Consider the following 461,373-nt stretch of genomic DNA (forward strand, 5'->3'; position numbering starts at 1 on the left):
GCAAAGGCAAAGCTGAGTCCAAGTGCTGTGATTAAGAGTAATTTTTTCATCATATCTCCTTATTGGTTAATGATGTACGTTAAAACATCACCTTTTTCAAGCGCGACTCCCTCACGCGCAAACACATCGTTGAAATTACGTCTCAGCCACTTTTCGACCTCAGCAACATCGGTAAGGCGAGTTGGATTTACAGATGGGGCTAATGCCGTAATAGGTTTGTTGGTATTGACATTTTGCCCACCATTTTTGAGATTGGTTGAGTGACACGTGGTACAACTCATCTCGCCTCCTTTTTTGCCCGTATGTTTGGAGACAAAAAGTGTTTCGCCTCGCTTGGCATCAAAGCCAGAAAAACTAGGATTTGCAGCCTTTGCTTCGGTGCTTAAGCCCTCCATGTAGGTTTTCATGGGGGTATTGAACTCTTTGGCATTGAGCAGTGTGAATGTCAGTAGGATAAAACAGACTGTTTTTTTCATATCGAACTCCTAAATTGATACTGAAATCTTAGGACAACAGTGTCAATTTAGGGTTGACTTCTTCTTTACACTTTCTTTACATGTAAAGAGTTAGGGCAACTCCGTTCGCGGCTCAAACGGTGAGATATTGTTGAGAAACAAAGCTCCATACGGTGTCTGCTTTTCGATGTCATAGTAACAATCAATCAGCGTTTTATCGGAGACAATGGCACCCTTAATGATACGAAGAATCTTAGCAGCATCGGTACGAATGATATGACTTGGCGCTTGGGAAGCGGAAGTAAAGTAGCGGTGCATGCGGTAGATCAATTTTTTGTTTTGAATCTCAACGATTAAAGAGTCAATCGGCATTTTGAAAAACATAAAATTTTGCTTGACATTGATGGAGATGTACGCCGTGTCCATGCCGTAGATCTTCGTCGAATGCGAGTCAAAAAAGTAGAGGCTTTTGTTGTAATTGTCGTAAAAAGTGTCGTGCATGAGCTCTAAGATTTGTATTTTTTCACTCTTGGTGTAAAAATTGCCTATGTGTGAAAACGCAAAACGCAACAGCGATTCGATGGAGTACCACTCGGTTGATTCAAACGCATAGTTAGAAATCTGCTCATACCGCAATTTTTTAAGCTCCACCGCTTCGGCAGAAATCACCCGTTTGTAAGGCGTTGGAACCACTTTGTCTCGATACGCTGGACCAGGGAACTGCGGATGGATCACAAAGCGATCTTGCGCCTCTTTGTCTAAAATGTACCGAAGTCCGCCCTCATAGCCTTGATCGATAATGCGTATCTCATCTTTGGGAATATGCTCCAACATATCTTCAAAATCAACCCCATTGCACTCACTCTCCCAAATAGTAGGAGGATAGCGAAAAAATTTGGAGATGGAAGTTTTAACCTCAGAGGAAGGCTCTTTGGTGACCAGTTTGTCGATCCATGCAGTGAGGGTTCTGCGGTCTTTGTTGATGATGGAGGCAAACTTGGAGATACTGAGACCCGAGCGATTGTAAATCGCAACAATTTTCTCGATGGCGTTATCGTACATGAAGCTCACCTTAGTACTTTTTAACTACATTATGTATAAAAACTGTACGAGTCTAGCATCTATGTCTGAAAATTGTCTTAAAAAATCAAAACTAGTACACTGAATTAAACCTTAAGTCGTTATATAATTGTTCAAAATTTGTACTACAGGAGATGTCAGTGTCATTGAAGTATGAGTCAACTTACAAAGAGTCCATTGAGAACCCAGAGAAATTTTGGGCACAAGCGGCGACAAAAGTGCATTGGTATCACCAATGGGACAAAGTCTTAGATGTCGTTGATAACCATTATAGATGGTTTGTTGGCGGATGTATGAACAGCTGTTACAATGCGCTGGATTTGCACATTGACAATGGCCGAGGTGACCAACTTGCCATTATCTATGACTCGCCTGTCACCGATACCAAAAAAACCTATACCTATAGGGAACTACGCCAAAGAGTCTCTAAAACGGCGTCCATTCTTGTAAACAAAGGTGTCGTCAAAGGCGATCGTGTCGTCATTTATATGCCAATGATCCCCGAAGCGGTCATTGCGATGCTAGCGTGTGCGCGCATCGGAGCGATTCACTCCGTTGTTTTTGGTGGATTTGCTGCTCACGAGCTAGCAACGCGTATTGATGATGCCAAACCTCGCGTCATTATCAGTGCCTCATGCGGTATTGAGATCAGCAAGCTAATCAAATACAAACCTCTTTTGGATGAAGCCATCAAACAATCGACCCATAAACCAACGACCTGCCTTATCTGGCAACGCCCGCAAGAGAGAGCCAATATGCTTCCATGGCGTGACATCGACTGGGAAGTCGAAGAGGAAAAAGCGGGCTTAGTTGAGTGTGTGCCCGTTGATGCGACTGATCCACTTTACATTCTCTACACCTCAGGAACGACAGGCAAACCTAAAGGCGTTATTCGCTCTAATGGCGGTCACTCGGTTGCAATGAAATGGTCGATGGACAATGTCTACAACGCCAAACCAGGCGATGTTTTCTGGGCTGCCAGTGATGTGGGTTGGGTTGTCGGACACTCCTACATCGTGTATGGACCTTTGATGAACGGATGCACGACCATTATCTATGAAGGGAAACCTGTACGAACCCCAAATCCAGGTGCTTTTTGGAGAGTGTGTGATGAGTACAAAGTCAATATACTTTTTGCTGCTCCTACCGCATTTCGTGCCATTAAAAAAGAGGATAGCAAAGGTGAATGGGTCAAAAAATATGATCTAAGCGCACTCAAAAGCATCTTTTTAGCCGGCGAGCGCTGTGACAGTGATACGTTAGAGTGGATCACCAAAATCACCAATAAACCCGCCATTGATCACTGGTGGCAAACCGAAACGGGTTGGGCAATCGCAGCCAATCCTATGGGACTTGACCCAATGCCTATTAAAGCAGGCTCTCCTACCAAACCAATGCCAGGGTTTAACCTCAAAGTGCTTGATGAACAAGGCAATGAGTGTAAACCTAATCAATTAGGCAATTTGGTACTCAAACTCCCACTCCCGCCTTCGTGTTTGATGAGCATTTGGTCGGATGATCAACGCTATAAAAAATCGTACCTCAACTTCTACCCCGGCTACTACCTCACGGGGGATAGTGGCTACATTGATGAAGACGGTTATGTCTGGGTAATGGGACGTATGGATGGTGTCATCAATGTCGCAGGTCACAGACTTTCCACAGGAGAGATGGAAGAGGTCATCTCAAAACATCCCGATGTGGCAGAGTGTGCGGTTATTGGTGTGGATGATGAACTCAAAGGCGAAGTACCAATGGCATTTGTTGTACTCAAAGATGGCATTGAGCGTGACAATCGCTCCATCGCGGATGGCGTTATACAACTGGTGCGTGAAGAGATTGGTGCAGTGGCAGGACTTAAGCTTGCGACTGTCATTGAAAAACTTCCTAAAACGCGTAGCGGTAAGATTTTGCGAGCCACGATGCGTTCAATGGTCGATGGTAAAGAGTGGAGTATGCCCTCCACCATTGAAGACGAAAGTGTCTTAGCTGACATTCAACAATCAATCGAAAAACTGGGATACCCCATCCCTAAAAAAGGAAAAAAATGAGTATGATCAGTGCAGGTTCACTCTTTAGAAAAGCGGTTAATGAAAACCATCCGCTTCAAATTGTCGGTGTCATCAACGCCTACAGCGCTATGCAAGCAGAGCGTGTTGGGCATAAGGCGCTCTATCTTAGCGGCGCAGGCGTTGCCAATGCGAGCATCGGACTTCCTGACCTTGGTATGACAAACTTAGAAGATGTCTGTATTGATGTCAGACGCATTACGAGTGCCAGTTCATTGCCTCTATTAGTCGATGCGGATACAGGTTGGGGTGGCGCTTTTAACATCGCTCGTACCATCAAAGAGCTTACCCGTGCAGGTGCAGCGGCCTGTCACATTGAAGACCAAGTCGCACAAAAACGTTGCGGCCATCGCCCCAATAAAGAGTTGGTCAGTAAAGAAGAGATGTGTGACCGCATCAAAGCTGCCATGGATGGCAAAATTGATGATGAGTTTGTCGTCATAGCACGCACCGATGCACACGCCATGGAAGGTCAAGCAGCAGCGCTTGAGCGGGCGCAGGCATACGTTGAAGCGGGGGCTGATATGATCTTTGCCGAAGCGATTCATACCCTCGAAGAGTACAAACAATTTACCAAAATCATCAAAGTACCTGTGCTTGCCAACATCACCGAATTTGGGCAAACACCCTACTTTACATGTAAAGAGTTAGAGTCCGTTGGCATCTCGATGGTGCTCTACCCACTCTCAGGCTTTCGCGCGATGAATCAAGCCGCGTTGACGGTCTTTAAAGACATCTTGAAAAATGGCAGTCAGAAAAATTCGATCCCTTTGATGCAAACGCGTACAGAGCTTTACGACATGTTGAACTACCACGCCTTTGAAGCGAAGATCGACGCACTGTTTACATGTAAAGATCAAAAGTAATCGTTTACATGTAAACATTTCTGCCAACACCGTTGGCAAGCTTTAGCGCCCCAGTGGCTAACGTAGGGAAAGGAGCTTTGCTTCTTTCCCGTGTAAAATTATCAAGGATAAAAAATGGAAGCAAAAGAGAAGAAAAAAACAGGTGGACTCGCAGGTGTTGTTGCAGGTCGTTCTGCTATTTGTACCGTAGGAACGGGGCATGGTCTGAATTATCGAGGCTATGACATCTACGATCTGGCAAAAAATGCAACCTTTGAAGAAGTCTCCTACCTTTTAACCAAAGGCGCTCTACCCACACAAAGTGAGCTTGAAATTTACAAAAAAGAGCTCATTCAAGCGCGTGCATTACCCGATGCACTCAAAGTGGTGCTTCGCACACTGCCTAAAAATGCTCATCCGATGGACATTATGCGTACGGGCTGTTCGACACTGGGGTGTTTAGAGCCAGAAGCCGATAATTTTAGCGATCAAGGTGCGAAGATTACCCGTTTGATGGGCATTTTTCCTTCCATCTTACTCTACTGGCACCACTACCATGTGAATGGCAAAGAGATCGATACGAACAGTTCACAAGATACCATCGGTGGTTATTTTCTGGAAAAACTCCACAACAAACAACCCAGCGAACTGTGGATCAAAGCGATGCACGTCTCGTTGATTCTCTACGCGGAGCATGAATTTAACGCCTCTACATTTGTAGCACGCATTGGAGCTTCTACGCTTTCTGATATTTACTCAGCGATCACTGCGGCGATTGGCGTGCTTCGAGGACCTTTGCACGGAGGGGCGAATGAAGCAGCGATGGAGCTCATTTCAGAATATAAATCGGTACATGAAGCAACGCGTGGTATTTATGAAAAGTTAGAGAATAAAGCCAAAATCATGGGTTTTGGACACCGTGTCTATGTGAGTAATGACCCACGTAACATTGTCATCAAAGAGTGGTCACGCAAACTCGCAGACGATGTGGGCAATAGCACGATCTTCCCTATTTCTGAAATCATTGAAAAAATCATGTGGGATGAGAAAAAACTCTTTCCAAATCTTGATTTCTACAGCGCTTCAACGTACCATTTCATGGGCATTCCAACAGCTTACTTTACGCCGATATTTGTTATGAGCCGAACAGCGGGTTGGGCAGCGCACGTGGTCGAACAACGAGGCGACAACAAACTCATTCGCCCCAATTCAGAGTACATAGGACCAGAGAATAGAGCCTATGTTGACATCAAAAACCGATAAATAAAGGAACACTATGAGTACAGATATGGGTATTTTAGATACCAAGCGACCCGAGTTTGACCCCCTTTTAACCGACATTGCACGTTACGCTTCAGAATTTAGCATCAAAAGCGATGATGCCTATGAGACAGCGCGTTACTGTTTAATGGATACGCTAGGATGTGGACTTTTAGCCCTGAAATTTCCACAATGTACCAAACTTTTAGGACCCGTCGTTCCAGGCGCTTCGATGCCACATTTGGGTGCAAAAGTACCAGGAACTTCCTACCAACTTGACCCAGAACGTGCTGCGTTTAACGTGGGTGCGATGGTTCGATGGCTTGATTTTAATGACACATGGTTAGCGGCGGAATGGGGACATCCGAGTGATAATCTAGGCGCTATTTGGGCAGTGGGCGATTACATCAGCCGTCGCAATATCAGCGAGGGAAAAGCGCCTCTTAAAGTCAAAGACATTTTAACCGCGATGATCAAAGCGCATGAAATTCAAGGTATTTTAGCGCTTGAAAACTGCTTCAACAAAGAGGGAATGGATCACGTGCTTTTAGTCCGTGTGGCATCCACGGCGGTTGCTGCTGCAATGCTGGGAGGCACATTTGAAGAGATCAGAAATGCCGTTTCACATGCATGGGTTGATGGTGGGGCGCTTCGTTGTTACCGCCATGCGCCTAATACGGGCTCTCGTAAATCATGGGCAGCAGGCGATGCGAGCAGTCGAGGGGTGAATTTAGCGCTTAAAGCACTTGCAGGTGAAATGGGTTACCCCTCAGCGCTCAGTGCAAAATTCTGGGGGTATGAAGATGTCAAGATGGGCGGTAAGAAACTCACCATTCCACAACCTTTTGGAAGCTATGTGATGGAGCAAGTGCTGTTTAAAATCAGCTTCCCAGCCGAATTTCATGCCCAAACCGCTGTTGAGTGTGCCGTAAAACTTCACAATGAAGTCAAAGATAAGCTTGATGCAATTGAAAAAATCGTCATTACGACACAAGAGTCAGGTCACCGCATCATCAATAAAGTAGGTCCTCTTGCCAACCCAGCCGATCGTGACCACTGCATTCAGTACATGGTGGCGATTCCGCTGATTCATGGCAATTTGATCGCAGAACACTACGAAGATCTGTATGCCAACGATCCTCGTGTCGATAAACTTCGTGATAAAATGGAAGTCGTTGTCGATGCGCGTTACACCAAAGAGTACCTTGAAGCCGACAAACGCTCCATCGCCAATGCCGTACAAATCTTTTACAAAAATGGTAGCAAAAGCGAGAAAGTCGAAGTCGAATACCCAATAGGACATAAGAGGAGACGAAAAGATGGAATCCCACTTTTAATCTCAAAATTCAAACACAACCTAGCAGGCAGACTTAGCCCAAAACAGTGTGCAACTATAGAAAAAGCGTGTGAAAATCAAGCAAGCCTTGAAGCGATGAATTTCAACGAATTTAGCGACCTCTTTGCCCTATAATTTCTAAGAAGCCCTTCGTATAGGGGCTTCTTTCCCACAAAGTCTTATTAACATTTCTAATGTACAATAGCATATCTCGTTTTTACATGTAAGGACTTTTTATGCGTACTCTTATGACGACTATCCTTCTGTTCGCAACATTGATGCTCAGCGGTTGTGCTCCAAAAGAGGTCAATTTAGCAACCATCAACCCTGTTTTGAGTCCTGCGCCTAACCAAATTATTGCGGTCTACGATCCTGATCGCGACACGATTATGTTTCATGAGTTTTCACTGAAAAACAGTGTTTTAGTGGAGCAAACGTGGGGCAAAGTCTTGCCATTTCGGGTCGAATTTATGGATTTGTGGGTGACGGGTTTGGGGCATGATATTCGTCGTTTGACCAATGGAAATGCCGAAACGATCAAGGAAGCATTGCTGTATGACGCAGCATTGCAAGGGATGCAAACCTTACATGTAAACCAAAAAGATTATATTATCGACTACGAATTTGCCCGCGATATGCAAAGTGCGATTGATCGTTACGAAGAGAAGATGAAACGCTATGAAAGAGACCGCGAATTCCCGCGTATCATAAACCACTAATAGAGTTACTCTACAACACGCTTTTAAAGCAAAGCTTTAAAAGCTACGTTAACACTAGGTTTTCTTCGGCAGAAAGCCCACGCACCCTTGGTGCTTTTACTTCTTGCAAATTGAGTTTTGTAAAAACTCTAATCTCTTTTTGAGACGAGTTTTGGCATACTAAAAAGAAATCATTAAGAGAGAGTATCATGCAATTACCTGCTTGTCCAAAATGTAACTGTGAATATACCTACGAAGATGGCGAGATGATTATCTGCCCTGAATGTGCTCATGAGTGGTCTAAAGATGCTACGACAAACGAAGAGTCTGCGGCAAGCATCAAAGATGCGCATGGCGCAATTTTAAGCGATGGTGACACGGTTGTGCTGATTAAAGATTTGAAACTCAAAGGCTCCTCTGCGGTCATCAAAGGTGGAACCAAAGTGAAAAATATCCGTTTAAATTACGAGAGCGACCATAATTTGGACTGTAAAGTCGATGGCATTGGCGCGATGGGGCTTAAATCGGAGTTTGTCAAAAAAGCTTAAAGTACCTTTTGAATTAAAATCATATACGTTAGTGTTGCGACAAAAATGCTCAAAAGGGCGTTTTTAAACTTTACATGTAAAGCAATCGCAACACTGACACCAATAATTTCGGCTAAACCATACGGATAACTTTCCCACTTCACATCTTTCAGCGCGTAAAAGACCAAAATGACCATAATCATGAGCGGCATATTGAGTTCAATGTATTTAATCAGGGGCGAAGGCTCGCGTGTACGAAAGAGTAAAAACGGGATGATGCGCGTTACATAGGTTAAAACAGCCGCAACGGCGATACTTCCGATGAGGTAACTACTTTCCATTTTCCATACTCCTCTTAAAAACGATCAACACAAATGCCGCCGCACACAGCGATAAAATCAGCATCTTTTGCGGTGGAAACAGCACCATGCCAAACAACCCGATAATCAGTGCCACAAAAAAGGGCTTATGCAGTCTGTTTTTCTTATACAGCTCAATGGAAAGTACCACAAACAGAGCCGTTAAAGAGAACTCAATGCCCTCGTAATTAAATGGCAAAATGTTACCCAGCATCGCGCCCATCACACTGCCTACAATCCAATAACATTGATTTAAAAAGGTAATCAGCAGGTACGCTCTCTCACGGTTGCCTTCAGGCACTTCCGTGGTTTTTAACAGCGCAAACGTCTCATCGGTCAGTCCAAAAATGAGGTAATGCTTCTTCCATGAAAAATGTTTAAAGGTTGAAATCATCGAAAGCCCGTAAAAGGTGTGGCGAAGGTTGAGCAAGAAGGTGGCGATGCCAATTTCCAAAATCGTTGCTTGTGAGGCAAAAAGAGTGAGCACTAAAAACTGACCCGAACCTGCAAAGATAAAAGCACTCATAAAAAAAGCATAATACCACGGAATAAGAAGCTTTGAAAGCAGCAGACCAAACGCCATGCCAAGGGGAATGTAGCCCATCATAACAGGAATCGTAAGTTTCAAAATAGCCAAAAAATTCATACGTCTTCTTTTACATGTAAAGATTATTTTTTGATATAGCGATCCAAATACTTTTGGGTGGCATTCGCATCGCTTGATTTTTGCTGTAGCTCTTTTTTAGAAGCACTCTCTTTAGGCGTTGCATCACTAAAATAGAGTTGATCGATCGCGACAATCAGCGCGATTACGATCAAAAACGGTATAAAAATGAGCATAGTATATTATGATTTGAGTGCGTTGACGGTTTGAAGCATCTCATCACTGGTCGTAATGGCTTTTGAGTTCGCCTCATACGCCCTTTGCCCGATGATAAGATCGGTCATCTCATCGACAAGTTCGACGTTACTCATCTCAACAAATTGTTGTCTCACTTGTCCAAGACCATTTAAGCCGGGAGTATCCAAGATAGGATCGCCTGAAGCGGTGGTGTTGATATAATTGTTATCGCCCAAAGAGTGAAGACCTGCGGGGTTGATAAAGTTGGCAAGCTCGATCTGACCAATCTCTGTCGTTGCAGTTTGACCCGATTGTAAAACCGAGACAATACCATCAACGCTGATGTTAACCTCTGTTGCATCCTCAGGAATAACGATATTTGGGATAAGTTGATACCCATCGCTGTTGACGATATTGCCATCTCCATCAAGTTTAAACGAACCATTTCGCGTATAACCTGTCGTGCCATCAGGAAGCTCGATTTGAAAAAAACCATTTCCCGTAATTGCCATATCCAACGAGTTACCGGTCTCTTTAAAGTTACCTTGTGTGAACTGCTTTGCAATCGCTGTTGGGCGAACACCCAGACCGATTTCGATTCCCGTAGGTGAAGACGATGTTCCACTGGTGGATGTTCCTGCGTAGGTCATGGTTTGGTACATCAAGTCTGCAAACTCAGCGCGCTGTTTTTTATAGCCAATGGTATTTACGTTTGAAATATTGTTTGTGGTGGTATCGATCTGCGTTTGTTGCGCGATCATACCCGTTGCTGCTGTGTAAAGTGATCGTATCATGTGTTATTCCTTATTTTTTTATGCTTTGGTCGAGGCAAGTTTTGAGATGGCTTCTGAGTTGAGATCGTTCATGTGCGATTTCATCACTTTTTGGTATATTTCCACCATACGATTGGTCTCAATGAGCCCAACCATTTCCGTCACAGGATTGATATTGCTGGTCTCTAAAAAACCTTGTTCTATCAGATTTCCATCTTCCAGTTGCGTTAACTCATCGGTACTTTTAAAGGTATAAAAACTTGCACCTTCTTTGAGCAATGATTTAATGTCATCACTTTGCACGATCATGAGATTGCCTATTTGATCTTCTCTGTTGTAAACGCCACCCGCTTTATCGACTCTAAATTCTCCATCATCAGGAATGGTGATGTACTGCTGATTTTGAAAATAGGTCGCTGGTAAAACAGGATAGCCCTCTTTTGTCGTTAAAACGCCCTCAGAATTGAGCGTAAACGCGCCATTTTGGGTCAAGCGAATACCATTAGGGGTTTCCACCATAAAAAAAGCATCTTCACGTTTCAGTGCAAGATCCAACGCATTTCCTGTTCGTTTAATGCCACCTTGTTGGTACTTCACATACTCTTCAACCACTTGAGGCACTCTGACACCCACGGCATTCATAAACTTACTCGCCTCTTTGGTGTTGTCTTTAATCGGCATCTCATCTTTGTATTCTTGAAAAATACGTTTAAAATCTCCGACAACGACATCGTCTCTTTTGAAGGCGGTGGTATTTAAATTGGCAAGGTTATTGGAGATGAGGTCGAGTTTATTAAACTGAGTGACCATCGCTCCGGTAACGCTGTAGTAGCTACTTTGCATTGTTTTTCCCGCTGTTTTTAAAATCTTTCCTTACTTGAAGCAACTCCCGTTCCACTTTACCAAAATAATTTTTTAACGTCATTTAAAAGAAAACTCGGTATAATCCACATCTTTTATTAAAGAAAACAAGAAATTTCCACCTCCATACACCTTACTCAAGGAGAGTCACACTTATGGCTTCAAAAGAACTCTATACCGCATTAGAAGAACTTTTTGCAGAAAACGAAAAAGCATACGTCACTTACGAAAATGTCATGGATCTTTTTGTAAAGCCACCTACCCCTGCAAACGTCAAAAAACTGATGAGCCTTTTAGAAAAATACAAAGTTACCCTCATCTCTTCAGCTGAAATTGCCAAAATGCGCAATAAAGAAGAGGCGCGAAGACGCGAAGAAGAGCGCCAAAAAATCAAAGACGACGCCTTAGAGGAAGAGTTTGATCTTGCGAGCGAAAAAGAGCTTTTAGAGTGGTCACGCAGTGATAGCCCTGTTAGAATGTATCTTCGTGAAATGGGACAAATCTCACTTTTAACCAAAGATGAAGAGATCGACATCAGCAAAAAAATCGAATTTGGTGAAGACATCATCATCGATGCGTTCTGTTCCGTTCCGTATCTTATCGACTTTATTCTAGACTACAAAGAAGCGCTCATTAACCGCGAGCGTCGTGTCAAAGAGCTTTTTAAAACCTTTGAAGATGACAGCGACGATGGCGATGATGAAGAAGAGTTTGACGAAGAAGAAGGTGAAGAAGGTGAAGAAAAAAAAACTTTCTCTAAAAAAGACAACACGAGAACTGAAAAAGTTATCGAAAGCTTTAAATCACTTGAAAAAGCGAAAAAAGATTGGCTCAAAAGTCTCACCAGACCACCTGAAGAGAACTTGGATGATGCTGAAGAAATGATGAACTACGATCTTGGGTTGGCGTACAAAAAGAAACTGCTTAAAGACGCACTCATGGATCTTGGACCTACCAGTAAGTTGATTAACGAGCTTGTAAAATCGATGGAAACAGCACTTAAAAGTGACTTTGAGTTCGATAAAGAACTTAAACGTTTAGAGTACCGTTTACCCCTTTTTAACGACACTCTTAGAGAAAATCACGTTAAACTTTTAACCAACATTGTTGATCTTACCAAAGAAGACATCACGACCATGGTTCCTGAAGCGACGATGGTTTCGACCTACATGGAGATCAAAAAGCTTTTCCAAACGAAAGAAGCCAGCAAACAAGGGTTTGATCTTGATCCTGAGAAACTCAAAGAGGTTTTAGAGCAGATCAAACGGGGTAAAAAAATTGCCGATGAGTCTAAAACGCGTATGGCAAAAAGTAACCTTCGTCTGGTGGTTTCCATCGCAAAACGTTACACCAACAGAGGCTTGCCATTTTTGGATTTGATTCAAGAAGGCAACATCGGTTTGATGAAAGCGGTCGATAAATTTGAGTACAAAAAAGGGTACAAATTTTCAACCTACGCGACATGGTGGATCAGACAAGCCATTTCACGTGCCATTGCCGACCAAGCGCGTACGATTCGTATTCCGATCCACATGATCGAGACGATTAATCGTATCAATAAGATCATTCGTAAACACCTTCAAGAAGAAGGCAAAGAGCCTGACATCGAGACCATTGCATTGGAAGTGGGTTTGAGTGCCGATAAAGTCAAAAACGTCATTAAAATCACCAAAGAGCCCATTTCGTTGGAAGCGCCTATTGGTAACGAAGACGATGGTAAATTTGGCGATTTCGTTGAAGATAAAAGCTCTATCGCCCCAATCGACCACATCTTAAAATCGGATCTAAAAGACCAAATTGATGAAGTGCTGGATCAACTCAATGATCGTGAGAAAGCCGTCATTCGTATGCGTTTTGGTTTGATGCACGATGAGAGCGACCGTACGCTTGAAGAGATCGGTAAAGAACTTAATGTGACGCGTGAGCGTGTCCGTCAGATCGAGAGTTCTGCGATTAAAAAGCTCAAACATCCAAAAGTTGGACGTAAACTTAAAAACTATATCGAGAGCTAGTCCATGAGTAGTTTCGCAGAAGCGTGGATTGAGCACGACTACAATCCTTTCATTGTTTTTGATAACACCGGCAAAATCATCTCCCTCAACCAAGAAGCGCAATACCTTCTTGGTGAGGTCAACCATAAAAAAATCTTCGACATTGCCCAAACGTATGCCAGTATGACCTATGGTTTTAAAACGACCATCGTCGACATCGCCTTTAGTTCGTACAAATTTTACGCCATCACAGTAGGGTATGACGATGAGACGTCTATCGGGATCAAGCTGTACAAAAGTGCTACAAAGAAGTTTGCGAACGTTGAAGAGTACGGCGAAAGTGTCAACATCTACGCCCTTTTAGACCTTTGCATCAGTGCCTCTTCCACCAACTCAACGATCAAATTTAAAAAAGAGTTTGACCCCACGTTTCCCGATGTTCGCCTTAAAGTCGAAGACTTTATGAAACTGCTGACCAAGGTCTACCAGTCGCACATTACCTCTTCGGTCATTACAACGCGTTTATCGCTTATCACAGGTGAATACATCCGTTTTAACACCAAAAAATACCCAATTTTTTCCATCTCCATCAAAGGCGATAACAGGGATCGAAACTACGAAAAAAGCATCGAAGAGATTGCCGTAAAAGGTAACTGTACGATTCATTTTGAAAATGACGAAACACTGATTCACTCCGCCATGGTTTCCTAGAAATCTTTACATGTAAAGTCATTTGGCTTTACATGTAACCTTCATTTAAGAGCTTAAACATGCTCCTCCATCAAGCGCTTCAGCTGGATTCATGTGCTCTTTTCCCCACTGATACATCAAACTTAAAATCGGTATCAGCGTTTCGCCCTCTGGAGTGAGCGAGTATTCTACTTTGGGCGGCACTTGGTTGTACTGCTCTCTGTGAATGATATTATGGCTCTCAAGCTCTTTGAGCTGTTGACTCAACGTTTTGTGCGCGATGGGCTGTAGCATCTCTTTTAAACGATTGTAGCGTATGACTTTGGATTCTGATATCTTCCACAAAATAATCCACTTCCACTTTCCCTCAAGAATTGACATCGCATAATACATAGGACATTTTTCGTATTTATCGCTGAATTTTTCCATTTTTTGCTCCATTACTTCCCTTTTGGTTAGTATATAACTAAAAAGTTCATTCTATACTTAAATAATATATTGCTCTATACTTCTATTTGAGAGCATTGTGAAATCAAGTAGATATTCATACTCTAAGACGTAAAAAATTATCGAAAGGAAAAAAGATGATTTATGAACTAACAACGATGCATTTGCATCTTTGGGGAACACAAAAAGCTGTGGAAGGTATTTTAAACTATAAAAATACATCACACAGTAATGGGAGATTACTAGGATGTTGGAAAATTGAAATTGGTTCTATTGGGCCTGATTCTTTGCTTGTATTACGAGAGTTTGATAATGCAGGAGATATATTGGCTGAAAGGGAAAAATTCTTATTCGATAATAATCCTTTCGGTATAGGCGATGTGTTAAAAGAATTTAAAGTGGAATCCTTTATGCCATTTCCTTTTATGCCTCCGATAAAAATTGGTCAATTAGGACCAATATACGAATTCAGAGAGTATCAACTTGCGGTAGGTGGTATTAAAAAAAGCATAGATGCATGGGAAAAAGATTTGCCAGCACGGCAAAAAATCTCGCCTGTCATTATAGCCATGTACGCCTTGGAAGGACCGGCTCGTATAATGCATATCATCGCGTATGAAAGTTTTGAATTCCGACTTAACGTGAGACAAGAATTATATCAGAAAGGAATTTGGCCACCAAAGGGAGCAGCTGAGGAGATTATAAAGGCTACAAATATGATAGCGTTGCCAACGTCCGTTTCACAGTTAACGTAATCAGCTAGCGTATATTTTGTACGTTTTGCTAGCACTACATCTATATATCAAAATAGTAACAAGGAATTAATATGAAAGTTGTAGCCATCAATGGAAGTCCACGCAAAAATGCCAATACCGCAACCCTGCTTAAAAATGCCCTTGAAGGAGCAGCAAAACAAGGGGCACAAACCGAGCTAATACACCTTTATGACCTCAACTATCAAGGCTGTGTGAGCTGCTTCGCCTGTAAACTCAAAAGCGGAAAATCCTATGGAAAATGCGCGCACAAAGATGAGCTCAAACCCCTTCTTGAAAAACTACGAGAAGCAGATGCCATTCTCTTAGGCTCACCCATTTACTTTGGTAATATCACCGGCATGATGCGCTCTTTTATTGAGCGTTTGGCATTTCAATACACTCTTTACGATGTCAATTACTCCTCTTTATTCTCCAGAAAAATACCCATAGGGTTGATGTACACGATGAATTTAGATGAAAAACGAATGCGAGAATGGGGTTATGTTGAAGCGCTTAGTGGTCTTGAAAAAAGACTTGGCAGTATTTTTGGCTCTTCTGAAGCGCTTTATGTCACCGACACCTATCAGTTTAAAGACTACTCCAAATACGAAGTAACCGCCTTTAGCGAACCGCACAAAGCCCAAAGGCGCAAAGATGTGTTTCCCAAAGATTGCGAAAAAGCGTTTGATATGGGAGTTCGCTTTGCCACGCAAGGTGTTTCATCCACGTTTTGCAGTAAAATGGCTCCGCATTAGAAGGAGATTCGCGTTTACATGTAAGAGTGAAATCTTTACATGTAAACGCTTTTAATATTAAAAACCTACAACCCCAGCCGTCTGATATTGCTCAGCGAGATCAGATGTGCTGTCATAAAAGGGGTCGCTCCTTTTTTGCAAATGTCGAGTTTTTTCTTCTCACTTAGGTGGTTCAGTTTTTCTTCATTGAGCGTAAAAAAGCCATTGATGGTATGTGTTTTACCCTCTTCATCCAGAACAGTGGCACTTTTTTCCACCAAAAGCTCCCATGTCTCTAACTCTTTAATGAAAGCGTTGCACGCTTGCAATTCGCCTTGGAAACGAATGAGAAAATCCAACGTGTTTTTGGTTAGATCACTGGGTGTTTTGTCCTCTTTAAAAAGCGCTCTTGGTTGATTTGAGGCATTTAATGCTTCCAAAGCCTCTTCTTCAATACCTAAAGAAAAGCCCTCTTTTCCCTCATTTTGAACCAAAATAAACGGATAACGTCTCAAAAATGCAGGAAGATATTTGCCTTTTTTAAAACGATGCGTCTCATCTAAATAGACGTTTTTATCGTTAAAACCAAGTAACGCGATGGCAAGCCAATCCCCTTCTTTATTTTTCGTAAATAAAATCGGATAGTCCTTGCACGCTTCGTAAAACTCTCCAATGCCCAAAGGAACGCTTATCATCGTCTCTAAGTTTGGATAGCCAAGGGCGTCATTGACAGCTTTGGTTTGATCTTGCGGTTGGTTGATAATATGCAATGCCATAGGTTATGTTCCTCTAATTGATCGTAATATGTTTGAGTATCATAACATTTTAAGGGCAAATTTTCACTGTGAATGAAGAGAAAAAGAAGAAGCGGTCACACGTTACATGTAACCGCTGTGGAGGTCTAAAATTCGATGAGATTTTGAATTTTCTCAACGATGCTTGGATCTTCAAGCGTGGAGATATCTTGGGTAATCGGCTCTTTTTTCGCAATCGAGCGAAGAATTCTTCGCATGATCTTACCGCTTCTGGTTTTTGGAAGCCCCGGAACGAAACGGATCGCGTCGAGTTTGGCAATATTTCCAATTTCCTTAACAATCAGCTTGTTAAGCTCTTGGATCATATACACCTCTTCACTTAAGCTATCTTCGCCCTTAATGACAATATAGGCAAAAATTCCCTCGCCTTTGATCGGATCAGGACGACCGACAACAGCCACTTCAGCAACGTTTTCATGGTGAGCAAGAACCGCTTCGATCTCAGCCGTACCAATTCTATGACCTGAAACGTTGATAACATCGTCGGTGCGCCCTGTAATGACAATGTAACCATCATCATCGTACATCGCGCCATCACCCGAGAAGTAAACCGGTTTGCCATCTTTTTTACAGTCGCCAAAATACGACTTCACAAAACGATCACTATCACCCCAGATATTGCGGATCATGGATGGCCAAGGTTTCGTGATACACAAGAACCCTTTTTCACCTTTGGGTGTTGGATTGCCGTGCTCATCAATAATTTCGGCTTTAATGCCAGGAAGTGGGAATGTCGCCGAACCAGGTTTGATCGGTGTAGCACCCGGAAGTGGGGTAATCATATGACCACCCGTCTCTGTTTGCCACCATGTATCCACAATCGGACAATTTCCTCTACCAATTTGCTCATAGTACCACATCCACGCATCAGGATTGATCGGCTCACCAACGGTTCCAAGTACTTTGAGAGAACTTAGGTCGTACTTTGAAGGAGCATCTGCACCCTCCTTGTGAAGCAAACGAATCGCTGTTGGAGCGGTATAAAACTGATTGACACGGTGCTCTTCGATCATACTCCACCATCTGCCTACATCGGGGAATGTTGGAACGCCTTCGTACATAATGGTCGTTGCACCCATCGCGAGTGGTCCATAAACGATGTACGTATGCCCAGTAATCCAGCCAACGTCCGCAGTACACCAAAACGTATCATTTTCTTTCACATCAAAAACGTGTTCCATTGTGTATTGTGCCCAAAGGATGTAGCCAGCACTTCCGTGTTGAACACCTTTTGGTTTGCCAGTACTTCCTGAAGTATAAAGGAGAAACAATGGATCTTCTGAGTCCATCCATTCAGGATCACAATACTGAGATTCGTTCATGATGATCTCGTTGTAAACATAGTCACGTCCTGGAACATATTCGATGTCTTCAAAGTTTCTCTGAACGATCAGTACTTTTTCACAACTCTCACACCCGACACTCAGCGCTTCATCTACAACGGGTTTTAACATGTAAGGTTTACCACGACGAAATGCACCATCGGCAGTAATGACAAGCTTAGCCTCAGCATCTTGGATACGATCACGTAATGCTTCAGCAGAGAATCCACCAAAGACAACGGAGTGAATCGCACCAATTTTTGCACATGCAAGCATTGCAAAAGCCGCTTCTGGAATCATTGGCATATAAAGCACTACACGGTCACCTTTTTTGATGCCAAATTTATTGCGCATTAAGTTCGCTAAGCGGTTAACACGGTAGAAAAGTTGAAGATAGGTGATAATGCGACGCTTACCATCCTCACCCTCCCAAATAATCGCCGCTTTATTTTTGCGAGTCTTTAGATGTCTTCCTAAACACTGATGCGTAACGTTTAATTTGCCACCTTCGAACCATTTGTAAAATGGAGCGTTATCCTCATTCAAGACTCTATCATAGGGTTTAAACCACTCGATTTTTTCGCGTGCGAGTTTATCCCAATAGCCTTCAAAATCCTCATCCGCTTGAATGCAGAGCTCTTTGTATTCGCACATATTTTTAATTCTGGCTTCTTTACTTAAAGCTCTACTTGGTTCAAAAAGTTGTGACATCGTTACGATCCTTTTTCATAATTTATTAACACCTCTTGGTTTTACCCAAGAGGCTGAATTTTTATACTGTTTAGTGACTTGAAGAGCCCTCTGCTCCAATACCTGTTTGACTTCTGATGTACTGATGATCAAACGCTGCGATCTCTTTAGCGGCACTTTCACTGTTATCCATCAAAGAGATAATCCAAATACCAAAGAAAGCAACTGTCATTGAGAAAAGTGCTGGGTTTCCATAAGCGTAGATCGCTGTTTTATTGCCTAAAACATCCACCCAAACCGCTTTACTGAGAATTACCAACACAATCGCTGTAAACAGTCCTAAACTACCGCCATACACAGCACCTCTTGTTGTAAGCTTTCTCCAAAACATTGAGAGGAAGAGAATTGGGAAGTTAGCACTTGCTGCAATCGCAAATGCAAGACCTACCATGAACGCAATGTTCTGCTTTTCAAACGCAATGCCTAAGATAATCGCTACGATACCAAGGGCGATTGTAGAGTATTTAGAAACTCTCATCTCTGTCATTTCATCCACACGACCTCTGGCAAATACGTTTGCATAAAGATCATGACTGACCGCACTTGCACCTGCAAGTGTAAGACCTGAAACAACCGCTAAAATCGTTGCAAAAGCAACCGCTGAGATAAATCCTAGGAAGAGATTTCCACCAATCGCATGTGCGGTGTGAATCGCTGACATGTTACCACCACCGATGATGCCACCTTTGACTGGGTCAAGATAGGTTGGATCATTTGTAAGTAATACGATAGCACCAAAACCTATGATGAAGGTTAAAATATAAAAATAACCTATAAATCCAGTGGCAAAAAAGACAGATTTTCGAGCCTCTTTAGCATCACTCACGGTGAAGAAACGCATCAAGATGTGTGGAAGACCTGCGGTTCCAAACATCAAGGCAATGCCTAAGCTGATCGCTGAAATGGGGTCACTGACTAAGCCACCTGGTGCCATAATCGCAATCGTTTTCTTCGCCGCTACCGCTTGGGAGAAAAGTGTTTCAAAGCTAAAGCCCACTTTGTACATGATCATGATCGCCATGAACGATGCACCAGAGAGAAGTAAAACCGCTTTGATGATCTGAACCCATGTTGTTGCCAACATGCCACCAAACGTAACATATAAGATCATCAAAATACCGACCATAATGACCGCGTACTCATAATCAAGTCCAAATAAGATCTGAATAAGTTGACCCGCACCAACCATTTGAGCGATCAAATAAAGCGCTACGGTTGCCAATGAGCCAAGAGCGGCAAGAACACGAATCGGTGTTTGTTGTAATCGGTACGATGCAACATCACTAAAGGTATATTTACCTAAGTTTCGAAGCTGTTCTGCCACCAAGAAAAGGATGATCGGCCAACCGACTAAGAAGCCGATAGAATAGATCAAACCATCAAACCCTTTGAGGTAAACAAGCCCCGAAATTCCTAAAAAGGATGCCGCAGACATGTAATCACCTGCAATGGCAAGACCGTTTTGAAAACCCGTAATTCCTCCACCTGCGGTGTAAAAATCTTTAGCCGTTTTGGTTCTTTTAGCCGCCCAGTAAGTAATACCAAGGGTTGCAAGAACAAAGAGAACAAACATAATAATCGCTGAAACGTTTAAGTCACGCTTGCCGCTAAATTGAGCATCCGCTGCAAAAGCGAAATTGCTTAAGGTTAAGAGGAGTAAGCCCCATTTCATTTTTCGCTCCTTGCTTCTTCTTTGATTTGACGGGTTAGCTCATCAAATTCGCCGTTTGCTCTTTGAGTATATATACCCGTAAGCACAAACGCAATAATAATGACACCAAGTCCCACAGGGATACCAACGGTCGTAACGCCTTCTCCAAGCTTAATTGCAAAGGTCGTAGGAGAAAAAGCAATTACAAGGATGAAAGAGTAGTACACAACCAGCATAACGATCGCTAGTTTCCATGCAAAACTACTTCTTTTTTTTACGAGTTCGGCGAATTTTGGGTTGGCCTGTACTCTGTCGTAGATGTTCTGACTCATAAATGCTCCTTCTTTGTGATGTGGTAGCCTGATGACATTGTAAAGAAGTAACATAGCATTAACGTAGCATTTTTATTTTTGGAATAAAAGAGAGATTTTTTATAAATAATGTGAGTAAATAAGTAACTTTTAGCGGTTTTTCTCGGGAAAATACTTCTCAATCTTGTACCCAACACCCTTAAGATTGATGATAAAATCTTCCTTAAGAAGCTTGCGAAAACGACTGATTTCAGCCCTAATAGAGGCATTATCGATGGGTTCATCGTTCCATACATAGGTGCGGAATTTCTCGAAGTCAACGACCACACCCATATTCTCAGAAAGTAGTGTCACAATTTGTAACTGTTTCTTTGTAAGCACCTGAACAGTGTTATTGTAAAAGAGCATCTGCTCCTCTTTGGAGAAGACATATTTGGAGTTTAAGATGATGTGTTTGAGGTTTTTGATTGCGGATTCTTTTTTGATCTTGTCGATGCGAAGCCCCAGTTCTTTAAGATGAAACGGCTTTTTGAGATAATCCGAAGCGCCTAACTCAAACGCTTGAGAGATGTCATCGATGTCCACATTCGCACTGATGAAAATGGTCGGAAACGCATGTTCGATCTCATTGAGCGCTTTGAGCAGGCTGAGCCCACTCATTTTAGGAATGTTGATGTCTAAAAGTAACAGATCAAACGCATCTTTTTTGATCGCTTCATACGCCTCTTCGCCGTTACCAAAAGCGATGACTTTGTGCCCCAACGCTTCTAAATACTCCTCAATGGAACTTCGTAACATCAACTCATCTTCTAGCAGTAAAATTTTCATCGTTATCCTCTCACAAAACGGTAGCGAAAACAGGTTTTGGATTCATCCGAGTCTACCTCTATCATGACATCATTCGCATCGCAAATTTCTTTAACGATGTTTAACCCCAAACCAAACCCGCCACGCGCCTCATCTTCTCTGTAATAACGATTGAACAATTGCTCAGGCGCTTTGATCTTCTCGCCTCTATTTTCCACCTCAAACACAACCTCATTTTCATGCGCATACAGCTTTACATGTAAAGGTTGTTTTTCGTAACTGTACTTGATCGCATTGGAGAGATTATTGTCGCAAATGCGCTGTAATTCGATCTCATTGAAGAGTATAAACAGCTCAGGTGCGATGTTCGTGCTGATGTGCAGTTTATTGCCCTGAGCAACATCTTCAAAGTAATCCACGCGCTCTGTCAAAAACGTCGAAAAGTTGATCATACTTTTTTCGTACACGACTCTGTCTTTTTTCACGACATACGCCAAATCTTCATAGATGTTATCCAGAACCTTCACCGCCGCTTCGATTTTGAGCAGATAAGGATTGGTTTCAAATTTGAGATTGTACAGATCGATATTCATGAGAATGATCGAAAGTGGCGTATTGATCTCATGAATCGCGTTTTTAACGAACCGATCTTGTTTTTCAAGGAGCTCCTGTGTAAAATCAATTGAGCGTTTAAGCTCCACTGTCTTTTGCTCGACAATGCCCTCAAGGTTGCTGTTAAGCTCCACAAGTGCGTTGTTTTTGGCTTTAATCTCTTCGATCATCACGTTCGCATGGGTGACGATCTCTTGAAACTCTTGAAACTTGATCTTTTCCATATCGATAAACTCATAACTTTGAGACGCTTTTTTAAACGAGTAGACGATAAAACGAATTTCACGCTTCATAATGTCACTCACATAACGGTACTCCACCGTGCTCACCAAGTATAAAAAGAGTGTGAGCATGTAGATTTTCAGCACAAAATTAATGATCTTATCTTGGTACGCTTTCTTCTTTTCCGCCAGTACATTTTCGATGTTATGTGTGCTGACACCACTGCCCAAAATGAGCTCAAGTGGCGCATAATGCTCCGTAACAACGATGTCTTTGCCCACATCTTCCACAGGCAATTCTGCGCTACGGTAGAGCATTTTCCCCGAGCTGTGCTCTAAAAAAAGATAATTTTGTCCATTGCTTGGAGGAATGAGTGCTTTTAAATCTTCTTTGAGTTTGTGATAGATCTGCTCTTTGGAAAGCCCTTCGCTTTGAGAAAAACGGTACTGCGTGATGTTATGAAGCAAAAGCAGTTGGGCTTCTGCACTGTTTTGCTGTGTCTGAATGTAACTCTCTTCGATGATTTTGATCTCTTTTTGAAAATCGATGTATTCATTGACGATGACCAAACACGCGGAGATAAACGCAAAAACGCCTGCAAAAAGAATCGCCATAAAATTAATCTGATTGATGCTTTTGGTGTCTTTTCGTTTTTGAAGCAAAAAAATCCTTTACATGTAAAACTTTTTGGAGACTATTTTACCTACATTCTCCCAAAAAAAGGAGATACAAGCCATTTTGGGTATAATTTGGCTCAAACCTACGCTACAGGGAGTGACACAATGAAAATCCGAATACCTGCCGAATGGGAAGAGCAAGAAGCACTGGTTGTCGTTTTCCCTCCAAAAGAGAGCGACTGGGCACACTCCATTAAAGAGATTCATCAAACCTACTTGACCTTTATCGCAACGATTGCGCGTTTTCAAAAGTGCATGGTCATTTGTGAAGACAAAACAGCACTGGCAACTTCACTGCCCAATTTACAAAACATCGAACTCATCCAAATGCCCACCAATGACACATGGATACGCGATTTTGGTGGCATCAACATCTATAAAAATCATAAACGCCGTACGTATGACTTTGTTTTCAACGCGTGGGGCAATAAATTTGAAGCCAATTTAGACAACACGATTACGAAGCAACTTTTTGAAGAAGGCTATTTGGAAGGCAAACTCAAAAGTTTGGACTTTGTATTGGAGGGCGGAAGCATCGACAGCAACGGTCATGACGTGATGCTCTCAACCGCATATTGTCTTTTTGAAGAGAACCGAAACGCCCATCTTTCTAAAAAGAAGATCAAAAAAACACTGATGGAGCTTTTTGGGCTTAAAGAGCTCATTATCTTAGAACACGGCGCACTCATGGGCGATGACACCGACTCGCACATCGACACGTTGGCTCGTTTTATTAACAAAAACACCATCGCGTACGTGAAGTGTTATGACAAAAAAGATGAACACTACAAAGAGCTTCGTAAAATGGAAAAAGAGCTGCAAAAAACAGACTTTCATCTGCTTCCGCTCCCCCTTCCCTCAGCGAAATACTTCAACGATCACCGCATCCCAGCAACCTACATGAACTTTGTGCTCATTAATAACGCCGTGCTGGTTCCAACCTACTCAGACGCCTGCGATGCAGAAGTTTTAGCGACTTTTGAGCGCTATTTTCCGGATCGTGAGGTCGTTGGCATCGAATCCTCCGTGCTGATTCGAGAACACGGAAGCTTGCATTGCGCTTCCATGAATATTTACAAAGAGAGAGATGACGCATAATGACTTTGCAGAAAAAAGCGACTATTGTATCGAGTGCTACCGCTACCATTCTTATCGTTATCAAGCTATTTATTGGACTTTTGAGTGGTTCTGTCGCTGTTTTAGCCTCTGCCATCGACTCTGTTTTAGACTTAATTGTCTCAGCCTTTAACTATTTTGCCATCACCAAAGCCGAGCAACCTGCCAATAAAAAGTTCAACTACGGCAAAGGCAAAATCGAAGCGTTAGCCGCGGTTATCGAAGGGACGGTCATTACGGTTTCGGGTCTTTTTATCTTTTACAGCGCCATCAAAAAAGCGCTCTTTCATGAACCCCTCGAACGCTTAAGTGAGTCTATCCTTGTTATGCTCATTTCGCTAGGTCTTACCATTGCTTTGGTCATTTTTCTCAATTACGTTGCCAAAAAAACACGCAGTATGGTCGTAAAGTCTGACGCCCTGCACTACAAAACAGACGTGCTCAGCAATGGCGCCATTTTGGTCTCTTTGGTGCTCATTCAAGTCACAGGATTTGAGCTGATCGACTCCATTATGGGTGTGATTATCTCCATCTACATTATCCATTCAGCGTATGAGATCATTCGCGATGGCGTTTACATTTTGCTGGATGCCTCACTGGATGAAGAGATTGTGGAGAGCATTAAAAACATCATTCTTGAAGAAAAAGAGCTCAGCGATTTTCACTACCTCAAAACCCGAAAATCCGCCAATACCAACTTCGTTGACGTTCACTTGGTTTTTAGCCCAGGTATTTCACTGATGCGAGCGCATCATGCAGGAGATCGGATCGAAGAGAAGATTAAAGCGCTGATACCGGAGGGTGAATGGGTCATCAACGCCCATCTTGACCCTTACGATGACTCCGAAATCAACGATATGAGGCAACAAGTCAAAGGAGAGATGGATTAATTCCCTCTCCTTTTAAAACAGTAGCGCTATCCGATACCCAACAAATGCCAATCCCCACGCAATCACGGTCGTAAAGACGAAAAGATAGACAAGGTATTTGTAACTCCCACTCTCTTTCATAAAAACAACCGAGGCTGCCATACAGGGCAGATAAAACATCACAAAGATGATAAACGAAACCGAAGAGGCAAATGAGATCTGCTTTTGAAGCTCGCTGATCAAGCCTTCATTACCCTCATCCACGTCCGAGCCAAGCGCGTATAAAACGCCCAGCGTTGAGACCACGACCTCTTTTGCCGCTAGACCTGATTCGAGTGCTACCGTCATTTTCCAGTCAAAGCCGATGGGTTGAAACAGAACATCGGTTGATTTGCCAAGCATGCCTAAGAAACTCTTTTCAAGTAAGAGTTGCGCTTTTGCATTTTCAAGCGTTGCTTTCTCTTCATCGCTGCTGACTAATTCGATTTTTTGATTATAACTCTCTTCGATGGTTGGGTATTTTGGGTAATTGCTCGCAAACCAAATGAGCAGTGAAGCCGCTAGTATGAATGTTCCTGCTTTTTTAAGGTACATGACAGCCTTCGTGACCACGGTATGCCAGATAAGTCTAACGGAGGGCAAACGATACTTTGGCATTTCCATCACAAAGGGTTCGTCCACACCTTTAAACACAAACACTTTTAAAAATTTAGCTGCGATCAAACCGATAAATGCCCCTGCGATATAAATGAGAAAGAGCACATTTCCCGCATTATTTCCTGCAAAAAAAGCACCTGCAAAAAGCACATACACAGGAAGCTTCGCCCCACAACTCATAAACCCGATGATAAAAAGTGTGATGAGCCGATCTTTGTCATTTTTAAGGGTTCGTGCACTCATATATGCTGGCACCGAACAGCCAAAACCCGTCACAAGCGGAATGAAACTTTTACCGTGCAGACCAAAACGGTGAAAAAAGCCATCGAGTAAAAACGCCACGCGCGCCATATAGCCCGTCGTTTCCAAAAGCGCGATACCAAAAAAGAGTATGACGATGTTAGGTAAAAACATCACCACCGCACCAACGCCTGAAATGGCGCCATCGGCGATCATGGAGCCTAGTTCTCCGTCGCCAAAAATCGTTTTGGCATAATTTCCAAGAGCCACAAAAAAAGCATCGATCCAGTCCATCGGAATGGAACCGAGCTCAAACGTGAGTTGGAAAAGCCCCCACATCAAAAAGATAAAAATAGGAATCCCAAAGAATTGGTGAATCAAAAGAGCATCAATTTTCTCAGTAACATTTTTAGAAACACTCTTTTTACATGTAACCGTTTCCGTCACCGCCCCTTTGGCAAAAGCAGCTCTCTCTTCCGCAAAAATTTCACTCACATCTTTCGTCTCATGGTGCAAGTAAAGATGTTCCAGCGCCTCTTTAAGCAAAGGTGAGAATTCAAGCCAAATGGGTTCATCGTGCATTTTATGGTAAATTTTTGGATTTTCTTGTAACAGTTTGAGCACCAAATCACGATACGCAAGCTCTGTTTTATACCGCTTTTGCTTTAAAAAGAACGAAAGCTTTTCCACCTCTTCTTCGACCACATCGCTGTAAATCAGTTTTGATTTTTCAAACGGAAATAACGAAACATCAATCGCACGATTCAGCAGTTTCCCAATCCCTCTTTTCGTAGCAGCCGAAACCTTCACACAGGGTACACCAAGAATGGAGCTGAGCTGTTCATGGTTGATGCAGATGCCCTCTTTGTGGGCTTCGTCCATCATATTGAGCGCCACGATCATCTTTTTATCGAGTTCTAAAAGTTGCGTGGTCAGATAAAGATTGCGCTCCAAATTGGTCGCATCGACCACGTTGATGATAAGATCGTAATGCTCATTTTCTAAAAAATCTTTCGTAACGCGTTCGTCTTGTGTGTAGTCATTGAGCGAGTAAGTTCCAGGAAGATCGACGATTTTGATAGAGCGATTTTGCGTCATAAAACGCACTTCCGCTTTTTCAACCGTCACACCTGAGAAGTTGCCTACTTTGAGGCGCGCATCGGCGATGGAGTTGATGAGCATGCTTTTGCCCACATTGGGTTGCCCCACAAGGGCGATGATGAGTTCGTTCATGCTCTTTGCACTCCGATGCTCTTGGCTTCTTCAAAACGAAGCGCTAAAAGCGTACTTCCCACTTCGATCTCCATCGTACTTTTTGCGATACTGGTTGCTTTGATTTTGAGGTGACTTCCCCTGCGAAGTCCCAATGAAAAAAGTCTCTGTTTGAGTTCGCCATCGGCTTCTATATGCGTAACGACAGCGTTGTCGCCAGCATTCATCTCTGAAAGTGTTATCATTAAGCTATCTCCCCTTGTTCATTATCGCAGGTTTTGATAATGTCCATCAAGATATTAGGTTAAAACGGATTAAAAGCTTATTAATGTATAATAAAAATAACAAAATTAAGCACATAGGTGGATTTTATGAAAGTCGGACTCATCCAACACGCCGTTGAAAGTACCAAAGAAAAAACCCTCGCCAAAACCGTTTCGCTCATCGAAAAAGCCGCCAAACAAGGCGCCGAGCTTGTCGTGCTGCAAGAGCTTCACCAAGACCGCTACTTCTGCATCAACGAAGATGTTGACTGTTTTGACCTTGCCTCTTCGTGGGAAGCTGACATCGCATTTTGGTCAGGCATCGCCAAAGCCAACACCGTCGTTTTAGTCACTTCACTCTTTGAAAAACGCTCCGCCGGACTCTACCACAACACCGCCGTCGTCTTTGAAAAAGATGGCACAGTCGCTGGAAAATACCGAAAAATGCACATCCCCGATGACCCAGGTTTTTACGAAAAATTCTACTTCACTCCGGGTGACATGGGCTACAACCCCATTCAAACCAGTGTCGGCAAATTAGGTCTCCTCGTCTGTTGGGATCAATGGTACCCAGAAGCGGCACGTTTGATGGCGCTCAAAGGGGCTGAAATGCTCATCTACCCCACCGCCATCGGTTGGTTCGATGAAGACGCCGAAGATGAAAAAAAGCGCCAATGTGACGCATGGGAGACCATACAACGCGGTCACGCCGTAGCAAACGGACTTCCTGTCATCAGCGTAAACCGCATCGGCAAAGAAGCTGACAACCACGGTGTACTTGATGGCATCCGCTTCTGGGGCAACTCCTTTGTCGCAGGCCCACAAGGCGAAATAATCGTTCGCGCAAGCCATGACAAAGAAGAAGTACTCATCGTCGAAGTCGATCTTGAAAGAGGCGAACACGTCAGACGCATCTGGCCGTTTTTACGAGACCGCAGAATCGAAACGTATGGGGATTTGACGAAACGATTTATCGACTAAAACCTTTTTACATGTAAAGATTCAAAGCTTTACATGTAAACCTTTGGAGTGAGTATGGAACTGGTTTATTTGTGGGTGGAAGAGTATAAAAACATTAAAAATCAAGGGTTTAATTTTTCACCTAGGTTTACATGTGAGTTTTTTCCTGAATATGATGAAAATAATAAACTAAAAGATAATTGTGAACTAAAAATCACACCAAAAGAGCATGTCAATATTTTCCCTACAAATATTAATGTCACAGCGATTGTTGGGGCAAATGGAGCTGGGAAGAGTAGTATTTTAGAGTTCTTAAATGAAATATTTCGTATTGAATATAATAAAAATAGAAATTTGATTGTAGATTACGATCATGTTCTTAATTTTTGCCTAGCTTTTAAAATAAAAAATACAATCTATGCAATTAAATCAATTGATAATCACGATACTAATTCATTTGAAGAGAGTGAAAAAATTGAAAATATTTTAGAGTATTACCATTACTCAAATGATAAATCAAACATGAGTAACCAAATATTATTGGATGATATTTCAATAGCCAAAATGCTGATATATGATTACTCGAAAAATAAAAATTTCAAATTATCCTCATTTATGTATATACCGAATCAAATATCAATACAACTATGTGATTTTGAAAAAAAATTTGAAAAATTAATTTCAAATGACAAACTCTACCCAATGTCTAAACACGAATCAGATTTTGTTTATATAGAAAATATGAGCAAAGAAGTACATCATCAAACAGATTTTTTTCATTCAATAACAGATATATATCATCAATTTTTAATATTGAAATTGTTAGAAAAATCTGAGGAAACAGTTGCTTTTTACTTATCAAAAAGTGATATTACAGAACAGTTAAGCGATAGTGAGTTACTTAGTGAAGAAGATTTTAAAAAATATTTTGAGTGTTATAAAGATTTACTACATGCCCCTAAAAGAGATATTGATACGTTAAACTCCGTAGAAAAAGAAATATATATTGACAAATATAGCGATTTTTTTGAATTTGATTTTTTTGATGAGAAAAATAGACAATACAGTAGTTTAAGTCATGGTGAAAAAACACTTTTTGGACAATTACTTAATATTTATTACCATTCGGAAAAATCAAAAAATGACAATTTTCTCTTTTTATTTGACGAACCTGAAATAGCGTTGCATCCAAATTGGCAAAAAAGCTATATTCAAGAATTATCCACATTGACTCAAAAACTAGAAAAAAATTATCATTTTATTTTTGCAAGCCATTCCCCATTTTTGCTTTCCGACATCCCTAAAGAAAACGTTATTTTCCTAGAAAAAGATAAGGATGGTAGGTCCAAAAATGTCACTAAAGAAACAAAAATTGAAACCTTTGGAGCTAATATCCACACCCTACTCTCTCATGGTTTTTTTATGAAAGACGGGCTTATAGGCGAATTTGCGAAAGAGAAAATCAATAAAGCTATTACAATTCTAAATAAACAAGGCAAACTCAGTAAAAGTTCTCTTGCATATTGTGAACAAATCATTTCAATTATTGGCGAACCTATACTTAAACGACAACTTCAAAGAATGCTTGATAGCAAAAGGCTTTACAAAATGGACGAGATAGATCGCTTAAAAGCTGATATTTCAGAGCTTCATCAAAAACTAAAAAAATTAGAAAATAGAAAATGATAAAAATTGCTACGCCACATTTGGAAGAGCTGGCACACGAGCATTATGAAGAGTTAAAATCAAAAATAAAATTTCCTACATGTAAATATGCTCTTGAAGAAGTCATCACCGCAAAACCTGAAAAACTGCATGAAATTGCGATGCACTACAAAGGCGACACTTCATTTGATTTTATGAAAAATGAATACAAAAAATTTACCGTTAAAACAGATAATGATACATACGATGCCTATACCTTAGCCCAATCTCTTAACGTCACCGTTTGCCCCTATTGCAACCGAAATTATACGTTTACGGTTCGCTCCAAAAACGGCTCAATACGTCCGCAATTTGATCATTTTTACGATAAAGTGATGTATCCGATCTTGGCATTGTCGTTTTACAATCTTATACCCAGTTGCCCTACATGTAATGCAAGCATAAAAGGACGCAAGCAATTTTCGCTTACGACGCATGTGCATCCTTACATTGAAGGTTTCGATGATAAGGCACGTTTTGCTTTACATGTAAAGGACAGCTCGTTTTATTACGATGAACAAGGGTTTGATTTAAAACTGGGCTCAAACGATGCCAAAGCGCAAAAAAACATCGAAGATTTTGCGTTGGAAGAGATTTATAAAAACCACAAAGACATCGTCTTAGAACTTATCCAAAAATCGGTTATGTACAATGAAAGCTACATCGAAGAGCTGATGCAAAACTACGAGGGAACACTCTTTAAAAATGAAGAAGATTTACTGCGTTTGATCTTTGGCGGTTACATCAGCGATGAAGACTTGGGCAAGCGCCCTCTTTCCAAACTTACCAAAGACATTTTAGAGCAGTTGGAGATTATCTAACTCTTTACATGTAAAGCATTTCACTTTCGCATGGTGAAAAATAAACCACTCTATCGTTATGTATTAATAAATACTACGATATACTCTCCTTAATTCTTTGAGGAGGTTTACGATGAGTGAGGTTTATTCTATATTTTTATCGGCTGTTTTTTCAAGTTTTCTTGTGACGATGTGTATTATTGCGGTTCTTGGCTCATTGTATTACCTGACGTTTAAGTGTTTTGCTTCGTATATCTCGTTTGATAAAATCGCCCAAAAACGCGCTCAAAATTTGAAAAATGCCTCTGCTAAAGAGAATTCTATACTCTAAAAAATACCACCGTTGCCAATTGACATTACATAACACTCTGTGAGATAATTTTATTAACCATCAAGGTAAACCTTGATAGATCAAACCCAAGGAAGTGTGTTATGAAAATAAGTGCAAGAAATCAAATCGTTGGAAAAGTGTCTGAGATCAAAAATGGTCCTGTAAACAGTGAAGTTGTTGTTGCGACTGCAGGTGGCGATAAAATCGTTTCTGTCATTACCAATGGTGCGGTTGTATCACTTGGTTTAAAAGTTGGTTCTGAAGCGCTTTGTATCTTTAAAGCACAAAGTGTTCTTCTCGCAAAAGCGGACATCGCACTTGCGGTAAGTGCTCGCAATAAAATCAAAGGTACTATTTCTGAGATCAAAGATGGTGCCGTTAATTGTGAGGTTATTATCGCTACTGCTGGTGGTTTAACCGTAACAGCTATCGTGACAGAAGATGCAAAAAAAGAGCTTTCCCTTGCAAAAGGCGACACTGTTTATGCCATCATCAAAGCTTCAAGCATTTTAGTAGGCGCAAACTAAGCCTTACATGTAAACTATTTTTCGTAGGTTTTAAAGTACCACATCAGCGCGAACATCAAGCCTGATGTGGTCGCGATGCTCTCATCAAACATAAATTCAACGGTCTCTTCACGTTTGAGGTAGATCACTTCGATGTTTTCATTTTCGATGCCACCACCTTCATTGACCTTCATCGTATCATCCAAAATAGCGTAGTACAGCGTTTGTCTCCCACCTGCAAAGCCAACGGCGGTGTAAAAAGAGGAAATTTTTTGAAGTTTGTCAAGCGGCACATCATACCCTGTCTCTTCCAAGACCTCTTCTTTGGCGATTTCGATGAGGCTTTTGTCTTTATCGACGATGCCCGCACACAATTCAAATGTAAAACCGTCATGGTTTTTAACATAGATGGAAGGGCGAAACTGCTTGACAAAGACAAACGAGTCTAAATCTTTGTGGTAGAGCAAAATGGCGACGCTGTTGTGTGTATCGACGATGTCCCAACGCTTTTCAACGCTGTTGTGCAAATAGTACATACTTTTAGGTTTGATGTAGTCTGAATGCACGCACTCCTCGATTTTAAGCACCTCAATCGTATGTTTCATACGCTTAAATCCACCCTTTTTTCTTGAAAATCACAATCGGGGTAATCGCAGAAAGCACCATCAGAACAAGCGAAAACGCATACCCAAACTGCCAATCAAGCTCAGGCAAAATCTTAAAGTTCATACCGTAAATGCTCGCGATAAGCGTTGGTGGAAGGAAAATAACGTTCATAATCGTAAAGATTTTGATGACCTTATTTTGCTCAATGTTCAAAACGCCCACGAAGATGTTTTGTAAGTAATCCAGACGCTCAAAGTTAAACTCGGTGTAATCAATCAACGACTTAATATCTTTAAGCATGATGACAATATCGGCACGAAGGGAGCTGTCATCGTATTTGTTCGATTTGATAAATGAGGTTAAAATGCGCTGTTTATCCATCAAGTTTTCACGGATATTCATGTTCAGATCTTCAAATGAGGAGATTTTTTCCAACATCTCTTCATCATCATTCGTGTAGTCGGTAAAAACGTGTTTGCGAAGACGTGTGATGTCTTTGGAAAGCTTTTCGATGATGTCCGCATCCGCGTCGATTCTGATGTCTAAAAGCTGTGAAAAGATGTAGTAACCGTTTTTAAATTCACGAGGAGCATAGTAAAAACGCTTACTAAATTCTTCAAAGGTTTTGAGCTCTTTGTACCGAATGGAGATGAGAAGATTGCCTTGGAGAATGAACGAAACCGTTTCGTTGTGCGCACTCTCTTCGGTGGCGATCAAGAAGAAACTGTTGATCTCAATCTTTTTGTCCTCTTCCCAGTAACGCGAACTGATCTCGATCTCTTCTGACTCTTGTTTCGTTGGAAAATCGATACCAAATATCTTCTCGACAAACACGATCTCTTCACTGGTTGGCAATAACATATCAAGCCATACGACTTTGCTCTTTTTATCCTCGTTATCATCAAATTCGCTCAAATCTGTGATCACTTCAAGCTTATTACTATTTCTAAAAAAACATCGTATCATGGCACACTCTTTTTCTTTTTATTCTATCGCAAAACGGTTGCATATTGTTTACATGTAAAGACTAACTCTGTTTTTGTTCAAAAGGATAAGAAAGGTTAAAATTTTCCTCTTTATAAACAGGTTCATTGCTCTCTTGGGCACTCTCAACTTTTTTTCTTAGCGCATCAGTATAGTTTATAAAGGCTTTAAGTTCATTACCACCCAGCGCACTTTTCGCGATTTTAACGACACTTGCAGGATTAATAGCCACATTACTGCGGTACAAACCAAAATGCAAATGCGGTCCACTGCTAAGCCCCGTGTTACCGACATACGCGATGACCTGACCTTGTTTGACTTTTTGACCACTGCGTATCCCTTTGGCAAAGCCATTAAGATGCGCATAGAGTGTTTTGTAACTGCTGTCATGGCTCACTTCGATCGTATTGCCATAGCCACCTTTTTGACCGACAAACAAGACTCTGCCACTTCCAGCTGACTTCACAGGTGTTCCAACGCTTGCCGCGTAGTCGATGCCTAAGTGCGCACGGTATTTTTGCAAAATTGGATGCCATCGTTTTTGGGTAAAAACAGAGGAGACACGCGTGTAATTCACAGGATTTGAAAGTAAGAAACTATCGAGTTCTTGACCCTTGGGATCGTAATAGTTCTCTTTATAAAAGAAGATGTAATTTTTTTTCTTTGCTGTCTCAACCATCGAAACGTCGATTTTGATGGAACCAAAAAGCTTTCCAAGGCGCCTTTTTTGTTGATACAAAAGTACGAGTTTATCGCCTTTTTGGAGGTTTCGAAGGTTCACTTCGCCACGAAAGGTTTGGGCAAATTCATTGGCAAGACCGTAACTGCTCGTGGCATTGAGAATATCCACATACGGTGAGTTTTGAATCTCTATCGCTAAAGAGCGTTTCTCTTCTTGCAAAAGGATGGGGGTAATTTCCATGATAAATTTGTCATCTATTGTCTTAATGTGCATTTGAAGCTCTTCCCCGATGGGAATTAAAACTTGCTCTAAGGCATTGTTTTCACTTTTGAGAACCTGATATTTTACGCCTGCTACAATCTCAGCTGCTAACTCTTGTTCTTCTTTATCGAGGGTATAATAAATGGAGGATGGAAGATGGTTTTTCTCTAAAAAGGTTAGAAAGGTTTCGCCCTTTGGCCACTTCAACTCTTCGACGTATGAAGCAGCTGCAAACGATACAAAAAGAGATAAAAAGATAATGAATTTTGCCATTTGCACCTCCTAGTTCTTTTTCGATTTTAGCGGAACAAATCTTACAAAATGCCTAAAAGACACTCTTTAGATAAAAATAAGTTTTTTTAAAACAGTTATAGTATAATCTCTCTCAATAAAATAAAAGGGCTATCATATACCCTTCAAGGAGTTCCCGTTGAACAAGCTATTTTTGGTTATGTGTCTGTTTTTGTTTGCCTCATTTGCAGAGGCTCAATCTTTTTTTAAAGAGTTCAAAACAACCGTTTTAGAGTCAAATGAAAAACAAATTGTGATCCCTGATTCACCAGAGTTTGTGCTCGGAGCAAGCGGCGTTGTCAGCCATAAATTTGATGCAACACATACAACCATTATCGCACGCGTTGATGTTATCAGTAAAGATGGTATCAAAGCGGTTTTAAATGTTGAAAAGTTTGAGATGCTTGCCCAAGGCGCATTCCCAGATTCAGGTGTTAAACCTGCCGTTGGCGATGAAGTCATCATTAACTACCTTTACGATCGTGCACTGATTATCGTGCCAAACCAAAGTGTTTACAACGAAGTCACTAAAAATTTCAACACGATTACATGGATTCATCCTGACATCGTTGCAGCCTATTTAGCGAAACTCTACCGTCCAAATCCCGATAAAAAAATCTTCCAACAAGCATGCTACCAAAATGCGGCATCGATCATCTTCTTTGGCATTGAGAACAAAGGTTTCTTTGTGGATTGCCATAACTTCCGCATTATTCAAAGTATCGATGTTAAGAGCAGTGGCGAGACAATGCTTCCATTTTATTCACGCATCAATAAACAGATTGACTCTTCATGGTTTAACTGGGACAGTGGAACGATTGCCGAATACAACAACTATTATGCCTATCTTTTAGGTCAAACCAATACCCTTAAAGGTGCTGGAATAGACGGCATTATCCTAAAATTACCTTTTGACATCGTAGAGAGAAAAGATACCCTATGGAAATAAAACATATTGCCTATTTTAAAAATCTTATTGGCGCTGAAAATGTCTATGATGACAAAGCGCATTTGATCGCGTATTGCTACGATGCAACCCGCGCACGTTACGAACCCGATGCTGTTTTGTTTCCAAGAGATGAGAGCGATGTCAGTGAGATTTTAAAGTATTGCAATGAACACCGCATTATCATCACGCCTCGTGGAGCAGGAAGTGGCTTCACAGGAGGTGCTTTGCCTGCAAACGGTGGCATCATCCTAGCGTTTGAAAAACACATGAACAAAATCCTTGAGATCGACATGGAAAACATGGTCGCTGTGGTACAACCTGGCGTCATCAACATGGCATTGCAACGAGCTGTTGAGGCACGAGGACTTTTTTATCCGCCCGATCCTGCAAGTGAAGAGTACTCAACGATTGGCGGCAATGTCAGCGAAAATGCAGGCGGTATGCGTGCGGCAAAGTATGGCATCACGAAAGATTACGTCATGGCATTACGTGCTGTTCTTCCAAATGGTGAGATCATCCGTGCTGGAAAACGTACCATTAAAGATGTCGCTGGTTATAACATCGCTGGTATTATTATCGCCAGTGAGGGAACGCTTGCATGTATTACTGAAATTACGTTAAAACTGATTGCAAAACCTAAAATGGCGCAAACCGCTATGGGTGTTTTCCCCAGTGTTGAAGCAGCGATGAACGCCGTGTACAAGACAATGGCGGCAGGCGTTACACCTGTTGCGATGGAATTTTTAGACAATCTTTCGATTAACGCGGTTGAGAAGAAGTTCAACAAAGGCTTACCCAAAGATGCTGGGGCGATTCTCATCACCGATGTCGATGGCAATTCACAAGAAGAGCTCACCCAACAACTTGACATCATCGAAGAGGCGTTTTTAGAGAATGGTTGCAGTGGATTTAAAAGAGCTACAAGCCCTGAAGAGTCTAAAAATCTTTGGTTTGCAAGACGTAATGCCAGTCAGTCTATTACCATTTACGGCAGTAAAAAACTTAACGAAGACATTACCGTTCCTCGCAGTAAACTGCCTGCCCTTCTTAAAGCCATTGGTGAAATTGCGCAAAAATACAACGTCACCGTACCGTGTTTTGGGCATACGGGTGATGGCAATGTTCACACCAACGTCATGGTCGATGGCAGTGATCCTAAACAGCTTGAGATCGGGCATCACGCGATCGAAGAGATCTTTAAAGCAACCGTAGCCTTGGGTGGCACTCTCAGTGGAGAACACGGCATCGGGCTGAGTAAAGCACCGTTTATGCACCTCGCCTTTAGTGAAGGCGAAATGGAGCTTTTCCGCTCCGTTAAAAAAGCGTTTGATCCAAATAATATTTTGAATCCTGCCAAAATGGGACTCTGATGTGTTAAACACTAAAAATAGTGTAGAATTTTTCAAAAAACTCAGAGACGTAGAGCTTGCGCACTACGCCTCTTCTTTGAGTTTTCACACTATTTTAGCGTTGATTCCTATTCTGCTCATTACTTTTAGCATTTTTACCAAAATGCCTCTTTTCTCGGTTTATTATGAAAAACTTCAAGGTTTTATTTTTAGCTCACTTATTCCCACACAACAAGACATTATGATTGGCTATTTGCATGATTTTATGGAGAATACTGGCAATATGGGCGTTGTAGGCGTTATTTTTGTGCTGTATATCTCTATTATGTTCTTCTTGGATTATGAAAAAATCGTGAGCAAAATCTTCGAGATTCCTTCCCGTAGTTTTTGGGAAGCGCTTTCAACCTACTGGACGATGGTTACACTCATGCCTCTTGGGCTCATCATCTTTTTTTACAGCTCTGCCGTGGTGCAAGAATTTTTAGATCAAAGTGATGTCACAAGTTCCATTAATTTGGTCCGTTTTTCGCCCTATTTGATTGTCTGGCTTTTGTATCTTATTATGTATTCCATTTCTGCTAAAACCAAAATCCACCTCAAAAGTGCCCTGCTCTCCTCCTTTGTCGCCTCACTTTTTTGGTATGTCTCTAAAATTCTTTTTGTCTATTATGTAAGCTATAACAAAACCTATTTGAGCATTTACGGCTCGTTTAGCATTCTGCTTTTCTTCTTCCTCTGGATCTATTTTTCATGGTTTATTTATCTTTATGGTCTGAAATTTTGCTTTTTATTGAATGAAAAAGAGAGCGAAAAAAGCAAAGCCTAAACAGGCATAAAGCGCAAACTTAAAGCGTATCGCGACAAGCGAAACGCCTACATACAGACCCAAAACCCACCACGGAAAGCTCAACAAATAACTCTGCGTTTTTACATGTAAGAATTCCAGTAAATAGCCATCTAAAATGCCTCCCAAATTCAGTACATGTAAAAGCACGCCAAGCGGATAAAAGACGATAAACACGAGGCTTGAAAGCGGTGAGGTGAGCTGTAAAAATGTGAAAACAGGAAAAAATGTATGAACGATGGGAACCATTAAGAGAAATACACCTAAGTCGATGATGGCAAGTAAGACCCAGCGATTCAGGCTTGCAAAATGGTGCAGAAAGAGAAAGAGATAAAAGACTCCCGCCACCGAAAACCAAAACGAGAGCGAAAAAACAAGGCTAGGGAAAAGCGCTAAAAGCCCTAATGTTGTGAGTCCTAGCATCTCAAAAGAGAGCACTTTAATCCCCCTAGAATAGATAAAAAATCCTAAAACACTCATCGCAAAGGCACGCAAAAAAGAGGGCACAAAATCGATCACGACCATATAGATAAACAAAACAACCAGCACCACCATGGTTAAATCCGCTGTGGCATTTCGGTACGGAAAATAACGACTTTGAAAAAACTGATACAGCGGTTTGAGGAAGAAAAAAAGCAGAAATGAGATGACGCCCACGTTGTAACCGCTAATCGCGATCAGATGTGAAATGCCCCATTTTTGAACCTCGTCACGAAGCTCTTTGGAGATGGGCGTTGCAAACAGAAGCGTTTTGTAAAGCTCGGCTATCTTTTCACTTTCATGTTGCTCTTCGACGAAGCGATAAAGGGGCTTGACATCCAACGGTGGGTCATCTTCGTAGATTTCATACAAGGTAAGTGATGGAGCAAAAAAGCCTTTGAGGTAGTCGTAAAACGTGACTTTATCCACTTTGAGTTTCACTTTCACGCGGGTTTTAATGCTCATAGTGACAACACGCCACGAGACGGTGTAAACTTCCGCGCCACTGCCATCTAATTTGAGCTTGAAAACATCGTATGTGCGCCCTTTTTCATTGGTTTTCGTGTAGTGGTTGAGTACGGTTGCTGTGTTTACATGTAAAGATTCCCGCGTCAATTCTTTGAAGTGGTAAAATTCTATGGCAAGGGAGATACACGCAACACAAAGCACCACGGAGAGTGTCAGAAAAAATTCCTTTTTGCTGACAAAGAGTGGTACGCTGAGCATTGGTTAAAGCGGAGGCAAACTAATCTTCGCCTCTTGCGAAATGGAGGCATTGTATTGAACGACTTCAATCGGAATAGAATTTTTCCCACCATCCACAAAGCGCGTGCACGCCTTTTGAAAAATCAAGTTCGCCACACCAACCGGTCCATTTCTATTTTTTCCAACAATGACCTCGGCTGACTCTTCTGGTTTTTCAAAGAAGTCACTTTTGTACTCTTTGCCCTCGGTTCTGGCCTTTTGCTCTTTCTCTTTCTCTTCACGCATACGGTAAACATCATCACGGTAGACAAACAAGATCATATCGGCATCTTGCTCGATCGCACCTGATTCCCTAAGGTCGCTTAGCATTGGGCGTTTATCGCTTCTGGCTTCAAGTCCACGGTTAAGCTGCGAAAGTGCGATGATAGGAATGTTCAGCTCCCTCGCTAGAAGTTTAAGTCCACGGCTAATATCACTCACCTCTATATGCCTGTCTCTCGTTCCAGCCGAACTCATCAACTGCAAGTAGTCGATGATCGCGAGTGAAATTTCAGGGTGTTGGGATTTGAGTTTACGAAGCTTTGCTCTGACTTTATGAATATCCACCGAGCCATTATCGTCCACAAAAAATTTGCGTTTACTCATCTCATCCGCAGCGCTCGTCAGTCTTCCCCACTGCTCATCGCCCATATCGCCCACTTTGAGCTTTTGAAGCGGTATGGATGTCTTCGCACTGAGCATCCTGAGCATCAACTGCTCGGCTGGCATCTCAAGGGAAAAGATCGCAACACCTTTGCCTCGATCTAACGCATTTTGAGCCAAATTCAGACAAAAAGCCGTATTGTGTGTTACCGTCATATCTTCGAGTAAAAAGAGGCTATTGCCATCAATTTCAAACCCATAATAGTCATCGACTTGATCAAATTCAACTTGAATCCCTGTTTGATTCCAACTGCGTTTTACGCGCCATGGCACAGCAATTTTGCGTTTAATTTTCACAGGAATGGTATCGACATTGCCAAAAATGCGCACGCGATACACTTTACATGTAAAGCCAATCGACTCAATCGCAGCCTCTTTTTCTTTCAGTGACGTTCTAAACCCCAACGTATCGGCTAAAAATTTAATCTGCCTAGCAAGCGCTTCTTCTTTTTGGGTAATCTCATAGCCATTGCACTGCGCGTCATAGTGACCATCGCTGTCTAAAAGTCCTGCTAAAAGTTCCAAACGATTGTGCGTTGAGTTGATAAGAAAATCGTGTGGAATATGCTTGTTTTCAATCACTCCTAATTGTCGAAGCGTGGCTTGCAGACTCTCTTTTTTAGTATTGTCAACATTCACAATACCATACATCGGGCATTTGCCATCCTCTTTTGACTGACTCACACCCAGTCCTAAACGCGTCGCATAGTCACTCAAATACGCCACAACTTCTTCATCTTGCGTTGCAATACGTACATCCGATTTCCGGCCATCGCCCAACCACAATCCTAAAAAATAGGGCTCAATTTCCAGCGCTTTTTCCATAAATTTGACAGGGACTTTGTAGCCTTTGTAGTTGCTTTTAAACTTTTTACTTTTATCCAGATACTCACGAATCGAAATATTTAAAACATCGCCATGCGTATGCTTTCCCTCATTTCGTGAACGTTTTAAGGAGAGAATGTGTGATTCATTAACACGATAATCGATTCCCTTATTTTGCCTTACCCAGTACATTCTTTCTCTGCCACGCGCTAAAGAGAGCACTTTTCGTGGCGTTGAGTCATCGCCCATCAAGAGTTCACCCACGCAAATATCTTCAACATTTTTCAAAACACCATCATACATCAGCACTTTCGTACCTTTGGCTAGACACTTACCCATCGCCGGCCTTGCCGCCACAATGATGAGATCGCCCTCGCCGAAACCTGAGGTCAAACGATTGATTTCGGCAAATCCACTGTCCACACCGACAACACCAGAGTTTCCACGTTTTTTCATCTCGTGAATGTGCGCAATGGTGGCGTGTGTCATCTCAGGTGATTCACGAAATTCCTTAGTGCCACTTTCTTGGGTAATCTGATAAAGCTTTTGTTGCACGAGATCGACCACTTCATTGGATGGCAAGTCTTTCTCAACCGCGATTTCTTTGATGTCACTGGTCAGCTGTACAAGCTCTCGCTTAATTGCCTTCTCACGAATCTCTTCGACATACGCTTTAGTGGCAGGAAGAGGATTCGTTGAGAGGATTTCCAACATCGCGTCTTCATCAAAACGCCCTTGTTGGTTGAGCTTTTTCTTGATGAACTCTTCATCAATCGGCAAATCTTCCCTCTCGCACGCCTCCATCGCTTCGTAAATATAACGATGACTTGGCAGGTAAAAATCTTTCGCGCTAATGACCGCTGCAATATCTTCAAACGTCGCAGGATTAAATAAAATGGAGCTAAGAACCGAGCGCTCTATATTGACATTGTGCAGATTGCTCATGCTTTGTACTCCTTGGCAGCAAGCTCAACCGCTTCTAAAAATTTATCGACGAGGTCTTCTTCTTTGAGTTTGGCAACTACTTCGCCTTTGACCATCACAAGCCCTTGACCTTTTCCAAACGCAATGGCAACATCGGCATGTTTGGCTTCGCCAATGGCATTGACGACACAGCCCATAACTGAGATGTTTAGAGGTGCTTTGATGTGTTTGGTACGGCGCTCTACTTCAGCTACGGCATTGACCAAATTGGCTTCCAAGCGTCCGCACGTTGGGCAGGAGATGATGTTAATGCCCTCTGCTTCAACACCACTGTCTTTTAAAATGGCACGCCCTACTTTAATCTCTTCTTCAAGCTCTCCCGTGATGGAAACTCTCAACGTATCGCCAATGCCATCGAGCAAAAGAGAACCCAGTGCAATAGACGATTTAATCGTTGAGTGAAACAAGGTGCCTGCTTCTGTGACGCCTAAATGAAATGGGTACTCCACCAAAGGGCGAAGCATGCGGTACGCTTCAACGGTACGATCCACATCACTGGCTTTTAAGGAGACTTTCATATTGGTAAAGCCCAAATCTTCGAGGTATTTGATGTTATACAGAGCCGATTCGACCATCCCTTTAGCGGTAGGACCATATTTCTCATCAAACTCTTTTTCCAAACTTCCGCTGTTCACGCCAATGCGAATCGGAATGCCCCGTTCATTGCACGCTTTCACGACCTCTTTAACACGCTCTTTGTTGCCAATATTGCCAGGGTTGATGCGAATACAATCCACCACTTCCGCAGCAATCAGTGCTAAACGGTAATTAAAGTGAATGTCCGCAACGATAGGCAAAGTGGAGCGCTCTTTAATCGCTTTAAGTGCGTGCGCATCGTCATAATCGGGTACGGCTAAACGCACGATGTCAGCTCCTGCAAAATGCAAACGGCGAATTTGCTCTACAGTTGCTTCCACATCATGTGTTTTTGAAAACGTCATCGATTGAACAGGAATTTTGGCATTGCCACCAATGGGCACATTGCCGACAAAAATTTGTTTGGTTGGGTATCGTTTTATCATTGTTTATCACTTTCATTCAAAAGTCAAAGCTTTTTGTACATTAGTTTATAGATGGATTATATCTTTTTGATATTAAGAAAATGATAACGGATCCATATCTGCTTCTACATGTAAAAGTTTCACCGCATGTGCTAATTCGAGTAACGCTTTACTGGAATCACTGCGAGCTAGAAGCTCATAGCGGTATTTATTGGCGATTTTAGCGATGTTGGCTTTGCCAAATCCTACCACTTCGACCTGTGGAAAGCTTTGTGCAATGAGTGCTACTTTATCGATCAGTTCTTTGGCTTTTTCATCTTTGACATGTGCGCTCATGAGTCTAAGCATCTTTTTAAAAGGAGGGTAAAGTCCTTTTCGAAACACCAATTCATCCTTTAAAAACTGCTCAAAATCACCCAAATAGTGCTTGAAAAATTCGCTGTTTTTACTCTGAATCAGCACTTCACCATACCCTTTTCGCCCTGCTCGCCCTGCGATTTGCAATACCAATGCCAGCGTTTTTTCGCGCGATCTAAAATCACTCATCCCCAACAGTGCATCCACACCTAAGATGACAGCAAGCCCCACACCATGGTAGTCATGCCCTTTGCTGAGCATCTGCGTACCAACCATAATGTCGATCTTATGATCATTAAAATCGCTCAAAATCTCGGAGAGTTTTTTCTCTGTTCGCACCTCATCGCGGTCAAACTGTTGTACCACATGCTCATGAAAATGCTCCGTAAGCTTTTGGCTCACTTCCGCCGTTCCCATACGCGTAGCGACAATCTCTTCGCACCCGCATTTAGGGCAGGCTTTGGGAATCACTTCAGTGTAGTTACAGTAGTGGCATTTCAGCGCGTTCATGTTGTGGTGAATACTCATCCCCACACTGCAAAATGGGCACTCAACATTGGCGCCGCATTGTTTGCATGTAATGTACTTGAAGTTCGCGCGTGTCGGTAAAAAGACGATAACTTGCTTTTGTGCATCAAGCGCTTTTTGAATCGCTTGGGTCATCTTGAAACTAAGCCCATGCTCGCCATCATCGTACATAATGTAGCTTTGAGACTCAAAAAATGTGCCCTTAAGCCTAAAGGTTGGAACTTTGTGAAAGCTTCCAAGTGTGGGTGTCGCTGAGCCTAAAAGCACCTTGCAGCCTAGTTTTTGCCCAAACAAAAGAGCTAAATCTTTCGCATTGTAACGAGGTCTGTTACCTGATTTATAGCTCTCATCATGCTCTTCATCGACTACGATCAATCCTAAATGTTGCAGCGGCAAGAAAAGCGCTGAACGTGTTCCTGCGATGATGGAAATTTTGCCCTCGGCAAGATCACTGAGGATCTGCTCTTTTTTCTTAGCACTAATTTTTGAGTGCCAAATGGCAACGTGTGTGCCAAAATGGTGCTTTAGGCGGTTTTTCATCTGAGGTGTTAGACCAATCTCGGGAAGCAAAAATATCGCTTGTTTGCCCTCATTGATTGTTTTTTCAAAGAGTTTCATATAAATTTCAGTTTTACCACTCCCCGTATCGCCAAAAAGCAGCGATCTGGGATGCGCTTCGATAAAGTCATACGCTTTTTGCTGTTCAGTAGAAAGTGTGATGTCTATCGTAATTTTTTCGTTTACATGTAAAGCATTTGGAGCATACGGCACAAAAAGGCTCAGCGCTTCACCGAGTGAGCAGACATAATACTCTGCGATAAAACGCGCGAGTTCAAGCGTTTTTGGAGGGTAAAAAGTTTTACATGTAAAGGAAATTGACTCGCAATCAAATTCAGGTTTTTCCACCTCTGTTGCGACGACACCTTGCGTGGTTCGTTTGGAAAGTGTGACTTCAACGATAGTCCCTAAAAGAAGCGATTGCTCCGACTGATAGGTTAAAGGCGAAAGTGGGGATTTTAAAAGAGCAATATGGTAGTAAAACACATTAACTAGCGAGTGAGTTCAGTACAATAAGTACCTGCAGTACAATTAAAAGTACCTGTAGCGTTATTATAAAAAAATGTATGTGCTGTGCCCATAACTCTAAATTCATACGTATTTGCAGTGTTTGTTTTTACCCAAGCACCATCTTTATTTGCTTCTGACATAATAGGATATTCTAAGATATTGGAACTATTGCCATCATTATAATTAAACAATCTTCCTGCTACATTATCAAGTGATTGGGGAAGAAACGTTGTAGCACCTTCAAGCATATTTTTCGATTTTTGAAGAGCAATACCGCTACGAATCGCAGATACTTGCGATTTGCCTTTAACAATCATCGCATCATCACGTGTAACAACAAGTCTTGGAATAGCTACAGCCGCTAAAATACCTAATACAACAATGACAAAAATTAGTTCGATCATCGTAAAAGCAGATTTATTTTTGGTATAAGGCAAAATAGCTCCTCTTTAAAGCATAAATACATAAGAGATTATTCGAGCAAACTTTCAATTTGCCCGAATAAGTAAAAATTACCAAGTAACGCCAGAACCGCCAAAGCTATATGTTTTATTACCATCAGTATCTGCAACACCTGCACTAGTAAGAGTAAGTCCCATTAGTTTTGATGATGCTGCCGCAACACCTTTACATACGATAGTTGCATTTGCTTTAGCATATATCAGTTGAATACCATTAGCAGCTCCACCTGTAACTGTTGCAGTTGGTTGAATTGTAATACAGCCAGAAGCATCTGGGAATTTTACCTGTGTTGTTGTGGCATTCATATCTGCACCAACATTGTCAAAAGTAGTTACATTGGTCATGTCACTTAATTTTGTACTCAAAGTACCTTTTGCTGTATAGTAAGAAGCAATATCATGGACTGCTGTTGCCAAATCCGTTGCAGATCTAGCAATCGTTGCATCATCTCGTGTTGCTGTCAATCTTGGGATAGCCACCGCCGCCAAAATACCTAAAATAACAATGACGAAGATCAATTCGATCATCGTGAAACCTTTTTTCATTTTAACTCCTTGTTGTTTTGTTAGCCAATACACTTATTGACCACGTGAAAGCGATTCTATAACAATATTTTTAAAGCTAGACTTAAATCTCGTCCATTTGGTGTAACAGCTTTGTAACTTCCTCTTCCAGCATAAAATTATCGTAGCATTTTCCCACATAGGCGTAGAGTAACTCTTTGGGATCGATCGTGCTTTTGCCTTTAAATTGCTCTTTAAAATCGGCTTCAAACTGCAGCGCAAAGGCACCTTCTAGCTTGATGTCAAAGTCTTTGCCACCAAGGCTAATGGTTATTTTACTCATCGACCGAGCACGGCTTCGATTTTGCTGAGAAGATCATCGGCATTGACATCTTTATTGATCAGGTCTTGCTCTAGTTTTGCAATTTGCACATTTTTAGCTTCTGCCAAGGCTTTGGCTTTGATGACTTCTTGGCGTAAAGCTTCATTTTGCGCTAGAAGATCTTTATATTTTTCCAAAAGTTCCGCTATCTTTTGGCTTAATGTGCTAATGTTTCTCTCTTCTTCAAACATTTAGGACTCCATTGTGGTCTGTTTGGTATAATTGTAACAAAATAATGAGAAAAGTATCAACTATGAGCGAATTTTATTTAGAAAGTCCCTATCAGCCCTCGGGCGACCAACCGCAAGCTATCGATAAACTCGTTGCCTCTATCAAGAAAGGAAGCCGCTACCAAACGCTTATTGGTGTCACGGGTAGTGGTAAAACCTACACGATGGCGCAGATCATCCAAAAACTTAAAATGCCAACCCTCATCATGACGCACAATAAAACCCTTGCGGCACAACTTTACAGCGAATTTAAGGGCTTTTTTCCTAAAAATCATGTGGAGTATTTTATCAGTTATTACGACTACTACCAGCCTGAGGCGTACATACCACGCAGTGATCTTTTCATCGAAAAAGACAGCTCCATCAACGAAGAGTTAGAGCGCTTGCGCCTGAGTGCAACGGCTTCACTGCTTAGTTTTGATGATGTCATTTGTGTCGCTTCGGTTTCGGCTAACTACGGCTTGGGTGATCCTAATGAATACAAAGAGATGGTGCTCGTCATCGAAAAAGGTGAAAGTTTCAACCAAAAGAAGCTTCTTTTGCGTCTTGTCGACATGGGCTATAAACGCAATGACACCTTTTTTGATCGTGGATGTTTTCGTGTGAGTGGCGATGTCATCGATATTTACCCTGCTTACAGTGAAGAAGAAGCGGTGCGTGTTGAATTTTTTGGCGATGAAGTGGAGAGTATCAACTACTTTGAAGTCTTCCTCAATAAAAAAATGCAAAACCTGAACAAAATCGTCATCTATGCCGCCAATCAGTTTATCGTTGGACACGAAAGGCTTCAAAAAGCGATCAAATCCATCGAACAAGAGTTGGGTGAACGGCTTGAATACTTTAAAAAAGAAGACAAACTGGTCGAATACCAACGCCTTAAACAACGCGTTGAGTTTGACCTTGAGATGTTGGGTTCTACGGGTGCTTGTAAAGGTGTTGAGAACTATGCGCGCTACCTCACAGGCATTGAACCGGGTGCGACGCCCTACTCGCTGTTTGATTACTATGAGTCGATGAATAAAGAGTATCTGGTTATCGTCGATGAATCCCACGTCAGCCTTCCGCAATTTCGCGGTATGTTTGCAGGTGATCGCAGTCGTAAAGAGGTCTTGGTCGAGTACGGCTTTAGGCTTCCTAGTGCCTTGGATAACCGCCCTTTGATGTTTGATGAGTTCATCCACAAAGCGCCGCGTTATCTTTTTGTCAGCGCGACACCTAAAGAGTTGGAACTAGGTCTGAGTGGAGATAATACCGCCGAGCAAGTCATTCGACCAACGGGACTGCTTGATCCTGAGGTGGAAATTTTGAGCAGTAAAAACCAAGTCGAAACTCTTTTTGACAAGATCAAAGAGGTTACATGTAAAGATGAAAAAGTGCTCGTAACCGTGCTCACCAAAAAGATGGCAGAAGAGCTGACACGCTACTACGCCGATCTTGGCATTAAAATCAAATACATGCACTCCGACATCGATGCAATTGAGCGCAATCAGATCATTCGCTCCTTGCGTGTGGGAGAATTTGACGTGCTTGTGGGCATTAACCTCCTTCGTGAAGGGCTAGACTTGCCTGAGGTTTCGCTTGTTGCTATTTTAGATGCGGACAAAGAGGGCTTTTTGCGCTCTGAAACGAGTCTCATTCAAACCATGGGACGCGCGGCTCGAAATCTCAATGGTAGAGTTATTTTGTTCGCAGAAAAGATCACAGACTCTATGCAAAAAGCGATCGAGACGACGCTAAGGCGCCGAGCCATTCAAGAGACGTACAATCAAGAACACAACATCACACCAACGAGTACCACTCGAAGAATGGATGAAAATCTTAAACTCGAAGAGCATGCCGACATCTACAACACGTTTGATAAAAAAGATAAGATTCCACCGAGTGAAAAGAAGAAAATCATCACGGAGCTGACCAAAGCCATGCACGAAGCAGCGAAGATTTTAGAGTTTGAAAAAGCGGCAAAACTACGCGATCAAATCGAGAAATTGAAAAAGATGTAAACGTTTTATCAACTCCCTCTTTGTTGTTACCTTTTTATAACTTTTTTTTGATAAAATAATCCACTTTTACTAAAGGATAAAACGTGCCTGACTTAACCGACTCTAGCCTTTACCTTAACCGCGAGCTTTCATGGCTCAAATTTAACACAAGAGTCCTCTCTCAATCCCTCAAAAAAGATCTACCTCTTTTTGAGCGACTCAAATTTTTAGCCATTTATGCTACCAACCTTGATGAATTTTACATGATTCGTGTGGCGGGTCTTAAGCAACTCTTTAGCGCCGGCGTCATTGAAACAGGAGCGGATCAAAAAACGCCTCTGGATCAGCTTAGAGAAATCAGAAGCTACCTTGCCAGCGAAAAAGAGGTGATTCAAAGCAGTTACGAAGAGATCGTTAAAGATCTTGAAAAAGAGAACCTTTTTGTAACCGATTATGACGATTTAAGCCCTGCTTTGGCAAAGCTTTCGGATGAATATTTCTTTTCCAATATTTTGCCTGTCATCGTCCCGATTGCCGTCAATGCGACCCACCCGTTTCCACATTTGAATAACCTCAGTTTTTCTCTTGCGGTCAAATTGCAAGACAGCGAAAGCGATGAAGAAGGCAACTACAAATACGGCATGATTCGCATTCCACGCGTCCTTCCACGCTTTTTTCAAGCAGGAGATCATACGTATGTGCCGATTGAAACGATTGTTCGTAAGCATGCGGAAGAGATTTTTCCAGGCTACAAACTCGTCGCCTCGGCTGCCTTTAGAGTCACACGAAATGCCGATATGGTCATCGAAGAAGAAGAAGCGGATGATTTTATGATGATTATGGAGCAAGGGTTAAAACTGCGCCGTAAGGGAGCCTTCGTACGCCTTAATATCCAAGAAGGAGCCGATCCTGATCTGCTCAATTTCCTCAATTCACACATGCAAATTTTCTTTAAAGACATCTATGCTTATAAAATTCCTCTCAACCTTGGGGCACTGTGGCAAATTGTGGGCAATAAAGATTTTTCGCATCTTGCCTTGCCACCGTACAATCCAAAAACATTGCCTCCCTTTGATAGCAACGAGTCTGTTTTCAAAGTGATCGACAAAGGTGATGTGTTACTTTTTCATCCGTATGAGAGTTTTGATCCTGTTTTAAGATTGATTCGTGAGGCGTCAAAAGATCCTAAAGTTGTCTCTATTCGCATGACACTCTATCGTGTAGAGAAAAATTCACAAATCGTTCAAGCGTTGATCGATGCGGCGAATGAAGGCAAACAAGTCACCGCCGTGGTAGAGCTTAAAGCGCGTTTTGACGAAGAGAACAACCTTCATTGGGCCAAAGCGTTGGAGCAAGCGGGTGCGCACGTGGTGTATGGCATCACGGGTTTTAAAGTGCATGCAAAAATTGCGCAAGTAATTCGCCAAGAAGAAGATGGAAAACTGAAATTTTATATGCACTTTAGCACGGGGAATTACAACGGCTCGACCGCAAAAATTTATACCGACACCAGTTTCTTTACATGTAAAGAAGATTTTGCGAAAGATGGTACGATGTTTTTTCACATTTTATCGGGTTTTTCAAAGCATAAAAAACTCGACACCCTTTCGATGTCACCGACACAGATCAAACCTAAAGTCATTAGCCTGATCAACAATGAAGCCAAACATGGCCCCGAGGGACGTATCATTGTAAAAATGAACTCTTTGGTTGATCCTGATGTGATTCAAGCGCTCTACAACGCTTCGATGCAAGGCGTTCAGATCGATATTATCGCACGAGGTATTTGTTGCTTACGACCAGGCGTTGAAGGTATTAGTGAGAATATTCGCGTCAAATCCATCGTGGGTAAATATTTGGAACATGCACGTATTTTCTACTTTAAAAATGGCGATCCAACGCCAACGTTTATCTCCAGTGCTGATTGGATGCCACGAAATCTTGAGCGAAGATTGGAGTTGATGACACCGATTTTTGACAAAGCGTTGCAACAAAAGCTCTTTGAGATTTTACAACTTCAACTCAATGACAATGTCCTTAGTTGGAATTTAGAGAACAACGGTGACTACACACAAATTGCGTCAACCGATGAGCGTGCTATCAATAACCACATGGTTTTGGAAGACTATATGAATAAAATCTACAAAGCCCAAAAGAAAGACACCAGCTCACACAAAGCTGAAAAACTCGCACGTCGCTTGTTTAAAGAGAGCTAAGATGATTATGGAGTTTCAAGGCTTATCGCCTTGCATCGCTTCGGATGTTTTTATAGCTCCTAGTGCGGACATTATCGGTGACGTGTGCATCGGTGAAGGAAGTTCCGTTTGGTTTGGCTGTGTCATCAGGGGCGATGTAAACTCCATCGCCATTGGCAAACGAACTTCGATTCAAGACCTCAGTATGATTCATGTCACGCACTTTAAAAAAGCCGATCGCAGTGATGGATTTGCCACCACCATCGGCGATGATGTAACCATCGCACACCGTGTGATGCTGCATGGGTGCATCATTGAAGATGCCTGTTTGATCGGGATGAGTGCGACAATTTTAGATGGTGCGGTGATTGGCAAAGAGTCGATTGTTGGGGCGAATTCATTGGTGACTAAAAACAAAATCTTCCCACCACGCTCGCTCATTATGGGCAATCCTGCGAAAGTCGTACGCGAACTGAGTGACGAAGAGGTCGCATCGCTTTACCATTCCGCCGATAATTATGTGAAATTTAAAGCGATGTATCAGTCGGTTTAACAGGCTTCTCTTTTTTCTTCTTTTTTTGATTGTGCGGTTTGGTAAACGCAATCAACTGCTCAACGCTTTGAACCTCTTGCGGTAATTTTTCCAACGCTTTAAAAAAAACTTGTGCCGTGGCTTTCGCATCGCACAATGCGCGGTGATGGTTTTCAAAACCGATGCCCAAATACTCTGTCAGTGCGCCAAGCCCATATTTAGGTGCTTCAATACATTTTTTCGCCAAATCAATCGTATCCAGTCTTCGGTTCAATAGCGGTCCAAAGCCTGCTTGCTCTAACGAATAGGAGATAAAATAGTAGTCAAAATTGACATTGTGTGCCACAAAAACCGCGTCTTTAATAAACAGGCGAAACGCTTCTAAAACGGAGCTCAAAGAAGGTGCCGTCTGAAGCTCTGCAAGACTGATGCCCGTGAGTTGTTCGATGCTATCGGGCAAAACATCGGTTTTGGCTAGTGAGGAGAACTCCGCCACTTCTTTGCCATTTTCAATCATCACCGCACCAATTTCGATGATCTGATGCAAGGTGGGTTTGCTCCCATTGGCTTCAATGTCCACGATGCAAAATTTCCCCTGCGTTATGGGCATATTCAGCGTCTCTAGTGTAAATGCGTAGTTATTGTATTTCGTGATGGGAAGTCCTAAAAGCTTCAGCATGGAAAGGTCTTCAACATCCACAAATTCCAACTCTTTAAAGGTGTGCATTTTGGCAAAAAACTCTTTGTGAAAAATGGGCTTTTGCGTCATCTTCTGGATGTAGCTATCGAAGGCTCTCACGCTTTGGCTCTTTGGATAAATGCGCTTACTTTGTCGTGATCTTTAACGCCCTTGTTTCTTTCCACGCCACTGCTCACATCCACGCCGTAAAAGCCTAACGGTTTGATCTGTGCAACATTTTCAGGGCTCAGACCGCCTGCTAAAATGATATTGTCGCAATCTGCATTTTCAAACCATGAAAGATCGATCTGTTTTCCACCACCACCAAAGCCATCTACATACGCATCCACCAGCCTGATCAAGCCTTTGTACTGCGCAATATCAGAAGCTTTTTGAGCTCTCACAACGCGTAAATAAGGCACTTTTAAAGCACTCCAAAAGGCATCATCTACCTCAAAATGAATCTGCGCCATATCCATTTTAGAGGCTTTACATGTAAGCTCAATTTCCTCTGGCGTCGCATCCACAAACAGCCCCATTTTCTTTACATGTAAAGGCAATTTCTCTGCAATTGCTTTCGCATTTTCAGGGGTTATGTAGCGAGGAGACTGTGTATAAAAGACAAATCCAAGTGCGTCCGCACCCGCATCTACCGCGCACAAGGCGTCTTCAAGATTGGTAATACCACAAATTTTAACCCACATTGTTAGACTTTTAAAGCATCAATAGCGCTTTTGTAATCGTTTGAACCAAAAACATAATTGCCAGCAACCACGATGTCTACACCTGCATTGGCTAAAGCATGAATGTTTTGGTCATTCACCCCACCATCCACTTCAATGAGTGTTTTTGCATTGCGTTTTAAAATCATCTCTTTTAAAATCGGTGCTTTTTCTAAAACACTGGGGATAAATTTTTGCCCGCCAAAACCAGGATTGACGCTCATTAAAAGCACCATATCCAAATCTTCAAGCAAATACTCAATGTGGGATGGGGGCGTATGCGGGTTTAAAACAATCGCTGGGGAGATACCTAAGTCACGGATTTTTTGAATCAAACGGTGAGGGTGTTTTTCCTCTTCAATATGAAAAGAGATGTATTTTGGTTTTAAAGGAGCAAAAAGATCGACAAAAAAGGTGTTATTCTCCACCATCAAATGAATGTCAAGAGGCTTGGTAGAAGCCTTAGCCACCGCACTGACCACGACAGGTCCAATGGTGAGATTGGGGACAAAATGCCCATCCATCACATCCACATGGACCAAATCACAGCCTGCTTCACAAATCGATACTATCTCTTCTCTTAGCCTACCAAAATCAGCGGAGAGAATGCTTGGAGCCACTAACATCATCGAAACCTTTTAAAATCTATTTTAAGTTAAAAAGAGTGACAAAACCCGCACGAAACACTTTGTTCCGATGGGACGAAGAGCGAAGCTTCGGGGTTCCTATCGTGAACAACTGTGTTGAGAAAGTGGTTTTGTCACTCTTTTTAATGAAATTGTATCAAAATTTATAATATTTTCGATATAATCTCAGGCTGCATTGAATTAAGCGTTTTTTTTGCTTGTTTCGTGTAGAATTCACGAAAAATTTTAAGGATATCAAGATGGCAAGAAAATGTGCTCTTACTGGAAAAGGCCCTATGGTTGGTAACAACGTAAGCCATGCGAACAACAAAACTAAAAGAAGATTCCTTCCAAACCTTAGAACTGTCCGTGTGACACTTGAAGATGGAACGACTAAGAAAATTAGAATTGCTGCTTCGACACTTCGTACTATGAAGAAAAACGGCTAAAATTTCTCCCTCACGGGGAAATTTTATGCGCGTTTCTTTTGCTTTACCACTCACTTTTACACTAAAATCCTAAAGGGTTTACCCATGTTTACCATCCTACCACTTAAAAATGGACTTGATAACGTAGCTGGTTTTTTCTGCCAAGGCGTTCATGCAGGTTTTAAACCAAACGGCAATAATGATGTTGCATTTATTCGCTCAAACGAACTCTGTGATGTTTCTTCTGTTTTCACCACTAATGTCTTTCAAGCCGCTCCCATTAAGCACTTTTTACGCTACCCCAAAGGGTTTCAAACCAATTTTATTTTAATGAACGCTAAAAATGCCAATGCAATGACCAGTGAAAAAGGGATTGAAGATATAGAGACTCTTTTTGGCAAACTCAAAACGAAATTTCCATCGATTCATAACCCGATTATGAGCTCAACGGGTGTTATTGGCTATCGTCTCAATGTTGAAAAACTCTCAACCGCATTTGATCTGTTTGATTTTAACGCCAAAGATTCACATGCGACTGCATCTGCCATTATGACGACCGACAGTTTTAAAAAAGAGCTCTGCTTTAAAGTGCTTTTAGACGATGACAGCTTCTTTCATATTGCTGCGATCTGTAAAGGTGCAGGTATGATCAACCCTGCAATGGCAACGATGCTCTGCTTTATCCTCACCGATGCCAACATTCCTAAAGCGGATATGGATGAACTTTTACTCCCTGCGATTGAACATTCCTTCAATGCAGTCAGCGTCGATGGCGATACCTCTACAAATGACACTGTCTTGCTTCTAAGCTCAAAACAGAGTGGTGCTTACCATAAAGAAGCGTTTAATGAAGCCCTTCGTTTGATTACCAAAGAGCTAAGCTTAATGCTCGTACGCGATGGCGAAGGCTCAACGAAAGTGGTTGCTTTTGAAGTCAGTGGTGCTAAAAGTGTTGCTGAAGCAGAACGTGCCGCTAAAGCGTTGAGCAATTCATTGCTCGTTAAAACAGCACTTTTTGGCGAAGACCCTAACTGGGGGCGTATTGCTTCGACCATTGGTGCAAGTGGCATTACATGTAACGAAGAAAGTCTTGTCATTCACTACGATGATGTCTTAATTTACTCAAAAGATCAACGCTCACTCGACGCAGAAGCGGAGAAAAAAGCAGCAGCGGTTATGAAAAAAGAGTCGTTTCGCATTCACTGTGAATTGGGAATTGGCGAGGAAAGTTTTACGGCATACGGCTGTGATTTAGGGCATAAATACGTTGAGATTAATGCGGATTATAGGACATAGCCCTTAAATTAAGCACTTTTTGATACAATAAAATAAATATACAAGGAGTTATCATGCTACACGAATACAGAGAAGTTATCTCAAAACTCAAAGTTGACAATGCGCACTTTGCTAAAATTTTTGAAAAACACAATGAACTTGATCAAAAAATTGCGGATGTCGATGCAGGTAGAGAACATTTGAGTGATGCGGATCTTGATGTACTCAAAAAAGAGAAACTTAGATTGAAAGATGAAGCATACGCTATGATCGTTGCGTATAAAAAAGAGCACAATCTCTAAAAAACCTGTTTGGGCTTAAATGCCCAAACGCTCTACATTCACCACTTTTCCGCGACTGTTTTCCTTACAAAACTCCACAATTTTTCCATGAAAGCGTGCAAATAGCGCAGGTAGTGCTATCTCTTTTCCATAAAGTTGATTGACTTTGGTTTGATTGCTCACAACCCCTTCTATCATCCACTCTTGAAGTGCGCTGTACGATTCAAAGCTGTACCCAAAACCTTCTAATAAGCGAGCGGTATACGCATCCACCACCATAGCTTCTTGCTGACACGCATAGCATAAAATAGAATCCGCACTCTCTTCGCCAATCCCTTTTTGCGCCAATAACCACTCACGATCAACCGTTTCGCAAAATACCTCAAAAGAGTCAAACGTTTCAAGAATGGCTTTGGCTAAAAGATGCAGATTTTTAGCTTTCGTGTTATAAAAACCACTGGGTTTAATGCAGGTTGAAAGCTGTTCAAGATCAAGCGTAGCAAGTGATTCCAAGCTATCGACCCCTGCGCTTTCCAAATGCGCCATGCTCTCTTCGACCTTTTCCCATTTTGTTTGTTGGGTTAAGATGGCACCTACAATCACCCAAAAGGTGCCAGAACGCGGCCACCACAAAGGATCGCGTGTGGTTTTAAGATAGCCTTGGTTTTTAAGGGCGACCAAAAGATCAAAACTATTCATGCACGGCTCGTGCGATGATGCGCTCTTGGTCATCAAACACGCGCAGCTTAAACGCTTCAACGCATTTGCCCTCTTCGATTTCCATGATGACCATCTGCAAAATCTTTTTACATTTTTTAGGAATTTCTAAGGAAGCTGGAAGTCCTGTGAGAAAACGTTTGAGTGGAGCGTCCTTATCCATGCCTATAACGCCATCACGTGCCCCGCTAAGCCCTACATCGGTTACATAGCATGTTCCATCCACAATTTGCAGATCATCTGTTCCTACGTGCGTGTGGGTACCTAAAATGGCACTCACGTTTCCTTTTAAGAGCATGTGCATCGCCCTCTTCTCAGAAGTCACTTCCGCATGAAAGTCAATGATGATGTTCTCAACACCTTCAGCGCGAAGTTCATCGACAGCTTTTTGCGCACGAAGGAAAGGATTTTCAACCATCGGCATCCCATAATGCCCCATCACATTGATGATCGCGACCTTTTCCTCGTTTACATGTAAAACACTCACCCCTTTTCCAGGAACGCCTTGTGGGTAGTTTAGAGGTCGTAAAATAGGCATCACATCCAAAAGTGGAATGATCTCTTTTTTATCCCAAGAGTGATTTCCACCTGTGAGGATGTCGGCACCATACGAGAAAAGCTCTTTGGCATGCTGTGCGCAAAGTCCAAAACCATGGCTGGCATTTTCGCCATTGGCAATCACGAGATCCAGTCCAAACTCTTGGCGAAGTTTTCGAAGGTGGATTTCAAGCATACTACGACCTGGCTTGCCCACAATATCGCCAATAAAGCCTATTTTCATGCTTTGCCTCTTAGCTGAGCTAGCACGGTTGCGATGACATCATCATCGTCACGACTGCGTGATTGCAAGGTTATTTTTTTCTCATCTTCGTATTTGATCGTAATGTTTTGGGCGTAATTGGAAACGAGCACGATGTTCTGAGCTGTCGCTAAAATTTTAATCTCGATAAGCTGCAAAAACTGTTTTGTTGGAACATCAAGCTTGCCAAAACGATCCACCATCTCTTCTTCGATCTCTAAGACATCATGGATACTTCCACATTTACTCAAACGTCTGTAAAGCTCTAAACGGACGCGATCTTCGGGAATGTAACTATCGCTGATAAACGCACTGATCGAGAGCTTGATGTCCACTTCGCGCGAAGCAATCGGTGTTTTACCCATCAAGGAGTTAATCGCATCTTCGAGCATTCGTAAATACAAAGAGTATCCGATGTTTTTCAGATGCCCACTTTGAGCTTCACCAACCAAGTTACCGCCACCTCTGATTTCAAGGTCATGATACGCAAGGATGGAGCCACTGCCCAGATACGAATTAGACTCAAGGGCAATAAGGCGTTTTTTAGCCGACTCAGAGAGCTCTTCTTTATCTTTCACCAAAAAGTAGCAAAAGCCTTGACGCCGTGAGCGTCCCACACGACCACGAAGTTGGTGCAAATCTGCCATACCAAAATGATCGGCGGAGTCGATAAGAATCGTATTCACATTGGGAATATGAATGCCTGATTCGATGATGGAAGTGCTCAAAAGCACATCGTACGCCTTCTCTTCAAAGTGCAACATCTCTTTTTCGGTTACGGTCGCGCTAATTTCTGAGTGAAGTGTTAAGATGCGAAGACTTGGCATCATGGAGAGTAGCTCTTTGCGTTTAGCTTCGATGGTCGCGATGCGATTGTGAACAAAAAAGACTTGACCCCCACGTCTCATCTCGCGAATAATCGCCTCTTTAATCACTTTGGCATCGTACTCTTTCACAAAGGTTCGCACATCTTCTCTGTCATTGGGAGGTGTGAGCAGTTGGGAGTACTGCTTGATGGAACTGAGCGCCATATTGAGACTTCGAGGAATGGGCGTGGCACTCATGGAGAGAATATGAACGTTTTCACGGAAATTTTTAAGCTTCTCTTTTTGCTTTACACCAAATTTATGCTCTTCGTCAACCACAACAAGCGCTGGATTGAACAGTTCGACTTCAAAAAGTGAATGCGTTCCCACACACACCTGCAAAGCACCACTTTTAAGCTCTTTTAAAATGACCTGCTTTTGCGCCGCAGTCGTAAAACGATCGAGTTGTGCTACTTTGATGTTGTACTTGGCAAAACGCGATGAGAGACTTTTAAAGTGTTGCGAACATAAAAGCGTGGTAGGGGCAATTAACAGGGCTTGAAAACCATTTCGAATGGTCGCAAAAATGGCATTCATCGCGACTTCTGTTTTACCAAAACCGACATCACCACTTAAAAGTCGATCCATCATTTTACCGCTTTTAAAATCGCTCAGAATTTCGCCAATGACCCGTTTTTGATCTTCCGTGTAGGCAAATCCAGCGTCCGCTTCAAACTGAACCATTTCGCCCTCTTCCATGGCTAGGCTTAGTCCATCAACCATCTCACGCTTGGCGGCAATAGCGATGATTTCGCTGGCAATTTCTAACAGTCGCTCTTTGGTTTTGGCTTTTAGTTTTTGGAAACTGCCTTTTCCAAGGCGATCCACACTGACCAAACCACCGCTTTCGCCGATGTAACGATCGATTACATGTAAATTCTCAACGGGCAATAAAAGCTTGTCATCGCCCAAATATTCGATCAAAACAAAATCTTTGGTCGCACCAAGCACGGTCGCTTGGGTTAACCCTTTAAAAATACCAATACCATAGTTTTCATGCACGACATAATCGCCATTTTTAAGCTCATCGAGGACAATATTGGCACGTTTTCGTTTGATTTTCGTGGTTGGCTTATTGAGGGAGAGAATGATCTCTTCCGCGTTCATAATGTTAACAATGCGCTCACTCTGAACCCACTTTACATGTAAAGAATCCACATCCACCATACGAAGCAAAACTTCATTTCGTGCCAGAACCGTAATCTTCTTTGCTTGATGGAGTTCTAAAAATGTTTTGATATTGCTAGGCGCAATTTCACGGTAATGTTTTGCTTCAGGAATGCAAGGAAGGTTTTGAAGTTTTTGGGCTCCTTCTTCATCAAACAGAGCGATTTCACCCAGCTCTTCGAGCGCATCTGCACTCAAATAGGTTTTAAAACTTTCCGTGTACACAGCGCCACTCTCGCCTAAGACCCAAAGTCCAAGAGAGTGAATGTCTTTAGTAAAGCTATCGCTTTTAAGCGAATCGATACGCCTTTGCATCTGGGTATGACGCTCTTCATCAAGGGCAAAAAGGGCTGGAAAAAGGGTATAGCTCTCCAACTCTTCTTTCTCACTTTTTTGGCTTTCACAGTCAAAAAAACGAATGCTCTCTACTTCATCATCAAAAAGACTCAGACGCAACGCTTTTTCGCTATCTGGGGGGAAAACATCGATGATGTCACCCCGAATGGAGATTTCACCTTTGCCTTGTACCACATCGACCGCGAGATAACCCCAGTAAAACATCTGCTCACGAAAGCGCTCCAGATACAGACGCATCCCAAATTCTAACGAAAATGTACTAAATAGTTCGGCTTTGGGAAGCGGCGTTAAGAGGGTTCGAATCGGGGCAATTAAGATCTTTTTGCTGGAAGGATCTTTGTAGTACGCATGCAATGAGCGTAAAAGCTCCACCATCTCTTCATGAAAGGAGAGTAGATCATCGCCTAGATTGGCTCTAAGATCGGGTAAGAGATAGCTTTTTTTACCTAAAAGCAGAGCGACTTCAGAGGCTAAGAAAGCCTCTTTTTCGCCTTTAACACCTAAAAGTTGGAGGTCATTTTTGGTCTGAAAAAATTCATAACACGCAGCTTGTAACAATCAATCCCTTTGTTCTTCATACGAAGGTGCTTCCACACTCTGCGTTTTAATTTTGCTTTCGCCTTCAAAGATGGCTTTGGCTTCAATGACAAGCTCTTTGGAGATCACTTTACCCAATAATTTACCGCCCTCAAGCACTTCAACGTTATCACAATTTGCATTGCCTTCAAAAAGACCATTGATAATCAAACGGCTTGCATTAATCTCACCACTAATTTTTCCTTGTTTTCCAATAGTGACAATGCTATCAGAGAGCACTTTCCCGATAATTTCACCGTCTACATGTAAACGTGTTTGGCAGTTAAAAATGCCCTCAATTTTGGCTCCACTGGCTACGATGGTTGTTTCGGAAGCGGGTACTGAGCATTGATCAGCTTTATTAAAGATTCCCATGTGACTCTCTTCTCCTTTTTAAAGATTTCCGCAAAATTAGATCCTTTCCAATGAACAAAAGGCTCAGGATTAAGTGTGCGTCCAATAAATTTTAACTCATAATGTAAATGAGGTCCCGTTGACATGCCACTGTTGCCAGAATAGGCAATCAAATCACCTTTTCTAACGAATTGCCCCTCTTTAACGACAGGTTTGTTTAGTAAATGTGCATAATAACTCTCAAATCCATAATTATGGCTGAGGGAAATAACATTCCCGTAACCACTGTTTTGGTTATACTCCGTAAATTTCACCACGCCATCCGCTGGGGCTAAAATCGGTGTTCCCACAGGAGACCTTAAATCCAATCCCGAATGGAAAATACGTCGTTTTAAAATGGGGTTTTCGCGCCAACCAAAGGGTGAAGAGATTTCGCTGTACGCCATCACATCGCCACTAGGAATATTATCAAAAAATGTTTTTTGCTGAATGATCGTAAGGTCAATCTCTTCGATGCGACTGTCGATATTTTCCTCTTCATTCACACGAAGACCGATCATCTCTTCCATCGTGCTAATTTTATCGCGAATATTTTCGTACTCTTGTGCTTTTTCTGAAATTTTGGCTTGCAGCTCTTCATTTTGTTCCAAAAGGATATTGCGCTCATTGACCGCACTCTCTTTTTTGGCTTCCAATGTTGAGACCTCTTTCATCAAAAACAAAATGACAAAGCTTCCAATTAAAATAGACAAAGCAACGAAAAGCGTAAAATAGAGTAAAAACTTTTTAATCAACTGATGCAATAAAAAATGTCGTGAACCATGCACATCGGAGATCGTGACGGTAAATTTATTTTTCACATAAACCCTTTAAAAATGCTTCCACAACCGAAAAAGAGCCGAAAACCAAATACTCTTTATCGCTCTGTATTGCCTCAAAAGACGAGATAGGAAGCGCTAATGTTTTCGCAACATCATACAAATCAGCTTGATCTGCAGCCCTTGGACTTTCAATCTCAATCACCAAAATGGCTTCAATAATTGGTTTTAAAACCTCTAAAATGGTTTTAAAATCTTTATCTTTATAACTATTATAGACCAAAAAAACCTTTTTTTCACCTAAACTCTCTACCAGCGCTTTTGCTGCCATCACATTGTGCCCGACATCTATGATCACATTGGGCAAAATTCTTTGGCACCGTCCTTGCAAAATCGTCGGAGAAAATGTTGCAAGATCACAATCATACCCAAGAATGGTTAATGCACAAAGAGCAGTTTTAAAATTTTCCTGTAAATAAAGTGGCAGTTGATGCTTCATTCCATACCCAGTCAAAGCTTCGAGGTGAGGTTTATCAAAAAAGGTTTCGACCTCGTAAAGTTGGCTTTGAAATGCTTGGGATTTAGCATGGGCAATAGGCACAATTTTCGCATCATACTGCTTCGCTAAGACGATCATGCCCGTAGCACTGTTAATTTTCGTTTGAGCGATCTCTTCAATCGTTTCACCCAAAAATGCTTGGTGATCAAGCCCGATTGGGGTGATGATAGAGAGGCATTTTGGAAACACATTGGTTGCATCAAACTCACCGCCAAGCCCTGCTTCTAAAACAACAAAATCACAGAGGGGAGAGAAAACAACCATGGCGAGTAGTGTGGTGTATTCAAAGTACGAGAGCGATTGCGCTACAACAGGATCAAGCCAAGAGAGAAGTTTGTGATGCGCTTTTTCAAGACTTACTTCATCCACATCGCTTCCATCTAGCCAAATGCGTTCATTAAAGTGAAGAATATGCGGCGATGTATAGTGTCCTACATGTAAACCGTTTGCTCTGAGCATATGGGCTAAAAAACGCCCCGTTGTCCCTTTTCCATTGGTGCCAACGAGGTGAATTATTTTAGGAAGTGTATAATGAGACGCGATGCGCTCATAAGCTTTGGGCATACGCGAATAATCGATCTCATCGTAAAAAAGTGGTTTGGTCTCTAAAAAAGCGTGTAAATTCATTACAGAACAGGCATCACTCGATTGCGCCCTGCCTCTTTGGCTTTGTATAAAAAGGCATCGGCAGCACTGAGTGTTTCATCTTTGGACTTTTGCTGTGAACGTTGCGAAACACCGCAACTGACCGTAACATCGATGCGTTCATTTTTATAGAGAAATTTAAACTGCTCCACAATGGCACGAATTTTATCGGCAAAATGAACCGCTTGTGGCAGTTCCGTGCTTGGTAAAATGACTAAAAACTCCTCACCACCGTAACGACCGACAAAATCAACTTGGCGAATGTATTTGCGCAGAATCTTACCTACAGTGGAGAGAATCACATCGCCGGCTTCATGCCCGTAGGTGTCATTGACCACTTTAAAATGATCGATGTCGATAAAACAGAGGGTATAATCGATTTTATAGCGCATAAAAGCATCTTCCACACGACTCATCTCATTGGCAAGGGCGCGTTTGGTGGCTACATGGGTCAAGAAGTCTTCTTTAACCTCCTGTTTTGCAACTAAGAGCGCAGATTCGAGTTTTGTTACACGGTTTTGAAGTTTTGTAATGGTCTCTTGATTGCTGACCATTCGCTCACTGAGTGACTTGGTTTCATTTTCCAAAGAAGAGGCAATATTGAGTAACTTGACATGGACATTTTCAAAACTATCGTGTGAAAAATTGATATTTTGAAGATCTGCTTTAATGACTTTGACCTGTTCATGGCTGAGATTGCTGCTTTGGATCAGTTCAAGAAGCTTTTTATTGATCTCATCAAGGATTTTATCCAGCGCTGAGATTTTCTTTTGAACCTCTGTTTTATCGAGCTCAATGCGCTTGCCAATCAACGCTTTAATCTCTTTTTGAAGTGCTGGTGTGCTCAGAGCATCTGGAGAGGTGCGCAATTCATGGCTGATAGCGGCTAATTCATCATTCATCCCTGAAGCAATCGAAGGCACAAGGGTTGCAATGATGAGAGGAACAATGTCTCGATAAAGCTCCGTACTCGTGTCTTTGCTCAAAATCTTAATCAGATCTCGAACCATCGCTTCCAGATCCTCTTTGCTCACATGCCCAAAAGCATCGAGTTTTTTAAGGTAGCTGTCGTCGTAATTGGAGATAAAATCAAACCACTTCTCTTTGACCAGATCAATCGACTGTAAGTTTTGATGAAAATCAAGACGTTCGAGTGAAGCATTCGCCAAACTGGTGGCTTTTGCATCATGCAAAAGGGTAATCGCCTGAAGCACGCGTTTGGTCAAAATGGCTAAAGAACTGACCATTTTAAGGGAATCGCCCTCATTGGCACGGTTCATCTTTGCGACCAAAAAAGCGAGGAGTTCATCGACATTGCTGATGCTAAAACGCTTCATATCTGCCACGATGTTCGGATCAAGCTTTTTGGTATATTTATCAACTTTTTGGCAATCTTCAACAATCACGCCCTTTTGTTTCGCCACTTTACAAAAGACTTTGGCGTAATTATCGGGCGTTAAATTAAGATGTTCTTCCTTAATAAGCTCTAGCGAATCTCTAATGATTTCATTAATTGTTGTTGCCATTTCGAAGTCCTTTAATCGCAATCTTAGAGACAAACTCATCTAAAGCATCACTTGCGGCATATCGGATAGCTTCAAAGCGGTTGGTGTCGGAAATGACACTGTTGGTTTCAATGGAGAAGTCATACTCGCCTGTTGCTGTTAATTTTTCAACTTTTTTCGCGGCATTTTCGTAATTCATAGCTAAAATAACCGTCGTTTTATAGGCAATCACATACCCATACGTATCATACACGGTTGGTGAAAAAGAGATGCTTTGAATGCTTACATGTAAAACACTGTCCGCTTGTTCTTTAGAAACCAATTTGCCACTAAAACGGCTTACAATCGCTTCATTCACGGCATCTTTGATGAGAACACTGTTTCTTGGATCTTGCCTTGAGATGGTCACTTCAGCATAGATTTTATCGCCTAAGGCACTTTTCGCATAATACGAGGATGGTTTATAACCGCATCCACTGATAAAAGCTATTATTAAGAGTCCAAGAAAAAGTTGTTTCATATTACTTTACCACCAGATTGATCAATTTATTGGGAACGTAGATTTCTTTAAGAAGATCACATCCTTCTAACCATTTTGCCACACTCTGCTTACCAAGGCGTAAAGCTTCTTCTTTTGAGATGGAGGTTTCCACTTCAATTTCAGCGCGCTTTTTACCATTGACAGTTACTGCGAGTATCATACTATCTTCTACAAAAACTTCTTCTTTAATCGCAATGGGTGCTAAATTAACACGTCCAAAAAGGCTCTCACTCATCTCCCAGCACAGATGTGGCACAATCGGCTCTAAAAGATTAAGCAGTACAAAATACCCTTCGCTCCAAACCGCTTGATCATTTTGATCACTCAGTGCATTTAAGGCTTCCATACATGCAGCGATTAACGTATTGAACGTATAACTTCCTTCATATATCTCATTGGACTTTTTAAGCGCTTCGTAGACTTTTTTACGTGCGTATTTGGACTCTTTAGAAAGAGCGCTATGATCAATAGAAGGGATTGTTTTACATGTAAAGCAGTTTTCACTCTTCTGCGCAAAGCGTTTTAAAAATCTAAAAGCACCTTCCACTGCACTGTCATTCCACTCAAGCTCTTTTTGAGGCGGAGCTGCAAACAAGATAAACAGACGTGCTGTATCGGCACCGTACGTTTTAATAATCGCATCAGGGTCGACCGTATTGCCTTTACTTTTACTCATTTTAGAACCGTCTTTTAGAACCATGCCTTGGGTCAAAAGGTTCGCAAAAGGCTCATCGCAATTCACATAACCAAGGTCTCTTAGAACTTTGGTGAAAAAGCGAGAATACAAAAGGTGTAAAATTGCATGCTCAATGCCACCCACGTATTGATCGACATTCATCCAGTAATTGGCACTCGTTTTATCAAAAGGCACGTCATTCCAAAGCGATGGATCGGTCGTGTAGCGTAAAAAATACCAACTGGATTGAAAGAAGGTATCCATCGTGTCGGTTTCACGAAGAGCGTCTGCGTTACATGTAGGACATTTTGTATGCTTCCATGTCGGGTGTTTATCCAAAGGATTACCCTCGCCTTTGATCTCAACATCATTGGGCAATGCGACAGGAAGATTTTCAATTTTTTCAGGCACAAGCCCGCATTTGGGGCAGTGAATCATCGGAATCGGCGCGCCCCAATAACGTTGACGACTAATGCCCCAATCACGCAATTTATAATTAATGACTTTCGTACCGATTTTTTGCACTTCAAAATGTGCAATGATTGCTTTTTGAGCGCTTTTAGAATCCAATCCGCTAAATTCACCTGAGTTGACTAAGGTACCGTACTCTGTTGTGGCAACACTGCCATTAAATGGAGATGTTGTTTCAATACTTTGAATAATGGCTAAATCATACTTTCTAGCAAATTCAAAATCGCGCTCATCATGCGCAGGAACGGCCATAACAGCACCGCCACCGTATTCGATCAAGACAAAGTTTGCAACCCAGACAGGGATGTTTTTACCTGTGAGGGGATGAATCACATCGATCTCTAAGCTCACCCCTTCTTTAGCCGCTTGAGCTCGCTCGCGCGCTCCCACACTTTGCATTTTTTTGATCTGAGTAATTTTCTCTTCGCTTAAAAGTTTATGCGAAATTAAATGCTTGACAATAGGATGCTCAGGCGCAAGAGCCGAATAACTCACACCGTAAATGGTATCAGGACGGGTTGTAAAGACTTTATAGCTTTCAAATTGATTATCTAGCTTTGCACGAGATGCATCGCTGAGTGTGAAACTAAACTCCAAACCTTCACTTCGCCCGATCCAATTTTCTTGCATCGTCAACACTTGACTCGGCCACCCAGCGCGGAGTTTTTCACAATCATCGAGTAATTCTTGTGCATACTGCGTGATTTTAAGGTAATAACCTGGAAGTAAGCGCTGCTCTACGGGGTTATCACAACGCCAGCAACACCCCTCTTCCACTTGCTCGTTGGCAAGAACCGTTTGACAGGTATTGCACCAGTTCAGTGTAGCGCTTTTTTGATAGACCAACCCTTTGTTAAACATCTCAATAAAAATGCGTTGTTCATGCTTGGTATAGAGCACATCACTCGCCGCAAACTCTCTTTTTTTGGAAAAAGAAAGTCCTAAAGAAGCAAGCTCTTTGCGCATATAATCAATGTTCTCATACGTCCATTTTTTAGGATGAACCCCATGCTTAATCGCAGCATTTTCAGCAGGCATGCCAAAGCTATCCCAACCGATCGGGTGAAGCACATTAAAGCCATTTTTGCGGTGATGACGCGCAATGGCATCACCAATGGTGTAGTTGCGTACATGCCCCATGTGAATACGACCACTCGGATAGGGAAACATGCTTAAAATGTATTTTTTTGCTTTGGTAAAATCGACTGAGGGCTCAAACGCATTGGTTTGATCCCATGTTTTCTGCCATTTTGTTTCAAGTTCTAACGGGTTGTACTGCATCTTCTCTCCATCAAATTAAACGGTACCTTTTTCATACATGGAACGCATTTTGTTTTTTTCAATTCTATTTTTCTCTCTTAAAGCAATTTTCGCTTTGTATTTTTCAACGCTAAAACCAATAAGCATTAAAAAGGGTGCGGAGATAAAAATAGAGCTGTAAGTTCCAATAATAACACCTAATAACATGGTAAAACTAAATCCATGAATGATCTCGCCACCAAAAATATAGAGGGTCAAAACAACAAAGAAAACCAATAAAGAGGTGATCGTTGTACGCGAAAGTGTTTTAGAAACACAAATATTGATAATATCAGAAAAATTTGTGTTTTTTGTCTCTTCAAGCTCTTCACGAATACGATCAAAAATAATAATCGTGTCGTTAAGGGAATATCCAATCAGTGTTAAAACAGCGGCTAAAACATCCAGACTAAATTCAATATCAAATAAAATAATAGCGCCTAACGTAATGGTAATATCATGCATCAACGTAATAATAGAAGCAATAGCAAACTTCCATTCAAAACGAACGGCAACATAGATTAAGATACCAATCATGGCTAAAATAGCCGATATAATACCTTTGGATCGCAGTTCACTTCCGATTTTTGGTCCAACAATATCGACTTTTCGGATATCAAAGGCACCTGTATCTTTCAAAAGTGTACGGATATGATCTCCAATATCTTGTGAAACACTGTCACTGACCGTTGAAAAACGAATCACAATCTCTTCAGGGGAACCAAATTCTGTAATCAATGCCCCTGCAAACAATTTATCTTTTGCAAGGTCTTCTCTAATTTTATCCAGAGGGGCCTGTTGCTCATATTTTATTTGAACAACGGTTCCGCCAACAAAGTCAACACCGTAATTAAATCCTTGGGTAAAGACAAGGATTAAGGAGATGAACGCTAAAAAAAGTGTGGTCATGACAAAAGCACGACCGTATTTCATAAAATTATAAATTTTACCTTTTGAAAAAAACTCCATTAGAGACCTCTCTTTTTCATACCAAACCAAAAACGAATACTATGGTTTTTCTCGATATAAGACATCAATAGCTCATACATTCCGTGTGTTCCTAAAATGGCTGTCAGCATTGAAATTAAGTTACCAATAAGCATACTAATGGCAAACCCTTTGATAGGCCCCGTACCATACACATAAAGGATAATAGAAGAAACGGCCAAGGTTAAGTTACCATCGACAATGGCACTCATCGCATTTTCATACCCTTTTTCAACTGCTTGTCTCACCGCGATACCTTGTCGTAAAAGTTCACGAATACGCTCATTGATAATCACGTTTGCATCCACCGCCATACCCAGACTTAACACAATACCTGCCATACCTGGAAGCGTTAACGTGGCTCCAAAAAGCGCCATAATAGCAACTAAAAGCACCAGGTTGACAAACAATGCAAAGCTCGCAAAAACACCTGCCATGTGGTAGTAAAGTATTAAAAATCCAACTATCAGAAAAAATCCAGAGATCAAAGCAATGGTACTTGCTTGAATACTATCAGCTCCCAAAGATGGTCCAACACTTCGTTTTTCAAGCAGTGTAACAGGCGCTAATAAAGCTCCACTGCGAAGGGCAATCGCCACATCGTGTGCCTCTTTAACGCTAAAGCCACCGCTGATTTGTCCACTTCCGCCACCAATGCGTTCACGAATCACAGGATCGGAATAGACTTTGTTATCTAAAACAATCGCCAAACGATTGCCAATGTTATTGGCGGTAAAATCACCAAAGATTTTTGCACCCTCAGAGTTCAGTGTAAAGTTAATCACAGGCTGATGCGTCTCACTAAAAGCAACTTTTGCATCACTGAGCATACTTCCATCAAGTACAGGAATCTCTTTTAAAATATGGCGAACCTGCTCACTTCTCGCATCGGATAAAATCACATCACCATACTGTGCCGCTTCTGTTGGACTCATCGTATTGACACGATCTTTTCGTTTCTCATCCACTGCCATCAGCTGTAAATGTGCCGCTTTTGCGATCAATTCACGCGCACGTTGCTCATCTTCCGCTGTTTTAATACCAGGCAGTTCGACAACAATTTTATCGCTGCCTTGTCGTGCAACATTGGGTTCAGCCAAACCAAATTGATCCAAACGGTTACGAATGGTCTCAACCGCTTGTGAAATAGCATATTCACGAATCAGTTCTTTTTCTTTATCATTTAAAGAGAGCGTGTAGCGAAGTGACTCTTTTGAAACTTGCAAACCGCTAATGGTTTTAAGCATCTCATCGAGTTTTTTCTCTTCATCTTTATCAAGAAGTGTTAAAGAGAGCACCTCTTCATCAATTTTAAAATCGTCGATAATAATATCTCCACTTTGCGCGAAGAATTTGATACTTGAAGCAATAGATTTAACTTTGGATTTGATAGCTTCTTCGGTTTGCACACCTAAGACCATATGAAGACCGCCTTGAAGATCAAGACCTAAGGCAATTTTAGCCCCTTTTTCACTTTGCAAGAAAGTAGGCATTGAAAAGCCTACTCCAAAAATAATTGCAATCAGAAAAATGACTAAACGGTAATTAAATTTACCTTTAGGCATCGATTTTCTTTGCGATATACTCTCTTGAAACCTTCACAATGACGCCTTCATCATTAAGCTTAACTTTGATAGAATCTTCTTCAGGTTTCACGACTTCACAAATCAAACCTCCACTGGTAATGACTTTGTCGCCTTTTTTGAGTGCCTCAAGCATTTCTTTGTGCTTTTTTACCTGCTTTTGTTGGGGTCTAATCACAAGAAAATAGAAAATTGCGAAAAGAACAACGAGTGGGAGTAAAGAAGAGAGTAAACTTGCAGAACCTTGCATGGAAATCCTTTATGAAAAAAAATTTAGAGATATATTTTACCCGCATTTACATAATAAAAGCCTTTGTTATAGCACTCTTGCTTTCTGCCTTTATCTACCTCGAATATTTTGAACTAACATTGCTCATACTTAACTCCCTCCTAGCCTTTGCGGGATTTTACCTCCTCTTGGGCGAAAATCGCGTGGTATGGTTTTGGAGTGGTCTGTTTATGGGGCTTTTATGGTTTTACTGGATTAGTTTTAGTTTTGTCTATTACGATTTGAGCTTTCTCATCCCATTCATCATTTTCGGTGTGGCTTTCGTTTATGGCATTCTTTTTTGGCTGATTGGACGCATTGGAAGCACTATGTATCTCCAAGCGCCATTGCTATTTGGAGTGAGCTTTGTCGATCCTTTTGGTTTTAATTGGCTAAAGCTTGAAGTGATCTTCATTGATACCTATTTTTCAACCACACACCTTGCCTTTGGACTCTTTTTAAGCGGAATTACCCTTTTAAAAGCTCTTCCAAAATGGTTTAAAGCAGCAGCGCTGATTCCGCTTCTAGGAGCTCTTTACCAGACAACTCCCACGGTGACGCTTCCGAAAATGGACATTGCTATCCCTTCAATGAACATTCCTCAATCCCAACGTTGGGATGAGAAGTACCAACAAGAGGCGATTGATCTGAATTTTTCGTTGATTGAACACGCCATTGCGCAAAATAAAGAGCTGATTATTTTCCCAGAGAGTGCTTTTCCACTTTACCTAAACCGAGCACCTCGTTTGATTGAAGCGCTCAAAGTGTATTCTCAAAAGATTACCATTGTTACAGGATCGTTAACGTATGAAGAGGATCAAGGATTTTTTAACTCGTCGTATCTTTTTCAAAAGGGAGAGATGCAGATTGCCCATAAAATTATTCTGGTTCCGTTTGGTGAAGAGATACCTTTCCCCAGTTTTATGGTTGAGCTCATCAATAAACTCTTTTTTGATGGAGCCAAAGATTATCAAAAAGCAAAAGAGCCACAAGATTTTGTGATCAACGGGATCTCGTTTCGAAGTGCCATTTGCTATGAAGGAACCAATCCTAAACTTTTTGAAGGCAATCCCAAACAGATGATTGTTATCAGCAATAATGCGTGGTTTAGCCCATCCATTGAGCAAACGCTGCAATATCTACTTTTGCGGCTGTATGCGAAAAAATATCAAACGGTGATTTATCACAGTGCCAACAGCGGAAAAAGCGGAGTCATTCTGCCTTAAAGGCACTCTTTTGAGTGCCTTTAAACGCTTTACATGTAAACTATTTTTTGAGTGCTTTAAAGAGCTCTAAACTGTCCAATTTTTCCCACGGATAATCACTCTGTCCCACCTGTCCACGCGCTGCAACATCAGCATACAAGAAGGTTTCGCCACTTGGCTTATCCAACCCAAATTTTGCAGTAATCCAACGCGGTGTTAAACTAAAGGTTTCAAGCACAAATGTAGAAAGATCATCATCTCCGATACTGGTATACGTTCCTGACGTATCAACAGCGATAGAGACAGGTTTGGCAACGCCAATAGCGTAAGAGAGCTGAACGGAGCATTTTTTAGCCAAACCTGCGGCTACAATGTGTTTTGCAATCCAACGTGCTGCATAAAGTCCACTACGATCGACTTTGGTGTAATCTTTACTCGATTGTGCACCGCCACCAATGGGAGAGTAGCCACCAAAACTATCCACAATCAATTTACGACCCGTGAGTCCAGAATCATGTAATGAACTGTGGTTGACATAACGACCCGTTGGGTTGATGTGAATAATGGTGTTATTAGGATCATAAAGCTCTGTTGGAAGCCCTGTATCGTCAATCAATCCTTTGATGAGAGAACGAACCTCTTCAATGGAGAGATGCTCATTGGAAGGGGCAGAGACAACAATGGTATGAATTTTTTGAGGTTTGCACTCTTCAAAATTTTGTTTCGTACCGTAATCCACCGTCACTTGCGTTTTAATGTCAACGCCTAGTTTATGGTTGTGGGTTAGGGCATAGCTGTAGACTTTATCGCACAGCATTCTGGCATACGTAATTGCCGAAGGCATAAAATCAGCGGTCTCAGAAGAGGCAAAACCAAACATAATACCTTGATCGCCTGCGCCAATTTCGCCGCTCTCTTGGTCAACACCTTGGTTGATGTCGCTGCTTTGTTGATTCAGAAGCACTTGCACTTTCACATCATCGGGGTGAAGACACTGCTCTTTGGTAAAGGCAGATTTTCCATCGTACCCAATTTTTGCCAGTGCATCTTTCACGATTGTTTCATAATCTGTGAAAGAGAGAATACTTTTCGTATTAACCTCGCCACCAATGATGACATGCTTTCCAGCCACAAAAACCTCACTCGCAACGCGTGAATTTTTATCCGCGATCAGGAGTCTGTCAACAATGCTATCGGCAATGATGTCAGCACATTTGTCAGGATGCCCTGGGCTTACCACTTCAGAGGTAAAAAGGTAGTGTTTTGTGTGTTCCATTTTTGTTTTCCATTTCTTTGTTTTCCCATTTTCAGACACGTTTTTTAAAAAATTATTCGTTTTTTAAAACCCCTTCGGGTGTAAAAATGCTTGTTTTTTAAAAACTTTTATGCTTTCGAGCAAAGCATCTCAAGCATAAAGTCTGAAAACTTGTTTTCCATCCTTTTGTTTTCCATTTACGGTTTCAAGAAGAGACGAAACATAAAGTAAAATTAAAAGTTTGAACCAAGGCTCCCTTGAGCCCACCGCTTGCTAAGAAGAGTATAATACTCTCTTTATTCTAAAAATTTCTTTGTTCATTATGGTACTATGAAATGATAAGATTCCACACACCCATACTGATAAAAGAGAAGAGAATGCCTAAAGCTAGGGCATTAATCAACAATTCTCGGTTCAGCCCTCCCCTGATGCCAAAAACCACGGCAAGTGTCATCGGAGGCATCGCCGTTTCCAAAAAAGTAACCTTGACCCATTCGGCTTTTAAATCGGCAAAAACGTAAAATCCTATGAGCATCAAAGATGGTGCAATGACCATTTTAAGGCTGAGTGCGACCATGTTTTCTTTAAAGTAAAGCGAGAGCGTTCGAAACTCTAACTTCATGCCTACAATGGCTGTAACCAAGGGAATCAATGTCGCTTGAAACTTATCCAGTATGGTTTCAATCAGCGGCGGAAATTCCGTGCCTTGAAATCCAATGGCAACAAAAATGGCAAGCAGTGGCGGAGAAAAAGCCACCTGTTTGGCAACATCGCGCACCCGCTGTTCTCTCCCGCCACCCCATGCAATAAGAGGAATTCCAAACGCCATCAGGGCAATAAACGTCCCCATTTGATCGTACACGAGCGCGTAACTGACCGCATGCAACGAGTAAAATGACTCGATGTAGGAAAAGCCAACAAAGCCTGTATTGCCAAAACCAACAATAACCATCATCGTGACAAGATTTTTTCGGTCCAGTTTCATCAAACGCCCAGCACAATAGCCCAGAGCCAAAGAGAGCGCCATCGTAATGTACGCAATGAGAATAATCAAAAAAACTTCATGGCTAAAGGTCATATGGCGTATTTTGGAAAGGGCAAGGGCAGGGAGGGAAAAGTAGATCACAAACTCGGTTAACGCCTCTGAAATATCGTGTTTGATTTTTTTAAACAGATACCCTAAGGCAACAAAAATAAAGACAGGAGCAACATTTTCAATCATCATAACTTCTTTTACATGTAAAGGCAAAAAGGTGCAAAAATTACCACGGTTTCGTCGTGCAATTTTCCAAAGCGTTTTCTAACATACCTAAAAATTTCTCGCGTGATAAGACACACGCACCTAAAGATTGGAGGTGATCGGTCGGTAACTGACAATCAATAAAATCGCCCCCTAATGCGTTCACTTTCTCGCAAAGTCCTACCAAAGCGGCTTTAGAAGCATCACTTTGGGTCGAAAACATCGACTCACCGCAAAACACACCTCCAAGATAGAGTCCATACAAACCGCCTACCAATTTTTCCTCACAAAAGGTCTCCACCGAATGCGCAAAACCCTTTACATGTAAAGCACAAAACGCCTCAATTAACGCTTCACTGATCCAGCTTTTTTGCCCTTTCGCGATCCTCGTTTCCAAACATTGGCGCATCACCTCTTCAAAGCAGGTGTCATAGCGTATCTCAAAATGTTTCATACGTTTGGCTAAACTTTTGGAGATTTTGATGTCGGAGGGAAGCAGAATCAGTCGAGGATTGGGCGACCACCAAAGAATCGGATCGCCCTCATTAAACCATGGGAAAATGCCTTGAACGTACGCGCGAAGGAGGCGTTCTGGTTTGAGATCGCCTCCCCATGCTAAAAGCCCCTCATCACTCGCAATCCTCGGATCGGGAAACGTATAATCACGTGCGTGCAACTGAGGGATGAGTATCTTAGTTTCCACCGCTGTAACTAAAGACCAATTTTTTAGACTTATAATCGATCTTGCACACACCACCATTTTTAAGCTTTCCAAAAAGAACCTCTTCAGAAAGAGGTGTTTTAATCTGCTCTTGAATCACACGACGCATGACGCGAGCACCCATCTCTTTGCTGTAACCCTCCGTTGCAAGGTATTTTTTAGCCGCCATTGTAGCTTCGATCACCACATTTTTATCTTTAAGCTGTTCGGTGAGTTCACCCAAAAGCTTCTCAACCACGTTGATCATCACCGTCTCAGAGAGCGGCGCAAAATGAATCACCTCATCCAAGCGGTTTCTAAACTCTGGTGAGAAAAACTCCTTAATCGCATGATCCGTTCGTGAACTCTCACTCTTCGTAAAGCCCATCGTTGGGGCTTCTTTCGTTCCAAGATTGGAGGTCATAATGATAATAACATTGCGAAAATCGATCTTGGTTCCATTGTTGTCGGTCAAGGTCGCACTGTCAAAAATCTGAAGCAAAATATTCAGCATATCGGGATGCGCTTTTTCGATCTCATCTAAGAGTAACACGGTATAAGGGTGTTTTTTGATCGCTTCGCTGAGCTGTCCACCCTCATCATACCCTACATATCCCGGAGGTGCGCCGATCAGACGACTCACCGTGTGCTTCTCCATATATTCACTCATATCGTAACGTTCAAAATGCACGCCCAGTTCATATGCAAGCTGTTTTGCCACTTCTGTTTTGCCCACACCTGTAGGACCTGCAAACAAGAAAGAGCCAATCGGTGAAGTTGGATGCCCAAGACCCGCACGGGAGCGTTTAATCGCTTTGGTAAGAGACTCAATCGCAGCATCTTGCCCAAAAATCTTAGCCTTAAGATGCGTTTCTAAGTGTTGCATCACGGCACCCTCGTCTTTGTTCACACTGCGCGTTGGGATATTGGCAATCTTAGCAAGTACGGCTTCGATGTCACTGAGCTCCACCACTTTTTTACGTTTTTTAGCCAAGTGAAACGAAGCGCCCACTTCATCGATCAGATCAATCGCAGAATCGGGTAAAAATTTATCACTGATGTATTTTTTGGCTAGTTCCACCGAAGCTCGAATCACCTCAGTTGGGTACTTCACACCATGGTGTTGCTCGTAACTGCCTTTAAGCCCTTTGAGGATCAAAAAGGCGTCTTCAAGGCTTGGTTCTAAAACATCAATCTTGGCAAAACGACGGCTGAGCGCTTTGTCTTTATCGAAGAAATTGCGAAACTCTCCATAGGTTGTAGCACCAATGCAGCGAATTTTTCCCGAAGCAAGGGCTGGTTTAAGCAGGTTGGAAAGATCCATTGAACCACCACTCGTGGCACCAGCTCCCACGATGGTATGAATCTCATCGATAAATAAAATAGCCCCTTTTTTGGCTTCGAGTTCGTTCAGAATCTCTTTAAGACGTTTCTCAAAATCGCCTCGGTATTTGGTTCCTGAGAGAAGTGCTCCCATATCGAGGGCATAAACGGGAGTCTCTTTTAAGATTTCAGGCACAGCCCCTTCGCTGATCTTTTCAGCCAACCCTTCAACAATGGCGGTTTTACCGACACCCGGTTCGCCCACAAGCAGAGGATTGTTCTTCTTTCTGCGACACAACACTTGCATGACGCGCTTCACTTCATCGGCTCTGCCAATGAGAGGATCGATCTGTTTTTGCTTCGCAAGCGCAATCAAATCGAGCGTGTATTTTGCCAACGCACTCTCTTTTTGCTCGCCCAAACTTAGCTCTTTATTTTGAGGTGCACTGAGCGCTGTCACCTCTTCAACGATCAAAAGTTTATCAACACCTTGTTGCAGTAAAAGCGAAACACAAAAGGCATTGCCCTCATCCATCAGTGCGATTAAAAGGTCATACACACTCGCTTCTGACTTTCCCGCACTCTTTACATGTAACATCATCGTCTCAATCACACGCGAAAGGGCTACCGTTTCCAAAGGCTCATAACTCTCTTCGGTAGGCACGACTTGAGGATTGGCGACAAAGTACTTCTCCATTGAGCGTTGCAAGAGGGTAATGCTGAGTCCGCAGTTAATGAGAAGCTCTGCCACATGTTCATTGCTTAAGAGCGCAAAAAAGAGATGATCGACGGTAATGTATTCGTAGCGATGTTTTCTTACAAATGCGATGGCATCGTTGAAAACGAAATTGAGTTCTTGGTTCACCATAATCTACTCCTTTTTACATTGTACACATTTACCTTGACGTAAGGTAGAAATTTTCACTCTGCTTCCATAATGGCACGAAGGGGAAATTGTTCCTCTTTTGCCATTTTACGTACATGCGCCACTTTAGTCTCAGCGATCTCATACACATACACTCCACAAAGCCCTTTGCCTTGCTCGTGAACATTAAACATGATTTCGTTTGCCTTTTCAAAACTATGATGGAAAATTTGCATCAGCACTTTAATGACAAACTCCATGCTACTATAATCGTCATTGAGTAGCAGAACTTTGTACATGCGTGGCTCTTTGAGCTCGATCGCATCCATTGTCTCGTTTTGAAAATCTCCATTAAAATGGTGCATTGACGCCGCCTCTATTGTGCTGTAATTTTATCGATGTCTTTTTGAATAATATCCAAATCCACTTTACCGATATAAAATTTATTCTCTGGATTCGTACCATAAACATCGGTCACGTTTTGATATTTCCCCGCTTTAAGTAGCACTTTAAACGGTACTTGAAGGGTTCCTTTGTACTGAATGTCTTGAACGATTGTCTCCACCAATTTTTTGTTCTTTGGTGAATTGGTGATGAAATAGTACGCATTGTACCTAGCCGCAAAATTCTCAACAACATACTCATCGCTGACCTCTTCAAAAAAGTTCAAACCAAGAAGCATGACATCATCGCTATTTTGAAGCTGAAAGTCCATCAAAGAGGGAGCCTCTTCTTGACACGGGACACAAAAAGTGCCAAAGATGTCGATAAGAACGACTTTAGCTTCATCATCTTCGATCACAAAACCACCATTTTTACGAAGCAAAGTCAACTTCGCACCTGAAACACTTTTAAGCTCTACTTTGTCACCATCTTTATAGGTCTCTTTCACCACAGGCGCACTCGAAGTTTCTGAGCCGCATCCGAGGAATAAAAGAGAAATTGTAATCATGATTAAACGGATAAACTTTTTCATAGTTCCCTCATATAACTTTTGCTTTATTCTACTTTATTTAGATAAATAATATGTAAACTACTCTTTGTAAGCGTAATTTTTGATCGCTGTTTTAGCTTCTCTTTGGGCATCTTTCTCTTTGAGGCTCTCCCGCTTATCGTGCTCATTCTTACCACGCGCTAAGGCAATCTCAACTTTTGCAAGATTTTTGCCATTGAAATAGATCGAAAGTGGCACGATGGTGAGTCCATCTTTGGCAACTTTCATATCCCATTTACGCAACTGCTTCATGTGTAAAAGCAATTTCCTTGGCGCTCTTTCATTGGGCGCATAGTTTAAATTCGCCGTTGAGAGATGCGAAATGTGCGCATTGAGCAAAAACGCTTCCCCTTTGATGATCTTCACAAACGAATCTTTCAGATTCACCCTACTTTGGCGAATCGCCTTCACTTCACTGCCTTGAAGCACAATACCCGCTTCAAGTCTCTCTAAAATTTCATAATCATGAAACGCTTTTTTATTGCGTGCAACAGGTTCACCCATTTTTCACATCTGCCTTGTTTGATAATCTAAAAAAACTGCTTCCACTCCCGCTAAAAAACCATCCCTCTTTCGCATAAACGCTCAGTTCGGGGTACGCTTTTAAGCATGCAGGGAAAAGATCGTTAAGCTCCTCTTTCTTAAAGTGAGCCAACAATTCAGAACTTTTCAGTGCAACCATATTCAAAGCAACGGCTTGATCCATGGATTGCAAGAAATATTCCCTATAGGTTTTATACACGAGCGCGGTATTGCACGCAAGGGGTGGTGTAAACACTTCAAGATTTAAAGCAGGCTCGTCATAGTGTTCAACGATTTCACCGATGCCGCTCACATTGGCACTCGTATACCCTGAGGCAAAAAAAGGAACGTCCGCACCCACTTCGCTTCCAAGACGCATCATCGCTTCAGTATCTAGCCCCAAACCCGCATGCTCATTGAGCATTTTTAAAAACGTTGCACTGTCGCTACTGCCGCCACCAAGACCCGAGCCTGTGGGGATATTTTTCTTTACATGTAAAGCAAAATGACGCATCACCTGCTCAACTTCTTTGGTAAATCCGTGCGATTGGAGCACCTTAAACGTACGATAAAGCGTATTGTGCTCCAGCGCGCAGTTAAAATCGCCTCGTAACTCAAACAGTTCACCGCTCTTTTTAGGAACAAAGGAGAGCGTATCGTACACAGAGGGAACGAGCATAAAGCGTGAGATCAATTCGTGGTAATGACCACGCTTGCCAACAATTTTGAGAAAGATATTGACCTTTGCATGTGCTTGATAATCCATTATTTCAGCTTCTCACTCAAAGATAAGAGGGCATCATGATTGCTATTTTTACTGGCTTCAATGTTCGTTTCTTTAATCGCCTGCTCCAACTCTTCACGAAGGATCAGCATGTTTTTTGGCGCATCAAACCCTAATTTGACCACCCCTTTGGAAATTTCAATAACCCGAACCGTAATATTTTCATTTAAAACAACACCCTCTCCGATTTTTCGTGTGAGTATTAACATGTTACGCCTTTAGCGATAGTGAATTTAGGAGATATTCTACTCCATTTGCGCTGATTTCCACAACGCTGAGCATATCTGCGATAATGATTTGGTAAATGCCCTCTTCATTTTTTTCAAAATTTTCACGCACCAACTTTCGACCCAGTAAAATATCCGAAGGATCGCTAAGGTAAGCATTCAGAGGCAAATCCAGATAGTCTAAAGGGTTGAGCTCTTTTTCATTGTCATAAACAAAATCACCTTCATTGAGACGCTCCAGTGCACTGAGTGCACCCGGAAACCCCAGTTTTTCAGCGATCAAAGCGCCCATGCTTCGCACATATCCGCCCTCTGAAATCGTCATTTCAAAGGTTAAAAAAGGGTGAATGTAGTGCACCAAATGGCAGTCATAAATGGTACTGGTGATCGCTTTGAGCTCAAATGCTTTATCCGCGCGCGCCAAATCATACGCACGCTGTCCATCAATCTTTTTAGCAGAATATTTTGGAGGCAGATAGGTTTTTTCACCCACCATGCTCTGCAATACAAACGCAACAGAATCAGGATGAAATGCCATCATCTGCTCCACATGTTCGACTTTTTCAATGTCCAATGTCGGACTTGTTGCTCCCAGCCAGAGGGTAGCTCTGTACGTTTTTGGCGCTTTTTTCAAAAAACGGAACAATTTTGTAAACTGTCCAAAAGCGATGATAAGAACGCCTTGCGCAAAAGGGTCAAGTGTGCCTGAGAATCCCGCTTTTTTGACATTATAACGTCTTTTAATACGACTTAAAAAATGGTTGGAAACCATACACGAGGGCTTATACGCAACAAAAAGGCGGTTATCCTCCACTAAATCTTCTCCACAAAGGAGGCTAAGATATCCCGTTTGGTACCGCTAAAATTGATCTGCAATTTAAACTCACGCCCTACTTTGCTCACTTCCGTTATACGTCCAATGCCAAAGATCTTGTGCTTGACCAGATCGCCTTTTTTAAACGAGGTGGTTTTTTCTAAAATCAAACTTCCCTCGCACACGCCTGCTTCTTTGAGAAAACGGCTTTTGGTAAGCTCCGTTCTTCGCCCTTTGTAAAAACGACTGCCTGAAAAACTGAGTGTCAGCTCTTTTTTAGCACGTGTAATCGCCACATACCCAAGACGACGTTCTTCTTCAATGTCACTGCCGTCCCCTATGAGAGGGAAAAAGCCCTCTTCCAAACCAATGACAAAGAGGTATTCAAACTCCAAACCTTTGCTCGCATGAATGCTCATAATGGAGATGTTTTCACTATCGATCTGATCTTGATCGCTCTGCAACGCAAGCTCATTTAAAAAATCATCCACGCCCATTTGAGGGTTTTGCTTCACATAATCGCGGAAAAGTCCGTAAAATTCATCGATGTTAGAGAGGCGATCCAACGAGTCAGGCTGATTGGTGTAGTAAGCTTTGATCGCAAAAGATTCTTCAATGGCATCGATCATATCGTACGTTGAATTTTCTTGAATGCTCTGCATGTGTGCGATGTTTTGCACAAACTCTTTCAGCGCCAAAGAGGCCTTTTTCGTCGCCTCTTTTTCAATCGCAGCTTCGTTACATGTAATGTACTCATAAATCGATTGATGGTTATCGTAGGCTGATTTGATGATGCGCTCAATCGTCACTTTTCCAAGCCCACGTTTGGGACGATTGATAATGCGTTTGATCGAAAAATCATCATGAGGATTGGCAATGACGCGCAGGTAACTGATGACATCTTTGACCTCAGCACGCTCGTAAAACTTCACACCACCGACCATATTGTAAGGAATTTTCTCTTTATTGAGCCCCTCTTCTAATGAACGGCTGAGCGCGTTGATACGGTATAAAACAGCGATTTCATGAGGGTTGACACCACTTTCAATGAGCTTTCGAATCCGCTTTGCAATCGTATGCGCTTCTTGATTTTCGTCGTGTGAATCGATCACATCAATCGCTTTGCCATCACCCTTCGTACTCTCAAGTACTTTGCCAATGCGTCCACGGTTATGCTCGATAAGATCGTTTGCTGCTTTAAGAATTTGGGTTGTGGATCGGTAATTTTTCTCTAACTTAACGATTTTAACATTGTCAAACGACTCGTGAAACTCTAAAATATTTTTGATATTCGCCCCACGCCAACCGTAAATGCTCTGATCATCATCACCCACAACACAGAGATTATTGTGCGTGAAACAGAGCTTGCGAAGCAGTTTGTATTGCAGTTCATTCGTATCTTGGTACTCATCAACCATAATGTACTGGTAGCGCTTGCTCACCTCTTCGCACAAAGCGTCATCGCCTTCTAAAATTTTATAGGGGAGGACTAAAAGGTCATCAAAATCAACCAAATTATTGGATTGTAAGTAGTCTTCATACTGCTCGTAAAGCTTGGCAATCACTTGGTAGCTCTTCTGCTCCGCCTTTTCCCATGCCACTTTTGGGTCGATTAGAGATGTTTTATAGCGTGAAATCTCACTGGCGATCATGCCCGTTGAAAGTTCAGTACTCGTGCTAAAACTTTTTAAGATGCGCTTTTTATCGTCCGTATCGATGACCACAAAGCTGTTTTTTCGCCCTATTTTTTCAATATGAAACTTTAAAAAAAGCAGACCAAATTTATGAAAGGTACACAAGAGTGGCGGATAGCTGTGCTCTTCGATCATCGCCATCGCACGTTCTCTCATCTCACTTGCGGCTTTGTTGGTAAAGGTGAGCGTTAAGGTGTTCGCAGGAGGAATTCCTAAAGAGAGCAGGTACGCCAAGCGTGACGTAATCGTCTTGGTTTTACCACTGCCTGCACCTGCTAAGATAAGGACAGGACCATCGACGCATTTGACTGCATCTTGTTGTGATTCGTTTAACATCGCTAAATCTTGCATGCGTTATCTACTTTTTGATGATATAAATTGTATTTATTATAGCGAAAAAAGTTTAAGCAAAACTCCGTACCTTTCTGACACACGCATATCTCATATAAATAGAGTCTTGATCAAAGAATATGAATAGAAAAATACATTGTTTTTGCTATTATTTTTTGTTATAATCAATGCAAGTTATAAAAGAAAATTATAAGGATTATTTCATGCTTAAAGATTTCTCCAAAGTAGAAACCTTTTTAACCGTTGTGCGCGAAAAGAGCTTCTCCAAAGCCTCTAAAAAACTGGGCATTAGCCAGCCTGCTGTCACACAACAGATCAAACTCTTAGAAGAATACCTCGATATTCAAATCGTCGATCGTAAAAAAAATGGTATTAAACTCACGACCGCAGGCGAAGAGCTTTACAAAGTAGCCCTCAAGCTTGAAAAACACCTCTTAGCAGCTGAGCGTGAAATGCTTCGCTTGGTCAATAAAGAGGTTATTTTTGTCCTTGGTGCCTCGCCTGTGATTGGCAATTACATCTTGCCTGATTTTCTCAATGACATCCAAGAGGCGATCAAAAACAATGTGATGCTTAAAGTGGAAGATGCGCTGGATATTACGGAAAAACTGATCGATCGAAAAGTCGATTTGGCGTTGATTGAAGCGCCTATTTTTCAAGAAGGGATTATTTACCGCGAATGGTTGGAAGATGAACTCGTCATCACCTCTCGATCCCCTCTGCCAAAGCTCGTTAAAAAAGAGGATCTGCTCTCGTACAACTGGATTTGCCGTGAAGAAGAGTCCAATACGCGCAAAATCATTCATGAAACGTTTGAAAAGATGGATATTGATTGTAAAAGTTTTAAAGTCAAAAGCATTGTCACAAGCTCAACCGCAGTCAAACACACCCTGATGAAAGCGAATATTGAAGAGACCCCAACTGTTTCGATTCTCTCAAAACATATTGTGGCGGATGAAGTGGAACAAGGTCTTTTATTTACAACAAAAATGAAAGGGCTGAAGCTTACACGCATGCTCTATCTTTGCTACATCAAAGACCGCAAACATGATGCACTCATTGACAGTGTCATCAACTACATTATGAACAAACACGATATTAAAGCCTAAAGACTACTTTTTAATTAAGTTGTGATTATTGGGATTGGACATAAGCGCTTCCATGGAGCGCTTAATTCCCGTCTCTTTAGGCACTAGAACTGCTGCTTTTGGCGGTGTGCTTAAGTTAATAAACACAGGAATCTCTTCAATAATAATCTGCAAAATTGCCTCAATCGGCAAAGAGACCAACGAGCCAAAATTATCACTTCCAAAACCTGCTTCAAAACTGATTCTGCCGTTGTAAATTTGGGTACTCTCAAACGTGTATCCTGCTAAAAAGAACATCGTTATGGGTTTAAAATTTTGACTAATTTGAGAAGGGAGTGCTGGATCAAATGTCACATCAGCGATGTTAGTCAAAATCGAAAAATTAACACCCCGTTTAAGAAGCATCTCCAACACCTCTTTGGCGTGTTTTTTCATCAAGCCGTGAAACTCTTCACTTCCTAGTAAGCCTTCAAGCATCGCACATTCCTTTAAATTCTGCCAAGATAGATTCGATCTCGCCAATTCCCAGTTGCCAAAAACCCTCATCTTCAATATCAAACCCAAACTTTTTAATCAGCTCTTTAGGACTTTGACTTCCCCCAGCACTTAAAAAAGCGGTGTAGTTTTGCACAAAAAGAGCTTTATCGCTTTTTTTGTAAAGTCCGTACAGCGCTAAGACAAGTAACTGCCCGTAACTATAGGCGTAGCAGTAAAAAGGTGAGTGGATAAAATGGGGAATATAACTCCACCACAGCGCATAATCTTTGCTAAGCGTAATGCTTTTGCCAAACATCTTTTGGCTCTCTTGCATCCAGTATTGATTGAAGGTTTCAAGATCCAGCTCGCCCTCGTGCGCGTGTACTTTACGCTCAAAGGTGGTAAAGTTGATCTGACGGTAAAGTGTTGAGAAAATATCTTCGATTTTACTCGCGTACAAAGAGCGTTTTTCGCTCGCACTTAAATTATCTTTGATCGCATCAAAAATAAGCATCTCCGCAAACACCGAAGCGGTTTCGGAGGTCGTCAAAGGCGTGTCACTTCCAAGGTAGCCAACACCGCGTGAAAGGTATTGATGAATCGCGTGCCCTAACTCATGCGCCAAGGTAAAAAGATCGCGTCTGGTGTCCGTGTGATTGAGAAGCACGTAGGGATGGGTCGAAGGCGTTGCTGGATGCGAAAAAGCGCCCCCTCGTTTTTTATCTTTAGGAAATACGTCGATCCACCCTTTTTCGAACGCCATTGAGGCAATTTCATGAAATTTTGGATTGAATTTCGCAAAAGCATCAAGAACGATCGCTTTGGATGTTTCAAAATCAAACGAAGCACTTGACGCTTCAAGTGGTGCGTAACGATCGTACTCATAGAGCTCATCAAGCCCCAAAAGTTTTGCTTTTTGCACGTAATACTCTTGCACCAAGGAAAAACTGCTCTCTGCACTTTTAATCAGAGCATCGACACTTTTTTGGGTGATTTTATTGTCCATATGGCGTGGTTGTTCAGCATTTTTGTAGCCGCGAAGTTCGCAATCACTCGCAAGATCGGTTTTAATCATGTTGAAAATATACGCAAGAAGCGGTTGATGCGGTTTGAGTCCTTTGGTAAACGCACTCGCTGCTTTTTGTCTCACCTCACGGTCACTGTCTTGAAGTTTGCTCAAAATCTCCTCTTCCGAGAGTTTTTGCCCTTCATACGAAAATTTGAGGCGACTGAAATGCTCATCAAAAAGGCGGCTAAACGCCGAAGCGGACGTCATATCTTTTTTAAGTAAAATGCGTTCCTCTTTTTGACTGAGTTGATACGGTTTTTCTTCAACCAATGATTCTAAATAGTAGGTGTACATCGGAGCAGAAGCGATCAACTCTTCTTGTTTTGGTTTGGAAAGTTTGTTAAATTCAAGTTCAAAAAAGAGAAGGTTTTCAGCGATGTTGGAGTGAGCTTGTTGGTATTTGGCGTAAAAACCACCATTGTCACTATTCGTTGCAAATTTCAAAAAAGCATAGGTCATAATGCGCCCAAGCTTCTCGTTGATCGATTCGTACTCACGAATGGACTCTAAAAATTCGTTGACATGTAACTCTTTGAGCTTGCCTTTGCAGACCGACTCCAAGCTTTTCGCACGCGATGCCGCATCTTTTAAATCCGCTTCTAACAACGTTTCGTTTTCATACAGTGCTGATAAATCCCAATTCAAAATTCAATCCTTAATAGATACTTTTTTAATTATTTTAAACCCTATAAGTGCATTCATTATAGCAAATTTCTCTGCTTTTTGGAGGCTTTTGATGTCTAAAACTTCAGCCTTCAATTCGCCACACGAGAGCAGTCGTGCGCGCGTGGTTCCCACCAAAAGGGGATGAAGGGGCGTTTTCCACTCGCCATCGATGAAAAGCGCGATATTGGCAATGCTGGTATCTTTGAGCTCACCGTTACATGTAAACAAAATATCATCAACATCATCGCGTAGATGGGCATTCAATGCTTCTCGGTTGCAATACTTATACGCGTAGTCTATGTCCGCTTCTACGCGTGCAAAAGTTTGGAAGTCACGCGGTGTGTAAGGCAGATACTCAATCTTATAAATCGTTTGGGCATATTCGACACGCACTTTACATGTAAACGCTTTAGGCGGATTTAAATGCTTTAAAAGTGCGATTTTCTGCGTTGATCCATAGAGTTCTTGGCGCGTTTTATCAAAGCGTGCTTGATGAAACGAAAGGTGCTCAATTTCACCATTGACCGCTTTAAGCGTCTCAAAACACGGGGATATAGACTTTATCACACAGCTCATCGTACTCCTTTTGAGCATCGCTTAAAAGCGTGATGCCTCCACCGCTTTTAAAGACACAACCCTCTTCTGTTTTTTCCAAAAAGCGAATCATCACGGCACTGTCCAAACTTTCGCCATCATACACCCCAAAAACACCTGTAAAGTAACCTCGATCGTACCCTTCAAGACGCTCAATAATCTCCACACTGCTTCGCTTTGGCGTGCCACTAATAGAGCCTGCTGGAAGCAGTTTGGCTATGATGGTTCCCACATTTTCATGCCAATTCTCATCCAATTTTCCCGTGATTTTGGAGCTTACATGTAAAAGCTCTTTGGTGCCTGCTTGAATCATTTCGACATAGCGAAACCGCTCCACACGTACTTCACGCGAAACCATCGAGAGGTCATTGCGCAAAAGATCTACGACCATCACATGCTCCGCTTTTTCTTTCTCATCGCTCAAAATCATTTCTTCCGCATTAGGAATGCTCGCATCAATGGTGCCTTTCATCGGATAGGTGCTGATCTGATTATCTTCGAGCTTCACAAAACGCTCAGGCGAAAAGCAGACAAAGTGCTCGTGATAGCACAGTTTAAACGGAGCATTTGCGGTGTAAAAAAGAGTTTCAAGGGAGCCTGAAAACTCAACTTTGGTAGGTGCTGTAAGATTGAGCAGATAGGTGTTACCCGCTTTGATTGCTTCGATAACCGCATCACATTGAGCGAAATAGTGCTCTTTGGAAGGAGGCGTTTTAATCCACGAAACATCGTTACATGTAAACAAATTGCACGCGTTACTTTGGCTTTCTAACTGGTACAAAATGCCGCTTGGAACGGCATCGAGGGCAAAGACCTCAAACTGTTTTGCCGCATAATCAATCACAAAGAAAAAAGGCGTTCGCGCTTTGCCAAACGCATTGAGTTTTGAGGCAAACTCAATGTTCAATCAGCTTCTCCAAAACCGCCATTCGCACCGCCACACCGTTTTTAACTTGCTCTAAAATTTTGGAGCGTGGATCTTTCATCATAAAATCATCCACATCGACATTGCGATGCACTGGGCCTGGATGAAGGATGATAATGTCACGCTCTCCCATCAGTTTAGAGGTAATGCAAAAATCGGTTCCATAATCTTTCAAAGAGGCGTAAATCTGATTAGCATGACGCTCGGTTTGCGCACGCAAACTCATAATCACATCAACCTCATCGATCACCTCTTCGATACTATGATGCACACGAAGATCGGTTTGTGGCAAGAAATGCGGAGGTCCAACAAGAATGACTTCAACACCCACACGCCCTAAAAGTTCGATATTGCTGTTGGCAACGCGCGAGTTTTTAATGTCTCCCACAATCGCCACTTTTTTACCTTTAATATCGCCAAAATGACGCTTCATCGTAAAAAGGTCTAACAGCGCTTGGGTGGGGTGCGCATGGCTTCCATCACCGCCATTGACGATAGGACAGTTGACATAATTGGCTAAGATGTGAGGTACGCCAGAACTTTTATGGCGCACGACAATCGCGTCAGGTCCCATCGCATCAAGGTTAGCTGCGGTATCAAACAGCGTTTCGCCTTTACTCGAAGAGCTGCGTGAGACATCAAGACTGACAACCATTGCACCAAGGCGTTTGGCTGCGATTTCAAAACTGCTTCGTGTCCTCGTTGAGTTCTCAAAAAAGATGGTGATGACCGTTTTGTTTTTCAAAATTTCGCGTGGTTTTTCATCCAAAAACTCGGTTGCTCGCTCAAACAACTGCTCTATCTCTTCCAACGAAAAATCCCGTGTATTTATCAAATGGTTCACGCACCGCTCCTTGATGATTTTGCGAAAATAATAACAAATTTTGACTGTAAGTTTCGTTAACACTTCGTTCAATTGCATGTGCTACAATTCGCAAATAAGGAGTAAACATGAAAAAAATCTTTTATGCGTCACTTCTGCTTTTAGGTTCTCTCCTTTATGCGGAGACGCTCAATCTAACAGAAGAGGTACGCGTCATAACCAGTAAACCAGAGTACCGTATGGTCAACTCACGGGTTCCATACCAAGAGTGTTGGGATGAGCAAGTTGAAGTGCATTATGCTCCACAACCGTCCAATGATGGCAGCGGCGTAGCGGGTGCGCTCATTGGTGGTGTCGCAGGCGGTGTTTTAGGGCATCAAGTGGGTGGTGGTAGAGGTAACACAGCAGCAACCGTGGGTGGTGCCATCGTAGGAACCTTGGTGGGTAAAAATCTTGCAGAAAATGCAACGAGCACACCGCCACCTCCAGGATACCGCATAGAGAGACGTTGTGCGACTCGTTATGAAGAGAAAAGTATGGAACAATTTATGGGGTATCGCAACACGGCGAACTATAAAGGTCAGACGATTGTTAAGTATTCGGACAAACCCTTAGAGTTTATCCGCTTGAACGTCATGGTAACGTACTAAACTCTTCAAAATTTCATCCATATCGTCTTGGACTGAGAGCACTCTGCCAAATACTTTTTTGAAAAATGGCAGGGTGGTTTCATCAAAAGAGGCACGATCTCCTTTAAAATTAACACACCACTCATAATCATCCACACCTAAACCATCCAGCAGATGCAGATTGAGCAAAATATCGTTGATGCAGCCGAGTTGATCGTGCCCGACGAGCAGTGTTTTGGCATTAAACAGACGAATAAAATCGTACATGTAAAGATCTTCTTCAATGGGAACCAAAAGCCCGCCCGCCCCTTCAATCAAGACAATATCGCACAGCGCTTCGATCTTGGCATACGCACTCTCTAACAATTCCAAACTCACTTTTTTGCGTCCTTTTGCCACAAAGGGCGCCGCAGGGAGTTCAAATTGATAGGGCACAATGTCACGAAGTTTTAACACTTCTAGGGCAGGATGATACCGTTTTGCCGTTTCAAAAAGCAGTGTGGCATCCACAGGATGCGTCACAACACCCGTTTCTATCGGCTTCATAACACCGACTTTAAATCCTTTGGCACTCAGTGCTTCTAAAAGTTTTAAGGTTGTGTAGGTTTTACCAACATCGGTGTTGGTGGCAGTAATAAAAATGGGGGGATATTTCATAGAAAACTTCTTTTTTTGCGTTATTATAGCAAAAATGTTTTAGTGCTAGGACGCTTTTTGTGCGTCCTAGCACGGATTTAGCCTATGAGATAACGCGTTAAAAAACCAAGAGACGCGGCAACGATGTGCGGTGCTCCGAACAAAAACGTTGCAAAAACTTGAACAAGAATGCTTTTTTTAAGCTTCATTCCAAAGATAATCAGCGTTCCAATAAACGTTGTGGCAAAAATGTAGGAGAGTGCATGCGTTAGCTCATACGAAGGGTCGTACTTAATGCTTGCAAGGGCTAGGGAAATCACATACGCCGTGATAAAATACCCGATAACATTCGTAAGTGTTTCATAGCGTTGAAACTTCTCGTAAAAATCTTCCACACTCGGAGGCGGCAACCCTTTAGACTCTTTGAGCTTTTTAGACGCGATAGCCCTTTTTTCAAAGAACAGGAAGGCGAATAAATTCAAGGCAACGCCAAGCGGAACGATTAAGAACAGTGCATCCATAACAAACTCCTTGTCTCATTTTCGTGATATGTGAAGATTGTAACTTTCGTTTGTTTGGGGGTTGCTTAAAAGAAATCATTAATCATAATTTATACTACTTAAATCGTACGGGCACACAAAAATCCAGATCAAACAGCTCATCAGCCTCGATAAAATGGTTTTTACGGTACAAGGCAAACGAAGGAAGTGCCGCTTTTTCATACACACTTTTTGGCAACCAATCGTGGTAAATCACATCCATATATTTTTTCAAATCACCGTATTTTCCTTGCAGTGAAAAAACCGCACAAAATGTAGGAGGAATACGCATCACGCCCACTTCACCGCTTCGGTAAAATTTTTGGTGCGATGGAAGCTCTAAACAGGCGACATAATGGCACTGGGATGATTCCACAAAGCGAGGATTACTGTGATGCAGACCGGTCATCTTTTGCTGTGCAAAATCAATGCCTTCGTGAAGCGCCCATGCTTGAAGTTTCAACCATGCCATCTTAATGCTACGATCGTACCCTTTGTGCCGCACATATGCCACATCAAAACTGGGCATCGAGCAGATCTTTACATGTAAAGGGGTATTTGCAAACGTATAGTCCCTGTTTTCATTGGCACGATCGACTTCGCGCCACTTCGTTGGGGTCACACCAAAGTTCTCTTTAAAGGCTTGTGAAAACGAAGCATTGGAGCTAAAACCTACCTCATGCATAATGTGCGTGATCGTCGCATCGGGGTTAAACAGCAGCAAATTAGCAGCATGCTCAAGCTTAACGCGCTTAATGTACGCATGCACACTCTCTTTGATCTGCTCCTTGAAAATACGGTTAAAGTGAAACGGTGACATCGCCACCAAAGAGGAGAGCTCCTCGACACTAAAGTTTTTTCCAATAGCGCCATGAATGTAAAAAAGTACCTCATTGACACGCTCAATATGGTCATTTTTCGTGTTTATTTTGTGTTTCATGCCACAATTATAGCACAAATGGACAAAGCTAATCCCTCATTTTAGATGGCACAGCACTCGAAGAAGCGCTATAATACGATACATTTTAACAAAGGCTAGACATGCAAACCAAATTTGCAAAACGTGTTACCACGGCGTCACGTTCATTTACCCGTACCATCTTAGATTTAACGGCACAAAGTTCCATCATCTCGTTTGCAGGTGGACTTCCTGATGCGGCACTTTTTCCACGAGAAAACATCGAAAAACATGCCAAAGAACTCTTCAAAACCGAAGACAACCGTCTGTTCCAATACAGTAACGCTTCGGGCGTTGAAGCACTCAAAGTGGAAATCGCTAAGAAATACGTCAACACCACTTCAGCGCAGATCATGCTCACCAACGGCTCGCAACAAGGGCTTGATTTGGTCTGTAAAACCTTTTTGGATGAGAAAGATTGCATCATCGTCGAAGACCCAAGTTACCTAGCCGCCCTTGGACTTTTTCACATGTACAACGCGACCATCAAAGCCGTTCCCCTCAGCTCAAAAGGCGTTGATACGGAAGTTTTGGAAGTTTTGTTTCGAGATTATTCGCCTAAGTTTTTCTATACGATTCCTATTTTTCAAAACCCAACAGGTTACTCGTATACGTTAGAAAATCGTCACGAAGTGGTACGTTTGGCTCAAAAATATAACGTCATTTTACTCGAAGACAGCCCGTATGAAGCGCTTCGTTATGACGGTGTTCAAACCACAGCTTTTGCGGATTTGCTCCCCGAACTGACCATCGCACTGGGAACGTTTTCTAAAACACTCGCCCCTGATTTTCGCATCGGCTGGATGAAAGCACCCCAAGAGATTATCAGCGCGCTAACGCTCTCCAAAGAGAGCACGGATCTGCAAAACTCAAAGTTTTTCCAACACATCTGTGCCAAAATGATGCAAAGCGGTGAGTTGCAAGAACATACCAAAACACTGATCGCATACTACCGACCCAAACGCGATGCGATGGTTAATGCACTGCATAAGCTTTTTGGTGATAGCATCGAATTTGTCGTACCGGAGGGCGGAATGTTCATTTGGGTGAATTTTAAAAAATGCGCTGATAGTATGAAACTTTTTGATGTGGCAATTAAAAAAGGAGTTGCCTTTGTTCCAGGAAGTGTTTTCTTTGCCGATAAACGCGTCACCTCTTATGGAAGACTCAACTACACCAACTCAAGCCTTGAGCAGATTGAAACGGGTGTTAAAAAGCTTTACGAGGCGTATCAAAAAGTCTAGCACCAAGGGGGCATGGGCTTTCTGCCAAAGATTACCTAGTGTTAACGTAGTTTTTAAAGCTTTGCTTTAAAAGCGTGTCAAGAGTAAAGAAAGAGGGATTACCCTCTCTCTTTCTTTACATGTAAACGTGCTTTCCATGCCAAAAGCAGTCCAAAAAATCCTACAATTAAACTGATTCCTGAGATAATTTGCGCGTATTTGGTAAACAGTGGCGCAGACTCCCAGATCATCACATGATTTTGATCCACTTCAAAGCTGATGTTAAAAAGATGCCCCCCATGGTCACTTCCTGGTGTTGCAACGAGTTTCCACATCCCCGCACGATCGGGCACAAAAGCGACAATCCCATTTTTATCACTCTGCCCTTCTTGAAACGGCAAGCTCGCATTGGGAGCATACAGCGTATACGGAGCATAAGAAGCAGGCTCTGAGCCTAAGAGCAGTTGAACCGCCATCGCACCCTCTTTAAACGAGTGCTCAACACTGTGCGCAAAAAGTGACGATGAAAAGATACAAAGCAAAATCCAAAGAAGTCGCATCTATTTCACCGTAAAGGAGAGACTACTTTGAATCGTCACAGCGTCTACGGAAGGATCTGCATATTGTTGTGCATAATATTTTGCTGCTACAATAAAGAGCCCTTTTTTCTTCACAGGAATCTGCGCAATGCCGTACGCGTCGGTTTTATAACCAGGTTCTTCCTCATCACTGCTTTCAAAACCAGCGTTGGCTAAAGGTACGCCCTCTTTTAAAACAAGCACAGGAAAGGTATCGCCCACTTTAAGCATCAACGGGTTCACAAGAGGAACAACCTCCATGTAAAGACCCACAGGCTTGCTAAACGCTTCATTCCAACTAAAGAGTGTTTTGCTAAATTTATGGCTTTTGAGTGTCCCAAAAACGACACCTTTGGCTTGATTAGCACTCACATGCTCAAACCCTTTGGTTCCTTTAACCCAATGCCCTGCATCAAAAGAGAAGCTCATCATTCCCACATCCGCATCGGTTAAAATCTTAGGCACGCTACTACTGTAATCAATCCCAGCCGAAATCGGTTTTCCGTTCACACCAAACGCTTTAACCCCTTTGAGTTGCTCTTTCGCATAAGGCTCAAATGTTTCATGATTCCAGTAGATAGCCTCATAGCTATTCTCCTTTTTGGATGCCACAACTTGATGGGCAAAACAGACGCTGGCGGTAAAAACGCTCAAAAGCAACAATGAAAAAACTTTCACGAAAACTCCTTGAAGATGAATTAAAAAGTATTTATAAATAATACTAATTTAAATAAAATCATATATTATTCATGCTTAATAAAAACTATAAATACGTATTATTTATTAATGCGAGAATATGCACGACTCAGGAACGTTAAAATTCAGAGGAAATTGAGAAAAAAAGGGAAAGGGAAGAGAGTCTAAATACCGTGTTTACAGATGATTGATCCAAGCGCTGCACCCACAGCTTGCGCAACCACATCGCATTTTACTTTAAAAAGAAAGAAAATCGGAAGCCCTTTGGTTTCACCCAAGCATTCGTAATTTCCCATCCCTTTAGCAATGATACACTCCGCTTTTTCAAAAATGCCACGAGCCTCTTCATTCATCAGCTCCAACACAAGCCCAGGAGTAGGAACGCCACTATCCACAATCATTGCGATTTCATCCATTCTTGAAGCTAGTGCGTCTTTACATGTAAGATCATTGATGATCGGTCGTCCACGCACAAAATAGTAGACTTCAATGGTTGGATAGAGTTTTTGGATGGTTTGAATGTAGAGTTTATCGAAGATCTCTTCGCCCGCATTATCGGCTAAATAGACCAGTGTTTGTGTGTGTTTCAGTTGCGCTTCAAGCATTTTAAAATCATCAATCGCAAAGGGCGTATGGTAAATCTTCTCCAGCTCCTCTTCAAGATCGTACAACATCACCGCCGCAAGGTCGATCACATTGCCAGCTACTGCTGTTTTGGTCGCTTCAAAAAGCGTGTTAGCACTCGCATTTATTTTGGCTTCGCACAAAGGAAGAAAGGCTTTGGCTTTTTCGGAAGAGGCTTTTTTGAAATCCGCGTACAAATCATCGACGTTTAAAAGTTCTGCCATCGCTTCGTACAAAGGAGCAGCATTCATGGGAGGATTTTGATTCATATCGAAGTTTTTGATCTGCTGATGGGCAATGGCATCAATCAAAAGCGCTTGTTCATCGTTTACATGTAAAAGTTCACACACGCGTTTGGTCTGGTCATAAATACAGGTTAAACAGCGCTCTTGAATTTTCATGTGATTCTTTTAGAAAGATTTGAGGAAGGGGAAAGAAGGAAAGGCAGTATCACCATTCGTGTTACTGCCCAAAAAGTATTATTTTCTAAGTTCTCTAATTTTTGCAGCTTTACCACGTCTATCTCTAAGATAGAAGAGTTTCGCACGACGTACAACACCACGTCTAAGAACAACGATCTCATCAATACTATCAGAGTAGATTGGGAAGATTCTCTCTACACCAACACTGTTTGCACCGATTTTTCTTACCATGAAAGTCTCGCCCGTACCCGTACCACGTCTTGCAATACAAATACCTTCAAAATTTTGAACACGTTGTTTATCGCCTTCAATAATTTTTACGGCAACTCTAAGTGTGTCACCTGCTCTAAAAGCTGGAACATTTTTCTCAGCAATTTGTCCTGCTTCAAAAGCTTCAATAAATTTATTTCTCATTAATTATCCTTTTTGTTCATTCATTCTAATGCTTCGCGCTAAAGCGAGAAAACAGATCGGGTCTGAAATATTTTGTCTTAGATTCAGACATTTTATTTTTTAAGCTTGTGATTTTAGCGTGGTTTCCCTTTAAAAACTCTGAGGGCACGGATTTACTTTCATAAATCGGCGGCTTTGAGAAACACGGCGCCTCTAAAAGTGGGCTCTCAAAACTCTCCATACTCAAAGAGTCCTCGTTTCCAAGAACACCTTTAATATTGCGACTAATCGCATCACTCATCACAAGACTCGGAAGTTCTCCTCCCGTTAAAACATAATCGCCTATGCAAAAAAGCTCATCGGCAAATGTTTCGATGACGCGCTCATCAATTCCCTCATAACGACCACTCACAAAAACCAAATGTTTTTTCTTTGCGAGTCGTTTAGCATCATTTTGTGTAAAGAGTTTTCCAGAAGGTGTCGGGAAAATAATATACGCTTCAGGGGATGAGTGTTTGATGGAACGTAAAAGATCAAACAGCGGTTGAGGAAAAAGCACAAGACCTGCTCCACCACTGGCTTGATAGTCATCAACTTTACCATGTTTGTTCAGCGTATAATCGCGTGGATTAAAAAACTCAACACTCAAAAGCTCTTTGGCAATGGCACGTTTTAAAATGGAGTCTTCAAAATACGAAGCGATCAACCCTTCAAAGAGTGTCACATAGGAAAATCGCATTAAGAGTTCTCCAAAATTCCTAAACCATCTTTGCTTAGAACCTCTTTTTTCGCCTTGTCAAACGTTAGAATATAACGCTCAATATAGGGCAAATAAAAGGTCTTAGAAAGCCCTTTTTTCACCAATGCCTCATCGGTTTTGATGACCAAATAATCAGTCGCTGCAATGCGCTCAATCTGATCCACTGTACCCAAAAGCGTTCCATCATCATCATCAATCACGTTTGCATCAATCAGGTCAAACCAAAAGAATTCACCCTCTTGAAGCGCACACTCACTGATGGAATTTTCCTGTGTTGTCAGCAAAAAAGTATTGACCAATTTAGCGGCCGCTTCTCTGCTTTGATACCCAACAAACGAGATAAGACCACGCGCTTGATGAAACGAAAAGACTTCAAGTGTCTCACCTTTTTGTGTGGTAAACGTTTTGCCTTTTTTAAACTGTTCGGGAAAGTCACATTGGAGATGAAGTTTAAGCTCACCTTTCAGACCCACGAGTCGCCCGATTTGAGCGACTTCAATGAGGGAAGATGGGTTATTCATCGTTAGCTTTGACAGTCACTCGATACGAGATGCCATCTTTAGCTTTACATCCAGAGATAAGCGTCTTGAGTGAATTGATCATTTTGCCATCTTTACCAATCAACTTACCGGTATCAATTTTATCTGCATAGATGACAACTTCACAAAATGTTCCATCAACATCGCTTCGCTCAACGCGGACACCTGCTGGATTGTCTACCAAAAGCTTGGCAAACTCTTCGAGAAATTTGTCAACCATGTTTATTTACCCGTGATTTTAGCAACCCTGTCACTAAGCTTTGCGCCAACACTTTTCCAGTATGAAAGTCTCTCCGCATCAAATTTGATGACTTGTGGCTCTGTTAATGGGTTGTAGTAACCAATCGTCTCGATTGATCCACCATCACGTTTTTTTCTACTGTCTGTTACGACGATTCTGTAAAATGGAGTTTTATTTCTACCCATTCGTGTTAATCTTACAACTGTTGCCATTTTTATGGTCTCCTTGAATTTGTTGATAGTTTTTTACAACTTAGCTTTACATGTAAGCTTACATGTAAAGCTAAACCGTCACACCTTAACGAAGATGTGCGTGTTTGCTTTGTGAGAGCATATTTTGAAGATCTTGCATTCCCTTTTTACCTGAGAACTTTTTCGCCATCTTCGCAGCATTTCCAAACTGCTTTAAGAAACGATTGACTTCCACTTGCGAAAGACCTGAGCCTTCTGCAATACGTCTTTTTCGACTGTTATTGAGTAATTCTGGATCTTCACGCTCTTTTTTCGTCATCGAACCAATCATCGCTTTAATGCGTTTCATCTCAACCGAGTTTTCCATATCGACATCTTGAAGCTTGCCTGCCATTTGCGAAAGTCCTGGAATCATCCCAATGAGTGATTTCATACTTCCAAGCTTTTTCATCTGCTCCATCTGGTCTAAAAAGTCATTAAAGTTAAACTGTCCTTTTTTGATTTTTTGGGTCATTGCTTTGGCTTGTTTTTCGTTAATGATGCCACTGGTCTTTTCAGCCAAGGTTTCAAGATCGCCCTCACCCATCAAACGACTGACAATTCGATCAGGTATAAAATGCTCTAAATCTGCAACTTTTTCGCCCACACCGATAAATCGAAGAGGAACATTGGTCTGCTCCGCAATACCAAGAGCAACACCACCCTTACCATCGCCATCAAATTTACTTAAAATGACCCCACTGAGTCTGATTTTTTCATGAAACGTCACCGCACTTTTAACGGCATCTTGACCCGTCATAGAATCTGCTACGTAAAAGATCTCATCAGGAGTGAGCTCTTTTTTAATGGCTTCAAGTTGATCCATCAGCTCTGCATCAATGGCTAAACGACCTGCTGTATCGACTAAAACAACATCGTACAAGCCTTCTTTGGCTTTTTTCATCGCATTTTTAGCGATACTCACAGGATTTGCAGTCGCATCCTCAAAGTAAAGATCGATCTCATTGGCAGAACAGAGTTGGCGCAATTGCTCAACCGCCGCTAAACGTTGAAGATCGCACGCAACGACTAAGACTTTTTTTTGTTTGAGTTTAAGATAATTGGCTAATTTTACGGTTGTGGTTGTTTTACCACTTCCTTGCAAACCGACCATCAACACGGTGGTTGGAGGCTTGGAAGCAAAAACAAACCCTTGATGTCCTGGAACGGTTAAAATTGTGGTTAAATTTGTTTTTAATGAGCGTAAAAAATTGACTTGACCAATTCCTTTTGCTTTCGTCTCCAACTCAACTTGACGCAGTAAATCACGTACAATTTTATGGTGAACATCGGCTTTGAGAAGCGCTTTTTTAAGGTTCTCTAGAGCACTTTTTAACGACTTTTCATCATCACTGAAACGTATTTTATTGATCGCTGATCGAAACGAATCGGTTAAAACTTCAAGCACAAACTTATCCTTTAAAATCTATATAAAACGCTTTACACGTCTTTAAAGCAAAGCTTCAAAAACTACGTTAACACTGGGTAATCTTTGGCAGAATGCCCGCGCACCTTTGGTGCTCACGCTATCACATCTACCTGCTTTTTTGCAAAGGAATGCAATTTTACAAAACAAATACTTTAAACTAAATTAAACCTTAAAACATAGTGACCTATTTAGAACTTCAGAATGCCACTTGAAGCCCATTTTCAGGGCTCATCAAAGGCTTAACTCTTTTTTTCTCAAACGCTAAATTTAATAAAATCTTCAGGTTCTTTTGTCTGAAAAATATAGCCCAACAACATAATTTTTGAAGCATGCAACATCAAACGTTTATGAGGACGTCCACCGTATTCAGTGTCACCCAAGATAGAAGCGCCGATGCTTTTTAAATGCACCCTGATTTGATGCGTTCGGCCTGTTTCGATGCGCACTTTGATTTTGGAGCGTTTGCCCTCATACATCAAAGGTTCAACATGGCTGATCGCCTCTTTGCCTTCACTGCTGATCTTGCTGTAAGCGGTATTGCCTTTTTTGATCGTCATAATAGGCGCATTGATCTCCATGGCTTCCACGATTTTTGCTTCCACAATGGCTAAGTACTCTTTTTGCACTTCACGCTTTTTAAACGCGATGACCGCTTTTTGGCGAAACTCATCGTCTTTGGTTAAGAGTAAAACCCCACTGGTTTCGCGATCAAGTCGGTGCAGAAGAGGCAATTTTTTGATCTCTGCAACCTCTTCTGAGGTCATGAAAGCTGGCTTATCCACTGCCATGATGAATTCATCTTCAAAAATGACTTTGATCGGTGCAATTTTTTCAACTTTAAATTTCGTACTCGAACTGAGCTCTCCACGTGCGACACTGACTTTTTTACCCGCAGCGTACACAACGCCACGATCGATCAAATCTTTTGCCGCACGGTTTGAGATGCCTTCTTGCAAGGCTAATAATTTATAGGCTTTTTCCATTTTAACTTCCTAATATTTGCTCAAGGAGTGGCGCAATGTCACTACGATGAGAGATAGCACTCTTGGGGTAATTCTCGATACTATCAAAAATGTTTTTTAGATCTTCAATGTTACATGTAATGCTATTTTCAACCGCTTCAAAAAGCACTTTCTGATTAAAAATAGACGCGCCACTAATGAGTTTGACTCCAAAAAAAGCAGGTTCTAGCGGATTATGTCCACCCACACCTTCCACAAAGGAACCTCCTAAAATCACAATATCTGCAATCGCATAGAGATTAATGAGTTCACCCATTGTATCGCACAAAATAACATCGGCATCCAACGTAGGCTGCTTCGATAAACACGCATAACGTTTGCCCTTATTTTGAGCATATTCGCTTAAAAACAGACCTACCTTTGAAAATCGTTCAGGATGCCTAGGAACGACAATGAGCTGATCGTTTGGCAAGAGGTTCACATGCGATAAGATCAAAGCCTCTTCACCCTCATGCGTACTTGCCACAACCACAATGCGTTTACCCTCAGCTTTAGCATACGCATGACTCAGGGTGTACGTACCAAACATTTTGATATTTCCACTGACTTGAACCGACTTCGCACCCAAATGCTGAAGCCTTTGCGCATCTTGCTCACTTTGTGCCAAGACAAGATCGATATGGCTCAAAATCCAACGATAGACCCAAGCAAAACGCTGATACGAAGCATACGAGTGATCGGATATTCTAGCGTTCAGTAAAACGGTTCGCATCCCTTTGGCTTTGGCGACGATAAACAACAAAGGCCAAAGCTCTGCCTCCATCACGACCAATACCTTTTGCTTGCGTATCCAAAACGGTAAAAAAATCTCAAAAGGCAGATAGCGAACCTCCGCCTTTGCATGTTTACACGCTTCATGAAACCCTGTTTGGGTGATCACGCTCAGGCGAATGGAAGATGGATCAATTTTCTCTATCAAAGGGCTAAGGGAGCGAACTTCACCAAAAGAGCACGCATGAAACCAAATGCCATCTTCTGAAAAAGAAGGATTGTTTTTCAAGAAAAAGCGTGCGGGAATCGAATCTTTGTATTTAGGCTTAAAGCGAAGGTACAGTAAATACGGCAACGCTAAGAGATAAAGAAGCGTTGCCAAAACGTAGTACAGAAAGTTCAAAGCTTACGCCTGTGCTTCCTCTGCGATCTCTTTGTATAAAATACGACCACAATGTGGGCATGTCACGATGTCATCTTGTTTTAAAACACTGGCATACGTTTTGTCATTCATACGCATAAAACAACCGTAACATGCCTGTTTTTTCACAGGAACAACGGTTGTATTTTCCGCCCATTTACGAATTTTTTGGTAAAACGTTAAGATTTTTTGACTCATCTGCACAACGAGTTCATCTTTGGATTGATACACATTTCTGCGTTCTTCTTCAATCGCTTGGATCTGAGAATCAATGGAAGCTTTAATCTCTTCGGCTTCTTTAACCGCCTCTGCGATCTTCTCTTGCAATCCTGAGATATTGGTCTGTTTAAGATCAATAATTTTATCTAAACGGTTGATTTCGTCATTGGCAAAATCACACTGCTCTTTTGAAATTTCCTCTTCAAGTTGAAGGGCTTTAATCTCTTTGGCTGTTTTTACCAACGCACTTTTTTTGGTAAGATCTTTAAGTTTGGAAGAAAGTTCCGCAAGATGTGCTTCATTTTTTGCTTTTTTAAGTTTAGCGTCTGCAATGTCCGCTTGAAAAGACTCTGCTTGGAGTTTTAAATCTCTCTCTTTGTCTAAAGAAAGCTTCAACATTTTCTCAACTTTGGCGATACGTGGACCAAAATCGTCGATCTCTTTGTCTAACTTGGAAAGCTCAATTAACTGCTCTAAATATTTATTCATATTGGTTTTGTCCTCTATTTATACTCAAACGGATTTTTAGAATTTGACATTATAGCCTTTAATGGCAAATTTTTCAAATATTGGGCTAAACACTCTGGGAAATAGCGCTCCGACTCAAAGTGCCCAATGTCAATTAATGAGAGATTATTTTCTTTTGCTTCCATCGCTTGATGGTACTTAAGATCACCGCTTAAGAAACAATCCGCTTCAATTTTGGAGATTAAATCTCCCCCTGCTCCTGTCGTAATCGCACAACGCCCAACCCACTCTTTCGCTCGTACAATTCGTAAATTTTCAATGCCTAAAACATGCTTTACATGTAACGCCAAATCATCCAAACGTTGGTTCACCTCACAGTAGGCTACAAACTCGTTACTTTCGACGATTTCAAAGCCTAGTTTTGACGCCACAAACGCATTAAGATGCGAAAGATCAAAGTTCGTGTGCATCGCGATCAAACTAATTTTTTTTTGCACCATAATTTGAATCAGATTGGAAGGATATTTCGCAAAATTGAGCTGTTTTAAACTGCTAAAAATAAGTGGATGATGCGTTATAATCAGTGAATTTTCAGCTACCTCTTCTAACAGAGCGCTATCGACATCAAGGCTCAGATAAATTTGTTCTACCTCATCCTCACGACTTCCGATGAGAAGACCGCTGTTATCCCAAGATGCTTGCGTGGCAAAGGGGCTCAGTGTGTCTAAAAAATCGTACAGTGCCCCTACTTTCATTAACCGACCACTTCTTTGTATTTGACAGCACACCCTTTGGCAAGTTCACGAATTTTTAAAATGTAGTTTTGACGTTGTGTCACTGAGATCGCTTTGCGCGCATCAAGCACGTTAAACGTATGCGACGCCATCAAACAGTAGTCATACGCAGGCAATGGCAAATTCTCTTCCAAACAGCGTTTGCACTCGACTTGCGCGTTTTCAAATTGATCAAACAGCATGGAAACATTGGCGATTTCAAAGTTGTATTTGCTAAATTCATATTCGCTCTGTTTATGCACATCGCCATAGGTGGTTACACCAAATTGGTTCTCATTCCAGACAAGATCAAACACCGACTCTTTTTCTTGCAAATACATCGCCAAACGCTCAACACCATAGGTAATCTCAACAGGAACAGGACTGCAAGGAATACCACCTACTTGTTGAAAATAGGTAAATTGTGTCACTTCCATACCATCCAACCACACTTCCCAACCAAGACCCCAAGCACCCAGTGTGGGTGATTCCCAGTTGTCTTCGACGAAGCGAATATCATGTTTTTTGATGTCAAGTCCTAGCATCTCAAGGCTTTTTAAGTAAAGCTCTTGGATGTTGTCAGGACTTGGCTTAATGAGCACTTGGAACTGGTAATAACTTCCTAAACGGTTTGGATTTTCACCATAACGGCCATCTGTCGGTCTGCGGCTTGGGGCCACATAAGCTGTTGCCCAAGGTTTAGAGCTCAAGCTTCTTAAAAACGTTGCGTTATGAAAGGTTCCAGCACCGGCTGGCATATCATAAGGTTGAACAATCGTACAGCCTTGATCTTGCCAAAAAGATTGGAGGTTTAAAAGCATTTGACTAAAGGTTAACACTATCTTTTCCTTTTACATGTAAAGATTATTTTGAGGGTGGCGTATAGCCTTCAACGGCTTTATTCCACATCATTTTGTATTTTCGTTTGGTAAATTCCAGCTCGTCTTGTAACAATCCAAGCTGTTTGCTCAGTGTCTCGATCACTTTACGGTCTTCATCACAAAGCTCTTGCATCGAAAAAAGAGCCTCTTTTAAAAAGCGGTTTTCACCTTTGAGCGCGTCTAGCGTCTCTTCTTTGGCATCCAAAACTTTTTCATGCAGGCTTAAAATTGCCCCCACAGTTTTTTCCACAAATTCAGAGCTTAGACTCACGGATGAACCTTCATACGTTTCATCTAGCACAATCCCTTTGGTCGCAGGAATCAGTGCTTGCGCACTACGGCTCACTTCCACAAAGCACTGTCCCTCTTCTTCTTTGCTCGTGAGTTTTCCCTCATCAATCAATGACCTGATGGCAGAAATATCCAAATTCATCAACCCGCTAAACTCTTCAATTTCCATCCAACTGTTCATTGTTTTGCCCCTTATAGGATAATCTCAATCCCCGCAGAATCGGTTTCAACTTTTTTTGCTTTTAAAATGCGATCTTCTCTTAGTTTCGCCGCCAACTCTTCATCCGCAAGGGCTAGAATTTCCATTGCTAAATACGCACTGTTAATAGCCCCTGCTGAGCCAATCGCCACCGTACCTACTGGCATACCGCCAGGCATCTGAACGGTGCTTAAAAGTGCATCCATGCCCTCCATAACGCCACCTTTCATCGGAACACCAATGACGGGTTTTGTTGTAAGCGAAGCTACGACACCTGCTAAATGTGCTGCCATGCCCGCCGCGGCAATAAAGACTTTCGCCCCTTTGGCTTCCGCATTTTTGACATACTCATGGGTTCGCGCTGGACTTCTATGCGCTGAAGAGACGATGATCTCATGTAAGACGCCAAATTTTTCAAGTGTCTTTGCGCACTCTTCCATCACGGTATAATCACTTTTACTTCCCATTATAATAGAAACGAACTTCACGTTTTATCCTTTTACTTTTGCTCTTAAAAATGTAAACCCTGGTAAGGTCGTTGGCAAGACAATCGCATTGACATTGCCGCTGTGAATCTCATCAAACACTTTACCATTCGGTGTTTGAAGCTTTTTAAAGGATATTTTCCAAAGCCCCTCTTCTTCAAAAATCGTGCCGATGTCATTGTCCATTGCTTCAATTGAAAGATGAGCTGGCATCACCAAATCATACTTTACATGTAAAGCCAAAACATCCTTACACAAACAGGTCGCACCATCTTCACTGACTTGAGCCACCACTTGGTGAGTGCCTTCACTAATCGAGTGCGCTAAGTTTTGGGTGTCGTTTTTCTCAAACGGACGGTTCACCAAATAACCATCGCTAAAGCCTCGGTTTTTTGTTGTATCGAGCTCTGCTGTGTATTTAGTCGCATCAAACTGGTTCGCGTAATAATCCTCAATCGCTTGACGGTACGTTTTTGTTGTAATGCCAACATAATACGAACTCTTGGTTCGCCCTTCGATTTTCAGTGAATCAATGACACCCGAATCAAGTATCTCTTTGACATGCGCACTTAAATTGAGGTCTTTCGCATTCATAATGTGCGTACCCTCTTCACTCTCTTCAATGCGAAACAGCGTTCCACTCTCTTCGTTATGTGCGTAAAGTGTATAAGGGAAGCGACAGTCATTGGCACAGCTTCCGCGGTTTGAGACCCGTCCACTTTGTACGGAGCTAATCAAACAGCGACCACTGTAGGCAAAACACATCGATCCATGCACAAAAACTTCTAATTCTAAATGCGGCAGATGCTTTTTGATCTGCTCCAAATCTTTCAAACTCACTTCTCGCGCTGCGATAATGCGCTTCACGCCCATATCTGAATAGACTTCGGCGTCAAGGTAACTGAGCACATTGGCTTGCGTGGAGAGGTGAATCGGAATATGGGGTGCAATTTTATGCGCTAATTTAATGACACCTGGAGCTGCTACAATAAACGCATCCGGTTTCATCGCCGCCACACGCTCAATATGCTTTTCAAGTAAAGGAATCTGTGCATTAAACGGAAACCCATTCACGGTTGCATGCAGGTGTTTGCCTTGTGCGTGCGTGTAGTTGATCGCCTCTTCAAAACTCTCGTAGGTAAACTCCTTGCCTGAGCGTATGCGAAGGGAGAAGTGACTAACTCCCGCATACACGGCATCTGCGCCATAAGCCAGCGCTATTTTTAACTTTTCAAAATTTCCAGCAGGAGAAAGCAGTTCGACGTTTGACACCTATTTCTTTCCTAAACTAGCAATTAATGCTTCAATATCTTCACTGCTCACAACATCTTCCGTTGTCTCATCGCCGTGAATATGCACTGCAGAACTGACACGTTTTGAATCATCTTTAGAGCCTTCAAACAGTGCGCTCATGTATTTAGAAAGGGCACGCATAACGTTAATAACACGCTCGATTTTTTGGCGGTGAATATCTTGGTACTGCATAATGTCCATCGTCATCATGATCTCATCTTCTGCCATTTGGGCATTCATCAAAAGATCTTCGACGCGATCTTTCATCCCTTTGTTATCATCAAGCGCTTTTTGAAACTGATCGATTTTAGGAAATTTTGTCACCAACGTTTCAAAAAGTGTGATGTTGGTCTCAATCAGTTTAATGACCTCTTTGGCATTCGCTTCCGCGCTCATCATAAAATTACTAACGGTTTCAAGTTTGTCAAATACCTGAGTCGCTTTGATCTCAGAGTCTTTGGTCACGTCGTCAAGCTGATGCACCATTTTATGATCATCCGTTGGTGGTGGTGGAGGCCAAGACATCGTGGAGGATGGTCTGTATTCATGCATCATTTGGGTTGCTGCTTTATCTTTTTCAACTTCTAAAGCCTCACTGTCCGACATTGCATCTTCGTCTGATTCTAGACTCTCTTCAATGGCACTTTGGGCAGGTGCAGCATCGTCCATTTCATCTAAATCGCCCGCCATCAAAGCATCAAGTTCTTCTTGCGTCATAAGCTTTCTCCTCAAAATGACAAATTATGGTCTATTATAGTGAACTTTTTATATAATTTAACTTTAAGACCCTGATACAAGGAAGCCTGCCATGATGATTGATTTACATAACCACACCCCTTTGTGCAACCACGCAGATGGAAGCATTGAAGCGTATGTGCAAGCCGCCATAGAAAAAAAAATAGATGTTTTTGGCTTTTCCGATCATGCGCCTATGAACTTTGATGAGGCGTATCGTATGGATTTTTCACAAATGGAAAATTATGAAAAAGATGTTTTACATGTAAAAGAAACCTACCACGATCAGATCCAAATTTTGCTCGCCTACGAGGTTGATTTTTTAGATGGATACGTTGATGAGCGTGTGCTGAAACGTCCTGTTGATTATTTTATAGGCTCTGTCCATTTTTTAGGCGCTTGGGGCTTTGACAATCCCGAATTTATCGGAGAATACCGCACCAAAAACATTGATGAAGTGTGGGAACGCTATTTTGCAGCGATTGAAGCCATGGCAAAGAGCGGATTATTTGATATTGTGGGGCATTTGGACTTGATTAAAGTCTTTAATTATCTGCCCAAAAAAGATGTCAGACTCATCGCAAAAAATGCCATAAAAGCGATTAAAAAAGCCAATATGACCATCGAGCTCAACGCAGCTGGCTTTCGTAAACCTGTGGGTGAAGCGTACCCAAGTCATCCCTTGATGGAGTTGATCGCAGAACAGGATATTCCTATTACTTTTGGATCCGATGCGCACACTGTTCAACATATTGGATTGCGCCAAGAAGAATTGCGTTTGATCGCAAAAGCATTTGGGTATAAAAAATGTGCAACTTTTGAAAGCAGAGATCGAATATTGGTTAATTTTTAAGCACACTATTCGGCTTTATTTTCAGCTCAATCTGATAAAATTACTGAAATTTAAAATCTAGGAGTTACACCATGGGTAAATTCGTTAACAGTGTTGAAGAATTTTTCAAATACTGTGCTGACAATGAAGTAGAATTTGTCGATTTTCGTTTCACTGACATGAAAGGAACATGGCATCACCTTACATATACTATGGAAGCAATTAGTGCTGAATCTTTCGCAAATGGTATTCCATTTGATGGCTCTTCTATCGATGCTTGGCAACCAATCAACAAATCAGATATGCTCCTTAAGCCTGAAGCTGAAACAGCATTTTTAGATCCTTTTACGGCTGATTCGACGGTTGTTGTTTTCTGTGATGTTTTCGATATTTACAAAGGAGAACTTTACGAGAAATGCCCAAGAAGTATTGCGAAAAAAACATTAGCATACCTTGCAGAGACAGGTTTGGGTGATGTTGCATACTTTGGACCAGAAAATGAATTTTTCGTATTTGATGATGTTAAAATCAGAGATGAAATCAACTGTTCTTACTACGAAGTCGATTCAGAAGAAGGTGCTTGGAATAGCGCTAAAAACTTTACCGATGGTTATAACACAGGTCACCGCCCCGGTACAAAAGGTGGGTACTTCCCCGTTCAACCAATCGATTCTATGGTAGATTTACGTGCTGAAATGGTACAAACACTCAAACAAATTGGTCTTGAAGTTTTCGTTGTTCACCACGAAGTTGCTCAAGCACAAGGCGAAATCGGCGTTAAATTTGGCTCACTCATTGAAGCAGCTGATAACGTTCAAAAATACAAATACGTTGTTAAAATGGTAGCTCACCTTAACGGTAAAACAGCAACCTTTATGCCAAAACCACTTTACGGTGACAATGGTAACGGTATGCACGTTCACCAATCTATCTGGAAAAATGGCAAAAACATGTTCTACAAAGCTGGCGAATATGCAAACCTTAGCGACATGGCACGTTGGTACATCGGTGGTATCTTAAAACATGCACGTAGTGTTGCAGCGTTTACAAACCCATCAACCAACTCTTACAAACGTTTGATCCCAGGATTTGAAGCACCTTCAATCCTTACCTACTCTATGCAAAACCGTTCTGCATCATGTCGTATCCCTTACGGTGCAGGTGAGAAATCGGTTCGTGTTGAGATGCGTTTCCCAGATTCAACGTCTTGCCCATACCTTGCATTTGCTTCTATGCTTCTTGCAGGCATTGATGGTATCAAAACAAAAGCTGAGCCTGTTGGACCAATGGATGAAGATTTGTTTGAATTGACACTCGATGAAATTAGAGAAAAAGGTATTAACCAAATGCCTCATACCCTAAGAGGTTCACTTGAAGCGTTAATCCGTGACAATGAGTATCTTAAACCGGTTATGACACCAGAATTTTTGGATACCTACCAACACTACAAATTTGAAACTCAAGTTTGGCCAGATGAGGCTAGACCAACAGCGTTTGAATTCAAAACAATGTACTCTTGCTAATCATTTTATTTTAACACGCTTTTGGGGCTAAGCCCCAAAAGCTACGCTACGCTATGCACTAAAGCTTGCCTCTTCGAGGCAGAATTAAAATCTTCGTTCGCATTATTTCTCTTAACACTAAAAATGGTTTTTCATTGTTTTACATGTAAACGTGTTTGGCACACACATCGAAGGGCTGAAAACCACGTTTCCGTGGCTTCCAAAGTATATTAGAACATCAAACCACCCTCTTCTTTTAACTCCTTGGTGCTGCTCTTTGGAAACGGGGAGACGTCGGTAAAAAACTCTGTCGTACCATCAACTTTTCGGGCATTGACACCTTCTGGCATCTTAAATTCACGTGTGGTTTCAGGATGCAGTTCCACATACTTTGTCATAAAATGTTTAAATGCAGGTGCGGCTGAACGACCTCCCGTTTCGCCTTTTTTAAGTGGGGTATTGTTGTCATTACCATACCACGTGAGCACTTCAATATCAGGAGAAAAACCACAGAACCAGACATCCACACTGCTATTGGTGGTTCCTGTTTTTCCTGCGATTTCAATACCTGGTACTTGGGCATTTCGACCCGTTCCGCGCTTAACGACCTCTTTCATCATATCGATCATCAAATAACTCTGTTTGGGTGAAGTAATGGTCTGACTTTTGGTCTCATAGATTTTCTCAACGCCTTGACGATTGATCACTTTTTTAACCATTAATGGCTCTGTTTTCACGCCGTAATTGGGGAACATAGAGTAAAAGCTACTGTATTCCAGTGGCGAAATACCAAAACTTCCTAAGGCAAGCGTCAAATCCATCGCAATATTTTTAAAACCATCTTTTTTGAGCTCTTTGTAGACACTGTCCATTCCTAAAAGCGATAAAAGGTTGATCGTAGCAAGGTTCCGCGAATGCACCAACGCCTCTTTGAGTGTGATCAACCCCTCAAAATCATTTTCATAGTTTTTCGGTTTCCACTCTTCATCGGTTTCACTGTTCACATAGGTACGCGAAATATCAGGGATTTCAGACAGTGGTGAATAGCCCCAATCCAAGGCTTTTTGATACAAGAAAGGCTTAAAGCTTGAACCGGGTTGACGCTTGCTTTGCGTTGCTCGGTTAAAACTGCTTTTTGAATAATCAATGCCACCCACAAGCGCTAACACATTGCCCGTGTTGTTTTCCATAACGACCATCGCACCATTAAGCTCTGTTGCATTGGCATCTTTTCCCAGGCGAGAAACCATGCCTTTGTACCCAACATTAAGGGATTCGTGTGCGAGTTGTTGCATCTTAAGATCAATCGTAAGGTAAATTTTATACCCACCTTTTTTAATATCGTCGTACTCAGAAGCTAAGCTTTTAATCACTTCATCGACCACATAAGGGGCACGATTGCGTGTTAAGGTCTCATCATACACCATTGGATGCTCTAAGGTTGCTTTGGTGTATTCAGCCTCGCTGATCCAGCCCAGTGAGTAGAGACGATTGACGACTTGGTTGGCCCGGCTTAGGGAGAGATCCATATGTTTTGTCGGATCATACGAACTAGGCGCTTTGGGAAGTCCCACTAAAATCGCGATCTCTTTGATGCTGAGTGCGTCTAAATTTTTATTAAAATAGCCGTGTGCCGCGGTTTTAATGCCGTAATAACCGTGCCCAAAATAGACATGATTAAAGTAACGCTCTAAAATCTGCTCTTTGGTCAATGCGGCTTCAACCGTGTAAGCAAGAATCGCTTCGTTGATTTTACGGGTCAATGTTTTTTGACGGGTTAAAACGGTATTTTTGATGAGCTGTTGGGTGATCGTACTTGCCCCTTCAACCAGTTTCATGGCGTGAATATCTTTGATCAGCGCTCTAAAAATCGCTTCAATATTAATACCATTGTGCTCAAAAAACGAGGTATCTTCTGTGGCAACCAGTGCTTCAATGACACGCGCAGGAATGTCGTGATACGCAACATAAAGTCTGTTTTCATCATCAAAAAGATTGGCAACAAGATCGCCATTGCGATCGTAAATTTGTGTAGTTAATTTTGGGTTATAGTCAATAATCTTATCGGCATCAAACCTAATTTGTGCGTATAAAAAGATAATCGCCATCACTGCTGCAAATCCAAGCATGGTTAAAATGGTTATAATGTATTTCACTCTCTAAAACTCCTTTGTCTAAATCCAGACGCCAAAAGCTGCTTCGTGTACGCCTCTTTTGGATCGTTTAATATCTGCTGGGTCAAACCAGACTCAATGATTTTCCCGTTTTTAATAATACCCACTTCATCGCATAAATGCTCAATCGTTCCAATGTCATGCGTCACAAAAAGCAGATCAAACCCGCACTCTTTTTGAAGCGTTGCGATCAACTCCAAAACCGTGGTTTTACTCTCTTCATCCAGTGCCGTTGTTGGCTCATCCAAAAGCAGTAACCTTGGCTCAATGCTCAGCGCCATCGCGATGATGAGGCGTTGTAACTGCCCACCACTGAGCTCTGAGGGAAAGCGGTCCAAAAAGTCCACATCCAAATTGACCATGCGCAGGTATTTTTGGGCTCTCTCAAGTGGTGCCATAAACTGCTTTTCGATTTTGGTGAGTGGAGAGAGCGCTGTAAAAGGGTTTTGAGGCACAAAAGCGATGCTCTCTCCTCGTTTGAGCTCATAGCTGGCATTGTACGACAGTGTGCTCTTTAACTCATGCGGTAACATGCCCAAAAGTGCTTTGAGTGTCAAACTTTTTCCACTACCACTCTCCCCAATCAGCGCAAACGATCGCGCAAACGAAAAGCTTACATGTAAAAGGGTTTTAGCTTTATGTTGAATCACAAGCTCTTTACATGTAAAGCTCAAAATGACCCCTTGTGGATAAGAGAACACAACACACGAAGCTGTTCTACACTTTCACCCAAACGAGGGATGATGCGCAAAATGGGCTTTGGAACGGTGGGTGGGCGAATCGCTCCGACCAAAAATCCCTCGTCGATCAAGCTTTGCTGAACACCCAACGCATCCGCTCCAGCAGATAAAGGATACGAGCAAATCAGTCCATCCATTTTAACACCTACACATTCATCCACAACCTTTTGACGCTCAGCAATATCGGCTTTGAGTTTAGCTCTGTTTTTAAGAATGTACAGCAACCCTTGATAGCCTAGGGCAATATCAAACAAAGAGGGTGCTGTGGTATAAATAATCGCTTTAGCACGATTTTGTAAAAATTCAGCAATATGCTGTGAACATAAAATATACGCACCATAACTTCCGAGCGCTTTTCCAAGGGTTCCCATTTTGATATGGTTGGCTTTGGGGGTAATGTGAAAGAGATCAAACACACCTCGAAGATTTTCACCGACAACGCCCACACTGTGTGCTTCATCGACAATTAAAATCGCGTTATAACGATCGGCTATCTCAAAAATATCAGGATTTAGAAGATCGCCACTCATCGAATAAATGCCCTCAACCGCGATAATAATGCGGTTGTGGTTGTGCGTGTTAATCAGACTCTCTAAATGATTGGCATCGTTGTGGTTAAACATCAACACTTCCGCATCGACCGTTTTAGAAGCGACCATGCCACTCGCATGATACTCTTCATCCAAGATCAAAAGATCACGTTTGCGTGGTAACGCTTCAATGAGTGAAAAATTGGCTAAAAAACCACTGCCGCACACAAGAGCGGCTTCAAAACCGTTATGGCGCATTAAAAATGCTTCAAACTCTTCATGAATAGGATGATAGCCATTGACCAAGATAGACGCCTTGGGCGCGTGGGTTTTATACATCGAAACTTGCGCCACAGCGCGTTCAAAAAGGGTGTGATTTTGTGCAAAACCAAGGTAGTCGTTCGAGCTAAAATCCACCAAAGATTCATCGTAAAGCTTACGGCTTCGGTAGCGATTGGCTTTGGTGATGGCTTGAAGTTCGTTTTGATACATGGTTACTGGGGTAAAAAGGGCAGGAGTTTTTCAACGCTGAGCCCCATGGCGGTACTTTCCAGCCCCACCACCTCTTTGATGTAAGATTTGCAAAAGCCTTCCACCATGCACGCTCCCGCTTTACCCTTCCACTCATCGCTTTCTAAATAATCCTGCAGTGCTTTGGGCTCAAATGGCAAGAAAAGATAGTCCGTTGTGGAGAGATCAATAAGCTCAATCGTTTTGGATTTGTAAATCATACAGCTCAAAATGCTCACCGTGTTGCCACTTTGTGCCTCTAAAATGCGCTTGGCATCGGTTTTATCTTTGGCTTTACGCAAAATCTGCCCATTCGCCGTGACCACGGTATCGGCGCACAAAACAGGCATTTCCAAGTCGTACTGCTCAAGGTAACTTTGCATTTTTCCCTTGGTTGCATGGTAGACAAAATGTGCGGGATCAGCGATGCGAAGGCTCTCCTCGTCAAACCCAGCATCTCGTTGGATGAACGGAACGCCAAACTTAGTAAGCAGTTCTGCGCGCGTAATGGAAGAGGAGCCAAGCACGATCGTTTGCATCTTAATAGCCTCGTAAAATGACGCCAAAATAGACCGAGATAACGGCTAAAAGCAGATTGAGAGGGATAAGATACTTCACCATCAAGATCACATTTTCCTCGACCTCGATGTAATTCTCTTCCTCTAAACCTTTTTTGGCTTTAAGGTATTTGAAGTACATATAAATAAAATTAAAGGCGATAAACGTCCACAGAGCCTCTTTGGTATGTACCATCACATAGGTGGTCGGATTGCCCGCTTTAAAGCCAAGCCCGATGTGCATAAACACCGATGTTATGATGATAATCAGCAACACAGGCACTAAAAAAAGAATGTAACGTCGCATCATTTTAATGCAGCTGTTAAATTTTATCTTCTCATCAGCGACATCTTCTTCCACAGGCTGAATCACAAAACGCATCACGAACATACTTCCAATCAGAAGTGCTGAACTGATCACATGCAGAAAAACGATGATTCGGCTAAAGTCCCCAAAGATCTCTATGAAAAAATCGCGCATCATTTAGCCTTGAAGAACGGATTGTGCATAGGCAAGGGCTGCTGATTTTGCCTCTTCGATTTTAGAAGCATCTTTCCCTCCTGCTTGCGCAAAATCATCTCTTCCGCCACCACCGCCACCAACGATCGGTGCGATCTCTTTAATCCACGCACCTGCTTTAATCGCAGCATTTTTAACACCTGCTGCGATCAATACTTTGTCGTCTTTGACTTGCAGTAAAAGCACTGCAACGGAGCTTTTTTCATTTTTAAGATCATCAATGCGCGCTTTAATATCGCCAGCGCCCAACACGTCGACAATGAGCTCAACACCGTTTACATGTAAAGATTCTACCGGCTTTCCAGCGTTCGCATTGAACGATTCGACTTCGGTTTTAAGGGTTTTGATCTCTTCTTTGAGACGATTGATGCCGATAAGTGGATCTTTGTGTTTCACACTCTCTTTGATCGTTTCAAGTTCGCTTCTCAAGCTTTGCGCATAAGAAAGTGCCGCACTGCCACAAATCGCTTCAATACGACGTACTCCTGCACTGACACCGCTCTCTTTTTGGATAAAAAAGCTTCCGATATTCGCCGTATTGCTCACGTGGGTTCCGCCACACAGCTCAACACTCGCATCACCAAAGCTGACCACGCGCACTTCATTACCATATTTTTCGCCAAAGAGCGCCATCGCACCACTGTTTTTAGCCTCTTCGACATTCATCAATTTTGTTTGACCTGCAACGCCACTCGCGATGACACTGTTCACAAACGCTTCAACCTTTGTGATTTCTTCAAAACTCAGTGCTTTTGGATGGGAGAAGTCAAAACGAAGTCTGTCTTTTTCGACCAAACTTCCAGCTTGACTTACATGCTCGCCTAAAATCTTGCGAAGTGCGCTGTGAAGCAAGTGCGTTGCGCTGTGATGTCTTTCGATTTCGAGGCGTGAGACATCCACACTGAGGCTTACCTCATCGTTTACATGTAAAGGTTTTTCGAGTTCCACGAGCGAAAGGTTAAGGTCGAAAAATTTCTTCGTATCGAGCACTTTTCCATACCCTTCAATGACACCCTCATCGCCACTTTGTCCACCGCTCATCGCGTAAAATGGGGTTTGTTCAAACATGACCCAACCATTTTCGTCTAAACTTTGAACCTCTTTGAAGTTTTCATCTAAGAGTGCTAAGACTTTGGTTTTGGCCTCTTTTTGCGTGTACCCAACAAAAGTATTGAGACCAAATTTTTCAAGAAGGGGTTTAAATTCACCTTGGGTTGCTTTATCGCCACTGCCTTTCCATGAAGCTTTTGAACGTGCTTTTTGCTCCGCCATTAAACTCTCAAACTCCGCTTCGTTAACGCTTAACCCTTTTTCTCTGAGCATATCCGCGGTGAGATCAAGAGGGAAACCGTAGGTGTCGTAAAGTTTAAACGCGACTTCACCGCTGAACATCGTTTTGGTATTGGGGAGTTCTTTTTCAAAGAGTTCCAGTCCTGAAGCGATGGTCGTAAAGAAGCTCTCTTCTTCATTTTTGATCTGCTCAGCGATGACCTCTTTTTTAGCGACAAGGTACGGGTACTGTTTGCCCATAAGCGCACACAAAGTATCAAGAAGTTTATACATAAATGGTTCACGAAGCCCTAGTAAATAGCCGTGTCTAACCGCACGTCTTAGGATGCGTCTGAGAACATAGCCACGCCCCACGCGACCAAAGGTTGTGCCTTGGGCTACAAGAAAAGAGACAGCGCGAATGTGATCGGCGATAACGCGGTAACTTGCACCCGTTTTATACGCATACGGTTTTCCGCAAAGCTCGGCAACTTTGTCCGTTAATGGGATAAAGAGTGAAGAGTCATAATTGCTGAAAACGCCTTCTTGCACTGCCGTAACACGCTCTAAACCCATACCCGTGTCGATAGAAGGTTTAGGAAGCGGATGAAGCACACCAGAAGAGTCTCGCTCGTACTGCATAAACACAAGATTCCAAATCTCTAAGAAACGATCACCATCGCCGCCCATATAATCCTCAGGCGTGTTAAAATTCTCAGCCCCTTGATCGATGAAGATTTCGCTACAAGGGCCGCAAGGTCCCGTATCGCCCATTTGCCAGAAGTTGTCTTTATCACCAAAGCGCATAATGCGACTCGCATCAATGTGTTTTTTCCAAATCGCTTCTGCCTCATCATCGCTCTCATGAACAGTCACCCAGAGTTTATCTTTAGGAAGTTTAAGCACTTCGGTCACAAATTCCCACGCGTGAGAGATGGCATCTTCTTTAAAGTAATCGCCAAAAGAGAAGTTTCCAAGCATTTCAAAAAAAGTATGATGGCGCGCTGTGTAGCCGACGTTATCAAGGTCATTGTGTTTTCCACCTGCACGGATGCACGTTTGACAGGTTGTCGCACGCGGAGGGTTTGGACGAGGGATTTCGCCTGTGAAAACACTCTTAAAAGGAACCATGCCTGCATTGGTAAACAGAAGCGTCGCGTCATCGGGCACAAGGGGAGAACTCTCGATAATCTTGTGACCTTTTTGTTCAAAAAACTTTAAAAACTCAGCTCTAACATCCATACTATTGTCCTAGTTTTATTATAAAAATTTATCTATTTTAACGAAAAAACCTAAAGGTTATTATTAAAGCCCCCAAAAACCGTATGAAAGAGAGGCCTACAACGTACACTTTTCACTCAGACGATACCCCACAATCCACCAACCCAGAACGACGATAATGGCACCTAAAAAGCCATTGAACGTCAGAAGGCAGAAAAGTCCCATAATGATCGCGATCATACCCAAGATATAGCTTCCAGAGAGCACACTAAAGATAGCAATGACAATGCCTGAAAGCCCTACGTAATTGAGGTAAATCACCTTGCCTAAAAGCGTTCTAAATTGACAGATAGGAAGCAGAGGATCTGCCGCGCACACAGCCACCCACGACTCTTTGACATAGACACCCTCTTTCATTGCCACAATAGCACCTGCGGCTACAATCAAAATCAAAAGTGTTCTAAAAAGACCGCACAATTTCGAGGTGGAAAGCCACAATGTTGAGCCCAAAACCATCACTAAAATGACCCAATTCAGTGCAAAATCATTACGCGCACTCTCTTGAACTAAAACCGCTAAGGCACTTAAAAACAAGATCAACCCACTCGCTTTTTCCATCAAACCATTAAGCTCTTTACGTTCGGTTGAAAAGTAAATGACCGCATACACCACAGCGATGATGCCCAGCGTTCCTAGCTCAAAGTTCAGATACCGCCCATCAAACGCTAAAGAGAGTGTCATCACAAGCACGATGCTGATGCTAAACAGATGCAAAACATCTTCCCAAAACGTTTCACCTTTGGGTTCACTGAGCGTTATAACGCTTATAAAACGCGCCATCGAACCTCGCATCGTGATCTCTTCGGCGATGAGAAAGCGCACCAGTTTAAGCCACAGTAAAAAAGCGACACTCAGACATAAAATCGCCCACGCCTCTTCCAAATTATTGCGCGAAACGATCCAATAGGCATTGGCTTGCCATGTGAGTGCTACCGAACCACCAAAGAGCGTTGTAAACCAGTACGGCGCTTTTTTGCACGAACATGTCGGCACGCCCCAAAGCCAAATCAAACCAACCAGACTGAGCGCACAACTGCTGATGAAAAGCCACAACGCATTGGGAAAGTTGGAGACAAAACCATGCAAGATGTGCTTATCGGCGCGATCGGCATCAAACAGACCCCAAAAACCGCCCACAGCCCCTTCACTCATACGTTTCCACGGTTGGTCAAATGCTTCGATAAAATTGTACTTCCAGCCACTCTCTTCCGCCATTTGGACAAAACCACGCGTGAAGATGGCTTGATTGACCGCACTTGGGTAGGCACCTTCTCGCATACGCCCTTCACTTGGCCAGCCTGTCTCACCGATGACGATCTCTTTATCAGGGATTTTTTGTTGCATCAACTCACGAATATTCTTTACATGTAAAAGCGCTTTTTCCACACTGATGGGCTTATCTTCCCAGTACGGCAAGATGTGAATCGTCACGCGATCGACCGCAGGTGCGACCTCGGGATGCTTGTTCCAAAACTCCCACACATCGGCATACGTGATGACCATATCGGGCAATGCTTGTTTTACTTCTTGGATATAGCCTACCAACTGTCCAGCACTCACATCGCGTCTTAACAACGCTTCATTGCCCACGACAACGGTTTCGACAATGTCTTTGTTCTCTTTGGCTAAACGAATCGTTGTGTCGATCTCTTTTTTCGTCAACGCCGCATCACTGCTCACCCACGCACCCAGCCACAGTTTCAGCCCATGTTTACGCGCAATCTCGGGTAACTCTTCAAGCCCAACGCTCGAATACGAGCGAATACAACTCGTAATCGTCGCCAAATGCGCCAAATCTTTGTCCATCTGCTCGGTCGAAGGACGAAACCCTTTAGGAATATCCATCGGTGACTCATTTTTGCCAAAAGGGGCATACGAGAGGCATTGCAGTTTGACATTGGAATCAAGCGTAATCAGGCTCGAAGAAGGCAAAGCCATCCAAAACCAAAAAAGCCCCAATGTGGCAAACATCGCAAGGTAAAAAAGGATCATTTTAAACGTGTGATTCATACAGCAGCACTCCATCTTTAATAGTTGCGCGATTATACTAGAAATGGGTTTAAGGGTTTACATGTAAAAGTAGAAATTGGCATGGATAAAGATATATCAACACGTATTAACCTATTCTTGAAATAAATTGAGAGTTATAAAAATGTTAGTTCTTAATTATCTACAAGCAGAATCCATTTCTTTACCACAGTTTCAATTTTAATAAAAAGAAGTTTTAGTAAACTATTGTTGATAAGCCCTTTACTTGTAGTGAGAGCTCACAACAACCAAGCGATAACCGTAGTTTTGTGTCTCAATACTCTTTTCACAAAGCTTAGTACGCAAACGCTTTACTAAAGAGCGTAGTCCTGCGATTCCCACATCTTCACCTTCCCATACATACTGTTCTATATGCTCGATTGAGACAATAATATTGGGGGTTTTGGCTAATAATGCCATCAGCCGACGCTCTTTTAATGTAAGCTTCATCACTTCATTAGATGCGTCATAAAGTAGTTCATCCTTAGGGTCGTAGCTCAAGCCATCCTGTAATTTTAAACGCTCATTGGCAGAGCAAAGCAGGTCAATTTTACGCTCCAACTCATACATGTAAAAAGGTTTTTTTAAGTAATCATGGCATCCAGCAATGTACGCTTTTTGAATCGTTTCTAACTCGATATTAGCACTGATGATGATAGCAGGCGTCCTTTTTTCACGCTGACGTATCTCTTTAAGAAGTGCTATTCCGTCCATCGTAGGAACATGAATATCCAGTACAAAACAATCGTATCCATGAGCACTTTCAAAGAGCGCTGTTTCACCATCATCAAACCAATCAACCGTATGACCCTTCTCCTCTAACATCTCTTTGATAATTTCGGCTAAATTGACATTATCTTCAAGCAATAAGATTTTCATAGCTTTTCTCCTTCGCTCTTGGAAGCTCAATACACACCTGCACACCTTGAGTTAAAGGCTCTAATGTGATTTTACCATTCATCTTACTTTCAATAATCAGCTTTGCCATATACAAGCCAAATCCATCGCCTTTCGTTTTTGTCGTAAAAAAGGGCTGAAAAAGGTTGAGTAATATCTCTTGACTTATACCAATACCATTATCTCGTATATAAACACCAACACTTTCGTCAAATTCGTGCAAATCAATACGTATATGACCTTTGGATACAAGCGCTTTTGCTTTCGCTTCTAAAATCGCATCTTTCGCGTTGTTAATGATATTGACAATAACCTGTTTAAACTCATTAGGGTATCCCCAAAGTGTATTACTTTTAGTGAGATGATTTGTATACTTCACTTCAATGGAGTCATACTTCATAGAATAGGATAGCAACGTAAGAACATCCTTGATACCTTGGTCAATATCAAAGGCTTTTGGCTCATTGGAAGGTCGTATAAAATCACGAAATCCATCAATTGTCTCGCCCATATAAATTGTTTGGGACATAATTACCCCATAAAAATTTTGAATGTCTTTACTGGTGAGTTTTCCTTTTTGATCATAATGGTGCATTTTATGAGCAACCGCTGAGAGCTCAACCAAAGGTACTTTCCATTGATGGACGATGGATGAGAGCATCTCCCCAATTTCGGCAAGTTTTGATTGTTGGATGATAAATTGGGTATTGATTTCGAGTTGCTTTTTTTCTGTCACATCAGTGATTACTGCTACAATACCGCCATTTTTACCACCTTCATCAAGAAAAATTTGACTACGCAATCGATAGGTTCGCTCTTGCCGCATAAATTCTATTTCTTGAAGTTCAAAAAGTTGCTCTTTTGTGGGCATATGACACAAGACCGTGAAAACATCGCAAATACTACGCCCAACTATTTGATCGAGTGAAAGTCCCACCATGGTACAAAAAGAATCATTGCATCCTTTGATGTACCCTTTGATATCAATCCAAAAAATGGAACTTCTAATATTATTCAGAAGGACTTGTTCCAAATAACTTTGTGCTGCCAATTTTTTTTCCATCCTTTGACGCTGATAGATGTTAATGATGGCTAAAATAAGTGAAATTAAGATAAAGGGAAAAAAGATAAATGCATACTCTACAAGCTGTCTGTGCTCTTCAAAAAAACTTTTGGGTGGATTAATAATCGTAGCTTCTTTGGGGAGCCTTGATCCATCAATGTTATATTTTTGAAGCATCTTATAATCAAATATCCATTCCGAGGGTACAACAAGCGGTTTTGATGCATCTATTTTTTGACCATCAAGATATGCTAAGGTCAATTTAGCAACAGCGACACCATTGGTATATCCACGCAATAAATAACCACCAATAATTCCTTCAGAAAGCAAAACATCACTAGCGGCAAATACAGGTGCCAAAGAAGCTTTAATCACATCACTTACTTTGTAATAAGGAATGTAATTCCCATGATTATCACGCAGTAAAGTCCCTAACATCACTGCACTATGAGGAGGTAAATGGGCAAGATCATCAGTTATTTTTTCAAGATCTCCCTCTAAATTAATGGTTGTATGAATACCCTGTGCTTCTAATTTTTGTGCTTCTTCTTGGAAAATAGAATTGATAGACATAGAATCTTTAGTTTTGTCGCTAATAATATAAACATTTTTTAAGTGCGGCATAACATGTTTTAAAAACTGCATATTAATTGCAACTTCTTTACTCTCAAAAACAAGAGGGATTTTTTCTTGTTTAATACGCTCTACATCAACACCCGGCATACTTTTTTCAATACCACAAAAGAAGATAGGAACATTTGGGAAAAGTTTATCTTTATTATTTAAAACAAATTTTACCGCAAAATCATCAACAGCAATCACGGCATCAAACTGTTGATATTTAAGTTTTGCAACAAATAAATTGTAAAGAAGAATCAAATATTCAGGATCTTCATTCTTTTTGGTATCCATATACTCCGTTGTGAGCTGATATTCTTTAAAAGGGGCTAAAACATCTTCAACACCTTGAGAGAGATGATCACTCCAACGAATACCTTTATTATAAGAGTGTAAAAGCAAAATATGTTTACTAGCGGCCTCAAGGCTTAGTGTACACATACACCATAAAAAAAGAAACAACCATGGTTTCATCTAGTTCCCTAAAATTTTTTTCATTATAACGTTCTTCTTAATATACCCCTCTTAAAGTTATTTTCATCATCAAACCTGACAACTTTTTGACAACTTATTTTTATAAGATTACTTTTATAAAACTATAAATTTCAAGGAGACCCTATGTATGAAATTAGTCGGCGACGATTTTTGCAATGGAGTGGTGCTTTAGGCGGAGGACTTGCAAGCAGTGCAATTTTACCGCTTCCATCCATTGCTGAAGATGTAAAAACAGTTCCATCTTCAAAAAAATACGATTCAATCAAATGGGCAGGTTGTACTATCAATTGTGGTAGTAAATGCCCTGTTCGTGTTTTTGTCAAAGGTGGGAAGATTGATCATATTGAAACCGATAATACAGGTGGTGATGAGTTTGGCTCACATCAAGTAAGAGCATGCCTAAGAGGACGATCAAATCGTTATCGTGTGTACAATCCAAACAGGCTTTTATACCCACTCAAACGCATTGGCAAACGAGGCGAAGGAAAATTTGCTCGTATATCGTGGGATGAAGCCTTAGAAACCATTGCTACAAAAATGAAAGAAGTTAAAGAAAAATACGGCAATGAAGCGATTTACTTAAACTATGCGACAGGAACAACCGGTGCTATTATGAACCGTTGTACCGCTGGTCCTTGGGTAAGACTTCTTTCACTCTTTGGTGGGTACCTCAACTATTATAACAGCTACTCGACAGCACAAATCACCGATGGACTGAACCATTTTTATGGCACAAGCAGAGGCAGTGATATTATGAATATTGAATACGCAAAACTTGTAGTCATGTTTGGTAATAATTCTGTCGAAACAAGAATGAGTGGTGGTGGTACAGGCTATGCGTATAAATGTGCTCTGGAACGAGGTGGTGCTAAAATTATTCATATTGATCCACGCTATTCTGATAGTTTAGTCGGAGCCTGTGATCAATGGATTCCAATAGTCCCAGGAACCGATGGTGCACTCATTGCTGCAATGGCACATGTTATGATTAGCGAAGACCTTCACGATAAAGAATTTTTGAGCAAATACTGTGTCGGATTTAGCTCTGATACACTTCCTGAGGGAACATCTGAAAACAGCTCTTATGAAGATTATGTTATGGGTAGAGGGGAAGATAAGACCGAAAAAACACCTGCTTGGGCGGAGAACATTACTAAAATATCTGCACAAACTATTATTAACCTCGCACGCGAAGTCGCTACGACAAAACCTTGTTTTATAGCGCAAGGATGGGGTGCACAACGCCAATCTAACGGTGAACAAGCTGCGCGTGCTATCGCAACACTTGCCGCCATGACAGGAAATATTGGCTCTGTTGGTACCAATCCTGGTACAAGAGAGCATACAACTGGATGGATTGAACCCGCATCGTTACCGTATAAAAATCCTATCAAAGATGCTATTCCTTGCTTTCTATGGACAGATGCTATTGTTAGAGGTAAAGAGATGCGTGACATCACTGATGGTGTACGAAAAACAACTCAACTCAAACAAAACATAAAATTCTTATGGAATACAGGCGGAAACTGCCTTATCAACCAACACAGTGATGCCAACAAAACCGCTAAGATTCTCGAGGATGAAAGTTTATGTGAATTTATTGTTGATGTGAATGTTACACGAACATCAAGTAACCGCTTTGCAGATATCATTCTTCCCGATGCCACGCCGCTTGAACAAGAAGATTTTGTGCGTTCAAGTGCTGGTTATTCGAATGACAGACCGTATATTATCTATTCACAAAAAGCGATTGAGCCTTTGGGCGAAAGTATGCCAATTTATGATATGTGTACAAAACTCGCTGAAAAATTGGGTGGAGAAACACTCAAAAATGCTTTTACCGAAGGTCGTACTCAAGTTGAGTGGTTAGAGCATCTTTGGGATGTAAAATTTAAAGATAAAGAAGGGATACCGACCTTTACGCAAATGAAAGAGATGGGTATTTTAAAATTGCCTCGCTATAAAAAGCCTTTGGTGGGATTTGAAAAATTTGTTCAAGACCCTATTGCTAATCCGCTTAAAACGCCCACGGGCAAAATTGAAATTTTCAGTACAGCACTTGATAAAATGGCAAAAACATGGATTTTGCATGAAGGTCAAGCAATCACGCCTCTTCCTATCTTCACAGAAGCGAAAGACGGACCACTTGATCCTGCACGCAAAACATACCCACTTCAAATATTTGGTTACCACTACAAAGGTCGTACACACTCTAGCTTTTGGGAGAGTGCACCTATTCGTGAAATCAATCCAGATGAACTGTGGATAAATCCTGTTGATGCTAAAGAGCGCCATATTAAAACAGGAGACAAGGTCCTTGTTTACAACCAATATGGCACGATGAGTATCGTGGCTAAAGTAACTCCCAAAATCATGCCAGGCGTGACTTCATGTCCACAAGGTGGTTGGTATAAAACGGAAAATGGCATTGATGTTGGTGGATGTATCAATTCACTGACCACACATGAACCATCAGCGATTGCCAAAGGCAATCCTCAACACTCCATCTTGGTTGAGATTAAAAAAGCGTAGAGGGAAAAATTATGGAAAAAAATAAACATTTTGGATTTTATCTTGATCAAACTCGTTGTGTGGGATGCCGCACATGTCAATTAGCCTGTAAAGATTACCATGATTCACCCATCGGTGTCAGTTACCGTCGTGTGAGTGAATACGAAGGTGGAAGTTGGATTAAAAATGAAAACAACCTTTTACAGCCTTTCAATGTTTTTGTCTATTACAGTTCCATCGCATGTAACCATTGTGATGATCCTGCATGTACAAAAGCGTGTCCCACAGGAGCGATGCATATGGGAGATTATGGCATTGTTGATGTCGATACGAGCAAATGCATCGGGTGTAAATCCTGTGCAATGGCTTGTCCTTATGGCGCACCTCAATTTAATGCACACACAGGACATATGAGTAAATGCAACGGCTGCCAAGAGCGCTTAGATGAGGGAATGATGCCTATTTGTGTTGATGCCTGCCCTTTCCGTGCTATTGAAGCGGGTCCTATCAGTGAATTGCGTGAAAAACACGGTCAAATCGCTAGTGTTGCTCCATTGCCAGCCTATGAAATTACTCGCCCAAATTTATGCATCAAACCTGAAAAAAATGCTCAACCATCTAACAAAGGCAATGGAACTGCTCATCTGCCACAAACTCTTTCGGAGGTCTCTTATGACATTGTCTAATATTATCATAGGCGAATTGCCACTGGTATTTTTTACTGTTGTTGCGCAAGCTTCCGTGGGTCTTTCATTAGTATATGCCCTTTGTACAAAACTCAGCTCTAATGCTAAAATAGACTCACGTAAAAACTTTGGTGCACTCTTTTTGGCTTTGACATGTTTTGGTATTATCGCTTCGGTCTTTCACTTAGGTGATCCTTTGCATGCTCCGTATATGATATTCCGCATGGCAGGATTTACTCAAAATGGAACATGGATTGTTTCATGGTTACCTTTAGAGATTTTAGGTATTGGCATTATGGCATTTCTTGGTATCCTTGTTATGTTACGAGGCTCCTTAATAGCTATTTATGCGCTCCCTTTTGTGGGCTTTTTGACACTGTTTGCCATGAGTGGTATCTATGGTTCTATGGCACAAATTGTTCCAACATGGAGCTTTGGATTAACCTTTTTATTGTTCTGTGCATCTGCTTTGCTCTTGGGTGGATTTACCTATCGTGCATTTTTTGCTGAAGTGACTAAAGAAATTGCACTTTCATCATTGGTAAGTATAGGTGGATTTGTTTTATTTGCACTGGCACTGCTTCTTTACACGCTCCATAATGCGGAAGTCCACATTGATGCTATTGCAAATGTATTTGGTTTAATGCATGGCTACTATGGTTGTTTTGTAGGTGGTGGACTCATCTTAACAGGTCTTGCACTGATGCTCAATATCTATCAAGACTTACTTCCAGACTGCTTTACATGTAACATGTCAAAGCTCTCTCTTGCCATTGTTTTTGTAGGCGTTTTGGCAACCCGTGTTGCTTTTTACGGGCTGATTACAACGCATTTTTTTATTGGATAAGGAGTCTAGGATGGATTATACAACACTAAGCCTTGCCGCAAATGTTTTTGCACAATTCCTAGCGTCATCTCCTGATGCTAAAACATGGCAAATGCTTAAAGAAAATCACGTTTTAGAAGAGTGGTTTATACATACGCAAACACCAACATCGGAACAAGGAACAATGTTATGGAAACGCTCCCATGGTGAGGAGAGTAGCGATACGATTGCGGCTGATTTTACACGCCTTTTTCTATGCGATGAAGAATTTTTGAAAGCACCACCTTATGCGTCCTTTTACCTTGAATCATCGGGTGAAATTTTTACACAAGAGAGCGATGATGTCCAAGCGGTTTATGATGCGTTTTCATTTAAAACGACACGGCTAACACAGGAGCCAGCCGACCACATCGCCACTCAATTGGAATTTTTAAGTTTACTGCTTAAAAGTGCGGCACAAAGTGATGCTTTTGCAAAACATATTAGCCGGTTTATAGCGATACATTTAGCCTCTTGGATGACATCATGGGCAGTGGATGTACAAAACAATGCACAGTCCTTATTTTATAGAGGTTTGGGATACCACATCCAAACCTACTATGAACTTTTAATTGAAACATTTCAACCTAATGTTGTACCACGCATTATCCATCGTAAAGCTTCATGATAAAGTGGCAAAGAACCTTGCCACTTTTTTTATATCTAACAAAATCATATAACTTTTATACTTCAAACCTCACGGAATAGTTCTTGTATAACCCTCTTCATCACACAAAAAGGATACACATGTCGATTTTGCAGTTTATTAAAGAGAATAATTTAGCGTGGCAGCCTTCTTTCAACGGCGAGATAGGTAATGGACTCGTTGGATACCGAGGCGCTTTGATCGTTGAAGAGGGAAAACAGCTCTCACCTGATCGCATCTTGCCGCCCAAAGTGCAAGCGAAACAAGTTTTGTTAGTTGCAGATGAGGCTAATGTCACTTTTTTCTCCGCTGAATTAGAGAGTATTTTGCATTTTGAAGCCTTTTTTGAGCGTTACAAAGCGTTTTTTACCCCTGCAACCTTGGTCGTGCTGTATGTCACCGATTTGGATAAAAATGGTACATTTACTTATGAAGGTGTCACGATTCATGCGTACTCTTTGGCAGAAAGCTCTGTTTGGAATGAACTGTTAGACCTCTCAGGACTCGATAAAAGTGAACTTAAAAAACTCGACAACAAGAAGAAAATCGAAGTGCTGTATGAAGGACTTTTGAAGACCGATTGTGCGGCAAAAGCGATGAGTTTTGCAGAGATACTCAGCCATAAAGGTGAAAGTTCCAAAAAAATCATGGGTGCTGTGTAACTGCTTTTTTAAAGCGCACTCTGTTTGATTTCATGCTACACTCTTACATGTAAAAGGAGTGAGCATGAAAATCAAACAACTCTGTTCTCTTAAAAAAGAGGACGTCAAAATGTACGCCAAAAAGATCATCAAGATCGTCTCAAAACCCAAATTTATCTGCGAAAAATGTGCTCGTGTCTCTAAAGATGAAAAACATTTATGCCATGCAGTGTCGCTTAAAAAGCTCTAACGCACCAACCGCACGGCACCACTATAACTTTTCGTATGAGCATCAACAACACCATTCATAAAATCAATCGTATAAAAAAGCGTTGGAATCACGTCGTCACCCTCAAGGTAAACGGACGAAGTTAGATAATTCGCACCCTCGCCTGTGTCGTGTAGTTTTCCAAATAGTGCGCTATTGATGACGGGCGTTTTACAGCGTTCATCTACCAAGCTCAAAAGCTCATCAACGCTCGGAACTCTCCATCCGTTGCCCAAAGAGCGTGCGTATGCTTCTGCTTCTTTGCGCCTTATAAGTTTTATTTCACCGACACATCCTTTGCCTTTCTGCCACTCTTCGCCAAAGGAACAACGCTTCCAGATTAATTTCGATTTTGTATCAATGACTTCGCCCTCTTTTGCGGTGAAAGTGCTCGTGTTAAAGGAACACTTCGCCATTAAACTCAGGGTTGAAATCAAAAAAATAATGACATATTGTTTCATGGATAGACCATCTTTTTGGAAACGCCGCCATCGACCACAAAGTCACTGCCTGTGATAAACCCATCTTCTCTCTCCAACAAAAAGCGCACAAGCTCAGCGATGTCACTGGGTTTGCCAACTCTGCCGCTGGGATGCCACGCGTGCTCAGCTTTAGTTGGCTCATAGGTTTCATCGGTGTTGATCCACCCAGGGCTGATGGAATTGACACTGACGTTTCCTGCCAACGAGAGGGAAAGCGCATGAGTGAGAGAAACTATGCCACCTTTGGATGCTGAATAAGGCTCCGTTCCCGCTTCGGACATAGACGCACGGGTTGACGCGATATTGATGATATGACCGTGTGTCAACAGAGGCGCAAAGGCTTGTGAAAGAAGATACGGCGCAGTAAGGTTGAGCGCGATAATTTTTTCCCAGTCCTGCAAACTCTGCTCGTTCAGAGGTTTATGAATAAACATGCCTGCATTATTGATAAGTCCATAAAGCGCTGGTATCTCATTTTTTATCTGCGTTATCGTTTCAGCAATCGCGTCACTTTGGCTAAGATCGCAACGGTAAAAGTGGCTGAAAAAGGTGTGAGAAGGAGTTTCTTGGTCGATAGCAATGATCGTATAGCGTTTATACAGTGCTTGTGCGATCGCTTTTCCAATGCCGTGTGATGCACCTGTAATCATGACATTTTGCATCCCTATTCCTTTAAAATTTCAGTACAAAAACATACCATAGGATGACTTAATCGGCACAATTTTTGCTTGCATTGAGCATGTAAATTTTCTAAGAGGGGCAATCTATGGAAACGTCTACGCGGTATCAAACCAATGTGAGTTTTATGAAACAACTGCAAACAAACAGCGACCGAACAGCGATGCAATCGCCTTACAGTGAGGATTTTGAAGCCATATACCAAGAGGCAGCTCAAAGTGATGTCAAACTCTCTACGGCTAAAGCATTTTTGAGTAATCTAAGTGAAGATGATCTCTCAACCTTGCAACACTACACGGGTCTGGCTAATGCGATTGATGTCAATTCATTGAGCGATGAAGGCGCTTACAATCTTCTCATGCACGATGCTGAAAAATATGACTTTAATGGCGATGGGATGGTGCAAGATGGCATTGCCAACAAAAGCTCCACTATCCCTACCACTATGAGTGATGCGATGAAAGCATCTTACGTCAGTGCGCTCAATTCCTTAGATGAAAGCGAACGTTTTGATGCGATGACCGCCGTTACATTAAATTCTGCGACAACAGCACTTTTATCCGTAGATGGAACAGCAAGCAGTGCAACATCAACACCGCTGACCTACGATGTACTTGCTGCTCGTATCAATGCGGTTCTTCATCCTACACAAGGGGCGTATACATCGCCTGAGATAAAAGAGACGATTGCAAAATTTTGGGAGAATTTTCAATCTTCATACAACGCCTAATCGCTCCAGCGCTTTTTACATGTAAAGCACTCTTTAGCAACTCTAAAGTACAATAGAATCTATTTTATGGAAAAGGTTCACTATGAAAAAAGCGCTTGTCCTTCTCAATATGGGAGGTCCTAATAACCTTGATGAAGTCAAAGTTTTTTTATCCAATATGTTCAATGACGCCAATATCATCACCATCAAAAGTGCTCTTTTACGCCGTTTTATCGCTTTTATGATCACCTCAACGCGTACCAAAAAAGCCCAAGCCAACTACGCAAAACTCGGAGGTAAATCGCCTTTAGTCGGCTACACCAAACAACTGGTTGCAAAGCTACAAAGCGCACTACCTGCTTTACATGTAACCTTTGCGATGCGTTACACGCCTCCCTTTTGCGATGCGTTGATTGAGGAGCTCAAAGCCAAGGGAATTGAAGAGGTTATCGTGTTGCCACTGTATCCGCACTACTCGACCACGACGACCAAGTCTTCGGTGGAAGATTTTATGAAAGTGGCGAAAGCATTGGGATTTCAAGCGCGTATCCGCGTTATTGATCGTTTTTTTGAAAACGAAAGCTACAACCGCCTTTTGGTGCAAAAGATCAAAGAAGCGTTAGGCGAGAATGACCCAACAAAGATGGAGCTTATCTTCTCCGCGCACTCTCTGCCTCAAAAAATCATTGCGAATGGCGATCCGTATGAGAGAGAAATCAGTTTACATGTAAAGCTCGTTGAGCAACTGTTGCACGAAGAAGGTGTGCAGTTTAAAGCGGTGCATTTAGCGTATCAGTCGAAGCTTGGACCGGTTAAATGGCTTGAGCCTTCGATGGAGGAAAAACTCTCAACGCTTGAGAATAAAAACGCGCTTATTGTTCCCATCTCATTTACGATCGACAATTCTGAAACGGAGTTTGAGCTAAGCCAAGAGTATGCAGAACTTGCTCACCGCCTTGGATTTGAGCGCTATATCGTGGCAAAATGCCCCAATGATGATGAGGCGTTTGTGGAGTGCATTAAAGGCTTAATTGACTAAGGCGTATTTTGAATCTCGGCTGATGGGGTTAAATAGCCGTTATCGACCAGTTTCTCGATAATCTCTTTAAAAACAGGCACCGCACTTTGCGCCGCGAAATACGCCTGTTTTTTCTTCGCTTCGCGTACCAGTACCCCAACGGTGTATTTGTTCTTTTTATCGTTGACAAAACCAAAAAAGGAACCATTGTAAATTCGCACATACTCGCCATCTTCGGCGATGTGTGCCGTTCCTGTTTTACCTCCTACTTCCAAACCTTCCATTTTCGTTCCCGTACCCGTACCTTGTTGAACGACTTTAATCAAAATCTTCTGCATACGTTTTGCCACCGAAACAGGAATGACTTGTACCTCAGGAACTTTTTCAGGGAACAGCTCTTGCCCTGTGGGAGAGACCAGTTTTTTCACCAAAGAGAGGTTGAGGAGCCTTCCATTGTTATTAAACGCGTTGTACGCCTTGATGACTTGCATAAACGTCGCATTCATACCATAACCATAGCCAACGGTTGCTTTGTAAATCGGCGAATTAAAGCGGTTAAGAGCAGGAATAACACCCGGATTTTCAAACGGAAGATCGATGCCACTTCTGACTGAAAATCCAAAATCTTTAAGCCCTTGATAAAACTCTATCGGATCAAGCTTCTGAGCGATCTGCGCCGTTCCAACGTTACTGGAGTAGACGATGATGTCTTCCGCACTGATTTTATCGGCTTTATGGGTATCTTTGATGACTTTGGTTCCCAGCTTATAACTTCCGCCATAGACATTGACGATGTCATACGGATTGATTTTATTGGCTTTAAGCAGTAGTGCAAACGTAATGGATTTCATAACGGAGCCTGGCTCATAGATGTACTCAATCGCTGAGATATTAAGCGCACCATAATCTTTCTTTTCAATTAAATCAGGATTAAAACGATTGCTCGACGCCAAGGTGATAAACTCACCCGTTTCACTGTTAATGACCGCCGCAATAATCTCTTTGGCTTCAAGGTTTTTTTGATATTTATCTAAGACATTTTCAATGATTTTTTGCATTTTTAAAGAGAGGGTTAAATGCACATCATACCCATCAAAACGACGCGAAGAGATACTGTTACCATCTAAAATAATCGCATTCGAGATGTCACGCGCCCCAATGACTAAAGAGTCTTGCACCGAGGAGAGTTTATCTTCGTAAAAGCGTTCGATGCCTTTAACCCCTGTCGTTTTTGTAATATTTTTCTGCTCCATCTTCTTCACGTAGCCTAAAATAGGCGTTACTGAATCAACGGACGGATAGAGTCTGTCTTCGCCGCTTTCAATGACGCTTAGACCGTGTAAAAAAGCGACACCTGTTTTTGGGTCTTCATAGCTTTTAAAAACTCCTAGTTTGTAAAGCTTTCGTGAGAGCTCTTGAAGGTATTTGGCACTCTTGGAGTCAATGCGATAAGACAATACTGTACTGCCGACATTGGCATTTAACGTTGCAGCAACGGCTTTGGGATCATCGCCACTGTAAAGCGAATAGAGTTTGACAAAGAGGTCAAATTTTTTGGGATCAATGTTGCGTGTATCTACAAGGGCTTTGTAGAGTTTTTGACTTGTAGCGATTTTGAAGCCATCGGAACTGATGATATTACCACGAAGGGCGTGGTTGATTTCACTGTGTTCTAATTTTGGGAGCCTTCGATCAATCGTTGCCCAATAAAAAAGGGTTCCAAGAAAGATGAGAAATCCAATAAGGACAACAACAAAGAGAAAGAGGATTTTGATTTTTTTTGCGTCAGATTGTTCCATGTAAACGGCAAAACTTAAATCTGTGTCTTCGAGATCTCTTTATAAGCACTGAGGGCTTTATTACGAATTTCTAACATCATTTTCATACTCGTTTCTGCTTTGTTAATAGCAATAGCTGCTTGGTGCAAATCTTTGACTTCGCCCGTCGCAAGATCTGCCATTGCTTTGTCACCTTTGACTTGGGTGTCGTTAATCTCTTCAAGAGAATCTTGTAAAATTTTTGAAAAATCACTACTGGTGGTATCAGTCTTCGCAACCGTAGTATTGGATGTATTGGTTAATGCTGTAAGCGTATCAATTGTACTGGCCATTTACCTTATCCTTTTAAAATATCAATCGCACTTTGTGCAATGGATTTTGCACTTTGAAATGCGGAAACGTTTGCTTGGTATGCGCGAGTTGCTTCAACAAGATTGGACATCTCAATGACAGGATTAATGTTCGGATAAGCGACATAACCCTCTTCATTGGCATCCGGATGGGAAGGCTCATATTTGTATCTAAATTCACTCTCATCGCGCACGACTTTATCCACTTTAACACTCATTATAGCAGGATTGGCATCCTCTTGCAAGAATGGGTCATCCAAGGGGTTTTCGTACTCTAACATGTTGTTATCACTGGCAATTTTGGCATTCAAGGTTTTTTTAAAATCAACCGCTTTAAAGACAACATCTTTACGTTGATAAGGTCCACCTTCACTCGTACGTGTTGTATTGGCATTGGCGATGTTAGCGCTGATCACATCCATACGAAAACGTTGTGCAGAGAGTCCGTAACTGCTAATGTCAAAACTGCTTAAATATGCCATGGTATTTCCTTATATTTTAGACGAATATTCAATAACGCTTTTAAAAATCAAACCATTTTTTTGTAGCCCTGATGCAAGCGCGTTAAACATCATTGCATTTTTACCCAACTCCGATGTCTCTACATCTAAATCGACCGTATTGCCATCATTCCTGGCCATGTGTCCGTCTCTTAAATAAACGGTTGATTGGGTGCTATCAAAACCGCTGGTTCCACTAAGGTGTGACGCATCGGTTTGCGCCATTTCGAGCTTCGTTGCAGCGCTGTTTTCACCATAAATGGCTTTTTTCTTCTCAATCAAGGCTGTTTCAAAATCAACATCGCGTGCTTTGTAAAAAGGGGTGTCGATGTTAGCAATATTGCTTGAAACGAGATCTTGTCTCAAAGCTCTTGCGCTAAGACCTGCTTCTAAAAGTGTATTTGATTTAGAGGTCACAAAGCCCATTTTTCGCCTTTCTTGATGAGATACTTTATGTAAGCAAATTGTATTCCAATTTACGTCATAATGAGGTTTAATCTATTTTAATGTACAATCACAAAAATCCCAAAATCATACACTAAGAAACCATGGAAACAGATAAAATACTTTTTTCACTTTGCAGCTTTGCCATCTTCGTAGGCATTGTTTTTTCACTGTCTCTGCCCGTGTTCACGACACTCTTCTTTGACTATTCTGAGTACCATTTTTTTATCCGACAATTTGCTGTTGGCATGATCTGCATCACCATTATGTGGGCGCTTTCACAAATTGATCCTGACAAATTTCTCATCCATATCGGCTTTACCATTTTTTTCAGTTGCCTTTTTTTGATGGGCGTGATGCATTACCTCCCCGAGTCCTTAGTCACCTCCGCAGGTGGCGCAAAACGGTGGATCAGGCTTCCTGGATTTTCACTCGCACCCGTTGAGTTTTTCAAAATTGGTTTTGTCTACTTTTTGGCGTGGAGTTTTGCACGAAAACTCAATAACAATAAAAAAACACTCAAAGAAGAGATGACGCTTATTTTGCCTTATTTAGCCGTTTTTGTCTTGGTCATTTATTTGATCGCCGTTATGCAAAATGACCTCGGACAAGTGGTGGTTCTCGCACTCACCCTTGCGGTTATGGCATTTTTTGCAGGAACCAGTCTACAACTTTTTATGCTTGCGATGTTAGGCTCTATTTTTGTCTTTCTGATCGCTATTTTTAGCTCTACGCACCGTATTATTAGGATTAAAACATGGTGGGCAACGATTCAAAATATGGTTCTCTCGCTTTTTCCTGAAAATATTGCAGCAGTCCTTCGTGTGGAAGATGCCCCTGAGCCATACCAAATCTCACACTCACTCAATGCGATTAAGCACGGTGGACTTTTTGGTGAAGGCATTGGAAACGGTATGTTTAAACTAGGCTATCTCAGTGAAGTGCATACCGACTTTGCGCTTGCCGGCATTGCTGAAGAGCTTGGAGCGCTTGGCGTAACGATTCTTACGCTTGTGATCATCACCATTATTTACCGCATCTTTAAAATTGCGAGTCGAAGCGTCAATAAGGTCTACTATCTCTTCTCTTTAGGCATCGGACTTTTAATTGTTTTCTCATTTTTAATGAATGCGTATGGTATTACCTCCATTACGCCAATCAAAGGTATTTCCGTTCCCTTTATCAGCTACGGAGGAAGCTCCATCTTAGCGCTCTCTGTAGGCATTGGAATGGTGCTAATGATCAGCAAAAAGGCAAAATTATGATCGCGATAACAGGAGGAGGCACAGGTGGGCATCTTGTGATCGCACGTGCCATTAAAGAAGAGCTCAACAGACGTGGTATCAAACCCATTTACATTGGCTCCACAGTAGGACAAGATCAAGCATGGTTTGAACACGATGCTGGTTTTGAAAAAACCTACTTTCTTGAGAGTCAAGGCGTTGTCAATAAAAAAGGGGTTCGTAAGCTCCTTGTTCTCTTCTGCATTCTTCGTTCCGCCTTTACATGTAAAACACTTTTTAAAAAACATCAAATTGATGCTCTCTTCTCTGTAGGTGGCTATTCAGCAGCTCCTGCCTCTTTTGGCGCACTTATGTGTGGTATTCCTTTGTACATTCATGAACAAAATGCGATTCAAGGGAAACTCAATTCGCTTCTACGCCCGTTTTGCAAAGCTTTTTTTAGCTCGTACGATCAAGCGGCAATACAAACGAGTTATCCTGTGAGTGAAGCCTTCTTTGACATCGCCAAAGAGCGCAAAGAGCTCAAAACCATCATCTTCCTAGGAGGAAGCCAAGGTGCATCGTTTATCAATGCGCTTGCTCAAAAAATGGCACCCTTGTTGCACCAAGAAGGTATTTCCATTATTCACCAAACAGGGCAAAAGGAGTTTGAAGCGATGAAAGCATTTTACGCTCATGCAGGCATTCCTGCCGATGTGTTTGATTTTTCCAAAGAAATCCCTACAAAACTAGCCTGCGCTGATTTTGCCATCAGTCGCTCAGGTGCAAGTACCCTCTGGGAGCTTTGCGCGGCGGGTGTACCCGCTCTGTTTATTCCCTTACCTCATGCAGCCGCCAATCATCAGTATTTTAATGCGAAAGCACTCGCCGATCAAAACGTAGCGCTCATCCTTTCACAAAGCAGTGAATGGGAGCCCAAAGCGCTTTTAGAGCAGATCCAACAGCTTGATCTTCTTAGCGTGTCGCAGCGCTTAATGCAGATGATCCAAACAGGGGGAGCCAAAGAAATTGTCGATATCATGTTACACCCCAAAACAAAGGAGAAACCATGCTAGAAAATCTTATCGTTCGTATTGCAACCAGAGATGATGCCAAAGAGATCGCAACATTTAACGTTCTTTTTGCCAAAGAAACTGTCAATAAAAATGTTCCTTTAGCCCTCACCACCGAAGGTGTTCATCAAGTCTTTGCAAAATTCCATAATGGGTTTTATATTATTGCCACCATTGAAAATGTCATTATTGGATTGGCTATGATCACGAGAGAGTGGAGTGATTGGAATAACGGTGCTTATTACTGCATTCAGAGTATTTTTGTCACGGACCATGAGCATGAAAAAGAGATTCACGATGCACTTTTAGATAAAGCAAAAGTATTAGCCAAAGAGCATTACGATGTATGTGGCATCAGACTTTATGTGCATAAAGACGATAAAGCAACCCAAAAATCTTATGAAGAGTTAGGGTTACAAAAAACAAAATACCGATTATTTGAAGAGACGTTTTAATCACATCAATAACACAGTGTATCTGAAAATGGAAAGTGCTCTGAATATCTAGTGAGGAGTTGACTTTAAACGAAGTGGTGCGCCCGAAGGAATTCGAATCCCTGACCTCCGGTACCGCAAACCGATGCTCTATCCAGCTGAGCTACGAGCGCACATTTCTCTTTTGAGGTCGGTATTATAGCTTAGCTAATATAAATTATGTATTAAAAAAAGAGCCAAAATGTCATTTAGCGTTCAAAAATCTCTCAAAACATCCCTAAAAAGTTCCTGGACAATCCTAAAACTGATTGTTCCTATTTACATTTTGGCGGATGTTCTCTTTTATTATAACCTTCTCTCTCACATTACGTTTATCTTCAAACCGCTTGTTTCACTTTTGGGGCTTCCTCAAGAGGCAGCACTTGCCATTGTCAGTGGTCTCTTCCTCAATCTTTATGCGGCCATTGCGTTTGCAGCACCACTGGGACTTGACGCTAAAGAATGGACGGTTTTGGCTCTCTTTTTAGGGATAGCCCATGCTCTTATTGTTGAAACAGAGATTATGAAACGATTAGGACTTTCAAGAATCTACTCCATTCTTTTACGACTAAGTGTGGGGTTACTTGTCGGCGGACTCACCTCAAAACTTCCTCAGAGTTGGTTTTCAAGCGAGATTTTCAAAGAGACAATAACCCCCGAACATCCTGTCTATCAATCGCTTTTTGATCTGTTGCAAAACTCGCTGTACGAATCCCTTTCGCTATCACTTAAAGTCATTGCACTGGTAACACTGCTCATCTTTTTTCTTGACTTCATTAAATCACTTCCTATCATTGAAAAGCATTCACACAAAGTTAACAGTGGTTTTTCGATCACGGTAGGTGTGATTTTAGGAATTACGTATGGTGCAGGTATTTTGATTTCAGAATATGAAAAAGGTGTTTTACAAAAAAAGGAAATTCTTTTTATTGGAACCTATTTAATGATCGCTCATGCGATTATTGAGGACACACTTCTTTTTGTCATTTTTGGGGCAAATCCTTGGCTTATCGTAGGATTACGTTTAGCTTTTGCAACATTGATTGCTTATTTAATCGTAAAATATTCTAAATTTACTTAAACTCTTGCGTGTATACAATATCTAACAACTCAATAAAATTTGCAGGATCACTGTAGCCTGCAAATTCATCTATAATGCTAAGATCACGTGGTGATAAAATCAAATTAGTAGGAAAATACTTTACATGTAAAGCTTGTGGCAATGTTGGGTCTTCTCCATTAATGCTTACATGTAAATAGTTTTTAGCAATGTGCTGATTAAATTTTGGTACATCAAAAATATCTTTTTGCATCTTAATGCAATACGGACATCCCTCTTTTTCAATACTTAAAAGAATGAGTTTATTTTCCCTCAGCGCTTTTTGACGCTCCATTTCTAAAAATTCAGCTTTTAAACAGAGTGTACTTAGCATAACCATCATTGCAATTTGAAACCATTTTTTCATTGACGAATCACTTTCTTTTTTTGTTGAATCAATAAGCCCATTATAATAAAAATCAACCCAATAAAGGTAGAAAAGAGAATAGTCTCGCCTACAAAAAAAGCGATAAAGAACAAAGACAAAAAAGGAGAGATAAAAATAAGATTTGCAATTTTTGCAGTATTTGTGCTTAGTTTCATCGCTTGTAACCATAAAATAAAGGTAATCCCCATCTCAAAAACCCCAATATACAGTGACCCTAAAAAACCATAGAGGTTGAAGGTGAGAGGATGCGACGTTAAAAGCGCATAGAGTAAAATAGCAGGAACACCAAAAAGAAAATTGATAAAAAGACCAACCAGTGGGTCTACATGTAATTTAGTATTGTAAAGCCAATAGAGTGACCAAAGAACGGTCGAAAAAAGCGCTAGGAATACACCTGTGATGCTTGTGAACGAAAAATTCCAAAGATCACCATGCGTCGAGATGACTAAAACGCCACAATAACACATAAGCCCTGCTAGAAAATCATAGAGACTCAATTTCTGTTTTAAGATAAACACAGACAGATACGTCAATGTCAATGCCCATGTATAATTAATAGGCTGTGCCTCTTGGGCAGGCAAAAGCTCATACGCGCGAAAAAGGATTAAATAGTAGATAAACGGATTGATTAAGCCTAACAATGCAAGTTGCAAATAGATTTTTTTTGAATAAGTTAAAAGAGTGTAAAACTTTTTTTGATACACCATAGCAGTAAAAAAGACGCATAATGAAAAAAAAGAAGCATACAGAAGAAGTTCTAACGCATCAAAATGGGCTAATGTCAGTTTAAAAGCACTCGCAACGGTTGACCAAAGGAGAACAGCAGAAATAGCAAATAAATAAGCTTTTGATTGATTTTTTTCCAAGGAAGACCGCCTTTGTATAAGACGAAATGAAAGAATAAGGATGTAGAAGAATCACGGAACTGGCAGCGACCTACGTTTCCATCCCAGTAAGGGAAAGTATTATCGGCGATGAAGAGCTTAGCTTCCTGGTTCGAAATGGGACAGGGCGTTTCCTCTTCTCTATAGCCACCAGAATCGTGAATTAAATGGTAAAAATAGGGGTCAGTTGTTAAACTTTAATACCTTTAGGTTTAAAGTTTTGCCCTGACTCCCATCAGATTACCGCTTAATTCACCATTCTATTGGTGAGTTTTAGTATTGTCTAGTCAACAGAACACTTTACACTTAATAAGGAAGTGAAATAGCATTATCATACGTAATAATATGTAAGCCAAACGACCTATTAGTACTGGTCAGCTAAAGGGCTCTCACCCATTACACACCCAGCCTATCAAACATGTAGTCTTCATGAGGTCTTCAGGGAAAGTTAATCTTGGAGTTGGCTTCCCGCTTAGATGCTTTCAGCGGTTATCACATCCGAACATAGCTACCGGGCGATGCTCTTGGCAGAACAACCCGTACACCAGTGGTTCGTTCAACCCGGTCCTCTCGTACTAGGGTTAACTCTCCTCAACTTTCCTACGCCCACGGCAGATAGGGACCGAACTGTCTCACGACGTTCTGAACCCAGCTCGCGTACCGCTTTAAATGGCGAACAGCCATACCCTTGGGACCTGCTCCAGCCCCAGGATGCGATGAGCCGACATCGAGGTGCCAAACCTCCCCGTCGATGTGAGCTCTTGGGGGAGATCAGCCTGTTATCCCCGGGGTACCTTTTATCCTTTGAGCGATGGCCCTTCCACACAGAACCACCGGATCACTATGACCGACTTTCGTCTCTGCTCGACGTGTATGTCTCACAGTCAAGCTGGCTTGTACCATTATACTCTACGAACGATTTCCAACCGTTCTGAGCCAACCTTTGTAAGCCTCCGTTACTTTTTAGGAGGCGACCGCCCCAGTCAAACTACCCACCAGACATTGTCCTGAACATAGATAATATGTCCCAGTTAGCTATCAGAATAAAGAAGAGTGGTATCTCAACAATGGCTCAGATGCAACTGGCGTCACATCCTCAAAGCCTCCCACCTATCCTGCACATCTTTATCCCAACAGCAGTGTCAAGCTATAGTAAAGGTCCACGGGGTCTTTCCGTCTTGCCGCGGGTAGGAGGAATTTTCACCTCCACTACAATTTCACTGGATTTCTGGTCGAGACAGCTCCCATCTCGTTACGCCATTCATGCAGGTCGATATTTAATCGACAAGGAATTTCGCTACCTTAGGACCGTTATAGTTACGGCCGCCGTTTACTGGGGCTTCGATCAAGAGCTTCGCTTGCGCTAACACCATCAATTAACCTTCCAGCACCGGGCAGGCGTCACACCCTATACATCCTCTTACGAGTTAGCAGAGTGCTGTGTTTTTGGTAAACAGTCGGGAGGGACTCTTTGTTGCAACCTTTTCCGCTTTCGAGAGCAAGTCTCTATACAGAAGGAGGCACACCTTATACCGAAGATACGGTGCTATTTTGCAGAGTTCCTTAACCAGAATTCTTCCACGCGCCTTAGAATACTCATCTCACCCACCTGTGTCGGTTTACGGTACGAGCAATTACAGATATACTTAGAAACTTTTCTTGGCTCGACGGCATCAACGATTCACCATCCACTCCGAAGAGCATCAAGTGCCTGTCAGGTCTCGAATAAAAGATTACGGATTTGCCTGTAATCTAATCTACACCCTTCGAACAACTATTCCATCAGTTGCCTCGTTTAGCCCTAAGCGTCCTTCCATCGCGCTCTATAATTGGTGTTGGAATATTAACCAACTTTCCATCGTCTACCCCTTTCGGACTCGACTTAGGTCCCGACTAACCCTACGATGACGAACATCGCGTAGGAAACCTTGGGTTTTCGGCGAACGGGATTCTCACCCGTTTTATCGCTACTCATGCCTGCATACTCACTTCTAGCCGCTCCAGCGCTCCTTACCGGTACACCTTCAATGCTGACTAGAACGCTCTCCTACCACTTGAAATAAATTTCAAATCTACAGCTTCGGTGGATAACTTTAGCCCCGTTATATTTTCCGCGCAGAATCGCTAGACCAGTGAGCTGTTACGCTTTCTTTAAAGGATGGCTGCTTCTAAGCCAACCTCCTGGTTGTTTGAGCAACTCCACATCGTTTTCCACTGAGTTATCACTTTGGGACCTTAGCTGGTAGTCTGGGTTGTTCCCCTCTTGACGACGCATTTTATCACCCGCCGCCTGACTGCCATGATTACACTATGGGTATTCGGAGTTTGACAGGGTTTGGTACCTTGGTATAGGCCCTAGCCCAATCAGTGCTCTACCCCCCATAATTACAACATGACGCTATACCTAAATATATTTCGGAGAGAACCAGCTATCACGAAGTTTGATTGGCCTTTCACCCCTATCCACAAGTCATCCCAGGACTTTTCAACGTCAACGAGTTCGGTCCTCCACTAGCTCTTACACCAGCTTCAACCTGCTCATGGATAGATCACTTCGCTTCGGGTCTGCAGCATCTGACTAATTCGCCCTATTAAGACTCGCTTTCGCTACGGCTCCGAGTTTTCTTAACCTCGCCAGATACCACAACTCGCAGGCTCATTATGCAAAAGGCAGTCCATCACCCTGATAAATCATAGGGCTCTGAATGATTGTAAGCAAATGGTTTCAGGTTCTATTTCACTCCCCTCACTGGGGTTCTTTTCACCTTTCCCTCACGGTACTGGTTCACTATCGGTCTGTAAGTAGTATTTAGGGTTGGGAGGTGGTCCTCCCGGCTTCAGACAGAATACCACGTGTTCCGCCCTACTCAGGATACTGCTAAGATGAATCTAGATTTCGTATATGGGACTATCACCCGCTATGGTTAACCTTTCCAGGTTACTCTACTACCTATCATCATTCTACAACGCAGTCCTACAACCCCTGTTGCAAGCAACAGGTTTGCCCTCTTCCAAGTTCGCTCGCCGCTACTATCGGAATCTCTATTTGATTTCTCTTCCTCTGGCTACTGAGATGTTTCACTTCACCAGGTTCGCTCCCCGCAGGGTAACTGACATTACTGTCAGCTGGGTTGCCCCATTCGGAAATTTACGGATCAAAGCTTCTTGACAGCTCCCCGTAACTTATCGCAGTCTAGTACGTCCTTCATCGCCTCTTACAGCCTAGGCATCCACCATTCGCTCTTAATAGCTTACCTATTTGTATTCTAATGCACATTTCACTCCCTTATTAAATGTAATTAAACATTAAACAAGTTGTAAATTGTTTTTTTTGCGTTTTGTTGACTTTGACAATAATAAATTAAATAACATCTTTATGTTCTTTCATCAGATAGCAAAGCTATCTTAAAGAACCAAACCTAAAGCACAACGCAAAGCGTCGTATTCTAAATTGTAGAACATAAACTTAGACTAAAAAGTCTAATATAAAAACAATACAAATTGTTCTTATATTAGACGTTGTGTCTTCATTCTCACTAACAATGTCTCTTGGCAATCTTTCACCATCTCTTAAAAAATGGTGGAGAATAGCGGGATCGAACCGCTGACCTCCTGCGTGCAAAGCAGGCGCTCTCCCAGCTGAGCTAATTCCCCATGGTGGGCTTAAGAGGACTCGAACCTCTGACCTTACCCTTATCAGGGGTACGCTCTAACCACCTGAGCTATAAGCCCCTTTTTCATTCAATCTCTCAAAACTAAATAAGCTTCCCTAGCTATGCTCGCCGGAGCACCATTGTGAGATAGTGCCCCTATACTCTAGAAAGGAGGTGATCCAACCGCAGGTTCTCCTACGGTTACCTTGTTACGACTTCACCCCAGTCGCTGAACCCACCGTGGTCGGTAACTAGTTTAGTATTCCGGCTTCGGGTGAATTCAACTCCCATGGTGTGACGGGCGGTGAGTACAAGACCCGGGAACGTATTCACCGTAGCATATCTGATCTACGATTACTAGCGATTCCAGCTTCATGAAGTCGAGTTGCAGACTTCAATCCGAACTGAGACTAGGTTTTAAGATTTGCTCCACTTCGCAGTATCGCGTCTCTTTGTCCTAGCCATTGTAGCACGTGTGTAGCCCTGGCCATAAGGGCCATGATGACTTGACGTCGTCCTCACCTTCCTCCTCCTTACGAAGGCAGTCTGATTAGAGTGCTCAGCCGAACTGTTAGCAACTAATCACGAGGGTTGCGCTCGTTGCGGGACTTAACCCAACATCTCACGACACGAGCTGACGACAGCCGTGCAGCACCTGTCTCTAAGTTCTAGTAAACTAGCACTCCTCTATCTCTAAAGGATTCTTAGGATATCAAGGCCAGGTAAGGTTCTTCGTGTATCTTCGAATTAAACCACATGCTCCACCGCTTGTGCGGGTCCCCGTCTATTCCTTTGAGTTTTAATCTTGCGACCGTACTCCCCAGGCGGCACACTTAATCTGTTAAGTGCATTACTGCAATGACTAGCATCGCAACAACTAGTGTGCATCGTTTAGGGCGTGGACTACCAGGGTATCTAATCCTGTTTGCTCCCCACGCTTTCATGCCTCAGCGTCAATAATGTTCCAGTAGATCGCCTTCGCAATCGGTATTCCTAGTGATATCTACGGATTTTACCCCTACACCACTAATTCCATCTACCTCTCCCATATTCTAGGTAACCAGTTTCGAGAGCAGTTCAACGGTTGAGCCGTTGGATTTCACTCTCGACTTGATTTCCAGCCTACGCATCCTTTACGCCCAGTGATTCCGAGTAACGCTTGCACCCTCCGTATTACCGCGGCTGCTGGCACGGAGTTAGCCGGTGCTTATTCATAGGGTACCGTCATTATCTTCCCCTATAAAAGGAGTTTACACACCGAAATGCGTCATCCTCCACGCGGCGTTGCTGCATCAGAGTTTCCTCCATTGTGCAATATTCCCCACTGCTGCCTCCCGTAGGAGTCTGGACCGTGTCTCAGTTCCAGTGTGCCTGATCATCCTCTCAGACCAGGTATGCGTCATAGCCTTGGTAGGCCATTACCCCACCAACTAGCTGATACAATAAAGCCCCATCCTTTAGCGATAAATCTTTCCCAACTGATCTTAAGATCAGAAGGAGTATGGGGTATTAGCAGTCGTTTCCAACTGTTGTCCCCCACTAAAGGGCAGGTTAGCTATATATTACTCACCCGTGCGCCACTAACTTAATAAGCAAGCTCATTAAGTCCGTTCGACTTGCATGTGTTAAGCACGCCGCCAGCGTTCACTCTGAGCCAGGATCAAACTCTCCATAAAATTTATGAAGTGTCTTCATTTGACTTAAAGTATCTCTTTTTTAGTAAAGAGTTGATAATCTCTTTTTTCGCGTCACTGACTAAGGTCGCTTATTTAGATTTCAAAGATTGAATTTGACATTGTTAAAATGGTAATGAACTTGAAGCAAATCCCCTACTTTGGGTGCTTCTCTTTAACCCCGTTCTCTCAAACGAGGACGAAATTATATATCCATACACCTTAAAAGAAGATTAAACCATTTTAGGGATATTGATTAGTAATTTTGGGAAGAAATATAGGTGTAGCCTGTTTCTGGTTTTATGGTTATTGTTACGTTTTGATTGCCATTTGTAAGCGTTATGTTACAATCTTGAGATATTAATCTATCTGCTAATGGATAAGGAGATATAAAACTATGAAATGTCCCTTTCAAAGGTCGACCTAAATAATCAAAAGCTATTCTTGTACTACCAGATAATTGACAACTATTTGATAGTGTAACACTCTGGACACTATATTTTTTTTTGATATTAAGTTCGCTAGTCAATCTTTCTTCTGATGAATTATCAAATGTTGAATAACTTGTACCTATTAGGTATAGATTACTGTTTAGAGGGTTCTTCGCAACACTGACACTTGTATATGTACTATTCGCTTTAGGGCTTCCTTGATACTGATTCGTACTAGATGGGGTATCAGAAAGTATTGAATACGATATAGTATTATTAGCTGTAAGGGACAACAACAATTGCCAACGTCTTTTATACCATGATGAATCATTCGGATCAAACTTATCATCCTGCATCGCAAGATGTTGCGTATACCTAATATGACTAACAACTTGATCAGCAGCTTCTCGAAGAGGATTGCGTTGAAAGCTTGATGCTGCGAAATACGATAAAATGCCTACGACAACAATGACAAATACCAGTTCAAGCATCGTAAACGCTTTTTTCATCTTCTTGTCCTCTTTTTAGTTAACGCGGTAGAGATAAAAAGTCTTAACGACTTTACCATAATAGGCAATATCAATCTTCTCATGCCCTTCTTCTATTTCTGGTTGAGTTGTGAGTTTATAATTTTTACCTTGGCCTATGCCATAAAACTTCAGTCTTAGAGCCATTTTATCATCTTTCATCATCACCTTTGTGACGTCTTTAGCTTTGAGTGCATCAGCTAGCTCTTTTGCAATATTGTATTTAATAGCAAAATGCTTTGTTGGTTCGTCCATCAGTGCGTAGAGTGGTTTATTGAGAAAGATAAGCATCGTGTTAAACACCAAAGAGACAAGCACGAGTCCAAAGAAAAACGTATGAAGTTTACGAAAAGCTGGAAGCCTGACACGATAGCTGTTGAAAAAGACTTTCACCATTAAGGGAACCGAAAGCACGACAAAGGGAGCAAAATCTTCAAGCAACAATCGTTGTCGCATAGAAAGAAGCAAGGATACGATAAGCGAGAAGAAAGAGATATACCATAAAAGTGTTTTTTCCTCTTTAATCAAAATGCGGTACATCGCGTAAACAAAATATAAAAAGAGTAATGGTGAAAAAATAACCGCATAAACACCCAAAGTATCAACAAAATACCCTTTTGGTTTTCCCCCTATATCAAACCCATACAGGTACATGGAGGCGCTAAATAAGATAAGCGTTAAGATCAAAAGATCGGTTTTGCGTTGAAAAAGGGCATAAATGAAAAGAGCAATGAAAAAAATACTAAACGAGTTATCGATAAAAAGAGCAGCGATAAGCACAAAATGTGAAGCGATTTTGTACTCTTTGAGGTATAAATAGGTAAATAATAAACTAAATAAAATAAGTACAATGCCACTATTGACCAAAAGGGCAACACCATTTACCCCGGGCAAAAGAGCGTAAATAGCAACCGAAACAATACGATCTACCCGTTTTTTTAAAAAAAGTTTGCCTATTTTATAGAGCAAAATAATAGATATAAGATGAAAAAGAATAAAAGGCAAGCGCAATGCAAAATCATTTTGCCCAAAAAGTTGTGTTGAAGTAACGGCTAGGTAGTGAACAAGATTGGTGCCATAAAAAAACGTATTGGCTTCATCATAGCTAATAGAGATGCTCTGCGTACCATAGGAGAGCAACGCACCACTGAGAACAAGAATAAGGAGTAAAAAAAGTCTTTCTCTCATAGTTTTAAAAAGTTATTTAAGATGGCATGTCCGTGCTCACTCAAAATGGATTCTGGGTGAAACTGTACGCCATAGATCTGTTTGTCTTTAATTTGCAGTGCCATAATCTCATGATCGTCCGTGCTATACGCGGTTGGAACGACTACGTCAGGCAACCCTTCTTGCTCAACGGTCAATGAATGATAACGCGTTGTCGTAAACATTTCAGGAAGTCCATCAAACAGACAGCTGTTGTGAAGTTGTTTCGTAATAGACGTTTTGCCGTGCATCATGCGTTTAGCACGCACTACTTTACCACCAAAGGCTTGCCCAATGGCTTGATGCCCTAAACAAATGCCTAGAATGGGGATTTTGCCACCAAAGTATTTGATGACATCTAAGCTCACACCTGCTTCATTTGGCGTTGCAGGGCCGGGAGAGATAATAATTTTTTCTGGGTGTAATGCCTCGATCTCTTCGATACTCAGCTCATCATTGCGAATCACTTTAAGATCAGCCCCGAGTTCTAAGCAATACTGCACAATGTTGTAGGTAAAACTGTCGTAGTTATCTATCATCAATACCATTTGTCTTTTTTCCCTCAAATGCTCCGATTTTCAGGAGCTTTTCTATGTAATACACCTTGTTAAAAACCTAGGTTTCTACCCTATTTCTACACGAAAGCGTAAAGATTGATTATTGTATCAATTTTTGTGTTGTTTTAAAATTAAGATGCTAAAGAGTTGGAAGAAATAGCTGGCAGAAGAAAAAAACGCTCGGACCGGGCAATCCGAGCGTTGGTCTTAAAAATTGGTAGGTTCTACACAAAAAGGAGGTATGTGTCTTACATGTAAAAGTATAGACGCTTAGCTTAAACAAGATATGAACCATTCGTTAATAAAACCTAAACCTATAAACATCGTTCACATTCTTTACATGTAAAGCCTAATCAATCCGTTTATAGATCACCCAAGCGATCCAAGTTGCGATGATTCCTGTGCCAATGGCTGCTGCCAAAAAGACTTCAGGGATTCGCCATGAAGCGTCCAATAAAACCATCGTAAGCACCGCACCAAGAACCATAAACAGAGCGTTTAAGATGTTGTTGGCGGCGATGATGCGTGAGCGAAAGGCGGGGTCACTTTTGCTTTGCATGATGGCGTAAAGCGGTACGCTAAAGAGTCCGCCAAAAAGGGCTATGAGCGTTAAGTCAATAAGGATGTGCCAAAAGGTGCTATTTGAAAAAAGGTCTTCGACCGGTACAAAGCTCGAAGAGGTCAGCGCAAAGTCGATTCCAAAAAACGCCATGCCCAACGCACCTAGTATGATCAAAGAAGGGCGAATGGTATGGTGGCTGAGTTTCTCGCAGAGAAAAGAGCCCACGCCGATGCCGATGGTAAAAAGACTGAGTAAGAGCGTTACGGTCGTTTCATCGCCCACTAAAACGATTTTGACAAAGGCAGGAAACTGCGAAAGTAAAAGTGCGCCGTAAAGCCAAAACCATGAAATGGCGATGATGGAGAGAAACACCGTTTTGTTTGCGTAGGCAAGTTTGAGTGTTTGTGCTGTTTGGGCGAAGATATTGTACGAAAGACTCATCTGCGCACTCAACGAAGGTGCTGTGGGAATGTAGCGACTGCACATGTAGCCAAGGAGTGCGATTGCCATGCCCATTATGCCTGCGATGATGCCGCCATATTCGGAAGCAGCGATAAATCCACCGCCAAGCGTTCCAAGTAAAATAGCGCCAAACGTTCCAGACTCGACCAACGCGTTTGCCATGACCAGTTCATTTTCACCCATGTGTTGGGGAATGATGGCGTATTTGATGGGTCCAAAAAGCGTTGAGTGCAACCCCATGCCAAAAACCACAACCAACAGCAGGCTGAACCAGTGCATGTAAAAACCAAGGGTGGCGATGCTCATCAAGCCAAACTCCAAAATCTTGACAAGGCGTGCTAAAGCGGCTTTGTCGTATTTATCCGCGAGGGCTCCTGCAAGCCCTGAAAAGATGAAAAAAGGCACGATAAATATTGCCCCAATGAGTGGCGCTAAAATCCCCAAGGGCAAACTCGTCCATGATGCTGCGTGAAACGTCACCAAAATGGCGAGGGTATTTTTGAAAATGTTGTCGTTAAACGCACCTAAAAACTGCACCACAAACAAAGGTGCAAATCGCTTTGTTTTTAAAAGATAAAAGGAGCTCATGCTATCTCGCTTGCCATGGATTTTAAAGTGACATAATCGGTCTTGCCCGTGCCCAAGAGCGGAAGTACTTCCACATGGACGATCTTTCTTGGTACGGCGATTTCGGGGTAACCGTTGTTTTGCGCACTTTTTTGCAACGCTTCGCGGGTTAAGTTTTTATCGGTTGTAAACAGCACGATCGCTTCGCCTCTGGCGACATCAGGGATAGATGAGCTTGCATGTAAAAAGCCACTGGAGGTCAACGTCGCTAGTTTTTCCACGGACTCTAGGGAAATCATCTCACCTGCGATTTTAGCAAAACGTTTGACACGCCCTTTGATCTGCACAAACCCAGCCTCATCAATGCTCACGATGTCGCCTGTGTTGTACCAGCCCTCGCCTGCTTCGGAGGTCGGCTTTTCCAAAATGCCCGGTTTTTCAGCACGCAAATACCCGCTCATCACATTGGCACCTTTTACATGTAAAATTCCGCCCTCCTCGATGCCAGGAACGGGAATCAGTTTATGCTCAATGCCCGGCAAGATCTGCCCCACCGTGCCTTTTTTGTACGCCATCGGTGTATTGACCGCGATGACGGGCGCTGTTTCGGTTGCACCATACCCTTCAAAGATGCGCAAACCAAACTTCTCAAACCAAAGCTCGCGCACGTTTTCAGAGAGTTTTTCAGCCCCAGCGATGACATAGCGTACTTTATAAAAGTCATACGGATGCGCGTGTCGTGCATAGTTGTGCAAAAAGGTACTCGTACCTAACAAAATCGTGCAAGACCTGTCATACGCGATCTCAGGAATGACACGGTAATGAAGCGGCGAAGGGTACATAAAAAGGTGCATTCCTCTAAAAATCGGAAGCAGTGAGCCTGCGGTTAGACCAAACGAGTGGAAAATCGGCAGGGCGTTGAGCATTTTATCTTCCGTGGAAAAATCAACGATAGAGCTAATTTGAGCGATATTGGCAAGCAATGCTTCGTGGGAGAGCACCACCCCTTTAGGTTTTCCCTCACTGCCTGAGGTAAATAAAATCACCGCAGGCTCTTTTTCATCTTGCAAGGTTGTCGCAAGGCGTGGAAAGTGAATCGCGTAGAGCATGAGCCACAGTTTATCCACCAAGCGCATCGATGCTTTCAACTCTTCGAGGTAGACAATGCGAACACCGTGTAATGCTTCTAATTTAGGAGCGAGTTTGGCTTGCTCCACAAAGGCTTTTGAAGTAACGATGGTCTTAATTTCAGCCGCAATACACGCGCTTTGCAAACCATCCACACCTGCTGTGAAATTGAGCATAGCAGGCACTCGTTTCATACCTGAAAGCCCTAAAACAAGAGCAAGTGAAGCAACTGCCGTTGGCATCAACACACCCACCGCTTCTTCTTTTTGGGTCAAAGGACTTATCAGTCGTCCTAAACCTAGCGCCATTTTAAGAAGCTGCGCATAGGTGTATTCTATCTGCTTGATGTCTTCCACGATGGCTTTGTTTTTGCCGTGCGTTTCAATCGCCTCTAAAAACGTGCCAAAAAGATCGTTGGCAGGACGTGCGTCAAACGAACACTCTTGCATCAAACGTCGTATCGCTTCACCTGAGAGAAGACGTCTTTGGTGCGATGTTCCCTCATGCGGAACATTGAGTTTGGTTGGCGTGCAGTAATGGAGCGTGATCTGTGGAAATAGTCTGTGCGGATAGGTTTTTGGCATACGAGAAAGCGTGCTAAACGTCGCACCTTGAATCATCACAGGCACCACCGTCGCATTGGCTTTTACCGCGACAAACGCACTTCCTTCATAAATCTTCATCAAACTGCCCGTCGTGGTAATGCGCCCCTCAGGGAAAATCACCACAGGACGTCCGCTCTCGACCAGACGAATCACCGCCTTAATTGCCATCGGATTGGACGGATCAACGGTGAGATGATCGGTGAGTAGCAAACAGAGTCGCACAAAAGGGTTTTTGGCGATTTGCGTGTTGATGATAAACACAGGAGAAACGGGCAACATCACGCCTAAAATCAAGCCGTCTAAAAACGATTGATGGTTGGCGATGATGAGCATCGGCTCAGCTCGGTTGGCTGTAAAATGCCCTTGAACACGAATTTTAAATAAAAAACGAAGAATGATGCGAAGTGCTGTTTTGATCATGTTAGTTTCCGTGTAGATAATTTAAGACATTGCTAAAGGTCGCTTCTAAAAGCGGTTTATTGACCCAAAACCAGACCTCTTTGCCGATTTTCTCGCTTAAAAGCACTTCGGCTTGATGGAGAATTTTGAGGTGATGCGAAACAGTGGTGCGCGCCAAAGGCGAGACTTCAGCGATTTGACCTGCGTTGAGACGCTCACCATCTTCAAAGAGTAAAAGAATTCTTTGACGATGCGCGTCGCCTAAAGCCATAAAAATGGCAGACATCGGTTTCCATTCAAGCGGTAAATCTTTCGCGTATTCCATTTGCATCTTATATTCCTAAATGTTTAAGTTTATCAACATAATAATCTTTTTTGTCTTAAGTATTTCTTAGAAAATGGTGGGATTGGTCTTTACATGTAAAAATAAATTCCTCATTGATTATTCGAAACTGTCTGAGTTTTATCCTATTTTTGACAATATATCTTATCTTTTTTCTTCAAGAGTAAATTTTAGATAAAAGTTTGTACGCACAGTATTAAAATCCATTTTCTGATCTAATGGCGTTCGATGATTGGTGGTAATAATGTCAATCGTATTCTTTAAATTCTGAGTGGCTGGTTCTGAAAGTGTGTATCTATATGTGTCATTCAATTTTGACCACATTGTTGAAAAGACAAAAAATTTAAAAAATATTGCACATACGATCATTAACACGGGGATCGTATGAATTAATTTTGCATCATTCTTTAAGTATTGTCTTAGCATCCAATAAAAAATAGCACTATAAAAATAAAGGACAAAAACAATAAAAATTTTATTGATATTACCTACAAAACAACCATTGCAAGGCAAGTACAAAATACTTATCGGAATTATTTTAGTTTGAGATGTTATATATAATTGCAACTCAATATTTCCATCCAGTTGCTTGATAAATGCTATTTGTTCATCCAAACTTACGCCAACATCGTATGTATCAAACATCGTAATACGAGCGAAAGGCATCAATACTAAAGATTTTTCAAATTGAATTTCGACGAATGAAGATGGAAAATAGTGTTTGAAATGCGCGTTTGATTTTATATGCTTTTCTAAAATAAAACCTTGATAGATAGCACTTATCACGAACCCAACATAAAGTGCCACAACGCATAGAATAGCCCACTTTGAAAATAAAAGCGACATCTTAAAAAACCACTCTTTTTTACTATAAAGGATCAAAAAGAACAGTGAAAAACAAAATATTCCAATATTTATGATAAAAAGATAATTAGCATTATTTAACGCGATACATAAGATATTAAAAGCACATATTGCTACCAAAAGAGCCATAAAGTGTACTAAACGTTGAAGAAATAAATTATTCTTAAACCCATAGAAATAGCTTTTATAAATCATATTTTTTCCTTTTAAAGTGATCAGGTAAAATATTTAACTTTCGTAAACATACTCTTAAAGAGAATAGAGGGTTAAACATTTTTTTGTTTTTGTCATTTTAACGTATACACCATCGTTTTCTTGATTTTTTAATCTTTACATGTAAAGCAAATTACTCCAACTGCAAAATTTTCCGATAATTGGAATAAATAGGATTATTCGCAGGAAAATAGACCAACATCGCTTTGGCATAACGATCAAACACATTTCTCTCAAGGGCTATGCAAATGCGTTTTAAAAGTGCTATGTCGTAACTGTTCCATACCGTCGTAAACGGCACGGGGTAGTCGCTTCCAAAGAGCAATTTGGGGTGAATGTCGCTCTGTGCGCTGAGATGGCGCAACACTTTGGCGCGCACGGGTGTCAGAAGCGCTGAAACATCGGCATAGAGATTATCGTGTGTTTTGAGCATCTCAAGCAAGGTAAAATAGTCATCGTTAAAGCGTTTTGGATTGGATGAGAGTGCTTTAAAGATGTGGCGTGGTTCGTAACTGAGTGCCATATGTGCGCAAATGACCTTCACGCCCACTTCTAACGGTTGGTGTAGCATCTCGATGCTCTCGCAGATTTTATCGGAATGCACACTGCTCTCGCTTCCCACATGAATGATCAATGGCAGATCCAGCGCCGCAAGCTTTTCAAAATAAGGACGATACCGCTCTTCGCGCGTATCAACACCCCAATAATTTTGCAAAAATTTTGCCCCTTTAAAGCCTAAAGCGTGGTACTTTTCGATCAACTCTAGCGCGTCGGGTCGTTTGGGATTGATGGAGAAAAAAGGGATGATGAGCTCTGGGAACTGCTCATACAACGCCGCCACATCTTCATTGCTCGCACAGACGGTTTTGTCTTTATGAAGAACATTTCCTTCATCATCAACCTTTGCATCGACGCCAAAAAGTACGATTTTTTCAATATGCTCTGAGGTTTTCACCGAGTTCATTAGCGCATCAGTGTAGGCTTTGTACGGCTCTTTTGCAAGGGCTTTGGCGTCAATGCCAAACCTTTTAGCAAAAAAGCGTAAAGCAACTTTGTCATAAACTCGGTTGAAGGAGACTTCACTGCTGAGCAGATGAACATGTGTGTCGATTGTTTTCATTTCTATATTCCTAATATCTTAAACATATTAGAATATTAATACAGTGAAGCTGAAAAAATTCTGAAAAAAAAAGCTCTTTTAGAGCTCTTTTACGATGTGCGACACCAACCACGTCATCGCTAAAAGATCGGCACTACCACCGGGTGAGAGGTTTTTTGAGGTCATATCGGTGTCTAATTCACACAAAAAAGTGTCTAAATTTTTTGCGTTTGGTTTTACATGTAAAAGCGCTTGGGCTTTGGTTTTAGCGTACTCAAGCCCGTCAACGCCACCTCGTGACCAAAGTGTGCTGTCATCCAGTTGGGACATCAGCAACAGCAGGGTTTTTTTAAGCGCGACTTCTTCGCCCTCTTCTGCTTTGCATGTTTGAAAAAAAGGCAACGTGTGATCAAAAATAATCTCAAAGCCACTCTGTGCGATGCCACGAATGCCACTGCTTCCTGTCTCATAAAAAAAGCGTGCGCCTGCACTGTTGGGTTTTACATGTAAAAGATCGTCCTCGACCAAATTGGCGCACAAGGCTTGCATTTGGGCTTGTAAACATTTACATGTAAAGCGCTGATCGCTTGCTTTGAGACGTCCGATGGCACCGCAAAAGACGGCGAGACAGAAGATCATTCCTTTGTGCGTATTGACCCCTTTTGTGGCTTCAAACATCGCTTTTTCGCAGGCGATGCCGATTTCACGCAGTCGTACAAAACTCTGTTTGGCATCTTCATGAGCGTGGGTTTGCGCGGTTTCAATCCACTGCATCACAAACGGTTTGATGGCGTGAATGCTCGCGTAAAAGGTGTGAATATCCATATCGCGGTGTGCGCCGCTGTTGGCTTGGTCGACCAGACCCGGTTTGGGAGTGAGCTTGACTTCGGTTTTCATCGCGCGTTCGCACCACAAGGCAATCGAGTGGGCAAAGGCATGTTTTTCGACTAAGTGTTTGATATGAGCATTCAACTGCGCATAGGTGTGTTTTTGAGACCGCGCACAAAGCTTTGCTTCCTCTTCGCAGACAAAACATTTTCGTTTAGCAAGTCCAAGCGCACTTCGAGAGAGAATAGCCCCCGCAGAATCGAGAACATCGATATCCATCAAACGACCGAGTGGATGGCTGTTTTCGATTTTACATGTAAAGGCTTTGAGCACCTTGGCTTCGGCTTTACATGTAAAAAAAGATTCCGCACCGCTTGGGGAAAGTTGGCTCTCGCATGCCAGCAGTTCGATGCCCTCGTTTTCAAGCATCTCAAGAAGTGCTTGATGGGCGATTTCATGCACGACAATGGCTTCATGCGAGAGTTTGATGAGGCTTGGAATGTTGATGGAAAGAGAAATCAGCGATGCCAAAGGGTGGCGGCTTAAAAGCATTTTTTGCTTCCGAGCACGCTCCTCTTTGGCGTGTAAAATCGCGTCAAGCGTCGTTGGTTTATCTATCATTTATGCCAATTGGCGAACAACGTCGATAATGGAACCATCGCGATAGCGAATGACCGCAACGACTTTATCCGTATATTTGATCTCAGCAGGCTCACCGCAGAGTGCAATCGCGCGCGCATACAGCTCTTGCATCTCCACGATTTGAAGCCCTGCTTTTTTGAGGCGTGCTTTGAGCTCCACATTTTTAGGATTGACCGCGATGCCTTGATCGGTCACGACAACATCCACGCTACACCCCGGTGTGACGATGGTGTTGACCCGTTTGGTCACCGTTGGAAGGCGTCCGCGTGTGAGCGGTGCTACGATGATGGAGAGTTTCGCTTCCGCCGCCGTGTCACTATGACCTCCCGAAGCGCCTCGTAAAAAGCCTTTGGAGCCTGTGATGACGTTGACGTTAAAGTCAAGGTCGACCTCAAGGGCGCTTAAGACCACGATGTCAAGCTGTTTGATCGCCGCACCTTTGGAGCTTGGGTTGGCATATTCGTTCGCGCTAATCTCGATGTGATTTTTGTTTTCACCCAACGATTTTGCGGCAAATTCATCGAAACTTTGCACATCAAGAAGCGTTTTAATGAGACCGCGTTTAAGCATATAGACCATCGTACCCGTGATGCCGCCCAGTCCAAAACTCGCGTGAATACCCTTCTCTTCCATCTTTTCACTCAAAAAGACCGTCGTTGCCAAAGAGGCGCCACCCGTTCCTGTTTGGATGCTAAAACCCTCTTTGAAAAGCCCTGAATGTTCGATGAGTTTCGCCGTGTGGCTGGCGAGTAAAAGCTCTTTTGGATTGGTCGTCATACGCGTCTCACCCGCACCAATTTTGGAAGGATCACCTACCTCATCGACTAAAACCACCGCGTCGACTTGGTCTTGATGAAGGCTAGCAGGCACATTGGGGTACTCCTCCAAAGACTCGGTAAGGACGATCACATACTCTGCATACTGCGCGTCGATCATCGCGTAACCGAGTGAGCCACATTTTGAGCGACCCGAATAGCCATTGGCATTGCCAAACGCGTCACACACAGGCACACCTAAAAAGGCAACATCGATTTTAAGCTCGCCCGATTGGATTAAGTGTACACGTCCACCGTGTGAGTGAATTTGCACCGGTTTTTCCATGAGCCCTTTAGAGATCGCTTCGCCCAGTTTACTTCGAAGTCCAGAGGTATAGATCTGCGTAACCACGCCGCTTTTGATGTGCTCGATCACAGGATCGTTCACAGAAGCGAGTGAACTTGACGCCAAAGTCAGGTTTTTAAAGCCCATTTTCGCGATGACATTCATCACGTTATTAATCAAAAGATCGCCACCGCGAAACGCATGGTGAAAGGAGATGGTCATGCCATCTTTCAAACCTGAGCGTTTTATGGCTTCTTCGATGCTCTCACACAGCTTTGCCCTGCGGTCTTCACCCTTGGTTTTTGCTTTACATGTAAAGAAAGGCGCATTGATGGGTGTTAACGCTTTTGTGTCGAATTGTTTTTGTATATCTTTCATTGATCTTCTCCTAAAACGCCCGATGCACGCGCTAAATCCATAATCCACTCTGCTCTTAAGATGACCGGTGCATCCACCATTTTTCCATCAAGAGAGATAACGCCAAGCCCACGCTCTTTCGCATCTTTGGCTGCTTCAAGCACCTCTATCGCCCAGTTGATATTTTTCTGACTCGGTGCAAAGGCACTATGAAGCCATGGGATTTGATTGGGATTGATGAGGGATTTGCCATCAAAACCAAGCCCTTTGATGAGATCCACTTCGTGCATAAAGCCTTCTTTGTCTTTGACATCCGAAAAGATGGAGTCAAATGCACCAATTTTAGCCGCACGCGCCGCCAGTAAGATTTGGTTACGTGCCGCCATCAGCTCGTGTCCTTCTTTGGTGCGTTGCGTATGAAGGTCACGTACAAAATCTTCCGCTCCTAAAGCAATGCCCATCATCCGCTTAGAACTTCGTGCGATGTCGACGGCATTGACCACGCCGAGTGCGCTTTCAATAGCGGCTAGAAGCATCGTTTTTTTCGTTGCACCTATCTTGGTCTCGATACGCTCAATCTCACGCTCCATTTCTAAAACATCTTCGACCGTGTCGGTCTTTGGAAGCCTTACGATGTCCACGCCTGCTCTAATGACCGCTTCAAGATCGAGCAGTCCAAACGGAGTGTCAAGAGGATTGACACGCACAGCAGTTTCAATATCTTTGTAGGTAAAATGCTGCAACGCATGAAATACCATCATGCGTGCCGAGTCTTTTTCACTGAGTGCCACGGAGTCTTCAAGGTCAAACATCACCGTGTCAGGCTTGTAGATAAACGCATTACAGACCATGCCCGTGTTTGAGCCTGGTACAAAAAGCATACTTCGTCTTAGTTTTGGTTTCATAATACACTCCAATCAGGCTCAGCTTCGCCCAAAGCTCTTAAAATGGCGGTTTGAACGCGCGCTTTGATCACATAATCAAGTGCGCCTTTGTCTTGAACGATAAGCTTCACACCCTCTACGCCCATCGCCATCGCTGTTTCCAACACAAGGGCTCTGATCGCATCGCCGTAAATCTCTTCAACACTGCTTTCTAACTCAATTTCAATGCCTTTCACATCCACAGGAATCACGCGTACAAACGCATCACTCGACTCCAGTGTTCCTGCGTGGGCAGTCTCTAGCTTTTTGCTCATTTTTCTTCCTCTTTAGACATCATGTGTGCAATCAACGCGTACGTTGTCGGAGGTACCAACGGGAGGATCTCTTCCAAACGATTGTGTTGCATTAATTTTCTGACTCTCGAAGCCGAAATTGGCTCACCACCATACTCAATACGCCCTAACTCAACCACCTCAATGGCTGGAAATTCACTCGGGCGAACCAGTAATTTTTTCATCTGTTGGTTATACTCATTCGTCACGGCACATAACGGCTCTTCTCCCACAAAACGGTGCGTAATGCCCAGTTGTGGCGCTAGATGATTTCTAAAAATATTGAGATCCAGCTCCGTATAGAGTGAATCAATCTGACGCTTGTCCTTAATAAAATAAGTCGGAAACGTCGCTTTAGAGATAATATAGTCAGAACCCTCATGTATCGTGAGGTTTTCAAGGTCCACTAACCCTTCGCAAATCAGTCTGTAGCGATCTTTAAAGGTAAAAAAGGAAGCGTCTTCCTTCACCACAAATAGATGCACCCAATGCGACCTTTCACAGGCTTGCTCGACTAAAAAACGGTGCCCTAACGTAAACGGGTTGCAGTTCATCACGATGCTTCCAACCACGTCGCCCGTATGTTTATACTTTCGCAATCGTTTTTTATACAGATCAATATTGTAGCTATTCTCCATCAAAATGACCTGATGATGCGCCTGCTCAATATACTTAAACCCACACGACTCAAACACCTCCTGATAATCTGGTTTCGTAAACAAAAAAAGTTCATGCCGTCCTTCACGAAACGCCACTTTCAAAAGCTCGCTCATCAGACTCAGCGCCAAACCTTCGCCGCGCAAAGACTCATCGAGCGCGATGTTTTTAAGCACTTTCCCGCTCACTCCTCCGCACGCTACGATGCGGTCATCCTCTTTGGCAACCACAAACACTTCGATATCCTCAGACATCTCAAGATCAACACTGTCTAAAAAATCCTTCACTTTTTGCCATCGCACGATACTCGTGTGTGGCACTTCAGAGAAGACAAAACTCATCGGTCCTCTTTGGGGCGAAGGTATTTGACAAATACGGGTGCAACACTCATCACCAAAAACATTCTCACAATGTGATGAAGCGCAACATACGGTAAATTCGCTGCGATAATGATCGCTATCAAATTCATCTCCGACTGACCGCCTGGTGAGAAGGCTAACAAAATCGAGATCAGTGGAAAATCGGTCATCTTAGAGACAATAAAGACAAACACGGCTGAAATCATCGCTAAAATCACAAAATACCCCAGCGTTTGCATGAAAATTTTTGTAATTTCTTTACATGTAACGCCAACAAAGACAAACCCAACGGTCGTTCCAAGTATCAGCTGAATGATCTTAATGATCTCATTGGGTGGGCGCGCATGCACGATGCCCGAACCATAAACAACCGCCCCTAAGATCATAGGCCCTAGCATGGTTCCACCCGGTATTTTAAGCTTCAAAGCACCCCACCAGCCCACCAGCGCACACACGGTTAGGATGAACATATCGTGAGGATCACTCTGTAAAAATGGCTGAGTAATGCTGACTCTGCCATCCAGTGAGACATGCGAGAGGGCTTGAATGATGAAAGGAAGCGTAAAAACAATGCACAACAGCCGAACGGATTGGGTCATTGTCACTTTATACACATTCGCACCCGTCGCTTCTGCCAACGTTACCATTTCCAAAAGACCACCGGGCATCGAGCTAAAATAGGCGGTCATCTTATCAAACTTCAACCACTTCCAGTAGTAAATCATCCCGCAAAACGTGATAATCAAGACAAACGGTAAGATCAGAACAATGCTGGAAACAAACTCTCCTAAGTAGTGCAAAATCGTAGGATTAAAGGCACTACCGATGGTAATACCAAGCACCGCGCGTGCAGGGGCTGAAAACATTTTAGGCGTTCGAAGGGGGATTTTGGGAAAACGACTCGCAATGGCAATGGCAACAATCGAGCCCAAAAGCCATGGGAGGGGTACATTGATAAACGAGAAAAGTATGGCTCCTAGAATCCCTATCAAAAGTGATGCTACGACAGGTAAAAAGCCTTTAAGCCATTGCATTGAATATCCATTAAATGATCTTTGTTTTTCAGATTTATAGTAGCCTTTTTTTCATTAAGAATAACTAAGATAGAAGAAGCTCCGAAATGGCTATTTATGGGCATTTTGTGCATAAAGTTTGGTCAAAATTAAACCAAGCTTTTTTGCTCTAAACCCAACCCTTCTTTTAAGGAAAACACAATCAAGCGGTGGCATAACACCACCGCAATTACGCATTGTTCTACGTCTGTTTAGAACTTATAAGAGGTCTTAACTCTAAGCTCCTCATCGTTGCCATCTTTACCCTCTTTTTCATACTGGACAAGAATGTTTAAGCCTTTAAGTGCCCCACTAAACGCATACGAGCCATACACCGCGCTGTAAGAGAGGTCACCTCTGGCAGGATCATCCGTTTGGGTATAATCCACACCGATTTTAGCATCTGCGTTAAATTTGTACGCAACGTCGATCGCATACGCTTCCGTGCCAGGTTCATAGTTATCGGAGATAATGGGCGATTGGGTGTAAAGTGTATCGGCGCCATAGCCAAGACCGTATTTGACTTTGCCATCATCGGATATTTTAGAGTACGCCACATACGCATCAATACTACCGACACCCACGCCTGCTTTAAGCGCGTAGCCATCGGCATCTTTCGTAACTCCGCTGTATTGCGTACTAAAATATTGTGCGCCAAGGTTATAAGTAAAATCCGTCGCTTTGCCATCATAACGCGCTTCAAAACGGTACAGATCCAAATCTTCGCCTGCCGAAAACTCTTCAATCCCTGCCCATGCGCCTGAGAGCATCAAGCCTGGAATAGATTTGTTAATCGCAAAGAGAGTGTACGCACCATCTCCCACCTGTTTAAAATCTGCCATTCCTGTAGACTTAGGAGCCCATCCTTGATTGGTTCGTGCCTGCCATTTATCAACATAACCAAATCCAAGTGTGGTGTTTGGTAAGTCCGTATTGATAAGCGTTGCACCTTCAAACGAGTCTTTAATCACACGAGAACCACTGCTTGCAACTAAAGGAGAGCTAATAAACTGTCGACCTATCTTTGCCGTCGTTTTAGCAAACGTGTATTCCAGATAAGCTTCGGAAAGTACTGCGCCTGAACCGTACATATCCTTTGCAAAAACATCCTTCGCATCATCGCTTGCAAAAGGGGCACTGCTCGATTGTACGGTTGTGCCAAATTTGAATCCCATCAAAGAGTCTGTTACATAATTTAACATAACACCTGTTACAAAAATCGAAGCATCTCCTGCGCCAACAGAGGCAACATTATCACCCGTATCACGATCAAAATAAAAAGCCTTCAGCTCACCCGTGATCTTGCCATTTTTAAAAGCATCTGCCAAGGTATCTGCTGCAAATGAGCTGGATGTAAGCCCCACAACTGCGATAGCCGCCAAACTAAGTCTCGCTAATTTCATCTTCTCTCCTTCAAAATGTTTCTGAATACATGAAGATTTTACTTCATTAAAATTAAGAGAATGTAAGATAAAATGAGTTTCGAAAAATAGCTAAATTATGAGAATTTTGTGCATAAAGTGCTCGCAATTTTGTTACGTTAAGTAACCATAAAACTCTTTACATGTAAAGTCAAAATCAAGGAAACACTCTTCATATGCAAAAATTCAAAAGATTATCCTTCCCAAATGAGGGATTATTGCTTAAATTACTCATTTTTTCGACGATGCTGGTTTTGGCGACCTTGTTGACTTTTAGCCTCTTTTTGGGGCATATTTTAAAAGAGCTTATGGAAGAGCAAATCGGTCAACGCGCCCTTGCTATCTCAAAAACCATCTCGTTGATGCCAGAAGTCATTGAACTGGTTGAGGCAAAAGACCCAAACGGAGAGTTAGATGCGATGATGACGTTCCTTCAACGCTCCATTGATGCGAGGTTTATCGTCATTGGCGATCAAAACTCCATTCGTCTGACCCACCCAACCAAAGAACTTATTGGTGATCGGATGATGGGAGAAGACAATGACAAAGCCCTTATGGATGGACTCTATTACACCTCCAAAGCCACGGGGACACTCGGTCCCTCAATCCGAGGAAAGTCTCCTGTATTTGGGAAAAATGGTGACATTATTGGCGTTGTCTCTGTGGGCTATTTGGAAGAGAACGTGCGCAAGATTATCGCACAGCGTCATCAGCAGTTTCTCATTTACCTGTATGGTGCCATGCTTTTGACCATTATCATGGCGTTTATCCTCTCACGAAAGATCAAAAATTCTCTTTTAGGCTACGAACCCAAAGAGATTAGCCGTCTCTTTTTAGAAAAAGAGGCGATTTTAAATGCGGTTAAAGAGGCGATCATTGCAACCAATACAGAAGGTGAAATGACGCTGTGTAATGAGGTGGCACAACGCTATTTTCAATTAAGTGAAACAACGAAACATCCACCTCTTGGATTAGAAAAATATCTTCTTACATGTAAAGAGATGAAAGATGTCAATATTGACATTGATGGCGAAGATTACATCTGCAATCTCGCACCCATTAGCCATGAAGGAAAAACCATTGGCATGGTTGCAAGTTGCCGAAAAAAAGAGGAGATGGATGCGCTGGTGTGGGAACTCACCCGTGTGAAGCAGTATTCGGAGAGGCTGAGAGAGAAAAAACATGAATTTTCCAACCTTTTGCACCTGATCTCTGGGCATATTCAAATCGGCGAATACGACAAAGCCATCGCACTGATCAGCGAAAACCATCTGCCCGATGAAAAAATTATCGAGCAGTTTCAAAATGTGATTCATGATCCCCTTGTCGCTTCGATTTTTATCGGGAAATACTACTTTGCCTTTGACAAAGGGGTGAAGATTATTCTGGATGAAAACAGTTTTCTCCAAGAGAGCATTGATCCTTCCATCTCCAAGCATCTTTTAACCATTTTGGGCAATATCATCAACAATGCGATTGATGCAGCTGAACTCTCAGAGAAAAAAGAGGTCACGCTCTTTGTCACAGACATTGGCAACGATCTTATTTTTGACGTGGAAGACACAGGACTGGGAATTGAAGAAACACTTCATGAAAAGATTTTTGAAAAAGGCTTTACCACAAAGGGCGAACTGCACAGTGGTTATGGGCTCTTTTTTGTGAAAAGTACCCTAGAGTGGCTGGGTGGATTTGTCTCCTTTGGCAAAGGAAATTATGGTACTATTGTGAGCATTCATATTCCAAAAGGGAACCGTAATGATTAAAGTTTTGATTGCTGAGGATGATCCAAGAATTGCGCTGTTGCACCAAAATATGGTGGAAAAAATAGCCAATTTTGAAGTGATTGCCATCGCAAACACCATCAGCGAACTCAAAGAGTACATCGAACTCATGCGCCCCGATCTGCTTCTTTTGGATGTCTATTTTCCCGATGGCAATGGGATTGAATTTCTAAGCTGGATGCGAAGCAACGCCGTTCATACCGATGTGATCCTCATCACCGCTGCTAAAGAGATGGCATCACTTGAAAAGTCCTTAAGGTATGGCGTTTTTGACTATCTCATCAAACCCATTATGTTTTACCGCTTCCAATCCTCTTTGCAAAAATTTCACGACTACAAAGAGAAAGTCATCTCCCAAGAAGAGCTCTCACAGAGCAAAGTCGATGCATTTTTTAACAAAACCATGCAGACGAACAAACCTTTACATGTAGGATTGCCCAAAGGGGTTGATAGCATTACGTTGGAGAAGATTTTAAGTGCGTTGCACCAAAGTCAAACGTTTTTCTCCGCGAGTGAAATTGCAGAAATATTGGGAATTAACCGTACAACATCACGAAGGTATTTGGAGTATTTGGCAGGAGAGCACAAAGTCGAAGTGGACTCATTGTATGGCTCGGTGGGTCGTCCTGAGCGTAAATACAAGCTCAAGACGACCGAATAAAAAGTCTATTTTTTAGCTAAAGCATAACGTTTTGCTACCATTTTGGAAAGCATAGGAACAAACAGAATAAACAGTGTCAATCCCCAAAGAATGTAGTTAATCGTTCCTTGGAAAAAGATTCCAATCTCACCACCGCTCATTGCAAAAGCGCGTCGTAAGTTGTCTTCCATGATTTTTCCCAAAACAAAGCCTAAAATAACAGGCGCCATTGGGTAGTGAAGTTTACGCAAGAAGTAGCCTAAAACACCCAATATAAGAGAAAGTAGCAGTGCAAAAGTACTCATATTGACCGAGTAAACCCCCACAAACGCTAAAACAATTACAGAAGGTACCAAGAGCCAATAAGGCACTTGTAAAATCTTGGTAAAAATACGTACCATTGGGAAGTTAATGATAAGCAACATTACGTTACCAATGTACATCGAAGCGATCAATCCCCAGACCAATTTAGGCTGTTCAACAAAAAGCATCGGTCCTGGATTAATGTTATAAAGCATCAAAGCGCCCAAAAGTACTGCCGTTGTTCCGCTACCTGGAACGCCAAGGGTCAGCATAGGCACCAAAGCACCGCCCGCACATGCGTTGTTTGCAGACTCAGGCGCTGCAAGTCCTCGCATATCGCCTTTGCCAAACGTACCTTCTTTATCGGATATCTTTTGTGCAATGGTATACGAAACCGCACTGGCTATCGAAGCGCCAGTCCCTGGGAGTGTTCCAACAACAAACCCAATCAACGAAGAGCGAACCATCGTCCATTTACAATAAAGCAGCTCTTTCATCGTAACATAGACACGGGTGATTTTTGGCATCTCAAAATCTTCACTGCTGTGGTGTTCAAGCATCAGCATAATCTCACTGACCGCAAAAAAGCCTACGATAACAATCAAGAACTCAAAACCATCGTAAAGTTCAGCTTCACCAAGCGTAAAGCGAAGCACACCTGTCGTAGAATCCACACCGACTACGCCGATGATCAAACCAATGGTAACACCAATAAGGCTTTTAACAGGATTTGAACCCATCAAAGCACCGATGGTAGCAAAAGCAAAGACCATCAACACAAAATACTCCGCAGGGCCAAAGTAGATGGCGACACTGGCTAAAAGAGGTGCAAAAAAGGTTAATCCTACAATCGCAATGGAACCACCAATAAAGGAAGCCACACCTGAGAGTGCAAGGGCAGGTCCTGCTAAACCCTTTTGTGCCATCGGATAACCATCTAAGCAGGTAAAGACCGCTCCTGCGTCGCCTGGAACATTGAGCAAGATACTCGAAATCCTTCCACCAAACTCAGCACCATAGTAGATACCCGCAAGCATAATCAACGAAGACTCAACAGGAAGACCTAGGGTATAACAAATGGGAAGCAAAATGGCGACACCATTAATGGGTCCAAGTCCTGGAAGTGCCCCAAAAAGTGTACCCAACAAACATCCAAGGAAAATTAAAAAAAGATGGGTTGGTGTTAAGACAACGGCAAAGCCTGTTGCTAAAGACGATAAAACTTCCATCATGACGAGACTCCTAAGAGCTTCGCAAAAAGTGAACCCACAGGAAGTGGCACTTCTAGCAAAAAGCTAAAGATCAGATAAACAACACCGCTCACGCCTACCCCTGCACTTAAAGCTTGAGGAGTTGTACCTTTAAAAATTTTAGCGATACAAAAGACAAGCAGTGCTGTTGAGAGTAAAAAGCCTAACACATTAAAACTGAGTTGATAAACAAACAAAAGAAGCACGATTAGAAGCGTCTTTAGGTTGGTATTCAGCGCAGGAAAATGTACTTCTCTAGGCTTAACAATGATGACGACCGAAAGAAGTGCCAAAACCGTACCTAACGCAATAGGAAACGCTGTTGGACCTAGAGGGTCATAGGAAAAAGGGACCTCCAAAGAGAGTCCCCCATACAATACATAGAGTCCTAAACACAGGAGAAAGACTCCAAATAGCCTGTCGATCATTTGATGAGTCCTGCCTCTTTTGTAAGTTCTTTAAACTTTTTCTCTTCTTCTTGCATAAAGGTTTGGTACTCTTTGCCTATCTTCGTAAAAGGGTAAAGACCTCTAAGTTCTCTCTCTTTTTCAAATTCTGGTGTTTTGACCAATTTTTGAATTTTCTCTACCCAGTAGTTGTACTGCTCTTCAGTGACATTTGGTCCAAGGTAAAAGCCTCTCCAAATAGTCCAAACAGCATCATACCCTTGCTCTTTGGCTGTAGGAATGTTGGCCATTTGACCCGGAAGTCTCTCCTCTGAGAGGATTGCAAGGACTTTGTATTTTCCAGAAGAGAGTTGACCTGAGAACTCTGCGATGTCACCTGGGTAGATTTGAATGTGATTGCCTAAAAGTGCTGTCAAAGCTTCACCGCCGCCTTCAAAAGCAACGTATTTCATATCTTTAGGATTGATACCTGCAAGTTTGGCAATGATGGCGGCTTTAAACCAGTCTTGACTACCAATAGATCCACCAGAGCCCAGTGCAAAACCTTTTGGATTTGCTTTAAGATCCGCTACCATCTCTGCCAACGTATTCCATTTGGCATCTGCTTTAACGATAACCGCACCGTAATCAGCACCCAAAGCCGCCAACCATTTCACAGAATCAACCGTATAATTGGCGCCAAATTTGCCTTGCGCAATGTTAAGCGCTGAGCCTGTACTGGCAGCAACAATCATTTCAGGATCATTGGAGCGTTGACCGATCACATGGTTATATGCAACCGCACCCACACCACCGGGCATAAAGTTAACGATCATCGGTTTGTCAATGACTTTAGAAGCACTCATCGAGTTAGAGACAAGTCTACATGTAAGATCAAATCCACCACCTGGTTTTGCAGGGGCGAGACACACAGGTTTGCTGACCTCAAACGCATTTAAAGCACTGCTTAGTGCAACGATGGCCGCCAAACTTGTTACAAAACGTAACGATTTACGCATCATGACTCCTTATTTGATTAAATTTAGAGACATCGTAGCACGTTTTTTAGTCTCTAATCAAGAAAAAAATGATTAGCTGTTTTTTTAGCATTTTGGCTATTGTGTGCACGAGACACAATGCTACATTTAGTTACATAAACGCATTAAAATTGCTTTTTTTGCGTGTTTACATGTAAAGAATAAAGAAGAGATCGCTTTAATCGAAATAGCCCCTTATTCAAAAAGGATTAAAGAAGATAGCGTTATACTAATTATAGAATCTCTTTAAGGTTTGATACATGATAAAAAGATGGGCACTTTTTCTCACCCTCCTCTCGTTCTTTATGCTGCCATCCTTTGTGTATTGTGCCGCTGAAAAACAGACACTTCGTTATAGCCAAAGCACATTAGAGCCTTTTATGATGATTCACAACCAAACACCCAGTGGGTTAATGGTAGATTATCTGCACCTTTTAGAGACAAAAATCACTGTAAAATTTGACTACCGCTACTATCCTGATCATTGGAGTGTGGTGCTTCAAAAATTTAATGCGGGGGAGTTTGATGTGCTTCCTGGCTACATCCGAGTTGACGCCCCTTTGCATAATGTGATGAGCAAACCTCTTTTTCATTTTAACCTCGTTTTAGCCGGGCGCAAATCCGACATCTTGATTTCCGATCTTGAAGAAGTTTCCAAACAAAATCTCTTTCTTGCCGTCGTTGCAGACTCATCGGTGCAAAAACACCTTGCCAAAAATTACCCTAAAATTAGAACCTATTTGGTGAAAAATATCCAAGAGGGATTGATTGCCGTTGAGCATAAAAAAGTAGATCTGTTCGTTGACATGGCACCCACGTTAGGATACGCTCTGCAAAACAGTGGACTCGCTCATCTTAAAATTGTGGGTATTTTGAAAGATCAATTTAACCTCGTTTTGGCACTTAATGACGCCTCTTTGCTCCCTTTGATAAACCAAGGTATCGAGGCAATCAGTGAAGCGGAAAAAGATGCACTCTATAAAAAATACATCAAAATCGAGATTAAAGAGAAAGTCGATTACGCTTTGATTGTAAAGATTGTGAGCATTGCATTTTTTGCTTTTATCTGTATTGGTGTGTGGCTAGCGATTCTGAAGCGCGAAATTCACAGACGTAAACTTGCAGAAGAAAAAGCCACACATGCAAACCTACGACTCCAACGCACCGCAGAAGAGCTTAAAATCTCTATGGCAAAAACTGCTCATGCTCACCAAGCCAAAAGCCAGTTTTTAGCCAATATGAGCCATGAAATACGCACCCCCATGAACACCATCATCGGTATGACCGAGCTTATTTTACGTAAAGATCTTCCTGAAAAAGAGCGCCATTACCTCACCAAAGTGGCGGAAGCAGGACACCATCTTTTAGATATTATCAACGATATTTTAGATTTTTCAAAAATTGAAGCCGACAAAATTCAACTCGAATCGATCCCTTTTCAACTCGAAGAGCTCATTGTCTCCGTGAGCGATCTTATCAGTATGAAAGCCCAACAAAAGGGGCTTGAATTACTTATAGATATGGGAAATATCACGCCCCATCACTACAAAGGTGATCCACTGCGGCTGAAGCAAATTCTGCTCAATCTGCTGAGTAATGCGGTGAAATTTACCACCAAAGGAGAGGTGATTATACGGCTTCGTGCTCGCGTGGAAAAAGATGGCACGCATAAAATTCGCTTTGAGATTAAAGACAGTGGTATTGGTATCACACAAGAGCAAGCCGTAGGACTCTTTAGCGCTTTTTCTCAAGCCGATATGTCAACCACGCGCCATTATGGCGGAACGGGACTGGGGCTTAGCATTGCACAAGGACTAGTGGCGATGATGGACGGTGTGATCTATTGTGAGAGTGTTTATGGGATGGGAAGTACCTTTTGGTTTGAGATTCCCTTGCACGTTGATTCGACCTACGCACTGCCCTCTCCAACATTCATCACCAAAGCGCTTAAAATTTTAGTCGTGGATGACAATGAAACCGCACTGGAAATTTTTGCTGAGATTCTCCACCAATTTGGGGTTGAATGCGTTACATGTAAAAGTGCCAACGAGGCATTGGTGCTGCTCAATAATGGCTTTAAAGCCGATGTAGCGATTATTGACTGGAAGATGGAAGGGATGGATGGCATCACCCTTTTTCAGCTGATGCAAGAGCAATACGGTGATCAAATCACCTCCATTATGATGGTCACCGCTTACGATAAAGAAGAGCTCATCGCCAAACTAGGCGCCAATCAACCCTACGCCGTGCTTGTCAAACCCATCACCGCATCAATGCTTTTTGATACACTCACCGACATGTGTGGGCATCAACGTCTCATCGAACCACTCCATCATGCCCATGAAAAAGAGCTACGCCAATCCTTCTTAGAGGGCATCACGGTGCTTTTGGCCGAAGACAACGAGAGCAACCAACTGGTAGCCACTGAAATCCTAGGCGAAGTCGGCATTCGTGTTCATGTGACCCAAAATGGTCAAGAAGCGTTGGATTGGCTAGCAGCACATCCTTTGCCTGATCTCATTTTGATGGATTGCCAAATGCCTGTTTTAGACGGCTTTAAAGCCACGCGTCGCATTCGAAAAACGCTTGGATTGAGCGTGCCTATTGTTGCGATGACCGCCAATGCGATGAAAGGGGATGAGCAAAAATGCTATGACGCAGGCATGGACGGCTATGTCGCAAAGCCCATCGATGCTCAAAAATTGATTCAGGAGATTGCACGTTTTTGCCATAAACCAGCTCCTGAAATAGCACATGAAACGGCTGAGGCATTGGCACTTGAGGGGATTAACACGCTTCAAGCGATCCAGCGTTTGGGTGGAAATGCAACACTTTACTACCAATTTCTAAAGCGCTTTGAAAAAGAACAGATTCATTTTCGCCAAACCTATCGCACCACGGTGTTAGACAATGATCTTCAAAGCGCAAAACGCGTCTGCCACACACTCAAAGGCATGGCAGGCACGCTGGGAATGGATACGCTCAGTGCTTTAGCCCAACAAGCAGAACTCAGCGCTCACCCTCTTGCGCCCAATGATCCTCTTTTACGCTCGATCGAGCAAGAGATTCTCTCCTTATGCCAAAAAATTCAACCCCTTGTCCTACACAGCGAGATTCCCAAAATGGCTATTACCCCAGCGTCACTGACACGCTTGGTTGCAAAGCTTAAATGCGCGGATGCCACAGCCTTGGATGATGCCATGATGCTGATTCAATCTACCGATGCAACGCTTTTGGAAGCGTTTGAGCAGATTAAAGCGTTTGAATTTGAAAATGCTGTCGCACTGATTGAGACAACCTTACCCAAACCCATTTCTAAAGAGGCAGACTAATCCGCATGGAAACAATCCTTATCGTCGATGACACTCCTGAAAACCTTATGATTTTAAGTGAAATACTCAAGCCTTTCTACACGGTTAAAGTAGCCAATAATGGACTAAAAGCGCTCAATCTCATTGCCGCAGGGCATATCCCCGACATTATCCTCCTCGATGTGATGATGCCCGAAATCAGTGGCTATGAAGTCTGCAAAAAACTTAAAAATGATCCGCTCACACGCAACATTCCTATCATTTTTGTCACAGCGCTGAGTGAATGTAAAGATGAAGCAGAGGGGCTGAGTCTTGGGGCCGTGGATTACATCACAAAACCGGTGAACGCGTCTATTGTTTTAGCGCGTATCAAAACGCAAGTGAGCTTGATTCAGTATCAGCGCAATTTAGAGCAAAAACTAGCAGAGCGCACCGAAGAGATCGTGCTTACACGTATGGAGGTCATTCGCCAACTTGGGCGTGCCGCGGAGTACAAAGACAATGAAACGGGCACGCACATTTTGCGTATGAGTGCTTTCACGAAAATTATTGCTCAAAAAATTGGGTTGGATAATGTCAGAGCCGAACTCATCTTTCTCTCCGCACCCATGCACGACATCGGAAAAATAGGTACTCCCGATTACATTTTGCGCAAAGAGGGAGCACTGAGCGCAGAAGAGTGGAAAATCGTGAAAGAGCACCCACTGCAAGGCGCAGAAATCATCGGAAATCACCAATCCGCCCTGCTTCAAACCGCGCGTGTCGTTGCGCTCACCCACCATGAGAAGTTTGATGGCACGGGCTATCCGTATGGCATTAAAGGATTTAACATCCCTTTAGCAGGTCGAATTGTCGCTATTGCCGATGTGTTTGATGCCCTCACCTCCAAAAGACCTTACAAAGAGCCTTGGAGCGTGGAGCGCGCCGTTGCGTATCTGACTTCAGAGAGAGGGAAACATTTTGACCCTGAACTTGTTGATGCTTTTTTAGAGTGCATGGAGGAGATCACAACAATTATGGCGCAATTTAAAGATGCTCCTCAAAAAGCTTTTGACGCTTTACATGTAAAGCGTTAAGAGCGCAGTGTACGTTGCAGTCTAAACGCAAAAAAAAGCGTTGCAAAGGCGATCAACGCCAAAAGTACGAGGAAGATATGCCACCCCAAATAGTGATAAAAAACACCGGGTGCAAACGTACCAATGGTTCCTCCTGCGTAATAAAACGACAGATACAACCCATTGGAAATAGCGCGTTTTTCGTGCGCCAGTTTGCTAATCAGCCCCGAAGCAACGGAGTGAATAATAAAAAAGCCTGCACAAAAGACAAACATACCCCCAAACATCACCAGATAGTCGTTAATGTGAAAAATCTGCAACCCCACAACATAAGTTAAAATTCCAAAAATAATCGTCTTCGTTTCATTGCCAAAAAGGCGAATCATCCACAAAATACGAATGGAGATAATAAACCCGATGATGTAGCCTGCATACATCATGCCCACTTTGCCATACCCCATCGTCGAGCTTAAATTTTTAAGTTGAAAAGGGAGAAAATTGAGCAGGGCTTGAAACACAAAGAAGATAAAAAACATCATCAGGTAGATGTTAAAAAAAGTTTTGTTTTTAAGAACACCCATCACTTGGGAAAGTTTGGGTTTGACAAAATCGACCTTCACCTCTTCGCTTAAAAAACTGAGTGCGCCAAACATCAGCACTAAAGCGACGCCCAAAAGCACAAAAAAGAGTCTCCAGCCAAACAGATCACTGAGGATGCCTGAGAGCAAACGCCCAATAAATCCACCCAAAATGGTCGCCCCAATGTAATAACCAATGGCTTGTTGCACTTTATCTTTGGGCGTAATAAAACTGATATAGCTCATCAAAGAGGTCAGCACTGCAGGAATCAAAAGCCCTTGCAATGCCCTGATAGTTAAAAGGATAGAGTAACTACTACTCCACGCGAAGCAGAGCTCTAAAATGCCCAAAATTAAAACCGCATTTCTCAAAAAGAGTTTGGACGAAAAGGTCTCTAAGATATAACCGTAAAAGATCGGTGCAAAACTCAGCGGTAACATAATCACCGTGGTAAAAATGACCGCCTCAAAACGACTGAGGTCAAACTCTTTTTCAAAAAGGGGTTGGATGGGCTGAACCGCGTAAAGGGTGCAGAGGGTTAGAATCGTACAGGTATAGATGATGAGAAGTTGATGGTGAATCAAAAAGTGAGCAAGGGAGTTTTCACTCCCGTGTCTATTTGATGTTGTCAATCTGAAAATCCCAGAAAAATTCGATCCACTCGGTGGCTTCACGCGCAGCAAAATCGGGACGAAGCAGTGCTTTTTCTTTGTAAAAAACTGCCGCGATTTTAAAATCCACGTCAGGATACTTCGCACCAAGCACACGCTCGATCTCGATCATCGTCTCACCGCTGTCGATGATGTCATCGACAATCACGACTCGTTTGGCTTTACTTAAATCAGGGATATTAAAAATGTTGATGGTATCGAGCTTCCTCGTCTCTTCATAATGCACCGAATTGATGGAGTAAAGATTGCGCATCTCCAACGCTTCTGCTAAAAAATGACCTAGGGTCATACCACCACGCGCCACCGCTAAAATAACATCAGGGTTATAAGGCTTGATCTCTTTTGACAGGGTGTTTACATCTTCTTTAAACTCTTCATAACTGTAATAACGCAAATAATTTCCTTTTAGTTTTATTGGACAATAAATACGATTAAACTAACAAATGTTAAGAATACAATACCAAAATTAATATCTTGGAACTCTTTCTTAATTAACTTTACGATCAAATACGAAATCAACCCGAACGCAAGACCGTTGGTAATCGAGAACGTTAGTGGCATCATAATGACAATTAAAAATGTTGAAACCGCAATGGCGGTGTCTTTAAAATTGACATGGGAAAGCTCACTAAACATCAAAACACCAACCATCACTAAAACAGGGTAGATCGCATTTTCAGGAATCGCTTTAAACAGTGGCATCATAAAAAGCGTTAAAATGAAAAACAATCCTGTCGCTACCGCTGTTAAGCCCGTTCTACCGCCCTCTTCCACACCTGCGGCACTCTCAACAAAGGCAGTCGTGGTTGAAACACCAAATAGCGCTCCCGCAGCTGTAGCAACGGCGTCCACTTCAAGCGTTTTTTGAAGCTCTTTTCCATCGTCTTTAAAAAGCCCCGCACGATACCCAACACCTGCAAGGGTACCAATGGAATCAAACAAGTCTGTAATCAAAAAGGTAATCACTACAGGAAACAGCGCTAAAGTAAGTGCTGAAGTCACATCAAGCTCTAAAAAGATCGGGCTAATCGAAGCTGGCAAGGAGAAAAACTCTGTCGGATACGGTGCAATACCTGAAACCCACGCAACAACCGATGTCGCAAGAACTGCCAAGATAAAAGCACCTTTAAGCTTCCATGAATGAAACGCAAACACCAAAACAAGTCCGAGCACGCCCAAAAGAACATTGGGATTTTTAAAATTTCCAACCCCCACTAAAACGGCAGGATTGGCGATAATCATGCCCATACTTTTAAGACCAATAAACGCAATAAACGTCCCAATACCCGCACTAATCGCACGTCTTAGATCAATCGGCACACTTTTCATAATCCACACCCGAAGCTGTGTAAATGAGAGCACTACAAATAAAACACCTGAGATGAAAACAACGCCAAGCGCCGTTTGCCAAGGCACTTTCATCCCCAAAACCAACCCAAACGTAAAGTAAGCGTTCAGTCCCATTCCAACACTCATCGCGATTGGAGTATTTGCCCAAAGACCATTTAAAATGGTCGAAAAGATGGTAATCAAAGCAGTCGCTGTGATCAACGCCTCCATTGGCATACCCGTTTTGCTCATAATGATGGCATTCACAGGCACAATGTACATCATGGTCAAAAACGTCGTAAAACCAGCTGTAAACTCGGTTTTAACCGTCGTACCATTTTTTTCAAGTTTGAAAAAGTCCAAAGTCGATCCTTTGTTGAAGATATTTAGTAAATTTTGAGTTCGTTATAGAGGCTATCGCGCTCCACTGCGGTAAAGCCACTCGTTTCGATGAGCTCTAAAATGCTCTGCAACCCAAGCCCTTTAGCACTGTTGGCACCAGCAGCCGATTGGATCGCTTCGGCTTCAATCGTTCCATCCAGATCATCCGCGCCATACTCTTGTGCAACCAGAGCAAGATTGATCGTGGAAGTTGCCCAGTACGCCTTAATGTGCTTGATGTTATCGAGCATCAAACGGCTGATCGCAAAGGTTTTGAGAATTTCAGTAGAGCTTAAAAAATCGTCTACATGTAAATAGTTATTGTCACGTTGATAGACAAGAGGAATGAACGCGTTAAAGCCATTTGTGCGGTCTTGCAGGTCACGAAGGCGAAGCATATGATCGATGCGATGTTCACGTTTTTCCACATGTCCAAAGAGCATCGTCGCATTGGACTCGTGTCCACGTTTGTGCCAGAGTTCATGAATCTGCAACCATTCGGCAGAGCTTACTTTACCTTTACAAACATTCTCACGCACTTTTTCATCAAAGATCTCAGCGCCACCACCGGGCATCGAGTCTACGCCGTACTCGATCATCTTGTCGATGACCTCATCAAAACTGAGGTTGTATTCCGTGGCTAAAAAGTTGATCTCCGCCGCCGTCAACGCCTTTACATGTAAAGAGGGAAAACGCTCTTTGATTTTGGAAAAAATCTCCATATACCACTCAAACCCCGCATCAGGATTGTGCGCAGAGACCACATGCACTTCGGTAATGTGGTTGTTTTTAACCGAGTTGTCCAATATGCTCAAAATCTCTTCGTGGCTCATGGTATAAGGATTTGGGTTTTTACGGTTGGCTGAAAAAGCGCAAAATTTGCAGATGTCTTTGCAGATATTCGTGGGGTTAATATGTCGGTTGACATTGAAAAAGACTTTGTTGCCATGAAGCGTACGCCGTCGTTGATTGGCATATTTGCCTAGGGTAAAAAGGTCAAGATCGTAGAGCGCAACACCATCTTCTAACGTTAATCGTTGATTATTTTCTAGCTTCTCAATAAGAGTCATAGGATACTTTCATGATTTGAAATAAAGATGGATTTTAGCAACATTTTTTATAAACGTAGGTTAAAGTATTTTTGTATCTTTAGGTATAATTAAAAGAAAGGTCGTACTATGATTTTTCACTATTTGCTCTCCTTTGGGTTTTTCCTCGTAACCTCACTTGCCGTGCTCGCACTCTTCTTCTTTCTCTACGCAAAAGTCACACCGTATGATGACTACAAAATGATTTTTGAAGAGAACAACACCGCCTCTGCACTTGGATTTGGCGGCGCCATACTGGGGCTCTGCATTCCTCTTTACAGCGCACTTGTTAACTCCATCTCTTACCTTGATTTTGCCACATGGGCGATCATTGCGATGGTGGTTCAGCTTCTGTTTGCCTTTGGCATGACGCGTTTAGGTGGTAAATTCTCCGTTGAAAAGCACATCAGCAATGGCGATGTTGCCGTAGGCGTTTTAATGGCATTTATGTCAATCGCGATTGGTTTACTTAACGCTGGGTCAATGAGTTATTAAACGCTATGGGTGCGCCTTTAGAGACTATTAGCGATCGTATGGATGTCTTTGCAGAAACCTTTAAAGGGGTAAATCTGCATGGTGTCAAGATCACCAAAGCGGAATTTGATGACTGCACGTTTGTTTCGTGTGATTTCAGTGAAACCGTTTTTTCTTTTTGCAAATTTACCGAATGCCGTTTTGAAAACTGCAACCTAAGTCTCATGAAACCAACCAATACTAAAATGAGCGATGTGACGTTTACCTCGTGCAAAATGATCGGCATTGATTGGACAAAGGGTGATTGGAAAAGCCTGCTCAATCCAGGTCCCCTTCGTTTTCACGAGTGCATTTTGGATGATAGCAATTTTTTTGGTTTAGCGTTAGATGGCATCGTGATGAAAGAGTGTCGCATCAAAGAGGTCGATTTTAGGGACGCAACACTCAGAAGAGCTGATCTGAGCGGCAGTGATTTGAAGGGGTCGTTATTTAACAACACCCATCTGGAAGGGGCTAATTTTATTGACGCACAAAACACGATGATCGACATCCGAACCAATCACCTCAAAGGAGCCATTTTCAGACGCTTTGAAGCTCTTTTTCTTCTCGAATCGATGGGAATTGTACTGGTAGATTGACCTTTACATGTAAAAAGACGAAGAGGCTATCAAAACCTCTTCGTAACGCTTTTACATGTAATCTTCTGGCTTATAATTCGCCACCACAAAATCAATATCTTTATCGCCGCGACCGCTCAGATTCACCAAGATCGACTCGTACGGTTTTTCTTTCGCAAGTTTCATTGCAAAGGCGACTGCATGCGCACTCTCAAGGGCTGGGATGATGCCTTCATAATGGCTTAGATCGTAAAAGGCTTGAATCGTCTCCGCATCATTGGCGATGCCCACTTTCGTGCGCGCGATGGAGTTTAGATACGCGTGTTCTGGGCCAACGGAGGGGTAGTCGAGCCCACTCGCAACCGAATGAACGGCGGCGGGCTCACCTGCTTCGTTTTTAAGCATAATGGAGTTAAATCCATGCAAAATGCCCTCGCTTCCATAGGTCAAACTTGCGGCATGTTCACCGAGTTTTGTCCCTTTGCCTCCTGGTTCAACGCCGTACATTTCGCACGGATCGTCAATAAACGCGGAGAAAAGTCCCATCGCGTTACTGCCGCCACCAACGCAGGCGACCAAGTTATCAGGTAAATTTCCTGTCATCTCAAAAAATTGCTCTCTGGCTTCGATGCCGACCACACTTTGAAAGTCTCGCACCATCATCGGAAACGGATGAGGACCTACGACAGAGCCGATGCAGTAAATGCTGTTTTCGGGATCGTGTAAATACGCCACAAAGGCTGAGTCCACCGCTTCTTTGAGTGTTTTAGCCCCAAAGGTTACGGGCACCACTTTGGCTCCAAGAACGCGCATACGAACCACATTAGGATGCTCTTTGGCGATGTCGACTTCACCCATGTGAATCTCACACTCAAGCCCAAAATAAGCCGCCGCAGTAGCGAGTGCCACGCCGTGTTGCCCTGCTCCTGTTTCTGCGATCAACTTTTTCTTGCCCAGATATTTAGCGAGTAGCGCTTCGCCCATGCAGTGGTTGAGTTTGTGCGCACCCGTGTGGTTGAGATCTTCTCGTTTGAGGTAAATTCGTGCCCCTCCAACAAACTCGCTTAGACGTCTGGCATAATACACTGGTGTCGGGCGACCTTGGTAATGCTTGCGAATGTCACGCAATTCGCGAATAAAATTGTGTGAATTACCGATGGTCAGGTACGCCTCTTCGATCTTTTTAAACTGCTCTTCGAGTTCAGGTGGTAAAAACGCGCCACCAAATTTTCCAAAATAGCCTTTTGCATCAGGAAACGCCTTCAAATAGGGCTTTTGTATCATTTTTGTCCTTTACATGTAAAGATTTGATGAGGTATTATAGCTTAGAATGGTTGAGGGTGAAAGCGTAGAAAATGGTGGTCCGTGTAGGCTTCGAACCTACGACCCCATCATTAAGAGTGATATGCTCTACCAACTGAGCTAACGGACCAAGTATTATCAATTAAGAAATAAAAGCACCCAAGGTGCGTGGGCTTTCTGCCAAAGAAAACTCAGTGTTAACGTAGTTTTTAAAGCTTTGCTTTCAAAACGTGTTAAGAGTTCTATGCAAGAACTCTGATGAAATCGTACTCCCTTCTTCTTAAAACGAATGTTAAGGCATCGAGTTCATTTGCTAGCAAATTTTTGTCACAATTTTATTACACATTGTGTTAGAAACAAGCTTTTTTTTAGTATGATAACTAAGAGCAATATGAAACTAGGAATGTAGAATGGATATTGAAGAGATTATTGAAGATTTAATCGACCAAAATGCAAACGATTTTGAAATTTCCAAGTTGATTAAAGAGCATATCAAGAGCTATCTTGGCTCGCTCAATGAGATATTTGTTGAAAATCAAGGCAAAGACTTCCTCGTTAAACATGCCAAAAAAATCGACCAATTTATCATCCTCATTTACAAATACACCCTGCGCAAATACTTCGGAAACTACATGCCGTTTGTCAACTCCATTCCCGTTATTTTAGTCGGCATGGGAAGCTATGGAAGGGAAGAGCTGTGCGTCTATTCCGATGTGGATTTGATGGTGGTTTACAAAGCCCTTCCCGGTTATAACATCGAGCCGATGGTGCAATCCATGCTCTACCTCGCGTGGGACGCAGGGATCAAACTCGGGCACCGCACCCACAAACTTGAAGAGCTCGTTCCTGCAAGCAATCAAGACCTGACCATCAAAACCGCGATGCTGGAATCTCGCTTTTTATGCGGTTCAAAACTCTTGTGGATGGAAACCGAGCGGGAACTTTTAAAAATTCAACGCTGGCAGAAAAAAGAGGTTATCGCGCAGATCGTGAATGCTTATGAAGAGCGAAGGTCGAAGCATCCGATGAGTATGGAGCCCAACATCAAAGAGGGTGTGGGCGGCTTTCGTGATGCCAACACGCTCTCGTGGATCTGTAAAATTCTCTTTGGCAGTATTCGCATTCGTGACCGTGTGCCTGAGATCATCGATGAAGAGGAGTATCGGGAGTTTCGAAGCTCTTTGGAGTTTTTATTTCGCGTTCGCTCAGCCCTTCATCTCAGTGCCAAGAAAAAACAAGATGTGCTTAACCTCGAATTCATTCCCGATGTAGCGGAAAAGCTGGGGTTTGAGAACAAAATATTGAAAAATGCCCAGATGCAACTCGCCTCAAAAACAATGTCAGCGATGCACACCATTGATGTTACATGTAAGATTTTTATGCGCAAACTCACCGCCTCTATTTTGAGTCAACCGACACGCTTGAGTGCCCTCAAAAAGGGACGCGTAGAAAAAGGGCTTTACGTGGTTGAGAACTGCGTGTATGCCTCACTCAAAAAGCCAAGCCCCAGTTTGAGTATGGTATTAGCGGAACTGCAACAGTTTGATGACCCAAAACTGAACTTTGACATCAGCTACGTCCATTACATCAAAAGTGCTCATTTTACGTCGCACAATTCAAAGAAAATTTACAAGCAATTTCGCGCCCTCCTCTTTCAACACAATCTTTACACGCTTTTCAGCCTCTTGTACGAAGCTTCCCTTTTACAACAAGTGATTAAGCCTGTACGCCAAATCCTCAATCTTGCGCAGTTTGATGGTTATCACAAACTCCCTGTGGACATTCACTCCTTGCACACGCTCTATCATTTGGAGAACATCAAAGAGCCGTTCATCAAATCGCTTTTTGATGACCTCTGTCCAGAAGGTCGAGCTTTGATGAAACTGGTCGCGTTTTTGCATGACATCGGCAAAGGAAGAAAAGGCGATCACAGTGAACTGGGCGCTAAAATTTTCAGAGCGTATGCGATGAAGTTAGAGTTTTCAGAACAAGCGATTGAGACGGGAATAACGCTTATTAAGTACCATACCCTGATGAGTAATACGGCGAATCGTGAAGATATTTACGATGAAAGAGTCGTGCTTGCATTTATCTCAAAACTGCAAAGTCCTCAAATCTTGAAGATGCTTTATATCCTTACCTATGCCGATACCAACGCGGTCAACGACAACATTTACACAGGATTTGTCGCCAAATTACTGCGTGAGTTTTACAACTACAGCCTGGATATGTTTGACAAAGAAGAGCTCATCGATGAGACGACAAAACGTCTGCGTAAAGAGAACAGTCTCAAAAAGAGTCCTGAGTTTTTAGCCCTCTCCAAAGCGCTTCAGAAAAAAACGCTCAGCGTGCAGTCGAACTTCTTCTTTCTCAAACAAAAAACCAGTGCGATTGTGCAAATCGTCAAAGAGGCGGAAGAGACACCGATTGACTCGTATCGTTACAAAATCAGCAATGAAGATCACCTCAGCATCAATGTGATTCGCGGTCAAGCCTTTAACATCGGGTATCTTTTGGGAAAACTCACCTATTTGGACCTTGTGCAGATGGACATCTATAAACTTTTCGATGGCAAGAAATACTTCCAAATCGACTTTAACGAGAAGGTCGAGGCGTGTGATATTGAACTGATTTGTGAACTCGTCGACAACTCATTTGATATGAATAAAAAAGTGTCGCTGAAAAAGCCCATCATCCTCAAAGGGGAGATCGAGATCAACTGCGAACACTCCAAATCGTATGCACTGATGCACGTCAACACCAAGAACCAACACGGGCTTATGGCGTACTTTATGAGTGTCTTTGATGAGCATGGTATCGACATTGCAATGGCGAAGATTCAGACCATCAAGAATCGGACGCGAAACCTGCTTTTAATCGAAAAAACAGGGCTTTTATGCGACAATGGAAAAGATATTTTAGACTATTTTTATTAAAAAAAGGTGACGTTTATGTGTGGAATTGTTGGCTATATTGGAACAAAAGAGAAGCGAAATTTTTTAATCAATGGACTCAAAGAGCTCGAATACCGAGGCTATGATTCAGCGGGAATTGCGGTGCTTAAAGAGGGTGAAATCACTGCATTTAAAGCGACCGGAAAACTCTCTAACCTCAGCCATAAAGTGGAGCATTTTAGCTCTTCAGGCTTTGGCGTGGGCATTGGGCACACAAGATGGGCAACGCATGGAAAACCCACCGAAGCGAATGCACACCCACATTGGGGGCAATACTCCTACATCATTCATAACGGCATCATCGAAAACTACAAAGAGATCAAAGACGAACTCTTAAAAGATGGCGTCAAATTTTTAAGCCAAACCGACACCGAAGTTGCCGTGCACCTGTTTGAAAAAAATGTCAAAGAGGTAGGTGATTGCTTTAAAGCATTTGAGAAGACGATTGCTTCGTTGCAGGGTGCGTATGCGATTTTATTGATTACCAAAAAAGAGCCCGATGTGATCTTTTTTGCTAAAAATGCTGTGCCGTTGCTCCTTGGTACCAACGCCGAAGGCGAAGTCTACTTTAGCTCTTCCGATGCGCCGCTTGTCGGACTTGTCAATGAAGTTGTCTACTTGGAAGATGGCGAATACGGTTGGGCAAAAGACAAAGAGATTACCCTTCTGAAAGAGTTTAAGTCCCAACACCTTGATTTTAAAACCTTAACCCACGACAAAATTTCTGCACAAAAAGATGGCTTTCGTTACTTTATGGAAAAAGAGATTTATGAGCAATCATTAGTAGTAGCCGAAACATTGATGGGTCGCATTAAAGACAATTCGGTTGTTTTGGATGAACTCTCCCATCTTGATTTAAGTAGCATTGATGCGATCAAAATCTGTGCCTGTGGGACGAGTTACCATGCTGCACTCAGTGCCTCTTATATGTTTGAAAGGCTTGCGAAAATTCGCTGTAACGTTGAAATTGCCAGTGAATTTCGCTACAAAGAGCCTTTGCTTGATCCAAAAACGCTCTTTATTGTCATCTCCCAAAGCGGCGAAACGGCGGATACGTTGGAAGCACTAAAGATGGCAAAGCAGAGCGGTATGAGCACGCTTGCTATCTGCAATGTCGATAACTCTTCCATCGTACGCACTGCCGATATGACGATTCTTACGCGTGCTGGCATCGAAAAAGGGGTTGCAAGTACCAAAGCCTTTGCAACCCAAGTCGTTACCCTTTGGCTGTTAAGCCTTTTTGTGGGTGAAGCAAAAGGAACCATTGAAGAATCAATCTTGCAACGTGAGATTGCAGCCCTATTGCATATTCCCCTTGTTTTAAAAGTCAATGAGAGTGTGCATGAGAAGATTCGTCGTCTCTCCAAACGCTATTTGCATGGGCATGGCTTTTTCTTTATCGGACGCGATCTTTTCTACCCGCTTGCGCTTGAAGGAGCGCTTAAACTGAAAGAGATCAGCTATTTACATGCGGAAGGTTACCCAGCAGGTGAAATGAAACACGGCCCCATCGCACTGGCGGACAGTGAACTTTTTACGATTGCCTTAATGCCTAAAAATCTTTTGTACGACAAAATGAAAAGTAACGTTGAAGAGCTAGGTGCGCGTGATTCGACACTGCTCATTATCAGTCCAGAGCCTTTTGAATTAGCCGATGATTTTATTAAAACAACTCCTCAAACACATATGATGAGTGAGTTTTTTGAGATGATGATTATCACCCAGTTGCTGGCGTTAGAGATTTCGATCCGTTTAGGAAACGATGTGGATATGCCACGAAATCTTGCCAAAAGTGTGACCGTAGAATAATTACATGTAAGGAAGTGTGATGCAAAAAAAGCTCTCTTTGGTTATTGTTGGAACGATTTTTATCTCTTTTATGCTTTTAATAGACTTCTTTCATAACCCCCAAAAGGTCTAAAAATTGCTTTAAAGGGTGATGAAAACATATGAACGATTAAAACAGATAAGACCAGCGGAATTTAAACGGTTGGTAGGTGTAAAAAAAGAGACTTTTGAGGTGTGCTAGAAGTCTATAGTGAGTATCATGAGAAGAAGAAACAACAAGGTGGAAGACCAAATCGTCTTTTGCCAGAAACGCAACTTTTGTTGATGTTGGAATACTATAGAGAATATCGTAGTTTGGCACATATGGCATTTGATTATGAGATTAGTGAACCAACAGCATCAAGGATTATAAAAGAGGTAGAAACGGTACTGATACATTCAGGGAAGTTTTCATTACCTGGTAAAAAAGCATTGCATCAAGAGGGAGGAATTGAACTTGAATATATTGTCATTGATGCGACTGAATGCCCAGTGCAACGCCCAAAAAAAGACAATGGCGTTGCTACAGTGGGAAGAAAAAGCGTCATACTGCCAAAGGACAAATTGTGATTGATGTGAATTGTCGTATCATTTGTACCGCAATCAGTACACGCACAATGCATGATTTCAAACTCTTTAAAACATCTCGGTTACCTATCAAAAAAGAGACAAAAGTATCTGTAGACACGGGTTATCTTGGTATAACATCTTTGCATCCTAATACGGATATTCCAAAGAAAAAAAGCAAGCTACATCCACTTAGTATGGAGGATAAAATTATCAATAAAGCAAAAGCATCCCTACGCATTGTCGTTGAACATATTAATGCAAAAATAAAGACTTTTAAAATGCTTGGAGAAAAGTATCGTAACCAGCAGAAAACGATTTGGATTACGCTTTAATTTGATCTGTGCTTTGATTAATTTTGATCGTGGTTTTAGGATTATTTGATGGGTTATGAAAGAAGTCTAATGGTCATTTTAGCGTTTTCCATTCGCGATCTTGGTATCAAAAATGCGGAAGAGAAAGCACAAATCATTGCGGATTTGGTTCAAGATGGACTCTCCGCGCATATGCTCAGTGGCACGATGGATCAAAGAGAGTTTTTTCTCAATAAAATCAGCACTGCCAAAGGAGTCGAAGCACTTTGGGTGGTTCGTAGTGAATCGGTCATCAAACAGTTTGGAAAAGGCTTCAATAACGAAGTGGTTCGCGATGGAATCGATGAAAAAACACTCCAAACAGGACTCGTTCACAAACAAAACGAAGAGAGTTCACACAGTGCAAAACTGCGCATCAGCACCCCTTACATTGCCAAAGAGAATGGCTCACCTAACTGTATGCAGTGCCACCAAGCCAAAGAGGGTGAAGTTTTAGGCGCGATCAGCATTGTGTTTAATATCAATGAAGTGCGCACCAACGGTGTTATCACCTCCTTAGGCATTTTGTTGCTTTCCATTTTCATTATGCTCTTCATTTTTTTCGTCATCAATCGTTCCATGAAGCCACTGATGGAGCTTTTCGATTCGATTACCTTTGTGATGAATAAGGCGCAAGAGGGTGACTACAGCAGACGCGTTCGCTTTAGCGGTAGCGACAAAGAGTGCCACAATGTGATGTTTTGGATCAATTCACTCCTTGAAAAACTTGAAAATACACTCAATGACATTGAAGTCACCGTTAAAAAGTTTTTAGCCCTTTCACCCAACCATCAACCTGACCTTCTTTTGGATGCACAAGCAATTGTGCACGAGCTCTCCGACATTTATCAGTTTAAACGCACCATCGAATTTGATGAAGACAAAGAGCAGGTGTATCGACGTATTGGTTCTATTTTACAGCACGATTTGGGGCTTGAAGATTTTGTCTTAATCGAATCAGGCAAAGATGCGATCAACCCAACCATTGTCTTTGATGCTTCCAGTCAAAAGCGTACCATTGACCCGACGTGTAGGGCACTTCGCACCAAACAAGCCGTTTATTCCGATCAGTTTAGAAATATCTGCGAATCGTGTGACTCCTGTGCGCATCATTTGTGCATTCCGTATCTGATCAGCAGTGATTTTGAACTTTTGCTTAGCATTTGGACCACGACACCTGAAGCGTTAGCGCACACCAAAGAGCAACTGCCTAAAATTCAAAACTACATCGACGCCGCACGCCCAGAGTTGGTGAGTAAAAACCTGACGGAAATTTTAAAAATCTCCTCTACCACTGACGCGTTAACAGGACTTTACAACCGAAAATACCTGGATGAGTACATCGAAAAAGCGCTCTCTCAAGCCAAACGCAATGGCATTGTGTATGGTATTTTGATGATCGACATTGACTTTTTCAAAATGGTCAACGACACCTACGGACACGATGTTGGGGATCGCGCTATCAAGGCTTTATCACACATCCTCAAAGAGAATATCCGAGAAGCCGATACCGCCTTTCGCTTTGGTGGCGAAGAGTTTTTGATCTTGCTGTATGAATGTGAAGAGACCATGGTCGAAAATATCGCCAATAAAATACGCATGGCCTTTGAAAAAACACCGATTCAATCCAATAATGGAGCGACCTTTAACAAAACACTCAGTGTGGGTGTATCGATTTTTCCGAAAGATTCAGACTCTATTTGGAAGTGCATTAAGTTTGCAGATATTGCGCTTTATAAAGCAAAAGACAGTGGTCGTAACTGTATTAAACGTTTTGAACTCAATATGCTTGATGAGCAAGAGCTCAAAAACGCCTTCTAACACGCCTGTATGAAATTTTACCGCGTCTATGTTGAGCTCACCAATATTTGTGGGCTCAAATGCAGCTTTTGCCCGCCTCAAGTCATCCCATCGCAGTCGATGTCGCCTGCTTTTTTTGAGCATATCTTAGACGAACTTGCTCCCTACACGAAGGAGATTGCGTATCACATGGGGGGCGATCCACTTACGCTTTCGCAGTTAAAAGCCTATTTGGATCTTACATGTAAAAAGAATTTTAAAGGCGTGCTCACGACCAGTGGCTACTATTTGGGCAAACATGACCTTCACACGCTGATGCACCCAGCGCTCAAGCAGATCAATATTTCACTCAACAGCTACAATAAAAACAGTATGCCGCTCTCGTTTGAAGCGTACATGGAGCCTATTATTGCATTGTGCAGGCTTAAGAGGGAGCAAAATCCAGACCTGTTTATCAACCTTCGTGTCTGGAATATGGACGCCTCTCAAAGTGAAAAAACCTTCAATGAAAGGCTCTTTGCTTACCTTGAAACCGCCTTTGACATCCCTTTACATGTAAAGCGTCTTTATGAAGAGAAACCTCGCTCCATCAGGCTTGAGAGCAAGATTCTGCTTCATTTTGATCATTACTTTGAATGGCCCTCCTTAGACTCTTCGCATCACTCGGAAGGAAAATGCTTAGGACTGAGCTCACATTTTGGTATACTCTCTAACGGAGCCGTCGTGCCGTGTTGTTTAGACAAAGATGGGGTGATGGAGCTGGGGAATTTACATATAAACTCACTGAAAAGCATTTTAGAAACCCCAAGGGTTCATGCCATCATTGACGGATTTAAACACCACAAAGCTGTGGAGCCTTTATGCCAAAAATGCCACTATAAACACCGATTTGAGGAGAACGAATGAGCGAAAAACTTTACGAAAATAGCTATTTTTATATTTTACGTGAAAATGCCACGATTCCGTGGGTGAAAATTTTTACACAACATCCTTACAAAGAGCTCAGCGATTGCGATCCTGAAACCCAAGCAGCCCTGCTAAAAGCGATGCTCGTTGTTGAAGAGACGATGCGTTTTTACTACAATCCTAAAAAAATCAACATTGCGATGTTTGGCAATTATGTCCCACACCTGCACATTCACATCATGGCACGGTTTGAAGAAGATTCACACTTCCCTGAGTCGATGTGGGGCGTTAAGCAGCGTGAATCAACCCTGTTTCTACCGAGTTTTGAGAACTTTGTGACCATTTTACACAGCAAGTTAGCCTCCTAGGCGTACTTTTGGGTAGAATTTAATCTCCCTTTTGCTAAGCTTTTTGGAAAAAATTTAAACTAATTATAAAGATACTGAATGAAAAAAATCTCTCTGGGCCTTTGTCTGTTACTTTCAACGTACGCATTTAGCGCAAATTTACACTACTCACTGATCAAAAAAGAGAGTGGCAAAGAGGGCAGCACGCTCCTCATTATTGGAGGTATTCATGGCGATGAACCTGGTGGCTATTTTGCACCTATGCTTCTTGCTAAGCATTATAAAATTGAGAGTGGCAATCTTTGGGTCGTGCCAAACCTCAACTTCGACAGCATCGTCAAAAACGCGCGTGGTATTAACGGCGATATGAACCGTAAATTTGCCAAAATGGAACCCAAAGATAAAGATTTTGAGATCGTGACAGAGATCAAAAAACTGATCCTTCATCCCAAAGTCGACTTAACACTCAACCTCCATGATGGTCAAGGGTTCTACCGTACTCGCCAAATCAACAAAGATTTTAACCCAAAAGCGTGGGGACAAGCAACCATCATCGATCAGCAAAACATGCCCAATGCCAAATACGGAAACCTTGCAGAAATCGCTAAAAAAGTCAATCAAGAGACCAACGTGGATCTCATTGAAGACGTGCATGAATTTAATGTGAAAAACACCAACACCAAAGAGCAAGATAAGGCGATGCAACAAAGCCTAACCTACTTTGCGATTACCAATAACAAACCCGCTTTTGCGATTGAAACCAGTAAAAACATCACCGATCTTTCGCACAAAGTTTTTTACCAACTCAAAACCATCGAAAAATTTATGAACGAAATGAATATCAAATATACACGCTCGTTTGAGTTATCGCAAGAGACCATCAAGAAACTTTTGAGTGATGATGGCATACTGGAGATTCCACCGACCAAAATTACACTTGATCTTGCAACGCTGAAGCCTTATATTAAATTCTTCCCCATGAGTAAAGGCACATTGGTCTATAATAGTACCAATCCTCTTGTTGCTGTGCTTAAAGAGAAAGATGAATACAAAATCATGAATGGCAACATCTTGGTTTCAAAACTCAAGCCTGACTTTTTTGAGTTTGATGAATCGTTAAACAGCGTTGGATTGATCATTGATGGTAAAAAAATCAGTGCTAAAATTGGCTCACTCATCCGTGCGAAAAACAGCTTTCAAGTTGAGTCCATTAACGGATACCGTGTGAATATCATTGGGTATTCTAAAAACGGTGTCACCAATGAAGTGGGAATTAAAGTAGAACCGAAAGATTTCATCCAAAGCTACGCAATTGATAAAGATGAAACCACCTATATGGTACAATTTTACAAAGATAAAAAGTTTTGCGGTATGATCAATATTAAATTTGAAGATGAGAAAAAAAGCAAAAAATAGCCTTCCGTAGTATTAAAAAAGGAGCGCCATGTGAGTACCTATGTCGGTAGGCAACCGATTTTTGACAAAGAGGGTGTATGCTTTGGGTATGAGCTCCTCTACCGCTCATGCGATGCCAACAATGCAGCAACCTTTCAAGACAATGCCAAAGCCACGGCACGCGTCATTGTAAACCTCATTCACAATATTGGATTGGCTCCTATTATTGGTACTAAGAAAGGATTTATCAATGTTGATGAGACGATGCTCTTTAGCGATGCGATTTTGCTGCTTCCTAAAGAGTACTTTGGTTTTGAGATCTTAGAGCATACCAAAGTCTCTCTCGCCCTTTATGAGCGCGTCAAACACCTTCATTCGCTTGGGTATCATTTTTCACTGGACGATTTTGACTGCAGTGATACGATGATCAAAAACTATGAGCCCCTTTTCCCGTACATTGAGATCATTAAAGTTGACATTCAAGCCATCACACTTCCCAATCTTTCAGAGTCCGTTGAGAAGATTCAAAAGTACAACATCCCTCTTTTAGCCGAGAAAATTGAGACGCATGAAGAGCATGAAGCCTGCTTACAACTACCTTTTCAGTTTTTCCAAGGTTACTTTTTTGAGCGACCTATCATCTTAAGCGGTCGTAAAATCGAACCCTATACGGAAAATGCGTTAAGGCTGATCACCTGTATTCAAGAAAACAGCGATGTTGTCTTCATCTCTCATAAATTTGCAACCTGCCCTGATCTTGTTTACAACTTGTTGCGCCATGTCAACTCTGGTGCGTACCATTTTAAACAAAAGATTACCTCCATTAAGCAAATGGTAACCCTTTTAGGCCCTCAAAAAATCACCTCATGGTTGGGACTTTTCCTCTATGGAACCCCACACAACCGCCCTTTTGGCACAGAGATCTTTAACAACGCCAAATTTCGTGCCAAAGTGATGGAGGAACTCACCCTTACATGTAAAAAACCCGAACTTGCCAACAAAGCCTTTTTAACCGGCAGTCTCTCGTTGATTGACGCGTATCTGAGCATCCCGATGTATGAGTTCTTAAACCATGTTCAGCTGGATGACGAGATCAAAACGGCGCTACTTTTTCGAGAAGGCTATTTAGGAGAGTTACTCAACATTAGCATTGAGATGAACCATGCGAATGATGCAGAAGAGATTCTTAAAACACTCAAAGACAACCCTTGCTTTAGTGCGAAAGAGCTTTATGAAGCCTGCATGAAAGCCACGATCTTTGTCGAAGAGAGTGAGCAAGAACATGAAAATTAAGGAGATAAGATGGAGATAGTCATTTTTTATTGTACCCGTTGAGGCTATATGCCACGAGCTTTCCGTGTGAAAGATGAAATTTTAAGTGCGTACCCCAAGGCCAATGTATCGTTAAGTCCCAAAACAGGCGGTTTTTTTGATGTTGTCGTCAATGAAAAAACGCTTTTTTCAAAAACAGAGAAAATCGGCACCACCATGGAGCGTTTTCCTGAAAGTGGCGAGATCGTTTTATTGCTTCAAAAAGCAGGTTTTTAACCTTTACATGTAAAGGCTTCTATTATTTTTTTAAAAGGTTTATCGTGGGTTATTTGACAAGCTATTGTGTACGATTTGCCTATTTTTTAGAGGCGTCAGCTCGTTACCATCGCGCCAAAGAGTTTTGCAGGATGGTTTTAGAACACCAACATTCCAAGCTCAAATTTTATTTCGATATTTTTATGGTTGTTTTGGTAGTCATCAGTGTTTTGTTTCTTCTGTATGAAGTCAAACATCCAGATGGTCACCCTTTTTTAGATGCGTTTGTGCAGTTCTCTTTGGTGATATTTATCATTGAATACCTGCTACGTTTTTGGATTTACTCCGATAGTCACAAACTCTTTTTGGAACGTTATGAGTATGCGATTAACAACAACCTTCCGTTTTCGCTCCGCCAAACCCTGTTTACGATTGTAAAGAAAAAAGTGGAATACATCCTCTCACCTATGGCGATTATTGATCTTTTAGCGATTCTGCCAAGTTACCGTCCACTGCGTTTTTTGCGTATTTTTCTTCTTTTTAGAATTTTTAAACTCTTCCGTTATGCCAGAAGTATGAAAACATTCACAGCGATCATTACGGAGAAAAAGTTTGAACTTTTTACCTTAGCGATCTTTGCCAGCTTCGTTATTTTTACAGGAAGCTCCGCCATTTACATCTTTGAAACACACCAAAATCCGAAGATCAACACCCTATTTGATGCGCTCTACTGGGCGATTGTCACGATGGGAACGGTAGGATATGGCGACATTGTTCCTGTGACGACCGAGGGAATGGTTGTTGCGATGATTCTCATCATTTTAGGCATTGCCACCATCGCTTTTTTAACATCCATCATCGTCTCTTCGTTTCAAAACAAACTGATCGAACTGAAAGAGAGTCGCCTTTTCTCTGAGATTGAAAAACTGGAAAACTATATTGTTATTTGTGGCTATGGACGTGTTGGAGAAGTGGTTGCGAAGATGTTGCATGAAGATGGCTATAAACTGGTCATTATCGATAATGATGATGAGAAGATAAAGCTGGCACAGCAACGTGGACTCATCGGTATTGTTGCTGATGCTTCCAAGAGTCGCATTTTAGGAGAGCTAGGTGTTGGTCAGCGTGCATCACAGATTATTTGTGCAACCAACAGCGATGAGCTCAATGTCTTTATCACCCTGACCGCTAGAAGCCTGAGTAAACAGATTATTATCATTGCACGTGTGATCAAAAATACCCATAAAAAGAAGTACTTTTTAGCAGGGGCTAACTACGCGTTTAGCGCTGATGAGACGATAGGACTTATGGGAGCACTTTACATTACGCAACCGATTTCCTATGTAGCCCTTGATGAGATGGTGACTGAAAACACGGGTGTTGTTTTTGATATGCTGCCTATTCACGAACATGCTTATTTTGTCGACAAAGCCCTTGAAACACTGGAACTTCAAGAAAAGCATCTGATCCTTTTTGGGATTTTGCGCAAAGAGTCTGAGCCTTCTTTTCAGTTCAATCCAAGTCCTAGTTTTGTGCTTCAAACCCATGATATTCTGATTGTTATGGGTCGTAAACACCATATTAATGTACTGCGAAAGATGAATGAAAAAGGAAGCATGCGATGAGAGAAAGTAAAATTCTCCTTTTTGGTTTTAGCCGATCTGCCATTGAAATTGGAGCCAGACTTAAAGCGCAAGGGTTAGCATTTATCTGTATTGACAATGACGCAAGCTTTCTGCCTAAAGCTAAAAAACTAGGGTTTGAACTGCTGATTGCAGACTACAGTGATGACGAAACGCTTTTGAGTCTGGGCATTGGAGAGGATGTCAGCTTTGTTTTCACCCTTTTTGATGAAGATGTTCACAATGTCTTTTTAACCCTCTCTATTCGATCTTTAGATCCAAAAGTGCAAATTATCTCTACGACACACACCAAAGATGCCATTCATAAGCTCGAAATTGCAGGTGTGAGTACCATTTTAGACCCGTATCAGATTTGTGGAAAACGCATCTATAAACTTATCACACAGCCTGAGATTATGCAGGTGATTGATGCAACCATTTTTGGTGAAGAAGATATTAATATGGAGCAGATCACCATCACAGCCCATTCACCGCTTAATGGGTTACTGCTCAATGAGTGTTACCCCATCGAGCGTTACAATATGCTACTCATTGGCTTGCACGATAAAGAGCTCAAAAAAGAATTTCTCTTCATTACAGAAGGACACAACCATAAATTAGATCATGGCGATATTTTAGTTGTGATTGGTCAAAGTGCTGAGATTGAGCGCTTTAGAATGGATTTTAGTCTATAAAAGCGGCACGATCAAAAAAAGTGTCCCCACACAGGCTAAGGTCTCAAGCGTCGTAATGGAAGCCATCAAAGAGACATCGCCACCCAGTTCGCGCGCTAAAATATGCGAAGAAGTCGCCGTTGGCATCGAAGCAAACAAAATGGCAATGCTCAAACTCATACCAGAGAGTCCAAACAAAAGCGATAACCCATAAGCAATCATAGGAAAGAGAACAAGTTTTGCCACGGTTGAGACAACGAGCTCTTTTTTAGCCTCTTTCAGATACTTAAGCTCCAACCCCACACCCACAGACAAAAGTCCCATAGGAAGGGCTGCATGACTGAGGATGGAGACACTTTTTAGAATGAAAAGAGGCACTTCCACACCCGTCATATTGATCAAGCCACCTATCGCACATGCACCAATCAAAGGATTTTTAATGATCGTTTTGAAAAACACCATCAGTGAAAATTTTCCCTCACGCAGGTAAATGGCAAAAATAGAGATGCACAAAACATTGATAAACGGAATGGCAAAAGCGATCACAATGGCGGCTAAAACCAACCCCTCAGCTCCGTAAACTGCATTGACAAGGGCTAAAAAAACATAGGTATTAAAACGAATGCCTCCTTGCACGATCGAGGTAAACGCCCTATTTTCAAAATGGAGGATGAGATTTAGAAGGATCAAAATCACCAAGATGGCAAAAATGCCTCCCAGTGAAGTTGCAACCAGAGAGATGGTGTACGTCAGATCGATTTTGGCAACGGCTAACTCATACACCAAAAGAGAAGGCATCAGAACATAATAGGTGAACTTATCCATCTTAGGCCAAAAATCCGTTGAAGGAAATTTGGCATGCTTAAATGCATACCCCGCAAAGATGATCAAACAGATCGGTAAAAGAGCACCCAGTACATAATTCATGCTTATCCCTTAAATCGAAATTCCTCAGCCATTAAAATCGTTTTGAGTTTTTCGCGACACTCGCCTTGAAACTCCATCCACGCTTCTTTACATGTACCGCCACTACCAAGCTTCTTTTTGACCAAAGAGCAGAGCTTTGTTAGCGCTTCTTTCTCCAGAAAAAAAGGACCCACGATCGAGACAGGTTTACCTTGACGTTTTTCCATTTTTAACACTAAAAAATGCTTTGGTGGCAGTTTGATCTCGTGAGCAGTTGAGGAAGCTTTTTCTTCCTCAAACTGCCATGCGGTATCATGATCTAACGCAGAGCCGATGGAAAAGAGAGATTTATTTGCCATACGTCTCTCTAAAGGCTTCGTAATCACCTTTAAAATCAATCATCGTTCCATCAGGATGAAGCTCAATGATGCGGTTTGCAAACGCGTCAATAAGCTCCCTATCGTGCGTAACGCAGATAACATTACCTGGGAATTTAAAAAGCCCCTCGCCCAGAGCGATAATCGCTTCAAGATCAAGGTGGTTATCGGGCTCATCAAGGACTAAAAAGTTACCTCGTTGCAGCATCATTTTAGAGAGCATCATACGGTGTTTTTCACCACCACTGAGCTGACTCACACTCTTTTTTTGCTCCTCACCCGAGAAGAGCATACGCCCTAAACACTTTCTAATTTCGTCCAAATCTTTTTTATCATCGTACTGTTGCAACCACTCAAAGAGTTGAAAATCTCCAGTGATCATATCGGTAGCATTTTGAGGAAAATAGCTCGACGTGATCGTAGCACCCCATTTTACACTGCCCGTATCGGAGTCGAGTTGTTCCATTAGGATGTTGCACAGTGTCGTTTTACCAACACCATTGTGTCCAATGAGAGCAATTTTTTCACCTTTTTCCACTTTGAAGCTGATGGTGTGAAGTACTTTTTGATCTCCATAACTCTTCTCGATGCCTTCGACGTCTAAAACTTCATTGCCGATGTCACGTCCCATGCGAAACACAATGCTTGGATCTCTGCGTGAAGAGGTTTGGATGTCTGCAATGTCGAGTTTTTCAAGTCTTTTTTGACGTGAAGTGGCTTGTTTGGCTTTAGACGCATTGGCAGAGAAGCGTCTTACAAACGCTTCAAGATCTTCTTTCTCTTTCAATTTCTTATCGCGATCGGTCTCTTGCTGTTTCGCAATCAAGTTAGCCGCTAAATACCACTCATCATAATTCCCTGAAAATTCACGAATTTTCTTAAAATCGACATCTAAGATGTTGGTCACAACCGAGTTAAGGAAGTGTCTATCGTGCGAGATAACAACCATCGTGCCTTCATGGCGAATGAGTTGCTCTTCTAACCACGAGATCGCTTCAAGGTCTAAGTTGTTGGTAGGCTCATCGAGAAAAAGGACGTCAGGTTTTGGGTAGAGCACTTGGGCAAGCAAAATCTTAAATTTATCGCCTCCGGTGAGTTCACTCATTAACGTCTCTTGGGCATCCACAGGAAAACCTAAAGAGGCCAAAATCTTCTCGATATTCACTTCCACTTCATACGTCGGATCTTCTTCCGCACAGATGATCTCAAGCTCGGCTAAACGGTCATTGACCTTTTCATCGGAAAAATCACCTGTAACATACAAATGCTCTTTCTCTTTAATCGCATCGTACAGTCTTTTGTTACCGTACATAACGGCATCTTTGAGTGTAAACTCTTCAAAAGCGTACTGATTTTGATTTAAAACGCCGACACGAAGACCATTTTCAATCGAAATATTGCCGCTCGTTGCATCAATTTGCTTCGACAAAATTTTCAAAAAGGTTGTCTTACCTGCACCATTAGCACCGATAAGTCCGTAACGTTTGCCTTTGTCAAGCTTTAAACTAATATTTTCAAATAAAAGCTGATGCGCAAAACGCATCGTTAGATTGTTCACTTCGACCATAGATTCTCTCTTTGTTTTTCGCGGATTATAGCACTATGTTGCTTGTTTCAAAATTTAGCATACCCAAAGTCTCCTACTCTCTTAAAAGAAACCCTTGGTCTTTTGGTTCAAAAGATGTTACAATTAAAAATGCTTGAACCTTTTTTAAAGGATATTTCGTGGCAATTTTCAAAAAAAACATTTGGCTTATTTTTTATGTTTTAGCACTAACCGCTACCCTGTTCTTTTTCATCATCTCCTATTTCAAATGGCAAAATACCTACCTCAAATACCAGACATCACAAGAAAATATCGTTGAACTTATGGCAAATGCGACATACTCTTTGTTTGACACGCAAGAGCGGTTGATGGATATATTAGGCGTTACCCTTCGTGAAGACGAGCACTATCTTTATAATTTCCAAGGCATCGAAAAACATGTCAACTCTTTATTGCAAAACCCAGATGTTCTTGCCTTTGGTGTGACAACGCCTGAGGGTGATTTTATTTACGGCAGTTCGCATAAAGATCCAACTAAAATCCCCAATATTGCCAACCAGCCAGATAGCCGTGACTCTTTTTCAGAAGCACTTTCGTACGAAACCATGGTTTTTGGACGAACCTATTTTTCACCAGCGGTTCAAAAATGGGCGATGCCGATTCGTAAAACGGTTCGTGACGAACAAGGACGTCCTCTTTTTGTGATGACAACACTGTTTAAACTAACCAGCACCTTTGATCGGTTGATCAACAGTGTACGTCATCGCCAAAACCTGATTGTCTCAATCATTAGAGACAGTGATCTTTTTCAACAATACAACTCTCTAGGACAAAATGAATACAACCTCACCTACCAAACACCTTTTCCCAAAGCGTCGATGGAGCGTATGTTTGAGACCATCTTTGACATCTACCACCTCACGCCCCACGATCTCAAAAAAGATGAACCCCTTGTCTCTTTTCGGTATCAAGACGGCCAAGGGGTGGAGTATCTCACCTCCATCAAATACAATAAAACCTATAAACTCTGGATCGTTGTTCACACCTATGTAGATACCATTATCGAAGATTTTCTCCAAACACTCGCACTCTATTTTGCTGTGTTTATCACCTCTGGTGGACTTTTTTTCTTCCTCTTTCACTTAATCGCAAATGCAGAGGAGAAGCGTCGTAATGACCTTTTGTATCAAGCCACCTACGATCAGCTTACCACCCTTCCTAATCGTAGCTACCTGCATCAAAACATTTTTAACTGGGCCTATAAAAATGCACCTGCCTTTAGCCTTTTTTACATCGATATGGACCATTTCAAAAATATCAATGACAGTTTTGGGCATCAATTTGGAGACTATGTTTTAGTGGAAATCGCCAAACGCTTAAAAGGGATGCTGCCAGTAGATGCAGACGTCATTCGCTACGGTGGCGATGAATTTGTGATGATGACGCATCTTTGTGAGCGCCAAGAGTTGCTCTTTTTTGCGACACAGCTTATTGAGGCACTCTCCCGTCCGTATGATGTGCAAGAGCTTCACTTTAATATCGGTGCTAGCATTGGTATTGCCATTTACCCAGATCATGGGCAAAGCCTTGATATGCTGCTGCGCGCTTCGGATATTGCGCTGTATGAATCCAAGAAAATCAAAAACAGCGCGCATATTTTTGCCAATGCCATGCAAGAGGGATTTTTAAAAAATGTCCACATTGAGCAAGAACTTCGCAAAGCGATGGCGCATCATGAGCTCTTTATGGTGTATCAACCCCAGATGGATATCAAAGGCTCGGTTTATGGGGTTGAAGCACTGATACGGTGGAACAGTCCTAATTTGGGTCTTGTTCCACCCAATGACTTCATTCCTTTAGCCGAAGCTTCGGGACTTATGCCTAAAATTGGGCGTTTTATTGTTGAAACGGTCTGTTTGGAGATACAAACGTTACACAAAATTTTGCAACACCTGTTCCAAGTCTCTATTAATATTTCGGTACGTCAGTTCATGGACGCTGGATTTTTGGAGCATCTTCTTCAAACCATTGAACAAACACAGCTGCGTTCTCTTTCCATCACACTGGAAGTGACTGAAAATCTTTTCATTGAAGATGTTCACGCGCTTTTACCACTTTTAGAGCAGATTAAAGCGATGGGCATTCACATCTCCATGGATGACTTTGGCACAGGATATTCCTCTTTAAGCATGTTACGCAAACTCCCCATAGATGAGCTCAAAATCGATAAAAGCTTTGTCGATGAGATGTTTGAAGATGATGCAGCGCAAAAGATGGTGCAAAATATCATCGCCATTGGAAAAAACTTTGGCATGCACATTGTCGCAGAGGGCGTTGAGACAAAGGAGCAAAAAGAGCTTTTAAGCGCATTTGGGTGTGATCGTTTTCAAGGATACTACTTTGCAAAGCCCCTTCCCAAAGAGGATCTTCTGAAATTTCTTCAAGAAAACAGCTTTACATGTAACGTATAATACTTCACTGTTTTACATGTAAAGAAATAAGGAGTAAAAGCATTCTTGAAGTAAACTATAAATTTTTAAACTACGCTATTTTCATGCTATATATTTAAGGTAGTATTCTCCATGAGAAGGGTGAATATCATAGCTAAGTCATTTGGCAATGATATAATTCTTAAATTGCTATTCTAGTTTATTTATTAAGATAAATATCCCTTAGAGGAACGTCTATGTCCAAAGTTCATAAATTCGTTATTACCAATCCCGATATGTGTATTGCCTGTAATGCCTGTATGAAAACATGTATTAAACATGCCTATATGCGTGGAAAACTCTCTAAAAAAAGACTCGATGTGCTTACACTAGAGAGCGGGAAAATGCCCAACCAGTGTCGTCAATGTGACGATGCCCCGTGTGCGAATGTCTGTCCAACCGGTGCGCTTCGTATCGCCAATGCGTGCGTTGAGCTGTGCGAAGAAATTTGCATCGGCTGTAAACTCTGTACGATTGCGTGTCCTTATGGCGCGATCAACATCGATGCAGAATTCCCTCCTTCCATTATAGAAGAAGTGGAGCGCCACTTGGAAGCAGGTTGCATCAGTGGGCTCAAAAGCATTGCCATCAAATGCGATATGTGCGATGGTATCGAAAGTGGACCTGCCTGTGTAAGTGTCTGTCCAACGGGTGCACTGGTGATGATTGACCCAGTGCTAGGTGAATGCAAATTTGGCAAAAAAATCAAAGGCGATCTGGCACCTTTTTTAAAAGCGGTTGTACCAGATGTTACATTTGAAAACATCCCTGCACCTGAGGTCAAAAAACCAAAAGAGCCTAAACCCGCACCAACCCCTACGGAAACGTCAGAAACCAATCAAGAGGAAGCATAATGCAAACAATATACACTCTCTTTTTGTTAACCTCCCTTCTTTCCCTAGCTCTTTACAAAAAACCGCTCCTTGCCCAAAAGATAGGATTTGGTTTGGCCAGTCTCATTTCGCTTTATGCAGCGATTTTTTTCTTCTCTCATCTTGGTGAAACGATGACATGGAAATTACCAGGGAATTTTATCAGCTCACCTCTTTTTAGACTGGATTCAATTGGAATGTTCTTTAGCTTTTTGGTAAGTTTAATTGCATTTGCGGTTTCACTTTTTAGCTTTGATTATGCAAAGTTCTATGAAAAGAAAGCCAATTTAGCCGTTTTTGCGTCGCTCTTTAATGCGTTTATTCTCTCCATGCTCTTAGTCATTGCAAGCGATAATGTCTTCTCTTTTATGCTTTTATGGGAAATGATGACATTAATATCCGCACTCCTGATTTTAATTAATAGACTTCTTTCATAACCCATCAAATAATCCTAAAACCACGATCAAAATTAATCAAAGCACAGATCAAATTAAAGCGTAATCCAAATCGTTTTCTGCGGTTACGATACTTTTCTCCAAGCATTTTAAAAGTCTTTATTTTTGCATTAATATGTTCAACGACAATGCGTAGGGATGCTTTTGCTTTATTGATAATTTTATCCTCCATACTAAGTGGATGTAGCTTGCTTTTTTTCTTTGGAATATCCGTATTAGGATGCAAAGATGTTATACCAAGATAACCCGTGTCTACAGATACTTTTGTCTCTTTTTTGATAGGTAACCGAGATGTTTTAAAGAGTTTGAAATCATGCATTGTGCGTGTACTGATTGCGGTACAAATGATACGACAATTCACATCAATCACAATTTGTCCTTTGGCAGTATGACGCTTTTTCTTCCCACTGTAGCAACGCCATTGTCTTTTTTTGGGCGTTGCACTGGGCATTCAGTCGCATCAATGACAATATATTCAAGTTCAATTCCTCCCTCTTGATGCAATGCTTTTTTACCAGGTAATGAAGACTTCCCTGAATGTATCAGTACCGTTTCTACCTCTTTTATAATCCTTGATGCTGTTGGTTCACTAATCTCATAATCTAATGCCATATGTGCCACACTACGATATTCTCTATAGTATTCCAACATCAACAAAAGTTGCGTTTCTGGCAAAAGAAGATTTGGTCTTCCACCTTGTTGTTTCTTCTTCTCATGATACTCACTATAGACATCTAGCATCACCTCAGACGTCTCTTTTTTTACACCTACCAACCGTTTAAATTCCGCTGGTCTTATCTGTTTTAATCGTTCATATGTTTTCATCACCCTTTAAAGCAATTTTTAGACCTTTTGGGGGTTATGAAAGAAGTCTAATGATGGTGAGGGTGCTGGGAAAAAAGTTATGATTTACCTAGGAATTGCCCAAATTGGAGCCTCTTGTTTAATGGTTGCGCTTTTAATTATGGCAAGTTTTGCAGGCAGTTTTGAGTTTAGTAAGTTTGCAGATCTCAACATTGGTTTTGGCATGAGCATCACACTGTTCACCTTGCTTCTTGTCGGTCTTGGTTCTAAAGCAGGTATGTTTCCTTTCCATGTATGGTTGCCTTTAGCGTACTGCCAATCTCCTTCAAATGCCTCAGCACTGATGAGTGGTGTTATGATCAAAGTAGCACTCTTTGCGTTTATCAAATTTTCGCTCCTTTTACCACAGTTTGCTCAGTTTGGTTATATCTTACTCTTCATGGGAGCACTCAGCTGTATCTTTGGAATTATCTATGCACTCGCTTCCAACGACTACAAAGCGTCTATCGCGTACAGTTCATGTGAAAACGTCGGCATCATCTTTTTAGGATTGGGTGGCGCTTTTTACGGACTGGGTATCCATTCACCGCTTATTGCACTGATGGGCTTTATCGCAGCCTTTTTTCATATTTTGAACCATGCCGTTTTCAAGTCACTCCTGTTCATGTTAAGCGGTAATGTCTTCACAGCAACCAAAACACGCGATATGGACGCGCTTGGTGGACTTCATAAAAAGATGCCTATCACCTCTATCATCTTTTTTGTTGCCGCTATCTCCATCTGTGCACTGCCTCCACTCAATGGATTTGCAAGCGAATGGGTCATCTATAAAACAATGGTCATGGGCGGTATTGATGAAGGAGTTGCATCGCGCTTCTTCTTTACACTCGCCATCATCGCTCTTTCCATCACGGGAGCTATGGCTATTATGGCATTTTCAAAAATGTACGGCTCCGTTTTTTTAGGCATAGCTCGTAATACCAAATGCGTCGAAGAAGCCAAAGAAGTCTCCTTCATAAGACTTTTACCACTGGGTTTACTGGCAAGTCTTTGTGTGGGAATAGGCATTTTTATGAGTGATGTCGTGGGTATGCTCTCAAAGATTGTTCTAACATTGATACCCCAAACAAGTCAGAGTGTTTTTGGATTGATCTCCATGCCTATCATTATTTTGATTATGCTTCTATGCGCCATCATTCCATTTGTGTTCCTTTACCTCTTAAAGGCAAATCATACAGAAGTGAGAGTGACTGAGCCATGGGCATGTGGTTTTCTTTACAACAAAAATATGCAAATTGGTTCAAACTCTTTTACGGGTGATATCAAAAAAGCGCTCAGCTTTATTTTGAGGCACGAGCAAGAGATTAAGATTGATGGGTACTTTTCAAAAGCTGTCTATACGCAAAAAGTCCATGACCTCTTTTGGGATAAGCTTTATGCACCCGTGATTCATTCTGTCATGGTTATTGCTGATAAAATAGGTATCTTTCAAAATGGCAGAACCAATCTTTATGCGGGCTATATCTTGATTTATCTTTGTTTCGTACTCATCTTTGGGTATTACTATCTATAAAAGGGAGAATAAATGGACTTTTTTTATCTATTATTACAACTTATTTCAGCAATACTAGTCGCTCCTCTCTTTGATGGAATTTCAAGGAAACTAAGAGCCAAATTTCAATCAAGAGTAGGACCAAGCATCTTTCAAACCTACCGTGATCTTTTGAAACTGTTAAAACGTGGTCGTACAAAGTCGCACAGTACAAGCTATATCTATCAAATCGCACCTTATGTACTCTTTGTGAGTGCTGCAGCAATGTTTTGTGCTTTACCGATTGCGTATGACACCCATTCGGGTGCCTTATCACAGTTTTCTGATATCTTTGTCTTGCTCTATTTGGGTGCCCTTTTCCGATTTATGTTTATCGTTGCGGGTATCGATACTGCCAACCCTTTCGCAGGAGTAAGTGCGAGCAGAGAAGGAACGCTTGGTTTTTACACCGAAGAAATTGCCGTCATTTGTCTTGTCGTTGTCATGATGGGTACGGGAAGCACGAATCTAGCGTATATTACTACCTTGGTGCAAGAGGGTGATTATGGTTATGCTTTTCCTTCATTTTCAATTGCAGCAACCGCGTTTTTATGGGTCATGTATGTTGAAACGGGTCGAAAACCTTATGACTTGGCTGAAGCGGAACAAGAGCTTCAAGAGGGTGTTTTGGGTGAATATTGCGGTAAAGACCTTGCCATCATTGATGTAGCAATACTCCTTAAACAATTTACGATGCTGGGATTTTTCCTCGTCATTTTTATACCTTGGAGTTTTGAGAATCCGATTTTATCCTTGATTGCTTTCTTAGCTGAAGTAGGATTTCTTTATGTTATGGGCGTTTTTATTGATAACTTTGGACCAAGATTTACGGTCAACAATGGAATAAAAAGAACCATGCTCTTTGCTCTGGCTATTTCATGTACTTCATTATTACTCTATATTATGGGAATATAACTATGGCAAATATTAATATTATTGATATCGTTGCAGTGTTAATGATGGTCACGAGTTTTGCGGTATTTAGTTTAAGACAATACCGTCATAGCATTCAAGCGTATGCCGTGCAAACGCTTTTGTTGGTCATTATCTTTTTGGCTTTATATTTTAAATACGGCACGCATGAACTTCTTATCTGGGCAGTCACCGCTTTTGTGATCAAAGTGCTCTTTGTTCCTTTATATTTAATGAGCCTCGTCAAAAAACTGGGTCTTGTTGTTGAAGATGAACCTGTGGGTGGGTTTTTTATATCGCCTGTTGTAGCGCTTAGTTTTTCACTCGCAGTTGCCATGATGCTGTACAAAGTATTTATCCATTTTTCACTTTTTCAAGATGTCTTGCCACTTTATGCGGCTTCATTTATCTTTATGATGGGTATTTTTGGATTTATTTTGAGAAACTCATTTCTCAAACAAATTCTCTCGTACTGCCTCTTTGAAAATGGTATACACCTAAGCCTAGCGCTTATGGCATACAGTTCTCATGAGCTTGTTGAGATTGGTATTTTAACCGATGCTATCTTTGCGGTTTTGATTATGAGTGTTTTGGCGAAGCGATTTTATGCTGCTTATGGAAGTCTTGATACCTCCAAAGCCGTAAATTTAAGGGGATAAAATGGATATTTTAGTATTAATACTCACCGTACCTTTTGTTTTTGGTGTGATCATGTTTTTCATGCCACTTCATTTTAAGCTCTTACAAAGTCTCCATATTTTTTTAAGTGTGGTAGTTTCTACCATTTTGCTGAGTGCAGTGGGAAAAGTGGTCAATGGAGAAGAACTTTCTATTTTTCATAACTATATTTTCTTAGATTCCCTAGGCGCTATCTTTTTATCATTGATTGCAATTACTGGCTTACTGGTCAATGTCTATGCCACAACGTATATGAAGTGGGAGTTAGAAGATGGGCATATCGATATTAAAGAGGTCAAAAACTACTTTGCACTGAGTTTCATCTTTACATGGACAATGAGTTTAAGTGTCGTTTGTAATAACATTGCCTTTATGTGGGCAGCCATTGAAGCAACCACACTCGCTTCAGTATTTCTTGTAGCGGTTAAAAAAGATAAAAAATCCACAGAGAGTGGATACAAATACATCGTTTTATGTAGCATTGGTCTAGCGTTTGCCCTGTATGCAACGATATTACTCTTCTCAGCAGCCAATGGCAAAATTGATGGGGAAGCCATGCTTTATACCAATCTTCTTGCGAATGCTGCCAACTTAGACAGTGTGGCATTAAAACTTGTCTTTATCTTTGCACTCATTGGTTTTGGAACAAAAGCGGGACTTGCACCTACGCATACATGGTTACCCGATGTTCACGCAGAGGGTCCTGCACCAACGTCCGCCCTACTTTCAGGAATACTCTTAAAATGCGCCATGTTAGGTCTTATTCGTTACTATGCCATCGTCGCTAATGGGGTTGGTTTTGACTTTGTTCAAACCGTGATGATTGTCAGTGGCACACTTACTCTTTTTATATCTGCCTTCTTTCTTATTCGTCAACACAACGTCAAACGAATGTTTGCGTATCACTCCGTAGCCCACATGGGTGTTATCGCTTTTGGACTTGGTGTTGGTGGCGCTATCGGACTTTTTGCAGCTCTTTTTCACTGTGCGGCACACTCATTTACCAAAGCATTAGCTTTTTGTTCAACAGGCAATATTGCTCGAATTTACGGTACCAAAGATATGACAAAGATGGGTGGCATGATACGCATAGCACCGCTTACAGCAGTTTTGTTTGGTATTGCCATCTGTTCATTGGTTGGCGTTCCTGGATTTGCAATTTTTGTGAGTGAATTTTTGATTTTTAAAGCCGCCGCTATCGATGGATCATACATTTTAATGGGTATATTTGCTGTTGCCTTAGCTATTATTTTTATAGCTGACTTTTCACACTTCTTTTTAGCTTCGTTTGGTAAAGTAGAAGGAGAAGTGGTTCATAATAGTGAGATGAAATTCAGTGAAAATTTTCCATTGATTGCCTTAGCCATTTTGATTGTAGCATTTGGTATATGGCAATTTGATTCCTTTACGTTTCTTTTAGATGAGAGCGTTAAAACTATAATAAAACACTAACTAGGAATTCCAATGAAATGCGATAAATTTATAGAAGCTCTAGGCACTAGAGTAAAAATTTTAGAAGTCACCAGGCAATGCGACGATCAAGTCACCGCCTTGGTTGAACTAAATGACCTTCCTGAAGCAGTTCGTTTCTTATATTACGATATGGGTGGCTATCTCACAACCATGGTTCCAAATGATGAGCGAAGCATCAATAAACACTATGCACTCTATTATGCTCTCTCTATGGAGGGTGGGAAAATGTTTGAGGGTGATGAGATAGCGCAAGATGAAAAATGTTTTGTCACCATCAAAACGCTCATCTCGCCTGATAGCCTTGTTTACCCCTCTGTTACGCCATTGGTTCCTGCTTGTGTTTGGTATGAAAGAGAAGCCTACGATATGTTTGGACTCGTAGCAGAAGGGTTGCCTGATAAAAGGCGTTTGGTACTCAGTGATGATTGGCCAGATGATCTTTTCCCACTACGAAAAGATGCAATGGACTACCGATACCGCCCTGATATGAAAGATCATTATATGGAACCTGAATATGAGTTCCTAAGACCTGAAGGCTCAGGAATCATTGACGTGCCTCTAGGACCTTTGCATATCACGGCTGATGAGCCTGGACATTTTAGACTTTTTTGCGATGGCGATACGATTATTGATGCCGATTATAGACTCTTTTACCAACACAGAGGCATGGAAAAACTCGCTGAAAACCGTATGAACTATGACCAGATGGGCTATTTGGCTGAGCGTGTGTGTGGCATCTGTGGTTATGCCCATGCCATTGCGTGTATTGAAGCGGCTGAAAAAGCGATCAACTTAGAGATCCCAGCTCGAGCGCAAGCCATTCGTGTGATCTGTTCAGAAATTGAACGTCTCCACAGCCATTTGCTCAATATCGGACTGGCGTGTGAAGTAACAGGTAACTACAACGCGTTCATGCACATTTTTAGAATCCGTGAATACTCTATGAAACTAGCAGAACTGGTTACGGGTGGACGAAAAACCTATGGTAACGTGGTTATGGGTGGACTTAGACGCGATATCACCGGCGTTGAGATCAAAGAGAGCTTACGCATCTTACAAATCATCGAAACACAAGTTGATGAAGTCTGGGATGCTGTTATGGATGACAAACGCCAAATGAGCCGTTGGAAGGGTGTGGGTATCCTTGATAAACAAGTAGCGCGTGATTTCTCACCTGTGGGGCCTAATATCAGAGGAAGTGGAATCAAGCGCGATACCAGATATGACCATCCGTACGACTTTTTCAAACAGATTCAATTTGATGTAGCCGTTGTCGAAGGTGGTGATGTGTTTGCTAGGGAGATGGTTCGTTATATGGAGCTTAAAAGCTCTGTTTCTATCATTCGCCAATGTTTTGAACTTATGCCACAAACACAAATCATCGTCGATCCAAAATTCCATGTCAAACCTGAAAACTACGCTTTAGCGTATGTGGAAGCACCAAGGGGAGAGAATGTTCACTGGATTATGCAAGGTAGTGCGCAAAAGGTCTTTCGTTGGAGATGTAGGGCTGCTACGTATAATAACTGGCCAAGCCTTCGCTTTCAGTTCCGTGGAAACAATCTTGCCGATGCCGCCCTCATCGTGTGCAGCCTAGATCCGTGTTATTCGTGTACAGAGCGTGTAACGGTTGTCGATATAAAAAGTAAAAAAAGTAAAATTTTGACCAATGACGATTTGAAAAATTTCGCTAGGACACAAAAAGACAGTCCGCTAAAGGATTTAAGATGATGAAACTTCTTGATATCAGCAAAAAATACGGTGAAATTACCCATAAATATCCGTTTGAACCTTATAAAGTTTCGGATAATTTCAGGGGGAAACCCGCCTATATCTTTGATTTGTGTATTGGCTGTGCGGCGTGTGGTATAGCGTGTCCCTCCAATGCCATAACGGTTCAATTTAACGACGATAAAAGTAAGCTTGTTTGGGAGTTTGACTGTGGACGTTGTATCTTTTGTGGTAGATGCGATGAAGTTTGCCCAACAGGTGCGATTAAGCTCAGTGAAGAGTTTGAACTTGCCGTCAAATTTGATAAATCAGCCCTGATTCAAAGAGGCGAACTTGATACCCAATATTGCACGACATGTCACAAGCCCTTTAGTGCTAAGAGACTGGTGAAGTATAGCTTTGAGTGTTTAAGCAAAGCCAATGTCAGTGAAAAAAGGCTTGAAGAGGCTAAAAATTATCTGTGTATGTGTCCTACATGTAAAAAAACTGCTACGGTTGCAACCTTTACCAGTGGCAAAGAGATGGTGATAGAATGAAAACGTATGAAATACCAAACGAAATCGAACTTGCCAATACGTTAGAGCAAAAACTTGAGCTTTTAAAGCAGATAGGCAGAAGTTTTAGTGTTTTCCGTATCGACTGTGGCAGTTGCAATGGCTGTGAAATCGAGATTTTTGCTGCCATTACACCGCTTTGGGATCCTGAGCGCTTTGGTTTTAAACTGGTTGCTAACCCAAGACATGCCGATATTTTACTCTGTACGGGGCCTGTAACACGTCAAATGTATTACCCACTCCTTCGTGCTTATGAAGCAACGCCTGATCCAAAAATTGTTGTAGCACTGGGTGCGTGTGGTGTAACAGGCGGTATTTTTTATGATGCATACAGTGTTCTCAGTGGCATAGACAAAATCATCCCTGTTGATGCGTACATTCCAGGCTGCCCTCCTCATCCTGCGAGTATCATCTATGGACTCACAACAGCACTGGGCGTTTTGGAGCAAAAACTTCAAAAAGTAAGTTTTGAACATGATGGAGATATGCCTCCGCTCGTAGAGGACTCCGTACTTGGCAACACGCTATTTGAGAGAGATCTACTGGTTCAGGCTAAAAGGCTGATGAGCTATGTATTTGGACGAAAACTGTTTGATAAATACATCCATGCGCTTGTTCAAAGTGGCAATACCAAAGATGCAAAAGCTACCAAAATTTCTGTCACTGAAGCGATGCAAATAGAAGATGATCCACGCTATGCAGAGTGTATGGGTATCTTACACAATGAGATTTACACCCAATATGTCCTGTGCGAAGAGGAAGATAAAATTGACCTCCATCGCGTTATATGGGGAGCAAAATAAGTGGTAGAAGTTTACAAACTCATCAAAAGACATCTTGATGGTGCAAAATCAGGTGATGCGAAGGCTGATCAGATCAAAATCTTCTCAACCTGCATCGGGCATGGTGTTGGAACGATTGATTTTAGTGAGAAAGTCTTAGAGATTGATGAAGTTGAATACGAACAGATTTTGCAAAATGGTGGCGAATATCTGAAGTTTAAAATTGGACATTTGAGTAAATATTTTGAAATAGAAATCTTTCCCGAACACGCGATGAAGCTTTTACCCGAAATGATGGAATGCCCGCTTAAAGAGATACTCAAGGGCTTAAATGAAGGCTACTTGGTTCTTAGAAAAGATTTTAAAAACACATAAAGTTTAAGGAAAAGCATCGTGAAAAAAGCACTGTTATGTGTTGGCAATGAACTCAGAGGGGATGATGGCGTTGCTATCGCTGTGGGGCGACTGGTTGAAGAACAGTTGCCCCAGTGGAAAGTCTTTTATGGCTACGATACGCCCGAAGATGAGTTTGCACATTTGCGTGACTTCGAACCCGATGTCATCGTTGTCGTCGATGCCATGAGTGGTTTTAAAGAGGATAAAATCGAGTTTTTAGACCTCAGCGATGAACGCACGTATATCTACTCCACACACAACCTCCCAACGCCCATTCTTCTGAGTTACCTCAGAGACATTTGCACCAAAACGATCTTTTTAGGTATTTGCGTTTTACTTGAAAATGTCTTGCATTTTACCGAAGGATTGAGCGATAATGCAAAAACTTCCGCCATTACAGCCCTTGCTAAACTCAAAGCGTTTGATGCACTCCTCGACGCGTAACCGTATTTACTAAATAACAGCCAAAAGAGGTGTTCTTTGCCTCTTTAAAAGTACAAATCTTTACATGTAAACATCTCTCTTCATTTTTTTAAACAAAGTTGTTGTAAAATCGTGCAACTTTTTAGTCTCTTACGCAATGGCACGGCTTAAAAGAACTCTATCACTTTTTTTCGGAGCATACGGTTGAAATATTTCAAATACATTCTACTTTCCCTCGTTATTACATCCCTGATTCAAATTTTATTGTGGACAAGAGCTGGTGATAAGATCGTCACGTCACCGCAAATTGGTGAAAAATTAGAGTCTCTCTCCTACACGCCCTACCGTGGATTTGAAAAAGCGCCTAAGAGCGATCGTGAGATTGCCGAGGATATGAAGACCATTGAGCACATTGCACGCAAAGTAAGAACTTATGCGATTGACGATGCCAAGCGTGTTTTAGAAAATGTGAAAGATACCAAACTCAAAGTCGATGTCGGTCTTTGGCTCTCAGGAGATAAAGGCGCAAACGAATCTGAAATCGAAACACTTTTTGAACTGACCAAATATTACAGCCCTAAAATTGCTTCCATCATCGTCGGAAACGAGGTTTTGCTGCGAGCTGACCTCACACCTGAAGAACTTATGGAGTACATTGATCGTGTCTCAAAACGCACACGAATCCCTGTCACCACGGCAGAGGTTCAACATGTTTGGCTCACCAACAAAGAGCTTGCACGTCATGTTGATTTTATTAACGTTCACATTTTGCCGTATTGGGAAAAAATTCCTATTGAGCGAACCCTTGCGTTTGCCAAAGAGAAGTACGACTCCATTGCGGCGATGTACCCTAAAAAACCGATTACCATCGGGGAGTTTGGCTGGCCAAGCAGTGGTTATAACAACGAAAAAGCGGAAGCCACGCTTACCAACCAGATCGCTGCAATTACTGGCTTTTTGGAGATGGCAAATGCTGAGAAATGGAGCTACAACATCGTTGAAGCGTTCGACCAGCCGTGGAAAGGCGTTCATGAAGGAAGTGTGGGACCGTATTGGGGACTTTTCGACATCAATAAACAACCTAAATTTCACTTTATCAAGCAGACCATTATCAACCCACTGTGGCGTTACCAAATGGCAGGCTCGGTCTTTTTTGGACTGCTTCTGACGTACTTTGGGCTTAGAAATCAGCGCGTTAACTTTGCCCATGCCATTACCTATGCTTTTGCAGCGCAAGCGATGGGCTTTGGTATAGCGATGGCTGCAACGTATCCCTTTATCTACTACATGAACTTTGGTATGTGGGTCATGTGGACAATGGGAATTTTCTTGATGATTCCTTTGGTCATCATTACCTTAGCTAAGATTAATGAGCTCTTTAAATGCACCCTTGGCATTGCACCCAAACGTCTTGCACCTCTTAATCTCAAGTCGGATCATATACCCTTTGTCTCCATTCATGTGCCAGCTTATAAAGAGCAGCCGCATGTTTTGATCGATACCCTCAATTCACTCGCGCAGATGAAGTACACCAACTATGAAGTTTTAGTGGTGATTAACAACACGCCTGAAGAGTTTTACTGGAAACCTATCGAAGAGCATTGTCAAAAACTCGGCGAAAAATTTGTCTTTTTGAACATTACATGTAAAGGGTTTAAAGCAGGAGCACTCAATGAAGCACTCAAATTTACACATGAAAAAGCAGAAATTTTAGCCGTAATTGATGCCGATTATGTGGTCGATGAAAACTGGCTCATTGACCTTGTTCCACTCTTTGATGATCCAAAAGTTGCACTCGTTCAAGCACCACAAGATCACCGTGATGGACAAGAATCGCTCATTAAACAGGCGATGAACGCTGAATATGCAGGTTTTTTTGACATCGGTATGGTTGAGCGAAATGAAGAAAATGCCATCGTAGCACACGGAACGATGCTGATGGCTCGCTTGTCTGCGATGCACGAAGTGGGTGATTGGACAACGTACACGATCGTCGAAGACTCTGAGCTAGGACTTCGCCTTTTTGAAGCGGGTTATACAGCACATTACACTAACCGACGTTACGGTTGGGGACTCTTACCCGACACCGTGGAAGCGTTTCGTACACAACGTCACCGCTGGGCGTATGGTGCCATTCAAATTTTAAAACGTCACTGGCGTCACTTTATGCCTTCATCCAAAACGTTAACGCCGTACCAAAAGTACCATTTCGTCGCAGGTTGGTTCTTCTGGCTCTCCGATGCCTTTGGCGCGTTGACCGCTTTTTTAAATATTTTCTGGGTACCATTTATCATTTTTGTCGGTGTGACGATTCCAACACTGCCACTCACCCTGCCTATCTTGGTGGCATTTTTAGTCAATATCTTGCACGCATTTATCTTGTACCATACCCGCGTTAAAATGAGTGTGAGAGAGACGATGCTGAGTGCCATTGCTTCGATGAGTCTACAGCTGGTCATTTTTAAAGCGGTGTACGATGGTTTTGTTAAAGATGGACTTCCGTTTAAACGCACGGAAAAAGGTGGAAACACCAAAAAAGTCAATAAAAGCCCGATTCAGCATGAAATGATTTTAGCCACCTTGCTTACCATCTCTTTCTTCGCGCTTTACTTTACCAACTACACACGCATTACCGAAATTTATGTCTTTGCCTTCACCCTTTTGATTCAGAGTATCCCTTATTACTCCGCTATTATCCTTCGTATCATCGAACTTCAATCGTTCAAACCTCAGAAGTAGTGGCATTCGCTACTACTTCCTTAAAGTAAATGTGTAAAAAAAGATATGCTAAAAAAGCATATTTTTGTTTTAAGGTCTTTCATTGACTTTGCTATTTTCATGCTATAAACTTTGAATATTATGGTTGAAACAACCGTATTTAAAGGAGTTATTATGGCTGATCTAATTTATCGCGTTAACATGTCAAACCTAAGTTTTAAAATTGAAGAGGTTCCTTCCAAATGGATGGGGCTGGGAGGTCGTGGACTTACTTCTACGATCGTGGCTGAAGAAGTTGATCCTGAGTGTCATCCCTTAGGACCCAATAATAAAATGGTTTTTGCCCCTGGGCTTCTCTCAGGAACATCTGCTTCCAACTCAGGTCGTAACTCATTGGGTGCGAAAAGTCCGTTGACAGGAGGCATTAAAGAGTCAAACGTTGGTGGAACGAGTGCGGGTATTTTTTCAAAATTGGGTGTGAAAGCACTGATTATCGAAGGGCTACCAAAAGATGAGAATACCTTCTATCAATTACATGTAACCAAAAATAACGTTGAATTTATCCCTGTACCAGAACTGGTTGGCAAAGATAATTACGCCGTATTAGATGCAATGATGGCAAAATATGACAAAAAAGTCGCCGTTATGAGTATTGGTCGTATCGGTGAAATGCGCATGAACATCGCCAACGTCTCGGTGAAAGATCCTAGTGGAAAACTCAGAAGTCATGGTCGTGGCGGTTTGGGTGCCGTTATGGGTTCTAAAAAGATCAAATGTATCACTGTCGATGCGGCTGATTATAAAGAAGTGACGATTGCTGATCCTGAAAAATTCAAAGAAGCAAGTAAAATCTTCACCAAAGCGCTTCAAGAAAATCCTATCAGCGGACAAGGTTTACCAGCATTTGGAACGAATGTTTTGGTTAACATCCTCAACGAAGCAGGTGGCCTTCCAACCCGTAACTTTAGAGAAGGTACTTGGGAACATGCTGAAAACATCTGTGGTGAGACGATGGCTGAAAACATTAAAGCTAGAGGTGGAAAAACAACGCATGGCTGTCATGCAGGCTGTGTCATCCAATGTTCCCAAGTCTATAACGACAAAGAGGGTAAATACCTCACATCTGGCTTTGAATATGAGACCATTTGGGCACTTGGAGCGCATTTAGGTATTCAAGATTTAGATCTGATCGCAAAAATGGATGGTCTTATGGATGACTTGGGTGTCGATTCGATTGAAACTTCTGTTGTGCTTGGACTTGCAGTAGATGCTGGCATTCTTGCTTACGGTGATGGTAAAAAAGCGTATGAATTACTCTCTCATGATATTCCAATGGGAACACCTATGGGACGAATTCTAGGAGCAGGAACGCATATTTTAGGAAAATCGTTTGGACTCGTACGTGTTCCTACCGTTAAAGGTCAAGGTATTCCAGCGTATGAGCCAAGAGCGGTTAAAGGTCAAGGCATTACTTATGCAACCACACCTATGGGCGCAGATCACACTGCAGGGTACGCTGTTGCTACAAACATCCTTAACAGTGGTGGACACGTTGATCCACTCAAAAAAGAGGGACAAGTGGAACTCGCACGTAACCTCCAGATAGCCACTGCTGCTGTGGATAGTACAGGTATGTGTCTCTTTGTTGCCTTTGCAGCACTGGATGATGCAAAATGTTTGCCTGCTCTAGTGGATATGATTAATGCGCGCTTTGGCTGTGCTCTCACGATTGATGACGTTGTCAATTTGGGTAAAACCATTCTGAAACGTGAACATGAATTTAACATCAAAGCAGGACTTGGCAAAGCAGATGACAGGTTGCCAGAGTTTATGAAGTACGAAACACTTCCTCCTCACAATGTCACTTGGGACTTCTCAGGTGAAGAGATCGATGCGTTCTGGAATTTCTAATGCACGTTGTCGTTAAACTCTTTGCTCAGTACCGAGAAGGTCGCTTTAAGGCTGAGCAGAGAGAGTATGCAAATGGCACTACGGCTCAAATGATTATAGAGGCATTGGAGCTTGAGAGCGTATCGCCTTTAGGAGTTCTCATGGTCAATGGAAGGCATGTTGATACGTCGTATTGCATACAAGAGGGTGATGAAATTGCCCTCTTCCCCAAAGTGGGTGGCGGTTAATCCCCTTTAAGCCCAGAGAGAAGACGAAATGAGCCAGGTGTTCCAGGCGGCAGAAGTGCTACGCGGTCATTTTCATGGAGCTCTGTCTCTTTGGGCACAACAGTGTTATTGAGAAAAACTGCTTCCACCTCTTTTGGCTCAAGCCCTAAAGAATCGATCAAATCAACAATGCGTGTTTTATCCTCAACAACCCATGAAGCATCCAAATAAGGAATGCCTTTTTGTTTGAGTTTTTCGCGCAAAAATGAAAAAGCATTGAGTATAATGTGCATAAAACATCCTTTTAGTGCATCTAAAAACTCTAAATAGCTTATAATAAGTTTGTAGCATGAGAATAGCTTATTATGTAGAAAATTATACACTAGGATACAGAAAATGGAACTTTTAACCTTTTTAAAAGAGCAAACCAGTGATGGATTTCTCCCACTTCAATCCTCTTACGCCGCAATGGAACGCTTTACATGTAACTTTAAAACCGTCGAAGAGATGGCTCTCAAAAATGGCATTTTACCCCTTCGCTACAAGCGCAACCAAAAAACGATTTCGACACAAGAACAGTATGCTCTTTTTCAATCCACCGTGCTGATTATCGGCTGTGGTGGTTTGGGTGGCTTTGTGGCTGAAATGCTGACACGTATTGGTGTAGGAAAGCTCATTGTGTGCGATGGCGATGTTTTTGAAGAACACAACCTCAATCGTCAAAATTTTTCATCACCCAAAACGATAGGACGTTTGAAAGCCGAAGTGTTAAAAGAAAAACTTGAAGAGATCAACCCCGCTTTACATGTAAAAACAATAACAGCTTTTTTTGACCCAGAAAAAGATGCTAATCTTATCCAAGAAGCCGATGTCGTGGTGGATGCACTCGACAATCCTGATCTGAAATGCCTACTTGCCAATCTCTGTCTCAAAGAACAAAAACCTTTTGTGCATGGCGCGATTGCTGGCTATTATAGCCAGTTTTCAACCTCTTCTTCCCTCGACCAACTCTACCTTCAAAAAGGCGATGGAGCAGAGAAGCGTTCAGGCAATCCTTCCTTTACCGTCTGCTTTGCCGCCTCTATTCAAAGCACAGAAGTGGTAAAATTGCTGTTAGGCAAACCTCATCTTCACGCACCGCTTATGGGAAATTTATGGGAGTATGAGCTAATTTCGCTATAATCGCAAAAAAACAGGGATTGAAATGCAACGACTTACAGACGCTCTTTCGACTTTTCATGCACTCTGTTTAGGGATGATTATCTTCGCACTACTGGTGGTAAAACTAGAGCTCATTCCCACATATGCTTATTACTTTATCTGGCAGAGTACCTTTGTTTTTTTACTGATTGGGATCGCATTAAGTGTCTATTTCAATAAAAGCAAACTCTTTGTACTACTGCTTTTTCCGCTCTTTTCTGCACTCTGTTTAGCGTTTCCCACAACCCTTTTTACCAAACTGGGTGTTTCAGCCTTTTGGCATATGGTGCCCCTGATCACGGCGCTTGGATACCTGCTGATTTATGCACTGCAAGAGCGTGGACTGTTTAGCTCGTTTGGAGCACTACGCACCAGCATTGGTCTGATCATCCTTGGCATTGGCTATGCGGGACTTAAATATTTTTCACCAACGATGCAAAAAGCACTCGATACACCCATTTTACATGTAAGCCTTCAAGGTCTTGCAAAAGCCAGCGATTTTACTCTGATTATTGCGATCGTTTCGCTACTATTTATCTTTTTAATCTCAATGCTTTTTGAAGTTCAAAGCCAAAAAGCCCCGTTTTGGATGCTCGTCGCGCAGATGATTCCTCTTCTCTTTTTGCAAGAGAGCAACCATTTCATTCTCTTCTGCCTTGTGGCGTCACTCATAGCGATTGCGGCACTCGTTCATGATGCATACCGTATGGCATACATTGACACGCTCACGGGCATTCCCTCCAGACGTGCATTAGAAGAGCGTTTCTTGCGTCTAGGTTCCAGCTACATCATCGCCATGGTCGACATCGACTTCTTTAAAAAGTTTAATGACACCTTTGGACACGATATAGGCGATGACGTTTTAAAGCTCGTCGCCAAAGAGATCAGCCATGTCAAAAATGGAGGAAAGGCGTACCGTTATGGTGGTGAAGAGTTTACCATTCTTTTTAGTGGCAAGAAAAAAGAGGAGTGCATCATGGCGCTTGAAGAGGTACGAGAGCATATTTTCAGACGTGGTTTTGTCATTCGCGATAAAAATCGTCCCGAAAAAGCGCCTAAAGAGAAACTTAAAGCCGCCTCTATCAAAAAAGAGCGACTCTCTGTTAGCATTGGTGTGGCACTCTCTGCCAAAGGCAACACACCTCAAGAGGTGATTAAACGTGCGGATGACGCATTGTATAAAGCCAAAGAGAGTGGACGAAACTGTCTCATTTGCTTATAATTAACACATAATTACTTTTTTTAATGTGCTACAATAGATAAAAATATCCTGAGGAGTTTTCGATGAGTAGCTCACCCCTTAAATGCTCGCTTTCTGAGTGCAAAGCACGTCTCAAAGCAGTCGATGGCATGAGCTTAGCAGAGCTTGAAGAGTATGCGACGAGATGTTCCACCTGTGGTAATTGGATCTTAAAAGATGATCCCATCGCGCATGAAACGTATATGAAAATTTCAACAAAATGGGCTGAAAATTTCAATAAATCCCTTTTAAAGAACCATTAATCATTTTCTTTCAGTTGTAGCTTGGTATTTTCTTCCTATCATATTCCTAACTTTATCCTTATAAAGCCTCTTTTTTTGATTCTATCATTTTCCTAACAAGGAGATACTATGAAACAAGAGCGTCCTCGATGCAGTGAAGAAGAGTGTCAACGTCAAAGTGAACACTTTATTTTTATGAATATGGATCAACTCTCAGCTCAGATTGGGCAGTGTGAAGGGTGTAATAATGCTCTTGAAACCAAGAATACACGAACAGCGCAGACTCATCAGCTTATCGCATTGATATGGGCAGAAAAACACAATGAGACAACGGGGAAACTTCGCTAAAAAGCTTCCCTCATCTAACATTTTTATTAAATAGAGTTCTTACATTGCAAGAACTCTATAACACGCTTTTAAAGCAAAGCTCAAAACGAAGTTTCCTTGAAAAAGCTACATTAACACTGGGTTTTCCAAGACGGAATGCCCACGCACCTTTGGTGCTTTTTACTTCTTGCAAAATGTGTTTTGCAAGAACTCTAATAAATTTCGTTAATGAAGCTCACTGTTAAGTTTAATCTCGCGTTTACTTCTAACGGCGACGATCATTCCGTTCAAGCTGTTTTGGCGGAAATGAATGCCATTCAGTCCTGAAAGCTCCAAGCCTTTAAAGAAGTGCATCTCTTCTTTACCCGCTTTTTTAAGTTTTACTTTGGGATTCGCTTCGATAATCTTCGCAAGCTCGCTTGCACTCACCCCAATTTTCGTTCCTTCCAAAATCGCAATGCCTGCATCGACGATACATCCATTTCCCAAAGGAATTCCTGTCACGGAGTTAGCGCCAAGCAGTGTATTTTCGCCAATGCTCACAGGATTGCCGTTGGTGCCACTGAGCACGCCTAGAATGCTTGCACCTCCACCCACATCACTTCCTTTGCCCACAACCACCGAAGAGCTAATACGTCCTTCTACCATAACAGCCCCTGTGGTTCCTGCATTGAAGTTCACGTAACTCGCTCCTGGCATAATGGTCGTTCCTGCATGCAGCTGTGCACCCATTCTGACTTTACTGGCGTCTAAGATGCGGGTATTATCAGCTGGGATGATATGCGCTAAGAAACGTGGAAATTTATCGACTGACTCGATGAGTGGGAACTCACCCAAAAGTTTCATCTCAACTTCGTGCATTCTCAGCCATTCAAGTTCAATCGGTTGTCCTAGTGACCATGCCACATTCTCTAGCACACCAAAAGCACCGGTGAGGTTCAGTGAGCGAATCGGTGCTTTTCCCGTTGAAAGAGCATACAACTTCAAGTAAACGGCTTCGGGGCTTAACGGAGCATCATCTTCAAATAAGAAGACAATACGATAATCTTTTTTAAGCTTCTCTGTTTGCGCGATCCAATCAAGCGTTTTAATCACTTGAACATTTTTATGTGCGTCACCCAAGGCAAGATTGAGATAAGGCGTGTAAGCATTCATCGCATTTTTGACAAATTTTTTCTTAACATCATACACAAATTCACTGCTGGTAAAATCTACATCAACGCCACTGGCTTGAAGTGCCCCAATAAAAATCGCAGCACTTCCAAAGTTTTCATTCCAGTTAATGACAGGAAAGTTTGCTTGTAAAATTTTCTCAGGATTCAATTGCCCGCGATCGACTCTAGCGATACCAAAACCAATCGGTTTTTTGTATCCCTCTTGTGCTTCAATCTCTTGAACCAATGCTTTAAAATCTGCTTCATTAATACTCACGCGTAACGCCATCTCTTCTCCTTTTAATGCTTATTTTTTCACACTTGAACAGGCACTTGGTGCTCCGTTAATGCCCATTGTTGGTTGAATCGCTTCATTGCTCGCACCACCTTCTGCATTGACTTTTTCAATGCACTCCCACAGTTTGCTAGCTGAAGCTTGATAACGCTTTGCCGTTTCACTCTCAGGATGGAAGAAGCTCACAGGTTTTCCAGCGTCTCCGCCTTCACGAATAGCAGGCTCAATCGGAATCTCGCCAATCACGATGGTTTCAAACTTCTCAGCCAACGGTTTGGTCGTTCCTTTACCGAAGATATCATACTCTTTATTGGTCTCAGGACAGATAAATCCACTCATGTTTTCCATAATTCCAGCGATCGGAATATGCAATTTTTGGAACATATCTAAACTCCGCTCGGTATCATCGAGTGCTACTTGTTGCGGCGTTGTGACACAAATACCTGCTGTTACAGGCACACTTTGAGCCAAAGTCAACTGTGCATCACCGGTTCCTGGAGGCATGTCGATAAACAAAACATCCAAATCACTCCACAAGATGTCGCGAAGCAGTTGCTCGATCGCTTTCATGACCATCGCACCTCTCCAGATAAGCGACTGACCGTTTTCCATTAAGGAACCCATGCTCATCATCTCAACACCATACGCAACGATAGGTTTGACTTTTTGTCCGACAATTTCAGGATGCGTATCGACCACACCCATCATGCGAGGCACGTTTGGTCCATAAATATCGGCGTCTAAAAGCCCTACTTTTTTACCTTGACTTGCAAGGGCAATCGCTAAGTTTACGGTTGTGGTTGTTTTACCCACGCCGCCTTTTCCTGAGCTTACCATCACGAAATTTTTGATGTGAGGTGCCATGTTTTTGCCCGATTGTGAGTTGCTTTTCTCAACAGGAGGCTTTGGTTGCTTAACCACAACATCGACACGACTTGCGCCAATGGCGGCAACTGCCTTCTCAATTTTGCTTTTTAATTCGTCACCAACCTCTTTACTTGAAGAGACAATTTCCGCTTCTATGTAGACATTATTATCAGAAATATCGATATCTTTAACGAAACCAAATGTCACAATATCTTTATCAAAACCTGGGTATTTTACGCCACCTAACGCGCTTAAAACAGTATCTTTATTTAACATTTTTTTGACCTTTATGCTTAAGTAATGGCAGAATTTAACACAAAAAAGATAAAAAAAAGCTTTCAAAATGTATAATATTGTAACACTTCAGAAAAAAGGACAAAGTTTGCCCGATTTAACGCTTGTGATGTTAGGAGCAGGAAGTTCGACGCGCTTTAACCAACGTGTTAAAAAACAGTGGTTACGCATTGATGAAACTCCATTATGGCTTTTTGCAACCCAAAATCTTCAACAGCTTTCTTCTTTTCAACACATTATTGTGACAACCTCACCGGATGAGCACTTCTATGCCCAAAAATTTAGCGATACGATTACCTTTGTCAAAGGCGGTGAAACCAGACAAGAGTCGCTTGCCAATGCCCTTTTACATGTAAAGACGACCTATGTCCTTGTTAGCGACATTGCACGAGCGTGCATCGACCAAGCCATGCTTGAACGTATTCTTGATGAGAGAGCACATGCAGACTGTGTTGTCCCCTACCTAAACGTTGTGGACACCGTTATTTATGAAGAGCAGACGATCAACCGCGATCAGGTAAAACTCATCCAAACCCCACAGCTCTCACGCACCGACATGCTCAAAAAAGCCCTGCAAACAGGCACGATCTACACAGATGATAGCAGTGCGATTAAAGCGATGGGTGGAAAGGTGGTGTATGTTTTAGGAAATCCTGAGGCAAAAAAGCTTACATGTAAAGAAGATAGTGCTACTATCTCCTGCCTTAAAGCGCCTTCCTCTAACATTTTCGTGGGGTACGGTTTTGATGTACATGCCTATGAAGAGGGAAAAGTGATGATGCTTGGCGGTGTGGAGGTACACCCAACGACAGGGTTTAAGGCACACTCCGATGGTGATGTTGCGATTCATGCGCTGATTGACGCGCTTTTAGGTGCTGCAGGGGCTGGTGACATTGGTGAACTTTTCCCCGATTGTGACGCACGTTATAAAAATGTTGATTCAAAACTTCTCCTCAAAGAGGTCTGCACTTTTTTAGCCAAGGTAGGATTTGAAATTGTTCATTGTGATGTGTGTGTTATGGCAGAGTTTCCACGCTTAAGTGCTTTCAAGGATAAGATGCGTTTTTGTCTTGCCGACATTATGGAACTGTCTCCCATCCACGTCAATGTCAAAGCAACGACAACGGAAAAATTAGGCTTTGTGGGAAGAGAAGAAGGTGTTGCAGTCAGTGCAACGGCTACATTAAAATATTATGATTGGACGAAGGTATGAAGATTTTAATCGTTGAAAACGAGATTTATCTCGCGCAAAGTATTGCCTCTAAGTTGATGGAAATTGGACATTTATGTGAGATAGCTACCAGCATCAAAGATGCACTTAAAGATGAAAAATACGATGCCATACTCCTCTCAACCAACATTTCAGGGCAAAATTTTTACCCTGTGATCGAAAAGCATCGCTCTTCCATCATTATCTTGATGATCTCGTATATCAGTAACGATACGGTCACCAATCCGATCAAAGCAGGTGCGTGTGATTACATTCAAAAGCCTTTTATGATCGAAGAGTTGATCCGAAAACTCCAACACTTAAGCGATTTTAAAAACCTCAAAAAAGAGAATGAAACCTACAAAGAATACGTTAAAAACCTCTTTAGTAGCGCTAATCTGGAGCCTCTTGATAAAAAAATAAAATTTCCTATTCTCATCAAAACCAATTTCCAAAAACATGCGGATGCACTTGTTTTTAACTACGCTCAGACACAAAATGAGACCTTTACCTTTATCTCTTTGACACAAAGCAATGTTTATGAAAAGATCGCGCGCAGTGGAAATGAGGAATTACTCTACATTATTGATCTTCAAAATCTCAAAAAAAGTGAAAAACTCAAAATCTATAACGTCTTAGAAGGCAAACGTGCTATTATTTGTAGCACTGATCCTAATGAAGAGAGTGACTTTTCAAAAATCGAAATCAATACCGACAGTAAAATCTTAGACCAAGGTGATATTTTGTGTATTGATGATTATGTCAAATATGTCATTTTCAATTTTCAAAATAAATTCCCTGACACGGAACTCTCTAAAAAATTAGGAATATCACGTAAAAGTCTTTGGGAGAAAAGGAAGAAGTATGGAATCAACAAGAAAAAATAACCGACAACTCTTTTTAGATAAAGAATTTTTAGCAACCCTTGCCTTGGCAAAAGAGGGTATATTGTACCCTGTTGATAAACTGATGAACAGCGCAGAAGCCAAAGAGGTTGAAGAGAGTGGTTACTACAAAGGCAAGCCTTTTCCTTTCCCCTTTATCATAGCACCTGCAGGGGAAAAAAATAAAGAGGTATTAACCACAGCGTATCAAGGGGAACCTCTTGATTTTGTGGTGGATGGCAAAATCAAAGGCACCATCATCGTGGATGAAGTCTTTGAGGTCGATAAGAAAAAGCGCATCGAGCAAATTTTTGGAACCTATGACATCTCCAATCCTGAAACCCAAATGTTTCTCAAACGCCTAGGTGACATCGCTGTGTGTGGCGAGTATGAACTGCAATTTGATGATATTAAAAATGTCAAAAATAAAATCGCTGATGCCAAAGCACAACTCGGAGCCAAAAACGTCTCAGCCATGATGATCAACGCAAAGCCGTTTCACAGAGCCCATGAGCGCGTTATTCGTATTACCCTTGAGAAATGCGATATGCTCGTTATCTTTTTGCTCAAACCTTATAAACAAGACCTTCTCTCGTATGAGTTGCGTCTGAAGGCGTTGCAATATTTTGTCGATAACTATCTACCAAAAAACCGTGTTGTGATCGTTCCTTTTGAAAACACCTACCTCTTTACCAGTTATAAAAATGCTGTTTTAGATGCCATTTGTGCCTCAAATTTCGGATGCAATAAGCTCGTTTTAGGACAACATCACAGCGGCATTGGTGTCTATTACGATCAAAATGAGATGAAGTCTATTTTGGATCATTACGAAGATTTAGAGATTGATATCGAGATTATCACCGAATTTGTCTACTGCAATGAGTGCAAAACACTGGTCAGCACCAACACCTGCCCGCATGGCGGACACCATCACATCAAGTACCATGCAGAATCGTTGCTTGAGATTTTAAAAGTGGGAATGCTTCCACCTGCTATTTTTATGCGCAAAGACATCTCTGCACTGATTTTAAGTGACCTCTTTAAACACCGTTTTGAAAATATCGGAAAGATTTACGATGCCATCTTCCCTAACAGCGGACTTTTAGAGAACCACGATGAACGTGACTTTTATCTTGAATTGATGCGTTTACACCAAACCACATCACTGACGTAACCCTCTTATCCAAAGCATTTTCCCACTTTGTGGGAGAATGCTTTTTCCTATTCGCTTCGCGCTGAATTCTGATATAATAAGTGCGTCTTCAATCAAAACACTGATGGATCTCAATCATGAAAACCAATGCTTTTTTGAACAACGACACTCAAAAGTTAGAAGACGGGTTAGCGCTTTTTTTAAAAGAGTTTGAGCCTCTCTTTGAAAATTTTTTCACCTCCTTATGCACCAAATTCGATCCAACCATCGAAGCTTATAGCGCAAAAGAGATGGCGACTGCTCTAACACAAAGCCTCCTAAACACGCAAGATGCACCTCTTTTGTATGAAAAACTTTTCCTAGCACTGCGTCAAGACCACCCTTCTATAGACTTTGTGATACAAAAATCGATGGTTTATGTGCTTGAACACTCTGTTATCTTTGCACAAACATATTCGCTACCTTTGAACGTTGAGCTTCTATGTGAGCGTCTTTACCAGCTGATTGACACACTTGCCTTGCATGCCAATGCTCTTTCATTGCAGAGCGATGCCGTGATTGATTATACGGATGTGATGGGGAAAATGCCCTCAAAAGCGTTTCAAAGTGATCTCAGCGATGATGTTCTCTTATCGCCACGTTATGAAATGATGAATATCTTTCAGCAAATGCTCGTCGAAAATCAAAAAAACATCTACTGCCTTAGCCTCTATGAGGGCATTCCTATCAGCTTAGAAGCAACGGTTGTAGAGATTTTGGATGCGAATGTAACGTTTCAAATGAGCCCACTGCAAGAAATAGCCATGCTTTTAGAAAATCAAGCGTTTCTTGTGAAAAATAGCTATTTCCCCAACCATCTCAAAGCCGATATTGTTCACATCGATTTTAAAACCAATCACGTCACATTGACTAATTTTAGATACGTCCAAAGCATGCCCGCACTGCAACGAGAAGGGGTGCGTGTCTATCCTTCTAAAACATCCACTATCGCGTTGTATCAATCTGACGCGCTTTATTTAAACGGTATCCTCCATGACATCTCGACCCAAGGGTTGAGCATTTTAAGCAATGAAAAAGAGGGACTTCGTGCAGGAGAAGATGTGTTATTGGAATTTGAACTTCAAGACGAAAAGGTCTCCATCAATGGGAAGGTTGTAAATATTATCTCCCATACAAACTCTTTTCGATACTGTATTCACATTCTGCCCAACGAAGGCATCAGCCAGATGATAGCAAACTACATCGAACAGCGCGAAAAAGAGATTATCGCAAAGCTTCAGATGGAACTGCAAAAATACGCCTAAGAAGCACTTGAATCTATGCTACAATTCAACCACTAAACTACACACATAGGATCGTTATGCCAAATGCTTTTTTGACTTTTTTCTACACAGGGCTCTCTCCCAAAGCGCCAGGAACGGCAGGTTCTTTGCTTGCAGTTATCTTGGGAGTGGGAATTATTCGCTACATTTCCATGGAAACACTCGTGCTGTTGAGCATTCTTTTTACGCTGATGGCGGTCAAACAGATCAATGCGTACGAAGCAACCAGTGGCAATCACGACGATGGTCGCATTGTTATTGATGAAGTGGTGGGCGTGTGGATTGCGCTGATTTTGAGTTCAGGCACCCTCTTTCAAATCGTACTCAGCTTTGTTTTTTTCCGTCTGTTTGACATCTGGAAACCTTCACTCATTGGCAAGATCGACAAAGATGTCAAAGGCGGTTGGGGCGTTATGGGGGACGATATGCTAGCCGGTGTGGTTGCAGGTATCTGCAGTGCAGGCACATTTCAGCTCTTTGGATACGTTTCAAACACTCTCTTAAAGTAAAACATTACTTTTACATAATACGAAAGCCATAAGCGTCATACAACTATACTTTTCATAGATTTTTATCAAAAGGATAGACCTATGAAACACCTCTTAAGACTCCTTATGGCGACCACCCTCCTTCTCTCTTTTGCACAGGCGAAAGAGTTTATCATCGACAATGCGCACTCCAATATTGGCTTTTCCATCAAACACATGATGATCTCTAACGTGAAAGGCAACTTCAACGCGTACACGGCAGACATTGACTTTGATGCTGAGAAAAAAGTCTTTAACAAATTGGGCGCCAAAATCGAAGCAGCTTCCATTGACACGGGCATTACCAAAAGAGATGACCACTTACGCAGTGCTGATTTCTTTGATGTGGAAAAATTTAAAACGATTGATTTTGTGATGACGTCAATGAAAGATGGCAAAGTACACGGCAACATCACAATTCATGGCATTACTAAGGATGTGGTACTTGAGAGCAAAATTCATGGGGTGATCAAAGATTTTCAAGGGCATCAAAGAGTCGGTTTTACACTAGAGGGTAAACTAAACCGTAAAGACTTTGGACTCGTATGGAATAAAATCCTAGAAGGTGGCGGACTCACGGTCGATGACACCGTCAATTTAACGATTGAAGTTGAGGCTATCGAGCTTTAAGCGTTTAAATCCATCACGTTCAAAAGGGAGAGCAAAGTCTAAAAACTGCGCTTTCTCCTCTTCACTCATCTCTATCTCCCACACAACACCATCACTTTGAAACTCGCGATGCTTTACATGTAACGCATGATGCAAGCTGTAGTGTTCAAACCGCGGCACAAGCGGGTAATCTGTTTTACATGTAAAGATTTCTTTAAAGACAAATGGGATGAGCAAAGCAGCGGCAATGACCTCTTTGGCACTACTGCCATACGCACGCACCAAGCCACCCGTACCGAGCTTTATGCCACCAAAATAGCGCACAATCAACAGCCCCGCATTAACCAGTTCAACCCCTCGCATCACATTTAAAACAGGTGGGCCTGACGTTCCTTTGGGTTCGCCATCATCGGAGTTATTTTCCACAATTTGGCGAAATTCATTGAAAAAACGTTTTGCCCAGACAATGTGTGCCGCTTTGGGATGGTCACTTTTGAGCTTTACATGTAAAACGTCAAAATCGTTCATTGGGCAGAGATACGCCAAAAAAGTAGACTTTTTCTCTTCAACCTCTGCGGTATAAATCTGTTCAATCGTCTGCATTAACCCTCTTTTGAGATCACGACTTTGATGTCGGCAGGTTTTGCATGGTACGGCGAAGAGGTGACAATAAAATCAACTCCCGTTTGGGCATACGCAACGATGTTATGCTCACCAATGCCTCCCGTGGCAGAGATAAGTAGCTGTGGGAACTCCTTTTTGAGGCTCACACAGCGCTCTAGTGTCTCAAAACTCATCTTTTCACATTGAAGTATCTGCGTCCCAAGTGTCGCAAAATAACGCGCCTCCTCGTAATTATCCACTTCCACGACAATCTTTTTTTCCAAATACTTCTGCTTCATTTTGGCAAACTGTGCTTCAAACGCCGCGTCGCTTTCAAAAAAGACACGATGCTGTTTAAAAACTAAAACAGAGTCATACAACCCTAAACGATGGTGCGCCCCACCTCCTGCATAGACCGCTTTGAGGGCTAACTCTTTGGTGCGAGGGAAAATTTTACGGGTGGTTAAGAGTTCAATTTTGGGATTGACTTCACGCGCTAAGGTGATCATTGCACTGGTTTTGGTCGCAATACCGCTTAAAAACTCTAAAATATTTTGAGACACTTTCCATGCTTTGTGCGTCGCGTCCGCTCTACCATACGCCTCTAAGATAAGCTCTCCCGCTTCCAGTCTATCGCCACACGCTTTGTAGGCATGGGTTTCAAGTCCTAGCTTTTGACACATCTCTGTGACAAATTCTACCCCACACAGCACGATAGGCTCTTTTGAAGCAAACGAAATTTTAGCGTTGTGAGACCCAATATCCAGTCCAACCGTGGTCATGTCGATCAAACCGACATCTTCACGTATCATATCCATCATAAGCAAACCTTTACTAAATTATAATATTGTAACACAAGATAATTTAAAGAAACTGCTCCTCTTTTTGAAAAAAATGCAGCGCTGTAAAAACCGCCAATGAGATGACGATAAGAATCGCACACAAGAGCAGTGCTAAGCGGTATTCGCCATCAAAAACAGCATTGTAGATGGCAAGGGAGATCGTATCGGTTTTGCCAATGAGATTGCCTCCGAGCATCAAGGTTATGCCAACTTCCCCCAAAGCACGCGCCAAAGCAATTAAAAGTGCCGCAACCACGCTTTTTTTAATGCACGGCAGGATGATAAACACAAACGTGTAAAACCTACTTCTACCGCCCATATAGGCGGCTTCTTTAATGGTTTTTGGGAAGAGTTCGATGGCAGATTGAAGCGGTTTGACCATTAACGGAAGGGCTGCGACAAAACCCGCCGTAACCAGCCCATTAAAATCAAAGATAAAGCGTATGCCCATTGCATTAAAATAGCTTCCAATCCAGCCGTATTTGCCTAAAAGAAGCAACAGTAAAAAACCAATGGCGATGGGCGGAAAGATCAAGGGAAGTGTCACGAGTGTTTCAAGAAGCCATTTGTATTTTAGCTCCTCTTTTGAGAGATAATAAGAGAGTGGTATGCCTAAAAAAACCAAAAGGAGGGCTACCACACCGATGGTTTTGAGGCTTAGCACCAAAGGGTGCCAAACCTGCACCATCTCAAAGTCCATATTTAACAAATATCTCTTTCGCTTTGGGGGTTTTCAAAAAGGCAACAAACGCTTGACACGCTTGATCGGCTTCGCATGCGTTTAAACTTCCTGCTACGATCTCAATGGGTGTATAATACGTTTGAGGAATTTTAATGTATCCACCAATTTTATCAATGCTATCGAGCGCTGCGGTAAGGTTCATAATGCCCACATCCACTTCATGTGTGGCGACGTAGGAGCTCACTTGAGGCACCGTTGCTACAACCAAAAGTTTCTCTTTGACACGATCATACAGCTTAGCATTGTTTAAAAATTCCATTCCGGCATCGCCGTAAATCGCCTTTTTGGCTTCAGGCATAGCAATGCTTTTAATGCTCTCTTTGGTGAGATCTTCGATGCTATCAAAACTCACCCCTTTGGCATACGCAATGACCGCGATTCCCGTGCCAATGGTTTGATACGTCGCAAAACTCAGCTCTTTTTGCTTCTCTAAAAATTTCTTATCGGCTATCACTAAAGAAATTTCAGCCTGTTTGGCATGAGCAAAAATCTGCGCCATATTACCATACATCGCGTCTATCTTTCCATTCCCACTCGCTTCGTACGCTTTGAGCACTTCGACAACGGGTTTTTTGTACCCTGCTCCCACGGCAATTTTAAGATCATCCGCACACACATGGCTTAACAGTGCCACACATAAAAATACTAAGATTTTTTTCATGATTTTTCCTTCAATCGTTGAATCATAGGAGCAAATGCTTTCGTTCCAATGCTGACAATGTCGCCTACATGTAAATCATTCGCCTCACCGCCATCAAGGACAACTTCAACAATCTGCTGACCAATGGCGATGATCGCGATGTAAATCACATCGACCTTCACGATGTCCAAAAGCTCTCCCTCAAAGGAGAATTTTTGACTGCCTTGGGTGCGAAGCAAGACACTTTTTGCATCGCCATCTTGGATAATTTTACCTTGTGAAAGCACCACAACGCGCGAACTCAAACGGTAGATTTCACTCGGATCGTGGCTGACCATGATCGTTGTCGTACCAAAGTTTTTGTGAAGTGTCAGTATCTCATGTTGCAATTTGTTGCGCATGGTTGGATCGAGTGCTGAGAGCGGTTCGTCCATCAACAGAAGCTTGGGCCTGTTCATCATCGCGCGGCACACACTCACTCGTTGCTTTTGACCACCCGATAAGGTTGCAGGTTTACGGTTGGATAACTCTGCAAGCTCGGTCAAGTCCAAAAGCTGTTTGGCTAGTTCTCTGTCTTTGCGCACAAACAGCAGATTTTCCAACACGCTCATATTGGGAAACAGGGCGTAGTCTTGAAAAACAAACCCGATGCCTCGTTGCTGAGGCGCTAAGCAGTGCGTACCATCAAGCCATAGCTCATCATCGACTCTGATTTTACCCCGTGCATGCTCAAGTCCTGCGAGAATGCGAAGCAGTGTTGTTTTACCACTGCCACTTTGACCTGAAAGCGCCACAAAATTTTTACTTTCAATTGTAAGGTTGACATCCAGTTCCATCTTGCCCATAGAGCCTAAAAGCTCTTTGTGAACGTCGATTTCTATCATGAAAGCCCTCCTAAGTGGTGATTTTGGCTACGGTTAAAAATATACACCAACAGCAGCACCAAAAAGCTAAGACTTACCATAATTCCACTGTAAATATGTGCACTCGTATAATCCATAATTTCGACCATCTCATAAATCGCTACAGACGCCACTTTTGTCTCACCAGGAATGCTTCCACCGACCATCAAGACGACACCAAACTCGCCAACCGTATGGGCGAAGGTAATGACAATAGCAGTCATTAACGAAGGCTTAATATTGGGAAGTGCCACACACAAAAGTGTTCTGAGCTTACTTTTGCCTGCAATATACGAAGCTTCCAACATATTTTTAGGCAATGCTTCAAAACCACTTTGAAGCGGTTGCACCATAAAAGGAAGCGAATAAAAACAGCTTGCGACCACCAGTCCTGTGAAGTTAAAAACCAATTTCAGGCCAAAAATATCTTGGAAAAATCGCCCAATGGGGGAATGAAAGGAGAGCGCATAGAGAATGTAAAAGCCCAAAACGGAGGGAGGCAAAACAATCGGAAGCGCAGTAATGGACTCAAAAACAGGTTTGAATCGCGATTTGCTTTGCGATAAATTCCAAGCGATAAAAAGGGAAATCACAAAGAGAATCGCGGTAGTAATGGAAGCAAGTTTGAATGAAATGAGAAAAGGGGTAAACTCCAATGCGTTCAATGTTTCAAGCATCTAAGACCTCCAAAACAAACAGCTCACTTGCTTTGAGAAGCAAGGTTACCTCATCGCCCTTTTGAAGATTCATCCGCGTTGAAGAGCCTAACGTGATAAAACTTTGTACCTCATTGCCCTTTACATGTAAAAGAATATTGCTCAGCAATTTCCCATTTTCGATGCTCTCAATCGTCGCAGAAAGCTGGTTAGAATAACTGAGCTCTCCTTGAAGATTTTTCGCAATCGCAACGTGTGAAGGCTTGATGCCAAGGGTAACATGCGCGTTTACATGTAACCCTTTTGGCAGATCAAGTCCCATCATTTTTAGGCTCACCCCTTCATAATCAAAGCTGATAATATGCAGGTTTTGTTCACCTTCAATATGCGTCACAACGGCATTGAGTCTATTCATTGACCAAATATCCGTAACTTTTAAAGATGCTTTTCGCTTTTGCACTTAGCACAAAATCATAGAATGCTTTGGCTTCCGCATTGTTCTCTGCTTGTTTCAATAAAACAATACCTTGGGCAATCGGTGTGTAGAGTTTTGGATCGACACCAACCCATTGAACCCCTTTTTTGTACTCTTTCATTTTGTCGCTGTAAAACGCTGAAGCGTTGACAAAACCAACATCTGCGGCAGTAATTGCAAACTGTAATGCTTGAGAAATACTGTCACCTTGAACGAGTTTTGGTTCTACTTTTTCAAACACGTTTGCATTTTTAAACGCTTCAATACTTGCTGTGCCATACGGCGCTGTTTTTGGGTTAGCAATCGCGACTTTTTCGACTTTAGGATCTGCGACAATCGCTATGCCTTTGCTTAAATCAAGCCCTCTGGTACTCACCATCGCTAAAGCACCACTGGCATAAACCACGGGTTTGGTCACTGCAATTTTTTCAGCATAAAGGTTCTCAGGAAAGCCCATGTCAGCACTTAGGAAAAGATCAAAGGGCGCGCCACTTTTAATTTGAGTGGTAAATTTTCCGCTGGCACCTAAGACGGTATTGACCTTGGTATTTGGGTTTGTTTTGGCAAACTCTGTTTTAAAAACCTCGATAACATCACTTAAATTGGCGGCAACCGCAACACTGATCTCTCCTGCAAGCAAAGAGGCAGATAATACAACACTCGCAACAAATAGTTTTAACATAGAAACTCCTTCGTAAGATTTTTATTTTCCGATTAAAATGCTACTAGATTTGATGATGGCACAGACTCTTGTTCCCACCGCAAGGCTTAAGGCTCTGACCGATTCTGCGGTAATGGTGGAGACCACCACATCGTTTTGACCGATGTCAATGCTTACTTGCGCATTGACTTCGCCGATTTTGATGTCTGTGATGATGCCTGCAAGCTTGTTACGTGCACTCGTTGCAATGTCAAGGACATTGGAAATCAACACCGAAGAGGCTTTAATGATGCCAACCACTTCATCGCCAATCTCAAGCCCTAACTCTTCGACCGCGCTGTTGGTAATGGTGGAGACAAGAATAACCCCACTTTTGAGCACAATGCTCACTTCTGCATTGACTTTTGCCTGTTTGATTTCGCCGATTTTTCCCATCAGCTGATTACGCGCACTGATCTGCATAGCAATCCTTTGTATGTGTTTTAAACTGTTCATCTCAAAGTCACCTGCCGTCGAAAGTCGATTTAAAAACCTCTCATACTCTTTTTTTAAAACGCTGTAGTTGGCAACTAGCTTGATACCTACGGAAGTGAGAGTTGTTCCTCCCCCTCCACTACCACCTGTAACGCGTGTTACAAGGGGTTGATTGGAGAGGTTATTCATCGTATCAACCGCTTCCCATGTCGCTTTATAACTCTGTCCTATTCTTTTGGCAGCACTGTTGATGGAACCCGTCTCTGCAATCGCCTCAAGGAGCCTAATGCGCTTTTCTAAGAGAGCTGGCTTATCAAAACTCATCACACCAGAAGTAATTCCTTCCATATATCTTCCTTATGTCATTAAAGTATATAACGATAGATCGTGCTTAAACTATTTTGGAGCATTATAACGTTATTACCTTAAGCGTTATAATGCATTGTGTTTAATTTTTCACCATTTGAGGCAAAGTGGCTATTTTAGCCATTTTAAAAGGAAATTTTTAAGAAACTTTTACTAGAATCAAAAATCTATTTTTAAAAGAGCCTTATGACACACAAACTTTTATCGCTTATCTGTGGCGCATGTATTATCACAAGCTCCCTTAGTGCTGCTTACCTTGATAAAGAGACCGCAGATCGTATTAGACGCAACACCGATTCTATTATTGCCAAAGACTTAACGACAAAACAACTTATCTTTGCTAAAGACGAACAAAAAATCAACCAACCTGCCAGTTTAACCAAAATTATGACCGCCATGCTCGCCATTGAAAGTGGTCGTATGAACGATGTCGTGACGATTACACGTGAAATGATCCAAGTTGAACCGACCAAAGCCAACCTACGTGTGGGTGAAAAATTCTACTTAAGAGACCTTGTGAAAGCAGCGATGGTCATGTCTGCCAATGATGCAGCGATGAGTATTGGTGTCTTTTTGGGAGATGGGGACGTCGATAAATTTGTGGTGCAAATGAATAAAAAAGCCAAAGCGATTGGCATGAAAAATACCAACTTTACCAACCCGTGCGGATTTGACATCGGAAGTCACTACTCCACCGCACTCGATCTTTTAACGATGAGTGAATATGCGATTAGAAACAACAATTTTAATGAGATGGCAAAACTAAAGCGTCACGATTTTAGAGCGCTCAATACCAAACGATCGTATGCCGCGTACACCCACAATAAACTGCTCAATAACTACAAATACGCGGTCGGAATCAAAACAGGCTACACCCAAAAAGCAGGCCCTTGCTTGATCGCACGTGCCAAAAATGGCAACAAAGACATTTTAGTGGTGATGCTCAACTCCGAACACCGCTGGAATGACATTAAAACTATTTTTGAAGATGTTCTCCCTGATATCACCGAACCTAAAGTGATACCCCAACGAGCCGCCGCTCCTTCTAAAAGTAAAAAGAAAACCGCTGCTGGCAAGAAAAAAGCACAAAAAATTGCATAGGCTTGTCAACTGACAAGCCTTAATCGTTTCTACTTTGAAAAACTCTTCGCTCTCTCATACGATGCTTCCATCGCTTTGATAAAACTGTCTCTTACTTTTCCCTCTTCCAGTTTGGCATACCCTGCCGCCGTGGTTCCTGCAGGGGACATCACTTTGTCTTTTAAAAGGGCGGGGTGTTCACTTTTAAGCACTTCGCCTACGCCTTCAAAAAGCGTTGCGATGTATTGGTAGGTGATCTCTCGCTTCATTCCCAGATTGACCGCGCCATCGCTCAGCGCTTCTGCAACCAGTGCGATCCACGCAGGAGCGGAACCTGCCAGTCCTGTGGCGATGTCGAGCTCTTTTTCACTCTCTAACCAAAAACAACGACCGATGGAGCTTAGTACTTCCATCGCTTCATCTTTAAGTGCCACATCCCCGCACAATGACGTCGCAGATTTGCGCACAAGTGCCGCCATATTGGGCATGGATCGAATGTAATGTTTTGCCATAATGCCCGATTTCAGTTTTTCCAAACTCACACCCGCCATAATGGAAATGACGCCCTCTGCGATGCCTTTGGTGTGCAGCGTGCTAAATGATTGAGGTTTGATCGCAAGGATGACCAGATACCCTTCTAAGGAAGGAATTTCACTCACAATGGTAATCGTCGGATAAAGCGTTTGAAGCTCTAGTACTCTTGGTGGGTACGCTTCAACAACTGTAATATCGTTTACATGTAAACCTTGAAGCATCGCTCCACCCATATTGCCCGCACCAATTAAAAGTAATTTCATTAATCTTCCTATGCTAATTTTGAAGAATTATAGCGCATTATTGGTATCGCAATGCCTCAATTGGCTCTAAGTTGGCCGCTTTTCGCGCGGGGTAAAATCCAAAAAAGACACCAACCCCTGTTGCAACCAAGAAAGAGATAAGGATGGAATTTTGAGTAATCACCACGCTAATAGGAAAGAAATGCGCCACCGTATAAGCACCCCCAACACCCACACAGACGCCAATGAGACAGCCAATGATCGAGATCATCAGTGCTTCAAGCAAAAACTGCACTAAAATATGACGCTGTTTCGCGCCAATCGCGATACGAATACCAATCTCTCGGGTGCGCTCGGTTACAGAGACGAGCATAATGTTCATAATGCCAATGCCTCCAACCAAAAGAGAGATCGAAGCAATCGCGGCGAGCATCAGTGACATCGCTTTGGTTGTCTCTTGCGCCGTATTGGCAAGGGCAGTGAGGTTGCGAATCGTAAAGTCATCTTCCACACTTTCGCGCAGTTTATGACGCTGACGCAAAAGCTCGCCCATCTCTTTTTCAGCTTTGTCCATCACGCTATCACCCAGTGCTTCGACCATAATAAACCTCACAACCCCTTTAAACTGCGTTCCAAAAAGCTTCGTTTGCGCCGTCGTAATAGGCACAATCGCCGTATCGTCTTGGTCTCTGCCATCTAAACTCTGCCCTTTTTTCGCCAAAACACCCACCACAAGATAGGGGCTGTTTTTAATCCGTATGGTTTTGCCCACAGGGTCTTCATCGCCAAAAAGATTTTGCGCAATCGTTTTGCCGAGAACCACGACACGCGTTGCACCTCTGACATCCGAATCCATAAAAGAGTAGCCATTTTCGATCTCCCAATCGCGCACTTCAAAGTACGAAGGGGTTGTCCCTGTCACTTGCGTGTACCAGTTCGTGGATTGGTAGATGAGTTGCGCGGAACCTGAAGTCGTGGGAGCTGCGGCTGAAACGGTGTCCATCTCTTCGATGGCGGTCGCATCCGAAACGGTGAGCGTTTGCACCCCTCCACTTCCCAAACGCACTCCGCCTGAACTCATGGAGCCTGCAAGGACAATGAGCAAATTGCTTCCCATCGACGCGATGGAGTCTTTGACTTTGGCTTGCGTACCAGCACCCACTGCGGACATTACGATGACGGCTCCCACGCCGATGACCATGCCAAGCATTGTCAAAAAGGTTCTGAGTCTGTTGGCTCCCATGGCGCGCCATGCTTCAAATAACATCGCTAAAATCATGCGATCTCTTTTACATGTAAAGCTGTTGGACCATCGTGCTGAATCCTGCCATCAACAAAATTGACCAATCGTTTGGCGTAACGTGCGATGTCAGGTTCATGGGTTACGAGCACGATCGTAATGCCCTCTTTTTCATTCAAATCGCAAAAAAGTTGCATGATCTCTTCACTGGTTTTGGTATCAAGATTACCCGTTGGCTCATCGGCTAAAATCAGCTTAGGACGATTAACCAAAGCGCGCGCAATCGCAACGCGTTGCTGTTGTCCACCTGAGATTTGATTGGGCAAGTAGGTTCCAAACGCTTCAAGTCCGACACTTTTGAGGATCTCTTTGGCGCGAATTTTACGCTCGTGTGCCTTCATGCCTGCGTAGACCAAAGGCAAAGCCACATTGTCAATCAAGTTTTGTCTTGGAATCAGATTGAAGCCTTGGAAAACAAAGCCGATCATGTGGTTGCGAAGGTCAGCAAGCTCATCTCTGCTTAGGTTTTTGGTATCTTTACCGCCTAAAACGTAGTTTCCAGAGGTCACTTTATCAAGGCAACCTAATATGTTCATAAAGGTCGATTTTCCAGAGCCTGAAGGTCCCATAATGGCGACAAATTCACCTTTTTCAATCGTAATATCCACGCCTTTAAGCACATTGACTTCCCCCGCATCGGTGTGGTAGTTTTTGCTTAAATCACGTATCTTAATGATCTCTTCCATTAGAACGGTCTCATCGGTGGGGGTGAATTTTTAGAGCTACTAACCGTACTTTTAGCCTCTTCCACAATGATTCTATCGCCAACTTTAAGTTCATCCGTGATGATTTCACTCAAGCGGTTATCGGAGATGCCAACACTCACTTTAACAGGTTTTGGTACGCCATTTTCAAACACAAACAGCGTCGCACTGCCGCTCTCTTTTTTCTCTTTTTTTTGCATAACAGGTTTGGCATCTTTACTTGGCGGCATCGTTGGTTTATAACGCAAAGCCGCATTGGGAACCAGCAAGACATTTTTCTTCTCAGCAAGAATGACATTGACATACGCCGTCATACCAGGAATGAGAATCTCATCGGGATTTTCAACCGTTACGACCACATCGTAGGTCACAACATTGGAAACGGTGGTGGCGTTGAGTCTGACTTGTTTGACCACGCCTACAAACGCGTTGTTGGGAAACGCATCAACCGCAAAGGTCACTTTTTGCCCGACTTTGATACGCCCGATATCTGCTTCGGCAAAATTGGAATCGATCTGCATCTGTCTTAAATCTTGCGCAATTTTAAAAAGAATAGGAGCCGATAAGCTTGCCGCGACTGTTTGTCCTACATCGATCTGACGATCGACCACAACACCTGAAACGGGGGAGCGCACAATCGTATAGCCTTGATTGGTGCGATCTTTTTGAGACTGAGCACGGGCAAGATCAAGTGCGGCACGTGCTGCTTTAAGCTCTTGGACACTCACGTCTAACTCTTGCTTGGAGATGTACTCTTTTGAAAAGAGTTCGCGAGAGCGTTTTTCATTGGCAATGGCAAGCTCCAAAGAGGCTTCGGCACTTTGAACGCTTGCAGCACTTTGCGCTGCTTGTGCATCCAAAAGCGCAGGATCAAGTTCGGCTAAAATCTGCCCTTGTTCCACACGATCGTTAAAATCAACATACAGTTTAATGACTTTTCCTGAGACTTGCGTACCCACCGTAACGAGCACTAAAGGATTGAGTGTGCCATTGGCTGAGACACTTTGCGTGACATCACCGAGCTCCAAGGTGTGAAATTTATACTTGGCTTCAAGAGGTGGTTTGGTGTACTCTTCCCAACCATAATACCCACCAACACACACTGCAATCAATGCAAGGATAATAGTAAATTTATGGAGTAGCATCTTTTTTACAATGTTCATGGTTGTCCTTTTATCGTTGAGAAATCAAGTGAGCCCATCGCTTTGGCGAGGCTTGCTTTGGTAATGTACCAGTTGTAAAGTGACTGGATGTGTTGCTGTTTGGCGCTGGCAAGGGCACTTTGAGCGCTTAAAAGATCAAGAATCGTTCCCACCCCTGCTTTGTAGCGGCCAAGGGCAAGGTCGTACGAAGCTTGCGCACTGGCGACCAAATCATTACTCGTACGCGTGGCTTGGGTTTCGCTAATCAAGGTTTGGTACGTTTTATAGACGTCTAAGTTCGCATCTTGGGAGAGCTTCTCATACTCTGCTTCGCTGATTTTAAGCTGCTGTTGCGCTGCTTGAACTTTATACTTCGTATTAAAGCCTGAAAAAATAGGAATGCTCACGTAAAGTCCAATGCTGGAACTTCGCTGGGATGTATTGTAAATGGTATCGGTATTGCCCGATGTTGCAGAGAGTGAAAAAGAAGGCATGTGATCTGCTTTGGCGGCTTTAAGCCCAGCCTCATACGCTTTGATCTTCGCACTTGCCGCCATCAAATCGGGACGAAGCCGTTGTGCCTCATCCATTAAAGCTCTGATATTACTCTCAAAAGCGACATCAGGAATAGCAAGCCTAGGATTTTGCAACATAATCGTAGTATCAGGCATCATGCCCAAAACACTCGCCAGCCCACCTTGCGCGCTTTTCACGCTCCCTTCGGCTTGAATGCGGTTGAGCATCGCTTGCGAATATGCCGTTTGTGCTTGCAAAGTATCTGCAGGCGTGGATGTTCCTACCGAGTAGCGTGTTTTAGCAGCATTGAGACTTTCCAGTGCGGAGCGCTCGGCTTCAAGAGTCGCTTCCAGTGAAGCGTTGGAGCCAAAAAGCGTGTAGTAGGCTTCAACCGCGGAGAGGAAAACGCTTTGAATCGTGTCGTTTTCTGAGAAAAGGGCTGCATCCAAAAGTGCTCTTGCGTTATCATACGTCGCGTCGCGTTTGCCAAAATCGTAGAGCAAATACGAGAGCGTTACGCTCATGTTCTCTTGATCGCCATTGCGTGTCTCACTGCTTTCACTCTGCAAAATCGAGCCTGAGGCACTGAGTGTTGGCAGATACGCCGAACGACTTACCCCCACTTGCGCTGCTTGGTAGAGCGATGTTTGCCACGCTATTTTTGTTTGCGGATTGTTACACAATGCCGCCATCACGACATCGGACAATTCCAAAGACTTACTCAGATCGGTTGTCGTGCAGGTCACGAACGTCGCTTGTTGTTTTGGCAAAAGCGCATGCGTACCCAGTGGATCAAAATCCTCCGCTATCAGCACACACGCCACGCCAAGAACCATGCCCCCTATGAATTTCAAACGCATTGGTATCCTTACCTATTTGACTGTTTTTTTCAAGCTAATATTACCAGTAATTTGTTAACACTTCTTTACATGTAATACTTTAGTTCTATTTTCGGAGTATCATTTGAAAAGAGTTTTCACAAGGAGTTTTTATGGCTACACCTTTTTCACTCATCTCAATCTCGCTTCCGACTCCTTTTACCCGACAAGAGGTGGAAACTAGGCTTGATTGTACGTTGAAAAAAGGAATCGAAAAGGCATTCTTCCACCAATACCGCGACACCTTTTTGGTCTATACGCAGTTCCATGTCCTTACCTTTATCAACTGGAGACAAGAGGCGATGGATGAAGCGCTCATCAAATTGGGGATAAAAGATACCTCTTTTTTGGAACAACGCTACATTTTTCAAGACTATCCGATTCTCATTGAGCCCAATTTAGAGTTTACATGTAAAGTCAGCAATGAGCAGATTATCCTTAAAGAGCCTTTGCCACTTTACCTCATCATCATCGCGCTTGTCATCTCGCAAAGCGTGGGATTGGAAAAGTATGAGCAGGATCTTGATGTGCATTTTGAAAAGAGTCAGCAACTGCTAGATCTCACACAGAGTTATTCACTGCTTAAACGCTCCAAACTCATCGAATTTGCACGCAATCTCACCGCCATTCAGCACGGTATGGTGAGCGATCTATTTCTCCTTGATAAACCCAATATTCTGTGGGACAACGAAGAGGCAGAAAAGCTCTACAACCGCCTCTCTTCCATCCTAGAGCTCAAAGACCGCTTCGAGATTGTCGAGCACAAACTCACCAACCTTAAAGACGACATCAGCATGGCGCTGGATATGTTCAACCACAAACACAGCGAGTTTCTAGAGTGGATCATCATCGGTCTCATCGGTTTTGAAATCGTGATGGGACTGATAGAGTTTTTTAAACATTAGCAACTAATTTTTTAACAAGCTTTCGCACAATTGGAACAACGATCAAGATCGCAGGAAATGCGACTATATAAGCTCTCCAAAAGGCTTTAAACCATTGCAAGAAAAAAGTATCCGTAAAACCTACGTTGATGAGTGTGATAACAAATGACATCAACAAGGTCATAAAAAGCAACATAAAAAAGGCAAACGTTATAAACTCATACTTCTTTGGAATCAAATTTTTCTCCTAAAATTCTTACTTCACGCTGTGGACAAGGAATACTGATATTGTTTACATGTAAAGCGCTATAAAGCGCTAAATTGACCTCATACTGTACCTTAAAATAGCGCTTCGTCGGCACCCAATAGCGAAGCCCAAGTATAATCGCACTCTTACCAAATTGGGCAATGCCAATGACGGGTTTATGCTCTTTTGAAACCTCGCTAAAGCCATCCAAAACCTCGTGCATCACGGCAATCGCCTTAGCAGGATCTTCTTCATACGCCACGCCAATACTGGTCTCCACAACCCTAAACTCAAACGAATTGACCAACACATCGCCGATCATCTTTTTATTGGGAATCGTGATGAGCTCTTCATCTTCATTGCGAAGCACCGTGTAGGAGAGTTTGATCTCTTCGACCACACCGTAAAAACCACCGATGGAAAGCGTATCGCCGACTTTAAATGGACGCGAAATGATGAGTAAAACACCTGCCGCGTAGTTGGAAACACTGCCTTGAAGCGCCAAACCAGCCGTCAAAGAAACCGCACCAATCGCCGCAACAAACGGAGCGATAGAAATGCCAATTTTCCCAAGGGCAATGACGATCATCGCGGTAAAAACCAGCATCTTAACGACACTCGCGACAAACTTAGCCAGCGTACTGTCAAAATGGTTGCGCTCAAACAGACGCATCAAAAGCGCATACACATACTTCGCCGCAAACCAACCCAAAACAACGATAATAAGCGCCCCTAAAAGCTGAAAACTGTAATGCGTCAAAAACTCAATTACAACCGTGTAAAACTTCTGAAGCGTTTGCAACTCTTTGTCCATCGCGCACTCCTTAGGAGATTTTTCACATTATAACAAAACTATTTTTTAATGGAATAAGCACTCTCTTTTGTTCCTGCATAAAAGACAACAATCTCTACGGGTTCATCGCCCTCATTCACACCATAATGCCATCGATTTACCACCTCAATCAACGCATCGCCCGCTTTGAGCTGCAACGTTTTGTTCTCATCTGTCACAACTTTGAGTGAGCCTTTGACCATATACCCTGCATTGATGATGGGATGCTTATGAAGTGTAAGCTCAGTATGAGCAGGAATTGTAATCTTCAAAACCGAAATCTCAGGCGCCTCTTTGGGGTAAGCGGGCATTACCGAGCCATCCCAGCTCTTGTCAGACTTCGCAAGCGTCACAGATTCGACGTTTCCAGCGGCAAAAATAGCGCTTGAAAGAAGAAGAAAAAAGCAGAGTAATTTTTTCATAAGTAACCTTTTTGTGGGAGTTTTGAAACCATTTTAGCTTTACATGTAAAGGGTTGTCAAGGAAGAGGAAATGGTTTACATGTAAAGTAAATTTGCGTAGAATAAGGAAAATAAAACAAGCGAGCCAAAATGAATCCTGTAATCTCAATACAAATACAAGATGTGATGGGACATATTGAAAATTTTAATAATCTCAAAGCTTTAGAAAAGTTCTTAGATCATGAAAAAACATTTTGGACAACTAAAACATCTGGATTGAGAGAGCATTCTTATTTTATGCGAAATAACACACTCAATGAAGTTTATCAAAGACTTGGTATTTTATATTCCAATATCGAAAAAGCAGATGAAGCTGCATTCAATCAACATCTTTCTGCTTTGAAAAGTCCTTATTTGTCTAATTTTCAAGCCTATTAGCTATGGAGTGGACACAGTTTTGTCGAAGCATGGATTGAAGCTTATAAGCTTAATGAAACTACGGGACATGGGTTTATTGAATATATTAAAACAAAACAAACTCAAAATGTAGCCAATTATTCTTATTTTAAAGGCTATATGCTTGCTTACGAATTTGAGATGCAAGATGAGTCTATTATTACCAAAAGACGGATTTCAGAAAAAGCTTCTTTTGCCACTTTACGCAACCGTCTTGGTGAAACTACAAACAAACTGGTTAAAGAAGTTGATGAGTTTCAAACAAGTTTTACACAATGGTATGGAGAAACTAAAAAATCTCAAATTGAAGAATTTAGTCATGCCCAAAATTCTCGTGAAGGAGAATTCGCTAATAATCAAATAGAACGAAATACAGAGTTTGAGCAAACAATGTCAGACTTTAAGGCAAACATTACAGAATTAGAAAACACATATCATGAAAAACTAAGATTGGAAAAACCAGCGCAATATTGGCATAAAAAAGCAAGTGAATATAAAACGAATGGCAATAAATGGGCTAGAATTTTAGCAGGTATTTTAATTGGTGGTTTTATATTTTTTGGTCTTTCATTTCTTTATTGGCTCAATGCAAAGAATATTGGATTAGAACTCAATAGCCTACAAGGTGCTGTTCTTTTTGCAACAATTGTCACAATTTATGCGATTGCCATTCAAGCAACTTCAAAAATGGTTTTTAGCTCATATCACTTGCAAAGAGATGCGGAAGAGCGTGAACAACTTGCTTATGTTTATCTTGCTATTACACATGAGCAAAAAGAGATTGACGCAGAAAGTCGAAAAATTGTTTTGCAAGCTCTTTTTAGTCGAGCAGATACAGGGCTTTTGAAAGATTCTAGCCCTACAATGCCAGGAGGGCTTGCCGAACTTATCAAATCAACAAAATCCTAATCAAACTTTTACATGTAGTAAAACAAAAAGGAAACCCATGAACCTCTACACTCTACATTACACTTGTACTCTTGACGCGAGTGTTGAGGCTGTGTGTGCCTTTCACACCGATACGCACAATCTTCCGCTGATTACGCCGCCGTCGATTAAGGTGAACATCGTAAAGATGGAGCCAAACAGCGTTATACTCGACATTAAAAAGTTTGGCATCACGACACGGTGGGAGATGGCGCTTGAGAAGAACTGTCCGACAAGCATTGTCGATGTGATGATCAAAGGGCCTTTTGCGTCATTTCGACATGAGCGAATTTTTGTCGCAGAAGGCGAAAATCGCACGCGTATGGACGAGACGATCACGCTCTCACCTCCCATTCCCCTTTTCCAATCGCTCTTTTTCTGGTTCGTCAAAAGAGATATGGACGCGATGTTTGCCTACCGCCATGCCAAAACCAAAGCGCATTTTTTAGCGAAATGAGTTTACATGTAAAGACTATTGGGCGTAGTAACTGCTCTTAATCTTCTCGTAATTTTTACATCCTGTTTCATCACCCAGCTCGCACGCCTTTTTGAAAAACAAGATGGCACGCTCTTCATTTTGCTCTACGGCTCCACCCACATAGTACATGCTTCCAAGATGAACGCATTCACTAGCCCCTCCTGCGTCACAACTGTTTTGGTAGTATGTTACGGCATACTCCATATTGCCATCTTGCTCGTACAAAAGTCCGAGGTGTGCGCAACTACTGCTATCTCCACCATTGCAAGCGCGATCGTAATAATCAACCGCTTTTTGCATATCTTCGCTGACCCCTTTGCCATTTTCATACAGCATCGCTAGGCTCTCACAACCCGAAGCATCACCATTGACGCAAGCGCGTTCATACAACTCTGCCGCTTTTGGAAGGTTGGTACCTGCGTGTCCGTTTTCGTACATATAGCCTAAACTGGTGCACCCTTTGGAGTTGCCTAAATTGCAGGCTTGCTCGTACAAAGCACGGGCACGGGAAAAGCTTTGCAAAACGCCATCCCCCACATGGTACATGCTTCCAAGTTCCAAACACGCCTTGCCATCGTTATGATCACATCCATTTTGAAGCTCACTCTCGCGTTCAAAATCCAGCGCAAACAGTGAAGCTGAGATCATCATCATTGTGATAAAAAAGAGTTTTTTCATGCTCTTCTCCTTGCTAACATTTAAACAATTATATTACAATACTTTTATGAACGAGACAAAAACCAATCTGATTTGCTATGAGCAAGCACCTTTTTTGCAGATACGCCAAACGCTCAAAAGCGAGCGTGCCTACGAAAGTCATGCACACCCGACCCTTTCCATCGGTTTTATGCTTGAAGGTGAGACCACGTTTCAAACGCCCAATGGCTCGTTTTTGCTTCAACACGGCGCGCTTGCGATCATTCCACCCCACATCCAACACACGTGCAATCCTCTGCCACACACCAAGCGAAGTTACATCATGGTCTTTCTAGACGCAGACGTTTGCGCGCGCATGCAAGCCAAGCACTTTAAAGAAGCCACAACCCTGTTGCCACTCACCACGCCACTGGTGTTTCATAAGGCTTTATTTGAGGCGTTTGAGCGCATTATTACCGCACTCATAGAGGGGTTTTCATCTTTACATGTAAAAGAGTTAGAGGCATGGTTAGAGCACTTTTTTTGGCTTTACACGAAGCAAGGCGTAAGTCAAAAAAAAGGCGATGTGCTCCAAGACGTGGCGCATTTTTTAGAGAGCCGAATCGATGAATCACCCAGTCTCGATGAACTTGCCAAACGTTTTTCCACCAACTCTTTTGTTCTCGCGCGTCACTTTAAACAGACCTACGGATGTACTCCAAAACACTACGCACTGGATGTACGCATCGAACATGCAAAGCAGTTGCTTCGCCTTGGCACCCCACTTGCCCTGTGCGCCCAATACTGCGGCTTCGTCGACCAAAGCCACTTCCACCGCTTTTTCAAACGTCACACCGCCCTCACCCCCAAAGAGTACCAAGTCAATTTTATACAATAACTTTTTTCGCGTTTGCTTTATGCTTACATGTAAAAAAGGAATGACATGTTTGAGCCTCAGTTTTTCACCCTGACGTCCATCTATTTTTTAGCGCTTTTAAGCCCAGGGCAGGACTTTTTTCTCATTATTAAACACGCGCTAAGCCATGGCTATAAAAAAGCGTGGTGTAGTTGTTTGGGGATTGCGAGTGGGAACGCGCTTTACATTGCTTTAGCGTACATTGGGTATGAATTTTTAAGTCGCTACCCGGTGATTCTCTCACTCGTTGAAATGGGTGGTGCGGCGTTTTTGTTTTACCTTGGTTGTCTGCTCTTTTTTGCGCCCAAACCACATCTTGACGCTGCTTTACATGTAAGCGCAAAAATGGCGTTTAAACTCTTTATGCAAGGGCTTTTCTCAGCTCTGCTCAATCCTAAAAATATTCTCTTTTATTTCTCGCTACTTTTTACGATCATTCAGCCTGAGACAGCTTTACATGTAAAGATTTTTTACGCGGTGTGGATGATAGCGTTATTACTCGTGTGGGACATCTTTGTGGCATTTTTGTTTGGCAATCAAAGAGCGTTAAAGCTGCTTCCGTACCTTTATATCGTGCAGAAAATCGTGGGCGTTGGGCTGATAGGCTTTAGTTTACATCTCGCTTTTACTTTTTAGAAACATCGCCAGCTGTGAATCGATGTTGCGAATGTGCAGATCCAACCGATCGCCCACACCGTTTTTGATATAGTTTTTGGCAAACAAGGTATTGCCCTGCATCGCCATCGCTAAAAATTGGCTCATTTCGCCAAGAATTTTTTGGTGCTCTTCAAAATGCTCCATGTAGCCTTGAAAATGAAGCTCTTTCATCAAGCGCTCTTCGTTAGCAAAATGCTCTTTCGTATGGTGAATCAACGCGCTAAACGACTCGGTAAAATGAGTGTAGTCAAAAGAGCTAAGCAGTTCGTCACACTGAAGATGATAGGCATCGAGTTCGGGGCAGTTCAGGCTGAGCATCTATCACTCCTTTTTCACACAGTATACCCAAAAGGAGCGATAGGTGAATGGTTATTTTTTGTGCGTCGCGCCTTTGCCAAACGGTTTGAAAAAGACCACCAAAAACGGCGAAAAAAGAAGGTCGGAGACAATCGCTGTTATCAGAACGATGACTGTTAAAAGTCCAAAAATCAGTGTTGGAATGAAGTTGGATGTCACCATCACCAAGAAGCCTACGATAGTCGCCAACGAGTAGTAAAACATACCAAAAGCAATCGTTCCGTGTGCTCTGTGCATCGAAGCGATGTAGTCGCCATCGATTTGAAGCTCTTCGCGAAAGCGGTAATAGTAGTGAATCGTATTGTCCACCGTAATGCCCAGTGCAATCGACGCGATGGTGATGCTCATCATATCCAGAGGTATATTGGCAAACCCCATGATGCCAAAGATGACACTCACAGGAACCATGTTGACGGTCATCGCCAAAAGTGCAATTTTCAAAGAGCGGAAGAGGAACAAAAACATGGCGCCCAAGGAGAGTACCGCCAACCCAAGGGTCGAAATCTGCGAGGAGAAAAGTGACTGAAGCATGTTGTTATACAGCACCATCATCCCCACAAGATGATAATTTTGTGGGTCAAGCCCGACCTCACTCTGCAACCCTTTTTGAATATTTTCCAACAGCTCAGAACGCCTAAGCTCTGGGTTAGAGTCCACAACACGCACCACAAAACGCGCCTCATCGTGCTCAATATTGATATACGGAGAGAGCAAAATCTTTTTATATCGCTCAGGCAGTTCATTGTACAAAAGAGCTAGCTCAAAATTGTCAAAATCGTTGCCATTTTTAAGAATGCGTCCGACTTTTGAAAGCGTTCCAAGCGAGGAGACATTGCCAATTTCGGGTAACGAGAGCAGATAGTCGTGGACGTTTAAGATGGTCTGCATTTTCTGCGCCGTGAACCAATACTGTGCGTCGTTGTTCATAGCATTGAACTCTTCTTCAAACCCATCGATAGCAGAGGCCGCATCCTCATTGTTTGCTTTCTGCGCAGGTGCTTTTGGAAATTTAACCACAATTTCTAGAGGAGTCGTTCCACCTAAATTGTTGTCAATCTTCTTCATACCTTTGTAAATCTCAGTACTCTTTTTAAAGTAGTTGATAAAACTGTTTTCAACCACCAACCGAGATGCACCTACAATGCTAAATAACCCAAGTGCAATGACCACCGTTACAATGATTCTACTGTGGTGCTCTACAATTTTGGCGAAGGTTTCATTGAGGGTAAAGGCTTTGTCAAACACCAAAACGGGTGGCTCTTTTTTGAAAAGCATCATCATCGCAGGGAAAAGAGTATAGGTCACGATTAAAGAGATGCTCACACCAATGTTCATCATCGTACCAAGATCGATGATCGGCAAAATACCACACGTCATCAATGAGCCAAAGCCCGCAATAGAGGTTAAAATGACAAAGATGGAAGGAATACTCATACGCTCAAAGACAATGCCTAAAAGCTCTTTTTGTGACGCATCAGGATAGAGCGCATACTCTTCCCTGTAGCAAACGATGAGATGGATGACCAACGAAAGTGTCGTGATAAGCTGCATCGCCACGTAGTTGGAGGAGATAACCGTGACTTCAAGCCCTAAAAGGGCATTGATGCCCGTGGTAATAACCACAGCGCTGATGGAGACGATAATCGGCAAAACCACAAAGCGAATTTGACGGAAGATAATCCACAAAATGGCAATCATAATGACTAAAATAGCAATACCGTAAATCTTGATGTCATCTTTCACAAAGCTGATCATATCATCAGCAATCATGATAACCCCACCCAAGAAAAGATCACCCTCGCCTTTGTAAGGCTTAAGGGTTGCTCTCACCGTTTCAATCAGACGATGGGTCTCATCACGAGTACTATCACGATACACTTTAAACGCTTTTTTAGCAGCGTCATACTGGGTTTTTTCGTCTTGCGTTAATGCTCTTTCTTGCTCTAAAAGAAGGTATTTGTTGCGATTCGTGAGTAACTCAGTGTAAGTGAGATCATCTTTAAGATTAACTACAATCGCCGTTGTTTTAAAATCTTCACTGACAAGATTTTGCGCATACAAAGGGCTACTAGTCAGCTCTTTTTGCACTAAGGCTTTGTCAATACCCGGCGATTCGAGTGTTTGAACATTGCCAATAATCTCTTGAATCGGTCGAGGGGGACTTTGCAAAAGTGGGACATCTAACAAAGATGTGACGCTCTCAACACCTTCAATTTTGAGCAAAGAGGCTTTGAGATTTCGAATGGTGGAGAGCGTAGCATCGGAGAGTAGATACTCTTTAGGACTAAACGAGATGACTAAATAATCAGGGCTAATGTAACGAGCGTGTACTTCGCGTGTGAGTTTAAGGTCTTGATCATTTTCAAGCAACAGTGTCTCAGCCGAAGCATCAATACTCAAATTCTGTGCGTAATAGCCAAAAATACCCGTAAGAATCGTAACAGTGAGCAGTACGGCTTTAAAGTGCTTTGTAATAAAATGGGTATAGTGTTTTAACATTCTGATTCAACTTTCTTCTAAAAATATACATGTAAAGGCAAACGCACAGGCTCTCAGTCCCACTTCCAAACAACACTAATGCCACCTGTTTTTTCATTATTAGAAGAGGTGAGCCCTTTTGTTTCAACATCAATTGATTTAAGATAAAAAGAGACTTTTAACGCATCGTAAAAGAGGTCAAGGGCTAGTTTTTCACCAACCATGTAGTCTAATTTATCGAGATTATATCCCTCATCAATCGCTTCGTCAATTAAATAATAGGTATTAAATTTATTGTAAAAAACACCAAAAGATAATGCCCAGTTAAAACTTTTTGTAGGTTCATAATTGAGCAGTGAACTCTCATGCGCCCCTATAAAATTTCCAGTGGTGATAAAACTGCGCATAGGAATACTGCTCAGCCTTAAAGAGGTGCCTACTAATGCGCCAGTGTAAAAATTCCCCAGATCAGCTTTGACATGGGTTGTAAGATCTAGGCTTAAATCTTGAATCGAAATAGGATCTGTTTTATAACCAACGTTATACGAAATCCCATAGGTAAATTCATCATCCAACTGGTTATCCCAGCCCTTTGGTTCATCAAATCCAAACACAGAATGAAAGCTTTTTTGTAAGGTATCCGCTTGTGCAAAAGGACCAACCATGCCTATATTCACACCCACCTCATGAAAGAAATTTGCAGATGATTTGTAAGCTAACATGTTTAAGGCGACATAACCAGCATAAGGAGAATCATTCAGATCTCTTGTACGGATGTCTTTGTTTTCAGGTGTAAAAATCGCATGTGAGATCGAAAAAGCGACATTTTTTTGCTCTAAATCAATAAAAGGTAACAGATCTGGAAACGAAGTATCGCGCTCACTCATCCAAATAAAGTACATCCCATTGGTATAATGATGATCTTGCCCAACCATGGCATCATTTTCCAAAACAAGCGATGCGGTGTCCGCATACGCCAAAGAGATTATTAAAAATAAAGAACATTTTTTTACAAAACCCATTTTCACTGTTGCCCCCAATAATATTAAATCATGCTAAATCGTGTATTATAGCAAAATTGTCCTATTTTAAGAAATTTCTCAGCATTAAACACCTTGAAATAGGCATATTAGCGTTTTATCTTCATGGATAGCTATGTCAATGACACTAGAATGAAAAAATGAGGAGGAAATAAAATGTGGCGGACAGAGAGGGATTTGAACCCTCGGTCAGGTTACCCCGACGCATCCTTAGCAGGGATGTGGTTTCAGCCACTCACCCATCTGTCCAAGTAAAAAGTAGAGTGCAAGTATAGCAAAAGTAACTAATAAACGGCTTAAGAGCGTTTTCTTAAGCCGTTTATCGGTTAGATATAAGCAGCATCGGGTGATTTTAAAAGTCTATCAAGCAGTTTTTGAAGCTTTTGGACGCTTGATTGATCCGTTTTTTTCGCCTCTTCAATTTTGTCTTTAAGCATCACGATAAGCTTAACACCTTCTATAAATTGCATGGGTACTCCTTTTAAAGATCAGTTTATGACCTAAAAAAGCAAAATTTATTCCCCTAAAGGCGTTGTCGTTACAACAGGATGTTTAATGACCCCTTCATAAAAAACTGTACAGTTCTCATCATTTTTTTTCGGTGTGATAGGCGCTGTTTTGGACTTGGTTGAAAAGGAGAGCACCACATTGCTAAGTGCCGTTATCGATGCGTCATCAACTTTTACAGAAGGTTTGGCAAACGATCCGCTCATTTTTTGCTCAAATGTTGCGCATCCTTTTGCGTCCAAAAGCGCTGTTTTAAGATCGATGAATTTTTCATCCACCATATTGACAGCCCCTTTCATCGCAACACGATTCGTTGCAGTACTGAGTGCCACGTCGCTGAGTTGGATCTCAGAATAACCTATGTCGATTTTGGTGTTGATCTCTTTTAAAAGGGTACTGCCGCCTTTTAAGACACCTGTTGCACCAGAGATGAGATTACCAAGTGAGAACCCTTTTGAGCGCTGATTAGGGTCAAGCATTAACGCGATTTTATCGACGTCATACCCTTTAAGTGTCACGTCTGTTCCATACAGTTGGACAAAACCGTTTAAGGTGCTCTTAAATGCGTGCGAATCACCGACAAAGAAAGAGAGCCTAAGATCGCCGTTGGCACTACCTTCAAGCAACTCTTGATTGAGTAGTTCACGAGAGAGGCTTGCCAATTTTAATCCAACAATCTTACTCTTAACCGAGATTTTAGGCTGTTTGCCACTCAAGTCAAATTTGCCAGTTCCTTGGATGAGCGTGTCAAAGAGCGTATAATGAAGGTTTTCGCTGACAGCGATTGCATCTTTCATGTCAAAAGACATCGACAGATCTTTAAGTGCATAACGACCGTATTGAATCTTATCGATATGCGTATCTGCTGCAAAAGAGAGTGATTGGAGGCGATGTTTTGAAGTATCGTAGTTGATGTGATTGATGTCTAAATCGATCTTATCAAAATCAATTTGGGTATTGCTTTTTTCATCAGCATAGACGATATTTGCATTACTAAATTTAATTTTTTTAACATTAATAAGTGGAAATCCCTCTTCTTTTTCAAGGGTTATATTTCCCTCTTTAACCTTCTTGTCAATAATTTTTGGCACGGGAGGCAATTCATAGTTAAATGTCCCCTCTTTAGTCTTTTCAACCAACAAACTGAGGCTATCAATCGCAACGTGTCTTACTTTTATCTCTTTTTGTAACAAAGCAGAAAGATCAAGCGCCACATCAAAGCTTCCAAGTTTTGCAAAAGGAACTTCAGCATGGTAGGATGGATTGGTAATTTCAACATCAAAGATGCTCACCCCAGCAGGTGAGAGCGAAAGCGTGATGTCGCCGCGAATCATCACGTCATAGCCCGTACTCTCTTTAATCGCTTTTTGAATGCGCGGTTTGTACTCGTTAAAATCAATAACTTTAATAAGCAAGAAAAAAGCAACGATACTGAAGGCAAAAAACAACACGACACTTAACAATATCTTTTGAAACATTCTTCCCTCTTAGTGTCTAAATATTTTCGATAATTTTCTTTACGATGCCCAGCGGATCTGCGCTGTGATAGATCGGTCGCCCCACCACAATAAAATCAGACTGCTGCGCTTTTGCCATCTCCAAATCAGCCACTCTCTCTTGGTCATTACTGCTCTCACCAAAAGGACGAATGCCTGGTGTTAACGTTAGAAATGAGGTCGCTGTTTGCGCTTTAATCGCTAAGCTCTCATAGACGGAGCAGACCACTCCATGCAAACCACTCTCATACGCATCTTTAGCAAAATCAACCGCTTTTTGGGCAATGGGCAGATGGTAAATCGCTTCAAAAGAGGCGTTATCAAAACTGGTCAGTGCGGTTACCGCTAAAACAATCGGTGGGTTTGGAAGCGCATTCACACGCTCCATGACCATACGCATCGCTTTGACGCCGCTAGAAGCATGAACGTTGAACATATCCACACCTAAACTTACCATCGATTCTGCAGCATCTGCCATTGTGTTGGGGATGTCGTGGATTTTGAGATCTAAAAAGAGTTTAAAATTAGGATTGATCGCCTTGATCTCATGCAAAAGTGCTTCGCCATCTCGAATAAAAGAGCGAAGCCCCACTTTAAGCCAAACGTCTTCACTTTTGAGCTTTTGAATCAGAGCGATATTTTCAGCCTTACTTGGTAAATCAAGCGCAACACAGAGCTTCATCTATTTGGCTTCTCCATCTTTACAAATCGCGTCTAAAACACCGTTGATAAACTTAGGACTTGTCTCGTTGCACAGCTTTTTCGCCAGTTCAATCGCTTCGTTGATGATAACCGCGTTATCGAGTTCCGAGTACAAAACTTCATACGCGCCCAGTCTTAAAATGGCACGTTCAAGCGTTCCAATTTCACTGAGATTCCACTCTTTCAGATGAAGATTGATCGCTTCATCAATAATGACTAAATGCTCTTTGACGCCATGGTACAACCCAAGGGCAAACTCTTTTTGCTGATTTCGAATCTTTTTTTCTTCAAAAAGTTCGTCTATAAATTTTTCAATGCCTGCATTACCAATATCTTCTGCGTACAAAAGGGTGATAATGCTCTCTCGTGCTTGATGTCGTGTTGCCAAAGCGTTTCCTTATAGGTGTTTGTAAAGGCTAATGAGTTCGATCAAACCTGTCATGGCTTCAAAGCCTTTATTGCCGGCTTTACTGCCCGCACGCTCGATCGCTTGCTCGATATTATCGGTGGTTAAAACACCAAAGGTGACGGGTTTTTGATACTTAAGTGCCGTATTGGCAACGCCTTTGGTCGCTTCGGCGGCTACGTAGTCAAAATGAGGCGTACTGCCACGAATAATCGCACCGACACAACAGACCGCATCGTACTTGCCACTGCTTAAGATTTTATCGAGCGCTAAAGGAATTTCATACGCCCCAGGGACTAAAATAAGGTCTAAATTCTTCTCATCGCCACCGTGACGAATAAACGCATCTTTCGCACCCTCGACCAAACGATCGGTGATAATATGGTTAAATCGGCTGTTGATAATCGCCACTTTTTCTTTACCATTTAGGGAGAGTTTTCCTTCAATAATATTCATAATGTTCCTTTTTTACTTTCTCTCATAATACACTATTTTTCGTTACACTTTGATTAGAAGAGGTTGAGGAACTATTTAAAGATGCCTAGAGGCTTACCAATCGGTAAAAATGACTTTCCAAAATGATGATTAAGTAAGATAGCTCCAGAGCCATAAAACGAGAGAAGTGCAATGCCGAGTTCCGCATAAGCGGCTAGCGTATGCGCGCCATGAAACCATCCAAATGTGTCGCCAATCAGCCCTAAAAATAGAAGATCAATCAAAATAAAAATCGCAAGCAGAACCTTGTTGGTCTCTACCGCACCAATGGTCATAAAAAGCGTGAAAACAAGATACCCAATGAACGCAAAACCAAGCTGTTTGCCATCGGCTTGTGACGCAATAACGTCACCAAAGAGACCCAACTTAATCATCCACGACAACGCCACGCCAAACCAAAAAAAGGCATACGCGCCAAAGGCAGTCGCCCCAAATGTGTTATTGTGTTTAAAGTCAAAAAAACAGGCAATGAGCTGAACAAAGGCGCCTAAAAAAATAGCCCAAGGCAAGACGAGCGAAAGCCCCAGCGTCAACCCCAATTTTTGTGATGAAGCGACCAGTGTCACCATAGCCAAACCAAAAAGCCCCAGTGGCGTTGGGTCAGCAACAATATGTTTAATGTGTTGAATATCTTGAGTCACGATGCACTCTCCCTTTATTTAAAATAAAGAGAGAATTGTAGTCTAACGTTCTAATAATCGCGTGACAATTTACTTTTTCTTCCACACGCTTACATGTAAAGATTTTACGACCTCTTTTCGCGCACTTTCATGGGTACTCAAGCGCATCTCCACAGGCATTACATGTAAATCAAAAAAGGGCGATAAATGCTCGCTTAGTGCATCGAATGTACTGTATTTTTCGCCATTTTTCTTAACGCCACCGAGCCATTTGGCACGAGGTGTTTTGGCTTCATCCCAGTCGTAACTACTGGCAATGACTAAAAATCCTTGCGGATTGAGACGCTCTTTGATCTTCTCTAAAAAGAGTGCAGGATCGTACAAGGTATCGAGCATATCATTGGCTAAAATGAGGTCGTAGCCATCAAAATAAGGCTTCATATTGTGCGGATCAGCCTGCCAAAATTCTACTTTTTGGATCTTTGGAACAATGCCAAAATCGCTCAAATTTTTCTCGATAAAGAGTGCGAGTTCACCCTCTTCCTTTAAAGTATATTTGAGTTTGCCACTCTCTTTAAAATTGGTCGCAAGTCTGACAACGCGCGCCGTGAATTCAATGCCATGCACCATCTCAAAATGACGCGCAAGCGCAAAGGTTCCACGCCCTACCCCACAACCAATTTCAAGGGCCTTAGTTTTTTCACCGCCAAGCGCGATGCAAAACTGAGCCATTGTTTCATAATAGTTGTTCTCAATTTCTCCAAAATGCGCATCACACATTTTGGCAAGTGCAAAGTCTGTCTCGTAAAAGACCGAATGTGTCTCCACGGACTCATTGGATTCAATGTAGCGAAAGCCCGCATGTTGGTAAAAATGGCGACGAAACGCGTAACGAGACGCTCGAATGATTTCATTGCCCGTGCTAATCCACGAACCGCCTTTGATAATGTTATGCCTGTCATCAAACGTAGGAACGGAAAAATCATCGTAAAGCGGATGTACGGCAAAGCCATCAAACCCATTCATCGGCGTCTCGCTCCACTGCCACACATTGCCGATGACATCGTAAAAATCACCAAAGGCAAAGGTATCGACAGGCACGCTTGAGGCAAAATACTCTAGGTTGATATTGGCAGGTGCTTTGTCCCAAAACGGCTCTTCAATCTTTACATGTAAATCCCGAAGAACATACCACTCCTCTTCACTCGGAAGGCGAATCGACCTGCCCGTTTTGGCACTTTTCCAGTTGCAAAACGCTTTGGCTTCGAGGTAATTGATCTCGACAGGCCAACTCCATGGCATGGGGATTTCTTCTGCCATCAAGCGAAGAAAATAGCCATCATTATCTTTACTCCAAAACAGAGGCATTGTCGCATTTTTATACGTTTTCCACTTCCAGCCCTCTTCATTCCAGAAACGCTCATTTTCATAACCAGCATCTTCGATAAAGCTCAAAAACTCGGCATTTGAGACAAGATATTTGGACGCTTTGAACTCCTTCACCTCTTTTACATGTAAACCGTATTCGTTATCCCAACCGTACAGTGCATCGTCTCTTTTTTTCTCCAAACGAAGCGTCGTACCGTTTACATGTAACAACTCATTGTGCACAATTGGCGTGTCCAGTGGGCAGACTTTCCAAAAATCGCTCGGCTTTACACGTTCAAGTGGCAATTGGCGAATCAATACCGATGACGTCTCTAAATGAATGCGCTCATGCTCAATCCCCATCATAATCGCCCAAAATGGACTTTCCCACGAAATAGGCATCGAAAGTGGCAACGTATCAATCAACTCTAAGATCTTAACTTTAACGGCGTCACGGTAAGCTTGAATTTCAGCAATTCTGGGCCATTTGTAGTGCGATTGATTCAGATCATCCCAACTCATCTCGTCCACACCAATCGCAAAAATCGACTCAAATGTGGGGTTAATGCGCTTATCGATCAACTTGGCAAGCACCAATTTATTGATAAAAAAGGTTGCGGTATGTCCAAAATAAAAGACAAGCGGATGACGCAGAGGATCGGCCGTGAGGTAATAACTCTCATCATCTTTCATCAACTCAAAGAGTTTCTCATAGACCGTATAAGTTTTGAGAAAATACTCCCTGATTTCCTGCCTTTTTTGCTCGCTTGTTCCCTGATTGAGAAGAATGTTGCGCGTTGGGATCAGTTGCATCTTATGCCTTTAAGCTGTCTTGAATCGCTTTAATATCTTTGAGTGCCAAAGCTAAATCTTCTAAATCAAGCATATTGGGGCCATCGCAGAGTGCCTCGCATGGATTAAAATGCGTTTCAAAAAAGAAACCATCCACGCCAACAGCTGCAGCTGCGCGTGAAAGCGGACGGACAAATTCACGTTTTCCACCACTTTTGCCCCCCTCAGTTCCAGGCATTTGCACCGAATGGGTTGCATCAAAAATGACAGGCGCAAATTCACGCATAATGCCAAAACTACGAGCATCGACGACTAAATTGCCATAACCAAACGTTGAACCGCGCTCTGTGAGCCACACGCCTGCTTTTTTGGCGGCTTCATAACCCTCTTCTTTGACACCTCTGGTATCGAGCACTTTTTTAACCGAATAGCGCATATCCGCAGGATTTAAAAATTGTCCTTTTTTAACATTGACTACGCATTTGGTCTGTGCCGCTGCGACCAAAAGGTCAGTCTGACGACATAAAAACGCTGGGATTTGAAGCACATCAACGACTTCGCCGACGGGTTTGGCTTGCGTATAATCGTGAATATCGGTTAACAGTTTATAGCCAAACTGCGTTCTCACCTCATCCAAAAGCTTCAAACCCTCATCCATTCCAGGTCCCCTGAAACTATCGATACTGGTACGATTGGCTTTATCAAAACTGCTTTTAAAATAAAAATCAATGGTTGGGTCTTCGTGATAACTTACTAATTTTTCTGCAACCCGAAACAGGCTGTCTCTGCTTTCAATGACACACGGTCCTGCGATTAAAATCACTCTTTCTCCTTTGCTACGATAATTCCGCTCATTACGACTAAGAGTATACCAAATAGTCCGATAATATCTGGTAAACCATCTCCTAAAACCACGCCGATAATCAGCGAAAAGAAGATAATAGAATACCCAGCCGCCCCTACAATTCCCGCTTTTGTGGTCGCAAATGCCTTGGTCATGTAGATCTGTCCAATTGCCCCAGACAAGCCCATCAAAAGAATATAAAGCCACTGAATCCCCACAGGAGCAATGAACTTTCCTAACATAAAATCAAACATCGGTGTGTGAAAGTATTCACTCAAAACCATAAAAAGTGCAGGAAAAAACGTTCCGGTTGAGACAAAGGCTAAGACAATGACGCGCGTATCGTAGACTCTATTAAGCTCTCTCACACTCGTATACGCCAATGCCGCCCCCAAACCGCTGAAAATTCCAAAAAGATCGGTTTTGGAGAGCATGAGTCCGTTTGGTTTCATCACACAAACAATGCCAATAAAGCCAATAAAAACCGCCACCCATCCTTTCCAACCAATGGTCTCTTTTAAAAAGAAAAATGCCAAAATAGCGGTGAAAATAGGCGCGGTTCTGGAAAATGTGATCGCATCGGCGAGGGGAATATGCGCGATATTGTAGAAAAAAACCAGCATGGAAGCAAACCCAATGAGAGCTCGAAAAAGGAGTAACCAAGGCTTTCCACCCACTTGTTTGATGGGAAGTTTGAAGATGCTAAGGGCTACAAAAATCATCGTAACGCCATTACGAAAAAAGACCACTTCCACCGAATCCATATTTTGACTGAGCACCTTAGCAAAAGCCCCATCAAACGCAAAACTAAACGAGGAGATCAGCATAAACAAAACGCCTCTGTTTATACCGCCAATAAACTGTCTCAAAATAACTCCGATCGATCCTAAGTGCGTTATCTTAATCAATTCTGTGTTAAAATCCGTTGATTTTTCGATCTTGATTAGGGAGAGTAGATGAATCTTCAGCCATTTTTAGAGTACACACTGTTAGGACTCCCCGTTGCCCATATCACCATTGCCCTTGCCATTTTTCTCTTTGCACTTCTTTTTAAAAATATTCTTGCCGCCATCATTCTAAAACCCTTTAAAACCATTGCAAAACGCACCAAAACGACGACCGATGATAAACTGATCCTCGTCGCTGAAGAGCCTTTAAAATTCTCTATCATTCTTGTTGGTGCCTATATTGCGACGTTGTGGCTTCCTTTTTCTAACTTTGATCGGGTCGTTGATTTGATCATTAAATCCTTTATTACGTTTATGATTTTTTGGATTTTGTACCGTATTGTCGATAGCTTTTCCAATATTTTTAATTTTTTCTCTTCTAAATTTGGCAAAGAACTGAGCGAAGATATTCAACATTTTATGATTAAAACCATGCGCGCACTGATCATTGTGCTGGGGATTATGGCGGTTTTGCAAGAGTGGGGAATCAATGTGAGTGCGTTTGTCGCCTCGTTAGGTCTTGGAGGTTTAGCCTTTGCACTCGCGGCTAAAGACACCGTTGCCAATCTTTTTGGCTCGTTGGTCATTTTTACAGACCGCCCTTTTAAAGTCGGTGATTGGATCGAAACGCCCGCCGTTGAGGGGATGATCGAAGAGATTGGTATTCGCTCCACCAAAATTCGTACCTTCGCACAAGCGCTGGTAAGCATGCCCAATGCTACCCTTGCCAATACGCCGATTACCAACTGGTCACGCATGGGAAAACGTCGTGTAAAAACGCGTCTGGGGCTGACGTACAACACCTCCGTAGAGCAGATGCAGATGATCCTCAAAGAGATTAAAGCGATGCTTAAAAAACATCCTGATGTGCACCAAGAGACGATTTTAGTCAGTTTTGATGAGTTTGATAACAGCGCTTTGAGTATTTTCCTCTATTTTTTCACCAAGACGACAGTTTGGTTAGAGTATTTACATGTAAGAGAAGATGTCAATTTTAAAATCATGGAGATAGTCGCGCGTAACGGTGCGCAGTTCGCCTTCCCTTCTCAGACGCTCTATGTCGAGAGTTTACCAAAATAACAGCAAACACAGGGTATAATCAAGTCAATTATGTACTAAAGGTTACTATGAAAAAAATTGCCATTATCGGGCTGCCCAATGTGGGAAAAAGCTCTTTATTTAACCGTATCGCGAAACAACGCATCGCAATTACGTCTGATTTTAGCGGAACAACGCGCGACATCAAATCGCATCAAGTTTATATCACCGAAAAACCATGCCTTCTTTTAGACACAGGCGGACTCGACAAATCCACAGAACTCTTTGAAAATGTCCACACGATGTCGATGGAAGCTGCCAAAGTAGCCAACATCATCGTCATGGTGGTCGATGGTAAAATGCGCCCAAGCGATGAAGAGAAAAAAATCTTTTACGCCCTTCAAGCACGTAAAAAACCGATCGCTTTGGTCATCAATAAAATTGACAATGACAAAGAGATGGAGCGTGCGTGGGAGTTTGACGAATTTGGAGCCGAATTTGTCTTCCCCATCTCCGTTTCACACAACCGTGGCGTAAGCGCTCTTTTGGAGTGGATCGGAGAGCTTCTTCCTGAGGTTGAAGGTGCGACTCCTCCTCCTATCGAAGCAGAAGATGAGAGCGAAGAGGACGATTTGGACGATGAGGATGAATACTGGGACAATGAAGGCGTCGTTGACGATGAAGAAGAACCCTTACTCGAAGAGATCAAAGAAGAGGTCGAAACCAATCAAATCAATGTTGCGATCATCGGACGTGTCAATGTCGGTAAAAGCTCCCTTCTTAACGCCCTTGTTGGGAAACAACGAGCCGTCGTGAGCAGTGTTGCGGGTACGACGATTGATCCTGTGGATGAGAGCATCGAGTATGAAGACAAAGTCATCAACTTTGTCGATACCGCTGGACTTCGTCGTCGTGGCAAGATCGAAGGCATTGAAAAATTTGCTCTGATGCGCACCAAAGAGATGTTGGAGCGTGCCAACATTGCCCTGCTTGTTTTAGATACGAGTGAGCCTTTTTTAGAACTGGATGAGCGTATTGCAGGATTGGTGGAAGAGAACCATTTGGCATGTATCATCGTGCTGAATAAATGGGACAATCCACTCGCCGATTTTGAAAAAATCACTGCAGAAGTGCGAGACCGCTTTAAGTTTCTCTCTTACGCGCCACTCATTACGGTTTCTGCGAAAAGTAAACAACGTGTTGCAAAAATCAAAGATATGATTTTATCGGTCTATGCGAATTATTCACAACATATTCCAACGCGTCAGCTCAATGAGATCATCAAAAATGCGACCATTAAGCATCAGATCCCCAGTGATCACTCTAAAATCGTTAAAATTTACTTTGCAACCCAATACCTCACCAAACCGCCTCGCATCGCTTTGGTTATGAATAAACCGCGCTCCTTGCACTTTAGCTACAAACGCTACCTTGCCAATAAATTGCGTGAGAATTTCAATTTAGAAGGCTCTCCAATTTTGCTTTATCCACGTGCTAAAGGTGAGCGAGATAACGAACAGGAAAATAGCGGTGCTGAATCTTAAGAATAAAAATGTCGTTTTGATTGGCTTTATGGGTGTGGGCAAAGGTACCATTTCCAGAGCGCTGATCAAAAAAACCAAACGTTTTGGTGTCGATACCGATGATTTGATCGAGAGTATGGAAAACCGAAAAATCAAAGCTATTTTTGACACGGATGGCGAAGCGTACTTTCGTAAACTTGAGAAGAAAACGGCTAAATGGCTGGAAAAAAATGTCAAAAATGCCATTATCTCCACAGGTGGCGGTTTTTTCAAGGTCGATAATCTGGATGATATTGGAACGATTGTCTACCTTCGCTCTTCGTTTGATGGCATACTCAAACGTCTTCGTGAACATGAAAATGCCGATCTTAAGCTGGCAAAACGACCTTTGATGAGCGATAAAGCCAAAGCCAGAGCGCTATTTAAAGATCGATCAGTGTTGTACGAAGCAAAAGCGGACATCATCATCGATGTTGAAGATCGAACCATTGAAGCGATCATAAAAGAGATCATTGCAGTACTAAAGTTAAAAACAGAAAAAGAGTAGGACAGATTGATGAGAGTATTAACAGGCATTCAACCCTCTGGTGCACTTCACATAGGTAACTATTTTGGTGCGATCAAACAAATGGTCGATCTTCAAGAAAAAAGCGATCTTTTTATCTTCATCCCTAATTACCACGCGCTCACCTCGCTCAAAGATGGTGTGGCACTCAAAAACAATACCCTTGATGCGGCGATTAATTTTATGAGTCTGGGCATTGACCCGACCAAAGCGACGTTATGGGCACAGTCCGATGTCAAAGAGGTGTTGGAGCTTTACTGGGTGCTTTCAGGCTACACGCCGATGGGTCTATTGGAGCGCGCACACGGCTACAAAGACAAAGTCGCCAAAGGCATTGCAGCCAATCACTCTCTCTTTTCCTATCCTGTTTTGATGGCAGCGGATATTTTGCTCTACGACGCCGAAGTGATTCCTGTGGGCAAAGATCAAATTCAACACGTTGAGATTACACGCGACATCGCGATTAAATTCAATAATGAGTTTGGCGATATTTTTAAAGTGCCTGACTTCAAAGTTGATGACAATGTCGCAACGGTTCCAGGTCTTGATGGTGCTAAAATGAGTAAAAGCTATGGCAACACGATCGACATCTTCTGCTCCGAAAAAGAGCTCAAAAAAGCGACGTCACGTATTGTGACTGACTCGACGCCAATGGAAGAGCCAAAAGATTATCTTACATGTAACGTGTTTGCGTTGGCTAAACTCTTTTTGGAAAAGGACGAAGTAGTTGCATTGCAGGCGCGCTACCAAAAAGGTGGCGAAGGGTATGGGCATTTTAAAGCGTATCTTGCCACACTCATTTGGGACTATTTTGCGCAGGCTCGTGAAAAAAGAGCCTATTATGTCGAGCATAAAGACGAAGTATTTGCTATCTTAGATGAGGGCGCAGCAAAAGCGCGTGCCATTGCCTCTGAGAAAATGCGTGTTGTTCGTGATCTTGTTGGAATTTATCGTTAAGGGAAACCATGTTAGATATTAAACTCATACAAAATGATTTTGAAAGCGTTGCGCAAAGCCTCAGAAAGAAAAAAGTCGATGAAAGTCTTTTAGAAGAGCTTCGTGCGATCTCATTGGAACTTAAAAGTGCACGTCTTGTTTTAGAACCACTTCAAGCAGAGCAAAATTCTAAAAGTAAACTCTTTGGTGTGTATGCGAAAGAGGGAAAAGATGTGGGTGCACTTAAAGCGGAACTCTCAGAGAATAAAGCAAAAATAGCTGATGCGCAAGAGATCGTACGTTCATTGGAAGAGAAACTGGAAGCATTAGCGACCATCATTCCCAATATGCCCTCCCATTTGGTGCCAGAGGGTGAAGATGAGAATGACAATGTGGAACTCAAACGCGTTCTTGAACCCAAAGTTTTTTCCTTTACACCCAAAGAGCATTGGGATATAGACAGTGCGCAAAATTGGATCGATTTTGAACGTGGCGTTAAACTGGCTAAGAGTCGTTTCAGTGTGTTAAAAAATGAAGCAGCACGACTGGAACGTGCGTTGATTAATTACATGCTCGATTTTAACCGAACGCGAGGCTTTGTCGAAGTCGCCGTTCCTTACATTGTGAATCGTGAAACGCTTATGGGAACAGGACAACTACCAAAATTTGAAGATGATCTCTTTAAAATTGAGGGTGAAGATCTCTTTTTGATTCCAACGGCGGAAGTGCCTGTGACCAATCTTTTTAGAGATGAGATTTTAACTAAAGAAGAGTTGCCGCTTAAAATGACCGCCTATTCTGCTTGTTTTAGAAAAGAGGCTGGTAGTGCGGGTAAAGACACGCGTGGTATGATTCGCCAACACCAATTTGACAAAGTAGAATTGGTCTGCATCACGACACCTGAACAAAGCGAAGCTGTTTTTGATGAGATGCTTACATGTGCCTCCGATCTTCTCACTTCCCTTGGACTTCCGCACCGTCATTTGATGCTCTGCGGTGGCGACCTTGGCTTTAGTGCCGCCAAAACGGTGGATCTTGAAGTCTGGCTTCCGGGTCAAAATAGATACCGTGAAATTAGCTCCGTCTCTAATACGTTTGACTTCCAAGCACGCCGTGCCAAAATCCGTTTTAAAGACGAGGGTAAAAACCGTTTAGCGCACACACTCAATGGCTCTTCCTTAGCCGTGGGTCGAACGCTTATTGCGATTATGGAAAACTACCAAATGGAAGATGGTACTGTCTCCATTCCAGACGTTTTGAAAAAGTACATGTAAGATGGCAGAAGAAGTCGTTATCCTCGAAGCGGATCCCTTAAGCACAAGCGAAGAAGAGGGATTTGCGCCGATAGCAGAGGAAGGCGCTGAGGAAACAGCCGCCACTTCTGCCCTCCAAAATGAAGAGGATGAGCAAAAAAGCAAATCGAAGAAAAAATTGCTGATTTTACTCATTTTGGGATCGATACTACTTCTTGGGATCGTGATTGCCATCGTGATCATCATCCAAAATAAAAACAGAGCTGCCAATATGCCTGTAGCTGTAGCGCAAGTGGTTGAAAAACCTGTGCTCAAAGAGCAATTTTCCCCTTCAAAATTGGAAGGTATGATCAAAAAAGCGCATCTTCTGTATGAGCAAGGAAACAAAGATGACGCTCTTAAAATCTATGAAAAAATTGCCACCTTCAATGAAGCCATCTCCTACTACAACATCGGTGTCGCAAAACTCAAAGAACAAAATTTTCCAGAAGCCTTAGAAGCGTTTAAAAAAGCGATTCAAAATAAAGAACACCGCACCATTAGCGCTATTAACGCTGCGGTATGCGCACTTGAGATGAAAGATAACACGCTTTTTACCTATTACATCGATCTTGCATTTGCATACTTGCCTGAGGAGAGTAACGCCCCACTCTACTCCTATTATGTAGGACTGGTGCATTACTATAAAGATTTTTACTATGAAGCACTGAGTGCTGTATCGCATCCGAGCAATGATTTTTACAAAGAGGATCAAGAGTACCTCTCGTCTAAAATATTAGCGTCGCTCAATTACAATGCGTATGCCCTCTCCACGCTTGAAAAAATTGAAAAAATGAGCGATTATTTTACCCTTGGTCTTTTGCAAGCAAAACTAGGCGAGTTTTCAAAAGCAAAAACGTCCTTGCTAAAAGCACTTCAAAATGACCGCGAAAATCCCAAAATTAAAATGGCATTGGCGATGGTTGAAAATAAAATGGGCAACCTCGGTAATGTCGCTTCACTGATGGGCGAAGTCTACAAAGTCCGCGACACGGATGCTCAACCCATCTATAAAATGCACGCTATTTTAAAACCGTCTCTTTTTGATGTGGACAAAGCGCAAATCGAGTTTGAGAAAGAGCTCTTCTTCAATGATGAAAATACCTATAGCCTTATCTTTTACTATGCTCCGTATAAAGTATTTGATGCCAAGCAGACGATTGATTACATCCGAAAAGGCAGTATGAATATTTTTATTGATGAGATAGGACCTGCTCTTTCGTATTTAAAAGCGAGCTCTACGATCTCTAAAGTCAATATTGCGATCAGCAAAGGGATTAAAAAAGCACTCGATTTTCATGTCTACGAAGCAAATGATATTTTTGCAAAAATGGTAGAAGAGTATAAAAATCACTCCATTTTGCACTACAATTTAGCCCTCACCTACGCACAAATGGGCGATTATGCCGCAGCGTATAAAAACTTCTCTAAAAGTTACCATCTTGACAGCAACAACTACCTTGCCGGTGTTTTTGCTTTAATGAGTGGAAATTTGATCGGCAAAGACATCACCAAACTCTCAGAAGATGTCAAAGAGAGTATTAACAAAAATCAGACATTGGAAAAAGATAACCTTTACGCTTCGCTTACGCACCTCACGGATGGAAACCATTTTTCCCTCACGCGTTGGATTGAAAAAGAGAAAGAAGATAGTCCTCTGAGTCTTATGCTCAACATCATCGCAGCACAAAAGCTCAATAATGAGCGCATCTACCGCTTAAGCACGCAAAAACTTCAAGCACTTCTCCCTAAAGATATTATTTCCAATATCATTGCGTTTAATGTAAAGCACCAAAAACAGGACATTAAAAATTATGCTAAAGCGATTCAAATGGAGTTTAACCGTCTTCCTTTGGATTATGATGCCTTCTATTTTGGTCCTAAAATTGTGAAAGAGCAGTACATCAAACTGCTTCAAATTGGAGGCTTACTGCATCAAAAACGCGACAGCGTAAGGGTTAAAATGGAAGAAGAGCGCATTGATATTCCATCCATCATGCAAACCCTTGCGTACATGGAAATCTACACGAACAATTTTGAAGAGGCATTTTCCCTTTACAATAAACTCATTGATGATTACGGCAAAAAAGACACCCATACGATTTTTCTAGCCTCGGTCGCGGCGATTGGTGCAGGGCACAGTGAAAATGCGATTGCACTTTTGGAACTCTCAAAGCTAACCGATCCTAGCAATGTGGAGAGTAAATATGCCCTTGGGTTGCTCTACCAAGAAGTGGGAAATTTTGAAGCGGCTAATGCGCAGTATCGTAGTATTGGAAATATTGGTTTTATCTCAGATTATTTTAGTTTTGCGATTCAACGATAAGCTTACATGTAAAGGAAAAAACCTTTACATGTAAAGATTTTCAAGAGGCTAAATGCCCTCTTCATTGCCCATTTTAAGGGTTCGTAAGTTATCTCGCATCGAGATGTAACTGTTGAGTGCGCCAATGTACGCTTTAGCGGTTGCTAGCATCGTATCGACACTTAAACCATGCCCCATAATTGCAGGTTTGCTCTCATCAAAAACCACTTTTACAAGCACTCTTGCCATCGCATCTTTGCCTTGCGAAACGGCGTCCACTTTATAATCTTTAAGCTCACCACTGACCCCACACACACGATCAATCACTTTAAAAATCGCGTCCATCGTGCCATTGCCAATCGCCGCATCGGTGATCTCTTTGCCATCATGCAAAATAGTCACAGCCGCACTCGGAACGCCTCCAGGTGCACAATCAGAGAGTTGTAAACGTACCAAGTCAAAGACCTGAGGAATTTTTGTGATCTCCTCAGCCACAAGGGCACGCAAGTCATCATCAAAAATCTCTTTTTTCTGATCGGCCAAGATTTTAAAGCGATCAAACGCCTCATTGATCTCTTCATCTTTCAGCTCATACCCAAGCGTGCTCAGTTTATCTTTAAACGCATGTCGACCTGAATGTTTGCCAAGGACGATTGAGTTTTTATCAAGACCAATATCTTTTGCACTCATAATCTCATACGTTTGAGTATGTTTTAACACGCCATCTTGGTGAATGCCGCTCTCATGTGAGAAGGCATTTTTACCGACAATCGCTTTGTTAGGCTGAGGCTCAATACCCGTAATGGAAGAGACCAATTTGCTTGTTGGGTAAATCTCTTTGATGTTAATGTTCGTCTCATAGCCACTAAAATGATCTTTGCGCGTACGAAGCGCCATCACGATCTCTTCTAACGCCGCATTTCCAGCGCGCTCACCCAAGCCGTTGATCGTACACTCCACTTGACGTGCACCATTTTCAATACATGCTAAAGAGTTCGCTACAGCCAGACCTAAGTCGTTATGATTGTGCACCGAGATGATGGCACGATTCCCTACAAACTCGCTCAACGATTTGATGATAGCGCCCATCTCTGTGGGCAAACGGTATCCTACGGTATCGGGGATATTGAGCGTTGTCGCACCCGCGTTGATGACCGCATCTAACACCTCTTTAAGAAAGCTTACATCGCTGCGTCCTGCATCTTCACAGCTAAACTCGACATCATCGCAAAAGGTTCTAGCATACTGAACCGCTTCCACCGCTTTTTTGATCACTTGCTCGGGCGTCATTTTGAGTTTGTATTCCATATGAATTGAACTGGTTGCAATAAAGGTGTGAATTCGGTTCATCTTTGCTTTCGCCACAGCCTCGCCCGCTGCTTTAATGTCACGATCCAGTGCGCGAGCAAGAGAGCAGATACGGCTCTTGGTTACCGCCTCACTAATGCGCGCAATCGCATCAAAATCACCAGGACTTGCCGCAGCAAACCCAGCTTCGATGACATCCACCCCCAATTTTTGGAGTTGCAATGCAATCTGAATCTTCTCTTCGGTATTCATAGAAGCCCCAGGGCTCTGCTCACCATCACGTAAAGTGGTATCAAAAATGATAATTTTAGGGTTACTCATGGGTTATTCCTTAGTAAATTTGTTTGAAAAATGAGAAAAGTAAAAAAGAGTTAGAGGAAGAGGAGGTTTTGCAGGAGAGCGTTTTTAATCTCTATCTTGGGTAAATTTTTGATCGATTTCATAATGCCAATATCAACGCTGTTCATCGCTTCTCCTTTAAGTAAGATACGTGAGGTAAAGTAACTTTACCTCAAAGTACGCGTATTATACTAATTTTTATGAAATTTGGCAACGACGAAGTTATAAATACCGCGCGTCAGACCATACGCTAAATAGGCGGTAATTAAAAATGTTCCGACTTCAATCGGATAGAGATAAAGCATTGAAAAAACAAGAATCAAATAGACCAAAATTTTGATCAAATGACCTTTATGCATATCGATCTTTTTAAAGCTTGGGTAGCGAATATTGCTCACCATTAAAAAAGAGAGAACACCCAAACCAATAAGCATAATCCACTCAATGCCGTGCATAAAAGTATGTTCGCGGTAGAGCAAAATCCACATGGAGACAACAACCGCCGCCGTAGGAATGGGAACACCGATAAAAACAGAAGGCTCAGAGACACCAATCATAATGTTAAAACGAGCCAGTCTAATCGCACCAAACACCACATACATAGCGCACATCAGTGAGCCTAGTTTGCCATACATATGCCCTACGCTAAAGTAAAACAGCATAGCAGGAGCTACGCCAAAAGCAACAATGTCGGCTAAAGAGTCAAACTCAGCACCAAATTTACTTGTCGCATTGGTCATACGAGCGACTCTTCCATCCAACCCATCAAAAATGAGAGAGAGCAAAATGTAGACCGCAGCTTTTTCAAATTGTCCATTGGCGGAAGCAATAATACTAATCACGCCTAAAAAAGCACTTGCTGCTGTAAAGAGATTGGGGAAAATATAGATCAGTTGGAGTTTATTGCCATTGCTATTTTCTATCATCGGTATCCTTGTACGCAAGATAGCCTAATACGCTTGACCCTGCTTTGACTTCATCACTTAATGAAACTTTAATGCGCGTATCAAGAGGCAGTAAAAGTGCCACCTCTCCATCGCGTAAAAAGCCCAATCGTTCACCCGCTTTAAAGGCGCCTATTTTGGAGAAAAGTGTAATCTTTTGGCTCCATAGACCCGCACTCACAATCATTTTGATCGGGGCAAAAGCACTCTTACATGTAAGCCCTTTGCGCTCAGCCATCAAGGCAAAAAGAGGCGATGTGGAGGGCATAAACAGTCCAAAACGTTTTTTGATCTCTAAAATTTCCATGCCAAGCGGTGCGCGTAAAACACCCACATCCCAAAAGGATTTTCGAATGACAAGGCGCAATGCTTCACTGCCATCACTCAAACTTATTTTTGAAATGTCAGTGACCTTACCATCCAATGGCGCAATTAAACAGCGCTCATCGTCTTCTTCAGCAATACGTTCAGGATTGCGGTAGCTATAAAGGGTTCCTGCAAAAATCAGAAAAAACACCCATGATAAAAACGAGAGTGCGTAAAAAAGGAGGAAAACCATGAACGCTAAAACGACTTGGTTCCATCCCTCTTTTGCAATAATGTGTGTTGAAGTAAACGACCCGTTACGCATCAGTCTTAGGTTCTTCTTCAGAAATTTTTGACTCGTGTCTCACGAGGGGAGCTTTGAGCTTTGAAGGAATGTTAAATTCAATTTCAAATGCTTCAATGACCGCACGTAGCTGAACGCCATCAATCGTCTCATACTCACTCAGTTTGGACACAATGCGCTCAATACACTCACGATACTCTTCCAAACGCTCCTTCACAATCACGTAGCGCGCTTGAAGCGTCTCTTTAATGTGCTCATCCAGTTTTTCAGCCATTTTCTCACTGTAATCTTTACTTGTTCCACCATTTAAGAAAACATTACGCTGTTTTTCAAGAACCATCAATCCTGCCACATCGCTCATTCCGTAAATGCTGACCATCGATTTGATAATATCTGTTGCACGCTCCAAGTCATTGCCAGCACCGGTTGAAATTTCACCTAAGAAAACCTCTTCCGCCGCACGACCACCCAAAAGCACATCGACTTCAGCAATCAGCTCATGCTTTTGCATTAAAAATTTATTCTCTTCGGGCGTATTAAGCGTATAGCCAAGGGCTGCCAGTCCTCGTGGGATGATAGAAACCTTCGAAACTCTCTTCGCTCCCTTGGTTGTTTCCGCAACCAAAGCATGGCCACTTTCATGATACGCTACGATGCGTTTCTCCTCTGGATTAATGCGTCTACTTTTTTTCTCCAAACCTGCAATGGCTCGTTCAACTGCGTCAACTAAATCAATTTGCTCTACATACTCTTTATTTTTACGTCCACCCAAGAGTGCTGCTTCGTTAATAATATTGGCAAGATCAGCACCCGCAAGTCCTGCAGTTAACCGTGCAATCTCTTCAAGGTCAATATTTTTACCAAGTTTAATGTCCGCACTATGAACTTTTAAAATATCTTTCCTGCCTTGAAAATCGGGCTTATCGACCAATACTTGTCTGTCAAAGCGACCAGGTCGTAGAAGTGCAGCATCTAAAACTTCGGGACGATTCGTTGCGGCGAGGACAATCACCGGTGATTTATCGGAGCTAAAACCATCCATTTCGGCGAGCAGTTGATTGAGCGTTTGTTCTCTCTCATCATTACCACCCATCATACCGTTCGCAGCTCTACTTTTACCAATCGCATCAATCTCATCGATAAAGACAATAGCCGGAGCCTCTTTTTTAGCGTTTTCAAAAAGATCCCTCACACGACTTGCACCCACACCTACAAACATCTCGATAAAACTTGAACCTGAAACAGAGAAGAAAGGAACACTCGCCTCTCCCGCAACCGCTTTGGCAAGCAGGGTTTTACCCGTACCTGGAGGGCCTACTAACAGCACACCTTTAGGAATTTTAGCGCCTAAACTCATGTAGCGATCCGGAAACTTGAGGAAATCAACAATCTCTTTCACTTCCTCTTTTGCCTCTTCCACACCTGCGACATCTTCAAATTTCACTTTTGGTTTTTCTGAATTGACAAGCTTTTTACTGCTTCCCATGCCGAGAATTCCGCCACCCATATTTTTTTGCATTTTGTTTGCCAGAAACATCCAAATACCAAAGAAAACAAAGACAGGAAGTACCCATGAAAACAGAATTTCGGTTAAGATATTAGACTCATTGTAACCGCCATAGCCCACTTTTTTCTCATCCATTAAAGGAATAAGCGTGCTATCTTCGCCGACTTTTTTCACAACATAAACTGTTTTTTGGGCACCTTCAGGAGAAAAGGCTTTGATCGTGGTTTGACCAATGGCAACATAACTGATTTGATTATTGCGAATAAGCTCTTTGAGCTCATAATAACTAATATTTTTAGTCGCGCTGTTTTGCCCACTAAACGTAGCACCCACAGCGGGGTCAGAGACCGTCGTAAAATTTTTAAATAAAACGACGATGACAATGGCAAAAATCGCAAACATTAAGAGTGGATTTTGATTAAAAAAGTTATTTTTCTTTTCGTTTTTGTTATCGTTTTGATTATTTTGACTCATCTAATTCCTTTGTAGCACGAGTGTAAACCACTCTTCTTTTTGATACTTTTCAACCAATTTCATCGAAGAAAACTTACTTTCTACTTTATCGACGTATTTATCTAAAATGCCAGAGAGTATCAGTAATCCACCCTCTTTGACTGCTTTTTGTAAATCACTGGAAAGCATAATCAGTACATCTGCGATAATATTGGCAACAACAATGTCATACTCTTTTTCACGTTTTTGAACCGAACCTGTCCAAATGCGATGAAAACTTTCATGATTGAGCTTAAAATTTTCCGTTGCGCTATCGGTCGCTTGGGCATCCGTATCGCACAGATCCACAATGGCACCACACTTTCGTGCCGCAATGCTTAAAATGCCACTACCGCACCCAACGTCTAAAAGTTCATTGCCTTCTTTGACATAGTTTTGCAATACCATGAGACAACCGTACGTTGTTTCATGGTGTCCTGAGCCAAACGCAAGGGCTGGATCAATAATAATATTTTTCTTGTTCGCAATGCCCTCCACCCAGCTTGGATGAATGTAAAAGTCGTTTACATGTAAAGGTTGTATGGAATTTCGATACTGCTCTATCCAATCTTCATTCTTTTTTACTAAAAGCTTTGTGTCAAGCGTAATCTCTTGACCAAGAGCGTTCGTAAGCTCTTTGGCAAAGGCTTCCACACCAAAAAGAACTAACTGCAACTCTTCTTCACTGCGTAAAATCAGTGTGCCTTCATTCTCTTCAATAGCCTCATCGCTGAGGCTCATGATAAAGTCAAGAAAAAGTGGGTATTCACTACTAGGGGTTATTTGAAGTTCGTTATAGGTTTTTTCCATTCAAATTAACCTAAAACATCCTCAAGTTTTTCTTTAAGAACTTGTGGGGTAAAAGGCTTAACGATATAGTTGTTGACACCCGCTTTAAGCGCTGTAATCACTTCTGCCTTACCACCTTCTGTTGTGACCATGATGATTGGCATACCTTCATATTTTTTTTCAGCTCTAACTTTACGAACCAAATCCAACCCATTCATCTCAGGCATATTCCAATCGGTAATCAGCACATTAATATCTGGTGTGCGCTCCATGATCTGCCAGGCTTCCACACCATGTTCTGCTTCCAAAACGTCATCAAATCCTAATCGCTGTAAGGTGTTCTTAATAATACGGCGCATTGTCGAGCTATCATCTACTACAAGCAGCTTCAATGTCACTCCTTTTGTCGTTAAGTTATTGCTATGGGTTAAATTCTAACCAAGTTTAGTTTGAACTTAGTTTAAAGCGTTTCTTTAGCGATATACGCAAAAGCTTCACGCAAATCTAAGCTCCCCTCATAAAATGCTTTTCCCACGATGACACCAGAAACCTTGCGGCTCTGCTTCAACGAGATAATATCGTCTAAATTCTTTAAACCTCCACTCGCAATCGTGGCAATGCCTGAAGCTTCTGCGATGGCAAGTGTAAAATCAAGATTAACGCCACTGAGCATTCCATCACGCCCGACATCGGTGCAGATGATCGCTTCAACCCCTGCATCGGCAAACGCACGTGCCAAATCCGTCGCTTTCATCGTGGATTTTTCAGCCCAACCTTCTACGGCGACATACCCATCAATGGCGTCAATACCGACGACCACACGGTATTTTTGCGCCATCTCTTTGACAAAAGCGGGGTTTTTCAAGGCGATGGAACCTAAAATGACGCGATCAATGCCTAAATCGACATAGCGACGAATCGTCTCTTCATCGCGGATTCCGCCACCCAATTCTAGTTTTAAATGACAGTTTTCCCGAATCTTCTCAATTTGCTCAAGGTTTTTAGGCTCACCGGCGAATGCCCCGTTTAAATCAACCAGATGCACCCATGTTGAGCCCATCTCTTCAAACACTTTTGCCACTTCCCAAGGCTCATTCGAGTAAATTTTGGCACTCTCCATCAGCCCTTTGGTAAGGCGTACGGCTTTGCCATCTTTCAGGTCTATCGCTGGTAAAATATCCATCATAACTCCACAAAATTCTTTAAAATTGCCAATCCATTGGCATGGGATTTCTCAGGGTGCGGCTGAAAACCAAAAACATTGTTTTTTTGAACGGCACTGGGAAATTCATAGCCGTACATTGTTTTACCAATGGTGTATTGGTCATCACACTGCGCATGAAAACTGTGCACAAAATAGAGGTAAAACGACTCTGGCATCCCTTTAAACAAAGGTGTCTCTTTCTTTACATGTAATTGATTCCAGCCCATGTGTGGTACTTTAAGGCGCTGATCAAACCGTGAAGTATCAAACTTCACGATCTCTCCTTCAATGAGCCCAAGCCCAGCACAGTCACCAAACTCAACACTGCTTTCAAACAGCAGTTGCATGCCAAGGCAAATGCCTAAAAGCGGTTTGCCTGAAATAGCAAACGCTCTTACCGCCTCATCAAGATTTCGCTCTTTTAGGCAACCCATCGCATCTTTAAAAGCACCAACTCCTGGTAAAATGATCTTATCAAATTTCGAAACCGTACCGGCATCTTTGACAATTTCAACCGCAACACCAAGCTTTTCAAACGCATTGGTAACGCTCCTGAGATTGCCCATATTGTAATCAATCAACCCTATCATGAATCTCTCTTTTGCGGAATAGATTTAAGGTAAAACGCAAGCCCAAAGAGAAGGAATGTGACACCTCCAAGCAGGTAAACCGCGTATAAAATGTGCGCCGCGTCAATAATTGCAAATTTAAAGACGAGCATTAATGCCTCAATCGCAAGGGCGATAATGATGGAGCCTAAAAAACGCACCATCGTTTTGTGCATGCCTCCACCTTCATCTTTTTCATTTCGACCTAACACTTCCTCTTCAAAGATCGTTTTCACCAGATCAAAAATGGCTAAAGAGAGTGTGACCAAAATGGTTGATTCAAACATCGCTTTAATATCAAGAAGATTAAACTCAAATCCATGCATAAACAAGCTACGCATCCCATTAAAAAGTAACAGAAGAGCTATCGCCAATAAGCAAAGCGAAAAAACGGTATAGATCACTTGGGAACTTTTTCCAAAAACAGACTGTAACGACGAAGGGTGGGCAATTTTTAAAATGTGCTCCAAAGAGACATCGATACAGGCAATAAATTTTAAAATCCCTTGCTCATCATAAATAGGATAAGAGGCTGTCACTGTTAAATCGTTGGTCAATGTTGAAGGATACGGGTCGCTTAAAACACAACGTTTTTCGCGCACGGCACGGTAATAATAGGACTTGCCACTACGGTTTTGACCGAGTCCTCCTTTACGGTGTGGATCATCGGTGATGTTATTGATGACCTGATCGCCTTTGTTATCAAGCAAATAAAGGGCTTCAAACTCTTCCACTTCGTGGACAATTTTATCTAAACTCGCGCTGATGACATCCAAATTGGGTTCAGGCATACGGTTCGGGATATTGCGCGTAAAGAGATAGCACAAATACGCTCTTGCTCTGGTTCTAACTTCAGAAAATTGCTGAATCTCACGAATAACCATATCGCTTACCTTTTGTTTTTTTCGTATTGTAACTAAATTTTGAGCCGATAGACTTTAGCGTATGCCTCTAAACTAATCGGTTCAAAAAATCGTTCATCATAATTTTCCAACACAAAGAGTTGAATGTAGCTCGAATGGAACATAGCTTCATCAAGAATCAGAAACGTATTGTACGCTTGCATGTAAATAATCGAAAAAAGCCCATCGGGATGGATGATAGTTTGCTCTTTAATGAGTTTAAACTCAGGTGTATACGCTGTTTGGATGAAGTTTTTAACAGGCACTTCTTGATTGCCAATCTTAAGCATCCCTTTGGCTTTATCTAAGACAACACCGCCGCTAAAATTGAGCAGAGAACCTGTGTCTTTAAACTGTGAGGTTTGAAAGAAGAAAGGCTGGCGCGTCATCTTTCCGCTCATAAGATCCATACTACTAAATTGCGCGACCGTTGGAAAAATACTCATCATACGGTATGGCAGGTAGAAATAAATTTCGCGTGTTTTAGCCGGTAACGAAAGAGGCGTTTGAAGCGCATCCAGAAAATCATTGGCATCTTTAAAACCGTAATCTAATGTCATTTGAGCCGTGTTGTTTATAATTTTAGACTGTTGCTCTTTAGCTTTGGTCTCATTCTCTTCAGCCGTGATAAATGCCTTTTCTGTGTATTCTACTTCCAAACGAGCAAGCTTCGCCGCACTTTCTTGATCGTTGGTTAACATAAAACTCACAGGGAAATTGACATCGCCACTATGCTTACCACCATCAATCAATGTTTTCGTATCGGCGTAGTAGCGCAAAGGATAGCCATAGTCCCACCACGCAACGATGTAATCGTCTCGACCTGCAATGTTTCGAAGCGAATCGAGCTGTTCCACTTCCGTTTTATTCATCACCGTCGGCACACGATAATCGATTACATGTAAAAGGTTTGGGTACAAAACCCCAAGGCTTGAGAGTATCACAAAGCTCGATTTAACCAGCCCTCCAAGCCGCTCATTGATAAACACTCCCGTGATATAAGCGCTACATATAAACAGTAAATACGCCATCCCCAAGGCACACACCGGCACAGCATAAATCGTAAAACGAAGTCCTCCCCAAAGGGCTAAAAAGCCAAGTCCTAACAGTGGCAAGCCTAAAAGCATCGCAGGGTATTTTTTGACCATTAAAACGTAGCCAATGAGAGAAAGTATAAACGTGATCGTATGACCACTGATACGCTCTGCAAAAGTGATAAAATCAATTTGACCTGCTTCGCGTACGGTTTGCATTACGGAGAAAAAATGCAGTGGTAGTACATCTGTACTCAATTCAATTGTATCTTTAAAGACATATCCTTTAAGCTGTCCCCAAATCGGTGCAAATCCTCCTGTTAGAAAAAAGAGACCTATAGCCAATACAAGAAAGTACCCAATATATTTGTCCCCATACTTCTTTTTAAAACTGATATAAACACCAAGAACAATCACAAATCGTACCAAACTTGGCAATCCCATCATCGCAAAAAGCATAATCGTTAAGAGTTTAAAATGAAAAATATTTTTCCGATCAAAAATCAATGCATATGCTAAAATCAATCCAAAATACGAAAATTCCAACGAATAGCTTTGAGGATACCACCAACGATAGACAATAATTTCTAAGGCTGTAATTAAAAGGTATTTTTCTTCTTTCGTCCGTAAGGCTAAAATCAGCGACCATAACAGAAACGTTGGAAAGACAATATTGAGCATATCGGTATCGTAATAGCCAATCATCGTTCGGTTGTAATAACTCACCGCAATCGAAGCAAGAAGCGCCGCTAAAAATCCCATCTCAATCATTTTAAAATGATGCGCAATCAAAATGATGGGTACAACGATCAATGAGCCTAAGAGAGAAGGCATATAAAAAATTGTTGTTTCTAATGAGAACGGAAACAGTTTAACCGCAAGGTAAGTCAACCATGAAGCCGCTTCATTGACAGGAGAAAGCGCATGTTTTTGCGATATGCCATACAAAAGATCTCTTGCCCCCTCCGCCCAAAAATAGCCATCATTCGTGTTAATCATAAATTGCCCAGCAAATTTAAAACTTTCATAGTCGCTAAACTGATAAACCCAAATCAAACGTACGCAAAAACTAAATGCAAAAGCCAGTACAATAAGACTTGTAATAACATAGGTGCTTTTTTTATCTCTTAAATCTTGATTCATACCGATCCCTAGTGTGCATTATGATTAAATTCAGGAACAATCTCTTTTAATTTTGCTATTTTATCGTTACATGTAAACAGTTCTTCGATATCAGTACAGAGTTTATCAATCGCATACGGTGTTTTGTTTGTGACCATAATTGACTCATAGGCTGTCTTTTTATCGCTCTCATGGATGAGTAACTCTTCATACAGTTTTTCACCAGGACGAAGCCCTGTAAATTCAATCACAATCTCTTTTTTACCCGAGAGATCGATCATTTTTTGTGCCAAATCAGCAATTTTGACAGGCTCTCCCATATCCAAGATAAAAAGCTCTCCGTTCTCGCCGATAGCCCCTGTTTGAAGCACCAATTCACACGCTTCGGGAATGAGCATAAAATAACGCGTAATTTCAGGATGCGTTACCGTAATAGGTCCGCCTTTTTCAATTTGCGCCTTAAACTTTGGAATCACAGAACCGCTACTGCCAAGAACATTGCCAAAACGAACAGCTACGATGTGTGTTTTTTTCGCATCCACATTTTGAGCATAAAGTTCGCAAATGCGTTTGGTCGTCCCCATAACGTTCGTTGGTCGTACCGCTTTATCGGTAGAGATTAAAATAAATTTTTGAACTCCATGCTTGATCGAAAGATCAATACAAATTTTTGTTCCTAAGACATTGTTTAAAATGCCCTCTTCCACATTGGATTCGACCAAAGGAACATGTTTGTAAGCAGCTGCATGCACGACAATTTCAGGTTTATACGTATCAAAAGCTTTATCCATTAAGGATTCATTCAGCACACTTTGCATAATCGGTACCAATTTATCGCTTTGCAACTCTTCCATCAATTGATACAGATTAAATTCACTGTGATCAATCAAGATGAGCTTTCTAGCTCCATATTTAAGGCATTGGCGAACAATCTCACTGCCAATACTTCCCCCAGCTCCCGTGATCATAACTGTTTTACCCTTGATAAACTGCGAAATTTTCATTTTATCAAGATCTTTAGGATGCCTTGCTAAAAGATCCTCAACCGTAATCTCTTTAAGTTGATGGGATAAAAAAGTATCCGATAAAATCGTATCTAAGGAAGGTAAGATTTTAATCTCATGAAAATAAGGTCTGAGCTCTTCATAAATTGCATTGATGTTTTTTGCAGATGTGGAAGGGATCGCGATTAAAAGAAGATCGTATTTATTTTCACTCAATTTTTCTTTGAGCTCATCTTTTGAGATAATACGAACACTATCAATGCTACGCTTTTGAAGCCTTATGTCATCATCCACAAAATAACGCATTTTATACGCTGTATTGCGGTACTCTTCTTCAAGTTTTAAACCTGATTTCCCCGCACCATAAATCACCAATGTTTTATCTTTATGTGTATGACTATGATTGACCCAAAAATAGTAAAGGTACATAACAAATGTAATTAAGAAAAGATACAAAAAGAGTTCTGAAAGCATCAAAGCTAAACGCACATTCGTATAAAAGACGGGAGCATACACACAAAATGCAGCAATATATACAAGGCTTTTAAGCAAAAAAGTCTTTTGTGTTACTTTAGACCAAGAAAGTGAATAATCTTTAAAAAGAAGGATAGAAGCAACAACACGAATACTAATCACAACAGCAATAATATCAAATTGGATAGGATTGTGAAATATCCAAAATGTCCATGAAAATGTCACGCACGTTAAGGCGATAATGACTAAAATATTTAAAATCCGTTTATCCAGTGCTAATAACATTATTCAAACTTCTTTCGTTTATCCACAATTTTCATAGCACCATAAAGCACTAAAACAGCTACCGTAAAATACCCCATTGAACCACTCGGTTGAATGAACGCACTATACCCTAAAATCAATAAAATGAGATTAATCCCCAGTGCCAAAAAAACAACGCGATCATGCAAAATTCCACTTTGGACTAAACGCTGATAAGCATGTTTGCGGTGAGCCTGAGAGAGTTTTTCATGATTTTTGTAACGACGTATAAGCGTAAGAGTTGCATCAAACCAAAAAAGCCCAAAAAGAATAATCCAAATAAAAATGGAAAAACCACTGTTTTGATAATAAAGGGCAAAAATGGCAACCGTATAGCCTAAAAGCGTACTGCCAACATCTCCCATAAAAATTTTAGCCCTATGCCAATTCCAGACTAAAAAGCCCGCAACGGAAGCAATTAAAATTAAGAAATGATCCCCACCAAACAAAAGCCATCCTGAGATAGCTAAAAAGATCGCTTCACTTCCAGCATAGCCATCAATTCCATCTAAAAAATTATAGAGATTGATAAACCACATGATTCCTAAAAAAGCCAAAGTATTGGTAATGAACTGATTTTCAAAAACCAAAAATCCAAAATCAATCCTACTGATTCCTCCTAGGGCACACAGTCCTGCAATACTTACTACAGCTTGAACAAAGAGCCTTAGTTTTGGTGATAACTCATAGAGATCATCAAAGTAACTTACAAAGGAAAGCAAGCTTCCACACATCAACGAATAAAACAAAGAAGGCTCAATTGCTTTACATGTAAAAAGATAGACAAGCCCTAAAAACCATGTCACAGCAATGGCAATTCCCCCACCATGCGGTGTTGGTGTCGTATGAGAACTTCGTTCATTTACTTCAGCTAATAACGATTTTTTAATGGCATATCGCATAATAAAATAAGTTAATAAGCATGATAATATGAAAAGCACACCATAAATCATTTTTACTTACCTGCAATCAAATACATATTTTAGCCAACGATTCAAAGAATATTTTTCATACAATTCTTTACTTAAAAACACATAAGGTGTATTCATAAATTTTGAATCTATTATGATTTTTTTTCTATCAATAATCAAGATATTTGCCTCATTATAAAAATCATACTTTTTTATATTTACATTTGTTGTTATTAATTTTTTATGCATTCCAAATGCTTCAAAAGTTCTCATTGTCAGACCATGTTGGGCAGGATGATTAATATCTAAGATAGTTTTTGATTTGGACATTATAGAGACAACCTCTGCTTGAGTCATTGGGTAAAATGAAAAATCAGATATGTTTCCATACTGATACCTTTTTAGAAAAATCTTTCGAACCCAATACATTAGCTTACTTGGTAAATATAAAAAACTGAATATTTTGAAGCTAGATTCTTCTAACTGATTTTTGATTTGTGTAATAATTTTATATCTGTCACTATGTGCTGTTGCTATTGAACATAAATCATATGTCATAACACCTTTCGATAATACATTTTTATAATTTTCGCTATAAAAAAGAGGACAAAAATATAAATTGTATTTTTCAACATCCCTATCATCAAAAGAAAGAACTCTGTCAAACATATTAATAAGATGTAAACTATTTTTATTTTTAAATGAATCCCACATATAAAGAATAAATTTCGCTTGAGGTTGCAAACTTTTAATTATTTTCAATTCTTTTTGGCTAAGAGTTTCTGGTGAAACAATCAAAATATAATCATAAACTTTTTCTTGAATATAATGAAAAATAGCTTCATAGTAGGAATCTATTTTTCGTTTTACAAGTGATTTCAACTGCAATCTAATAAAGACTTTTGTCCATATATCATTAGAAGGCCTATCATCATAAAAATCTACAGAGGCTCCAAATTCATTTATAAGAGCTTGTTTTATTTCATTTTCGTAACCAAAGAATTTTGGAGTAATATATAAAATTCGTTTCCCCAACAATTCACTATTGATCATTTATAAAGCCCTTTTTCTTTCATCTCAACAATGCTTTTTTCGTAATTATCTTCCATAATTTCTTGATTCTCAACCCATACCGTAAATCTTTTAATACCCTCTTCAAAAGAGACTTTTGGTTTAAAACCAAGTTTTTGCTCTATTTTGGTTAAATCCGCATAATTATGTCTAATATCACCTAAACGGTAATTACCTGTTATCGTGACTTTTGAATCACTTTGGTACGCATTAATCAACGTCTTTGCAACGGTTAATACATCAATGGCTTCCCCCAGTCCAACGTTAAAGACTTCGCCATTGGCTTCATCTTTTTCAATGCCTAAAATTGTGGCATCAACAACATCATCAACATAAACAAAATCTCTACTTTCCAACCCATCTTCAAAAATTGCAATATCATTGCCATTTTTAATCCGTGTTGAAAATATTGAGAGGATACCTGTATATGGATTTGAAAGTGATTGCCCTGCGCCATAGACATTTTGATACCTAAAAGCAACGGCAGGAATGCCTAAGGATTGTCCCATCAGCATAAACATCTGCTCTTGGACATGTTTGGTAATGCCATAAATAGAAGTAGGATGAATTTTACTCTCTTCATCGGTTGGCTGTAAAGTAACTTCATGTTTGCAATAAGGGCACTCAACACCAAAACTCCCACGTGCCATATCATCATCCAATCTCGCAATAGGATAAACCGTACCATGTTCTTTACATGTATACTTTCCCTCTCCATAAATTGCCCTCGAAGATGCAACAACAATTTTTTTGATACTGTGTGTTTCATTTGCTAAAATATCTAAAAAGATAGAAGAGCCTTTGATATTAACATCGGTGTATTTTTCTATCTCATACATGGATTGCCCTGTACCTGTTTCAGCAGCTAAATGCACAACCACATCAATATTTTTCAATGCTTTTTTCCAATCATCATAACTTAAAACCGTTCCATGGATAAAATTGACTTTATCTTTAATAGAGTGATATAAAGGAGAATTTTCACTGTGGATTTGAGGTGAAAGATTATCAAGAACTGTAACGCTATAACCTTTTTCGATCAACTTTAAACTTAAATTTGAACCGATAAAACCTGCTCCACCTGTGATTAGTACATTTTTATATTTCATTTATAAAGTCTCCGCTACTATTTGTTTGTCTCCACATTCCATTATGCGTATCATACCTTTTTACTATCTTGGCAGGTACGCCAACTATGACACTATAATCAGGAAAAGTTCCTCTTACTACTGCATTTGCGCCAACAATACATTGTTTACCCAATATAGTACCTGCTTGAATAACTACCCCATATCCTATAAAACAGTTTTCACCGATAATTGTGTCTTTAACCATTAATGATTGGTCTAATATATGTTTAGAAATTTCTCTAAATTCATGGTCAATATTTGTGATCAAAACGTTAGCAGAGATTGTAGTATTTTTCCCAATTATCAACTCACTGCCTGAAATAATATGAAAGTTTTGCCCTATGGATACATTAGATTCTATCACAATGGAGGCGGTAGGATAAATAACTTCCATTCTGGAGTAAGGGAAAATTCTAACTCTTTTTGCTATAAAAATTCTATGAAAGTTTTGAATAAAAACAGGTTTACCAATATAAGAAGGAAAGCCAAATGAACCAAAAAATGGCTTATATAGGATTGCTCTTAAAATCCAAAATATCTTAAAAAACATTATATTTTCCAAAGCTTTATATTTAATCTATAACTCGAAAGGAATACAAGAAGTCGTGAAATATTTGCAAATTGATTTGGTCCAATGATATATAATAGAATCCTAAAAAGCTTATTAACTAAATAAAATTTTAATTTATTATTATCTACATTTTCGATACCAAGCGGCGTATATCCAATAGATTTTTTGCTCAAAAGAAAATTCTTTTTAGCGAATATGCCAACACTGCCACTTATATCAAATGGATTATGTTCTTTAGAAAATTGACCCGATGGAAGTATACTTGCATATGCTCGTCGTAATGATGGAGATATAAAGGAACCATCATTCATAAAATCATATGAATATTTTTTATCTAGATTTACTAGAAGTTTTTTATATTTCTCTAATATATCATTATATTTTTGTATCACTTTATGCAATAAAATATCTTTGGAAATATCAATACCTAAAGTTTTTTTTATGAGTTTGAGTGGTTCTTTTTCATTAAATGAACTGAAATGAAAAAATATTAATTTAAATTCATCATTAACAGTAAATTTGTCTATTTGCTCACTCATTTTTATTTTCCTTTCGTGCAGATTCCAAAAAGCAACATTGAGACCTAAATCAAATGAAATATGTAAAGTAGGGAAAAAAGATGGAGCAACTGTAATCCATTTTTGATCTGTTGCTAAACCAAACTGAATCTCAACATAGCACAAATCTTGACATCTTTCATCCCACCATTTCAAGAAACGCATTGATTCATCAGACTTTTTAATTGCAAAAAAACCTAAATTAAATGCACCAAATCTCATCAAAGCAACATCACTTTGAGATAGCTCAGTCCCTCTTTCTTGAGGTGTTATATAATGAGGGGTAATAACTATCTCTTCTTCATCCAAAAGTACTAATATTGAATTAATTTTATCATACAAAAAAGTATCAGGATCAAAAAAGATAACTTTTTCATATGTTTGCAATAAGTACATCGCTAAAAAAGGTTTTAAGCTTGTAGAAAATTCTATAATGTCATATTTAAATGCTAGTTGCTCTAAATTCTTGATATTTAAATCTTCAATCCAAAAAATATTTGCCAAATCAGATAAAAATCCTAATTCTCTTTTTTTATCAAATAAAAAAATATTTATTTTTTCGCCCACATTTACATAATATGACTCTGCTAATGATAACGCTTTATGCAAATATGCTACATTACATACGGTAAAACTACAAAAATTTAATTGATTCATTAATTATTCTCCTCTATTAAATACCTAATGATTCTCGCTGGAACTCCACCAACTACACAATTAGCTGGAATATTTTTCGTGACTACTGAATTAGCTCCAACAATTGAATTTACCCCTATATGAATATTAGGCATTATCGATACTCTCTCACCTATCCAAACGTTATCTTCAATAACAATAGAACCTTTGGAAACTATTTTTCTTTGAGCGGGTGGAATATTTAAGGATAGTGCATCAATATTCCCGTGAAAATGATCTGTTATATACACATTACTCGCTATTAAAACATTATTTCCTATATCCACACTATTTATACATCCAATATGGCAATTTTGACCAATAAAAACATTGTTTCCAATAGTGATTTTTGGTATAAAAGAATCATTAAAATACCTATCTATTGCTTCTATACGTAAGCCTGAAGATACATTAAAATTATCTCCAACAGTTATGTATTTTCCTCCTTTTACACTAGCTGGGAAATATATAACTGGACGTTTTCCACATTTCTTAAATAATTTAAATATGTATTCTGAAGTGATGTAAATTAAAATTATTTGTATTCCGCGAACAAAATAATAACTAATTGGAAAAGCTATAACTTTTGCAACCATTCTTATTGTATCTTTAATAAATAGTATCATCGTTTTTCCAGAAATAAAGTTTTAAATATTTTTAGATTCTTTCGTCTTAATAATATAATCGATATAAATATAATGACTTTTAAAATATTTTTTGGAATTAAGACTAATCCATAAATCAAAATCTTAGGGAAGTCAATTGTAAAAGCTAATAAATAATCAAATCTCTTTAATGAATTTATATTTAAAATACCAAGCGCACGAAGTAAAATTAAATTTCTCAATGTAAATAATCCTGAAACTTTACCAAATTCCATAATGCACTTAGTTTTAGCTTGAACCGTATAAGAAATTGGTAAAGAAAAAATAAAATTTGCCCATTTTTCACATCCAATTTCAAGTGCATATGGTGTGTGACTCCAATTAGTTTTTTGTAATGTTAGATGATTTAATGAATTAACAGAATAGTCTTGTATCCATTGGATATGGAAATTTCTGTTAGAAATTGACTCAAATATAATTCCTGTTTGGATAAAATTACTATTATAATATCTTGGGAAATCGGCGTTCGAAATAAGTTTTTTATTATATACATTTATAGCAGCACATGTCATTACTGCGCCCAAATCAGTTAATAAATCATTCTGATTTTGATAATTTCTAGTAGGAATTTTTATTTTTTCGACTAAATTGAAAACTACAACATCATAATCTTGATCTGTATTATTAATAATTTTGAATAAATACTCAATGCCACCTCTTGGTATTTGATATGTATCGCTCAGTAACCAAACATAATTTGTATCTGGATATTTTAAAGCTCTTTCAAAGTTTGCATCTGGACCTATATTTATCTCACTACCAGAATACGATAGATATGGATATTCTAACATCCATTTTTCAATAACCTCTTTAGTATTGTCTGTAGACGCGTTATCAAAAATAAATATCTGTATATTCTTCTCTTTGCATAATGGGATATGTACCTCAAGGCTATAATCTAAAAATGCAGCACGATTGTATGTCGGGATGACTATTGATAATTGTTTATTTGGTTCCATAAGATTAAAGACTACCTTTTTTATATCTTTTAAATATCGCTATTACCCATGGCATTCCCCATAAATAACTACTCAAAAATCCTAAGAAAAAATACTCAAATGGTAAATACTTAGCAATGAATAAAGTTGCAATAGTTATATAAACTCCACTTACAAACGATGGAATCATTAATGGTTCTTCTTTATGTGCTCGCATATAGACGGCATAACCATTTATGATGATTTGTAGCAACCAACTTAAAACTAGGATAGCAAGTGAAAATGGACTTACAAGTCTATCGGAAAAGGGGAGAGTATCTCTAAAAAATATCACTATAATAAATAACGCGCTGGCTCCTAAGAGATAAGTAAAAACCGCTAGTACGAGATGTGTTTTAAATATTGTATTTAATGTTTCATAGTCTTTACGAGCTACATATATATTAATTTTTGGAATAATGATAGTCATCCAGATATTTGCTATACCAAAAATTGCAGTACATATGGCAATACTAAATCCAATTTGGCCTGCTTCAACGATTCCATAATAATGAAATGCAATAGGTGTAAAAATAGAAAATATGAAATAACCACTTATCCAGCTAACTGCATACCGACCGATAAGTGGCAAAGTATCTTTTTCCCAGGTATGTTCTATTTCTCCACCTAAAATAAAAAATTGCTTAAACATATGTTTATATCTATAAAAAATAATTATCGTACCACTTAATGCACCTATGAATAAAGAGATAGCCAAAGCATACAATTCTGTATCAAGCATAAGAAGTATTCCTGTTAAAACGACTGTTACAAAAGAAATATAAAAGCGAATTTTTTGAACTTCTCCTACGCTATTACATCCTTCTATAAAAGAAAGTAGCATACTATTTATAAATGCAACAATAGAAGCAATACCATAGATTATCCATGGAATTATCCAGATTACGTCTGTCTGTTTTTTATTGAGTACAACAAAACCAACGGCTAAAATAATTGGAAATGCTAGAATTCCCATGCCACTAGACCATTTCATAGCAAATCTTAACAGTGTAGCTAATCTCTCTAAATTCTGTTGACTACCTGCTAATGTTTTGTCTGATTCAAACCTTAGATGGGCAAACTCATGAGCAGAAAACTGAAGTAATATCGTAGAAAATCCCATATCAGCGAAAACAGCCAAAGCAGCAAGGCTCACAAATGTGTACCAATATCCTTGTGCTTCTGAGCTTAGGTAAAGTGGTATGAGAACAAGTAATACTGGACCAGAAAAAAGCTTCCATAGTTGATTTACTGCAGTATGGCGAAAATCATGACTCAATATAGCTTTTAGCAATTTTTACTCAAAAATTCTCTAATTTTCTGAATCATATACGCTATAGCTTCATCTCCCATACCAGGATAGAGTCCAATCCAAAAGCTATCGTTCATGATCTTATCCGTATTGGGAAAGGTCCCTACAACCCTATAGTCTGTATCTTGTGTAAGAGCCTCAAACAGTGGGTGTCTAAGCATATTGCCAGCAAACAGATTGCGTGTTTGAATATTATTGTTTTCTAAATATTCGACAAGGTCATTTCTTGTAAATTTTGCGTCTCTAGTCAGCGTCATCATAAAACCAAACCAACTTGGATCACTCAGTGGTTGTGTCTCAACCAAGGTTAATTCGTGAACATCTTTAAGACCCTCATAGAGTTTTTTGAAATTCTCTTTTCGTTTTTCCACGAAGCTTGGAAATTTCTTTAGTTGCGCACATCCAACGGCGGCTTGCATATCCGTTGCTTTAAGGTTAAAGCCAAAATGGCTATAAACATATTTATGATCGTACCCTTTAGGCAAAGTTCCAAATTTTTGGGTAAATCTACATCCACAGGTATTATCGACACCGCTCTCACACCAGCAGTCTCTTCCCCAATCACGCATTGAGAGCATAATCTTTTTAAGAAGCGGATTATCAGTATAAGTAGCGCCGCCCTCTCCCATCGTCATGTGGTGTGGAGGATAAAAACTACTCGTTCCAATATCACCCCACGTACCGGTTAGTTTGCCTTCATACGTTGAGCCAAGAGCATCGCAGTTATCTTCAATGAGCCATAGATTGTGTTTATCACAAAATGCTTTGACCGCTTTAATATCAAAAGGATTACCAAGGGTATGGGCTATCATCACCGCTTTTGTTTTGGGGCTAAGTGCTTGTTCTAATTGGGTCACATCAATGTTAAAATGTTTAAGTTCCATATCGACAAAAACAGGCACTGCACCATATTGGACAATAGGTGCTACGGTCGTTGGAAAACCTGCTGCTACTGTGATGACTTCATCACCATGTTTGACTTGTCGCTCTTTTAAAAGAGGTGAAGTTAAAGCGTAAAACGCCAATAAATTGGCAGAACTCCCACTGTTAACTAAGAATGCCCATCTTACATGTAAAAACGTTGCTAACTCTTTTTCAAACTTTTTAGAGTAATCTCCATACGTCAACCAAAAATCAAGGGAGCTATCGACAAGATTGACCATCTCTTTTTCGTCAAAGACACGCCCTGCATAATTAACGCGACTTTGTCCTGAAACAAATGGTTTAGTTTGATTTTTTTTATGAACGAGCTCATAATACTCTTTTGTTTTATCTAAAATCTCTTGTTTAAGCTGTTGCTCTTTTGTCATTACTTGCCTTTCCACATTGTATCTATTGCTTTTAAATACGGATCTTTTTTTATGGTTTGTATATCTAAATTTTCTAAATTCTCTTGAAAATAACATCTCATCTTTGCTATTGCATTTTTATGAGATGTAAACTGAAAATCTCCAAGCTCTTTTAAAAGACGCTCATTATTTGAAGTATACTCGTTATTGAGTCCTTCATTGATGACTTTTATCTCTGATTGAAAATCGCTGACTTCATTCACTAAGTTTGATAATGTGATCAGATCTACTTTCGTTCCTGTCGTCACATTGTAAATCTTCTCTCTGACATCGTGATGGATAAAAAAGTCGATCATTTTAACTAAATCATCGATATAAATATAGTCGAAATAGACATTTTTATTGATCGTTATAGGCAAATGTAAAAGATTTTTAATAATGGCATTTGAAATAAATTTATAACGATAATTTTCATACTCGCCGTATGCCCCAAAAATCCGTAATTGAACGATATTTGGAGATCTTTCAATATAGTGCGACGTAATAGATTTATAAAATCCATACTCATCGAGTGGCAATGCTCTCAAATAATCGTCTTCTTTTGCATTTATAATGGGTTTATGCTTGCCATACTCGGCACCACTACCAAAAGAGATGATTTTCTTTACGTTTGTTTCATGTTTAGCAATATTGAAAAAAATTCGTAAATTGTACTCTGTAACGCTTTTCATATCAACGGTATCACGTCCACCACCACGATTGGCGGTATGAACTATAATGTCTATTTGATTCTCTAAAATATAGGTATCGACTGCTTGCTCATTACTTAAATCAAGCTCTTTACTTGATGGGGTAAACAATAGATATTTGCAATGTTGTAATAAATATTTTTTCAGATGAGAACCTACAAAACCATTAGAACCTGTTATAAAAATATTCATACCAAATTCTTTTCAAACCACTTTATAGATTTATTTAAAGCGTCATCAATATCTACTCTAATTTCTAAACCTAAGTCTTGCTTGACATAGTTAATATTTGGAACAAATTCGGAACAATGATCATTCATGTTCAATATTTCTATGCTTAAACTACTTCCAATAATATTTTTTATTTTAACGGCAACTTCTTCAAGAGAAATTCCCATATCACTCCCCAGATTATATGCTGCACCACTTTTACCATGTATTAACATATTTAAAATCCACAATGCCATATCTGTAGGATACATATAACTTCGAACTGGTTTCCCGTTTCCTAAAATTCGAATATTTTTTGTTTTTAAAGCATCTCTTATAAAACTATTGACCGCCCAAGGTTTATTGAGACTCATATAAGGTCCTATAAAAGAGAAGGGACGTACTTGAACAATAGGGAGTTTATACAAGCTTCTATATGCATTTGTAAGAGTTTCAGCATATCGCTTCGCCTCTGGGTATATAGTTGAAATGCTATTACAATTTAATTTACCAAAATCATTTTCAGTAATATTATGACTATCCAATGAACCATAAACTTGCCCTGAACCAAGGTGTACAATTTTTTCTAATTTTTCTAACAATAAGGCATTTTCCATACTGTTTTTTGTACCATCTGTAATAATATTCATTGATTCTATTGGATTAGACATATAAATTCTATTATCTGGTGAGCTTGCAGCATGAATAATATAGGCAATATCTTTAGAAAATTCACGAACATTTCTAATATCATTTTTAATGAAAATGATATCTTTACGATTATTCACTAAAACTTCTAAATTACTTGTAATATGTCTAGCAATAAGATACAACGTAATATTAAAATTGTATGTATCGTTTAAAAATATTAATAACTGTGTTAGCCATGTACCAATAAAACCACTACCGCCTGTAATTAAAATTTCTTTATTTTTTAATTTTTCAAGATTTGAGATATCTTTTTCTGTTAAAGTAAACAAATCAAATCCTTTTTTGCAATTTAAGTGCGATATCAATTATAGTATCTTCTTGTCCAGCAACTACTTTTTGCCGTCCAAGCTCCATAAAAATATCGCGTGGATCTACATTAAATTCTTTAGCAACTCTTTTAACATGTTTTGCAAACCCTGAAAAAACACCAGCTATTGCACTAACAATACTCAATGATGAAATCGTAATGGGCTCTTTTATAAAATCCTTTTCTACTATATCAGCCGTATCCAATAGCTTATATAAATCAATATTTGTCTTATAATTCATTTTTTGAAGTACTGCAGCTAAAACTTCTAGCTGTGCATTTCCCGCGCCTGCACCAAAACCTTTCGTTGCACCATCTATAATTTGTGCTCCTGCTTCAATAGCAACAAGGGAGTTTGAAATTCCTAAGCCTAAATTATTATGAGCATGAAAACCGACAGGAACATTTAGATTTTGTGATAAGAGAGTAATTCTTTCTTTAACATCATCAGGCAAATAGCTACCTGCAGAATCTAAGATAATGATTGCTTCAGCTCCATATGTTTGCATCTTAATTGCTTCATCAAGTAAAGTTTCTGGACTTGCCATATGACTCATCATTAAAAGGCCATAAGCTTCTTTACCTTTTTCCCGAACATAACCAAGATGGCGCTCAGTGATATCTGCTTCTGTACAATGACTCGCAACTCGCACAATATCAACGCCCCAAGACAGAGCTTTTTCTATATCCTTTTTAATGGTTGCAAATCCAGGTATAACATGAATTCCCAATTTTGTATGCTCTAAATTACTTTTGGCAGTTTTAAGAAGAACTTCATCACTTAACTGGCTTTTTCCAACAAGAACAGAGGATGCACCTAATCCATTACCATGTCCAACTTCTACGGCATATATTCCTGTTTGATCTATCGCCTTTGTATAGTGCTCTATTTGTGAAATAGTAAGTTGATGAGAAATAGCATGAGAACCATCTCTTAATGTCACATCATAAAGATTGATTTTATTTGTCATGGGAAACCTCCCTATTCTTAGCAAATTCTTCAGCTAGGGCTATTGCAGCAGAATTAATAATATCTAAATTACCTGCGTATTTAGGAAGATAGTCACCTAATCCTTGTACTTTAATAGATAAAATAACTAAACCATTATCATATACTGGATCAAGAGACAAAGAGTACCCTGGAACATAAGACTGAATAGTTGCTACCATTTTTTTTACCTCAGAGGTAATCAAATCCATATCTGGTTTATTGATTTTTAGATAAATTGTAGTATTCATATCAATACTAGGCTGTGCTGGATTTAAATTTATAATTACTTTTACATTTTGACAACCGCTGAAGTGCGATAATGCTTTCTCTGTTGTTTCGATATATTCATCTATATTGGCTCTAGTCCCTGGGCCAGCACTTTTTGATGCGATAGTTGATACAAGTTCAATATATTCTATATTTTTTACAATTTTACTAACAGCATATGCAATAGGAATAGAAGCTTGCCCTCCGCATGTAATCATATTAAGATTATCATATTTCAAAGCTTCTTCTAGGTTTACAGAAGGAATAGTAAAAAGTCCGAGTTTTGCAGGTGTTAAGTCAATAACTATTTTATTTAACTGCTTTAAAATGGGTGCATGCACCTTGTGACTTGACGCAGAAGTTGCATCAAATACCAAATCACAACACTCTGGCTTTTCTACAATTGCTTCTATCCCTTTGTCACTTAGTGGAACACCAAAAGACATAGCTTTTAACATGCCTTTAGAATTTAAGTTTCTCCCTGAAAACAAAGTACACTGCAAATATGGAGATCTAGAAATTTTAATCAATAAATCAGTTCCTATATTTCCTGTACCAATAATAGCAACCTTTAATTTCATAGGTTAAAACTCCATATTGATATTTTCTTCGTACTCACTTCTTGGCAAGAACGGAAACATATCATCGTATGGCATAGAAACCATTTTCCCATCATCCAATTTTTTAGAAGCAACCCTAGGTATCAATAATTGATTTGTAGGTGTCATAACTTCAAAAATAACAGGCCCATTATAGGCAATAAGCTCTTTTATCTTTTCATTCATTTCACCAATATTTGATACACCGATATATTTAATTCCATACAACGTAGCCACTTTTTCCATAGATGGAGTGGAAACGCCAGTTGCGCTGCTTTCCCCTATAAGTCGGCCTTCCATAAAATTATTTTGAGTATGTCGTATTAAAAGGTAGCCATTATTATTTAGAATAATTGTTTTTATCGGTAGATTATAATAGGCAATTGTTTGAAATTCTTGTAAATTCATCTGTATAGAACCATCACCACTAATACAATAAACATCTTTTCCTTCATCCTTAGCCGACGCTGCTACACCAATAGAAGCAGGACTATAACCCATCGTTGAAAGTCCACCTGTAATAATATGTCTTTGACCAAATTTGATTTTAAATGCTTGTGCATGAACATGAAAACACGACCCCGTATCTGTAACAATGACAGCATTTTTATCTAAATATTCTGAAAAAACTCTCATAAAATGATAGGAATTAACCCCTTCTGTTTCATTGACATATTCAGGTAAATCAACAGGATATTTTTCTTTCCATTCTTGCGCTTTTCTCAACCATGTGATATAAGATTCTTGATTTGGCTTAAATTGATCCAAAAGAAGTTTCATACACACTTTAACATCACACAATACCTTAATCGCTTTATCAACAGAAGGTTTTTCAAATTCTTTTGGATCAATTTCTACAAGGATGATTTTTGAATTTGGTGCAAAGGCTTGATAATCATGTCCAATAAGACCAATACTAAGTCGAGAGCCTAATACAAGTAAAACATCAGAATTTTGCACGGTAAAATTGCCTGCCCTATCACCATATGTGCCTGGTTTGCCTATAAAGTTGGGATGTTCATGATCTAAAATATCCATACCCATTCTTGTAGTAACGATAGGTATGCCAAATGTATCTGCAATTAAATTTGCCTCTTTTACGGCATCAGCTTGTTGTACACCAGCACCCATTAAGATAACAGGTCTTTTTGCTTTTTTTAATTCTTGAATAATTACTTCAATATTACAAGCTTTACTGTTCACAGATGCAGTATCGGGAATAAAACCATCATACAAATCTGGATCGAATGTAGCCCCTTGTATATCAAGAGGACATTCAATCCACACTGGTCCAAATGGAGCTTGATGCGCCATAAAAATAGCTTTTTCTATATTGTATTTTATTTTACGAATATCATCTAAAATAACTGCAAATTTAGTTACTTGCTCAAAGATAGGTAATGTATTAAACCCTTGTAAAGAAAATTGTCTTGGAGCCGTTACGTGTACCTGTTCAACCTTAGATTGTCCCGAGACAATAATACAAGGAGATCGATCAACATATGCACCAACCACTCCTGTTAAAGTATTGAGCGCCGCAGGGCCTGCAGTGACATAAACAACCCCTATTTTTTTAGAATATCTAGCATATGCTTCAGCAGCCATTGTTGCGGCTTGTTCATGGTGAAAAAAGTAGGTATCTAATGTATCTTTTTGTTTATAAACAGCGTCTGTCAAGTGCATAATCATTCCACCCGTAATCATGAAAAGTTTATTTCCACTAACTTCTGCCAATTTTTGTGTTAAATAATCTGCAACTCGAATATTCATGATTGACTCCACTCAATATTTTTCTTTTTTGCATCAGCAATATAAGTCTCTAAATCTTCTTTCGTCAAAATTTCATTTTTTTCGTAAAAGGCTTTATACCATTTCACGGTCTTTTCAAATGTCTTTTCACTATCCCACACATCTTTCCAATGAAGCTTTATATGCGCTTTTGAACAATCGAGTTTTAAAAGGTTTGCTTCATGAAGCTGATTTGGATCACGATTGATTTCATAGTCAATTTTGTCCCAATGCTGCTTTACATGTAAGACAACTTCTTCAACACAGATACTTCCTTCATCACTGGGTCCAAAGTTCCAAGCTTCTGCAAATTCTACTTTTTCTTCAAGCAGTTTTTGCCCTACATGTAAATACCCGCTAAGTGATTCAAGCACATGTTGCCAAGGTCTCGTTGCTTTGGGATTGCGGATGCTCACTTTTTTACCTTGTGAGACAGAAAGCATAATATCTGTAATAAGTCTATCTTGCGCCCAATCTCCGCCACCAATAACATTACCGGCTCGACATGTTGCAAGCAGTGTTTGGTGAGATTTTTTATATTCTTGTATATTAAAATAAGAGTTACGATAAGAGTTGGCTAACAAGTCTGCACATCCCTTTGAAGCGCTATAAGGGTCATACCCACCCATAGGGTCATTTTCTCTATATCCCCAAATCCATTCTCTGTTTTCATAAGCTTTATCACTCGTGATATTCACAATAGCTTTGACTTGATATTTGCGGCACACTTCAAAGACTTTAAGCGTTCCTATCACATTGGTTTCATAAGTTTCTATCGGATTTGAATAAGAAGGTCTGACCAATGCTTGTGCTGCCAGATGAAATACGATATCTGGCTGATACGTTGCAAATGTTTTATCTAACGTTTCTAAGTCTCGTATATCGCCCATAATCGAAACAATATCGAGATCAAGCAGTGCTATATGATTTGGTGTTGTAGGTGCTTCTAGGGAGTAACCTATAACATTAGCGCCCATATGTTTTAGCCAATACACAAGCCACGAACCTTTAAAACCTGTATGTCCTGTGACTAAAACGGTTTTATCTTTATACATTCCACCAAAAAGAGACTGCATTACCATACTTTCCATGGAGCTTTGTTCTCTTTCCAGAGTTTATTGAGTTTTTGATTATCTCTTAGGGTATCCATCGGTTGCCAAAACCCTTCATGTTTATAGGCAAACATCTCGCCATCTTTAGCTAAATTTTGTAATGGAGCTTGCTCAAACACACAACTTTCATCTTCACTAATATAATCAAATACCTTAGGTTCACAGACAAAGAAACCTCCATTGATCCATCCAGCTTCTGTCTTTGGTTTTTCTATAAAACTTTTGATATTCATCATCTCATCAATCGCAAGATTTCCAAATCTGGCCTCTGGTTGAATCGCTGACATCGTGAGGGCTTTTCCATGCTTTTGATGAAAGGCTACCGTTTTTGCAATATCAATATCACTCACGCCATCTCCATAGGTCAATAAAAAAGGCTCGTCTCCTATATACTTCTGAGCACGTTTAATACGACCCCCAGTCATAGTATCAAGACCTGTATCAACAAGGGTGACTTTCCACGGTTCACTGGTGTTGTTGTGAACTTGCAAACTATTGGTTTGAAGATCTATTGTGACATCACTTTGGTGTAAAAAATAGTTCGCAAAATATTCTTTAATGTAATAGCCTTTGTATCCAAGAAGGACAACAAATTCATTAAAGCCATAATGGGAATAAATCTTCATGATATGCCACAATATGGGCTTACCACCAATCTCAACCATTGGTTTTGGTTTAAGATCCGTCTCTTCTGAAATACGTGTTCCATATCCACCTGCTAATAATACGACTTTCATCAAATAATCCTACCTATTTTTTATACAGTTTATAAACGGTTTTAACACCCTCCTCCAATTCCACTTTATGCTTCCACCCCAAAGCATGCAGTTTTGAAGAATCGGAGAGTTTTACCATGGTTCCATCAGGTTTTGAGGTATTGTAAACAAGGTTTCCTTCATATCCAATAATGTTTTGAATCAATTCTGCTAATTCTTGAATACTAATATCTTTACCTGTACCGATATTGATATGGGTATTGCGTATTTCATGTTTGTCTTTGGAAAGGTCTTTAAAATCAACTTTTTCCATAATAAAGACACATGCGTCTGCCATATCTTCGGAGTATAAAAACTCTCGTCTTGGCTTTCCGCTTCCCCAAATTTCAACTTCTTTGTCCTTGCGTTGTTTTGCTTCATGAATTTTGCGAATAAGCGCAGGGAGAACATGGGATGTTTGCAGATCGAAGTTGTCATTAGGTCCATAAAGATTTGTAGGCATGACGGAGATGAAGTTGGTACCGTATTGAAGATTGTAACTCTCACACATTTTGATACCTGAAATTTTGGCTATGGCATAAGGCTCATTCGTATATTCAAGCTCACTTGTGAGCAAAGAGTCTTCATTCATTGGTTGTGGTGCATTTTTAGGGTAAATACATGTGGAGCCTAAAAAGAGCAGTTTTTGAACACCATGAACATAGCTTTGATGAATGACATTATTTTGGATTTGTGTGTTTTCGTAGATAAAATCAGCTCTGTAGGTATTGTTCGCAACAATGCCTCCGACTTTAGCAGCGGCAAGAATAACATACTCAGGTTTTTCGCGTTCAAAAAAGAGCGAAACTGCTTGTTGATTGGTTAAATCAAGCTCGGCATGAGTTCGAGTCACAATGTTGTTATACCCTTTACATGTAAGGTTTTTCACAATAGCAGAACCCACAAGCCCTCGGTGCCCTGCGACATAAATTTTGCTGGTTTTATTCATGAGGCATCTCAACTTTATAGTTATTTTTCAAATTTTCAAAAATATGTTTTAGCGTATCAAACTGTGCGAAGATATCATTAATCGCTTGACTCATCGCTTCAGGCTCATCATCATATTGATGGGCAATATTATTTCTAACTTTTCTTAAAAGTATCCAATCTTCAGCACTGGTAAGAATTTCTCTTTTTTCTAGTTCATGCAAGAAATCTAAAAAACTTAACTTTTGAAAATCAGGATTGTAATTTTGCAAAATTAGTTTGAAGATTTTATCGCCTATCGTATCTTGTAGCTTTGAAAATCTAAATAAAAATTGATCGATATTTTTCACTTCTTCATCTGTTAAATTGCTATATTGATGATGAGAAAGGGGTAATATCTCTTTCGTTACGTCATAAGCTTTTTTCATTCTTTGTAAATGCTTTTCACATTCTTGAAAATATTTTTGAAGTTTAATTTGATCCATATTTAATTCCACCTTGTGCTTGTGAATCTCTTGCTCTATGAGCCTAGTATCATCTCTTTGAAACACTACATCAACTTTTTGCTCGCCTATTTTTTCCTCAAGTTTGATTAAAAATACGGTTTTTTTTGAGTAGATATCTTCACTATAAGGAACATCCAAAAAAAGGTCAATATCACCACCTTTTTGTGTATCGTCTGCACGACTACCAAAAAGATATATTTTTCCCTGTCCAAATACCTCTTTAAATGTCATAACAATAGATTCGACTTCAAAAAATGATAAACGCATGTTTGTCCTTACTCAAAATAACTCATAATTTTATAGCCACCCTCTTTGAGGTAGACATCTTTGGTCATCAGTTTAAGATCAGATTTCATCATATCATTGACCAAATCTTCAAGATTGTGCTCCCTCGTCCATCCTAACTTTTGCTCTGCTTTACTTGGATCACCCAAAAGCAGATCAACTTCGGTTGGTCTAAAATAGCGTGGATCAACCGCTACAACCTCTTTGCCAATTTCAACCTGATAGAGTGGATTTGAACACGATTTTACAACACCAATTTCATTCACACCTTCGCCTTTAAACTCAAGCTCAATGCCACAGTATCCAAATGCCATGCGTACAAAGTCACGCACCATTGTTGTAGTTCCTGTTGCGATTACCCAATCTTCTGGCTCATCTGCTTGAAGGATCATCCACATCATACGCACGTAATCTTTTGCATGTCCCCAGTCACGTTTGGCATTGAGATTGCCAAGGTAAAGTTTATCTTGCAATCCAAGCGCGATTTTACTCGCCGCTCGTGTGATTTTACGGGTGACAAATGTCTCGCCACGAACAGGACTTTCATGGTTAAATAAAATACCATTACACGCAAACATACCATACGCTTCTCGGTAATTCACAGTAATCCAATACGCATACATTTTAGCCACGGCATAAGGACTTCTCGGATAAAACGGTGTGGTCTCTTTTTGAGGGGTTTCTTGCACTTTTCCGTAAAGTTCGGAGGTGCTCGCTTGATAGATTTTTGTCTTTTTCTCCAATCCTAAAAGACGCACTGCTTCTAAGATACGAAGCGTTCCTGTGCCATCAGCATTGGCTACGTATTCAGGTGTTTCAAATGAAACAGCCACGTGACTCATCGCCGCAAGATTATAGATCTCATCAGGCTGTGTCTCTTGGATAATACGCGTTAAATTCATACTATCGGTCATATCACCGTGATGCAAAATGAGATTTCTATTTTCAACATGGGGATCTTGATAGAGATGGTCGATTCTATCGGTATTGAAAAGTGAACTTCGTCTTTTTAGACCATGGACGATGTAACCTTTTTTGAGCAAAAATTCTGCTAAATAACTCCCATCTTGTCCTGTAATTCCTGTAATGAGTGCTACTTTTTGATTCATACATTTTCCCTTTTATAATCATCTTCTATTCTTACAATATCATCTTCGCCCGTGTAGCTTCCCACTTGCGCTTCAATCAGCACAATAGGAATTTTACCCTGATTTTCAAGACGGTGAATCTCTCCTGCTTTAATATACGTCGATTCATTCTCTCTTACGATATACGTCTTATCTTCCACTTGAACCGTTGCCGTTCCACTGACCACGATCCAGTGTTCATTTCGGTGGAAATGCTTTTGAAGACTCAGCCTTTTACCGGGTTTGACCATAATTTTTTTAATTTTATAGCCCGGTTTATCTTCTAAAACACTGTACGTTCCCCAAGGTCTATGCACCGTTGCATGGGTTGTGGTAAGCTCAAGATTTTCTTTTTTGAGCCTCGTTACAATCTCTTTAACCTTTTGAGAACTCCCTTTTTGGCTAATCAACAGTGCATCTTCGGTATCAATTACAATTAAGTCGTGTACATCAATGAGACTTACATGTTTGTTGGACATAATAAAATTATTGCTCTCATCATTGTCTAATTCATGGCAGAGCGCATCAAAACTTCCCACATCACTCCAACCGATATCGCTGGGTATCACTTTCACTTTTTGGCTTTTTTCCATCACCGCATAATCAATGCTATCTTCAGGAATACAGAGCATATCCTCATGAAGAATACGAATCATGCCATCACTCTTAGCATTTTCATACGCTGTTTTACATGTAAGAAAAATCTGCGGTGCATACGCTTCAAGTTCGCTCAAAAAAACGCCTGCTTTAAAGCAGAACATCCCACTGTTCCAGTAGTAATTGCCCGCTTTAACATACGCCTCTGCTGTTTTACAATTAGGTTTTTCATGAAAAGCTTTGACATCAGTGCCACTTGCTTCAATATATCCAAACCCTGTTTCAGCAAAAGTGGGTTTGATACCAAAGGTGACTAAAAAGCCCTCTTTCGCTAAGATTTCAGCTTCCACAATCGCTTTTTCATACGCTAGTTGGTCTTTAATCAAATGATCGCTTGGTGTTACTAAAACAATCTCTTCTTTACCTAAAGCCATACACGCAAGTGCAATTGCAGGAGCTGTATTGCGACCAATGGGTTCAAGCAAATAGCGATTATTGACTTTTTTAAGCTCTTCAAGTTGATCGAGGGCTAAAAAATATTGCTCACTATTTGAGACAATCAATTGCTCACTGCAAAGAGTACTATTTCGCTCAACAGTCAGCTGAAAAAGCGATTTATGATTGAAAAGTTTTACAAACTGTTTGGGCATCAAAGTACGGCTTAGTGGCCATAGTCTTGTGCCGCTTCCTCCGCAAAGTATTAAGTTAATCACATTTTTCCTTTTTAATCTTTACCAAAGAGATCCCTCGTATACACTTTTTCTTTAACATCTTCAAGTTCAGGCATTAAACGATTCGCCACAATGACATCGCATAGCTTTTTAAATTCGTCTAAGTTTTTAACCACGCGTGAATGAAAAAAGCTCTCCTCTTCAAGAACAGGCTCATACACCACGACTTCAATTCCCTTAGCTTTAATACGTTTCATCACGCCTTGAATCGAAGAGGTTCGAAAGTTATCACTTCCCGCTTTCATAATGAGGCGATAAATCCCTACAATTTTTGGGTTTTTTTTGATGATAGAATCTGCAATAAAATCTTTACGCGTACTATTGGAATCCACAATAGCGCGAATGAGATTATTGGGCACTTCATTGTAGTTGGCTAAGAGTTGCTTGGTGTCTTTGGGCAAGCAGTATCCACCATAGCCAAAGGAAGGATTGTTGTAAAAATTCCCAATGCGAGGGTCTAAACAAACACCTTCGATGATCTCTTTGGTGTTCAATCCATGAATTTGCGCGTAGGAGTCAAGCTCATTAAAAAAGGCAACGCGCATGGCGAGGTAGGTGTTGGCGAAGAGTTTGATGGCTTCGGCTTCGGTTGATTCTGTAAACTCAATCGCAATATCTTTTTTTAAAGCGCCCTCTACGAGTAAGGCTGCGAATTTTTGTGCTCGTTCGCTCTTCTCTCCCACCACAATACGTGAAGGGTAAAGATTGTCATACAAGGCTTTGCCTTCACGTAAAAATTCAGGGGCAAAAATAATATTTTGAGTATTGAAACGCTCACGTACACTTTTGGTATACCCCACAGGAATGGTTGATTTGATCACCATCGTTGCGCTCGGATTATAGGTCAAAATATCCTTAATGACACTCTCAATCGACTTTGTATTAAAATAATTCGTCTCAGGGTCATAGTCTGTTGGTGTTGCGATGATAATAAACTCCGCATTTTCATACGCCTCTTGTTTATCCAGCGTCGCTTTAAAATGAAGTGGTTTTTCTCTTAAGTATTCTTCAATCTCTTTATCTTCAATCGGAGAGATTTTGGCATTGATCATATCTATTTTTTCAGGAACGATATCAAGAGCGACCACTTCATGATGTTGTGCCAATAAAATACCGTTTGAAAGCCCGACATACCCTGTTCCTACAATGGCTATTTTCATTAAATTATCATCCTTATATCTCTTCTTTAATTCTCACATACACAGGAAAACGTGGCTTTCCACCTTTGGTAATCTCTTGAAATTTATAGGTGATCTTCGAGCCAATGGAGGGAGGATTTTTGCGCTCCGTGTCACTGAAACCTGAGCCGATATCAAACATCACACCTTCATCGTTTTTACATGTAAGCGAACCAAAACTGTTTTTATACTTTCCCTCACCCTTATGATGCTCCACCACTTCGCATTCGGCATCTTGGAAACTTTTTACTTTCAGGCTGTTTGGGTCGCGCTTAGAAACGTACTTGCTATCAGGATGGCGAACCACAACGCCCTCACCTCCACCTTTTTCAACCTCGGCAAGGAAGCTTTTAAGTGCTTCATTATCTTTACATGTAAACTGTTTTGCAATTCTAAGATAATCCGCTTGATTGAGTTTGAGATAATACTCCAACTTCACTAAACGCTGGATCAAACCGCCATTTTCAGTAGGCACATCAAAGGCGTAAAAAGCAATATTTTTCCATCCATCGTGCGGCTCTTTTTTCTTGACGATGGAGATGATATTTTCAAAATCGCCTCGTTTACTCCAAAGCTCACCATCCACAGCAAAAGGAGGAAATCCTTCGGTAAACCAAGCAGGAGCGGCAAGTTCAATACCGCCACGGGAGATCAGTTTTTGCCCATCCCAGTAGGCTCTCACGCCATCCATTTTCTCACTCATAAGCCACCCTGAGACATCTTGCCCATTCCACTCTTGCAACAGCAGCAGTTCAGGATTCGCGCCAAACAGCGCACTTATCAAAACGAGCCACGAGAGAATCAATCGCTTCATTTAGACCTCAACCGTATATTTTTTCAAATACCATTGAATCGTTTTAAGAATGCCCGATTCAAAGTTTTCTTCCGCTTCCCAGCCCAGTTTGGTCTCAATTTTCGTCGCATCAATCGCATAACGTCTATCGTGCCCTGCTCTATCTTCGACAAAAGCGATTTGCTCTTTGTACGAGGTCGCTTTGGGTTTTAAGGTATCTAGGATTTCACAGATTTTATGCGCGATATAGAGATTATCTCGCTCATTGCGTCCACCGATATTATACGTTTCACCTCTGTTTCCTTCATGAAAGACAAGGTCGATTCCTTTGCAATGATCTAAGACATACAGCCAATCGCGGATATTTTGACCATCGCCGTAAATCGGAATGGGTTGATTGCTTAGCGCTTTTCGTATGATGGTAGGAATGAGTTTTTCATCGTGTTGTTTAGGGCCGTAGTTATTGGAACAATTGGTGATGACCGTATTCATTCCATAGGTGTGATGGTAGGCTCGTACGATCATATCGCTTCCTGCTTTAGATGCGGAGTAAGGCGAATTAGGTGCGTAAGAGGTAGATTCTGTAAAAAGCCCCGTAGCACCAAGGGTTCCATACACTTCATCGGTAGAGATATGATGAAAACGACACTCTTCGTAACCCTCTTTCAACACAAAGGGTTTTTCCATCCAGGTTTTATACGCCACGTCAAGGAGCGTAAACGTTCCATTGACATTGGTCTCTATAAAAACGCCTGGATTTTTAATGGAGTTATCCACATGCGATTCTGCGGCGAAGTGAATCACGCCTTGGATAGAATATTTTTCAAACAAGGATTCGACTAAAGTACGATCACAAATATCACCCTCTACAAAGGTGTAACGAGGTTCATCTGCAACTTCACTGAGGTTTTCTACGTTGCCCGCATAGGTGAGAAGGTCTAGGTTAATGAGGTGATACTCTTGGTATTGATCTAAAAAATAAGGGACAAAGTTTGAGCCGATAAACCCTGCACAGCCAGTAACTAAGATGTACTTTTGACTCATTTAATCAACTCCTTAAGGTATTCACCGTATCCATTTTTACTCAGAGGTTTTGCAATCTCTAAGACTTGTTCTTTTGTGATCCATCCATAATGATACGCGATCTCTTCCAAACAAGCAATTTTAAAACCTTGACGTTTTTCAATCGTTTGCACAAACAATCCAGCTTCCAACAGACTCTCATGCGTTCCTGTATCAAGCCAGGCAAAACCACGACCTAACACTTCTACATGTAAATCGCCTCGTTTAAGATAAGCTTCATTAACATCGGTAATTTCAAGTTCGCCTCGATGAGAAGGTTTAACCGCTTTAGCGATCTTAATCACATCGTTATCGTAAAAATAAAGTCCCGTCACGGCAAAAGGTGATTTGGGGTTGAGAGGTTTTTCCTCAATGCTAATCGCTTTTTGATTTTCATCAAACTCCACCACACCAAAACGTTGTGGATCTTTGACCTTATATCCAAAAACAATCGCGCCTTTGCCTAACTTGGCGGCATTTTGCAACAAGGGTGTAAACCCCTGACCATAAAAGATATTGTCCCCCAAAATAAGACAGACGCTATCATTACCAATAAATTCCTCGCCTAAAAGAAACGCTTGCGCCAATCCATCGGGGCTGGGTTGAATTTTATACGAAAGCGAAATGCCCCAACGTGAACCATCGCCAAACAGATCTTCAAACTTGCCAATATCCTGAGACGTTGAAATAATCAAAATTTCGCGAATTCCCGCTAGCATCAACACAGAGAGCGGATAATAGATCATCGGCTTATCGTAAATGGGCAACAACTGTTTGCTGATCGATTGGGTGACAGGATAAAGCCTTGTGCCACTTCCACCTGCTAAGATGATGCCTTTCATATTAGTGTAACTCTGCTTTAGCGGTTGCGATAAGCTCGTTCAGTTTTTTCTCATACAATTTTGCATTATCCGCATTCGTTGATTCAAAACGCGTGACAAGGACTGGCGTTGTATTACTAGCCCTAACCAAGCCCCAACCATCGTTAAAGATAACTCTGACACCATCGACATCGACGATTTCTTTAATGGCAGGAAAATCTTTTGGAGGGTTTTTCAAAAGCTCTTTGACTTTGTCAACTAAGGGGAATTTTTCACTCTCATTCGTTTCAACTTTGAGCTCTTCGGTGGAGTAAACGACAGGAAGTTTTGCGATCTCTGCATCGACATCTAACCCATTTTTAACCATTTCTATCATACGAAGTGTGGCATAAATAGCGTCATCATAACCAAAATAACGGTCATTAAAAAAGAGGTGTCCGCTCACTTCAGCTGCAAAATCAGCATTAGTTTTAGCGATCATCACTTTGAGATTACTGTGACCTGTTTTGTACATAATCGCCTTGCCACGTTTGTTAATCTCATCGTACATGACTTGAGAACATTTCACTTCGCCAATGACGGTTGGGTTTTTCATAGCGCTGGAGAAAAGAATCGCCATGATGTCACCTTTGACATTGTTGTGCTTCGTTAAAAATGCCAATCTATCGGCATCGCCATCATACGCAAAGCCAAGCGCATACTCGCCTTCAAGCTCTTTTTTGATGTCTTTGAGGTTTTTCTCTACGGTTGGATCGGGATGATGATTTGGAAACGTGCCATCGGGGTCTGTAAATAACCCTTTACATGTAAAGTCCAACGCTTTGAAAACATCTTGGACGACAACACCTGCCACGCCATTGCCACAGTCATAGACAAACGGCTGTTTAAACCCTTTAAGGTGGTCAAACTCTTTAATCAAATAGGCGATATAACGCTCTTTGGCATTAATAAAGGCAGAACTCAAATCATCTTCGATTTCCATCGCATAATTCTGGATAATCTCACGACCAAGGGCATAAATATCTTCACCAAAAAAGGGCTTTTTATCAATCGTAATTTTAAAACCATTGTATTCACTTGGGTTGTGAGAACCTGTGATCATAATCGAAGCATTCGGCGTTACACCATCAAAATCTTGAAAGTTGCTGAAGTAATTGACAGGCGTTGCAACGAGTCCCATCGTAAGCACGTTACAGCCAGCTTTGTTGAGTCCGCTGGTGAGATACTCACACAAAATCGGTGAATGCGAACGCGCGTCATAGCCAATCGCAACATTTTTGCCCACTTTAACAATCTGTTTTCCTAAAAAATACCCAATTAATTTGACTGTCTGCTCGTTCAACTCTTTTTCGTAAATACCTCTAATGTCATACTCTCTAAAAATCGTTTTCAATGGTTCTCCTTGTACAATTCTTCTTCAATTGCGATGCCAAAAACATCCGTATAGGACTTTTCAACCCGTAAATTTTCCTGCATTGTAACCAATGCACGCTGATAGTCCTCTATAATGAGGTTGCCTTTGAGTAGTTCATACTTCAAAAAAAGCCAATACGTGTTAAGCACATCGCTTTCGCAATACTCTTTGATTTTTTCTATTTCACCCGCATAATAAAGCTCCATCACTTGATCGCCATGGACATCGTATTTGCCAGGAAGTCCCACCATTGAACAGACATGATCGAGTTTAAGCCCGCGCACCGCGCCAAATTCGCACAGATGATCGAGTAAATCCACATGAAAACGGTCTGAATAGCGCGCACGGTAATTTTCCCATTTGTTTTTATTCAGCTCTTTGTTATCTTGCTCAAAATAAGCGTTACATGTAAGATTGTATTGCATCGCGCGAAGAAGTGGCATATCAAAACTACGCCCATTAAAACTCACCAACTTTGGATTGTGTTTGTTGATGAAGCCTAAAAAGCTTTTGATCATCTCCTGTTCGCTGTTTCCCTCAATGCTACTCACCTTGCGAAAGATGCCAAAATCATCAGCAATAACCGCCGAAATCGCCACAATTTTATGAAACGACAGCGGTAAAAAACTGCTTCCACTCTTCTGCTCTTGCTCTTTTTGCGCTAAAAGTGAGACCTCAAGATCGTCTCCTTCAAGGCTCAGGACGCTTCGAATTAGCTTGGTATCAGGGATAGTTTCAATATCGAACACACAGATCATTAAGTACCTCTTTGGCTCAGTTTAGCTACAATTTTACCTTAATTCAATTTTGAAAGTGATGAGATGAGAATTTTTTTGGAATACTACGCCCTCAAAGGTGTTCTACTCTTAACCAAATTGTTGCCAATACCTTTGATTTATGGGTTTTGTAAGCTTCTAGCAACACTTTTTTTTACGCTCGATAAGCGAAGACGTACCATTACCCTCCAAAACTTAGCCCTTGCCTACCCCCATAAAACAGAAGACGAACGCTACACATTGGCAAAAAATATTTATAAAAGTGTTGCCATCAGCATTGCAGAAATGCTTCTTATGATGCACCAACGACTCGACATCGATGCCATGGTTTCAAACTATGAAGAAGCGCTTCATGAGTTAAAGCTCTATTTTGACGATGTAAACAGAGGTAAACTCCTTCTTACCGCACATTTTGGTAACTGGGAATTGCTGGCACACTTTCTCGCAAAACATGGCTATCCTATGGTCGTCATCGGGCGTAAAGGCAATAATCACCTCATTGAAGAGCACATCACAACCCCTTTTCGTACACGCTATGGCAACACGCTTGCCCATAAAAGCAAAGCTATGGCGGCCATTGTGCGTGTCTTAAACCAAAAAAAATCGCAGGAATGCTGATCGATCAAAAATCAGGTGGCTCCAGTAGCATTAAAATCAATTTCTTTGGTCACCCTGCCGATACGATCAACTCGATCGGTCTGCTTAAACTTCGCTATGATCCTTCCGTTGTTCCACTTTTTATGGCGCGTCAAAGCAATGGGCGCTACAAGCTCATCATCGGATCAACCCAAGAGATTGCGTTGCCAGAGGAGCTTAACGAAACGGAGAAGATTAAACGTCTCACCCAACACTACAACGACATCATCGAAGCGGTTATCAAAGAGTACCCCGAGCAGTGGTTTTGGATGCACGATCGATGGAGACTCTTTAAGTGACCCTGCTTATTTTAAGCGATGGGCGCATGGGGCACCTCAACCAGTCTATCGCCCTTGCCAAACACCTTGGAGCTCACTACGAGATACGCTCTGTGCACTTTACATGTAAAGCGTACAAACTGCTCTCTTACCTGCTTGATCGTCTTAAAATGTACACCCCTTCTTTGTTTAAACTGGATCAGCCTCTAACGCAAAACTACGATGGTATCGTCTCGGCAGGTTCAAGCACGTATTATGCGAACAAAACGCTTTCTCGAAAGCTTGGCATCAAATCTGTCACGATGATGCTTCCGCAAAGTTACCGTTATGATTTTGATCTGATCTTTGCGCAAGCACACGACAATCCGCCAAAACAAACTAACATCATCACCCTTCCTGCCAATTTTAGTTACGTGGAACCTAAAGGACTTTTTGCACCTAAAGGCAAATCGGTGGGGATTATTATCGGTGGAAATAATGCGCTTTTCAGGATGGATAAAGCCCATCTCAAAAGCCAGCTTGACTTCATTTTTGAACAATTTCAAGGCTGTGAAATCGCTGTGACCACGTCTCCAAGGACACCTAAAGAGATTGAAAAATTGGTAGGAAACTACCCTTTTGCGTACAGCGTGATTTTTTCAAACACTAAGATCAATCCCATTGCCGATTTTGTAGCGCATTGTGAGGTCGTTTTCATCACGATTGACTCCACATCAATGATCAGCGAAGCGATCAGTTATGGCACCTCATGCGTTGAGATACTGCCACTGGGAAAAACGCAAAACAATAAATTTTTCACGATGACCCAAACCCTTGAAAAAGAGGGATATCTGCACCTTTTTGATGGCACTCTCGCTCATAATAGTCGAAAAATAGACTTTAACCACTACGCACAAAAGGTAAACGCATGAAAATCGTTCAACTCATCCCAGAACTGAATGAAGGTGGCGTAGAGAGAGGGGTCGTTGAGCTCTCACGCGAACTCGTTAAGTTGGGATTTGAGAGTGTTGTGATCAGCAACGGTGGCAAATTGGTCGAACAATTAGAACGTGATGGATCGTTACATGTAAAGGTCAATGTCTGCTCCAAAAACGTTCTCACTGCACCTTGGCGTATCTGGAAACTCTACCAAGCCCTTCAAAATATCAAGCCCGATCTTTTACATGTAAGAAGTCGCGTGCCTGCGTGGATGGTCTTTTTTGCCAATAAACTGTTGCACCTTCCCATCGTTTCAACCGTACATGGCTTTAACTCGGTCAATCGCTACAGCGCCATTATGGTTAAAGCAGATCAGATTATCTGCGCTAGCTCTTTTTTAAAGACACATATCATTAAGCATTTTCATGCCGATCCTTCCAAGATTCACCTGATTCCAAGAGGGATTGACTTTAACTATTTCAATACCCATGAATTAGATACGAAGTTTATGGAGACCTTTCAACACGAGCATCATTTAACCCATAAGCGTGTTATTTTGCATGTGGCACGCATTACACACTGGAAAGATCAAGCCACTACGATTCGCGCTTTTTTAGAGCTTCGTGCGAAGAGAGATGACATCAAGCTCTTTTTTGTGGGCGGCATTGATCCTAAGCGTCTCTCCTATTTTGAGGAACTTCAACGTTTAGTTTTCGATTCTGATTTTGCGAAAGATATTGTTTTTCTAGGAAGCCAATCCAAAATGAAAGAGCTTTACGCATTAGCGGACCTTACGATCTCCGCTTCCACCAAACCCGAAACCTTTGGACGCGCTAATGTCGAGAGCCTTGCGATGGGCGTACCCCTTTTGGCAACACCGATTGGTGCGACACAAGATTATATTAAAGAGGGCGAAACAGGATTTTTCTTTGAGCCAAAAAATCACACTTCGTTAGCAAGTCTGATGCAAAAAGCACTCGAATATCCCTTTAATAAACAGAAAATTCAAGCGTTTGCCAAAACGCATTTTTCGCTCGAACAGATGGTAGAAAAAAATGTGGCGATTTACACCACATTCTCTTCTGATTTATAAGGCCTCTTTTCCTGCAAATATGCCTTTTGATAATTGAAAATCATCGCAAAGACAGAAATTGATAAAATCATAAAGAAGGACCACGTTCCACTTGAGAGCGAAAATCCACTATTGAGTAGCGAGAAAGAGTACCACACGCCCATACTTCCGATTAAAACAACAGAACCTGAGCGGTAGACTATTTTTGCAATTGTAAAAAGTAAGAAAAGGGCAAATGCAATTCCCACAAGACCTTGTTCTGCTAGAATATCCATCCATGGACTATGCGCATGAAATTGTCCTTCTCCCGTTTTGGGATTGATCTCATGACTTTCAAAAGAGTCTTTGTAATATTCAAACTGCCTATCGCGAAAATTTTTAAAACCAACCCCTAAAATTGGGTTATCTTTAAACTCCTCAAAGGCTGTTAGCCAAATAGAAACACGTGTATGTTTTTGATCTTCAAAGGGATGTGCCAATGTTAAGATGCGTGCTTGCAGTTGAGGTGTCATAGAGACAACAACCGCTGAGATGACTAAAAAACTGCCTAATGCCATAAAGGCCCATTTACGATACGGGCTGACCCAGGCAATGAATGGTAAAAAGATGGCGAGTAAAAGCAATGGTCCTCGTGCTCCCGATAAAGGTATCGTTAAAAGCATACCCATCAGTACCACACCATAGAGAAGATACTCTTTTGTTCTCTGTCCCTTCAGTGCTAATAAAGCACCAAAAAAACCAATCCAAAGAGGAAAACTGTATGCAAAAATTCTGTTATGACCAAACAAATCCGTCACACGTGAGGCTTGGATCGGCGTACCAAAAAGATTAAAACCAATAATAAATTGAATAAGGGCATTCGCCACAATAAACAAAATAACAATCATTTGAACGCGTATATAACGATCGATATAGGCTTTGGTTATAAACGTTGATTTGATGGCAACATAAAGCAAACACCATAAAAAAACTTGAAGTGCGCTACTCATGGCACTGTAGGGATTCACTGCCCACAACGCACTGCTAAAGATGTACGAACACCAACATGCTAAGGCAATAAAAATGGGATCATTAAAAACATCCCAACGCCTTTTTACAATCACATCAATTAAAAAAACCAAAACGATCACCCCAGTCACAGCCTTATAAGACTTTCCAATGAAAAAGCTAAGGGAGAGTAGGTAAAACAGATATTCTAAAATTTTATCGCGATTTATTGCCATGTGTATCCTTTATGCCACGTTAACTGTGCGCAGGAATTATAGCAGATTGAAAAACCTCCTGCAAATATTCTGCACACTTATTTTAGGTCGTTATCATTGAAAATGGGTTATACTTGAAGCTCTAAGCTTGTTTTATTGAGGATATTTTATGCTTCACTATCTTTTTAGACACAATAAAGATTATTCACGTTTTAATATTATCAAACACCTCTTAAAAGATCTTACATGTAAAAATGATATTTTTATCTTATTGCCTTTTTCCAAGAACCAGTTTTTCAAACATTTTTTTAAACGTAACCGCATTGTCAATGATTTTTTTATCTCAAACTATGACACCTATGTCAATGATAGAGAAAAAATCAGCCCATACAATCCAAGGGCATGGTGGAAATACCTTCAAGATTGGGTTAATTTTAAATTCTCAAAGTATCTTCTCTGCGATACTCAAGCACATTTTGACTATTGGCAAAAACTCTTTGGAACCTTTAAAGGAGAGCATTTTGTCTTACCGGTTTTAGCCGATACCTCGCTTTACTATCCTGCAAAAGATCCCATCATACATGAACCAAAACGTATTCTATTTTATGGCTCTTTTATCCCTTTACATGGTATTGATGTTATCTTAAAAGCTTTCGCACTGCTTGAAAAAGAGCAGATTGCTTTTCAAGCGCAGGTGATTGGCAAAGGGCAAATGTTTTCAGCAATGAAAGCGTTATATGAAAAACTTCATCTTTGCAATGTCGAAATGAATGGTCTTTTTATGAATGAACAAGCACTGGTCGATGAGATACGAAAAGCTGACATCGTTCTTGGTATCTTTGGACATAGCCAAAAAGCTTTTTCAGTGATTCCCAATAAAGCATACCAAGCACTTGCCTGTCAAAAGGCACTGATTACGATGACGACCCCTACGATGTATGAATTTTTTAATGATCATGAAATCCTTATGTGTCCAAATACCCCCGAAGCGTTAGCAGAGGCGATGAAAAAACTGATCAACGACACGGCATTATTGCAACAGTATCAAACCAATGGCTACCAAGCCTTTAGCGAGCTGTATCAACAGACGCAAAAACGTTTTGAGCATTTTATTCACACGATAGATCAGTCATTAGGCTCATAACCCAAATGATGCTATCAACGTTACATGTAACGTTTGATTTAATACAATTTTCGACAATCTTAACCAACTCTAAAGGTATTTAAAACGATGAATTTAGCTGTTATCAAATTTAGTGCTCTTGGCGATATTGCTGAGAGTTTACCTGTTTTAAGAGCGTTCAAACAGACTCCAACCATTATTACGTCGCCTCTTGGCAAAGCTTTGCTTCAAGATGAATTTGATGATTTTATGATTTTATCCAATAAAAAAGCACTCACCCTGGCCAAACTGATTTGGAAGATTCGAAAACAGAAGTTTGATTGGTTGATTGATTTACAAAACAACGATAGAAGTCGTTTGATTGATTACCTCTCTAACGCTTCACGTATTGCGAACCATGATACCATTGTACTGACACAAAACATTAATACGATTTTATATGAAATTGCACAAAAAACGTCGCTTGTTAACCCACTAGATACGACCTTTGTTTCCAAAGAGCGTTCTTACATTGTCTTAAATTGTGGTTCAAGTCCCAAGTGGGCTTCCAAACGTCTTCCAGCGCATAAATGGCATGAGATCAGTGCCTTGCTTTATGAGCGATTTCACCTCCCCTTTATCTTGACGGGTGACGCATCTGAGAAGGAATACGTTGAAGAGATACTCAAATCAATCGTCGGAGAAAAAAAGAGTGTTGCAGGGAAAACGACACTTCAAGATCTCAAAAAAATTCTGAGTGAAGCTTTCTTAACGGTTTCCACCGATTCGGGTCCTATGCATCTATCCGCTGTTCAAAAAACACCGACCATTGGTCTTTTTGGACCGACAAACTGGATCAAAGCAGCTCCTTATGGATCGTGGTCAACTGCGGTATATGATACACACTTTTATGCGAATGCGACACCGCCGATGAAAAGTTTGATGGAACACGATCACTATTTTGATCACATCAGTATCGATCAAGCATTAGTCACATTGTCGGCGTATCTTGTGTAAGCAATCGTTTCTTTATGCACGAATGGTTTTCATAAAACCTTCTATTCTAAACCAAAAAAATCGCATCAAGTCGCTCAAGTGCCGCACTCTCATCACTCTTCTTGAATAGATTTTTTGATTGGGCACCAAGATGGAAGGTTCTGAGTTTTGCACGATTTTGTCGATCATCGCAAGTAAATTATACTCCTCAAGAACGCGTCTACGTGCCTCTTTCACCGCCTCAAAACGCCTTTCATATTCTCCCTCGTGTTCTATAATTTCCTTAATTTTCGCAATGGAGCCTTCAATATCGTGAATATCGATTTGAATCACGCTCTCTTTGGGAAAATAGTCATACACATTCGGACACCCACAATAAATGGGAACACACCATCCTAAAAACGCATCCGCAAGCTTTTCAGTCCAAACGTGTTTTTCAATATGATTTTCAACGGCAACATGAAATTCATACGGATCCAAAGCATCTGCTTTAAGATCAATCCACTTAAATCCTTTGCCAAAACGTTCAAGTTCAGGTACCGCCTCTTGCAATTTTTGGGTAAATTCATACCGCAACTTGTGCATGGTATGCCCTTGTTGCTTATTTGAGCAGACGGTTGATATTTTTTTAGTTTTAGTAGGGTTTGTTACGCGAAGGATTTCATCATACGTTTTGCCATAAAACCATGTATTGCCCGTTTGTGAACGAATCGCATTGGGGTGCGGTAACGTTTTCTCACCATGGTTGGTGATGAGATAGTGAAACTGTCCTGCAAATGCTCTACCATAGTAACTAATGGAACTAGGCTCCGTCGTTACAAGAATGGTATTTTCTCTAGGGCACTGCAGTGGCTCTATCTTATGAGGGACAATGCTGGCAATATCATCAAGGACAACGAGCCAATCGTAATTTTGATCGAGTGGATCAAACGTAAATTGGCACTTTCCCCAAATGCCCTGACTATGAGATGTCTGTTTTTTAAAGGTGCTCTCTTGATTGCTACGACTTCCTCGCTCTGTTATCTTAACGCGAATATAGGTCTGCAATGCTTGCCCTACCCATTCGTTTTAAAGTGAGTATCGATCGCTTGGCAAATAATATGCCCGATCATAATGTGCATCTCTTGAATACGCGGTGTATCCTCACTTGGGACAATGATGTTTATGTCGCAAAATTCACTCATCACGCCACCGTCTCGTCCGCTTAAACCGATGGTACGACATCCCATATGTTTGGCTAGGCTAAGCGCTCGTACCACATTTTTACTGTGACCACTCGTTGAGATGCCAATAAGAACATCTCCTTCCCTTGCTAAGGCTTCGACTTGACGATCATATATACGATCAAATCCATAGTCATTTCCAACAGCCGTTAAGACAGAGGTATCCGTTGTCAGAGCAATTCCCGCAAGTCCTCGCCGCTCAATTTTATAGCGTCCACTGAGCTCTGCTGCAATATGTTGCGCATCCGCAGCACTTCCACCGTTACCACACAGTAAGATTTTATTGCCATTTTTCAGTGCTTCAATCGCAATGATAGAAGCCGTATAAATATGGCTTTGTAAATTCGAAAGTGTTTTTTCAACGACCTCTTTATGCGCCTGAATTTCGTTGTAAATCATCTCCATCATTTTTGGTGAATCCTTTCAATGATTCTAGTCGTACTTTTACCCTCAATAAACTGAACCAATCGTACCTCTTTGGCAATATTGCTTCCCACAACGTCCTTGCCTTCGTAATCAGCCCCTTTAACCAAAATATCGGGTTTAAGGACAGAAATAAGCTCAAGTGGGGTATCTTCTTCAAAAGGAACAACGTAGCTGACCGATTCTAAACTAGCTAAGATGTACGCTCGGTCTTCTAAAGTGTTTATAGGTCGATGCTCACCTTTTAGTCGCTTGATCGAATCATCCGAATTAAGCCCAATAATCAGTATGTCGCCAAAGCTTTTCGCTACTTCAAGGTACTTCACATGCCCTACATGTAAAATGTCAAAACAACCATTGGTAAAGACAATTTTTTGATGTTTTTTGGTTTGAAGAAGGCGTGTGATCTCTTCGATGCTTTTAAGTTTACTCTCAGCCGTTGCACTTCGAAGGCTATGCTCATACGCATCAATTTCATCCAGTGTGACGGTTGCACTTCCAAGTTTTCCCACAACTACTGCGGCCGCTTTATTGGCAAAAGATGCCGCTTCTTGAATACTTTGCCCAGAAGCATACGCATACCCTAAAGCTGCCAGTACGGTATCGCCAGCACCCGTAACATCGTACACTTCACGTGCAACGGTTGGCATTTTAAGAAACTGCTCACCAAAGATTGCCATTCCATCTTCCGAGAGCGTTATAATGGCGTACTCAAGATCCAAACTCTCTTTGAGTAAAGTTCCAGCTTTGTGCAAGCTTTCATCATCGTTTATAGCAATTTTGGTAGCAAGACTTGCCTCTTTTTTATTGGGCGTAATCAGCGTCGCTCCACTGTATTTGTGGTAATCATCCCCTTTGGGATCGACAAAAATAGGCTTTTGATATTTTTTGGCAAGCTCAATCACTTTACATGTAAAGTTTGGTGTCAAAACACCTTTGCCATAATCGGAGAGTAAAATGACATCTACTTTGGGTATATACGCAACGCATTGCGCTAAAAGTGCTTCTGCTGAAGTTTCAGTGATGTCATCTTTGGATTCGCTATCATAACGCACTACTTGTTGATGAGAGGCAATGACACGGCTCTTCTTACTGGTTTTGCGACCCTCTTGCACAACCATTCCAGCTGTGTCAAGACCTTGAAGTAAAAGCGTTTCAAGCAATTCTTTCCCATTTAAATCATCCCCAATCACACTTGCAACACTGACATGCGCACCTAAACTCACCAGATTGTTGACCACATTGCCAGCCCCACCAAGGACGGTACTTTCACGCTGTATATCCACCACTTGAACCGGTGCTTCAGGAGAGATGCGTTCGCATTTACCCCAAAGGTAATGATCTAACATCATATCGCCGATAACTAAAATATGAGGCTGTGTTGTGCCGTTTCTTTTCATGCAGTACTCTTAGTGGTTTCTTTTGATTATTTAATGAAATTAATTGTATCCAAAAGAAAATTAACGCAATATTTAGCCTTTGGTGAGTGCTCACATCCAAGAAGGATTGTCTGCTCAATCCCAACCCCATGTGCCGCTTCGATGTCGCTTGGTTTATCGCCAATCATCCACGAGTGTGTCACATCAATATCAAACGCTTTAATGGCTGCTTTAAACATGCCACTTTTAGGCTTTCGACACGCACAATTCACTTCAGGCGCATGCGGACAGTGGTAAACTGCATCGATTGTGATCTTTGCATGTAAAAGTTCTTGGCGCATCCATGCCGTTAGTTTTTGAAAGTCTTCTTCGCTGTAATACCCTCGTCCGATGCCTGACTGGTTGGTGACGATGATGAGCAGATACCCTAGTTTTTGAAAATGTCTCAACGCTTCAAAAACGCTTTCGCAAAATTCAAAATCTTCGATCTTAGAGACATAGGCTTTATCGATATTAATGACACCATCACGGTCTAAAAATACCGCCTTTTGCATCTATTCTCCCAACTCTCTGGTAATATCGCTGAGCAAATTGGTGTATTCCAAGTAACCAAACGTATCTTTTTGGGCGATTAAAGCGTTTTTGGCTTTGGAAAAAAAGATCTTTGCCTCTTCGCGGTTTTTAAGATCGTATGCTAAAAATTTTCCCATGTAATAGTTCGCGTAAAGGTGCGTTGGCTCTTTGGCAAGCACTTTTTGAACCTCTTCAATCGCAGTGTAAATTTGTAAGTTTTTTTGAAGGGAAAGGGCGAGTTTGAGGCGAATCATATGCTGAAACCCATCCACTTGGATGCTTTTTTTGTACATTTGCGCGGCTTCATTGAAAATGCCCATTTCATAATAACCGTCACCAAGCTTATTCCAAATCTCTTTATCGTTGGTTTTCGCCGCTTGCTGTTTGAGGTTGGTCACTTTAAGCGCGAAAGGAAGTACCGTTGCAATACGGCTGTTTTGAACATTGTGCGGATCAATCGAGTAGGCATCGACTAAGATTTCAAAACCTTTGGCAATTTTGCCAAGTTTGAGGTAAATATTGGCAAGCTGAAGCATGCACGTTGTATTGGTTGGTTCACTGGCAAGAATGATTTCAATCGACTCTTTTGCTTTTTGTGTATCCGTACGTTCAACTTCACACACACTGTGCGTTGCACCCATTAAACCACTTAAAACACAGACCCATGCGACTATCCCTCGAAACAAATGAACCTCTATGCACTGTAAGATGGGCTCGATTATACCCAACTTTTACAGAAATGAAAATAGAACTTTCGATACGCAGGGAAAAACTAAGCAGGGTTAAAGTATGGTTGGTTATAATTTTTCACACACAACTTAAAAGGGGTATCTACGTGAAAAAAATTTGCACAATTTTAGCAATTGCGGCAGTAACAAGTTTGATGGCAGCCGATGGCGAAGCGATCTACAAATCGAAGTGTTTTTCCTGTCATGGAGACAAAGCTTCTAAAGCAGCCTTAAATAAATCACAAATCATTGCCGGTTGGGATGCAGCGAAAATTATTGCATCGGTTAATGGCTATAAAAATGGTGAGGGTGGCCCAATGAAAGGTGTCATGAAACCAATCGCAAGTGGTCTAAGCGAAGACGATCTTAAAGCCGTTTCTGCAACGATTGCTTCCTATAAGTAAGCCTATTATTACACGCTACAAGGGCAAAGCTCTTGTAGCTACGTTGCACTAGGCACTAAAGCTTGCCTCTTCGAGGCAGAGTTTGTTTTCGTTTTCTCTCACTTACTCAAATTCTTGCTTTTGGATCTCCACAGATCATCTTCTTAATCAGGAGGCGCATAGCCTTTCTCTCTTTTGTGCTTCTCTTTTAAAATATCCGCTTTTTTACGCTCCATCATGACAGCGTCCTGCAGTGCTTCTTCACTGTCAAACTGCGCACCATCAATGAATTTTTTATGATCATCAAATTGACCGCTACGAATGCCCCATAAAAGCGCCCACAAACCAAAAGCTCCTAAAAGTGTGGAAGCCCCTAGCATCATCCCAACAATCCAACCATCCATCTCTACGACCTTTTTAAAACGTTTTTAATACGCATTGAATTTCCAACCACCACCAAAGAGCTTAGCGACATCGAAAGTGCTGCAAAGAGAGGGATAACGTGCCCGCTCATTGCCAAAGGGATGGTGATGACATTGTACAGCAGGGAAAAGAGCAGATTCTCTTTGACCACACGAAGGCTCTTGCGCGCTATCACAAAAGCTTCATACAAGCTATTGACACTGTCATTGGTCAGTACAACGTCGCTGACATCGACCGCGACATCCGCGCCACTTCCCATGGAAATGGCAATCTCGCTTTGAGAAAGGGCTAGCGTGTCGTTGATGCCATCTCCTGCCATGACCACTTTTTTACCCTGTTTGCGCAACGCTTCGATGTAGTCCGCTTTTTCATGCGGTAAAAGGGCGGCTTCATACACCTCAATGCCCACTTCTTTGGCTATCGCTTGGGTCACGCTGAGATGATCGCCACTGAGCATCACGATCTCAAGGCCGAGTTTTTTAAGCGCCTCAATGCTCTCACGCGCTCCTTCTTTCAAGCTGTCCCTGAGTCCAAAAACAGCCACCAAAATGCCATCGATAGCAAAAAAATAGTGGCTTAAGGATTCAAGAGTAGAAGGAATAAGAAATTCAACACCCTCTTCGTTCATCATTTTAGCATTGCCACCCAAAAGCGTATGTCCCTCAAAAAGAGCTTTCACCCCTTTGGCTTCCACGGTTTTGACCTGTTCCAAATGCTTTACATGTAAAGACTCCTCGGAGTCTTTCAGAAAGCTTGCAATGCCTTGACTAATGGGATGCGTGGAGCTAGAGACCAAGGCGTACAAAAGGGAACGATCAAAGCTTTGCACATACGCTGTTTCAACCACTTCTGGCTTACCTTTGGTAATCGTTCCTGTTTTATCCAAAACGAGCGTGTCGCATTTTGCCATGCTCTCAATAAATCCCGCCTCTTTAAATAAAATGCCTCGCTTCGCCGCCAAACCAAGCCCCACCAAGGTTGCCACTGGCGTTGCTAAAGAGAGTGCGCACGGGCACGCAATCACGATTACTGAGATTGCAACGATCAAGCCTGTCTCAAAGGAACCACTCTGGTAAAACCAAAAAAGCAGGGTTGAAAACGCCAAAAAAAGAATGGCACGTGAGAAATACCCTGAAATTTGATTGGCGAGTTTTTCGATCTTTGGCTTTTTATTCATCGCATCTTCAAGCAAGGTGACCAGTTTGGAGAGCATCGAGGAGGAGAATGTATTGGTCGCTTGGTAGCGAATGACACTGTCTAGACAGATGGAACCGCTGAGGATTTTATCGCCTTTTTGGGATAAAATGGGGATAGATTCGCCATTCAGCCGCGAAAGATCAAACGAACCCTCCCCTTCTACAATGATGCCATCAATCGCTACTTTATCGCCCGCTCGCACTTCAATGATCTCGCCAATTTCAACCGAATCCACACTCGTTAAAATCTTCTCATCGCCTTTAATGATCGTCACTTCACTCGGCATTGCACTTCCAAAAGCATCTAACGTATCGACCGCTTTTTTCTTCGTTAACACTTCTAAATACTTGCCTGCAAACACAAAGGTAATAATCATCGTCACCGAGTCAAAATAGACCTCAGCATTGCGCGTAAACATCGCGTAGAGTGAAAAGACATAGGTCAGTGTCGCACCCGTGGCAACCAAAAAGTCCATCGTCACATAACGATGCTTGATGCCATAATACGCCCCTTTAAAATAGATCGAACCCGTGTAAAAGAGTGTAGGCGTTGCCAAAATAAACTCCGCAAAGTTCAGAATGCTTTTGATGTTGCTTTCCATACCCGTAAAATACCCTGCATACTGTGCAATGGCGATCCACATCACATTCATCGTCGAAAAAACACCCACGAGCAGCTTGGAGTAGTACTCTCTGCGTTGTGCCGTAGCGCGCTCTTCTCCACTTTTAGGATCGTACGGATACGCGTTGTACCCGATGCTCCGAATCGTTTCAATGATCTGGGAAAGCTTAATAACCGCGCCATCCCAAACGATCTTGGCTTTGTGATTGGTGTAGTTGATGGAGACTTCAACAATGCCCTCTTGTTTGGAGAGCACTTTTTCATTCAGCCAGACGCACGCACTGCAATGAATACCTTCGATAATCAGCGCAATTTCATTAAGTCCTTCTTTATTGGTTTTGACGTATTTGGAGATAAAACCATCCAAATCAAAGCGGCTGGTATCATCCAAGTTAACTTTAGGAGGCTCTAGGGTTGTTTCATCGCCCATTTTGGCGTAAAACGTATCGAGTCCTTCGTCTTTTAAGAGGTGGTAAACCCCTTGACATCCTTTGCAACAAAAAAATTTGGGAGTTTCAAAAGTTGTATCTTGAAGTAACACAGAGGCGTTATATTCTAGGTGGCAATGATCGCAACGTTGTTTGCTCATAGTACTCTTTCATATTTTTTACACGCTTTTCAAGCAAAGCTTGAAAAACTACGCTAACCGCTATGGTACTGAAGCTTGCCTCATATTGAGGCAGAAACTTTTTTTGTCATTAAATATTATTATAGCGTGACTTTTTTGTGATGAACCTGATAGAATGGTTGGCTTTATTTTTTTTTCAAAACCTTTGTGCTAAAGTGCGTCCTTACATGTAAGTGTACGCATCATTGGGTCAAGGGAAGGCGTTTGGAGAATACTAAAAAGCTCTATCTTAAAACAGGATTTTTCCTAGCACTGATCTTATGCCCTATTTATATCGCTATTTCGTTCCATTATACGTTTCTTGCGTATGCTTTGCTGAGTGTAATTAGTACGCTTTGCTTCTTTTTTGTTACAAAATTACAAAAAAGCAATGCCCATCTTCAAAGCGAACTGCGCAAAAATCTCTACATCGATCTCAACACGAAACTTCCCAATCGACTCAAGCTCTTAAAAGACAACAAAAAACTTGACCCCAACATTGATTCGACGTTGATTATTATCAACATTGACTCGTTTCAAAACACAAACAACTTTTACGGTCACAACTTTGGCGACAATTTTCTCAAAGTGATCGGTGAATGGCTTTTCCACAATCTTCCCCCCGTGGATGCCACCCTCTATAAATTTGAAGCCGACATTTACGCCATTTTGATTCGTGTCCCTTTTAGTGAATACAACCTCAAAAAATACCTCAAAAAGATCTCGATGAAAATCACCAAAGATCGCATCATTTGTGAAGAGGTTGAAGTCGATACAACACTTTCCATCGGCCCGCATCAAGGCAAAAAGAATATTCTTAAACTCGCTTCGATCGCCTGTAAAGAGGCTAAAAACAAACGCTTGCCTTATATGATTTACGAGAAAAGCAGCCTCAAAGAAGCAGAGTACCATCACAATATGATGATGAACCACACCCTCAAAGAAGCGCTTGCCAAAGACTACGTCATCCCTTTTTTCCAGCCCATTTTGAACCTTCACACCAATGAGATTGAGAAGTTTGAGACACTGATGCGGATCAAGAAAGAGGATGGAACCTACTATCTGCCTGCTGAGTTTTTAGACGTTGCGAAACACTCAAAGATCTACTCAAAACTTTCGATGGCATTGATTCAAAAGGCGTTTGAAACCTTTCAAATCTCCTCCAATAGCTTCTCTATCAACCTCTCTTACCTTGATATGACCAATCTTGTTACCACCACCTTCATCATCGAAAAGCTCGAAGAGTTTAATGTGGGACCTTGGGTTATTTTTGAGATTTTGGAGAGCGATGGTATTGAAAACTACGAAGCGATTGCCAAATTTATTGACCAAGTGAAGTCGTATGGGGCGAAGATTGCGATTGATGATTTTGGCTCAGGCTACTCCAATTTTGAACGATTGACGGAACTTCGGGTTGATTTTATTAAGATTGATGGAAGTTTGATTAAAAATATCCATCAAAACGAAGAGACCAAGATTATCGTTAAGACGATCGTCAACTTTGCCAAAGAGCTCAACATCAAAACGATCGCAGAGTATGTTCATTCCAAAGAGGTTCTTGAGTGTGTTCAAGAGATCGGGCTTGATTATGCGCAAGGCTTTTACATCGGCAAACCAGACCCAAAACTTCCTATTAATGCCTAACAATCCCTTTTTTCGTTACATGTAAACAGAGATAAATCCCACCAAAGATCAAAACAACGCCCCCTAAATGGTACCACTCTAAACGTTCCCCTAAAAAAATATAGGCTAAAAAACTGCCAAACAGTGGCATCAAATGGGTAAATTGCCCTGTTTTATAGGCTCCAATGTGCGCAATGCCTTTGTGCCACAAGTAATACGAAAGAATCGACGTAAAAATCACCACATACACAATCACCCACGTGTACTGCGTAATAATCACTATTTCGCGCTCCAAAGAGTACCCTTGCGCCACGTAAAAGGGTAAAAGCATGGGCACACCCAAACTCACCGTGGTGATAAAAAACTCCATACTGCTCAAGCTTTGAGGGCGAAATTTGACCAAAACACTGTAACTCGCCCAACAAAGCGATGAAGCGATCACCCAAAAATCGCCTGGATTGAGACTTAAAGAGTGAAGGCTCATCACATTGCCTTTGAGCACTAAAAAGACGACACCCAGCGTTGAGAGCACGATGCCTAGCATCTGCTTGTGTGAGATGGTAGATTTGAGGATCAGCGAAGAGAGAAACACAATGATGATGGGAATGGAGGAGTTGATCAACAGCGCATTCGTTGCGGTCGTGTGTTGCAAACCAACGTATAAAAGTGTATTAAAACTCGCAATACCAAGGGCTGAGAGGAGAAGTAAAATGCCAAAATGGCTTTTCAGTGCTGCCCAAATACGCTTTACATGTAAGAGTAAAAACGGAAGCATCAGAAGCCAAACACCCAGCCATCTAAAAAACGCTAACTCTAAGGGCTCAATAGCGCCTGCGACAAAACGCCCGAGGACAAAGTTGGCGGACCAAAAGAGTACACACAACACCAAAAGTAGATAAACGTGCATTTTCATCCTTTTTATGAAGCGTGATTATAACAAATATAACGCCATTGCAACAGATCAGGGGTAGACTTTTAATCATGAAAGATCTTTTAAGGAGGATCCAATGTTATACCAACTTAATGTACGAGAACTCACCTACGTGCTCTGCGAAGCACTTGATTATGTAGGGATTGATGACATCATGCACGGCAAACGTGTCGCGTACATTGCGTGTGAAATCGGTAAACAACTGGGCTGGAGAGAGTCAAAGCTTGATAAAGTGATGATGATGGCGATGCTGCATGATTGTGGGGTCTCTTCGACAGGCGTGCATCATGCGATTGTGAGTCAATTGGACTGGGAAGATTCGTATATTCATTGCGCCAAAGGGGCTAGTTTGCTCAAAGAAGTGCCTCTGTACAGCGATTTTGTCGAGGTCATCGCGTTTCATCACACCCATTGGGAAGCATTCTGTCCCTATGTCAATGAAGAGATCAAACTCTACGCCAATCTGATTTACCTGGCGGATCGTATCGATGCTCTGCGTTCTCAATTTGGAGCGCATCTGTACCACGAAAAAGAGACGATTCGTTCCATCATTCAACATCATACACCTTCGATGTTTTCGCCACTACTCTGCGATGCGTTCAAAGAGGCGTCTCACACGGAATTTTTTTGGTACTATTTAGAATCAACGGCACTGCCGTATTACTTCAAAGAGTGGGTTGATCAAGGCGAAATTCAAGCAGTACCCTTTGATATTTTGAAAAAAATAGCTTTAATCTTTTCAGGTATCGTCGATGCAAAAGAGTCGATGCAAAAAGAGCGCACCTTAAATGTGGCGTCTCTTGCGCGCTACATTGCGCGCCTTGCAGGACTTTCGTTGCGTGACCAAGAGTGTCTCGAACTCTCCGCACTCTTACACGATCTAGGCAAACTGCGCATTCCAGATAACATTGCTACCAAAACAGCGCCATTGAGTGATGAAGAGTCTATTCATCTGCGACGTCAAGGATTTGATGCGCAGATTATTTTAGGGCAGATCAAAGGGTTTGAAAAAATTGCTAAGATTGTCGCCATGCACCATGAGCCGCTCTATAGCAAACGACTCTTTCCCACTAAAAGTGAAACGTATGCCACACCCCTAGAAGTCACTATTTTAACCATTGCGACGACCTTTGAGCGTGGGCAGAGCGAAGAAGCGACTGCTTTGCTTGCACAGATGGTGGAAACGTATCAGTTGGAAAAGAGCATTATCTCAAACGTCGAAGCTTACTTCTTATTTTCATCGTGAGAGATCCTTACATGTAAGGATCTTGGACACGTATTTAAAGCAAAGCTTTAAATACTACGTTAACACTAGGTTTTGCTCGGCGCAATGCCCACGCACCCTTGGTGCTTTTTACTTCTGTTTTCCAAAAAGGCTATTGCTTTCTCAGTCAAATTCTCTAACTTTTTAAATTAAGAGTTGATTTATCCGAGTTAGCTATAATTTTCACATCTATATATCTTTTCTAAAGGAAACACCATGGCATCAACCAAACTCAAAGGCAATTCAGTAGCGCTATCAGGCACAGAAATTAACGTTGGCGATAAAGCACCCGTTGTTACACTTGTAGCAAAAGACCTCAGTGAAATCAAAGTCGGTGGCGCAAGCGAGAAAACGCAAATCATCGTCATCGTTCCCTCACTTGACACAGCCGTCTGTGCACAAGAGACACGTACATTTAACACCAAAGCGGCAGCTATTTCTGACGCAACTGTGATCGTTGCTTCGATGGATCTTCCTTTTGCGATGGGACGTTTCTGTACCACAGAGGGAATTGAAAACCTTCACGTTGGTAGTGACTTTAGAGACAAAGCACTTGCAAGCGCGTATGGCGTTTTAATCGCGGATGGCCCACTTAAAGGTCTAAGTGCAAGAGCTATTTTTGTTGTGAGTAAAGAAGGAAAAGTGATTTACAAAGAGATCTGCCCTGAAATTACAGAAGAGCCAAACTACGAAGGCGCACTTTGCGCACTCAAAGAAACTTCAGCTCCAAGTGACGGACACAAATGCGGTTGTGGCGCACGCTAATTAGCTAACTCTTGCTTCCTCTTGTGTCTGCCAAAGCCATGAGAGGAGCTTCTTCATGTGATCCACTTGCTGCGCATCAATCTTCTCTTCAGGCAGTGTTAAAATCATCTCCATTAACGCTCTGTTTTGTAAAAAAGCAATATTATACAGCGCTCCTTTTTCCATGATCTTTTCTAAAAAAGCCCTGTTTTCAAGCTCCGCAACACTCTTTTGCACTCGTTGGTAGTGCGACAATCCTCTGTTTATCATAACGCAATCACTCCTGCAAAACGTCCTGTAATTTTATCTCTTCGGTAGGAAAAATAACGGCTATCGCAACAGGTACATACCTCTGAAACCATTATATTTTTCCGCTTGATGCCCATGTCTAAGAATGCCTTTAAATTCGCGTTTTGTAAATCTAAAAAGTATTTTCCACTCTTTACATGTAAAAAAGATTCAAGCCCTTGGGTGGCTTCAATGCCCACTTCATAACAGCACGAACGAATCGAAGGTCCCATCCAAATGGTAAGCTCTTCCATTCGTGTTCCAAAACTTTCAGCCATTGCACGAGCACATTTTTGCCCGACCTGCAAAAGCGTTCCAACACGTCCCGCATGCGCCACACCAATGGCATGATGCCTTTCATCGTAGTACAAAATAGGAATGCAATCCGCCACCATCACTGCAAGTGCGATGCCTGAAACATCGGTGATCATCGCATCACACGTTGGCATCTCATCGCCACTGTGGATCTGCGTGATCGTATCACCATGCACTTGATCCATAAACACCAACTGTGAAACGCCCAGTTTTGCTTTTAAAATCTCCCGATTTTGGGTTACATGTAAAGCCGTATCGTTTACATGTAACCCCAGATTGAGACTCTCAAACGGCGCTTCGCTCACACCCTCAAAGCGGTTGGTAAAAAGATGCTGCATCAATAAATCGCCATAATGCGATCCACGCTGTTCCAATCTAACCCCTCTTTTTTAGAAAACATGTGGTGAAGGTAGCGTGCAAACATATCGGTCTCAACATTCACACGTCGCCCTAGTTTATACGTGCCAATCAATGTCTGCGCTAGGGTGTGTGGAATGATCGTCAAACGGAAGCTTTTTTCGTTCACATCATTCACCGTCAAACTCACGCCATCGATGGTAATGCTTCCCTTTGGAATCACATAAATAAGCTGTTTTGTGGGAATACTCACCTCAATGTCCAACCCATTCTCTTTTTGATCCAGCTTCTCAATCACACCCACGCAATCCACATGCCCTTGCACCATATGCCCATCAAGTCGGTCTCCCAAAGCAAGGGCGGGTTCAATATGCACCTTGCCTTTCAGGTTTTCAACCGCCAGCAAAGATCGACTCTCCTGTGAGAGTTCCACGCTAAACCCACCTTCAAAAAGGGAGATAACGGTCAAACACGCACCATTGATTGCAATGCTATCGCCAATTTTAGGTTTATACGTCGCACGAAGCGTTAAAATAGGAGTGGTATAGCTGAGCACTTCTGCAAACTCTCGAATCAAGCCTGTAAACATTATTTAACCTTTTTACAATTTCTATGATTTATTATAACGCTTTTATCATTGAACTATTCTAAGAGAGCAAAAGCCCTAAAAAAGGGATTTCAAAAAGTTTTTCTTAAAAAAATATTAGTATAATCGTTTAAAATGTTCTTGCAGGAGATACCGTTATGAAGAATTGGACCATTGCGCAAAAGATTTATATTCCTCTCTTTGGAGGGCTCTTTATTGGGCTTATTCTGATACTTTTTACGTCATATCTGAGCATTCAAGGGATCGAAAAAGATGTGTATGCCAAAGAAAAAGGCGAACTCAGTGTCTATGTCAAAAACCAACTCGAAGCCCAATACGACGTTGCCCTAACCAACGCGATTACTATTGCGTCTAATTATTACGTGATCGAATCACTTCTCAACAATGACCGTGACATTGCCATCAAAGGGCTAGGAGCGCTGACCAAGCTCTACAAAGAGAAGACCGATTTTAAAGAGGCGCAGATTCACATTCACACGCAAGACATCAAAAGTTTCCTCAGAGAGTGGATGCCCAAAAAATTTGGTGATGATCTCTCCAGTTTTCGTCATACCATCAAAAAAGTCAAAGAGACCAAACAGCCACTCACCGCTATCGAAATGGGCGTTGCGGGCATGTCGTTGCGAGGCGTTGCTCCCATTGTCAAAGATAACGCGTATTTAGGTTCTGTCGAATTTATCGACACCTTTGATGCCGCGGTTCAAAATGCCAAAGACGATATTGGGGCGAGCGTGCTTTTTTTGACCGAGAAAAAACAGCTTAACCTCAGCGCCACCGCTAAAGACGCACTTCTTGCCAAAGACACCGCCCTTTCTCAGAAAAAAGAGATCACCGATATGAAACTTTTTGAAGAGATCAAAGACCTTGATCTTAACTCACAAGGGGCTAGCTTCTTTACCCCCTCCTATTTTGTCGTCAGAGACGAGCTCAAAGCCTTCGATGGAAGCAAAGCAGGTGAAGTGTTAATCGCTAAAAAAATTACCGCCGTCAAAGCAGTTGTCCATGAAGCGCAATCGGCTGTGATTAAACTCATCATTACGATGTCGATCATTACACTACTGGTTATGGCGATGCTGATCGTGACACTTAAAAAATCGGTGATTGATCCTGTGAAAGAGCTTAAAATGCGTGCCGAGAACCTCTCCAGTGGTGATGGCGATCTGACCAAAAAGATGGAGATCAAAAGTGGCGATGAGATAGGTCTCGCTTCTATTGCCTTTAATCTTTTCATCGATAAAGTCAGAAACACTGTCAGTATGGCAAAATCTTCAAGCAATGAGAATGCCTCCGTTGCCAATGAACTCAGCTCCACAGCCCTTGAAGTCGGACGCAGAGCGGAAGAGACCTCGTTGATCGTCAATGCAACCAACCACATGTCTCGCACCATCAAAGAAGAGCTCTCCCTCTCACTGCAAAAAGCCAAACAGTCTGAAGTAGAGATCTCCGAAGCGCATGCAAAGCTGACCAATGCCAAAAATCAGATCTTAAAACTTGCCAATCAGGTTGAGTCCAGTGCGAGCACGGAAGTGGAACTGGCACGTCAAATTTCACAGCTGAGCAATGATGCAGACCAAGTTAAAGGCGTTTTAACGGTGATCTCTGACATCGCCGATCAAACCAATTTACTCGCCCTCAATGCTGCCATTGAAGCGGCGCGTGCGGGAGAACATGGACGTGGTTTTGCCGTGGTTGCCGATGAAGTCCGTAATTTAGCGGAACGTACTCAAAAAAGCCTCACAGAGATCAACGCGACGATCAATGTCATTGTGCAAGCGATTAATGACGCCAGTGATCACATGAAGGTCAATTCACAAAGCATGGAAAACCTGACGAAGATTGCGACGGAAGTGGAGAAAAATATCAACGAAACCGCTGTGATTATGGATAATGCAACCGTTTCGAGTGAAAACACCGTGCATGATTATATTAACACGGGGAAGAAAATTGATGACATTGTCATTAAAATCGAAGAGATCAACACGATTACGGTGAGCAACACGCGCAGTATGGAAGAGGTCAGCAGTGCGACCGAGCATCTCAGCGACCTCACCGAAAAACTCAACAACGTTTTAGGAAATTTTAGAACCTAGAGGCAAGAAGCATTACGCTTCTTGCGCTTTAAAAAAGGTGTAAAAGGCTCTCATTGCTCTTTGCGCCTCCTTCAAACTTACCTCTTTAAATTTCACTTTCCCACCCGCTTTGAGTTGCGCGAGTTTAAAACAATCCACAGCGATAATGGAGCCAATTTTAGGATACCCCCCAATCGTTTGACGCTCTTTTAACAGCACGATCGGCTCACCATGACTGGGCACTTGCACCGCACCATAACAGATAGGCTCAGAGAGAATGCCCGTAGATGAAGGTACAACTTTTTCGCCACTGAGACGGTACCCCATGCGATCACCCTCGCCTTTGAACGTATAGACACTGTTGAAAAACGTCTCTTGTGCTTTAGTATCGAACATCGCTTCTTGGTAGCCTTTGACCAGACGCACGGTGATGGTATCGGGATATTTTGGGATAAATTTTCGCTCTAGTTTTCGTCGATCCACAGGGCACCTGTTTCCAAAGGTGTGCAACAAATCTCCCGTTTTGAGCTTACGTCCTTCAAGCCCTCCCAACCCCTCTTTCAAACTGGTAGAATAGCTTCCATACGCAAAAGGCGTTTGAAATCCTCCTGCAACGGCGATGTAGGCAAATTGCCCTTCGTTGGCAAAACCAAAGGTGATCACATCCCCACGCCTCAGCAGATGGGTCTGCCACAAAGCAATACTGTGTCCGTTACATGTAGGCTGCATATTAGCCCCGCAAATCGCGATGCACATCTCACTTCTGGCTTTAAATGAAGCACCACCCATGGCGATCTCAATGGCAGGTGTGTTAAACGCATTGCCCACAAGAAGATTCGCATATCCAAATGCCATCTCATCCATCGCACCACTTTGCGTCAAGCCAATGTCACTAAAACCCCGACGCCCCGCATCTTGAATCGAGCTTTGAAGTCCACCGTTTTCAACGATAAAACCGTTCATAGCTCACCTCCTAGCTTTAAAAATTCCTCTTTGGAGATGGATTCATAACGCACATGATCGCCTACATGTAAAAGAGAAAGCCCCTCATACGAAGCATCAAACATCGCAGTAGGTGTTCGCCCCAACACTTTCCAGCCTCCTGGACTTTGGGTAGGATACACTGCGGTTTGGCGATCGGCAATGGAGACACTGCCTTTGGGAACCGCCTTTCTTGGACTCGCTAAACGGGGCGTCGCCAAACGTTCATCGATCTCGCCAAGGTAAGCAAATCCTGGTGCAAACCCAATCGCATAGACCGTGTACAACCCTTTTACATGTAAAGCGATAATCTCCTCCACACTGAGGTTTTTTTCCTGCGCTAACAGCTCCAAATCAAGTCCGACCTCGCGCCCATAATAGACAGGAATCGTGATGATTTTAGGCTCGTTAAGCATAAGTGCTTCTGCTTGATGGATGCTGTTTTCGATGATCTCGCAGACCGCATCAAAATCAAAACGCATCACATCGTAACTCACCATCAACGACGCGTAGGAGGGAATGATCTCGTAAAAGCCTTCTTGGTTCTTTGCTTTAAGCGCTTGATAGGCTTTTTGAACCTCTTGGGAAATCAAAGGATCGATTGTGGTTCCAAAATAGACAATAACGGACGATTCTGAGGCAATGGCATAACGTCTACTCACATGCTTTTCCTAAGAGTTTCTACCATGGCAACAGCTTCTTCATTGTCGCCATGCACACACAAGGTATCGGCTCGAAGTGCGATTCTTTTCCCCGAAATGGTCTCCAAAACACCCTCTTTTTGAAGCAGTTTCAACCGCTCAATCACGGATTGAACGTCATGCAACACCGCACCTTTTTGCGTTCTTGGTACTAAAAGACCGCTATCATCGTACGCACGATCGGCAAAGACTTCATAGATCAGCTCTAAGCCAAGTTCTTTGGCAATCGCTTCTTGCTTGGAAGTATCCACCATCGAGAGAATCATCAGTTTTAGTTTTGGATTTACCCGCGCTACGGCGGTTGCTACGGCTTTAAAAATGCGCTCATCTTTCATCATATCGTTGTAAAGCCCACCGTGCGGTTTGACATACGAAAGCGTTGCACCATTAGCCGTTGCAAAGCCTTGAAGTGCGCCAATTTGATAAATCACCATCGACTCAACCTCATCCAAAGAGCAGACCATGCTTCGTCTACCAAAACCCATCAAATCAGGATATGCAGGGTGCGCACCAATACTCACACCATGCTTCAACGCCAATTTAATGGAGCGATCCATGATGAGCGGATCGCCCGCATGAAACCCACAGGCAAAATTTGCCATATCAACATAAGGCATTATCGCCTCATCCAACCCCATCTTCCACGAGCCAAAACTCTCGCCCGCATCACAGTTTAATTTTATACTCATCCGATCATCCTATTGGGTAAATAAAAGACTATTTCTGGGAACAATGTTACCATAGCCGTAATTAAAACCATTATAAGGAAAAAGGGCATTGTTGCTCGAATAATAAAGCCTATTTTTTCACCAGAGATGCTCTGAATGACAAAAAGGGAAAAGCCAACAGGCGGTGTGATCTGTGCCATCTCCACCATAAAAACTAAAAAGATGCCAAACCAAAGAGCATCAAACCCTGCTAACGTGACAATAGGAAGGACAATAGGCAGTGTCATAACCACCATGGAGATACCATCTAACATCATCCCAAGAATGATATACATGATCGCTATAACCACAACAAGCATCAAAGGCGTTAAGCCCATAGAAGCGATAAATTCACTGATGGCACGCGCAATACCTAAAAAACCGACGACTTGCGATAAAAAGCCCGCTCCAGCGATGATGAAGCTGATCATGACCGTGGTTTTAATCGTATTGGCAAGCGCTATTTTGAAAATGGCAAAACTAAAGCTTTTAAAATAGAGCGCAAGTAAGATCGAAAAAAATACTCCCAAAGCCGCGGCTTCCGTTGGTGTCGCAATACCAGCATAGATACTTCCAATCACCACCGTGATGAGGAGTAACACGGGAAAAAGCTCTTTAAGAGATGCCGCTCTTTGCGCCCAGGTGAAGTGTTCTTTGCTGGCAGGAACAACACCTTTATCCAAAAATGCCACCACCATAATATAAAGAGAATACGACGTTGCCAGTAAAAGACCAGGAAGGATGCCTGCAATAAACAATCGACCAATAGAGACATCCGCTAAAACACCGTAAATAATCATAATAAGACTCGGAGGAATCAAAAAGCCTAGCGTTCCACTGCCAGCCAGTGAGCCAAGGGCTAAAGATTTGCTGTAGCCTCTTTTATGCAATTCATCCAATGTAATTTTTCCAACCGTTGCCGTGGTCGCCGCAGATGAGCCAGAAACAGCTGCAAAGAGAGAACATGCCGCCACATTGATGTGCAGTAATCGCCCAGGAACACTGCTAAGCCAAGGAACCAAACCGTTAAAAAGTTTGTTGGAGATCGAAGAGTAGTGCAAAAGCTCACCCATTAAAATAAACATCGGCAAGGATGCAAGCGACCATGAATTCATAGAATCATAAATAGAACCCGCAAGTAAATTGCCTATCTTATTGATAATGCTAATGGCAGGAGGAAGGTGATGATCATAAATGAGCATTCCAAAAATACCTGTGAGGAAAAGTGATGCCCCAATCCAAATGGACGAAAGTAAAAAGAGAAACATAACACCAATCAGCACCGCTGATAATAGAAGTGGATCAGCAATCATGATGTCCCATCCTTTGGAGTATAAATGCAATCACCGCCATACTAAACAGTGCAAAACCTAAAGGCAGTGCCAGTTGGGGTATAAAAAGTGGGGTAGCCGATACTCCCTCAGAAACAACGCCTGTTTGGTATGAATCCCATGTCAGCAACACCGTACGATAAAAAATAAACAAAAGTAACCCAACGGTGCTCAGACCAGCAAAGATATCAACCCAAGAAGAGGCTTTGGTCGATAACTTAGCCGTCAAAAAGGTAATACGAATATGCCCATCTCGCAAAAATGTATGCCCAAAACCAAAACAGACAAGGGCTAAGTAAAGATACCCACTGTACTCATCCGCACGCATCGTCGAAGTATTAAAAAAGTAGCGCAAGGTTATCTCGACCAAGATCAAAGCCACAAGCATGATCAACAATATTGAAGCGATAAAAACTCCCCCAAGGGAGAGTTTTCGCGCAGTCTCAATGAAAAAATGTCTCATTGCTTTTTATATTCCGTAAAGATTTTTTTGATCATAGGATCAGCGTCCATCAGATACGCATCCAGCATTTTTTGAGCAACCGCATCCAACTCTTTTTTAAGCTCAGGGCTTGCCTCTGTGATCCTAACGCCATTATCGGAGATCAATTTTAATGCTACAGCATCTTCTGTTTTACTGGCTTCCCACTGCGATTTTTCAATTTGCTCAGCCGCTTTTAACAGCGCATCTTGTTGTGCTTTATCTAAGCTTTTCCAGTAATCTAGGTTAATCGTCACGGCTTGCAATGGATAGGCATAGTTAATTTTTGTAAAATCACTCAAAACTTCCCAAAATTTTCCATCTTTTCCAGAAGCCGAAGAGGTGACCACTGAATTTACCATGCCCGTGCTAAGTGCTGAATAGACTTCACCCCATGGCAATGCCACAGAACTTCCTCCCACCATGGTGATAAAATCAGCCGAGTTTTTATCGTAAGTTCTGGTTTTAAGATCACTAAAATCCGCTTTAGTATTCATCGGTTTTTTAGTGTAGAGCCCACTCGGCGGCCAAGAGACGGCGTAGAGCATTTTTTGATTCCATGTGGCGGCGGCTTTTTCATACGCAGGCTTTGAGATTTGATAGAGTTTATACGCGTCATCATAAGAATGTGCTACAAACGGTAACGCAGAAATACCAAACACCTTACCTCCACCTGCTGTGAAAGGGATGAACATATCTGTCATGGCAACCGTGCCATCTTTGACCGCTTGAAGCGGGCTACCTTTCACCAGTGAGCCTCCCGCATGAACCGTGATTTTCACACTGCCTTTGGTGTACTCATCCACCAACGCTGCAAACTGTTCTGCACCCTTTGTATGGACGTTGTTTGCTCCATAAATGGCGTTAAGATCCATTTTAATTGTGGCCGCCATCAAGGCGCCAACCGTACATGAAAGAAGAACCAATTTTCGTAACATACTGCACTCCTTAAAAAAGTTTTGAACACATCTTAACAGAGTGCGGTGAGAAAAAAGTGGGGAAAAAAGAGCTGTATTGCTTAAAAAATAAGCCGATACCCTTCTTGGGGGAGATTCTCTAAAAACTCTATTGTTACCTTTTTACGCAAATCTTTAATAAACGTTTTAAGGGCTTCGCTGCTCATGACTTTTCCATCCCAAAGGGTATCTTCGATCTGTGCATAGGTTGTAATTTTTTTCTGATTCTGTAGCAATAAAAGCAAAAAATCTTTCTCTCGTTTGTTGAGGCTAATTTCAAGCTCTTTCAAAAACAGTTTTCGCTCTAATGGAGAGAATAAAAGATCCCGTCCTAGTTTGATACGCCCAATCAATTTGCCATCCAGTGCGCGTTTAATGCCCTCTAAAAGGCGCTCAGCATTGGCTGGTTTGAGAATAAAATGATCAATTTTAAGATTAATCAGCTCCATTAAATACTCCTCTTTACTGTACGCGGTCAGCATAATAATAGGCGTTTGTTTATCGTTTTGACGAATGGTTGCAACCAACTCCACGCCGCTCATGCCATTCATCCCAATATCGCTAATAATCAAATCAGGATGGTGCGCCTCATAAAGCGCTAACCCTTCAAATCCATGACGTGCTTCATAGACGGTTCCAAAATAGTAGGAGAGTGTCTTTGCCAATCGTGCACGAATGCCCTCCTCATCTTCAACACATAAAACGCTCATAGATTTTAATGCTTCTAAGGATGCTTCCATCACGACACCTCTACCCTAAATTTTGCCCCAAACGCGTCATTTTCTACTTCGATCTTTCCACCCATATTTTGCTCAATAATCATCTTTGCCATGTAAAGCCCCAGCCCACTGCCCTTCGAAGCTTTTTTAGTCGAAAAGTAGGGTTCAAAAACCATTTTGAGATTGCTCTCCTTGATGCCTCCACCATTGTCCATCACGCAGACCAGAGCGTTGCCCTCTGGTGTACGACCTATCTCCACCCAAATTTGAGGTTCTGGTACTTTTCGCTCTATTAAAATATCTTTCGCATTGAGGATCAAATTGAGAATAACTTGGGCATATTCATTGGGGTATCCTTCAATTTTAGGTGAATCAAAAATCTTTACATGTAAAGCAATATGAGAGTTTTTCAAAACCGCTTGCGCCAAGCTAAATGCCTCTTCACACGCCTTTTGAATCCAAAAGCTCTCTTTTTCTTTGGAAGGTTTGAAAAAATGCCTAAAATCATCAATCGTCCGAGACATATAACTTAAGAGTTTATCCGCTTCCTTGGCACTTTCGTGTATCAGTTTCGTATCTGCTTTCCCAAATTTTGAAGCGGTTTCAAGCTCCATAAAAATACCTGAAACTTCACTCAAAGGCTGCCTCCATTGGTGCGCAATGATACTGAGCATCTCACCCATCTGCGCTAACCTCGACTGCTGAAGCAGTGCCATATCTTTTTGCTTTGACTCTTCAAGGGCTTTGTTGATCTTAAAGCGCAGTGTGGCATTAAACTCTTTGAGCGCTTCGGTTTTATGACGCACCCGTTCACGATAACTCTCAAGGGCGCGATTAATCTGCTTCGTGACCAAGTAAGAGAGGAACCCCACGCAAAGCAGTGAGACAAGTGCGATCACAATCACACCGAAGATATAACGATCCATCTTCGCTTTCATCTCCTCTTTTTTCAAAGCAATCTCTTTTTGTACATCATCCCCATACACACCCGTCCCAACCACCCAATGCCACGGCTTAAACTGTGCCACATACGAGATTTTTTTAGACGGAGTCTCTGCATAAGGTTTACGCCAAAAATACTCTACAAAAGCCCCTTGATCCTCTTTTTCCAAAGCTTTTTTGACAAACGTTTGGATGATTGCCTTTCCAGACTGATCTTTGAGCAGTGTGTCATCTTTTCCAATACTCTCTGCTCTAAAAGGGTGCGCTAAAAGCGTATGGGTCGTGTTGTGTATCCACATATACCCACCTTCACCGTACCGTAAAGACTCGCTCCAAGAGATCATCTCATCTTTTAGCCTTGAAGTCGCAATATCCAGATACTCCGCCGCGCCTATACTCCATCCATAAGGCGCTAATGGTTTTACATACACACGCCTTGGTCGCCCTACTTCGCTGGTAGCATACCCTTCCTGCTTTAAAGCCTCATGTACCGCACTTTGAAGCCCAATGCGATCACCCAACTCTTCTAAGGGATAAAGAATATTTCCTTTCGCATCCAAGACAAAATAGTACCCTCGATGACCGCTTACATGTAAAGAAGAGAGCATCAGTAAAAGCTCTTGTCGCAAGACTTGCAAAGACTTGCTCTGCGAGCCTTTCGCAAAGAGATTGATCCCCATTATATGCACATCATCGACTCGATCTTTTAATTCCAAATCAATCGTACGGTGCATCATTGCCAAGTGGTATTCAAAGTATTGAAATACTTTTTGAATTTCATTGACCAACACCGTTTTTTGCTGTTGCAACAGTTTTTGCTCTAGCGCCTGACTCTCTACATTCAGATTGGCACGCTCGATTGAGATAAAAAATGAGAGTGTAAAGAGAGTTAAGAGCCCAATGGTCACAATAGGCGTTAGAAAAATAAGTTTTGCTAAATGCTTCTCTTTAAACATAGTTCACCCAATATTTATTTTAAGCTATTGTAGCAATTTTAAAGTGAACCCTACGCCTAATATACAGTCAATTCATAGTATAATGATTCAAACTATGTATGTATTGAAGGTATGAGTATTATGAAATATGACGTTATAGTAATTGGTGGCGGACATGCGGGTATTGAAGCATCTTTAGCGTCCGCAAGGCTTGGGCATAAGACCCTTCTGATCTCTATTTTAGCGGAACAAATTGGTGCCGCTAGCTGTAATCCTGCTATTGGAGGACTTGCCAAAGGTCATTTGGTCAAAGAACTCGACGCGCTTGGCGGACAAATGGCACTCGCAACCGATGCTGCAGGCATTCAATTTCGCACGTTAAATCTTTCCAAAGGCCCAGCGGTCAGAGGCAGTCGCGCGCAGATCGATATGGACAGATACCGCATTTATATGCGTACCATCATCCTCAACACGGAGAACCTCAGTGTCGCCCAGGAAGTTGCGGACGAGATTCTCACCGAAGAGGGCAAAGTCACCGGTGTCATCACCGCCATGGGCAACCACTACCACGCACAAAAAATTATCATCACCACGGGAACCTTTTTAAAAGGGTTGATTCACATTGGTGAATACAAACACGAATCGGGTCGTGTGGGCGAATTTCCCTCCATCAAGCTCTCCGATTCTATCAAATCACTGGGCATCACGATGGGGCGCCTCAAAACAGGAACCTGTGCGAGAATCGATGCGAAAACGATTGATTTTTCCAAGATGGAACTGCAACCAGGCGACGAGAATCCTCTGCCGTTTAGTTTTAGAACCGATCGTGCAAGCTTTAAACCGTTTCAACTCCCTTGTTACATCGCTTATACGAACGAAGAAACCCACACAATTATCGAGAGTAATTTTCACCGTGCCCCTCTGTTTACAGGACAAATCAACGGCATAGGACCACGTTATTGTCCCAGTATCGAAGATAAAATCAACCGTTTCCGAGACAAAGAACGCCACCATCTTTTTATTGAGCCACAAACACGCGAAGCAACCGAGTATTACATCAACGGTTTTAGCACCTCCCTTCCGACCGATACACAGCTGGGTATGATCCATTCGGTTGAAGGAATGGAAAATGCAAAGATTGTCCGCTTTGGATATGCCATTGAGTACGACTATGTTGATCCAACCGAGCTTAGGCATACGCTTGAGACTAAAAAAGTCTCAGGACTGTACTGCGCAGGTCAGATTAACGGAACGACAGGTTATGAAGAAGCGGCGGCACAAGGGTTGATGGCAGGCATTAATGCCTCATTGAGCTTACGAGAAGAAGAGCCTTTGATTCTAAGACGTGATGAGGCGTATATTGGTGTGCTGATTGATGATTTGGTCACCAAAGGGACAAAAGAGCCGTACCGCATGTTTACGTCGCGCGCAGAATATCGTTTACTGCTTCGTGAAGACAATGCCGATTTGAGATTAAGCCCATACGGTTATAAAATTGGCTTGATCGATGAGCAAACGCATGAACACGTGGTCAAAAAACAGATGCAACTCGAAGAGGGACTTGCCTACCTTGAAGAGACAACGCTTACGCCTTCCAATGAAAACAATGCCTTTTTAGCGAGCATCGGGGAAGAGAAGATCACCGATAAAGTCACGCTTCAAAAGATTGTTGCGCGTTCTGAATTTACCGTAGAAAAACTGGAAAAATTAGCACCCATGGTCAGCGCATTTAATGAAGATGCTAAAGAGCAAATTCTCATCGAAGCGAAGTATAAAAACTATATTGAGAAGCAAAAAGATCAAATCGATACAATGAAAGAGATGATCAACGTTAAGATTCCTCCGATGATGGATTTTAGTTCGATTTCAGGGCTGAGCAACGAAGTGGTAGAGAAGTTACAACGCTTCACTCCTCCCACGCTTTTTGCTGCCAGTGAGATTAGCGGTATCACACCCGCTGCTTTAGATATTTTACATGTATATATTAAAATACATAATAAAAAAAATAATTGACGCAATATTGACGTAAATCTGTAATAATTGACACATGTCATAGATTCTTAATAAATGATGCGATAAAATTGTCACAAATTAAACAACACGAAAGGAAAAAGAATGGCTGTTGAAACAAGCAGAAGAGACTTTATCGGCATGGCATTCGGCGGTTTTGCAGCGGCAGGTGGCGTAATAGCCCTTGGTGCTATGAAAAAAACTTGGGACCCACTTCCAAGTGTACAATCTGCTGGATTCATCACCGTTGATCTCTCTTCTATGAGAGAGGGAGAAGTCCAAACGATCCAATGGAGGGGCAAGCCGATTTTCATTTTGAAGAAAAGTGCGGATATGCCAAAGAATGAGAAACGGGACATTGTTGCAGGCGGTAGTCGCTATGCAGTGATGATAGGACTTTGTACCCATCTTGGGTGTATTCCAACATGGACACCCTCAACGAAACAATTTAAGTGTGCCTGTCATGGTGGCGAGTTTGATGCAAGCGGTGTCAATACGTTTGGACCACCTCCAAGACCAATGGACATTCCTCCTTTTAAAATAGACGGAGCGAAGCTTGTTCTTGGTGAAGAGGGACCAGAGTATAAAAAACTTGTTCCTAAGAAAGCGTAAAGGAGACAAACGTGGCAGAAATTAGAAAAGCGACAGGCTTCATCGATTGGCTCGATCAACGATTAGCCGTCAACAAGTTCATCAAAGTGATGATGACTGAGTATTGGATTCCTAAAAACATCAACTTCCTTTGGGCAATGGGTGTTGTTTTAATGGTTTTATTTATGATTCTTATTGTTTCAGGAATCTTCCTTTTAATGTACTACAAACCTGACATTAAACTGGCATTTGACAGTGTCAACTACACGATTATGCAAGAGGTAGAGTACGGCTGGTTGTGGCGTCATATCCACGGTGTTTCAGCTTCCGTCATTTTCCTTGTCATTTACATTCATATGTTTACGGGCATCTATTACGGTTCCTACAAAAAAGGGCGTGAAATTATCTGGTTAACCGGTATGGCACTTTTTGGTATGTTCTCGGCAGAAGCGTTTAGTGGTTACATGCTTCCATGGGGACAAATGAGCTACTGGGCAGCGCAAGTTATTACCAACCTTTTTGGTGGTATTCCTTTCATTGGTGAAGCTTTAGTGGTTTGGATCAGAGGTGACTTCTTAGTTGCCGATGCAACCTTAACACGCTTTTTTATGTTACATGTACTCTTATTGCCATTGGTCATTTTACTCTTGATCGCCGTTCACTTCTACTCTTTACGAGTTCCACATGTGAATAACCAAGAATCAGAAGAGTTTGATTTTGAAGATGAAGCGAAAAAATACTTAGACGGTAAAAAAGTAGAATCTAAAGTCGTACCTTTCTGGCCCGTATTCCTCTCCAAAGATTTCTTTGTTGTAGGCGTAGCTTTGACTATCTTCTTCTATCTGGTCTGTTTCCACTATGATTTTGCAATGGATCCTATTAACTTTGAGCCTGCCAACAATATGAAAACACCTGCACACATCTACCCTGAGTGGTACTTCTTGTGGAGTTATGAAGTGCTTCGTGGTTTCTTCTTTGACATTGCTGGCGTTGCGGCGATGGATATTGGTTTGGCTGCGTTTGGTTTTGCAAACGTGATCTTTATGCTTTTACCGTTCCTTGATAGAAATACCGATCATGTAGCTCCAGCGCATAAACGACCTCTGTTTTTTGTTTGGTTCTGGTTACTTTTAATCGATATGATCGTTTTAACCGTTTATGGCAAACTTCCTCCGACAGGCAACAACGCGTGGGTTGGCTTTGGTGCCACCATTACGTTTCTTGTCTTATTTATTCTTCTTCCGATCATTACTAAAATGGAAGCGAACTGTAAATGTCATAATGGAGGTTGCAAATGAGAGAGTTAAAGATATTAGCCATTGTAATCTTCTTTACCGCGGTTGTCTATTGGGGTGTTGAACCCTTTGCGCATTCTCACAATCATTACGAAAATGGAAGCGAACTGTAAATGTAATACTGGAGGTTGCAAATGAGAGAGTTAAAGATATTAGCCATTGTAATCTTCTTTACCGCGGTTGTCTATTGGGGTGTTGAGCCATTTGCGCATTCGCAAATGCACCCTCATGTTGCCCCTGCTGATTTTGCCTTTAAAGATTTAGGCGTCAATGCTAAAAAAGGCGATGCGACTAAAGGGGCTGAAACCTTCTTAAATGCGGGCTGTATTGGCTGTCATGGTGTCAGTTCACAAGGTATGGCAGCACCCATGGATCATGCCAGTGCATCGGCTTCATTTGGTGTTGTACCACCCGATCTTAGCACGGCAGGTGCCATTTATGATAAAAACTTCCTCGCAGCTCTGATTAAAGATCCAACCAAAGCGCTTAAAGTCGAACACAAGTTTAATGAATCTCGCCCTCACCCAATGATCGCGTTCTTTGGTCTTGGTGGCGACTTGGATCAAGAGGTTGCTGACATTGTGGCGTACCTTCAAAGTATAGCGCCTGTGACACCGATTGATGACAAACAAGTCTATGCTGATGCGTGTCAGAGATGTCATGATATAAAGTATGACAAAGTGATGAGTACGACCGATAAAGCGTCATTAATGGCGTATATGGGCACACTACCACCGGATCTTTCAATGATGATTCGATCCAAAGGGGCTGAGTACCTTACAACGTTCATCAACAATCCACAAAAACAACTTACAGGCACCTCAATGCCACGTGTTGGTTTGACTGAAAAAGCTCAAAACCAAGTGGTTGCTTATATGGAAAAAGTGGGTGATCGTAAAAAAGCCGAACGAGAAGATCTCGGGTATAAACTCATTGGCTATATGGTTCTCTTCACACTCCTCGCCTATGCTTGGAAAGTGAAAATCTGGAGAGAAGTTCACTAAAAATTTAAATGCCTCTTTTGGATGATTAGGTGCGATTGCACCTAATCATCCCTGCCTTCTATATGCAACCGCTACGATACACTAGAGTTTACATGTAAAACATTAAAAGGAGGAAATTATGAAACACTATACACTACTACTCACTTCTCTTGCTCTTTGCAGCTCTCTTTACGCCTCTGAGACTGAAAAAGTGAATGCGATCGCAATGCTTAGCATGGAAAATGGTCTCTCCAATATTCAAAAAGGATTTTTGTACAACAACATTGAGCTGATTCAAAGCGGTGTTGATATCGTTCAAAAAGAGAATGCGGCCTATCATAATCGAGATGTTTTGAAGGCTATTTTGCCTGAGGGTAAAAAGCAGATGGAAAATCTAGCACTCATTACCTCAAAACGTATTGATAATGCTACAGATGAGATGAAAAGCTATTTGGCACTGAAACAGATGAAAAAAGCACACAGCGCCTTTTCAGATATCGTCAATGCCTGTACCGATTGTCATACGCTTGTTCGTGGTTGGTAAGATAGCAAGAAAAAGAAAGTTTTAAAACGCTAAGAGACACATCTCTTAGCGCTCTTCGTAAGCCCCAATAGAGGTAATGCGCTCATAACGTTTCGCCATACGCTCATCATTACTCAAGGTATCAAGTTCTTCTAAAGATTTTAAGAAATATTCCCCAAGTGCTTTTGCAGCACTCTCTTTATCGCGGTGTGCACCGATGAGAGGTTCATCAATAATCGCATCAATAAGATTAAGCTGGTACAGATCTTCCGCCGTAATTTTCATCGCTTTGGTAGCATTTTCTTGTTTGCTTGGGTCATTCCACAAAATAGCGGCACATCCCTCAGGCGAGATCACAGAAAAGACAGAGTAACGCATCATCGCAACCCTATCACTGACGCCAATCGCTAAAGCGCCACCACTACCACCTTCACCAATCACAACAGAGATACTTTTTGTATTGAGTTTGCTTAATTCAAAAAGGTTCCTAGCAATCGCTTCACTCTGACCTCGCTCTTCTGCCGCAATACCTGGATAAGCACCTGGAGTGTCGATCAAGAAAAGAATTGGAAGATCAAATTTCTCCGCCATTTTAGCAATTCTAAGCGCTTTACGATACCCCTCAGGATGAGGCATACCAAAATTGCGTTTGATCTTATTTTTTGTTCCACGACCTTTTTGCTCACCGATTAAAATAACTTTACGTTCGCCAATGTAACCAATATAGGAGACAATCGCCGCATCATCGGCAAAATTACGATCGCCATGAATTTCATAGCTATCATGCAAAAGGGCACGAATATAATCTAAGGCGTAAGGACGATCAGGATGGCGTGCAAGCTGAAGCTTTTGGTATTCACTGAGGTTTTTATAGGTTTTAGAAATCTCTTTGGAGAGCGTTTTTTCTAAAATCTCAACAGCATGGCTATCGCCTTTGATTTTGGCGTTGGATATATCCTCATCAATCTGCTTAATTCCATTCTCAAAATCCAAATAAGTCGCCACTACAATTCCTTACACACGCTTAAAGATCACAGAGCCATTCGTTCCGCCAAAGCCAAACGAGTTACTCATGGTATATTCTGCTCTACATTTACGCGCGACATTAGGGATATAATCCAAATCACAATCAGGATCTGGATTTTCTAAATTGATCGTTGGAGGTAAAATCTCATCACGCATTGCCATTAAACAAACAACCGCTTCAATCGCGCCTGCTGCACCTAAACAGTGACCGATTTGACCTTTGATAGAGCTAATTTGTGGGATGACAGTTGTGCCAAAAAGTTCTTTAATTGCTGCTGTTTCATTTTTATCGTTTGCAGGAGTACTTGTTCCATGCGCATTGATATAATCAATTTTAGGACGTCCTGCCATTTCATACGCCGCTTTCATCGCGCGAAGAGGGCCGTCTAAACTTGGAGAGGTAATATGACTCGCATCACCACTCTCACCAAATCCAACGATTTCACCGTAAATATGCGCACCTCTGGCAACGGCATCTTCATAAAATTCAAGGACAAGTGAGCCTGCGCCTTCACCCATGATAAATCCATCACGTTCTGCATCAAACGGGCGAGAAGCCTTTTTAGGGTCATCATTACGCGTAGAGAGTGCTTTCATCGCGGCAAAGCCACCAATACCCGAAGCGCAAATCGCCGCTTCCGCACCCACAACCAACATCTTTTTAGCGCCACCGGTCAACATCGTTTTGGTTGCATCACTGATCGCGTGCGTACCTGCTGCACATGCCGTAACCGATGAAAGATTTGGACCTTTAAGACCGTATTCAATGGAAACCATGCCGCCAAGCATATTGATAAGAGCTGAAGGGATGAAAAAAGGAGAAATTTTACGAGGGCCTACACCATTAACGATCACAGAGTTTTTTTCAATGACCACTAAACCACCAATACCAGAAGCAGAACTGACACCAAAAGATTCAGCTTCATAGGCAGTATCGAACTTCGCATCCGCCATCGCTTCTTTAGCTGCTGCAAGTCCTAGTTGGATAAAACGATCTGCTTTTTTAACCTCTTTGGGGTTCATGATGGTATTGGGATCAAAGTCGGTGATTTCGCCGGCAATGGTAACAGAATGCTCGGTTGTGTCAAACGAACTAATGCTTTTAATGCCACATTGACCTTCAACGATAGCTTTAAAAGAACTCTCTTTATCCAAACCTAATGAATTAATCATTCCTATACCAGTAACAACGACTCTTTTCAAATTTTTATCCTCTTTAGTGATCTTTGTGGGGAAGGGAGAACCCGCCAAAGCGGGTTGTGTGTGTTATAAAATTATTTATGTGCTTCAATGTAAGACATAGCATCTTTGACCGTAACGATTTTTTCAGCGTCAGTGTCTGGAATTTCAATGTCGAATTTCTCTTCAAGTGCCATAACGAGCTCTACAACATCCAAAGAATCTGCGCCCAAATCTTCTACGAATTTAGAATCTTCTTTTACCTCGTCAGGATTTACATTTAATTGTTCAACAACCACCGCTTTTACATCATCAAATAGTGCCATTTACTAGCTCCTTTAAAAAATTTCCACTATTTTATCAAAAAAACCTTTAATTTGAATTTGTACATGTAAAGTTGCCTTTACATGTACATGCCACCATTGACTTTTAAAACTTCGCCTGTGATGTAACTTGCACTATCGCTGAGTAAGAAAGCAACGGACTCTGCGATGTCTTTGGGGCTTCCAAAACGTTTGAGGGGGATTTTTGAAGTGTAGCTCTCTTTAATCTCTGAGCTAAGTTTATCCGTCATCTCTGTGGCAATAAAACCAGGCGTTACCGCGTTAAAACGCACATCTCTCGCACTGCCTTCTTGCGCAAAGCTTTTGGTCATCGCAATCAATCCACCTTTGCTTGCACTGTAATTGACCTGTCCTGCATTGCCCGTCTCACCGACAATCGAAGCAATGTTTACCACACAACCAAAGCGTTTTTTACTCATTGCTTTGAGCGCTTCACGACAGCCAATGAACGCCGATGTCAGATTAATATCAATGACAGAGGTAAAATCCTCTTTTTTCATACGAATCGCAAGTTTGTCGTTGGTAATGCCTGCATTGTTGACCAAATACGAGAGTTCGCCGTCACTATCCACAATCGTTTTGATCCCTTCAACAAATGCCTCTTCATCCGCCACGTCAAAACCAATAACGGCTGCCACACCACCGTTTGCTTCGATCTCGGCTTTAATGGCGTCTGCTTGCTCAGGGCGAGAACGGTAATTCACCCATACTTTAAGACCATACCCTGCAAGTGTTAATGCGATCTCTTTACCAATTCCGCTGGCTGCACCTGTCACTAAAACATTTTTTCCACTAAATTTCATTTATTTCCCTTTTACATGTAAGATTAAAACTCAACCAACGGTTGATCCATTTCGCTAGGAATTGGAAGTCCCATCAGCTTTAAAACGGTGGGCGCAATGTTGTTGAGTCCACCGTTTTGCACCTTTTGAACTCGTTTATCCATGACAAAACCATACACATCAAAGGTTGTGTGATTGGTCAATCTAGCGCCCACATCATCAAACATCTGTTCACAATTGCCATGATCACTGGTCAATACAATAGAATAATTGACCTCTTTCGCCTTCGCAAACACTCTTCCTAGCTCATGATCAACCGCTTCCACGGCGCGCGTCGAGGCTTCCAAATTTCCCGTATGTCCCACCATGTCGCCATTAGCAAAATTCACCACGATAAAATCGTACTGTTCCTCCATCGCTTTTAACACCGCGTCACCGACCAAAGCAGCGCTCATCTGCGGTTCAAGATCGTACGTTTTTACTTTGGGGCTGGGAACCAAAAGTCTGGTTTCTCCTATTTTTGGCTCTTCAGTGCCACCATTAAAGAAAAACGTGACATGGGCATATTTTTCCGTTTCTGCGGTATGAAACTGCGTCAGTCCTGCGCGTGAAATCACATCGCACAAAGTATTTTGCGGTGTATCGGCTTGAAACATAATGGGGAAAGGAAAACTGCTGTCGTACTCTGTCATGGTTATGGACGCCACGCCGTTCAGGGTACGCGAGAACTCTCCAAATTCACTAAATCCAATCGCACGTGAAAGCTCACGCATACGATCATTGCGGAAGTTTGCAAAGATGACGCCATCGTCACGGTGCATGCCATTAAAAGATTCAAATGCCGCAGGTTCGACAAACTCATCGGTGATCCCTTGGTCATACATCCCTTGTAAATATGTTTTTACATGTAAAGCCGTTTTAGGCTTCGCATCGACCATGACGCGGTACCCTTGCTCGACTCTTTCCCAACGATTGTCACGGTCCATACTAAAAAATCGTCCCGAAATCGAAGCGATGCTGATGTTTTCATTGCAAATGGCTAAAAGTTGCTCTAAAAATGTGATACCCGACGTAGGTGAAACATCGCGTCCATCAGTGATCACATGCAGATAGACACGTTTTTTTTGCGCTTCCACAATCTTTGCAAGATCGATGATATGATCGATATGCGAATGCACGCCACCATCGCTTACAAGCCCTATGATGTGAATCGCACCCCTTACATGTAAAAGCTGTGTGAGCGCTTCATTGGAAGCAAGAGAACCATTTTTGGCAGCTAAAGAGATTTTCACTAAATTTTGGTACAAAATGCGCCCACTGCCGATACACATGTGCCCGACTTCGCTGTTGCCCATCTGCCCCTCAGGAAGCCCGACACTCAGCCCCGAAGTTGCTATAAAATTGTAAGGAACCTCACGAAAAAGTTTATCGTAGGTAGGTTTATGTGCCTGAGCAAAGGCATTGGCAGTTTGGCTAGCATTGTGTCCAATGCCATCGGTAATAATCAATACGGTTTTCTGAACGTCTGGTTTCAAAATGATACCTTTTGTTATAAGCTTATAAGCAATATCTTACTAAAATGTTGCTTTTATAAAAATATATCCCTAGAAGCTGGAAGTAACATTCATGCTATATGCTCTTTACAAACTCACCTCCATTAACCTTTTTCAATACATCACCGTACGTGCGGGCGTCGCATTCTTTTTAGCCTTTATCTTAACCATCTATCTGATGCCAAAATTTATCAAATGGGCAAAATCACGCAACGCCAATCAACCTATCTATTCACTCGCACCTCAAACACATCAGCAAAAGGGTAAAACCCCGACAATGGGTGGCATCGTTTTTTTATGCGCCGCAACGCTTTCTATCTTAATGTGTGCACGCATGAACAATCTTTTCGTCCTCTCTGCGCTCGCATGTATTTTGCTCTTTGGGCTTATTGGGATGAAAGATGATCTTGCCAAAATTTTAGGCAAAAGCAATACCGCAGGGCTTACACCTCGTGCAAAACTTGGCTTGCAGATCCTCGCATCGTCTGTTATCGCCTTAATTTTGTACGTCGCACTTGACCTTGATACCACCTTTTTTGTCCCTTTTTACAAATTTCCACTGTTTGATATGAAGCTTTTAGCCCTTGGATTTTGGATACTGGTGATGGTCTCGGCCAGTAATGCTGTCAACCTTACAGACGGTCTGGATGGTTTGGCAACGGTTCCTTCCATTCTTTCGATTCTCTCGCTGGCTGTGTTTGTTTACGTGGGTGGTAACGCCTTTTTAAGCAGCTATTTACTCCTTCCAAAAGTCGGTGGCAGTGGCGAAGTGGTCATCGTCGCAACAGCTGTGATGGGCTCATTGGTTGGCTTTTTATGGTTCAACTGCTACCCAGCGGAGATCTTTATGGGCGACAGTGGAAGCCTTAGCATTGGCGCGTTCATAGGCTACATGGCGATCATCTCTAAAAATGAAATTTTATTGCTTTTAATCGGTTTTGTCTTTGTTTTAGAAACGGTTTCGGTCATTTTACAGGTAGGAAGTTTTAAAACGCGCAAAAAACGCATCTTCCTTATGGCGCCGATCCATCACCACTTTGAGGTGAAAGGTTGGCCAGAAAATAAGATTATCGTGAGATTTTGGATCATTGCTCTCATGTCAAATCTTTTAGCACTTACGGCACTGAAAATCAGATGATAACACTCTTCGGACACGGAAAAACAACTAAAGCGATTGCAAAGCGCTTTGCAGGACAATGCCAGATTTTTGACGATAGCTTTACATGTAAAGAAAAAGACGCGTTTGGTAATCTCTTATTACCTCCCTCAGAATTTGATCCAACCACAAGCGATGTGGAGATTCCAAGCCCTGGTTTCCCAGCGCACCATCCTCTCATTCAAAAAGCCCTTCACGTCACCAGTGAATACGACTTTTTCAAAGAGTCAATGCCCTTTAGCATCTGGATCAGCGGCACAAACGGGAAAACCACCACAACGCAAATGTGCGAGTTTCTTTTACAAGCACAAGGCGCCCTTGCGGGTGGCAATATCGGAACCCCATTAGCAGAACTGAGTGAACAAGCGCCTATTTGGGTTTTAGAAACCAGCTCGTTTACCTTTCACTACACCAAAGTCACCGCACCTGATATTTATTTGCTCCTTCCCATCAAACCCGACCATCTCACATGGCACGGAAGTATGGAAGCCTACATCGAAGCCAAACTTTCACCGCTTGCTCGCATGAGAGAAGGCAGTGTTGCCATCCTTCCCAAAGCCTATGCCAATGTCAAAACCTTAGCGCACGTCATTGCGTATGACACGGAAGAAGATTTGGCAGAGCAAATGGGCATCGATATCTCAAAAATAAGTTTTAAAACACCGTTTTTGCTCGATGCAGTGCTTGCAGCATGCGCACAAAAAATTCTTTTAGACACCGTCGATTATGAACTTCTAAATACCTTTAAAATCGATCATTACAAAATCGAAGAGTTTCATGACACACAAGGACGCCTTTGGGTTGATGACTCCAAGGGAACCAATGTCGATGCCACGATAGAAGCGCTCAAACGCTACAAAAACGACGAAATCCTCATTGTCCTAGGAGGTGATGACAAAGGCGTTGATTTACAAGAATTATTTGATTTTATGAAGCCTTTACATGTAACCGTTTTTGCCATTGGCACGAACACCGAAAGACTTGCTTCATTTGCGGAAAAAGAAGGCATACAACTTCATAAATGCTTCGTCATCGAAAAGGCAATGAAACAGATTCACGCAGTGCACACAACCAAAACAGTCGCCCTACTTTCTCCTGCCGCGGCAAGTTTAGATCAGTTCAAATCCTACGCCCACAGAGGTGATCGCTTTAAAGAGTTAGCTTTAGCCTAGGGCTAAGTTACTTTTAAAGTTTTTAAGCTATAATTTCAACTCTTCAAAGCGTGGCTGGATAGCTCAGTCGGTAGAGCAGGAGACTGAAAATCTCCGTGTCGGCGGTTCGATTCCGTCTCCAGCCACCACCAAACTTCATTTCTTAAAAATCAATAATTTTGCAAAACACTTCTAAGATTTCGTATGATTCTTTCCGAGCTCTTAGTAACTCCCTTTTCTACCCAAAACAACAAGAACCGTTTTAATCAATATTTGCATATCAAGCTCTATAGACCAATTTCTCACATACCAAACATCGAGCTGAACGCGCTCATCATAGTCAATGTCATTGCGCCCACTCACTTGCCAAAGACCCGTGATACCAGGTTTGACTGCTGTAAAATACTCAAAATACTCACCGTATTTTTGGATCTCAGCCTCTGTGATAGGACGAGGCCCTACCAAAGACATCTCCCCTTTTAACACGTTAATGAGTTGGGGAAGTTCATCCAACGAAGTTTTACGTAAAAATTGACCGATTTTGGTGATGCGTGGGTCATCTTTGAGTTTAAAGTCTCTCTCCCACTCTTCTTTACTCTCTTCACAGGTTTCTAAGAGCTCTTCAAGGCGATCGTCCGCATCAATGTGCATCGTGCGAAACTTGTAAACTTTAAACTTTCGCCCCCCAAAACCAACACGCTCATGTGCAAAGATAGGATGACCTTTGGTTGCCACATACACAACGCTGTAGAGCCATATTAGGAAAGGTGAAGTTAACAATAACGCAACAAAAGCGACACTCATGTCAAAGAGTCGTTTAATCGTTTGCTCCACAGGACTCAAAAGGTTATTTTTTATATAAAAAGCCATTCCTTTATGATAAATCGAACTAATAAGCTCTCCATTAATAATAGGAACTTTTGTCATTTTGGGCAAAACAATGACTTTACGAACACGCCGTTGAATATGATTAACCAAAACATTGAGATCAAAAAATGAATTATCTTCCAAATCAATAACGGCAGAATCATAATAACTCTTTTCTAATAATTGGTCTATCGCATCATTGACCGCTTGAGGCGAAAGTTGCGTCACATTGATGATTTCTTGGATATCGTAACCAAAGGGATTACCCTTTGCAAACCATTTTCGAATGTTTTTCAGTCCTAGATCATCGCAAATCACAAAAACAGGTAGCCTAAAATAGTGAAATTTAAAAAAAACTTTTTTAAGATAGTAAGACCATAGAGCGTTCAAATTGTTAAGAAGATAAAATATACATACTATTGCCCGTGAAGTTGTATCATTCATTTTTGCAAGTGCAATCACGATCAAAACAACCGCCAATGCAAAAAAGTTTGCTTTGAGCGATAGCGTAATGGCATTGACCGTTACCATTCGATTGGTCATTAAGCGCAAATAAAAATAGCCTAGTAAATAAATAACAATCATCCAGCTATAGTGAAAAAAAGAATAATGCAAATCTATCTCTAAAAAAATGTCTGCAATCGCTGTCAAGCGAAGCGCAGAAGTCGTCAGTTTTTAATGTAAGAAAGTTGCGAATTGAAACTTAAACCACCTCTGAATTTTGACCTTCTAGGTTTGAAGATTTAGCTTCAAACTTATAGATTTCTGAGTGTAAAACTCCTGTTAGTTTTTTCTCTTTAAGTCGGTAACTGTCTCCTTGAATATTGATGATATGTGAGTGATGTAATACTCTATCTAAAATAGCTGTTGTAACGATTTTATCCCCTGCAAATACTTGAACCCATTTACTGAATACCAAATTTGATGTAAAGATGGTGGAGCTTTTTTCATAGCGTTTAGAGATAATTTGAAAAAAGTGATTAGCTTCTTCTTTACTCATATTAAAGTATCCAATCTCATCGATAACAAGAACCGATGGGCTTGTGATGGATTTGAGAAAGCTATCGTATTTTTTCTCTTTTTTAGCTCTATTGGCACTGCTTAAGAGTTCACTGATGGTGGTAAATCTCACTTTGTAGCGATGTTGTACAGCTCTTAATGCTAGAGCAATAGCCAGATGGGTTTTACCCACACCGCTTTCACCTAAGAGGATGATATTCTCATGCTTCTTTACAAAGGTGAGATTGGATAACTCTTCAATCTGTTTTCTGTTTACGCCTACTGAGAAAGTGTAATCAAATTGCTCTAGGGTTTTAATAACGGGGAAGCCTGCAAGCTTTGTCAATGTGTTTTTGGAGCGTCCTAAGCGATTATCCACCTCTTGGCGTAAGAGTTCCTCAAGGAACTGAACATACTGCCAATTCTCTTTGGCTGCTGTTGTTGCTATCTCATGATAGTGTGTACTAATGGTGGAGAGATTCAGCTCTTTACAGAGTGCTTCAATGGATACAATTAATTCCATAATGCACCACCGTATAATCCAACTGGAAGAATAATATTGGCAACGATCGGGATAAACTCATCGTAGCATTGAATGTCACGATGGGGAATGTAGAGCTTATCGATGTCATGGTATGAATTGATTGGCGTATATTTTTTAGCTACACTTTCAATCAAAGCTTTAGGGTGGATTCCTTGATAGGCTTTAGGCACAGGACGCAGTTGCAGCTGCTCTTGTGCTAATAATTCAAATGGTATCTGTAATGTTGTTTGGTGGATGCGTTTATTGGCGGTATTATCCAACCATTTGAGCACTTCTGCATTCGCATTATCCAGCGTTAATGCATAATGCTTCATAGAAAGTCTCACTATCAATCCATTATGAAAGTTATACCGTAGATAATGGTTAAATCTCTCTACTTTTCCTTTGGTCTTGGCACGGTAGGGTTTGCAGACTTTGATGCTAAAGCCACAGTGTTTGGCAAAGTCTTCAAAGAGAGGATTGAGTTTATGTTTGCCTCTGCCATAACTATTCCGTCCTAAAATAACCGTTTTCATATTGTCATACAAACACTCCGTTGGAACACCTCCAAAGTAGCTAAAGGCATTCATATGGCATCCAATGAGCGTCTCTATCTTCTCATTATTGACATATTCCACATACGAAGCCCTAGAATATCCCATCGTTGCCACAAATGCTGATAAATTATCCTTTGGAAACTCTATCCAATCGACTTGCATCTGTTGGGCAGGTTTGGTTTCAAAGCGAATGATAGGTTCATCCAATTTGGCTCGACTTCTTAACTCATATCTTTGGATAACTTGCTGCAACCAACGCAAACTTCCCTCATAGCCTAGCTTCTTAATCTCTTCATAAATAACCGTTAAAGGGATTTCACTTTTCGTCGCTTCTGCCATCTCTAACATCTTGGCAATATGCGGTAGATAAGGATCAACACTATTGATGACAGGAGGTCGATTAATATGAGGAACATAATCATCAGGAAGATTGGCGTAACGCCTTACGGTATCTCTTGAAATACCTAACTTTCGTGCAATGGCACTCTTACTCAAACCCTCAGCTAAAAACTTCTTTATCATTTTAATTTCACCTTTTTTTAACACTCAACTCCTTTCCAGAAATTTGAAAATGGAGTTTAACCAATTTAACTTGGTTTCTTAAGGTTTTAAATCAAAATGCAACGTTCAAATTACATTTTCAACTGACGAGTTTAGCACTTCGTCTGACATCATACTCATTTTCTGTAAGTTGAAATCTAAATTTTTCAGGAAATCTTTCAATATTTCTTTTAACTTGTTCATTCAATCTTTTAGCTTCTACACCATACAAAACTGCTAAATCCTCATCAAGCATTACCTGTGTATCTCTGATTGTATAGATTTTATTTTGAATAGATTGGGATTCAACGGGTATTATAGTATGCATCACAACACATCCGCAAAATGAGGTCTGAGTTTTCGAAATACAATGGCTCCAAGTGCAAAGAAAACCAATGTAATTCCCCAAAACTGCAAAGCTTCCATAGGCTTTTCCCAAAACCATGTATGGTTTATCAATGCATCACGATACCCTTGGGTAATGTAATGGGCAGGATTGAGTTCAAACAGCCAACGGTATTCTTTTGGAACCATCGACAATGACCAAAAGATAGGAGTTAACCAAAAACCAAACTGTATAGACATGCTAACAAGCTGTCCTAGATCTCGAAAAAAGATAACCACACTACTGGTTATCCACGAGATACCCAATAAAAGCATAATGGCTGAAAAAAGATAGTAAAACATCTGAAGCCAATAAAGATTTGGTTCATACCCATAGATAATATACATTGACATCATAAATACCATGAAAAAGAGATGGACGATCACGGCTGAAGTAATTTTAACAATAGGTAATAAACTTACCCGAAACACAATTTTTTTGACCAAAAATGTACTGTCTAAAATAGCATTTGTAGCGGAGGCAAGAGCTTCGGAGAGAAAAAACCATGGAATCATCCCGGCTACAAGCCAAAGGATAAAAGGTACATCTTGCACAGGTGCGGCTTTAAAACCGACTTGAAACACAAACCAAAATATCAAAACTGATATAGTAGGCTGGATAAATGCCCATAAAATGCCAAGGTAATTGTTCAAATAGCGCGACTTAAAATCGTTCTTAACCAAATCTTTGAGCAATCTTCTGTTTTGGTAGATGTCTCGTAAAAATCTATAAAATGCTTTAATATATCTCAATTATACTTCCTCAAATACCACTCAATGGTTTTCACGATGCCACTATCAAAATTTTCATCGGCTTTCCATCCTAGTTCATTTTCAAGTTTTGTGGCATCGATAGCATAGCGCCTATCATGTCCTGATCTATCTTCCACAAAAGTAATGAGCTCTTTATAGCTTTTTGTTGTTGGAACTTTTTCATCAAGAATGGTGCAGATGCGGTCTACTATTTGTAAATTTGTTCGCTCATTTCTTCCACCAATGTTATAGGTTTGTCCTGATTTTCCATTGTGATACACAAGGTCGATGCCCTTACAATGATCTAATACATAAAGCCAATCGCGTATATTTTTGCCATCTCCATAAATGGGGATAGCTTGGTTGGAAAGAGCTTTTCGTATGATGGTTGGGATAAGCTTTTCATCATGCTGTTTGGGCCCATAATTGTTTGAGCAGTTTGTTATCACGGAGTTCAGTCCATACGTCTCTTGGTAACTTCTTACTATCATATCGCTACTGGCTTTACTGGCACTATAAGGCGAATTTGGTGCATAAGGAGTGCTTTCTGTAAAAAAGCCAGTCTCGCCAAGTGTTCCATACACTTCATCAGTTGAGATATGGTGAAACCTTGCATCTTGGTATTTGGCTTTACATGTAAAGGGTTTATCCATCCAGTATTTGTATGCTACATCAAGCAGTGTGAATGTGCCGTTGATATTGGTTTGGACGAACACACCAGGATTTTTGATGGAATTATCGACATGAGACTCTGCTGCAAAATGAATAACACCTTGTATATCGTACTCGCGAAAGATAAACTCTACTAATTCACGATTGCAGATATCGCCTTTGATAAACTTATATCTTGAGTTACCTTCGCACTCTTTGAGGTTTTCAAGATTGCCTGCATAGGTCAATAAATCTAAATTTATAAGAGTGTACTCTGGATATTTTTCTAAAAAATACGGTACAAAATTGGAACCGATAAATCCTGCTGTTCCTGTTAATAATATATTTCGCATTATTGTCTTCCTCCCATTTTACGCAAACATACCTCTAAACTATCTTTCCAATAAGGAATTTCTATAGTGTACTCATTTTTAATTTTTAATTTATTTAAAAGTGAATAATGAGGACGTTTGGCTGGGGTTGGATACTGCGACGTTTCAATAGGATTGACCTTACATGTAAGCTTTGCCATCTTCATAATTTCTTGTGCAAAATCGTACCAACTGGCAACGCCTTCATTGGAATAGTTATAGATCTCTGTTTGTGTATTATTGATTTTTGGTAGAATTTCTAAAATTGCTTTCGCTAAATCTTTTGCGTATGTTGGTGTTCCTACTTGATCAAAAATGACTCCTAAAGATTCTTTTTCTTTGCCTAAACGAAGCATTGTTTTTACAAAGTTAGCACCGTAACTGCTGTAAACCCAAGAAGTACGGATGATGATGCTATTTGGAAGCTTTACATGTAAAAGTGCATTTTCACCTAAAAGCTTGGTTTTACCATAAACAGATTGAGGATTTGTTGTGTCTGTTTCAAGGTAAGGTCGATAATTCGTTCCATCAAAGACATAGTCGGTTGAGATATGGATGAGTTTGATGTTGTGTTCTTTTGCGATTGTTGCTAGATATTGAACCGCTAGATGATTAATCTTATTGGCTAAAGATTCATCGCTTTCAGCTTTATCTACTGCTGTATAAGCGGCACAATTAATGATAGCATTAATAGCATTGTGCTCAATATACTGACTAAGAGCTTTTGCATCCGTAATATCAAGCTCTTCTTTATCCGTAAAAAAATAGGTGTTGGGATACTCGTGAGACAATGCATGTATCTCACTTCCTAATTGTCCATGTGATCCTGTCACTAAGATATTAAGCATAGTAGTTTTTTCCATACTCAAAAAGATCAAGTGTATCTTCGAGCTTTGGTTGTGTTGTGTCTTTTGCAGAGAGATGCAAAAGTTCTGGTGCGATTTGCCAATCAATTCCAAGGTTTAAATCATTAAATGAAATGCCTCGATCACACTCAGGTGCATAATAATTATCAACTTTGTAGGTAAAGGTACAGGTTTCACTAAGGACAACAAAGCCGTGCGCAAAACCTCTTGGAATAAACATCTGCTTTTTATTTTTACCATTAAGCTCTACACTCACATACTTGCCAAAAGTGGGACTTCCTACACGTATATCCACTGCGACATCAAGCACTCTTCCATCAATAACGCGCACCAATTTTGATTGGGCAAAAGGAGCAAGTTGGTAGTGTAATCCTCTTAAGACACCATGATGACTTCTGGATTCATTGTCTTGACAAAAATCGACTTTGTAGCCTAAAAAATTTTCAAATTTATCGTGTCTAAATGTCTCTACAAAATACCCACGCTCATCACCATGTACTTTGGGCTCTATAATAATTACGTCTGGTATAGCAGCTCTTGTAAATGTCATCTTCGTTTTCCTTGATTCGCTCTTCGTATAAGATATTGCCCATATTGATTTTTTTTAAGTGGTTCCGCCAAAATGAGAAGTTGCTCTTTGGTAATATACCCTTTTTCATACGCTATCTCTTCCAAACAGGCTACTTTAAGACTTTGTCGATGCTCTATGGTTTGTATAAACTGACCTGCATCAAGCAGACTTTCATGGGTTCCTGTATCGAGCCATGCATAGCCTCGTCCCATCAATTCTACTTTAAGATCACCCATCGCAAGATATGCCTGATTTACTGAGGTAATTTCAAGCTCACCTCTTTCACTTGGCGTCACTCCCTTCGCTATTTTAATCACCGAATTGGGATAAAAGTAAAGTCCTACAACCGCATAATTTGATTTGGGATCTTTTGGCTTTTCTTCTAAGCTGAGTACATTATCCTCTTCATCAAACGCAACAACACCGTAACGCTCAGGGTCACTGACATAGTAACCAAAAACAGTTGCTTTAGACTCTTTTTTTGCATTCTCAACCGATTTTTCTAAAAGCCCCGTCAGTCCTTGCCCGTAAAAAATATTGTCACCAAGCACCAAACAAACACTATCATTTCCTATAAATTCTTCACCTAAAATAAACGCTTGTGCTAATCCATCGGGGCTTGGCTGGACAATATAACTAAACGCCATACCAATCTCTTTCCCATCACCTAAAAGCTCTTGGAAACGCGGTAAATCTTGAGCTGTAGATATGATAAGTACTTCACGAATACCTGCTAACATCAATACTGAAAGTGGATAATAAATCATCGGTTTATCATAAACTGGCACAAGCTGCTTACTAACCCCTTTTGTGATAGGGTAAAGCCTTGTGCCACTGCCACCTGCTAAAATAATACCTTTCATAACACATATCCTTTAGGATTTTTAATTTGAAATCGCCACATATCTTCACATATTTTATCTAAATCATACTCTACTTCCCACCCCAACAGCTTTTGCGCCAATGTGGGATCAGAATAAAACTCTGCAATATCTCCAGCGCGCCTTGGCATCACTTCAAAAGGTATTTCTTTGCCACTCACTTTTGAAAAGGCGTTGATGACTTCCAAAACACTGTACCCTTTTCCTGCACCTAGATTGATAGCGGTGCATTGAGGCTTGTTCAGTGCTTGCAGTGCTTTGACATGACCAAGGGCAAGATCCACCACATGAAGGTAGTCTCTTACACCTGTACCATCACGGGTTGGATAGTCATTGCCAAAAACATTAACGCATTCACGTCTTCCAATCGCCACTTGTGCAATGTAAGGCATCAAATTGTTGGGAATGCCTTGCGGATCTTCGCCGATGAGCCCACTCTCATGCGCTCCTACAGGGTTAAAATAGCGAAGAATCATGATCTGCCACGTTGGGTCGGAGCGAAAAAGATCACGCAGTATCTCTTCGATGACCAATTTGGTCTGACCGTAAGGATTAGTAGTTCGCAAAGGGTGATTTTCAGTGAAAGGAAGAAATTCAGGATCGCCATATACGGTGGCAGAAGAGCTAAAAACAAGTTTTTTAATGTTCAGTTTTTGCATCACGCGAAGCAGACAGAGGGTTCCGTGTACATTATTGTCATAGTATGCTAACGGTTTTGCAACCGATTCACCCACGGCTTTAAGCCCTGCAAAATGAATCACTGCATCACAGCCTAAAAGTGCTTTTTCAAGAGCCGCTTCATCGCGGACATCGCCTTGTATAAAAGAGAGTTGCTTACCTGTAATTTGCATTACACGCGTTAAAGACTCAAACGTGCTATTGGAAAAATTGTCGTAAACGACAAGCTCAAATCCCGCGTTTTGTAGTTCTACGCAAGTATGAGAGCCGATATACCCTGCACCACCTGTGACAAAAATCTTCATATAGCTCACTTTGTTCTCTAAATAATGAATCAATAAATATTCATTCTATTTATAATGTTAATAAATTGTTAATGAAGTGTAACAACTTTTCGCTTTATTTAGAGTTAACTACTCCTTTCGAGATTACAAAAATGTTACTTACTTAGTTTCAAGCGATAAGTTTGAAGATTTTCCACATTACATGTAAGGAAAAATCCTTACATGTAAAAGAAGATTTTAGAGCTTTTCGATACGAACTGGAATGGCTTGCCTTGCATTAGAGCCGACCACAAAATCACTTAGGGTTGCAATGTTAAGGCGAGAGGCATCGCTGAGTCCTAATTTGTTGATATTCACACCGCTTCGTCTGGCGATTCTGCCTTCTTTTATCGTGCCATTGATTTGCACACTCATACCTCCTTCTCCCTCTCTTCCGCCGCCATGTTCAATGCCGATGGAGCGAGGATGCAGCCCTTCACGAATACGGCAAATGCCCTGCACTTTTCCTTCACGTGAACGCACGACCACACGATCGCCATGGGCAATGCCGTAGTTTTTTGCGGTTGTCGTGCTAAGATCGATAAACGTGGTATAGCGTGTATCGCGTAGACTCTCCACAGAGGCTGTGTAGGAAGAGAGGACATTGGATTTGTAACTAAAGGCTAAGAGATTGAACTCTTTGGAGTCCATATCGATCTTCGCTCCCGTGTAAAATCGAGGTGTATAGTAACGTGGCACGCCACTGTAAGGCTCACCACTTAGGGAATTAAACGCTGTTCCCACACTTTGGTTGTAAATGGCAATCGGTTTTTTGTAAGCATTGCTCATTTTGTTACCCTCATAAGCACTTGTTTTATCGGCAAAGCGGCCACCCCTGCTCATCACATACGCGACTCTGCGCCAGTTATCCGTGCAGATACGCTGTAACAAAGGAATGTACTCACCAAGTCCTGCAAGAGCGATCTCCTCATCACTTGCTTCAGGCGCAGGATTAGCGCCATCCATTGCAACGTTTTCAAAAGCACGTAGGTAAAAATCTTCGGGTTTATCAAAATCAAACTTCGCAGTCGTTCCATTAATTGCATTTTTGCCAAAGCCTGAAAGTCCAAGCGCTTTTCCAAGCTCAATCATAAAACTATCCATACTAATAGGCTCACCGTTGGCAAAGGTTGCATTCGGCGACTTTAAAATCGGATAACGTACATGCGTTGTTTTGGTCAAATGCCCTGCCCAAGGAGCCAGCACACCCCATGTCTCATACAACACCGAATCAGGTACGATATAGTCCGCATAACGACTGGTTTCATTGATAAATGGATCAATTGCAACAAAAAGAGGAATCGCCTTAGCAGGGTCTTTTAGAAGTGGTAAAAGATGCTCACTCCCGCTTTGACCATAGACAAAATTTGCATTCCAACTGATGAGCGCCCCTAATTTATACGGGTACGCGTTGGCACTGCTGTTAATGACCTCAGATTCAATGGCAGGGCTAAAAGGAAACCACGCATCTTTGGCAGGGTAAGGATTGACGCCTTGTTCCACTTTACGTCTGTATTCACTACTTTTTTCATACGCCATTCGAGCTCTATCGATGCGGACGCCAAAAGGTTTTTGCTTACCGGCATAGGCTAGAAGATTGTAACATGCGCCATTGAAATCTTTAAATTTTCCTCCGCCGACACTCATGCCGCCTTTATGGTTGAGATTGCCCACAAGGGCTCCTAGCATCATAATGGCATAGGTCGTATAAAATCCTGTCGAGTGCATCGTCCCACCGTGACAATCCACCCCAACACTTCTGCCATAAGAGGTAAATTCACGGGCAAGTTCTAGAATCGTTTGTGCATCGACCCCACTCTCTTTGGCATAAAAATCAAGAGAGTGTTCAAACGCCGCTTCTTTAAGGAGCACAAAAGAGCTTTTAACCGTGTACTTCACACCTTCTAGGCTTACTTCGCCTTCATACAAGATGTCAGCTTCCAAAACATTAGCGGCATTTTTAAGCAGTCCATCGGCTTTATCAATCACATGAACCGCTTTAGTAGCATCCACTAAAATTTCACCTTTTTTCGCCCCATCCATAATGACAAGATGCGACGCATTGGTAAAACTCACCTCGTTCAATGTTTTTTGAGCAGCATCGCTTGGGATAGCAAGATACGCTTTTAAGTAGCGCTCTTCTTCAATAATCACGCGAATCATTCCCATCACCAACGCCAAATCACCACTGGGTTTGATCGGCAACCAACGTGACCGATCCCCTACCGCAATCGAATCGCTGTTGGTTAAAATAGGTGTTACGATCACATAACGAAGCGCTCCACTTGTACGTCCTTTGGCAAGCAGTTTCGCTTGACGTTTAAAAGGGTTGCCTGCTTGCGCAGGAGCGGTTCCAATGCTGAGTAAAAACTCGCAATGTTCAAAATCGGGCTTCATGTGGGGAGAACTTGCAAAATCATCCAAGTACGCTGCTTCTCCAGCCCTCATCGAGAGCCCACAGATAGAGGTATGCCCCATAAAATTGACCGTGCCAAAGCTTTGAACAAAACGGTGTACCATGTAGTTTTGACGCCCTTCATCCGCCGTTCCTAAAACACAGAGTTTATTGGCAAGAGGACCGTAATCTGGATTTTGCGCATCGATCAAGGTTTTGGTATCGGCGAATGCTTTAAGTCCTTGCACTTCGCCTTCACCAAAGAGATTGCCCCCTTCGCTGATCTCTTTAATAAGCTGTTCGATGGAAATGCTCACCCATTTATCTTCGCCACGTTTGCCCACACGTTTGAGTGGTGTTGTTACACGGAAAGGATCTTTGAGTTTTTCATAGACGAGATTACCGCGTGAACATGCCGTTGAGCGCATCTCTAGCCCACTCTCTTTCCAACCTGACGTCGCTTTAAAGCTCTCTTCCAATGGTGTTTTGTAGGGTAACCACGGGTCACTGGAGAGCAAACTGTACGGATTTCCAAAAACACGTACCACTTCGCCACTTTTCGCATCGATTTTGACGCGTACGGAACAGAAGGTTGTACAGCCATTGCAGACACTTGGTTTGACTACAAAATCGTTTGAATGCGTGATGACACCCTCTTTTTGTGTGATTTCCGTAAGCGGTGCATTGCCATAAATCGCATCTTTGGCTTTTTCACCTCTTCGCTGCATCGTGATCGCTTTTCCAAGTGTCTCATGATACCCACCCACCGCGGCACTTCCTGCGACGATGCTCGTTCCGATCAAAAAATTTCTGCGTGATGTTTCCATGATTATCGCTCCCCTTGTTTAACATAATAATTTGCCATCTCTTTATCCCAAGGGAAAAGCACCATTACCAACGCGATCAACGCGATCAATAAACTCCAATTGGAGAGTACCGATACGATGCTATCAAATCCTGAAAAATGCGGATGGTATTCAAGTAAAAATGGTGTCGTTTTGCCAATGCTTTGACCGCCAATAACCGTGTTCCAACGAAAAATCCACACACCAATGGCGGAGAGAATGCCTCCAAACAAAACCCATTTGAACGAGCGTGCAAAATAGTTTGTAAACCCGATGATCATCGGCACCAAAAGACAAATGACATAATCAACGATCAACACTTCCCAAAAATTTTCACCAAAAAAGAGTTTGAGCGCGTATTTTTCTTCACCGTTAAACGTAATGGCAAAAGTCAGCCAGAAGAAGCGAATCACAAGATCGATCACAATAAACCACGCTAAAAGGCGTGCAAGACGTTGCATCATATCCATGTCTACGCGTTTAAAATCCGTAAAGAATTTTTGAAAAATCGGCAGTAAAATGATGAGCAAGCCCGTTCCAGAAACCATCGCCGAAGCTAAAAATAAAATAGGCATGAGTGGTGTATGAAACAGAGGTATCGCATGCACAGCCCCTAAAATATAACCCGTGTAGCCGTGTACGCTCAGAGCCAATGGTATACCAATCGCACCTAAAATAACGCCTAAATGGTGGTCTTTTTCGACTTGTTCATGACTTCGCACTACCCCTTTTGAAAACCAAAAGTAAGGGCGGTACAGCACCAACGCTTCGACTAAAATGAGTAAGGGATAAGCGATCAATAACAACACGCCCCATTTCATCGGAGAGGTAGGGAAATTCTCCCAGCCATAGAAGAAGAAGTTGATGATGCGCCCTGGTTGGCGAAGATCATCGATCAAGTTCATGGGCGCTGCAACGAGCAACACAAAGGCTAAAAGAAGCGAAAATCCCGCGATGGGTTTGTACTCTTTCATGCCAAAAACATGGGCAAAACTGGAGATAATAAACGCCGCCGCAGAGCTTCCCGTAAACCAAAAATAGTTGGGAATATCAATGCCCCAAGGGCGATCAGGCGTTATGCTCGAAATCGTATGCAGTAGTGTTCCAAAGTCCATCTTATTCTCCTTTTCCTGACCACTCGTGTGTAGCCATTCCATCGATTTTTCGTGCCATATCGTCTAATACTCTTGGTGAATACGGCAAACCTTGAATTTCGCCACTGAGCGCTATGTAAAAAACGCGTGGTTTGGTTCCACTAGCAGGTTTTAAAACCGTCGTTGGAAAGCTTGCCAGTAGTTTGGAAACAGCCGAGTGCGGGTCATTAAAATCACCAAAAACACGCGCTCCTCCCACACAGCTTTCCACACACGCAGGCAATAAGCCATGATCGACTCTGTGTGCGCACAGCGTGCATTTATCAGCAACATTGGTGATCGGATTGAAATAGCGTTTGTCATAAGGGCAGGCGTTGATGCAGTATCCACAGCCCCAGCACACTTCACTGTCGACAACGACAATGCCATCTTTGCGCGCAAACGTCGCACCTGTAGGGCAAACACTCACACAGGAAGGTTCCGCGCAATGGTTACAAAGTTGGGGCAAAAACGCCTTATGCACATTAGGATAAGAGCCTAATTCATACTCAGGCACATAGGTTCTAAATTTCTCTTTGGGGACTCTGTTTTCGCTTTTGCAGGCACTCGTGCAGGCTTGGCAGCCAACGCATTTGCGCAGATCAATCACCATTCCAAAGCGCTTACCCTCTTGTCCGATGTAGCGTGCATCGCCACTTTCTCGTCCAGGATTGGTAAGGCTTATGGCGTTGGCACTAGGGGCAGTTAATACAGCAGCACCTATAAGAGCGGTTGTTTTTTTAACAAACCCTCTGCGGCCTTGTTGCAGCTCTTTCTCATCCATCATAACTCCTTTTGGTCTATTCCAAAAGCAATCATAACAATCACAAGAGAGAAACTAGGGAGAAAGCCTTAGAGGATGATCTCAAATACAGCGCCTTTATCGCTATTGTACGCGCGTAAAATGCCATTCGCATTTTTTTCGATGATGGTTTTGCTCATGTAAAGTCCAATGCCCGTCCCACTCTTGGCATGTTTGGTACTCACATAAGGCTCAAAGATTTTTTCGATCGGCTCTAATGCGATGCCACCGCCATTATCCGCAATGCAAATCAACGTTTTGCCCTCTTTACATGTAAGACTGATCCAGATCGTCGGATCACTGATAGAACGCTCTAAAAGCGTATCTTTGGCATTGCTGATAATGTTTAACATCACTTGGGCAAATTGACTCGGATAGCCCTCCACTTCACAGCTATGTTCAAGCTCTAAGATCAATTTGATGTGATGATTTTTCAAAGCAGATTCGATCAGTTCCAGCGATTTATGAATCGCCTCGCTGACACGGTAACGCTCTTTCTTTGTTTCACTCGCAAAGAAGTTACGAAAATCATCAATCGTTTTGGACATATACGCGATCAAACCTTCTGAGCGCTGAATGCGATCCTCAAAAACCGCCGTCGTAAGTTTTTGTTTCTCCCAAAGGATTTGCAAATTCATCAGCGTTGCTCCCAATTCGCTCAGAGGCTGACGCCATTGATGCGCGATATTGCCGATCATCTCGCCCATGCTCGCAAGCCTGCTTTGGTGCATCAAGATTTGCTCATTTTCCATGCGCCCTTTGATCTCTTCATTGACGCGATCTTCGAGCGTATGGTTGAGCTCTTTGAGGCTGGCTTCACTCTTTTCGAGGCGTAAGATCAAAACATTAAAACCATAATTGAGTATGATGAGAAGAACAGCCATCATACTCATCGCCACAAAAAAGGCTGCATAGACCGCATCTAAAAGCTTTTGCTGCTGATCGCTGATGTCTTGAAAGAAGATCAACTGAGCTAAATCATCGCGAATCAACCCCTTAAGCGTAATGACATGCGTAATGTAGGTACTTTTCTTATTTTGAGAAATCTCGCCATCGTGAAGACTAATGCCTAAAAGCGCCTCATCAGGAGGAACAAACGCCTCGCCTTTAAAGAGAATATAGCCTTTGAGGTTGGAGAACTCTTCGACCTCATTGAGAAAAAACTCAGGGGCAATCGCAAACTCAAGCATTCCGATGACTTTTTCATGCACGATGACTGGCACCATAATATGATACGCAGCGTAATGTTTGGAGAAGAAAAAGCCTATTTTAGGCTCACTAGGAACTTCGCCACTTTGCTCGATCTCTTCGTGTTTAGGTTCTTTGCCAAGGTACGCAAGAAGCATCAAGTTTTCATCGTAAAAACGAATCCCCAGCAGATAAGGATTTTCTTGTTTCAACACGTTCCAGCGAAAGCTTGAAAGTCCCGTAAGTTGCGCGATGTTTTTCTGCTCAAGTGCTTCTTTAATGCCGTATGAATCAAGATTGGCGTAGGCGCGATTAAGGTAAAAAGCACTCGTGCGCTTCAGCGTCATCGCATAAATGCTGTGAATTTGCGCCGCATAATCTTTACGCGACTTTTCAATGCCATCTCTCACATCCAAATAGCGCATCCAGCCAAACAGCGTCGCCATCGCTAGAAATAGCATCAATACGAAGATCATCGTTTTGGTTTTGGTCGAAGGCGTCGAGAGCGCTTTAATGTAAGACAAGTTTGTATCCGATGCCAAAGACATTTTCGATGCTCTCTTTGGTCAGTTTTTTGCGAAGCTCTTTCACAAGCGCTTTAAGCGCTTCCTTACTTCCGCCCTCTCCTGCCCAAATCGCCTCTTCAAGCGCGTCAAACGAGATCACACGATTTTTTTGACGCAGCAGATACTCAAATAAAAGACGCTCTTTTTTGGTGAGCACAAACGATACCCCTTCATTGATCAGCGTTCCCCCTTCTGGGTCATAGAAAAGGTCACTCCCCGCTTTGATTAAACCGCCTTCACCCCATTCGTACATCCACTCGGCACAGGTTTTAAGGGCATCTAAAAAGCTCTCTTTGGAAAAGGGTTTGAGAAGGTATTTACAGATATTGAGCTCAATGGATTGTTGGAAATAAGTAGGTTCTGCATGCGCACTCATAATGATCACGGGGACGCGCTTATGCGACTTTCGAATCTCTTTAAGCAGTTTGAGCCCGTCGCATTTTGGCATGCAAATATCTAAAAGCAAGATGTCAGGGTTGTGTTCAAAAAAGAGCTCCAGTGCCTCTTCGCCATCTCCCGCTTCGATGACTTTGTCGAAAAAAAGCTCCAAGGTTTGTGCCACGCTTTTACGTAAACTCGCTTCATCTTCAGCGTATAAAATAGACAGATGCTCAAAGAGAGAAAGTGGGTTTGCCATAGCGTATCCTTATCAAAAAAGACTATTCTAACGCACCTCAAATGAATTGTCAAATGGCTTTACATGTAAAGATTTTTATGCGCTCTCCAGTAGAACTACCAAAATTAAAGTTAAAAAATTATGACTAATTGAATACGAAGTTTTGAAGCACTAAAATACGCCTACTATTTTCGTCGAAAATAGACATACAAAGGAACCCTCATGAAAAAAACACTCACCTTCTTAGCCGTTATTGCGCTTCTTTTCAGCGCATGCCAAAAAAAAGATGAAACATCTGCAACCAAAGATATTTCCGTCAATGGCGTCTCGCTCGCCACTCCTATGAAAATCGATGAAGCGACCAAAACGATTACCGTTTTAGCCGCGGTCAATGGAAAATACCTCACCGAAAATACGCGTCATGCGGTTGTGTTTAAAGAGGGTAAATTTGGGGACAAACCTGTTTTTACCGCCTACCAAAATCAAAACGATTTTCTCAAAGCCATGCTCTATTTAAATGCCGTAGCTGGCAATAATATGACCAAAGAAAACGGTGCAACGACCCAAGTCGAAGGTCAAAAAGTCGCGGTGAGTGTGACGTGGAATGGCGCCCCTCAAAGTTACGACATCAACGAAGTCATCATCGATAGCAACCACCGAGCGATTGATATGCGCTTTGGCGGAAACGAGATCAATGCAAAAGAGATGAACACAGGATGTATCGCTTGTTTAGACAGTTGCCCCGTGGGTGTCATCTCCAATCACAGTTACATGTACGGTGCCGTTGAAAAACGTGATGAAGTGACGTTTCGTGGCAATGCAGCTTTGCTTCCAAAAGACGGCACATTGGTTGCGGTAAGCTTTAAACTCATCTAATGCGTAAACTCTTTTTAGTACTCTTTTACGCCTTTTGTGGATTGCTTTTAGCCATCAGCATCAACCTGCTCATTTCAACGAATGTCTGGCTAGAGATGCGCATTCATGAAAGGCTGGTGCTCGAAATCGGCATTGGACTTGGCATTGTTCTCTCTTTTTTTAGAAACAGTGCCTCGATCGCGCTTTTTTTTGTGCTCCAAAGTACGATGTTTTTGATCTGCTTTTGGCTTTCTAAAATGGATCTGATCTACTATAGCCTTCGTAATTTTTACTTAGATGGCATCGCTATTAGCACCATCAAAATCGTTTTTTTAGCGTGTTTGAGTCTGATGAATCTTTTGATTATTTACCATCTTGTTGGCAAAAAGCTCACCTACTTTTCCAAATTTTCCTAAGAGGTTATTTACAGTGATTAATCACCCCTAAATCGACGCACGCAATATGATTAGGCGAGGCTTTGGCACTCTTTTTTAAGACGCCAAAGATTTCGTTGAGTTCGTTATCATCCAGATCGTGTTGATAGCCAAATCCATGGCAGATGACTGCCGCACTAACGGTCATCAAAGAGAACTGCTGAATCACGCCATCGCGGTTTTTTGCCATAATGTACCCCGTACTTAGCCCCTGTTCGCAGTAAAAACTCTTGATGTCCTCTGCAAATTTACTCACGATTTCCAAAATAATGCCATACACTTTCTCAAAGCTATCTTCATCTTTAAGGCTCCAACCAAGGAAGAAGTCATCGCCACCAACATGTCCTACTAAACACTCATCAAAGCCAACGGAGCTTCTAAGGATGTCGGCAAAAAGCGTAATGGCGCGGTCTCCTTTGCGAAAGCCGTAGTAGTCGTTAAAGGGTTTAAAGTTATCAAAGTCAAAGTACGCCATCATCACTTTCTCTTTGCCATCCACCGCATTTGCGACAAACTCATTAATGATGCGGTTACCTGAAAGTCCTGTAAGCGGATTTTGATCTTTGGCATCGACAATATTTTTTTCATTGACAATATCCAAAAGCACTTTGGAACTCAAAAAACCCACATATTTTTCATTTTCGGTGATCAAAATCGCGTCATTGTCATCATCAAACGCGTAAATTTTGAGGATTTTTTCAATCGGATCGTTGATGTCCGCCCTTCCACAATGCGAAATGATCTTTTTAAGGCTTCCTTGCGTCATATTGTACAGCAATGCTTTGCCGTAATTGGAGTAGATGTAGGCTTTAATATCCATGTCTTTAATGATGCCAAGCGGTGTGAGATCGTGTGCCAGTACAGGCACGAAATGGATCTTTTTATCGCTTTTAAGCACATCGTACACCTCGTTGATGTGCGAATCAATAAAAACCGTGTGACTCTTTTGCAGGTATTTATCGATGTTGGCGATCTTACCACTTTTACGTTTATCATTTTGAGAAACCATCTTGAGATGTTCGTACGAAGGAGAGATCTCATGGACATTGAGCGTTGGTCGTTGCACAAAATAGCCTTGCACCATATTGCAGCCAAGTTTTTTACACTCGATGTACTCCTCTTCGCACTCCACGCCCTCGGCAATCGTGAAAATTCCCATCGCTTGGGCGATTTGGACGATGGAGTTGACGAAGAGTTTCTTCTTTTTACTGAGGTGAATGTCGCTGATAAAAAATCGGTCGATTTTGATGAAATTTGGATCGGCATTAAAGAGCATTTGAAGCCCTGAAAAACCGACACCAAAATCGTCAATTGCCATCTTATAGCCTTGCTGTTTGTAGAGGTTGAGTACGAGTTTATCAACCCCAGCATACATGCCCACTTGGTGTTTTTCGGAGAGTTCAAAGCAGATGTTAGACGTGTCCATCTCGTAGGTGGAGAGCAGTTCACACGTGTAACCCGATTTAAAATCAGGCATCATCGTGATGCGATTGTCAAGATTGTAAAAAAGTTTAATATGTTTGGAAAACGGCAGTAACGAAAATTTGTGAATCGCCTTTTCACGCAATTTCACATCGATCATGTAGAGTGCTTTCTCACTGTAAGCCGTGTCAAAAATGCAGTCAATCGTCGTAAATCCAGCAGGTTCGTAATTGCGTATCAGCGCTTCAACGGCGTAGAGTTTGCCCGTGTAAATATTGACAATGGGCTGAAAAGCAAAATCCGCCACTTCGACCAATTTTTGCCATTTGTCATTGAACATCGTGTATGATTCCTCTGTGTTGATGAGAAAATCATACACCAAAGCGATTACTAAAACATTACATGTAAAAGCGCTAGTCGCAGTTTTCCACGCAGATTTTATGCACAATCACTTGTCCGCCACACCCGACAAAGCAGGTGTCATAGTGTTGGTCACACCCACAATTGGTCGTACAAAAACTCTGCTGATTGACCAAAATCTGCTCAAACGTTGGACGCGTTGGAACCCATGGCTCGCGAGGACGGTCGTGACTCAGACGGCTCATATAACGACGTAATTCATCGCGCCTTTTACACGCATTGGGGTCTTTATTTTGTTCACACTGCCTTTGAAAATGGCTCAAATCGCGACTGTAATCGTAATAATCCCTCTGCCAATGCCTCAAGTCCATCTCAAAACGCATCACGTCCATTTGGTAGCGACTGTATGCCATCTCGTACGCTCTTTGTTCATCCATTTCAACGGCTTTAGCTTTGCCATACGCATCATCAAGACAATATTGGTAATTTCGTTGACATTGATCTTGACACCCTTGGCGAATCAGCGAACAGTTATTGAGGCAGGGTTGCGAGCGCGATGAGGCAGGAGGAATGTACTCATTTTTAATGACATAGCGAGGGCCACATCCTGCAAACAACAGAGCGATACAGACCCAAAGTAACCAACGATACATACGTACCTCTTTCAAATAATTTCGTGTATTATAGGGTAAAATCGTGAAGTTTGGGTGAAATCTTAAGGCTGAAGCACAGCACCTTTGAGGTAGTGCGAGACAATACGCTCATACATGCTTGAACCTTTACCGTCAGGCTCTTTAAGACGGTTCAGCTGCGCTTGCATGATGCTCATCTGCTCTTTAGGAATCTCTTTGCCCACGCAGATATAATAATCGGTGTTCAAAATCACATGCGCCAAGCGGTACTGCGCGACGTCTTGATTTTCACTGATCAGATGGTACACAAAAGGAACATCGGTATAGACAAGCGCGTCAACTCTGCCATACTCCAACATTTTATAGCCTTGAATCGGGGTTGAAACACGGGTAATGTTCAGACCATGCTTTTCGCCAATCTCTTGAAAAAGCAGTTTTTCAGACGAAGTCTCTTTAATCGTCACAATGCGAAGCGGACGTAAAATCTCTAACGTCGTTTTCCCCTTGGGCAGGTCCATTCCTCGTTTGGTAATCACCGCTAATTTTACCGTCGCAACAGGCCCTAACCAGTAAAAAAAAGGTTCTCTTTCTTTGAGCTTCACTGCGGTTACTAAGTAAGATCTTGGATGTTTGAGGGCTTCATCGTACATTTTATTCCACGCATCAAATTCAATTTCGTCTTGGGAAAATTGGGGTCGTAAAGAGACAAGACTCGCTTCCAAAAGATCAATACTTAACCCTTTAATAGCACCTTTGTCGCGAAAACTAAACGGAGGATTGGGGACGGCGTAGAGTGAAATGTCGCTCCCGATGAGAGACGTCATCCCTAAAATAACGGCAATTATTCCATACACAAAATGAGATCGAAACTGCATGATAGACCCTTAGTCAATTCATTTGAGAGGCTTTAAAAGTGTAACACATACCGCCTTACGTGAAACCAAAAGTGTGACAAAAATGACGAAGAAATTAAACGTCACCTTGTGTGCGCGTTTGATACAGAAGGTACAAAATCGTGCTGATCGCGCCACTGCTCAAAATCATCGCCATCACGACAATTTGGTAGCGCACGGCAATGAGAGGATCGACACCTGAGAGAATTTGCCCCGTCATCATGCCAGGCAGTGAGACAAAACCTACGGCTAAAAACGAATTGATCTGAGGAATCATCGAAGCTTTAAACGCGATAGCGCGCGCTTTTTCCATGCTGTGATGCTCACGCTCTTTGTCATAACGCTCCGCACACAACGAGATCGCATTCATCGCATTGGCATAGATCATACCAGCTAGAGGAATGACATAGCGCGGATCGAGTGGATTTTCAAGCTCCAACACGCCGCCTAACACAAGGGCAAGGCTGAGTGTGCCACCTACGGTGATGCTTCCCAAAATAACCAGATAACTTTGAAGATTTTGAGCGCGAATATTGCGCCTCGCAATCAGTGACGCCACCGTGATCATGACCGCGATCAGAAGCGTTAAAAGCCACAGCGAGTTGGTGTGAAAAAGGGAAGTGAGCACATAGCCAATAAGGATGAGCTGAACACTCATGCGAAGCGTTGCAACAGCAATCTCTGTTTTGTCTCCGACCCAACGGTAATAGAAAAAAGCAACCAAAACAAGCGGTGGAAGCAGGTAAAGCAGGTGAGAAAGCGAGATCGTTTGCATGGATTAAGCCTTACATGTAAAGCGGTATGTCAAAGCATACCGCTTTAAAAGATGATCTTACAACCCTTGATTTTTAAGTGCTGCCACAATCGCAGCGATGTGCTCATGTTTGATCTCATCTTCTTCGATGTCATGGATCGCGTCTAAGGTAAAGGTGGGAAGTTTTTTATCGAGATAGGTCGTGTTAAAGATACCATTTTTAAAATCTTCGTCCCGCATAATTTGACGATGCAGTGGAATATTGGTAGGAATTCCCGAGATGATAAACTCATCCAAAGCACGTCTGGCTTTGCGTACCACACCATCCCAGTCTATGCCCACAACAATGAGTTTGCCAATCATCGAATCATAGTTGGTCGGCACCACATAATCTTTAAAACCAATGGCATCAAGTCTCACACCAGGACCGCCGGGAGAGAGGTAAGTCGTAATGCGACCCGAAGAGGGAATAAAGCCATTTTTAGGGTCTTCCGCGTTGATACGACACTCAATCGCGTAGCCTCTAAATTTGATGTCTTCTTGCATGGTAGGAAGGGGTTCGCCCTCAGCAATGCGGATCATACTTTGAACGATGTCGATGCCCGTAATCGCCTCTGTGATCGTATGCTCCACTTGAACCCTCGTGTTCATCTCGATAAAGAAGAAGTTATCGTCCTCATCGACCAAATACTCCACCGTTCCCACGCTCTCGTAGCCCAGTTTAAACATCGCTTTTTTAGACGCACGAAGCAGTTCATTGCGGACTTTGGGGTTAAGCCTCGGACTTGGAGCGATCTCCACCACTTTTTGATGGCGACGTTGGATCGAACAGTCGCGTTCGCCTAAGTGAATTACATTGCCAAATTTATCCGCCATGACTTGCACTTCAATGTGGCGAGGATTTTGCACGTATTTTTCAATAAACGCATCGCCCCTGCCAAAAAAGCGCTCTGCCTCTTTGGTTGCGGCTTCAAACATCGGAATAAACTCTTCCTCTTTTTTGACAATACGCATCCCTTTTCCACCACCACCAAAGGCTGCTTTGATGATCACAGGAAAACCAATCTCACGTGCCACACGAATCGCCGCATCCATCTCAAGAATGGGCTGATCGGTACCGCCAAGAACGGGAACACCGACGGCTTTCATGGCAATTTTTGATGCCATTTTGTCACCAAAAAGAGCGATATGATCCGGCTTTGGACCAATGAAAGCAATGTCATGATCGATACAATACTGCGCAAAATCAGCATTTTCAGACAAAAATCCGTATCCTGGATGAATCGCGTCTGCACCAACCTCGATGGCAAGTGCTACGATATTTTTATAATCCAGATAAGCCTGAATTGGATCGCCCTTGAGCAGATAACTCTCATCTGCCTTACGAACCCAAACACCATTCGCATCAATCGTTGAAAAAACACAAACACTCTTAATCTCCAACTCTTTACATGCCCTAATGATCCTAAGCGCGATTTCACCGCGATTGGCGATCAATACCTTTGTGATTTTTCGTGCGTCCACGTCTCTTCTCCCACTCAAAAATGAAGCACAAATTATAGCACTTAAATATTAAAGTAACCTCTGTATTAAAGACATAATTTTGACATAATTTTTATAGCCACTCTTCGCGATGCACACTCTCATCAATGTCGCGTCCCATACGTTGATGCAACGCCCAATAATAGTCCACAAACTTCTGAATCACTTCTGAATTTGGCATGTAAAATCCACCTTCTTTACATGTAAAACGCTCCAAAAAGAGTTTTGCATCCCGTTTTGAGAGGTAATGCTGCAACAATTCCGTATAGGTTTTAAGATACCACGCTTTGAGTCGTTCATACGCTTCAACGCGAAGATCGATCGTTAAGGTTTCATCAAACGCCAAGACACCGCTTTGAAAGAGTCCGCTAAGATGGATCAACCCTTCACAATAATAAGGCTCCACTTCGCCCGTTTTCATCCAGGCAATGAGCCCCACAGAGCGCTTGATGACATCGCGTAACAGCGCCATTTTAAGCGTTTCATCTTCTTTCATAAAAAACGCAACCAAGCCACCCGTAGTCGCTTTAAACTCTTCGATATTTTTAAACACCCCACTTTGATTCATCCGCGTTTCGGTGTCGTGGTCCATCCATAAAATATGCCCAAATTCATGCCCGATGGTGCTCACTTCATACACCTGATGCCATAGCGGCGCTTGATGAAAGATGATCTCACGTTCCGCGTCCATAAACGCTTTGCCAAAAACCTGCTGGTTAATTTTTAAAAAGGGTTTCGCACGCAAAGAATCCAAGATGTTATCGGAAAAGGCAAAGATCTTTTTGCCGAGCTCTTGACTGACCGTTTCGTCATTGGGAACCACTTGCGCGGAGAAAAGTCCGTTAAATTCCGCAGCATAAAACAGAGCAGGACGCCCGATGTAGAGCTGTACGCGCTTTAGGTTTGAGAGAACATTCTCTTTTACATGTAAAACATTTTCACCGTTTTGATCAAACAACGTGGTAAACATATTTAAAATGCGATCAAACGTGCCGTACGCCCCTTTGTTTTCAGGATTGGAGATTCGCACATCCCACTCCAAAGCGACCGCTTTTTTGTAGTGATCTTCGTAGTATTCCAAAGGATGACCGATCTGAATCGGCGTGGTGATTTTCATCCATCTGCGATCCACTTCCGCCCATCTAGCAATCAGTTCACTGCGCTCCTCTTCCCCAAACGCCTCATCAAGTGCTCTAAAATAGTCAATGTAAAACGTTTTGTGATCCCAATCAGGATCGTCCATCTCGTACAGATCATCACACAAACTCTGCAACGCACTTCTAACCTGCTGAACTTCTTTTGTAAACGCTGTTGCATAGGCTTTTGCGATATAACCGCCCTCCACTTTTTCAAGCACCGAATAGGAGCGATCACCCTCTTCACCATTGGGTGATGGATCGAGCAAGCCGTTTACATGTAACATCTGCGCGATCGCTTCTTGGTCTTTGGCGTATTCCAGTTCCAAAAGAGGATTGATCGTGTTGATAATGTGCTCATTCCACGACGATTGCCAGCTGCTTAAAGCCAGACCGACCTCATGAACACCACGCAATATGCGTCGGTAAAACGGTGAAAAAAGCCACTCTTTATCCACATGTGCCAAAAGTTCACCGTGCGCTTTGAGGTAAAATTCACTCACCCAAAGATAAGCTTTCTCTTTTGCTTGTGTAACAAAAACCTCATCTTTCCCCTCTTTTTCCAACGCTTGCACCAGCTGTTCATCCCGAAGGTTGATCAGACGTGTGAGGGCTGCAACCCTGTTTTCGCGAATCAACGAAAGCTCAACGCTGTCTAAAAAAGTGTCGATAACCGCTTCCATACGTTTATCGTACGTTTGTGACTCCACAATACTAAAGTAATTCCCAAGCTCCCTTTGGCGCTCCCCTAAAAGATCGTAAAATCGTCTTAAATCATTTTCAAATTTCTGGCTCATCATTTTTCTCACATTTGTTTGTCAATTTAAGTATAATCTTAACGCCTTTTTCATCTATACAAGGTTAAGAAAAAGAGCTGCCCAACAAAATTCTCAACGATTGCCGATTTAGCTTCTTGATTCTAGATTATTAAACCAGGAGTTGCTATGACCAGCCGCTACGAATCCATCAATACCTATCTGAATCGAGGCATTATCGAGGCGAATATCGCCTATGCCAAAATGCACCAAAGCTCTTTTTCGATTGTTAAATTTGGATTTGAAGTTGACTTGGAAGATGGTTTTTTCTTTAAAGACCTCATGGCGTTTATTCACACTGAACTTGGATTTCACACGTTGTTGCAGCAAGGGGTAGACACTTTTTTGATCGTTTTGCGCGACATTAAAATTCACCACGCCAAAAAAGTACTCAAAAAGTTAGAGCACTCCATCAAACAAAATTTTAAAATAGAGATCAAACACATTGGGCTCACCCTTTTTGACGTAAGTGATAGCTACAAATCTCTCTTGGATCGCCTTGATAAATACTACGTCATGTCACGCCTTTCAAGCCGTAAAAAGATCTTTTATGGCACGTTGGATTTTGACTTTTACGAGACACAAAATAAAAATGATGTCTTAGCCTCCATTTTACGCAAAGAAAATACGGTCACCTTGCACAATCTTTACAACGGCATTCCCATCAAAGAGGTCGCAACCATCGCTAAGTTTGATGAGGGCATCGCGCAGATCAAGGTCATGACACCCAAAATTTTCTACTACACGAAAGAGAGTTTTACCTTTATTCAACACGACAAAATCCCGAGCATCATCAAAGCCAAAATCATCAAAGTTGATCCGGCTAAAACCCTTGTTGTGCTTGCTAATTTGGAGTTTTTAGATGCTTCGCCACTGGATCGAAGCTACATCAGAGTGCAACCTCAAAAACCGATCAATGCAACCCTTGTGATCAACAAAATCAAGTTCATCGATGGCACGCTCGATACAATTTCCGAGAGCTCTGTGGTTTTACATGTAAAGCTTGACGCTATTGAAAAAATCATTCACCAAGATTTTGTGGAAAAAGAGTTTGACATTGCCTTTCATATTCCCAGTGAAAAAGGGTTTTTAACGATGGTTTCTGCTAAAGCGACCATTTTTAGCATCATCAACGAAACCATTGTCGTCAACATCCAAGCAAATCCATTTATGAAATCCAAACTAAAAGAGTACGTCTCCATGCGTCAAAATGCCCTTTTGGTGGACTTAAGGCAACAACTTAAACACATGAGCTAGCTCTCATATTTTTATCCAAAAGGCGCTTGGAGTGACATTAGAAAATAAGCGTATTCTTAATTAAAGCAAAATAACTATATTTATTCGATAAAGTTACGGTTACTAAAAAATTAGGATACTTCTTTATGTTTGTACTTTGGGATGCCTTGAATGATGTCGGCTCGCTGACAATTGCTTTATTACTTCTCTCACTCGGTATTGCTCTTTTTTACGAAATGATCAACGGTTTTCACGACACTGCCAATGCCGTTGCCATGATTATTTACACACACTCCATGAAGGCAAAATACTCTGTCATCATGTCGGGCATTATGAACTTTTTAGGCGTTGTGACAGGTGGTATCGGTGTTGCTTATGCTATTGTTCACCTACTTCCTCTGGACATCATGGTTGAAACAAATCAAAATGCCGCCTTAGCCATGGTGTATTCGCTTCTTATCTCGGCGGTTATTTGGAACTTTGGCACATGGTATTTTGCACTGCCCGTATCGAGTTCGCATTCACTGATTGGCTCGATCATCGGCGTCAGTGCTACATTTGGTATTTTAAATGGGTTTGATCTTTCCCATAGCGTTAACTGGAAAGTGGTTTATACGGTTTTAACAGGGCTCGCTTTATCTCCCGTTATCGGCTTTGGTTTAGCGTTTTTACTGATGAAATTATCTCGAAAGTACATTGATAATCCAAAACTATTTAAATCGCCTAACGACGAGGATAAGCGAAAACATCCTAGTTTCTTGGCACGTATGGGCATTGTTGCAACAGGGGCAGGCGTTAGTTTTGCGCATGGTTCCAATGATGGTCAAAAAGGTATCGGTCTTATTATGATCATTCTTATTGGTATTTTGCCTAACTATTATGCGCTCAATATGGACTCACATCACTATAAAATCACCCAAACCAGAGATGCTGCCAATAACCTCTCACGCTTTTATACCGACAATAGCGAGAAGTTGATACAGCTTGTCAATGAAAAACGACTTATTAGCGCCCTAAAAACTAAAAATACCATTGCAGAGTGTAATGTCAATAATATTGCGGAGACGACCTCACTCATTGCCTTGAAATTGGATGGATTAAACTCCTATAAAGAGCTCACGTCCAAAGATATCTGGAGTATTCGTACCAGCATCTTATGCACAGACCATTTCTTCTCCCAAGCAGAAAAAATCTATCTCCTCACGGATAAAGACAAATCGGATTATATTATTACCCAAAGAAAAGCGTTGGTTGCGCCTATTGAGTATGCACCGTATTGGGTTATTATGGCAGTTGCATTAGCAATTGGCATTGGGACTATGATAGGGTATCAAAGAATCGTCCATACGATTGGTGAAAAAATTGGTGCAAAACCCATCAATTACATGCAAGGAACCGTTGCACAAGCTACGGCTATGATCACCATTTTACTCGCCAATATGGCACATGCTCCTGTGAGTACCACCCATATTTTATCCAGTGCTGTAACAGGATCTATGGTTGCAGAACCTGATGGTGGTATTCAAAAAGGAACGGTGAAAGTGATTGTGCTTTCATGGCTCTTCACATTGCCTGTTACAGCGCTACTGGGCTCGGCAATTTATATTGGTCTTAACTTTTTGATGAAGTAAGGCGTCATGTTAAATCGATGGGATACTTTCCTCTAAGTATCCCATCGAAGCTCATGCCATGGCACTGTTATCGATCTTTGTTTAAGGCGCGTTAGCCTACAATCTTGACTCAATCCACACGACGTAGCATTTGATATTTGCTATTAACCCACTATGTACAACCTAAAGGAATTTTTACGATGTTATTTTCAGATTTAAAACTCAGCCCTGCGCTTTTAAAAGCGATTCACGATGAAGGCTACACGACCCCAACACCCGTACAAGAAAAAGCGATTCCTTCCATTTTAGAAGGTCGCGACATGCTTGCAGGTGCGCAAACGGGTACGGGAAAAACCGCTGGCTTCACCCTGCCTATTTTAGAACTTCTCTCTCAAAAACCGCATAATAACAAAGCCAAACCTCTTCTTCGTGTACTCATTCTCACACCTACCCGTGAGCTTGCCGCTCAAGTTGGGGAGAGTGTTAAAGCGTATGGTAAATATTTACCGTTTAAAAGTGCCGTTATTTTCGGAGGCGTGGGTATTCATCCACAAATTCAAACTTTGCGCTCTGGCATTGACATCCTTGTTGCAACACCGGGTCGTTTGCTAGACCACATTTCACAAGGTACGATTGATCTTAGACATATCGACACCTTTGTGCTTGATGAAGCAGACAGAATGCTTGATATGGGATTTATCAAAGATATTCGCCGTGTCATTTCCCTCCTTCCTGCAAAACGCCAAAACCTGCTCTTTTCAGCAACTTACTCCGATGACATCAAAAAACTGTGTGAGTCGATCTTGAAAAATCCAGCGATTGTCGAAGTAGCACGTCGCAATACCTCCAGCGAACTCGTGAACCAACGTGTCATTATTGTAGATTGTAAACGTAAAACGGCACTTTTAGGCAAACTGATCAATGAAAATAAATGGGAGCAAGTGTTGGTCTTTACGAGAACCAAACACCATGCCAATAAAGTCTCTGAATACCTTGCCAAAATCGGCATCAGTTCAGCCGCCATTCACGGAAACAAAAGTCAAAGTGCACGTACCAAAGCCCTCGCTGATTTTAAAAATGGTTCAATTAAAGTGCTTGCGGCTACAGACATCGCAGCACGCGGTCTGGACATCGACCAACTCCCTCATGTTGTCAATCTTGAACTTCCTAACATTGCGGAAGACTACGTTCACCGTATCGGCAGAACGGGACGCGCAGGAAATAACGGCGAAGCCATCTCTTTAGTGTGTGTGGATGAGCATGATTATTTACGTGGCATTGAAAAACTGATCAACAAAAAATTTGAGCGTGAAATCATCGAAGGCTTTGAACCCGATCCAAACATCAAAGCAGAACCCATTCAGCAAGGTCGTGGCCCAAAACCACAAGGACAACCAAGACGCAGAGACAACGCGCCTCGTGAATACGTCGAGAAAAGAAGAGAACGACAGCGATGATGATCTACGTTGATGCCGATGCCTTTCCTAATACGCTCAAAGAAATTCTTCTTCGAGCGGTCTTCAAACGCGGCATCACCACTCATTTTATCGCCAATAAAAAGATACCGCTTCAAGACTCACCTTTGCTTAGCATGATCATCGTAGCGCAAGGGGCGGATGAAGCGGATCACTACATCGTCGAACATGCTGAGTGTTCAGATTTGGTCATTACGGCTGACATCCCTTTAGCAGACCGATTGGTCAGCAAAGGCGTACTTGCGCTTGATCCTAGAGGGACGATTTACGATGAGAGCAACATTAAAAGTCTGCTCGCCATGCGCAATTTAATGCAAGAGCTTCGCGATGCTGGAGAGATTACTGGAGGACCAAGTGCCATTGGTGAAAAACAAAAACGTGCTTTTGCCGATGCACTCAATGCCCTCTTACAAAAAATATTAATAAAATGATAAACTTAATCTATATAAGATCAGACAACAAGATTAAATACGAGAATTGAATTTTATATGTGAAAAAAGCAAGCATAATATTTTTTAATTTCACAATATAACAACTTGAAAACCTAGCATAAACTCTAACCAATATATTTTAAAGGAACTGAAATTATTTTTACTATTACAAAACATCTCTTTGTTTAATAAAATTTGAGTTACTACTTAAATCTTATCTTCTTGTTAATCCTTTTTTCCTTTAAAATTAAAATTTGTATGCCATTTCACAATCAATAATCTATTTCTTAACTACATAACCCAAACTGCTAGTTAAACAGAAGGGCTTTTTTGTGATCACTAAGCTTCAAAAAGCAGTTGATAGCATAAGCAGTGATGAAGAGTCTAAGCTTTGTTAAAAAGCCACCAATGGTTGTAGCCTTGATTACTTTACCAAATTTAGCAGTTATCATAGAAAAGGCAGTTTCTACACCTTTTCTAATTCTACGCTTGGTACAATACTCATTAAAATCTTCTCTTGGCATATTGCTACGTCCAATAGGCGATAGTACAATATCAAATCGTTTTAAAAAAGCTTCTAACTTTGATGAAATATAACCTTTATCTCCAATCGTAATCGATTCTTTGGGGAGATTGTGCATGAATTGATACCCAGCCGTAACATCGTGTATAGAGCCTTGTGAGATATGAACCATCACAGGTTCTTTATCTGTCGTCACCACCATATGGACTTTAAGCCCATAAAAGAATCTCCCTTTGGATGCATTGTAACCTTTCAAAGATGGATCACTCCACAATCTGACTCTGCTTTGCCTCGTTATCTGACACAATTCAACAGGAAAAGAATCTACGGAGTAAATCTTGGCACCGTTTAATCGCTGAAACAATGAGCCTAAAAACAAAAAAAGTGTGGACAACACGTCATTGATTTTTACTAAGCGGCGCAAAAATCTCGTGTAGTCAATCTCTTTCACCAAGTGCATCATCTTAACATACTGATGTGCTTTGAAATAGTTGCCATTAAAATCATTCACTGCCATATACCCGATAAGCAGCACTTCTGCATTACTAATCTCAGCTCTAACATCATCTTTTATCCCTGATACCTTCAAATACTCATCAATTAAACAATAAACGGTTATAATATCTCGCTCCATAATCTCGCCTCCCACGGCTTTTTATGGAGTTTAAAGCAACTTTCAAACCATCTTCTCAACTAGCAGTTTGGGTTTATTTAAGTTATACATATATTAATCCAAAAAATTGTACACATGTAATCTTTTTAAACAATTAACAGGATTAAATCTTAACTTTAAAGACATTCAAGCCTTAGTTGCATATGATGACGTTGAAAAAATTATTTATCAGATTACAAAGTATAGAGGAATCTATATGTTTCAAAATGGAAAATTTATTGAAAAAAAATCGAAATTTATTACGAAAATATCAAACTTTTTTATAAAATTAACAAGCATAGGCACTTTTGTTTTATTAGCATTACTTGCTATCTTATTTCTTTCAACAGAATCGACTCCTAAAATGATAATTTATTTTGTTGATATGGTGGTGCTTTCTATATATTGGATTTATAGTATGAAAACATTAGATGATATTAAAGAAGCCAAAGCTTTACTCGCAAATTTTAGTAATCAACCGCAAATGTAGGAGGGGTAAAGTACATTAAAGTTTTGACTTATTATGGTATGGAAAGAAGATAATTTCAATAACGTGCCAATTCTTGCATGAGTGCTTTAACTTCTTCTGTGTCAAAAAAGAGGTTAAACTCCAACTCTTTGGCAAATTCTTTAAGTAGAGCAATTTTTTTCGCTTGGCGCTCATTGGGATTTTGGGTGCGTTCAAGTTCGACATAGAGTCGTTGTTGGTACATCTCACGAATCTCTTCTTTTTTTTGAGGGCTTGATTTGGGTTTGGTACGTGGTTTGAGCCAAAAATAAAAAGCGACAAAAGCACTGCTTAGAATAAGAATTTGAGGGAGAAAATCCATAAATGACCTTTTCATGTAAAATGAGTTCATAGTATATCTAATCAAACGTGATAACATTTAGACTTTTTCATCACTTTTGTGTAGAATGGTGATTACAAATCTTCATACTGATTGAAATCCAAATGGAGTGCCACTGTATGCTAAACATAACACTCTTTAACGATATGGCATGAGTACTTCTCCACGACCATCTCACGTTTATCACGCTTCACCAAAATTAGCACTTTTAGCGGCCTGTGGAGCAGGAGTGTTGTGGGGAACGGGTGCGCTTGTTGTCAATGTGCTTGTCGCCAAACATGGCTTCACTCCTGAAAATATCTCTTTTTGGCGCTTTGCCATAGGCGCCGTTATTCTTGTCACTGTTTTTGGTCGTAGTATTGTATGGAGCAGGTTAAAGCCATTATTGCTTACGGTGCTGCTCAGTGGCGTAGCGATGGCGGGTTATGTGTTGCTTTGGTTTTTGGGCATCGAAAAAATAGGGGCGGCCATTCCAACATTGATTGCACTTTGTTTGCCACCCGTTATCGTCACTATTATCGCAATCATTCGCGGTCACGAAAAAGCAGATGCACTATTACTTTTGGTTCTTATGGGTGCTATCACTGGAACGATTTTGATCATTGTAAGTCATGCTAGTCCAACGAAATGTGTTGATGGTTACAACACATTGCTTGGTATTGTATTTTCGATTGGTTCGGCACTTTTGTATGCAGGGTTTTCTATGATCAGTGGGCGCATTTCAAGTGCCCTTGGTGCAGGAGCTGCTACGGCATGTTTGAGTGTTGTTGCAGCAGCCGTCATGAGCCTGTTTGCGTTTAATCAGCCACTGATCTGGCCTACCGATATGCCACTTCAAGTCTGGTTTTTGTATCTGGGTGTCGTCACGGCAGCCCTTGCTTTGCTTGCATTTAGTTGGGGTGCGGCACGACTAAAACCCACGACGCTTACAGTAGCTACACTGCTTGAGCCACTGACGGCTGTGGTTCTTTCCGCTCTCTTTTTGGATGAGCATCTGAGTGTTTTGCAGTGGATAGGTGGTATTCTTTTGTTATTCAGTATTTGGGTACTTGGGAAGAGAAAATAACCACGATTTTAGAGAAGTGATGCGTATAAACCATCAAATCTTAAACCACTTTTGTGTAAAATCTCTTAAACTAACACAAAGAGGAAATCATGCACTTTACAACTCCCCTTAAAAGCAACAGCACTAAAATTATGCTCATTGGCAGTGGCGAACTGGGCAAAGAGGTTGTCATCGAAGCCTCCCGTCTTGGCATCGAAACCGTAGCGGTCGATTCGTATCCGCAAGCACCCGCACACCTTGTGGCAAATCGAAGTTATGTGATCAATATGAAAAACAAAGAGGAGCTTTTGGAGGTGATTCGCCTTGAAAAGCCGACGTTCATCTTGCCTGAAGTGGAAGCACTCAGCATCGAAGCGCTCATTGAAGCGGAGAAAGAGGGTTTTTGTGTGATTCCCAATGCGGATGCCGTGAAAAAGACGATGAACCGCAAAAACATTCGCGAGTTTGCCGCCGAGCAATTAGGGCTTAAAACCAGTGGTTACGTCTTTGTTAAAACGCTTGAAGCATTGCAAGAAGCGACGAAAATACTAGGAATTCCGTGTGTGGTTAAGCCTGTTATGAGTTCTTCTGGGCATGGACAAAGTGTTATCCGAAGTGAGGCGGACATTCAAAAAGCGTGGGAGATCGCCAAAGAAGCACGCGGTGATGCAAGTGAGCTGATCGTTGAGGCGTTTGTGCCGTTTGACTATGAGATCACGCTTCTGACCGTGCGTAATGGCAAAGAGACCGTATTTTGTGAGCCGATTGGGCATATCCAAGAAAACGGTGACTATGTGCTCAGTTGGCAGCCCGTGCCGATGAAGCCTGAAGTGTTAGCCAAAGCACAGATGATGGCAAAAGCGGTGACCGATGGTTTGGGTGGTCGTGGGCTTTTTGGTGTCGAATTTTTTGTTAAAGACGATGAAGTGTACTTTAGTGAACTCAGTCCTCGTCCACACGACACGGGAATGGTCACGATGATCACGCAAAGCCAGAGCGAATTTGCTTTACATGTAAGAGCAGTTTTGGGCTTGCCGCTTGATTTTACGTTTTACGGCTCGGGTGCGAGTGGTGCGTTTAAAAGCATGAATGAAGAGCATGTGCCAACCCTCACGATTCCTGAGAGCGCATTTTCTAAAAATTCCTTTGTGCGTATTTTTGGAAAACCGGTGAGTCATGTGGGGCGCAGAATGGCAGTTGCACTTGTTTTAGATGAAGTGGAAGCAGCGAAAAAACGAGCGAAAGAGATTGTTGCGTCGATGGTCGGATAACGGTTCAGTATTTATAAAAAATTTACAAAAGAGGGCTATAATGAAAAAAGCCCAAAATTTAAAGAGTTTTTATGAATAAACATGTCATTGAACAGACAGTGATTTTCTTTAGCGTTTCCAAGTGGTTGTTTCTCTCCTCAGCTGTTGGTATTATGATAGGCGGGCTGATGTCCGTCTTTCTTAACATTCTCTCTACCGCCGAGCAGACGCGGAGTTTGCTCCCCTTTCCTTTCTATTTTACCCTCCCTTTTGCTTTGATGCTCACAACATGGATCGTGCGAACGTTTGATCAAAACGCGACGGGACATGGTACGGAAAAAGTCATTGAAGCGGTGCATAAACGAGATGGTTACATCAATGCCAAAGTGATTCCTGTTAAACTGGTTGCCACGGTTCTGACAATCTTTTCAGGCGGTTCGGTCGGAAAAGAGGGACCTGGTGCGCAAATCGGTGCAGGAGCGGCTTCGTTTGTGGCGACACTGCTCAAATTTTCCAAGACGGATCGTAAAAAACTGGTCATTTGTGGTATTAGCGCAGGATTTGCTGCGGTGTTTGGCACACCGATTGCAGGGGCTATTTTTGGGATTGAAGTGCTTATTATTGGCGTCATTATGTACGATGTTTTGCTGCCTTCGTTTATCGCAGGATTTGCGGCGTTTACCACCGCGCAGTTTTTGGGTGTGACGTATCACTATTATGACATCAACATGTACCGCGCGTTTAACTTGGATTTTGGATTGATTGGGCAAGTTGTGATGGCGGGGGTTTTCTTTGGCATTGTCTCAGACCTGTTTATCACTGCGGTCAATAAAATAGAAACAGGGATCAGAACGATTCCGTATAACCGCTATTTAAAAGCATTTGTGGCGGGTTTGGTGATGGTCATTGTCTCCTATTTTCTCTCGGAGAGTTATCTGGGGTTGGGGCTTGGCACGATTCGCGATGCGCTCAGCCCAAGTACGCTCATTTCCGATAATGTCCATTGGTACGACTTCATTTTAAAAACTATTTTTACCGCGATAACGCTGGGTTCGGGTGGCAGTGGCGGTATTATCACGCCTGTTTTTTACGTTGGGGCGACGAGTGGCGTTGTTTTTGGGCATCTGAGCGGCGATCACATTGCTTTATTTGCAGCGCTTGGGTTTGTGAGTGTTTTGGCGGGGACAACCAACTCTCCAATCGCTTCTATCATCATGGCAGTGGAGCTTTTTGGTGTGCATATGGCAAATTATGCGGCACTGAGCGTGGTGATTGCCTTTTTGATTACGGGGCATCGCAGTGTCTTTCAGTCTCAAAAGTTGGCATTGAACAAGGCGGATAACATCACGATTGGCAAAGGAAATGACCTTGATGATACTTCCATCAGCATTGATATGAAAGATATTGATAAAGTCAAACGCCTTCGCAATCGTTTGCGGTATAAAAGGCTGCGATGGCAAGTAAAAAATGCAAAGGATGATTTTGAATGAGTAAACGAAAAATCCTCATCAGTGCCTGTTTGATCGGCGAAAATGTCAAATACGATGGTGGCAATAATGCTTTACATGTAACGGTTTTGGAGCAGTGGCGGGAGGAAGGACTTTTGGTCTCATTCTGCCCTGAAGTACTCGGTGGATTGGCTGTGCCACGCCCTGCGTGTGAAGTGCTTGAGGGAACGAACACGGTTTTATGTAAGAGTGGTGAAGATGTAAGCGTTGCTTTTGCCAAGGGCGCTAAAGAGAGCCTGAGAATTGCCAAAGAAGAGGGCGTGTGCATGGCGATTTTAAAAGCGAGAAGCCCCTCATGTGGTAAAGACATCATCTACGATGGCACGTTTACGAGCACGCGCGTGAATGATTCTGGGATTACATGTAAGCTTTTACAAGAGAGTGGCATTGTGGTTTTTAGTGAAGAGGAGATAGTTTTAGCAGAAGCGTTTTGGAGGCAAAAAGGGGAGTGACCCCTTTTTGTTTTTATGCGTTATGCAAAATTATTTCGATGACTTCTTGGGTGTAAACCTCACTTGCGCCTTGTCTCTGCGCTGCTAAAAAGACATTGGCTGCGATAGTAGGAATGGCATCTGCGTTAATGCCCGCCTCTTTTAAACTCACCGGTGCGCCGATTTTAGTAAACCAGATTTTAAGGGCTACGATGCCTTCTTCGGCACTATTTTTCCCAAAAATATTTTGCGCAAAACGTTTGAATTGCGTAGGATTTTGCGTGTGAAACCATGTCATCCATGCAGGAATAACAATCGCCAAACCTGCTCCATGAGCGATGTTGAACAGTGCTGAGAGCGAATGCTCGATCATATGGTTGGGAAAAAGCGTTGGGTTGGTGCCCGCTGTCGTCACACCATTGAGTGCTTGGGTCGCCGCCCACGTAAACTCTGCTCTGGCATTGTAATCGTCAGGATTTTGAAGCAAAATCTCGGTGGTTTCCATGACGGTTTGGATAATGCCCTCAACCATGCGCGATTGAAAATGGGGCTGAACGCTCGCCGTTAAATAGCCCTCAATCACATGTGCGATGATGTCAACCGCGGAATAGGCGAGGTAATTTTTAGGAACACTTTTCGTGAGCTCTGGATTAAGAATCGAGAGTCTTGGATAGACATGAATGGAGGCAATGTTGTACTTTTGCTGTATCGTATCGTTCGTGACAACAGCAAAGCCGTTCATCTCGCTTCCCGTTGCGGCAAGGGTCATGATGGCATACACAGGAAGTGCTTTTTCAATGACAGATTTGCCAATAAAAAAGTCCCAAACGTCGCTATGGTATAACGCGCCTGCGGCGATACTTTTAGCACTGTCTAAAATAGAACCTCCTCCGATAGCAAGTACGGCTTGTACTTTTTCTTCTTTAGCAATGGCGATGCCTTCGTGCACTTTGGAAAGGATGGGGTTGCTGATGATGCCAGAGAGTTCCACCCACGCAATGCCTTTTTCGCTCAAACTGTCGGTCACTTTCTTATAAAGTCCATCGCTTTTGATGCGCTCACTGCCGTAACAGAGCAACACTTTGGTAATGGCATCGTTGGCAATAGCTGTGCCAATGAGGTTCTCTTTGTCTTTTCCAAATTCGATTTTTGTGGGGTTGTGGTAGGTAAAATCAACCATAAGTTCTCCTTGTTTTTGATGATGGTATTATAGAAGCAAAGGGCTCAAAAGCGATAGAACATTTACACAGAATGGTTGCCTAATCCTGCATAAAATCTTTACATGTAAATATCTAAAATCATGTTATTTCTGTACAATCAGGCAGATGTTGAAGCGACTCTTCAAAGCGTGTGTAGGTTTGAAGTGCGGTAATGACAAGCGATAATGGCTCATTTAAAATTTCTTGGAAGTCGATTTCATGGGCTGTTTTGACTTTAAAAGCCAATTGTTCAAGTGGTGGGGAAAATTCTGCATGGATGCCTTCTTTATTGCCTCTCGCATCAACGCGGTACCAGTCAAAATCTTTGAGATAAATCGCATTGAGTCCATGCAGCATGTAAGGTTCGCTTCCATTATCCACAAGGCTGAGTCGTTGGTAGCAAAAGCCTGCTGGAATGCCATTGGCACGACAGAGTGCAGCTAAAAGATGGCTTTTGGCATAGCACCATCCTGTCTCATAGGTTAAGACATCGCTCGCTTTACATGTAATGATCGCATCTTTATGATCTCCAGTATGGCGGATGTGGTCTCGCACAAAGGTAAAGCAGTTTTTGGCAATCTCAACATCGCTCGCGGCATCTCCTTTGAGCTCCTGAGCTTTTGCCAAAATCAGAGGGTGCTCAAAATCAATGATCGATGAGCTATGAAGATAATCTTTTTTTTCATAAAGCATCCATTTCCTTTATGAACTGTAAATCTGGTTTTGTGCTTTTTTAGAGAGTGAGCCAAACACAAGGTCGTACGAGTCATCGATCCACTCAAAGATCGACGCATCGTCCACTTCACCTTCGCAGATGATCGTATTCCAATGTTTTTTGTTCATGTGATACCCCGCGATGACACTCGTATACATTTCGCGCAGTTCTCGTGCGTAGAAGGGATCGCATTTGACATTGATGCGAGGAGGTCGGCTCTCTTCATCGATGAGGGCGAAGATTTTATTGCCGACTTTATACACGGCGGTCGTTTCATCAAACGGGTACTCTTTAATCGAACCCATGTGGCTTAAGCAGTAGTTGCTGAGGATTTCAAAGGTCATTTTATTTGCATCCACAGCTATTTTCGTGGTCGTTGACCATGCCACACGCTTGCATAAATGCGTAAATCGTGGTTGAGCCTACATACTTGAATCCTCGTTTTTTCAAATCTTTGGTCAGCGCGTCGGAGATAGGTGAAGTACATGCCGCGGTTTTGTAGTCTGCCACATCGTTGACAATCGTTTTGCCATCCACATAATTCCACAAATAGGTGTCAATTGAGCCAAATTCTTGAGTGATGGCTTGAAACAGTTTGGCATTAGTGATGATCGCTTCGATCTTTGGGCGACTTTTGATCACTTCGCCTTCATTTAAAATGCGTTCTACATCCATTTCACCAAAATGCGCCACTTTTTCAAGGACAAAACTGGCAAAGGCATTGCGGTAGCCGTCACGTTTTTTAAGAACGGTGAGCCAACTAAGCCCAGCAGATTGGGTCTCTAAACAAAAAAGCTCAAAAAGGGCGCGCTCATCATGCAGCGGTTTTCCCCACTCTTCATCGTGGTACGCCACGTAAGTTGGATCGCTCAGTTTGACCCAGCCACAGCGTGAAAGATTTGGAGCCATTTGGATTCCTCAGGCAGAAATATCGTTACGTGATTTTAGCGCAAGAGAGTTAACGAACAGAAACGATGCGTAAAATCTTTACATGTAAAGCAGTAAACCACTCACCGTAATGTTTTGGAAGTATCGTAGACCAATTCGTAGTAGTGATTGTTATTGAACGAAAACTCTGTGATGACTTCAAGTCCGAGCCTTGAATGCGCTTTAAATGAGCGTTGGTTAACTTTGTTGATGAAGGTCACCAAAATAGGGTAGCGTTTGCTCATCTCTTCTCGTGCAAAATCAAAAATCGCTTCAAGCGCACCACTGCCACGCACACTTTTATCGATGCAAACAGGACCGTATTGGTACGAGTTTTCGGTCGTGATCGTTTGTCCAAGATAGCTTAGATTGGGAAGGTCGTGAATCATCTGGGTAAAAATAGGCCAAATAGAGCAAAATTTCCACGAACCGCACATCACATACGCAACGACCGTGCCATTTTTACGCGCGATAAATAAAGCATTCTCTTCGTTGATGAGTTGGGTGAGTTGCTCTTTGGTAAATGACGTGGTCACAAAGCCATCTTTTTTATCTTCAGGGGTGATCGTGTCTATTTGGTACTTGCTATGAAGTTCTAACACGTCATCGATGTCATTCAGTGTTGCAATGCTTAGCTGCATACGCTTCCTTTTTTAGGCAAATTGTACTGCGTCTCACACTAAAATAGGATAAAAGAGAGAAAAAAACTCCTATTAACTTTTTGTTTATGAAAGATTAATAGAGCGTTTAAACAACTCCCCTATACTTTCATTACCAAGACAATTACCTCCTTTTTGTGTATCACTTAACCATTTTCAAGACAGCTTCCAGATTGCCCGGTCTGGAAGCTTTTTTCATTTTTAACACGCCTTCAAAGCAAAGCTTTTCAACGATGTTGGCAGAATGATTCTGTGTGGTATAATTTCCCCATGAAAACACTTTTAATCCTCCTTTTTTTCTTTACATGTAATGCTCTAGCCAGCACGCTGCATCTGTCTATCTCTGCCAATCCGAGCAGGCTTAATCCTATTCTTTCAACCGATTCGTCAAGCTCAACTGTGGCAAAATGGATTTTTAACGCCTTGGTGACGTACGACAAAGATGCGAACATTATCCCCGAACTTGCAGAAAGCTACACCTTTTTAGATGATACGACACTGATTTTCAAGCTGAGACAAGACGTGAAGTGGAGCGATGGCACACCTTTTAGTGCGAAAGATGTGCTCTTTACCTACGAGACAATCACCTCTCCTAAGATCTTTACACCGTACGCTTCGAGCTTTATGCACATTTTACATGTAAAGATGCTCGATGATTTTACCGTAGAAGTGAAGTACAAATACCCGTACTTTAAAGCGCTCGATGTGTGGATGATGGAGATATTGCCAGAGCATTTGCTTAAAAATGAAGCCGATTTGATGACAAGTAAATTCAACCAAAATCCAAGGGGCACAGGGCCTTATACGCTGAGCCAATTTAACATCTCCAAAGACATTGTTTTAGCTGCAAATCCAAGCTATTTTATTCATAAACCCACCATAGATACGATGATTTTTCACTACCTTCCTGACCCTTCTTCAGAATTTTTAATGCTTAAATCGCATCAGCTTGATGTTGGAACACTGAGCCCTTTGCAATTAGAGCGCCAAATTGATGAGGATTTTCGCAAACATTACACCCTGTATGAAGAGATTTCGCACACCTTTTCGTATGTGGGTTTTAACCTTAAATCTGAAAAATTTAAAGACCCGAGGGTGCGTGAAGCGCTCTCTTTAGCCATTGATCGCCAAGAGTTGGTTGATATTTTGTATTTTGGTCATGGCAAAGTCTGCACGGGTCCTTTTTTACCCGGAACGGGAGCTTTTAACGCGGATGTGAAAGCACCAAAACCGGATCTTCCACGAGCCAAAGCGCTTTTAAAAGAGGCGGGTTATGATGAAAACCATCCTTTTGAGTTTGAACTCACCACCAGTGCGAACCGCACGACTGCGGCACAAGTGTTGCAGTACCAGCTGCAAAAAGCGGGCATCGTGATGAAACTTCGCGCCGTAGAGTGGCAAGCTTTTTTAAATACCGTTGTTTTCCCCCGTAAATTTGATGCCGTTTTGATTGCATGGAGTTTAGCCATTAACCCCGATGCGTATACCCTTTGGCACAGTGAATCCATGCGCAAAGGTGGATTTAATTTTATTGGGTACGAAAATGCTGAGGTAGATCGGTTGATTAAAGAGGCGGAAAAAATTGTGGATCAAGAGAAATTTGATGCACTTTATCAAGAAATTTTTGCCAAAATTGTTGCGGATAATCCTTATCTTTTTTTAGTCATCCCCAATGAAATTACAGCCGTCAATAAAGAGATAACCCCCGTCTCAACCTCGATAATTGGGGTTTCGCACAACCTTATTGATTGGATTAAACCGTAAACTTAATTTTTCTTTGCCTAAAGTTGTGCTATAATTTGTCTCTTCACACACAGAATGTTAGAAATATTAGTTTAAAGGATATGAAATGAAAAAAACATTGTTTTCATTGGCGGCATTAACATCTTTGGCATTTGCAGCACCAACTGCATACAACTACGAGGTAACACCAACTATTGGTGGTGTTTATCCAGAAGGTAATCTTGATCTTAAAGAACAATTAACCTATGGTTTGAGATTTGGTATCAATCTTGATAACACTATCTTTGATCAATTCGAGCTTGGTTATGACAGATCTGACAATATTGATTATAAAGCGGGCAGAAATGACAGTACTGACTTTAACCGTTACTATGGTAACTTGGTTAAAGAGTACAAAATGACTCCTGAGACTGCATTGTACGCGTTAGTGGGTATCGGTTACGAAGATCTTAGCAATGAGCAACTTCAAAACAGAGACAGTATGTTTGCACAATACGGCGGTGGTGTAAAATACTGGGTAACAGATAGTTTCGCTCTTAAAGCAGAAGTTCGCCATGCGATTAAATTCCACGGTGGAGACAATAACTTGTTCTACAGCCTTGGCTTTACCATTCCTTTCGATGCAAAATCAGCGCCTGTTGCAGCAGCAGCGGCTAAACCTGAGCCAAAACCAGCTCCGGTTGTAACAGCACCTAAAGACAGCGATAACGATGGTGTCTATGATGATAAAGACAAATGTCCTAATACTCCAAAAGGTACTGTTGTTGATGCAGATGGTTGTACTAAAATCATTCGTTTACATGTAACATTTGATTTTGATAAATCAACTGTAAAACCAGAGTTTATGCCTGAGATTCAAAAAGTAGCAGACTTTATGAAAGTAAACCCAGGTTACAGTGTTGTTCTTGAAGGTCATACTGACTCTAAAGGTAGCGACGCTTATAACCAAAAACTTTCTGATCAACGTGCAAAAGCAGTTGCAAAAGCCCTTGGAAATCTTGGTGTTGCAGCAGCTAAAGTAACCACAGAAGCGTATGGTGAGAGCAAACCAGTTGCAACCAATGACACTGAAGCGGGTCGTTCTGAAAACAGAAGAGTTGACGCAATTTTCAAAAAATAGTTTTAGAGGATCATAAGCGTGCCTATGGATTTTAGCTGGAGTATGGTTGTCAATTTTGTTACCCTTTACGGGGTGAAAGTACTTGCCTCTTTTCTGATTTTCTTTATCGGTAAAAGAGTAGCAGCCCTTTTAACAGCGATTGTTGTTAAAGGGATGCGCACGTCAAAGATTGACGAGACCATTACCAGCTTTTTTTCCAATGTCATCTATTTTGGTCTTTTGGTGGTGATTATCCTAGCAGCTCTAAGCAACCTAGGGATAAACACCACCTCTTTCTTAGCCGTTCTTGGCACAGCAGGTCTAGCCATTGGGCTTGCACTTCAAGGCACACTTTCCAATGTTGGAGCGGGTATTTTACTCGTCTTTTTCAGACCGTTTAAAATCGGTCACTCTGTACAAGTTGCAGGTGAAAATGGCACCGTTGAAGAGCTCAATCTCTTTAGTGTTGTGCTTAAAACAGCAGATAATAGGCAGATTATTATTCCCAATTCTGCGGTGATTGGTAAAAACATCATCAACTTCTCCGCCAAACCAACCTCACGTATCGATCTTCTTTTTAATATAGGCTACGAAGATGACCTTCGTCTTGCCAAAGAGACACTCCAAGCCATCGTTGATGCTGAAGAGAAAATCTTAACAGATCCTGCTCCTTTTGTCGCAGTAAGTGAATTAGCACCCACAAGTGTGAAACTGGTTGTGCGTCTTTGGGTTAAAAATGAAGATGCTGCGTCTGTTACATTTGCTATTACTGAAAAAGTTAAACTCTCTTTTGATGAAAAGAGGATCACTATTCCTCATCCTCCTTTAGTTGAAAAACCTCTCGCGTAACTATTTTCCAAAAACCTGCTGAATGATAGAGCTTCCACTAGAGAGTGGATTGCTACGAAGCGCTTTTTCTTTCTCTGCAATCATATAAAAAAGACCATCGAGCGTTTTTCGACCGATGTAATCTTCAATACTCTCATCACCACTTGGAACAGCATCGCCCATCCCAAACCCTTTTGCAATCGATGAGGCTTGTCCTACAAGGGCATTGTTTGAAACGCTTGATGTCGTACTACTGCCACCTGCAAACTCTTTGAGGCTTTGATACGAGCTCATCACTTGGTTTTCACTGATACTCTCTTTGATGATCGGCATAATGGCACTGAGCAGTTTTGTGCCTGATTTCGTTTTAAAATAATCTGTAGCCGCGGTATTACTTCCTTTGACAATTGCATTTGCATCTTCGACACTCATACCTGAAATCGTATCGCTCAGAATCGAAGCAGTTTTTGGAACAGCCTTGGTTGCTGCAGTGTTCATTGTTTTGACAAAATCATCCACATAGCTTTTGCCACCGAGTTTTTCAGCCGCAGTGGCTACGGGTTTCATCGAAGAAGGCAGTGGAATTTTAACGGCACTGTTGTTTAAAAATCCTCCCTCTTTTCCCAACAATGACACAGCTTGTTGTGCTCCAAGACTCAGGGCTTCTTTGACGCCTGAAGTGGCATTGCTTTGTGAGGTTGTTGAACTACTTGAGGTCGTTGTTTTGGGTGTGGAGGTTGCACTAACGGCACTATTAACAGCGTCTTGCCAATTCGCAGCGCACAGCATAAGGGGCGCTAAAAGTATAAGGCTTTTGGGTAACATGTAGCTCCTTTTTAATGGTCTTGAAGTTATAATAGTACTTTACATGTAAAAGAAGTATTAAGGGTGAAGATGAAGACAATTTTATTCGATTTAGACGGTACATTGATCGATTCAACCGATGCAATATTGGAAAGTTTTAGTGTTGCGTATGAGACCTTTGGACGCTTAGTTCCTGAGGACGACATGATCAAAAAACTCATTGGACATCCTCTTGATTTGATGTTTACCATGCTGGGAATTGATGCGTTAGAAGCCGATGAGTATGTTCATGCGTATAAAGAGCACTACAGACTGATTTCACGCAAAAAAACGACACTGTTGCCTCTGGCATATGAAGCCATCACGCGAGCTTCAAAAATGGCCATTTTGGGTATTGTGACGACAAAGACGGCACAGTATTCCGAAGAGCTTTTAGAGCATTTAGGCGTGATGCACCACTTTAAAGTGTTGATTGGAAGAGAGTCAGTGACCCATCCCAAACCTCACCCTGAACCCATTCAAAAAGCATTGATAGCGCTGAATGCTGATCCTGAACAGACATGGATGATCGGCGATACACCTATGGATATTATCTGTGCAAATGAAGCGGGAGTAAAGAGTATAGGCGTGCTCTGCGGGTACAGTACGCAGTATGAGTTACAAAAATACACTTCTTTGATTGGTCGTGATGCCTTAGACGCTGTTAAAATGATTGGACAACACACTTAGTATTTTTATTATATCTTTATCATATTGTTAGACTATGATTTTGCGTAAGGCTTGGTTAAACGATTATTAAACCATAGGTGGGTACGTTTCATTTATGAGTTATTAAGAGAATGCTAAGTAGAATGGGAAAATCATCAGAAATGAATGTACGAATAACAATTATAATCTAAGGGGAACTTAATGGCAAAAGTCATGAAAACTATGGATGGTAACGAAGCTGCCGCATACGCATCTTACGCCTTTACCGAAGTCGCAGGCATTTACCCAATTACACCTTCTTCTCCAATGGCGGATTTCACCGACATTTGGGCAAGTCAAGGTAAAAAAAACTTATTTGGTATGCCTGTTAAAGTTGTTGAAATGCAAAGTGAAGGTGGCGCAGCTGGAACCGTGCATGGTTCGCTTCAAGCAGGTGCCCTTACAACGACCTATACCGCTTCTCAAGGTCTGTTACTTAAAATCCCAAATATGTATAAAATGGCAGGTGGATTACTTCCAAGTGTTATCCATGTCGCCGCTCGTACCCTTGCAACGCATGCACTTTCTATCTTTGGTGACCACCAAGATGTGTATGCCGCTCGCCAAACAGGCTATGCAATGCTCTCTTCTGGTTCAGTTCAAGAAGTCATGGACTTAGCAGGTGTTGCACATTTATGTGCCATTAAAGGGCGTATTCCTTTTATGCACTTTTTCGATGGTTTTAGAACATCGCATGAGATTCAAAAAATTGAAGTGATGGACTATGCCGTTTTCGATAAGCTTTTAGACAAAGAAGCTGTTCAACGTTTCCGTGATGATGCACTTAACCCAGAGCATCCTAAAACGCGTGGTACAGCACAAAATGATGATATCTATTTCCAAGGCAGAGAAGCGCAAAACAAATTTTACGATGCGTTACCTGACATTGTAGCCCATTATATGGCTGAAATCTCAAAAGTAACAGGAAGAGATTATAAACCTTTCACCTATTATGGTGCGAAAGATGCTGATCGTATTATTGTTGCGATGGGTTCTGTCACAGAGTGTTTGAAAGAGACGATTGATTATTTAATGAGCAAAGGTGAAAAAGTTGGTTTGATTACACCGCATCTTTACCGCCCATTTAGTATCAAATATTTGATGGACGTTATGCCTGAATCCGTCAAAAAAATTGCAGTGCTTGATCGTACCAAAGAGTCAGGATCTATCGGTGAGCCATTGTTCTTGGATATGCGAGCTGCATTTTATGGACATAAAAATGCGCCAGTCATCGTTGGCGGACGTTATGGTCTCTCTTCAAAAGACGTTGATCCAGCACAAATGTTGGCTGTTTTTGAAAACCTCAAATTGGCTGAGCCTCACAATGACTTTACTATTGGTATCTTTGATGATGTTACCTTTAAATCATTGGATGTTAAAGAGAAAATCAGTTTGGGTGAGCCTGAGACGAAAGAGTGTCTCTTCTACGGACTTGGAGCGGATGGTACCGTAGGCGCAAATAAAAGTTCGATTAAAATCATCGGTGATGAAACCGACATGTATGCACAAGCGTATTTTGCCTATGACTCCAAAAAATCAGGTGGCTTTACCCGTTCTCACTTACGTTTTGGAAAACACCCAATTCGTTCAACCTACCTCGTTTCTAACCCTCACTTTGTCGCCTGTTCTGTGGCCGCATACCTTGAGTTGTATGATGTCATCGATGGTATTAGAGAGCATGGAACATTTCTTCTGAACTCCATTTGGGATGCTGATGAGACGATTAAACGTATTCCAAATAAAGTCAAACGCATTTTAGCAACCAAAAACGTTAATTTTTACATTATTAACGCTACAAAATTAGCACGTGACATTGGTTTAGGTAACAGAAGTAACACCATTATGCAATCTGCTTTCTTCAAACTTGCAGAGATTATTGATTTTGAAGAAGCACAAGCCTTTATGAAAAAACAAGCCTACAAAACGTATCACAAAAAAGGTGATCAAATTGTTGAGCTTAACTACAAAGCGATTGATGTGGGGGCTAATGGTTTGATTAAAGTTGAGGTTGATCCTTCATGGGCAAGCCTTAAAGATGAAGTCAAAACACAAGATGTGGTTATGTACAAAGGTACGCCATTTGTTGAAGCAATCGCAAAGCCAGTCAACGCTGCGCGCGGCGATAGCTTACCTGTTTCTGTTTTCAATGGTTACGAAGATGGTACGTTTGAGCATGGAACCACTGAATATGAAAAACGTGGTGTTGGTGTCACGGTTCCAAAATGGATCGAAGAAAACTGTATTCAATGTAACCAGTGTGCCTTTGTCTGCCCACATGCTGTTATTCGTCCATTCCTTATCAATGATGCAGAGTTCGCCGCTGCCCCTGAGGGTGTCAAAACCCATGCACTTGATGCAAAAGGAAAAGAGCTTAAAGGTCTAAAATACAAAATCCAAGTCTCTTCACTTGACTGTACAGGCTGTGATCTGTGTGTTGAAGCATGTCCAACCAAAGAGAAGTCGCTTGTTATGGTTCCACTGGGTGAAAGTCTTGAAGCGGGTGAGCAAGAAAATGCAGATTACCTCTTCAAAAAAGTAACGTATAAAGATGATATTCTCTCTAAAAGCAGTGTTAAAGGTGCTTTGTTTGCACAACCACTCTTTGAGTTCCACGCAGCATGCCCAGGTTGTGGTGAGACGCCTTATATCACGCTTGCAACCAGACTTTTTGGTGATAGCATGATGATTGCCAATGCAACTGGATGTTCCTCAATTTATGGCGGTTCTGCGCCTTCGACACCATACCGTAAAAATGACAAAGGTCATGGTCCAGCATGGGGTAACTCACTCTTTGAAGACAATGCGGAATTTGGTCTTGGTATGCATGTTGCTACCGAAACAATGCGCCATAGAGTTCACTCTGTTATGGAAGCATCTGTTGAGAAAGCGCCAAATGCGATCGCAGCACTTTACAAAGATTGGATCGAATTTAGAGACGATAGAGTCAAGTCTACTGAAATTCGTGATCTTTTAGTACCACTTTTACAAGCAAATCCAACGGCAGCGGGTGCGGATGTCATTCTTAGCCTCAAACAGTACATTTCTAAAAAATCACAATGGATTTTTGGTGGAGATGGTTGGGCATACGACATCGGTTACGGCGGATTGGATCATGTTATTGCTAGTGGCGAAGATGTCAACATCTTGGTTCTTGATACTGAGGTTTACTCCAATACCGGCGGTCAAAGCTCAAAATCTTCTCGTGCAGGTTCTATCGCTCAATTTACAGCAGCAGGAAAACCAAGTCAGAAAAAAGACCTTGGCTACATCGCTATGACATACGGTAACGTATTTGTGGCACAAATCAACTCTAACGCCTCTGCGGCACAAACGATTAAAGCCTTTGAAGCAGCCGAAGCGTATCCTGGTGTATCACTCATTATCGCTTATTCTCCATGTATCGCACATGGTATTAAAGGTGGTCTTGGAAAATCAGGTAACCAAGGTGAGCTTGCTACTAAATGTGGTTACTGGCCGATTTATACCTACGATCCACGCCTTGAAGCAGAGGGTAAAAACCCAGTTAAAATTACAGGAAAAGAGCCTGATTGGTCATTGTATGATGATTTCTTGATGAACGAAGTTCGTTATGCGTCACTTAAAAAGTCAAATCCAGAGCATGCGCAAGCACTCTTTGAACACAACAAAAAAGATGCACAACGTAGATGGAGACAGCTCAACCGTTTAGCCATTGCTGACTTCTCAAATGAGGTTGAAGGGGCGTAAAAACCTCTTCTTTGAAGAGCAAAAGTAGTTTACTTTTGCTCTTTTTTTTTCTTTGATTCTCTTCTTTCTTAAGTGAAAATTCCCCTTATCTTTCTAAGCTTCATTTAACGCTAACCTCTATAAAATCGAACGTAATCTATTTTAGTTTAAGGAGGTTTAAGATGTTTCAATCCACAATGTCGCGCCAGAGTATTATGGCGTTTTTATTCGCTTGGATTCTCGTTCCTTTAGCGATGGCAGATGCGTTTACGCTTGCCCCTTTGCCTTATGCCAACGATGCGCTTGAGCCTGCCATCGATAAAGAGACGATGCAGATCCATCATGACAAACATCATCAAGCGTATGTTACCAATCTTAACGCGCAAGTAGCAACCTATCCTGAACTTTCCACGTTGAGCCTTGAGAAGATAATGGCGTCGATGTCCAAATACAATGCAGCCGTACGTAACAACGGCGGAGGGCATTACAATCACGATCTTTTTTGGAAACTGATGGCACCTGTGGGAAAAGGTGGCACACCCTCAGTAGCACTTCAAAAAGCGATTGAGCGTGATTTTGGAAGTTTAGATAAACTGAAAGAGATGTTTGAAAAAGCAGGCGCAACGCGCTTTGGCTCAGGTTGGGCATGGGTGATTGTAAGTGCAGATAAAAAGCTTGTGATTACGTCAACTCCCAATCAGGACAATCCGCTGATGGACGTGGCAGACATAAAAGGAACACCGATTTTAGCCGTCGATGTTTGGGAACATGCTTATTACCTCAAATACCAAAATAAACGAGGGGATTACCTTAAAAATTGGTGGAGTGTGGTGAATTGGAATGAAGTCAATGCTCGCTTTGATGCGGCATTGAAGTAGTCAAAAGGATTTACATGTAAGGTCTGAAATCCTTACATGTAAACGGTTTTAGTTTTGAAGTTCTGCTTCGACTTGTGCGTTTGATTTGACCACGTCACCACTTCCATGAATGATATGAGGGATACAACTTGTACAGACATGAATAGTCTCTCCATTTTTCATCGCTTGAATAAAAACCGCCCCCGCACTCTCTTCACTGGTTCGTAAACAGACATTACAGACTTGCATTGCATTGATTTGCATCGAAAACTCCTTGTTAAATGTGATGTATTATAGTTAAAAAAAAGGTCGAAAAGATTGAGCGAGATCAAGCTTTGAGACGTTAAAGTCTAGAAAAGCCTACAAAAAGAGCACCACGCTGATCATTGCGTCGATACCGATGTCTACGGGTTCTTTGCCGATGAGTCTTGCGCTGTTTTTGACGTGGAAGATGATTTGGCTGAGCAGAATCTCAAAATTGAAGTTGGAAGAATCTTGGATGCTCTCTTTGCGGCTTTTGATGGAAGAGAGATTTTCAAGCATCTCCCATGAAGGTGATTGCCCCACGAGAAGTTTATTTTGAAACTCGACTTGCCAGTTGTTTTGCCATGTGAGAAAGAGGTAGCGACCTTTGTCGTCTTTGCCCGTTTTGATCTTCCATTTGATCACTTCAAGGTAGTAGTAGAGCTTTTTAAAGCGCTCTTCATCGTACGAAAGGGTGGTGATTTGATGCCCTTCACCGATTTTGTAGCTCTCCCACAAGAGTTTATAAATGCCTAAAATGAGAAAATCGTTACGCTCAGGAATGGTGCTGTTTTTATCAAAAGCGAGCCTAAGGTAGTCGTCGTACGTTTTGAGGTAAGCGCCATTGTACTGCATGCGAATCGTGTTTTTCGTGTTTTTCATCTCCGTAAAAATGTACTTTTGGCTCTCTTTACTAAAGCCATTGGGATTGCGAAGATCGAGCTTCTCTTTGTAGAGGATGAGGTTATCAACACTTTTTCTAAAATCATACTGCAATGAGGTCGCTCCATGTGATTGCAGTACTTCTCCGATCTTCTCTTGATTGGGTGCCGCACAACCGCACAAGAGAAACAAAGCCAAAAAGCCGTGTCTAATCATCCACGATTTCCTTCCCTTTTTTCATCTGTTTTTTGATAATTTTAATGCTATCGTGAAGGGCTTCGCGTTTGATCAAATCGGTCTCATTTTTGAGCTCTTGCTTTAAGAGAATGTGTCTGAGTTTGAGTTTTTTGACAAGCTCTTTGACCGCTTTTTTTTTCGTAGACTCGGCACTTTCTGGGCTCATCCCAAATAATTCTTGCATCTTTTGGATAAATTTTAAGCCGCTCATGAGGTACTCCTTGGGCTTGAGGCGTGTGTTAGGTCGCTTATTTCGGCTTCATTTAAGATCAAAGCTTCACGACCTTCGGTGGATTCGGACGTGGCGTGAACGAACAGCGTGTGCGCAACTTTGCTAAGCTCAGAAGCGATTGTGTAGGCATAGCTCGTGTCGTTCATGAGTGAGGTTGCCATGGTGTAGGTGATTTTATTGGTACGGATGAGATTATCGAGTGATTTATTGGCGGCGATGTCGTAATTTTGAGCATCGAGTTGGAGTTTGCTTAAGAGTAAAACGGCGACATCTTCTTCGGAAGTGTTAAAGATCATCTGCATGGTGCGCAGGTGTTTGATGAGAGTTTTGCGAATGTGGTTGTACTCGTTTTTGATGTATTCGTTGTCCGATTCGAGGTAGCGAAGCATGTTTTTTTGCATGTGCTTTGCCGCTTTAAACGCTTCAACAATGTCAATCGTTGCGTTTTTGATGGGGATAAATTGCTGAGTTGTGACATCGGAAAACTTTCCTTGCGCCACAATGGCAAAGGTGATGATCTTGCCGTAAATCTCTTTGATGCGCCTCTCGTAGTAGTCATCCATGTTTACATGTAAGGCTTGATCGCGCCTTTTTAAAATATCTTCGATCTCCATGCCTGAGGAGATATCCTCTTTAGTGACGCTTAATCCTTGCGCGATGATGTCGTAAACATTGTTGTAAAGATGTTTCGTCTCTTTTAAAAGGGTCGCTTGAGCGGTATCTGGAAAATCAAGCGCTGCGTCGTTGATAAACAAAACATCATCGATGGCATTTTCAGCAGTGATTTTGGGTTGAAAAAAGTAATTGAGCAGGCTGACCAAATGGTGCACGAGTGGGGCGAAGAGAAGCACGCAAAAGAGGTTAAAATAGGTGTGATACAGAGCAAGTTTTAGCGTGTAATCCTGCTCAGAAATCCCAAAAAATGGCGCGGTATGGTCAATGAAATGGATAAATTGCGGAACAAAACCGATGAGCAACACGCCCGTTAAGGTGTTAATCAAAAAGTGCGCCGCCGCGAGCTTTTTACCTTCCATTCCAGCGCCAAGAGCACCTAAAATAGCGGTAATCGTCGTTCCTATGTTCGCCCCGATGGTCAGCGCAATGGCATTTTCATAGGTGATTTGCGACGCCGAAAGGGCGGTTAAAATTAACACCAATGAAGCGTGCGAGGACTGCATGACGATGGTCATGACCGCACCTATGATCGCAAAAAGGATGATGCCTGTAAAGCCATCGGCGGAGTATTGGGTGAGATCAATGGTGGCTTTAAACGCGTCAAACCCCTCTTTCATGTAGGCGATGCCCAAAAAGGAGAAGCCAAGTCCTGCAAGCGCGTAACCGATGCCTTTAAGACGCTTGCTCTCTTGAAAAATAAAGAGCATGCCAAAAACAAGCATCGGCAAAGCGTAGGTCGCGATGCTAATTTTCAGCCCAAGCCCTGCAATCAGCCACGCCCCAGTGGTCGTACCGATGTTTCCGCCTAAAATGATGCCCACACCTTGCGCAACGCTGATCAGCCCTGCGCTGATAAACGAGATCGCGATGACAGCGGCTAGACCACTGGATTGCATCAGCGTGGTGATGACCGTTCCAAACAGGATGCTTTTGTAGAGACTGTCAGTGATTTTTTTGAGAAATTTATCGAGCAGTCCGCCCACGAAAAAACGAAATCCCTCTTCAAGGCTTTTCATTCCAAAGAGAAAAATGGCGACACCTGCGGCAATCGAAAGCAGATTTTGATTGTAAAAAAAGGTAAACGAAAGCGCTATGATAACGATAAAAAGAAACAGACGTTTCACAGGGTTTCCTTTACATGTAAAGTAGTTGAAGGGCAAATTATTGTACACTTTTTTTGATATAATTGCCGAAAAAAAGGACTCAAAATGCCATTATTAGATAGTTTTTGTGTAGATCACGTCAAAATGCCCGCTCCTGCGGTAAGAGTTGCTAAAACGATGAAAACGCCTCATGGCGATGAGATCACCGTGTTTGATCTTCGTTTTTGCAAACCCAACGAAACGATTTTACCCGAACGCGGTATTCATACCCTAGAGCATCTCTTCGCAGGCTTTATGCGCAACCACCTTAATGGCGAAGGCGTTGAGATTATCGACATTTCACCGATGGGCTGTCGTACCGGTTTTTACATGAGTTTGATCGGCACACCTGAGCCTAAACGCGTGGTGAGTGCGTGGAAAGCTTCGATGAATGACATCTTACATGTAAAGAGTGAAAACGATATTCCTGAGCTCAATATTTATCAGTGCGGAACCTATAAAATGCACTCGTTGGATGAAGCGCACGACATTGCTTCTACGATTTTAAGCACCGAAATTGGTGTGATGGATAACGAAGCTTTAAAACTCGATACTTCAAAAATTTCATAGACTTCTTTTCGAACTCCTAACACGCTTTTAAAGCAAAGCTCTAAAAGCTACGTTAACACTAGGTTTTGCTCGGCGCAAAGCCCACGCACCTTTGGTGCTTTGACTTTTTGCAACATTCGTTTTGCAAAAAGTCTACTCATTTTAACGTCTCGATAAGAACCTTTTCTATATGATTAACTTTTTGTTTTAAACAAAAACTTAGGGTACACACAATCTTATGAGTAAGGAAGGTTTTTATGGAGCGTTTAATCGCACGGTATAAAGAGGGCAATCTGATTGTTCTCATTCTTTTAGGTATGGTTTTGGGCGTTGTGATTGCACTCATTTCGCCAATGGCTGCACAGGCAGTTTCGATTTTAGGAAAACTCTTTGTTGGAGCGCTTAAAGCGGTGGCTCCCATTCTCGTTTTGGTGCTTGTCTCAACGGCGATTGCGACCAAACCCGTGGGTGTTCAAACGAACATCAAACCCATCGTTCAACTCTACGCCATCGGTACGTTTTTAGCCGCACTCGCAGCGGTTATCGTCAGTTTTGCGTTTCCTGTAACGTTGATACTTTCTAGTGGCGCAGATGCGGGTTTAACACCGCCTCAAAGCATCATTGCTGTGATCAAAGGCTTTTTGGTGAGCATGGTTGACAATCCTATCAATGCGCTCGCAAAAGGCAATTATATCGGTGTGCTCACTTGGGCAGTAGCCGCTGGTATTGCGCTTCATCATAGCAGTGAACAGACTAAAGTGGTGCTAAAAGACGTGAGTGATGCGATGACCAAAATCGTTCAAGCCGTCATTCGCTTAGCGCCCTTTGGTATCTTGGGTTTGGTCGCAGAGACCTTTGCCGAAACGGGTTTTGCCGCACTGCTTGGGTATGGAAAATTGCTCATTATTTTGGTAGGAACGATGCTGTTTGTAGCCCTTGTGCTCAATCCGATCATCGTCTACGTTAAAACCAAACGCAATCCGTATCCCCTTGTGTTCACATGCTTAAAAGAGAGCGGTGTTACGGCATTTTTTACCCGTAGTTCTGCGGCGAATATTCCTGTCAATATGGCGTTGTGCAAAAAATTAGGGCTTCATGAAGACACCTACTCCATCTCTATTCCCTTAGGTGCGACGGCGAATATGGCAGGTGCGGCGGTTACGATTACGGTCTTAACGCTTGCAACGGTCAATACGCTAGGTATCTCCGTAGATCTTCCAACCGCACTGCTCTTAAGTGTGGTTGCAAGTATCGCCGCAGCGGGTGTTTCAGGCGTTGCCGGGGGTTCACTTCTTTTGATTCCTCTGGCGTGCGGTCTTTTTGGTATTAGCGATGAGATTGCGATGCAAGTGGTTGCGATAGGATTTTTAATCGGGGTCGTTCAAGACTCGACAGAGACGGCGCTGAACAGTTCAACAGATGTTGTTTTTACCGCCGCATGCTCAGATGAGCCGATACGGTTATAAGCGTTACATGTAAAAGAGTTTGGCAGTTAATTGGAGTGGACTTCTTGCAAAATGTGTTTTGCAAGAAGTCAAAGCACCTAAGGTGCGTGGGCTTTTCGCCAAGAATTACTCAGTGTTAACGTAGGTTCTGAAGCTTTGCTTTAGAAGCGTGTCAAAAAGTAGATCGGTAAAACTCCAATTTTTTGCCAAATCCCAGTGTATTGTCCGTAAATTTGAGATACTCAATTTCGATGCTCCACAACGAAGGCATCATTGCTATCACGTAAGGAAAGCGCTTCAAATAGGCTTTTTTCTCCGCTTCGTTGGCGGCTTTAAAAACGCCCGTAAATTGAACCCCTTGAATTTTCCCCACCATCTTCGTTTCTAATGCAACCGCTCCTGCAACCTGCTCGTTTTCAAGGGCTTCGTGTCCGTGTCTCGTTTTGGCATCGGTGGCGATGACAAACGTTGCACTCTCTGGGATAAACGCATAAAAACACGAGGTGCAGTAGGGTAGATTTACTTTACATGTAGCGAGTGTAAGCAGATGATGTTTCTTTAAAAATGCGGTGATAACAGGCTCTAACATGGGCATCCTTTGAAAAAAAGTATAACATATTTTCTTTCGCTCTTTTAAATTTTAAAAGGATTAAGATTCAAGCATGAATGCTAAAGGAGTCTTTGATGCGATTGATCCTCTGTTTTGCCCTTATTGTGGGCTCTCTTGTTGCGGCTGAAAATCCTATGAGTTTGCAATTTACCGGTGTAAAAACCACCCATGTGATGAGCGATGGAAGCCTTAAAGAGGTTTTGATTGAGCGTCACAGTGATGTTACATGTAACGTGGTGGGCATCAATCCTGAAGCGATTTTTAGCGGGGATTATGCGGGTAAAAATGTTCCTCCCGCGTGCAAAAAAAGCTTTGTCACAACCGTTGGGAAGGTGCAACCCATGAGTTTTGCGCAAGGGGTTACCACTGTGGGCGAAGTTGAAGTGCTGGATTTTATTCAAAACAAAGCCAATGTGAAGCCTGATGAATATATCTTAATCGATGCGCGCAAGAGCGATTGGTATGAGCAACTTACCATTCCTAGCAGTGTGAACATTCCCTTTGATGAGATCGAGTACGATGAGGCGATTCCTGAAGATTTTGAGCGAGTGCAAAAGCTTTTGGGCTTTCACGCCCTTGGTTCAACGTATGATTTTAGCCATGCCAAAACGGCATTGTTTTTTTGCAATGGCATTTGGTGTGTGCAGTCGCGCTTAGCGATTGAAAAACTGATCAAAATGGGGTATCCAAAAGAGAAGCTCTTGTGGTACCGAGGTGGCTTGCAAGATTGGCTTTTGCTGGGCTTTAGCGCTATTTCGCCCAAGCGTTAGATGTTTACATGTAAGCTTAGGAAAGAGGTGCGTGAAGGTCTTCATCGCTTACGGTGATGCTTTTGCGCCACTTCTCGATTTGGAGATCGTTTTCTAAAATATGCTCCACCAGCCATTTCTTAGCGATCATCTTCATACTTTTTTGAAGATCTTCAATGCCCTTTTTCTCTTTAAGGATTTTGGTCATCCCCTCGATGATGCTCTCATGAAATTTCTTATGTTTCTCCAGCAGCGGATACTCAAGGTTTTGCATATACGCCTCTTCCTCTTTAAAGTGTTTTGCCATGTAGTCGAAAAACTCTTTAAACAGGTTTCCAAGCTCTGCTTTGTCCGTCTTAGCAGGATCGAGTGCTTGAACTGCGTTTGCCAAATCGAAAAGTTCTTGATGTTGTTTGTCTAAAAGCGCATGATGCAGACTAAATTTTTCATTCCATTCTATGAACACTGACGTTCCTCATAATTCTTTTGACGGTATTTTAGCACGCTTTGAGCTCTTTTGAGCAAGAATTGGTTAACATATAAGGAGTAAAATGGTGTTTATTATTTTTAAGGAAAATTGGATGATAATTCAAACGTTAAAATCACTGCTCATTTTAATTCCCCTTCTTTGGTTGGGTTGCTCTGACAATAAGGCAAAACCAGCTCCTTTACCGCAAGTTGAGGTCGGTGTGTATACCTTAACTTCCCAAGCCATTACGCTTTCGCGAGAGCTTCCCGGTCGTACCAAAGAGACGGTCATTTCTGAGATTCGCCCTCAAGTGGGTGGCATCATTCAAGCGCGTTTCTTTGAAGAGGGAAGCATCGTGAAAAAAGATGCCGTGCTCTACCAGATCGATCCAGCATCCTACCAAGCTGCTTTTGATGAAGCCAAAGCAGCACTCAAAAATGCCGAAGCAACGCTAGAGTCTTCGCGTCTTAAAAGTGAGCGCTACGCAGATCTTGTCAAATTAGAAGGTGTTTCTAAACAAGATACGGAAGATGCCAAAGCGGCGTATCTGCAAGCTATGGCGAGTGTGGATGAAAAAAATGCCGCCTTACAAAGTGCTCGGATCAATCTTGACTACACCAAAATCAAAGCACCGATTAGCGGGCGTATTGGCACATCAAGCGTGAGTGTGGGTGCCCTTGTGAGTGCAAGTCAAACCACAGCGCTTGCTACGATTCGTACCCTCGATCCGATCTATGTCGATCTCACGCAATCGAGCACGCAACTCTTAAAACTCAGAGCACTTCTAGCACAACAGGGGATTAAAAAAGGGAGCACGAAGCTGGCATTAAATCTTGAAGATGGCTCGCGTTACCCTTATGAAGGAACGCTTCAGTTTCAAGAGATCGCAGTCGATGAGAGCACAGGTTCAGTAACGCTTCGTGCCACTTTCCCTAATCCTGATGGCATCTTGCTTCCAGGCATGTATGTCCGAGCATTGATGGATGAAGCGGTCAATGAAAAAGCACTCTTAGTTCCTCAGCAAGGCATTCAACGTGATCCCAAAGGTAATGCAACCGCATTCATCGTTACGAGCGAGAATAAAGTTGAAACACGCACTGTAAAAACAGAGCGTGCATTGGGTGATATGTGGTTGGTTAGCAGTGGACTGAGTGTTGGTGATAAGGTCATTGTTGAAGGCTCAAGTAAAGTTCGTACAGGCAGTAGCGTCAAAGCCGTGGATGTCACCACAACGTTTGGTAAAGCACAATGATCGCACACTTTTTTATCCATCGACCCATTTTTGCATGGGTTATCTCCATTGTCATTATGCTAGCAGGTATTGGTTCTATTTTTTCCCTTCCTGTTGCGCAATACCCTGATATCGCGCCACCTACGATTCGTATTAACACTACCTACACGGGTGCATCTGCACAAACGGTAGAGAACAGTGTCATTCAAATCATTGAGCAACAGCTGACGGGTTTGGATGGGCTTTTGTATTTCTCTTCCACGAGTAGCTCTTCAGGGTCTGCAAGCATTGATGTGACTTTTCAAAAAGGAACCGATGCCGATACAGCGCAAGTTCAAGTACAAAATAAAGTAGCCCAAATCACCACGCGTCTTCCAAAGTCGGTTCAAAACGAAGGTGTACGCGTTACCAAAGCACAAAATGACTTTTTGATGATCGTCTCCTTGTACGATGTGACCGATACCAAAATGTCGGTGGATGTCGCGGATTATCTGCTTAGCAATTTGCAAGATCCCATTGCGCGTTTAGAGGGCGTGGGCACGGTGCAAGTTTTTGGTGGTCAGTATGCGATGCGCATCTGGTTAGACCCTTCCAAATTGGTTTCGTACAACTTGATGCCTTCCGACATTAGCAGCGCCATTACCGCTCAAAATGTGCAAGTCTCTGCGGGAAGTATTGGCGCACTTCCTACCTCCAGTGATCAGCAACTCAATGCAACGGTCACGGCAAAATCCCAACTGCAAACACCTTTAGAGTTTGAACAAATCATTGTCAAAAGTGACAGCAGTGGCGCGATTGTGCGCTTAAGCGATGTGGCGCGCGTGGAGCTTGGGAGTGAGAGTTATAGCAATGTAACAAGGCTCAACGGCCATCCCGCTTCGGGACTTGCGGTGATGCTCGCCCCAGGTGCGAATGCACTCTCTACTGCCAATCGTATTAAAGCGGCCATTGCCAAGATGGAACCCACCTTTCCGAGTGGGTACAAAGTTGCTTATCCAAGAGACAGTACGAAATTTATTCGTATCTCGATCGAAGAGGTGGTTAAAACACTGTTTGAAGCCATTTTATTGGTTCTTGTTGTTATGTTTGTCTTTTTACAAAATTGGCGAGCAACCCTGATTCCTGCCATCGCCGTTCCCGTTGTTCTTTTGGGAACTTTTGGCGTTTTAGAGGTGTTTGGCTACTCCATCAATACCCTTACGATGTTTGGTATGGTGCTCTCCATCGGTCTTTTGGTGGATGATGCGATTGTCGTTGTTGAGAACGTTGAGCGTATTATGCGTGAAGAGAAACTCCCTCCTGTGGAAGCGACCGAGAAGTCGATGAAAGAGATCACGAGCGCGCTTGTGGGAATTGCGACGGTTCTCTCTGCCGTTTTCTTGCCGATGGCATTTTTTGCAGGCTCAACCGGTGTTATTTACCGTCAGTTTTCCATTACGATTGTTTCGTCGATGATTCTTTCCGTTATTGTGGCTTTGACCTTAACACCAGCACTCTGCGCTTCATTGCTCAAACCCCATGAGGAAATACTGAGCCATGGCTTTTTTGGCTGGTTTAACAAAACGTTTGACTCCTTGACCGCACGGTACAAAGGTCGTGTAGGCTTGGTCATTGCGACGCCGTTTCGATGGATGCTGGTTTATGCGATCATTGCTTCCATCATGGCTTTTTTAATGCTTCGTCTGCCGACAGGCTTTTTACCCAGTGAAGATCAAGGGGATAGCATGGTTCAGTTTACGCTGCCAGCAGGGGCTTCTTTTAAACGTAGCAATGCTGTTTCTCGCGAGATAGAGCACTATTTTCTGAACGAAGAGTCTAATAACACCGAAGCCATTTTCACCATCTCAGGCTTTAGTTTTAGCGGAAGCGGACAAAATGCAGGTATGGCGTTTGTGGCTCTCAAAGATTGGGATGAGCGCCCAGGCGTTGAAAATCGATCGGACATTATTTCAAATCGTGCCACGATGAAGCTTTCACGTGTGCGTGACGCTCAGATCTTTTCGCTCAACCCTCCTGCGATTCAAGGACTTGGGCAGAGCAATGGCTTTAACTTTCAGCTTCAAGCGCTTGCCGATACCGATCGTGAGCAACTCAAAACGCTTCGGGACAGTTTGCTTGGCAGTGTACGAAGTGACAGTACGTTTATGGCGGTTCGTTTGGGCAGTATGGAAGATACGCCGCAATTACATGTAAACATTGATGAAGCCAAAGCCGTTGCGCTTGGGCTTTCGTTATCGGATGTGGATGATACGTTAAATTACGCGTGGGCGGGTGTCTACGTCAACGATTTTGTCGATCGTGGGCGGATTAAAAAGGTGTATGTTCAAGGTGATGCGCCTTTTCGCTCAAAACCTGAAGATTTGGATCAGTGGTATGTTAAAAGTAACACTGATGTGATGACGCCGTTTGCGTCATTTGCGACAACGAGTTGGAGTTATGGTGCGCAGAGTTTAACCCGCTATAACGGCCTAGCGTCGTATGAGATTCAAGGATCGGCCGCTTCTGGGATTAGTTCAGGTGTGGCGATGGATAAGATAGAAGCCCTGCAAGAAGCGCTGCCTTCTGGCACAAGCTTTGCGTGGAGTGGACTCTCGTATCAAGAGCGTTTATCGAGTGGGCAAACGTTGAAACTTTATGCCATTTCCATTTTGGTCGTCTTTTTATGTTTAGCGGCACTCTATGAGAGCTGGGCGGTTCCTTTTTCCGTTCTTTTGGTCATTCCTTTGGGTGTTTTTGGCTCGGTGGTTGCAGCCTCGCTTCGAGGATTGGAAAACGATGTCTACTTCCAAGTCGCTCTTTTAACGACCATTGGACTCTCGTCTAAAAATGCGATTTTGATCGTTGAGTTTGTCGAAGCGGCGTATAATCGTGGAAGCACGCTTGTCGATGCCGCCATTGAGGGGGCAAAACTGAGACTTCGCCCGATCTTAATGACCTCACTGGCGTTCATTGCAGGCGTTCTGCCTTTGGCACTCTCCAGTGGTGCAGGGGCGAACAGTCGTATCTCCATTGGTACAGGAATCGTTGGAGGAACACTGAGTGCGACCTTCTTGGCGATCTTTTTGGTGCCGCTCTTTTTTGTCTTGGTGCGTGGGATTTTCCCCAAACGAAAGCGCCATGCAACCATGGTAGGGGAGGTTTAAGATGCGTTCCATTTCTTTGGTTTTAGTACCATTTTTACTCAGTGGATGCGTTTCCCTTGCGCCTGATTATGTGCGTCCTAATGCGCCTATTCCCGCTACATTAAGTCAGGAAGTTGGACAAAATCAGAGCGCAACAAACCTTCCTTGGCGCGATTTTATTCACGATGCACGTTTGCAAAACGTTGTAGCCCTCAGCCTTGAGCAGAGCCGCGATCTGCGCAAAGCCGTCGCCAACATTGAAGCAGCGCGTGCGACGTATCGCATTGCCAAAAGCAGTGAGCTTCCAACCATTGAAGCTAGTGCGTCAGGCAGTAAATCACGAGCAGTGAACTCGGCGACCAATCAAACGTCTATCACCCAAAGCTCTTCTGCAACGGTGGGAATCAATAGTTATGAGCTTGATTTCTTTGGCAAAATCAAATCGCAAACTGAAATACAGTGGGAGAGTTTTCAAAGTGTAGAAGAGGCGGCGCGTGCGGTTCAAATCAGCCTTATAGCCGAAGTCTCTACCGCGTGGCTTAGTCTTGCCTCTGACCAGAGTTTGCTAGCCTTAGCGCAAAAAACAGAAGAGAGTGCTAAGCGTTCGCTCGCTATTGTCGAGGCGCGTTTGCAAAGGGGGATTGACTCTAGGGTAGCGCTTTATGAAGCGCAGAGTGTGCTACACCAAGCCAGAGCCGATAGTGCTAATTACACGTCACAAGTTGCACAAGATCGTGCGGCGTTAGAGCTTTTAGTTGGAGCTTCTTTGGACGATACACTCCTTCCTCAAACACTTGAAAGCGGTGCGGAAGTCTGGTTGAGCGATGTCTCTTCTGGACTCTCTTCTGATATTTTGCTTAACCGCCCCGATGTGCTTGAAGCTGAACACAATCTCAAATCCGCCAATGCCAACATCGGCGTAGCGAGAGCGGCGTATTTTCCTTCGATCACGTTAACGGGAGCCGCAGGCGTTGGCTCCAACGCGCTTCGAGGGTTGTTTGATGGCGGAACATCGACCATCTGGTCGTTTGCTCCGAATGTGAGTTTACCGCTTTTTGATGCAGGAGAGCGTGATGCAACGCTGGATTATGCCAAAGCCAACCGCGATGTGTATGTTGCAAGTTATGAGCTTGCCATTCAAACTGCGTTTAAAGAGGCACGTTCAGCCCTTGCCAGACGTGCAACAATGAATGACCAACTCCAAGCACAAAATGCCTTGGTGGACGTGAGCACAAAAAGTTATGAAATCTACGATGCGCGCTACCAAAATGGGGTCGATACCTTCTTAAATGCCCTTATAGCGCAGCGTTCCATGTATGCAGGCGAGCAAAATTTGATCAGCGTGCGTTTAGAAGCACTGCTCAATCGTGTCACCTTGTACCAAGTTTTGGGTGGTGGATTAGCGCAAAAAAGCGAATAATCTCTTTTACATGTAAAGCAAACCGTGCTGGCTCTTACGCGTTTTTGGGTAAGAGCCATAGGGTAAAATCCCACTCAACACCGAGAGAACACATCCTAAAATCATCGTGTGATACATACCATCAATAAAGGCGCGATCCACAAGGTTCAAAAAGTTTTCATGCAGCGAAACATTGGGAAGTGACGCTATCGCCTGATGGGCGGTTTGGATAGAGGTTTGAAGTGCTTTTAAAAGCGTGGGATCTGCCTCAATCTCTTTTACATGTAAAAGGTAAATGCGGTTGACATAACTGCCTAAGATCGCAATGCTCATCGCGGCGGAGAGTTGAATGGTGGTATCATTGAGCGCACTTCCCACACCTGCTTTGGCTTTGGGAATCGAGCCCATAATCGAATCCGTCGAAGGCGGCATGGAGATTCCCATCCCAAACCCCTGAATTAAAAACCCCACAAGAATCGCCCAAAGCGGCATGTGTACATCCATCGTAACGACAAAAATCGCCATCCCAAGAGCAGAGATAATAATGCCTCCGCCAATGCTCAACGGTGCGCCATACCTTTTGACACCATTGGATGAAAACAGAGAGCCTAGCGCAATGCCCAGAGTCATAGGCATCAGTAATAAACCCGCTTCCAAAGCATTGTATCCTTCCACGGTTTGGAAGAGTTGTGAGAAGAAAAACATTGAGCCTACCATCCCAAAGACAATGAGCGCGATCGCAAAAGAGGGAATCGTGAAGGTGCGTTTTTCAAAAAGCTCAAAAGGAATCATCGCATACGAACAGCGTCTTTCCCAAAGGACAAAAAGAGCACAAACGATCAATCCTATAGCAAGGCTGATTTGAACCGCTGGATCACTCCAGCTTTTGACCCCTGCTTCGATAATACCATACGTCAGAGCAAATAAAAAGAGCACGCAGAGCACCATGCCGACAAGATCTGCTTTAGCGCTTTTGTTGTGCGATTCGGGGAGGATCCACGACGCATAGACAAAGGCGATCACACCAATGGGCAGGTTGATAAAAAAGACCCAGTGCCACGAGGTGTATTCGATGATAAAACCGCCAATTAACGGTCCCAAGCCCTGACTCAGTCCAAAGATCATCGACCAAAGTCCAATGGCTTTCATGCGCTCATTTGGGTCTGTAAACATGTGCGTGATGATGGAGAGTGTGGAAGGCATCATAAACGCCGCGCCAAAACCGCTCAGGCTACGAAAGAGGATCAGCTCTGTGGTTGACGTGGAGAGTCCCGCGCCCAAAGAGGCAAGACTAAAGAGCACAATGCCAATTTTGAGAAAGCGCTTTCTCAAAATTGATGGCCAAGTGCTCCAATCGTAATTAAAATTGAGGCAAAAAAGAGGATATAAATATCGACAATCCATTGAAGTTCACTCATGCTCGCTTTTAAATCATTGGAAATGGAGGGGAGGGCGACATCAAGGACAGTATTGTCCAGCGTGATGATGGACATAGCAACGCAAAGTGCGCCAAGACCCGCCCATCTTTTTTCGTAGGTGTATGACATGAAAGTATTCCTAAAGTGTAATGAGTGTTACAAAAAAGGATGATACCAAAGATCAGCTTAGGCACTGATCTTTGGTGTCCGAAAAAGGGGTTTGGCGTCTTTACATGTAAACGAAACTACACTGCTTCTGTCACTTTTTGAGAGAGTGCCGTATAGATAATGATGGCTAACGAAGCAACGCTTAAGATCAAGAGTTGCAACGTCACAAGCTCCCAACCACCATGCTCCCAACAATAAACCCCGATAAATGTTCCAAGCGCACCTCCCAGAAACATGGAGCTCATGTACGCGGTGTTGATACGGCTGTGGGCACTCTCATCTAGGGTGTAAATTTGTGCCAAGTTATTGATCTGCACGGCTTGAAAGCCGATGTCAAGCAGCAAGGGTGCTACGATAAACGCCGCAAGGCTGGTATCAAACCATTTCATCAGAAGAATGCTAAGAACGATCATGCCGACAGAGAGCATCTTCGTAAACGTCGAGTTGATTTTATCAGCGATTTTACCAATGTAGGGTGCTAGCAAAGCGCCTGCAACGGCAAGCACACCAAAAAGACCGATGACATCGCTTTCAAAATTGAACGGTGCCATGGAAAGTTTAAAGGTAAGTGTTGTCCAAAAGGAGCAAAAAACACCAAATAAAACGGTAATCAACAGCGCATTGGTGCGTAAAAGTGAAAAGCGTTTGAGCTGATACAACGAAGAGTACAAGAGTGATGCGTAGCTTTTGGAAAAGTTAGGCTCAATGCTTGGAAGCGTTTTAGCCACCATCACCATACAGCCAAACACCAGCACAGCAGAAAGGGCAAAAACGACATGCCAGTTTCCGAACCAGTCGGTGATGTAGCCGCTGAGTGTTCGCGCAAGCAAGATGCCTGTAAGCAAACCGCTAAAGATGGAACCAACGACCCTGCCTTTGTCTTTGCCACTCATTGCCGCTGCCATCGGAATGACGATTTGCGCAGAGACGGCAAAAAGACCAACAAGAAGGCTAAGGGCGTAGAGCAGATAAATGTTTTCGACAAAGGAGAGTCCAATGAGTGAAAGCCCCAATAAGAAATGAGAGAGCAACAGAAGCTTTTTGCGATCCATTTTATCGCCAAGGGGGCTTACGAAAAAGAGCCCCAAGCCGTAGCCGATTTGCGCAAATGTAGGCAGATTTCCCACCGCAAGAGCGCTTACATGTAAATCTTGGGCGATGATATTTAAAATGGGTTGATTGTAGTAAATATTGGCGACATTAATGCCAGCAACGGCTGACATTACGTAGATCTGTTTGGATGAGATCATGATGTTTCCTTCGTGTTGAAATCTAGTGAAATCATACACAATAAGGAAGGTTTCTTTCGTGCCTCATTCAAACGAATCATTGCGCAAATCAAATATTTTGGGTTTGTCGATAGATTTGCGGTGTTTGATTGAGCTTTTTTTTGAAAAAATGGATGAAATGTGCCGACTCTTCGTAGCCTAAAGCGAAGGCGATGTCACTGATGCTCCACGAAGAGTGTTTGAGTAAAATCTTCGCCTCTTCCAAAACACGTTCTGCAATGCGTTGCGTGGTCGTTTTTTCGCTGACTTCTTTGAGCGTTCGGTTGAGATGATTGGGGTGAATGTTTAAAAGTCTGGCAAAATCGCTTGGATTTTTAAGGACGAGTCGTTCATACGGCGATGTGATGGGAAATTGGCGCTCCAAGAGTTCATTAAAAAGCGAATCGATTTTACGCTTTTTATCGCTTTGCGCATCCACTGTGATGATGGCAGGTTCCATTTTAAGGGCGATATGAATCAGCTCCAACGTCCAGTTGCGCAAAAGATCGTCTTTGTAAGCGTAGTTGGAGCTTATTTCTGCGAGCATCTTCTCATACAGCGCTTCAACCTTTTGTGCTGTTTCCTCACCCAGTAAAAAGAGTTTAGGATGCTCTGGTTTGTAGATAGGGTAGCTTCGAATCGCTCCATAATTGTAGAAAAACGCTTCGGTGAAAATGCAAAAATAGCCCTCTTTCTTGCCATCGAGTGACTCCCAACTGTACGGCACAAGTGGGTCTGAGAACATCAGCGCAAAATGCTCACTCTGGACCGTTTTATCGGCGTAATGCACTTTATGTTTTCCCTTTAGCAGGGTGATTTTAAAGTAGTTCTTGCGACTGTAGGGGATGTCAATGCACGCTTGTCTTGTGAAGACATTAAAATGCCCTAGTTCCTTTTCGACATTTGCGGGCAAGGGATGACAGATGCGTTTGTAAAATGCTTCAAGTGTTTCCATGGCTCATTATACTCAAAAAATGCGTACAGAGCCGTGTGTGAACGACCCTGTACGCGGGGTTTCAATCTTTACATGTAAAGATCACTGCTTCTTAAATCCTAAGTCGATAAGGTATAAAAGCGGTCCCGTCATAAAGGTCGTGACAAGTGCCATAATGACAAACATCGTAAATAAAATAGGCGATAAAATGCCCAGTTCATAACCGATATTGAGCACAACGAGCTCCATCAAACCTCTTGTGTTCATGAGTGCGCCAATGGCAAGTGAATCACGCCATGAAATGCCCATCAAACGACTGGCTACGGCACTTCCGATAAATTTACCAACAACGGCTACGACAATGATCGCCAGACAGATGATCCAGTGTTGGGATTCAAGCAAATTGATTTGCGTGCGAAGCCCTGTAAGCGCAAAAAAGAGTGGCAGTAAGACCAAAAGGCTTACATACTCCAAGCGAGGGGCAATGCGCTCTTTAAGCTCACTCTCACTGGTAGAAGGCATCATAACGCCTGCCATAAAGGCGCCAAAGAGGGCGTGAATGCCTAAAAGTTCGGTTGTGAGTGAACTAAAGAGTAAAATGACCAAGACAATCGTCGTCACTTTCATATCGAGTGATTGGTTCTGAATTGGTGAGCCAAGGGAGCGTAAAAATGGCTTCACTACAAAAAGCATCACGGTAATGTAGATGACGATAGGAATGAGCATCAGCACGGACATCAAAAGATTGGTGGAAGTGGAGACCGCAATGACGATCGCCAAAATATACCATGCGGTGGCATCATCAGCCGCAGCGCACGTCAGTGACATCGCACCATACGATGTTTTGGTAAGGTTTCGATCTTTGAGGATGCGTGCGAGTACAGGAAACGCGGTAATACTCATCGCAATACCTATAAAAAGGGAAAAAGCGGTAAACGTAACGGTTGTGGACGCAAACGAAGGGTAAATGACGTAGGCAAGGATCGTACCCAAAAAGAAGGGAAAGATGATGCTAATGTGGCTGATGACCACAGAGGCTTTACTCTGCTGTTTGAGTTTGTCAAAATCCAGCTCCATTCCTACCACAAACATAAACAGAAGCAGACCAATCTGACTTAAAAAATGCAGGTTTTGAAAAGAGCTTTTAGGAAACAAAAGGGCAGAGATTTCGGGAAAGAAAAGCCCTAAAAGCGAAGGTCCCAAGAGTACACCTGCAAAAATCTCACCGATAACGGGCGGTTGAGAAAACTTAGAAATTAAGATTCCAAAGGTACGAGCGGCTGTCATAATGACAATAATCTGTACCAACAAAAGAGCGAGTGGATGCGAAAGTTGTGTGAGAAACGTCGTGCGCAGATTATCCCAAAAACTTCCAACAGAAACGGGCTCAGAAGAGAGCTGAGCGCCTACGTAAAGCGCATTACCATAGTGTATAGATAAAAAGATACCACCACCAAAAATGAGCAGCGTAAGCAGATAGATTTTTGTCGAACGATCCATTTTAACCTCCTATTTCTAAGAGAGACTCTTAGAGTAAGATTCAATTATACCATATTGGTTTTTTTGCTATTCTGAAGCGTTCTGAAACGATTACATGTAAAGGTTTGTGCAAGAAAAGATCAATCTTTTTGTTACCAAGTTGATATAATGTTTCATTACAATCATGGGATGAAAGGAAGTGGGATGTCAGTCAACAAAGTTTATGTGCTCGATACCAACATCATCTTGCACAATACCAATTTTATCAAAGAGTTGTGTGATGGTGGAAACAACATCATTGTTATTCCTGAAACGGTGCTCATTGAGCTGGAAGATTTTAAAAAGAACTTCACGGAACTGGGTTATCAAGCCAGAAGTTTTGCCAGAATGTTGGCGTCATGTACCGTGGTCGAGGTCGACAGCGGAGAGCCATATCGCGTTGTCAAGATGCGTTATGAAGAGAACACGGCGATCCATCTTTTCTCTAAAACGCTCTATTCTTCAGACATTGACTCGCAATTTATCAACGAATCCAATGATAAACGCATCCTCGAAGTCGCTTCAGGTGCACAAGAATACTACCCTGATTACAAAGTCATTTTTCTCTCTTTAGATGTCTACGCGCGTATGTTTGGACTTTTCTACAATGTCACGGTTGAGTCGTTGCGTGAAGATCGAAGCGATGTGCCTGAGTTTCAGTTTGTCAAACAGCTTCCTGTTGACTCAGCACTGTTTAATACCCTCGATAAAAAGTTGATCAGCGAGTACGACCCTGAGTACAAAAGTGGAAACTACTGCTACGAATTTATCAGTTCGGATGGCAATTCGGATCATGCGATTATCTCTCCTGGTGGCATCATTCACATGCTCAGCGAAGAGCTTGATTTTAGAGGCTTGGAGATTAAACCCATCAATCTCAAACAAAAATTCTTTATGAAAGCGCTTCTTTCAAATATGTACGACATTCACGTCATCGATGCGCGCGCAGGAAGTGGAAAAACCTTGATGGCGTTTGTTGCGGCGATGCGTTTGGTGACCAAAGGCAGTTACGAGAAGATCGTCTACGTGCGAAACTCCATCGAAAGTGTCGACAAGGGTGCCGATGTCGGTTATCTCTCTGGAAATGATGAAAAATTTAGGATTTACAATATGGCGCTGTATGACACGCTTGAATTTATCGCTAAAAAACGTATCAAAAAACGTGATAATTCGCAAGAACCGCAAGTAGCGATCGAGAAGAAAGTGCAAGAGCTCATTACGAAATACAACATTGAAAAGCTCTGGCCGGGTGAGGCGAGGGGGCGAACGCTCAGTAATGCCATCGTCATACTGGATGAGTGGCAAAACAGCTCGAACAACACGACACAGCTGATTTTATCGCGTTTGGATAACAACTGTAAAGCGATCGTCATCGGCTCCAACCGCCAAATTGACAACATGTACCTTAACCGCTTTAACAACGGTTTGACTTCGCTTTTAAAGCAGACCAAAAAAGAGCAGACGCACATCTCACTCTTTGCCATTGAGCTGGATAAGTCGGTACGCGGTAAGTTTTCACACTTTGCCGATGAAATTTTTGGGGACGTGGACAAACACAAATGACGAAATATTCGTTTGCCCATGAAGACGATGTGATGGCTTTTCGTTCGATTTTTATCTCCGATCTTCACTTGGGCACACGTTTTTCACAAGCAGAGGAGCTTTTGGAGTTTTTACGAAGAACGCAGTGTGAAAATCTCTATCTGGTCGGTGATGTCATCGATGGTTGGGCGATGAAACGTAAACTCAAATGGGCACAGTCGCACTCCGACGTGATCCAAAAAGTGCTCAGGAAAGCTCGAAAAGGCACCAATGTCTTTTACATTACGGGCAACCACGATGACTTTTTACGCTCATTTTTGCCGCTGGGTTTGGGCGATTCGCTTATTGTAGTCGATGAGTGTGAGTACGTGAGTTTGAACCATGAGCGTTTCTACATCACGCACGGTGATTTTTTTGACTCGGTCACGATGACCAAGCGGTGGCTCGCTGTTTTGGGAGACATGGGGTATGATCTTTTGCTGAATGTCAACCAAATCCTCAACTGGTGGCGTAAAACACTGCGCTACCAAAGTCACTGGTCACTCTCTAAATACGTCAAAGATCACGTGAAAAGCTCGGTTTCGTTTGTGACCGATTTTGAGTCGATTTTGAGCGAACATGCCAAGCGACACCACTTTGATGGGGTCATTTGCGGGCATATTCACAAAGCGGAGATGCGGGAAATTGATGGCATCAAGTACCTAAACTGCGGGGACTGGGTCGAGTCGTGTACGGCGATTGTGGAGACGTATGAAGGTGAATTTAGGATTATACGATGGCTGGGACATTGACAATATCCTTGGCGCTCTCAGGTGGTGCAGCCAGAGGGGCGTTTCATCTGGGTGTTATTGCAGCAATGGAGAAAAATGGGGTTGAAATTGGTGCGATTTCAGGAACCAGCATCGGTGCGGTGATCGCGACAGGTGTGGGCTCAGGTGTGAGTGCGTTTGATATGGTGCGCATCTTTCAAAGCAAAGCATTCCAAAAAGCTTTTGGGTTTAATTACTTCAAAAAAGGGCTGTTGCGCATCAATGAAAAAGCGGCCGTTTTGCGAGATATTGCGCCCATTTCGCGCTTGGAGGCGATGAAAATCCCCACATTTATCACTTGTGTCGATCTGCTCAGCGGCGAGATTGTGCGTTTTAGTGAGGGTGATACGGTCAAACTTGCCATTGCAAGCTCCGCGCTCATTCCTGTTTTTCGCCCCATTGTGTATGAAAATTACCTCCTCATTGATGGAGGATTCATGGACAATCTTCCGGTATCACCTCTGTTGGAGTTTCCGTATCCTGTGGTGAGTGTCAATCTTCACCCTTTACATGTAAAGCAAAAACACGACCTCACTTCCGTGATCAAACGTGCTCTTTATCTTCTATTTATCGCCTCTTCACAGTCACAAATTGCCAAAAGTGATCTTTACATTACCGATCCCAAGCTCTCCTCTTTTGGATTGTTTACTTTTGGTGAAATAATGCGTTGTTTTGAGCTCGGATACCGCAGAGGGAGCGAATCCATTTTGACATTTATGGAGCAACAAAGTATAATCTAGCGTTTTAAGAGAAGGAAATAGTATGACAAGCAAAGATTATTTAACCCAAATGTTCTCCCTTCAGCAAAAGCTGAACGATGAAACTAATGGCATCGGCTGGGAAAATGGGTACACCAAAAACAATCGAATGATTAACTGGAAACGATGTATTTATATGGAGTGTGCAGAGCTCATCGATAGCTTTAGTTGGAAACATTGGAAAAATATTAATAAACCGACCGACTGGGACAATGTCACGGTTGAGATCGTTGATATTTGGCATTTTATTATGAGTCTGCTCTTGGAAGATTACAAAACAAATACCAGAGGCGATCTTGAAAAACTCGTCTTGGATGTCTTGGATGTTCAAGGGTTTGAAGCCTTTACCAAAGAGCCTCTTTCAAACGGATCGGCTGATCCGATGGAGCTCATTAACGATATTGAGAGCATCATTCACGATACCACAGGCTTTGAGATCGATCTGTTTGATGGTCTGCTTCGTGAGTATTTTACCTTGTCTCGCAAATGTGGCATTAACCTCAAAGTGCTGTACAAATTCTACGTGGCAAAAAATGTTTTGAACCAGTTCAGACAAGATCATGGCTACAAAGAGGGTCACTATATCAAAGTGTGGAATGGCAAAGAGGACAACGAAGTGATGCTTTCGTTTTTACAAGGTGAAGCGGCTCCAACGGTGGATGCACTCTACAAAAAGCTCGAAAAAGCCTATCCAAAGGCGTAATAAACAGTAGGAAAATCCTACTGTTTATTGTAAACGATACTTCTGCTTTTAGGCGTTTCTAAAAACTCCACGTGTGACACTTCCACTCCCAAACGACTCATCTTTTTCGCAATGATCTCAAGTAACCATGTCGAGATATTTTCACTCGTGGGTACAAAATCAACGATAATGTAGCCATCGTACATCTCAAGAATATGGCTAGGTTCGTCTTTCACACGGTTAAGGTCGGGAATTTTATAGCCTGCTTCGTTTTCGATGAGATGCGCTTTGTCGGCAAAATGCGGAAGCAAAGTCTCAAAAAGCGGATCGTGAATATCGATGATAAACTTATGATCCAGCGTCGTGTCTAAAAACTGCTTAAACCAGTTGAGATGATGAAAGTCCGTCACCATGCCATCTTTGAGTTGTGCGCTTTGCAGATAAACGATGACTTTGCCCTGATGCCCGTGCAAGTGACGGCACGCCAAACAGCCCGTAAGCGAAAATTCACTGTCCAGCTGCTGCGACCAAACACGGTGCCCATAACAAAAATCGAACTCTTTACTTATTTGCCAAATCATTCTTATACCTTCATCTTTTTATCCTTTAATGATACCCAAAAAGAGATATAAAAAAAATTCTTGACGTCTTTTTTAGTGAAACTATATTATGATAAAACAATCACATATAAGAAGAGCGTTATGTTAAAAATCGTTGAAATATTTTATTCTATCCAAGGCGAAGGCACGCAGGTCGGGGTTCCTTCTATTTTTATTCGCTTGCATGGGTGCAATCTCGCCTGTAATTTTTGCGATGAATTGTTGCACAAAGGTGAGTATGCAAGCCTCAGTTTTGATGAGGTTTTGGAGCGCATCAAGGTGTTTCCTTCGATGCACGTTATCATCACGGGTGGTGAGCCTACGATTTACAATCTCAATGGGTTTATTGAGTATTTGCAAGCGTACATGTACTCGGTGGCGGTGGAGACCAATGGGTATAATTTCTCGAACATTTCCAATGCAAACTGGGTGACGTACAGCCCAAAAGCGTGGGATGTGATCGAAAAGTATGGCTACGATGAGGTCAAATTTGTGGTGAGCAAAGACTCTGATGTTGAAAAAATACTGGCGTTTAAAAGCTATAAACCCATTTTTATTCAACCCCAAAATGAGATCGATCGCCCCAATAAAGAGAACGTGAATTTCTGTGTGGAGTTTGTTAAAGCACATCCCCAATTTATCTTAAGTGTGCAGTTGCACAAGTTTTTAGGAGTGGAATAATGGCTAAAATTGCTTCCAAAGCGTTAGTGGTGTTTAGTGGTGGGCAAGACAGTACGACCTGCCTTGGTTGGGCGAAGAACCGTTTTGATTTTGTGGAGAGCATTACGTTTGATTACGGGCAAAAGCATCGTGTGGAGATCGCGCAGGCGGAAAAGATCGCGAAGGCTTTACATGTAAAGAACACGCTTTTAAGTTTAGACGCCTTTTCTCAGCTCAATGACTCAGCGCTCATCGATGGAACGCAAGACATTGGCGCGCACCACAAAACCCATACCAATCTTCCAGCCTCGTTTGTTCCCAATCGCAACGCGATCTTTTTTACCCTTGCTCACGCCTTTGCACAAAAACAAGGGATAGAACACATCATCATTGGGGTCAATCAGACCGATTATTCTGGGTATCCTGATTGCAGGGAACCCTTTGTAAAAGCTCTTGAACTTGCCCTCAATTTGGGTAGCGAAGCGACCATCACGTTTCACTCCCCTTTGATGCACCTCACCAAAGCTGAAACCTTTGCGCTTTCAGACAAAGAGGGGGTTTTGGGGCTTGTCATTGATGAGTCGCATACATGCTATAATGGTGACCACAGTGAAAAACATGACTGGGGTTATGGCTGTGGAAAATGCCCTGCTTGTGTGCTGCGAAAAGCAGGATGGGAAGCCTACACACAATCGATCTAAATCTTTACATGTAAACATCTGCAAGGAGCAGTCCATGAGCGTCAAAGCCTCCTTTTTTAGCTTAACCATGTTGGTTTTGCTCTCGATGATCGCCTTTGAGTTTTACAACTGGAAAGAGGACCGCGAAGAGGTTGAAGCGCTCTCACAACACTACGCACAAGAGATGAGTGAAAACTTTAAACAGCTTATGCTGGACAAAGCAGAGCCTTATCGCAAGCAAACCTTAGATATTTCCCTCGCAAAACAAGTCATTTATGCCGTAAAAAATCGTGATGAAATGTGGTTTGAAGAAAACTTTGGTGGTGCCATCGTGCAACTCAATGTCGATGGTTTTTTTCTTCTTGATCAAACGAAAACTCCTTTTTTCAACGAAACCAGCCAACCTTTTTTAAGTGATCTTTCATCTTTGGTTGCGTTGGATCAGCTCTCCTTGAGCGATGGTGAAATGAAGCACTTTTTTGTTAAGCGAGATGAAGGATTGGTAGAGTTTTTTGCCGCTCCCATTCACGACCTCAATTCGCCCATTGATGCCACGCACCCTGCGCATGGCTTCTTGATCATTGCCAAACTATGGGACGCGGCATGGATGCAAAAACTCAATAGCTACGGCATCGCTGAGATCAATTTTGGTAAAAAAATAGCCGAACCTTACACACTCATTCAAGATCTTCCGCTGCTAGGCATAGAAGGAAAACCTGCGATAACGCTCTATTTGAGCTCAAAAAATCAGATGGGAAAATTTCTGGATGAGTACGCCATCCAAGATTTAAAGCTCAGTTTTGCAATTACCGCTTTGATGATGGTTATTTTCATCTTTTTGATTATGAAGTTTATCTCCCTTCCGTTGCGCGACATTATGCTGGCACTTGAACACAAAGACAAAACGATTTTACGAAAATACCTCCTTAAAGAGAACGAATACGGAGCCATCGCGACGGAGTTGTGCGAATCCTTTGATACCAAAAACAAACTCGAAGAGCTTAATGCCCATTTGGAGCAAAAGGTTGCACAAGAGGTTGACAAAAGCAGACTCAAAGACAGAGTGCTGTTTCAACAAGCCAAGTTTGCAGCCCTTGGAGAGATGCTTAGCAGCATCGCGCATCAATGGCGACAACCGCTCAGTACCATCAGCGTGGTGATCAACAAGATTTACCTAGAGAGCAAGATGGAAAAGTTGACGAAAGAGGGGCTTGAAGAGGAGATCATCAAGCTTCGAGAGCACATCGCACTGATGTCCTCTTTGATCGAGGAGTTCAAAGACTTTTTTACGCAAGAGGGTTCCAAAGTGGACTTTATGCTGCATAAGTCGATTGAAGAGAGCATCAAGATCACCGATGGAGGACTCGCCAATAAGGACATGACGTTTTCTATCGAGTGTCCCGAAGAAATCGTCATTCATAACTTCAAAAAAGAGTTTTCGCATGTCCTTTTGGTGCTCATCAACAACGCAAAAGATGCCATTTTAGGGCGTAAAATTGCTCATGGAACGATTGCGATCAAAGGCTTTGTAAAAGAGTCGAGCATTGTCATTGAAGTTTTGGATAACGCTGGTGGGGTGGAAGCCTCTAAACTTCCGCACCTTTTCGATCCATTTTTCACGACCAAAGACCCTGCTAGTGGAAGTGGAACGGGGCTTTACATCGCAAAGCAGATCATCGAGCAGAACATGCAAGGCTCCATCAGTGCGCGCAATGAACAAAGCGGGCTGTGCATGAGCATCGTTTTGCCTCAGGCGTAGAGGAGGGTTTAAAACCCTCTTTTTTAGCTCGCAAGAAATTTAAAAAGCGAACTGCTCCAGTCATCTGTTTTTAGAACGGTTTGGTATGTTTTCACATCTTTTTCAAGTGCTTCAGCGCTGAGTTTCATCGCCCCATACGCCGCAAAAATCCCTTTAAAATCCATGCCCGTAAACAGAATCGTTGACTGCAAAGGTCTTAGGTATTCGCTGAGGGTAAAGTTGTTGTAAAAGCCCGATTGGTAAGCGTATTCGGGAGATCCTGTACTGAGCACGATCTTGCTCTCTTTGCCTACTAATTTACTGCCTTCAGGTCCATACGCAAAGCCATAACTTAATACTTTGTCTTGCCACTCTTTTAACATGGCAGGTGCGCTGTACCAGTAGAGTGGAAATTGAAAGACGATGCGGTCAAACTGAACAAGAAGCGCTTGCTCTTTCGCCACATCAATGGCTTCTACGGTTTTATAGGTCGCATACAAGTCATGCACGGTGATGTTGGGTTCGTTTTGAATGCTCTGTATCAGCGCTTTGTTGACGTTTGATTCTGCCATATTGGGATGGGCTAAGAGTATCAGTGTTTTTTTCATGGGCTCTCCTTAAAGTGTTTTGGAAAATATATACCTAAATAACTTATAATTACCTTACAGAAAAAAAAGTAAGTAAAGAACAAAAATAGGTATTATGGTATAATTCAAAACAAGAGGTGACCATTATGATAACAATCAACGAAAAAGAGTTCCACTGTCCTGTCGAGTTGACACTGGGAATAATTAACGACAAGAGTAAGATCTTTATCGTCTACATTTTATTAGGCGGTCAAAAGCGGTTTAAAGACATCTGTGAAGCGTTTTCGCAAGTCACACAAAAAACCGTAACCCAAAAGCTCAAAGAGCTTGAAGCCGACCACATAATAGAACGAACCGTATTTGCAGAAGTACCCCCACGCGTCGAATACGCACTCAGCCCCATCGGCTTAGAGCTTAAAAAAGTTCTAGACTCGATGTACGTTTTTGGTGAATCGTATGCCGTAAAATACGGTGCTAAAGACAATATACCATGCAAATGACCCACATTCCTTTTGGTACAACCGATTGGGAAAGTATCGCAAAAGTAGAGCACAAGGGCGAAACTGGCAGTGCGTTTTGGCGAACGAAACAGTGTGGAAGCATACGTGTGCGCATGGTCGAGTATACCGCAGGGTATAAAGCCGATCATTGGTGCCAAAAAGGGCATATTCTTTTATGTTTAGAGGGTGAACTTTACACGGAGCTTGAAAACGGTGAAGTGCATTTGCTTCAAGCGGGCATGAGTTACGAAGTGGCGGATGAAACGATGGCGCATCGTTCGTATACGCCAAGTGGAGCGAAGCTTTTTATTGTCGATTGATCTTTACATGTAAAGCTTATTCATCGAGTGTATTGGTGTCGATGCCCCCTTTTGCGAGTGCTTTTCGTGCTTTTTCGGCGAGCATTTCGTAATGCTTACGAAACTGTTCAATCTGATCTTCTTCGAGCTCTTCTAAATCAAGCAAAGCGTTGTGTGCTCCTTGCGTGACGCGAATCAGCTCATCGAGTTTGACCTGCATTGCTTCTGTGTCGCGATTTTGAGTGTTTTGAATGACAAAAACCATCATAAACGTGATAATCGTCGTTGTCGTGTTAATCACGAGTTGCCATGTATCGCTGTAGTGAAAAAAAGGTCCACTGATGAGCCAGACAACGATGAGCAAAATGGAGAGGGTAAAAGTACTTGATTTACCCGTAAGTTTGGCAAGATACTTTGTAAAATTGGCATACCATGTTTTTGACTGCATGTGCGTATCCTTTGCGCGGTAGTGTATGATACTCTTTGTATCAAGCAGTATAGCAGACTACGCTTTTACTTCAATACCCAGTGCAACCAATTCGTTTTCCGTGTAGGGAATCGGCATTTTTTTACCATCCGTTGAGACGTTTACGTAGGTGATGACAGCACTCGTTACATGTAAACAGCGGTGAGTGCCTTCGATGGAGCGTTCGGCGTTAACTTCGATGCGCACGGTCAGTGAAGTTTTACCCACTTTGATAATTTTGGCGTAACAGCTTAGTACATCGCCCACTTTAACGGCTTCGCGAAATTCCATGGATTGTACCGCAACGGTTACGACACGTCCCACGTTGAGATCACGCACGGCGAGACTTCCTGCGATGTCCATTTGCGACATGATCCAGCCTCCGAAGATGTTGCCAGAGGGGTTGGTGTCTTTTGGCATAGCGACGATTTTGATGCGAGGTTCACCCATTTGATACATATAAAACCTTTGTAAATGTCTAAAAGCTACGCTTTGTTCTGCGTATCATAATACAACATTGTTTGAAGGTAATTTAAATGAAAAATCAGATCCAACGCCTAAGCTACTTTGTATTTCAAGCATGGAGTTGTGCATCTTGAGAATGTAATTGACCAATGCAAGCCCAAGTCCCATCGAATTGTCCCACGAATGCGAGTTGGAGCGGTAGAACTTTTGGGTCACTTTTTCGATCTCTTCTTCCTTAATGCCAACGCCATTATCTTTTACATGTAAAGATCCCTCTGTGAGGTAAATCTCGATGGTATCGTCGGAGTATTTGAGTGCGTTGTCGATGAGATTGGAGATGACGATTTCGATCATCGTGCGATCTGCTGTAATGGGAAACGTCTCAGGAAGGGTGCAGACAATGGGACGATTGTGGTGTTTTTCCCTAAAGCTTTGCGCGATGTCTTGCGTCATTTTGACGACATCAAATGTGCTGTTTTGTGTGTTGAAGTCGCCATTTTCAAACTTGGTTGTAAGCGTTAGCCGGTCGATCATTCCAGAGATTTTTTGTCCATTTTGAACGATTTTACCTAAAAAGCGCTCCCTAATTTGTGGGTTTGCAAGTGGATCATCCAAAAGTGTTTGCGCATACCCCATAATGGACGCAATAGGGTTTTTAAACTCATGGCTAATAGCAGAGATGACATCGCTTCTTTGTTGGCTTATTAGCTTGATTTTGGCAGTGTATTTACGTTTTTGCTTGGCACGTTTTTCCAATTTCGCGGCTAGTTTTTTGAGGTAATTGGCAATCTCAAAAAACTCCAAACAGAAGTGAGACGAGAGGCTGATTTTGTAGTCTTTGTCGGCAATTTGTTGGAGGTTTTCGATGATTTTATCGATTTCGTGACGCACTTTTTGACTGAAAATATACGCGCCATACAGTCCCGCTAAGATGTTGAGACCGAAGATAATGGTCAGTTTGAGCCACAAGTCATAAAAGGTGTGCATAATGGTGTCAATGTTCGTGGCAAGGCGTAAAAAAAGAATACGATCGTCTAGTTTAACACGGTGCGCCACATACAAAAAGTTACTGTGCACCGAATCAGAAAAGCGCACTGCATGGGCAAATTCCACCTTTTGGGCTTTGATGATCTCTTCACGGTGTGAGTGGTTGTCCATCGTTTCATTGTCTTTGTCGCTATCGACAAGGACGACACCTGCTTCATTAATAAGGGTAAAACGAATGTTCGAACTCTCTTTGATCATCTTTGCAAAAGCTTCAAGATCTTCGATGTTTGGAAGTTGGTGTTTGATGATCTTGATGTGTGATTCAAGCTCTATTTGGTAGCGCTCTATGTTGTCGCTTTTGATCGTAAAATAACTGACCAAGCCCGAAAGACACAAGGTGCCAAGAAAAAGAGTGAGAAGGGCTCTGGTAACATGTTGATGAAGCATTAGCATAAGATATATCCTACTCCCCAGATGGATTTGATGTACTCTTTTTCTTTGGTTGGGTCTATCTTTTGTTTGAGACGATTAATAGCGACATTAACCGTTTTATCTTGAAAAAATTCATCGTTTTTCCAGACATGTTCGAGCAAAAATTCGCGGCTTAAAACGGCGTTTTTATTTTCTATCATCGTTTTGAGCAGATCAAACTCCAGCTTTGTAAGCTCCACATCTTTGTCATTGACAGACAAGCGGTGTGCTTCAAGGTCTAAGATGAGATCGCGATACGAGAGCGTGTTTTTGCTCTCAGGCGCGGTGCGTGCTAAGATAGCTTTGATGCGAAGCAACAGCTCTTTCATATTGTAAGGCTTTGTGACGTAGTCATCGCACCCTCTTAAAAAGCCCTCTTCAATGTGGGTGTCACTGTTTTTTGCAGTCACAAAAATGACCGCTTGAGAGAACCCTTTTTTACGCAAGTTCTCTACAAATTCACTTCCTTCAACCCCAGGGAGATTGCGATCCACAATTAAAAGATCGATGGGCTCTTCTTGCAGACATTTTTCAACATTTCTACTGCTTAAAAAGCCCAGTGTTTCGTAACCCTCTTTTTGAAGATGATACTCTAAGAGTTCAAGTAAATCTTCTTCATCTTCAATAATCAAAATAGTCTGTTTCATTTTACCTCATACTACACGAAAAATTCAAAGCGCTTGAAATGCGTGTTAACTTAATACGTCTTCATCTCTCCACCCACACGTGCGAAGATCATTAATTGTACAATATTTACACTGCGATCTGCCATACGTTCTAACTTTCGCATGGTGCTAAGAATTTGGATAAAATCAGCCGATTGGTCGATCATTTTGGCGATGTCACTGAGGATGTTTTTCTCCAAAATCGAGTAAAGATCATCGCTTTTGCTCTCTTCAACTTTAACCCTTCGGTAGATGTCTTCCAGTGTTTCAGGGTCAGCGATTTCGATCGTGCTGATGGCTAATGTCACTGCTTTGATGGATGTTTTACATAAATGTATTGAGTATTCATGCAACGAAGCAAATGGTAAATCACTTTGGAGATGTTGCGCCATGCGTTTACTAAACCCACGAATATTTTCAGCAATCTTGACCAGTTCATTGGTGATTTTAAGATACGCAACCATCTTACGTAAATCTTTTGCTTCCGGTCCAAAAAGGGCGAGTGCGACAACGATTTCATTATCAATAGCATTAGCTCTGTTTTCAATATTTTTAAGAAGGGTTTTTGCCGAGTCAAAACGAGATATATCTAAACTTTCCATACCGCAAAGAGCTTTTTCACCTGCCATAGAGATTTCAGAACCTAAATCAATCAACATTCGCTTGATCTCAATAAGTCTCTCTTCATATTTTTGAAGCATACGTTTTCCTTATAATAGTTTGCCATCATTGTAGTTTGAAATCATTACAATATGGTAACATAAAAACCCTCCTAGCGTTACCACATCGTAATCAGCTCACCATATAATCAGTCCAAAATAATAAACGTAAAGGAGCATTCATGGTAGATGTAGAAAAAACGTTAAGCCTCAAGTACCCTAGCATTGTCTATTATCCGAGTATTGTGAGAAATTTCGTTGTTTATCTCCTGAAAAAGCTACTTCATCAAGATGAGATTAACGATTTTTTAATGCACGGAGAGGCGTATCGTGGGTTTGATTTTGTCGAAGCGGTGCTGGAGTATTTCAACTTTGGCTACACCATCTCTAATAAAGATAAAACCAATATCCCTTCCTCTGGGCGCATTATCATCATCGCAAACCACCCATTAGGCGCACTGGACGCTTTGGCACTTATCTCGCTTATTAAAGAGATACGAAGTGATGTGAAAGTACTGGCAAATGACGTGTTGATGCAGATTGAACCGCTCAGTGGACTGCTCATTCCCATCGATAATCTTACAGGTGCAACGGCGAAAGAGTCGATCAAAAAAGTTTACGATGCGCTTGAGCGTGATGAAGCGCTTATTGTCTTTCCCTCAGGTGAAGTCTCACGGGCTCAGCCAACAGGCATTAAAGATACGAAATGGAAAAAAGGCTTTTTAAAGTTTGCGCAAAAGACCAATTCACCTCTTTTACCTGTGTTCATTGATGCCAAAAATTCGCCACTTTTTTACACACTTTCGATGATCAACAAAAAAATCTCGACCTTTTTACTCGCCAGTGAGATGTTTAAAAAACGCTCCAAAGTGATTAACTTTAAAATTGGCGAGATGATCACCTATAAAACGCTTCAAAGCTCAGGCTTTAGCGACACAACCTTGATTACGCTTTTGAAAAAACATCTTTATAAGATCAGTAAAGGTAAAAAGGGAATTTTTGCAACGCAAAGAGCGATTGCGCATCCTGAAGAGCGCAAAGCCATACGCGCAGAGCTTAAAAAATCCACCCTTTTAGGTCAAACGAGTGATGGCAAGAAAATCTATCTGTATGAGTATGAAGCAGGTTCCATTTTGATGAAAGAGATAGGACGCTTGCGAGAGTTTACATTTCGTAAAGTGGAAGAGGGAACGGGTGGAAAACGCGATGTAGACGCATTTGATAAGCACTACAAACATATCGTGCTGTGGGACGATGATGAGCTTGAAGTCGTGGGAGCGTACCGCATTGGCGAAGCCAATTATATCAGTGAGTATTTTGGAATGGAAGGGTTTTATTCACACAGCCTTTTTGAATTTGCCCCCGAGTTTGAGCCTTATTTACACAACTCCATTGAGCTAGGACGAAGTTTTGTTCAGCCACGCTATTGGGGCACACGTGCCCTTGATTATCTCTGGCAAGGCATTGGGGCGTACTTGTTTAAAAATCCGCATATTCGTTACATGTACGGTCCTGTGAGTCTGAGCGATGTTTATCCCAAAATCGCCAAAAATCTCATCATCACCTTCTATTCCCTCTATTTTGGTTCAGCACAATCCTTGGTTCTCGCACGAAACTCTTTTTTTATGAGTAAATTAGAGAAAGAAGAAGCACTCTCTTTTTTCAAAGGCGATGATTATAAAGAGGATTTTGCCGTTTTAAAAGAGCAACTTTCTCACATGGATCTTAGCGTGCCAACACTGTATAAACAGTACACCGAACTCTGCGAAGAGGGTGGCATCTCATTTTTAGATTTTAACATCGACAAAGAGTTTGCCAACTGTGTGGATAGCTTTATTTTAGTGGATATCACCAAAGTCAAAGAAGCGAAAAAGACGCGCTATATCAAAGGGGCGTAATTCAATCCTTTACAAAGAGAACTAAAATCTATATAATTATACTTATATAAAAGGATGATTATGAAAGAGATATTTAAAAAAATCCTCACCGATTTTATGGATAAAGAGATTGCAGGCATTTTGCCACGAACGCAGAGCATTCCTTTAGAGAGTAAAAAAATTATTTCGCTCATTGGAGTGCGACGCAGTGGCAAAAGCTCCATTTTGTTTGACGCTATACGCGCACTAAGACTCACACATCCTAGAGAAAATGTACTGTATCTCAACTTTGAAGATGACAGGCTTTTTCCGCTCAAACTGGAACATCTGGATTTAATCCTTGAAGCCTACTTTGAAATGTACCCCACTAAAAGAGATGAAAAGATTTATCTCTTTTTAGATGAAGTGCAAGTGGTTGATGGCTGGGAGTTGTATGTCAGGCGCATTTACGATACGCTCAATCTCTCTATTTTTATAACAGGATCTAGCGCAAAACTCCTTTCCAGTGAGATCGCTACAAGCCTTCGGGGCAGAACACTAAGCTTTGAAATCTTTCCTTTTTCTTTTCGTGAATACCTTACATGTAAAGGTATAGAAGTCAATCTCAATGCTTCAAAATCGCTCAGTTTTATCAAAAATGCACTGGATAGCTATCTTGCAGATGGTGGTTTTGCCGAGACAATTGGAGAAGATGCTTTCATCGCACGAAAGATTTTGAGCGATTATCTTGAGCTGATTGTTTACAAAGACATCGCTCAGAGGCACAACATCACTAATGGAAGTTTACTCAAGCACCTCACGAAGTACTGCTTTACGAACATTGCTACTTTGCTCAGTTTTACAAAACTTTACAATGAGTTTAAATCGCAAGGGTTCAAGCTCTCCAAAGATACGATTTTTAATTATATGTCGTACCTTGAAGATGCCTATGCGCTTTTTACCGTGCCAATTTACCGAAATTCTATCAAAGAAGAGCAACGCAATCCCAAGAAAATCTATGCCGTGGACAGCGGTTTTAAAAAGATTTACGATTATGTGTTCAGCCACGATAAGAGCAAACTGTATGAAAACGCCGTTTTTTTAGAACTTAGGCGTCAGAGTAAAGATGTTTATTATTTTAAAGCGCATCATGAAGTTGATTTTTATGCCAAGATCGAAGGTAAAGAGCTACTTCTAAATGTGAGTTATGAGCTCAAAGATGAAAAAACGCGCAAGAGAGAATACGATGGGCTTTTAGAAGCAATGACCTATTTTGGTCTAAATGAGGGTTATCTCATTACTAAAGATGAAAAAAATGATGTGCTCTTTGATGACAAAACAATCCATATCCTTCCTCTGTATGAGTGGTTGCTGATGGCGCATGATCAGGATAAAGTATAGCTTTCTATAAAGAGACCAAACCCTGAAGTGGGCTTGGTCTCTTGTAGGGTTACGCTGTTTTAAATGCGGAGAGGGCGTTGCTGAGATTGGTGGAGAGTTTGGCGAGGTGTTCTGCCGCACTGGCGATCTCTTCGACGCTTCTGGCGTTGGTTGAGGTGAGTTTGTGGATGGTGTTGACACGCTCCAGCATAACGTTGGCTTCGACACTTCCATGTTTGGCTTCTTGCGCAGCGCCTTCTGCAACGGTCGCGGTTTCATTCATGCTGCTCACTGTTTTAAGCATCAATTGTTGCGTATTTTCGGCGCGATGTCCGAGGGATTGAATCTCTTTGGCATTTTTCTTCATGAGATCGGATGTTGTATTGACCGATTGGGTGATGACCGCTACGGTAGAGTTACTCTCCACAAGACTTTTTTGGGTGCGTTCAGCCAGTTTACGCACTTCATCGGCGACAACGGCAAATCCACGACCGTGCTCACCTGCGCGTGCAGCTTCAATAGCGGCATTGAGGGCTAAAAGGTTGGTCTGTTCGGCAATGTCAGAGATGACTAAGAGCACTTGTTGCACTTGGGATACCTCTTGATCGAGCTGTTCCAAACGAGCAGAAAGATCGGTTTGATTGACAACGACAGTTTGAAGATCGGATGAGACGGCAAGGACTTCATTGGAAGCGTTATTGAGCTCATTGGCGACACCTTGCATCACGGTGCCTGCATGCTCCGCATTCTTTTCACTGTCGTGTAAAATGCTGGCAACTTTTTTGGTGGTATTGACTGCATGATCGACCTCTTGATCGGTCTCTTCGGTGCGCTTTCCGATTTGGAGCGATGTTGAAGAGAGCTCTTCGGCAACGGCCGCATTTTCCATCGCAGTACGTTTAGCATCATCGATGGCGATGCGTAACTGCTCGAAAAGCGTGTTGACGGTGCGCATGATGTTTGCGATCTCGTCATTGCCTGTGATTGCAATAGGGTGGCTAAGGTCTTTATTTTTTCCGATATAGTCACACTCTTTGGCAGCGTTGGAAAGTGAGTTTTTAATTTTAGTCGCAATGACCCAGAAAAGAAACGCTGTGACGCCTGAAACAAGCAGTGCCATGAGCATCCCAATTTTTTTGGCACCGTCGAGGAGTTCGTGCTCTTCTTGTTCAATATCTTGAGAGAGGGCATCGGAATTTTTAGAGATGGAGATAAACGCGTCGCGTCCTTTATTGGTCAGCTCCATAAATTTCGCTCCCTCAGGTGTGGCAAGAAATTCGGCCGAATTGGTTTCGTTTTTATACTGCTTAAGCATCTCAAAACGAGGCATGGCACTGACTCTAAAATCATCCGCTCCTTTTTGGATTAGATTTAAAAGAGCGATATCTTTTTCCGCACTCAGCAGGGGTCGAAGTTCGTTAATATGCTCATCAAGCTTCTTTTGCGATTGGACATAGCTTTCGATAAAGTGTTGTGCATACGAGATTTGATACCCTCTAGAATACATCAAGAGCTCTGAGGTGTAGCGAGGGAGTTTCCCGATGTGTTGCACTTTTTTAACGGCTATTTCGGCGTCCCCTGCATGGGAAATCAGCAGGTAACTGAGCCCCACAGTGCCGATCAAAATAATAACCAATAAAAACATGAGTTTAGCGCGAATTGTCTGTAACATAAAATGTCCCTTATAAATAACTTTTAATTTTTATATTATAGCTTTAATTGTAGTTTTTTCATGTGAGATTTTGCGTGAGATATGAGAAATAGAGACTTTTACATGTAAGGTAAATCACCCTTATTACGCAGGTTTGTGATAAGGGTGGCAAAAAATGACATAGATTAGGAGAGCATAAAACCTCGCATCGAGAGGCTGGCATTTTGGAAGAAAGGGGTCAGAATTTTCAGTTCATCCTCTTTTTTCCTCGTTCCTGCGATGTATAAAAGTGGCAGATAGTGGTCGATGCTTGGGTGCGCTGTTTTAAAATCAGGGCATCGCTCTTCAATGCGCACTAAGCTTTCGACATCGTTACATGTAAAGGCTTGATGGACAAAATCATCCACATTTTGAGCCCATTGCACGGCGGGGGCATTGATGTTGTAAAAATCGACCATGCCAAGATTGTGCGTGATGTTACCGCTTCCGATGATCATAATGCCTTCATCTCTGAGCACTTGGAGTTGCTCACCGATCTTTACATGTAAAGACAGGGGCAGGTTTTTATTGAGGCTGAGTTGAATGATCGGAATGCTCGCTTTGGGAAAGAGAAAATGCAGTGGCATCCACGCGCCATGGTCTAATCCTCGCTCGACTAAAGGGGCATCTAAAAGTGTGGCGATGCGTTTTGAGAGCGTATTGTTGCTGGGTGATGGGTAGCTCATCTCATACAGCGTGGGTGGAAAGCCGTAAAAATCATACAGCGTCTCATACGCAATGCCTGAGCTGATACTCACGGCTGTTTGGTTTGTGTACCAGTGTGCTGAAATGACCAGAATGGCTTTGGGCGTTGGAAGCTCTTTACAGAGCGCTTCAAGCGCTTCGGTAAAACTATTTTCTAACACAAGATTCATCGGTGAACCATGCCCCAAAAAGAGGCAAGGCATCGTAGTGTTTGACATCACGTTTCCTTAGACTGTTTTAAAGGCTGCAAGCGCAAGGCTTAGGGTATTGGAGAGTTTTGAAAGATGCTCTGCCGCACTCGCGATCTCTTCGACACTTCTGGCATTGGTCGCAGAAATGTGATGAATCGCATCAATGCGACCTAACATTTCAGAAGCTTGAGCGCTTCCCTCTTTGGCATCTTTGGCGCTGTTTTGTGCCAATGTTTTGGCTTCATTCATCGTGGAGACGGTTTTGAGCATTATTTTTTGCGTCTCTTCGGCTCGTTGCCCCAGTGCTTGAATCTCTTGCGCATTGCTTTTCATGAGCTCGGATGAGGTAGCAACCGATTGGGTGATGACAGCGACGGTTGCATTGCTCTCTACCAAACTTTTTTGGGTGCGTTCTGCCAATTTTCGTACTTCATCGGCAACGACGGCAAATCCACGACCGTGTTCGCCTGCGCGTGCTGCTTCAATGGCGGCATTGAGGGCTAGCAAATTGGTCTGTTCTGCAATGTCTGCAATGACGGAGAGAACTTGCTGGACTTGGGTCACTTCTTGATCAAGATGCTCAATGCGACTTGAAAGATCGGTTTGGTTGACCACAATGGTTTGCAGATCGTTGGAGACACTAAGAACCTCTTGAGAAGCGTTGCTGAGCTCATCGGACACATTTTGAATGACCGACTCAGAACGGTTTGAACTCTCTTCACTCGTATGCAAGATACTCGCCACTTTTTTCGTAGAATCCAGTGCATGATCGACCTCTTTAGCGGCCTCTTCGGTTCGTTTTCCGATTTGAAGTGAGGTGGATGAGAGCTCTTCGGCAACTGCAGCATTTTCTAACGCCGTACGTTTTGCCCCGTCAATGGCACTGCACAGTTTCGTAAGCAGGGCGTTAACCGTCGCCATCATTGAGGCAATTTCATCCTGACCTTTCGTGTCAATGCTATGGCTTAAATCTTGGCTATTGCCGATGTAGTCGCACTCTTTGGACGCAGTTTGTATGGAGTTTTTGATCTGACCTGAGGTGTACCAAAAGATAAAACTTGACACAACTAAGACCAACAACGCCATAATAACACCAACTATATTGGCTTGATCTAAGACCTGATCTTCATACGCTTCGATGGATTTTGTCAGCTTTTTAGAAGAATCTAAGAGGGTAATAAAGCTCGTACGCCCTTCATTGGTGACCACTGTAAATCGCTTGCCCTCGGGAGTGTTTAGAAACTCAGGTGAATTAATCGCTTCTTTGTATTTATCGACTAAAACAAAGCGCTCATCACTGGAGAGTTTCACCTCGGCAGCTACTTTTTTAATCTGCTCAAGGAGCGCACTATTTTCCTTATTTAACAGTGTTGGTTCAAGTTCTTGCGCGGCTTTGAGAAGATTATCATAGGCTTTATAGTACGCCTCTGTCATTTTAGGATTGAAAGTGATTTGGTGCCCTCTTGCTTGGACGAGCAGTTCATTCGTGTACGTAGCAATGGCACCTGCATATTGCACTTTTTCGACGGCCATTTGAGCTTTGGTCGTATTTGAAACAAGTAAATAGCCTAGTCCTGACGTCCCTATAACAATAACAACAAAGAGAAACAAGAGTTTAGCACGGATAGATTGAAGCATAAAAATTCCTTCTAGCAAGTTAGTTTAGAATTATAACGGGCTATTCCCAAAAAAATGATAATAACGAAGCATTTTAATCCTCTATTTAGAAACAATTCGTAACCAAGTTGTAATCAAATTCCCTTACAATGACATTACCAAATTTTAGAAATGGAGTATACCAATGACTATCAAAACATGTGCAATTGCACTTTTAAGTGTTGCTGCTTTGAGTACAACGGCAAGTGCAAGAGATCAGATTAAAATTGTTGGATCATCAACCGTGTATCCTTTTACCAGCTATGTCGCTGAAGAGTTTAAAGCAACAACAGGCAATGCGACACCTGTCGTTGAATCAACAGGAACCGGTGGTGGTATGAAGATTTTTTGTTCAGGCGATGGTCTTGATACACCTGATTTTACCAATGCTTCACGTCCTATGAAATCGGCTGAATACAAAGCATGTTTAGAAAATGGCGTCACAGATATTACCGGTATGATGGTAGGATTTGACGGTATTGCGTTTGCTCAATCTAAAACGAATGGCAAAATCAACTTTACACGTGAGCAAATGTTCTTAGCACTTGCTGAAGAAGTTCCAAGTAAAGATGGCAAGTCACTCATTAAAAACCCATACAAAACATGGAATGAGATCGATGCGGCTCTTCCAAATAGAAAAATCACCGTTTACGGTCCTCCAACCACATCAGGTACACGTGACTCTTTTGATGAGATGGTTATGGAGCACAGTTCAGCAAAATTTGAAGCGTATGGCGACAAAAAAGGCAAATACAAAGCGGTACGTCAAGACGGTGTGTTTGTTCCAGCAGGTGAAAATGACAACCTAATCGTTCAAAAACTCACCAAAGACACTGCTGCATTTGGTATCTTTGGTTACAGCTTCCTTGAAGAGAATGGCGATAAAATCAATGGCGCATCTGTGGATAGCGTTGAACCAGCATTTGATACGATTTCATCTGCAAAATACCCAATCTCAAGAAGCCTTTATATCTACGCTAAAAACTCACACCGTTCTCAAGTTAAAGGGATGGATGAATTCTTGAAATTGTATGTTGATGCAAAAATGATCGGTACAAAAGGTGTACTTAAAACAATCGGTTTGGTTCCAATGACCGAGGGAGATCTTAAAAAAGTACAAGCAGCTGTTTTAGCTAAGACTAAACTCACTGAAGAGATGGTTAAGAAAAATACCATTCTTCCATAAGTTTACATGTAAGACCGATGAGAGGCGTTTAGAGCCTCTCGCACCTCTTTTTAAAGGACTCTGGTGAGTACGCAAACACTCTATCTTATCTTTTTTGGTGGACTTGTTCCACTAATGTTTCTAGGCTATGTTTTAGGCCGACAAAAAGCCATCACGATTCGTTCACAAGGTATTAAAATGCATTCTCAACCTGACCAATACGGTTGGTTTGGAGCTCTTTATACAGGACTTCCGATCATTACGATTGGGGTTTGTGGAGTATTTTTATATCTTTTTGGCGTTCACGCCATTCCCCCAACGATGCTTTTAGCAGCAGCCCTTGGTGTGGGAGCACTCACCCTTGGACTCTTGATTAAAAATATCCAAGGTACGACCAAAGCGCGTGACTTGGTAGAAGATTTGATTAAGGGAATGCTCTTCACCGCTTCATTGGTTTCGGTGCTAACAACCTTTGGTATCTTGCTTTCTATCATCTTTGAAGCGCTTCATTTCTTCCAAATGCAAAGTTTCTTTCACTTCATCTTTGGCTTAGAGTGGTCGCCTGATACCGCCTTTTTAGAAGGTGCTGGTAGAGCAGATGCGAACGCGGCGGAAGCTAAATTTGGCGCCGTGCCTATTTTTGCAGGAACTTTTTACATCACCGCTATTGCGATGGTGGTTGCCATTCCGATGGGACTGCTGTCTGCGATTTTTATGTCTGAGTATGCCAGTTCAAGTGTTAGATCTCAAGTGAAGCCTTTTTTAGAGATTTTAGCGGGTATCCCAACCGTTGTGTATGGATTCTTTGCTGCCCTTACGGTCGCTCCGCTTGTGGTTAAATTTTTTGCGGTCTTTGGCATCGAAGCACAGTACCAAAACGCACTCTCTTCAGGTATTATCATGGGGATTATGATTATCCCGTTTATCTCTTCCCTCTCCGATGATGTTATCAGCTCTGTACCTCAAAATATGCGCAATGGTGCGTATGCACTTGGTATGAACAAAGCAGAGACGATTCGTTTTGTGGTTCTCCCTTCTGCGATGCCAGGTATCATCGCTTCGATCCTCCTTGGTGTCTCACGAGCCCTTGGAGAGACCATGATCGTTGTTATGGCAGCAGGTTTAAGACCAAACTTAACGTGGAATCCACTGGAAGATATGACCACCGTCACGGTTAAAATCGTTGAATCGCTTACGGGTGATCAAGAGTTTAACAACCCACTCACCCTCTCAGCCTTTGCGCTGGGTTTGGTGCTTTTTGTGGTGACGTTGGTGATTAACATTATCTCGGTCAGTACCATTCGTAAGTTCCATAGAAAATACAAAGTTTCAACGCTTTAAAGGGCAGATATGAAAGAGCAAAACGACAACTATTTTTACATACCACAGATCAAAAGACGTAACCAAAAAGCAGCTCTTTTTAAAGGGGCTACGATTATGGCGATTGTCTTCTCTGTCTCTTTTTTGATCTTCTTTTTGGTGGATTTAGGAAGATCCGGCTATCCCGCTTTTTTTCAAACCTATGTCAAAATGGAAGTCACCATCAATGAAGAGGTTTTGGAAAATCCTTATGTTGCGGTTAAAGGTAAAAACCTTAAAATTATCAGTCGCGCATGGCTAAGAGACATTCCCAATCAAGTCAAACAAAATCCAACATGGATGAATACGACACAAGAACACTGGGTACTCGCCAACTCTGAGGTTGACCAATATGTCAAAGGCAAAGAGTCACGAACCAAGCCAAATGAACGTGCCTATGTGGATGAACTCAAAGAAAAAGGGCTGGTTGAACTGAAGTTTAACACCATTTTTCTCACCACCGGCGATTCTAAAATTCCTGAAAATTCGGGCATCTACTCTTCCATCATTGGAACGGTGATGACCATTATCGTTACGATGCTGATCGCATTTCCGATCGGTGTTATGACAGCCATTTATCTCGAAGAGTTTGCTCCTGATAATCGTTGGACGCAGATCATTGAGGTGAATATCAACAACCTTGCCGCGATTCCTTCCATTTTGTTTGGTCTTTTAGGCTTGGCAATTTTTATCAACTTCTTTGGGGTTCCTAGGAGTTCACCGTTGGTAGGCGGTATGACCTTGTCACTTATGTGTCTGCCTGTTATCATTGTAAGCTCTAAAGCATCCCTCAAATCGGTTCCTGCAAGCATACGCCAAGCGGGTTTTGGTCTGGGACTGACCAAGTGGCAGATCGTGCGTGATCATGTTTTACCTTTGGCAATGCCAGGCATTATGACAGGTTCCATCATCTCCATTGCACATGCTTTGGGTGAGACAGCGCCTTTGATTATTGTCGGTATGATCGCGTTTGTGCCTGATGCGGCGACGAATTTTACCGACGCTGCAACTGTGCTTCCTGCACAAATCTTTACATGGGCAGGTATGCCTGAAAAAGCCTACTTGGAGCGTACTGCTGCAGGTATTATCGTTCTTTTAGCGGTACTTCTTTCCATGAATGCCGGCGCCGTGTACCTTAGAAAAAAATTTGAAAGAAAGTGGTAATGACAATGGAAAATGGTTTTATTCACACAACCTTTAACGATCGTGATGAGACTCCTGAGATTGCAGAGAGTATCAAAATAGAGGTCAAAAACCTTGATCTTTTTTACGGCGATAAACAGGCTCTCAATAGCATCAATATGGATGTTTATACGAAAAAAATCACAGCACTCATAGGACCGAGTGGTTGCGGAAAGTCTACTTTTTTACGTTGCATCAACCGCATGAACGATCTCGTTCCAAACTGTAGAGTAGAGGGTTTCGTTGGCATTGATGGACACGATGTATACGATAAAGACATCGACGTCGTTGCAGTTCGAAAACGCGTTGGTATGGTGTTTCAACAACCTAATCCTTTCCCAAAAAGCATCTATGAAAACATCGCGTATGCTCCTTTGATGCACGACATCGTGAAAAAAGGTAAAGAGTGTGACGAGTTGGTCGAGCGAGCACTCAAAGGTGCCAATCTTTGGGAAGAGGTTAAAGATAAACTCAAAGACCCAGGCACGGCACTCTCAGGCGGACAGCAACAACGTTTGTGTATCGCGCGTGCTATTGCGGTTGAGCCTGATGTTATTTTGATGGATGAGCCAACAAGTGCGCTTGATCCAATTTCAACCGAGAAAATTGAGAACTTGATGTTGGACTTGAAGAAAAACTACACCATCGTTATCGTCACACACAATATGCAGCAAGCTGCTCGTATCGCAGACTACACCGCATTTTTCCATTTAGGAAATCTCATCGAATACAGCGATGCTAAAACACTCTTCGTTAACCCAAAAGAGAAGAAAACCGAAGATTACATCACAGGACGTTTTGGTTGATCTTATCTTTTACATGTAAAGCGAAAAAGCTTTACATGTAAAACCCTTTCAAATAATATGGAATTGAAAATGCTTTATTTGGCTTTGCATAGAGTACAATGTTCTTAAAAAAGTTCGATTTTACACTGCACATCTTTAAAATAAAGCGAATGTATGGAAAACATAGGCAGTTTTGTCAATATCAAGAGTCATAATTTTCATTTTCACGGCTGTTCTACCTGTGAGGGTGATTGTTGTAATGGGGCTAAAGGCTTTGCTGCATCACCTCTAATTTTAGAAGATTTTGAAGCGGTGTATCAAAATTTTCCTATTTTGTTTAGTATGAAAGAGCAAAAATTAGTCGCCTATGTGCTTCTCAATGATGGCAAAAATTATTGCAAATATTATGTCAATCAACAATGCAGCATCTACTTACAAAGACCACCTGCATGTAAACTTTACCCTGTTAGTCCCTATTTTGAGCATCTCCTTGTCGATACTGCTTGTCCTTCTATCAATCAAGAGTCTGGATATTCGGTCTGCAGTGATGGAAAATTAAACAGTGCATTTGCAACGAAAAGATTGGAAAATTTTGATGAGAAGTTAGAAGCAACCCATGCTTTTTTTGAAAGCATTAACACGCTAGAAGATTTTGAACACGTGGGCAATTTGTTGGGCATACCGTTATTTCGATACATCAAACCAAGCGATAACCCATACATTAAAATGCATTTAGAATCACTCAAACACTCATGGTTTTATATGTCAGTTCATTCATTAATCCTTACACGTGAAGTCTCTTAAGATACTCATGGTATAAATACATAAACTTTAGTCATCAAACCTCAATTTAGTTAGACACTTTGTATTATATTCATTCAGAGAAGTTAATATTGTAAGATCTCCTCGAATTTTATATCCATGAAATTTAACCGATTCAATAAGATTTATAGGAAGTTTTTTTCTAATGATTTTTATTAATGCTCGAATTTTTTCATTATTTGTCAGTTCATCTTGATACACAAAATGAGCTATTTCATTATGCGTAACATAGTGAGGTGATTTAATACACAAAAGTTTTAACAACAAAGTTTCTTTTTTACCTAATTTGATTAACGATTCATTAAAAACAAAAAGAGAATTTTTGAAATCAAAATAAATACTTTTAGATATAAAAAATATATCATCATTCCAAATATTGCATAATTTAAAAATTCGATGAACAACAGGCTCTATTAAGCTATCTTTGATAGTGATATCGTGGTATCGATCTATGTAATGAAGTGTTCTAAAAAGCTCAAAACTTACTAAAGCCTTTTCCAATAAAAGTAAGATGGGTGCATTATAGCCTCCATTTTCTCTAATAAAAAGCTCAATGCGTACATCAAGAGGATTGGCTAAATTAAGAATGAAAAGAGCAATCGTATTAAAATGAGATTTATGCGAATATACTTCTTGCATATTATGAATATGTAGAACATTAAATTTAGTACGTGTTGAATTTAAGCCTTCTATAATTCTATTTGCAAAATCTTGATCAGGTTCAAGAAGTAAAAGATTCACCATTTCATTTCCTTTGATACATAATTAATGGATTTTAAATTGCTCTAATTCGTTATCTAACTTAGCTGCCATTATTGAAAGATCTTCACTAGCTTTTTCAACTTCTTGAATACTTGTAGTATTGGTTTTTATAATAGCTTCTATCTCTTGTATTGTTTCGATAATTTTTTGAATAGACATATTGACATTTAAAGCATTTTTTAGATTGAACTGATTACTCTGAATACTGTTTTGTAAAATATCAGCATTTTCTTTAAAGACACTTTCAATAGTTGAGAATATTTTCGAAAGGGAAAAGATTTCTTTGGAATTAATATCTATTTGTTCAGAAGCATCAGTTGTGGATTGAACAATAACGCTAATTGTTGTATTGATTTCAGATAAACTTTCTTGAGTCCTTTCTGCTAATTTACGAACTTCATCAGCAACAACGGCAAAGCCTCTTCCATGTTCACCTGCTCTTGCTGCTTCAATAGCAGCATTAAGAGCTAGTAAATTTGTTTGATCTGCTATGTCAGAAATTACATTTAAAATATTTTTTACTTCATCGGTACTTTCTCGACTATGTTGTAATTTAGAAGCCATTTCAAGTTCTTTTTCTGAGCTGTTTTGTAATTTTTTATTAAGTTGATCCATCTGTATTTGTATTTTTTGAAAATTTGTATTTACAATACCAAGCTGCTCGCTGTTCCTTTGCGTCTCGTCAATTGATGATTTTACTTCATTTAAAACTATCTTGCCATTTTCGACAGTATTTGAAACAATCATATTCTCTTCAGTAGAACGTTCTTCAAGTATTAAAAAAATTGCTTTGAGTTTTTTTGTAATAGTAAGGTTTTCCCTACTAGTTTCTTTTGCTCGAATAATTAATTCCTGAATTTTTTCAATGAATACGTTGATTGATTTTGCAATCTCTCCCAATTCATCATGACTTTTAATAGCTAATCTTTGCGTTAAATCGCCTTCGCCTGAAGCTAAATTTTTGATCATCTCTTGAAGTAAATGAAGAGGTTTAAATTGTAATGAAAGCAACATGTAAATTCCAAAGAATCCTAAAATAAGAAATACTAAACTAATCAATAAAAGCTTATTCGTTTGCTCATAAAGACTTGAAAAAGCTATTTTCTTGTCAAAATTAATCAGTATTTTCCATCCAGTCTCCTCGACTGTATTGAAGACTAAAATTTTTTCAGATCCATTAATTGAAAATTCTAAAATACCAGATTTTTTAGAAAATATTGCATCTTCAACCCATTTTAATTCGGGATTCAAGTCACTTAAACGCTTTCCTTGATATTCTGCAATAGGATGAAAAATACTTTTATGATCAATGCCTGTAATTGATGCGAAACCTCCATTAAATTGCGTCTCCAAAACTTTCTTTTTAATGTTTTCTAAGGGCAAAACAATAAAACCTATACTCTTTTCTTCAATGGGAGCAGAAATCGTTATAATTGGCATTCCTGGTCTCATAGGATTATCATGAGGAATAGAAAAAGCGGGTTGGAAGTTATTAGATTTGGCTGTTTTATAAACGAGTTCTTTTTCAGCATCTTCTGCACTCATGTAGGGTGCTGATGGTGATATATGAATTAAAGGTTTTCCTTCAAGATAGGCAATGCTTACATTTACATTAGCCGCCTGTGCTGTCTGTATTAAATGTTCACGAATACGCTCTGGTGTTTTTTCTTGAAGTTTATGGATACTTTTACCTAAGGCAATGACAATGTCTTGCTTATTGTACAACCATTCGCTAACGGTTTGTGTAAGCGATAGTGCTTTTTCTTCCAGCATTGAATGAATTTCTTGCTTTGTTGTTTGTTGCATCATAAAATGATTGATAGTAAGAAATGTAGTAAAGCCAAAGATCATGCCGCACATAATTGAGAGGATAATTTTTTGTTGTAATTTCATTTTATAGTCCTGATTTTCCAAAAGAATCATATAAGTAATAATTGTTAATTTAATTTATTTTTTTATGGAAAATAATAAACAAAAAGCAAAGCCTCATAATGATACCTACGGCTTTGCTCTTAAATAGTTAAAATTAATCCATACTAGAATTTATAATTTATGTAAAAGCGTCCATAAAGAAAATCATCATTTCCTGATGGCATAGCAAGCGCATCATACGTACTATAACCAGCCCATAGACGAGTATGAAAACCTTTTAATACCCCACTAAAGGCATATTTAAGGTCAATTGTAATTTCTTTTGTGCCATCCATATTCATATTACCTGAGTTAATAATACCTTGAGCACTTTGTGTAAAATATCCATATTTCAGTGCTGAGCTAAAACCAGGGATACCAAAGTCATAAATCGCTTCGATAGAATAAGCATCAACACCTGCAAAGATAGCATTGTTCGTGAGCATATCTGTATAAGCAACCGCATCAGGTACATGTCCAAATGTACCAGGGAAATTTGCTTCATCATCCATAGTAGTATAGGCTAGATTAAGCTTTATGCCTGTAACTTCTGTTGCGACTTTAAAGCCAAGCAATTGTGCGTGGTCACCACCAACTGTGTTTGGCCCAGGATTAGCATAATTGCCTGTTTCATAATTGGCTCCTGCATAGGTTACAGCCAAAGAGAGGGGATAACTAATAGGAAGCTTATATTCAGCTTGAAGGTAATATTCATCATATCCACCTGCTCCAATAAAGACAGGTGCATCATACAATCGTTTATTCTCATTGGTTGTCAAGTATTGACCATCAAGCGTTAATCCTGAGATTGTTTTGTTGATAAAAAATACAGAGTACATGCCATCAGAGAAGTGTTCATCTTGTTGAGTTGCACCAACGGCTTCACTGCTATAACGCATTTTCCAATCTTGAATGTACATCAATTTAACCATGGTATCTGGAATTTCATTGAAGTTTAAGACTGCAGCATCAAACGAGTCTTCAAGTGCAAATACTGAGCTGGTCATAATCAAAGGTGTTTTGATTTTTTGACGACCAACAGCAATGTTTGATTTTAAGAAATTATATTGGAGATATGCTTCTGAGAGTAAAGTTGTACTAACGGAGTTACGTGCATCGTCTTCACTAGTATAATCATTAGCATTGAGTGCATCTCTTTTTTGAAAGTCTAAATCATGAGCTGATTGAAAACCAAGTCCTAATTTAAAGTTATTAAAACTATCAGTAACATATCTTAGTTCTGCGGCAACAGAACCAACATTAACATTATTTGTAGGAGCTGTTTGCACGGTTGCACCTGTTTGACTACCCGCAGTATAAACAAATCGCAAATCGCCTGTTACTTTGCCATTTTTAAAAGCTTCTTCGAGAGTATCTGCAGCATACGCATGACCGCCAAGCCCTAAAACTGCAATTGCAACCATACTTAATTTAGCAAGTTTCATATTATCTCCTTTTTTTTAAGAGTTCAATGCTTTACATGTAAACCATTGAACTCCATTTATAGCGTTATACAACTTCTTTAATTATTTCTTCAAATCTTCAGCTAATTGTTTCTCAGCCTCTTCTTTTTTCTTATCTAACTTACCTTTGTAGAAGTCATACTCAGGTTTATAGTAATTGAGCATACTTCTAAGCCCTTTATGCCCTACTTCTACGTGACATGAAGCACATCCAATTTCGTTCTTAGTGCCCTCAAGGCTTGCATAATGCTCATGCATTTTACGACCTTGCTCACTAATAGATTCATTGGTTCTGTAGTTCGTATGACAGCCAGAACACGCTTCATCTTTAACAAAGTGTTGTCTGTTGGCACGATTTGCTTGCCAATCAATTTTATCTGGATTACCAAAGAAGTGAATTGCTCCTTCAACAACGCCATTTCTAGCTTTTGTTGCAATATACGCAAAAACATTTTCGTGAGGTAAATGGCATGTTCCACAGGTGACTTTGATACCTGTTTTACCCGCCCCTCCATGAACGTCATTTTGATATGCTGCAACCATTGGTTTCATTTCATGACACACAACACAAAACCTATCACCGCTCGTTCTATGAAGTCCTTCATAAAGAATCCATGAACAAAGCAAACCAATGAAGATACCCACTAATCCTGTCAAAAGAATATTATTCTTTATCATCTCTAAGATTTTCTTCATCATGGTGTCGGCCTCATCCATATTTTCACATCGTTACTGTGACAGCTTAAACACATATTGTCTGACTTTTTGTGTTCAAAGTGGCACTCATCACAATAGAGTTTTGGACCATCGTGAATTGAATTATGTGGATTTACATGTAATGCATCCATAAATTTAAGTCTGTCTGCCAAATACTGTTTTGTTTTATGACACGACAAACACCCTTTATCGTCGATTGCTTTAAAATTTTCTGGGTCATCCCCTTGTTCTGCATGACAGTCAACACATTTAAATGATAACTTTTCATGATGAGGCTTAAGAGGAAATTTTTCTTTAAGTTCTGGTGTTATTTTTACCACAGGGGAAGGAGGCGTCGCCTCACTTCCAATCAGTAGTGACATCACACCAAAGATAAGAAAAAACCCTAATGCTAAAAGAGTTTTTTTGTTACCCATGATTAGATGTTTTCTCCTGCGACCATACCACATACTAGACAATCTGTAATCGCACAACTACCTAAACGACTCGCACCGTGTGTTCCACCTGTGACTTCGCCTGCAGCGAAGAAACCTGGGATTGGTTTGTTGGTGTTAGCTGAAATAACTTGAGCTTTGGTATTGATTTTTAAACCACCCATTGTATGGTGAGGTTTTGGCATCTGGCGACTTGCGTAGAAAGGTCCTTTCATCTCAATCGCTTCTTTACCATAGATTTCAGGAAGTGTTTGTTTCTTGAATTCATCTACTACGCTATTTTTTACATCTTCGTTGTATTTTTTAACAGTTGCTTTAAGTGCATCCGCTGGAATTTTGTAATTTGCAGCTAGTGCATCAAGGGTATCAAATTTTTTCATAACACCTGATGCTAAAGCTTTATCCAATGTTTCAATAACATTTTGATCAAACGAATTATATGTACCAAGTGACACTGGATATGCTTTTGGGTCTTGTCTAAGAATAACATACTGAGCGTCCGCTCTGGTTTTTCTATCTGCCATTTCGTTCATAAAGCGTTTACCATTTCTAACATCAACGGAAATACCGTATTTGAATGTGCCACCTTGTGTTACATGTGGAGATGTACCAAAACCTCTCTCATCCGGGCTTGCCCATGGTCCTTGTTGAATCCAGTCAATATGCACGGGGAGTGCACCGATTTGGAAAGCTTTTAAAAGTGCGCCTGCGGTTGCACCATCATGATTTGTTGTATCAGCGTCATCGGGAATACGTGGGTCTTGCATTTTTCTAAACATTTTATCCATTGCAAAACCACCGCTTGCTAAAATAACACCTTTTTTAGCACGGTAAACTTTTTTCTCACCTGTTTTGTTTTCGATATCATCACTGTAAAGTTTGTTGTCAAAACGGTAGTTGATACGAGCTGTTACACCGATAACCGTTGTACCATCATTGCTCATAACAAAATCATCCATTTTAGCGCGTGTTACAAGTTTACAACCAGGAAGTTTTTCTACAAATGCTGCCATTGGTTGAATAATTCCAGAGCCGCTTGCATTTTTTGTAACTACGGAACGTGCAACACTATGACCACCGAATTGAAGAGGTGGTTTGTCATCTTGAAATTGTGCACCACATTTAACGGCAAAATCAAAAGCGTCAAATGCTCTTTTAGCAATCAATTCAAGCATTTCTACGTGGTTAATACCAAGACCTGCTTTTAAGCAGTCTGCATAAAATTTTTCGTTGGAATCTTCAATGCCATATTTTTTCTGTAAAGGATTGTTTGGTATAGCCATACCACCACCGTTGATAACAGAGTTGCCACCAACGCGACCCATTTTTTCAAGGATTAATACTTTATAACCACGCTCTGCTGATTTAGCTGCTGCTGCAAGACCTGCAAAACCTGAACCAATAACGATAACATCGTACTCTTCATCAAACTTAACATCTTTCTCTGTTGGTGCTGCTGCCATTGCTTGACTTGCGCTTAACATTGCGGCACCCGCTCCAACGAAACCTAATTTTAGAGCGTCCCTTCTGGACATTATTGTCTCTTGACTCATTTGTAACTCCTTAAATATTTTTTCAACTAAATATTTATATGAAATATTTAATTTTATAAGTGAAGTCTAACACTCATGAGTGAATTATCAAGTGAAGTTTTTTTAATTTATGTAACCCAAACTGCTAGTTGAGAAGATGGTTTGAAAGTTGCTTTAAACTCCATAAAAAGCCGTGGGAGGCGAGATTATGGAGCGAGATATTATAACCGTTTATTGTTTAATTGATGAGTATTTGAAGGTATCAGGGATAAAAGATGATGTTAGAGCTGAGATTAGTAATGCAGAAGTGCTGCTTATCGGGTATATGGCAGTGAATGATTTTAATGGCAACTATTTCAAAGCACATCAGTATGTTAAGATGATGCACTTGGTGAAAGAGATTGACTACACGAGATTTTTGCGCCGCTTAGTAAAAATCAATGACGTGTTGTCCACACTTTTTTTGTTTTTAGGCTCATTGTTTCAGCGATTAAACGGTGCCAAGATTTACTCCGTAGATTCTTTTCCTGTTGAATTGTGTCAGATAACGAGGCAAAGCAGAGTCAGATTGTGGAGTGATCCATCTTTGAAAGGTTACAATGCATCCAAAGGGAGATTCTTTTATGGGCTTAAAGTCCATATGGTGGTGACGACAGATAAAGAACCTGTGATGGTTCATATCTCACAAGGCTCTATACACGATGTTACGGCTGGGTATCAATTCATGCACAATCTCCCCAAAGAATCGATTACGATTGGAGATAAAGGTTATATTTCATCAAAGTTAGAAGCTTTTTTAAAACGATTTGATATTGTACTATCGCCTATTGGACGTAGCAATATGCCAAGAGAAGATTTTAATGAGTATTGTACCAAGCGTAGAATTAGAAAAGGTGTAGAAACTGCCTTTTCTATGATAACTGCTAAATTTGGTAAAGTAATCAAGGCTACAACCATTGGTGGCTTTTTAACAAAGCTTAGACTCTTCATCACTGCTTATGCTATCAACTGCTTTTTGAAGCTTAGTGATCACAAAAAAGCCCTTCTGTTTAACTAGCAGTTTGGGTTAAATAATTATATTTTGCTTATCATATCTTGATCTAAAAAAATATAGTTGTTGCTTATTAATACAGATACTAATGTAGGGAGTATTTCTATAATTTTTTTTAAAAGATCAACAAATATATCCATTTCAATTCCTTACTTAAAATAATTAGGTTTATTTACACAAAAACCTTAGGAACCAACACCTCAAGCGGAATATGAAGTCGTGCTGAGAGTTGCGCTATCATTGATAAAGAGAGTCCGATTTTGCGGTTTAATACTTCAGAGACTTTGCTTTTACTCCCAATCATCGGAACCAAATCTTTTTGTTTAAGTCCCAACTCTTCCATGCGATATTTGATGGCTTCGATGGGGTCTGGAGTAGCGATTACCCAGTGGTTTTCTTCGTATTTTTCGATTAAGAGGGCTAAGATTTCAAGCTCATCACTCTGTGGTGTGCCCACCTCTGGATTCATTTCCATCAAAACATCAACACGTTCAAGTGCTTTTTCATAATCCATTTCGGTTTTTATAGGTTGAATGTTCATTTTAAATTTCCTCTGCATTAATTTTACTGTATTCACTGTGTGTTCCAACAAATTTAACACGTACGATTTTTCGCTTATAGTCGATATGCACGATCAAGCGGAAGTCATTGCCTTTGATGTTAAACACAACACGATTATCATGCAAAAAAGAGGCACTCGCATAATCACGCTTGATCTGCTCGCTATTTTCCCATTGAGCCTTACGCACATCTGCATGCCAAACTTCCAGAGGAATTTTTGCTTGTGCATGTTTTTCATAAAAATGAACCAATGTTTTTTTGCTAATGATATTCATGGAGTGAGTATAATGTTTGTTCCTTTAAAAGGAACTTAATGGAGGATTTGAAATCTAAAAGAAGAAATGCAAGGGAAAATCCCTTGCATAAAGTACAAAAGTCTGAGTGACTTTTGCAAAGAAACAATTAACGTTTTCAAGGAAGCTTTTAATAGCTCCTCTTGAGGAACTATTAACGCTTTGAAAATTGTGGACTACGACGTGCTTTTTTGCGACCGTATTTTTTACGCTCAACAATTCTTGAGTCACGTGTCAATAAACCATAAGGTTTAAGGATTGTTCTAAAATCAGCGTCCATTGCTGCAAGTGCTTTGGAGATACCATGACGAACGGCATCCGCTTGAGCTGAATAACCGCCACCTTGAGTAGAAGCTACGATGTCAAAGCTTGCTTCTTGTTTTGTAAGAGCAAGGGGTTGACGAACACGTTTTTTAATGGTCTCATGACCACCAAGCCACGCTTCAAAATCAACGCCATTGACCGTAATTGACCCTTTACCAGGTGCGCTTACCCATACTTTAGCGATAGCTGTTTTTCTTTTACCAGTTGCGTATACTTTTGCCATATTACTTTACCTCTACTTTAACTTGCGCTGTATGTGGATGCTCATTACCAGCATAAACTTTTAGCTTTTTGATCATCTCTTTAGCAAGATTTGTTTTAGGTAACATGCCTCTTACCGCAAGTCTGTACAATTTCGCTGGGTTGTTGTTCAAAAGATCACCCAATTTTTCAGTTTTAACGCCACCGAAATATCCTGTGTGTCTGTGATACAATTTTGTGTCTAATTTTGTTCCACTAAACTCTACTTTTTCCGCATTGATGATGATAACGAAATCGCCACAATCAACATTTGGAGTAAAATAAGGTTTATGTTTGCCTCTGAGTAGTGTTGCTACTTCTGTAAGGAGTTTACCAAATCTCTTACCAGCAGCATCCACTACGATCCAGTCGCGTTTAACTTCGCTTGGCTTAATCGCTTGTGTAGCTTTCATCTGTCATAACCTTTGACGTATTTATTTAACGAAGTGCAAGTTTAATCAAAATATACTTAAATACTGCTTAAATTAAGTGTACTATAAGCTTTTAAGAAGTTCGATTCCATCGTTTTGCAAATAGCAAATATACGCTTCCACAGGCAGACCATAGATCGAAGAAAGGGCGTCTTGATAGAGCTTGACTTGCACTTGGTGTTTCGCACTCTGCTTTTTCGAACTCTTGTAATCAATGACAATGATTTTATCGGGAAATTCAAGCAACAGATCGATCTGTTTACGCTCTTTTTGGTAAATAAGCGGTTGCTCTTTATAGACTTTCGCCCCCTCTATCAAATCCAAAAAGGCTTTACATGTAATCAATTTTTCACCTCTTTGATAGATGGCTTGTAAGGTGTGCTCATCCAAAAGCGGTGCAAAACGGTTTTGCAGTGCGATGTAAGCCCTCTTTAGCGAAGATTCATCAAAACTGTCTAACATCTCCAACAAATAGTGTTGTGCAATTCCAAAGGTAATAGAAGCAATCTCAGCACTCTCGCCCTCTTCCTCAGGCGCACTTGCCACCTCTTGCGCACCATAACGTTTAGGCTGGTAGACATTCATCGCGCTTGGCATAATCGGTGTCTCTTTGGTAGAAACACCGATCACGCCTCGCTCTGTTGTGCTCAGATCCAACATCTCAAACGCACTGTTTTGCGCTTTTGCACAGACAAAGAGTGAACGCTTCTCTCTGGTAAAAGCGACATAAAGCGCGTTAAGCCTGTCTTCGTACATCAAGACGCTCTCTTGTTCTTTGGCTTTGGCATACACTGTATCGACCGATTCTCTGCCACCCATCGTGAGATAAAGCCCTTTGATGTCCACTTCATCGTAGCTAAATAAAATCGTATCACTTCGATTGTTGTCGCGACTGAGGCGATCACACACGATGACATGCTCAAACTCCAAACCTTTGGATTTGTGAACGGTGAGGACACGCAAACCATCCACATCTTCACTTTTGGCTTCATCGCTCAGTTCATCCAACGCAAATAAAAAGCTTTCGATCTCTTCATAACGACTCGCAACTTCAAGGAAACTGAGCAGATCAGCACTTCCATCAAACAGTCCATAGGTTTTAATGATTTTTTCAACCAAAACGAGTGGCGTCGCATCTAAATCCCACCCGCTTTTTGAAAGCGGAGTATCCCACGCCATGCCACACTGCACAAGAAACGCTGCTTTATAGAGTTCATCGCCAAAGTAGAGGTATTTAAGTAGTGCAATGATGGCTTTGATGGAGCGCACTTCAATGAGTTTCAATGTCGCCTCAAGCCTTACATGTAAAGAGGGAAACTGCTCTTGCACCAATGCTTTAAAAACTTTGGCATCTTTGTTGGTATGTACCAAAAGCGCAATGTCCTTTGGCTTTACACCCTCTTTTAAAAGTATTCCAATCGCCTCTAAAACTGAAGGCTCAATCGCTTCTTCAATGCGCACATTGATGTACCCCTCACCCGTGGCTTTGGCAACCTTTTGTGGCTCATAGCCTTTGATTTTACATGTAAAGATTTCATTGACAAAATTAACGATCTGTTCGGTACTTCGATAGTTGGTATCGAGCGCATTCACGTCTAAATGCAAACTCTTTTTAGCGTACCCAAACAGCTCTTTAGCCCCACCTCGGAAGCGATAAATAGACTGCTTCACATCACCCACGAAAAAGAGTGTTTTAAAGTCTTTCACTCCCTGCCCTGCGCGTATCTCTTCAATGAGCGGTAGAAGAATCTGGTACTGCACGATGCTCGTGTCTTGGAACTCATCGATCAAAAGATGTTCTATCACCCCATCAAGACGAAAATAGAGAAAATCTTTGCTGATCTCTTGACGCAAAAGGGTGTAAAGCAGATTGGTCACGTCATCAAAACGAAGCTCGCCATACTCGCCCATCAGAGCTCTGAGGCTCTCATCGTAGATGGCAAAGAGTTTGCCCAATTGCCCTAAAAAGTACGCCTCTTTGTCATTGACATAAATATTTAAAGCCTGCTTGAGTTCTCGCAAAAGTGCATCGGTTGTCTCGTTAGCGTACTTTTTATAGTCCCAATAGCCAAAGTCTTCACGCTCCAAATATTTCTTAGAAAGCAGATCACTCAGTGTGTCCGCCTTGAGCGTCGCAAGCCCACGTGCAGAGAGTCCACTTTGTTCAAAATAGTCCCTGATACGCTCTAAAATGTCTAAACACGGTTTTAATGTTGGGTAATGCCTCTCATCCAACGTGCTGATGTCAAGCTCTGATTTTTTTTGATACAGCATATCCAGCAGACTAAAAAGATCGCCTAACTTCTTATCTTCGTTAATGCTAAAGGCAATTAAAGCATTGTAAAGATTTTTGCTTTTGCACCCTTTGATGAAACGCTCCACCAACTCCTCATCAAGTCCATTTTGCCCTACTTTGAAGTCGGGTTGCAACCCTACATGTAATGCAAAATGGCGTAAAATAAGGGAGAAAAAAGAGTCCAGTGTCGAAATCTTGATGTCTGCTTGAAGCAAGGTTTGCATCACACGCTCTTTCTCAAAAAGTAACGTCTCTTTAGACTTGCCCGTTTGCACGCAAATCGCTTCTAACTCGTCTTTGTCTTCCAGATGTTTGAGCGTCTCAAAAATGCGTGTTTTCATCTCCGCCGCAGATTTGTTCGTAAAAGTGAGCGCGACGATCTTTTGCGGATTCGCGCCCATAAACAACAATGAAAGGTAACGCACACTCAGAGCAAAGGTTTTACCACTGCCTGCACTGGCTTCGAGTGCTAAATAAGGACTTAGATTCATATCTGCTCCTCACGTCCACACAACTGCACATACGGGCAAAGCCTGCAATGCTTTATCTCCTCGCAAAATTCATACCCGTTGATCGGTTTTGAAAGCTCTTGTAGCTTTACATGTAAAAGCGCTTTCTTCTCTTCAAGGAAGTTTTCGCTCACTAAAACACCCTCTTTTAGATCGTAATAATAAACGCCTCCAACCTTGCCCAAAGAGCTTGCGATAAACGCGTAAAAGACCAGTTGAAAATCAACCGTGCTTTCTAGTGAACGCTCCGTGGTCGTTGGCACTTTGCCGCTTTTATAGTCGATGACAAACAGCTCATCCCCTTTTTGATCGATACGGTCAATCTGCCCTTCTAACATAAAACCTTCATAGGGCACAGCATGTGAAAACTCTTTTTTGAAAACGCGAAAGCCCTCATCAAAGCGTGCTACTTCATTCTGCATAAAAGGTTTCAATTTTTGAAGCCACACATCGACAAAGTAACTCCACACTTCATGGTGATTGTGCTCTTTTAAAAGCGTTTCAAGTTTGATATAAAGGCTCTTTTTATCCAAAAGTGATTCATCACAAATCGCATCTTCAAGGACTTTATGAAGTGCCAAGCCAATGACTTGCTCATCAATTTTAGTGCTTGGCATCTTCGCCTCTTTCAGCCTTTGGATGTAGCGAAAGTAAAATTGACGTTTACATGTAAGTAACGTCTTAAGCTTCGTTGCGGAGAGTGGAAATGCTTTAAGATCATACGGAGCGTCGATAAAAGGCTGATCGTACAGGTTTTTAGGAACATTGACATCAAAGAGAAGCAGTTGCAATACTTTTTCATCTGCCATAACAGTGGTATTGAACCCAAGCTCATCCAAAAAGCGTGAAGGCATACTTGTCTCATTTTTCACATAAGCAATGGCAATTTTCTGTGCGCGAGAAAAAAGCTGATGGTAGTAATAACGTTGTAAATTCTCTCGATCCCTTTTGGTGGGAAGTCCTGCGTGTGCGCGAACTGCAGAGGAGAGAAAGAGGTCTTTTTGACTTCGCTTTGGCACAAACTCATCGTTGAAATCTAAAACGATGACGCCTTTGTAGCTCACACCTCTGGTTTCCAGCACGCCTAAAACCGTCACTTTCCCACCGCGAACATCGTCTTGACTCAGTACAGAGAGCCGGTTTAAAAAGAGTTTGGTGACTTGTTCAAAACGAAGAGCGGGAGCATGTTTTAAAAAATGTGTAAAAGCAAAGAAGACCTCTTGAAACAGAGGATTTTGCTGCTCTTTGGCATCACAGGAAAGCAATTTTTCAAAGAAACTCATGGCAACGTCTGCAACTACTTTTTGATGCCAAATCTCTTTACATGTAACCAATATTTCAGGCTCTATTTTTAAGCGAGCAACACGGAGATGATCTTCGATCTCGTCATTGCGCATTGCTTTTTCAATGCTACTTAGTTTTTGATAAAAATGGCTCTGCTTCAGGCTTATGCCCATTGCAAAGTTGAGATTGTGCCATGTATCAAACGGGCGTAGCACTTCAGCGAAACGCTCATCAGGTAAAATCACCACGATCTCTTCTGGCTTTAAACCCTCTTCCACAAACTGAGCAATAGTACTTTGCACATAGCCCATTTGTGCGAGACGTGAGGAAAAGCCGTAAACTTGGATATCTTGTTTGGAAGTATTTTGAGGCTTTACATGTAAAATATCTTTTGTTGAAAGATTGATCTCATAGGTGTTGTCTTGTTCTAGCACAATACCAAATTCGGCAAACAGTAACGCCATTTTTTGATTGTAAGCACTGATGGTAACGTTTACATGTAAAGGAATCAGTGTGGCTATTTGGCTCAGAAGTTCCACCTCATAACGACTCAAAAAGCCTTCCAAATGAATGCGAACAGCACCTAGTGAGCGAATATACGCAACATTGAGTTCATAGCATTCGGGAAGCGTGATGCGATCGTACAAAGCGTGTTTAGAAAGAATTGCTTTGTAGTGCTTAAGAAGCGTTTGAAGCACTTCCAAGTGCTCTGCATAGTGCTCATATGTATCAGCGCTCAACAACGCGTCAAGTGCCACTTTTTCATGGCTAAGCTCTTCAAAAAAACGAAACAGATAGGTGGAGTTTTTCAAAAAGGTAAAAAATTCACGTTCAATATACAAGAGTTCAAATTTGGTAAAACGCGAAGCCTCTTGCATCAGAAGCACCCGCATATCTTCATCGACTAAAGCGTGATGTGGCACAAGAACCGCTTTTTGCTCTAGTTCGGCAATGGTAATGGCTTTGGGAAGAAGAGTGTTTGCGTCTAAAAAAGTATCGTAAAAAGAGCGTACGGCACGACTCGTTGCAAAAACTTCTAACATGTTCCCTCACATTTGTTTAATAAACCTATTATAACAAAGCAAAGATTTAAGATGGATTTTTATGTCAGAATGAAATTGCGGTAAGATCACACAACTTATCTTACCGCAGGTTATTAAGGTAGAAAGGGGGAGCTATTGTGGTGCGTAGGCTTCGTTTTTATGATAGCCTTTAAATTCGCCTACGTCAATTTTACTCAGAATTTGCCAACGACCTGGTTTGTTAATCTCAAAAGGTCCAAAAGTGTAATTGCCATTTTCTACGAGTGACGGTTTCATCTCTTTGTTCTCTTTATTGCTATCAGGACGTGAGAGCATCATCATGACATTGGCGTCATTGACGGGTTGACCGCTTTTATCACTCAATCGTATTGTAATGCTGTTTTGTCCCATTTCAAATTTTTCTGTTGAATACGCAAGATCAAATTTTGCATTGAATTTTTCTTGAAGCTCTAAAATCGTGTTGATGGAATGGTCTACTTGTTGGTATTTTGCCATGTAAAAGGTATCCATCTCAACAGGATTATCCATTGCAATTTTAATCGTAAAACCACATGAAATCACACAGCCAATAATCATTCCTATCACCACATGAGGGTAATACGTGTGTTCACTTTTAACTTTGTCCACGGTTTTTTATCCTTTTATAAATGATGAGTACGACAACAATGGCCATAAACCCATAAATCAGAAGTCTGACAAGATTGATCGTTGTTTTATTCGCACTCCCAATCGCACTCTCTAACTCAATTTTGCGATACTGTGCGATCTCTTCAACAAGTTCCGCATAGCCATTGAGCAATGCAGGCCCTACACTGACATCATTTTTTTTAGAAGTCAATAAGGGAATAATCGTACCGCTCCATGGAAAAGGCGAAAGCAGTGCTTCTCTATCAAACTCTTTTTCTAATCCTGCAGAAGCATAAATATCGACCTTTTTTTCGGCTTGAAAAAGAGTCAAAAGCACATAAGGCGTGGTTAGATTTTTGACAAAGTTTTGCTCATACGTGAGAATATTTTCACCTTCACCGCTTTTTTTAGCAATCAAGATGACTTTAACACCACTTTTTGCAAAGAGTTCGCTACCCATTTCTTCAATCTTTTGGGCTGTTCTCTCTTCTAAGATATCATCATAGACGACGAAATCCTTGGCAAAAATCAACACTGGGAAAAAAGCAATGAAGCAAAGAAGCCAAAGCTTCTTTGCCTTTACATGTAAGAAGGTCTTCATTAACCGATAAACAAATGGTTTGGAGTTAATACTGCCCACGCTGAGATTACAGCCATGAGAACCAATCCAAAAGTAATGATTTTATCCATATTTTCAGCCATGTTATGCCCCTTATTTTGCTATAACTTTTTGATTCGCATTAGCAGTATCTCTCATTTTAAGTGCTTGCGGATCAGTAATCTTATAAGGTTTATCAGCAACAGCTTGTTGTGCTTTTAACCCAAAGAATGTTAACGCCCCAAGAATGGAAAGCAACAATACGGTTGCGATCAACATTCCTGTAACACCATGAATTCCAAATACGCTTCTATTAGTATTTTCCATTGAGCTGTCCTTATTTTACTAAAGAGCTGACATACGTGCCAACCGCTGCTTTTTGAACATTGGTTAAGCGTCCATCGTTAAACTGTGGCATACTACCAATAGCGCCTTTTTTGCCAGTGCCTAGGACATTGACAACAAATTTAGCATTGCCATACACACTAAGATCGGGAGCACTTCCAGCCATACCTTTACCGTCGTCACCATGACATGCAGCACATGTAGCCCACAACGCTTTGCCACTCTCAACTAATGCAGGGTTTTTGGTTTTCTTAACGGACGAAACTTCTTGCATAACATAGGCTGCAACCGCTTTTGCGCTTTCAGCATCCAAAAGCCCTGCTGGCATTTCGCCAAGAGGATAATTTGAACCTTTAGCTCCATTAAGAATTGAAGCAACCATCGCCTCTTCATTTCCCCATTTGCCAAGATTTGCAGCTTTGCCATTCATTCCATCACCTGTCACACCATGACAAGGAGCACATTGTACCAAGAAAACACCCTCGCCCATATTCATAAGGGTTGCTTGATCTGGATTCGCAAATTTTGTTTCAAATTTCGTTGCATGGCTTTGCACTTCTTCATTGTACTCACCAATTTGTGAATAGGCATTAAGAGGATACCCTGCAAGGAAATACCATGCTGACCATACCATAACACCTATAAAGGAGAGTGCCCAACCAATAGGGAGTGGATTTTTATATTCGCCGATGCCATCCCAATTCTCTTTTGCTAATTCTCCAGTACTTTTGTCGGTTTTCATCTGTTTTACATATTTACCAACAACAAAACCAGTGAGAATTATAATTGCTGCTGCACCAAGCAATGATAACGCATTTACATTGTCATTCAGCCAATTCATTTATTGCTCCTCTTTATTCTTTCTCTTTGTTTGATGGAGTACGGTCTTCAAGTGGAGCATCATCAATACGATCATGCAAGGCAAGATCGCCATATTTTTCGTAGTTTCGCGTACCCTTTTTTTCAGCCCTGTAAAGATGGTACAGATAACTGTACATAACAATGACCAAAAAAACTGTTGCTACCACATACGCATATGCTTGAATCTCTCTAATGGTTTCCATACTCACCGTTAACACCTTATTTTAAGCTATTGAGATAGGCAATAAGTGCCACAATCTCTTTGATCTCACCACGTTTAAATGCCTCTTTTACCTCTTGGCTTTTCATATCCGCAACAATGAGTGCTGCTTCTTCCATGACAGCTTTTTTAGCCTCTTCATGGGTACCAAGTTTAGGCATATCCGGTTGATCATAAGGCGCATTGAAAACTTTTTTGACCGTTAATGCTTCTGCATAGGCGGTATCAACATCTGCAACATTTTTAAACATATGTTTATATGCTGGCATGATAGAGCCTGGCACAACATCAGTTGGTCTTGCCATATGGTATTCATGCCAATCACTGGTACGGTAGTTTCCAACCCTCATCAAATCTGGTCCCGTTCTTTTAGAACCCCAAAGGAATGGTCTATCGTACGCATATTCGCCACTGAGTGAGTACATACCATAACGGTCTGTCTCAGATTTGAAAGGGCGAATCAGCTGTGAATGACATGCATTACAGCTATCTTTAATATAAACTTGACGACCCGCAAGCTCCAATACAGTATACGGTTTTGTTCCTGTTACAGGACGCGCACTCTCCATAAAGTCTGGAAGAATGGTGACAACACCCGCATACGCAATCACTAAAAATACACCTACCGCAAAAAAGAATGGGTTTCTCTCTAACCAATGAAACATAATCCTGCCCTCCTTTTACGCTGACATAGGTGAAGCATTTTGAGGTTCAGACTCAATAGCTTTACTTGCAGTCATTGTTTTATAGATATTGTACGTAAACATAAAGAAACCGATAAGGTACAATAAACCACCCGTTGCACGAATTGCATAATAAGGAATCAGTACGGTTACGGTATCGATAAATGAATAAGCAAGGTTACCAAATTGATCCGTTGCTCTCCACATCATACCTTGCGTAATACCTGCAATCCACATACTTGAGAAGTACAAGACGATACCGGTTGTTTGAATCCAGAATTGTGCCTCGATCAATTTTTTACTGTAAATTTCACGTTGGAACATGCGAGGTGCCATATGGTAAAGTGCAGCCATAATCATAAAACCAACCCAGCCTAAGGTACCATCATGAACGTGTCCAGGAATCCAGTCTGTAAAGTGCGCAAGGGCATTCACAGATTTGATTGCCAAGATTGGACCTTCGAGTGTACTAAACATATAGAATGTTGAAGCAAAAATCATTAATTTAACCAATGGATTCTCTTTAAGTTGACCCCATTGTCCTTTCATCGTAAGGAGAATGTTAATCGCACTACCCCATGATGGAAGAATTAAAATAATTGAGAAGATTGAACCCATGGTTTGAACCCAGTCAGGCACCGTTGAGTAAATAAGGTGGTGTCCACCTGCCCAAAGGTAAACGAACATCAAACCCCAGAAAGAGAGAAGGGAGAGTTTATAAGAGAAGACGGGTTGACCAGACTCTTTTGGTAAGAAATAATAGATCATCGCAATAATAGGCACGGTGAAAATAAAGGCTACCGCATTGTGCCCATACCACCATTGAACCATTGCATCATTGGTTCCCGCATACATTGAAACAGAGTGATACCATTTTCCTGTACCTGCAACAAAGTAGGTTGGAACCTCCATGTTATTGAAAAGATACAACATTGCAACACCTAAGAAGGTTGCAATAAAGTACCACATAGAGATATACAGTGTTTTTTCACGTCTGATTCCCACCAAACCAAAAATACTAACACCCCATAATACCCATACGACAACAACAAGAATGTCTAATGGCCACTCTAATTCTGCATACTCTTTAGAGGTACCAATACCCATAAAAAGAGAAACAACTGCGATGGTCATTAAGATCATGTAAAGCCAAAAATGAAGCTTCGCAATGATCATAAGAAAGGGTGATTCTGCCATCGAAACCTTGAGTACTCTTTGCCCAATATAGTACCATGTTGCAAAGATTCCGCTTAGTAAGAATCCAAAAATTACTCCTGAAGTATGAAGCGGTCTTAAACGACTAAAAGTACCGTATTCATCTGCTAAGTAATTCAACTCAGGGAAAGCCATCTGATAGGCGATAACCACACCTATTAACATACCAACGATTCCAAAAAGGATCGCTGCGTAGGTAAAACATTTGGCTACTGAATAGTCATAGTTCAATGCATCTCTAGCCTGCATTAATTCCTCCTACTTGTGTTTTTATGTCACAAAAATATCACATAATGTAAGAATTATAGTGCAGCAAATCTACAACGAAGCTTAAGAAGATTAAATTTGTGTTAAATAAAAAAAGTTAAGGAAAAATTAAAAATTGAAGTGGGTAAGAACGATGGAGTGATCGTTCTTACGTGTTGATTTTGTAGCCAAGGCCTGGAATGTTCTTGATAAACTCTTTGTCGGTTTTCTCGCGTACACGCTTAATAAAGGTGCGAATAGCTGAGTCTGTTACTTTTTTGTTTGTCCAAACATACTTTTTGATCTCTTCATGCAGTACAAAGACACCTAAGTTTTTAACCAAGATTGAGATAAAAAGTAACTCTTTTTTCGTCAAGAAAATAGTTTGTCCCTCTTTAACAAGCACTCTTCGGCTCTTATCAAACTGGTATCCAAAGCCAAGTTCCACAATATCACTTTGGTCGAGCATCTCTTTTGAGACCAATTGCAATGTTTTCATAAGCTCATCTGGATCAATCGGTTTAATGAGGTATTTATCGATACCTACATCAATGGCTTCAAGAAGCCTCTCTTTTTCGCTGAAAGCACTCAACACAATAATAGGCGTATGTTTAGAGATATGTTTGATCTCTTTTGCCATCATTAAGCCATCCATAACGGGCATCATAATGTCGGTTATGACAATATCGGGCTTATATTTTTTAAATTTCTTCAATCCATCATCGCCATCACGTGCGACAATAAACTTCGTAAATTCATCTCCAATGGCACTCTCTAAAGCCTCTCTTAGATCTTCTTCATCCTCGACAAACAAAACCGTCAATTTTGACAATCCACTCATTACTCTTCCTTTTTACTCTTTAACTAAAGGGATCGTGATGGTAAAACAGACTCCATCATTGCAATTAGCTGCAACGATAAATCCTTTCATGCTATTGTTGATAATCATTTTGCTCATATAAAGCCCCAAGCCTGTTCCCGCACTGGCATGCTTTGTTGTAAAATACGGCTCAAAAATCTTATCTAAAATAGCTTCTTCAATTCCACCAGCATTATCGCAGACTTTAATTATAGCATCTCCAAGCGCAGATGTGTCAATTTCAATATAAATTAATCTATTTTTTATGTTGTTGTGGCAAAAGGCATCAATTGTATTATTGATTAAATTAATCAATACTTGCGAAAACTCATTGAAATAACCCCTAATATGCGCGTCACTTTTGACATTAAGGCGCATCTCTATCTCATTTTTTTCTAAGGTTCCTCGCATAATGTCCATCGCCTCTTGTGCCACAAGACTGAGTGCAAAATCTTCACTTTGACGATCAGGGCTAAAAAAATTACGAAAATCTTCAATGGTTTCAGACATTTTAGAGACAATTTTTTTAGCATGCGTGTAACTGTCCTCAAACTCCACCCCTTTACCTTCATTTTGAAGGCGATAGAGTTTATTCATCTTATACAGCGTGATATTAAGCTCCGAGAGCGGTTGTCTCCATTGATGTGCGATATTGGCGATCATCTCCCCCATTGAGGCAAGGCGGGACTGCTGAAACAAAAAACGGTCTTTTTCACGGTTCTTTTCAACCTCTTCTTTAATGCGCTCTTCTAATGTCTGATTGAGCTCCATTAAGGCTTTGGTTTGCTCTTGAACCCTTTGTTCAAGCGTGGCATTGAGCTCTTCAAGCTCTTCATCTTTGGTAATCAATGCTTCACTTAAGCGAACGCTCTCTGTCACATCATAACGAATCGCAATGAACTCTTCGATGTCGCCATTTTCATCCAAAATAGGAAAAACGGTTGTATTGACATAAAAAGTACTGCCATCTTTTGCTAAGTTTTTCACCGTTGATTTATAGGTTTGCTTTTGAAGAATGGTTTGCCAGAGTTGTTTAAATGACGATGCAGGAACATCAGGGTGTCTTACAATGTTATGATTTTTCCCAACCAACTCTTCTTTGCTGTAGCCCGAAATTTTACAAAATTCATCATTAACAAAGGTGATGATGCCAAAAATATCAGTTTTTGAGATGATATTACTGCTCTCAATAGCGCTTTGGTATTGTTCTAATTTCATGCGATGGCTGCTGTATATCCAAGATACGCCATGTAAATACCGTATCCCATAATAATCAAAGAGGCAATCTTAATCATCACTTCGCGAAAACCACTGCCTTTGAGAAAACCTACCACAAAACCAAGCCCTAGCATCGCTGGCATCGTGGCCAGGCCAAACAGCGCCATGATCAGTCCACCGCCAAGGAATGAACCTGAAGTGGCGGCCGCGGCTAAGAAGAAATAGACCAATCCACACGGTAAAAAACCATTTAGCACACCTAACCCGTAAAAACTAGCCATGGTTTTAGAGTGAATTAGTTTGGAAAAGAGTGTTTTAATGAAGGGATTAAAGGCGATCGTTGCTTCAAGTGAGGTTAGAAATTTTATTTTTCCCATCATGGAAAGTCCCATCAACACCATCAAGATGCCAATAGCAAAGTAAAAATAGCCATTGAGGTGCGAGGAGAAGGTAAAAACACTGCCAATCCCACCAAAAATCATTCCTAAGAACGTGTACGAACTGATTCTGCCTAGATTGTAACTGAGGTGTGCGAAAAATTGGCGTAATGAAGAGGCAGAGGTATCAATCTTGGCGCTGCTGTACGCCATGACAAACCCGCCACACATACCAATGCAATGCCCCAAACTTCCTAAAAATGCAACGCTAATAATGGCGGTAATATCGATGGCGTTAATGGCATGGCTCCTTAACTGATCTCGCGTACTTTTGTATGCTTACATGTAATGATAAAAAGTACGCCCAGTGAGTTGGTTTAGAGTCTGTTGGCAAACTCTTGGAAAATGTATTTACTCTCGTGTGGCCCTGAGCTCGCTTCGGGGTGATGCTGCACAGAAAAGATCGGAGAATCATGGTATTCAAGACCTTCAATCGTATTGTCAAAAAGATTGACATGCGTAATGCGAGCAACCTTACAGATGGTATCAGGTACATTGTAATTGTGGTTTTGCGTGGTAATTTCAACCACATTGTTTTTCATATTTTTAACCGGATGGTTGCCACCGTGTTGCCCAAATTTGAGTTTATACGTAGGATAACCATGCGCAATGGAGAGCAATTGATGTCCCAAACAAATGGCAAAAATAGGCACTTTCGCCTCAATCAATTTGCTAATCTCTGCTGCTTCATTTTTCAAAATCAGTGGATCGCCAGGACCATTGGATAAAAAGAGTCCGTGAATGTCACCTTTTTTATAGCGAGCGATCACATCGTCTGCACTAAAATCATGCGGTACAACCTCAACATCGAGTCCGACTTCACAAAGTTCATTTAAAATATTGCGCTTAATACCCAGATCAACGGCTAAGATTTTCTTACCAATGCGCTTTGGCGTGGCATTATACGTTTGTGCTTCTGGGTTCCAAACACCGTTTACATGTAAATAGGATTTTGGCGTGCTTACTTTTTCAATATAGTTCACATCTTCGATGCGAGGACTTTTTTCAAGCATCGCTTTGAGTGTTGCAAGATCACTCACTTCTGTCGAAGCGATCATCATCTTAGGCCCAGAATCGCGAATCATTTTAGTCAAATAGCGTGTATCAATGTCGCAAATACCCATGCTCTTATATTCTTTCAAAAACTCAGGCAATGTCTCATGTGAGCGAAAGTTTGAAGGTGTCTCATTGAGGCTTCGCACCAACATACCACTCGCATAAATCGTCGAACTTTCCATATCATTTTCATTACAGCCAACAATGCCAATCTCAGGCATCGTAAAAACAACGAATTGTCCCGCATAACTTGGATCACTCATAATCTCTTGATAACCGCTCATAGAGGTATTAAAAACGATCTCGCCTGTTTTTGAACCTTCAAAGCCAAAACTTTTTGCTTCTAAGAAAACGCCATTTTCAAGATAAATCCATACAGGTTTTAACATCATACTAACATCCCTCTTCTTCTGAGTTCTTCTTCATAGAGCTTTTCAAAAATCAGATCATACTCTTCAGAGCCTGGCACTAATTTTCGTTTATAATTGGAAATTTTCTCCGCCACATCATCTTCAATACCTTGAAAATTGGCAACATAGGTCTCAATCGCCGTATACACAACGTTTTTAACGCGGTTTTCTGTCACGTTGTACTCAATTAATCCTGTTTTCCAACTGATCTCTAAAATTTTATGGGCAATTTCGTTGTATCGATCTTCGTACGACAAAATAACACCAAACTCATGGGCTAGTTTTTTCTTGATCAACCAAAACATACTTCTGCGGTCAACCCTTTGAAACTCCATCTCATCTTCATTTTGGTCTAAAATCTCTGTTACACGCTCTTCAAGCGCAGTCTCTTGTTTAATATCGGCAACAATCAAATCCTCTGCGACTTTTACAATAGGCTCTAAGCCCTTAAGCATGGTAACAAAACCACAATTTAAAATATCGATCGCTATTTTATTGGCAATATAAGGGGCATGAGGCAATCTGATTTTCATCCATAAACCTTACTTCTGAATTTTGACATATTGTATCAAACGTAAGGTAAATATCTGTTTAGAGAAAGATCAAGGCAGGTTTTGTCACTCTTTTGTTTGGTTGTTCTCTACAAAAGGAGGCCCTTTTTTAAGCTGTTGTGTAATTTCTGAGGCAATTTGAGGATTCATCTTTGCCAGAATTTGTGAGACTTTTTTCGCCGGCAGTCCAAACATAATTGCAGCTCCCTCATGCACAGGAAGCTTCTCGACAATCGCCGCAGCCGCAGCGTCTTTCATCTTGATGTAGGTTTCATCCAACTTATCATTTTTCTTTGCTTCTACCTGCTCTAAAAGCTTTTTATTCTCTTCCAACATTAAAGCGATCTGTTTCTCTTTGGCGTCGATCTGCTCTTTGGTTTTTGCGAGTGCACTCTCTTTTTCTTTAAGCGCACTTTTTTGTTTTTCAAACAGTGCATTCGTGGCAGCTTGCAAGGCTTCAAACGATTGGCGCGCCTCATCAATCTTCTCTACTTCGTGCAGTAATTCCACTTTTCGATTCTCAAAAATTTGTGTGCAATCAATCGTCTCTGCCCCTAACATCGTTGTTACCAACACGATCCACACATGCTTCATTCGTGACCTTTTTTAGTGAGTTGACCTGCAAACAACATCGTTGATATTTCATCCAAATAGAGCTGTTCTTCACGTTTGATTTTATCCATTAACGCTTGCAACTCTTGCTCTTCGAGGTATTTAATTTTTTCATATTCAACGTGCGCTTTTTGGTATTCGATTTGAAGTTTTTTCGTTGCGCGCTGAACGGTGTAAAGCTCTTGCTCACACCGTTTTTTTTCACGACTTAAGATATTTTTTTGCTCATTGACCATCAAAAGCATGGTAACTAGCCCCTCTTTTGGCATCTGCACAGCAGCAATATCTTCATACAGCGTCGTGATTTTATGGGAAAGCATACGCTCTTTATTTTGGCTTTTCATCAGCTCTTTCTCAATCGTATCGCGCTTTTGTTTACGAATTTTAGCGATCTTTGAGAACTGACTTTTCATCCATTATCACCTTTACATGTAAATCAGTGAAGAAGAGCTTCGCGCTCTTCTTAAAGTATAATTGTATCGTTTCTATCGGGACTTGTGGAGATAAGTCCTATTTTGGTTCCCGTTAAAACTTCAAGGCGTTTGAGATAGGTTTTAGCCGTTTCAGGGAGATCTTCAAACTTACGACATCCCACAACACTCTCCCAACCTGGAAGCTCTTCATAAATCGGTTTAAGATTCTCCAAATCCTCAGGCAAGGTTTCAACTCTTTTTCCATTGACTTCATAGGCGACGCACACTTTGATACTCTCAAATCCATCTAACACATCGAGTTTCATAATGGCAAGATCATCACAGCCGTTGATGCGACTGGCATAACGACATGCCACCGCGTCAAACCAACCGCAACGGCGCGCACGCCCTGTAGACGTACCATATTCATGCCCTTTTTCGCGCAATTGATCACCCTCGGCTCCAAAATCTTCTGTTGGGAAAGGCCCATTTCCCACACGTGTACAGTACGCTTTAACAATGCCCGTCACTTTGCCAATATCTTTAGGATTGAGTCCCAAACCAACACACGCACCTGCACTGATCGTGTTTGAACTCGTTACAAACGGATAGGTTCCATGGTCAATATCAAGCATCGTACCTTGAGCACCCTCTAACAACACTTTTTTATTCTCATCCAGACATGTCCAAATCATATGGGTTGTGTCTGTTAAGAACGGTAAAAGTACTTTCGCATAGCCATCTAACTCTTTTTTAAGCGTCTCATAATTGGGCGTTACGATGCCAAGGGCACTGAAAAGCGCTCGGTTTTCATCGTAAAATTCAACCAAAGCAAGGGTGAGTTTTTCGGTATCGCGAAGCTCTCCCAAACGGTGTCCACTACGCTCAATTTTGCTACCATAACTTGGTCCAATGCCCCGACCTGTTGTACCAATGGCTTTAGCACCTCGTAGTTTCTCTTTGGCTTGATCAATCAAAATGTGGTGATTTAAAATCATATGCGCTTTGTCACTCACAAACAGACGACCTTCCAGTTTATCAAACTGTGCCATCTCTTTAATGAGTGCTTCAGGACAAACGACGACGCCATTGCCAATGACATTGAGTGCTTTGGGATTTAAAATACCAGAGGGAATTAAGTGAAGCGCGTAACGTACGCCATCAACCCAGATCGTGTGACCGGCATTGTGTCCGCCTTGGTAGCGGCACACGACATCGTAATGTTGTGCCATAAGATCAACAATCTTCCCTTTTCCCTCATCGCCCCACTGAATCCCAACAATCATATCCGCTTTCATTTTAGTGTCCATCTCTTTTAATTAATATTTCGATCAAATCATCGGTGTAAAGTCCAAAACCGCTTGAGCCAATGCCCTCACAATCGTAACTTCCACCCGAGCCTAGTGTGTAGTTTTTATAGATAAATCTAAAAAACAGCGCATTATAATAGCGCATTTTTACATAGTAAAGCGGTGCAAAAACAACATTATCGTATGCAATATGAACTGAGAGCGCTTTAAGCTTTTCAAGTTCGCCTTTTAAAACATCAGGAACTTCTTGTATCACAGCTTCAAGCTCCGCTAAGGTTTGCAAGCACGTCAACTTCGTAAGCCATGGAATATCCAGTGCTAAAAGCTTTTGAAGCTCCCCTTTTTCAAAGATTTTAAGATCTAAACCCAGCATTTCAGAGAGAATCTTTGGAATGTTAATATTGCTTACATGTAAAAGCGGTTTAAGCCCAAATTTTTCAAAAATAGACAAACTCGTGGCAATACTCAACGCCAAATCTTCCTCACCAATGAGCTCTGCGCCAATTTGATGCACTTCATGGCTTGGGTAGCGAAACACCGGTTGAATGTAAAACCATTTGGAGTGATTCGTCGTTCTATCCACACGCTTCGTACTTAAGCGAACCACATCCATCGTACTATCGGCCCTTAGAGAGATAATATGGTTTTGCTCATCTGAAAAACGGAGCAACTCCTTAGCATCAATATTTTGGTGCTGATGATAGGAAAAATAAGGCGTCACAATCTCTTCAAATCCCGCTTCATAAAAGAGTTCACTTGCCACTGTTTCAAGCTGACGCTTTAGCTTGGCACTTTTTCCAAAATAAAGCTTGCTTCCTGTGGGTATCTCATGCTCATAAATCATCATTAACCTTGGTAAAATTCTTGGGAAAAGACCCGATTGGCAGTACCATCATACGCACGCTTTCCTAGTTCCGCAAGTGCAAGCTCCACCGCATTGAGCGTCCAAGCTGTCTCGTAAACGTTGATCAATCCCATATGGTTGATTCGAAAGAGGGTATCTTTGATGTGATCTTGTCCGCCTGCCATATTAACACCGTACTTGGTTTTCAAAAGCTTACGGATTTGGCTCGCATCATCATGCAACACCGCACTCATCGCTTTTGCTGGCACTTTAGGATAGATGTGAAGTCCCAACGCTTGCAATGCTTTATTGGTCGCATCGGCTCTTTTTGCTGTATCGGCATAAAGTTTCTCCAAGCCACCCTCAGCATCAATCAGTTCAAACATTGCCACAAGACCGATAACAAGCGTAGTTGCTGCCGTCCATGCCGTGGTGTTTTTGCGTTGATTTTTAAGTTCCGTTTTAAGGTTGAAGTAATACCCAACCCCTCCGTTTTCGATAATTTCTAACGCTTTGGCATTCAACCCAATAAACGCAAGTCCTGGAGGAAGCATCAACGCTTTTTGACTGCCAGAAATCAAGGCATCAACATTCGTCGT

454 protein-coding genes, 6 tRNA genes, 3 rRNA genes and 3 pseudogenes (2 of these 466 running past the window's edge) are annotated in these 461,373 nt (G+C 41.7%); 159 read left to right on the forward strand and 307 right to left on the reverse strand.

Translation table 11 applies throughout. The features are described 5' to 3' along the window. The 3 genes from SHALO_RS09725 to SHALO_RS09735 form a co-directional block, all read right to left on the reverse strand. A protein-coding gene (locus tag SHALO_RS09725) for a diheme cytochrome c (protein WP_238585229.1) crosses the window boundary here: on the reverse strand, positions 1 to 53 show its beginning. Its footprint begins 406 nt before the window's first position; 53 of the gene's 459 nt are visible here — the first part of the coding sequence; it begins with the start codon at positions 51 to 53; its stop codon lies off the left edge, out of view. A gap of 6 nt (positions 54 to 59) precedes the next feature. Continuing rightward, positions 60 to 476 carry a DUF1924 domain-containing protein gene (locus SHALO_RS09730; protein ID WP_069478360.1) on the reverse strand — a complete coding sequence of 139 codons (417 nt, stop codon included), beginning with the start codon at positions 474 to 476 and terminating at the stop codon, positions 60 to 62. A gap of 90 nt (positions 477 to 566) precedes the next feature. Then, positions 567 to 1,517, reverse strand: a complete 951-nt coding sequence (locus tag SHALO_RS09735) for a hypothetical protein (protein WP_069478361.1) — start codon at positions 1,515 to 1,517, stop codon at positions 567 to 569. Between the two features lie 158 nt (positions 1,518 to 1,675). On the opposite strand from SHALO_RS09735, the gene SHALO_RS09740 reads away from it, so the two are divergent. From SHALO_RS09740 to SHALO_RS09765, 6 genes are all read left to right on the forward strand, one after another. Next, positions 1,676 to 3,586: a propionyl-CoA synthetase gene (locus SHALO_RS09740; protein WP_238585230.1), complete on the forward strand. Its 1,911-nt coding sequence runs from the start codon at positions 1,676 to 1,678 to the stop codon at positions 3,584 to 3,586. A gap of 5 nt (positions 3,587 to 3,591) precedes the next feature. After that, entirely contained in the window at positions 3,592 to 4,470 is an 879-nt protein-coding gene (prpB, locus tag SHALO_RS09745) for a methylisocitrate lyase (RefSeq protein WP_338011926.1), read from the forward strand. A 114-nt stretch (positions 4,471 to 4,584) separates the two neighbouring features. Beyond that, on the forward strand, positions 4,585 to 5,712 hold the full coding sequence (gene prpC / locus SHALO_RS09750; protein ID WP_069478363.1) for a bifunctional 2-methylcitrate synthase/citrate synthase: 1,128 nt from the start codon (positions 4,585 to 4,587) through the stop codon (positions 5,710 to 5,712). A gap of 13 nt (positions 5,713 to 5,725) precedes the next feature. Then, on the forward strand, positions 5,726 to 7,180 hold the full coding sequence (gene prpD / locus SHALO_RS09755) for a 2-methylcitrate dehydratase (protein WP_069478364.1): 1,455 nt from the start codon (positions 5,726 to 5,728) through the stop codon (positions 7,178 to 7,180). A gap of 101 nt (positions 7,181 to 7,281) precedes the next feature. Next, the gene (locus SHALO_RS09760; protein ID WP_145923252.1) at positions 7,282 to 7,764 is read left to right on the forward strand and encodes a YajG family lipoprotein; all 483 of its coding nucleotides are present in this window, start codon (positions 7,282 to 7,284) and stop codon (positions 7,762 to 7,764) included. Between the two features lie 185 nt (positions 7,765 to 7,949). Next, entirely contained in the window at positions 7,950 to 8,291 is a 342-nt protein-coding gene (locus tag SHALO_RS09765; RefSeq protein WP_145923253.1) for a zinc ribbon domain-containing protein YjdM, read from the forward strand. Here the strand turns inward: SHALO_RS09765 and SHALO_RS09770 are convergent. The 5 genes from SHALO_RS09770 to SHALO_RS09785 are packed head-to-tail and all read right to left on the reverse strand — an operon-like array spanning position 8,288 to position 11,086. After that, positions 8,288 to 8,611, reverse strand: coding sequence for a branched-chain amino acid transporter permease (locus SHALO_RS09770; RefSeq protein ID WP_069478366.1), 324 nt, complete (start codon positions 8,609 to 8,611; stop codon positions 8,288 to 8,290). The genes SHALO_RS09765 and SHALO_RS09770 overlap by 4 nt on opposite strands. Continuing rightward, positions 8,601 to 9,275 carry an AzlC family ABC transporter permease gene (locus SHALO_RS09775; RefSeq protein WP_069478367.1) on the reverse strand — a complete coding sequence of 225 codons (675 nt, stop codon included), beginning with the start codon at positions 9,273 to 9,275 and terminating at the stop codon, positions 8,601 to 8,603. The genes SHALO_RS09770 and SHALO_RS09775 overlap by 11 nt, the downstream gene beginning before the upstream one ends. A 23-nt stretch (positions 9,276 to 9,298) precedes the next feature. Next, the gene (locus SHALO_RS15390) at positions 9,299 to 9,469 is read right to left on the reverse strand and encodes a hypothetical protein (protein ID WP_168156751.1); all 171 of its coding nucleotides are present in this window, start codon (positions 9,467 to 9,469) and stop codon (positions 9,299 to 9,301) included. Positions 9,470 to 9,475: 6 nt separating this feature from the next. Next, positions 9,476 to 10,264, reverse strand: a complete 789-nt coding sequence (flgG, locus tag SHALO_RS09780; protein ID WP_069478368.1) for a flagellar basal-body rod protein FlgG — start codon at positions 10,262 to 10,264, stop codon at positions 9,476 to 9,478. An 18-nt stretch (positions 10,265 to 10,282) separates the two neighbouring features. Further along, positions 10,283 to 11,086, reverse strand: a complete 804-nt coding sequence (locus SHALO_RS09785) for a flagellar hook-basal body protein (protein WP_069478369.1) — start codon at positions 11,084 to 11,086, stop codon at positions 10,283 to 10,285. Between the two features lie 173 nt (positions 11,087 to 11,259). On the opposite strand from SHALO_RS09785, the gene rpoD reads away from it, so the two are divergent. Next, the gene (rpoD, locus tag SHALO_RS09790; protein ID WP_069478370.1) at positions 11,260 to 13,116 is read left to right on the forward strand and encodes an RNA polymerase sigma factor RpoD; all 1,857 of its coding nucleotides are present in this window, start codon (positions 11,260 to 11,262) and stop codon (positions 13,114 to 13,116) included. A gap of 3 nt (positions 13,117 to 13,119) precedes the next feature. Next, entirely contained in the window at positions 13,120 to 13,806 is a 687-nt protein-coding gene (locus SHALO_RS09795) for a hypothetical protein (protein WP_025345310.1), read from the forward strand. 45 nt (positions 13,807 to 13,851) lie between these two features. Here SHALO_RS09795 and SHALO_RS09800 read toward each other — a convergent pair whose 3' ends face one another. After that, complete coding sequence (locus SHALO_RS09800; protein WP_238585231.1) at positions 13,852 to 14,226, reverse strand: winged helix-turn-helix transcriptional regulator; 375 nt, start codon at positions 14,224 to 14,226, stop codon at positions 13,852 to 13,854. A gap of 143 nt (positions 14,227 to 14,369) precedes the next feature. Here SHALO_RS09800 and SHALO_RS09805 point away from each other — a divergent pair, with 143 nt between their 5' ends. Together SHALO_RS09805 and SHALO_RS09810 are read left to right on the forward strand one after the other, a co-directional pair. Beyond that, positions 14,370 to 14,987 carry an NIPSNAP family protein gene (locus tag SHALO_RS09805; RefSeq protein ID WP_069478371.1) on the forward strand — a complete coding sequence of 206 codons (618 nt, stop codon included), beginning with the start codon at positions 14,370 to 14,372 and terminating at the stop codon, positions 14,985 to 14,987. Positions 14,988 to 15,058: 71 nt separating this feature from the next. Further along, positions 15,059 to 15,742: a flavodoxin family protein gene (locus tag SHALO_RS09810; RefSeq protein WP_069478372.1), complete on the forward strand. Its 684-nt coding sequence runs from the start codon at positions 15,059 to 15,061 to the stop codon at positions 15,740 to 15,742. A 65-nt stretch (positions 15,743 to 15,807) separates the two neighbouring features. Here the strand turns inward: SHALO_RS09810 and SHALO_RS09815 are convergent, their stop codons facing one another. The 6 genes from SHALO_RS09815 to SHALO_RS09840 all read right to left on the reverse strand — a co-directional run bounded on the left by SHALO_RS09815 (position 15,808) and on the right by SHALO_RS09840 (position 22,873). Then, a complete protein-coding gene (locus tag SHALO_RS09815; RefSeq protein ID WP_069478373.1) occupies positions 15,808 to 16,497 on the reverse strand; it encodes a SapC family protein in 690 nt (229 codons plus the stop codon). Between the two features lie 125 nt (positions 16,498 to 16,622). Continuing rightward, positions 16,623 to 18,569, reverse strand: coding sequence for an acetate--CoA ligase (acs, locus tag SHALO_RS09820; protein WP_069478374.1), 1,947 nt, complete (start codon positions 18,567 to 18,569; stop codon positions 16,623 to 16,625). Between the two features lie 70 nt (positions 18,570 to 18,639). After that, positions 18,640 to 20,280, reverse strand: coding sequence for a cation acetate symporter (locus SHALO_RS09825; RefSeq protein WP_069478375.1), 1,641 nt, complete (start codon positions 20,278 to 20,280; stop codon positions 18,640 to 18,642). Then, positions 20,277 to 20,591 carry a DUF485 domain-containing protein gene (locus tag SHALO_RS09830; protein WP_069478376.1) on the reverse strand — a complete coding sequence of 105 codons (315 nt, stop codon included), beginning with the start codon at positions 20,589 to 20,591 and terminating at the stop codon, positions 20,277 to 20,279. The genes SHALO_RS09825 and SHALO_RS09830 overlap by 4 nt, the downstream gene beginning before the upstream one ends. A 129-nt stretch (positions 20,592 to 20,720) precedes the next feature. Continuing rightward, a complete protein-coding gene (locus SHALO_RS09835) occupies positions 20,721 to 21,398 on the reverse strand; it encodes a response regulator transcription factor (protein ID WP_069478377.1) in 678 nt (225 codons plus the stop codon). Positions 21,399 to 21,400: 2 nt separating this feature from the next. Then, on the reverse strand, positions 21,401 to 22,873 hold the full coding sequence (locus tag SHALO_RS09840; protein ID WP_238585232.1) for a sensor histidine kinase: 1,473 nt from the start codon (positions 22,871 to 22,873) through the stop codon (positions 21,401 to 21,403). 120 nt (positions 22,874 to 22,993) lie between these two features. Between SHALO_RS09840 and SHALO_RS09845 the strand changes: the two genes are divergently transcribed. Both SHALO_RS09845 and SHALO_RS09850 read left to right on the forward strand, forming a co-directional pair. Continuing rightward, entirely contained in the window at positions 22,994 to 23,986 is a 993-nt protein-coding gene (locus SHALO_RS09845; protein WP_069479400.1) for an agmatine deiminase family protein, read from the forward strand. Further along, positions 23,986 to 24,894 (forward strand): cation diffusion facilitator family transporter, encoded by a 909-nt coding sequence (locus SHALO_RS09850; RefSeq protein WP_069478378.1) that lies wholly within the window; start codon positions 23,986 to 23,988, stop codon positions 24,892 to 24,894. Before SHALO_RS09845 ends, SHALO_RS09850 begins: the two co-directional genes overlap by 1 nt. 12 nt (positions 24,895 to 24,906) lie before the next feature. On the opposite strand, the gene feoB is transcribed toward SHALO_RS09850, so the two are convergent. Next, complete coding sequence (gene feoB, locus SHALO_RS09855; protein ID WP_069478379.1) at positions 24,907 to 27,003, reverse strand: ferrous iron transport protein B; 2,097 nt, start codon at positions 27,001 to 27,003, stop codon at positions 24,907 to 24,909. Then, positions 27,000 to 27,227 (reverse strand): FeoA family protein, encoded by a 228-nt coding sequence (locus SHALO_RS09860; protein WP_069478380.1) that lies wholly within the window; start codon positions 27,225 to 27,227, stop codon positions 27,000 to 27,002. Before SHALO_RS09860 ends, feoB begins: the two co-directional genes overlap by 4 nt. Before the next feature lie 126 nt (positions 27,228 to 27,353). On the opposite strand from SHALO_RS09860, the gene SHALO_RS09865 reads away from it, so the two are divergent. The 5 genes from SHALO_RS09865 (at position 27,354) to SHALO_RS09885 (ending at position 31,567) form a co-directional block, all read left to right on the forward strand. Beyond that, positions 27,354 to 28,226 (forward strand): carbon-nitrogen hydrolase, encoded by an 873-nt coding sequence (locus SHALO_RS09865; RefSeq protein ID WP_069478381.1) that lies wholly within the window; start codon positions 27,354 to 27,356, stop codon positions 28,224 to 28,226. Between the two features lie 54 nt (positions 28,227 to 28,280). Continuing rightward, positions 28,281 to 29,891 carry an AAA family ATPase gene (locus SHALO_RS09870; protein ID WP_069478382.1) on the forward strand — a complete coding sequence of 537 codons (1,611 nt, stop codon included), beginning with the start codon at positions 28,281 to 28,283 and terminating at the stop codon, positions 29,889 to 29,891. After that, the gene (locus SHALO_RS09875) at positions 29,888 to 30,730 is read left to right on the forward strand and encodes a hypothetical protein (protein ID WP_069478383.1); all 843 of its coding nucleotides are present in this window, start codon (positions 29,888 to 29,890) and stop codon (positions 30,728 to 30,730) included. The genes SHALO_RS09870 and SHALO_RS09875 overlap by 4 nt, the downstream gene beginning before the upstream one ends. A gap of 112 nt (positions 30,731 to 30,842) precedes the next feature. Beyond that, positions 30,843 to 31,040, forward strand: a complete 198-nt coding sequence (locus SHALO_RS09880) for a hypothetical protein (protein ID WP_069478384.1) — start codon at positions 30,843 to 30,845, stop codon at positions 31,038 to 31,040. A 101-nt stretch (positions 31,041 to 31,141) separates the two neighbouring features. Next, a complete protein-coding gene (locus SHALO_RS09885) occupies positions 31,142 to 31,567 on the forward strand; it encodes a TOBE domain-containing protein (RefSeq protein ID WP_069478385.1) in 426 nt (141 codons plus the stop codon). Between the two features lie 14 nt (positions 31,568 to 31,581). Here the strand turns inward: SHALO_RS09885 and SHALO_RS09890 are convergent, their stop codons facing one another. From SHALO_RS09890 to SHALO_RS09900, 3 genes are all read right to left on the reverse strand, one after another. Continuing rightward, positions 31,582 to 32,151, reverse strand: a complete 570-nt coding sequence (locus tag SHALO_RS09890; protein ID WP_069478386.1) for an NUDIX domain-containing protein — start codon at positions 32,149 to 32,151, stop codon at positions 31,582 to 31,584. A gap of 4 nt (positions 32,152 to 32,155) precedes the next feature. Further along, the gene (gene corA, locus SHALO_RS09895; RefSeq protein WP_069478387.1) at positions 32,156 to 33,118 is read right to left on the reverse strand and encodes a magnesium/cobalt transporter CorA; all 963 of its coding nucleotides are present in this window, start codon (positions 33,116 to 33,118) and stop codon (positions 32,156 to 32,158) included. Between the two features lie 61 nt (positions 33,119 to 33,179). Further along, positions 33,180 to 34,352, reverse strand: a complete 1,173-nt coding sequence (locus SHALO_RS09900) for a peptidoglycan DD-metalloendopeptidase family protein (RefSeq protein WP_069478388.1) — start codon at positions 34,350 to 34,352, stop codon at positions 33,180 to 33,182. Between the two features lie 157 nt (positions 34,353 to 34,509). On the opposite strand from SHALO_RS09900, the gene SHALO_RS09905 reads away from it, so the two are divergent. The 3 genes from SHALO_RS09905 to SHALO_RS09915 are packed head-to-tail and all read left to right on the forward strand — an operon-like array spanning position 34,510 to position 37,494. Then, entirely contained in the window at positions 34,510 to 35,319 is an 810-nt protein-coding gene (locus SHALO_RS09905; protein WP_069478389.1) for a plasminogen-binding N-terminal domain-containing protein, read from the forward strand. Beyond that, positions 35,310 to 36,689, forward strand: coding sequence for an FAD-linked oxidase C-terminal domain-containing protein (locus tag SHALO_RS09910; RefSeq protein ID WP_069478390.1), 1,380 nt, complete (start codon positions 35,310 to 35,312; stop codon positions 36,687 to 36,689). The genes SHALO_RS09905 and SHALO_RS09910 overlap by 10 nt, the downstream gene beginning before the upstream one ends. Before the next feature lies 1 nt (position 36,690). Further along, positions 36,691 to 37,494, forward strand: coding sequence for a YihY family inner membrane protein (locus SHALO_RS09915; RefSeq protein WP_069478391.1), 804 nt, complete (start codon positions 36,691 to 36,693; stop codon positions 37,492 to 37,494). On the opposite strand, the gene SHALO_RS09920 is transcribed toward SHALO_RS09915, so the two are convergent. From SHALO_RS09920 to SHALO_RS09955, 8 genes are all read right to left on the reverse strand, one after another. Continuing rightward, on the reverse strand, positions 37,456 to 38,607 hold the full coding sequence (locus tag SHALO_RS09920; protein WP_238585233.1) for a ComEC/Rec2 family competence protein: 1,152 nt from the start codon (positions 38,605 to 38,607) through the stop codon (positions 37,456 to 37,458). The genes SHALO_RS09915 and SHALO_RS09920 overlap by 39 nt on opposite strands. A gap of 114 nt (positions 38,608 to 38,721) precedes the next feature. Continuing rightward, the gene (gene dnaB, locus SHALO_RS09925) at positions 38,722 to 41,169 is read right to left on the reverse strand and encodes a replicative DNA helicase (RefSeq protein WP_069478393.1); all 2,448 of its coding nucleotides are present in this window, start codon (positions 41,167 to 41,169) and stop codon (positions 38,722 to 38,724) included. Continuing rightward, positions 41,166 to 42,230, reverse strand: a complete 1,065-nt coding sequence (gene ispG / locus SHALO_RS09930; protein ID WP_069478394.1) for a flavodoxin-dependent (E)-4-hydroxy-3-methylbut-2-enyl-diphosphate synthase — start codon at positions 42,228 to 42,230, stop codon at positions 41,166 to 41,168. Before ispG ends, dnaB begins: the two co-directional genes overlap by 4 nt. Positions 42,231 to 42,302: 72 nt before the next feature. Continuing rightward, a complete protein-coding gene (locus SHALO_RS09935) occupies positions 42,303 to 44,138 on the reverse strand; it encodes a primosomal protein N' (RefSeq protein WP_069478395.1) in 1,836 nt (611 codons plus the stop codon). Between the two features lie 5 nt (positions 44,139 to 44,143). Beyond that, positions 44,144 to 44,599 carry a type II secretion system protein gene (locus SHALO_RS09940; RefSeq protein ID WP_420801891.1) on the reverse strand — a complete coding sequence of 152 codons (456 nt, stop codon included), beginning with the start codon at positions 44,597 to 44,599 and terminating at the stop codon, positions 44,144 to 44,146. A 75-nt stretch (positions 44,600 to 44,674) separates the two neighbouring features. Further along, entirely contained in the window at positions 44,675 to 45,169 is a 495-nt protein-coding gene (locus tag SHALO_RS09945; protein WP_069478396.1) for a type II secretion system protein, read from the reverse strand. A gap of 82 nt (positions 45,170 to 45,251) precedes the next feature. Further along, positions 45,252 to 45,470 carry a hypothetical protein gene (locus SHALO_RS09950; protein ID WP_037959577.1) on the reverse strand — a complete coding sequence of 73 codons (219 nt, stop codon included), beginning with the start codon at positions 45,468 to 45,470 and terminating at the stop codon, positions 45,252 to 45,254. Continuing rightward, on the reverse strand, positions 45,467 to 45,700 hold the full coding sequence (locus SHALO_RS09955) for an ABC transporter (protein WP_069478397.1): 234 nt from the start codon (positions 45,698 to 45,700) through the stop codon (positions 45,467 to 45,469). The genes SHALO_RS09950 and SHALO_RS09955 overlap by 4 nt, the downstream gene beginning before the upstream one ends. Positions 45,701 to 45,762: 62 nt before the next feature. On the opposite strand from SHALO_RS09955, the gene uvrB reads away from it, so the two are divergent. The 3 genes from uvrB (at position 45,763) to SHALO_RS09970 (ending at position 50,466) form a co-directional block, all read left to right on the forward strand. After that, positions 45,763 to 47,739: an excinuclease ABC subunit UvrB gene (uvrB, locus tag SHALO_RS09960; protein ID WP_069478398.1), complete on the forward strand. Its 1,977-nt coding sequence runs from the start codon at positions 45,763 to 45,765 to the stop codon at positions 47,737 to 47,739. An 83-nt stretch (positions 47,740 to 47,822) separates the two neighbouring features. After that, complete coding sequence (locus SHALO_RS09965) at positions 47,823 to 49,934, forward strand: RNA degradosome polyphosphate kinase (RefSeq protein ID WP_069478399.1); 2,112 nt, start codon at positions 47,823 to 47,825, stop codon at positions 49,932 to 49,934. Position 49,935: 1 nt separating this feature from the next. Then, positions 49,936 to 50,466 carry a gamma carbonic anhydrase family protein gene (locus tag SHALO_RS09970; RefSeq protein ID WP_069478400.1) on the forward strand — a complete coding sequence of 177 codons (531 nt, stop codon included), beginning with the start codon at positions 49,936 to 49,938 and terminating at the stop codon, positions 50,464 to 50,466. Here SHALO_RS09970 and SHALO_RS09975 read toward each other — a convergent pair. Genes SHALO_RS09975 through rpe form a run of 3 tightly spaced genes read right to left on the reverse strand, consistent with a single transcriptional unit; the run spans position 50,441 to position 52,472 of the window. Further along, positions 50,441 to 51,244 carry a 3'-5' exonuclease gene (locus SHALO_RS09975; protein ID WP_084010867.1) on the reverse strand — a complete coding sequence of 268 codons (804 nt, stop codon included), beginning with the start codon at positions 51,242 to 51,244 and terminating at the stop codon, positions 50,441 to 50,443. The genes SHALO_RS09970 and SHALO_RS09975 overlap by 26 nt on opposite strands. Next, positions 51,241 to 51,828, reverse strand: a complete 588-nt coding sequence (locus SHALO_RS09980; protein ID WP_069478401.1) for a phosphoribosylanthranilate isomerase — start codon at positions 51,826 to 51,828, stop codon at positions 51,241 to 51,243. Before SHALO_RS09980 ends, SHALO_RS09975 begins: the two co-directional genes overlap by 4 nt. Positions 51,829 to 51,830: 2 nt before the next feature. Next, positions 51,831 to 52,472, reverse strand: a complete 642-nt coding sequence (gene rpe / locus SHALO_RS09985; RefSeq protein ID WP_069478402.1) for a ribulose-phosphate 3-epimerase — start codon at positions 52,470 to 52,472, stop codon at positions 51,831 to 51,833. 260 nt (positions 52,473 to 52,732) lie between these two features. Here rpe and rpmB point away from each other — a divergent pair, with 260 nt between their 5' ends. From rpmB to SHALO_RS10000, 3 genes are all read left to right on the forward strand, one after another. Next, positions 52,733 to 52,921 (forward strand): 50S ribosomal protein L28, encoded by a 189-nt coding sequence (rpmB, locus tag SHALO_RS09990; protein ID WP_012857374.1) that lies wholly within the window; start codon positions 52,733 to 52,735, stop codon positions 52,919 to 52,921. A gap of 84 nt (positions 52,922 to 53,005) precedes the next feature. Further along, entirely contained in the window at positions 53,006 to 54,196 is a 1,191-nt protein-coding gene (argJ, locus tag SHALO_RS09995) for a bifunctional glutamate N-acetyltransferase/amino-acid acetyltransferase ArgJ (RefSeq protein ID WP_069478403.1), read from the forward strand. A 53-nt stretch (positions 54,197 to 54,249) separates the two neighbouring features. Beyond that, positions 54,250 to 54,477 (forward strand): HP1242/YdcH family protein, encoded by a 228-nt coding sequence (locus SHALO_RS10000; RefSeq protein ID WP_069478404.1) that lies wholly within the window; start codon positions 54,250 to 54,252, stop codon positions 54,475 to 54,477. Positions 54,478 to 54,492: 15 nt separating this feature from the next. On the opposite strand, the gene SHALO_RS10005 is transcribed toward SHALO_RS10000, so the two are convergent. From SHALO_RS10005 to yajC, 12 genes are read right to left on the reverse strand one after another with little or no spacing between them, the layout of a single operon-like run. Continuing rightward, a complete protein-coding gene (locus SHALO_RS10005) occupies positions 54,493 to 55,155 on the reverse strand; it encodes a 3-methyladenine DNA glycosylase (RefSeq protein WP_069478405.1) in 663 nt (220 codons plus the stop codon). After that, positions 55,148 to 55,954 carry a TIGR00282 family metallophosphoesterase gene (locus SHALO_RS10010; RefSeq protein ID WP_069478406.1) on the reverse strand — a complete coding sequence of 269 codons (807 nt, stop codon included), beginning with the start codon at positions 55,952 to 55,954 and terminating at the stop codon, positions 55,148 to 55,150. Before SHALO_RS10010 ends, SHALO_RS10005 begins: the two co-directional genes overlap by 8 nt. Next, positions 55,951 to 58,920: a transcription-repair coupling factor gene (gene mfd, locus SHALO_RS10015; RefSeq protein WP_069478407.1), complete on the reverse strand. Its 2,970-nt coding sequence runs from the start codon at positions 58,918 to 58,920 to the stop codon at positions 55,951 to 55,953. Before mfd ends, SHALO_RS10010 begins: the two co-directional genes overlap by 4 nt. Then, entirely contained in the window at positions 58,921 to 59,313 is a 393-nt protein-coding gene (locus tag SHALO_RS10020; protein WP_069478408.1) for a bactofilin family protein, read from the reverse strand. Beyond that, positions 59,253 to 60,152: a M23 family metallopeptidase gene (locus SHALO_RS10025; RefSeq protein WP_069478409.1), complete on the reverse strand. Its 900-nt coding sequence runs from the start codon at positions 60,150 to 60,152 to the stop codon at positions 59,253 to 59,255. The genes SHALO_RS10020 and SHALO_RS10025 overlap by 61 nt, the downstream gene beginning before the upstream one ends. Next, positions 60,142 to 61,296, reverse strand: a complete 1,155-nt coding sequence (locus tag SHALO_RS10030) for a bifunctional folylpolyglutamate synthase/dihydrofolate synthase (protein WP_069478410.1) — start codon at positions 61,294 to 61,296, stop codon at positions 60,142 to 60,144. Before SHALO_RS10030 ends, SHALO_RS10025 begins: the two co-directional genes overlap by 11 nt. Further along, positions 61,296 to 62,840: a GGDEF domain-containing protein gene (locus SHALO_RS10035; RefSeq protein WP_069478411.1), complete on the reverse strand. Its 1,545-nt coding sequence runs from the start codon at positions 62,838 to 62,840 to the stop codon at positions 61,296 to 61,298. The genes SHALO_RS10030 and SHALO_RS10035 overlap by 1 nt, the downstream gene beginning before the upstream one ends. After that, on the reverse strand, positions 62,824 to 63,339 hold the full coding sequence (lptE, locus tag SHALO_RS10040) for an LPS assembly lipoprotein LptE (protein WP_069478412.1): 516 nt from the start codon (positions 63,337 to 63,339) through the stop codon (positions 62,824 to 62,826). Before lptE ends, SHALO_RS10035 begins: the two co-directional genes overlap by 17 nt. A gap of 1 nt (position 63,340) precedes the next feature. Then, entirely contained in the window at positions 63,341 to 65,788 is a 2,448-nt protein-coding gene (leuS, locus tag SHALO_RS10045; protein WP_069478413.1) for a leucine--tRNA ligase, read from the reverse strand. Between the two features lie 15 nt (positions 65,789 to 65,803). After that, positions 65,804 to 66,775: a protein translocase subunit SecF gene (gene secF / locus SHALO_RS10050; RefSeq protein ID WP_069478414.1), complete on the reverse strand. Its 972-nt coding sequence runs from the start codon at positions 66,773 to 66,775 to the stop codon at positions 65,804 to 65,806. Then, positions 66,775 to 68,358 carry a protein translocase subunit SecD gene (secD, locus tag SHALO_RS10055; protein ID WP_069478415.1) on the reverse strand — a complete coding sequence of 528 codons (1,584 nt, stop codon included), beginning with the start codon at positions 68,356 to 68,358 and terminating at the stop codon, positions 66,775 to 66,777. Before secD ends, secF begins: the two co-directional genes overlap by 1 nt. Further along, positions 68,351 to 68,626: a preprotein translocase subunit YajC gene (gene yajC, locus SHALO_RS10060; RefSeq protein WP_069478416.1), complete on the reverse strand. Its 276-nt coding sequence runs from the start codon at positions 68,624 to 68,626 to the stop codon at positions 68,351 to 68,353. Before yajC ends, secD begins: the two co-directional genes overlap by 8 nt. Before the next feature lie 11 nt (positions 68,627 to 68,637). Here yajC and SHALO_RS10065 point away from each other — a divergent pair, with 11 nt between their 5' ends. Then, positions 68,638 to 69,870, forward strand: coding sequence for an apolipoprotein N-acyltransferase (locus SHALO_RS10065; protein WP_069478417.1), 1,233 nt, complete (start codon positions 68,638 to 68,640; stop codon positions 69,868 to 69,870). 40 nt (positions 69,871 to 69,910) lie between these two features. Here the strand turns inward: SHALO_RS10065 and metK are convergent, their stop codons facing one another. From metK to SHALO_RS10120, 11 genes are all read right to left on the reverse strand, one after another. Then, positions 69,911 to 71,125 carry a methionine adenosyltransferase gene (gene metK, locus SHALO_RS10070; protein WP_069478418.1) on the reverse strand — a complete coding sequence of 405 codons (1,215 nt, stop codon included), beginning with the start codon at positions 71,123 to 71,125 and terminating at the stop codon, positions 69,911 to 69,913. A gap of 307 nt (positions 71,126 to 71,432) precedes the next feature. After that, a complete protein-coding gene (locus tag SHALO_RS10075) occupies positions 71,433 to 72,329 on the reverse strand; it encodes an AEC family transporter (protein ID WP_084010869.1) in 897 nt (298 codons plus the stop codon). A 37-nt stretch (positions 72,330 to 72,366) separates the two neighbouring features. Beyond that, a complete protein-coding gene (gene aat / locus SHALO_RS10080; protein ID WP_069478420.1) occupies positions 72,367 to 73,047 on the reverse strand; it encodes a leucyl/phenylalanyl-tRNA--protein transferase in 681 nt (226 codons plus the stop codon). After that, positions 73,037 to 75,235, reverse strand: coding sequence for an ATP-dependent Clp protease ATP-binding subunit ClpA (gene clpA, locus SHALO_RS10085; RefSeq protein ID WP_069478421.1), 2,199 nt, complete (start codon positions 75,233 to 75,235; stop codon positions 73,037 to 73,039). The genes aat and clpA overlap by 11 nt, the downstream gene beginning before the upstream one ends. Positions 75,236 to 75,288: 53 nt before the next feature. Beyond that, on the reverse strand, positions 75,289 to 75,597 hold the full coding sequence (locus SHALO_RS10090) for an ATP-dependent Clp protease adaptor ClpS (protein ID WP_025345369.1): 309 nt from the start codon (positions 75,595 to 75,597) through the stop codon (positions 75,289 to 75,291). Positions 75,598 to 75,608: 11 nt separating this feature from the next. Then, on the reverse strand, positions 75,609 to 76,208 hold the full coding sequence (locus SHALO_RS10095; RefSeq protein WP_069478422.1) for a thioredoxin domain-containing protein: 600 nt from the start codon (positions 76,206 to 76,208) through the stop codon (positions 75,609 to 75,611). Between the two features lie 57 nt (positions 76,209 to 76,265). Further along, a complete protein-coding gene (smpB, locus tag SHALO_RS10100) occupies positions 76,266 to 76,730 on the reverse strand; it encodes an SsrA-binding protein SmpB (RefSeq protein WP_025345371.1) in 465 nt (154 codons plus the stop codon). Continuing rightward, the gene (locus SHALO_RS10105) at positions 76,723 to 77,514 is read right to left on the reverse strand and encodes a 4-(cytidine 5'-diphospho)-2-C-methyl-D-erythritol kinase (RefSeq protein WP_025345372.1); all 792 of its coding nucleotides are present in this window, start codon (positions 77,512 to 77,514) and stop codon (positions 76,723 to 76,725) included. Before SHALO_RS10105 ends, smpB begins: the two co-directional genes overlap by 8 nt. Next, entirely contained in the window at positions 77,514 to 77,741 is a 228-nt protein-coding gene (gene csrA, locus SHALO_RS10110; RefSeq protein WP_025345373.1) for a carbon storage regulator CsrA, read from the reverse strand. Before csrA ends, SHALO_RS10105 begins: the two co-directional genes overlap by 1 nt. Position 77,742: 1 nt before the next feature. After that, positions 77,743 to 78,531: a tRNA pseudouridine(55) synthase TruB gene (gene truB, locus SHALO_RS10115; RefSeq protein ID WP_069479403.1), complete on the reverse strand. Its 789-nt coding sequence runs from the start codon at positions 78,529 to 78,531 to the stop codon at positions 77,743 to 77,745. A gap of 41 nt (positions 78,532 to 78,572) precedes the next feature. Beyond that, positions 78,573 to 80,618 (reverse strand): ATP-dependent helicase, encoded by a 2,046-nt coding sequence (locus tag SHALO_RS10120; protein WP_069478423.1) that lies wholly within the window; start codon positions 80,616 to 80,618, stop codon positions 78,573 to 78,575. Between the two features lie 203 nt (positions 80,619 to 80,821). On the opposite strand from SHALO_RS10120, the gene SHALO_RS10125 reads away from it, so the two are divergent. Beyond that, positions 80,822 to 81,727 carry a LysR family transcriptional regulator gene (locus tag SHALO_RS10125; protein ID WP_025345376.1) on the forward strand — a complete coding sequence of 302 codons (906 nt, stop codon included), beginning with the start codon at positions 80,822 to 80,824 and terminating at the stop codon, positions 81,725 to 81,727. Positions 81,728 to 81,730: 3 nt separating this feature from the next. Here SHALO_RS10125 and SHALO_RS10130 read toward each other — a convergent pair whose 3' ends face one another. From SHALO_RS10130 to SHALO_RS10150, 5 genes are read right to left on the reverse strand one after another with little or no spacing between them, the layout of a single operon-like run. Then, on the reverse strand, positions 81,731 to 82,183 hold the full coding sequence (locus SHALO_RS10130; protein WP_069478424.1) for a hypothetical protein: 453 nt from the start codon (positions 82,181 to 82,183) through the stop codon (positions 81,731 to 81,733). Beyond that, on the reverse strand, positions 82,176 to 83,900 hold the full coding sequence (locus tag SHALO_RS10135; protein WP_174543318.1) for a M3 family oligoendopeptidase: 1,725 nt from the start codon (positions 83,898 to 83,900) through the stop codon (positions 82,176 to 82,178). The genes SHALO_RS10130 and SHALO_RS10135 overlap by 8 nt, the downstream gene beginning before the upstream one ends. Continuing rightward, a complete protein-coding gene (locus SHALO_RS10140) occupies positions 83,901 to 84,494 on the reverse strand; it encodes an aminotransferase class IV (protein WP_069478426.1) in 594 nt (197 codons plus the stop codon). After that, on the reverse strand, positions 84,457 to 85,419 hold the full coding sequence (locus SHALO_RS10145; RefSeq protein ID WP_202968802.1) for an aminodeoxychorismate synthase component I: 963 nt from the start codon (positions 85,417 to 85,419) through the stop codon (positions 84,457 to 84,459). Before SHALO_RS10145 ends, SHALO_RS10140 begins: the two co-directional genes overlap by 38 nt. Next, the gene (locus tag SHALO_RS10150) at positions 85,409 to 86,281 is read right to left on the reverse strand and encodes an aspartate carbamoyltransferase catalytic subunit (protein ID WP_069478427.1); all 873 of its coding nucleotides are present in this window, start codon (positions 86,279 to 86,281) and stop codon (positions 85,409 to 85,411) included. Before SHALO_RS10150 ends, SHALO_RS10145 begins: the two co-directional genes overlap by 11 nt. A 107-nt stretch (positions 86,282 to 86,388) precedes the next feature. Here SHALO_RS10150 and SHALO_RS10155 point away from each other — a divergent pair, with 107 nt between their 5' ends. Continuing rightward, positions 86,389 to 86,910, forward strand: coding sequence for a glycine zipper 2TM domain-containing protein (locus SHALO_RS10155; protein ID WP_069478428.1), 522 nt, complete (start codon positions 86,389 to 86,391; stop codon positions 86,908 to 86,910). Here the strand turns inward: SHALO_RS10155 and bioD are convergent. The 3 genes from bioD to SHALO_RS10170 form a co-directional block, all read right to left on the reverse strand. Beyond that, positions 86,872 to 87,546, reverse strand: coding sequence for a dethiobiotin synthase (gene bioD / locus SHALO_RS10160; RefSeq protein WP_069478429.1), 675 nt, complete (start codon positions 87,544 to 87,546; stop codon positions 86,872 to 86,874). The genes SHALO_RS10155 and bioD overlap by 39 nt on opposite strands. A 77-nt stretch (positions 87,547 to 87,623) precedes the next feature. Beyond that, positions 87,624 to 88,046 carry a hypothetical protein gene (locus tag SHALO_RS10165; protein ID WP_069478430.1) on the reverse strand — a complete coding sequence of 141 codons (423 nt, stop codon included), beginning with the start codon at positions 88,044 to 88,046 and terminating at the stop codon, positions 87,624 to 87,626. Positions 88,047 to 88,140: 94 nt separating this feature from the next. After that, positions 88,141 to 89,004, reverse strand: coding sequence for an AraC family transcriptional regulator (locus SHALO_RS10170; RefSeq protein ID WP_069478431.1), 864 nt, complete (start codon positions 89,002 to 89,004; stop codon positions 88,141 to 88,143). Between the two features lie 101 nt (positions 89,005 to 89,105). Between SHALO_RS10170 and SHALO_RS10175 the strand changes: the two genes are divergently transcribed. Then, positions 89,106 to 90,266: an aminotransferase-like domain-containing protein gene (locus tag SHALO_RS10175; protein ID WP_069478432.1), complete on the forward strand. Its 1,161-nt coding sequence runs from the start codon at positions 89,106 to 89,108 to the stop codon at positions 90,264 to 90,266. Positions 90,267 to 90,364: 98 nt separating this feature from the next. Here SHALO_RS10175 and SHALO_RS10180 read toward each other — a convergent pair whose 3' ends face one another. From SHALO_RS10180 to SHALO_RS10265, 18 genes are all read right to left on the reverse strand, one after another. Then, a complete protein-coding gene (locus tag SHALO_RS10180; RefSeq protein ID WP_069478433.1) occupies positions 90,365 to 90,805 on the reverse strand; it encodes a hypothetical protein in 441 nt (146 codons plus the stop codon). Continuing rightward, positions 90,806 to 91,501, reverse strand: coding sequence for a DUF4198 domain-containing protein (locus tag SHALO_RS10185; protein ID WP_069478434.1), 696 nt, complete (start codon positions 91,499 to 91,501; stop codon positions 90,806 to 90,808). 182 nt (positions 91,502 to 91,683) lie between these two features. Beyond that, positions 91,684 to 92,544, reverse strand: coding sequence for a damage-control phosphatase ARMT1 family protein (locus tag SHALO_RS10190; protein ID WP_069478435.1), 861 nt, complete (start codon positions 92,542 to 92,544; stop codon positions 91,684 to 91,686). 78 nt (positions 92,545 to 92,622) lie between these two features. Further along, positions 92,623 to 92,979 (reverse strand): 50S ribosomal protein L19, encoded by a 357-nt coding sequence (gene rplS, locus SHALO_RS10195; protein WP_069478436.1) that lies wholly within the window; start codon positions 92,977 to 92,979, stop codon positions 92,623 to 92,625. Positions 92,980 to 93,004: 25 nt separating this feature from the next. Next, a complete protein-coding gene (trmD, locus tag SHALO_RS10200; RefSeq protein ID WP_069478437.1) occupies positions 93,005 to 93,697 on the reverse strand; it encodes a tRNA (guanosine(37)-N1)-methyltransferase TrmD in 693 nt (230 codons plus the stop codon). Then, positions 93,697 to 94,239 carry a ribosome maturation factor RimM gene (gene rimM, locus SHALO_RS10205; protein WP_069478438.1) on the reverse strand — a complete coding sequence of 181 codons (543 nt, stop codon included), beginning with the start codon at positions 94,237 to 94,239 and terminating at the stop codon, positions 93,697 to 93,699. The genes trmD and rimM overlap by 1 nt, the downstream gene beginning before the upstream one ends. Then, positions 94,232 to 94,477 (reverse strand): KH domain-containing protein, encoded by a 246-nt coding sequence (locus tag SHALO_RS10210; protein WP_069478439.1) that lies wholly within the window; start codon positions 94,475 to 94,477, stop codon positions 94,232 to 94,234. Before SHALO_RS10210 ends, rimM begins: the two co-directional genes overlap by 8 nt. 2 nt (positions 94,478 to 94,479) lie before the next feature. Continuing rightward, a complete protein-coding gene (gene rpsP, locus SHALO_RS10215; RefSeq protein ID WP_069478440.1) occupies positions 94,480 to 94,710 on the reverse strand; it encodes a 30S ribosomal protein S16 in 231 nt (76 codons plus the stop codon). 85 nt (positions 94,711 to 94,795) lie between these two features. Beyond that, complete coding sequence (ffh, locus tag SHALO_RS10220) at positions 94,796 to 96,136, reverse strand: signal recognition particle protein (protein ID WP_069478441.1); 1,341 nt, start codon at positions 96,134 to 96,136, stop codon at positions 94,796 to 94,798. Positions 96,137 to 96,411: 275 nt separating this feature from the next. After that, the gene (locus SHALO_RS10225) at positions 96,412 to 97,140 is read right to left on the reverse strand and encodes an RluA family pseudouridine synthase (protein ID WP_069478442.1); all 729 of its coding nucleotides are present in this window, start codon (positions 97,138 to 97,140) and stop codon (positions 96,412 to 96,414) included. A gap of 1 nt (position 97,141) precedes the next feature. Beyond that, complete coding sequence (waaA, locus tag SHALO_RS10230) at positions 97,142 to 98,293, reverse strand: lipid IV(A) 3-deoxy-D-manno-octulosonic acid transferase (protein WP_069478443.1); 1,152 nt, start codon at positions 98,291 to 98,293, stop codon at positions 97,142 to 97,144. Positions 98,294 to 98,296: 3 nt separating this feature from the next. Beyond that, the gene (locus SHALO_RS10235; RefSeq protein WP_025345395.1) at positions 98,297 to 99,019 is read right to left on the reverse strand and encodes a zinc ribbon domain-containing protein; all 723 of its coding nucleotides are present in this window, start codon (positions 99,017 to 99,019) and stop codon (positions 98,297 to 98,299) included. A gap of 14 nt (positions 99,020 to 99,033) precedes the next feature. After that, positions 99,034 to 99,753, reverse strand: a complete 720-nt coding sequence (locus SHALO_RS10240) for a Nif3-like dinuclear metal center hexameric protein (RefSeq protein WP_069478444.1) — start codon at positions 99,751 to 99,753, stop codon at positions 99,034 to 99,036. Next, positions 99,753 to 100,610: a glycine--tRNA ligase subunit alpha gene (gene glyQ / locus SHALO_RS10245; protein ID WP_069478445.1), complete on the reverse strand. Its 858-nt coding sequence runs from the start codon at positions 100,608 to 100,610 to the stop codon at positions 99,753 to 99,755. The genes SHALO_RS10240 and glyQ overlap by 1 nt, the downstream gene beginning before the upstream one ends. Positions 100,611 to 100,635: 25 nt before the next feature. Next, on the reverse strand, positions 100,636 to 101,124 hold the full coding sequence (locus SHALO_RS10250) for a DUF3972 domain-containing protein (protein ID WP_069478446.1): 489 nt from the start codon (positions 101,122 to 101,124) through the stop codon (positions 100,636 to 100,638). Between the two features lie 11 nt (positions 101,125 to 101,135). Continuing rightward, a complete protein-coding gene (gene purE, locus SHALO_RS10255) occupies positions 101,136 to 101,630 on the reverse strand; it encodes a 5-(carboxyamino)imidazole ribonucleotide mutase (protein WP_069478447.1) in 495 nt (164 codons plus the stop codon). 3 nt (positions 101,631 to 101,633) lie between these two features. Further along, on the reverse strand, positions 101,634 to 102,899 hold the full coding sequence (locus tag SHALO_RS10260; protein WP_069478448.1) for a peptidase U32 family protein: 1,266 nt from the start codon (positions 102,897 to 102,899) through the stop codon (positions 101,634 to 101,636). Further along, the gene (locus SHALO_RS10265) at positions 102,900 to 103,637 is read right to left on the reverse strand and encodes a chemotaxis protein (RefSeq protein WP_069478449.1); all 738 of its coding nucleotides are present in this window, start codon (positions 103,635 to 103,637) and stop codon (positions 102,900 to 102,902) included. A 91-nt stretch (positions 103,638 to 103,728) separates the two neighbouring features. Between SHALO_RS10265 and SHALO_RS10270 the strand changes: the two genes are divergently transcribed. Both SHALO_RS10270 and glnA read left to right on the forward strand, forming a co-directional pair. After that, on the forward strand, positions 103,729 to 104,508 hold the full coding sequence (locus tag SHALO_RS10270) for a histidinol-phosphatase (protein WP_069478450.1): 780 nt from the start codon (positions 103,729 to 103,731) through the stop codon (positions 104,506 to 104,508). Positions 104,509 to 104,579: 71 nt separating this feature from the next. Next, the gene (gene glnA, locus SHALO_RS10275; protein WP_069478451.1) at positions 104,580 to 106,010 is read left to right on the forward strand and encodes a type I glutamate--ammonia ligase; all 1,431 of its coding nucleotides are present in this window, start codon (positions 104,580 to 104,582) and stop codon (positions 106,008 to 106,010) included. 209 nt (positions 106,011 to 106,219) lie between these two features. On the opposite strand, the gene SHALO_RS10280 is transcribed toward glnA, so the two are convergent. From SHALO_RS10280 to SHALO_RS10320, 9 genes are all read right to left on the reverse strand, one after another. Continuing rightward, the gene (locus SHALO_RS10280) at positions 106,220 to 108,145 is read right to left on the reverse strand and encodes a penicillin-binding protein 1A (protein WP_069478452.1); all 1,926 of its coding nucleotides are present in this window, start codon (positions 108,143 to 108,145) and stop codon (positions 106,220 to 106,222) included. Then, the gene (locus tag SHALO_RS10285) at positions 108,142 to 108,837 is read right to left on the reverse strand and encodes an ATP-binding cassette domain-containing protein (protein WP_025345405.1); all 696 of its coding nucleotides are present in this window, start codon (positions 108,835 to 108,837) and stop codon (positions 108,142 to 108,144) included. Before SHALO_RS10285 ends, SHALO_RS10280 begins: the two co-directional genes overlap by 4 nt. Next, positions 108,834 to 109,925, reverse strand: coding sequence for an aminotransferase class I/II-fold pyridoxal phosphate-dependent enzyme (locus SHALO_RS10290; RefSeq protein WP_069478453.1), 1,092 nt, complete (start codon positions 109,923 to 109,925; stop codon positions 108,834 to 108,836). The genes SHALO_RS10285 and SHALO_RS10290 overlap by 4 nt, the downstream gene beginning before the upstream one ends. 2 nt (positions 109,926 to 109,927) lie before the next feature. Continuing rightward, positions 109,928 to 110,482, reverse strand: coding sequence for a septum formation inhibitor Maf (maf, locus tag SHALO_RS10295; RefSeq protein ID WP_069478454.1), 555 nt, complete (start codon positions 110,480 to 110,482; stop codon positions 109,928 to 109,930). Position 110,483: 1 nt separating this feature from the next. Then, positions 110,484 to 110,984, reverse strand: coding sequence for a hypothetical protein (locus SHALO_RS10300; protein ID WP_168156752.1), 501 nt, complete (start codon positions 110,982 to 110,984; stop codon positions 110,484 to 110,486). Then, positions 110,985 to 113,531 (reverse strand): alanine--tRNA ligase, encoded by a 2,547-nt coding sequence (gene alaS, locus SHALO_RS10305; RefSeq protein ID WP_069478455.1) that lies wholly within the window; start codon positions 113,529 to 113,531, stop codon positions 110,985 to 110,987. A 96-nt stretch (positions 113,532 to 113,627) separates the two neighbouring features. Next, the gene (locus tag SHALO_RS10310; protein WP_069478456.1) at positions 113,628 to 115,580 is read right to left on the reverse strand and encodes a glycoside hydrolase family 17 protein; all 1,953 of its coding nucleotides are present in this window, start codon (positions 115,578 to 115,580) and stop codon (positions 113,628 to 113,630) included. 240 nt (positions 115,581 to 115,820) lie between these two features. Further along, positions 115,821 to 116,477, reverse strand: coding sequence for a response regulator transcription factor (locus SHALO_RS10315; protein ID WP_069478457.1), 657 nt, complete (start codon positions 116,475 to 116,477; stop codon positions 115,821 to 115,823). Further along, on the reverse strand, positions 116,458 to 118,638 hold the full coding sequence (locus SHALO_RS10320; protein WP_158513722.1) for an ATP-binding protein: 2,181 nt from the start codon (positions 118,636 to 118,638) through the stop codon (positions 116,458 to 116,460). Before SHALO_RS10320 ends, SHALO_RS10315 begins: the two co-directional genes overlap by 20 nt. A gap of 156 nt (positions 118,639 to 118,794) precedes the next feature. Here SHALO_RS10320 and SHALO_RS10325 point away from each other — a divergent pair, with 156 nt between their 5' ends. The 6 genes from SHALO_RS10325 (at position 118,795) to SHALO_RS15395 (ending at position 124,270) form a co-directional block, all read left to right on the forward strand. Beyond that, a complete protein-coding gene (locus tag SHALO_RS10325; RefSeq protein WP_069478459.1) occupies positions 118,795 to 121,203 on the forward strand; it encodes a DMSO/selenate family reductase complex A subunit in 2,409 nt (802 codons plus the stop codon). 11 nt (positions 121,204 to 121,214) lie between these two features. Further along, positions 121,215 to 121,868, forward strand: a complete 654-nt coding sequence (locus SHALO_RS10330) for a DMSO/selenate family reductase complex B subunit (protein ID WP_069478460.1) — start codon at positions 121,215 to 121,217, stop codon at positions 121,866 to 121,868. Then, positions 121,855 to 122,715 (forward strand): DmsC/YnfH family molybdoenzyme membrane anchor subunit, encoded by an 861-nt coding sequence (locus tag SHALO_RS10335; protein ID WP_069478461.1) that lies wholly within the window; start codon positions 121,855 to 121,857, stop codon positions 122,713 to 122,715. The genes SHALO_RS10330 and SHALO_RS10335 overlap by 14 nt, the downstream gene beginning before the upstream one ends. 10 nt (positions 122,716 to 122,725) lie before the next feature. Then, entirely contained in the window at positions 122,726 to 123,361 is a 636-nt protein-coding gene (locus tag SHALO_RS10340; RefSeq protein WP_069478462.1) for a TorD/DmsD family molecular chaperone, read from the forward strand. A gap of 119 nt (positions 123,362 to 123,480) precedes the next feature. After that, positions 123,481 to 124,041 (forward strand): hypothetical protein, encoded by a 561-nt coding sequence (locus SHALO_RS10345; protein WP_069478463.1) that lies wholly within the window; start codon positions 123,481 to 123,483, stop codon positions 124,039 to 124,041. 64 nt (positions 124,042 to 124,105) lie between these two features. After that, a complete protein-coding gene (locus tag SHALO_RS15395) occupies positions 124,106 to 124,270 on the forward strand; it encodes a hypothetical protein (RefSeq protein ID WP_168156753.1) in 165 nt (54 codons plus the stop codon). On the opposite strand, the gene SHALO_RS10350 is transcribed toward SHALO_RS15395, so the two are convergent. Continuing rightward, entirely contained in the window at positions 124,267 to 124,749 is a 483-nt protein-coding gene (locus SHALO_RS10350; protein ID WP_069478464.1) for an Lcl C-terminal domain-containing protein, read from the reverse strand. The two genes, SHALO_RS15395 and SHALO_RS10350, sit on opposite strands and share 4 nt — an antisense overlap. Further along, on the reverse strand, positions 124,746 to 125,432 hold the full coding sequence (locus SHALO_RS10355) for an SDR family NAD(P)-dependent oxidoreductase (RefSeq protein WP_069478465.1): 687 nt from the start codon (positions 125,430 to 125,432) through the stop codon (positions 124,746 to 124,748). Before SHALO_RS10355 ends, SHALO_RS10350 begins: the two co-directional genes overlap by 4 nt. A gap of 104 nt (positions 125,433 to 125,536) precedes the next feature. On the opposite strand from SHALO_RS10355, the gene SHALO_RS10360 reads away from it, so the two are divergent. Together SHALO_RS10360 and hemH are read left to right on the forward strand one after the other, a co-directional pair. Continuing rightward, positions 125,537 to 126,178 (forward strand): hypothetical protein, encoded by a 642-nt coding sequence (locus tag SHALO_RS10360; RefSeq protein ID WP_069478466.1) that lies wholly within the window; start codon positions 125,537 to 125,539, stop codon positions 126,176 to 126,178. Positions 126,179 to 126,260: 82 nt separating this feature from the next. After that, the gene (hemH, locus tag SHALO_RS10365) at positions 126,261 to 127,196 is read left to right on the forward strand and encodes a ferrochelatase (RefSeq protein WP_069478467.1); all 936 of its coding nucleotides are present in this window, start codon (positions 126,261 to 126,263) and stop codon (positions 127,194 to 127,196) included. Here the strand turns inward: hemH and SHALO_RS10370 are convergent. Genes SHALO_RS10370 through flgB form a run of 4 tightly spaced genes read right to left on the reverse strand, consistent with a single transcriptional unit; the run spans position 127,193 to position 130,229 of the window. Next, entirely contained in the window at positions 127,193 to 128,974 is a 1,782-nt protein-coding gene (locus SHALO_RS10370) for a peptidoglycan D,D-transpeptidase FtsI family protein (RefSeq protein WP_069478468.1), read from the reverse strand. The genes hemH and SHALO_RS10370 overlap by 4 nt on opposite strands. 14 nt (positions 128,975 to 128,988) lie before the next feature. Beyond that, positions 128,989 to 129,285 (reverse strand): flagellar hook-basal body complex protein FliE, encoded by a 297-nt coding sequence (gene fliE / locus SHALO_RS10375; RefSeq protein ID WP_025345421.1) that lies wholly within the window; start codon positions 129,283 to 129,285, stop codon positions 128,989 to 128,991. A gap of 5 nt (positions 129,286 to 129,290) precedes the next feature. Continuing rightward, positions 129,291 to 129,785, reverse strand: coding sequence for a flagellar basal body rod protein FlgC (flgC, locus tag SHALO_RS10380; RefSeq protein WP_069478469.1), 495 nt, complete (start codon positions 129,783 to 129,785; stop codon positions 129,291 to 129,293). 9 nt (positions 129,786 to 129,794) lie between these two features. Continuing rightward, positions 129,795 to 130,229, reverse strand: a complete 435-nt coding sequence (gene flgB, locus SHALO_RS10385; protein ID WP_069478470.1) for a flagellar basal body rod protein FlgB — start codon at positions 130,227 to 130,229, stop codon at positions 129,795 to 129,797. A gap of 122 nt (positions 130,230 to 130,351) precedes the next feature. Here flgB and SHALO_RS10390 point away from each other — a divergent pair, with 122 nt between their 5' ends. Genes SHALO_RS10390 through SHALO_RS10400 form a run of 3 tightly spaced genes read left to right on the forward strand, consistent with a single transcriptional unit; the run spans position 130,352 to position 132,998 of the window. Next, positions 130,352 to 131,512: an FtsW/RodA/SpoVE family cell cycle protein gene (locus tag SHALO_RS10390; RefSeq protein ID WP_069478471.1), complete on the forward strand. Its 1,161-nt coding sequence runs from the start codon at positions 130,352 to 130,354 to the stop codon at positions 131,510 to 131,512. Continuing rightward, the gene (murG, locus tag SHALO_RS10395; protein WP_069478472.1) at positions 131,509 to 132,546 is read left to right on the forward strand and encodes an undecaprenyldiphospho-muramoylpentapeptide beta-N-acetylglucosaminyltransferase; all 1,038 of its coding nucleotides are present in this window, start codon (positions 131,509 to 131,511) and stop codon (positions 132,544 to 132,546) included. Before SHALO_RS10390 ends, murG begins: the two co-directional genes overlap by 4 nt. Beyond that, complete coding sequence (locus tag SHALO_RS10400) at positions 132,540 to 132,998, forward strand: GNAT family N-acetyltransferase (protein ID WP_069478473.1); 459 nt, start codon at positions 132,540 to 132,542, stop codon at positions 132,996 to 132,998. The genes murG and SHALO_RS10400 overlap by 7 nt, the downstream gene beginning before the upstream one ends. Positions 132,999 to 133,073: 75 nt before the next feature. Here SHALO_RS10400 and SHALO_RS10405 read toward each other — a convergent pair. Next, positions 133,074 to 133,150 (reverse strand) — tRNA-Arg (locus SHALO_RS10405). Between the two features lie 68 nt (positions 133,151 to 133,218). Between SHALO_RS10405 and SHALO_RS10410 the strand changes: the two genes are divergently transcribed. Continuing rightward, positions 133,219 to 134,097 carry a nucleoside recognition protein gene (locus SHALO_RS10410; protein WP_069478474.1) on the forward strand — a complete coding sequence of 293 codons (879 nt, stop codon included), beginning with the start codon at positions 133,219 to 133,221 and terminating at the stop codon, positions 134,095 to 134,097. On the opposite strand, the gene SHALO_RS10415 is transcribed toward SHALO_RS10410, so the two are convergent. The 22 genes from SHALO_RS10415 to SHALO_RS10520 all read right to left on the reverse strand — a co-directional run bounded on the left by SHALO_RS10415 (position 134,090) and on the right by SHALO_RS10520 (position 157,291). Then, positions 134,090 to 134,482: a thioredoxin fold domain-containing protein gene (locus SHALO_RS10415; protein ID WP_069478475.1), complete on the reverse strand. Its 393-nt coding sequence runs from the start codon at positions 134,480 to 134,482 to the stop codon at positions 134,090 to 134,092. The two genes, SHALO_RS10410 and SHALO_RS10415, sit on opposite strands and share 8 nt — an antisense overlap. Next, on the reverse strand, positions 134,479 to 135,369 hold the full coding sequence (locus SHALO_RS10420) for a DMT family transporter (protein ID WP_069478476.1): 891 nt from the start codon (positions 135,367 to 135,369) through the stop codon (positions 134,479 to 134,481). Before SHALO_RS10420 ends, SHALO_RS10415 begins: the two co-directional genes overlap by 4 nt. 57 nt (positions 135,370 to 135,426) lie before the next feature. Next, positions 135,427 to 135,542: ribosomal RNA gene (gene rrf / locus SHALO_RS10425) — 5S ribosomal RNA — on the reverse strand. A 188-nt stretch (positions 135,543 to 135,730) separates the two neighbouring features. Beyond that, positions 135,731 to 138,644, reverse strand: a 23S ribosomal RNA gene (locus SHALO_RS10430). 321 nt (positions 138,645 to 138,965) lie between these two features. Beyond that, positions 138,966 to 139,041: transfer RNA gene (locus SHALO_RS10435), tRNA-Ala, on the reverse strand. Position 139,042: 1 nt separating this feature from the next. Next, a tRNA-Ile gene (locus SHALO_RS10440) sits at positions 139,043 to 139,119 on the reverse strand. 88 nt (positions 139,120 to 139,207) lie between these two features. Continuing rightward, positions 139,208 to 140,716, reverse strand: a 16S ribosomal RNA gene (locus SHALO_RS10445). The 16S, 23S and 5S rRNA genes sit together here with 2 tRNA genes alongside, the layout of an rRNA operon. Before the next feature lie 253 nt (positions 140,717 to 140,969). Then, positions 140,970 to 141,653 (reverse strand): prepilin-type N-terminal cleavage/methylation domain-containing protein, encoded by a 684-nt coding sequence (locus SHALO_RS10450; RefSeq protein WP_069478477.1) that lies wholly within the window; start codon positions 141,651 to 141,653, stop codon positions 140,970 to 140,972. 15 nt (positions 141,654 to 141,668) lie between these two features. After that, positions 141,669 to 142,859, reverse strand: coding sequence for an ArnT family glycosyltransferase (locus SHALO_RS10455; RefSeq protein WP_069478478.1), 1,191 nt, complete (start codon positions 142,857 to 142,859; stop codon positions 141,669 to 141,671). Next, the gene (locus tag SHALO_RS10460; protein ID WP_069478479.1) at positions 142,856 to 143,425 is read right to left on the reverse strand and encodes an aminodeoxychorismate/anthranilate synthase component II; all 570 of its coding nucleotides are present in this window, start codon (positions 143,423 to 143,425) and stop codon (positions 142,856 to 142,858) included. Before SHALO_RS10460 ends, SHALO_RS10455 begins: the two co-directional genes overlap by 4 nt. A 358-nt stretch (positions 143,426 to 143,783) precedes the next feature. Further along, positions 143,784 to 145,046, reverse strand: coding sequence for an MFS transporter (locus tag SHALO_RS10465; RefSeq protein WP_069478480.1), 1,263 nt, complete (start codon positions 145,044 to 145,046; stop codon positions 143,784 to 143,786). Then, positions 145,043 to 147,178: a bifunctional acyl-ACP--phospholipid O-acyltransferase/long-chain-fatty-acid--ACP ligase gene (gene aas, locus SHALO_RS10470; protein WP_069478481.1), complete on the reverse strand. Its 2,136-nt coding sequence runs from the start codon at positions 147,176 to 147,178 to the stop codon at positions 145,043 to 145,045. The genes SHALO_RS10465 and aas overlap by 4 nt, the downstream gene beginning before the upstream one ends. Position 147,179: 1 nt before the next feature. After that, on the reverse strand, positions 147,180 to 147,488 hold the full coding sequence (locus SHALO_RS10475) for an ArsR/SmtB family transcription factor (RefSeq protein ID WP_069478482.1): 309 nt from the start codon (positions 147,486 to 147,488) through the stop codon (positions 147,180 to 147,182). 156 nt (positions 147,489 to 147,644) lie between these two features. Then, positions 147,645 to 148,559, reverse strand: coding sequence for a hypothetical protein (locus SHALO_RS10480; RefSeq protein ID WP_069478483.1), 915 nt, complete (start codon positions 148,557 to 148,559; stop codon positions 147,645 to 147,647). Positions 148,560 to 148,710: 151 nt separating this feature from the next. After that, positions 148,711 to 149,697 carry an amidohydrolase family protein gene (locus tag SHALO_RS10485; RefSeq protein ID WP_069478484.1) on the reverse strand — a complete coding sequence of 329 codons (987 nt, stop codon included), beginning with the start codon at positions 149,695 to 149,697 and terminating at the stop codon, positions 148,711 to 148,713. A 78-nt stretch (positions 149,698 to 149,775) separates the two neighbouring features. Next, entirely contained in the window at positions 149,776 to 151,125 is a 1,350-nt protein-coding gene (gene citG, locus SHALO_RS10490; RefSeq protein WP_069478485.1) for a triphosphoribosyl-dephospho-CoA synthase CitG, read from the reverse strand. After that, complete coding sequence (gene citF, locus SHALO_RS10495) at positions 151,126 to 152,625, reverse strand: citrate lyase subunit alpha (protein ID WP_069478486.1); 1,500 nt, start codon at positions 152,623 to 152,625, stop codon at positions 151,126 to 151,128. After that, on the reverse strand, positions 152,622 to 153,509 hold the full coding sequence (locus tag SHALO_RS10500) for an aldolase/citrate lyase family protein (RefSeq protein WP_069478487.1): 888 nt from the start codon (positions 153,507 to 153,509) through the stop codon (positions 152,622 to 152,624). The genes citF and SHALO_RS10500 overlap by 4 nt, the downstream gene beginning before the upstream one ends. Beyond that, positions 153,506 to 153,802 (reverse strand): citrate lyase acyl carrier protein, encoded by a 297-nt coding sequence (gene citD / locus SHALO_RS10505; protein WP_025345442.1) that lies wholly within the window; start codon positions 153,800 to 153,802, stop codon positions 153,506 to 153,508. The genes SHALO_RS10500 and citD overlap by 4 nt, the downstream gene beginning before the upstream one ends. Beyond that, a complete protein-coding gene (gene citC, locus SHALO_RS10510) occupies positions 153,799 to 154,818 on the reverse strand; it encodes a [citrate (pro-3S)-lyase] ligase (RefSeq protein WP_069478488.1) in 1,020 nt (339 codons plus the stop codon). The genes citD and citC overlap by 4 nt, the downstream gene beginning before the upstream one ends. Continuing rightward, positions 154,815 to 155,870 carry an AbrB family transcriptional regulator gene (locus SHALO_RS10515; protein WP_025345444.1) on the reverse strand — a complete coding sequence of 352 codons (1,056 nt, stop codon included), beginning with the start codon at positions 155,868 to 155,870 and terminating at the stop codon, positions 154,815 to 154,817. Before SHALO_RS10515 ends, citC begins: the two co-directional genes overlap by 4 nt. 230 nt (positions 155,871 to 156,100) lie before the next feature. Beyond that, entirely contained in the window at positions 156,101 to 157,291 is a 1,191-nt protein-coding gene (locus tag SHALO_RS10520; RefSeq protein ID WP_069478489.1) for an OprD family outer membrane porin, read from the reverse strand. A 236-nt stretch (positions 157,292 to 157,527) separates the two neighbouring features. Here SHALO_RS10520 and SHALO_RS10525 point away from each other — a divergent pair, with 236 nt between their 5' ends. Both SHALO_RS10525 and SHALO_RS10530 read left to right on the forward strand, forming a co-directional pair. Next, positions 157,528 to 159,072: an ATP-binding protein gene (locus SHALO_RS10525; RefSeq protein WP_158513723.1), complete on the forward strand. Its 1,545-nt coding sequence runs from the start codon at positions 157,528 to 157,530 to the stop codon at positions 159,070 to 159,072. After that, positions 159,065 to 159,751 carry a response regulator gene (locus tag SHALO_RS10530; protein ID WP_069478491.1) on the forward strand — a complete coding sequence of 229 codons (687 nt, stop codon included), beginning with the start codon at positions 159,065 to 159,067 and terminating at the stop codon, positions 159,749 to 159,751. Before SHALO_RS10525 ends, SHALO_RS10530 begins: the two co-directional genes overlap by 8 nt. 5 nt (positions 159,752 to 159,756) lie before the next feature. Here the strand turns inward: SHALO_RS10530 and SHALO_RS10535 are convergent, their stop codons facing one another. The 3 genes from SHALO_RS10535 to SHALO_RS10545 all read right to left on the reverse strand — a co-directional run bounded on the left by SHALO_RS10535 (position 159,757) and on the right by SHALO_RS10545 (position 162,691). Beyond that, a complete protein-coding gene (locus tag SHALO_RS10535) occupies positions 159,757 to 161,262 on the reverse strand; it encodes a tripartite tricarboxylate transporter permease (protein ID WP_420801900.1) in 1,506 nt (501 codons plus the stop codon). Beyond that, positions 161,262 to 161,642, reverse strand: coding sequence for a tripartite tricarboxylate transporter TctB family protein (locus tag SHALO_RS10540; RefSeq protein ID WP_238585234.1), 381 nt, complete (start codon positions 161,640 to 161,642; stop codon positions 161,262 to 161,264). Before SHALO_RS10540 ends, SHALO_RS10535 begins: the two co-directional genes overlap by 1 nt. 65 nt (positions 161,643 to 161,707) lie before the next feature. Further along, complete coding sequence (locus SHALO_RS10545; RefSeq protein WP_238585235.1) at positions 161,708 to 162,691, reverse strand: Bug family tripartite tricarboxylate transporter substrate binding protein; 984 nt, start codon at positions 162,689 to 162,691, stop codon at positions 161,708 to 161,710. A gap of 275 nt (positions 162,692 to 162,966) precedes the next feature. Between SHALO_RS10545 and SHALO_RS10550 the strand changes: the two genes are divergently transcribed. Further along, a complete protein-coding gene (locus SHALO_RS10550) occupies positions 162,967 to 166,038 on the forward strand; it encodes a response regulator (protein WP_069478495.1) in 3,072 nt (1,023 codons plus the stop codon). Positions 166,039 to 166,043: 5 nt separating this feature from the next. Further along, the gene (locus tag SHALO_RS10555) at positions 166,044 to 167,093 is read left to right on the forward strand and encodes an HD domain-containing phosphohydrolase (RefSeq protein ID WP_069478496.1); all 1,050 of its coding nucleotides are present in this window, start codon (positions 166,044 to 166,046) and stop codon (positions 167,091 to 167,093) included. On the opposite strand, the gene SHALO_RS10560 is transcribed toward SHALO_RS10555, so the two are convergent. The 4 genes from SHALO_RS10560 to mqnE are packed head-to-tail and all read right to left on the reverse strand — an operon-like array spanning position 167,090 to position 171,102. Then, complete coding sequence (locus SHALO_RS10560; RefSeq protein ID WP_238585236.1) at positions 167,090 to 168,283, reverse strand: MFS transporter; 1,194 nt, start codon at positions 168,281 to 168,283, stop codon at positions 167,090 to 167,092. The genes SHALO_RS10555 and SHALO_RS10560 overlap by 4 nt on opposite strands. Then, a complete protein-coding gene (locus tag SHALO_RS10565; protein ID WP_069478497.1) occupies positions 168,267 to 168,716 on the reverse strand; it encodes a phosphoribosyltransferase in 450 nt (149 codons plus the stop codon). The genes SHALO_RS10560 and SHALO_RS10565 overlap by 17 nt, the downstream gene beginning before the upstream one ends. 17 nt (positions 168,717 to 168,733) lie before the next feature. Then, a complete protein-coding gene (locus tag SHALO_RS10570; protein WP_069478498.1) occupies positions 168,734 to 170,014 on the reverse strand; it encodes an NCS2 family permease in 1,281 nt (426 codons plus the stop codon). Between the two features lie 23 nt (positions 170,015 to 170,037). Continuing rightward, a complete protein-coding gene (gene mqnE / locus SHALO_RS10575; RefSeq protein ID WP_069478499.1) occupies positions 170,038 to 171,102 on the reverse strand; it encodes an aminofutalosine synthase MqnE in 1,065 nt (354 codons plus the stop codon). 108 nt (positions 171,103 to 171,210) lie between these two features. Here mqnE and SHALO_RS10580 point away from each other — a divergent pair, with 108 nt between their 5' ends. Then, positions 171,211 to 171,615: a DUF350 domain-containing protein gene (locus SHALO_RS10580; RefSeq protein WP_069478500.1), complete on the forward strand. Its 405-nt coding sequence runs from the start codon at positions 171,211 to 171,213 to the stop codon at positions 171,613 to 171,615. Positions 171,616 to 171,620: 5 nt separating this feature from the next. Further along, positions 171,621 to 172,232 carry a pentapeptide repeat-containing protein gene (locus SHALO_RS10585; protein ID WP_069478501.1) on the forward strand — a complete coding sequence of 204 codons (612 nt, stop codon included), beginning with the start codon at positions 171,621 to 171,623 and terminating at the stop codon, positions 172,230 to 172,232. 51 nt (positions 172,233 to 172,283) lie between these two features. On the opposite strand, the gene trpB is transcribed toward SHALO_RS10585, so the two are convergent. Together trpB and SHALO_RS10595 are read right to left on the reverse strand one after the other, a co-directional pair. After that, a complete protein-coding gene (gene trpB, locus SHALO_RS10590; protein WP_174543304.1) occupies positions 172,284 to 173,495 on the reverse strand; it encodes a tryptophan synthase subunit beta in 1,212 nt (403 codons plus the stop codon). A gap of 72 nt (positions 173,496 to 173,567) precedes the next feature. Beyond that, positions 173,568 to 173,643: transfer RNA gene (locus SHALO_RS10595), tRNA-Lys, on the reverse strand. A 280-nt stretch (positions 173,644 to 173,923) separates the two neighbouring features. On the opposite strand from SHALO_RS10595, the gene SHALO_RS10600 reads away from it, so the two are divergent. The 12 genes from SHALO_RS10600 (at position 173,924) to SHALO_RS10655 (ending at position 187,506) form a co-directional block, all read left to right on the forward strand. Beyond that, on the forward strand, positions 173,924 to 176,449 hold the full coding sequence (locus SHALO_RS10600; protein WP_069478502.1) for a [protein-PII] uridylyltransferase family protein: 2,526 nt from the start codon (positions 173,924 to 173,926) through the stop codon (positions 176,447 to 176,449). A gap of 15 nt (positions 176,450 to 176,464) precedes the next feature. Then, a complete protein-coding gene (glmS, locus tag SHALO_RS10605; RefSeq protein ID WP_069478503.1) occupies positions 176,465 to 178,276 on the forward strand; it encodes a glutamine--fructose-6-phosphate transaminase (isomerizing) in 1,812 nt (603 codons plus the stop codon). Between the two features lie 213 nt (positions 178,277 to 178,489). Continuing rightward, complete coding sequence (locus SHALO_RS15750) at positions 178,490 to 178,864, forward strand: helix-turn-helix domain-containing protein (protein ID WP_069478504.1); 375 nt, start codon at positions 178,490 to 178,492, stop codon at positions 178,862 to 178,864. Further along, a complete protein-coding gene (locus SHALO_RS15755) occupies positions 178,780 to 179,196 on the forward strand; it encodes a transposase family protein (RefSeq protein WP_084010881.1) in 417 nt (138 codons plus the stop codon). The genes SHALO_RS15750 and SHALO_RS15755 overlap by 85 nt, the downstream gene beginning before the upstream one ends. Before the next feature lie 48 nt (positions 179,197 to 179,244). After that, the gene (locus tag SHALO_RS10620) at positions 179,245 to 181,035 is read left to right on the forward strand and encodes a GGDEF domain-containing protein (protein ID WP_069478505.1); all 1,791 of its coding nucleotides are present in this window, start codon (positions 179,245 to 179,247) and stop codon (positions 181,033 to 181,035) included. Positions 181,036 to 181,044: 9 nt separating this feature from the next. Beyond that, positions 181,045 to 181,920, forward strand: coding sequence for a radical SAM/SPASM domain-containing protein (locus SHALO_RS10625; RefSeq protein WP_069478506.1), 876 nt, complete (start codon positions 181,045 to 181,047; stop codon positions 181,918 to 181,920). Further along, on the forward strand, positions 181,917 to 182,288 hold the full coding sequence (locus SHALO_RS10630; protein WP_069478507.1) for an HIT family protein: 372 nt from the start codon (positions 181,917 to 181,919) through the stop codon (positions 182,286 to 182,288). The genes SHALO_RS10625 and SHALO_RS10630 overlap by 4 nt, the downstream gene beginning before the upstream one ends. 78 nt (positions 182,289 to 182,366) lie before the next feature. Next, the gene (locus SHALO_RS10635) at positions 182,367 to 183,683 is read left to right on the forward strand and encodes a M99 family carboxypeptidase catalytic domain-containing protein (RefSeq protein ID WP_069478508.1); all 1,317 of its coding nucleotides are present in this window, start codon (positions 182,367 to 182,369) and stop codon (positions 183,681 to 183,683) included. A 30-nt stretch (positions 183,684 to 183,713) separates the two neighbouring features. Then, positions 183,714 to 184,955 carry an EAL and HDOD domain-containing protein gene (locus tag SHALO_RS10640; protein WP_069478509.1) on the forward strand — a complete coding sequence of 414 codons (1,242 nt, stop codon included), beginning with the start codon at positions 183,714 to 183,716 and terminating at the stop codon, positions 184,953 to 184,955. 48 nt (positions 184,956 to 185,003) lie between these two features. Further along, on the forward strand, positions 185,004 to 185,210 hold the full coding sequence (locus SHALO_RS10645) for an Rdx family protein (RefSeq protein WP_069478510.1): 207 nt from the start codon (positions 185,004 to 185,006) through the stop codon (positions 185,208 to 185,210). A 44-nt stretch (positions 185,211 to 185,254) separates the two neighbouring features. Then, positions 185,255 to 186,814 carry a potassium channel protein gene (locus tag SHALO_RS10650; RefSeq protein WP_069478511.1) on the forward strand — a complete coding sequence of 520 codons (1,560 nt, stop codon included), beginning with the start codon at positions 185,255 to 185,257 and terminating at the stop codon, positions 186,812 to 186,814. After that, positions 186,811 to 187,506 (forward strand): potassium channel family protein, encoded by a 696-nt coding sequence (locus SHALO_RS10655; RefSeq protein ID WP_069478512.1) that lies wholly within the window; start codon positions 186,811 to 186,813, stop codon positions 187,504 to 187,506. Before SHALO_RS10650 ends, SHALO_RS10655 begins: the two co-directional genes overlap by 4 nt. On the opposite strand, the gene SHALO_RS10660 is transcribed toward SHALO_RS10655, so the two are convergent. The 3 genes from SHALO_RS10660 to SHALO_RS10670 are packed head-to-tail and all read right to left on the reverse strand — an operon-like array spanning position 187,501 to position 190,335. Then, complete coding sequence (locus SHALO_RS10660) at positions 187,501 to 188,412, reverse strand: AEC family transporter (protein ID WP_069478513.1); 912 nt, start codon at positions 188,410 to 188,412, stop codon at positions 187,501 to 187,503. The two genes, SHALO_RS10655 and SHALO_RS10660, sit on opposite strands and share 6 nt — an antisense overlap. Positions 188,413 to 188,414: 2 nt before the next feature. Continuing rightward, positions 188,415 to 188,750 carry a translation initiation factor gene (locus SHALO_RS10665; RefSeq protein WP_069478514.1) on the reverse strand — a complete coding sequence of 112 codons (336 nt, stop codon included), beginning with the start codon at positions 188,748 to 188,750 and terminating at the stop codon, positions 188,415 to 188,417. After that, on the reverse strand, positions 188,740 to 190,335 hold the full coding sequence (locus tag SHALO_RS10670; RefSeq protein WP_069478515.1) for an ABC-F family ATP-binding cassette domain-containing protein: 1,596 nt from the start codon (positions 190,333 to 190,335) through the stop codon (positions 188,740 to 188,742). Before SHALO_RS10670 ends, SHALO_RS10665 begins: the two co-directional genes overlap by 11 nt. 158 nt (positions 190,336 to 190,493) lie before the next feature. Here SHALO_RS10670 and SHALO_RS10675 point away from each other — a divergent pair, with 158 nt between their 5' ends. The 3 genes from SHALO_RS10675 to SHALO_RS10685 all read left to right on the forward strand — a co-directional run bounded on the left by SHALO_RS10675 (position 190,494) and on the right by SHALO_RS10685 (position 194,112). Beyond that, the gene (locus SHALO_RS10675) at positions 190,494 to 192,785 is read left to right on the forward strand and encodes a bifunctional diguanylate cyclase/phosphodiesterase (protein WP_069478516.1); all 2,292 of its coding nucleotides are present in this window, start codon (positions 190,494 to 190,496) and stop codon (positions 192,783 to 192,785) included. Between the two features lie 215 nt (positions 192,786 to 193,000). Then, positions 193,001 to 193,657 carry a 4Fe-4S dicluster domain-containing protein gene (locus SHALO_RS10680; protein ID WP_025345472.1) on the forward strand — a complete coding sequence of 219 codons (657 nt, stop codon included), beginning with the start codon at positions 193,001 to 193,003 and terminating at the stop codon, positions 193,655 to 193,657. Continuing rightward, the gene (locus SHALO_RS10685) at positions 193,657 to 194,112 is read left to right on the forward strand and encodes a hypothetical protein (RefSeq protein WP_069478517.1); all 456 of its coding nucleotides are present in this window, start codon (positions 193,657 to 193,659) and stop codon (positions 194,110 to 194,112) included. Before SHALO_RS10680 ends, SHALO_RS10685 begins: the two co-directional genes overlap by 1 nt. A gap of 4 nt (positions 194,113 to 194,116) precedes the next feature. Here the strand turns inward: SHALO_RS10685 and SHALO_RS15760 are convergent, their stop codons facing one another. Together SHALO_RS15760 and SHALO_RS15765 are read right to left on the reverse strand one after the other, a co-directional pair. Further along, positions 194,117 to 194,581, reverse strand: coding sequence for a transposase family protein (locus SHALO_RS15760; RefSeq protein ID WP_084010640.1), 465 nt, complete (start codon positions 194,579 to 194,581; stop codon positions 194,117 to 194,119). Then, complete coding sequence (locus tag SHALO_RS15765) at positions 194,497 to 194,955, reverse strand: transposase family protein (protein ID WP_069478518.1); 459 nt, start codon at positions 194,953 to 194,955, stop codon at positions 194,497 to 194,499. The genes SHALO_RS15760 and SHALO_RS15765 overlap by 85 nt, the downstream gene beginning before the upstream one ends. Positions 194,956 to 195,034: 79 nt before the next feature. Here SHALO_RS15765 and SHALO_RS10700 point away from each other — a divergent pair, with 79 nt between their 5' ends. The 12 genes from SHALO_RS10700 to SHALO_RS10755 all read left to right on the forward strand — a co-directional run bounded on the left by SHALO_RS10700 (position 195,035) and on the right by SHALO_RS10755 (position 208,330). After that, a complete protein-coding gene (locus SHALO_RS10700; protein WP_168156754.1) occupies positions 195,035 to 196,507 on the forward strand; it encodes a proton-conducting transporter transmembrane domain-containing protein in 1,473 nt (490 codons plus the stop codon). A 12-nt stretch (positions 196,508 to 196,519) separates the two neighbouring features. Continuing rightward, on the forward strand, positions 196,520 to 197,440 hold the full coding sequence (locus SHALO_RS10705) for a respiratory chain complex I subunit 1 family protein (protein ID WP_069478519.1): 921 nt from the start codon (positions 196,520 to 196,522) through the stop codon (positions 197,438 to 197,440). A 2-nt stretch (positions 197,441 to 197,442) separates the two neighbouring features. Further along, positions 197,443 to 198,096, forward strand: a complete 654-nt coding sequence (gene hyfE, locus SHALO_RS10710) for a hydrogenase 4 membrane subunit (protein ID WP_069478520.1) — start codon at positions 197,443 to 197,445, stop codon at positions 198,094 to 198,096. 1 nt (position 198,097) lies between these two features. After that, the gene (locus SHALO_RS10715) at positions 198,098 to 199,567 is read left to right on the forward strand and encodes a hydrogenase 4 subunit F (RefSeq protein WP_069478521.1); all 1,470 of its coding nucleotides are present in this window, start codon (positions 198,098 to 198,100) and stop codon (positions 199,565 to 199,567) included. 12 nt (positions 199,568 to 199,579) lie between these two features. Then, a complete protein-coding gene (locus tag SHALO_RS10720) occupies positions 199,580 to 201,319 on the forward strand; it encodes a hydrogenase large subunit (protein ID WP_069478522.1) in 1,740 nt (579 codons plus the stop codon). After that, entirely contained in the window at positions 201,316 to 201,855 is a 540-nt protein-coding gene (locus SHALO_RS10725; protein ID WP_025345478.1) for a formate hydrogenlyase complex iron-sulfur subunit, read from the forward strand. Before SHALO_RS10720 ends, SHALO_RS10725 begins: the two co-directional genes overlap by 4 nt. Then, positions 201,852 to 202,676: an NADH-quinone oxidoreductase subunit B family protein gene (locus tag SHALO_RS10730; RefSeq protein ID WP_069478523.1), complete on the forward strand. Its 825-nt coding sequence runs from the start codon at positions 201,852 to 201,854 to the stop codon at positions 202,674 to 202,676. The genes SHALO_RS10725 and SHALO_RS10730 overlap by 4 nt, the downstream gene beginning before the upstream one ends. Further along, positions 202,677 to 203,030, forward strand: a complete 354-nt coding sequence (locus SHALO_RS10735) for a formate hydrogenlyase maturation HycH family protein (RefSeq protein WP_069478524.1) — start codon at positions 202,677 to 202,679, stop codon at positions 203,028 to 203,030. A gap of 18 nt (positions 203,031 to 203,048) precedes the next feature. Further along, a complete protein-coding gene (locus tag SHALO_RS10740; RefSeq protein ID WP_069478525.1) occupies positions 203,049 to 203,495 on the forward strand; it encodes a hydrogenase 3 maturation endopeptidase HyCI in 447 nt (148 codons plus the stop codon). A 183-nt stretch (positions 203,496 to 203,678) separates the two neighbouring features. Then, positions 203,679 to 206,213 (forward strand): glycosyltransferase family 2 protein, encoded by a 2,535-nt coding sequence (locus tag SHALO_RS10745; protein ID WP_069478526.1) that lies wholly within the window; start codon positions 203,679 to 203,681, stop codon positions 206,211 to 206,213. Between the two features lie 153 nt (positions 206,214 to 206,366). Beyond that, entirely contained in the window at positions 206,367 to 208,103 is a 1,737-nt protein-coding gene (locus SHALO_RS10750) for an aldehyde ferredoxin oxidoreductase C-terminal domain-containing protein (RefSeq protein WP_069478527.1), read from the forward strand. Beyond that, positions 208,103 to 208,330, forward strand: a complete 228-nt coding sequence (locus tag SHALO_RS10755; RefSeq protein ID WP_025345484.1) for a MoaD/ThiS family protein — start codon at positions 208,103 to 208,105, stop codon at positions 208,328 to 208,330. The genes SHALO_RS10750 and SHALO_RS10755 overlap by 1 nt, the downstream gene beginning before the upstream one ends. Here the strand turns inward: SHALO_RS10755 and thiS are convergent. Further along, the gene (gene thiS / locus SHALO_RS10760) at positions 208,327 to 208,602 is read right to left on the reverse strand and encodes a sulfur carrier protein ThiS (RefSeq protein ID WP_069478528.1); all 276 of its coding nucleotides are present in this window, start codon (positions 208,600 to 208,602) and stop codon (positions 208,327 to 208,329) included. The two genes, SHALO_RS10755 and thiS, sit on opposite strands and share 4 nt — an antisense overlap. A gap of 103 nt (positions 208,603 to 208,705) precedes the next feature. Between thiS and SHALO_RS10765 the strand changes: the two genes are divergently transcribed. The 4 genes from SHALO_RS10765 (at position 208,706) to SHALO_RS10780 (ending at position 211,339) form a co-directional block, all read left to right on the forward strand. Continuing rightward, positions 208,706 to 209,491, forward strand: coding sequence for a HesA/MoeB/ThiF family protein (locus SHALO_RS10765; protein WP_069478529.1), 786 nt, complete (start codon positions 208,706 to 208,708; stop codon positions 209,489 to 209,491). Positions 209,492 to 209,513: 22 nt separating this feature from the next. Continuing rightward, complete coding sequence (locus SHALO_RS10770) at positions 209,514 to 210,731, forward strand: GGDEF domain-containing protein (RefSeq protein WP_069478530.1); 1,218 nt, start codon at positions 209,514 to 209,516, stop codon at positions 210,729 to 210,731. 62 nt (positions 210,732 to 210,793) lie between these two features. Continuing rightward, positions 210,794 to 211,012 carry a hypothetical protein gene (locus tag SHALO_RS10775; protein ID WP_025345488.1) on the forward strand — a complete coding sequence of 73 codons (219 nt, stop codon included), beginning with the start codon at positions 210,794 to 210,796 and terminating at the stop codon, positions 211,010 to 211,012. 108 nt (positions 211,013 to 211,120) lie between these two features. Then, on the forward strand, positions 211,121 to 211,339 hold the full coding sequence (locus SHALO_RS10780; RefSeq protein WP_069478531.1) for a hypothetical protein: 219 nt from the start codon (positions 211,121 to 211,123) through the stop codon (positions 211,337 to 211,339). A gap of 204 nt (positions 211,340 to 211,543) precedes the next feature. Here SHALO_RS10780 and SHALO_RS10785 read toward each other — a convergent pair whose 3' ends face one another. Then, positions 211,544 to 212,761, reverse strand: coding sequence for a tetrahydrodipicolinate N-succinyltransferase N-terminal domain-containing protein (locus SHALO_RS10785; protein WP_069478532.1), 1,218 nt, complete (start codon positions 212,759 to 212,761; stop codon positions 211,544 to 211,546). An 18-nt stretch (positions 212,762 to 212,779) separates the two neighbouring features. After that, complete coding sequence (locus SHALO_RS10790) at positions 212,780 to 213,910, reverse strand: Mrp/NBP35 family ATP-binding protein (RefSeq protein ID WP_069478533.1); 1,131 nt, start codon at positions 213,908 to 213,910, stop codon at positions 212,780 to 212,782. Positions 213,911 to 214,016: 106 nt separating this feature from the next. Between SHALO_RS10790 and SHALO_RS10795 the strand changes: the two genes are divergently transcribed. The 6 genes from SHALO_RS10795 to SHALO_RS10820 all read left to right on the forward strand — a co-directional run bounded on the left by SHALO_RS10795 (position 214,017) and on the right by SHALO_RS10820 (position 219,654). Beyond that, complete coding sequence (locus SHALO_RS10795; RefSeq protein ID WP_069479407.1) at positions 214,017 to 215,141, forward strand: bifunctional 2-C-methyl-D-erythritol 4-phosphate cytidylyltransferase/2-C-methyl-D-erythritol 2,4-cyclodiphosphate synthase; 1,125 nt, start codon at positions 214,017 to 214,019, stop codon at positions 215,139 to 215,141. Then, positions 215,138 to 216,025, forward strand: a complete 888-nt coding sequence (locus SHALO_RS10800; RefSeq protein WP_069478534.1) for a response regulator — start codon at positions 215,138 to 215,140, stop codon at positions 216,023 to 216,025. The genes SHALO_RS10795 and SHALO_RS10800 overlap by 4 nt, the downstream gene beginning before the upstream one ends. Further along, positions 216,003 to 217,196 carry a sulfate adenylyltransferase gene (locus SHALO_RS10805; protein ID WP_069478535.1) on the forward strand — a complete coding sequence of 398 codons (1,194 nt, stop codon included), beginning with the start codon at positions 216,003 to 216,005 and terminating at the stop codon, positions 217,194 to 217,196. Before SHALO_RS10800 ends, SHALO_RS10805 begins: the two co-directional genes overlap by 23 nt. A 116-nt stretch (positions 217,197 to 217,312) precedes the next feature. Then, complete coding sequence (locus tag SHALO_RS10810; protein WP_069478536.1) at positions 217,313 to 218,479, forward strand: PilZ domain-containing protein; 1,167 nt, start codon at positions 217,313 to 217,315, stop codon at positions 218,477 to 218,479. 56 nt (positions 218,480 to 218,535) lie between these two features. Next, positions 218,536 to 219,006, forward strand: coding sequence for a phosphatidylglycerophosphatase A family protein (locus SHALO_RS10815; protein ID WP_069478537.1), 471 nt, complete (start codon positions 218,536 to 218,538; stop codon positions 219,004 to 219,006). Between the two features lie 81 nt (positions 219,007 to 219,087). Then, on the forward strand, positions 219,088 to 219,654 hold the full coding sequence (locus tag SHALO_RS10820; RefSeq protein ID WP_069478538.1) for a YceI family protein: 567 nt from the start codon (positions 219,088 to 219,090) through the stop codon (positions 219,652 to 219,654). On the opposite strand, the gene SHALO_RS10825 is transcribed toward SHALO_RS10820, so the two are convergent. From SHALO_RS10825 to SHALO_RS10865, 9 genes are read right to left on the reverse strand one after another with little or no spacing between them, the layout of a single operon-like run. Further along, positions 219,622 to 220,236, reverse strand: coding sequence for an IMPACT family protein (locus tag SHALO_RS10825; protein ID WP_069478539.1), 615 nt, complete (start codon positions 220,234 to 220,236; stop codon positions 219,622 to 219,624). The two genes, SHALO_RS10820 and SHALO_RS10825, sit on opposite strands and share 33 nt — an antisense overlap. After that, positions 220,236 to 221,057, reverse strand: coding sequence for a ModD protein (gene modD / locus SHALO_RS10830; RefSeq protein ID WP_069478540.1), 822 nt, complete (start codon positions 221,055 to 221,057; stop codon positions 220,236 to 220,238). Before modD ends, SHALO_RS10825 begins: the two co-directional genes overlap by 1 nt. 43 nt (positions 221,058 to 221,100) lie before the next feature. Further along, positions 221,101 to 221,766 (reverse strand): molybdate ABC transporter permease subunit, encoded by a 666-nt coding sequence (gene modB, locus SHALO_RS10835; protein WP_238585237.1) that lies wholly within the window; start codon positions 221,764 to 221,766, stop codon positions 221,101 to 221,103. Position 221,767: 1 nt separating this feature from the next. Beyond that, positions 221,768 to 222,481, reverse strand: coding sequence for a molybdate ABC transporter substrate-binding protein (gene modA / locus SHALO_RS10840; RefSeq protein WP_069478541.1), 714 nt, complete (start codon positions 222,479 to 222,481; stop codon positions 221,768 to 221,770). Continuing rightward, on the reverse strand, positions 222,478 to 223,344 hold the full coding sequence (locus SHALO_RS10845) for an ABC transporter ATP-binding protein (RefSeq protein ID WP_069478542.1): 867 nt from the start codon (positions 223,342 to 223,344) through the stop codon (positions 222,478 to 222,480). Before SHALO_RS10845 ends, modA (SHALO_RS10840) begins: the two co-directional genes overlap by 4 nt. Beyond that, positions 223,341 to 224,039: a molybdate ABC transporter permease subunit gene (gene modB / locus SHALO_RS10850; protein ID WP_069478543.1), complete on the reverse strand. Its 699-nt coding sequence runs from the start codon at positions 224,037 to 224,039 to the stop codon at positions 223,341 to 223,343. Before modB (SHALO_RS10850) ends, SHALO_RS10845 begins: the two co-directional genes overlap by 4 nt. Next, the gene (locus SHALO_RS10855; RefSeq protein ID WP_069478544.1) at positions 224,032 to 224,433 is read right to left on the reverse strand and encodes a TOBE domain-containing protein; all 402 of its coding nucleotides are present in this window, start codon (positions 224,431 to 224,433) and stop codon (positions 224,032 to 224,034) included. The genes modB (SHALO_RS10850) and SHALO_RS10855 overlap by 8 nt, the downstream gene beginning before the upstream one ends. Then, a complete protein-coding gene (gene modA / locus SHALO_RS10860; protein WP_069478545.1) occupies positions 224,426 to 225,175 on the reverse strand; it encodes a molybdate ABC transporter substrate-binding protein in 750 nt (249 codons plus the stop codon). Before modA (SHALO_RS10860) ends, SHALO_RS10855 begins: the two co-directional genes overlap by 8 nt. 21 nt (positions 225,176 to 225,196) lie before the next feature. Further along, complete coding sequence (locus SHALO_RS10865; RefSeq protein ID WP_069478546.1) at positions 225,197 to 225,976, reverse strand: TOBE domain-containing protein; 780 nt, start codon at positions 225,974 to 225,976, stop codon at positions 225,197 to 225,199. Positions 225,977 to 226,180: 204 nt separating this feature from the next. Between SHALO_RS10865 and SHALO_RS10870 the strand changes: the two genes are divergently transcribed. Next, on the forward strand, positions 226,181 to 227,095 hold the full coding sequence (locus SHALO_RS10870) for a D-alanyl-D-alanine carboxypeptidase family protein (protein ID WP_069478547.1): 915 nt from the start codon (positions 226,181 to 226,183) through the stop codon (positions 227,093 to 227,095). 29 nt (positions 227,096 to 227,124) lie between these two features. On the opposite strand, the gene proC is transcribed toward SHALO_RS10870, so the two are convergent. From proC to SHALO_RS10895, 5 genes are read right to left on the reverse strand one after another with little or no spacing between them, the layout of a single operon-like run. Further along, a complete protein-coding gene (gene proC, locus SHALO_RS10875; protein ID WP_069478548.1) occupies positions 227,125 to 227,871 on the reverse strand; it encodes a pyrroline-5-carboxylate reductase in 747 nt (248 codons plus the stop codon). A 37-nt stretch (positions 227,872 to 227,908) separates the two neighbouring features. Beyond that, positions 227,909 to 229,129, reverse strand: coding sequence for an ABC transporter permease (locus SHALO_RS10880; RefSeq protein WP_069478549.1), 1,221 nt, complete (start codon positions 229,127 to 229,129; stop codon positions 227,909 to 227,911). Next, positions 229,126 to 229,836 carry an ABC transporter ATP-binding protein gene (locus SHALO_RS10885; protein WP_069478550.1) on the reverse strand — a complete coding sequence of 237 codons (711 nt, stop codon included), beginning with the start codon at positions 229,834 to 229,836 and terminating at the stop codon, positions 229,126 to 229,128. Before SHALO_RS10885 ends, SHALO_RS10880 begins: the two co-directional genes overlap by 4 nt. Continuing rightward, positions 229,836 to 231,017 carry an efflux RND transporter periplasmic adaptor subunit gene (locus tag SHALO_RS10890; RefSeq protein ID WP_069478551.1) on the reverse strand — a complete coding sequence of 394 codons (1,182 nt, stop codon included), beginning with the start codon at positions 231,015 to 231,017 and terminating at the stop codon, positions 229,836 to 229,838. Before SHALO_RS10890 ends, SHALO_RS10885 begins: the two co-directional genes overlap by 1 nt. Beyond that, positions 231,014 to 232,372 (reverse strand): TolC family protein, encoded by a 1,359-nt coding sequence (locus SHALO_RS10895; protein ID WP_069478552.1) that lies wholly within the window; start codon positions 232,370 to 232,372, stop codon positions 231,014 to 231,016. The genes SHALO_RS10890 and SHALO_RS10895 overlap by 4 nt, the downstream gene beginning before the upstream one ends. 131 nt (positions 232,373 to 232,503) lie before the next feature. Here SHALO_RS10895 and SHALO_RS10900 point away from each other — a divergent pair, with 131 nt between their 5' ends. Then, positions 232,504 to 233,295: an RMD1 family protein gene (locus SHALO_RS10900; protein ID WP_069478553.1), complete on the forward strand. Its 792-nt coding sequence runs from the start codon at positions 232,504 to 232,506 to the stop codon at positions 233,293 to 233,295. Here SHALO_RS10900 and SHALO_RS10905 read toward each other — a convergent pair. From SHALO_RS10905 to SHALO_RS10915, 3 genes are read right to left on the reverse strand one after another with little or no spacing between them, the layout of a single operon-like run. Then, positions 233,285 to 233,470 carry a DUF2798 domain-containing protein gene (locus SHALO_RS10905; protein WP_274532270.1) on the reverse strand — a complete coding sequence of 62 codons (186 nt, stop codon included), beginning with the start codon at positions 233,468 to 233,470 and terminating at the stop codon, positions 233,285 to 233,287. The genes SHALO_RS10900 and SHALO_RS10905 overlap by 11 nt on opposite strands. 22 nt (positions 233,471 to 233,492) lie before the next feature. Then, positions 233,493 to 234,335: a mechanosensitive ion channel family protein gene (locus SHALO_RS10910; RefSeq protein ID WP_069478555.1), complete on the reverse strand. Its 843-nt coding sequence runs from the start codon at positions 234,333 to 234,335 to the stop codon at positions 233,493 to 233,495. A gap of 38 nt (positions 234,336 to 234,373) precedes the next feature. Next, on the reverse strand, positions 234,374 to 234,775 hold the full coding sequence (locus SHALO_RS10915; RefSeq protein ID WP_069478556.1) for a cupin domain-containing protein: 402 nt from the start codon (positions 234,773 to 234,775) through the stop codon (positions 234,374 to 234,376). 129 nt (positions 234,776 to 234,904) lie between these two features. On the opposite strand from SHALO_RS10915, the gene SHALO_RS10920 reads away from it, so the two are divergent. From SHALO_RS10920 to SHALO_RS10930, 3 genes are all read left to right on the forward strand, one after another. After that, on the forward strand, positions 234,905 to 235,192 hold the full coding sequence (locus SHALO_RS10920; RefSeq protein ID WP_069478557.1) for a hypothetical protein: 288 nt from the start codon (positions 234,905 to 234,907) through the stop codon (positions 235,190 to 235,192). 138 nt (positions 235,193 to 235,330) lie between these two features. Continuing rightward, the gene (locus SHALO_RS10925) at positions 235,331 to 236,119 is read left to right on the forward strand and encodes a DUF6161 domain-containing protein (protein ID WP_069478558.1); all 789 of its coding nucleotides are present in this window, start codon (positions 235,331 to 235,333) and stop codon (positions 236,117 to 236,119) included. Between the two features lie 37 nt (positions 236,120 to 236,156). Then, positions 236,157 to 236,594, forward strand: a complete 438-nt coding sequence (locus SHALO_RS10930) for an SRPBCC family protein (RefSeq protein WP_069478559.1) — start codon at positions 236,157 to 236,159, stop codon at positions 236,592 to 236,594. A 15-nt stretch (positions 236,595 to 236,609) separates the two neighbouring features. Here the strand turns inward: SHALO_RS10930 and SHALO_RS10935 are convergent, their stop codons facing one another. Continuing rightward, the gene (locus tag SHALO_RS10935) at positions 236,610 to 237,293 is read right to left on the reverse strand and encodes a tetratricopeptide repeat protein (protein WP_069478560.1); all 684 of its coding nucleotides are present in this window, start codon (positions 237,291 to 237,293) and stop codon (positions 236,610 to 236,612) included. 46 nt (positions 237,294 to 237,339) lie between these two features. On the opposite strand from SHALO_RS10935, the gene SHALO_RS10940 reads away from it, so the two are divergent. Both SHALO_RS10940 and SHALO_RS10945 read left to right on the forward strand, forming a co-directional pair. Then, complete coding sequence (locus SHALO_RS10940) at positions 237,340 to 238,149, forward strand: AraC family transcriptional regulator (protein ID WP_158513724.1); 810 nt, start codon at positions 237,340 to 237,342, stop codon at positions 238,147 to 238,149. A 45-nt stretch (positions 238,150 to 238,194) separates the two neighbouring features. Beyond that, on the forward strand, positions 238,195 to 238,803 hold the full coding sequence (locus SHALO_RS10945; protein ID WP_069478562.1) for a LysE family translocator: 609 nt from the start codon (positions 238,195 to 238,197) through the stop codon (positions 238,801 to 238,803). Here SHALO_RS10945 and SHALO_RS10950 read toward each other — a convergent pair. From SHALO_RS10950 to SHALO_RS11005, 13 genes are all read right to left on the reverse strand, one after another. Then, positions 238,780 to 239,142 carry a bacteriohemerythrin gene (locus tag SHALO_RS10950; RefSeq protein ID WP_069478563.1) on the reverse strand — a complete coding sequence of 121 codons (363 nt, stop codon included), beginning with the start codon at positions 239,140 to 239,142 and terminating at the stop codon, positions 238,780 to 238,782. The two genes, SHALO_RS10945 and SHALO_RS10950, sit on opposite strands and share 24 nt — an antisense overlap. Before the next feature lie 51 nt (positions 239,143 to 239,193). Continuing rightward, entirely contained in the window at positions 239,194 to 241,680 is a 2,487-nt protein-coding gene (locus SHALO_RS10955) for an efflux RND transporter permease subunit (RefSeq protein WP_069478564.1), read from the reverse strand. A 53-nt stretch (positions 241,681 to 241,733) separates the two neighbouring features. Further along, the gene (locus SHALO_RS10960; protein ID WP_069479409.1) at positions 241,734 to 242,681 is read right to left on the reverse strand and encodes a lipid A deacylase LpxR family protein; all 948 of its coding nucleotides are present in this window, start codon (positions 242,679 to 242,681) and stop codon (positions 241,734 to 241,736) included. A gap of 177 nt (positions 242,682 to 242,858) precedes the next feature. Then, positions 242,859 to 242,948 (reverse strand) — tRNA-Ser (locus SHALO_RS10965). A gap of 77 nt (positions 242,949 to 243,025) precedes the next feature. Then, a complete protein-coding gene (locus SHALO_RS15400) occupies positions 243,026 to 243,169 on the reverse strand; it encodes a hypothetical protein (protein ID WP_168156755.1) in 144 nt (47 codons plus the stop codon). Positions 243,170 to 243,214: 45 nt separating this feature from the next. Then, positions 243,215 to 244,684, reverse strand: coding sequence for an AsmA family protein (locus tag SHALO_RS10970; RefSeq protein ID WP_069478565.1), 1,470 nt, complete (start codon positions 244,682 to 244,684; stop codon positions 243,215 to 243,217). Positions 244,685 to 244,700: 16 nt separating this feature from the next. Continuing rightward, complete coding sequence (gene pyrF, locus SHALO_RS10975) at positions 244,701 to 245,384, reverse strand: orotidine-5'-phosphate decarboxylase (RefSeq protein WP_069478566.1); 684 nt, start codon at positions 245,382 to 245,384, stop codon at positions 244,701 to 244,703. Continuing rightward, complete coding sequence (nusB, locus tag SHALO_RS10980; RefSeq protein ID WP_069478567.1) at positions 245,385 to 245,792, reverse strand: transcription antitermination factor NusB; 408 nt, start codon at positions 245,790 to 245,792, stop codon at positions 245,385 to 245,387. A 9-nt stretch (positions 245,793 to 245,801) separates the two neighbouring features. Next, positions 245,802 to 246,266: a 6,7-dimethyl-8-ribityllumazine synthase gene (gene ribH / locus SHALO_RS10985; RefSeq protein WP_025345531.1), complete on the reverse strand. Its 465-nt coding sequence runs from the start codon at positions 246,264 to 246,266 to the stop codon at positions 245,802 to 245,804. 71 nt (positions 246,267 to 246,337) lie between these two features. Beyond that, entirely contained in the window at positions 246,338 to 246,946 is a 609-nt protein-coding gene (locus SHALO_RS10990) for an acetate uptake transporter (RefSeq protein ID WP_084010886.1), read from the reverse strand. Positions 246,947 to 247,015: 69 nt separating this feature from the next. Next, complete coding sequence (ovoA, locus tag SHALO_RS10995) at positions 247,016 to 249,106, reverse strand: 5-histidylcysteine sulfoxide synthase (RefSeq protein WP_069478569.1); 2,091 nt, start codon at positions 249,104 to 249,106, stop codon at positions 247,016 to 247,018. Between the two features lies 1 nt (position 249,107). Beyond that, positions 249,108 to 249,908, reverse strand: a complete 801-nt coding sequence (kdsA, locus tag SHALO_RS11000) for a 3-deoxy-8-phosphooctulonate synthase (RefSeq protein ID WP_069478570.1) — start codon at positions 249,906 to 249,908, stop codon at positions 249,108 to 249,110. Continuing rightward, a complete protein-coding gene (locus SHALO_RS11005) occupies positions 249,905 to 250,756 on the reverse strand; it encodes a DMT family transporter (RefSeq protein ID WP_069478571.1) in 852 nt (283 codons plus the stop codon). Before SHALO_RS11005 ends, kdsA begins: the two co-directional genes overlap by 4 nt. Positions 250,757 to 250,885: 129 nt before the next feature. On the opposite strand from SHALO_RS11005, the gene SHALO_RS11010 reads away from it, so the two are divergent. The 6 genes from SHALO_RS11010 to SHALO_RS11035 are packed head-to-tail and all read left to right on the forward strand — an operon-like array spanning position 250,886 to position 258,556. Beyond that, a complete protein-coding gene (locus SHALO_RS11010; protein ID WP_069478572.1) occupies positions 250,886 to 251,956 on the forward strand; it encodes a mechanosensitive ion channel family protein in 1,071 nt (356 codons plus the stop codon). Positions 251,957 to 252,003: 47 nt separating this feature from the next. Beyond that, the gene (gene der, locus SHALO_RS11015; RefSeq protein WP_069478573.1) at positions 252,004 to 253,458 is read left to right on the forward strand and encodes a ribosome biogenesis GTPase Der; all 1,455 of its coding nucleotides are present in this window, start codon (positions 252,004 to 252,006) and stop codon (positions 253,456 to 253,458) included. Beyond that, the gene (locus SHALO_RS11020; protein ID WP_145923287.1) at positions 253,448 to 253,984 is read left to right on the forward strand and encodes a shikimate kinase; all 537 of its coding nucleotides are present in this window, start codon (positions 253,448 to 253,450) and stop codon (positions 253,982 to 253,984) included. Before der ends, SHALO_RS11020 begins: the two co-directional genes overlap by 11 nt. 9 nt (positions 253,985 to 253,993) lie before the next feature. Further along, positions 253,994 to 254,959 (forward strand): tryptophan--tRNA ligase, encoded by a 966-nt coding sequence (trpS, locus tag SHALO_RS11025; protein WP_069478574.1) that lies wholly within the window; start codon positions 253,994 to 253,996, stop codon positions 254,957 to 254,959. An 8-nt stretch (positions 254,960 to 254,967) separates the two neighbouring features. Next, the gene (gene serS / locus SHALO_RS11030) at positions 254,968 to 256,212 is read left to right on the forward strand and encodes a serine--tRNA ligase (RefSeq protein ID WP_069478575.1); all 1,245 of its coding nucleotides are present in this window, start codon (positions 254,968 to 254,970) and stop codon (positions 256,210 to 256,212) included. A 1-nt stretch (position 256,213) separates the two neighbouring features. After that, positions 256,214 to 258,556 (forward strand): tetratricopeptide repeat protein, encoded by a 2,343-nt coding sequence (locus SHALO_RS11035; RefSeq protein WP_069478576.1) that lies wholly within the window; start codon positions 256,214 to 256,216, stop codon positions 258,554 to 258,556. 48 nt (positions 258,557 to 258,604) lie between these two features. Here SHALO_RS11035 and SHALO_RS11040 read toward each other — a convergent pair whose 3' ends face one another. The 37 genes from SHALO_RS11040 to SHALO_RS11220 all read right to left on the reverse strand — a co-directional run bounded on the left by SHALO_RS11040 (position 258,605) and on the right by SHALO_RS11220 (position 298,021). Then, entirely contained in the window at positions 258,605 to 260,164 is a 1,560-nt protein-coding gene (locus SHALO_RS11040) for a 2-isopropylmalate synthase (RefSeq protein WP_069478577.1), read from the reverse strand. Positions 260,165 to 260,373: 209 nt separating this feature from the next. After that, the gene (gene pssA, locus SHALO_RS11045; protein ID WP_069478578.1) at positions 260,374 to 261,108 is read right to left on the reverse strand and encodes a CDP-diacylglycerol--serine O-phosphatidyltransferase; all 735 of its coding nucleotides are present in this window, start codon (positions 261,106 to 261,108) and stop codon (positions 260,374 to 260,376) included. Next, a complete protein-coding gene (locus SHALO_RS11050) occupies positions 261,095 to 261,757 on the reverse strand; it encodes a phosphatidylserine decarboxylase (RefSeq protein WP_069478579.1) in 663 nt (220 codons plus the stop codon). Before SHALO_RS11050 ends, pssA begins: the two co-directional genes overlap by 14 nt. Continuing rightward, positions 261,750 to 263,717, reverse strand: a complete 1,968-nt coding sequence (gene ftsH / locus SHALO_RS11055) for an ATP-dependent zinc metalloprotease FtsH (protein WP_069478580.1) — start codon at positions 263,715 to 263,717, stop codon at positions 261,750 to 261,752. Before ftsH ends, SHALO_RS11050 begins: the two co-directional genes overlap by 8 nt. Beyond that, positions 263,718 to 264,545 (reverse strand): 50S ribosomal protein L11 methyltransferase, encoded by an 828-nt coding sequence (locus tag SHALO_RS11060; protein WP_069478581.1) that lies wholly within the window; start codon positions 264,543 to 264,545, stop codon positions 263,718 to 263,720. It lies immediately after the preceding gene. Positions 264,546 to 264,550: 5 nt separating this feature from the next. Continuing rightward, positions 264,551 to 264,916: a chemotaxis response regulator CheY gene (locus SHALO_RS11065; RefSeq protein ID WP_025345547.1), complete on the reverse strand. Its 366-nt coding sequence runs from the start codon at positions 264,914 to 264,916 to the stop codon at positions 264,551 to 264,553. A 68-nt stretch (positions 264,917 to 264,984) separates the two neighbouring features. Then, positions 264,985 to 265,707, reverse strand: coding sequence for a 1-(5-phosphoribosyl)-5-[(5-phosphoribosylamino)methylideneamino]imidazole-4-carboxamide isomerase (gene hisA, locus SHALO_RS11070; RefSeq protein ID WP_069478582.1), 723 nt, complete (start codon positions 265,705 to 265,707; stop codon positions 264,985 to 264,987). Further along, the gene (gene hisH, locus SHALO_RS11075) at positions 265,707 to 266,318 is read right to left on the reverse strand and encodes an imidazole glycerol phosphate synthase subunit HisH (RefSeq protein WP_069478583.1); all 612 of its coding nucleotides are present in this window, start codon (positions 266,316 to 266,318) and stop codon (positions 265,707 to 265,709) included. The genes hisA and hisH overlap by 1 nt, the downstream gene beginning before the upstream one ends. Next, complete coding sequence (locus SHALO_RS11080) at positions 266,315 to 267,220, reverse strand: PDC sensor domain-containing protein (RefSeq protein WP_025345550.1); 906 nt, start codon at positions 267,218 to 267,220, stop codon at positions 266,315 to 266,317. Before SHALO_RS11080 ends, hisH begins: the two co-directional genes overlap by 4 nt. A 32-nt stretch (positions 267,221 to 267,252) precedes the next feature. Then, a complete protein-coding gene (locus tag SHALO_RS11085; protein ID WP_069478584.1) occupies positions 267,253 to 269,415 on the reverse strand; it encodes an STT3 domain-containing protein in 2,163 nt (720 codons plus the stop codon). 8 nt (positions 269,416 to 269,423) lie between these two features. Next, positions 269,424 to 271,157, reverse strand: a complete 1,734-nt coding sequence (gene pglF, locus SHALO_RS11090) for a UDP-N-acetylglucosamine 4,6-dehydratase (configuration-retaining) (protein ID WP_069478585.1) — start codon at positions 271,155 to 271,157, stop codon at positions 269,424 to 269,426. Continuing rightward, complete coding sequence (locus SHALO_RS11095; RefSeq protein WP_069478586.1) at positions 271,157 to 272,128, reverse strand: MraY family glycosyltransferase; 972 nt, start codon at positions 272,126 to 272,128, stop codon at positions 271,157 to 271,159. The genes pglF and SHALO_RS11095 overlap by 1 nt, the downstream gene beginning before the upstream one ends. A gap of 6 nt (positions 272,129 to 272,134) precedes the next feature. Then, the gene (locus SHALO_RS11100) at positions 272,135 to 273,139 is read right to left on the reverse strand and encodes a WaaS/CpsH family glycosyltransferase (RefSeq protein ID WP_069478587.1); all 1,005 of its coding nucleotides are present in this window, start codon (positions 273,137 to 273,139) and stop codon (positions 272,135 to 272,137) included. Then, on the reverse strand, positions 273,136 to 274,266 hold the full coding sequence (locus SHALO_RS11105) for an NAD-dependent epimerase/dehydratase family protein (protein ID WP_069478588.1): 1,131 nt from the start codon (positions 274,264 to 274,266) through the stop codon (positions 273,136 to 273,138). The genes SHALO_RS11100 and SHALO_RS11105 overlap by 4 nt, the downstream gene beginning before the upstream one ends. Beyond that, positions 274,256 to 274,837 (reverse strand): acyltransferase, encoded by a 582-nt coding sequence (locus SHALO_RS11110; RefSeq protein ID WP_069478589.1) that lies wholly within the window; start codon positions 274,835 to 274,837, stop codon positions 274,256 to 274,258. The genes SHALO_RS11105 and SHALO_RS11110 overlap by 11 nt, the downstream gene beginning before the upstream one ends. Beyond that, positions 274,837 to 276,072 carry a hypothetical protein gene (locus SHALO_RS11115; protein WP_069478590.1) on the reverse strand — a complete coding sequence of 412 codons (1,236 nt, stop codon included), beginning with the start codon at positions 276,070 to 276,072 and terminating at the stop codon, positions 274,837 to 274,839. Before SHALO_RS11115 ends, SHALO_RS11110 begins: the two co-directional genes overlap by 1 nt. Next, the gene (locus SHALO_RS11120; RefSeq protein WP_069479411.1) at positions 276,072 to 276,686 is read right to left on the reverse strand and encodes a DapH/DapD/GlmU-related protein; all 615 of its coding nucleotides are present in this window, start codon (positions 276,684 to 276,686) and stop codon (positions 276,072 to 276,074) included. The genes SHALO_RS11115 and SHALO_RS11120 overlap by 1 nt, the downstream gene beginning before the upstream one ends. Positions 276,687 to 276,712: 26 nt before the next feature. Then, a complete protein-coding gene (locus SHALO_RS11125) occupies positions 276,713 to 277,714 on the reverse strand; it encodes a glycosyltransferase family 2 protein (protein WP_069478591.1) in 1,002 nt (333 codons plus the stop codon). 4 nt (positions 277,715 to 277,718) lie between these two features. Next, positions 277,719 to 279,026, reverse strand: a complete 1,308-nt coding sequence (locus SHALO_RS11130; RefSeq protein ID WP_069478592.1) for an MATE family efflux transporter — start codon at positions 279,024 to 279,026, stop codon at positions 277,719 to 277,721. Then, on the reverse strand, positions 279,020 to 280,354 hold the full coding sequence (gene rfbH, locus SHALO_RS11135; RefSeq protein WP_069478593.1) for a lipopolysaccharide biosynthesis protein RfbH: 1,335 nt from the start codon (positions 280,352 to 280,354) through the stop codon (positions 279,020 to 279,022). The genes SHALO_RS11130 and rfbH overlap by 7 nt, the downstream gene beginning before the upstream one ends. After that, positions 280,354 to 281,274 carry an NAD-dependent epimerase/dehydratase family protein gene (locus tag SHALO_RS11140; RefSeq protein ID WP_069478594.1) on the reverse strand — a complete coding sequence of 307 codons (921 nt, stop codon included), beginning with the start codon at positions 281,272 to 281,274 and terminating at the stop codon, positions 280,354 to 280,356. The genes rfbH and SHALO_RS11140 overlap by 1 nt, the downstream gene beginning before the upstream one ends. Further along, entirely contained in the window at positions 281,271 to 282,272 is a 1,002-nt protein-coding gene (locus tag SHALO_RS11145) for an NAD-dependent epimerase/dehydratase family protein (protein ID WP_069478595.1), read from the reverse strand. Before SHALO_RS11145 ends, SHALO_RS11140 begins: the two co-directional genes overlap by 4 nt. A 1-nt stretch (position 282,273) precedes the next feature. Next, a complete protein-coding gene (dmpG, locus tag SHALO_RS11150; protein ID WP_069478596.1) occupies positions 282,274 to 283,281 on the reverse strand; it encodes a 4-hydroxy-2-oxovalerate aldolase in 1,008 nt (335 codons plus the stop codon). Further along, entirely contained in the window at positions 283,271 to 284,149 is an 879-nt protein-coding gene (locus tag SHALO_RS11155) for an acetaldehyde dehydrogenase (acetylating) (RefSeq protein WP_069478597.1), read from the reverse strand. Before SHALO_RS11155 ends, dmpG begins: the two co-directional genes overlap by 11 nt. A gap of 3 nt (positions 284,150 to 284,152) precedes the next feature. After that, entirely contained in the window at positions 284,153 to 285,937 is a 1,785-nt protein-coding gene (locus SHALO_RS11160; protein WP_069478598.1) for a thiamine pyrophosphate-binding protein, read from the reverse strand. Continuing rightward, positions 285,934 to 287,046, reverse strand: a complete 1,113-nt coding sequence (rfbG, locus tag SHALO_RS11165) for a CDP-glucose 4,6-dehydratase (protein WP_238585238.1) — start codon at positions 287,044 to 287,046, stop codon at positions 285,934 to 285,936. The genes SHALO_RS11160 and rfbG overlap by 4 nt, the downstream gene beginning before the upstream one ends. Then, a complete protein-coding gene (rfbF, locus tag SHALO_RS11170; protein ID WP_069478599.1) occupies positions 287,031 to 287,804 on the reverse strand; it encodes a glucose-1-phosphate cytidylyltransferase in 774 nt (257 codons plus the stop codon). The genes rfbG and rfbF overlap by 16 nt, the downstream gene beginning before the upstream one ends. Positions 287,805 to 287,817: 13 nt before the next feature. Further along, on the reverse strand, positions 287,818 to 288,771 hold the full coding sequence (locus tag SHALO_RS11175; RefSeq protein WP_069478600.1) for a GDP-L-fucose synthase family protein: 954 nt from the start codon (positions 288,769 to 288,771) through the stop codon (positions 287,818 to 287,820). Then, a complete protein-coding gene (locus tag SHALO_RS15215) occupies positions 288,764 to 289,522 on the reverse strand; it encodes a nucleotidyltransferase domain-containing protein (RefSeq protein WP_084010890.1) in 759 nt (252 codons plus the stop codon). The genes SHALO_RS11175 and SHALO_RS15215 overlap by 8 nt, the downstream gene beginning before the upstream one ends. An 8-nt stretch (positions 289,523 to 289,530) precedes the next feature. Continuing rightward, positions 289,531 to 290,649, reverse strand: coding sequence for a GDP-mannose 4,6-dehydratase (gene gmd, locus SHALO_RS11185; protein WP_069478601.1), 1,119 nt, complete (start codon positions 290,647 to 290,649; stop codon positions 289,531 to 289,533). Continuing rightward, complete coding sequence (locus SHALO_RS11190) at positions 290,646 to 291,977, reverse strand: mannose-1-phosphate guanylyltransferase/mannose-6-phosphate isomerase (protein ID WP_069478602.1); 1,332 nt, start codon at positions 291,975 to 291,977, stop codon at positions 290,646 to 290,648. Before SHALO_RS11190 ends, gmd begins: the two co-directional genes overlap by 4 nt. An 11-nt stretch (positions 291,978 to 291,988) precedes the next feature. Then, entirely contained in the window at positions 291,989 to 293,155 is a 1,167-nt protein-coding gene (locus tag SHALO_RS11195; RefSeq protein WP_069478603.1) for a nucleotide sugar dehydrogenase, read from the reverse strand. A 13-nt stretch (positions 293,156 to 293,168) separates the two neighbouring features. Further along, positions 293,169 to 293,987, reverse strand: coding sequence for a DNA ligase (locus tag SHALO_RS11200; protein ID WP_069478604.1), 819 nt, complete (start codon positions 293,985 to 293,987; stop codon positions 293,169 to 293,171). Then, on the reverse strand, positions 293,988 to 295,010 hold the full coding sequence (rfbB, locus tag SHALO_RS11205; RefSeq protein ID WP_069478605.1) for a dTDP-glucose 4,6-dehydratase: 1,023 nt from the start codon (positions 295,008 to 295,010) through the stop codon (positions 293,988 to 293,990). It abuts the gene before it with no gap. Then, a complete protein-coding gene (gene rfbA / locus SHALO_RS11210) occupies positions 295,007 to 295,870 on the reverse strand; it encodes a glucose-1-phosphate thymidylyltransferase RfbA (RefSeq protein ID WP_069478606.1) in 864 nt (287 codons plus the stop codon). The genes rfbB (SHALO_RS11205) and rfbA (SHALO_RS11210) overlap by 4 nt, the downstream gene beginning before the upstream one ends. A 1-nt stretch (position 295,871) precedes the next feature. Then, positions 295,872 to 297,242: a phosphomannomutase/phosphoglucomutase gene (locus tag SHALO_RS11215; protein ID WP_069478607.1), complete on the reverse strand. Its 1,371-nt coding sequence runs from the start codon at positions 297,240 to 297,242 to the stop codon at positions 295,872 to 295,874. Then, positions 297,239 to 298,021: a 3'-5' exonuclease gene (locus SHALO_RS11220; protein WP_069478608.1), complete on the reverse strand. Its 783-nt coding sequence runs from the start codon at positions 298,019 to 298,021 to the stop codon at positions 297,239 to 297,241. Before SHALO_RS11220 ends, SHALO_RS11215 begins: the two co-directional genes overlap by 4 nt. Positions 298,022 to 298,084: 63 nt before the next feature. Here SHALO_RS11220 and SHALO_RS15550 point away from each other — a divergent pair. From SHALO_RS15550 to SHALO_RS11240, 3 genes and pseudogenes are all read left to right on the forward strand, one after another. Beyond that, a pseudogene (locus SHALO_RS15550) lies at positions 298,085 to 298,974 on the forward strand (lysophospholipid acyltransferase family protein). Then, on the forward strand, positions 298,971 to 299,864 hold the full coding sequence (locus tag SHALO_RS11235; protein WP_069478611.1) for an ELM1/GtrOC1 family putative glycosyltransferase: 894 nt from the start codon (positions 298,971 to 298,973) through the stop codon (positions 299,862 to 299,864). The pseudogene SHALO_RS15550 and the gene SHALO_RS11235 overlap by 4 nt, the downstream one beginning before the upstream one ends. Next, positions 299,861 to 300,964: a glycosyltransferase family 4 protein gene (locus SHALO_RS11240; protein WP_069478612.1), complete on the forward strand. Its 1,104-nt coding sequence runs from the start codon at positions 299,861 to 299,863 to the stop codon at positions 300,962 to 300,964. The genes SHALO_RS11235 and SHALO_RS11240 overlap by 4 nt, the downstream gene beginning before the upstream one ends. On the opposite strand, the gene SHALO_RS11245 is transcribed toward SHALO_RS11240, so the two are convergent. Further along, positions 300,937 to 302,166 carry an O-antigen ligase family protein gene (locus SHALO_RS11245; protein WP_069478613.1) on the reverse strand — a complete coding sequence of 410 codons (1,230 nt, stop codon included), beginning with the start codon at positions 302,164 to 302,166 and terminating at the stop codon, positions 300,937 to 300,939. The genes SHALO_RS11240 and SHALO_RS11245 overlap by 28 nt on opposite strands. A 148-nt stretch (positions 302,167 to 302,314) precedes the next feature. Here SHALO_RS11245 and SHALO_RS11250 point away from each other — a divergent pair, with 148 nt between their 5' ends. After that, on the forward strand, positions 302,315 to 303,289 hold the full coding sequence (locus tag SHALO_RS11250; protein WP_069478614.1) for a glycosyltransferase family 4 protein: 975 nt from the start codon (positions 302,315 to 302,317) through the stop codon (positions 303,287 to 303,289). Positions 303,290 to 303,376: 87 nt separating this feature from the next. Next, entirely contained in the window at positions 303,377 to 304,264 is an 888-nt protein-coding gene (locus tag SHALO_RS11255; RefSeq protein WP_069478615.1) for a glycosyltransferase family 9 protein, read from the forward strand. A gap of 12 nt (positions 304,265 to 304,276) precedes the next feature. Here the strand turns inward: SHALO_RS11255 and SHALO_RS11260 are convergent, their stop codons facing one another. Genes SHALO_RS11260 through SHALO_RS11280 form a run of 5 tightly spaced genes read right to left on the reverse strand, consistent with a single transcriptional unit; the run spans position 304,277 to position 308,527 of the window. Continuing rightward, positions 304,277 to 305,290 (reverse strand): glycosyltransferase family 10 domain-containing protein, encoded by a 1,014-nt coding sequence (locus SHALO_RS11260; protein ID WP_069478616.1) that lies wholly within the window; start codon positions 305,288 to 305,290, stop codon positions 304,277 to 304,279. An 8-nt stretch (positions 305,291 to 305,298) separates the two neighbouring features. Continuing rightward, on the reverse strand, positions 305,299 to 305,874 hold the full coding sequence (gene gmhA / locus SHALO_RS11265) for a D-sedoheptulose 7-phosphate isomerase (protein ID WP_069478617.1): 576 nt from the start codon (positions 305,872 to 305,874) through the stop codon (positions 305,299 to 305,301). Then, positions 305,871 to 307,289: a D-glycero-beta-D-manno-heptose-7-phosphate kinase gene (gene rfaE1 / locus SHALO_RS11270; RefSeq protein ID WP_069478618.1), complete on the reverse strand. Its 1,419-nt coding sequence runs from the start codon at positions 307,287 to 307,289 to the stop codon at positions 305,871 to 305,873. Before rfaE1 ends, gmhA begins: the two co-directional genes overlap by 4 nt. A gap of 26 nt (positions 307,290 to 307,315) precedes the next feature. Further along, positions 307,316 to 307,822, reverse strand: coding sequence for a D-glycero-beta-D-manno-heptose 1,7-bisphosphate 7-phosphatase (gmhB, locus tag SHALO_RS11275; protein WP_069478619.1), 507 nt, complete (start codon positions 307,820 to 307,822; stop codon positions 307,316 to 307,318). After that, the gene (locus tag SHALO_RS11280) at positions 307,823 to 308,527 is read right to left on the reverse strand and encodes a tetratricopeptide repeat protein (RefSeq protein ID WP_069478620.1); all 705 of its coding nucleotides are present in this window, start codon (positions 308,525 to 308,527) and stop codon (positions 307,823 to 307,825) included. Positions 308,528 to 308,676: 149 nt separating this feature from the next. Between SHALO_RS11280 and SHALO_RS11285 the strand changes: the two genes are divergently transcribed. Beyond that, entirely contained in the window at positions 308,677 to 308,973 is a 297-nt protein-coding gene (locus tag SHALO_RS11285) for a c-type cytochrome (protein WP_025345588.1), read from the forward strand. A gap of 143 nt (positions 308,974 to 309,116) precedes the next feature. Here SHALO_RS11285 and ccoS read toward each other — a convergent pair whose 3' ends face one another. Then, positions 309,117 to 309,356, reverse strand: coding sequence for a cbb3-type cytochrome oxidase assembly protein CcoS (ccoS, locus tag SHALO_RS11290; protein WP_069478621.1), 240 nt, complete (start codon positions 309,354 to 309,356; stop codon positions 309,117 to 309,119). Between the two features lie 2 nt (positions 309,357 to 309,358). Next, a complete protein-coding gene (locus SHALO_RS11295; RefSeq protein WP_069478622.1) occupies positions 309,359 to 311,782 on the reverse strand; it encodes a heavy metal translocating P-type ATPase in 2,424 nt (807 codons plus the stop codon). A gap of 243 nt (positions 311,783 to 312,025) precedes the next feature. Between SHALO_RS11295 and SHALO_RS11300 the strand changes: the two genes are divergently transcribed. After that, entirely contained in the window at positions 312,026 to 313,444 is a 1,419-nt protein-coding gene (locus SHALO_RS11300) for an EAL domain-containing protein (RefSeq protein WP_069478623.1), read from the forward strand. Here the strand turns inward: SHALO_RS11300 and SHALO_RS11305 are convergent. Continuing rightward, positions 313,434 to 314,330 (reverse strand): DMT family transporter, encoded by an 897-nt coding sequence (locus SHALO_RS11305; protein ID WP_069478624.1) that lies wholly within the window; start codon positions 314,328 to 314,330, stop codon positions 313,434 to 313,436. The two genes, SHALO_RS11300 and SHALO_RS11305, sit on opposite strands and share 11 nt — an antisense overlap. Positions 314,331 to 314,430: 100 nt before the next feature. Between SHALO_RS11305 and SHALO_RS11310 the strand changes: the two genes are divergently transcribed. Then, on the forward strand, positions 314,431 to 315,600 hold the full coding sequence (locus SHALO_RS11310) for an HD-GYP domain-containing protein (RefSeq protein ID WP_069478625.1): 1,170 nt from the start codon (positions 314,431 to 314,433) through the stop codon (positions 315,598 to 315,600). A gap of 234 nt (positions 315,601 to 315,834) precedes the next feature. After that, a complete protein-coding gene (tpx, locus tag SHALO_RS11315) occupies positions 315,835 to 316,383 on the forward strand; it encodes a thiol peroxidase (RefSeq protein ID WP_069478626.1) in 549 nt (182 codons plus the stop codon). Here tpx and SHALO_RS11320 read toward each other — a convergent pair whose 3' ends face one another. The 3 genes from SHALO_RS11320 to SHALO_RS11330 are packed head-to-tail and all read right to left on the reverse strand — an operon-like array spanning position 316,384 to position 317,911. Further along, a complete protein-coding gene (locus SHALO_RS11320; RefSeq protein ID WP_025345595.1) occupies positions 316,384 to 316,632 on the reverse strand; it encodes a hypothetical protein in 249 nt (82 codons plus the stop codon). After that, a complete protein-coding gene (gene pgeF / locus SHALO_RS11325) occupies positions 316,629 to 317,339 on the reverse strand; it encodes a peptidoglycan editing factor PgeF (RefSeq protein ID WP_238585239.1) in 711 nt (236 codons plus the stop codon). Before pgeF ends, SHALO_RS11320 begins: the two co-directional genes overlap by 4 nt. Next, positions 317,303 to 317,911 carry a riboflavin synthase gene (locus SHALO_RS11330; RefSeq protein ID WP_069478628.1) on the reverse strand — a complete coding sequence of 203 codons (609 nt, stop codon included), beginning with the start codon at positions 317,909 to 317,911 and terminating at the stop codon, positions 317,303 to 317,305. Before SHALO_RS11330 ends, pgeF begins: the two co-directional genes overlap by 37 nt. A gap of 155 nt (positions 317,912 to 318,066) precedes the next feature. On the opposite strand from SHALO_RS11330, the gene SHALO_RS11335 reads away from it, so the two are divergent. Beyond that, positions 318,067 to 320,019 (forward strand): methyl-accepting chemotaxis protein, encoded by a 1,953-nt coding sequence (locus tag SHALO_RS11335; protein WP_069478629.1) that lies wholly within the window; start codon positions 318,067 to 318,069, stop codon positions 320,017 to 320,019. A 12-nt stretch (positions 320,020 to 320,031) separates the two neighbouring features. Here SHALO_RS11335 and SHALO_RS11340 read toward each other — a convergent pair whose 3' ends face one another. From SHALO_RS11340 to SHALO_RS11375, 8 genes are all read right to left on the reverse strand, one after another. Then, a complete protein-coding gene (locus SHALO_RS11340) occupies positions 320,032 to 320,961 on the reverse strand; it encodes a 5-oxoprolinase subunit C family protein (RefSeq protein WP_069478630.1) in 930 nt (309 codons plus the stop codon). Continuing rightward, positions 320,958 to 321,641: a 5-oxoprolinase subunit PxpB gene (pxpB, locus tag SHALO_RS11345; protein WP_069478631.1), complete on the reverse strand. Its 684-nt coding sequence runs from the start codon at positions 321,639 to 321,641 to the stop codon at positions 320,958 to 320,960. Before pxpB ends, SHALO_RS11340 begins: the two co-directional genes overlap by 4 nt. Next, a complete protein-coding gene (locus SHALO_RS11350; protein WP_084010894.1) occupies positions 321,638 to 322,369 on the reverse strand; it encodes a 5-oxoprolinase subunit PxpA in 732 nt (243 codons plus the stop codon). Before SHALO_RS11350 ends, pxpB begins: the two co-directional genes overlap by 4 nt. Further along, a complete protein-coding gene (locus SHALO_RS11355; RefSeq protein WP_025345601.1) occupies positions 322,366 to 323,700 on the reverse strand; it encodes a TRAP transporter large permease in 1,335 nt (444 codons plus the stop codon). Before SHALO_RS11355 ends, SHALO_RS11350 begins: the two co-directional genes overlap by 4 nt. Further along, positions 323,690 to 324,181 (reverse strand): TRAP transporter small permease subunit, encoded by a 492-nt coding sequence (locus SHALO_RS11360; RefSeq protein ID WP_069478632.1) that lies wholly within the window; start codon positions 324,179 to 324,181, stop codon positions 323,690 to 323,692. Before SHALO_RS11360 ends, SHALO_RS11355 begins: the two co-directional genes overlap by 11 nt. Continuing rightward, positions 324,178 to 325,137: a TRAP transporter substrate-binding protein gene (locus SHALO_RS11365; protein ID WP_069478633.1), complete on the reverse strand. Its 960-nt coding sequence runs from the start codon at positions 325,135 to 325,137 to the stop codon at positions 324,178 to 324,180. Before SHALO_RS11365 ends, SHALO_RS11360 begins: the two co-directional genes overlap by 4 nt. 80 nt (positions 325,138 to 325,217) lie before the next feature. After that, positions 325,218 to 325,895 (reverse strand): response regulator transcription factor, encoded by a 678-nt coding sequence (locus tag SHALO_RS11370; RefSeq protein ID WP_025345604.1) that lies wholly within the window; start codon positions 325,893 to 325,895, stop codon positions 325,218 to 325,220. After that, positions 325,895 to 327,772 carry a sensor histidine kinase gene (locus SHALO_RS11375; protein WP_069478634.1) on the reverse strand — a complete coding sequence of 626 codons (1,878 nt, stop codon included), beginning with the start codon at positions 327,770 to 327,772 and terminating at the stop codon, positions 325,895 to 325,897. The genes SHALO_RS11370 and SHALO_RS11375 overlap by 1 nt, the downstream gene beginning before the upstream one ends. A 120-nt stretch (positions 327,773 to 327,892) precedes the next feature. On the opposite strand from SHALO_RS11375, the gene mnmG reads away from it, so the two are divergent. The 5 genes and pseudogenes from mnmG to SHALO_RS11400 all read left to right on the forward strand — a co-directional run bounded on the left by mnmG (position 327,893) and on the right by SHALO_RS11400 (position 333,174). Further along, entirely contained in the window at positions 327,893 to 329,764 is a 1,872-nt protein-coding gene (gene mnmG, locus SHALO_RS11380; protein ID WP_069478635.1) for a tRNA uridine-5-carboxymethylaminomethyl(34) synthesis enzyme MnmG, read from the forward strand. A gap of 102 nt (positions 329,765 to 329,866) precedes the next feature. Then, on the forward strand, positions 329,867 to 330,373 hold the full coding sequence (gene petA, locus SHALO_RS11385) for a ubiquinol-cytochrome c reductase iron-sulfur subunit (RefSeq protein WP_069478636.1): 507 nt from the start codon (positions 329,867 to 329,869) through the stop codon (positions 330,371 to 330,373). An 11-nt stretch (positions 330,374 to 330,384) separates the two neighbouring features. Next, positions 330,385 to 331,650 (forward strand): cytochrome b, encoded by a 1,266-nt coding sequence (locus SHALO_RS11390; RefSeq protein ID WP_069478637.1) that lies wholly within the window; start codon positions 330,385 to 330,387, stop codon positions 331,648 to 331,650. Further along, a pseudogene (locus tag SHALO_RS11395) lies at positions 331,647 to 332,651 on the forward strand (c-type cytochrome). The gene SHALO_RS11390 and the pseudogene SHALO_RS11395 overlap by 4 nt, the downstream one beginning before the upstream one ends. A 118-nt stretch (positions 332,652 to 332,769) precedes the next feature. Further along, entirely contained in the window at positions 332,770 to 333,174 is a 405-nt protein-coding gene (locus tag SHALO_RS11400) for a hypothetical protein (RefSeq protein ID WP_025345610.1), read from the forward strand. 45 nt (positions 333,175 to 333,219) lie between these two features. Here the strand turns inward: SHALO_RS11400 and accA are convergent, their stop codons facing one another. The 5 genes from accA to gpmI all read right to left on the reverse strand — a co-directional run bounded on the left by accA (position 333,220) and on the right by gpmI (position 338,019). Beyond that, a complete protein-coding gene (gene accA / locus SHALO_RS11405) occupies positions 333,220 to 334,158 on the reverse strand; it encodes an acetyl-CoA carboxylase carboxyl transferase subunit alpha (protein ID WP_069478639.1) in 939 nt (312 codons plus the stop codon). A 9-nt stretch (positions 334,159 to 334,167) separates the two neighbouring features. Continuing rightward, entirely contained in the window at positions 334,168 to 335,382 is a 1,215-nt protein-coding gene (locus tag SHALO_RS11410) for a beta-ketoacyl-ACP synthase II (protein WP_069478640.1), read from the reverse strand. 71 nt (positions 335,383 to 335,453) lie between these two features. Next, a complete protein-coding gene (gene acpP / locus SHALO_RS11415) occupies positions 335,454 to 335,684 on the reverse strand; it encodes an acyl carrier protein (protein ID WP_025345613.1) in 231 nt (76 codons plus the stop codon). Between the two features lie 77 nt (positions 335,685 to 335,761). Beyond that, a complete protein-coding gene (fabG, locus tag SHALO_RS11420) occupies positions 335,762 to 336,505 on the reverse strand; it encodes a 3-oxoacyl-ACP reductase FabG (RefSeq protein WP_069478641.1) in 744 nt (247 codons plus the stop codon). Positions 336,506 to 336,528: 23 nt separating this feature from the next. After that, on the reverse strand, positions 336,529 to 338,019 hold the full coding sequence (gene gpmI / locus SHALO_RS11425; RefSeq protein ID WP_069478642.1) for a 2,3-bisphosphoglycerate-independent phosphoglycerate mutase: 1,491 nt from the start codon (positions 338,017 to 338,019) through the stop codon (positions 336,529 to 336,531). Between the two features lie 91 nt (positions 338,020 to 338,110). Between gpmI and mraY the strand changes: the two genes are divergently transcribed. From mraY to SHALO_RS11440, 3 genes are all read left to right on the forward strand, one after another. Continuing rightward, a complete protein-coding gene (gene mraY / locus SHALO_RS11430; RefSeq protein ID WP_069478643.1) occupies positions 338,111 to 339,175 on the forward strand; it encodes a phospho-N-acetylmuramoyl-pentapeptide-transferase in 1,065 nt (354 codons plus the stop codon). Continuing rightward, positions 339,172 to 340,365, forward strand: coding sequence for a UDP-N-acetylmuramoyl-L-alanine--D-glutamate ligase (murD, locus tag SHALO_RS11435; protein WP_069478644.1), 1,194 nt, complete (start codon positions 339,172 to 339,174; stop codon positions 340,363 to 340,365). Before mraY ends, murD begins: the two co-directional genes overlap by 4 nt. 52 nt (positions 340,366 to 340,417) lie before the next feature. Next, positions 340,418 to 340,493 (forward strand) — tRNA-Phe (locus SHALO_RS11440). A gap of 73 nt (positions 340,494 to 340,566) precedes the next feature. Here SHALO_RS11440 and SHALO_RS11445 read toward each other — a convergent pair. From SHALO_RS11445 to SHALO_RS11515, 15 genes are all read right to left on the reverse strand, one after another. Further along, on the reverse strand, positions 340,567 to 341,796 hold the full coding sequence (locus SHALO_RS11445; protein WP_145923258.1) for an exopolysaccharide biosynthesis polyprenyl glycosylphosphotransferase: 1,230 nt from the start codon (positions 341,794 to 341,796) through the stop codon (positions 340,567 to 340,569). Between the two features lie 118 nt (positions 341,797 to 341,914). Beyond that, positions 341,915 to 342,733, reverse strand: a complete 819-nt coding sequence (gene istB, locus SHALO_RS11450) for an IS21-like element helper ATPase IstB (protein ID WP_025343253.1) — start codon at positions 342,731 to 342,733, stop codon at positions 341,915 to 341,917. Then, positions 342,724 to 343,812 (reverse strand): IS21 family transposase, encoded by a 1,089-nt coding sequence (istA, locus tag SHALO_RS11455; protein ID WP_168156756.1) that lies wholly within the window; start codon positions 343,810 to 343,812, stop codon positions 342,724 to 342,726. Before istA ends, istB begins: the two co-directional genes overlap by 10 nt. Positions 343,813 to 343,930: 118 nt before the next feature. Then, a complete protein-coding gene (locus tag SHALO_RS11460) occupies positions 343,931 to 344,158 on the reverse strand; it encodes an ORF6N domain-containing protein (protein WP_069478646.1) in 228 nt (75 codons plus the stop codon). Then, positions 344,158 to 344,967: an ABC transporter permease gene (locus SHALO_RS11465; RefSeq protein WP_069478647.1), complete on the reverse strand. Its 810-nt coding sequence runs from the start codon at positions 344,965 to 344,967 to the stop codon at positions 344,158 to 344,160. Before SHALO_RS11465 ends, SHALO_RS11460 begins: the two co-directional genes overlap by 1 nt. Next, entirely contained in the window at positions 344,964 to 345,971 is a 1,008-nt protein-coding gene (gene rfbB / locus SHALO_RS11470; RefSeq protein WP_174543305.1) for a dTDP-glucose 4,6-dehydratase, read from the reverse strand. The genes SHALO_RS11465 and rfbB (SHALO_RS11470) overlap by 4 nt, the downstream gene beginning before the upstream one ends. Next, positions 345,971 to 346,837, reverse strand: coding sequence for a dTDP-4-dehydrorhamnose reductase (gene rfbD / locus SHALO_RS11475; RefSeq protein ID WP_069478649.1), 867 nt, complete (start codon positions 346,835 to 346,837; stop codon positions 345,971 to 345,973). Before rfbD ends, rfbB (SHALO_RS11470) begins: the two co-directional genes overlap by 1 nt. Next, positions 346,830 to 347,405, reverse strand: coding sequence for a dTDP-4-dehydrorhamnose 3,5-epimerase (gene rfbC, locus SHALO_RS11480; RefSeq protein WP_069478650.1), 576 nt, complete (start codon positions 347,403 to 347,405; stop codon positions 346,830 to 346,832). Before rfbC ends, rfbD begins: the two co-directional genes overlap by 8 nt. After that, positions 347,402 to 348,289 (reverse strand): glucose-1-phosphate thymidylyltransferase RfbA, encoded by an 888-nt coding sequence (gene rfbA, locus SHALO_RS11485; protein ID WP_069478651.1) that lies wholly within the window; start codon positions 348,287 to 348,289, stop codon positions 347,402 to 347,404. The genes rfbC and rfbA (SHALO_RS11485) overlap by 4 nt, the downstream gene beginning before the upstream one ends. Next, positions 348,286 to 349,290 (reverse strand): UDP-glucose 4-epimerase GalE, encoded by a 1,005-nt coding sequence (galE, locus tag SHALO_RS11490; RefSeq protein WP_069478652.1) that lies wholly within the window; start codon positions 349,288 to 349,290, stop codon positions 348,286 to 348,288. Before galE ends, rfbA (SHALO_RS11485) begins: the two co-directional genes overlap by 4 nt. A 216-nt stretch (positions 349,291 to 349,506) precedes the next feature. Beyond that, a complete protein-coding gene (locus SHALO_RS11495; RefSeq protein ID WP_069478653.1) occupies positions 349,507 to 352,530 on the reverse strand; it encodes a molybdopterin dinucleotide binding domain-containing protein in 3,024 nt (1,007 codons plus the stop codon). 2 nt (positions 352,531 to 352,532) lie between these two features. Further along, complete coding sequence (gene nrfD, locus SHALO_RS11500; protein ID WP_069478654.1) at positions 352,533 to 353,663, reverse strand: NrfD/PsrC family molybdoenzyme membrane anchor subunit; 1,131 nt, start codon at positions 353,661 to 353,663, stop codon at positions 352,533 to 352,535. Position 353,664: 1 nt separating this feature from the next. After that, complete coding sequence (gene dsrO / locus SHALO_RS11505; protein ID WP_084010896.1) at positions 353,665 to 354,468, reverse strand: sulfate reduction electron transfer complex DsrMKJOP subunit DsrO; 804 nt, start codon at positions 354,466 to 354,468, stop codon at positions 353,665 to 353,667. A gap of 65 nt (positions 354,469 to 354,533) precedes the next feature. Then, on the reverse strand, positions 354,534 to 356,219 hold the full coding sequence (locus tag SHALO_RS11510) for an ATP-binding protein (protein WP_069478655.1): 1,686 nt from the start codon (positions 356,217 to 356,219) through the stop codon (positions 354,534 to 354,536). Continuing rightward, positions 356,182 to 356,874: a response regulator transcription factor gene (locus SHALO_RS11515; RefSeq protein WP_025345655.1), complete on the reverse strand. Its 693-nt coding sequence runs from the start codon at positions 356,872 to 356,874 to the stop codon at positions 356,182 to 356,184. Before SHALO_RS11515 ends, SHALO_RS11510 begins: the two co-directional genes overlap by 38 nt. A 201-nt stretch (positions 356,875 to 357,075) precedes the next feature. Between SHALO_RS11515 and SHALO_RS11520 the strand changes: the two genes are divergently transcribed. Together SHALO_RS11520 and SHALO_RS11525 are read left to right on the forward strand one after the other, a co-directional pair. Next, positions 357,076 to 357,729, forward strand: coding sequence for a YdjY domain-containing protein (locus SHALO_RS11520; protein ID WP_069478656.1), 654 nt, complete (start codon positions 357,076 to 357,078; stop codon positions 357,727 to 357,729). Then, complete coding sequence (locus tag SHALO_RS11525) at positions 357,729 to 358,124, forward strand: hypothetical protein (RefSeq protein WP_069478657.1); 396 nt, start codon at positions 357,729 to 357,731, stop codon at positions 358,122 to 358,124. Before SHALO_RS11520 ends, SHALO_RS11525 begins: the two co-directional genes overlap by 1 nt. 4 nt (positions 358,125 to 358,128) lie before the next feature. Here SHALO_RS11525 and SHALO_RS11530 read toward each other — a convergent pair whose 3' ends face one another. The 6 genes from SHALO_RS11530 to ciaB form a co-directional block, all read right to left on the reverse strand. Then, positions 358,129 to 360,012, reverse strand: a complete 1,884-nt coding sequence (locus tag SHALO_RS11530; protein ID WP_238585240.1) for a GGDEF domain-containing protein — start codon at positions 360,010 to 360,012, stop codon at positions 358,129 to 358,131. Then, positions 359,978 to 360,577, reverse strand: coding sequence for a hypothetical protein (locus SHALO_RS11535; RefSeq protein WP_069478659.1), 600 nt, complete (start codon positions 360,575 to 360,577; stop codon positions 359,978 to 359,980). The genes SHALO_RS11530 and SHALO_RS11535 overlap by 35 nt, the downstream gene beginning before the upstream one ends. 62 nt (positions 360,578 to 360,639) lie before the next feature. Then, positions 360,640 to 361,431, reverse strand: coding sequence for a substrate-binding periplasmic protein (locus SHALO_RS11540; protein ID WP_069478660.1), 792 nt, complete (start codon positions 361,429 to 361,431; stop codon positions 360,640 to 360,642). A 94-nt stretch (positions 361,432 to 361,525) separates the two neighbouring features. Further along, positions 361,526 to 362,224 carry an ABC transporter permease gene (locus tag SHALO_RS11545; protein WP_069478661.1) on the reverse strand — a complete coding sequence of 233 codons (699 nt, stop codon included), beginning with the start codon at positions 362,222 to 362,224 and terminating at the stop codon, positions 361,526 to 361,528. Between the two features lie 57 nt (positions 362,225 to 362,281). After that, positions 362,282 to 363,727: an acetyl-CoA carboxylase biotin carboxylase subunit gene (locus SHALO_RS11550; protein ID WP_069478662.1), complete on the reverse strand. Its 1,446-nt coding sequence runs from the start codon at positions 363,725 to 363,727 to the stop codon at positions 362,282 to 362,284. A gap of 91 nt (positions 363,728 to 363,818) precedes the next feature. Next, positions 363,819 to 365,681, reverse strand: coding sequence for an invasion protein CiaB (ciaB, locus tag SHALO_RS11555; protein WP_069478663.1), 1,863 nt, complete (start codon positions 365,679 to 365,681; stop codon positions 363,819 to 363,821). A 144-nt stretch (positions 365,682 to 365,825) separates the two neighbouring features. On the opposite strand from ciaB, the gene SHALO_RS11560 reads away from it, so the two are divergent. From SHALO_RS11560 to SHALO_RS11575, 4 genes are all read left to right on the forward strand, one after another. Then, positions 365,826 to 366,953 carry a hypothetical protein gene (locus SHALO_RS11560; protein ID WP_069478664.1) on the forward strand — a complete coding sequence of 376 codons (1,128 nt, stop codon included), beginning with the start codon at positions 365,826 to 365,828 and terminating at the stop codon, positions 366,951 to 366,953. A 125-nt stretch (positions 366,954 to 367,078) separates the two neighbouring features. After that, positions 367,079 to 368,563 carry an inorganic phosphate transporter gene (locus tag SHALO_RS11565; protein WP_069478665.1) on the forward strand — a complete coding sequence of 495 codons (1,485 nt, stop codon included), beginning with the start codon at positions 367,079 to 367,081 and terminating at the stop codon, positions 368,561 to 368,563. Positions 368,564 to 368,742: 179 nt separating this feature from the next. Next, positions 368,743 to 369,999, forward strand: a complete 1,257-nt coding sequence (locus SHALO_RS11570; protein ID WP_069478666.1) for a DEAD/DEAH box helicase — start codon at positions 368,743 to 368,745, stop codon at positions 369,997 to 369,999. Continuing rightward, positions 369,996 to 370,448: a YaiI/YqxD family protein gene (locus tag SHALO_RS11575; RefSeq protein ID WP_069478667.1), complete on the forward strand. Its 453-nt coding sequence runs from the start codon at positions 369,996 to 369,998 to the stop codon at positions 370,446 to 370,448. Before SHALO_RS11570 ends, SHALO_RS11575 begins: the two co-directional genes overlap by 4 nt. Before the next feature lie 308 nt (positions 370,449 to 370,756). Here the strand turns inward: SHALO_RS11575 and SHALO_RS11580 are convergent, their stop codons facing one another. Continuing rightward, on the reverse strand, positions 370,757 to 371,605 hold the full coding sequence (locus SHALO_RS11580; protein WP_025344650.1) for an IS982 family transposase: 849 nt from the start codon (positions 371,603 to 371,605) through the stop codon (positions 370,757 to 370,759). A 235-nt stretch (positions 371,606 to 371,840) separates the two neighbouring features. Here SHALO_RS11580 and SHALO_RS11585 point away from each other — a divergent pair, with 235 nt between their 5' ends. Continuing rightward, positions 371,841 to 372,113: a hypothetical protein gene (locus tag SHALO_RS11585; RefSeq protein ID WP_069478668.1), complete on the forward strand. Its 273-nt coding sequence runs from the start codon at positions 371,841 to 371,843 to the stop codon at positions 372,111 to 372,113. Positions 372,114 to 372,168: 55 nt separating this feature from the next. Here the strand turns inward: SHALO_RS11585 and SHALO_RS11590 are convergent, their stop codons facing one another. After that, positions 372,169 to 372,453, reverse strand: a complete 285-nt coding sequence (locus SHALO_RS11590) for a hypothetical protein (protein WP_069478669.1) — start codon at positions 372,451 to 372,453, stop codon at positions 372,169 to 372,171. 169 nt (positions 372,454 to 372,622) lie between these two features. Here SHALO_RS11590 and SHALO_RS11595 point away from each other — a divergent pair, with 169 nt between their 5' ends. From SHALO_RS11595 to SHALO_RS11610, 4 genes are all read left to right on the forward strand, one after another. Then, entirely contained in the window at positions 372,623 to 373,537 is a 915-nt protein-coding gene (locus SHALO_RS11595; RefSeq protein WP_069478670.1) for a DMT family transporter, read from the forward strand. Positions 373,538 to 373,626: 89 nt separating this feature from the next. Then, the gene (purT, locus tag SHALO_RS11600; RefSeq protein ID WP_069478671.1) at positions 373,627 to 374,787 is read left to right on the forward strand and encodes a formate-dependent phosphoribosylglycinamide formyltransferase; all 1,161 of its coding nucleotides are present in this window, start codon (positions 373,627 to 373,629) and stop codon (positions 374,785 to 374,787) included. A 71-nt stretch (positions 374,788 to 374,858) separates the two neighbouring features. Then, a complete protein-coding gene (locus tag SHALO_RS11605) occupies positions 374,859 to 376,256 on the forward strand; it encodes a chloride channel protein (RefSeq protein WP_069478672.1) in 1,398 nt (465 codons plus the stop codon). Further along, positions 376,253 to 376,726, forward strand: a complete 474-nt coding sequence (locus SHALO_RS11610; RefSeq protein ID WP_069478673.1) for a 2-thiouracil desulfurase family protein — start codon at positions 376,253 to 376,255, stop codon at positions 376,724 to 376,726. The genes SHALO_RS11605 and SHALO_RS11610 overlap by 4 nt, the downstream gene beginning before the upstream one ends. Positions 376,727 to 376,739: 13 nt before the next feature. Here SHALO_RS11610 and SHALO_RS11615 read toward each other — a convergent pair whose 3' ends face one another. The 5 genes from SHALO_RS11615 to SHALO_RS11635 all read right to left on the reverse strand — a co-directional run bounded on the left by SHALO_RS11615 (position 376,740) and on the right by SHALO_RS11635 (position 380,187). Next, on the reverse strand, positions 376,740 to 377,885 hold the full coding sequence (locus SHALO_RS11615; RefSeq protein ID WP_069478674.1) for an iron-containing alcohol dehydrogenase: 1,146 nt from the start codon (positions 377,883 to 377,885) through the stop codon (positions 376,740 to 376,742). A 118-nt stretch (positions 377,886 to 378,003) separates the two neighbouring features. Continuing rightward, positions 378,004 to 378,597 (reverse strand): transglutaminase-like domain-containing protein, encoded by a 594-nt coding sequence (locus tag SHALO_RS11620; protein WP_069478675.1) that lies wholly within the window; start codon positions 378,595 to 378,597, stop codon positions 378,004 to 378,006. A gap of 9 nt (positions 378,598 to 378,606) precedes the next feature. Then, positions 378,607 to 378,963: an MmcQ/YjbR family DNA-binding protein gene (locus tag SHALO_RS11625; protein ID WP_069478676.1), complete on the reverse strand. Its 357-nt coding sequence runs from the start codon at positions 378,961 to 378,963 to the stop codon at positions 378,607 to 378,609. Between the two features lies 1 nt (position 378,964). Next, the gene (locus SHALO_RS11630; RefSeq protein ID WP_069478677.1) at positions 378,965 to 379,528 is read right to left on the reverse strand and encodes a DNA-3-methyladenine glycosylase I; all 564 of its coding nucleotides are present in this window, start codon (positions 379,526 to 379,528) and stop codon (positions 378,965 to 378,967) included. A gap of 101 nt (positions 379,529 to 379,629) precedes the next feature. Next, entirely contained in the window at positions 379,630 to 380,187 is a 558-nt protein-coding gene (locus SHALO_RS11635; protein ID WP_069478678.1) for a GNAT family N-acetyltransferase, read from the reverse strand. A gap of 288 nt (positions 380,188 to 380,475) precedes the next feature. Here SHALO_RS11635 and SHALO_RS11640 point away from each other — a divergent pair, with 288 nt between their 5' ends. From SHALO_RS11640 to SHALO_RS11650, 3 genes are all read left to right on the forward strand, one after another. Then, on the forward strand, positions 380,476 to 381,969 hold the full coding sequence (locus SHALO_RS11640) for a peptide-binding protein (protein ID WP_069478679.1): 1,494 nt from the start codon (positions 380,476 to 380,478) through the stop codon (positions 381,967 to 381,969). 85 nt (positions 381,970 to 382,054) lie between these two features. After that, positions 382,055 to 383,068 carry an OmpA family protein gene (locus SHALO_RS11645; protein ID WP_069478680.1) on the forward strand — a complete coding sequence of 338 codons (1,014 nt, stop codon included), beginning with the start codon at positions 382,055 to 382,057 and terminating at the stop codon, positions 383,066 to 383,068. Between the two features lie 24 nt (positions 383,069 to 383,092). Then, positions 383,093 to 383,896 (forward strand): mechanosensitive ion channel family protein, encoded by an 804-nt coding sequence (locus SHALO_RS11650; protein WP_084011037.1) that lies wholly within the window; start codon positions 383,093 to 383,095, stop codon positions 383,894 to 383,896. Here the strand turns inward: SHALO_RS11650 and SHALO_RS11655 are convergent, their stop codons facing one another. After that, on the reverse strand, positions 383,897 to 384,700 hold the full coding sequence (locus SHALO_RS11655; protein ID WP_069478682.1) for a DUF4197 domain-containing protein: 804 nt from the start codon (positions 384,698 to 384,700) through the stop codon (positions 383,897 to 383,899). Positions 384,701 to 384,769: 69 nt separating this feature from the next. Here SHALO_RS11655 and SHALO_RS11660 point away from each other — a divergent pair, with 69 nt between their 5' ends. The 3 genes from SHALO_RS11660 to SHALO_RS11670 all read left to right on the forward strand — a co-directional run bounded on the left by SHALO_RS11660 (position 384,770) and on the right by SHALO_RS11670 (position 390,009). Next, on the forward strand, positions 384,770 to 385,408 hold the full coding sequence (locus SHALO_RS11660) for an HAD family hydrolase (RefSeq protein ID WP_174543306.1): 639 nt from the start codon (positions 384,770 to 384,772) through the stop codon (positions 385,406 to 385,408). A gap of 180 nt (positions 385,409 to 385,588) precedes the next feature. Continuing rightward, a complete protein-coding gene (nifJ, locus tag SHALO_RS11665) occupies positions 385,589 to 389,152 on the forward strand; it encodes a pyruvate:ferredoxin (flavodoxin) oxidoreductase (protein ID WP_069478684.1) in 3,564 nt (1,187 codons plus the stop codon). Between the two features lie 161 nt (positions 389,153 to 389,313). Then, on the forward strand, positions 389,314 to 390,009 hold the full coding sequence (locus SHALO_RS11670; RefSeq protein ID WP_069478685.1) for a superoxide dismutase: 696 nt from the start codon (positions 389,314 to 389,316) through the stop codon (positions 390,007 to 390,009). A 48-nt stretch (positions 390,010 to 390,057) separates the two neighbouring features. Here the strand turns inward: SHALO_RS11670 and SHALO_RS11675 are convergent, their stop codons facing one another. From SHALO_RS11675 to SHALO_RS11690, 4 genes are all read right to left on the reverse strand, one after another. Next, complete coding sequence (locus SHALO_RS11675) at positions 390,058 to 390,252, reverse strand: hypothetical protein (RefSeq protein WP_069478686.1); 195 nt, start codon at positions 390,250 to 390,252, stop codon at positions 390,058 to 390,060. Positions 390,253 to 390,348: 96 nt separating this feature from the next. Next, a complete protein-coding gene (locus SHALO_RS11680; RefSeq protein ID WP_069478687.1) occupies positions 390,349 to 391,110 on the reverse strand; it encodes a hypothetical protein in 762 nt (253 codons plus the stop codon). Next, positions 391,103 to 391,342: a hypothetical protein gene (locus SHALO_RS11685; RefSeq protein WP_069478688.1), complete on the reverse strand. Its 240-nt coding sequence runs from the start codon at positions 391,340 to 391,342 to the stop codon at positions 391,103 to 391,105. Before SHALO_RS11685 ends, SHALO_RS11680 begins: the two co-directional genes overlap by 8 nt. Next, positions 391,339 to 393,162: a Na/Pi cotransporter family protein gene (locus SHALO_RS11690; RefSeq protein ID WP_069478689.1), complete on the reverse strand. Its 1,824-nt coding sequence runs from the start codon at positions 393,160 to 393,162 to the stop codon at positions 391,339 to 391,341. The genes SHALO_RS11685 and SHALO_RS11690 overlap by 4 nt, the downstream gene beginning before the upstream one ends. Positions 393,163 to 393,246: 84 nt before the next feature. On the opposite strand from SHALO_RS11690, the gene luxS reads away from it, so the two are divergent. Together luxS and sstT are read left to right on the forward strand one after the other, a co-directional pair. Next, positions 393,247 to 393,750, forward strand: coding sequence for an S-ribosylhomocysteine lyase (gene luxS, locus SHALO_RS11695; protein WP_025345708.1), 504 nt, complete (start codon positions 393,247 to 393,249; stop codon positions 393,748 to 393,750). A gap of 236 nt (positions 393,751 to 393,986) precedes the next feature. Further along, positions 393,987 to 395,195, forward strand: coding sequence for a serine/threonine transporter SstT (sstT, locus tag SHALO_RS11700; RefSeq protein WP_069478690.1), 1,209 nt, complete (start codon positions 393,987 to 393,989; stop codon positions 395,193 to 395,195). 151 nt (positions 395,196 to 395,346) lie between these two features. Here sstT and SHALO_RS11705 read toward each other — a convergent pair whose 3' ends face one another. Further along, complete coding sequence (locus tag SHALO_RS11705; protein ID WP_069478691.1) at positions 395,347 to 395,763, reverse strand: pyridoxamine 5'-phosphate oxidase family protein; 417 nt, start codon at positions 395,761 to 395,763, stop codon at positions 395,347 to 395,349. Between the two features lie 95 nt (positions 395,764 to 395,858). Here SHALO_RS11705 and SHALO_RS11710 point away from each other — a divergent pair, with 95 nt between their 5' ends. Beyond that, positions 395,859 to 396,554: a rhodanese-like domain-containing protein gene (locus SHALO_RS11710; RefSeq protein WP_069478692.1), complete on the forward strand. Its 696-nt coding sequence runs from the start codon at positions 395,859 to 395,861 to the stop codon at positions 396,552 to 396,554. Between the two features lie 16 nt (positions 396,555 to 396,570). On the opposite strand, the gene SHALO_RS11715 is transcribed toward SHALO_RS11710, so the two are convergent. Further along, positions 396,571 to 396,999: a bacteriohemerythrin gene (locus SHALO_RS11715; RefSeq protein WP_069478693.1), complete on the reverse strand. Its 429-nt coding sequence runs from the start codon at positions 396,997 to 396,999 to the stop codon at positions 396,571 to 396,573. A 115-nt stretch (positions 397,000 to 397,114) separates the two neighbouring features. Here SHALO_RS11715 and SHALO_RS11720 point away from each other — a divergent pair, with 115 nt between their 5' ends. From SHALO_RS11720 to SHALO_RS11730, 3 genes are read left to right on the forward strand one after another with little or no spacing between them, the layout of a single operon-like run. Next, the gene (locus tag SHALO_RS11720; protein WP_084011039.1) at positions 397,115 to 398,254 is read left to right on the forward strand and encodes an efflux RND transporter periplasmic adaptor subunit; all 1,140 of its coding nucleotides are present in this window, start codon (positions 397,115 to 397,117) and stop codon (positions 398,252 to 398,254) included. After that, the gene (locus tag SHALO_RS11725; protein WP_069478694.1) at positions 398,251 to 401,376 is read left to right on the forward strand and encodes an efflux RND transporter permease subunit; all 3,126 of its coding nucleotides are present in this window, start codon (positions 398,251 to 398,253) and stop codon (positions 401,374 to 401,376) included. Before SHALO_RS11720 ends, SHALO_RS11725 begins: the two co-directional genes overlap by 4 nt. A 1-nt stretch (position 401,377) precedes the next feature. Further along, positions 401,378 to 402,775, forward strand: a complete 1,398-nt coding sequence (locus tag SHALO_RS11730) for an efflux transporter outer membrane subunit (RefSeq protein ID WP_069478695.1) — start codon at positions 401,378 to 401,380, stop codon at positions 402,773 to 402,775. 6 nt (positions 402,776 to 402,781) lie between these two features. Here the strand turns inward: SHALO_RS11730 and SHALO_RS11735 are convergent, their stop codons facing one another. The 5 genes from SHALO_RS11735 to SHALO_RS11755 form a co-directional block, all read right to left on the reverse strand. Next, positions 402,782 to 404,086: an MFS transporter gene (locus SHALO_RS11735; protein WP_069478696.1), complete on the reverse strand. Its 1,305-nt coding sequence runs from the start codon at positions 404,084 to 404,086 to the stop codon at positions 402,782 to 402,784. Further along, positions 404,083 to 404,301, reverse strand: a complete 219-nt coding sequence (locus tag SHALO_RS11740; protein WP_069478697.1) for a hypothetical protein — start codon at positions 404,299 to 404,301, stop codon at positions 404,083 to 404,085. Before SHALO_RS11740 ends, SHALO_RS11735 begins: the two co-directional genes overlap by 4 nt. 116 nt (positions 404,302 to 404,417) lie before the next feature. Then, positions 404,418 to 405,590 (reverse strand): MFS transporter, encoded by a 1,173-nt coding sequence (locus SHALO_RS11745; RefSeq protein WP_069478698.1) that lies wholly within the window; start codon positions 405,588 to 405,590, stop codon positions 404,418 to 404,420. Between the two features lie 88 nt (positions 405,591 to 405,678). Then, complete coding sequence (locus SHALO_RS11750) at positions 405,679 to 406,563, reverse strand: helix-turn-helix domain-containing protein (protein ID WP_069478699.1); 885 nt, start codon at positions 406,561 to 406,563, stop codon at positions 405,679 to 405,681. Positions 406,564 to 406,644: 81 nt separating this feature from the next. Further along, on the reverse strand, positions 406,645 to 408,042 hold the full coding sequence (locus SHALO_RS11755) for a cation:proton antiporter (protein WP_069478700.1): 1,398 nt from the start codon (positions 408,040 to 408,042) through the stop codon (positions 406,645 to 406,647). A gap of 183 nt (positions 408,043 to 408,225) precedes the next feature. Between SHALO_RS11755 and SHALO_RS11760 the strand changes: the two genes are divergently transcribed. From SHALO_RS11760 to dut, 4 genes are read left to right on the forward strand one after another with little or no spacing between them, the layout of a single operon-like run. After that, entirely contained in the window at positions 408,226 to 409,623 is a 1,398-nt protein-coding gene (locus SHALO_RS11760) for a PhoH family protein (RefSeq protein WP_069478701.1), read from the forward strand. Continuing rightward, positions 409,620 to 410,393, forward strand: coding sequence for a UDP-2,3-diacylglucosamine diphosphatase (locus SHALO_RS11765; RefSeq protein ID WP_084010902.1), 774 nt, complete (start codon positions 409,620 to 409,622; stop codon positions 410,391 to 410,393). Before SHALO_RS11760 ends, SHALO_RS11765 begins: the two co-directional genes overlap by 4 nt. Next, on the forward strand, positions 410,378 to 411,151 hold the full coding sequence (locus SHALO_RS11770) for a patatin-like phospholipase family protein (RefSeq protein WP_069478702.1): 774 nt from the start codon (positions 410,378 to 410,380) through the stop codon (positions 411,149 to 411,151). Before SHALO_RS11765 ends, SHALO_RS11770 begins: the two co-directional genes overlap by 16 nt. A 22-nt stretch (positions 411,152 to 411,173) precedes the next feature. Continuing rightward, entirely contained in the window at positions 411,174 to 411,872 is a 699-nt protein-coding gene (dut, locus tag SHALO_RS11775; RefSeq protein WP_069478703.1) for a dUTPase, read from the forward strand. A gap of 17 nt (positions 411,873 to 411,889) precedes the next feature. On the opposite strand, the gene SHALO_RS11780 is transcribed toward dut, so the two are convergent. Then, positions 411,890 to 412,432 carry a 6-carboxytetrahydropterin synthase gene (locus SHALO_RS11780; protein ID WP_069478704.1) on the reverse strand — a complete coding sequence of 181 codons (543 nt, stop codon included), beginning with the start codon at positions 412,430 to 412,432 and terminating at the stop codon, positions 411,890 to 411,892. Between the two features lie 120 nt (positions 412,433 to 412,552). On the opposite strand from SHALO_RS11780, the gene SHALO_RS11785 reads away from it, so the two are divergent. The 3 genes from SHALO_RS11785 to SHALO_RS11795 are packed head-to-tail and all read left to right on the forward strand — an operon-like array spanning position 412,553 to position 415,549. Beyond that, entirely contained in the window at positions 412,553 to 413,131 is a 579-nt protein-coding gene (locus SHALO_RS11785) for a 7-carboxy-7-deazaguanine synthase QueE (protein WP_069478705.1), read from the forward strand. Then, positions 413,131 to 413,811, forward strand: coding sequence for a 7-cyano-7-deazaguanine synthase QueC (gene queC / locus SHALO_RS11790; RefSeq protein WP_069478706.1), 681 nt, complete (start codon positions 413,131 to 413,133; stop codon positions 413,809 to 413,811). Before SHALO_RS11785 ends, queC begins: the two co-directional genes overlap by 1 nt. A gap of 34 nt (positions 413,812 to 413,845) precedes the next feature. Continuing rightward, positions 413,846 to 415,549 carry a sensor histidine kinase gene (locus SHALO_RS11795; protein WP_069478707.1) on the forward strand — a complete coding sequence of 568 codons (1,704 nt, stop codon included), beginning with the start codon at positions 413,846 to 413,848 and terminating at the stop codon, positions 415,547 to 415,549. Between the two features lie 23 nt (positions 415,550 to 415,572). Here SHALO_RS11795 and SHALO_RS11800 read toward each other — a convergent pair whose 3' ends face one another. Beyond that, positions 415,573 to 416,136: an NAD(P)H-dependent oxidoreductase gene (locus SHALO_RS11800; protein WP_069478708.1), complete on the reverse strand. Its 564-nt coding sequence runs from the start codon at positions 416,134 to 416,136 to the stop codon at positions 415,573 to 415,575. Between the two features lie 125 nt (positions 416,137 to 416,261). Here SHALO_RS11800 and SHALO_RS11805 point away from each other — a divergent pair, with 125 nt between their 5' ends. Both SHALO_RS11805 and SHALO_RS11810 read left to right on the forward strand, forming a co-directional pair. Beyond that, positions 416,262 to 416,615, forward strand: coding sequence for a winged helix-turn-helix transcriptional regulator (locus SHALO_RS11805; RefSeq protein WP_069478709.1), 354 nt, complete (start codon positions 416,262 to 416,264; stop codon positions 416,613 to 416,615). After that, the gene (locus SHALO_RS11810) at positions 416,606 to 416,935 is read left to right on the forward strand and encodes a DHCW motif cupin fold protein (RefSeq protein ID WP_069478710.1); all 330 of its coding nucleotides are present in this window, start codon (positions 416,606 to 416,608) and stop codon (positions 416,933 to 416,935) included. The genes SHALO_RS11805 and SHALO_RS11810 overlap by 10 nt, the downstream gene beginning before the upstream one ends. Before the next feature lie 16 nt (positions 416,936 to 416,951). Here the strand turns inward: SHALO_RS11810 and SHALO_RS11815 are convergent, their stop codons facing one another. Genes SHALO_RS11815 through SHALO_RS11835 form a run of 5 tightly spaced genes read right to left on the reverse strand, consistent with a single transcriptional unit; the run spans position 416,952 to position 420,669 of the window. Continuing rightward, positions 416,952 to 417,362 (reverse strand): low affinity iron permease family protein, encoded by a 411-nt coding sequence (locus SHALO_RS11815; RefSeq protein ID WP_069478711.1) that lies wholly within the window; start codon positions 417,360 to 417,362, stop codon positions 416,952 to 416,954. A gap of 57 nt (positions 417,363 to 417,419) precedes the next feature. Then, positions 417,420 to 417,839, reverse strand: a complete 420-nt coding sequence (locus SHALO_RS11820; protein ID WP_069478712.1) for an acyl-CoA thioesterase — start codon at positions 417,837 to 417,839, stop codon at positions 417,420 to 417,422. A gap of 45 nt (positions 417,840 to 417,884) precedes the next feature. Then, positions 417,885 to 419,285 (reverse strand): sensor histidine kinase, encoded by a 1,401-nt coding sequence (locus SHALO_RS11825; RefSeq protein WP_069478713.1) that lies wholly within the window; start codon positions 419,283 to 419,285, stop codon positions 417,885 to 417,887. Continuing rightward, the gene (locus SHALO_RS11830) at positions 419,279 to 419,950 is read right to left on the reverse strand and encodes a response regulator transcription factor (protein ID WP_069478714.1); all 672 of its coding nucleotides are present in this window, start codon (positions 419,948 to 419,950) and stop codon (positions 419,279 to 419,281) included. The genes SHALO_RS11825 and SHALO_RS11830 overlap by 7 nt, the downstream gene beginning before the upstream one ends. A 50-nt stretch (positions 419,951 to 420,000) precedes the next feature. After that, on the reverse strand, positions 420,001 to 420,669 hold the full coding sequence (locus SHALO_RS11835; protein WP_069478715.1) for a phosphate signaling complex PhoU family protein: 669 nt from the start codon (positions 420,667 to 420,669) through the stop codon (positions 420,001 to 420,003). Positions 420,670 to 420,809: 140 nt separating this feature from the next. Here SHALO_RS11835 and olsF point away from each other — a divergent pair, with 140 nt between their 5' ends. Both olsF and SHALO_RS11845 read left to right on the forward strand, forming a co-directional pair. Then, a complete protein-coding gene (olsF, locus tag SHALO_RS11840) occupies positions 420,810 to 422,525 on the forward strand; it encodes a bifunctional ornithine lipid synthase OlsF (protein WP_069478716.1) in 1,716 nt (571 codons plus the stop codon). Between the two features lie 60 nt (positions 422,526 to 422,585). Beyond that, on the forward strand, positions 422,586 to 423,884 hold the full coding sequence (locus SHALO_RS11845) for an ATP-binding protein (protein WP_069478717.1): 1,299 nt from the start codon (positions 422,586 to 422,588) through the stop codon (positions 423,882 to 423,884). A gap of 49 nt (positions 423,885 to 423,933) precedes the next feature. On the opposite strand, the gene SHALO_RS11850 is transcribed toward SHALO_RS11845, so the two are convergent. The 3 genes from SHALO_RS11850 to SHALO_RS11860 all read right to left on the reverse strand — a co-directional run bounded on the left by SHALO_RS11850 (position 423,934) and on the right by SHALO_RS11860 (position 428,087). Next, positions 423,934 to 425,535, reverse strand: a complete 1,602-nt coding sequence (locus tag SHALO_RS11850; RefSeq protein WP_069478718.1) for a methyl-accepting chemotaxis protein — start codon at positions 425,533 to 425,535, stop codon at positions 423,934 to 423,936. Positions 425,536 to 425,699: 164 nt separating this feature from the next. Continuing rightward, a complete protein-coding gene (locus SHALO_RS11855) occupies positions 425,700 to 426,476 on the reverse strand; it encodes a dioxygenase family protein (protein WP_069478719.1) in 777 nt (258 codons plus the stop codon). 9 nt (positions 426,477 to 426,485) lie between these two features. Continuing rightward, a complete protein-coding gene (locus SHALO_RS11860; RefSeq protein WP_069478720.1) occupies positions 426,486 to 428,087 on the reverse strand; it encodes a methyl-accepting chemotaxis protein in 1,602 nt (533 codons plus the stop codon). Between the two features lie 163 nt (positions 428,088 to 428,250). On the opposite strand from SHALO_RS11860, the gene SHALO_RS11865 reads away from it, so the two are divergent. The 6 genes and pseudogenes from SHALO_RS11865 (at position 428,251) to SHALO_RS11885 (ending at position 433,400) form a co-directional block, all read left to right on the forward strand. Continuing rightward, the gene (locus tag SHALO_RS11865) at positions 428,251 to 429,291 is read left to right on the forward strand and encodes a PstS family phosphate ABC transporter substrate-binding protein (RefSeq protein ID WP_069478721.1); all 1,041 of its coding nucleotides are present in this window, start codon (positions 428,251 to 428,253) and stop codon (positions 429,289 to 429,291) included. 114 nt (positions 429,292 to 429,405) lie between these two features. Then, positions 429,406 to 429,474, forward strand: a pseudogene (locus SHALO_RS15770) (hypothetical protein); the annotation flags it as partial. Between the two features lie 228 nt (positions 429,475 to 429,702). Continuing rightward, complete coding sequence (pstC, locus tag SHALO_RS11870; RefSeq protein ID WP_223809824.1) at positions 429,703 to 430,611, forward strand: phosphate ABC transporter permease subunit PstC; 909 nt, start codon at positions 429,703 to 429,705, stop codon at positions 430,609 to 430,611. 9 nt (positions 430,612 to 430,620) lie between these two features. Then, entirely contained in the window at positions 430,621 to 431,793 is a 1,173-nt protein-coding gene (pstA, locus tag SHALO_RS11875) for a phosphate ABC transporter permease PstA (protein ID WP_069478722.1), read from the forward strand. A gap of 71 nt (positions 431,794 to 431,864) precedes the next feature. After that, a complete protein-coding gene (pstB, locus tag SHALO_RS11880) occupies positions 431,865 to 432,617 on the forward strand; it encodes a phosphate ABC transporter ATP-binding protein PstB (RefSeq protein ID WP_476691234.1) in 753 nt (250 codons plus the stop codon). A gap of 153 nt (positions 432,618 to 432,770) precedes the next feature. Beyond that, positions 432,771 to 433,400 carry a YkgJ family cysteine cluster protein gene (locus SHALO_RS11885; protein ID WP_069478723.1) on the forward strand — a complete coding sequence of 210 codons (630 nt, stop codon included), beginning with the start codon at positions 432,771 to 432,773 and terminating at the stop codon, positions 433,398 to 433,400. 27 nt (positions 433,401 to 433,427) lie between these two features. Here the strand turns inward: SHALO_RS11885 and SHALO_RS11890 are convergent, their stop codons facing one another. From SHALO_RS11890 to SHALO_RS11915, 6 genes are all read right to left on the reverse strand, one after another. Continuing rightward, positions 433,428 to 434,162 carry a winged helix-turn-helix domain-containing protein gene (locus SHALO_RS11890; RefSeq protein WP_069478724.1) on the reverse strand — a complete coding sequence of 245 codons (735 nt, stop codon included), beginning with the start codon at positions 434,160 to 434,162 and terminating at the stop codon, positions 433,428 to 433,430. A gap of 21 nt (positions 434,163 to 434,183) precedes the next feature. Further along, complete coding sequence (locus tag SHALO_RS11895) at positions 434,184 to 436,073, reverse strand: methyl-accepting chemotaxis protein (protein ID WP_069478725.1); 1,890 nt, start codon at positions 436,071 to 436,073, stop codon at positions 434,184 to 434,186. A 143-nt stretch (positions 436,074 to 436,216) separates the two neighbouring features. After that, on the reverse strand, positions 436,217 to 437,536 hold the full coding sequence (locus SHALO_RS11900) for an OprD family outer membrane porin (RefSeq protein ID WP_069478726.1): 1,320 nt from the start codon (positions 437,534 to 437,536) through the stop codon (positions 436,217 to 436,219). Positions 437,537 to 437,617: 81 nt separating this feature from the next. After that, positions 437,618 to 438,253 (reverse strand): cytochrome c3 family protein, encoded by a 636-nt coding sequence (locus SHALO_RS11905; RefSeq protein WP_069478727.1) that lies wholly within the window; start codon positions 438,251 to 438,253, stop codon positions 437,618 to 437,620. Beyond that, positions 438,250 to 438,687 (reverse strand): cytochrome c3 family protein, encoded by a 438-nt coding sequence (locus SHALO_RS11910; protein ID WP_069478728.1) that lies wholly within the window; start codon positions 438,685 to 438,687, stop codon positions 438,250 to 438,252. The genes SHALO_RS11905 and SHALO_RS11910 overlap by 4 nt, the downstream gene beginning before the upstream one ends. A gap of 2 nt (positions 438,688 to 438,689) precedes the next feature. After that, on the reverse strand, positions 438,690 to 440,258 hold the full coding sequence (locus SHALO_RS11915) for a flavocytochrome c (protein ID WP_069478729.1): 1,569 nt from the start codon (positions 440,256 to 440,258) through the stop codon (positions 438,690 to 438,692). A 187-nt stretch (positions 440,259 to 440,445) separates the two neighbouring features. Between SHALO_RS11915 and SHALO_RS11920 the strand changes: the two genes are divergently transcribed. Beyond that, on the forward strand, positions 440,446 to 441,294 hold the full coding sequence (locus SHALO_RS11920; RefSeq protein ID WP_025344650.1) for an IS982 family transposase: 849 nt from the start codon (positions 440,446 to 440,448) through the stop codon (positions 441,292 to 441,294). A 166-nt stretch (positions 441,295 to 441,460) separates the two neighbouring features. Here the strand turns inward: SHALO_RS11920 and SHALO_RS11925 are convergent, their stop codons facing one another. The 23 genes from SHALO_RS11925 to SHALO_RS12035 form a co-directional block, all read right to left on the reverse strand. Then, positions 441,461 to 441,829 (reverse strand): helix-turn-helix domain-containing protein, encoded by a 369-nt coding sequence (locus SHALO_RS11925; RefSeq protein ID WP_069478730.1) that lies wholly within the window; start codon positions 441,827 to 441,829, stop codon positions 441,461 to 441,463. A 1-nt stretch (position 441,830) separates the two neighbouring features. Continuing rightward, positions 441,831 to 442,124: a type II toxin-antitoxin system HigB family toxin gene (locus SHALO_RS11930; protein WP_069478731.1), complete on the reverse strand. Its 294-nt coding sequence runs from the start codon at positions 442,122 to 442,124 to the stop codon at positions 441,831 to 441,833. A gap of 172 nt (positions 442,125 to 442,296) precedes the next feature. After that, positions 442,297 to 442,689, reverse strand: a complete 393-nt coding sequence (rpsI, locus tag SHALO_RS11935; protein WP_069478732.1) for a 30S ribosomal protein S9 — start codon at positions 442,687 to 442,689, stop codon at positions 442,297 to 442,299. Between the two features lies 1 nt (position 442,690). Beyond that, a complete protein-coding gene (gene rplM / locus SHALO_RS11940; protein ID WP_025345729.1) occupies positions 442,691 to 443,119 on the reverse strand; it encodes a 50S ribosomal protein L13 in 429 nt (142 codons plus the stop codon). Between the two features lie 81 nt (positions 443,120 to 443,200). Next, positions 443,201 to 445,924 (reverse strand): RecB-like helicase, encoded by a 2,724-nt coding sequence (locus tag SHALO_RS11945; protein ID WP_069478733.1) that lies wholly within the window; start codon positions 445,922 to 445,924, stop codon positions 443,201 to 443,203. Then, positions 445,921 to 448,269, reverse strand: coding sequence for a PD-(D/E)XK nuclease family protein (locus tag SHALO_RS11950; protein WP_069478734.1), 2,349 nt, complete (start codon positions 448,267 to 448,269; stop codon positions 445,921 to 445,923). Before SHALO_RS11950 ends, SHALO_RS11945 begins: the two co-directional genes overlap by 4 nt. Positions 448,270 to 448,401: 132 nt before the next feature. Next, entirely contained in the window at positions 448,402 to 448,896 is a 495-nt protein-coding gene (locus tag SHALO_RS11955) for a FixH family protein (RefSeq protein ID WP_069478735.1), read from the reverse strand. Beyond that, positions 448,883 to 449,356: a TPM domain-containing protein gene (locus SHALO_RS11960; protein ID WP_238585241.1), complete on the reverse strand. Its 474-nt coding sequence runs from the start codon at positions 449,354 to 449,356 to the stop codon at positions 448,883 to 448,885. Before SHALO_RS11960 ends, SHALO_RS11955 begins: the two co-directional genes overlap by 14 nt. A gap of 252 nt (positions 449,357 to 449,608) precedes the next feature. Beyond that, entirely contained in the window at positions 449,609 to 449,821 is a 213-nt protein-coding gene (locus tag SHALO_RS11965; protein ID WP_069478736.1) for a DUF4006 family protein, read from the reverse strand. A 10-nt stretch (positions 449,822 to 449,831) separates the two neighbouring features. Then, complete coding sequence (locus tag SHALO_RS11970; protein WP_025345735.1) at positions 449,832 to 450,680, reverse strand: c-type cytochrome; 849 nt, start codon at positions 450,678 to 450,680, stop codon at positions 449,832 to 449,834. 13 nt (positions 450,681 to 450,693) lie between these two features. Further along, positions 450,694 to 450,903: a cytochrome c oxidase, cbb3-type, CcoQ subunit gene (locus tag SHALO_RS11975; protein WP_407701805.1), complete on the reverse strand. Its 210-nt coding sequence runs from the start codon at positions 450,901 to 450,903 to the stop codon at positions 450,694 to 450,696. Positions 450,904 to 450,919: 16 nt separating this feature from the next. Next, positions 450,920 to 451,585, reverse strand: a complete 666-nt coding sequence (gene ccoO, locus SHALO_RS11980) for a cytochrome-c oxidase, cbb3-type subunit II (RefSeq protein ID WP_069478737.1) — start codon at positions 451,583 to 451,585, stop codon at positions 450,920 to 450,922. A gap of 15 nt (positions 451,586 to 451,600) precedes the next feature. Further along, positions 451,601 to 453,067 (reverse strand): cytochrome-c oxidase, cbb3-type subunit I, encoded by a 1,467-nt coding sequence (gene ccoN / locus SHALO_RS11985; RefSeq protein WP_069478738.1) that lies wholly within the window; start codon positions 453,065 to 453,067, stop codon positions 451,601 to 451,603. A 166-nt stretch (positions 453,068 to 453,233) separates the two neighbouring features. After that, a complete protein-coding gene (locus tag SHALO_RS11990; protein ID WP_069478739.1) occupies positions 453,234 to 453,905 on the reverse strand; it encodes a response regulator transcription factor in 672 nt (223 codons plus the stop codon). Positions 453,906 to 453,917: 12 nt separating this feature from the next. Then, a complete protein-coding gene (locus tag SHALO_RS11995) occupies positions 453,918 to 455,141 on the reverse strand; it encodes a PAS domain-containing sensor histidine kinase (protein ID WP_069478740.1) in 1,224 nt (407 codons plus the stop codon). After that, positions 455,138 to 455,749, reverse strand: coding sequence for a sulfite exporter TauE/SafE family protein (locus SHALO_RS12000; protein WP_420801901.1), 612 nt, complete (start codon positions 455,747 to 455,749; stop codon positions 455,138 to 455,140). The genes SHALO_RS11995 and SHALO_RS12000 overlap by 4 nt, the downstream gene beginning before the upstream one ends. Before the next feature lie 146 nt (positions 455,750 to 455,895). Next, positions 455,896 to 457,026 carry a glutamine-hydrolyzing carbamoyl-phosphate synthase small subunit gene (gene carA, locus SHALO_RS12005; RefSeq protein WP_069478742.1) on the reverse strand — a complete coding sequence of 377 codons (1,131 nt, stop codon included), beginning with the start codon at positions 457,024 to 457,026 and terminating at the stop codon, positions 455,896 to 455,898. After that, entirely contained in the window at positions 457,023 to 457,577 is a 555-nt protein-coding gene (locus SHALO_RS12010; RefSeq protein WP_025345743.1) for a DUF507 family protein, read from the reverse strand. Before SHALO_RS12010 ends, carA begins: the two co-directional genes overlap by 4 nt. An 84-nt stretch (positions 457,578 to 457,661) precedes the next feature. Further along, positions 457,662 to 458,189: a MotE family protein gene (locus SHALO_RS12015; RefSeq protein ID WP_069478743.1), complete on the reverse strand. Its 528-nt coding sequence runs from the start codon at positions 458,187 to 458,189 to the stop codon at positions 457,662 to 457,664. Further along, on the reverse strand, positions 458,186 to 458,620 hold the full coding sequence (locus SHALO_RS12020) for a flagellar export protein FliJ (RefSeq protein WP_025345745.1): 435 nt from the start codon (positions 458,618 to 458,620) through the stop codon (positions 458,186 to 458,188). The genes SHALO_RS12015 and SHALO_RS12020 overlap by 4 nt, the downstream gene beginning before the upstream one ends. Before the next feature lie 50 nt (positions 458,621 to 458,670). Next, a complete protein-coding gene (locus tag SHALO_RS12025; protein WP_069478744.1) occupies positions 458,671 to 459,918 on the reverse strand; it encodes an adenylosuccinate synthase in 1,248 nt (415 codons plus the stop codon). Between the two features lies 1 nt (position 459,919). Next, complete coding sequence (locus SHALO_RS12030; RefSeq protein WP_069478745.1) at positions 459,920 to 460,774, reverse strand: ATP phosphoribosyltransferase regulatory subunit; 855 nt, start codon at positions 460,772 to 460,774, stop codon at positions 459,920 to 459,922. A gap of 2 nt (positions 460,775 to 460,776) precedes the next feature. Further along, positions 460,777 to 461,373 carry the 3' portion of a pyridoxal-phosphate-dependent aminotransferase family protein gene (locus SHALO_RS12035; RefSeq protein ID WP_069478746.1) on the reverse strand. 513 nt of this gene lie beyond the right edge of the window, so the window shows 597 of its 1,110 coding nt (coding positions 514-1,110); the start codon falls outside the window, past its right edge; it ends in the stop codon at positions 460,777 to 460,779.

This window comes from Sulfurospirillum halorespirans DSM 13726 (assembly GCF_001723605.1).
Classification (GTDB): domain Bacteria; phylum Campylobacterota; class Campylobacteria; order Campylobacterales; family Sulfurospirillaceae; genus Sulfurospirillum; species Sulfurospirillum halorespirans.

Bases quoted from the DNA above. Each gene is read 5' to 3' on its own strand.
- SHALO_RS10960 (WP_069479409.1), bottom strand. From the start codon at position 242,681: ATGGGTTTTGTAAAAAAATGTTCTTTATTTTTAATAATCTCTTTGGCG.
- flgC (WP_069478469.1), bottom strand. From the start codon at position 129,785: ATGGCATATTTAAGCAGTTTTGACATTAGCAGTTACGGACTCTCTGCA.
- SHALO_RS09890 (WP_069478386.1), bottom strand. From the start codon at position 32,151: ATGAAACATACGATTGAGGTGCTTAAAATCGAGGAGTGCGTGCATTCA.
- SHALO_RS10140 (WP_069478426.1), bottom strand. From the start codon at position 84,494: ATGAGCTGTGTGATAAAGTCTATATCCCCGTGTTTTGAGACGCTTAAA.
- SHALO_RS09845 (WP_069479400.1), top strand. From the start codon at position 22,994: ATGAAAATCCGAATACCTGCCGAATGGGAAGAGCAAGAAGCACTGGTT.
- SHALO_RS11565 (WP_069478665.1), top strand. From the start codon at position 367,079: ATGTTTGTACTTTGGGATGCCTTGAATGATGTCGGCTCGCTGACAATT.
- SHALO_RS10755 (WP_025345484.1), top strand. From the start codon at position 208,103: ATGCACGTTGTCGTTAAACTCTTTGCTCAGTACCGAGAAGGTCGCTTT.
- rfbH (WP_069478593.1), bottom strand. From the start codon at position 280,354: ATGACAAAAGAGCAACAGCTTAAACAAGAGATTTTAGATAAAACAAAA.
- SHALO_RS10235 (WP_025345395.1), bottom strand. From the start codon at position 99,019: ATGAATAAATATTTAGAGCAGTTAATTGAGCTTTCCAAGTTAGACAAA.
- SHALO_RS11780 (WP_069478704.1), bottom strand. From the start codon at position 412,432: ATGATTTGGCAAATAAGTAAAGAGTTCGATTTTTGTTATGGGCACCGT.
- maf (WP_069478454.1), bottom strand. From the start codon at position 110,482: ATGCAAACGATCGTGCTTGGCTCCTCTTCCATTACGCGCGCAGAACTG.
- SHALO_RS10665 (WP_069478514.1), bottom strand. From the start codon at position 188,750: ATGGCAAATAAATCTCTCTTTTCCATCGGCTCTGCGTTAGATCATGAT.
- SHALO_RS09980 (WP_069478401.1), bottom strand. From the start codon at position 51,828: ATGTGGGTTAAAATTTGTGGTATTACCAATCTTGAAGACGCCTTGTGC.
- SHALO_RS11340 (WP_069478630.1), bottom strand. From the start codon at position 320,961: ATGAACGGTTTTATCGTTGAAAACGGTGGACTTCAAAGCTCGATTCAA.
- SHALO_RS11745 (WP_069478698.1), bottom strand. From the start codon at position 405,590: ATGATCTCATCCAAACAGATCTACGTAATGTCAGCCGTTGCTGGCATT.
- murD (WP_069478644.1), top strand. From the start codon at position 339,172: ATGATAACACTCTTCGGACACGGAAAAACAACTAAAGCGATTGCAAAG.
- SHALO_RS10020 (WP_069478408.1), bottom strand. From the start codon at position 59,313: ATGGGAATCTTTAATAAAGCTGATCAATGCTCAGTACCCGCTTCCGAA.
- SHALO_RS11950 (WP_069478734.1), bottom strand. From the start codon at position 448,269: ATGTTAGAAGTTTTTGCAACGAGTCGTGCCGTACGCTCTTTTTACGAT.
- SHALO_RS09775 (WP_069478367.1), bottom strand. From the start codon at position 9,275: ATGAATTTTTTGGCTATTTTGAAACTTACGATTCCTGTTATGATGGGC.
- SHALO_RS11115 (WP_069478590.1), bottom strand. From the start codon at position 276,072: ATGAATCAATTAAATTTTTGTAGTTTTACCGTATGTAATGTAGCATAT.
- SHALO_RS11175 (WP_069478600.1), bottom strand. From the start codon at position 288,771: ATGAATAAAACCAGCAAAATTTATGTCGCAGGGCACCGAGGGCTTGTG.
- rpsP (WP_069478440.1), bottom strand. From the start codon at position 94,710: ATGGCAACAGTTGTAAGATTAACACGAATGGGTAGAAATAAAACTCCA.
- SHALO_RS09760 (WP_145923252.1), top strand. From the start codon at position 7,282: ATGCGTACTCTTATGACGACTATCCTTCTGTTCGCAACATTGATGCTC.
- SHALO_RS11060 (WP_069478581.1), bottom strand. From the start codon at position 264,545: ATGGAAAAAACCTATAACGAACTTCAAATAACCCCTAGTAGTGAATAC.
- SHALO_RS09850 (WP_069478378.1), top strand. From the start codon at position 23,986: ATGACTTTGCAGAAAAAAGCGACTATTGTATCGAGTGCTACCGCTACC.
- rfbA (WP_069478606.1), bottom strand. From the start codon at position 295,870: ATGAAAGGCATCATCTTAGCAGGTGGAAGTGGCACAAGGCTTTATCCT.
- acpP (WP_025345613.1), bottom strand. From the start codon at position 335,684: ATGGCACTATTTGATGATGTAAAAGCGGTGGTTGTTGAACAATTAAAT.
- rplS (WP_069478436.1), bottom strand. From the start codon at position 92,979: ATGAGAAATAAATTTATTGAAGCTTTTGAAGCAGGACAAATTGCTGAG.
- SHALO_RS11725 (WP_069478694.1), top strand. From the start codon at position 398,251: ATGATCGCACACTTTTTTATCCATCGACCCATTTTTGCATGGGTTATC.
- SHALO_RS10410 (WP_069478474.1), top strand. From the start codon at position 133,219: ATGTCATTTAGCGTTCAAAAATCTCTCAAAACATCCCTAAAAAGTTCC.
- SHALO_RS10310 (WP_069478456.1), bottom strand. From the start codon at position 115,580: ATGAATCACACGTTTAAAATGATCCTTTTTTACCTTGCGATGTTTGCC.
- SHALO_RS12025 (WP_069478744.1), bottom strand. From the start codon at position 459,918: ATGAAAGCGGATATGATTGTTGGGATTCAGTGGGGCGATGAGGGAAAA.
- modA (WP_069478541.1), bottom strand. From the start codon at position 222,481: ATGAAAAAAATCTTAGTATTTTTATGTGTGGCACTGTTAAGCCATGTG.
- rpe (WP_069478402.1), bottom strand. From the start codon at position 52,472: ATGTTAGTGGCTCCAAGCATTCTCTCCGCTGATTTTGGTAGGCTAAGA.
- rfbC (WP_069478650.1), bottom strand. From the start codon at position 347,405: ATGACATTTACAAGAGCTGCTATACCAGACGTAATTATTATAGAGCCC.
- SHALO_RS10580 (WP_069478500.1), top strand. From the start codon at position 171,211: ATGATTTTTCACTATTTGCTCTCCTTTGGGTTTTTCCTCGTAACCTCA.
- SHALO_RS10730 (WP_069478523.1), top strand. From the start codon at position 201,852: ATGAAAACGTATGAAATACCAAACGAAATCGAACTTGCCAATACGTTA.
- corA (WP_069478387.1), bottom strand. From the start codon at position 33,118: ATGATACGATGTTTTTTTAGAAATAGTAATAAGCTTGAAGTGATCACA.
- SHALO_RS10825 (WP_069478539.1), bottom strand. From the start codon at position 220,236: ATGCAGACGATTGAACAGATTTATACCGCAGAGGTTGAAGAGAAAAAG.
- SHALO_RS15755 (WP_084010881.1), top strand. From the start codon at position 178,780: ATGCCCAGTGCAACGCCCAAAAAAAGACAATGGCGTTGCTACAGTGGG.
- SHALO_RS10705 (WP_069478519.1), top strand. From the start codon at position 196,520: ATGGACTTTTTTTATCTATTATTACAACTTATTTCAGCAATACTAGTC.
- SHALO_RS11525 (WP_069478657.1), top strand. From the start codon at position 357,729: ATGCGTAAACTCTTTTTAGTACTCTTTTACGCCTTTTGTGGATTGCTT.
- SHALO_RS10360 (WP_069478466.1), top strand. From the start codon at position 125,537: ATGGAAACGTCTACGCGGTATCAAACCAATGTGAGTTTTATGAAACAA.
- SHALO_RS11945 (WP_069478733.1), bottom strand. From the start codon at position 445,924: ATGAATCTAAGTCCTTATTTAGCACTCGAAGCCAGTGCAGGCAGTGGT.
- SHALO_RS11645 (WP_069478680.1), top strand. From the start codon at position 382,055: ATGAAAAAAACATTGTTTTCATTGGCGGCATTAACATCTTTGGCATTT.
- SHALO_RS11545 (WP_069478661.1), bottom strand. From the start codon at position 362,224: ATGCAAACGATCTCGCTTTCTCACCTGCTTTACCTGCTTCCACCGCTT.
- SHALO_RS11360 (WP_069478632.1), bottom strand. From the start codon at position 324,181: ATGAGACATTTTTTCATTGAGACTGCGCGAAAACTCTCCCTTGGGGGA.
- truB (WP_069479403.1), bottom strand. From the start codon at position 78,531: ATGGTTTCCAACCATTTTTTAAGTCGTATTAAAAGACGTTATAATGTC.
- SHALO_RS11110 (WP_069478589.1), bottom strand. From the start codon at position 274,837: ATGTTTTTTAAGATATTTTGGATTTTAAGAGCAATCCTATATAAGCCA.
- rpsI (WP_069478732.1), bottom strand. From the start codon at position 442,689: ATGGCAAAAGTATACGCAACTGGTAAAAGAAAAACAGCTATCGCTAAA.
- SHALO_RS09945 (WP_069478396.1), bottom strand. From the start codon at position 45,169: ATGAAAAAAGGTTTCACGATGATCGAATTGATCTTCGTCATTGTTATT.
- SHALO_RS10585 (WP_069478501.1), top strand. From the start codon at position 171,621: ATGGGTGCGCCTTTAGAGACTATTAGCGATCGTATGGATGTCTTTGCA.
- SHALO_RS10180 (WP_069478433.1), bottom strand. From the start codon at position 90,805: ATGCGACTTCTTTGGATTTTGCTTTGTATCTTTTCATCGTCACTTTTT.
- SHALO_RS11815 (WP_069478711.1), bottom strand. From the start codon at position 417,362: ATGCAGTCAAAAACATGGTATGCCAATTTTACAAAGTATCTTGCCAAA.
- SHALO_RS10955 (WP_069478564.1), bottom strand. From the start codon at position 241,680: ATGTTAAAACACTATACCCATTTTATTACAAAGCACTTTAAAGCCGTA.
- SHALO_RS10925 (WP_069478558.1), top strand. From the start codon at position 235,331: ATGCTTGCTTACGAATTTGAGATGCAAGATGAGTCTATTATTACCAAA.
- SHALO_RS09885 (WP_069478385.1), top strand. From the start codon at position 31,142: ATGAAAATAAGTGCAAGAAATCAAATCGTTGGAAAAGTGTCTGAGATC.
- SHALO_RS11740 (WP_069478697.1), bottom strand. From the start codon at position 404,301: ATGTCATACACCTACGAAAAAAGATGGGCGGGTCTTGGCGCACTTTGC.
- SHALO_RS11140 (WP_069478594.1), bottom strand. From the start codon at position 281,274: ATGAATATTTTTATAACAGGTTCTAATGGTTTTGTAGGTTCTCATCTG.
- serS (WP_069478575.1), top strand. From the start codon at position 254,968: ATGTTAGATATTAAACTCATACAAAATGATTTTGAAAGCGTTGCGCAA.
- SHALO_RS09815 (WP_069478373.1), bottom strand. From the start codon at position 16,497: ATGGCATTGCATATTATCAACCAACCGCAAGATCAAACCAAAGCTGTC.
- SHALO_RS10340 (WP_069478462.1), top strand. From the start codon at position 122,726: ATGGATTATACAACACTAAGCCTTGCCGCAAATGTTTTTGCACAATTC.
- SHALO_RS10065 (WP_069478417.1), top strand. From the start codon at position 68,638: ATGAAAAAAAATTTAGAGATATATTTTACCCGCATTTACATAATAAAA.
- flgB (WP_069478470.1), bottom strand. From the start codon at position 130,229: ATGGGCTTTGTGACCTCTAAATCAAATACACTTTTAGAAGCAGGTCTT.
- SHALO_RS11335 (WP_069478629.1), top strand. From the start codon at position 318,067: ATGAAGAATTGGACCATTGCGCAAAAGATTTATATTCCTCTCTTTGGA.
- dnaB (WP_069478393.1), bottom strand. From the start codon at position 41,169: ATGAGCAATCTGCACAATGTCAATATAGAGCGCTCGGTTCTTAGCTCC.
- SHALO_RS10170 (WP_069478431.1), bottom strand. From the start codon at position 89,004: ATGAAACACAAAATAAACACGAAAAATGACCATATTGAGCGTGTCAAT.
- flgG (WP_069478368.1), bottom strand. From the start codon at position 10,264: ATGATACGATCACTTTACACAGCAGCAACGGGTATGATCGCGCAACAA.
- SHALO_RS11605 (WP_069478672.1), top strand. From the start codon at position 374,859: ATGAATAAACATGTCATTGAACAGACAGTGATTTTCTTTAGCGTTTCC.
- SHALO_RS11755 (WP_069478700.1), bottom strand. From the start codon at position 408,042: ATGGATCGTTCGACAAAAATCTATCTGCTTACGCTGCTCATTTTTGGT.
- SHALO_RS11200 (WP_069478604.1), bottom strand. From the start codon at position 293,987: ATGAAGCGATTGATTCTCTCGTGGCTCGTTTTGATAAGTGCGCTGTTT.
- pstA (WP_069478722.1), top strand. From the start codon at position 430,621: ATGAAAGAGCAAAACGACAACTATTTTTACATACCACAGATCAAAAGA.
- SHALO_RS10010 (WP_069478406.1), bottom strand. From the start codon at position 55,954: ATGAAAATAGGCTTTATTGGCGATATTGTGGGCAAGCCAGGTCGTAGT.
- SHALO_RS11720 (WP_084011039.1), top strand. From the start codon at position 397,115: ATGATAATTCAAACGTTAAAATCACTGCTCATTTTAATTCCCCTTCTT.
- smpB (WP_025345371.1), bottom strand. From the start codon at position 76,730: ATGGGTGAACCTGTTGCACGCAATAAAAAAGCGTTTCATGATTATGAA.
- SHALO_RS10805 (WP_069478535.1), top strand. From the start codon at position 216,003: ATGGAATCAACAAGAAAAAATAACCGACAACTCTTTTTAGATAAAGAA.
- SHALO_RS11885 (WP_069478723.1), top strand. From the start codon at position 432,771: ATGGAAAACATAGGCAGTTTTGTCAATATCAAGAGTCATAATTTTCAT.
- SHALO_RS11850 (WP_069478718.1), bottom strand. From the start codon at position 425,535: ATGTTACAGACAATTCGCGCTAAACTCATGTTTTTATTGGTTATTATT.
- SHALO_RS11155 (WP_069478597.1), bottom strand. From the start codon at position 284,149: ATGAAATTAAAGGTTGCTATTATTGGTACAGGAAATATAGGAACTGAT.
- SHALO_RS11615 (WP_069478674.1), bottom strand. From the start codon at position 377,885: ATGGTTGATTTTACCTACCACAACCCCACAAAAATCGAATTTGGAAAA.
- alaS (WP_069478455.1), bottom strand. From the start codon at position 113,531: ATGGATGTTAGAGCTGAGTTTTTAAAGTTTTTTGAACAAAAAGGTCAC.
- SHALO_RS11540 (WP_069478660.1), bottom strand. From the start codon at position 361,431: ATGCAGTTTCGATCTCATTTTGTGTATGGAATAATTGCCGTTATTTTA.
- ccoS (WP_069478621.1), bottom strand. From the start codon at position 309,356: ATGGATGGTTGGATTGTTGGGATGATGCTAGGGGCTTCCACACTTTTA.
- yajC (WP_069478416.1), bottom strand. From the start codon at position 68,626: ATGCAAGGTTCTGCAAGTTTACTCTCTTCTTTACTCCCACTCGTTGTT.
- SHALO_RS10600 (WP_069478502.1), top strand. From the start codon at position 173,924: ATGGATATTGAAGAGATTATTGAAGATTTAATCGACCAAAATGCAAAC.
- SHALO_RS11890 (WP_069478724.1), bottom strand. From the start codon at position 434,162: ATGGTGAATCTTTTACTTCTTGAACCTGATCAAGATTTTGCAAATAGA.
- rfbF (WP_069478599.1), bottom strand. From the start codon at position 287,804: ATGAAAGTCGTATTATTAGCAGGTGGATATGGAACACGTATTTCAGAA.
- murG (WP_069478472.1), top strand. From the start codon at position 131,509: ATGATCGCGATAACAGGAGGAGGCACAGGTGGGCATCTTGTGATCGCA.
- SHALO_RS11535 (WP_069478659.1), bottom strand. From the start codon at position 360,577: ATGTATCGTTGGTTACTTTGGGTCTGTATCGCTCTGTTGTTTGCAGGA.
- SHALO_RS11495 (WP_069478653.1), bottom strand. From the start codon at position 352,530: ATGGAAACATCACGCAGAAATTTTTTGATCGGAACGAGCATCGTCGCA.
- SHALO_RS11365 (WP_069478633.1), bottom strand. From the start codon at position 325,137: ATGTTACGAAAATTGGTTCTTCTTTCATGTACGGTTGGCGCCTTGATG.
- SHALO_RS10095 (WP_069478422.1), bottom strand. From the start codon at position 76,208: ATGAAAAAGTTTATCCGTTTAATCATGATTACAATTTCTCTTTTATTC.
- rfbB (WP_174543305.1), bottom strand. From the start codon at position 345,971: ATGCGAAATATATTATTAACAGGAACAGCAGGATTTATCGGTTCCAAT.
- SHALO_RS12030 (WP_069478745.1), bottom strand. From the start codon at position 460,774: ATGATTTATGAGCATGAGATACCCACAGGAAGCAAGCTTTATTTTGGA.
- SHALO_RS11610 (WP_069478673.1), top strand. From the start codon at position 376,253: ATGAGTAAACGAAAAATCCTCATCAGTGCCTGTTTGATCGGCGAAAAT.
- SHALO_RS11295 (WP_069478622.1), bottom strand. From the start codon at position 311,782: ATGAGCAAACAACGTTGCGATCATTGCCACCTAGAATATAACGCCTCT.
- metK (WP_069478418.1), bottom strand. From the start codon at position 71,125: ATGGAACACACAAAACACTACCTTTTTACCTCTGAAGTGGTAAGCCCA.
- rfbB (WP_069478605.1), bottom strand. From the start codon at position 295,010: ATGAGTCAAAAGTACATCTTAGTTACTGGCTGTGCAGGGTTTATCGGC.
- pglF (WP_069478585.1), bottom strand. From the start codon at position 271,157: ATGTTATTAGCACTGGATAAACGGATTTTAAATATTTTAGTCATTATC.
- SHALO_RS11910 (WP_069478728.1), bottom strand. From the start codon at position 438,687: ATGGGTAACAAAAAAACTCTTTTAGCATTAGGGTTTTTTCTTATCTTT.
- SHALO_RS11515 (WP_025345655.1), bottom strand. From the start codon at position 356,874: ATGGCAAACCCACTTTCTCTCTTTGAGCATCTGTCTATTTTATACGCT.
- SHALO_RS11730 (WP_069478695.1), top strand. From the start codon at position 401,378: ATGCGTTCCATTTCTTTGGTTTTAGTACCATTTTTACTCAGTGGATGC.
- SHALO_RS10130 (WP_069478424.1), bottom strand. From the start codon at position 82,183: ATGCTTGAAGGCTTACTAGGAAGTGAAGAGTTTCACGGCTTGATGAAA.
- SHALO_RS11660 (WP_174543306.1), top strand. From the start codon at position 384,770: ATGAAGACAATTTTATTCGATTTAGACGGTACATTGATCGATTCAACC.
- SHALO_RS10950 (WP_069478563.1), bottom strand. From the start codon at position 239,142: ATGCTCAGCCTGAACTGCCCCGAACTCGATGCCTATCATCTTCAGTGT.
- SHALO_RS11900 (WP_069478726.1), bottom strand. From the start codon at position 437,536: ATGAAACTTGCTAAATTAAGTATGGTTGCAATTGCAGTTTTAGGGCTT.
- SHALO_RS10035 (WP_069478411.1), bottom strand. From the start codon at position 62,840: ATGGCAACAACAATTAATGAAATCATTAGAGATTCGCTAGAGCTTATT.
- SHALO_RS09860 (WP_069478380.1), bottom strand. From the start codon at position 27,227: ATGATAACACTTTCAGAGATGAATGCTGGCGACAACGCTGTCGTTACG.
- SHALO_RS09880 (WP_069478384.1), top strand. From the start codon at position 30,843: ATGAGTGAGGTTTATTCTATATTTTTATCGGCTGTTTTTTCAAGTTTT.
- SHALO_RS11855 (WP_069478719.1), bottom strand. From the start codon at position 426,476: ATGTCAAACACTACGATGCCTTGCCTCTTTTTGGGGCATGGTTCACCG.
- SHALO_RS11830 (WP_069478714.1), bottom strand. From the start codon at position 419,950: ATGAAACAGACTATTTTGATTATTGAAGATGAAGAAGATTTACTTGAA.
- prpC (WP_069478363.1), top strand. From the start codon at position 4,585: ATGGAAGCAAAAGAGAAGAAAAAAACAGGTGGACTCGCAGGTGTTGTT.
- SHALO_RS10315 (WP_069478457.1), bottom strand. From the start codon at position 116,477: ATGAAAATCTTATTGCTTGAAGATAATGTCAATTTAGCCGAAATTATC.
- rfbA (WP_069478651.1), bottom strand. From the start codon at position 348,289: ATGAAAGGTATTATTTTAGCAGGTGGCAGTGGCACAAGGCTTTACCCT.
- SHALO_RS10530 (WP_069478491.1), top strand. From the start codon at position 159,065: ATGATTAAAGTTTTGATTGCTGAGGATGATCCAAGAATTGCGCTGTTG.
- SHALO_RS10815 (WP_069478537.1), top strand. From the start codon at position 218,536: ATGCCAAATGCTTTTTTGACTTTTTTCTACACAGGGCTCTCTCCCAAA.
- SHALO_RS11835 (WP_069478715.1), bottom strand. From the start codon at position 420,669: ATGCTTCAAAAATATGAAGAGAGACTTATTGAGATCAAGCGAATGTTG.
- SHALO_RS11445 (WP_145923258.1), bottom strand. From the start codon at position 341,796: ATGATTGTTATTTATTTACTAGGCTATTTTTATTTGCGCTTAATGACC.
- pyrF (WP_069478566.1), bottom strand. From the start codon at position 245,384: ATGAAGCTCTGTGTTGCGCTTGATTTACCAAGTAAGGCTGAAAATATC.
- SHALO_RS11655 (WP_069478682.1), bottom strand. From the start codon at position 384,700: ATGTTACCCAAAAGCCTTATACTTTTAGCGCCCCTTATGCTGTGCGCT.
- SHALO_RS15400 (WP_168156755.1), bottom strand. From the start codon at position 243,169: ATGCAATTTATAGAAGGTGTTAAGCTTATCGTGATGCTTAAAGACAAA.
- SHALO_RS10890 (WP_069478551.1), bottom strand. From the start codon at position 231,017: ATGAACATTGTAAAAAAGATGCTACTCCATAAATTTACTATTATCCTT.
- SHALO_RS10910 (WP_069478555.1), bottom strand. From the start codon at position 234,335: ATGGACAAAGAGTTGCAAACGCTTCAGAAGTTTTACACGGTTGTAATT.
- SHALO_RS10915 (WP_069478556.1), bottom strand. From the start codon at position 234,775: ATGAAAAAATTACTCTGCTTTTTTCTTCTTCTTTCAAGCGCTATTTTT.
- SHALO_RS10645 (WP_069478510.1), top strand. From the start codon at position 185,004: ATGCCACGAGCTTTCCGTGTGAAAGATGAAATTTTAAGTGCGTACCCC.
- SHALO_RS10240 (WP_069478444.1), bottom strand. From the start codon at position 99,753: ATGAAAGTAGGGGCACTGTACGATTTTTTAGACACACTGAGCCCCTTT.
- SHALO_RS10500 (WP_069478487.1), bottom strand. From the start codon at position 153,509: ATGAAACCAAAACTAAGACGAAGTATGCTTTTTGTACCAGGCTCAAAC.
- trpS (WP_069478574.1), top strand. From the start codon at position 253,994: ATGAGAGTATTAACAGGCATTCAACCCTCTGGTGCACTTCACATAGGT.
- SHALO_RS11920 (WP_025344650.1), top strand. From the start codon at position 440,446: ATGGAGCGAGATATTATAACCGTTTATTGTTTAATTGATGAGTATTTG.
- ftsH (WP_069478580.1), bottom strand. From the start codon at position 263,717: ATGAGTCAAAATAATCAAAACGATAACAAAAACGAAAAGAAAAATAAC.
- mraY (WP_069478643.1), top strand. From the start codon at position 338,111: ATGCTATATGCTCTTTACAAACTCACCTCCATTAACCTTTTTCAATAC.
- fabG (WP_069478641.1), bottom strand. From the start codon at position 336,505: ATGAAATTTAGTGGAAAAAATGTTTTAGTGACAGGTGCAGCCAGCGGA.
- SHALO_RS11350 (WP_084010894.1), bottom strand. From the start codon at position 322,369: ATGAGTATAAAATTAAACTGTGATGCGGGCGAGAGTTTTGGCTCGTGG.
- SHALO_RS10550 (WP_069478495.1), top strand. From the start codon at position 162,967: ATGATAAAAAGATGGGCACTTTTTCTCACCCTCCTCTCGTTCTTTATG.
- bioD (WP_069478429.1), bottom strand. From the start codon at position 87,546: ATGAAATATCCCCCCATTTTTATTACTGCCACCAACACCGATGTTGGT.
- SHALO_RS10660 (WP_069478513.1), bottom strand. From the start codon at position 188,412: ATGAATTATGTACTGGGTGCTCTTTTACCGATCTGTTTGATCATCTTT.
- SHALO_RS12000 (WP_420801901.1), bottom strand. From the start codon at position 455,749: ATGTGTGGCGGGTTTGTCATGGCGTACAGCAGCGCCAAGATTGATACC.
- SHALO_RS11595 (WP_069478670.1), top strand. From the start codon at position 372,623: ATGAGTACTTCTCCACGACCATCTCACGTTTATCACGCTTCACCAAAA.
- SHALO_RS11040 (WP_069478577.1), bottom strand. From the start codon at position 260,164: ATGAGTAACCCTAAAATTATCATTTTTGATACCACTTTACGTGATGGT.
- olsF (WP_069478716.1), top strand. From the start codon at position 420,810: ATGGTAGATGTAGAAAAAACGTTAAGCCTCAAGTACCCTAGCATTGTC.
- SHALO_RS11705 (WP_069478691.1), bottom strand. From the start codon at position 395,763: ATGTTAGAGCCTGTTATCACCGCATTTTTAAAGAAACATCATCTGCTT.
- ovoA (WP_069478569.1), bottom strand. From the start codon at position 249,106: ATGCAACTGATCCCAACGCGCAACATTCTTCTCAATCAGGGAACAAGC.
- SHALO_RS10535 (WP_420801900.1), bottom strand. From the start codon at position 161,262: ATGGAAGTTTTATCGTCTTTAGCAACAGGCTTTGCCGTTGTCTTAACA.
- SHALO_RS10635 (WP_069478508.1), top strand. From the start codon at position 182,367: ATGAAAAAAATCTCTCTGGGCCTTTGTCTGTTACTTTCAACGTACGCA.
- SHALO_RS10400 (WP_069478473.1), top strand. From the start codon at position 132,540: ATGCTAGAAAATCTTATCGTTCGTATTGCAACCAGAGATGATGCCAAA.
- SHALO_RS10750 (WP_069478527.1), top strand. From the start codon at position 206,367: ATGGCTGATCTAATTTATCGCGTTAACATGTCAAACCTAAGTTTTAAA.
- SHALO_RS10800 (WP_069478534.1), top strand. From the start codon at position 215,138: ATGAAGATTTTAATCGTTGAAAACGAGATTTATCTCGCGCAAAGTATT.
- SHALO_RS11160 (WP_069478598.1), bottom strand. From the start codon at position 285,937: ATGAATATTCGAGTTGCAGATTATTTAACACAAAAATTGGCAGAAGTT.
- SHALO_RS11520 (WP_069478656.1), top strand. From the start codon at position 357,076: ATGAAAAAAACACTCACCTTCTTAGCCGTTATTGCGCTTCTTTTCAGC.
- argJ (WP_069478403.1), top strand. From the start codon at position 53,006: ATGTTTACCATCCTACCACTTAAAAATGGACTTGATAACGTAGCTGGT.
- pstC (WP_223809824.1), top strand. From the start codon at position 429,703: ATGCTCTTCACCGCTTCATTGGTTTCGGTGCTAACAACCTTTGGTATC.
- SHALO_RS09810 (WP_069478372.1), top strand. From the start codon at position 15,059: ATGAAAGTTGTAGCCATCAATGGAAGTCCACGCAAAAATGCCAATACC.
- SHALO_RS15390 (WP_168156751.1), bottom strand. From the start codon at position 9,469: ATGCTCATTTTTATACCGTTTTTGATCGTAATCGCGCTGATTGTCGCG.
- SHALO_RS11255 (WP_069478615.1), top strand. From the start codon at position 303,377: ATGAATTTAGCTGTTATCAAATTTAGTGCTCTTGGCGATATTGCTGAG.
- hisH (WP_069478583.1), bottom strand. From the start codon at position 266,318: ATGATAGGGTTGATTGATTACAATATGGGCAATCTCAGGAGCGTTACC.
- SHALO_RS10125 (WP_025345376.1), top strand. From the start codon at position 80,822: ATGCTTAAAGATTTCTCCAAAGTAGAAACCTTTTTAACCGTTGTGCGC.
- istB (WP_025343253.1), bottom strand. From the start codon at position 342,733: ATGGAATTAATTGTATCCATTGAAGCACTCTGTAAAGAGCTGAATCTC.
- modB (WP_238585237.1), bottom strand. From the start codon at position 221,766: ATGGTGCAGGTTTGGCACCCTTTGGTGCTAAGCCTCAAAACCATCGGT.
- SHALO_RS11240 (WP_069478612.1), top strand. From the start codon at position 299,861: ATGAAAATCGTTCAACTCATCCCAGAACTGAATGAAGGTGGCGTAGAG.
- SHALO_RS10465 (WP_069478480.1), bottom strand. From the start codon at position 145,046: ATGAGCTCCTTTTATCTTTTAAAAACAAAGCGATTTGCACCTTTGTTT.
- SHALO_RS11620 (WP_069478675.1), bottom strand. From the start codon at position 378,597: ATGCTTTATGAAAAAAAAGATTATCTTCATAGCTCATCGATCATTGAT.
- SHALO_RS10820 (WP_069478538.1), top strand. From the start codon at position 219,088: ATGAAACACCTCTTAAGACTCCTTATGGCGACCACCCTCCTTCTCTCT.
- SHALO_RS11975 (WP_407701805.1), bottom strand. From the start codon at position 450,903: ATGGAAACCATTAGAGAGATTCAAGCATATGCGTATGTGGTAGCAACA.
- SHALO_RS09835 (WP_069478377.1), bottom strand. From the start codon at position 21,398: ATGAAAATTTTACTGCTAGAAGATGAGTTGATGTTACGAAGTTCCATT.
- csrA (WP_025345373.1), bottom strand. From the start codon at position 77,741: ATGTTAATACTCACACGAAAAATCGGAGAGGGTGTTGTTTTAAATGAA.
- SHALO_RS11760 (WP_069478701.1), top strand. From the start codon at position 408,226: ATGTCAGTCAACAAAGTTTATGTGCTCGATACCAACATCATCTTGCAC.
- hyfE (WP_069478520.1), top strand. From the start codon at position 197,443: ATGGCAAATATTAATATTATTGATATCGTTGCAGTGTTAATGATGGTC.
- SHALO_RS11995 (WP_069478740.1), bottom strand. From the start codon at position 455,141: ATGAAATTAGAACAATACCAAAGCGCTATTGAGAGCAGTAATATCATC.
- SHALO_RS10345 (WP_069478463.1), top strand. From the start codon at position 123,481: ATGTCGATTTTGCAGTTTATTAAAGAGAATAATTTAGCGTGGCAGCCT.
- SHALO_RS10090 (WP_025345369.1), bottom strand. From the start codon at position 75,597: ATGCACCATTTTAATGGAGATTTTCAAAACGAGACAATGGATGCGATC.
- SHALO_RS10620 (WP_069478505.1), top strand. From the start codon at position 179,245: ATGGGTTATGAAAGAAGTCTAATGGTCATTTTAGCGTTTTCCATTCGC.
- gmhA (WP_069478617.1), bottom strand. From the start codon at position 305,874: ATGATGGAGATGATTTACAACGAAATTCAGGCGCATAAAGAGGTCGTT.
- tpx (WP_069478626.1), top strand. From the start codon at position 315,835: ATGGCATCAACCAAACTCAAAGGCAATTCAGTAGCGCTATCAGGCACA.
- SHALO_RS11585 (WP_069478668.1), top strand. From the start codon at position 371,841: ATGTTTCAAAATGGAAAATTTATTGAAAAAAAATCGAAATTTATTACG.
- SHALO_RS10700 (WP_168156754.1), top strand. From the start codon at position 195,035: ATGATTTACCTAGGAATTGCCCAAATTGGAGCCTCTTGTTTAATGGTT.
- trmD (WP_069478437.1), bottom strand. From the start codon at position 93,697: ATGCGATTTTCCTATGTGACACTCTTTGAAGGGTTGATCGCTTCGTAT.
- SHALO_RS10680 (WP_025345472.1), top strand. From the start codon at position 193,001: ATGTCCAAAGTTCATAAATTCGTTATTACCAATCCCGATATGTGTATT.
- SHALO_RS11005 (WP_069478571.1), bottom strand. From the start codon at position 250,756: ATGCTGATCTCCTCGTTTAGTTTTGCGTTTGATGGGGCTTTTGCTAAG.
- SHALO_RS09770 (WP_069478366.1), bottom strand. From the start codon at position 8,611: ATGGAAAGTAGTTACCTCATCGGAAGTATCGCCGTTGCGGCTGTTTTA.
- citC (WP_069478488.1), bottom strand. From the start codon at position 154,818: ATGAGTTTTGTCTTCTCTGAAGTGCCACACACGAGTATCGTGCGATGG.
- dsrO (WP_084010896.1), bottom strand. From the start codon at position 354,468: ATGATGGATGAGAAAGAGCTGCAACAAGGCCGCAGAGGGTTTGTTAAA.
- SHALO_RS10940 (WP_158513724.1), top strand. From the start codon at position 237,340: ATGAACGAGACAAAAACCAATCTGATTTGCTATGAGCAAGCACCTTTT.
- SHALO_RS10880 (WP_069478549.1), bottom strand. From the start codon at position 229,129: ATGATTTTAGCGATGTTATTTGAAGCATGGCGCGCCATGGGAGCCAAC.
- SHALO_RS11965 (WP_069478736.1), bottom strand. From the start codon at position 449,821: ATGGAAAATACTAATAGAAGCGTATTTGGAATTCATGGTGTTACAGGA.
- ribH (WP_025345531.1), bottom strand. From the start codon at position 246,266: ATGAATATTATTGAAGGAAAACTCTCCCTAAATGGTAAAGAAAAAGTG.
- ciaB (WP_069478663.1), bottom strand. From the start codon at position 365,681: ATGATGAGCCAGAAATTTGAAAATGATTTAAGACGATTTTACGATCTT.
- SHALO_RS11570 (WP_069478666.1), top strand. From the start codon at position 368,743: ATGTTATTTTCAGATTTAAAACTCAGCCCTGCGCTTTTAAAAGCGATT.
- SHALO_RS11320 (WP_025345595.1), bottom strand. From the start codon at position 316,632: ATGATAAACAGAGGATTGTCGCACTACCAACGAGTGCAAAAGAGTGTT.
- leuS (WP_069478413.1), bottom strand. From the start codon at position 65,788: ATGCAGTACAACCCGTTAGAACTTGAAACAAAATGGCAGAAAACATGG.
- acs (WP_069478374.1), bottom strand. From the start codon at position 18,569: ATGTCACAACTTTTTGAACCAAGTAGAGCTTTAAGTAAAGAAGCCAGA.
- SHALO_RS10555 (WP_069478496.1), top strand. From the start codon at position 166,044: ATGGAAACAATCCTTATCGTCGATGACACTCCTGAAAACCTTATGATT.
- rfbG (WP_238585238.1), bottom strand. From the start codon at position 287,046: ATGGAAAGTATGGTAATGCAGTCTCTTTTTGGTGGAATGTATAAAGAT.
- SHALO_RS09795 (WP_025345310.1), top strand. From the start codon at position 13,120: ATGAGTAGTTTCGCAGAAGCGTGGATTGAGCACGACTACAATCCTTTC.
- SHALO_RS11635 (WP_069478678.1), bottom strand. From the start codon at position 380,187: ATGCAGCTAAGCATTGCAACACTGAATGACATCGATGACGTGTTAGAA.
- SHALO_RS10905 (WP_274532270.1), bottom strand. From the start codon at position 233,470: ATGTTGCTTTTTATGACCTTGTTGATGTCATTTGTTATCACACTCATC.
- SHALO_RS11400 (WP_025345610.1), top strand. From the start codon at position 332,770: ATGAAACACTATACACTACTACTCACTTCTCTTGCTCTTTGCAGCTCT.
- SHALO_RS11580 (WP_025344650.1), bottom strand. From the start codon at position 371,605: ATGGAGCGAGATATTATAACCGTTTATTGTTTAATTGATGAGTATTTG.
- SHALO_RS10770 (WP_069478530.1), top strand. From the start codon at position 209,514: ATGCAACGACTTACAGACGCTCTTTCGACTTTTCATGCACTCTGTTTA.
- SHALO_RS11250 (WP_069478614.1), top strand. From the start codon at position 302,315: ATGCTTCACTATCTTTTTAGACACAATAAAGATTATTCACGTTTTAAT.
- queC (WP_069478706.1), top strand. From the start codon at position 413,131: ATGGCTAAAATTGCTTCCAAAGCGTTAGTGGTGTTTAGTGGTGGGCAA.
- SHALO_RS10415 (WP_069478475.1), bottom strand. From the start codon at position 134,482: ATGAAAAAATGGTTTCAAATTGCAATGATGGTTATGCTAAGTACACTC.
- SHALO_RS11650 (WP_084011037.1), top strand. From the start codon at position 383,093: ATGGATTTTAGCTGGAGTATGGTTGTCAATTTTGTTACCCTTTACGGG.
- SHALO_RS11050 (WP_069478579.1), bottom strand. From the start codon at position 261,757: ATGCGTAACGGGTCGTTTACTTCAACACACATTATTGCAAAAGAGGGA.
- SHALO_RS10780 (WP_069478531.1), top strand. From the start codon at position 211,121: ATGAAACAAGAGCGTCCTCGATGCAGTGAAGAAGAGTGTCAACGTCAA.
- SHALO_RS10885 (WP_069478550.1), bottom strand. From the start codon at position 229,836: ATGGAAGAGATCATTAAGATACGTGATTTAAGCAAAAACTACCACACC.
- SHALO_RS11330 (WP_069478628.1), bottom strand. From the start codon at position 317,911: ATGTTTACAGGCTTGATTCGAGAGTTTGCAGAAGTGCTCAGCTATACC.
- SHALO_RS10930 (WP_069478559.1), top strand. From the start codon at position 236,157: ATGAACCTCTACACTCTACATTACACTTGTACTCTTGACGCGAGTGTT.
- SHALO_RS11560 (WP_069478664.1), top strand. From the start codon at position 365,826: ATGACCAGCCGCTACGAATCCATCAATACCTATCTGAATCGAGGCATT.
- SHALO_RS11670 (WP_069478685.1), top strand. From the start codon at position 389,314: ATGTTTCAATCCACAATGTCGCGCCAGAGTATTATGGCGTTTTTATTC.
- rpoD (WP_069478370.1), top strand. From the start codon at position 11,260: ATGGCTTCAAAAGAACTCTATACCGCATTAGAAGAACTTTTTGCAGAA.
- SHALO_RS09970 (WP_069478400.1), top strand. From the start codon at position 49,936: ATGATTATGGAGTTTCAAGGCTTATCGCCTTGCATCGCTTCGGATGTT.
- SHALO_RS11750 (WP_069478699.1), bottom strand. From the start codon at position 406,563: ATGGAAACACTTGAAGCATTTTACAAACGCATCTGTCATCCCTTGCCC.
- SHALO_RS11640 (WP_069478679.1), top strand. From the start codon at position 380,476: ATGAAAACACTTTTAATCCTCCTTTTTTTCTTTACATGTAATGCTCTA.
- hemH (WP_069478467.1), top strand. From the start codon at position 126,261: ATGAAAAAAGCGCTTGTCCTTCTCAATATGGGAGGTCCTAATAACCTT.
- SHALO_RS10725 (WP_025345478.1), top strand. From the start codon at position 201,316: ATGATGAAACTTCTTGATATCAGCAAAAAATACGGTGAAATTACCCAT.
- SHALO_RS10480 (WP_069478483.1), bottom strand. From the start codon at position 148,559: ATGATTTATAAAAGCTATTTCTATGGGTTTAAGAATAATTTATTTCTT.
- SHALO_RS10120 (WP_069478423.1), bottom strand. From the start codon at position 80,618: ATGCAAGATTTAGCGATGTTAAACGAATCACAACAAGATGCAGTCAAA.
- rpmB (WP_012857374.1), top strand. From the start codon at position 52,733: ATGGCAAGAAAATGTGCTCTTACTGGAAAAGGCCCTATGGTTGGTAAC.
- mqnE (WP_069478499.1), bottom strand. From the start codon at position 171,102: ATGACTCTTATTGAGAAGCTAGAAAATAATCAACGATTAACGTTAGAA.
- SHALO_RS11095 (WP_069478586.1), bottom strand. From the start codon at position 272,128: ATGATTTATGGTGTGCTTTTCATATTATCATGCTTATTAACTTATTTT.
- SHALO_RS11085 (WP_069478584.1), bottom strand. From the start codon at position 269,415: ATGAATCAAGATTTAAGAGATAAAAAAAGCACCTATGTTATTACAAGT.
- rimM (WP_069478438.1), bottom strand. From the start codon at position 94,239: ATGAATAACCCATCTTCCCTCATTGAAGTCGCTCAAATCGGGCGACTC.
- dmpG (WP_069478596.1), bottom strand. From the start codon at position 283,281: ATGACAAATAAAATCAATCTTTATGATGTGACATTAAGAGATGGTTCT.
- aas (WP_069478481.1), bottom strand. From the start codon at position 147,178: ATGATCAAAACAGCACTTCGCATCATTCTTCGTTTTTTATTTAAAATT.
- luxS (WP_025345708.1), top strand. From the start codon at position 393,247: ATGCCATTATTAGATAGTTTTTGTGTAGATCACGTCAAAATGCCCGCT.
- SHALO_RS10900 (WP_069478553.1), top strand. From the start codon at position 232,504: ATGGCTACACCTTTTTCACTCATCTCAATCTCGCTTCCGACTCCTTTT.
- SHALO_RS11195 (WP_069478603.1), bottom strand. From the start codon at position 293,155: ATGAAAATAGCCATTGTAGGAACAGGGTATGTCGGGCTTTCAAACGGT.
- secF (WP_069478414.1), bottom strand. From the start codon at position 66,775: ATGGAGTTTTTTTCAAAAGGTAAAATTTATAATTTTATGAAATACGGT.
- SHALO_RS10775 (WP_025345488.1), top strand. From the start codon at position 210,794: ATGAGTAGCTCACCCCTTAAATGCTCGCTTTCTGAGTGCAAAGCACGT.
- SHALO_RS11785 (WP_069478705.1), top strand. From the start codon at position 412,553: ATGTTAAAAATCGTTGAAATATTTTATTCTATCCAAGGCGAAGGCACG.
- SHALO_RS10790 (WP_069478533.1), bottom strand. From the start codon at position 213,910: ATGTTAAATAAAGATACTGTTTTAAGCGCGTTAGGTGGCGTAAAATAC.
- SHALO_RS10545 (WP_238585235.1), bottom strand. From the start codon at position 162,691: ATGATGCGTAAATCGTTACGTTTTGTAACAAGTTTGGCGGCCATCGTT.
- carA (WP_069478742.1), bottom strand. From the start codon at position 457,026: ATGATGTTAAAACCTGTATGGATTTATCTTGAAAATGGCGTTTTCTTA.
- SHALO_RS10155 (WP_069478428.1), top strand. From the start codon at position 86,389: ATGAAAAAAATCTTTTATGCGTCACTTCTGCTTTTAGGTTCTCTCCTT.
- der (WP_069478573.1), top strand. From the start codon at position 252,004: ATGAAAAAAATTGCCATTATCGGGCTGCCCAATGTGGGAAAAAGCTCT.
- SHALO_RS10000 (WP_069478404.1), top strand. From the start codon at position 54,250: ATGCTACACGAATACAGAGAAGTTATCTCAAAACTCAAAGTTGACAAT.
- SHALO_RS09875 (WP_069478383.1), top strand. From the start codon at position 29,888: ATGATAAAAATTGCTACGCCACATTTGGAAGAGCTGGCACACGAGCAT.
- trpB (WP_174543304.1), bottom strand. From the start codon at position 173,495: ATGATACAAAAGCCCTATTTGAAGGCGTTTCCTGATGCAAAAGGCTAT.
- SHALO_RS11860 (WP_069478720.1), bottom strand. From the start codon at position 428,087: ATGCTTCAATCTATCCGTGCTAAACTCTTGTTTCTCTTTGTTGTTATT.
- SHALO_RS10630 (WP_069478507.1), top strand. From the start codon at position 181,917: ATGAGCGAAAAACTTTACGAAAATAGCTATTTTTATATTTTACGTGAA.
- SHALO_RS11590 (WP_069478669.1), bottom strand. From the start codon at position 372,453: ATGGATTTTCTCCCTCAAATTCTTATTCTAAGCAGTGCTTTTGTCGCT.
- SHALO_RS10685 (WP_069478517.1), top strand. From the start codon at position 193,657: ATGCAAACAATATACACTCTCTTTTTGTTAACCTCCCTTCTTTCCCTA.
- SHALO_RS09870 (WP_069478382.1), top strand. From the start codon at position 28,281: ATGGAACTGGTTTATTTGTGGGTGGAAGAGTATAAAAACATTAAAAAT.
- pssA (WP_069478578.1), bottom strand. From the start codon at position 261,108: ATGATAGAAAATAGCAATGGCAATAAACTCCAACTGATCTATATTTTC.
- SHALO_RS11630 (WP_069478677.1), bottom strand. From the start codon at position 379,528: ATGGCTCCAAATCTTTCACGCTGTGGCTGGGTCAAACTGAGCGATCCA.
- SHALO_RS10390 (WP_069478471.1), top strand. From the start codon at position 130,352: ATGGAAACAGATAAAATACTTTTTTCACTTTGCAGCTTTGCCATCTTC.
- SHALO_RS09805 (WP_069478371.1), top strand. From the start codon at position 14,370: ATGATTTATGAACTAACAACGATGCATTTGCATCTTTGGGGAACACAA.
- SHALO_RS10785 (WP_069478532.1), bottom strand. From the start codon at position 212,761: ATGGCGTTACGCGTGAGTATTAATGAAGCAGATTTTAAAGCATTGGTT.
- lptE (WP_069478412.1), bottom strand. From the start codon at position 63,339: ATGAAACAACTTTTTCTTGGACTCTTAATAATAGCTTTTATCAGTGGA.
- SHALO_RS10720 (WP_069478522.1), top strand. From the start codon at position 199,580: ATGAAATGCGATAAATTTATAGAAGCTCTAGGCACTAGAGTAAAAATT.
- SHALO_RS10165 (WP_069478430.1), bottom strand. From the start codon at position 88,046: ATGGATGCACTGTTCTTAATCGTTCCGCTTGGCGTTGCCTTGAATTTA.
- SHALO_RS10350 (WP_069478464.1), bottom strand. From the start codon at position 124,749: ATGAAACAATATGTCATTATTTTTTTGATTTCAACCCTGAGTTTAATG.
- feoB (WP_069478379.1), bottom strand. From the start codon at position 27,003: ATGAACGAACTCATCATCGCCCTTGTGGGGCAACCCAATGTGGGCAAA.
- gmd (WP_069478601.1), bottom strand. From the start codon at position 290,649: ATGAATCAAAAAGTAGCACTCATTACAGGAATTACAGGACAAGATGGG.
- SHALO_RS10945 (WP_069478562.1), top strand. From the start codon at position 238,195: ATGTTTGAGCCTCAGTTTTTCACCCTGACGTCCATCTATTTTTTAGCG.
- SHALO_RS11460 (WP_069478646.1), bottom strand. From the start codon at position 344,158: ATGCATACTATAATACCCGTTGAATCCCAATCTATTCAAAATAAAATC.
- clpA (WP_069478421.1), bottom strand. From the start codon at position 75,235: ATGGTGAACCAAGAACTCAATTTCGTTTTCAACGATGCCATCGCATTT.
- SHALO_RS11930 (WP_069478731.1), bottom strand. From the start codon at position 442,124: ATGAATATCATTAGCAAAAAAACATTGGTTCATTTTTATGAAAAACAT.
- SHALO_RS10290 (WP_069478453.1), bottom strand. From the start codon at position 109,925: ATGTATCAAAACGAACTTCAAGCCATCACCAAAGCCAATCGCTACCGA.
- SHALO_RS10870 (WP_069478547.1), top strand. From the start codon at position 226,181: ATGACACACAAACTTTTATCGCTTATCTGTGGCGCATGTATTATCACA.
- SHALO_RS09900 (WP_069478388.1), bottom strand. From the start codon at position 34,352: ATGGCAAAATTCATTATCTTTTTATCTCTTTTTGTATCGTTTGCAGCT.
- SHALO_RS10335 (WP_069478461.1), top strand. From the start codon at position 121,855: ATGACATTGTCTAATATTATCATAGGCGAATTGCCACTGGTATTTTTT.
- SHALO_RS10300 (WP_168156752.1), bottom strand. From the start codon at position 110,984: ATGATGCGCGATTTTTTCATAGAGATCTTTGGGGACTTTAGCCGAATC.
- SHALO_RS11375 (WP_069478634.1), bottom strand. From the start codon at position 327,772: ATGTTTAAAGAGAAGCATTTAGCAAAACTTATTTTTCTAACGCCTATT.
- SHALO_RS10475 (WP_069478482.1), bottom strand. From the start codon at position 147,488: ATGCAAATGGAATACGCGAAAGATTTACCGCTTGAATGGAAACCGATG.
- nrfD (WP_069478654.1), bottom strand. From the start codon at position 353,663: ATGGACTTTGGAACACTACTGCATACGATTTCGAGCATAACGCCTGAT.
- thiS (WP_069478528.1), bottom strand. From the start codon at position 208,602: ATGCACATTATACTCAATGCTTTTTCATTTTTGCGCGAAAAACTCAAA.
- modA (WP_069478545.1), bottom strand. From the start codon at position 225,175: ATGTTAAAACTATTTGTTGCGAGTGTTGTATTATCTGCCTCTTTGCTT.
- glmS (WP_069478503.1), top strand. From the start codon at position 176,465: ATGTGTGGAATTGTTGGCTATATTGGAACAAAAGAGAAGCGAAATTTT.
- SHALO_RS11675 (WP_069478686.1), bottom strand. From the start codon at position 390,252: ATGCAAATCAATGCAATGCAAGTCTGTAATGTCTGTTTACGAACCAGT.
- SHALO_RS10845 (WP_069478542.1), bottom strand. From the start codon at position 223,344: ATGATAGAAATCGACGTTCACAAAGAGCTTTTAGGCTCTATGGGCAAG.
- SHALO_RS10175 (WP_069478432.1), top strand. From the start codon at position 89,106: ATGCAAACCAAATTTGCAAAACGTGTTACCACGGCGTCACGTTCATTT.
- SHALO_RS09955 (WP_069478397.1), bottom strand. From the start codon at position 45,700: ATGTTTGAAGAAGAGAGAAACATTAGCACATTAAGCCAAAAGATAGCG.
- SHALO_RS10265 (WP_069478449.1), bottom strand. From the start codon at position 103,637: ATGACGCAAGAAGAACTTGATGCTTTGATGGCGGGCGATTTAGATGAA.
- secD (WP_069478415.1), bottom strand. From the start codon at position 68,358: ATGCCTAAAGGTAAATTTAATTACCGTTTAGTCATTTTTCTGATTGCA.
- SHALO_RS10935 (WP_069478560.1), bottom strand. From the start codon at position 237,293: ATGAAAAAACTCTTTTTTATCACAATGATGATGATCTCAGCTTCACTG.
- SHALO_RS11915 (WP_069478729.1), bottom strand. From the start codon at position 440,258: ATGAGTCAAGAGACAATAATGTCCAGAAGGGACGCTCTAAAATTAGGT.
- SHALO_RS11310 (WP_069478625.1), top strand. From the start codon at position 314,431: ATGTTATACCAACTTAATGTACGAGAACTCACCTACGTGCTCTGCGAA.
- SHALO_RS09830 (WP_069478376.1), bottom strand. From the start codon at position 20,591: ATGAGTCAGAACATCTACGACAGAGTACAGGCCAACCCAAAATTCGCC.
- SHALO_RS09950 (WP_037959577.1), bottom strand. From the start codon at position 45,470: ATGAGTAAAATAACCATTAGCCTTGGTGGCAAAGACTTTGACATCAAG.
- SHALO_RS10105 (WP_025345372.1), bottom strand. From the start codon at position 77,514: ATGGATTATCAAGCACATGCAAAGGTCAATATCTTTCTCAAAATTGTT.
- SHALO_RS11120 (WP_069479411.1), bottom strand. From the start codon at position 276,686: ATGGTTGCAAAAGTTATAGCTTTTCCAATTAGTTATTATTTTGTTCGC.
- uvrB (WP_069478398.1), top strand. From the start codon at position 45,763: ATGAGCGAATTTTATTTAGAAAGTCCCTATCAGCCCTCGGGCGACCAA.
- fliE (WP_025345421.1), bottom strand. From the start codon at position 129,285: ATGGCCAGTACAATTGATACGCTTACAGCATTAACCAATACATCCAAT.
- SHALO_RS10460 (WP_069478479.1), bottom strand. From the start codon at position 143,425: ATGGTATTGATGATAGATAACTACGACAGTTTTACCTACAACATTGTG.
- SHALO_RS10520 (WP_069478489.1), bottom strand. From the start codon at position 157,291: ATGAAATTAGCGAGACTTAGTTTGGCGGCTATCGCAGTTGTGGGGCTT.
- SHALO_RS11990 (WP_069478739.1), bottom strand. From the start codon at position 453,905: ATGAGTGGATTGTCAAAATTGACGGTTTTGTTTGTCGAGGATGAAGAA.
- SHALO_RS11680 (WP_069478687.1), bottom strand. From the start codon at position 391,110: ATGATTAGACACGGCTTTTTGGCTTTGTTTCTCTTGTGCGGTTGTGCG.
- SHALO_RS10485 (WP_069478484.1), bottom strand. From the start codon at position 149,697: ATGAAAACAATCGACACACATGTTCATCTGCTCAGCAGTGAAGTCTCC.
- SHALO_RS10075 (WP_084010869.1), bottom strand. From the start codon at position 72,329: ATGATGATTGAAAATGTTGCTCCTGTCTTTATTTTTGTTGCCTTAGGG.
- SHALO_RS11245 (WP_069478613.1), bottom strand. From the start codon at position 302,166: ATGGCAATAAATCGCGATAAAATTTTAGAATATCTGTTTTACCTACTC.
- dut (WP_069478703.1), top strand. From the start codon at position 411,174: ATGACAAGCAAAGATTATTTAACCCAAATGTTCTCCCTTCAGCAAAAG.
- SHALO_RS09730 (WP_069478360.1), bottom strand. From the start codon at position 476: ATGAAAAAAACAGTCTGTTTTATCCTACTGACATTCACACTGCTCAAT.
- hisA (WP_069478582.1), bottom strand. From the start codon at position 265,707: ATGGATATTTTACCAGCGATAGACCTGAAAGATGGCAAAGCCGTACGC.
- petA (WP_069478636.1), top strand. From the start codon at position 329,867: ATGGCTGTTGAAACAAGCAGAAGAGACTTTATCGGCATGGCATTCGGC.
- SHALO_RS10715 (WP_069478521.1), top strand. From the start codon at position 198,098: ATGGATATTTTAGTATTAATACTCACCGTACCTTTTGTTTTTGGTGTG.
- SHALO_RS10190 (WP_069478435.1), bottom strand. From the start codon at position 92,544: ATGAAAATTCAAGAGCGCTGTTTAACCTGTATTTATGACCAGACCAAA.
- SHALO_RS11895 (WP_069478725.1), bottom strand. From the start codon at position 436,073: ATGAAATTACAACAAAAAATTATCCTCTCAATTATGTGCGGCATGATC.
- SHALO_RS11125 (WP_069478591.1), bottom strand. From the start codon at position 277,714: ATGGAACCAAATAAACAATTATCAATAGTCATCCCGACATACAATCGT.
- SHALO_RS11685 (WP_069478688.1), bottom strand. From the start codon at position 391,342: ATGAGCGGCTTAAAATTTATCCAAAAGATGCAAGAATTATTTGGGATG.
- SHALO_RS10250 (WP_069478446.1), bottom strand. From the start codon at position 101,124: ATGAACAGTTGGATGGAAATTGAAGAGTTTAGCGGGTTGATGAATTTG.
- SHALO_RS11105 (WP_069478588.1), bottom strand. From the start codon at position 274,266: ATGAAATATAAAAATGTACTAATCACAGGTGGAGCAGGTTTTATCGGT.
- rplM (WP_025345729.1), bottom strand. From the start codon at position 443,119: ATGAAAGCTACACAAGCGATTAAGCCAAGCGAAGTTAAACGCGACTGG.
- SHALO_RS09825 (WP_069478375.1), bottom strand. From the start codon at position 20,280: ATGAAATGGGGCTTACTCCTCTTAACCTTAAGCAATTTCGCTTTTGCA.
- ispG (WP_069478394.1), bottom strand. From the start codon at position 42,230: ATGATAAAACGATACCCAACCAAACAAATTTTTGTCGGCAATGTGCCC.
- SHALO_RS11805 (WP_069478709.1), top strand. From the start codon at position 416,262: ATGATAACAATCAACGAAAAAGAGTTCCACTGTCCTGTCGAGTTGACA.
- SHALO_RS11370 (WP_025345604.1), bottom strand. From the start codon at position 325,895: ATGGAAGCATCCTTAGAAGCATTAAAATCTATGAGCGTTTTATGTGTT.
- SHALO_RS11795 (WP_069478707.1), top strand. From the start codon at position 413,846: ATGAGCGTCAAAGCCTCCTTTTTTAGCTTAACCATGTTGGTTTTGCTC.
- purT (WP_069478671.1), top strand. From the start codon at position 373,627: ATGCACTTTACAACTCCCCTTAAAAGCAACAGCACTAAAATTATGCTC.
- sstT (WP_069478690.1), top strand. From the start codon at position 393,987: ATGGAGCGTTTAATCGCACGGTATAAAGAGGGCAATCTGATTGTTCTC.
- SHALO_RS11625 (WP_069478676.1), bottom strand. From the start codon at position 378,963: ATGACCTTTGAAATCCTCAGCAACTACTGCTTAAGCCACATGGGTTCG.
- SHALO_RS11355 (WP_025345601.1), bottom strand. From the start codon at position 323,700: ATGATTGCTGATCCACTTCTATTATCAGCGGTGCTGATTGGTGTTATG.
- SHALO_RS11080 (WP_025345550.1), bottom strand. From the start codon at position 267,220: ATGGTTATTCGTGAGATTCAGCAATTTTCTGAAGTTAGAACCAGAGCA.
- SHALO_RS15215 (WP_084010890.1), bottom strand. From the start codon at position 289,522: ATGCGTTTATCATTTTTTGAAGTCGAATCTATTGTTATGACATTTAAA.
- proC (WP_069478548.1), bottom strand. From the start codon at position 227,871: ATGAAATTACTTTTAATTGGTGCGGGCAATATGGGTGGAGCGATGCTT.
- SHALO_RS10355 (WP_069478465.1), bottom strand. From the start codon at position 125,432: ATGCAAAATGTCATGATTACAGGTGCATCACACGGCATTGGAAAAGCG.
- SHALO_RS10005 (WP_069478405.1), bottom strand. From the start codon at position 55,155: ATGAATAGTTTTGATCTTTTGGTCGCCCTTAAAAACCAAGGCTATCTT.
- SHALO_RS10330 (WP_069478460.1), top strand. From the start codon at position 121,215: ATGGAAAAAAATAAACATTTTGGATTTTATCTTGATCAAACTCGTTGT.
- SHALO_RS11765 (WP_084010902.1), top strand. From the start codon at position 409,620: ATGACGAAATATTCGTTTGCCCATGAAGACGATGTGATGGCTTTTCGT.
- SHALO_RS09910 (WP_069478390.1), top strand. From the start codon at position 35,310: ATGGAAATAAAACATATTGCCTATTTTAAAAATCTTATTGGCGCTGAA.
- SHALO_RS10325 (WP_069478459.1), top strand. From the start codon at position 118,795: ATGTATGAAATTAGTCGGCGACGATTTTTGCAATGGAGTGGTGCTTTA.
- SHALO_RS11305 (WP_069478624.1), bottom strand. From the start codon at position 314,330: ATGCACGTTTATCTACTTTTGGTGTTGTGTGTACTCTTTTGGTCCGCC.
- prpD (WP_069478364.1), top strand. From the start codon at position 5,726: ATGAGTACAGATATGGGTATTTTAGATACCAAGCGACCCGAGTTTGAC.
- SHALO_RS11220 (WP_069478608.1), bottom strand. From the start codon at position 298,021: ATGATCTGTGTGTTCGATATTGAAACTATCCCTGATACCAAGCTAATT.
- SHALO_RS10855 (WP_069478544.1), bottom strand. From the start codon at position 224,433: ATGAATAGACTCAATGCCGTTGTGACGCATATTGAAGGTGAACAAAAC.
- SHALO_RS11810 (WP_069478710.1), top strand. From the start codon at position 416,606: ATGCAAATGACCCACATTCCTTTTGGTACAACCGATTGGGAAAGTATC.
- SHALO_RS11865 (WP_069478721.1), top strand. From the start codon at position 428,251: ATGACTATCAAAACATGTGCAATTGCACTTTTAAGTGTTGCTGCTTTG.
- SHALO_RS11825 (WP_069478713.1), bottom strand. From the start codon at position 419,285: ATGCTAATGCTTCATCAACATGTTACCAGAGCCCTTCTCACTCTTTTT.
- SHALO_RS10865 (WP_069478546.1), bottom strand. From the start codon at position 225,976: ATGGAAGGAATTACTTCTGGTGTGATGAGTTTTGATAAGCCAGCTCTC.
- ccoN (WP_069478738.1), bottom strand. From the start codon at position 453,067: ATGCAGGCTAGAGATGCATTGAACTATGACTATTCAGTAGCCAAATGT.
- nifJ (WP_069478684.1), top strand. From the start codon at position 385,589: ATGGCAAAAGTCATGAAAACTATGGATGGTAACGAAGCTGCCGCATAC.
- SHALO_RS11510 (WP_069478655.1), bottom strand. From the start codon at position 356,219: ATGTCTTTGGCATCGGATACAAACTTGTCTTACATTAAAGCGCTCTCG.
- SHALO_RS10920 (WP_069478557.1), top strand. From the start codon at position 234,905: ATGAATCCTGTAATCTCAATACAAATACAAGATGTGATGGGACATATT.
- citG (WP_069478485.1), bottom strand. From the start codon at position 151,125: ATGATAGATAAACCAACGACGCTTGACGCGATTTTACACGCCAAAGAG.
- SHALO_RS09785 (WP_069478369.1), bottom strand. From the start codon at position 11,086: ATGCAAAGTAGCTACTACAGCGTTACCGGAGCGATGGTCACTCAGTTT.
- SHALO_RS11100 (WP_069478587.1), bottom strand. From the start codon at position 273,139: ATGATCAATAGTGAATTGTTGGGGAAACGAATTTTATATATTACTCCA.
- SHALO_RS10450 (WP_069478477.1), bottom strand. From the start codon at position 141,653: ATGAAAAAAGCGTTTACGATGCTTGAACTGGTATTTGTCATTGTTGTC.
- SHALO_RS11010 (WP_069478572.1), top strand. From the start codon at position 250,886: ATGAATCTTCAGCCATTTTTAGAGTACACACTGTTAGGACTCCCCGTT.
- SHALO_RS10970 (WP_069478565.1), bottom strand. From the start codon at position 244,684: ATGTTTCAAAAGATATTGTTAAGTGTCGTGTTGTTTTTTGCCTTCAGT.
- citF (WP_069478486.1), bottom strand. From the start codon at position 152,625: ATGAAAGATATACAAAAACAATTCGACACAAAAGCGTTAACACCCATC.
- SHALO_RS10670 (WP_069478515.1), bottom strand. From the start codon at position 190,335: ATGGTCGAAGTGAACAATCTAACGATGCGTTTTGCGCATCAGCTTTTA.
- SHALO_RS11820 (WP_069478712.1), bottom strand. From the start codon at position 417,839: ATGTATCAAATGGGTGAACCTCGCATCAAAATCGTCGCTATGCCAAAA.
- glnA (WP_069478451.1), top strand. From the start codon at position 104,580: ATGGGTAAATTCGTTAACAGTGTTGAAGAATTTTTCAAATACTGTGCT.
- SHALO_RS12020 (WP_025345745.1), bottom strand. From the start codon at position 458,620: ATGAAAAGTCAGTTCTCAAAGATCGCTAAAATTCGTAAACAAAAGCGC.
- SHALO_RS10370 (WP_069478468.1), bottom strand. From the start codon at position 128,974: ATGGAACAATCTGACGCAAAAAAAATCAAAATCCTCTTTCTCTTTGTT.
- SHALO_RS10225 (WP_069478442.1), bottom strand. From the start codon at position 97,140: ATGGAAAAAGCCTATAAATTATTAGCCTTGCAAGAAGGCATCTCAAAC.
- SHALO_RS09735 (WP_069478361.1), bottom strand. From the start codon at position 1,517: ATGTACGATAACGCCATCGAGAAAATTGTTGCGATTTACAATCGCTCG.
- SHALO_RS11905 (WP_069478727.1), bottom strand. From the start codon at position 438,253: ATGATGAAGAAAATCTTAGAGATGATAAAGAATAATATTCTTTTGACA.
- SHALO_RS11800 (WP_069478708.1), bottom strand. From the start codon at position 416,136: ATGAAAAAAACACTGATACTCTTAGCCCATCCCAATATGGCAGAATCA.
- SHALO_RS10895 (WP_069478552.1), bottom strand. From the start codon at position 232,372: ATGCGTTTGAAATTCATAGGGGGCATGGTTCTTGGCGTGGCGTGTGTG.
- SHALO_RS11575 (WP_069478667.1), top strand. From the start codon at position 369,996: ATGATGATCTACGTTGATGCCGATGCCTTTCCTAATACGCTCAAAGAA.
- modB (WP_069478543.1), bottom strand. From the start codon at position 224,039: ATGCTTGAAACATTGAACGCATTGGAGTTTACCCCTTTTCTCATTTCA.
- gmhB (WP_069478619.1), bottom strand. From the start codon at position 307,822: ATGCAAAAGGCGGTATTTTTAGACCGTGATGGTGTCATTAATATCGAT.
- galE (WP_069478652.1), bottom strand. From the start codon at position 349,290: ATGAAGATTTTTGTCACAGGTGGTGCAGGGTATATCGGCTCTCATACT.
- SHALO_RS11970 (WP_025345735.1), bottom strand. From the start codon at position 450,680: ATGAATTGGCTGAATGACAATGTAAATGCGTTATCATTGCTTGGTGCA.
- SHALO_RS15760 (WP_084010640.1), bottom strand. From the start codon at position 194,581: ATGCCCAGTGCAACGCCCAAAAAAAGACAATGGCGTTGCTACAGTGGG.
- mnmG (WP_069478635.1), top strand. From the start codon at position 327,893: ATGAAATATGACGTTATAGTAATTGGTGGCGGACATGCGGGTATTGAA.
- SHALO_RS11035 (WP_069478576.1), top strand. From the start codon at position 256,214: ATGGCAGAAGAAGTCGTTATCCTCGAAGCGGATCCCTTAAGCACAAGC.
- istA (WP_168156756.1), bottom strand. From the start codon at position 343,812: ATGATAAAGAAGTTTTTAGCTGAGGGTTTGAGTAAGAGTGCCATTGCA.
- SHALO_RS10210 (WP_069478439.1), bottom strand. From the start codon at position 94,477: ATGGTTGACAAATTTCTCGAAGAGTTTGCCAAGCTTTTGGTAGACAAT.
- SHALO_RS10270 (WP_069478450.1), top strand. From the start codon at position 103,729: ATGATGATTGATTTACATAACCACACCCCTTTGTGCAACCACGCAGAT.
- rfaE1 (WP_069478618.1), bottom strand. From the start codon at position 307,289: ATGAAAAGAAACGGCACAACACAGCCTCATATTTTAGTTATCGGCGAT.
- SHALO_RS10030 (WP_069478410.1), bottom strand. From the start codon at position 61,296: ATGAATTTACACGCTTTTTTAGAGACCAAACCACTTTTTTACGATGAG.
- SHALO_RS10455 (WP_069478478.1), bottom strand. From the start codon at position 142,859: ATGAGAGAAAGACTTTTTTTACTCCTTATTCTTGTTCTCAGTGGTGCG.
- SHALO_RS11845 (WP_069478717.1), top strand. From the start codon at position 422,586: ATGAAAGAGATATTTAAAAAAATCCTCACCGATTTTATGGATAAAGAG.
- modD (WP_069478540.1), bottom strand. From the start codon at position 221,057: ATGATGGATATGATACGTGAAGATGTCGGTTTGATCGACATGACCACG.
- SHALO_RS10810 (WP_069478536.1), top strand. From the start codon at position 217,313: ATGAAAACCAATGCTTTTTTGAACAACGACACTCAAAAGTTAGAAGAC.
- SHALO_RS11925 (WP_069478730.1), bottom strand. From the start codon at position 441,829: ATGAACATTCAACCTATAAAAACCGAAATGGATTATGAAAAAGCACTT.
- SHALO_RS11960 (WP_238585241.1), bottom strand. From the start codon at position 449,356: ATGGGTAGCGAACTCTTTGCAAAAAGTGGTGTTAAAGTCATCTTGATT.
- SHALO_RS10765 (WP_069478529.1), top strand. From the start codon at position 208,706: ATGGAACTTTTAACCTTTTTAAAAGAGCAAACCAGTGATGGATTTCTC.
- rfbD (WP_069478649.1), bottom strand. From the start codon at position 346,837: ATGCTTAATATCTTAGTGACAGGATCACATGGACAATTAGGAAGTGAG.
- SHALO_RS09800 (WP_238585231.1), bottom strand. From the start codon at position 14,226: ATGGAGCAAAAAATGGAAAAATTCAGCGATAAATACGAAAAATGTCCT.
- SHALO_RS10515 (WP_025345444.1), bottom strand. From the start codon at position 155,870: ATGCAATGGCTTAAAGGCTTTTTACCTGTCGTAGCATCACTTTTGATA.
- SHALO_RS09865 (WP_069478381.1), top strand. From the start codon at position 27,354: ATGAAAGTCGGACTCATCCAACACGCCGTTGAAAGTACCAAAGAAAAA.
- SHALO_RS10625 (WP_069478506.1), top strand. From the start codon at position 181,045: ATGAAATTTTACCGCGTCTATGTTGAGCTCACCAATATTTGTGGGCTC.
- SHALO_RS11770 (WP_069478702.1), top strand. From the start codon at position 410,378: ATGGCTGGGACATTGACAATATCCTTGGCGCTCTCAGGTGGTGCAGCC.
- SHALO_RS15765 (WP_069478518.1), bottom strand. From the start codon at position 194,955: ATGAAAACATATGAACGATTAAAACAGATAAGACCAGCGGAATTTAAA.
- SHALO_RS10655 (WP_069478512.1), top strand. From the start codon at position 186,811: ATGAGAGAAAGTAAAATTCTCCTTTTTGGTTTTAGCCGATCTGCCATT.
- SHALO_RS11710 (WP_069478692.1), top strand. From the start codon at position 395,859: ATGCGATTGATCCTCTGTTTTGCCCTTATTGTGGGCTCTCTTGTTGCG.
- citD (WP_025345442.1), bottom strand. From the start codon at position 153,802: ATGAGCAAAAAGCTAGAGACTGCCCACGCAGGAACACTGGAGTCGAGT.
- SHALO_RS12015 (WP_069478743.1), bottom strand. From the start codon at position 458,189: ATGAAGCATGTGTGGATCGTGTTGGTAACAACGATGTTAGGGGCAGAG.
- SHALO_RS12010 (WP_025345743.1), bottom strand. From the start codon at position 457,577: ATGAAAATCAGATTGCCTCATGCCCCTTATATTGCCAATAAAATAGCG.
- ccoO (WP_069478737.1), bottom strand. From the start codon at position 451,585: ATGTTTCATTGGTTAGAGAGAAACCCATTCTTTTTTGCGGTAGGTGTA.
- SHALO_RS15395 (WP_168156753.1), top strand. From the start codon at position 124,106: ATGAAAATCAAACAACTCTGTTCTCTTAAAAAAGAGGACGTCAAAATG.